Below are 461,373 nucleotides of genomic sequence, written 5' to 3'. Positions count from 1 at the left end.
ATGCAGACCTAGGCCCGCTTGTTTCTCCCCAAGCGAAGGATCGCGTTGAGCGCTTGATTTCGGCGGGTGAAAAAGAGGGCGCTAAACTTCTGGTGGATGGCCGTGGTTGCACGGTAGATGGCTATCCAAACGGTAATTTTGTTGGCCCAACCCTGTTTGCCGATGTGACCGCTGATATGACGGTGTACCGAGAAGAAATTTTCGGCCCCGTACTGTGTGTGGTCAATGTAGAAACACTGGATGACGCGATCGAGTTTATCAACGCGAACCCGAATGGAAATGGTACGTCGATATTTACCAATTCAGGTTGGGTGGCACGACGTTTTGAAACAGACATTGACGTTGGCCAAATAGGTATCAATGTGCCGATTCCTGTCCCTGTGGCTTACTTTAGCTTTACTGGGTCGCGTGCTTCCAAGCTTGGTGATCTGGGGCCAAACGGCAAACAGGCAATTACGTTCTGGACGCAAACCAAAACGGTTACCGCCCGTTGGTTTGAGCCAGAAAATGTCTCTAGCGGCATCAACAGTACTATTTCCTTAAGCTAACCGTGATCAATAAAGCCCCGTGAAAACGGGGCTTCTTGGTGTACGGCCTCGGATGGCATGGCTTCAGAGTAAATAACTTTAGCTTGATAAATAACGGGTTATCTATCTGGAAACAAAGGCAGACTTTCGCGGATAAGTTGCTCAATAGGGCCAAGCTGGCCAGCATGCAGTATCAGCATGGTGGGCACTATTTTTTTGTAGTGGGCTGGGGGCGTTAACAGCGCGAACTCGCCTTCTTCAATATGAAATTCATGGAGTTCTTGGAGACCCTCAGGCGTTTCGCATTGAGAACAGCGGTAATTGTCGTCTTCACCATATACAAGGCGATGATACATTTTGAATAGCGTGTAAATTGCTAAACCACCCGGTAAGGCAGGCCAGCGTGCGGGTATATTGCGCGTCGCTTCCGTAATGATACGTCCTTCTGCCTGGGCAAAGAGTTTGGCTAATGGCGCAGTAAGAAGCGAGGTATCTTCGGCTGGTAGTGGTTGACGCTGCTGAGAGGCCTGGGAAAATTCGTTTGTCACTCGGTGTAAGTCTTCTAGCGAAGTAAGCGGATAATCAATGTGCTTCAATTCGCTTGGCTCGAAACTGCCGTTTTCCCAACCATGAATGACCCGAAGGGTCATCGGCGACTGTTGCAGGGGCTGTGCAAAGAGGATGTGCAGCATGACTCGAATGTGTAGCTGCCGCTCATCGGTATCGTTGTCGAACGCGCGGTAAGGGTCAGCAAAAAGTGTGTGTAAGCGCCCTGGCGTATGCTCTTTCGCTTCGAAATGCTGCATGTGAGTGTCCCTGTAAGGTGCCATTTTACGCGTTCATTGCGCGGCTTATAGGTTATTGAGTTGTTAAGAGTATGGACAGCGTGAGCCGCGATTGAAAGTCACTTTGTTTAGTATTTTGTTACTGAATAGCGTTCAGTCAGCAGTATAAATGTTTAACCAAAACAAAAATTTAAAACCTGCTTTTAGGAAAAGAGGAACCGCGATGATAAACCCACTTAGCCGTTTCCATGTGCCAGAAACCCTTGACGAACTGCCTGATGATATTCGTGAAGCAATAGTAAATGTTCAAAGCAAGGCGGGCTTTGTACCCAACGTATTTTTAATGTTGGCCCACCGCCCCGATGAGTTTCGCGCGTTTTTTGCGTACCACGATGCGCTAATGGAGCGTGAGTCCGACACGCTCACCAAGGCTGAAAAAGAGATGATTGTGGTAGCCACAAGTGCACGCAATCGTTGTCTTTATTGTGTCGTTGCGCATGGGGCCTTATTGAGAATTTATAGCAAGGACCCGTTAGTAGCAGACAACGTTGCAATTAACCACCTGACCGCAGGACTGAGCGAACGTCATCGCATGATGTTGGATTTTGCAATGCATTGCGGTATTGAAGTGGGTGAGTTCTCTTCCGAATGGCAGGCCAGATTAGAGCAAGTGGGTTTCACGCTGGAAGATTGTTGGGACATTGGTGCCATTGTCGCTTTTTTTGGAATGTCGAACCGATTGGTTACCATGGCAGGCACCCCACCTAATGAAGAGTTCTACTTAATGGGACGCCTACCGCGATCATAAAGGGAAAATAGTAGGAAAAAAGTTACCCACCTAGGCGTTACTCACTGACAGATTTTACTAACGCCCAACCTTTACTAACGAACCACTTTCACCGAGGATAGCGTCTCCATTCACTGTCGCCAGGGGAGCTCCACACTGATGGGCTGAGAATGCGCACTGCGCAGACCCTGGAACCTGATCCGGTTAATACCGGCGGAGGAAGTGCGACATGCCTTACCTAACATCAGCCGTACTGGGTGCGGCACTACTTTGCTTTGCCTTTTTGGGCCTTCGGGCACGCCATGTGCAGGGGTCGCTCGATGACTACGTGACAGCACGCAATTCGCAAACGGCGTCCACGCTGGGGTTCTCATTTTTAGCCTCGGGAATGGGCGCTTGGATTTTGTTTGCACCGCCTGAAATAGGTGCGTTTGTTGGGCCATTAGCGCTCGCAGGCTATGCAATAGGCTCTGCGCTGCCGTTTATTGTCTTAGGTCTTTACGGGCCAAAAATTCGCCGTGCTTTGCCAGAGGGCAGAAGCATTGCTGAATTTGCTGATGCCTGTTATGGCAAAGGCGTGCGTCGCTGGGTATCGCTGGCCTCTGTTGCTTATATGGGCTGTTTTTTAGCGGCGGAACTAACGGCCATCGGCGCGATTACCGCGCTGCTGTCAGAGGTACCTCCGGCGCTGGTGATTATTGGTGTTGCGCTCACAACCTTGGTGTACACGGTGGTTGGTGGGCTACGGGCAAGCCTCGCCACGGATCGCTGGCAAGCGTGGCTTTTGTTGGCCCTGTTAGCAGCTGTTGGCAGCGTTGCCATATGGCGGCTGCCAACCATGCCGAATGACGCAGTGATGCCTTCTATTCCTATCACAAGTGCGCTCAGCGTTGCTCTTACACTTGTCATTGCGGTGACCGCCGCCAATCTTTTCCATCAAGGCTATTGGCAGCGTGTATGGGCTGCCCAGGATGACCAGAGCTTAGGCCGAGGTGCTTGGCTAGGCGGCGGTATGACTGTGTTGGTGGTGATGGTCATTGGCGGTGTCGGCATGATGGCCGCGATGAGTGGAGTGCCACTTGGAGAGCCGCCTATTCCCTTCTTTGCACTGTTAACCGATGCGCCGGTGTGGGTAGCACTGCCCGCCTTAGTGCTGGCTGTCACGTTGGTAACCTCAAGTGTCGATACGCTTCAAAATGGCATCGCGTCGCTGATTGTTGGACGTGGCGGTGAACGGCATACAGCCTCTTTAACGACTGCTCGTTGGATAACGGTCGCCATGATGGTGCCAGTAGTGCTGATTGCGTTGCAGGGGTTATCGGTACTGCGACTATTCTTAATCGCTGACTTACTGTGCGCTGCCATCGTGGTACCGGTGCTGCTTGGCCTGTGGCAACGTATGACGCCTCTGGCGGCGATAGGGGGTGGTATGGCAGGGTTGGTAGGAGCAATACTGCCAGGCTGGATAAGTCAGGGAAGTGTCAGCGCGGGTATTATGGCAGCAACGTTCCCCGGCAGTATTCCCACGCTTGGGCCATTTTTAGGGGCGCTTCTGGCGTCTATTGTTGTCAGTGTGACGCTGGCCTATCTGCCTAATCGTCGTCAAAGCGTTAGGCAGTAACGTTAAGCCGTGAACCAAATTAACAGGGACGATGATGATTCGCAGCCTACTAACGATGCCGGATGGCGATGTGCATGAAGGTGATGAATGCCTTATTGATGTTTGGCAGGCAACGCCTGGCAGCCACTTATGGATAGATATGAAAGGCGAGCCAGAAACGCGTGAGCGCCAGCTACTGGAACGTTTTAATTGTCATCCAATGGCCATCCAGGATGCCCACAAGGAGCGTCATCCGCCTAAAATTGAAGAGTTTGAGCATCATACATTGATTATCTACCGAGGTATTTCTTCGTTTGATGCCCAGCTCAAGTTCGTGCCTCAACAGGTGTGTTTTTTCATTGGTGAGCACTTTCTGATCACCTTGCATGCCGGTGAAGCGCTCAGCATTGAACGGCTTTTTAATGAGCATGGCAAAACGCTGCTGGCATTATCTCCCGAGCGTGTCGCGCTGAAAATCATGTATACCTCAGCAGGTTTCTATATTGATAGCTTATTGGAATTCGAAACCGAGCTAAGCGACATAGAGGACGAGCTGTTAGAGAATGGTAACGATGTGCTGATGCGAAAAATCACCACCTACCGTTCACGTTTGGTGAAGATGCGCCGTATTTTTAGCTATCATAAGGGCATTACCCAAGAGCTTACGGCCTACGATTACGCTCATCTGCCTCGTGGTGAAAGTGAAACGATGCATGCCATTACGGATGTAGAGGAGCGCTTTGAACGTCTTTATACTTTGACGCAAATGTATTATGACATTTGCGGTGACCTTATCGATGGCTATATTTCGATCTCTTCTCATCAGCTAAATATCACCATGCGTGTATTAACGGTGATTACGGCGATCTTTGTACCATTAACGTTCATTGCTGGTATTTACGGTATGAACTTTGAATACATGCCAGAGCTGCGCTATCAATATGGTTATTTTTTTGTTTGGGGGGCTATGCTGGGTATCGGTGGTAGCTTGATTTGGCTATTTAAACGCAAAAGCTGGTTTTAAATCGAGATAGTTTCGCTGTTAGCGAAAAGTTGATAGTTCGCCATGTGGTTTGGGCGTGAGTGTGGCATGCTCGCAGTCGACCAACGACCTGCAAACAACCTGAGAGCCACCTTTATGACCATCATGATTATTGGCCTGCTGATATTTCTTGGCAGCCACTCCGTGCGTATCTTTGCTGAAGACTGGCGTCAGCAGCAGATTACTAAACATGGCGAAACCTCCTGGAAGCTAGCGTATTCCGTAGTATCAGTGATTGGACTGGCAATCGCTATCTACGGATTTGGCCAAATGCGCTTAGACCCTATTTACGTTTGGTTCCCACCTATGGGCTTACGCCATGCGGTAGCGCTGCTGATGATTCCCGCCTTTATTATGCTGGTGGCAGCCTATGTGCCGCGCAATGCGATTAAAGCGAAGCTTGGCCACCCAATGATGTTGGCCGTTAAAATTTGGGCATTTTCTCATCTGTTGGCCAATGGCAGGCTTGGCGATATTATCTTTTTTGCAGCGTTTTTGGTGTGGGCTATCCTGGCGTTTAAAGCAGCCAAAAAACGTGATCGTGCCGCCTCGCCACCAGCGACCGTTATCTCTATCCCGGCAACAATAGCCACTGTGGTTGTGGGGCTGGTTGCGTATATTGTTTTTGCACTTTATCTACACATGCTGCTTATCGGTGTGCCTGTATTTAGCTGAAATTATTAATAAATATTAGCGGCGTCAACGGTGGCACTCCGTTGACGCCGTTTTGTTTTTATCTCTTTAGTAATTATCAAAGTTTGTTATTGTCGTCGTTTGTTACTGGCAACATTTGCTATTGTCAGTTCGGTTCGTCCACGCTTTTAAACAGGAGCAAATTTATGGCCGAAGCTGCACCTCAACTCCCCAAGACGATGTCTGCCATGCTATTAACTGGCCACGGTGATGTAGATAAGCTGCAGTATCGGCAGGATGTCGTTACCCCCCGACCTGGGCCGGGGCAAGTACTGGTTCAAGTAACGGCAACGGCTAAAAATAATACCGACCGAAAAGCGCGTGAAGGACTTTACCCAACGAAGGGCAAAGAGGAAGTCACATCGTTTGCGATGGGAGGCTCACCCACGCTGACCTTTCCTCGTATTCAAGGCGCCGATATTGCCGGCCGTGTGGTGGCAGTAGGCGAGGGTGTAGACGTTTCCCGTATTGGAGAGCGAGGCCTGCTCGACTTTAATATTTACGCTGATGAACGCCGCGATATTAACCTGACGCCTGATTATTACGGGCATGGCGCAGATGGCGGATACGCCGAGTATGTCGTAGTACCCGCTGATCAGTTCCACCATGTGCCTAACCCCGAATTGCAAGATGCAGAGCTTGCCTCAATGGGTATGTGTTCATATCAGACGGCCTATCACATGATGACCTCTGCCAACATAAGTGCAGGCGAACGCGTGTTAGTGACAGGTGCCAGTGGTGGGGTTGGAACGGCATTAATTCAGCTGTGCAGAATCGTGGGGGCTATTCCTTACGCGGTCAGCCAGTTGGATAAGGCCGATGCACTTTTGGCACTGGGTGCTGAGGCAGTGATCGACCGTGGTGATTTAGCCACTTTTGTTGAGCGTGTGTTGGCCGAAACCAGTGGCAAGCCGATTGATGCAGTGATGGACTTGGTCGGGGGGCAAATGACCGATCTGTTTATCGACACCATGATTGTCGACATGCAGGGGCGTAGCCGCTATCCGCGGTTATCCATTGCTGGCGCGAGTGGCGGCAATATTAGCGAGATGATGTGGACTCGGATCTATCTGTATCAGGTGCAAATTTTTGGTGTTTCTCATGGCACCCGGGAAGAGGCCGAGCAACTGATTGAATGGATTCGTAGCGGAGCACTAAAACCCGTGCTGCACGGCGCCTTTAAACTCTCAGACCTGCATAACGCTGAGCGCTACTTTGTGAACCGTGATAGTAACTATTTGGGCAAGATTGTGATTGTTCCTGATGCACAGTGGGAAACCCACGGCGCACCGTTTGCCCTCGCTACTGCTGAGGAGCAAGGTTTATGAAGAAGCTGCATACGATTCAATTGATGGATACCCATGCTGGTGGCGATGTTAGCCGCATTGTGACAGGGGGCATTGATCTACTTCCGGGTGCCACGGTACGCCAACAAATGGAGTTCCTGCGTGATGACGCTGATGGTTTAAGGCGACTGCTACTGGAAGAGCCGTACGGCATTCCAGAAATGTCGGTGGACTTGCTTGTTCCAGCCTCGCATCCAGAGGCAGTGGCGGGCTACATTATTATGGAAGTGATGGGGTATCCGATTTATTCTGGCTCTAACACACTGTGCACTGCCACGGCGGTCTTGGAGAGCGGCCTTGTTCCTAAGCAGGAAGGGATTCAACGCTTTAAACTAGAAGCACCCGCAGGCTTGGTGCAAATTGAAGCAAAGGTGCGTAATGGGGTCGTGGAATCAGTTACCTGTGAAGGTCTGCCAAGCTATATCGATACCTATCGCGACACCATTCAAGTACCCGAAATAGGCACTGTTACTTACTCGGTCGCATACAGCGGTGGGTTTTATGCGTTGGTCGATGCCGAAGAGCTGGGCTTTAAATTAGTGCGCAATGAGGAGCAGGCACTTGCCGCTTGCGCTTATAAAATAGTTGAGGCGATCCAGGCGCAGCGCGGTTTTTCGCATTACACCTTAGGTGACGTCGGGCCATTGCCGTTTTTACACTTTATGGGGCCAGAAGAGAAAATAGCAGAAGGCTATATTCGCACGCGTTCAACCACCTATGTGCATCCCGGTGTTATTTGCCGTAGCACTACCGGCACCGGTACTTCAGCGCGCTTAGCACTGATGAATTATGAAGGTCGGCTGACGGTTGGCGATAAGTTAGAGACCGTGTCACTGCGTGAAACCGGATTTATTGGCACCTTCACTGGCACCCATCAAGAAGGTGATTACCAAGTGGTGGAAAACACCACAACAGGCCGTAGTTATGTACTGGCAGAGTCAAAAATCGTGATTAACTGCGATGATCCGATGGTGTCATGTGGCGAACTGCACCATATCTTAAGCGACCGGCATACAGACGAGATCTAGCTTACTTGGCGTACTGTTTACTTGGCGTACTGTGCGTCGATATAGCCTTCTTGTATAAGCCGATCCCACACCGGGGTCTTCTCGGCCTCGGTCATACTGCCCCAACAGGCAATCTCATCTAGCGTCCGACCACAGCCTTTGCATAGCGAAGAGGAGGGCTCAATGGTACATACCTGAATGCAGGGCGACAGTGGGCGGGCAACGCGAAGGGTAGAGTGTGATGAGGCGTTGGACATGATGAAAAGACTCAATGAGTGATGAAAAAACGACTAAGCGAGCATTACATACTCAGCTCACAGTTTATGATCGGTGAATATTTTATAACCAGTTTGAACCGCTTATAGCTTATAGTCAGTGCGTATTTTACGAGATCGATACTTTACCACGCAGTAACTTTGTTTTGCCTTTACGAGTTTTGTGATCCACACGGCGGCGCTGCGAACCTTTGGTGGGCTTCGTTGGCCGACGCATTTTCTGTTGCTTTCCTGCGCTTTGAATCAATACTTTTAAGCGAGCAAGAGCATCCTCTTTGTTCAACTCCAGGGTGCGATAGCTCTGGGCTTTAATAATCACTACACCCTCTTTACTAATGCGCTGATCAGACAGCGCCATTAAACGCTCTTTATAGATCGGCGGTAGTGTAGAGCTTTGAATATCGAAACGTAAATGCACCGCAGAAGCGACTTTATTGACGTTTTGGCCTCCCGAGCCTTGAGCTCTGATCTGGCTGATATCAATCTCCCAATCCGCTATCGTCACGCTATTAGAAATAGTGAGCATTCAGTTCCTTTATGTCGAATATGGCTCATAAGGCTAGCACACTTAGCACCAAGGAGCCGATCAGAGGTGGATGGCCCATCAGTCATGGCGTGTGTCAGGAATAGCCGAGCGCTGGCCTGCTGCAAGCACTAGCGGAGCGCCATGGTTACCAATGTTAGATGTAGTAGCGGTTTACTACCCACTGAGTAAAAGCGCTTGCTACTCTCATCTAACACGCCACGCGTGTGCTCTGGGCCTCGACCAATAACGACAAGGAGAAGTGAGATGAGCAACAAGCGAATTTTAATGATTACCGGAGATTTCACTGAAGATTACGAAACGATGGTGCCTTTCCAGGCGCTGATGGCGGTTGGACATCACGTCGACGCGGTGTGTCCCGACAAAGTAGCCGGTGATACCGTGGCAACGGCAATTCATGATTTTGAAGGTGACCAAACCTACACTGAAAAGCCTGGTCACCGTTTCGCTCTGAACGCCGATTTTGCCAAGGTTAATCCCGCTGACTACGATGCTTTGGTAGTTCCTGGCGGCCGTGCGCCGGAGTATTTGCGTTTAAACCAAGAAGTACTGGCGATGGTGAGACACTTCTTTGAAACCCAGAAACCGGTCGCAGCAATCTGTCATGGCGCGCAGTTGTTGGCCGCGGCGAAGGTGCTAGAAGGCAAGCAGTGTTCGGCTTATCCGGCTTGCCAACCAGAAGTGGAGCTCGCTGGCGGACACTTCGCTAACTTGGAGGTCACCGATGCAGTGACAGATGGCAACTTGGTAACCGCACCTGCTTGGCCCGCACATCCCGCATGGCTTGCCCAGTTTATGGCGTTATTAGATAAGTAGTAGCAGGCTACCCATCTGCGCCCAGTTATATCGCGTCATACGGCTGGGCGTATTTTTTGTCAGCCGCTATGCTGAAAAGCAAGCGATTTGCTCGATAGCACAGCTTTATAGTGAGCCCGATAGAAAAGAGACCGGTAAAAAGAGAAGAGGCTAGCGATGTGCAAACTGTTTATTGATGCAGACCCTGAGCTATGGCGAAGCGCCACACACTCGCTGCGTATTGATGGCATGGTAACTAGCGTCCGCATGGAGAACTACTTCTGGCACCTTCTGGAAGAGATGGCGCAACGGGATGGAATGAATACCGCCCAACTCATCACACGGCTTTATCACGAGTCGATAGATGCAGGGCATGATCTTGGCAACTTTACCTCGTTCTTGAGGGTTTGTGCGCTGCGTTACCAAGCGCTTCAATTAAGCGGTGATATTCCAAGAAACGTAGAGGTAGCCATTGGCTCGTTAGACGCGCAGCAAATTCTGAGCAGAGAAGCCGCCACGCGTACTAACCAAATGCACTGAAAGAAATGCACTGAAATTGGTTTGCTATCGTTAACTCAGTCCACAGGTGAAAGCCGCATCAGATAGGACCGTTATTCTAACCGCTTGCCCAGATTATCCAGGAAGGTCTCTATACGTAGTGCGTTGGTGCCGACATCGCTGGCCCCCAGTCGGGACGCGGAGCGCATGTCTACCTGCACGCCATTTTGTTGTTCGGTCAGGCGAATAATGACGTCATCCTCAAAGCCAAACCAATGGGTTGTCGCAGTCGCCTCAATAGTACTCTCTGTTATCGCAGCAATCTGCCAGCCAGACGCTTCTACTTCTGCCTGAGCGGCCGCAAGCACAGTCGCTTTAGGTGCCGTTACGTTTATAGGCTGCACATTAGGATAAGCATTTTGCTGTTGGTGTGCGGTGGCTTCCCCAGGGTAATCAACCGCATTGGGCGCCGCCTCACGAGCAGCTCTTAATGCGACAAAGGCGGGTGGGTTTTGGGTGTCGGTGGTAATGTCATGAATGACGGGTGCCTGCTGTGCACGCTGCCACTGCTGCCACGGCATATACAACAGGGCAGCGGTTGCAACAATAACGAAGATAGCCACGACGCTGGCGCCAATACGGCGAGTAAAGATGCTTATCAGGAGTAGCAGAACGCTTAACCCTACAGCGGCGGTGGCGGCATAGACACCATTGCGCATAAAATTAAAGGCGTTGCCCAGGCCAATCAACTCCCAGCGATAGGCTGGCCCTGCGCCTGCTAATAAGGAAGCTGCGACGATCAGCGCTAACATGCTCAGCCAGGCAAGTAGCACGGTGGCTTTGCTGGCTCTTCGTTGTTGGTGGTTCGCGCCTTTTGCCATGTCGGCCTCCTGATAATGACGCAGTTAATAATGGCAGCCTATACGTTAGTTTGAATGTTGATTACCCGCTTCTTTGGGCGTTTCTTTACGTAGGGGACTCAGTAAATCACTCAAACCATTGTGGTCAATTTCATGCATCAAGTGTAGAAGTTGGCCAATTTCTCCGTTTGGAAACCCTTCTCGTGCGAACCAGTTCAAATAAGGACCAGGCAAGTCGGCAATCAACCAGCCTTCGTATTTACCAAATGGCATGGTGCGCGTTACTAGCTTCTCGAGATCTTCAGGGTTCATAGGGTCAGCTCTGTTCAATTTAGTGTATTAAGGCGTTTTTCAGTTGAGTTCAGTTAATGATTGATTTTATTTTTTTACGGCGCGTTTTAGGATGTTTGCACAGTGACAGCGCAACGCGCTAGTCATCGAAAGTAACGCCATTCCCCTGCTATTAACCAACCACTGCAAATCAATGGGAGACATTCATGAGCCTTTCCCCTTTCCACTTAGCCATTCCTGTTTACGATGTCGCTTTGGCGCGAGTGTTTTATAACGATGTGTTTGGTCTAGAGGAGGGGCGCTCTAGCGATCACTGGGTCGATTTTAACTTCTTTGGCCACCAGTTAGTTATTCATGAACATCCTAAAACCCCAGGCCAAGAGAGCGCCCACACTAACCCTGTCGATGGCCATAATGTGCCAGTGCCGCACTTTGGTGTCATTTTAGAGTGGGGTGAATGGGAAGCTTTAGCCGAGCGCTTAAAAGCGCGGAAGACAGATTTCGTAATTGAGCCTTACATACGTTTTAAAGGCGAAGTCGGTGAACAGGCGACTATGTTCTTACTCGACCCCTGCGGTAATGCCTTGGAATTCAAAGCGTTTAAAGATCAGAGCCAGATTTTTGCTAAATAAACACGATCAACAAGTGTTTTCCAATATGTTGGGCGTCTAGGCGCGTAACGCCTGCTCCTGGCGTTTATGCTGTAGCGGCGATGCGCCAAAGTAGCGCTTATAATCCCTGCTGAATTGGGGAACGCTGCGATAACCGACTGCCTGCGCAGCTTGGTTCACATTGTGGCTATCTTGCAATAAAAGCTGCTGCGCTTTAAGTAGGCGCAGTCGCTTTAAGTACTGCGCGGGAGACGAGCGCGTAATTTGCTTAAAGTGCTGATGAAACGTCGATATGCTCATATTGGCCTGCTGGGCTAACTGATCAACGGTAAAGTCCTCGGCAAAGTGTCTGTGCAGCTGCGATAGCACCTGAACAATGCGCGAATAGTGCCCGTGCCCTTTAACCAATGCCCGCAGTGCTGGGCCTTGTTCCCCTTTTAGTGCCTCAAACACCACATCTCGAATACGCGCTTCCCCCATCGTTGAACACTCAATATCATCATGTAGCGTGCTTGCTAGCCGTAGCATAGCGGCCTGCATGCCCTCATTCATAGCAACTGATGCCATCGGTTTAGGTGAAGTGAACGGTAGGCTCATGTTGCCCATGGCGGTAACCATTTCGCTCAGTAATGCTGGGTCCAATGTCACTGATATACCTAGCAGGGGGGCTTCTGGTGAGCCGTGAGTTTCACACTCAAAGGGTAGTGGCAGGGTTTGCACAAGATAGTGGCCAGGGTTGTAGTGAATCTCTCGATCACCTAAGTAGCCGACTTTTCGGCCTTGGGCGATGATGATTAGGCTAGGTTCGTACATCAAAGGAGTACGTTCCTGACGTCGTGCCAAGCAAAGCACCCCCACTCTGGACAATCGAGAAACGCTTATTCCATCACGTTTTACTAGCGGTGCGATCAAGTCAGCGAGCGCATTGCCTGCGAGAGCAGTACTGGCCACTATGAAGCCTCCTAACTGGGTTGGAAATCAGGATTACACGACGATTATGATATTTTTTTGGGATTTTTTGTTATTTTATTGCAGTTAAATAGAGAAATAAGCAAAAAAAACATAGCTTCGCTCATCGCTATCTAACGTTTAGCAGCGAATAATAAAGGCACTTTCCCACTTACGCGGAAAACCTATTAAGGAGTCTCCATGAGCCAAGCAAAATCTTACGCTGCCTTCTCCGCTGATAAACCACTCGCACCGTATGCCTTTGATCGTCGTGAACCACGTTCAGACGATGTTGCCATCGATATTCTTTACTGTGGCGTTTGCCATAGTGATTTGCACTTTGCACGCAATGATTGGGGCATGAGCCAATACCCTGTGGTGCCAGGGCATGAGATTGTTGGCCGTGTGACCGCCGTAGGGGAGGATGTGACACGCTTTAAAACGGGCGACTTAGTGGGCGTTGGTTGCATGGTAGACTCGTGCCGCACTTGCTCTGCCTGTAAAGACGGCGTGGAGCAGTACTGCCTAGAAGGCTTCACCATGACCTACGGTAGCCCAGACCGCCAAGACGGTACGTTAACCCAGGGCGGCTACTCCGACTCTATCGTGGTGAGTGAGCACTTTGTGTTGCAAATGCCCGATGGCATTGACCTAGCATCCGCTGCGCCCATTCTTTGTGCCGGTATTACCACCTATTCGCCGCTTAAACACTTTGGCGTTGGCAAGGGGCACAAAATCGGTGTAATTGGTATGGGTGGCCTGGGTCATATGGGCGTTAAGCTAGCTAAAGCGCTGGGTGCGGAAGTGACCGTGTTTACTCGTTCTGACGCTAAAGTGGAAGAAGCCAAGCGTAACGGAGCCGATCATGTTGTGGTATCGAGTGATCAAGCGCAGATGGACGCCGTCGCTGAAACATTCGACTTCATGTTGGATACCGTTCCGGTTCAGCATGATCTTAACCCTTACTTAGCATCGCTGAAGTACAACGGTACACATATTATTGTTGGCCTGCTGGAGCCAATTGAGCCTGCTATCGAAGCGTTTAACTTAGTGTTCAAGCGCCGGGTCGTTGCCGGTTCGCTGATTGGTGGTATCGCTGAGACTGAAGAGCTGCTCGCGCTATGTGCTGAGCACAATATCACCTGCGATATCGAGATGTTGGATATCAATAATATCAATGAAGGCTTTGAGCGTATGGAGAAAGGCGACGTGCGCTATCGTTTTGTTATTGATATGGCGACGTTGAAAAACACCACGGCGTAGTGTGGTTATCAACATCCATATCAACACTCGTATTAATATCTATACCGCCTAGCAGCTTGCACCGACATTAATGCTCTAATAACGAAAAACCCACCGTTCGTAACAGTGGGTTTTTCCTGTTTAGGGCGGATGAAGGTTCTACTACACGTGGGCCGAGACACGCAGCCTGACATAGTCAGCGGTCCAGTTACCTTGACCATCGCTTAAGCTGTGAGCGAGCAGCTGTATCGTGTTATCGATAATGGCGTTGCGCAGATCTTCATCTAGCCCGTGCAAAAAGGGGCTTGCAAAGGTTTCGAGCCAGCCCGCTACGCCGGTAGGTAGCGGGGTAGGGCGGGGTATCAGCTCGATTGTATCAACTTGAAAACCAACAGTTTGAAGCAGGTGTGCATACTCTTCAGTGGTTGGAAAATACCACGGGTGGCGTCCATGCGAGCTAATGCCGCGAAATTGAAGCGAGGCAATCAGCGCTGTGCAAATAGCTGCAACATTTCCGTGCCCGCCAAACTCTGCCACAAAACGTCCGCCAGGCTTTAGCGCGCGCTTGATGCCTGCTAACACCGTCTGAGGATCTAGCATCCAATGCAGCGCCGCATTGCTAAATACTGCATCGAACTCATGGTCAAAAGGCAGCTGATGCCCATCGACAACCCGAGCGTTGACGCCGCGCTGCTGGGCAGCGGCCACCATGTTTTCTGAGGCATCGACGCCGAGCACATCAGCACCTGTTTGCATAATGCGTTCGGTGAGCGCGCCATCCCCACAGCCAAGGTCCAATATGCGCTGTCCAGGCTGGGGTGCTAGCAGCTTCATGACATCGTCACCTAACGTTGGGACAAAACCCGCATGTTGCGCATAGTGGCTGGCATTCCATTCCTGCCCTGACGGCATGTGAGGGGCATTAGACATATCGGCTTCCTAGCGTCGGTATTTGTTGGGGGTGACCCAATGACTTGATTTAGTATAGCTTGCTATCAATAGCATGCGCTAAACCTGAATTTAGCAGCACAAGCATTTCAAGAGCACAAGCAGCGAACCGCTAACGTGCATCGCTAATGAAATAGGCGAGGGCATTTTTAGCACTTACATTCATTATATCAAGCATAAAGAGGCGAGACGAAATGAACGATGTTATTAAACTGCTTCAATCTCACCGTTCGATACGCAAGTTTACTGATCAGGAAGTACCCCACGGATTATTGTTAGAACTCATTAAGGCAGGTCAGGCTGCGGCGACATCGAGTCATGTACAGGCCTACACAGTGATTAACGTAAAGAATGCGGCTAATCGTGAAAAAATTGCTGAGCTTGCTGGTGGGCAAGGTTACGTGGCAAGGAGTGCGGTGTTTTTAGTGTTCTGTGCTGATATGAAGCGCCCAACAGAGGCCTCTAAACGTACCGGCGCCAACGTAGAACGAGGCATGACCGAACAGCTGTTGGTCGCCACCGTTGATACGGCTTTGATGGCTCAAAACGTGGCGATAGCGGCGGAATCAGAAGGGCTGGGTATTTGTTATATCGGTGGTATCCGCAACAACCCTCAAGCGATTAGTGAGCTATTGCAGCTGCCTGACCATGTCTATCCGGTGTTTGGTATGTGCCTTGGCTATCCAGCCCATGAGCCTGAGGTCAAACCGCGTTTGCCGGTAGAGGCCATCCTCAAAGAAGATACTTATTGTGAAGATACCGATCACGTCGACGCTTTTGACAGCACCATGAAGGCATACTACCAATCACGCAGTACTGGCAATAAAGTGTCAGATTGGTCACATAACCTAACGCCGCTTTTCGATTCAAAATTGCGCCCCCACATGCGTGATTTTCTAGTTAAGCGCGGCTTTGAAATGAAGTAACCAGCGGGTCAAGCGCGAGGAGGCTACCATCTCCTGCTGCAAGGCGTTTAAAAGGCAAGCCTTCTTGCGCTGCACGTTTGCAGCCTTCATCTATACTGGTGGGATATCAAGATGAGTGCCGATAACAATAAAAGGAGCTATGGATGAACCTTCAGCGCGCTTATTACCTGCTAGCGGCTTTTTACAGCTTACTTCCACTTATCGGGCTAATCGCCATTTTTTCAGGAGGGGGCACACCGTTTGCTGCAGCCCACCTTATAGTGGGGGCACTGGCTGTAATAGGGCTGTGGGGTTACATATTAAAACGTGGGTTTATGAACCCTCGCATGTGGCAACCATTAGCGTTAGTACTGGCTGCTATGGTCGTAGGGCAGCTGTTGGTAATTTTTACCATGCCGGTGTCTAATGTCGCTTTAACCTGGATGTTAACAAGCAGTATCTTCTCAGTCATGCTGGTCATTGTGCTATTCCATTACGGCAAGCGTGATCAGCCCCTATGGGCAACACCTCAAGAAGCGGATGCAGCGCAGCAGCTTACAGTCTTGCTCGATAGCGCTTCGCCTCTGTCTGCTGTTCATTGCGAAGGAGAGCAAGAAAATAGTGTTAATGTCACTAAAATAGGCGATCACTATCATGCCAAGGTGATACGCCGAGGCAGAAATGGTCAAGAGACATTTGAACGCCGCTTTCAGCATCCTGAAACGCTGGTGTTTTTTTTAGAAAAATTCGCCAGCGTTTCAGTTCAGGATTTTAGACAACCGGCTACGTCGTAAATGAGCCCATACGTGGGTTATAAAATATCAAGAAGACGGTCAGCGTAATCGGTAAACAAACCGTTGACGCCCCAGTCTTGCAAACGCTTCATCTCATCAGTTTCATTGATGGTGTAAACGTGCACGGGAAGGCCGTTTTCTTGAGCTTGGCGAATAAAGCTCGCATTAATAACGTCTTCGCCGTTATACGTCACGTTAGTGCCAATACCCACCGCGTACTCTGCAATAGCTTGAAAGTCTTCATCAGTAATCTCTGCTGGCCCTGGGGTAACGCCTGTCCACTCCACTAAACGATCATTATCTTCTTCGCTAGGCGAGTACCACACTAACTGAATGAGCGGGACACGTTTATTTAGCTCACGTACTTTTAGCAGACTATCTTGTTCAAACGATTGCACTAGCACACGGCCATTTTCAATCATTTCGTGCTTTTCAAGCGTCTCAACCAGGGCTTCTTCTAATCCTGGGTTTAACTGGGGAGATTTAGTCTCAATGTAGTAACGCGCATCGTGACCAAAGCGCTCAAATAGCGCTTCGAGGGTAAGTATTTGTGCACCTTCAAAGGCCGCATCAGCTTTTTCAGCATTGGCTTCGTTGAACCACGTACCGGTGTCCAGTGCCATGAGTTCTTCTAGCGTGTAATCATTAATTTTGCCTTCGCCGTCACTTGTGCGATCGATAGCATCATCGTGAAAGATCACTAACTCGCCATCGGAGGTGAGCTGAACATCCAGCTCTAAGTAATCCACACCCCACTCATGGGCTAGCTCATAGGCTGCCATGGTGCTTTCCGGCGCATGGCCGCTGGCACCGCGATGGGCAATCACCTGAAACGATTCCAGATCCTTTAGCTGTTGCTCTAGCGGTGTTGTCTCTGCGGTAGCAGTGGACGCAGCAGCACCAGCAAAAAGACCCAATGACACGGCAGCAATCAGTGGATGACGTTGCATAGAAATTCCTTAATTGAATGATTGTTCAATTATCCTACAGCTCTCGCCACGCAAATATCAAATGGGTAGCCCTTATTACAAAACAGCACGCTTTGATAAGTGGCTATGTCATTTAACGCTTATCGCCGTGCAACATCCGCTATTCTTAAATAAACGCTTTCGTCACCTACTCGGCAATAGCCCTGACTCTAGGCGAGCTAGAAGCGTGGCTTTGCGATGTGAGAGTAGGGACCGGAGGGCTATTTATTTTCTCACTGGTCACCCCGTGATCGGAGCTTATCTGACTTAAGTAAATAAAGGACGTAGATAAAATAAGCAGATAAACAGGGAGATTGACGATAAGAGGTAGCCACAATGATTGCTTACACAATGGTGGGAACGCATAACCTCGAGCGTGCACTTCATTTTTATGCGCCGTTGTTCAGCACGATGGAGCTAGATGTGTGCTGGCAAGACGATGCCTGTGTGTCGTTTGGAGACCCGGATGATGTCGATGTGCCGAGGTTCTTTGTGGGTTTACCCTTTAATGGTTATCCAGCTAGCGCTGGCAATGGCAGCATGACAGCGTTTCAATTTGCTGACCCTAAAGAGGTCGATACGCTCTATCAGTTAGCCATTCACAATGGCGGCAGCGACGAAGGTGCACCTGGTTATCGACCGCAATATGGCGCAGGATTTTATTCAGCTTACGTGCGAGACCCAGACGGCAACAAGCTAGCGTTTGTCGTCTATCCTCATCGGTAGGCGCTAAAGTCAATGCAACATCAACAAACAACGCCTTAGTAAAGGTTGAATTCAACAAAAATGCCTGCAACTAAAGGATAGAGGACACTCAAAAGGAGAAATAGGCATGACGACGCTAGTCATTGGTGCAAACGGCCAGATAGGTAAACAGTTTTGCGAGCTGGCGCAGCAGGCAGGCACGCCTGTCAAAGCGATGATCCGAAGCGAAGAGCAAGCATCATGGTTTAACGAGCGTGGCATTGACAGTGTTGTCGCCGATTTGGAAGGTGAATTTGAACATGCCTTTGAAGGTTGCGACCAAGTTGTCTTTACTGCGGGGTCTGGACCTCACACCGGGCCAGATAAAACGTTGATGATTGATCTTTTTGGTGCCATTCGCGCTGCGGATGTGGCCAGTCAAAAAGGTCTCTCTCGCTATATTATGGTTAGTGCCATGAGAGCAGAAAACCCGTTGGAAGCACCGGAAAAGCTGCGTCCTTATATGGCTGCTAAATTCGCTGCCGATGCGCATTTACGCAACAGCGATCTCCCTCATGTGATCCTTAAACCAGGACGCTTGACCGACGAAACAGCCAGCCGCCAGTTTGCTAGCTCAGTGGATGAAGCGGGCGATAACCAAATCTCACGGGCTAACGTCGCGCATGCGCTGCTGCATGTGGTGCAAACGGCGAGCATTATTAATCAGGAATACACATTGCTGGATGGCAAACGCTCAATTGAGGAAATCGTTCAGTAACCTCGTCTTGAAAAGGCCCCGATGACTCCCGCCGATATTGGCTATGGTTGCACGGGGCGCGTACTTGATTGCTCAAAAGACATGAGATGAAGAGTGAGGGCGAGTCTATAGCCCAGCTTCCTGATGTAGCGTATCAACAAAGCGCGCTAATGCGGGTGACCAAGAGGCGGGTTCTGGTGTCACAAAATAGGTATCGATATTGGCAATGGCGGAGGGCAGTTCCATCGTGTGAATGCCGAAGCGGTGCCGGTGGGCTTCAATAGTAATACGTGGCAACACGGTGTAACCCATCCCAGCCGCGACGCAGCCAAGCATGGCATCTAGCGTGCCAAATTCAAAAACACGCACCGCATTAATTCCCTGAGATGCCAGCAGCAATTCAATACGTTGGCGATAGCTACATCCCTGGCGAAATGCTAAAAACGTAGCTGTCAGCAGCTCTTCAGCGCTGGGTACACTGGTCATAGGGGTTGAGCTTACCAGTACAAGTTGTTCGCTAAACACCTTGAGCGAATGGTAGCGATGATGGTCGACAGCGCCTGCCACAAAAATGCCATCCGCCTGACCGACCATAAGTTTCTCGATCAAGCTGGCGGTGGGGCCTGTCGCCAGCGTTATATCCACTTCTGGAAAGTTGGCATGATAGGCCGCCAGTATTGGGGGAAGACGCAGCGCCATGGTAGTTTCCATCGATCCTAAGCGCAGCTGGCCAGCAGCGTTCTCTGCATTTTGAAATAGCGCTAACGCTTCGTCATGTACCGCTAACAACCGTTCGGCGTAACCCAGTAATGCCCGCCCGGCAGAGGTAAGGCGCACGCCACCAGCGCGATGAACCAGCTGCGCGCCTAACTCTTCCTCCAGCTTTTTGATATGCGTGGTCACGTTAGATTGCACCGTGTGTAATTGCTTCGCAGCGGCCATAAAACTGCCTGTCTCTGCCACCGCCTTAAACAGCCGCAACGATTTCAATTGCATTCCCATCTCCCCCAAGCTTCTGCTATCTCTAAATAAGATAGCTATTATCATTATAAATCGTTTCTAAAGAATTGTTGGTGTGAGTAGGCTACTAGCAAATACGCCCGACGCCACACTTTCCACACAGCGATTCAGTAAGGACACGATATGATCAACAGCAAAGATTTGCCTGCTCTGGTGACCGGCGTAATGGCTACCTTGGCAGGCATCGGCATTGCCCGCTTTGCCTACACACCGCTATTACCGGCGCTGATTCAAGAGGGGTGGTTTACCGCCAGCCAAGGGGCTTACCTGGGGGCTGCCAATCTTCTTGGTTACTTTATCGGTGCATTGATTGCTCACTCCTTGAGTGAACGCTTTCCTGTTCGCGCGGTGATGGGAGCATGTTTCGTGGCGATCGCGCTAAGCTTTTTTCTATGTGCGGGGGCTGGCATTTTTAGTTGGTTCTTCTTTTGGCGATTAGTCTCAGGTATGGCTGGCGCTATTCTGATGGTGGTTGGCCCATCGATGGCTCTATCGGCAACGCCCCCGGAAAGACGAGCCGGTGTCGGTGCCCTGGTTTTCACTGGCATTGGGCTCGGTGCGCTGCTTTCAGCATCGGTAGTACCTATGCTGCTGGAGTTCAGCCTAACCGCTACTTGGGGCGCGCTTGGCCTGCTATGCATCGTGGCGGGGTTGGTAGGTGACCGCGGTGTTACTCGGGTGTCCTTACCGCCGGTGACAGGTAACGAAGGGGCGGCGAGCCAGAACGGGTATGCAGCGGTAAACGTCGCCGTGCTATTGGTGATCGGTGCGTATGCCCTGGACGCCATCGGGTTTGTTCCCCATACCGTATTTTGGGTGGACTATCTCGCCCGAGAAAATGCCTTAGGGCATCAAGCAGCGTCTCTTCAGTGGGGGATTTTCGGCTTGGGCGCTGTGTGCGGGCCACTGGTAGTAGGAGCGTTAGCGCGAAAAGTGGGCTGGCATCGTGGTTTAACCCTCGCGTTTTTAGCCAAGGCGGCCGCTGTATCTCTGCCTGTCTTTTCGCTCGCGCTGCTTAGCCAGTCAGTTTCATCGTTCGTGGTGGGCGCGATGATCCCTGGCATTGTGGCGCTAACGTCTGGTCGACTTGCTGAGTTAGTTGGCCCAGGAGCCCACAAAAAACTCTGGGGGCAAGCGACGGCTGCTTTCGCTGCGGCTCAGGCGTTTTCTGGTTACGTGATGTCTGGGCTATATGTGGCGTGGGGTACGTACTTGCCGCTATTTTTGATTAGCAGTGTAGTGTTGATAGGTGGCTTTGTACTGGTGCTGCTTAGTCGTGGTGTGGAGCAGCGCCACGTTCCTTTTTTAGGTCAAAAACGGAGACAGTAATGCAACTCTTCCTGAACGCCACGTCACCCTATGCGCGCCTCGCGCGGATTATATTGCTGGAAAAAGGTCTGGCAGGTGACGTTACCTTGCGCTGGTGCGACCCTTGGGCAGATGACCAAGCGTTGCTGGACGTTAATCCCGCCGGGCGAATTCCTGCGCTAGTGACGAACGATGGTACAACGCTGAGCGAATCGATGCTGATCGCTGTTTATCTTGATAGCATCAGCCCCAGCGTGCCGATGATGCCCCCATCACGCTTGGCTGATGTAATGCACCTGGCGGGGCTTGGCCAAAACCTTATGGACGCCGCTTTCACTACGGTGATTGCTAGAAAACACCATGGCCCTGAGATTGATCAAAGTGAGCTTGGGCGCAGACGCCAACGGGCGATGCAACGCATCATTCAGCAACTCGGCAGCGAGCTAAACGAAAGTCAACTGACGCCGTCGATGACTCTTGGGGAAATCGCTATCGCTGTAGCGCTAGATTATTTGGCCTTCAGGCTGCCAGAAGTGCACTGGCAGGAAGCGTACCCACAGCTCAAAGCATGGCATGCCGCAGTAATTGCTAGGGATAGTTTTCAACAGACAGCATTTATGTAGCCGCCCCCGCGGGTGCGCTGACGCTTACGCCGCGCTACGACATATTAAAATTCAATGGCTTGGGTTCTGTAGCGCGGCGTAACGAATCTTGTGAGGGACGAGCAAATGAGGCACCCGCGAATGGAGGCGCAGCCTCCCAGCAAGGCGCCGGTCTCACCCTTTAAGCGCCTGCTTAAACCACTCTGCCAGTGGCTCGCTGCGGCGAAGGTTGGCGTGTTTAGGTAGCAGCAGGCAGAGCCGCGCGGACGTTTCGATACTGCCCCATGGGGCAATCAGCCGCCCGCTGCTCAACTCATCCTCTACTAACAGTGTTGGCGCGATGGCGATCCCCAAACCGGCCACGGCTGCTTCAATCAAATAATAAAGATGAGCAAAGCTTTGGCCCTGCTGAAGAGCGTCCTTCAATGCACCTTGCTCCAACCCTTTAGCACTGGCCCACTGCGGCCACGCCTGGGGCCGTGAAGCGGTTACCAACAGCGTGTTGGCAAACAGCGATTCCGGTCTAGTAGGGTCGATGTGTGCTGCCAGCGCCGGGCTTGCCACTGCACAAATCTGTTCGGACATCAGTGGTATAACCTCTATATCGGCAGGCCAGGGCGGCTCCGTAAACGCCAAGGTAGCGCTGGCATCAGTAGGCTTACCGGGTTGCTCAGTATCACTCACCACCACCTGTAGTTTTAGCTCAGGTAGGTCACGGTGAAGGCGATCTAGCCGAGGTATTAGCCAGCGTGCTAACAGGCTGCCTGGGCAGGCCAGGGTAAAGGATGCTTCTTCCACCTCATGCTTGAGCGCTGCGCAACTGTCACGTAGGCGGCTGAATGCTTCGCCCACGCCGCTCTGCAACTGCTCACCGTGATGCGTCAGTACCAACCCGCGGCCAGCTTTAGCAAAGAGCGCCACACCAAAATGTTCATCCAGGCTTTTTAACTGGCGACTAACCGCGCCATGAGTAACGTTTAGCTCATCAGCGGCGGCGGTCACGCTGCCCAAACGGGCGGTGGCTTCAAAAGCGCGCAGGGCGCTAAGCGGCGGCATGCTGTTCTGCATGGCGTATCCAGTAATGTTGAAAATGACTTAACAGTTGACTAAAACTCACCTATTAATGACATCTTATCGATTTTTATCCCCGCCTGCCTGCGCTACCTTCGATGCATTACCAATTCTCATATTGCACTTAGAGGTCGTGATGAACCAATTCGTGAATCTGCCCGATGCCAACGGGCTATTTGGCAGCTTCGGCGGCCGCTTTGTCGCTGAAACACTCATGCCGCTCATTCTAGAGCTGCAAGACGAATACGCCGCCGCGAAAAAAGACCCCGAGTTCCAGCGCCAGCTCGCCTATTTTCAAGGGGACTATGTGGGGCGGCCAAGCCCGCTTTATTTTGCTGAACGTCTGACCGAGCATTTCGGCGGGGCGAGTATTTACCTTAAGCGTGAAGAGTTAAACCACACCGGCGCACATAAGATTAACAACTGCATCGGCCAAGTGCTCTTAGCCAAGCAGATGGGCAAAAAACGCATTATTGCCGAAACCGGCGCTGGTATGCACGGGGTGGCCACCGCCACGGTAGCCGCGCGCTTTGGCTTGCCTTGCGTTATCTATATGGGCGCAACCGACATCGAACGTCAGCAGCCCAATGTTTTTCGTATGAAACTGTTGGGGGCAGAAATCGTGCCGGTCACATCAGGCACCGGCACCCTAAAAGACGCCATGAACGAAGCGCTGCGCGACTGGGTAACCAATGTCGACGACACCTTCTACATTATTGGTACCGTGGCTGGGCCGCACCCGTACCCCGCCATGGTGCGCGACTTCCAAGCGGTGATTGGTCATGAAACCCGCAGTCAAATGCTTGAAAAGCAGGGCCGCTTGCCGGATTCACTGGTCGCTTGTGTCGGCGGTGGTTCTAACGCCATGGGGCTGTTCTATCCCTTCATCAACGATCCAGATGTGAAGATGATTGGCGTAGAGGCCGGCGGAAAAGGGGTTAAAAGCGGCCTGCATGCAGCCAGCCTGAATGGCGGCACGCCAGGGGTGCTGCACGGCAACCGCACCTACCTGCTGCAGAATGAAGATGGCCAGATTATTGATGCCCACTCAATTTCAGCGGGGTTGGATTATCCCGGCATTGGCCCAGAGCACGCATGGCTTCATGAGCAGGGGCGGGTAGAGTACGTCTCCGCCACCGACGACGAAGCGCTGGAAGCCTTTCAGATCTGCTGCCGCCAAGAAGGCATTATTCCTGCCCTTGAAACCGCACACGCCCTGGCCGAAGTCGCCAAGCGTGCGCCAACGTTGCCACGCGAGCACCTAATGGTGATTAACCTAAGCGGTCGTGGCGATAAGGACATGATGAGCGTGGCCCATCACCTGGGCGACAAATTCGGCGTTAAACACCTATGAGCGCGCACAAGGAGCCAGCTATGAACCACTCTTCTCGCCTTGAACACTGCTTTGCGGCGCTCAAACAGCAACATCGCCCAGCGTTGGTCAGCTACCTGACGGCAGGTGACCCAAATGCTGAGACTTCGCGCCGCTTGCTACATGGGTTGCCAGAAGCCGGGGTAGATATCATCGAGCTTGGTATGCCGTTCAGTGACCCCATGGCCGATGGCCCCGCCATTCAAAAAGCCGCGCTGCGTGCACTTGAAGGCGGCCAAACGCAAGCCAAGACGCTAGACATGGTGCGCCGTTTCCGCGAACAAAATAGCACCACGCCGATCGTGTTGATGGGCTACTACAATCCGATTTACTGTTATGGCGTTGAGCGCTTTCTAGCGGATGCCGCCCGTGCAGGGGTAGATGGCCTGATTGTGGTGGATTTACCCCCCGAGCATGATGAAGAACTCTGCCAGCCAGCGGCGCAACACGGCATTGATTTTATTCGCTTAGCAACCCCGACCACGGATGCTAAACGGCTGCCCAAAGTGTTGAGTAACGCCTCTGGATTTATTTATTACGTCTCCGTTGCGGGGGTTACCGGTGGCAATGCCCCCACGCCTGCGCGGTTGGAAAGCGCAGTTGGCCAATTGCGCGAGCACACCGAGCTACCCATTGCCGTTGGTTTTGGCATTCGTACCGCCGAGCAAGCAGCCACCATTGGCCGCTTTAGCGATGCAGTGGTGGTCGGCTCCGCGCTGGTTGACTGTATTGAGCATGCCAACACGCCTGACGACGCCGTTGAGCGCGTGCATGGTTTAGTCAAAGAGTTGGCTGAGAGTATCAGGGCATGCCGCACAGCGAGTGAGCCACAAGTCTGTTGATACAAGCAGATTGATACAGGCAGAGTAAAAAGAACGATACGTTAAGAGAGCAGGCCAGCAGCGCCTGCTCTTCATCAACTACTCTTCACCAACTACCGACACCTCACCATTAGAACTTTTCTCTTTTGTTTGTAAATAATGTTCATTTTTCAATGCTTGTGGCTACTTACTACCGCAGGCATTATCAGCGCTCGCGGCTGTCTGCTAAAAGCGGCAACTACAAGGATTTCATCACCCCGAGGGAAACGAATGGGAAAGCTCTTTTCACTGATCTTACTGCTGGCTCTTGGCTATGCGGGTATCTATTTCTATTACGGCGTCGTTGTAAAACAAGAAGTGCAGCATCAGTTAGATGCCCGCGGCCTATCGTCGTTGAGCGTTGATAAGGTTGAGTATGGCCTGCTTGCACCGATTACCACCTCTGCAGACCTCAGCGTAACTGTTAGCTACCGTGGCTCGCAGGCAGCAGTGGACATGGTGGTTTACGGCCACCCGGTATTTTCTGACGACGTCAACGTCGAGTTCGATGGCCTTCAAGCGCTGCGCTTAAGCATTGGCTTTGGTCAGTAGGTTTTAGCCCTTTCACTTTTACTTCCTAATACCGTGTGGCGATGTGTTTGCCACGCGATCAGAGATATATAGCCACTTTTATGTTGACTAAAATTATAAGCGGCGGCCAAACAGGCGCTGATAGGGCGGCACTAGACGCTGCATTAACATTAGACTTCCCCATTGGTGGAACCTGCCCCGTTGGCAGAATGGCCGAAGATGGACCGATCAGTAGCGTCTACTTACTTGAAGAAACTGGCGGTGGATACCGCCAACGTACTAAGAAAAATGTACAAGATGCGGATGGTACTGCCATCTTCTATGCGTCTTATCTTCAAGGGGGAACAGAGGCCACAGCACTCTTTTGCATTCAGCAATCAAAGCCTTATAAACTGATTGATATAGAGTTGATCGATCCGCTTCACGCAGCAATGCTGATAGCCGACTTTGTGCATGATCGCCACATTAACGTGCTTAACGTGGCAGGCCCCAGAGCCAGCACTTGTCCGGTAATGTACGCGTACGTAAAGCAAACGATTGAACTGGTTATCAAGCAGTCTCGTTAGGTTACGCTGTTGCTAGCTGAGACCCACACGAACACACAATCCGAAGTCAGCTGCTAGTATCCAGGGGCGTATAAAGCTTTTTAATAGGGCAGACATTTCACAAGGATTCTCCATCATGTTCACTGGCCTGAGCGCGTTTCCGCTAACCCCCATGAACGAGCAAGGTATTCATGAGTATGAGTTCACTCGTTTGGTGGAGCGCTTGGTGGAGGCTAGGGTGGACTCAATCGGCGTGCTGGGCTCGACGGGCAACTACGCTTATTTAAGTGGTGAAGAGCGTGCCCGCGTTGCCAAGCTTTGCGTTGAGCATGCTGCTGACGTACCAGTGGTGGTGGGTATAGGCGCATTACGCACCCGTGATGTACTAACCCATGCAGAAAACGCCCAGCAAGCAGGCGCTAGCGGCGTGCTTCTGGCACCGGTTTCCTATCAAAAGCTCACCGATGATGAGGTGTTTAGCCTTTTCGAGACGGTTTGTCGTTCGCTGAGCGTGCCGCTATGTGTCTATGACAACCCAGGCACTACGCACTTTGAATTTAGCGATGAACTGCATGGGCGCATCGCCCAGCTACCCCAGGTTCACTCGATTAAAATACCCCCTGTACAGAATGACATAGCCGCCGCACAGGCGCGCGTGGCACGGCTGCGTGGGTTAATTCCCAGCGACGTAACCATCGGCATTAGCGGCGACCCAGCCGCCGCCACGGGAATGCTGGCTGGCTGCGATGCCTGGTACTCGGTGATTGGTGGGCTATACCCAGAGACTGCGCTGGCGCTAACCCGTGCCGCCCAAGCGAAAGACGTAAAACAGGCCTGCGCACTGTCCGTGGCACTTGAACCGTTATGGGCACTTTATCGTGACTACGGCGGCAGCCTGCGGGTGGCCGCTACCATTGCAGAACTTACCGGCAAAGTAAGCCAGCCTTGTTTGCCCCTGCCGCTTCAAACGCTGCAAGGCGATGCGCGGAAAAGGGTAGCGGCGGTGGTTGAAGCGTTGCAGCTAAGCTAACGCGTTGATGGATCGCAGGCCCTGGGTAAAGCGCTGCTTGTTCCTAGGGCTTGTTGTCAATGCGAATTAAAGCCCCTGAGCACCGCGCCGTAGCCAATCGTGGACAAACGCTAGCTTGCGCATCGCCGCGTCGGAAAGCACAAACGGATACAGATCCGAAAGCCCCATCGAACGGTTCACATGGTTAACACCGGCAACTAAGGATGCCGCAATGTGAATCAAGCGCTCAGCATCGGGTTCGGCATACGCATCCCAGCCATAGGTGTTGGGCAACGCCGGAGAGGTCATGCCCGCCGTCACAAAGCTATCGGTGATATCGGTTAAGTGCAGCAGGTGAGAGGTGGTTTCCGCCCAATCTTCGTGAGGGTGGGAGGACGCATAGGTAGATAGAAACCGCTGCCGCCAATCCGCAGGCGGGCCATTGTGGTAATAGTGCTGCAACGCGGCGGGATAATCCTCCCGCTCATCGCCAAACATTTCACGAAACGCATCAAGAAAGTCATCCCGCAAACTTAGCCGCCACCACAGCATATGGGCAATTTCATGGCGCATGTGGCCAATCATCGTGCGGTATGGCTCATCCAACGCCTCTTTGCGCGTTGTCCGCAGCACCGCATCTGCTTCCGCCACGCTGATGGTTACCACGCCACCCACATGCCCCATGGGTACCGGCGTTCCGCCTTCCGCCAACATATGAAACACCGGTGGCGCACCAGGGTCTTCCGGGCGAAACCAGTTCCAGCGGCCCAGGTTATCAATTACCCAGCGCTTTGCGGCTTCGGTTTGCGCCCAGTTAGGCATGGCGTCTGAAATAGAAGGGTCGGGGGCAAGGGCGGTCATCGCGCAGGCACGACAGAATTCACCCTGCTTAGGGGCAATCCAGTTGCAGCCAATCACTTCTCGGTTAGCGCAGAAGGGCGGCATCGGTAGAAAGGCGCGCGCCTGCGGGTCGTAAGCCACAGGAACGCCGTCGGCGGTCACCAAATTATCAAACCACAGTGAACCGGCACCGACCGGATTAGAAAACACACGCATAGGTCGGTAACTCAAAAGAAATGAGCTTTCAGTCTAGGAGGCAAGGCGCGGATAAGCGAATAGCGATTGCAGCACCATGCCAATATGAACACGTAGCCACCGCTACTAGGTCAATAAAGTGCTGGTGTGCACACTGCCCGCTATCGCGCTCGCCCAACTGCCCGTGTAAAGCCGCCGCGTTAGGGCTGATGTAAAAGTATTCATCGAATGCTCACTGGCTGGCTAAGCGTGTGAGCTGCTCAATCAGCTCAGCGGTGAGCTAGCAAGTTTTAGAAAAGCGCATCAATCTTAATCGGCTTGAATAGCATGGGTTCCGTGCTATTGCGTATTAATGATCGTAAATTTCAAAGACAAAGTGGTAGAAGACTTATTCAATGGAGAGCACACCAAGGCGGCTCGTAAGCTTTGCCCATCGTCTCTATAGGAAGATCGCATCACGGAAACTCGACTTGCTGGACTCAGTGCAGAGGCAGAGGCTTGAGGAACTAAAGGTGCCGCCAGGCAACCGACTCGAAGCGCTATCAGGCGACAGGCTCGGACAGCACAGCATCCGCTTCAATGAGCTAGTGAATAAAAAGCGCGGTGTAACACCCAGTACGGCGTTGAGACTGGCGCGTTTCTTTGGCGTTTCAGCCGATTTTTGGATGAATTTACAAATGCGCTGGGATCTTTACAAAGCAGAGCAGCTAGAACACGACGACTTATCCAGTATTCAAGAGGTAACGCATTGGCAAAAAATGGCCTAGCGTTTTCACTCAGGTAACAATACGCACCATTGGGAGTGGTGTTAACTAGCCATGGCTTCCGCACAAGGGGGTAGGCATTCGCCAAGGCTGCAAAGGCTCAGTATCATAAGTAGCCAACCCAACCACAGAAGCCACCTTCCATGTCATGCCCACCTTGCCCCAATTGCCACTCTGACTTCGTCTACCAGGATCAAAGCCTGTTCATCTGCCCAGAATGTGCCCACGAATGGAACCCTTCCGAGGTTGAAGCGGAAGACACCGTCACGGTGAAAGATGCCAATGGCACCCTGCTTGCTGAAGGCGATAAGGTAACGCTAATCAAAGACCTCAAGGTCAAAGGCAGCTCAATCGTGCTTAAGATTGGCACCAAGGCCGTTATCAAGCGGCTTAAGGAAGGCAAAGACCACCAGCTCGATTGCAAGGTCGATGGCGCTGGCGACATGATGGTCACCGCCCAGTTTGTGAAGAAAGCCTGAATAGATGACAATTAATTCGGCATAAACTGAATCTATCGCAATCAGCCTTTGCAGGTCTTCTTGGGGTCAGCATACGTACACTTCAGGACTGGGAACAAGGCCGCAGAGAGCCTCAAGGCCCGGCAGTTGCTCTGTTGCGAATTACTGAGCAACACCCCGACGTCTTTGAACAGCTTCACTAAGTAAAACAACGTGTAGCGCGTGGTAACGAATCTCGCGAGGAACGAGCGAATGAGGCACCCGCGGCAGGCGGCGGAACGAGGCCCATCGCCGCTACTCCCGACCTCCGCGGGTGCGCTAACGCTTACACCGCGCTACAAAACCTTCCTATTCAATGCGTTAAGTAGCGCGTGGTAACGAATCTCGTGAGGAACGAGCGAATGAGGCACCCGCGGCAGGCGGCGGAACGACGCCCATCGCCGCTACTCCCGACCTCCGCGGGTGCGCTAACGCTTACACCACGCTACAAAACTTTCCTATTCAATGAGTTAAGTAGCGCGTGGTAACGAATCTCGTGAGGAACGAGCGAATGAGGCACCCGTGAAACATGTTTATCCACCCAAACTGACCCTGGTTGTATAAGGGGGCTTCAGCTTTGGTTCTACACTTCGATGATGATAGAGCTGGCTAAGGGCGGCTACGCCGCCATCGCCCACTAGAAGTGGCCTCCTACAATAGAGCAGTGGCACGATATTTTGTAGGAGGGAGCTTCAGCTCGCGATGAAGTAGGCACCAACATATAGAGCAGGCAGTAAGCCAGTAATTCCACAACCCTGATCCAGGTCAACCCCGTAGCCTAAAGTGTTACTCCTTTGCGGTGGGCTTAAACAAATTTAGCTGCTAGGCTAATTTTACTAGAGCGAAAAAAGCGCCGCAGGGAACAACCTAATGCCAAATGCCTCACGCATTGAGCTTCACCCTATTAGCCAACGCGTGCAGGCGCAGGTTGATGGCACCTTAATCGCCGACGCCACCAATACGATTGAACTCCGCGAACGCGGCTACCCGCCACGCCACTACTTCCCACGCGAAGATGTGCGGATGGACTTACTCACCGTTTCAGAAACCACCACGTATTGCCCATTCAAAGGGCATACGGTGACTTTCTCGCTGGGTGAGCATTGGGATGTTGCTTGGAGTTATGAGGAGCCGATGGAAGGCATGGAAGCTATTGCGGGTAGGGTAGCTTTTTATAAGGAAGTGAGCGAATGACGCCTTTCGACCCTTAGCAGACATTGTTGGAAATGCAGCAGGCGTTAGAATTTTGGATATGTAATCCAGCTTAAATTATGTTATTTACATCAATAACATAGAGTGTTTTAGACTGGAGTTTGTGGATAAACATGCTAAAGCGTTATATCCAGCTATAAGGTGAGTAGCTTAATACTTGTATCACATATCACGCTCGATGGATTTTCAAAACCCATCTTATAGGAAAGGATAGGAAGAAAAAGAAGTGCAAAATATTTAACCAGATTAATTGTAAGCGCTTATTTTTTCGAAAATATATTGAATCTTATATTTGGTGGTGCTAACTTGTTGATGCCGCCTAACGGGGGTTAATCTTGGCGGAGACAAATGCCGCTGATTGACAACGAAGTTAGCACCTTAATCGCAGCTCTGCCACTGTGAGCTTAAAATGGTATCCTCAGTGTCTACGGTTGCATCTCGAATAGCGTAAAGTGAAACCTCGAAGGCGGCCTTGATGCTAGACACTAATACGACACCTAGGCAGCTATCTACACTACTAGGAACTACTTACCCAAATCTATGCTTTACAGTTTATAAAGTTAGACCGAATAATCTTTATACTACCTTTAAGATTGCAAAGAAATCTGGCGGTGTGCGCGCTATTGCTGCCCCAGATAAGAGATTAAAATACCTTCAAAATAACCTGAAGCCATTGCTCGAAGATTTATATACTCCTCACCCGGCCGCTACAGCATTTATTAAGAATCGGGGGATCTTTTATAATGCTAGTCCCCATGTGAATAAAGCGTTAGTGTTTAATGTTGACCTTACTGATTTTTATGGCCATATAAATTTCGGTCGAGTAAGGGGGTTGCTTTCTGCTCCCCCATATAACCTACGTTCAGACACCTCTCAAATTATTGCTACAATCTGTTGCTTGAATGGATCTATTCCTCAAGGTGCTCCTACATCACCCGTAATATCAAATATGATAAGTCGGCAGCTTGATCGTCGATTGTCGTTGCTTGCTAAAAAGAATCACGCTTTCTATACACGCTATGCTGACGATATAACTTTCTCTTTTAGAAACAATAACTTTAAAGGTGTGTGCTCTTCCACAGAAGGTGCTTTTCAACCATCTAATGAATTCATTAACATTGTAGAAAAAAGTGGATTTTATTTAAATAAACAAAAAACGCGTGGTGAATTTTCTCGGTCCCGTCAAATTGTTACAGGACTGAAAGTCAATAAAAAAGTTAATGTTGATCGACGGTATATAAGAACAACTAAGGCTATGATTCATGCGTTGTCTGGTGATATTGACGCTGCCAATGTAGTTTTTTGGGAAAAATTTCCTGAAAAAGAACCAAAAAGGCTTGAAAAAGTAGTGGCCGGTAGAATTAATTTTATAGGTATGATTAAGGGAGTAGACTCTACCGTATATCAAATGCTTGCAAAAAAATTCAATAGACTTCCTTTGAAGAAAAAGCTTCCTACGCGAACTTCTAAGCTTGTTAATACCGATCAAAAATACAGAGACATTGCAAAGCAGAGAGAGCTCCAAGAATGTGTTTGGATTCTGGATTTCGAAGGAGTTCAAAACGTTACTGAAGAAGCTGAGTCTATCCAAGGCACAGCTTTTATGGTTAAAGATCAAAAAGTTTTAACCTGTTCACACGTTTTTAGTAAAGCTGATGACGCCGAGTATTGTTACATTTCGAGGATAAATGAACGCAGTGTTAAATATTTAATGAAAGTAGCGAAGCAATGTAAGCATCGAGATATAGTTGAGCTAGAATTTGTTGATAATCCTAATAAAATATTTCAAAGCTTAGATATATATCATAAAGAAGAAATGTTTCCTGGTTACCAGGTTTCACTGGTGGGCTTTCCTGATAATATGGCTGGACACACTACTGTAAGTGTTCTCAAAACATCTATAACATCACATGTAAATATTTCGACAGTTGATAATTATGAGGTAGATGCTGAAATAGGAGCAGGTTATAGTGGCGGGCCTGTAATAAATGATTTTCATCAGGTAATAGGAATGATCGTGAAAGGTCGAACGACAACAGTTGATTTTAATACGCAGGAATCTGCCCTAACTGGTAGAAATGCTTTTATTAGTGCTCATCATTTTTTGCAACTTTAAAAAGTAAACTGTTGGGCGGATGACGGTGCTCAACACCCTGCGCACCCGACTGCGTTATCCCAAAAGGTCGCCATGCTGACCGTTTATTGGGCAAGGCAGCGCATTCCTGGGCTAACGGGTGCTGTTAGCCTGAGTCAGCGTGCTCGATCGGTTGAAATGCAGGGCAAAACAGGCTGTCAACGTCGACCAACGCCACAAGAAACGGCACTAGCCGGTCTGTGTCGGCTTCACGGATTTAGGTATTAGTTAAGCATAGGGTGAGATTTAAAATATGGAAATTAGATTGCCACGTCAATTTCAACCTTCTTCTCTAGGTAAACTGCAGGAAGATCTTTCGCAAAGTCAAACTGTAGACAATGTGAACGTTGACTTCTCTCCTTTAGAATTCTCCAAACCAATGGCAATGCTTGTTGCGGGAAGTTATTTCCGCAGGTGGATAAGTAGGCGCCGTGAATTAGGTTTAAGAACTACTAAATCAGGTATTACAGAAAAAAATAATGCTCACTCTTATTTAATGCATCTCGGTTTTTTTGATTACGCTGGTATGAAAGATGTTGGAAAGAACGTAGGTGTTGCAAAAGGAAATACTAGATATTTGCCTATTCGAGAAATAAGACGTGCAGAGTTAGATGAATCTATTGCTGAGACGGGCGAGGAGTTGATCGATGCAATCGTTTTTCTATCTGATGGGTTAGCTAATGTTTTAGCCGGTGAAGACAATGGAGAAGCCAAAAAAGGTTTTAGTTATTCAATTCGCGAAGTGATTAGAAATGCTTTGGAACACTCTGGTTCAGACTCATGTTTCATATGTGGACAACGATGGGTAAATGGTCATTCTGAAATAGCATTAATTGATGAAGGTTGTGGGGTTCACAAAACCCTTCGCACCGCATATGAATTAAAGGAAGAAAATGCGCTGAGAGAGGCTATAAAACCAGGTATTACGCGTACTCAGAATATGTCTGAAAAAGAAAATATATATAAAAATTCGGGATTTGGCTTATATGTTCTGTCTGAGTTAGGAAATAGCTTTGGTTGGTTTTGTGTAGGAAGCGGGGTAAGAAAGTTAACATGTGAAAATGGCAATAAAGTTGATGCGGAGTTGCCTTTTAAGGGAACATTTGTTGGCATTCACTTAAACAAAAATCCTCGCAGCTTTGCTGGTGTTTTACAAGATATTATTAGTGTTGGTGAAGAAGAAGCTGGAAGAGAAGGTCGGCATAGCGCAGCCTCTGAAATATCTAAAACGGTTTGAGTGAGCTAACAAATTAATCGGTTTCGCGCCTTCGGCGCTGGACGCAGCAAAGCTGCGCTGGTTATTTAGGTGTGATGTTAGCTGCAAGGAATGAGAATGGATTTACATAAGAAATCAATTGCCTATATGTTTAGTAAATTGCGGTTCCCTCTGCTCCACAAACTGCCTTTATGCTAGGCATTAATCAGTGTCGCCTAAATATCCGCTCGTGGCCGAAAAAAGGCAGCTTAATGAACCTTTGAAGCGTAGTGAAATATATGACATATGGATACAGGCTCAATGTTGAACAACTCATGCTAAAGAGAGCAAACAATTGTTTTGATGAAGCTAAGAAGAAGATGGTTAAGGTTCCTGATTCCGTGCCAGAGTCTGGAAAGCCTTATTTCTTTAAAGGTCCAGGGTTTGAAGATGATGAAACTATAGCGCTCTGTATTGAAGCTATTCTTGGCTGGGCCATTGCATTTGAGGCATTTGTAAATTTGGTCTGGCATGCTCACCCAATTGCTAAAGAAGAGGATGAAAGAAGCTCTGGAAACACAATAGACAAGCTTAAAAAATTGTACAAAATCTCTCGATTGCCTTATGGGGATTCAAGTTGGAGAGCTGGCATTCAGGATCTTTTTGATATGCGTAACTATCTTGTTCATTATAAGGATCCGGTAGTTTATATAGGGTTCAGTTTTGCAGCAAAGTTCCAGCACGATTTTTCAGAAAGAAGCATGCAGAGGATTCAACAAGACGTTCTCTGTGCGTTAAAAGAAATTGGGGGCCTGTTTGGTGTTGAAGCTGAATTTATCGATGGTAATTATGATCACTTGGTGTATAGGTATTAATTCAGTTTGGTAGCATTGCTTCGAAGGTCAAGGCCGTTGATAGCGGGCGAGCAGACTAGTGATGACTGAGATTTAGACCTAGCTTAAAATTGCAGCTAACGGTTTCGCTGTGGCTGTATTACCTGTTATGTCAGTTGCGGTGCATGTCCGCTTTTGGCCGATAGCGGCCAAGCCAACTTTGGTGATGCAGAGTTGCATATCCGAGAATTATGGCACTGAATGCATCTGTTGCCAGGGAGAGAATTGCTTAGCCTGTGCTGTTTAGGTGCGTTGTTATTATCTGTATCAACCTGATGGTCGAGAGGAAATTGAACTGACGCCTGATAGCGCCATCGAAGGAAATATCAGATAAAGGTCGGCTTTTGCTGACAAGCTATTACTACCCGTTCTTGCAGGATGGGGTCTTCGCGGAGAACTTTATGGACTACGAACATGCAATTGTGAAATTCGAAGACGGGATTGGCACCCTGTTCTGCAACGGCTGCGGCATTATCATCGCTGAGGGTACCCAGCATGAGGATAGAGAGCACTACTGTACCATGTGCATGAGCGGCAATTGTAAAGCAAAATTCAAGGACGGAAACTGACATTCCCAGCCCGCCACGCTCCGCGTTTTAGGGCAGGGGGCGTGGAATAGATGTTGTGAACATCATTAATCTGAAAACTCTTTAACATCCGCTCTTGGCCGAAGACCGACATTATCACCACTAATATCGGTTTTGATTTCCTACATCCCACTCACCCTCATAACCTCCCTAGTCACCGCCTCATTCAACACCCCGCCTTTGGCTTCCACCAGCGTGAGCCAGTCGCGGGCGCGGGTGATGCCGGTGTAGACCAGCTCGCGGGTGAGAATCGGGTTGATAGTGGGCGGTAGCAGCAGGGCGGTGTGCAGGAACTCCGAGCCTTGGGATTTGTGTACCGTCATCGCAAATACGGTTTCTACCGCGTGCAGGCGGGAGGGCAGTACCCAGCGGATGGTTTTTTCCGGGTCGCTTGTCGGAAAGGCAACGCGTAATAGCGATTTACCCGGCGTGCGCGGGTCTGGCACGGCGAGGGTGATGCCGATATCGCCGTTCATCAGTTTTAGGCCGTAGTCGTTTTGGGTGACCAGTACCGGGCGGCCTTCATACCAGCCTTTCTCTAACGTGTAATCACTGCCAAACAGCAGCTTTTCGCTGCGCAGGGTTTTGGCGATATGCAGGTTTAGGCCTTCTACCCCCCAGGGGCCTTTGCGCAGCGCGCATAGCAATTGAAAGTGGCTGTAGGCGCTGAGAACCTCAGCAGCCCAGGCATTATAGGCCGCTGGGTTGTCCTCAAACGATTCCCCACGCGGGCGCTGCGCGTTCAGCACCTTTAGGTAATGGCGATAGCCGGTGGGCGGGGCGATGGGTTCATTTTTGTGGTTGGTGCGGCCTTCACCACTATTCAGAAACTTATCCGCGCTGCCGTGAATGACCAGCTTATCCAGCGCGGTGTCCTCTGAAAGCGTTAGGTGGTGCAGGTCTGGGTAGCCATGGCGCAGCACGGCGTTAACGGCCTGCTGTTTTTCCCGATCAGTTTGGGTATGGCTGGGCTGGTTAATCGCCTGGGCCAACTGGCCGATGCCGCTGTGTTCGTTAAAGCGGTGGCTTACCCGCAGCATGGTAATGGCTTGGTCGAGTGGCTGGCCTTCAGCATCCAGGTACTTTGGCGGTAGCGGCTGGCCGGTGGCGCTTTCCAGCCATTGGGCGGTTTCGTGCGTGTAGTGGGCGGCCTCGGCGCGGCGGCATAAATCGCCAAGTACCGAGCCAGCCTCTACCGAGGCCAACTGGTCTTTATCCCCCAGCAGCACGCACTGGGCATTGGCGGGCAGGGCGCTCAGTACGGCGGCCATCATTTCGATATCCACCATGGAGGCTTCGTCGATGACCAGCACATCCAGCGCTAGCGGATTGGCGGCGCTGTGGCGGAAGTGGCGAGTATCGGGGCGGGCACCTAGAAGGCGGTGCAGTGTTGTCACTTCAGTTGGGATCGCGGCTTTTAGCTGTTCTGTGGCCTCATTTTCGCGAGCTGAAGCTCCCTCCCACAAAGCTCCTTCCAGCAAAGTGGCTAATTCTTTGAAGGGGAGTTGGCTGACTTGCCCGGCGATGGATTCATTCAGGCGGGCGGCGGCTTTGCCGGTGGGGGCGGCTAGGCGAATGCGCAGCGGCTGGTTGGGTGAGTGAGCCAGTTGCAGCGTTTGCAGCAGGGCGAGCAGGCGCACCACGGTGGTGGTCTTGCCGGTGCCGGGGCCGCCGGTAATAATGCCGAAGCGGCTGCGGGCGGCCAGGGCGCAGGCGGTTTTTTGCCAGTCGAGGTCGTCGCTTGGCTTGAACAGAATATGCAGGGCCTGGGGGAGAAGGCCAGGGTGACTATCGTCACCCATCGCCCAATAAATTGGCCTCCTACAACGGTTATCAGTTGCCGTCGTGGCGTTATCATTCATCGCCTGTGTGTGGGGGGTGTTTTCATCTTCTAAGCGGCTGGCGATTTGCTGGTGCAGGGTTTGTTCATACTGCCAGTAGCGACGCAAGTAGAGTCGCGTTTCTGAAGCTGAGTGAGCGGTCACTACCACCAGCGGCGTGTTGCCGGGGCCTTCGCTGGTGAGCAGTGGGTGATGCAGCGCGGCTTGCCATTCGCTTAGCGTGAGCGTTGCCAGCACGTCGCTAGGCAGCGGTGGCGGGTCGGTTAAATCATCCCCTTCTGGCGGTAGCGAAAGGGCGAAATCCGGTGCGTTAAGCGTGGCGGTTAAATCCAGACACACATGGCCTCGGCCTAGCTGGTGGCTGGCCAGGGCGGCGGCTAACAGCAGCAGCGCTGGGGCATCCGGTGCTTCTGCCGCTAGAAAGCGCACCAGGGCGCGGTCTAAATCACGCAGCCAGCCCCTGGCTACCCAGCGCTCGCATAGGGTTAGCAATTCGGTGGTATCGCTTAACGCAGGGTGAGCGCTCACTGGCGCGGGGGCTATTGAAGGCTGGGCATCCTGTGTCTCGACGGCATCGCCAAACAAGTCGAAGGTGTGGGTGTCTTTTGGCTTACTCATACCGTCGCTTCCTGTGCGGGGCTTGAAAACGATGCGCCTGCAAACAGGCTATCCAGTGCTTCGATCAGTTCAACCGGGGCGGGTTCGGAAAATACCCCGCGCCCTGGGCTGCGGCTGCCGCGTAGAAATACCGTCATCGAACCGCCTAGATGCTGGTGCGGGTCGTAATTGGGCAGGCGCGCTTTGAGCAGCCGATGCATAGCTAGCAGGTAAAGCGCGGCCTGGAGGTCGTAGCGTTTGGCCAGCAACGCATGGCGCAAGGCGTCCGGTTCGTAATCGCTGTCATTCGGCCCTAAATAGTTCGATTTCCAGTCCAGCACGTAAAAGCGCCCTTGGTGCTCAAAGGCTAAATCAATAAAGCCTTTCAGCATGCCGTTTAGGGTATCGGCATCCAGCGCTGGGCGCTCAACCCCTGGCAGTAAGTGCTTGCTGACCAGCGCATCAATCGCTTGGGTGTTGACCCGTTGGGCGGCCAGCCAGAACTCTAGCTCTACTTGGTAGCTGGTGAGTTCGGTCAGTGCGACGCTTTGTTGGTTCGGCGCGGCCAGCGGCAACGGTGTGGTGAGTAGCGCTGAAAGCCAGCCAGCCAGCGGTTCCTGCCATGCTTGCCAGCCACGCAGCTGCACGCGCCGCCATAGCATATCGTTGAGTGAATCGTGATCGTTGGCAGCGGCTTCAAACCCCTGCCTGCCTGCCCATTCCAAAAGCCCATGCAAAAATGTGCCCGGCCCTGGCCCCCTTGGAAATTTATGCAGGTGGAAAGTATCTGGCTGGGCCAACTGGGATAGTTCCTGCGGCTCATCCAATACTTCAAACGCGGTAGCTTCCTGGGCGGTGGTGGGCTCCAGGGGCGTTGCCGTGGGGGCGCTGAGCGTGCCGGAAAGGCGTAGCGCCGAGTAGCTGGCAATCCACCAGTGCTCTTTGGCCGGGCGCGTGGGCGTGCGGGCGTGCCCAAGCGTGGCGTTTTGTTCGGCGCTTTGTTCAGAGAGGGCAAGGCGCTGGGCCGTGGGTGCCGGTGGCTCGCTGACAACAATCTCGCTGCCTTGAGCCAGCGCTTCCAGCGCGGTGGTTAGCTCTGCCGGTGCAATGGTTTTTCCGCCGCTAATTAGGTAGCCGAGGGCGCTATTTTCCAACCCCTGCAGCGGGGCTAGCCCCAGCCAAGTCGCGTGGCGGGCGCGGGTCAGCGCTACATAAAGCTTGCGCAGGTCTTCCCCCAGGCGTTCTCGGTCGGCGGTGGCCTGTGTTTCTTTATCGGCGCTTAGGCTGAGCTGAAGGTTGCCTTGGGCGTCGTGCCAGCGCAGCGGTATGTCTTTATCGCTCACCGGGCGGTGGTTGGCGATAAATGGCAGAAATACCAGCGGGTACTCAAGGCCTTTGGATTTGTGGATGGTGACCACTTTGACCAACTCCGCGTCGCTTTCCAGGCGCAGCTTGTGGCTGTCGCCGTGGCTTTCTGGGTCGGCAATGGCCTCGTACAGAAAGCGAATCAGCGCGTGTTCGCCGTCCAATTCTGCGCTGGCTTGCTGCAGCAGTTCGCCTAAGTGCAGCAGGTCGGTGAGCAAGCGCTCACCCTCTTCGAATTCCCCCAGCAGGCGGGCGGGAATATCGAAATCCACCATCATGCGGCGTACAAGCGGCAGCACACCTTGGCGCTGCCATAGGCGGTGGTAGTGGCTGAATTGCTCCACCCGTGCTTCCCAAGCCAGTTCGTTTTGTTGCAGATGATCAAGGTCGGCTAGGCTTAGCCCCAATACAGGCGTGGCCAAGGCAGCGCGCAGGTGGGCTTCGGCCTGGCGGGAGCTAGCGAGCGGCTCGGCACAGGCGCGTAGCCAACGTTCTACCTGCTTCGCCATGGGCGAGCTAAACACCTTGTCGTGGTCGGAAAGGTAAACACTCTTTACTCCACGGCTGGCCAGCGCTAAGCGAATGGCGCGGGCTTCCTGCAGTCCGTTGACCAGCACCGCCATATCGGAAGGCTTTAGCGGGGTGAAGTCATCGCCTTTCTGAAAACCGCTTTTGCTTTCTTTATTGCCACCTTGGCCTGCCGCGAGCAGTTCCACCATATAAGAGGCGCAGCACTCGGCCATCTCGGTTTGGTAGGCGGTTTTGGAAAGTGGTTCTTCGCTGGTTAACGGCCAGAGCGTCATGGCGGGCAGCGGATGGCCTTGGAGGACCAGCTGTTCGTCGCGGCCTTTGGCGGCTACCGGCAAAAACTGTAGCGGGTTGTCGCCGCCGTCTTCGCGAAACAAAAACGCCCCAGCGGGGTGCTGATCGGCGTAGTGGAAGCAGTGATTGACGGCTTCCACCATGGCGCGGCTGGAACGGAAGTTGGTGCCCAGCGTGACGTGGCGGCCTGCGGTGTCTTGGCGAGCCTGCAGGTAGGTGAAGATATCCGCACCGCGAAAGGCGTAGATGGCCTGTTTGGGGTCGCCGATCAGCAGCATGGCGGCGTCGCGGCGTGGGTTGGCGACGTCATAGACCGCGTTAAAGATGCGGTACTGAATCGGGTCGGTGTCCTGGAATTCGTCAATTAGCGCGACGGGGAACTGGCGCAAAATCTGCGCTGCCAGGGCGTCTTTGTTGGGGCCTTGCAGGGCGCGGTCTAAATGGGTGAGCAGGTCGTTTGGGCCCATTTCTGCACGGCGTTCTTGCTCGCGCTCCATACGTACTTTGCACCACTGCACGGCGTGAATCAGCAGGTCGTTACGCGGTTCCGGCAAGGCGTTGAGGGCGGCGGGCAGTGCCTCAAACGCCTCAAACGCTGGGTGGTTCGGTGGCTCTCCGTTCCAGATTTCAGCAATGCCCGCCGGTGTCAGTCGCTTCCATGCAGTGGCCTTCTTATCCATATCAGGACTGACAAGGTCGCTTTCCGCCCATTGCTGAATTTTATCCAGCCATTTTCCTCGATGATCTTTGCGCATTTTGCCAGGGGCAAAGTGCTTGGCTGTTTGGCCATCGTCAAAAAGCTGCCGTAGTTCATTTACCCACGCTCGCCAAGGAGCTTTTAGTTCTTCAAGGCGTGCGCTGCGTTCGGCGTCGGCAGTGCTTAACGTTTCTGCTGGCGCGTGGCGTTGGCTGCCGAGTGCCTCGCTTTCGTGGAGCAGCTTGCGCACCTCTTCGTGGAGATTATCCGGCGATTTCCAGTAGCGGGTAATGCTGCCCAGAGAGTCGGCATCCAGCGGGTAATAGAAGGTGCGCCAGTAGTCGCGCACCACTTCTTGTTCCAGTTCGCGCTGGTCGTTTTCCAGGTTGAGCGAGAACAGGCTGCCGCTATCGAAGGCGTGTTCGCGCAGCATGCGGTAGCACCAGCTGTGGATGGTGGAAACGGCGGCTTCGTCCATCCATTCGGCGGCTAGTTCCAGGCGGCGGGCGCAGGCGGGCCAGGTGGCCTCTGTGTATTGGCTGCGGAGTTGAATGAGTAAAGGATCGTCAGCAGGTGGCTCGCCCGGTGCTTTTCTAAACACCGCGGCGGCTTCTACCAGCCGGTGGCGGATACGTTCACGCAGTTCCTGGGTGGCGGCATTGGTAAAGGTGACTACCAGAATTTCCGGCGGGGTGAGCGGGCGCACAAACGCGCTGTCGTCTTTGCTGTGCTGGCCGCCCAGTACTAGGCGCACGTAGAGCAACGCGATGGTGAAGGTTTTGCCCGTGCCCGCACTGGCTTCAATCAAGCGGCTGCCGTGAAGCGGTAGCGTGAGCGGGTTGAGTGGGGTGGGTGTGTCAGCCTGGCTCATGCGGCTTTCTCTGTGTCAATGGGCTGTGACTGGGCCAGCGCAATAGCCTGGGTCGAGTGTCAGAGCCGAGTTCCAGCAAGACACAAGCCCGATTGGCTATATACGCCGGTTGGCAAGTTCGTACACTTCGTCATCCCGCCGGGCTCCTACCGCTATGATGAGCACTTGGATAGCGGATCCATCCACTTTATAGATGATTCTCGTATTACCCGTACGCATCCGCCTACAGCCTGCTAGAGCGCCTCGAAGGGGTTTGCCGAGTTTGTCAGGCTCGCCGTCGCGGATCCTCTCTTCAATAACATCAAGGAGGCGATTCGCTGCAGCGGAGCCCAAGCGGGTGAGATCATTTTGAACATCAGGGTGATAGCGCAGATGCCAGGCCATGGCTCAATCGTTCTGACTAAATAGAGCGCGCATGTCATCGTGCGAGACGGCCTGATCTGCCTGGTAGCTCGCTAGGCGGTCTCGGGCGATAGCCTCAATACGCAGGTCTTCAAGCTCATCAACGAGATCCTGATAGGCCTGAACGTTCATCAGTACCGCGGCAGGCTGGTTATCCTTGAACACCACGAGTCTATCCGTCGAACGTGATGATATTTCTTTGAGTCGAGCGCTGAAGGTGCGCGCCATGGCAGTCGCTGAGACCGCGTCTTCTGGACGTTCAAGTAAGGTGGCCATGGTTAACCTCTGGATGTATTAAACTACACGTATTAAAATATGTTTTATTATACATACAATTCTATGTAGAGATGGTCGGTTAAGCAAGGTGTATCGCTGATGGCCTTCTGGCGTTTCATTGCTTTTTACCCTCCGGCTTTTTACCCTCTGGCTTTTTGACGGCCTTGAATAGCGGGGCGTAGAGGGCGTCTGTCAGGGTGGCGAAGGTGTGTGGCTGGCCATCATGAGGTACCTCGATACGGTCGAAAAACAGCCGCTCGAAGCGGGGCCACTGGTGGCCGAGATAAGGGCTTTGCTCGACTTCGCCGGTGGTTTTGTAACCGCTCTCATAGACTTTTACGGCAGCGGCGTAGGCGTCGCTTTCCTGACCTTTCTCAGTGGCAATGTCTGGTGTGCCCAGCTTTGTCAGCCACGCAAAGGCGGCTTGGGGGGCCAGCGGTAACGGCACTTCCAGGCCATGTTGCCAGGCGTTTAGCTGGGTTTCCAGGTGGGCGCGGGCGGTGTCGGCAGCGACAGGTTCCAGGGTGATATTGCCTGCCTTGGAAAGCAGCTGTGTGGTCATCGGGCCGCTGAGGTTGCCAGCTAAATGCGCAACCCAGTGGCGCAGCAGCAGATGCCACTGGTACTTGCCGTTCTTGACCAGGCTGCTGCTGAGTAATAACAGGCGGCAGCGGTTGCCCGCATCATCCTGGCGTAGTTCGCCTAGCCAATCTTCCAGCGTAATACCGTTCTTGCCTTCCAAGTGAATGGCTTCTGGGTCACCTAGCGCAATCGGCCAAGCGCCTAGGGCTTCTTCATAGCCGGTGAACAGCGCTTCCATGGGTTCTGCTAACGCATCGCGCATGCGCTCGCCAAAGGCGCCCATGGCCAGTACACCTTGGCCCTGGAAGCGTTCAAGGGCTGCGTGCAGTGCTTCGATGCGTGGCTCGCCGCGATCAATGGCGTAGCGCTGGGCGGCGATCAGTTGGTCTTGCAGCTGCCAGTTTTGCAGGCCATCCAGGGCGAACGGTTCTTCGTCCAGCTCTGCAATTGCTTCCTGCTCGAAATACACCCCCAGTCGGGTATTGAAGAAGGCACGTACTGGCTCGCGCAGGAATTGGCCCAATTGGCCAAGCGTCAGGCTGGTCGGGGTGTTTTCCGGTGGGGGAAGTGTGGTTTGGGCAGCCTGAGGCGTGCGCGGTGCGTGTACCTCGCGCCATTCATGTGCATAGGTAAAGAGTCGGTTTGCTGCGTTGTTGAAGTAAACGCGGCTAAACGGCTGCAGCGGGTGCTCGGTGGTCAGCGCTTCCAGCAGCGGCGTACCGTTCTCGAGCTGCCAGCCTGCTTCTAGGTGGTCACGCAGTTGGCCGACCAGCACCGAAGGCGGTAACGGGGTGTTGTCGATTTGGCTTCTGCCGACCCAGCTTATATAGAGCTGGTCCCGGGCGGAGAGCAGCGCTTCCAAAAACAGGTAGCGGTCGTCTTCCCGGCGGGAGCGGTCGCCGGGGCGGTAGTCACTGCCCATTAAGTCAAAATCTAGCGGTGGCTGGGAGCGTGGGTATTCACCGTCGTTCATGCCTAGCAGGCACACGCGCTTAAACGGAATGGCGCGCATGGGCATTAGCGTGGCGAAGTTAACCGCACCTGCTAGAAAGCGCTGGGAAAGGCTGTGTTCATCAATCTGTGCCAGCCAGTGTTCGCGCACCATGGAAAGCGGCAGCGGGTCGTTTAATTGAGCTTCTGCGCTGCTTTCCAGCATCTGCTGCAAACCGTTTTCCAGCTTGGTGAGCATCACGCTTTCTTGGGCGTCGTCGGTAAGAAAGAAGGTTTCTAGCAGCGTGCGCAGCCGCGCTACCCAACTGGCGGGATCAGTGGGCTGGCAGAAGGTTTCCCAGGTCTCTTCGAGCTTTTCCAGCAGGGTGGCTAACGGCCCGGCAAGGCCGGCTTCCAGCCCACCGATGTCGTCAAACGGTTCAATGCCTTGCCATGCGTGGCCTTCGCCCACGGTGTAGCCCAGCAGCAGGCGGCGCAGGCCAAAGGCCCAGGTGTTTTGGCTTAGCCCGCCAGGAAGTTCGAGAGTCTGGCGCTGCTTGGCGTTCAGCCCCCAGCGGATGCCTGCGCCTTCCATCCAGCGCTCTAGCACCGGCAGGTCACGCTCTTCAAGCCCAAAGCGCTGGCGCAGAGCGGGCACATCGAGCAGATCCAGCAAATCGCTGACCGAAAGACGCAGCTCTGGCAGGCGCAGCAGCTTTTCCAGGGCAATCATTAGCGGCAGGCGGTGGCGGCTGGCTTGGTCGGAAAGCGTATAGGGGATATGCCGCGGGTCATCGTTTTGTAGCTGGCCAAACACTGCGGCGATATGCGGCGCGTAGCGGTCGATGTCTGGCACCATCACGATGATATCCCGTGGGCGCAGATCGGGGTCGGCACTGAAGGCGGCTAGCAGCTGGTCGTGAAGAATCTCAACTTCCCGCTGGGGGCCATGGGCAATATGAAACACCATGGAGTCATCTGCCGAACTTAGCGCGGGCCAGTGAGTTTTGGTTTCCGCCACGGGGCGAAGTTCGCGAATATCATCTTGGAGTTGGCTGAGCAGGCAGTCGCGATCAACGCCGTTAAACGGCTCGAACATATCAATACGCAGCGCCTGCTGCTCAAACAAGGTTTGGTAGTTGCCCGAATCGTCGTGTTCATCTAGTAGGCGCAGGTAGTCGCGGCCCTGCTTGCCCCAGGCAGCGAGTAGCGGCTGGGCGTGTAGATGCAGGGCATCGTCGGCGTCGCCAGTGCCCAGTACATCTAGCGCTTCAGGCATACCGGTTTTGCGCCGCTGGCGGTAGCGGTTGGCGCGCAGTAAATCCTTGTGCTCGATGATATCCGCCCAGTAGAACTGGCAGGGATTGTGTACACACAGCACAATTTGGCAGCAGCGCGAGAGCGCCGCTAGCGCTTCCAGGGTTTGTTGGGGCAGCGATGAAATACCAAAAATGATTAGCCGCCGGGGCAGGCCGCGCGGGCAGGGTTGGCCTTCCAGCTGTTCAGTGGCGTTCAAAAAGCGCCGATGCACCTGGGCGCGGCTACTGTTCAGACCTGCATCGCCTTGGGTGGCGGCAACGTCTTCGCGCAGTATGCGCCATAGCGCAGGTTGCCAGCGCTGATGTTCTTCCAGCGGGCGGGGTTCGCCCCGAGCGGTTATCAGTACGTCGTCACCGTTGGCCCAGGCATCCAGCCAGTCGGCGCGGTAGACCTGATACTGGTCGAACAAATCCGCCAGCCGCTCGGCCAGTTGGTAGTGTTTGCGCTGGTCGCGGTCGACTTCCAAAAACTGTGCCAACGGTGCGAACACTTCCAGCCCAGATAGGCTGGGCAGCAGGCGCAGCAGCCGCCATACCAAGCGCGATTTATCAAACGGCGAGGTTTCAGGTACCGCGTCGCCGTCCTGGTCAACGTGGGTGAGCACCGTGCGGTAGGCCTGCCATAGAAACCGCGCAGGCAGCATGACATCCAACGCGGCGGCGATGCCTGCGCCGCCGTTTTCTGGGTCTTCCGCCAGCGCTAGTTTTAACCACTGCCCAATGCCGTTGCTCTGCACCAGAATGGTCTCGTTTTCCAGCGCCCCCAACGGGTGCAAGCGCATCCACTGCACCACCAGCCCGCGCAAGTCTTCCAGGCGGTTAGCGTGCACCACCATAAAGCCAGGGGTAAGCAACGTTGGCGAGAACGGTGTTGGTGAGCAGTGTGAATTGGCAGGCATGCGGTGGTGTTCCTTCGCGGCATTAGGCAGTGGGAATAGCGCGTAGCACTATGGTGCCATAAGTTAAGTGTCTTGCGGGATGCGCGTTATATCGCCAAGCTATGCGGATACCGTGCGTAACGCGATGTGAGTCAAGCAAAGAGGAACTCCCTATGACCGAGCCTACTAACAATACCCGCCGCCACTCTTCTCAAGTAGTGGACGGCCCTGGCAAAGCGGCCAGCCGCGCGATGTTGCGGGCGGTGGGGTTTAACGATGATGACTTTACTAAGCCCCAGGTGGGCGTTGCCTCTACCTGGAGTATGGTGACCCCGTGCAATAGCCATATTGGTGAGTTGGCAGAGTTCGCCCGTGACGGTGCCGACGCGGCGGGCGGCAAAGGGGTTATCTTTAATACCATCACTATTTCCGATGGCATCGCTAACGGCACGGAAGGTATGAAGTACTCGCTGGTTTCCCGCGAGGTGATCGCTGATTCCATTGAAACCGTAGCGGGTTGTGAAGGCTTCGATGGTTTAGTGGCTATCGGCGGTTGCGATAAAAATATGCCGGGTTGCGTGATGGGCTTGGCGCGGCTGAATCGCCCCAGCGTGTTTGTGTATGGTGGCACCATTATGCCTGGTAAAGGCCATACCGATATCGTGTCGGTATTTGAGGCGATGGGCGCGCACTCCCGTGGTGATATTGATCTGATCGAGCTCAAAAACATCGAAGAAACCGCGATTCCTGGCCCGGGTTCCTGTGGCGGTATGTACACCGCCAATACCATGGCGTCTGCCATTGAAGCATTGGGTATGAGCCTGCCGGGTAGCTCGGCGCAGAACGCCATTTCCCAAGACAAGCGCGATGACTGTAAAGCGGCAGGTGAGGCCGTGCTGGCGCTGTTGGCCAGTGACATCAAACCTTCTGACATCATGACCCGCGAAGCATTTGAAAATGCGATTACCGTGGTGATTGCGCTGGGTGGCTCGACTAACGCGGTGCTGCACTTGATTGGCATGGCGCGCACCATTGGCGTTGAACTGTCGCTTTCTGACTTCACTGAGATTGGCAAGCGCGTACCGGTGGTCGCTGATCTGCGCCCCAGCGGCCACTATATGATGAGCGAGCTGGTGGCGATTGGCGGTATTCAGCCGTTGATGAAAATTTTGCTGGATGCTGGATTACTGCACGGCGACTGCTTAACGGTGACGGGTAAAACGCTGGCCGAAAACCTGGAAGACGTTGAGCCTTACCCTATGGATCAACAGATTATTGCGCCGCTGGGTAACCCGCTTAAAGCCGAAAGCCACCTGCGTATCCTGTTTGGCAACCTAGCACCGGAAGGCGCAGTGGCCAAAATTACGGGTAAAGAAGGAACGCGCTTTAGCGGTTCGGCACGGGTGTTTGGCTCTGAAGAAGAAGCCCAGGCGCGCATTAACGACGGCACCGTGGTGGCAGGCGATGTGGTGGTGATTCGTTATGAAGGCCCGAAAGGCGGACCCGGCATGCGCGAAATGCTTACGCCAACCTCTGCCATTATGGGGCGTGGGTTGGGTAATGATGTGGCGCTAATTACCGATGGGCGTTTCTCCGGCGGCAGCCATGGTTTTGTGGTTGGGCATGTGTCTCCGGAAGCCTTCGATGGTGGCCCGTTGGCGCTGGTGCAAGATGGTGATGCCATTACCATTGATGCTGAAGCCGACACCATTGATGTCGACATCAGTGATGAAGAAATGATGCGTCGCCGTGCCGCCTGGCAGCAGCCAGAACCGCGCTATCGCAAAGGCGTGCTGGCGAAGTATGCCAAGTTGGTCAGCTCTGCCAGCACGGGTGCGGTTACCGATTAATCTGCATATAAGTCATTGAGTGGGAAGGTTTATTAGCGCGGTGTAAGCGTTAGCGCACCCTTGGAGGTTGAGAGTAGCGGCGATGGGCGTCGTTCCGCCGCCTGCCGCGGGTGCCTCATTCGCTCGTTCCTCGCGATATTCGTTACCACGCGCTACTTAACGCATTGAATAGGCAGGTTTTGTAGCGCGGTGTAAGCGTCAGCGCACCCTCGGAGGTTGAGAGTAGCGGCGATGGGCGTCGTTCCGCCGCCTGTCGCGGGTGCCTCATTCGCTCGTTCCTCGCGATATTCGTTACCACGCGCTACTTAACGCATTGAATAGGCAGATTTTGTAGCGCGGTGTAAGCGTTAGCGCACCCGCGGTGGCGGCTCATCCGGCTGGGTGATGGTGAGCATTGTCATCACCGTGTCAGTTTTAACAGGTAAGTTAGGCCTTTTGTTCACACGGGGTAGCGTACGCTATGTCTGAAAAACAGCATCTGAACGGTCGGGTAAGCGAGGTGTTTTGGGCGTTCTTGGCGTTGGGGTTGACCTCGTTTGGCGGGCCGGTGGCGCACCTAGGCTATTTTCGTACGGCCTTTGTGGAGCGCCGCCGGTGGTTAAGCGAAAGCGCCTACGCGGATCTTGTGGCGCTGTGCCAATTTTTGCCGGGGCCTGCTAGTAGCCAAGTAGGCTTTGCCTTGGGGTTAATGCGCGCTGGCCCTTGGGGCGCGGCCATGGCGTGGCTAGCGTTCACGCTACCTTCCGCCATTGTATTGGTGCTGTTCGCGTTTGGCGCGGCGGTACTGGATGGCCCGATTGCCAGCGGCATTATTCATGGCTTAAAAGTGGTGGCTGTGGCCATTGTGGCCCACGCGGTGTGGGGCATGGCGCGTAACCTTTGCCCCGATAAAACCCGGGTGGGGATTGCGCTGGCGGCAGTGTTTGTTGTGGTCATGGTCAGCGGGCCGCTGGGGCAGGTCGCCGCTATTGTGCTGGGTGGCATAGCGGGGTTGGCGCTGTGCCGTATGGTGGCTACTGCTACGCCTAGCGAACCACTGCATTTTCCGGTATCTCGCCGTGCAGGCACTATCGCGTTAGTGCTATTCGCGACGCTGCTGGGTTTGCTGCCGTTGTTGGCCGGTAGCGCCGCGTGGCTAGCGGTAGCAGATGCATTTTATCGTTCTGGCGCGCTGGTATTTGGCGGTGGGCATGTGGTTTTACCGCTGTTGGAAGCGGAAGTGGTGCAATCCGGCTGGATTACCGCAGATGAGTTTTTGGCAGGCTATGGGGCTGCCCAGGCGGTGCCAGGGCCGCTGTTCACCTTTGCTGCTTACTTAGGCGCATTACTGCCCGGTATGAATGGTGTGGTGGGTGCGCTGCTGGCGTTGTTGGCGATCTTTATTCCTGGCTTTTTGCTGTTGGTGGGGGTGTTGCCCTTTTGGAATCATTTTCGCCGCTGGCAGAGCGCCCAGGCGTTGATGCGCGGCGCTAACGCGGCAGTGGTGGGTATTTTAGGCGCGGCGCTATATCAACCAGTATGGACCAGCGCGATTATTGGGCCTTATGAATTTGTTCTGGCGTTGACGGGGTTTTTACTGCTGACCGTTTGGAAACTGCCTGCGTGGATGGTGGTGATTGTCATCGCCTTGGGTGGGGTAGTGATCGCTATGTAACGTCACTACCCCATCCACGTTACACGCGGCTCACTTTAACCGGTAAGCCTTGGCGCACGCTGGCACCGCTGATGGGTTCTAGCCATGTACCGCCTACTTCCCGTGTTGGGTCTTGAAAGCCTAGGTCGTTGATGTTGATACCGGCCCGCATCCAGGGCATATCTGGCTGAGGTTTGCCATCAATGGTATGCGGTGTGGCTCCTAAATCCCGATGGCCGTAGCCGTGTTCAATGCCCAATGCGCCGGGCACAACGCTTTCGCTAACCAGCGCAAGCCCCACGACGCTTCCGCCTGGGCTTTCAATGCGGATGGTGTCGCCATGCTGGATGCCGAAGCGCTCGGCGTCTTGGCGGTGCATTTGCACAGGATTGTACGGCTTGATCATTCTTAGCCGCTCGTTGCCAATAGCGTAAGAGTTCATCAGGTTAGATTTGAATGAAAACGCTAGCAGCGGCCACTCCTGCTCTGAAAATACCTCGCGCATGGGTCGCTTGTTGGCGAGCTGGGGCAACTTGTGACAGGGCACGCCGCTGTTGGGGAGCCCGTTAGTGGTATCAATGCTGGTGCCTACCGACTCGTTGTAAATACACAGCGTTCTTTTCCACTGGTGTTTCAAGTGCTCGCCGACAAAGTGTTCGCTGGCATCCTCGAAGCGCCCGCCCCGGGCGTAAAGGTAGGCAACGCGGCCGCGCTCGTCGGTTTTAAGTGTACGTTCGAGTTTGGGCAGCAGCGGGGCAATGCCGCCGTGAGTAATGTCTGCGGCGCTCGCTTCTGGCAGCGGTTCATCTTGAAAGGCGATATTGGCGGCCGCCCGTAGGTAATAGTCTTCAGCGCGGTTGAGCGGGTGAAGATTGCCATCTGCATCGGGAATAGCGTTGTCGCCGAAGCCTGGCAGCCCTAGCCGTTTAGCAACGGCGATAAAGAAGCTGTCCATAGATACTGGCTCGCCTTCGGCTGTTTTTTGCTGGCGGGGTTCTACCACTGGCCAGCAGGCGGTGGAGAGTTTGCCCAGGGTGCCTTTCCAGGAACCAGCAAAGCCCCATACTTCGTACATTACCGAATCAGGCACAATGTAGTCGGCGTAGCGGTTGGTTTCGTTGATAAACCCATCGACGGCCACAAATAGCCCTAACCGCTTGGGGTCTTTCAGCTTATCGACAATCACGCCTTTCAGGCCAGCTTGACCATAAATCGGGTTAGCCATACAGCCAATCACCGCTTTGATGGGATAGGGGTAGCCATCCAGCGCGGAAGGTAAGTGCTCGGTAAGCGTTGGCGGTGCCAGTGAGCGCCAAGGAGCTTTCGCCGGATAGGGGTTTTCGCCTGCCGCGACCTTGCGCTGGTACTCCGAGGATTTCTCATAGGGAAAACGAGAGCGGGAGAGAAATACCCCTTGAGGGCCACGCTTGCCAGGGAAGTTGGCGAGGTCGTAGCGGGGGCCTTCGCCGGTGCCGCTGTAGGTGCCGCCACCTACGGCGCTGCCACCTTTCATATTGTAGTTGCCAGCCAGCAAGTTAAGCATTTGCACACCAAACGCGGCGTAAAAGCCATTGCCTGACATCATGCCGCCGTGGCAGTTAACGGCGGCTTTTCTGCCATGGCTAGCATAACGTTGGGCAAGCTCGATAATCGTTGCCTTGGGAATGCCGCAATGTTCAGCGTAGGTATCTATGTCGTACTCATTGGCGGATTCACGCAGTAGCGCAAGGCTAGTTTTGACGGTGACCGTCGTGCCATCCGCCAGGGTGACTGGGCGTTCGGCAAACAGCTCGGCGGTCATTACCTCTTCACTGAGGGCAAGTTCGCCCTCTGACACCACTACCGGTATGTCGGCATCGCTACCTGGGTCGGCAAAACCAAGGTCGCTGGCGCGCAAAAAGTAACCCCGGCGCGGGTGCTCGAAGGTATCAATCACTAAATGCGTGGCGTTGGAGTGGGTGGTTTCGCCTGCTGCATCGGCGGCAGCTTGGCCGGGCAGCTCAAGAAACGCCTGCGCATAGCCGTCGTTTTCCAGCAGCCACTGAATAAGCGCCATGGCAAAGGCGCTGTCGGTGCCAGGGCGAATAGGTACCCAACGATTGTTATCAGCGGCGTGGGAGGTGGCAGCGTTCAGCGCAGGGTCTACCACCACATATTCCAGCGTACCGGCGGCGCGTGCCTGTGCAATCAAGCGGCCCTGGCGCTTAAACGGGTTGCCTGCTTGGCTGGGCGCGCAGCCGATATACATAATAAAGCGTGCGTTCTGTATATCTGGCTTTACGTGAGCGTTAGTGACGATGTTGTTCATCACTGCCCCAGAGCCCATGCGGAATGCCAAACCACAGTAAGCGCCATGGTGGCCATAGTTGCGGGTCGCAAAGGCGTTTAAGGTGAAGCGTTTAAGTAAATCTGAGCGCCCGTAGTCGGTGGCTTCCATGACCATCAGCTGATTAGCCTTGGGGCCGTACTCCGGATTGTTGGGGTCAATCAGCGTGTCATGGTCGCGAATGTCACGCAGGCCGTCTACCTGACCTTCACCGAACAGGTCGCCCCCTTCGCAAATTTCCTCGATCAGTTGCTCAAACGATATTTTTTGCCACTCGCGGCTGCCTCGTTCACCGACCCGCTTAAGGCAGTGGTCGACACGAAATGGGTTGGTAATTTGGCTCATCATCGCGTTGCCCCTGGCACACGCGGTAGAGCGGTTGACTTGGCCCTGTTCTGCGTAAGCACTCACACTGCGCAGCGCATCCGCCACCGGCGTACGCATAGGCAAATGGTCATCGGCAGAAAGCGGATGATAAGGGTTGCCAGAGACTCGTAGCACTTCACCGCGGGTGTCATCGACCCGCACGCGCACACCGCACTGGGTGGTGCAGCCGTAGCAAATGGTAAAAGCGACCCGCTGATCGGGTGTTAGGGTGAGTTCGCCGGTCGCTAAATCAACGCGATATTCAGGCGTTAATGAGTTGCCATGAATGTTGTGCAGCGGTTTTTCACCCGCGCTGCCGGTAATACCTTTGGCCATTTTGGCCAGCGGGTCGGCGTAGCCCACTGCAAAGGTAGCGGCACCGCCAGCGGCAGCAGCCCCTTTTAGAAAGCGACGGCGTGAGGGGTCTTGAGCAGACTTAGCCATGACTAGGCGCTCCTTTATTAGCAGTAAGTGGGGCGCGAGACGCGTCTTGGTCGTTGGCGGATAGCTGGCCACCTTGTTGGGCCTTTCGCCACGGAAGTAATAGGTCGATCAGTAAAATGGCCGCCAGCCACAGCCCAAAGGTGCCGACAATGCCTAAGATGCCGGAAGAGCCAGCAGGAATGCCGTAGTGGTGGAAACCTGCACTGTTGCGGGCTACGTGTTGAACATCCATCAGCACTACCCAGCGGAACATCCAGCCCATATGAATGGCCACCAGCCCCAGTAACCATGCCCAGGCAAACAGTGCTGGCTGGCGCTTTGATGTGCGTGTTAGCAGAAACACAATGCTGGCAAATAGCGCAACGCTGGTAATGCCACCCCACAGTGCGGTACTGCGCCAAGAGGGGCTGTAACGGACAGACTCCAGCGCCGCCGCTACTGAGCCAACGTGGGCATTCAGGCCATCTAATAGCCAGCTAAGCGCGATAAGCCCTGCCAGCGCACAAAAGGCCAACAGGACATAGAGCATTTGCCGGGTGGTGGCGGATGAGCAGATACCGCTCACACGGTTTAACACCAGTACTAACCCAGCGGCGGCGATAAATCCGGTGGCGACCAGCATGGGCGGTAGCCAAATCGTGTTCCATAAGGGGCGAGCTTTGACGATAGCCAGTTCCGCGCCGGTATAGAGCATGATGCCGCTAGACAGTAACAAGGCGGCTAACCCCACTATTGCCACCAGTACTTTGGGCGTTGAACCACTGCCCATGCTCAGCCACTTGGCGATCAACCCGCTGAACCCCGCTGTCTGTTGCCGAGCTTGCAGTGCGGGACGCCAGGCCAGCCAGGCGAAGCCTAAGACGCTGATCAGATAGAGCGGCAGTACCACGCTGCCAATCGACATCCACGAGTGAGTGTTGGCATAGGCGTAGAAGTGCCAGAAGCGCAGTGGCTGGTGCAGGTCTGCTAATAGAGCCACCGGTGCGACTAACGTTGTGCTGACGCAGGCGATGAGCGCTAGACGTGCGGTGGGCAGCCAGGCTTTTTTGCCAAAGATTAATGCCGGGGCTGCTAGCCATAGGCTCGCGTAGGAGACTGCGATCATAAAAAAGTACTGTACCGCCCAGGGATACCAGGCGATGTCGTAACGGGGTGCGAGTAATTCAATGGTGGAATTCATAGCCCATCTCCTGGCCGTGGGGGTCGAGCACTTCAAGCGCCACGGGTTCTGCCACGGGGCGTGTGGTGAATCGTTCGTCCATACCTAAATAGAACACCTGGGGGAGGGTGTTTTTTTCTGGCTGTAGCACCATAAGGGCGTCGCGATGCTCGTTGATCAGACGGCTGATTTGGCTGTCTGGATTGCGCATGTCGCCGATAATCCGCGCGCCGCCTACGCAGCTTTCAACACAGGCGGGTAGCAGCCCAGCTTCTAGACGATGGGCACAGAACGTGCATTTGTCGGCGGTTTGAGTGCGTTCGTTAATAAAGCGTGCATCGTAGGGGCAGGCGTTAACGCAGTACGCACAGCCGACACAGCGGTCGCTATCCACCACAACGATGCCATCTTGCTGTTGGTAGGTCGCTTCAACGGGACAAACTGGCACGCAGGGTGGGTTTTCGCAGTGATTGCACAGCCGGGGCAGCATAAACGTAGCTAGCTCACCACTCTCTTGATGCTGCACTTCATACTGGGCAACTGTGGTACGAAATTGGCCTAACGGCGCGGCGTTTTCGATATGACACGACACGGTGCAGGCCTGGCAGCCGATACACTGGCGCAGATCAATCAACATGCCATAACGTTTGGTGGGGTCGCCTTCGCGACGAACAGGCTGCTGATTGATGCCTGCGCTGGCAAGGCTGGAAAACGGTACTAGGGCAGCGCCTGCACTTAGGCGGGCCAGCTGGCCTAGTAACGACCGGCGTATGGCGTCCATAACGCCTCCTTAGCTAATAAAAATGTCGCTGTTACCAACGTCGCTAATAAAACGTCGTTGTTGCAGGCGAATGAAGTGGATACGCTAAGGTTACGCCTTTGGTAGTATAAAAAATTGATGCGTGTCAATGGGTTAGCGCAGGTTTCTTAATGCTCCCTTAATCTTAGAGCGCTAACGAACTGTTTTAAAACGAAAACAGGCTAGCCCATGGGCCAGCCTGATAGTAAATAAAAGATAAATATGGGGTAAATAGTGACGTTAGGTAGCAACTGTTGCTATGGCGTCTCCAGTTCTAGAGTGCGACGTAAGACATTGAGTTCGTCAATGCCTAAATGCTCTAGCCTTCCGGCGAGTAGGTCGCTGATCTTTTGCACTGGAAGCCCCGCCCGGCGGGCGATTTCGCGGCTTCCCAAATCTGATACGGCGATCAGGCGGGTAATGATACGCATAAGGCGCGTACGTTTTTCTAAATCCCTGACATCGAGGTCAGGGCTGCTTCGCGGAGGATCTAGCGTGTCTGCGTGAGCAGTTGAGTATGCCGTACTCATGGGACTCCATCAGTCTGAAATGACAATCACACAATGCCGCCAAGTCGCGCGCTTTTCAATGCTACTTTGATTAAAATTTCGATCTATTTACAAACGCGCCCAAAAGCACACGCTCTGGTAGACTATGCGCCTTCTAATTTCCTGGTAAGCCGCCTGTGGTTAGCGGCTTGTTAAACGCTTTATTGCTTTCGTAGGCCTTTGGCCGAGGAGTTTTTGCATGTCGAACAGCGCACCTAAAGTGGGCGTGATCATGGGGTCGAAATCTGATTGGCCCGTCATGGAGCACGCAGTGGCGATGCTAGAGCGGCTAGGTGTTCCTTATGAAACCCGCGTTGTCTCTGCCCATCGTACCCCTGACTTGCTGTTCGACTATGCTAAAAGCGCTGCTGAACGCGGCCTGCAAGTGATTGTGGCTGGCGCTGGCGGTGCTGCCCACTTGCCCGGCATGGTGGCCTCTCAAACGGCGCTGCCGGTGCTAGGCGTGCCGGTGGAATCTAAAGCGCTGAAAGGCCTAGATTCGCTGCTTTCCATCGCCCAGATGCCTGGCGGCATTGCTGTTGGCACACTGGCGATTGGTAAAGCGGGCGCGACCAATGCTGGCTTATTGGCGGCACAGATTGTTGGTTTGCAAGATAGCACCGTGCGCGAAGCGGTTGAGACCTTCCGCGCTGAGCAAACCCAACTGGTGTTGGATAACCCAGACCCACGGCCTGATGCGGAAGCGAACTAAGGAGTTCTGGTCATGAACGCTAGCATTTCAAAAAACATCGGCGTATTAGGCGCAGGCCAGCTGGGCCGCATGCTGGCGCTGGCGGGCTACCCGCTAGGTAATCGCTTCACGTTTTTAGACACTACCGGCAACCCGAGCGCAGGTATTGGCGACGTCATCGTCGACCCCAATAACCAGCACTTGGCAGAATTTCTCGATAAGGTCGATGTCGTGACCTATGAGTTTGAGCACCTGCCGGTCGCGCTGATAGAGCAAATCGAACAGCACAAGCCTGTTTACCCAGGAAGCCGTGCCATCGCGGTGTGTCAAAACCGGGTAGAAGAGAAAGCGCTGTTTGACCATTTAGGGATTCCGACGCCTGCTTACCGTGTGGTTGAAAGCGCTGAGCAGCTTGAAGCGGCGGCCAATGAGTTGGGCTATCCGGTGGTTGCCAAGTCGGTCACCGAAGGCTACGACGGTAAAGGTCAAGCGGTGTTAAAAGCGCCGGAGCAGGCGGAAGAGGCGTGGAACAGCATTGGTCATCGCCAACTGATTGTTGAAGCGTTTGTCGATTTTGTGCGGGAAGTTTCGATGATTGCCGTGCGCGGTCGCGATGGGGAAGTGGTGTTTTACCCCATGGCGGAAAACCAGCACGTGGATGGCATTCTGCGCTATTCGGTTGCGCCACTGCCGGACTTAGCAGCCAGCGTTCAAGAGACTGCTGACAGCTACATTCGCATGCTGTTGGATGAGCTGGAGTACGTAGGTGTGATGGCATTGGAGTTATTTCAAACGCGTGATGGCAGCCTGTTGGCTAACGAAATGGCTCCACGGGTGCATAATTCCGGTCACTGGACCATGGACGGTGCGGTCACTAGCCAGTTTGAGAATCATCTGCGTGCTGTTCAAGGCCTGCCGCTTGGCAGCACCCAAGCCATTGCGCCGACCTGTATGGTGAATGTGATTGGGCAGGAAGGCGACAATGCCGCAATACTGGCGATTAGCAATGCGCACTTGCACCGTTATGACAAGGAAGAGCGGGCAGGGCGGAAGTTGGCACATGTGAATATCGTCGCTGACACGCATGCCGAGCTGCTTGAAAAAGTGCGTGCCTGCCACACATTACTGCGGGAAGCTCCGCCCGTGGCGTGGAGTTTTGAAGCATCGCTTTAATTTTAATAGTGAACACTGTTGAAGCCGCCTATTTCTGGCGGCTTTTTTATTGAGTGAATAGGCTACGTTTACTTGGTAAACGTGCTAAAAGAGATAGCAAAGGAATAGATGCAATGAACTAAAAAGATTGGTTTATAAACCAGCTAATTAAAAGGAAGTTTGTATGGCACCCCCTGCGACGATTTCTGGACGAGCATCCGTAAGAGAAACCGCGACTGCCTCGGGTCTACGCAGTGACTATCAGCGTGAACACCATTTAACACAACTGCGCTTACGCGGTGAAAAAGTGCGCCTGCTTTACGATAATCTTTGGCAGCCAGTGTTAAGTAGTGTGGCAGCCGGCGGGCTCTTGATAGCTGCGATGTGGCCAGTGGTGGACGCTAGTTTGTTAATTGGTTGGTTTATAACACTTACCGCGATTTCTGGACTGCGTTTGTTGCTTGCGCAGCGTTTTAAGCGCTTGCCAGCTGCGCATCAACAGCGCCGCCGCTGGTTGCGCTGGTTTGCTATTGGCGCTATTACATCTGGCTGTGTCTGGGGAGCCACAGGTCTGTTGCTCTTTAGCCATGACCATCCGGGACAAATTGCGGCGCTTTCGATTGTTTTGGCGGGTATCTCTGCGGGAGGCGTTACCACGCTTTCTTCTGTTTGGTGGGTCGCGCTAGGTTTCGTGTTGCCAATTTTGCTGCCCCTAAAGCTGCAGTTTTTACTACAGGGGTCGCCGCTCTCTGTGTTGATTGGCTTAATGCTGGTGCTTTTTTTAGGCTTGATTGTCACTACGAGCCGCCGTTTTAGTCGCACTATTCACGACAATATTGCACTGCGGGTAAGCATGGCCTCGCGGGAAACGCAGCTGCGAGAAAGCGAGAATCGCTATCGTTCTATATTTCAGCACTCACCGCTAGGGGTATTGCACTTCAATGAGCAGGGAGTGATTACTGACTGCAACCGTAAACTGTTGGACATTTTAGGCGTTGGGCGGGCACAGTTGATTGGCTACCACATGCTGGCCCGCTCTGCTGATCATGAGGTAGCGCAAGCCGTTAATGATGCGCTAGAAAAAGGTACGGGCTATTACGAAGGCACTTACCGGTTCCCAAAAGCAACTGCTGGGATACCGCTAAGGGCGTTTTTTAACGGCGTGCTAAGCGCCAGTAACCAAATGATTGGTGGGGTGGCAATTATAGAGGACTTTACTGAGCGTAAACGCAACGAAGCAATTATTTATCGCCAAGCTTACTATGATGCGTTGACCGATTTACCTAATCGCCGACTATTTATTGAACGCTTAGAAAAGCTGTGTAATGAGCGGATTAGCGAGCAGCGCTTTGGGTTAGTGATGTTTTTGGATATGGATCGTTTTAAGCTGATTAACGACACCTTAGGCCACGCGGCAGGCGATGATTTATTGGTGCAAGTAGCAAGGCGCTTAGAGCAGTGTTTGAACGAGGGGGACATAGCTGCGCGTTTAAGTGGTGATGAGTTTGTACTGTTAGCATTATTTGAAGAGCTTGCTTCAGAGGAGCTGGACCAACAGGCCGAGCGTTATATGTGTAAAGTTCAGCAGGTATTGTCAGAACAGTATCGGTTGGAAAAACGCTGGTTAACGGTAACGCCGAGCATGGGGTACACCTGTTTTAATGCGTCTAAGTGTGACCATAGCGACGTATTAAAACAGGCAGATATTGCAATGTATCAGGCCAAAACCGAGGGTCGGGCTCGGCTGCGTCGTTACCAACCCTGGATGAGCGAAGAAGTAAATAAGCGTATCGCAGAGCCTGTCATTACCCCGCCAGCTGACCGCTAAGCAACAGCCACAATGCAATTAGCGCAAAGTGACCTGGATACCAAGCAAGCCACAGGCGACGGGGCATGGCCAAAGCAACAGGAGGGACGCGTTGGGCGGCACCTGCTGCAAGCATGAGCACCACTACACAGGTGCCTACGGTAAATGATTTGGCCATGTCGGAAGCATTCATTTGACCGGCTATCCAAAGTGCGGGAAACGCGGCTAAACCTGCCCATAAGCGCGACTTCAGCGCGTCGCGGGTTTCACTTAGCGCCTGCATAGCAAACATTAAGAGCGGGATCAGTAGCAAACCGTTATGACCGTACTCGACCCAGAACCCTAGCAAATACCAAACGGTTACGCCTACTGCTGCACCTAGCAGTAACCACGCTAACTCAAGGGTCTGCTGTTGATAGTGCTGCCAACCTTGGCGAACCAAGGCTCCCAGCGCTAGACCGCAGGCAAGGGTGAAGCAGACGTTAAGAATAAAATCGTCAGACGTGCGCGGCATCAGCATATAAGGAAGCTGAGCCACTAGGCCAATAACCAGTATGCGTCGTGAGTAACGCAGTGGGTTGCGGGTATTAAACAGCCCGTGCCAGGCTACCATGGCCGCAAATAAGGGAAACGCAATACGGCCAATCGAAGAACCCGCCCAGCTTAAGTCCCAGTCTCCCGGTAACACATAGCGGGTAAGGTGATCCACGGTCATGGTGAATAGCGCCAGCCATTGCCCCCAGGCAGTCCAGTGAGATGAGGGGCGCATATCGCGAGCTGGAGCTGTCTCGGAGGATACGTTTGCAGTAGTTTGTTCAGCCATGAGACTTCCTTGTGAATTTTATACTGGTTTACAGACTCAATTTGGCTGAGCAAGTTCGGTACTCGGTCAGGTGGTAAGGTGTCTGGGAATGTCGGTTGGTCGTTCAACCTTAAGGGTTACTACCGTAAATTGATTTGCCCAGGGCCCATACTTGGTCAATCGCCCAGCGCCCTTCTGCGAGCACGATAAAGTCGGCGTCTGCTCCTTCTTCTAGACGCCCTTTACGGGGCAGCTTTAGGATGTCCGCAGCGGTTGTTGAAGCACATCTCAGCGCCTGCTCCATAGTGATGTGATGTTCATTGATACATTCACCCAGCACCTCGAACAGACTGCTTAGTTTACCGGGTTTTAGACCAACAAAACGGTGCTGTTCGTCAAATTCTGGCAGTGAGGCATTGGCATCGGAAGATAGGCTTATCTGGCTCGGGTCAATACGCGCTTTTAGCGCTCTAGCGACCGCTTCTGATGCTGGTACTTCACCGCCTGCTAATAGTTCAGGCGTTGTGCTGGTAGTGAAGTCGATAAACCCGCCTTCGCGGGCGAAGCGTAGGCCATCTTCGAATAAGTCAGCGGTGCGGTTGATATGGGTGGGGTAGAATTGTGAGAGCGGAATAGCACTGTGCTTGGCAACCTCGCGCAGCGGTTCCAGGTGTGAGTCGGCATCGCCCGTATGGATGAAAACAATCCCTGATTTTCCTGCCAGCAAGCCTGCGGTACGCGCATCTGAGGCTAGTCGGGTTAGCTCTTGGGTGGTGGGTTGTGAGCCTCTGTGATCACTAATAGCGACTTCGCCCACGCCAATAAACTCTGGAATATAGAGGATATCGCTGGCGATAGAACCGGTGAGTGTGACTGGGGGAAGTTGATACGAGCCAGTGTAAGCATAAGCGGTTAAGCCACCTGCTAAGAGTTCACGGGCTTTACCAATTAAATTGGCCGGGGTGCGCGTCAGCGCATCGGTACCTAAGGCACCAATCAGTGTCGTGACGCCAGAGGCGTAGGCATCTTGCAGGCTGAGTTCTGCCGTTCGGTTGCCAAAACCACCTTCACCGCCGCCACCAATATAGTGCACCAGAGGGTCGACCAAACCAGGAATGACCCGACGCCCTTCAAGATCGACGGTGCTAATTAATGGCCCTAAGTTCACCGCTTCGGAGGCGTCTATTACCGCTGCAATGCGCTGGTCAGCGATAAGTAGATGGCACAGGCCGCGGGGTTCTGGCGAGAAAAGCTGGGCGTTTTTAACAAGAGTCAGCATGTACTTCCCAGGGGGTATTAGCAGGTGGTGAACATGCGCCGACCAACAGTCGGCGCAGAGATCGTGCTTATAAACCGTACTTATAAAACTTACTTACAAGCGTACATCGTAGTTGAAATAGCGGTTCATAATTTCATCGTAAGTGCCATCTTCTTTCAGCGCGCTTAATGCTTCGTTGAAACGCTCTGCCAGGGCTTCGTCACGCTGGCGAAAGGCGACACCTACCCCTTTGCCAAAAATATGCTCTGGCTGTTTGATGAAGTCGCTAATGCGCTGGAAGTCGCTGTCTGGCGTATCGATATCAATCGCGGCCTCAGCAATTGGGTAGTCCATGAAGGTGAGATCCAATCGTCCGGCCATAAGGTCGGTCACCACATCGTCTACGCCGGTATAGCGGCGGATTTCCAGTACGTCACCGTAGAGCTCGGTGACGTAGTTATCCTGTAGCGTCGCCCGCTGAACACCGACGGTCAGACCTTCTAGGCTAGCGCGGTCTTCAATGTCGATATCACGCTCTTGTGTGGTGATCCACGCGCTGGGCGTTGTGTAATAGGCCTCCGAGAACAGCACGCGCTGGGCGCGCTCATCGGTAATCGCCATGGATGACATAATGGCATCGTAGTTACGGGCGAGTAGGCCGGGAATAATGCCGTCCCAGTCCTGTTCGACCCAGGTGCAGTTGGCTTCTAGGTAATCGCACACTGCATTACCCAGTTCGATTTCAAAGCCAGTCAGCGTGCCGTCTGCTTCACGGTACATAAAGGGTTCGTAAGGGACATCGACACCGAGACGAATGTCATCGTAGTCTCGGGCGTCAGCCTGTTGGGTAACAAAAGTCGTCGAAAAACCAACCGCTAAAATAGCGGCAAGGGGCAGCGTTGCATAACGCATAGTCGTCTCCTGAAGCGTTTTTTAGGTATTGATTACATGCCTAGCAGCGATTTTTTTATGAGCTAAAGCATGTGGGGTGCGCTAAGCGCAGGGTCGTAATGCGTTATTTCCGCATTACAAAGATCACGCGCAGGGGCGTGGGATGGCACGGGCGTGCCAAGAGGGGAAGGCTATTCGTCGAACCATTCGCTCAGGTAAAAGCAAGCGATATCACCGCTAGTACCTGGGCGGAGCGCGCATATAGCTGGCAATTGCAACAGCACTGGCGCTAAAAAGTGATGTGTATGCATGATGGCTTCTCGCGTTATATGCCTCTCCAATGGAGAGGCATACATAGGCTACTAGCGCTTACTCTTCGCCAAAATAGCGAGTAAAAATCTCATCGTAAGTGCCATCTTCTTGAAGCTCAGCAAGGGCTTCATTGAATTTTTCAGCTAGCGCTTCATCACGCTGACGGAAAGCGATGCCAAAGCCGTCACCAAAATACTCTTTTGGCTCGCTGATGCGCTCGCCGACCACAACGTATTCCGCTTCTTCACTTTCTAACAGCGTAGACTGCCCAATCGGGAAGTCGAGGAACACGATGTCTAAGCGTTGCGCTTCCATATCCAGCACCATGTCGTCGGCGGTGGAGTAGCGGCTGATGCTAGCAACGTTACTGAAGTTGTCGGTCACGTAATTATCTTGCAGCGTGCCGCGCTGAACACCAATAGTTTTTCCTTCTAGGGTTTCTTCATTGGCTTCGCTGATGTCTAAGCTGCTGGGAGCGAACCAAGCAGACGGCATGGTGATGTAGGGGTCGGAGAACAGCACCTGCTGACGACGCTCATCGTTAATGGTCATTGAGGACATGATGGCATCGTAGTTACGCGACATCAGGCCAGGAATAATACCATCCCACTCTTGCTCAACCCACTCACAGGTGACGCCAATGCGCTCACACAGGGCGTTGCCAAGGTCAATATCAAAACCGGTCAGCTCACCCTCTGCGGTGCGGTATTCCATCGGCTCGTAGGGAACATCAACCCCAATACGAACATGATCGTAATCCCGCGCGTGAGCAGAAGAAGCCGCCGCAATTGCTAAGCCAAGCACAGACACTGTTAGTAATTTTTTCATTCTTATACTCCGTAAGAAACAGGTTCACCAAATAGAATCCCTCTTAACGTACCCTAGGTTGGGACGAACGAAAAGAGGGAGCGTGACTAAGAACTAACGTTTGTTTGACGTTAAACCAACCTAGATTGTTTCCTCGCCGTAGGCGTATGTGGTTAACCGTTGGTGAGGCTAGGTATTTTGCGGCCGTAAGTGGGCCAGCAGCTTTTTCTCCAAAAAACGGAAGAAATATAAAATGGCAAACGTAAGACACAGGTAGATAGCTGCGACGAATAAGAAGGCATCAAACGGTGCGTAAAAACGGGCGTAAACAAAGCGCGCAGCACCGGTAAGATCCATTAACGTAACAACGCTAGCAATGGCGCTGGCGTGCAGCATGAAGATCACTTCATTGCCATAGGCGGGCAGGGCGCGCCGGAAGGCACTGGGCAGAATAATTCGTCGCATCATTAGGCTTTGGGACATACCGTAGGCCCTGGCTGCTTCAATTTCCCCTTTAGACGTGGCTTTGATAGCTCCACGGAAAATCTCGGTGGTGTATGCCGCCGTGTTAAGGGTGAAGGCAATTAACGCAGGGTAGAAAGCTTCCCGTAGGACTGGCCACAAAAAGGTTTCCTGGATGCCGTCGATAAACACGACGCCGTAGTAAATAATATAGAGCTGAATCAGTAGCGGTGTGCCACGAAATACATAGGTGTAAAAATAGACCGGCAAGCTAATCCACTTGCGCTTCGAACTGCGCATGATGGCCAGTGGTACGGCAAGTATTAACCCTGCAATCAGCGAAAGAAAGACAAGCTGAGTTGTCGTGACTAACCCTTCCCAGTAATAGCCTAAGGTGGTAGGGGTGAAAATCAGGTTGCCAGCCAGCAGGTCGTTGAACCACGCAGAAATATCCAGCATCTCACTGCCCCCCAAAACCAATGTCGTAACGTTTTTGTAGCCGCACAAAAATCCATTCGGAGACGCTAGCAATCAGCAAATAAACCGCTGCAACAGGAAGTAGAAAAGCAAAGGGTTCGTGAGTGGCTCGGGAAGCTTCTGCGGCCACGCGGACCATATCAGTTAAGCCAATCACTGATACGAGTGCGGTTGTTTTGAGCAGTACCATCCAGTTATTGGACAAGCCAGGCAGTGCGTGGCGCATCATTTGTGGAAAGCGAATACGCCGAAACACCAAGGCATTGCTCATGCCGTATGCTTTACCTGCTTCAATCTGGCCGTTATCAACCGCCATGAAAGCACCGCGGAAGGTTTCACCCATGTAGGCACCGAAAATAAACCCTATGGTGATAACACCTGCGGCAAAAGCATTAAAATTTATATAAATATCAATGCCATAGTTATAGTAGAGCGTGTCGCTAATGGCGTTGACACCGATTTGACCACCAAAGAACAGCAGCATCATCAGTACCAGGTCTGGCACGCCGCGAATTACGGTGGTGTAGACCGTTGCGGTGCGCCGTAAAAACCAATTGCGTGACATTTTTGCCGTTGCTGTTAATAGGCCAAGCACGATGGCTAGTATCAGCGATAGCACCGCTAGTTGAATGGTGACTCCTGCCCCTTCAATTAGGCGGGGACCGTAACCTTGCAAATCAAGCATGGTGTGCCTCGCTGATCAATATTTAGGGGCTAGGAATTGCTTCAAGCGCGGTGACTGCGGGTTGCCGAGTACGTCAGCAGGTGCGCCAGCTTCTTCTACTAAACCTTGGTGGAGGTAAATCACTTTGCTGGATACATCTCTTGCAAAGCTCATTTCATGCGTCACCACGACCATGGTACGGCCTTCCTCTGCTAAGCCGTGCATGACCTTCAAAACATCGCCGACTAGCTCGGGGTCGAGGGCAGACGTTGGTTCATCAAACAGCATCACTTCTGGGTCCATCGCGAGTGCTCTGGCAATTGCCCCACGCTGCTGCTGACCGCCCGACATTTGTGCAGGATAAGCATCGGCGCGCGCGCTTAGTCCTACCCGTTCAAGCAGTGCACGAGCGTGCTCGATGGCTTCTTTTTTAGGTTTGCCCAACACATGGATAGGCGCTTCAATGATGTTCTCAAGCAGCGTCATATGTGCCCAGAGATTAAAGCTCTGGAACACCATCGACAGCTTGGCACGCATTTGTACGACCTGCTTCCAATCAGCGGGTTCGCGACCATGCTTGGTAGTTTTAAAGCGAATTTGCTCGCCGTGAACGAAAAGTTCGCCCTCGTCGGGCTGTTCAAGCAGGTTCATGCAGCGTAAGAAGGTGCTTTTGCCAGACCCTGAGGCACCAATTAGAGTGATAACATCACCCTTTTGGGCTTCGAGAGAGAGGCCTTTAAGAACTTCTGTATCGCCAAAGCGCTTTTTTATATTGCGTACTTCAAGGGGAGTAGGCGTATCAGCCATAACAGTGGCTCCAGTACAGGGTTGCCGCAGCAGCAACAGGTTTAAAACAGATGCTTGATTTGCGGCTGGCGCGAAAAAAGGGGCGATTCTATCAGGCCTTGCGTACATTGCGCGCCCTACCTAGACGTAAAATAGGCAAGGGATTTGTTTTGTAGCACATTGGCAGGCCTGTGATCACCTCTACGTTATTGTTGTTAATACAATTTATGCTGTTGTCGTGGTTGGTGTGATGGCGTTGATAAGGTTAAGCGACATGTGTTGGAACGACCAATAGAGCGGCTCTCGCACCAATCTCGACGTGGGCGTTCGGGAATACCACGTATAAAGGTGTATCGCCCACTATAAAATCCCCCGCTACGCTATCCTTGGCGAGACAAGTGCCTGGCTCAAAACGGCTGAAATTGGGAACGTCTTCATCAAAACAAAGGCTAAATGTTGCTGATTTGCGTATTAGCTCATGTTTAACCTGGAAAAACGTCATTGTCTCAGCGGGCTTAGTGGGCGGCTCTAGTCCTGCGCTAAGAGAGCTAATCAGCGTTAACATTGGCGTTAACGCGGTCATATCATTTTTTCCAAACGGCGCAACACGGCCTAGTTCAAAGGTAAACGATTGGGCTGCATGATAGTGCTTACTATAGTGCGAAAATGTCCAGCTATGTTGGTGTTGGTGCAGCACTGCTTGCATATCCGCCGCTGCTAGCCATTGCCACTGCTCAGGATCTATTACTGTCTCTGCGAAGGGCTCGACGACAAAACGTGTGTAAAGGCTGTCGCGAATGGCCGTGTGTAAGTCGTAGTGGAGTTTGGGCAGTGTGTGGTGTCGCTCATAAAAGGTATCCACTGCCGACATCAGTTCGTGGGCACGGTCTGGCTCTTCACCTGTCTCGATGAGTTCTCGGTTAAACAAACGGTTAAGGTTAGTAGTGATAAAGCGTTGCTGACCCTTTAAGGCAGGAAGGTTGCCTATGATCACTAACACAGGTGCGCCTAACGTTACCGTGCCAGCCTCAATAGCAGAGAGCCAACTGCCCAGTAGTTCCACCGGTGCTGTTTCATTGCCATGTATGGCAGCTGAAAACACGCAGGCACGAGCGGTTGGTTGAACTGTTGTTGGGGTTATCTCTAAGATTCCCGGCGCATGCAATTGATAGGTGCCGCTTTTAAAGCGGCCTAACTGCGAAGAAGGCGATTTGCCATCGAGTGTCCAATCTAGCCATTGGCCAAGCATGAAGTTTTCCTTGAGCAGGGAGCGTCAGCTTTTTGTAATGCTTTACCTTTAACATGCTGAAGCTTAACCACAAGGGGAGACGTCGATAGCATGAAAAACGCGGGTGCGAACATGAAAAACTTTCGATAAAAAAACGCTTATGCAGACTGCTGCATAAGCGTTTTTTTGTTTAGGGTTGGCTAAAGATAAACGTTATTCTAAACGTTGGCGCTGCATTTCTGCCTGATACAGCGTAGCCAGTGATGTCTTTTGCTGCTCTTTCAATCCCCGACCTGCCAGTTGAAAGACCTCTTGCTCCTCTTCATCTAGGTGGTGGGTAACCAAATGTTGTAATTGCTTGGCATGGGTTAACCAGTTGGTTGCGCTGTAGTCGGTCGTATCGAGCAGCTCTATCATTTCATCAATTTCATGATGCTCTGCAACACTATGGCGAGCTTTTTCCTGGGTTAGGTCAATATCCATCATGGGGTTGTAGAGTGAACGCTCTTCGGCGTTGGCATGATATTTAAGCTCGGCACGCACTTTTTTGTAGAGCTTATCGCGCTCTTCACTGTCGCCGTGGGTTTCCACCAAGCGTGCTAGCAAATCTCGCTGGATATCGTGATCTTTTCGCAAAGCTTCGAAAATGGTCATGCCTGTCTCCGTGGCTATTTTTCTAGCAGAAAGTGTTAAAAATTGAACGTAGGAGTAGTAGATGTAAAAAAACTAGTGTGCAAGCGTTGAAAGCGCAAGGCGAGAACGGGAAAGCATCGACAAAATCGAAGCAGCGCGTCGAAAACATTCGCTTTTTTCTACGCGAAGCTGAGCTACTTTATTAGCAGGTATTCATAAGCTTAAGGCGTTTACATCGTATTATCCGACTGCACGACAAGGAGTGAGTAATGACAAAGTTATTAGTTCTTTATTATTCCATGTACGGCCATATAGATACGTTAGCTGCCGCGGTGGCAGAGGGCGCAAAAAGCGTTAATGGTGTTGACGTTACTGTTAAACGCGTTCCTGAAACTATGCCAGAGGACGCCTTCAAAAGTGCTGGAGGTAAACAAGACTTCACCACGCCAGAAGCGACGCCACAGGAGCTTGCGGACTACGATGCGGTTATTTTTGGCACGCCAACGCGGTTCGGCAATATGGCGGGACAGATGCGTACTTTCTTAGACCAAACCGGTGGGCTGTGGGCTAATGGCGCACTACGTGGCAAGGTGGCTAGTGTGTTTACGTCTACCGGGACTGGTGGCGGTGATGAAATGACCATTACCTCCACCTGGACGACATTAGCCCATCACGGCATGGTCATTGTGCCGATTGGCTATGGTATTGAAGAGCAGTTTGATATTTCCAAAGTGAGCGGTGGAACACCCTATGGCGCAGCCACGCTTGCCGGCGGAGACGGTTCACGCCAGCCGGATGAGCGTGAACTAAAAATTGCCCGTTTTCAAGGTAAGCATGTCGCAGAAATTGCTGCCAAGCTGGCGAGCTAACTCCCCTCAGCCGACATACTAGAAACGTAATGCCTCACTGTTTTTACAGCGAGGCATTTTTTCTTAGCCGCCAATACGTTCAGCGATCGCTTGACCTAGGCTTACCGTACTACCTTGCCCGCCAACGTCGCGGGTCAGTACTTGGCGGTTGCCTTCGCTCAGCACCTCTTCAATAGCCGTTACCATTGCATCGGCGGCTTCTTTGTAGCCCAGGTGCTCTAGCATCATGGCACCAGACCAGATTTGGCCAATGGGGTTAGCAATGCCTTTACCCGCGATATCGGGGGCGCTGCCGTGTACTGGTTCAAACAGGCTGGGGAATTTACCTTCTGGATTGATATTAGCGGAGGGCGCGATGCCAATAGTACCTGTACAGGCGGGGCCAAGGTCTGAAAGAATATCGCCAAATAGGTTACTGCCAACCACCACGTCAAACCAGTCTGGGTGTAGAACAAAATTAGCAGTCAGAATATCAATGTGGAATTTATCTACTGCAATCTCGGGATAGTGCTTGGCCATTTCGGCAACCCGCTCATCCCAGTAGGGCATGGTGATTGAAATGCCGTTGGATTTAGTGGCCGAGGTGAGTTTTTTACGCGGACGGGTTTGCGCAAGGTCAAACGCATACTTTAAAACTCGATCAACACCGACGCGGCTCATGACCGTCTCTTGAAGAACAATTTCACGTTCGGTGCCTTCGAACATTTTGCCACCGACACTTGAATACTCGCCTTCGGTGTTTTCGCGCACCACGTAAAAGTCGATGTCACCCGGCTCGCGGCCTGCTAATGGACTTTTGATGCCGGGCATCAGTTTGCAGGGGCGCAAGTTGATGTACTGGTCAAATTGGCGGCGAAACTGTAGCAGCGAGCCCCACAATGAAATATGGTCGGGCACTTTGTCGGGCCAGCCGACGGCACCATAAAACAGCGCATCAAAATCCTTTAACTGATCAAACCAGTCGTCGGGCAGCATTTTGCTGTGTTCTAAGTAGTAGTCACAGCTACCAAATTCAAACGTTGTGAAAGCTAAATCAATCTTGAAACGCTTCGCAGCTACTTCCAGGGCGCGAATGCCTTCGGGCATGACTTCGGTACCAATACCATCGCCGGCGATGACTGCAATACGGTGGGCCATAGTGGCTCCTTGTGTTATTAACGTTCAGGGCACGTTTGATCTTGTACGACGTCAATCAACTCATCGGTGGGGAAGTTGAGTTCGGCAGCGCGCTGGCGTAGTCGCTCTTCCACCGCGCTCTCCATGACTGGTGTGCGCGAGAGAATCCATAAGTAATCGCGGTTTGGGCCTGATACCAGTGCCCATTGATAGTCGTCATCCAGTTCTAAAACGTTATAGCCGCCATAAAAAGGGCCAAAGAAGCTGACTTTTAACCGCCCGATGTTTTCATCGTCAATGAAGTAGGCGCGGCCTTCAGCTTCATTCCACTCTTGCTCTGCGAGGTTGTAGCCACGGTTGATAACGCGTACGCCGCCATCGTCACGTAAGCTGTAGCTCGCCGTTACGCAGTCTAAGTCTCGCTCAAAAGAGTGATCCAGGCGGGCAATTTCATACCATTGACCCAAATAGCGGTTAAGCTCAAAACCAGACACTGGTTCAGTACCATCGGGTATGCCAGTGCAGCCAGCACCAGCTAATGCAACACTGCTGATTGCTACTAGTCCTGCGGCTTTCCCCGCTCTCTTTCCTGAAATTCGTATCTTTCCTGAAATTCGTATCTTCCTTGAAGTTCGTGCGAAAGTGAGCATTAAACGCTCCTTATGACTGCATGGTATATAAGTGTTAAATCTATCAGTATGGAGAAATAAGCGCTATGTGCGGTTTCCTTTTACGTTACTTTTGCCGAAAGGAAGCCCAAATAGGCTATGGTATTTCTGTACCCAATAACCCTCTACAATAGCGATAACAAAGGAGTGTTTATGTGGCATCAACAAGAGATTCACTTACCTGAAACGCCCAGGGGCTTTCATTTAATTACCAATGACATTGCCCGAGCGCTGCCGTGTTTGGCCGAGTGTAGTCAAGGTTTACTACATCTACAGTTAATGCACACCTCTGCCTCGCTTACCCTAAATGAAAACTCTGATCCCGATGTTCGTCATGATTTAGACGCCTTTCTTCGTCGCTTAGTACCGGAAGGGCTGAGTTATTTTCGTCATACGCTTGAAGGGCCTGATGATATGCCTGCCCATGTTGCTTCTAGCTTATTGGGCACTCAACTTTGCTTAGCTATTCGAGATGGTCGTTTAGCATTGGGCACATGGCAGGGTATTTGGCTTGGAGAGCATCGAGAGCATGGTGGTTCGCGGCGTATTTTAGTGACATTAACTGGTTGCTAGCAGAAATGAAGATTTAAATCCGGCGACGGCACTAATTTTTCCGTTTTTCTTGCCATTTTGGTGCAGCCGTGAAGAATGATGCGTTTCCATTGTTTTAAAAAGGACGCATTACCTATGGATTTTACTCTTCCCCCTCTGTTGACGGCGATGGTTGATCGCGGCAACGGGCTTCTCTGGGGCAGTGTGCTGATTTACCTGCTGATCGGGGCTGGTCTCTATTTCACCATCATGACCCGTGGCATTCAGGTACGTTATTTCGGCCACATGTTCAAGCTGCTGCGCAGTTCGCGTCAATCTAACGGTGGTATTTCTTCCTTTCAGGCACTTTCTACTAGCTTAGCGGCAAGGGTGGGTACTGGTAACCTAGCGGGCGTGGCGGTCGCGATTTATTTTGGCGGCCCGGGTGCGATTTTCTGGATGTGGATGACCGCCATGGTGGGTATGGCGACCAGTTTTGTCGAGTCTACCCTGGCGCAGGCCTATAAAGTCGATCACGGCGATAACACATTCCGTGGTGGTCCAGCACGTTATATTGAGCGTGGTCTAGGGCTTCGCTGGCTAGCGGTGCTGTTTTCAATCTGTTTGATCATTGCGTTCGGTTTGGCGTTTAACAGCGTACAGGCCAACTCCATCGCCCAGGCCATGGAACAGGCGTTTGCCATTCCCACCTGGGCCATGGGGTTAGTTCTGATGGCAGTAGTTGCGCCGATTATTTTTGGTGGCCTAAAGTCGATTGCTAGGGTGGCTGAGCTCGTGGTGCCGCTGATGGCACTCTTGTACTTAATACTGGCACTGGTGGTAGTCGCACTTAATATAAGTGATTTGCCTGCGGCCTTTATGACCATTATTCAAAGTGCCTTTGGCTTAGAGCAGGCGGCGGGTGGCGCTATGGGGTATGCCATTTCACAAGCGATTATGAATGGTATTCAGCGTGGGTTGTTTTCCAACGAGGCCGGTATGGGCTCGGCGCCCAATGCGGCTGCGACCGCCAGCACTCGTCCAGACCATCCTGCCGCACAGGGCTTTATTCAAATGCTGGGCGTGTTTCTAGACACTTTGGTTATTTGTACCGCCACTGCCGCTATTATCATTATGGCAGGGCCTGAACTACTGGCTGGCGAGGAAAACAATGGTATCCAGCTGACTCAGATGGCGCTCTCTAGCCACGTAGGGGAGTGGGGCGGTATGTTTATTGCCGTGGCGATCTTACTGTTTGCGTTTACCTCTGTGATCGCTAATTACTCTTATGGCGAATCTAATATTGAGTACTTAGCAGGCCGTCGTGCACCGGTGGCGGTACTCATTTATCGCTTGGCGGTATTGGGCATGGTCATGGTAGGTTCGGTGGCAAGCCTGGGCGCAATCTGGAATTTTGCTGACCTTTCCATGGGCATGATGGCAGTGATTAACTTAGTGGCCATTTTGTTGCTGTCACCGATTGCCTTTGCGCTATTCCGTGATTATGACGCACAGCTAAAAGCAGGCAAAGAGCCAGTGTTTGACCCCAGCAAATTCCCCAAGCTGGTAGATAAAGTAGACCCTAACGCGTGGCCAAAGCGTAAGTAATCGCTCCCTGGTAATGCGATAGTTGAAAGCCCCGCTACTGTTGAAGCTGACGGTGTGGGGCTTTTTGTTGGGCATCAATTCGTTTTTTTAGAATGAAACTGGGAAAACGTTGCGCTTTTGCTAATCGAAAAGCGACGTAGAATAGCTGCCAACGAACTCACTGATATGGCAGGAATTTTTACATGACCCAACGTACTCTGCTGGTTACTTCTTCTATTCTTGGCGAAAATGGTCAGTCCAATGCGCTAGCCAATCATTTTAAAGCCAAAATGGAAGCCCGCGATATTGCCCTTACCCATCGCGATGTGGTGGCAAACACACTGCCGCACCTTGCCATTGAAGAACTTGGTGCGTGGCAAACGCCAGCTGAAGAGCGCAGCGCTGAGCAGCAGGTGCTAGCGGCTCACTCTGATGAGCTATTGGCAGAGTTGCGAGCGCATGATGTGCTGGTACTCGCGGTACCGCTTTACAATTTAGGTATTCCTTCCCAGCTAAAAGCATGGTTCGACCGTGTACTGCGCGCTGGCGAAACCTTCCGCTACACTGAAAACGGTCCGCAGGGTTTGATTGAAGGTAAACGGGCAATTATTTTAGCTGCTCGCGGTGGTCAATACGCGGGAACTGACTTAGACAGCCAAACGCCGCATCTAAAAGCCATGCTCGGTTTAATGGGCATTAGCGATGTGGAAATCGTCTTTGCTGAAGGGTTGAACATGGGCGACAATCATCGCGATGCCGCGCTAAAAGAGGCGTTCCAAGCAATCGATCAACTGGTCGCAACACTGTAATAACACGCTGATTGCGAAGGGTAACCATGTCACGCCCAGAGCTGCTCGAACAGATTTATACCATTGTTGATCAGATTCCTGCTGGGCGGGTAACGACTTATGGGCGTATCGCAGCAATGACCGATGGCGCAACGCCGCGCATGGTTGGATCGGCGATGCGTCATTTGCCAGAAGGGCATCAGTTGCCCTGGCACCGTGTCATTGCCGCGTCGTTAACGCTCGCCGACCACGGTGGGGCGGAACGCCAGCATCAGAAACTGCGCGATGAAGGCGTTATGTTTGATAGCAAAGGGCGAGTCTCCGCCCACCTTGTTTGGCCTGATGGAACCTGAAGCGCTTTCAACGTAATGCCGCCCAACGGCTGGTGGTCAGTTCATTGGGCGGCGTTGTTGGTTTACTCTTCCAGGTTAGCCCCGGATTTCCAGGACCAGTCGCGCCAGCGAAGGTCAAATAGATCTTTGCGGCGGTCTTTCAGGTTGGTCACTGAGCCTTCGGCACGCACAACCGTGAGACGGGTCAGGTCCAAGTCCGAGAAGAAAATCATTTCGGTGTTAGGCGTGGTTTCCGCCAGCACGGCATCATGCGGGAAGGCAAAGTCCGACGGCGAGAAAACAGCCGATTGCGCATACTGGATATCCAGGTTCTCAATGGAAGGTAAGTTGCCGACGCTGCCACACAGCACCACATAGCATTCGTTTTCAATGGCTCGGGCTTGGGCGCAATGGCGCACTCGCAGGTAACCATTTTTGGTATCTGTCCAGAACGGTACAAACAAAATATCCATGTCCTGGTCGGCTAGTAGACGGCCAAGTTCTGGGAACTCAACGTCGTAGCAGATCAAAATGCCCACGCGGCCTGCATCGGTGTCAAAGACCTGTAGGTTGTCACCGCCTTCAATTACCCAGTCACGGCGCTCTTGGGGGGTAATATGCAGCTTTGCCTGCCTTTCAATTTCGCCGTCCCGATGGAATAAGTATGCAATGTTGTAAAGACGGTCATCGTCGCCGACTTCAATCATTGAGCCGCCGACGATGTTGATGTTGTAAGACACCGCCATCCGCGAAAGCTCTGTTTTAAAGCGTTCGGTGAAGCCTGCTAAAAAGCGAATCGCGCCCATTTGATCCTGCTGGGCCGCGCGGTCTTGTAGGCCCATCAGAGGCGCGTTAAACAGCTCTGGGAAGACGGCAAAATCACTTTGATAGTCTGACAGCGCGTCAACAAAGTATTCAATTTGTTGAAGGGCTGCTTCCACCGACGCGAACTCACGCATTTGCCACTGTACGGCGCCAACCCGTACCTGCGTTGGGCGGGTATCCAGCACGCTTTCAGCAGGCTCGAATAGAATATTATTCCACTCTAAGAGCGTGGCATAACCGCGAGACTGTTCATCTTCAGGCAGATACTTGCGCAGCAGGCGCTTAACTTGGAAGTCGTTCGCCAACTGAAACGACAAAATAGGGTCATAAATCTCTTTGCGGGAGACTTTGTCGATATATTCCGCCGGTGTGAGCTCTTTGGCGTGCTGGTGATACTCAGGAATGCGCCCGCCCGCCAAAATGGCACGCAGATTGTGTGAACGACACAGCTCTTTACGTGCTTCATACAACCTCCGGCCCAAACGATAACCACGGTAGTCTGGGTGGATAAGGACATCCAGCCCGTACATAGCATCGCCGTCCGAGTCGTTAAGAATAGTTTCGCGATGGCCGATCAAGTCGTCATATTTATGCGGGTTAGAAAACTCGTCATAATCGACCTGTACCGTTAGCGCCACGCCCACCAGCATACCGTCGTCCTCAATGGCTATTTGGCCATCGGGAAATTCCTGGATCAGCTTATCAATGGTGTGCTTAGGCCATGAACCACCGAGGTCGTGATAGACCGCGTCCATCAACGTTTTTAGCTGTTCATAGTCGTCGCTGGTAAGGTTGCGAAGATTAAGGTGCAGTTCTTCTAGGGACATAGTCAGGGGTTCCCGGCCGTCGAATGAAGTTAGCCTATTGTATCATTGCTGAGCATTGCTCGTTTTATCCGCAGCGACCGCACGCACCAGTGGTCGAGTCAGCGTTTGTGCCATGATGACGCCTGCAAGAATGAGCAGCCCTCCCATAAAGTGGAACCCTGCGACCTGCTCGCCTAAAAATGCCATAGCAATCACAGCACTAAAAAGCGGCATCAAGTTGATAAAAATACTCGACTGGTTCGCACCTATTTGACGCACCGCGCGCATCCATAAAAATGTAGTGATAACGGAAGCGGGAATGCCTGCATAAAGAATCAACCAGACGTTATGGCTGTCTACTGGCGTCATTGGGCCCATTAAATAAGGGGGAAGCAGAAATAGCACCGCAAAGCAGACTTGAGCATAAAGCATCACCCAAGGGGGGAGTTTCATCGCCCAGCGCTTCAACATAACGCCATAGAGTGCGTAACAGGTGGCCGCCACGACCATTAAGGCATCACCAAACGCTACTTGCAGCTGTAACAGTGATAAAGGATTGCCACGGCCAAGCAGTACGGTAACGCCAATAAATGCTAACACCCCACCGAAAACACCACCAAGCGTGGGCGGTTCGCGCAAAATCAGCGCACTTAACAGAACCGTTAGTAGGGGCACCATGGCCGCTAAAATGCCCATATTGGTGGCAGTGGTCGTTTCTGCTGCTACATACGCTAAACCTTGCCAAAGCCCCATGCCAAGTAGCCCCAGCAGCGCTAATTTTGGCCAGTTGCGGTAGATTTCATCGCGGTGGCGTATCACCGCAGGGAGTACAAACGGCGTCATCACGGCCAAGGCTAGCAGCCAGCGTAAAAAGGCGATACTGCTAGGCGCAATAGCACCCACTGTTAACTGGTTAATCGTCATGTTGCCTGACCAAATCAATACGGTGGCCAGGGGCGGTAAAAAGTAAATCAATGGCATAGCACGTTCCCTTATCGTTAGCAGGGTAATGTGACGTGCTTTCCCGCAGGGGGCAAGTGCTTTGCCATAATGAGCGCTAGTTTCGCAAGACGGCAAAAGAGGGACAGATTAAGCAGGGTAAAGGGCTGTACGTTGCGGGGCGTATGTCATACGCTTGTTTGAATGCTATTAACAAAATGAAGGAGCACCGTGATGAACCAAACGCCCGCTTACCCGCATCTGTTTCAACCGCTGACTATTGGCCACTTAACGCTACCTAATCGTGTATTGATGGGGTCAATGCACACTAATTTAGAAGAGGCACCCAACGGCTTTGAGCGCTTAGCGGCCTTTTATGCTGAGCGTGCCCGTGCGGGCGTTAGCCTGATTGTAACGGGCGGTATTGCTCCTAATGCTGAAGGTGCTGTGTTTCAAGGGGCCAATGCGCTTACCGATGAGTCTCAACTGGCTGAGCATAAGGGCGTTGTTGATGCTGTTCATGAGGCGGGCGGGCATTTATGTATGCAGATTCTCCATGCAGGACGCTATGCGTATTCGCCAGAACTAGTCGCCCCTTCTGCATTGCAGGCACCAATTAATCCGTTTATGCCTCGGGCGCTTTCAAGCGATGAGGTTGAACAGCAAATTGCTGACTATTTGCGCTGTGCGCAGCTTGCACAGCAGGCGGGCTATGACGGTGTTGAGGTCATGGGTTCTGAAGGTTATTTGATTAACCAGTTTATTTGTCGCCGTACCAATCAGCGCGATGATGCGTGGGGCGGTGATTTTGAGCGGCGGACCCGTTTTCCGATTGAAATTGTAAAACGTATTCGTGCGGCAGTGGGCGAGCGCTTTTTGATAATCTTCCGCCTATCGATGATTGATTTAGTGGAAGAGGGCAGCAACTGGGAAGAAGTGGTGCAGCTTGGGCAAGCCATTGAAGCAGCGGGTGCGAATGTGATCAATACCGGTATTGGTTGGCACGAGGCCCGAGTGCCCACCATTGTGACCAGCGTACCTCGTGCCGCTTTTACCGAGGTCACCAAGCGTATTAAAGCCGCACTCTCCATCCCGCTGATCACTACCAACCGTATCAATATGCCTGAAGTTGCCGAGCGCGTGTTGGCAGAGGGACATGCAGATATGGTGTCGATGGCGCGTCCGTTTCTGGCGGACCCTGAATGGGTGCGTAAAGCCGAAGCAGGTCTTGCAGACGAAATTAATACCTGTATTGCCTGCAACCAAGCCTGCCTAGACCACACCTTTATGGGCAAGCTTACCTCGTGCTTGGTCAACCCAAGGGCGTGCCATGAAACCGAGTTCAGCCTAACACCAGTTCATACGCCTAAGCGGGTAGCCGTGGTTGGCGGTGGCCCAGCAGGGCTAGCTACCGCCGTGGCAGCGGCCAGCCGAGGCCACGATGTGGTGCTGTTTGAGCGCCGTAGCGAGCTGGGTGGGCAGTTTAACTACGCCCGTAAAATTCCCGGTAAAGAGGAGTTTAATGAAACCCTACGTTACTTCCGCGTCATGCTAAAAAAACATGCGGTGGACGTTCGCCTCAATACGGCAGCAACGCCCGAAAAATTGGCCGAGTTTGATGAGGTGGTGATTGCCACCGGTGTTATTCCCCGTGAACTGACGCTACCAGGGGCCAACCATGCCAGTGTGCTTAGCTACGCCGAGGCTATTGAGCACCCTGAGCGTGTCGGCCAGCGCGTGGCGGTGATTGGGGCTGGTGGTATTGGCTTTGATGTTTCTGAGCTGCTCGCTCATGAAGGTCACCCCGCAATGGATTTGGCGGCCTGGTGTGATGAATGGGGTGTCGACTTAGCAATGAGTGAGCGAGGAGGTTTAAAGTCACCGATGCCTCCTGTGTCACCTCGTGACATTGTAATGCTTCAACGTAAAAGCTCTAAGCCAGGTAAAAACCTGGGTAAAACCTCGGGCTGGGTGCATCGGGCCTCACTAAAGCAGCGCGGGGTTAAAACCTTAACTGGCTGTGAATATGTGAAAATTGACGATGCAGGTCTGCATATCCGCCGTGAGGGTGAAGAGCAAGTGCTAGCGGTGGACACTATTGTGGTATGTGCAGGCCAAGAGTCGGTACGTGAGTTAATTGAGCCATTGAACCAAACCGGTGGGCGTGTGCATGTGATTGGTGGCGCTGATGAAGCCGCAGAGTTAGATGCAAAACGGGCCATCGATCAGGGCACTCGTCTTGCTGCTGTCCTATAGCTAAATGACATGGCCTAGCAATATTGCTAGGCGAGCCGAGCAGGTGACGTAAACGTTGAAATAGCGATAGACTGGTGGATCAACATAGCTGTAGATCACAGCTAACCATTTATAAGGTGCGGGTGGCACCCAGCTCGCGCCGCAAGACCGTCAGATAAAAGGACTATCGCCATGACCTCGGAGTGTACCCCACGATTTTTAGCCAGTGACAACACCTCAGGTATTTGCCCAGAGGCGATGGAATACCTGTTGGAAGCTAACCAAGCTGATGATCTCGCCTATGGTAATGACCGTTGGACCGCCCGCGCAGCTGACCGTTTTCGTGAGATGTTCGACTTCGATTGCGACGTTTTTTTTGTGTTCAATGGCACCGCAGCAAATTCACTGGCACTTTCCGCGATGGGGCGCAGCTACCACAGCGTTATTTGTCATGAATTGGCCCATATTGAAACCGATGAGTGTGGTGGCCCTGAGTTCTTTTCAAATGGCGCAAAATTACTAACCTCTCCTGGGGCTAACGGCAAGTTAACGCCACAGGGCATCGAAGCGTTGGTGACCAAGCGCAGTGACATTCACTACCCCAAGCCCAAAGTGGTGTCGCTTACTCAGGCCACGGAAGTGGGCACGGTGTATTCCCGGGAGGAGCTGCTGGCAATACGCGCGATGGCAGACAAGCACGATTTACGCCTGCATATGGACGGTGCGCGGTTTGCTAATGCCTGTGCCGGTCTTAAGGCTAGCCCTGCCGAGCTGACTTGGCAGGTGGGGGTTGATGTGCTGTGTTTCTCGGGTACCAAGAACGGTTTAGCGTTTGGCGAAGCTATTTTGTTTTTCAATCGTGACTTAGCAGAAGACTTTTCGTACCGCTGCAAGCAAGCAGGTCAGCTGGCTTCCAAAATGCGTTATGTTTCTGCCCCTTGGCTGGGGCTGTTGGAAAGTGGCGCATGGTTAACTAACGCTGAACATGCCAATGACATGGCGCGATATTTATCAGAAGGGCTACAGGCATTGCCAGGTGTTTCGTTGATGTTTCCTACTCAGGCCAATAGCGTTTTCGTTGAATTGCCACCCCATTCCATCGAAGCGTTGAAAGCTAAAGGGTGGACCTTCTATACCTTTATAGGCGCCGGTGGGGCGCGTTTTGTGTGTGCCTGGAACACGACCGTTGAATTATTAGATCAATTATTGGCAGACGTGAAATCTGTGCTGGAGTGATCAATAGTGCCGATAAACAGTGCCGATACTACGACTGCGCCGCCCTCTGGGCGGCGCAGCTGCTTCTACCCGTACCTACGCTTCGTGTGTTGTTAAGTATGGGTTTCAACGCAACTAACCCTCTCCTGTGATGCTCAAACTGTTGATCAATATGCGTTGAAGGTTTAGTCATCACATTTTGCTAATGCTGACTACGCTGATAGAGCGACACCTCGTTTTGCACGCCGCTTCGATGTTTGGGCTTGGCGGTAGCTGCTTGGGGATGGACCATAGGAGAGTTCCATGAGCATCTTTGATCACGTTCAAGACCGATTTGCCCGCGTTCAACAAGAAGACATGAGCCTTGAAGAGTATTTGGCGCTTTGTCGTCGAGATCCTAAGGTATATGCCAGCGCTGCCGAGCGTATGTTGGAAGCTATTGGTGAACCTGAAGTGATCGACACGGCGAAAGATCCGCGTCTATCACGTATATTTTCAAACAAGGTTATTCGCCGCTATCCAGCGTTTGCTGAATTTCACGGCATGGAAGAAGCCATTGAGCAAATCGTGTCGTATTTCCGTCATGCGGCTCAGGGGTTGGAAGAGCGTAAGCAGATTCTTTATTTGCTGGGTCCAGTGGGTGGCGGTAAGTCGTCGCTGGCTGAGCGCTTGAAGCTGTTGATGGAGCGTATCCCGTTTTATGCCATTAAAGACTCGCCGGTATATGAGTCACCGTTAGGGCTGTTTTCTCCAGAAGAAGACGGTGAACTGCTAGAGCAAGAGTACGGCATTCCCCAGCGCTATTTGCGCAGCGTGATGTCGCCCTGGGCGGCCAAGCGTTTAAAAGAAGCAGGGGGCGATATTTCCCAGTTTCGGGTGGTGCGTCTTTATCCTTCGCGATTAAATCAAATTGCTATTTCTAAAACCGAACCGGGCGATGAAAATAACCAGGATATCTCGTCGTTGGTAGGTAAGGTTGATATCCGCCAACTAGAACTTTACTCACAAGATGACCCCGATGCCTATAGCTTCTCGGGCGGGCTCTGTCGCGCGAACCAGGGGCTGATGGAGTTTGTTGAGATGTTTAAAGCGCCGATCAAGGTGCTGCATCCACTGCTTACCGCTACTCAAGAGGGTAACTACAACCCCACCGAAGGCATGGGGGCAATTCCTTTTGACGGTGTGATCTTAGCCCACTCTAACGAATCGGAATGGCAGGCGTTTCGTAATAACCGTAACAATGAGGCGTTTCTGGATCGCGTCTATATCGTTAAGGTGCCTTACTGCCTGCGTGTTTCTGAAGAGATCAAGATTTACCAAAAACTGCTGGAAGACTCCTCGCTTAACGCCGCCCCCTGCGCGCCTGATACGCTGCGTATGCTGGCGCAGTTTTCGGTGCTTTCGCGTCTGAAAGTGCCCGAAAACTCAAGCATCTACTCTAAGATGCGCGTATACGACGGTGAAAACCTAAAAGATACCGACCCACGTGCGAAATCTATTCAGGAATACCGCGACGCGGCCGGTGTGGATGAAGGTATGCAGGGCTTATCTACCCGCTTCGCGTTCAAGATACTGTCTAAGGTATTTAACTTCGATGGTAATGAGGTCGCCGCTAACCCTGTGCATCTGCTGTATGTGTTAGAGCAAGCGTTAGAGCGTGAACAACTGCCTTCTGAGGTGTTTGAACGCTATATCGGCTTTATTAAAGAGTTTCTGGCACCGCGCTACGTCGATTTCATTGGTAAGGAAATTCAAACTGCGTACCTGGAATCTTATAGCGAGTATGGGCAGAACATCTTCGACCGCTATGTCACTTATGCTGACTTTTGGATTCAAGATCAAGAGTACCGCGACCCCGAAACGGGCGAATTGTTGAACCGTCAATCGCTGAACGATGAGCTAGAGAAAATCGAGAAACCGGCAGGTATTTCCAACCCGAAAGACTTCCGCCATGAAGTGGTTAACTTTGTACTGCGGGCACGTGCACAAAATAACGGCATGAATCCTAGCTGGCAGTCTTATGAAAAACTCAAAGGTGTGATCGAGCACAAAATGTTCGCCAATACTGAAGAGTTGCTGCCGGTTATTTCGTTTAATGCTAAGGCGTCAAAGTCGGATCAGAAGAAGCATGAGGATTTTGTAGCGCGCATGGTGGACCGTGGCTATACCGAAAAACAGGTTCGGCTGCTTTCCGAGTGGTATCTACGCGTGCGCAAGTCCCAGTAGCGGATAATCGGGAGGTCGTATGACCTACTTTATTGATCGAAGGCCAAACGCTAAGCATAAAAGCGCGGTCAATCGGCAGCGCTTTTTGGAACGTTATCGAAAGCATATTAAGCGTTCAGTCGAGGAGGCGGTTAACCGCCGCTCGATTACTGATATGGAGCGAGGTGAAAAGGTCTCTATTCCGACCAAGGATATTTCTGAACCCGTCTTTCAGCATGGTCCGGGCGGTGCGCGGCATATCGTATCGCCGGGAAACAAAGAGTTTTTAGAGGGAGATAAAATTCGCCGCCCTGGCGGTCAGGGCGGTGGAGACGGGGCGGGGGAAGGGGGGGCATCTAATCAAGGCGAAGGGAACGACGAATTTGCGTTTACGCTTAGCCGTGAAGAGTTTTTAGAATTTGTGTTTGATGGTCTTGAGTTGCCACACCTTCAACGCAAGCCATTAAAATCGCTTGAAGAAATAAAGATGGTGCGAGCGGGCTTAGCTCGCGATGGAGTGCCATCAAGAATTAGCATCACCCGGTCAATGCGCGAAGCCTACGCGCGGCGTATTGCGATGCGCGCCCCCATCAAGCGAGCGTTAAAAGCCGCGCAAGAGGCGCTTGCTGCCGAAGAGCGCAAAGATTCTGTGCTACGCAATCCCGCACGAATTGCTGAGCTAAAGGCAGAAGTAGAGCGGTTGGAAAAGCGTATTGAAGCGGTGCCATTTATTGATACCTATGATCTACGCTATCACCAGCTGGCAGCGCAGCCACAGCCTTCCAGCCAAGCGGTAATGTTTTGTGTGATGGACGTTTCCGGCTCCATGACGCAAAACCATAAAGATATCGCTAAACGGTTTTTCCTACTGCTCTACCTTTTTTTGGAGAAGTATTACGAAAAAGTAGAGCTGGTGTTTGTGCGCCATCATACGGCGGCACGGGAGGTGAACGAGGAGGAGTTTTTCTACTCCCGCGAAACCGGCGGAACCATTGTTTCTAGTGCGCTTACGTTAGTCAATAACATCATTGAAAAGCGCTATCCTGCAGGGCAGTGGAATCTTTATGTTGCCCAGGCATCAGACGGCGACAACTGGGATGATGATTCGAATATTTGCCGAGATATGTTGGTGAAAAAACTTATGCCCCAGTTGCAGTATTACGCTTACGTAGAGATTACCCCTCATGAGCATCAATCGCTTTGGCATGAGTATGAAATTGTAGCTGAGCAGTTCGCGGAGCGGTTTGCAATGCGTCAAATTGTTGATGCTGGGGATATTTACCCTGTTTTCCGTGAGCTGTTTAAGCGTCGGTTGAGTCAAGAGCAGTAACGCGAACCGAGGAGTACGCCATGAGTGTAGCCCGTCAGCCAATAGCGACCGGTTCCGACTGGAACTTTAGTGTCTTGGAACGTTTTGATGAAGAGCTCGCTAGGCTCGCCGATGAGTACCGCCTAGATACTTATCCAAATCAGATAGAGGTGATAACTACTGAGCAGATGATGGATGCCTACGCGAGTGTAGGCATGCCGGTGGGCTATCATCACTGGTCGTTTGGTAAGCAGTTTTTGGCCGTTGAGCAGGCCTATAAGCGCGGTCAAATGGGTCTTGCCTATGAGTTAGTGATTAATTCCAACCCATGTATTGCGTACCTGATGGAAGAGAACACCTTGATGATGCAGGTGTTGGTGATTGCCCATGCCTGCTACGGGCATAACTCTTTCTTTAAAGGTAATTATTTGTTTCGTACCTGGACCGACGCCGACTCTATCGTCGATTATCTCGTCTTTGCGCGTAAGTATATTGCCCAGTGCGAAGAGCGCCATGGCGTTCATGCAGTAGAGCAATTGCTAGATGCTTGTCATGCGCTGCAAAATTACGGGGTAGACCGCTATAAACGACCTTCACCGATTTCTGCAGAAGAGGAGGTGAGGCGTCAAGAAGAGCGCGAAGCCTATCTGCAAACCCAGGTAAATATGTTGTGGCGAACGATTCCCGAGGCACCCAGTGGCGTTGCACCATTGCCTGGCAGTTTGGCTAGTGACGATGACCCGCTTGGCTTGCATCATGGAGGCTGTTACCCCTCTGAGCCCCAGGAAAACCTGCTTTATTTTATTGAGAAAAACGCGCCGTTGCTGGCACCCTGGCAACGTGAAATTGTGCGGATTGTTCGCAAGCTAGCGCAGTACTTTTATCCTCAGCGGCAAACCCAAGTAATGAACGAAGGCTGGGCCTGTTTTTGGCACTATACGTTAATGAATAGGCTGTATGACGAAGGAAAAGTCGATGAAGGCTTGATGTTGGAGTTTTTGCAGTCCCATGCAGCGGTGATCAATCAGCCAAGCTTTGATAGCCCGCACTACAGTGGCCTTAACCCCTACGCCTTGGGCTTTGCCATCTTTATGGATATTAAGCGGATTTGTGAAGCACCAACGGATGAAGATCGTGAATGGTTTCCTGATATTGCAGGCAGCCAATGGCGGGATACCGTCGAGTTTGCCATGCGCAACTTTAAAGATGAGTCATTTATCCAGCAGTTTTTATCTCCCAAAGTAATGCGTGATTTGAAGCTATTTTTAATAGTGGATGATGATCAAGAGGAAACGCTGGAAGTCGCAGCAATTCATAATGAGCGCGGTTATCGCCGTGTACGTGAGGCGCTGTCGACCCAGTACGCTTTGTCGGTGCGTGAGCCGAATATACAAGTCGTTGAGGCGGCTATTCGAGGTGATCGGTCGCTGACCTTACACCATGTGCAAGATAGCCGTCGGCCCCTTGGTCGCAGTGTTTATCCAGTGATTCGCCATTTGCAGCAGTTATGGGGCTTTCCAGTGCATTTGGTTTCAATGGAAGAGGGGCGAGTAACGCGTCGTTACCAATGGCCTATTGGAGAAGAGGGTAACGAGAAAGAGGTGGGATAGGTAATGCCAAGTATCGTTATGAGCCCTTGTTTGTGCTTGTTCAACTAACTCGGCCCTACAGTGACTGCAGGGCCGAGTAATTTCACTGGCGGTTTTAATAACCGTTAGTGAGAGTAGCAACAGCGAATAGTATTACGCTTGTGCTGTCCAGGATTGACACCAGCCGTCAGGTTCAACGCTATTTTGCGGGAATAGCTGGCAGCCTTCATTGTCTGCATTAAAGAACATGCAGTTTGAGCACAGTTCACCTTCTTCATAGGCGGGGTGATCGCTCGCATCACTAGCTACTTCAACGTAGTTAAGTGCCTGAGCAGTTGGACTAGAAGGATCAAGGCGCGGTAACTCTTGGGCAAAAGCAGTCTTTGATAGAATGCCAGCACCAAACGGTAGGGCGGCGAGGCCCATTACGCTGTTACGCATGAACTTACGACGGCTTTGATTAGCCATGGTGTCTCCTTATCGTCACGGTCTGACGGTTCGCTAATATTATCGGGTGGTTAACCACCTCTTGATTCTCCGACAAGACTTATATAATCGAAGATATCTAACACATGCTAGCGCATGCTCAAAATTAGTGCGAATAACCTTATGATAAGCGCGACAATTGACCACGCCACTGGGCAATGCTTGGCCCTAGCAAGCAGCCTGTTATACTCGCCTCAAGCTGCAAGTTAGATGATTATCAACGCTGTCTATGGGGGAACTATGCAAAACGCTGTGATTTTAATTAATACCGAGAAAGGCCAAGTAAAAGCAGTCGCGGAGCGCCTGGCTGATGTCGAGGGCATTAGTGAAGTGTATTCGACCTGTGGCCGCTATGATTTGGTCGCGATTGCCCGTACACCTGATTTTGAGAGCCTCGCTGAACTCGTCACGGAGCGTCTAAATGCTGTTGAGGGTATCAGCGATACCGAAACATTGAATGCGATGCAGGTACACTCTCGTCACGATCTAGAAACAATGTTTTCGCTAGGTTGGTAGTCAGTTAGCCATCTTACGTAACACATAAAAAAGTAGGGCGTAGAATCTACATTAGGGAGTAAGTCTGTTGGGGAAATCTCTTTCGCGCTGGCGTCGTCAGGGAAAACGCCTTGGTATCGCTGTGCTGTTTGTCGTTGTGGGGGCGGGGCTTTGGGAGTTTCAGGAGCGTCAGCATAAGGACGACTATACATGGATGGGGGTGCCCACCTGGGATGGATTTCATCCAACCACTTTTCATCGTGTGCTGAGAAACGATGGCTTTTTAGCAGGGTGGTCAGATGTGCGAGCCAATGCTTTGTGGGTCAGCTATCAAGTTGAAGCGGTAGCTGATGACACGCGTATTGGTTCACGACCTAATTTTAAAGCTGACTGGCGCACATTATGGCCAATTGGTACCGACAGTTATGCGGGCAGTGGTTATGATCGTGGGCATTTGGCACCTAACTATGCAATTGCAGCGGTACATGGCCGCAGTGCCCAGGTTGATACCTTTTTGATGAGTAATATGACGCCTCAGCGGCCTAATTTAAATCGCCAGCTTTGGCAGCGTCTAGAAGAGTCGGTAATGGATCACTTTGCGCCACGCTTTGATCGTTTGCAGGTGATTACTGGCCCGATTTTTCCAGAGCGTTTTATGGATAATGTGTTTAATCGGGTGGGTTTCGTAGAAGTGCCGGAAGCGTTTTACAAAATTATCGTTGTACCGGATGAAGAGGCAACGTTGGCACTAGCTTTTATCATGCCGCAAGACGTTCGTGGTAATGAACCGTTAGACGATTATCTGGTGACTATTGATGAGATCGAGTCGCGCACAGGGTTGAATTTTTTCCCTGATTTGTCGGCAGAGCGTGAGGCGGTAGTGGAAGGCCAGTTACGAACCCAAGGCTGGGCGTTAGAAGAGGTCGCGCGACGTCCTGGGCGTTTTCAATAATGCAAAATACCGATTGAGCGAATATATTCGCTCAATCGGTTATTTTAGGTGATTTTCTAAGCACTGTTGTCTAAGTGCAGTGCCCTAGCAGGAAAGAGTTTTAAGCAAAACAACTTAAACAAAAAATAAGATAATGAAAGCCTAGAAAAGGAAGTATTGCGAGCAAACAGCTGAAGGTGGGAATGATAGGTTTTTAACTGGAACTGATGGGATCAAGACTATTGAGATGGTGCCCAGAAGAGGACTTGAACCTCCACGTCCATACGGACACTAGCACCTGAAGCTAGCGCGTCTACCAATTCCGCCATCTGGGCATATCATGTTTGCTATTTTTACTGCTGTTTTTCGTACCGCTGTTTGCATTCGTATGGTGCCCAGGAGAGGACTTGAACCTCCACGTCCATACAGACACTAGCACCTGAAGCTAGCGCGTCTACCAATTCCGCCACCTGGGCGAACACAAACTTTTTGCTAACACTTTTTTTAATACTACTTCTGATGCTTGCCGCTGCACCGTTTTACATCATGAAAAGGGGGTAACACGATATAAGATGGTGCCCAGAAGAGGACTTGAACCTCCACGTCCATACGGACACTAGCACCTGAAGCTAGCGCGTCTACCAATTCCGCCATCTGGGCAAGTGGCGCGTATGATACCGAGGCCACGCTTAAATGCAAGGCCCGGCAACTGTTTTTTATCGTTAAAAACGTACAATTGCCGTGCTAGGTGGTTGGGTGATTGAACAGGCAGCGCTATAATGTAGCTATGATCAAACAAAACATGACGTTTTTCAGTCAATCAATGGCTGAATCCCCCCGCTCGCAGCGCACTGTGCCTGCGCCCATTAGCTGCCTCCCGCAAACGCAATCAAGGATGTTGATCGCATGAAGTACTGGACGTTAAGTGATGATCCGCACGCCGAGCGCGAGGCGCAAAAGTATGACAATCCTGCGCCCAGCCGCGAGTATTTATTAGCTGCCCTGGAAACGTACGGCAAGCCGATAACCCACGAAAATATGAGCCGTATGCTCGGCATTGAAGATGAAGATCATCTTGAAGCGGTTCGCCGGCGCATGGCCGCCATGGAGCGCGATGGTCAGGTGCTGCGCGACCGGCGTGGTGCCTATGCCTTGATTGATAAGCTGGATCTGATTAAAGGCAAAGTGCTAGGCCACCGAGATGGCTTTGGTTTTCTGTTGCGCGACGATGGGAAAAAACCGGATTTAGTGCTGCCACCACGCCAGATGCGCCGTGTTTTCCACGGGGATTATGTGCTGGCGCGAGTGAGTGGACGTGACCGCCGCGGCCGTGATGAGGCGACCATCGCTGATGTGATTGCGCGAAATACCCAAACGATTGTGGGGGTATACCGTAGCAATTCACCTGAGTTTGGCGTGCTAATTCCTGAGAATCCTCGTATTACCCAGGAAGTTATTATTCCTCATACCGCAAGCGCTGGTGCAAAAGATGGCCAGGTGATTTCTGCGAAAATCGTTCAGCAGCCAGCTACGCGTGTTCAGCCGGTAGGCGAAGTTATCGAAGTGCTGGGTGAGCGGATGGACCCTGGCATGGAAATAGATATCGCGATTCGTAGTTACGATATCCCCGCTGAGTTTCCGCCAGAAGTGCTTGACCAAACTAGCGGTATTTCAGCAGAAGTATTAGAGGAAGATAAGCAACACCGTGTCGATCTGCGTGAGCTTCCGTTGGTTACCATTGACGATGAGTCTGCCAAAGATTTTGACGATGCGGTGTGTGCTTGGAAGACCAAGTCGGGTAGTTGGAAGCTGCTGGTTGCGATTGCCGATGTGTCGCACTACGTGCGTCCTGGTACCGCGCTTGATGACGAGGCACGTACGCGGGGGAATTCGGTGTACTTCCCCGGCCAAGTGGTGCCGATGTTGCCGGAGTTGCTTTCAAACGGTTTGTGTTCGTTAAACCCCCAAGTGGATCGTGTGGTGATGGTTTGTGAGATGAACATCTCCAAAACCGGCGCAATTAGTCGCTACTCGTTCTATGAAGCGGTAATGAATTCCCACGCCCGCCTGACCTATAACAAGGTGGCGGCCATTCTCGATAGCGAGAGTGACGAAGGCGAAGCGCTGCGTAATGAGTACAAAGGGCTGGTAAAGCCACTGCAAAATCTGCACGAGCTTTACGGCCTGCTGCGTAGTGCGCGCGAAGAGCGCGGTGCGATTGATTTCGATACCACTGAAACGGCGATTATCTTTAATGATGAGCGCAAGATTGAAAAAATTGTGCCTCGCACCCGTAACGATGCTCACAAGCTGATCGAAGAGTGCATGCTGGCAGCTAACGTGGCTACCGCGCGTTTCTTAGATAAACATGATCTGCCAGCCCTGTACCGGATTCACGAGCGGCCAACCCCAGAGCGCCTTGATAAGCTGCGCCTGTTCTTAAGTGAGCTAGGTCTTTCCGTGGGCGGTGGCGATATGCCAACGCCTCAGGACTATCAAGCGTTACGCGAGGCGATTATTGATCGCCCAGATGCTGACATTATCCAAACCGTCATGCTGCGCTCGATGAATCAAGCGGTTTATTCGCCGCAGAACGAGGGGCACTTTGGCTTGGCTTACCAGGCCTACGCGCACTTCACGTCACCCATTCGCCGTTATCCTGACCTGTTGGTGCACCGCGCTATCCGCTCGGTTATTCGTGGGCCTCGCCAAACCAATACGGTGGTTCGGGTTGAAGGCGCACCTGTCGATCCGCCGAGCAAGTGGTGCCCTTACACCTTTGAGCAAATGCTTGAGCTGGGTGAGCACTGCTCGATGACCGAGCGGCGGGCTGATGAAGCAACCCGTGATGTTGAAAGCTGGCTCAAGTGTGAGTTCATGTCTGACAAGCTGGGTGAAACCTTCGATGGCACTATTGCCTCGGTAACCCAGTTTGGCCTGTTTGTACGCCTTGATGACTTCTATGTTGAAGGGTTGGTGCATGTCACTTCGCTGCCCTCCGACTACTATCACTATGAGGCGGAAAAGCATCGTCTTAAAGGCGAACGTACAGGTACAACGTACCGCCTGGGCGACGGGCTGACGGTTCAGGTTGCGCGGGTAGACATGGATGATCGTAAGATCGACTTTGGCCTTGCCGATGACAAGCCTAGACCGCGTCGTCAGCCACGTAAGCGTCGTGGTGGAGAAGGCGGGGCTGGTAAAGAAGGTGGGGCTGACAAAGCAGCATCCACCGATAAGCAGCCGACACGTCGCGGTCCAAGACGCACGCGTAATGGCCCGCGTAAACCATCACCGAATAAGGGTTGAGCATGAAATCGTCGTCGTCTCGACGTGGCTCGCGTCCAGCGGTACGTACACCAGATGGGTTAGATCAAGTGTATGGCGTTCACGCCCTTGAAAGCCTGCTGGAGCGGGGTGAAACGCCCCGTGAGCTGTGGGTGCAGCAGGGCTCTGGTAACCGCCTGAAAGAGTTGGTTGCTAATGCTCAGTCCCGTGGTGCGCATGTTAAAGAGCAGTCGCGTGACCTGTTGGATCAGCTTACGCAGGGCGCTGCTCATCAGGGCGTTGTAGCTTTTTGCCCCCCGCTGGTTCCCGAAGGGGAAGAGTCGCTATGGCTGAAGCTGCGTGCATGGCAGGCTTCTGCACCGCCGTTATTGTTAGTGCTGGATGGTGTTACCGATGTGCATAATTTCGGTGCGTGTCTTCGCAGTGCTGATGCAGCGGGTGCTCATGGAGTGATCGTAGCGAAGGATAAAGCTGCACCGCTGAACGCGACGGTGCGCAAAGTAGCGTGCGGTGCTGCTGAAGTGGTGCCTGTGTATCAGGTCACTAACCTGGCTCGTACGCTTGCCAAGCTTAAAGATGCCGGTGTGTGGATTACTGGCACGGCGGGTGAAGCTGACGCAAGTGTGTTTGAGATTGATATGACTGGCCCAACGGCATTAGTGATGGGAGCTGAAGGGAAGGGTATGCGTCGGCTAACTAGAGAAGCTTGCGACAACTTGGCAAAGCTGCCTATGGCGGGTCAAGTCTCCAGTTTGAACGTCTCGGTGGCGACGGGTATTTGTTTGTTTGAAGCTGTTCGTCAGCGGCAGCTTGCAAGTTAGTCCCTGTCCCACTAAAATGCTTGCGCCCGTTTATCCTTAAGCGGGTGCTCGTATTAGTTAATAGTGAATACGAAAAACAGTTCTGCTTGATGCCCCAGACAACATCGTTCGCGGTGAGTGACGGGCACTTCAGTTAACTCCTTGCTTCCCTGTCGTTGCTGAGACATTTGTCTCAATGCACATCGGAAGCTGTCAAACCGCAAGGAGATTCCATGCGTCATTACGAAATCGTGTTTATGGTCCACCCGGATCAGAGCGAGCAAGTGCCGGCTATGGTCGAGCGCTACACCAGCATCGTTACCGAAAACGGTGGCACTGTGCATCGCTTGGAAGATTGGGGCCGTCGTCACCTGGCTTACCCGATTAACAAGATCCACAAAGCCCACTACGTGCTGATGAACGTCGAGTGCACCGGTGAGACTCTCGAAGAAATCGAGAACATCTTCCGTTTCAACGACGCTATCATTCGCAGCTTGGTTGTTCGCTGTAAAGAAGCGATCACTGAAGCTTCACCGATGATGAAGCCGGCAGAAGAGAAGCGTCCGCGTCGCGAAGATAGGCCGCGCGCTGAAGAAGCTGAAGAAACTGCCTGATTTTATCCACTGCACGTTTTAAGGAGCTAGTCCATGGCACGTTTTTTCCGTCGCCGTAAGTTTTGCCGCTTCACCGCTGAAGGCGTCAAGCAGATCGACTATAAAGATCTCGACACGTTGAAGGCTTATATCACCGAAACCGGCAAGATCGTTCCGAGCCGTATTACCGGTACCAAAGCACGCTATCAGCGTCAGCTGGCGACTGCTATCAAGCGTTCGCGCTACCTGGCACTGCTGCCCTACTCCGATAGCCATCAGTAAGCGTTTAACGTGATGCTGGCACTGGCAAGATGGCTCATGCAGAGCACGCCTTATGCCATTGGCGGGGCAGCATTAGCGACGCTAGTGCCTTGGCTGTTCTGGTTAGGGGCAGCCATTGCTGCGTTAGTTACTTTGCGAAAAGGCTTCGCGCCTGCACTGCCGGTAATTATCGCTGCAGCACTACCTGCAGGTTTTTGGTGGTCTCAAGGTGACGTCATTCCACTTGCTAGCGTACTGCTAGTAACCCTGATGGCGGTTATCTTGCGTGAGAGGATGCGCTGGAGTGAAGCATTAATCGTTGGCACATTAGCGGCAGCGGTAATGGTTCAGCTCGGCATCTTTAGCCCGCCAGGTGGAACACAGCTGATGCTGGAGCAGCTGCGAGAAAGCTCGACTGAGATTGATCGCATGCTGACAGAGTTTGCTAACCAAGGTATTGATGCGCCGACACTCGCCGCTATGGTGATTGGTGGAGTAACCGGCTTAGTAGTACTGTTAGCCGCTATTGCGTGTTTAGCCCTAGCGCGAAGCTGGCAGGCTGGGCTTTATAACCCAGGCGGCTTCCGTGAAGAGTTTCACGCGTTGCGCCTATCCCCTAAAGAGCTCGCTGTTTTAATCGTGCTTGGTGTAGTGGGTATGGTGCTAGGCGCGCACGCTCTGGCAATGCTTGGATGGATTCCTCTGCTGGTCGCTGGTATTGCGTTAGTGCATGGGTTTATTGGAATAAAGGGGATGAACGGGCTGTGGCTGGTGGCATTTTATGTGCTGCTGATCACGACCTGGCCCACGATTCTCATTGTGCTGCTGTTGGGGCTGATTGATACATTCGCGAACGTTCGCGCACGCCTTGCCCGCAGCAACTGACAAGAGGTTTACGAGATGGAAGTCATTCTGCTCGACAATATTGGTAAGCTGGGCGGCCTGGGTGACAAAGTCACTGTAAAGCCCGGTTATGGTCGTAATTATTTGGTACCTTACGGCTTAGCCGTACCGGCCACCAAAGAGAACGTTGAAGCATTTAAAGCCCAGCGTGCTGAGCTTGAAGCCCAAGCCGCCGAGCGTAAAGCAGAAGCTGAAGCGCGTGCTGAGCAGCTTAACGACATCGAACTGTCGTTGGTTTCTAAAGCAGGTGATGAAGGCAAGCTGTTCGGTTCTATTGGTCCTCGTGACCTGGCCGATGCGATTTCCTCTGCTGGCATCGATGTTGCCAAGAGCGAAGTACGCATGCCGCAAGGTCCGATTCGCCAGACTGGCGAGTACGACATTGCACTACACCTGCATGCAGATGTAGATGCGGTTGTTCGCGTGGTTGTTGTCGCAGAGTAAACGCTCTCGCCAACGCTGACGCCTCAAAGGGCGCGGGACTTCCCGCGCCCTTTGTTTTTTGAAGTAGGTTTTTTGAAGTAGGTTTTTTGAAGTAGGTTTTTTTAAAACAAATTTTTAAAACAGTTGTGACTCGTCGTTAAGGAGCAACGACTGAGTATGTTTACTTCTAGGCGCTGGTCAAAAGTATGTGCGCTGTTTTTGGTGCGTTTTTTTGAACGTCGCTTAGCGTCGATGTACCGCTTATGGTGTATCTGAGGTTGCGCTAAGATAGTGAACGTCGTTGGCTATGTTATTTAAAGGAGCTCGCTATGCAGGACCTGCCATCTGCTGATCAGGAAACGGCAGCGCTAAAGCTGCCGCCGCATTCTCTTGAAGCGGAGCAGTCGGTGCTTGGTGGGCTAATGCTGGACAACCAGGCTTGGGACAATGTGTCGGAGCGGTTGGTGGCAGACGATTTCTACCGCTATGAACATCGCTTGGTGTTCAACGTGATGATTCATCTAGCCGAATCTGGTCAGCCGCTGGACGTTATTACATTATCAGAAGCGCTGGAAGCGCGTGATCAGCTAGATACAGTAGGTGGTTTGGCGTTCCTGGCAGAACTTGCGCGTAATACGCCTTCGGCCAGCAATATTCGTGCTTATGCCGATATCGTTCGTGAGCGGGCGACGCTGCGTAAGCTTATCCGGGCGGCCAATCAAATTGCTGATGGGGCATTTTCGCCCCAGGGGCGGCCTGCAGATGAATTGCTCAATGAAGCTGAACGGCTAGTGTTTCAAATTGCCGAGGAGCGGCCGAAAACCGGCGGCCCTATTGGCATGAGTGAGCTACTAACCAAAGCGGTTGATCGTATTGATGAACTGTTCAATCTAAAAGGTGAGATGACCGGACTTTCCTCGGGATTTCGTGACCTGGATGAAATGACGTCCGGCCTGCAGCCTTCGGATTTGGTGATTATTGCCGGACGTCCGTCTATGGGTAAGACCACCTTTGCAATGAACCTGGTTGAACATGCGGTGATCTCTAGCGACAAACCGGTGATGGTGTTTTCCATGGAGATGCCCGCTGAGTCGCTGATGCTACGGATGCTGTCGTCACTAGGCCGGATTGATCAGACTCGCGTGCGCTCTGGCCAGTTGGAAGATGAAGACTGGCCGCGGCTTACCTCAGCAGTCAATTTGCTCAAAGACAAGCAGCTGTTTATAGACGACACCGCAGCACTTTCGCCCAACGAAATGCGCTCGCGTTTACGCAGGGTAGTGCGTGAACACGGTAATATGGCACTGATCATGATTGACTATCTGCAGCTGATGCAGATCCCCGGTTTTTCTGAAAACCGAACCGGTGAGATTTCGGAAATATCCCGTTCGTTGAAGGGGTTGGCAAAAGAGTTTCAGTGTCCTGTTGTGGCCCTTTCACAGCTTAACCGTTCGTTAGAGCAACGCCCCAATAAACGTCCTGTGATGTCGGACTTAAGGGAGTCGGGTGCGATCGAGCAGGATGCCGACGTGATTGCTTTTGTTTACCGAGATGAAGTGTATAACCCCGATAATCCTGATAACCAGGGGATTGCTGAGCTGATTATCGGCAAGCAGCGTAACGGCCCGATTGGGACGGTGCATATGGCGTTTATTGGTAAGTACACGCGCTTTGAAGATCTAGCGCCTGATAGCTATGGTGAAGCTTTCGGTGATTAACTTGAGCGTCAGGGGGGAGAACGTATAATGCTCCTCCCCGACGAAACAGATAGACAGGAGTAGCAAATGGCAGGTGGTTTTAGACGTGGCAACCGTAAGCGTCTTCCAAAGTTAGAAGGCCGTGGGGAGTTGCAGTCGCTAGAGCGTGAAGGGCCATTTAAAGAGTGGTTGGGTATGCCTGACCTCTACCGTTACTTCCTAGTGGTCGAAGGGGAAAAATATAGCTACCAGACTGAGGATTCGGAGCTGCCAGTCACCGTGGGCGATAAGGTGGTTTTTCGTTATAAGGAAACCAAAGGCGGCAACTGGATTGATCGCAACTCGTTAGGTAAGGCCATCGACCCATCTGAATATCAATAATTCGATGAATATGTTGATGAAAAAGTTGATGAATTCTTGGCTGAATAGTTGATGGTTTGGTCAGGAACTCTCTTGTGATGTTGCCGTCATAGCTAGTTAGTGTAAAGGTAATAAAATTGTCATGGGGTAACGTCATGCTGTGCCCCATGATAATTAACAATCATAGGAGAGCATCATGGAACTGAAAGAACTGAAACGGTTTGTCGCAGGGCACGACAACTTTGAAATACGCGTCATTACTCATTCTGGTAGCCGTTTTTACCAAGTTGAACTTGAAGATGTTGAGGGTGAGCGGCACATGCTAACTCAGCGTAACAAGCCAATGCTGTTTCGCTCACTAGACGATGTCTACCTTGAGCTAAAGCGCGCTGGCATCCATCGTGCTTACTTAGTTCAGCATGTGCCCCAGGATGAAGTGATTGGTCGTGATGCGCATTACAGCTCGCCACTGACATCGCGTATGCCGCTGGTATTTTAATTTTAACCTGATCTTCTTTTATTCACTTATTTAGCGGCACGTTTTTCCCACCACTGCCCCAGTCGAACGCGGCGACGGGCAAAAAAACGATAGCTTGCATCCATTATCCCCCGTAGGCCTGGTAAGCAAGATAGCCACACTAGCCACCGGTAGCCCAACACCGCATAAAGGGCCCGGCTGGCATCCATCCCGATATACCAACTTCCCTTGCTGTCTCTTACATGTAGCAGCCCCATCATGTCACTAAAGGTGCGTCCAACATCGGCAGCGTTGAAGTTTTCATCCTGAATATCCACTAAGGTCACGCGCTCTTTATGGCGATGTTTTGCAAGCCATGCGACTTCTACGCGGCAAAAGGGGCAGTGACCATCGTGGTATAGGGTGACTGGTGAGTTGGCTTGGAGTGTCGAAAAACGGCTCATTGAGTGTCCTTTGCGTTATAACCTTGGGTATGGTGCGCTTGGCCGTAGCCTTGGCTGGTCGGTAGTGAGGCTAGAAACTGTTCCGCCTGCTGACGCATCGCCTCACGCTTTTCGTCTTTCATGCGTGAGAGAGAGCCATAGATTAGTTTCATGCGCGGGTTACGGTTTAGCTGCTCAGCGTTGGTTTCCAGAAAATGCCAATAAAGGCTGTTAAATGGGCAGGCTTTTGGGCCAGTTACCTGCTTTGGGGAGTAGCGACAGTGCTGGCAGTGGTCAGACATTTTGTCGATATACTTGCCGGAAGCGCAGTAAGGTTTGGAACCCATTAGACCACCATCGGCATGCAGCACCATGCCCAACGTATTGGGCAGCTCGACCCATTCGCAGGCATCGGCATAAACCGCCAGGTACCAATCGCAGAGTGCTTCAGGCTTCACGCCGCAAAGTAGGGCAAAGTTGCCGGTTACCATTAAGCGCTGAATATGGTGGGCATAGCTGTTGTCGATGGTCATTTGAATAGCGCGCTGTAAGCAACGCATATCAGTATTTCCATCCCAGTAAAACGCAGGCAAATCGCGTTCAAAACCAAGCCGGTTTTCACGCTTATAATTCGGCATGTGTGTCCAGTAAAGCCCACGAACATACTCTCGCCAGCCAAGTATCTGACGAATAAACCCTTCAACAGCGTTAAGGGGGGCTTTGCCATCGTAATACTGCTGCTCAGCGGCTTCGCACACTTCTTGAGGGGTTAACAGACCGATATTGAGCGCCGCCGATAGCCTGGAGTGATACAGAAACGGTGCGGCGTCGCTAATTGCATCCTGATAGCGGCCAAAATCGGCCAGGCCGTGGTTGAGAAAGTGCTTCAAATCCACCAGCGCCTGTCGGCGGGTGACGGGGAGGTTGAAGTTATCCAGGGAGCCCATATGGTCGCTAAAATGGCGCTTGGCGTCGTTGAGTGCTTCCTTGGTGAGCGCATCTTGGGTGTGTTGGGGTAGCGCTGGAAAACGGAGGGTTGCATCAATCGGTTCGCGGTTGTCGTGGTCGAAATTCCACTGGCCACCCGCAGGCGCATCGCCTTCCATTAACAGGCCGGTTCGCTTGCGCTGCTCACGATAAAAATACTCTAAACGGAGTTGTTTACGACCGTGAGCCCAGTGAGCGAAGTCGTCGGGTGTGGTAAAGAAACGCTCATCTTCTATCAGTTGCCAGGGTAGAGTAGCCTGTTGGCGCTGGCGCATGGCATCCCATAATCGCCACTCGCCGGGCCTCGTTACGTGTATTTCACTGCAGCCATACTGGGTTGCAATACGTTCGGCTTCTTCGATGAGCGAATGGGTATTGTCGGGATCATCAAGGCGGGTGTAGTGCACGGTATAGCCTTTATCCCGTAACGCTTGGGCAAAATGTCGCATGGCGGCCATGAATAAGCCGATCTTATGTATATGGTGAGGCACATAACGTGCTTCTTCGCTGACTTCACATAGGGCGACCACCGCGTTGTTCGGCGCATCGCGCAAGGTTGCCAGGGAAAGCGACAGCTGATCGCCAAGAACAAGCAGTAAAGGCTTATACATGAGTTTGCCTGCAGTTATACAAATAATGTTGATAGTATAACTTTATGCCGCGGCTTTGCCGAAAAGTGTTAAGATTTTGCCAACTATTAAAAGTACCTAAGGAGTTAGCGACATGGTCGATAGTGTTGTGAAAGATCAGCCGGGCGAAGGGCGTTTGGTTCATGCCCCTAGTGACCACCCTGCGGTTCCTCCTGCCAAGGTGGGTGTGGTTCTGGCCAACTTGGGCACCCCGGATGCAACTGACTATTGGTCCATGCGTCGCTATCTCAGTGAGTTTTTGTCTGATAAGCGCGTTGTTGATTACGCTAACTGGAAGTGGCAGCCGCTGCTGCAGCTGATTATTTTAACCAAGCGGCCGTTTTCTTCTGGGCATGCTTATAAAAGTATTTGGAACAACGAGAAAAACGAGAGCCCACTGTTGACCACCACGCGTGCGCAAACGGAGAAAATGGCCGAACGTTTGAAGGCGCTCTATGGCGATAACGTCGAAGTTGATTTCTGTATGCGCTACGGCAATCCGTCGACCGAAAGTGTGTTCAACCGTATGAAAGAGAAGGGCTGTGAGCGGATCGTCTTTTTCCCGCTATATCCCCAGTACGGCTCGCCCACCACAGCGACGGCAAATGATCAGGCATTCCGCACACTCATGAAAATGAAGTGGCAACCTTATATTCGTACAGTGCCCGCTTACTTTGAGCACCCAGCCTATATTCAGGCGCTGGCAAACTCGGTACAAGAAGCTTATGACAGCTTTGAAACTCGTCCCACCAAGCTGGTGGCAAGTTACCACGGTGTGCCGGAGCGCTACTTGTTAGAAGGTGACCCCTACCACTGTCAGTGCCAGAAAACGACGCGCTTGATGCGCGAAAAGTTGGGGCTGAGTAAAGAGGAAGTAGACACTGCGTTTCAGTCGCAGTTTGGGCCCGAAAAGTGGGTAGGCCCGCAAACCGTTGATCATGTAGCTGAGTTGGCTAAGCAGGGGCACAAGCATATTGCGATTATGTCGCCGGCTTTCTCTTCTGACTGTGTCGAGACGCTAGAAGAGATAAAGGAAGAGATTCACGATAGCTTCATGGAAGCGGGCGGCGAGACGTTTAGCTACATCCCTTGCTTGAATGACCGGGATGACCATATTGAGGCGCTGTTGGCGGTTGTAAACAACGAGTTGTTAGGTTGGCTTTCTACTACGTAAGGATTCATCTTGTCACAAGCCGCCAAGGTACCTAACCACGGCGGCTTTTTTTATGGGTCCTAGATTTCTAGAAATTTGACCAACCTTGGTATAAGGTCTGTGCATTAAAAATCACATTTATTCAACGTTAGGGCCGTTCGATCTTGCTGCTGCCTTAGAGTTAACTGAAACGTTCTTACAGGGAGAAACCACCGGATGCAATTCGCTGTTTTAATGGGCTTTGTGCTGGCAGCGTCGTCGCCTTTGCTCAACCGCTGGTTTGGAGAACGGGCAAGCCTAGCGCTGGCACTGTTTCCTGCCCTAATGGCTGGCTGGCTGCTCAGCCTAGCGCCGGTCGTCATAAGCGAGGGATCATTACTGCTGGAGTGGGCATGGGTGCCGTCTCTAGGCATCAGTCTAAGCTTTTTAGTTGATGGGCTTTCCTTGTTATTTGGCCTTTTGATTACAGTGATCGGTACCTTCGTGCTGATTTATGCCGGTGGGTATTTAAAAGGCCATGACGATATCGCACGTTTTCACTTAGCGCTTGTAGCGTTTATGGCCTCTATGTTGGGGTTGGTGCTCGCTGATGGGCTGCTGACACTCTTTGTCTTTTGGGAATTAACCAGTATCACGTCTTACTTATTGATTGGCTTTAACCACTACGACATGGAGGCTCGGAAAGCAGCACGCCAAGGGTTGTTCGTCACTGTCGCGGGTGGACTAGCGTTGATGGCAGGCCTTGTGTTCCTGGGAGTGGCTAGCGGGAGTTGGTCGCTTTATGAAATAAGCCAAATGGAAAGCGATCTTCGCGACCATTCGCTTTATACCCCTATGCTTATTTGCCTGCTGTTGGGAGCTTTTACAAAATCAGCTCAGTTCCCTTTTCATTTTTGGTTGCCCAACGCGATGGCGGCACCGACACCAGTCTCGGCCTATCTGCACTCAGCGACCATGGTAAAGGCAGGTATTTACTTACTGGCCCGTTTGCAGCCAGAGCTCGGTGGTACAGCGCTGTGGGTGGGAATACTGTCAGTGGTCGGCGCGACCACCATGTTAACGGGGGCTTTTTTAGCGATTCATCACACTAATATTAAAAAGCTACTGGCCTATTCCACCATTATGGCACTGGGCACGTTAACCATGCTGTTGGGCATTGGTTCTGAGTACGCTATGACGGCATTTGTTACCTTTTTACTTGCTCATTCGATGTATAAAGGGGCGCTGTTTATGGTTGCCGGTATATTAGACCATGAGACAGGTACCAAAGACGTTACTGCCATGGGCGGGCTGAAGTCTGCCATGCCAATCACCGCGGTGATTGCCTGTGTGGCGGCGCTGTCGTTGGCTGGTGTGCCGCCGCTTTTTGGGTTTATTGGAAAAGAGTTAATGCTAGAAGCAGCGTTAGGCGCAGAGCGTTTTAAAATACTGTTAGTTTTGTTTGCCTTTTTAGCTGCCATTCTGACGATAGCCGTGGCCATCATCATAGCGATTCGCCCCTTTTGGGGTCAGTTGCATACCACCCCAAAAGAGCCCCATGAAGCGCCTTTTAGCATGCTAATTGGGCCTGCTGTGTTGGCGCTTGGTTCGCTTTTGCTAGGGTTGGCACCCGCCATTCTGGGGGCTGATGCGTTACTTACATCAGCCGCAACAGCGGTGGCAGGTGAGCCACTACCGGTGACACTGTCGCTTTGGTATGGCATCAACATGGCGTTGATCATGTCGATTGTTAGTCTTGGGCTAGGCTTTTTCCTGTTTAAACGCTGGGACGGGGCCCGTAGCAAATTAGCGATGCTGGCGCCCGTCATGCGCCATGGCCCCGAAGCGGGTTACGAAGGTTTAATGAATGGCATTGTGCGATTTTCTGAATGGCAGACACGCTTGCTGCAAAACGGCTACATGCGCAACTACATTCTTGTCATGTTAGTGGTGCTTATTGCCCTGATTGGAAACTCGATATTGGTTCGCCACTCTCCCCAGCTGGCCTTGACGCTGGACGTGCGTTTCCATGAAGTAATTGTCGTTGGCACGATGGTGATGGGTGCGTTGTTTGCGACCATTTCCCGGTCACGTCTTGGGGCGGTGGTGTCAGTTGGCATTATGGGCTTCTCGATTGCGCTGATCTTTATTCTTTTTAGTGCCCCGGACTTGGGTATTACCCAGCTATTGGTTGAGACCATGACGGTTATCTTATTGGTCTTGGTGCTCTTTCGCTTGCCTCGCTTTTCAAACCTCTCCACCAGTTTGGAACGTATCCGCGATGGTAGTGTGGCTGCGATGATGGGGATTTTAATTTTTCTACTGATTATGACCGCCTGGAGTATCAATCAGTTTGAGCCAATTTCAACATATATGGTCGAGAACAGTGCTCCCTTGGCTTATGGCCGTAACATCGTAAACGTCATTTTGGTGGACTACCGTGCTCTCGATACGCTAGGCGAAATGTTTGTACTTGCTCTCGCTGCAATTGGGGTAATTGCCATGCTTAAGCTTCGCCACGGCGGAGATGAAAACAAAGCAGCAGAAGGCGAAAAAGCCAGTATTAAGGAGCCGTACGATGGTTAAATCAGGCACCATCATTCTCAATACTGCGGCACGTTTTTTGATGCCGCTACAGCTGATGTTTTCAATTTTCTTGTTGCTGCGTGGACACGATGAGCCAGGTGGTGGGTTTATTGCTGGTCTGGTGGCAGCTGGGGCTTTCACGCTTTATCTGTTTGCCTTTGGCGTCAGTGCCACTAAAGAGGTGCTACGCATGGTTGATCCCCGTGACTTAATTGGGGTGGGGCTATTGCTAGGCATGATTTCAGTCGTACCTGCTTGGTTTATGGGACAGCCGTTTTTAACCGCTCAGTGGTGGACTATTCCCGTGATTGATTTTAAAGCATCTACACCGCTCATTTTTGATGTGGGAGTGTACTTTGCTGTGCTTGGTTCGGTCATGGGTATGGTGATGGCGTTGATGGAGGTGGATAAGGATGAACCTTAATAACTCAGGAGGCCCCATATGGAACCGCTAATGGCACTAGCGATTGGGCTACTCTATGCCGCCGCTATTTTTATGATGTTACGCCGCTCTATTGTTAAGTTAGTGATTGGTCTATTGCTGCTGTCTAATGGCGCTAATTTGCTGATTTTTACTACGGCAGGCATGACCCGCGGAGCACCACCGTTAATTCCGGAAGGGATGCTACAACCATTGGGTGAGGTAGCGGATCCGCTACCTCAGGCCGTTGTACTAACGGCGATTGTGATTGCATTTGGGGTGCTGGCGTTTGCTGTCGTGTTAATTCGCCGTGCCTATGAAATCGTAAAAGCAGATGATCTGGACAAAATGAAGGATACCGACACGTGAGGCCTGAAGTTGCACTTCCCGTCCTGCTGCCACTGCTTTCTGGAGCGCTTTCACTCCTGTTTTGGCGCTCTCGCCCCGTACAACGTTTTATTGCGGTAGCGGGTAATGTGGCACTGCTGCTTGTCAGTGTATGGCTATTTGTTGCTGTGTTAGCTGATGGTTACATTACCATGCAGATGGGCAGCTGGCCGGCGCCGTTTGGAATTACGCTCGTTGCCGATATGTTGAGTGCCGTCATGATTTTAATGACAGGCATCATTGGCTTGGCAATGGGTATTTATTCGCTGGCTACCACGGGGCGTGGCCATGAAAAGTTTGGCTATTACCCGCTGATGCACCTGTTGTTAGCGGGGGTAGCGGGGGCTTTTTTAACTGGCGATATTTTTAATCTGTATGTCTGGTTTGAAGTCATGCTGGTGGCGTCGTTTGCGTTGTTGATTCTGGGTGGTGAGCGAGCGCAGATGGAAGGGGCTATTAAATACGTCACGCTGAACCTGCTTGCATCGGTGATTTTTTTAACAGCAGTGGGGCTACTATATGGCACGGTAGGCACGTTAAACATGGCTGATATAGCGCTGCGCATGGATGAGGCAGAACATAGTGGCATGGTCGAAGTGCTTGCTGTCATGTTTATGGTGGCCTTTGGTATTAAAGCCGCTGCCTTCCCACTCTTTTTCTGGCTACCTGCTTCCTATCATACCCCGCCAGTAGCCGTATCAGCGCTGTTTGCTGGCTTGCTGACAAAGGTCGGGGTGTATTCGTTGTTTCGCGTATTCACGCTTATTTTTGATCAGACAATGGGGTATCTGCAGGACATTATGCTTTGGGGAGCCGTGCTGACGATGGTCACCGGTGTGCTTGGTGCTGCCGCTCAGTATGAGTTCCGTCGCATTCTCTCATTCCACATTGTGAGCCAGATTGGTTATATGATTCTTGGTTTGGCACTTTATACACCCCTAGCGATTGCTGGTGGGGTATTCGCTATCATGCATAACATTATTGTTAAAACAAATCTGTTTCTGATCAGCGGTATTACCCATCGTTTACAAGGCACTTACCAGCTTAAAAAGATGGGAGGCCTTTATCGCGAACGGCCTTGGTTAGCGGTGGCCTTCTTTATTTCGGCATTTTCGCTCGCAGGCATTCCGCCCCTATCGGGCTTCTTTGCCAAGTTCGTGCTGGTTCGCGCTGGCCTTGAAGCAGAAGCTTACGTAGCGACAGGATTTGCACTGGCGGTAGGAATTATGACGCTTTATTCCATGGTGAAAATTTGGAATGAAGTTTTCTGGAAGGCTCTGCCGGAAGACAACAATGTACCCGCCTCACACACGTCTGTCGGAGATGATGGACGTTTATTAAAACCAAGCCTGTGGATGATGTATACGCCAGTTATTGTGCTGGCCATGATGTCACTATTAATAGGTGTTTTCGCTGAACCCATCATGCAAGTGATGACGCTTATTGGTGAGCAGCTGATGACACCGTCAGGTTACATTGAGGCTGTACTAGGTGTGTCTGCTAGCGCCGAAGCAGCGATGCTTGACCCGATTGAGTTACAGGCCGAGCAGTTAGGCGGCCGTACGGAGGACTCCCCATGACCGGTGCGATTTGGAACCTCTTACTCGGGCTAGCCTGGGTGCTGTTAAGTGGAGACTTCACGGGGCTTAATTTGTTAGTGGGGATGATTTTTGGCTACATCGCATTGCTATTAATCGAGCCTCAAGTCGAGGCGTTGAAAGGTTATCCGGCTCGTGTGCCGAGAATTATTGGTTTTATCGGTTTTTTCATTAAGGAGTTAGTGCAGGCTAACCTACGCGTTGCATTCGATATACTGACACCGCCTTGGCATATGAAACCAGGCGTTATTGCGCTGCCTCTTTCTGCTCGTACCGAAATGGAAATTACTATGGTTGCTAATTTGATTTCGCTAACGCCGGGCACATTGAGCCTTGATGTCTCTGATGACCGAAAAGTGCTCTATATTCATGCGATGTTTTTAGATGATGAAGAAGAGCTTCGAAATAACTTAAAAGAAATGGAGCACCGTGCCTTGGAGCTATTTCGTTAATGGATACCGTTATTTTGATTAGCCAGGTCATTATGGGGCTAGCGCTAGTGCTGACCTTTGTGCGTGTTGTGCGAGGCCCTAGCTTACCTGACCGTGTTGTTGCACTTGAGTTGTTCTCCACCACGGTGGTGGGGCTTGTGGGGGTTTATGCAATTCAGTCGGGCGTGGCAAGCTTTCTGGATGCCGCTATTGTGATTGCCTTGATGGGGTTTTTAGCAGCGATTGGTTTTGCACGCTTTCTAGAACGTGGGGGCCCGCGGGATGATTGAGTTTATCAAAGGCACACTGTTGATAACGGGGTCGAGCTTTATGCTACTCGCTGCAATTGGTTTGCTGCGGCTACCAGATCTGCTAACACGTATGCACGCAACTACCAAGGCGGCAGCGCTTGGTGTGATCTTAATTATGTTGGCTGCAGCCATGCACTTTGCCGAAGTTGGCATTGTTGCGCGCTCGTTCGCTATTATTGTTTTTATTTTAATAACAGCACCGATTGCTGCCCATGTGATTGGCAGGGCAGGCTATTTTGTTGGCTCACGCCTCTGGAGCGGTACCGTAAAAGATGAGTTAAGGCCCAACTATGATCCGCTGACTCACGAGCTTAAAAGCGGCCTTGAAACCCATGAAAATGCCAAGCGGCACCCCCGCACTACAGACCCTGATTGACCACAGCGGGCCGGATTAACTCTTTCCCTTGCGTTATAGAATAGCGATTCGCTGCGGTATTCACTATTGAAAAGCCATCCACTCGGATGGCTTTTTTATTGCGCGCACTAGAGAAAAGGGGCTGAGCGTCAGAAACAAACGTGTCAATTTATGTACAATAGTTATACTGTGTAGGATAATGTGTCTATGTTTTTATACGTGGCGTGCAAACGTCAGGCAGCGAGATACTCCTATGCAACGCAAGCAAGATTTACCGCAAAAAGATTGCGTTCAATGTCAGCGTCCTTTTACTTGGCGGAAAAAGTGGGCGCGCTGCTGGAATGAAGTGCGCTATTGCAGTGAACGCTGCCGTCGCGAAGCCAAGCAGCAAAGCACACCAAGGAGGCAAGTGCATGACTAGCACGACTGATATTGTATGGCTTCAGGATAATTTGCGGATAGCGGATAACCCTCTACTACATTTCAATACCCCTCCAGAACAGTTGCTTTGCCTTTATGTGCTAGATCAGCGATGGCTCGAGCCGGCGCTTGAGGGAGATGACACCCCTAGGCTTGGACCAGCTCGCCTGCGTTTTTTATGGCAAAGTTTGATGGAGCTACGTGGTGAGCTGTTACAGCGCGGCAGTGATTTGTTAGTTCGCATTGGCGACCCTGCCAGTATTGTACTGGAAACAGCCAAAACGCTAAGCGCACGAGAAGTTCGAGTAGCAGTCCATTCGGGATATGAAGAATCGCAGCATATCGAGCGTGTTGCTGAGCATCTTCCATCGGGTTGTCAGCTTTTTTGCGCTGATAGTGGTTATTTGATTTCTGAAAATGAGTTGCCCTTTGCGTTGAATGAACTGCCGCCAAGCTTTTCGGCATTCCGACGCCGTATAGAAAAACATTGCGAATTTTCTGAACCGCAACCTGCACCAGTGACACTGCCACCCTGGCCAGACGCAGCGCCCAGAGGGTTTCCTCCTTTAAAGGCCGTTTGCGAAGAGAGTGCTGACTGGCAGCCGGATCAGCGACAAGGCTTTGTATTCGTTGGGGGTGAGCTGGCTGCCCGTGACCGCTTTCAACAGTATCTCTGGCGTCAAAACGGTGCGGAATCTTATAAGAAAACCCGTAATGGGTTACTGGGTGCAAATTTCTCGACGCGTTTTTCTCCTTGGTTAGCACGTGGCTGTTTGTCCGCGCGTCAGGTGCATCAAGAAGTAAAAGCCTGGGAAGCGATAAACGGCAGCTGTGAATCCAGTTACTGGATAGTTTTTGAACTCTTGTGGCGTGATTATTTTCACCGAGCGGCCCAACTGGAAGGCGCTGCGCTATTTGGTCATGAAAAATTGCCGCCTGCTAACAAAGCATTTAATGCGTGGCGCAATGCTACAACCGGCGTGCCATTTATTGACGCTGCCATGCTGGAGCTTAAATACACCGGTTGGATATCTAACCGAGCCCGCCAAAATGTCGCCAGTTTCCTAGTGAAAGATCTGAACGTCGACTGGCGTCTTGGGGCGTGGTGGTTTGAGCACTGTCTGATTGATTATGATGTGGCAAGTAACTGGGGTAATTGGCGTTATGTGGCTGGAGTTGGTCGTGACCCCCGTGAAGACCGTTATTTTAATGTACTAAAGCAAGCAAGCCATTATGATCCTAAGGGGCTTTACGTCGCCTACTGGCTACCTGAATTAGCGACGTTGCCAATAGGATTAGAGCGACAACAACCCTGGCGTGTAGCGCCTTCCAGGTTTGGTGTGCCCTATGTAGAGCCAAGCGAGTGGCAACGCTGGCTAGTAGCTAAAACAGAACTTCAAGAAACAGATGAGTAATGTTTCACTTAGGTACTGACAATAGCGTTCAAGAAGTGGATTTTGAAATATGAGAGAGGTAAGTAGTGACTGCCGCGTTGCTTGGTTTCTTGGTCTTGCAGGGTTAATTCCTTTTGTTGCCGGGGGCGTGATCGCTTGGTGGGGATCTTCTGCTTGGCAAGTAACAGCGGTGTATGGATTTAGCTATTACAGCGCAGTTATTTTGTCTTTTCTAGGGGGTGTTCATTGGGGAAGTGCTTTTCAAGTACCGCGCCCAGACAACCGCCGACGTTTGTTTATCGCTATGGTGCCCAGCTTAATCGCTTGGCCTGCATTATTATTCAATGTGGTGACAGGGTTATGGGTGTTGCTAGCAGGCTTTATTTTAATCGGTGGTTACGATCTTAGTCGCGATGGGCGAGAAGGCTTTCCTGCTTGGTATTTTAAACTACGTGGTTTGCTGACTGGGGTCGTGGTGGCATTTCACCTGATTGTTTTATTGCGGCTTGGTGGGTAAGACTAGCATCTGCCGTGTTTCTGAGCCATTATCGGAAACACGCCAAGGATTGCCAAGAGATTAATGCTATGTCTTTGAAAGATAAAGGTTCAATAAGTATCCATCCCGCATTGTGCTTATCACTTGCATTAGCAGCGAGTAGTGTTTCGCTAAGTACTAGCGTAGCCGCTAATCAGCAGTTAATGAGCGAAGTGGATGCACGCGCAGCCGAACAAGTTAGCTACGCCAGTTTTAACCAGTGGTTAGCTGATTTTCGCCGCTACGCTGCACAGCAAGGAATTAGTGAGGCAACGCTTACCTCTGCGTTTGATGGGCTTCGCTACCGTGAACGGGTGATTGAGCTTGACCAGTATCAGCCAGAGTTTGTTCGTCCTATTTGGCAATACCTTGATACAGCAGTTTCCAGTACACGGATTAATAACGGGTTAGAAAAGCTTGCGGCTCATCGCGATACTGCTCGGCAAATGCAGCAACGCTATGGCGTTCCTGCGGAAATTATCGTCGCCATTTGGGGTATCGAAAGTAATTATGGCAGTAATTTTGGTGACTTCTCGACGCTTGAGTCACTGGCAACACTTGCTTACGATGGCCGTCGGCGTGATTTTGCACGGGGCGAACTGTTAGCGGCTCTACGGATTATTGACCAAGGTGACATTGCCGCTGAGCAAATGAAAGGCTCTTGGGCGGGCGCCATGGGGCATACGCAGTTTATACCCAGCAGTTTTGAAGCCTATGCTGTGGATGGCGATAATGATGGCCGTCGAGACATATGGGGCAGTATTCCTGATGTCATGGCATCTACCGCTAACTATCTTGCGCGGGCAGGCTGGCAGGCTGGACAGTCCTGGGGCGTGGAAGTCAACTTGCCTGACTCGTTCGATTACTCACAAACGCAACGGCGTAGCAGTGCTGAATGGGCGTCACAAGGCGTGCGTCCGATAAGTGGCGAACTTCCTAATTTTGATAGCGCTGCGGTGATTGTGCCCGCAGGAGCAAACGGCCCAGCATTTTTAGTAGGGCCTAACTTTCGGGCAATTTTGCGCTATAACAATGCCACCAGTTATGCTCTAGCCGTGGCTACACTGGCAGATGCTATTGCGGGACGTGATGGCATTAAAGCGTCTTGGCCAAGAGACCAAGCTCCGCTGACACGTGATGATGTACGTACCCTGCAGCAACGTTTAAATAATGCTGGTTATTCAGTAGGAACTGCGGACGGCATCATGGGACCCAATACGCGTGAAGGGTTACGCGCTTTCCAACGTGACCAAGGACTCATTCCGGATGGCTTCGCGACACAGGCGCTGTTAGAACGGTTGCGTTAATGGTTTATTGGGTCTTTGTAGTTATTTAAATTTCTCACCAAGGACGAAATGTAATGAGGAAAACTTTTCTGGGTGTTCTGGCTGCTAGTGCTGTTGCCGGTGCATTATTAGTGAGCATGGTTGCTCAAGCAGATGATAAGGTATTTGGCTGGGTTGAAAATGCATTAATTGAGCCTTGGGGTATCGCTGTGAAAGCTAAGCTAGACAGCGGTGCACTGACTTCTTCGCTAGACGCACGTGATATCGAAATGTTTGAGAAAGAAGGCGAAGAGTGGGTTCGTTTCCGGCTCAAGCTAGAGGATCAGGAGAGCGGTGAAACATTTAGCGATCAGATCGAACGCCCCCTCTATCGCGAGCTAGCCGTACGCGGGGCAGGTGGTCGTGATGAGCGTCCGGTGGTGCTAATGGACGTGTGCATGGGTAATACAGTTTATGAAGAGCAGTTTAGCCTGCGTGATCGAGAAGAGATGATTTATCCTCTTCTCTTGGGGCGTCGTACGATTAGTCACTTAGGATTGTTGGATGTACGTGCTACTTTTCTTCAACAACCAGAGTGTGGGGAAAACGCGGCTTATGTTCCCCACGACCCTGCAGACGAGCAGTCTTAACGCCTGTTTTTTTGAGCCTATAGCGCTCGTTACCCAGTAAAAGGCGTAGCGAAGGATTAAAAAAGTCGGGATAACAGCGCGGTCACGGCCGTTTCTACCCGTAAGATGCGGGGGCCTAAGTGCATGCCCTCGCAGCCTGCCTCAAGTAGTTTTTCAACTTCCCAGGGGATAAAACCGCCTTCCGGCCCAACGAGAAGCAGTATTTGCCCGTCAACCGTCCGGGGGCAGGCGTTCGGCATGCCAGGGTGTGCCATCAAGCCGCGCCGTTCTTTTAATAGTTCAGGCAGCTGCTCTTCTAAAAAGGGGCGAAAACCTTTGCATAGCGTCACTTTGGGCATTTGTGTGTCCCGCGCTTGTTCAAGGCCAAGTACTAAGTGGTGATGAATTTTCTCCGTGCGGAGTTCGGGAGATTGCCAGTAGCTTTTTTCCACCCGTTTAGTGTGTAGCAGTGTAATATTTTTTACACCAAGGGCAGTGACATGCTCTAAGGTACGTGCCAGCATTCTGGGCCGAGGAAGCGCCAACACTAAGTGTACTGGCAGGGGCGGTGGGGGCGGCTCGTTCAAGCTTTCTAATGTGAAAGTTGCCTGGATATCGTTTAGTTCGGTTAGCTGTGCTTTCCCCATTTGCCCCCCCTGCAGGCCAACGGTGAAGTGATCTCCTATACAGGCGCGGTGTACCTCGCGTAAATGGGTGATACGTCGTGCGTCAGTAAGGTAAGCATAAGCTCCCTTCACTTCGCTCGGATTAAGCAGAATCAGATTCATGATTGTCGTCTATTGGTCATAAGGAAGACACGTCTAACGGTACTAATCCGTTAAGCTGGCTTGCATAGGCGCATGTTGCAGGCACAATAGCAGCAATGGCGACAAAGCCTCTACCGCGTTTAAGGAGATGCGCTGTGCGCGTAATTCGTAAATATGCTAACCGTAGGTTATATGATACTCAGCAAAGTCGTTACGTGACGCTTGAGGATCTGCGGCGTTTGATTATTGAGGAAGAACCCTTCCGCGTCGAAGATGCTAAAAGTGGGGAAGATCTAACGCGAACTATCTTGCTGTCGATCATTATCGAACAAGAGCAGGCTGATAGCGATGCTGAGGTCTTCTCGAACGATCTGCTTGCCCAGCTGATCCGTGTTTATGATATGTCATCACCTTTACCGCTGGCACGCTATTTAGAGCAGGGTACCCAGCTCATGCTAGAGCAGCAAAAGCGCATGCAAAGCCAATGGCAACAAGCAATTCGCCACTCTCCCATGGAGTTTATGCGCGAGTTGGCGGAAGAGAATATGCGCTTTTGGCAAAAAACGCTTAATCAGCCTAATCAGCCTAATCAAACGGATGAAGACGATACGCCGGATAAAAGCTCGTAACGCCGCTGGTTGAGACGTTGTGGCATAATGTGGCTGATTAATTCGATGACGCTCTTAACTGCGCTCAACTAGTCTCAACTAGTCTCAACTACGCACTCCCGTTTGAGAAGGATGATAATGAACGTTTTAATGATAGGTGGCGGTGGCCGCGAGCACGCATTGGCTTGGAAATTAGCGCAGTCTAGTGATGTCGAGCAGGTGTTTGTTGCGCCGGGTAATGCAGGTACTGCCACCGAGCCTAAATTGACCAACGTAGCGATTGAAGCAACAGATTTAGACGCGTTGGTTGAGTTTGCCCAGCGTGAGCAGGTGGCGCTGACAGTGGTGGGGCCAGAAGCACCGCTAGTGGAAGGCGTTGTCGATCGCTTTCAGGCTGCGGGCCTGACCATTTTTGGACCTTCTCAACGTGCCGCCCAATTGGAAGGCTCTAAATCGTTCACCAAAGACTTTCTTGCACGTCATCAGATTCCTTCTGCTGCATACCAAACCTTTACGGCGGTAGCACCCGCTTTGGCTTACTTAGCTGAGATGGGCGCGCCGATTGTCATCAAAGCTGACGGCTTGGCGGCGGGTAAGGGGGTCATTGTAGCGATGAGCGAAGCCGAAGCTGAAGCGGCTATTCGCGATATGTTAGAAGCGAATGCCTTTGGCGATGCAGGTGCGCGCGTTGTTATCGAAGAATTTCTGGAAGGCGAAGAAGCCAGCTTTATCGTTATGGTGGATGGTGCAAATGTCGTGCCCATGGCTACTAGCCAAGACCACAAACGTGCTTACGACGGCGACACTGGCCCCAATACGGGCGGCATGGGGGCTTACTCCCCAGCGCCGGTGGTAACGCCAGAGATCGACGAGCGCATCATGGAGCAGGTTATACTTCCTACCGTGCGAGGCATGGCGGAAGAGGGCAATGCATACACAGGCTTTTTGTACGCGGGCCTGATGATTGATGCTGAAGGCAATCCAAAGGTTATTGAATACAATTGTCGTTTTGGTGACCCTGAAACTCAGCCGATTATGATGCGCTTAACGTCAGACTTAGCTGCCCTTTGTCTGGCCGGTGCTAAGGGTGAGCTTGCTGATAAGCAGTGTAAGTGGGACGACCGTGCGGCTGTTGGCGTTGTCATGGCAGCAGGTGGCTATCCCGGTAGTTACCGTAAAGGCGATGTCATTGACGGTTTAGAACAGGCAGAACAGGCCCAGTGCAAGGTCTTTCATGCTGGCACGACACAGGCTGCTGACGGCGCTATTTTAACCGCAGGCGGACGAGTGCTGTGTGTAACAGCATTGGGCAACACGGTCTCTGCTGCTCAACAGCAAGCATATCAGGGTGTTAACGCGATTCATTGGGAAGGCGCTGAGTTTCGCCGTGATATCGCATTCCGTGCTATCGCCCGGGAAGCATAGCAAACAGCGGTGGTTCGCCAGCGCTAAACTATCACCGACAAGGAGCTAGGCATGGAGCGTGTCACGCTGGATTTCCCCTCGGCAGCGATTATTCATCGGCATCCTTTGACGGTGCGGGTGACGGATATGAACTATGGCCGTCACTTGGGACATGACGTTTTAGTATCGCTACTACATGAAGCTCGTGTGCATGCCTTCGCAGCGCTAGGCTTGCCTGAGTGGGATATGAAAGGGTACCCAAGCGTTGTTGTCGATCTGGCTGTTCAGTATCAGAGCGAGGCACGCTGGCCAGATGCCTTGATAATTGAGACCGCTGTCCCTGAGCCGCAAGGCAAAGCGTTAACGGTTTACCAGCGCATTTGTCATGCGGAAACCGATAAAGTGGTGGCAACTGCTCGCGTCAATCAGCTTCTTTTAGACCTTTCTACAGGGCGGCCTGTGAACGTGCCTGATGACGTCGTGCAGGCGATTGCTCAGGCGGTCGCACCGGAGAGAGGTGCTTAATGTCGCGGGAATATCCAATCATTGCCATTACCGGCTCTTCAGGAGCGGGCACCACGACGGTGCGGCGCAGTTTTGAACGCATGTTTTTGCGTGAAGATGTGCACGCTGCCATGGTGGATGGCGATGCGTTCCACCGCTACACTCGCGATGACCTTCAGCGGATTTTTCGAGATGAGCCCGAGCGTAAAGATGAACTTTCTCACTTTGCGGTAGAAGCCAATCTGCTTGATCGGCTTGAAGGGCTGTTTATCGAGTACGGTGAACATGGGGCGGGTACGTTCCGCCACTATATTCATGCGGAAGATAAGCAAAAAATTGAGGCGGGTTATCGGGTAGGGACGTTCACTGAATGGCAGTCACTACCCTGTGGTACCGATTTGTTGTTTTACGAGGGGCTGCACGGCGGTTTAGTGACGCAAGAGTATGATATTGCTCGTCACGTGGATTTGTTAGTTGGCGTTGCGCCAACCATGAACCTGGAGTGGATTCAAAAAATTGACCGTGATACTAAGCTGCGCGGTTATTCCCAGGAAGCGGTAATCGATACCATATTAGGGCGCATGGATGATTATGTGCGCTACATTCAGCCGCAGTTCTCTCGTACCCATATTAATTTCCAGCGGGTGCCCACCGTCGATACGTCGAACCCGTTTGAAGTACAAGACATTCCCACCGATGCAGAATCATTCGTAGTGATTCGTTTTAGAGACCCGTCAACAGTGGATTTTCCCTGGCTATTGGCGATGATTAAAGACTCGTTTATGACACGCCCACACACGTTGGTAGTGCCTGGCGCGCGAATGTCGCTAGCGATGGAGCTAATCCTAGCCCCCTTGGTTCGCCATTTGCTTTCTCAGCGCCGTTTTCGCTAGGCCGTTTTTGCTAGGCCGTTTTTGCTAGTTAGTACGTTTTCGCCACTTACAAAATGAAGGAGGCCGTATGGATTGCCTGTTTTGCAAAATAATAAACCGCGAAATTCCCGCAGATATCGTATATGAAGATGAGCACGTGTTGGCATTTAATGATATTAGCCCTCAGGCACCAACGCATCAGCTGATCATTCCTAAAAAGCACATTGCCACGCTGAACGATATTACTCCAGATGACTTAGCGGTTATTGGGCGATTGCAGTACACCGCTGCACAGCTAGCTAAACAGCAAGGCTTCGCAGAAGATGGTTATCGAGTAGTCATGAATTGCAACGAAATGGGCGGCCAGACTGTTTACCATATTCATATGCATTTGATGGGTGGGCGGCAGTTTACTTGGCCGGCAGGCTAGTAACGTTTTCAGTTTTTTATAAACGTTAAGACAGTAAAAAGCCCCAAGTGCGCTTTCATCCGCACATGGGGCTTTTTTGAATATAAGCAGTGTTGCTACGATGCCACGATCAGGCGTCGATACGCTTATACTTCATCCGCTTAGGCGTGTCATTACCCACGCGCTTTTTGTGGTCTTCTTCATATTCGGTGTAGTTGCCATCGAAGAAGACAACTTCTGAATCGCCTTCAAAGGCGAGAATATGCGTAGCGATACGGTCGAGGAACCAACGATCGTGAGAGATCACCATAGCGCAGCCAGGGAAGGCAAGTAGCGCTTCTTCCAATGCGCGTAAGGTCTCAATGTCTAGATCGTTTGAAGGCTCATCTAGCAGCAGTACGTTTGCGCCTTGCTTCAGCGTTTGGGCAAGTTGCAGACGACCGCGTTCACCACCAGAAAGCTCATCTAAGCGCTTCTGCTGATCGTTCCCCTTAAAGTTGAAGCGGCCAACGTAGGCCCGCGAGGATACTTCATAGCCATTGATGTTGAGAATATCCTGCCCATCAGAGACGGCTTCCCAAACAGTTTGCTTGTCGTCTAGCGCGTCGCGCAGCTGCTCAACGTAGGCAATATCGACTGTCTCGCCAATCACTACTTCGCCAGCATCCGGCTGTTCTTGGCCGGTGGCCAGCTTGAACAGCGTTGATTTACCGGCCCCGTTACCACCTACAATCCCGACAATTGCCCCTTGGGGAATGGTAAACGAGAGATCCTGGTAGAGTAGCTTGTCATCAAACCGCTTGGTGACGTTATGAAACTCAATGACCTTGTCACCCAGGCGTGGGCCAGGCGGAATATAGATCTCGTTTGTTTCATTACGCTTTTGGAAATCACCAGACTGCATCTCTTCAAAGCGATTAAGGCGCGCTTTGCTCTTCGCTTGACGCCCCTTGGTGTTGCTGCGCACCCATTCAAGCTCTTGCTTGATGGCTTTTTGGCGCGATACTTCTTGCTTGGCTTCTTGGTTCAGGCGCTGCTCTTTCTGTTCCAGCCATTGAGAGTAGTTGCCTTCAAAGGGTATGCCCTGGCCACGGTCAAGCTCTAGAATCCATCCAGCAACGTTATCCAGGAAGTAACGGTCGTGGGTGATGGCCACTACAGTGCCATTATAGTCGTGCAAGAAGCGCTCTAGCCAAGCAACGGATTCAGCATCCAAGTGGTTAGTAGGCTCATCAAGCAGCAGCATATCGGGACTTGAAAGCAGCAGGCGGCATAATGCCACGCGGCGACGCTCACCCCCGGAAAGGTTGCCTACTTTGGCATCCCAAGGCGGTAGACGCAGCGCTTCAGCAGCAACTTCTAGCTTACGCTCAAGGTTATGCGCATCCGCAGCTTCAATAATATTTTCAAGGCGTGCTTGTTCGCTCGCTAAGGCATCAAAATCCGCATCAGGCTCGGCATAGGCGGCGTACACCGCGTCTAGCTTCTCTTGAGCTTCTTTAATGGCGCCTAGGGCTTCTTCTACCGTTTCGCGAACGTTCTTTTCGTCATCAAGCTGTGGCTCCTGGGGGAGGTAGCCCACATTGATACCAGGCATCGGACGAGCTTCACCTTCAAACTCTTTATCGACACCGGCCATGATGCGCAGCAGTGTGGATTTACCGGAACCGTTCAAACCCAACACGCCAATTTTGGCACCAGGGAAGAATGATAGCGAAATATCCTTGAGAATTTGCTTTTTGGGCGGCACAACTTTGCCAACCCGGTTCATGGTGAATACGTATTGCGCCATGGAAATCCGTTAGGTTGTTGGAGAAAAGAGTCGCAGCTATGTGCTGGCATAGGGCTAAGATGATAGTGCTCAGCGCGAACAAAGGCCAGAAGCATAGAAGATAAGACGTTCTGGGACGTTGGTTAGCAGCCTAGTAAAAGCTCGGTGTGTGACAAACAGAGCGTAACAATGATTTTAAGCGCTAGACATCGTGACTAAGCTGCCAACCAATAAAAGCGGTTTAGAAGTGGAAGTTACTCCTCTTCATCCCAATCATCTTCAATAGCGCGCTGCAAACGGCGCTCTTCAAGCCATGCTTCTACCTGGCGGCGGGCGCGTAGTGTGTCTGCTTTGCTGGGTTTACTTTTACCATAATGGTCGTCATTAACAGCGTCTAAGTTGTCAAACTCATCTGCATCGAGTGCATCATTGGTATAAGTTTCACGATTTAAGGGGTCACGGCTCATGGTATGCCCTCCAACCCAAGCCGGCGCACCGGCATCACAACGGCTTCTCGTTCGATCAATAAGATCTTTCGATCACTAAGACGAAATAAGAAGCGCCTAGCGCTTTTATACGCTTAGCCGCTATTTACCGCAACTTAGGTTGAAGTTCAAGCCCATGAAGATATTTTATTGGTGTTTTTGTTTATTCTGCGACTTCTTGACGTTTTTGGAGCGCTGCTAATGCTTGCTGAGCTTCGACACGCTCAGTCACGTCTTTCTGCACGCCAATGTAGTACATCAAGTTATCCGCTTCATCGTATACAGGCGTAATGGAGAGCTCGTTCCAGAACATAGTGCCGTCTTTGCGGTAGTTACGCAGCACTTCGCGAGAGGGGTGGCCCTCTTTTAGCGCCTCGCGAATAGAGGTCAGCGCATCTTGGTCGCGGTCCTCATTTTGCAAAAAACGGCAGTCGCGATAAAGAATTTCATCCGCACTGTAGCCGGTGAGGCGTTCGAAGCCTTTGTTAACGTAGATAAGGATGTTTTCGTCGCCTTCTTGCTCTGCAACGACGATGCCATCCTCAGAAGCGTCAACAATACGTTCGAGTAACTCCGGGCTGATCAAAGGAGATCGTTTCATCAATGGGTTCCTGTTGCTGCTCTCGTTCTTCCGTAGCTATGGCGCTGTCCATCAACGCGGAGCTAAGCGGCATTTCATGTTGCTTAATAAAGGTAGAATAGCAAAAACCCAGCTAATCACCGCTAATTACCTACCATCATGGCGAGCGTTGAGATGCATTGCAATCGACAGCGCTATTCTGCCTCAGGTAATCGTTGGGCTGATAACATTGCACAGAATGCTGTCCCAGCGAGTATTAACAACAGTGGCGCGCTACCAAGCCATTGTGCCAACCCACCAATTACTCCGCCCACCACTAACATTAATACGCCGGTTAAGGTGTTCGATAGCGCAACATACAACGCTCGGTTTTCTTGCGTGGCGATATCAACCAAGTAGGTTTTACGGCCAAGGCGTACGCCGTGATGAACGATAACCAGAAGGGCGTAAATAATCGCATAAGGCCAAACGCTTTCACTCCACTGGCTGGGGAGCCATGCCAGGCTTGCGCCCAGCAGACAGCAAATGGCGGTCCCGATGGCTGCATCCCTCATCACACGGCGGCTCGATTGGTCTGCTCGCTTTCCCCATACAGGGCTTGCCACCATCGCAGCAATGCCTGATACCACTACCAGCAGGCCAAGGCCACCTAGGTTAGTACCGCTTTGTTGTTGACCTAGTAGAGCTAAATAGGGGAGTGCCAGTGCGCTGGAAAGAAGCAGGGCGCGAGCCAGATTGAAGTTTAGAAAATTGCGATCTTCTTTGAGTAAAGAAAGCCCTAGCTTAATGCTATCCCAGGCGTTTTCGCCGCCTTCCACAGCGCCGGGCACTTCCGCTATGCGCGCCGCACTCACTGCATTGAGTAGCCATCCTGCGGCGGCAACAACCAGTAAAATAGTCAGTGCTACGTTGCCGGGTTGGTCGCCAAACCACATCAGAACGCCGCCAGCTACCAGGGTTGCGGCGCCTGCTACGCTGCCACTCCACCCCATTAGAGTTCCACGGCGTCGCTTAGCGATGGTTTTACCCAACACGTCTTTCGTTGCTATGGATGAGAGTCCTCGCGCCAGTGATAGCAACACCAGGGTAGCTAGCACCATCGCGCCCCCCAAAGAGCCGCTGCCCGCCAGTGCTAGCAGTGCTAACGCTAATGCCGCTAGGGCCTGTATCAGTGCGCCTGCTACCCATACCCATTTGCGCGTTGGTTTTAAGCGAATAAAACCAGCTACGAAAAGCTGCGGCAACAGAGCACCCGCTTCACGGATAGGTACTAACAGGCCTACCATCCATACAGGAGCGCCAATAATGCCCATTAACCAAGGCAAGACCAATCGGGCGCTAGATAGCTCATCAGCAAGTTTATTACCTAACGAAGCGCAAAGATGCAGGAAGAAATTATGTGGCTGCTCCTGACATGCCTCGTCGGGAATGTCATCGCACATTCGGCTATCATCATCGCTGGTCAGCCATTCGTAAACTCGTGTTTGAGAAACATTATGTTCAGCCATGAGGGGTCCTTGGCAGTAGCAAATGTAAGGTGACAGAATGAAAGGTAAGGATGCCCCTATTAAAACGTTAAGGAACCCCCTGAATGTCACGTATTCAAATACGTTATTGCACGCAATGCCATTGGCTGTTGCGAAGTGCTTGGTATGCTCAAGAGCTTCTTTCAACCTTCGGTGAAAGCCTAGCAGAAGTTGCATTATCTCCCTCTCACGGTGGAACTTTTGAAATCTGGTGTGATGAGACATTGCTATGGGAAAGGCAGCGCGATGGCGGTTTTCCAGATATCAAAGTTTTAAAGCAGCGCGTACGAGATCAGATTGAGCCAGCCCGAGACCTGGGGCATATCGACCGATGAACCAAGATCGTCAAGCGATATTGTATGGGCTTGGAGCGGTCGCGCTATGGTCGACGGTTGCCACCGCTTTTAAAGTTGCGCTTGCTTGGATGAGCCCACTGGAATTGATGTGGCTTGCGGCTCTGGTGTCGTGGGTATTCATGTCTGTCTTGATGGTGAAGCAGGGGCATCTACCACAAGCGCTTCGCCATGGTTGGCGTACTGCCGCTTGGGCGGGGTTAATGAACCCGGTTGCTTATTATCTGGTGCTATTTGCTGCTTATGATCGGTTGCCAGGTCAAGAAGCCATGGCCTTGAATTATACCTGGGCATTGGCGATGGCACTTTTGGCTGTGCCGATCCTAGGCCAGCGGCTGACACGTATGGATATAGTGGCGGGGCTTATTGCCTATGCCGGTGTTTGGGTAATCGCCACCCGCGGCAATATCTTCAACGTTGATTTTGCAGACCCACTAGGTGTGGTGTTTGCACTTTTATCGACGTTGCTATGGGCGATGTATTGGTTGCTTAACGCGCGTGATGAGCGAGCACCCTTAATTGCGCAATGGCAGAACTTCAGCGTTGGCTTGCCTGTTTTAACGGCGCTGCTATTCTTTGTTGGGCCAGGGCTTAACTGGCATGGGTGGCAGGCGTTAGGCGCTGGGGTCTACGTAGGGCTTTTCGAAATGGGAGTGGCGTTTGTGCTTTGGCAAATGGCAGTTCGTAAGGTTTCGCGGACTGCTAAGGTTTCTAATCTAATCTTTCTTTCGCCTCCGGTTTCCTTGCTGTTGCTCTATTTAGTGGTGGGGGAGCCGTTGTTGGTGTCAACGCTTATTGGTTTAGGGCTGATTCTACTTGGGCTAGCGCTACAGCAATTGCGTTTAACAACCAACCGGAAATCGGCGATATAGTGTTTTTTTAAGATTTATATTGTAAAATTTTGTGACGTTTGGCTTTATAGTGTGGTTTTCCACTAATGCTACTGAATGAAAAATCTGAGCAAGGGAGCGTCACCGAACCACGTCTAGATCGCACTGAGCATTAGCTAGTAAGTAAGACCAAAAAGAACCATGCCCCAGGGTAGGTGGCGTAGAGCCGCTGCACCTTTAGCTAGCAGCGTAAATATTCATTAGGGATTAACAACGATGAAAAATGGCATCAAAACAACGCTAAATACTGGGTTCCTAAATACAGTTTTTTTTCAGCGCGCAATTCGACCGCTCACGGTGACGACGTTCGTCTGTCTTCCTCTCTCTGCTTTGGGGCAGTCGCTTCCTGCTACACTTTATGCGCCAGGCAGCACAACACTTTCAAGCAGCATTCAACAAGCTATTATCACCAATCCCCAAGTCAATGCTTCCTGGGCAAATTTTCGGGCGTCCGGCAATGACGTTCGAGAGGCGCAAGGTGGTTACTTACCTACGATTGATGTCAGTGCTGGTGTTGGAAGACAGGATCAGCAAAATGATGGGCGTGGCAGTTACGATAGTGATTTTGCAGAACTGACGTTAACCCAGATGGTTTTTGATGGTTTTGCAACCCGCAGTGAGGTTGAGCGCTTAGACCGCTCTCGGCTAGTCGCCTATTTTGAGTTGCTGGGGGCTAGTGAAGAAATTGCCCTTGAAGCCTTTCGTACCTACCTAGACGTAGCACGCTATCGCGAGTTAGTGCGCTTAGCGCAGGATAACTACCGTGAACATCAGCGCGTATTAACGCAAATCGAAGAGCGTTTTAATTCGGGGGCAGGGCGCGGTGTTGATCTTGAACAAATTAGCGGCCGTCTGGCGTTAGCCGAATCCAACCTGATGTCTGAAGCATCAAACCTTCACGATGTTACTGCCCGTTTTCAGCGAATTGTTGGCACGCTTCCCGCACAAAATATGGCACCTGCGCCTTCTCTTGCCGATGACTTACCTACCGATGTTAGCCAAGCCATAGAGCTAGCGTTCCAGGGTAACCCTGAATTTCACGCGGCGATTGAAAATATTGCTGTACAACGTGCAGAGCGTGAAGGCGCTCGCGCTGCCTTTATGCCTCGTCTAGATATTCAAGGACGTACAGGCACGAATAACCAAGATGATTCGATTGCTGGTCGCAGTGATGAACACAGCATTCAGCTGGTGGCGAGCATGAACCTTTATCGAGGCGGTTCGGACTATGCTGCCTTCAATGCAGCGACGACAAGAATTGAACAAGCAGAGAGTCAGCGAGAAACCGCATGTACCAACGTTAGGCAAACGACACAAATTGCTTATAACGACACCCAGCGCTTAAAAGAGCAGTTGGAATATTTGAACGAACATCGTCAATCAATTGACCGTGTCCGCGGTGCATACCAACAGCAGTTCGATATTGGCCAGCGCACCTTGCTCGACCTTCTAGATAGTGAGAACGAGTACTTTGAAGCTAGCCGTGCCTATGCCAATGCACAGTTTGATTTGACGCTAGCAGAAGCGCGTACCCTAGCGGCTATGGGGCAGCTAATGCATACCCTGCAAGTAAGCCGTGAAGATATTCCAAGCCTTGATGAGCTGGGCTACGAGGATATGGCTGACAACATTCGCATGGCTTGCGGTGTAGAGGGGCCGCGTGGCTTTACCTTAGATGATTTCACCCGTGGGATTTCTGCGCAGCAAGCCGATAGTCCGCAAAGTGCTTACTCAGAATCTGAGGAGCTGGTAATGGCTGCCCCTATTGAAGCCACTGTCACGAACGTATCAGCACCAAGTCAAACGCAGGGACTTTATGTTCAGGTGGCGTCTTTAAGTGCTATTGAGCGTGCTGAGGCACTGAGCCGTCAATTGAATAACCAGTTATCCAGCAGTGCTAGAGTAGTGGCAGCTGCAGGGAATTTTCGCGTGCAAGTAGGGCCCTTCGAATCCCTGAATGATGCAAAGTCATTGCAGTCTGAGCTGCAAGGATCTGGCTATGCGGATGCGTTTGTGACGCGTGGCTGAGTAGTGAACTATGGGCATCTAGTCATCCGAGATATTCAAATTTCGGAAGGGAAATGAGGTTTTTGTGACGCAAAGTGAGCTGTCAGTTTCTGGGGCTGCCCGTAGTGGTGGGCAAGAATCAAGCGATGAGTTACTGGAGTGTTTGAAGGCAGTTGCTTCATATTATCAGCACGAAGTGTCCTCAGAAGCCTTAAAAGCAGGCTTGCCTTTAGAGCAAGGGAAGTTAATTCCTTCTGTCTTTGGGCGAGCAGCCTCGCGAGCAGGGCTTACTGCGCATATTGTGAAAAGTAAGCTTTCGGGACTAAATCCTGCCCTATTTCCCGCAATTTTATTGTTGGAGCCGGGGCGTGCTTGTGTGTTGCTTGGGTTGGATCTCAAGCAGCAAAAAGCAAAAGTAATGTTTCCTGAGCTGTCAGAAGCCGATACGGAAATATCGTTAGAGGAACTTCACGCAGGTTATAGCGGTGAAGCCATCTATGTGCGACCAAAATTTAGAGTTGATAGTGCTTCAGAACCTGGAGTTAAAAAACGCGGTGACCAGCACTGGTTCTGGGGCGTTATTCGTGAGAATCGGCGTCTCTATCGCGATATTGTTTTAGGGTCGGTGGCTATCAATTTATTTGCGCTAGCAATGCCGCTGTTTGTGTTAAATGTCTATGATCGTGTTGTACCCAATCAGGCCACTGAAACGCTTTGGGTGCTGGCAATTGGCATTTTTATTGTGCTGTGCTTTGACTTAGCGCTGCGCTTAATGCGTAGCAGCTTTGTTGATTTGGCAGCCAGTCGAGCAGATGTAAAGCTCTCTTCGTCAATAATGGCGAAAACGTTGGGGTTGCGCTTAGAGGAGCGGCCAGCGTCAACAGGTTCGTTTACCTCAACGCTTCAATCGTTTGAATCGGTGCGGGCGTTTATCGGCTCTGCAACCATTCTTGGCATAGTGGACTTGCCCTTTGTACTGCTTTTTGCGGCCATCATTGCACTGATCAACCCCTGGCTTGTGTTGCCAGTGCTCATAGGGATTGTTTTCGTGCTTTTATATGCCCTTGCAGCACAAGGCAAATTACATGAGCTTTCACAAACAACTTGGGAAGTGGGGGCGCAACGTAATGCGTTGTTGGTAGAGTCCGTTTCTCAATTAGAAAACGTCAAGGCGCTGCGCGCTGAAAGCCGAATTCAACGCCATTGGGAAAAAGCATCTGCTTTCTTATCAAGAACCGGTGCCCAACTCAAAATGGTGAGTTCTTCGGTTTCAAGCGTTGCTCAGTGGGCGCAGCACAGCGTGGCCGTGTGCGTCATTATCATCGGTGTCTATCAAATTATTGAAGGCAACTTGACCCAAGGTGGGTTGATTGCTGCCTATATGCTCTCTTCCCGGGCAATGGCGCCTGTTAGCCAAGCGGCTGCTTTACTGGCTCAATATCATCAGTCCTCAACTGCCCTGGAATCTTTAAATGGCGTGATGGCCAAGAGCGTGGAGCGCCACGAAGGCAAGGCTTACGTAGAAAAGCCCAGTTTTACCGGCAGCATCCGCTTAGAGAAAGTCACCTTGCGCTATCCCAATGAAGAAAGAGAGGCATTGCGTGATGTCTCGATTTCTATCAAAGCCGGTGAAAAAGTCGCGTTGCTCGGCCGTATTGGCTGCGGAAAATCATCGCTGAATAAGCTGGTACTTGGTTTTTATCAGCCCGTATCCGGCGCGGTGCTGGTGGATGGCGTTGATATTCGTCAGCTAGATCCCCTCCAGCTTCGTCGTCATATTGGTTATGTGCCTCAGGATGTCAGCCTGTTTGCTGGCACGCTGCGGGATAATATTGTCGCGGGTGGTGGAAACGACCGGGTTGATGACGAGGCGCTACTCAGAGCGATCGAAATTGCGGGTCTAGAATCATTGGTTAATAGCCATCCCAAAGGCGTCGACCTTGAGGTAGGTGAGCGTGGCCAAGCGCTTTCAGGCGGTCAAAAACAAGCTGTTGCAATCGCAAGAGCGGTTGTACAAGACCCACCCATTCTGTTGCTTGATGAGCCAACCAGCTCAATGGATAACGCCAGCGAAGAAGCGTTTAAAGCTAACCTTTCCAGTGTTGCACCTGGGAAAACTATTCTCGTTGTTACCCACCGTACCTCGCTGTTATCCCTGGTTGACCGCATCATCGTTATGGATGCTGGCAAAGTAGTGGCGGATGGTCCGCGCGATACCGTGGTCGAGGCATTGCGCAAAGGGCAGATTGGGAGGGCGTCGTAAATGGCGAAAAAAAACACCTCCACGTCTGAACAAAAAAGCTTTGAGGCCATTGGTCGTTTTTCTGAGAAAGGGCAGAAACCGTTTCGTCCGTTTATGGATAGGCTGTTTGCTCGGCGAGTTACCTCGGCGCACCTCAGTCGTGATTGGGCGAGCGACACTGACTGGGCGCGTATGCAGCAAGAGCCTATTCGCGCTCGGCTATTTCTCTACACCGTTTTACTGACCATTATTGTGCTGGTGGTTTGGGCATCGGTTGCTGCCATCGATGAAGTGACCCGTGGCGCGGGGCGGGTTATTCCAGCAAGCCAACTGCAGCGCATACAGTCGTTTGACGGCGGTGTGATAGAGCAGATCATGGTGCGAGAAGGGCAGGTGGTCAGTGCCGGAGAGGTGTTAATGCAAATTGACCCAACCCGGTTTGTGTCTGATTTTCGCGAAAACCGTGCCCAGCGTTTTGCACTAGAAGCACGTGCAGAGCGGCTAAGGGCGTTGGCGACTGGCACCGCTTTTGAGCCGTCTGAAGAGCTGCGCCAAGAAGTGCCTAATATCGTGATGCAAGAACGTGAGGTGTATGAAAGCCGCCGCGAAGAGCTACGCGAACAAGAAAACGTGCTCAACGATCGTATTCGGCAACGTCGAGAAGAACTTCGGGAAGCGCAGGCACGTCGTGATACTGCCCAGCGTGAAGCAAGTATGGCAGGGCAAGAGCTTAACTTAACTCGCCCATTGCTTGCCTCAGGTGCTGTTTCAGAAGTTGAGGTATTGCGCTTACAGCGTGAAGTGTCGCGTGCCACTGGTGAGCGCAATCAAGCTGCCGCTGCTGTTTCACGTCTGGAAGCGGGAGTGGAAGAAGCGGAGGGGCAGTTACTTGAGCTAGGTGCCGAACGTAGAAGTGAGTGGCGAAATGAGCTCGCTCAGACGTTAGGCGATTTAAATGCACTTCAGCAGTCAGGCACGGGGCTTCAGGACAGGGTGCGACTTACCGAAATACGCTCGCCTGTCGATGGTGTGATTCAGCGTATTCATATCAGTACGATTGGTGGGGTGGTCCAGCCAGGACAAGAAGTATTGGATATCGTGCCCAGCGATGACCAGTTACTGGTTGAAGCCCGTATTGCTCCTCAGGATATTGCCTTTCTACATCCTGGGCAGCCTGCAACGATCAAACTCACTGCCTACGACTACGCCATATATGGTGGGCTGCAGGCTGAGCTTGACCACATCAGTGCAGATACGATTACTGACGACGACGGTAATACGTTTTATTTGGTCCGGGTTCGTAGTTTGCAAGATGAAAGTATTACTGACCGGCTGCAGGTTATTCCAGGGATGACGGCACAAGTCGATATTGTGACAGGCAAAAGAACGGTGATGCAGTTCTTATTAAAACCTGTTTTAAGGGCGTGGCGAGATTCCATGGGGGAGCGCTAATGAAACACTGGTTTGTGACAACGGATGGACGCCTAAAGGCGCGCTGGGAAAGTGCTTTTCCTGCAAGCATGGCCACCACGCCAGATAAAATAGTGGATCAAGTGCAGCCGGGTGACGTGGCATGGCTAACAACGATGGTCGAAAATTGGAGTGAGCTGATTCCGGCGATAACTGCAAATAGTGCCATTGTCGTGATACTCAGCTATGTGCCTAACGATCGTGAGGCGCTTAAGGCGCTGGACCTCGGGGCGCGTGGCTATGTCCATACACTGGCAGCTTCTGACGTCCTTATCCAAGTCGCCCTCGTGGTGTCTAATCAAGGTATATGGGTGGGACAAGAGCTGCTTGCCAAGGTGGTAGGTGGCACTTTTAAGGCGCTACAAAAACGTCAGCAAGGTGCGGAGCATCAGCAGAGTGACTATTTGAACCTATTAACGGAGCGCGAGCGGGGTGTGGCGCTAGCCGTTGCTCGTGGTGCAACCAATAAAGAAGTCGCGCGCCAATTAGACATTACGGAACGTACGGTGAAGGCCCACTTAAGTGCCATCTTCAAGAAGTTAGCTGTCCGTGATCGCTTACAGCTAATTTTGAAGCTAACGCCGGTTGCAGAACGCACGTTAGAACAGTTTTAGTTGATATACCTGCATGTGTGCTGTGCATGTGCATGGCGTTCAGCTTCATACGTCAGCCCTTATTTTTGAGCAATTAAATGCCCAACAATACACGTTCTTCACTGCCTGGCTTGCCCCCATTAAGCAAATCGGGCGCTGAAAAAGCTGGGCCTTCTGCCCAAGCGGTCAACGTTGCGCTCGCTTTAGATGGCATCGGTGAAACGGTGGTGCCGATATGGTTGAACAAGCATGCACAGCCAGCAGAGTTTGCTCAGCTAATGCTGCTATCAGCAAGCGATGGCTATGGGCGCGCTCAAGTCGCTACTGTGCAGATTGATGTGAGCAGCCTGCAGGCAGGCAACTGGGCAGCTTTACTCCCCGCGTTGAAACAGGCACTGCAACGGCTTGAGCGAAAGTTTCAGCACCCATTGGTGTGGTGTCGCTTGGAGTGGCCTTTTGCAGTGCGTGAATGGCAGTGGCAGACGCTAAAGCAAAACATTAAGCGTTATAAACGCAACTATTTTCGTAGTGGCTTAGCGTTTGTGGGCACGAAGCTTCCTCGGCTTTTACTCACAGAAATGGAGCTTAACGCTAATGCCTGCCTATACGCAGGCAATCAGGTGGTGCATGCCGATGTTAATCTGGGGCACTTAGAGCGCTATATAAAAGCGCGTCATGGTTCAAGCCAGATGCCTGACTTTGGCGATACTATGCCAGTTTGGAGCTTTTCTACTGCTGGCGTATTCGTGGATGTTAGCGGCGAAACTGCTCGCGTTCATGGTCTAGAGACTCAACCAAGATGCTGGGGAAGGCGAGAAGCTCCTCCTCTAACAGCGGCATCCACAGGAGAGTTAATCGCGCGTTCCACCCGTTTTTTAGGTAAGCAGATGAAGGAAGATGGCCGCTATGTGTATGGCTATTTTCCCTGCTTTGATCGCCACATTAATACCTACAACGTATTGCGGCACGCTAGCAGTACCTATGCTTTGCTAGAAGGCTATGAGGCCTGTGCGGAACAGCGACTGTTAAGTAACGAACAGCTCAGCCTGATACGCCAGCAGATTGCCGGTGCGCTGTCGGGCTTATGTTCCCAGTTTGTTATTTACCGCCAAGGCGCAGCCTATGTGGTGGATGTTGGCGACATCATTAAGTTGGGAGCCAACGCGGTCGCCATTCTTGCATTAGTGAAGTATCACCAGGTCACGGGCGACGATCGTTATGCAGCGCTGGCAGATGCACTGGCACTTGGCATTACAAGAATGCAAGAGGCCGATGGGAGCTTTGTGCACGTACTTAATGCGGCTGATTTGTCCGTTAGGGAAAAGTCCCGGATCATTTATTACGATGGCGAAGCGGCTTTTGCCCTAATGCGGCTTTATGACCATACCCGAAATAACCGTTGGCTAGACTGCGTGGTCAACGCGTTTGACTACTTTATTGCTAGCGGTCACGAAAATGCCCACGACCATTGGCTTGCCTATTGTTCCAATGAACTGGTGGCGCACCGCCCAGAGCGTAAATACTTTGCGTTTGCCGTGCGCAATATCGCGGGCTATGTCGATTTTATCCACGAGCGGATCACCACTTTCCCCACGCTACTTGAGCTGTCGATGGCGTTTCATAAAACGCTGCTTAAGCTTGAGCAACGGCCTGATTTAGCCGATGTGCTGAATGGCTTTGATGTCAATGCGTTTTACCGCGCTTTGCATGCTAGGGCGAACTATCTGCTGAACGGCTTTTTCTGGCCGGAAGTCGCGATGTACTTTAAAGCTCCGGCGACTGTTGTGGATGGCTTTTTTATTCGCCATCACAGTTTCCGCGTTAGGATTGACGATGTAGAGCACTACTTATCGGGGCTGGTGGCGTATCAGCAGATGCTGCGTGAGGCAAGCTATGCCACCATTAAGTCGCCACTATTGGGGCAGCGCTTGGATGCTAAAACTATTGCCTCGATAACCGAGGGAGTATGGATATCAACTCCACCTGATGAGTGGCTAGCAAGAGGCCTATGCTGCTGGCCAAGATCTTTTCAAACGGGGCAAGTGGTTATCGCGCGGGGCAAGGGAATGGAGAAAGGTTTTTTGCCATTCGCCGCGGTGAAGTCTCTGGTGAGTAAAGGCGCTTCCGCTGTCATTTGCGATGACCCTGAGTTATATCATGGTATCGATGTGCCTGTGTTACACGTAGCTGATGTGCGAGCAGCAACGCTGGCGATAGGACAGTGGCAGCGGCGCAGTTACGCTGGTCGCGTCGTCGGTATTACTGGCAGCGCGGGTAAAACAACGGCAGTAGCAATGCTGGCCCATGCACTGAGCTACACCGGCGCCGTAGGACAAACGCAAGGCAGTGCTAACTTACCGGTTGGCATTGCCTGGAACATCGCTTCAATGCCGCAAGAGGCAGCGTACTGGGTGGTTGAAATGGCCATCGGTTCAATGGCTCAGAATACGGATCTTGCTCGCCCAGATATCGCCATAATCACTAATATTGCGGCATCGCACCTGGTGTATCACCGCTCACTAGACGAAATTGCCCGTAAGAAAGCGCTTATTTTTCAGAGCATGCCCTCTAATGGGGTCGCTATTCTGTACCGCGATATGCCTCATTATGCTTATCTGGCCGAACAGGCAAGGCGCTATCACCTGCAGGTGGTCAGTTTCGGTGAGCACCCCGACGCAGATATACGCATGCTTGCGTTTGCAGGGAATAGCGCCCGGATTATGTGTGATGGAAGTGTGTATGAACTTGGCATGAGCGCTGCAGGGCGGCATATGATGCTGAATGCCATGGCAGTACTGGCGGTGGCTAGGCACGATAATTTACCGCTAGACACCGTTATATCTCGGCTGGCCACTTTTCAAGCAGTGGCAGGGCGAGGCGAAGTACGGGCCACACATTGTCACGCCGTGCCAATCACACTGTACGATGAAACGTACAACGCTAACCCTTTATCGATGCGTATGGCGTTGGAAGCCTTCTCTTCGCTCGCTGTGGATGCGAGCAAAAAGCTGGTGATTATTGGCGATATGCTAGAGCTGGGCGCAGAGACTGAACGGCTACACCAGGAGCTTGCTCCTCTTCTTGCCTCACTATCAGCTAGGGAATTACTGCTCTGTGGTCAGCGCTGCCAAGTGTTAGCACCCTTATTGGGTGGAGAGGCTGCTGGCGTGTTTCACTTTGCGGATGTTAAAGCCCTTAAGGCAGCGCTACCGCACCACCTAATGCCCCATGATAGCGTGCTTGTTAAAGCATCCCATGGCATTGGGCTACACGCGCTTTTCCCCCCGCTACCTTATGAGTAAACATCTACCGTTAACTCACCATTGGTGGATCACTCTACTACTGCTTTGCATAGCCACGGCTAAGCTAACGCCAGTAGCCGCTCAGCCGACCCCAGAAGCAGGGGAGTGTCATTACCTGCAACGTGATGCACCTCTCCAGATATTAACAAACGGGCCGAACCAAACGTTGGGACTGGAGGAGGCTCACTTTTTTATCGAGGTCGTTGAAGAGATTGGGGCGCTGAGCACTACACAACGTGATGACTTGGAAAGACAGCTTAATGCCGCCAATCTAGTCTATCGTGACGTTCTTGGGCTTACCCCACCCTTGCTCATGCCACGCTATCAGCGTGCAAACTTCATTATGGTGATATTACGTGCTGACCAGTCACGTGGTGGGCAAGCGTATGATGAAGTAGTACGCAGCCCTACTGTGCCTGATTGCCATATTCGTATGGCGTTAGGTGGGCAGGTAAATGCTGCTGAAAACTTAACCCCTGCCCATGAGCTGTTTCATCTGTATCAAAATGCCCACATGATGTTCAAGCAAGCTTGGGTGCATGAAGGGTTAGCTCGTTGGTCGGAATCTCTCTTTAGAGAGGATGCGCAGAGAGGTGGTGCACAAGAGGGGACCCCCTTACCTGTGAATGCCGAAGCGCTTGAATCAGTGATGCAAGCAAACTATGGCGCAGCGACCTTTTGGCAGCGACTGTTTTATCTGCTTGACTCGCAGGGCAGTCGCTCAATTCAGAAGGAGCTACACGATAAGCGCTACCACGATGGCAGCCAAGTAGTGGCAGCGAGCGAGTTTTATGGCCATGCCTTTCTACCGTTACTTTTCGCCTCACTCAATGAGGCTGGCGCGACACTGGCCCATCAAGAGCAATGGCCCGTGTATGGTTGGACAGAGGCAGAGCAGCGTAGCCTGCGTCACAATAGAGTCATTTTATCTGCCATCCATGATGCCGTTTCAACGTATAAGCCGATAGCCGATCAACCGGACGAATTACGTGCCTTCATGCAACTTATAGAACCAATGATTAATCGATGAGTAACCCGACGACTAACAGGGAGAGAGAGGAGATTCACGGAGATCAAGTTCTCGACCTAATGGCTGCGTTAGCGCGCGCGGTGCTATGGCCGTTTCGTTGGCGTGTATTAACGATCCTGTTAATGCAAATTGTAAGTCAGGTCATGCTGTTGGCAAGCCTAGTGCTACCCTGGCAGTTGCTTCAAGTGTTGATGACCGGGCGTAGCCGCATAGATGGCTGGGTACCTGGAACAGAATCCCATGGTGCCAAAATAGCGGTATTAATCGTAGCGGCCGTACTCTGCTTTTGCGCCTACGCCTTACTTAAATGGTTAATTACAAAAGCCATTGCCCAGCTTTCGTCCCTAATCCTAGGGCTTTTGAATAAAACCCGGCTAGTTGCCAACCATCGATTAGTTGGCAAGCGTGTACTTGGCATTGTGATAGGTGCCCTGTCGTCAGCGGTGATCGCACTGCTTTTCTGCTTGATGATCGCTTTTCTACACCCTCTGCTCGCGCTATTGGCAGTGGCATGTGTGTTGGGGTTGGTGATGATGGTTAGCTTTTACTACCGCTTTGAGCGGGTGCAAACTATTCAGAATACCCTGCAAGGTAACGTTCTGACCGTCATCAATATCAGCTTTGCTTTGGGTTTTTTGATTATTGTCCTCGATTATCTCAATGGCACAATGCGGCCACTGTTGACGCTATTTATATTGCTGCTAGCAATGCGCCAACTAATGGTGGCCAGTGTTAATGGGTTGGTCAATTTCTTGAGTATCATCAAGTATTTTCAGCAGATTAATATGCTGCTTTTACCTCGCTCCCAACAGATTTCTTTCTCGCTAACCACGGACTTTGTCCAACGCTTTGAACAAGCGACTCTTCAACAGTGGCTACCGTCATGGTTGATTGAGAGCAAATACTGTGTCGGCGATCTTGAAATTTTGCAATGCCGTTTACTCTATGGGCGATCCGTAGCGCACGTATTAGTTTGTGAAACGGATAGCAACGGCTTGCCATATTATGTATTGCTAAAGTGCTATATCGCTGCCCGAGAGAACGAAGCACTGCATGAAACTGCGCTTTTGAATGAAATAGGAGGCTATTGCCATGGTGTGGTGTCTCAAAGTGCGGTGTCTCAAAGTGTGATGTCTCAAAGTGCGATGTCTCAAAGTGCTATGCCCACGGTGCCTGTTTTACGAGCTAGTGGACAGTTACCCTGGTGTCATTTTGTGTTGGTGGAAATAGGAGACAAGCCACCTCAGTGGAAGAATTCCGAAGAGCGTAAGCCTTGGATGAATGAGTTGCGGCAATGCCTATGCCATGTTCCTTTGCCCAATCATCTGATTACCCAATACACAGCAACGTTTGCCTCTTTACCCGAGCGCATGAAGAAAGTGGCAGCTTCACACTTTGCCTACCTGACACAACAAGACCGACAGAGCTTTCAAGTCGAGCGTTTCATGCAGCTATGGCCGTTTATGATCGCTGAAGTGGAAAGGGTTCCCCAGTGTCTAACGGTACAAAATCCTAGTAGCGCCCGCATGGCCGTTATAGACAATCACATGCTGCTATTGGACTGGCAGGGTTGGGTATATGACACATTGGGCGCGCACTGGCCTCTATCAGCAAAGCTACAGGCGGAAATACTTGAGGTTATCAATAGCCAATGGGAAAGCGCTGATAGTCAGCAACCTTGGCATGGGTTTGACTCACCCACCCAAGCGGCAAACTGCGTTGCATTAGCGGCGCGAGCGCACGAATTTTGCCAACGTTGTCATCTTCATAATGACTCAGGCGCACTCAACATGATGTCTGGGCTTATAAAAGCCTACGAGGTCATTACACTCGCGGATGAGCAAAACTCTCCCGTGAAAAGCGCCGTTGAGTATTAAAGCCTCATCCTAGCTTTCAGCATGCCCGTCTTTTCCTATCGCCGTGGTAGTACTGTCCACCAGTACAATATGAATTCGTCGTCATCACGATTAATCTTGCTACAAAATGCCGTTAATAAAAGTTCACTTTATTGAATTTTCACCAAAAACGGCAACCTCTTTGATGAAGCAGCGGGTGGATACAGCACATGGCAACAGTTATCGCAATTTCAGGTCAGGCATGGGCACGTGACGAAGACGGCAACCTGCGTGAACTTCGCATTGGCGACGTTCTTCAGGAAGGCGAAACGATCATCACGTCTGCAGATGGCCGGGTAGAGCTAGACTTTGCCGACGGAACAGGCGTTAACGTTGTCGAAGGCGGCCAAGAAGTTGCGGTTACCCCCGAACTTGATGTTGACGCGATTGTAGCCACTGATGCCAGCATCCAGGATGACGATCTAGAAGCGCTGCTCACTGCTCTTAATGATGAAGATGGCGACCTACTCGAACTGTTAGATGCGACTGCAGCCGGTGGAGCAGCCGGCGGTGGCGGTGGTGGTAGCAGCTTTGTGCGCCTTGCTCGTATTGCCGAAGAAACCGACCCGCTTAGCTTTAGCACTGAAGGCGGCCTTGAAGGGGCCGAGTTCGTTGAATTTGATGGTGGCCTAGCCGCTGCTACAACAGATCTAGACGACACCGACGCGGATGCAGACGCCGATGCCGATGCCGATGCGGATGCCGATGCCGATGCCGATGCCGATGCCGACGCGGATGCTGATTCTGACGCCGATGCGGATGCAGATGCTGATGCGGATGCAGACGCTGATGCCGATGCGGATGCGGACGCCGACGCCGATGCGGACGCTGATGCTGATGCTGATTCTGACGCCGATGCCGATGCTGATGCTGATGCGGACGCCGATTCAGATGCTGATGCAGACGCTGATGCAGATGCAGATGCAGATGCAGATGCCGATGCTGATGCTGACGCGGATGCGGATGCTGACGCCGATGCCGACGCAGATGCCGATGCCGACGCGGATGCTGATTCTGACGCCGATGCGGATGCAGATGCCGATGCTGATGCAGACGCTGATGCGGATGCAGACGCTGATGCCGATGCGGATGCGGACGCCGACGCCGATGCGGACGCTGATGCTGATTCTGACGCCGATGCCGATGCTGATGCTGATGCGGACGCCGATTCAGATGCTGATGCAGACGCTGATGCAGATGCCGATGCGGATGCCGACGCCGACGCCGACGCGGATGCCGACGCGGATGCGGATGCGGATGCGGATTCTGATGCCGATGCCGATGCCGACGCAGATGCCGATGCCGACGCAGATGCCGATGCCGATGCCGATGCCGACGCCGATGCCGACGCCGATGCCGATGCCGACGCCGACGCCGATGCGGACGCTGACTCGGACGCCGATGCCGATTCGGATGCTGATGCCGACGCGGATGCTGATTCTGACGCAGATGCCGATGCGGATGCTGATGCGGATTCTGACGCCGACGCGGATGCCGATGCGGACGCTGATGCTGATTCAGACGCCGATGCCGACGCTGATGCAGACGCTGATGCCGATGCCGATGCCGATGCCGATGCTGATTCAGACGCCGATGCCGATGCCGATGCTACGCTGACCGTTGCTGCCACTGTGGATAACGGCGACGCGACCCTAGACATCAGCGGCACCAGCGCCGACGTTGCCGACGGCAGCATGGTGAACATCACCATCACCGACCAGAACGGCGCGACCGTCACCACCACGGCCACCGTGGGCGCCGACGGCAGCTACGTGGTTGAAAACGTCGATGTGGAAAGCCTGACCGACGGCCCGCTGACCATCGATGCGAGCACCACCGACAACAACGGCAACACCGTTGAGGCCGACACCAGTGCGGTACTGGATGCGGTTGATGCCGCGCTGAGCGTGGTGGCGACTGTGGATAACGGCGACGCGACCCTAGACATCCGCGGCACCAGCACCGACGTGCCAGACGGCGGCGAAGTGAAGATCACGATCACCTCTGCAAACGGCGGTGATCCAGTTGAAGTCACGACCACCGTGGATGCCGACGGCAACTACAGCCTGGCCGGTGTGAACGTCAGCGGCCTGACCGATGGCGAACTGACCATCGTTGCCACCGCGCTTGATAACAACGGCGACACGGTGAGAGATCAAGACACCGCTGACCTGGATGCGACCGCGGGCGATCTAACCATCACCAGCACCACCGTGGATGACGCAGCGCAAACCGTGGACATCCGCGGCACCAGCACCGACGTGCCAGACGGCGGCGAAGTGAAGATCACGATCACCTCTGCAAACGGCGGTGATCCGGTTGAAGTCACGACCACCGTGGATGCCGACGGCAACTACAGCCTGGCCGGTGTGAACGTCAGCGGCCTGACCGATGGCGAACTGACCATCGTTGCCACCGCGCTTGATAACAACGGCGACACGGTGAGAGATCAAGACACCGCTGACCTGGATGCGACCGCGGGCGATCTAACCATCACCAGCACCACCGTGGATGACGCAGCGCAAACCGTGGACATCCGCGGCACCAGCACCGACGTGCCAGACGGCGGCGAAGTGAAGATCACGATCACCTCTGCAAACGGCGGTGATCCGGTTGAAGTCACGACCACCGTGGATGCCGACGGCAACTACAGCCTGGCCGGTGTGAACGTCAGCGGCCTGACCGATGGCGAACTGACCATCGTTGCCACCGCGCTTGATAACAACGGCGACACGGTGAGAGATCAAGACACCGCTGACCTGGATGCGACCGCGGGCGATCTAACCATCACCAGCACCACCGTGGATGACGCAGCGCAAACCGTGGACATCCGCGGCACCAGCACCGACGTGCCAGACGGCGGCGAAGTGAAGATCACGATCACCTCTGCAAACGGCGGTGATCCGGTTGAAGTCACGACCACCGTGGATGCCGACGGCAACTACAGCCTGGCCGGTGTGAACGTCAGCGGCCTGACCGATGGCGAACTGACCATCGTTGCCACCGCGCTTGATAACAACGGCGACACGGTGAGAGATCAAGACACCGCTGACCTGGATGCGACCGCGGGCGATCTAACCATCACCAGCACCACCGTGGATGACGCAGCGCAAACCGTGGACATCCGCGGCACCAGCACCGACGTGCCAGACGGCGGCGAAGTGAAGATCACGATCACCTCTGCAAACGGCGGTGATCCGGTTGAAGTCACGACCACCGTGGATGCCGACGGCAACTACAGCCTGGCCGGTGTGAACGTCAGCGGCCTGACCGATGGCGAACTGACCATCGTTGCCACCGCGCTTGATAACAACGGCGACACGGTGAGAGATCAAGACACCGCTGACCTGGATGCGACCGCGGGCGATCTAACCATCACCAGCACCACCGTGGATGACGCAGCGCAAACCGTGGACATCCGCGGCACCAGCACCGACGTGCCAGACGGCGGCGAAGTGAAGATCACGATCACCTCTGCAAACGGCGGTGATCCGGTTGAAGTCACGACCACCGTGGATGCCGACGGCAACTACAGCCTGGCCGGTGTGAACGTCAGCGGCCTGACCGATGGCGAACTGACCATCGTTGCCACCGCGCTTGATAACAACGGCGACACGGTGAGAGATCAAGACACCGCTGACCTGGATGCGACCGCGGGCGATCTAACCATCACCAGCACCACCGTGGATGACGCAGCGCAAACCGTGGACATCCGCGGCACCAGCACCGACGTGCCAGACGGCGGCGAAGTGAAGATCACGATCACCTCTGCAAACGGCGGTGATCCGGTTGAAGTCACGACCACCGTGGATGCCGACGGCAACTACAGCCTGGCCGGTGTGGACGTCAGCGGCCTGACCGATGGCGAGCTGACCATCGATGCGGTTGCGACCGACAACAACGGCGACACCGTCACGGCCCAGGACACTGCGGATCTGGATGCGGTTGCGGGTGAACTGACCGTCACGGCGGATGACTCCACCGACGGTCTGCTGAACATCAGCGGCACCAGCCAAGACGTTCCAGAAAACGGTGAGGTGACCATCACCATCACCGACCAGAACGATGAAACCGTCATCGTCACGGCGACCGTGGATGAAAACGGCGAGTACAGCCTGACCGGTGTGGACGTCAGCGGCCTGACCGATGGCGAGCTGACCATCGATGCGGTGGCGACCGACAACAACGGCGACACCGTCACGGCCCAGGACACTGCGGATCTGGATGCGGTTGCGGGTGAACTGACCGTCACGGCGGATGACTCCACCGACGGTCTGCTGAACATCAGCGGCACCAGCCAAGACGTTCCAGAAAACGGTGAGGTGACCATCACCATCACCGACCAGAACGATGAAACCGTCATCGTCACGGCGACCGTGGATGAAAACGGCGAGTACAGCCTGACCGGTGTGGACGTCAGCGGCCTGACCGATGGCGAGCTGACCATCGATGCGGTGGCGACCGACAACAACGGCGACACCGTCACGGCCCAGGACACTGCGGATCTGGATGCGGTTGCGGGTGAACTGACCGTCACGGCGGATGACTCCACCGACGGTCTGCTGAACATCAGCGGCACCAGCCAAGACGTTCCAGAAAACGGTGAGGTGACCATCACCATCACCGACCAGAACGATGAAACCGTCATCGTCACGGCGACCGTGGATGAAAACGGCGAGTACAGCCTGACCGGTGTGGACGTCAGCGGCCTGACCGATGGCGAGCTGACCATCGATGCGGTTGCGACCGACAACAACGGCGACACCGTCACGGCCCAGGACACTGCGGATCTGGATGCGGTTGCGGGTGAACTGACCGTCACGGCGGATGACTCCACCGACGGTCTGCTGAACATCAGCGGCACCAGCCAAGACGTTCCAGAAAACGGTGAGGTGACCATCACCATCACCGACCAGAACGATGAAACCGTCATCGTCACGGCGACCGTGGATGAAAACGGCGAGTACAGCCTGACCGGTGTGGACGTCAGCGGCCTGACCGATGGCGAGCTGACCATCGATGCGGTGGCGACCGACAACAACGGCGACACCGTCACGGCCCAGGACACTGCGGATCTGGATGCGGTTGCGGGTGAACTGACCGTCACGGCGGATGACTCCACCGACGGTCTGCTGAACATCAGCGGCACCAGCCAAGACGTTCCAGAAAACGGTGAGGTGACCATCACCATCACCGACCAGAACGATGAAACCGTCATCGTCACGGCGACCGTGGATGAAAACGGCGAGTACAGCCTGACCGGTGTGGACGTCAGCGGCCTGACCGATGGCGAGCTGACCATCGATGCGGTGGCGACCGACAACAACGGCGACACCGTCACGGCCCAGGACACTGCGGATCTGGATGCGGTTGCGGGTGAACTGACCGTCACGGCGGATGACTCCACCGACGGTCTGCTGAACATCAGCGGCACCAGCCAAGACGTTCCAGAAAACGGTGAGGTGACCATCACCATCACCGACCAGAACGATGAAACCGTCATCGTCACGGCGACCGTGGATGAAAACGGCGAGTACAGCCTGACCGGTGTGGACGTCAGCGGCCTGACCGATGGCGAGCTGACCATCGATGCGGTGGCGACCGACAACAACGGCGACACCGTCACGGCCCAGGACACTGCGGATCTGGATGCGGTTGCGGGTGAACTGACCGTCACGGCGGATGACTCCACCGACGGTCTGCTGAACATCAGCGGCACCAGCCAAGACGTTCCAGAAAACGGTGAGGTGACCATCACCATCACCGACCAGAACGATGAAACCGTCATCGTCACGGCGACCGTGGATGAAAACGGCGAGTACAGCCTGACCGGTGTGGACGTCAGCGGCCTGACCGATGGCGAGCTGACCATCGATGCGGTGGCGACCGACAACAACGGCGACACCGTCACGGCCCAGGACACTGCGGATCTGGATGCGGTTGCGGGTGAACTGACCGTCACGGCGGATGACTCCACCGACGGTCTGCTGAACATCAGCGGCACCAGCCAAGACGTTCCAGAAAACGGTGAGGTGACCATCACCATCACCGACCAGAACGATGAAACCGTCATCGTCACGGCGACCGTGGATGAAAACGGCGAGTACAGCCTGACCGGTGTGGACGTCAGCGGCCTGACCGATGGCGAGCTGACCATCGATGCGGTGGCGACCGACAACAACGGCGACACCGTCACGGCCCAGGACACTGCGGATCTGGATGCGGTTGCGGGTGAACTGACCGTCACGGCGGATGACTCCACCGACGGTCTGCTGAACATCAGCGGCACCAGCCAAGACGTTCCAGAAAACGGTGAGGTGACCATCACCATCACCGACCAGAACGATGAAACCGTCATCGTCACGGCGACCGTGGATGAAAACGGCGAGTACAGCCTGACCGGTGTGGACGTCAGCGGCCTGACCGATGGCGAGCTGACCATCGATGCGGTGGCGACCGACAACAACGGCGACACCGTCACGGCCCAGGACACTGCGGATCTGGATGCGGTTGCGGGTGAACTGACCGTCACGGCGGATGACTCCACCGACGGTCTGCTGAACATCAGCGGCACCAGCCAAGACGTTCCAGAAAACGGTGAGGTGACCATCACCATCACCGACCAGAACGATGAAACCGTCATCGTCACGGCGACCGTGGATGAAAACGGCGAGTACAGCCTGACCGGTGTGGACGTCAGCGGCCTGACCGATGGCGAGCTGACCATCGATGCGGTGGCGACCGACAACAACGGCGACACCGTCACGGCCCAGGACACTGCGGATCTGGATGCGGTTGCGGGTGAACTGACCGTCACGGCGGATGACTCCACCGACGGTCTGCTGAACATCAGCGGCACCAGCCAAGACGTTCCAGAAAACGGTGAGGTGACCATCACCATCACCGACCAGAACGATGAAACCGTCATCGTCACGGCGACCGTGGATGAAAACGGCGAGTACAGCCTGACCGGTGTGGACGTCAGCGGCCTGACCGATGGCGAGCTGACCATCGATGCGGTGGCGACCGACAACAACGGCGACACCGTCACGGCCCAGGACACTGCGGATCTGGATGCGGTTGCGGGTGAACTGACCGTCACGGCGGATGACTCCACCGACGGTCTGCTGAACATCAGCGGCACCAGCCAAGACGTTCCAGAAAACGGTGAGGTGACCATCACCATCACCGACCAGAACGATGAAACCGTCATCGTCACGGCGACCGTGGATGAAAACGGCGAGTACAGCCTGACCGGTGTGGACGTCAGCGGCCTGACCGATGGCGAGCTGACCATCGATGCGGTGGCGACCGACAACAACGGCGACACCGTCACGGCCCAGGACACTGCGGATCTGGATGCGGTTGCGGGTGAACTGACCGTCACGGCGGATGACTCCACCGACGGTCTGCTGAACATCAGCGGCACCAGCCAAGACGTTCCAGAAAACGGTGAGGTGACCATCACCATCACCGACCAGAACGATGAAACCGTCATCGTCACGGCGACCGTGGATGAAAACGGCGAGTACAGCCTGACCGGTGTGGACGTCAGCGGCCTGACCGATGGCGAGCTGACCATCGATGCGGTGGCGACCGACAACAACGGCGACACCGTCACGGCCCAGGACACTGCGGATCTGGATGCGGTTGCGGGTGAACTGACCGTCACGGCGGATGACTCCACCGACGGTCTGCTGAACATCAGCGGCACCAGCCAAGACGTTCCAGAAAACGGTGAGGTGACCATCACCATCACCGACCAGAACGATGAAACCGTCATCGTCACGGCGACCGTGGATGAAAACGGCGAGTACAGCCTGACCGGTGTGGACGTCAGCGGCCTGACCGATGGCGAGCTGACCATCGATGCGGTGGCGACCGACAACAACGGCGACACCGTCACGGCCCAGGACACTGCGGATCTGGATGCGGTTGCGGGTGAACTGACCGTCACGGCGGATGACTCCACCGACGGTCTGCTGAACATCAGCGGCACCAGCCAAGACGTTCCAGAAAACGGTGAGGTGACCATCACCATCACCGACCAGAACGATGAAACCGTCATCGTCACGGCGACCGTGGATGAAAACGGCGAGTACAGCCTGACCGGTGTGGACGTCAGCGGCCTGACCGATGGCGAGCTGACCATCGATGCGGTGGCGACCGACAACAACGGCGACACCGTCACGGCCCAGGACACTGCGGATCTGGATGCGGTTGCGGGTGAACTGACCGTCACGGCGGATGACTCCACCGACGGTCTGCTGAACATCAGCGGCACCAGCCAAGACGTTCCAGAAAACGGTGAGGTGACCATCACCATCACCGACCAGAACGATGAAACCGTCATCGTCACGGCGACCGTGGATGAAAACGGCGAGTACAGCCTGACCGGTGTGGACGTCAGCGGCCTGACCGATGGCGAGCTGACCATCGATGCGGTTGCGACCGACAACAACGGCGACACCGTCACGGCCCAGGACACTGCGGATCTGGATGCGGTTGCGGGTGAACTGACCGTCACGGCGGATGACTCCACCGACGGTCTGCTGAACATCAGCGGCACCAGCCAAGACGTTCCAGAAAACGGTGAGGTGACCATCACCATCACCGACCAGAACGATGAAACCGTCATCGTCACGGCGACCGTGGATGAAAACGGCGAGTACAGCCTGACCGGTGTGGACGTCAGCGGCCTGACCGATGGCGAGCTGACCATCGATGCGGTTGCGACCGACAACAACGGCGACACCGTCACGGCCCAGGACACTGCGGATCTGGATGCGGTTGCGGGTGAACTGACCGTCACGGCGGATGACTCCACCGACGGTCTGCTGAACATCAGCGGCACCAGCCAAGACGTTCCAGAAAACGGTGAGGTGACCATCACCATCACCGACCAGAACGATGAAACCGTCATCGTCACGGCGACCGTGGATGAAAACGGCGAGTACAGCCTGACCGGTGTGGACGTCAGCGGCCTGACCGATGGCGAGCTGACCATCGATGCGGTGGCGACCGACAACAACGGCGACACCGTCACGGCCCAGGACACTGCGGATCTGGATGCGGTTGCGGGTGAACTGACCGTCACGGCGGATGACTCCACCGACGGTCTGCTGAACATCAGCGGCACCAGCCAAGACGTTCCAGAAAACGGTGAGGTGACCATCACCATCACCGACCAGAACGATGAAACCGTCATCGTCACGGCGACCGTGGATGAAAACGGCGAGTACAGCCTGACCGGTGTGGACGTCAGCGGCCTGACCGATGGCGAGCTGACCATCGATGCGGTTGCGACCGACAACAACGGCGACACCGTCACGGCCCAGGACACTGCGGATCTGGATGCGGTTGCGGGTGAACTGACCGTCACGGCGGATGACTCCACCGACGGTCTGCTGAACATCAGCGGCACCAGCCAAGACGTTCCAGAAAACGGTGAGGTGACCATCACCATCACCGACCAGAACGATGAAACCGTCATCGTCACGGCGACCGTGGATGAAAACGGCGAGTACAGCCTGACCGGTGTGGACGTCAGCGGCCTGACCGATGGCGAGCTGACCATCGATGCGGTGGCGACCGACAACAACGGCGACACCGTCACGGCCCAGGACACTGCGGATCTGGATGCGGTTGCGGGTGAACTGACCGTCACGGCGGATGACTCCACCGACGGTCTGCTGAACATCAGCGGCACCAGCCAAGACGTTCCAGAAAACGGTGAGGTGACCATCACCATCACCGACCAGAACGATGAAACCGTCATCGTCACGGCGACCGTGGATGAAAACGGCGAGTACAGCCTGACCGGTGTGGACGTCAGCGGCCTGACCGATGGCGAGCTGACCATCGATGCGGTGGCGACCGACAACAACGGCGACACCGTCACGGCCCAGGACACTGCGGATCTGGATGCGGTTGCGGGTGAACTGACCGTCACGGCGGATGACTCCACCGACGGTCTGCTGAACATCAGCGGCACCAGCCAAGACGTTCCAGAAAACGGTGAGGTGACCATCACCATCACCGACCAGAACGATGAAACCGTCATCGTCACGGCGACCGTGGATGAAAACGGCGAGTACAGCCTGACCGGTGTGGACGTCAGCGGCCTGACCGATGGCGAGCTGACCATCGATGCGGTGGCGACCGACAACAACGGCGACACCGTCACGGCCCAGGACACTGCGGATCTGGATGCGGTTGCGGGTGAACTGACCGTCACGGCGGATGACTCCACCGACGGTCTGCTGAACATCAGCGGCACCAGCCAAGACGTTCCAGAAAACGGTGAGGTGACCATCACCATCACCGACCAGAACGATGAAACCGTCATCGTCACGGCGACCGTGGATGAAAACGGCGAGTACAGCCTGACCGGTGTGGACGTCAGCGGCCTGACCGATGGCGAGCTGACCATCGATGCGGTGGCGACCGACAACAACGGCGACACCGTCACGGCCCAGGACACTGCGGATCTGGATGCGGTTGCGGGTGAACTGACCGTCACGGCGGATGACTCCACCGACGGTCTGCTGAACATCAGCGGCACCAGCCAAGACGTTCCAGAAAACGGTGAGGTGACCATCACCATCACCGACCAGAACGATGAAACCGTCATCGTCACGGCGACCGTGGATGAAAACGGCGAGTACAGCCTGACCGGTGTGGACGTCAGCGGCCTGACCGATGGCGAGCTGACCATCGATGCGGTGGCGACCGACAACAACGGCGACACCGTCACGGCCCAGGACACTGCGGATCTGGATGCGGTTGCGGGTGAACTGACCGTCACGGCGGATGACTCCACCGACGGTCTGCTGAACATCAGCGGCACCAGCCAAGACGTTCCAGAAAACGGTGAGGTGACCATCACCATCACCGACCAGAACGATGAAACCGTCATCGTCACGGCGACCGTGGATGAAAACGGCGAGTACAGCCTGACCGGTGTGGACGTCAGCGGCCTGACCGATGGCGAGCTGACCATCGATGCGGTGGCGACCGACAACAACGGCGACACCGTCACGGCCCAGGACACTGCGGATCTGGATGCGGTTGCGGGTGAACTGACCGTCACGGCGGATGACTCCACCGACGGTCTGCTGAACATCAGCGGCACCAGCCAAGACGTTCCAGAAAACGGTGAGGTGACCATCACCATCACCGACCAGAACGATGAAACCGTCATCGTCACGGCGACCGTGGATGAAAACGGCGAGTACAGCCTGACCGGTGTGGACGTCAGCGGCCTGACCGATGGCGAGCTGACCATCGATGCGGTGGCGACCGACAACAACGGCGACACCGTCACGGCCCAGGACACTGCGGATCTGGATGCGGTTGCGGGTGAACTGACCGTCACGGCGGATGACTCCACCGACGGTCTGCTGAACATCAGCGGCACCAGCCAAGACGTTCCAGAAAACGGTGAGGTGACCATCACCATCACCGACCAGAACGATGAAACCGTCATCGTCACGGCGACCGTGGATGAAAACGGCGAGTACAGCCTGACCGGTGTGGACGTCAGCGGCCTGACCGATGGCGAGCTGACCATCGATGCGGTGGCGACCGACAACAACGGCGACACCGTCACGGCCCAGGACACTGCGGATCTGGATGCGGTTGCGGGTGAACTGACCGTCACGGCGGATGACTCCACCGACGGTCTGCTGAACATCAGCGGCACCAGCCAAGACGTTCCAGAAAACGGTGAGGTGACCATCACCATCACCGACCAGAACGATGAAACCGTCATCGTCACGGCGACCGTGGATGAAAACGGCGAGTACAGCCTGACCGGTGTGGACGTCAGCGGCCTGACCGATGGCGAGCTGACCATCGATGCGGTTGCGACCGACAACAACGGCGACACCGTCACGGCCCAGGACACTGCGGATCTGGATGCGGTTGCGGGTGAACTGACCGTCACGGCGGATGACTCCACCGACGGTCTGCTGAACATCAGCGGCACCAGCCAAGACGTTCCAGAAAACGGTGAGGTGACCATCACCATCACCGACCAGAACGATGAAACCGTCATCGTCACGGCGACCGTGGATGAAAACGGCGAGTACAGCCTGACCGGTGTGGACGTCAGCGGCCTGACCGATGGCGAGCTGACCATCGATGCGGTGGCGACCGACAACAACGGCGACACCGTCACGGCCCAGGACACTGCGGATCTGGATGCGGTTGCGGGTGAACTGACCGTCACGGCGGATGACTCCACCGACGGTCTGCTGAACATCAGCGGCACCAGCCAAGACGTTCCAGAAAACGGTGAGGTGACCATCACCATCACCGACCAGAACGATGAAACCGTCATCGTCACGGCGACCGTGGATGAAAACGGCGAGTACAGCCTGACCGGTGTGGACGTCAGCGGCCTGACCGATGGCGAGCTGACCATCGATGCGGTGGCGACCGACAACAACGGCGACACCGTCACGGCCCAGGACACTGCGGATCTGGATGCGGTTGCGGGTGAACTGACCGTCACGGCGGATGACTCCACCGACGGTCTGCTGAACATCAGCGGCACCAGCCAAGACGTTCCAGAAAACGGTGAGGTGACCATCACCATCACCGACCAGAACGATGAAACCGTCATCGTCACGGCGACCGTGGATGAAAACGGCGAGTACAGCCTGACCGGTGTGGACGTCAGCGGCCTGACCGATGGCGAGCTGACCATCGATGCGGTGGCGACCGACAACAACGGCGACACCGTCACGGCCCAGGACACTGCGGATCTGGATGCGGTTGCGGGTGAACTGACCGTCACGGCGGATGACTCCACCGACGGTCTGCTGAACATCAGCGGCACCAGCCAAGACGTTCCAGAAAACGGTGAGGTGACCATCACCATCACCGACCAGAACGATGAAACCGTCATCGTCACGGCGACCGTGGATGAAAACGGCGAGTACAGCCTGACCGGTGTGGACGTCAGCGGCCTGACCGATGGCGAGCTGACCATCGATGCGGTGGCGACCGACAACAACGGCGACACCGTCACGGCCCAGGACACTGCGGATCTGGATGCGGTTGCGGGTGAACTGACCGTCACGGCGGATGACTCCACCGACGGTCTGCTGAACATCAGCGGCACCAGCCAAGACGTTCCAGAAAACGGTGAGGTGACCATCACCATCACCGACCAGAACGATGAAACCGTCATCGTCACGGCGACCGTGGATGAAAACGGCGAGTACAGCCTGACCGGTGTGGACGTCAGCGGCCTGACCGATGGCGAGCTGACCATCGATGCGGTGGCGACCGACAACAACGGCGACACCGTCACGGCCCAGGACACTGCGGATCTGGATGCGGTTGCGGGTGAACTGACCGTCACGGCGGATGACTCCACCGACGGTCTGCTGAACATCAGCGGCACCAGCCAAGACGTTCCAGAAAACGGTGAGGTGACCATCACCATCACCGACCAGAACGATGAAACCGTCATCGTCACGGCGACCGTGGATGAAAACGGCGAGTACAGCCTGACCGGTGTGGACGTCAGCGGCCTGACCGATGGCGAGCTGACCATCGATGCGGTGGCGACCGACAACAACGGCGACACCGTCACGGCCCAGGACACTGCGGATCTGGATGCGGTTGCGGGTGAACTGACCGTCACGGCGGATGACTCCACCGACGGTCTGCTGAACATCAGCGGCACCAGCCAAGACGTTCCAGAAAACGGTGAGGTGACCATCACCATCACCGACCAGAACGATGAAACCGTCATCGTCACGGCGACCGTGGATGAAAACGGCGAGTACAGCCTGACCGGTGTGGACGTCAGCGGCCTGACCGATGGCGAGCTGACCATCGATGCGGTGGCGACCGACAACAACGGCGACACCGTCACGGCCCAGGACACTGCGGATCTGGATGCGGTTGCGGGTGAACTGACCGTCACGGCGGATGACTCCACCGACGGTCTGCTGAACATCAGCGGCACCAGCCAAGACGTTCCAGAAAACGGTGAGGTGACCATCACCATCACCGACCAGAACGATGAAACCGTCATCGTCACGGCGACCGTGGATGAAAACGGCGAGTACAGCCTGACCGGTGTGGACGTCAGCGGCCTGACCGATGGCGAGCTGACCATCGATGCGGTGGCGACCGACAACAACGGCGACACCGTCACGGCCCAGGACACTGCGGATCTGGATGCGGTTGCGGGTGAACTGACCGTCACGGCGGATGACTCCACCGACGGTCTGCTGAACATCAGCGGCACCAGCCAAGACGTTCCAGAAAACGGTGAGGTGACCATCACCATCACCGACCAGAACGATGAAACCGTCATCGTCACGGCGACCGTGGATGAAAACGGCGAGTACAGCCTGACCGGTGTGGACGTCAGCGGCCTGACCGATGGCGAGCTGACCATCGATGCGGTGGCGACCGACAACAACGGCGACACCGTCACGGCCCAGGACACTGCGGATCTGGATGCGGTTGCGGGTGAACTGACCGTCACGGCGGATGACTCCACCGACGGTCTGCTGAACATCAGCGGCACCAGCCAAGACGTTCCAGAAAACGGTGAGGTGACCATCACCATCACCGACCAGAACGATGAAACCGTCATCGTCACGGCGACCGTGGATGAAAACGGCGAGTACAGCCTGACCGGTGTGGACGTCAGCGGCCTGACCGATGGCGAGCTGACCATCGATGCGGTGGCGACCGACAACAACGGCGACACCGTCACGGCCCAGGACACTGCGGATCTGGATGCGGTTGCGGGTGAACTGACCGTCACGGCGGATGACTCCACCGACGGTCTGCTGAACATCAGCGGCACCAGCCAAGACGTTCCAGAAAACGGTGAGGTGACCATCACCATCACCGACCAGAACGATGAAACCGTCATCGTCACGGCGACCGTGGATGAAAACGGCGAGTACAGCCTGACCGGTGTGGACGTCAGCGGCCTGACCGATGGCGAGCTGACCATCGATGCGGTGGCGACCGACAACAACGGCGACACCGTCACGGCCCAGGACACTGCGGATCTGGATGCGGTTGCGGGTGAACTGACCGTCACGGCGGATGACTCCACCGACGGTCTGCTGAACATCAGCGGCACCAGCCAAGACGTTCCAGAAAACGGTGAGGTGACCATCACCATCACCGACCAGAACGATGAAACCGTCATCGTCACGGCGACCGTGGATGAAAACGGCGAGTACAGCCTGACCGGTGTGGACGTCAGCGGCCTGACCGATGGCGAGCTGACCATCGATGCGGTGGCGACCGACAACAACGGCGACACCGTCACGGCCCAGGACACTGCGGATCTGGATGCGGTTGCGGGTGAACTGACCGTCACGGCGGATGACTCCACCGACGGTCTGCTGAACATCAGCGGCACCAGCCAAGACGTTCCAGAAAACGGTGAGGTGACCATCACCATCACCGACCAGAACGATGAAACCGTCATCGTCACGGCGACCGTGGATGAAAACGGCGAGTACAGCCTGACCGGTGTGGACGTCAGCGGCCTGACCGATGGCGAGCTGACCATCGATGCGGTGGCGACCGACAACAACGGCGACACCGTCACGGCCCAGGACACTGCGGATCTGGATGCGGTTGCGGGTGAACTGACCGTCACGGCGGATGACTCCACCGACGGTCTGCTGAACATCAGCGGCACCAGCCAAGACGTTCCAGAAAACGGTGAGGTGACCATCACCATCACCGACCAGAACGATGAAACCGTCATCGTCACGGCGACCGTGGATGAAAACGGCGAGTACAGCCTGACCGGTGTGGACGTCAGCGGCCTGACCGATGGCGAGCTGACCATCGATGCGGTGGCGACCGACAACAACGGCGACACCGTCACGGCCCAGGACACTGCGGATCTGGATGCGGTTGCGGGTGAACTGACCGTCACGGCGGATGACTCCACCGACGGTCTGCTGAACATCAGCGGCACCAGCCAAGACGTTCCAGAAAACGGTGAGGTGACCATCACCATCACCGACCAGAACGATGAAACCGTCATCGTCACGGCGACCGTGGATGAAAACGGCGAGTACAGCCTGACCGGTGTGGACGTCAGCGGCCTGACCGATGGCGAGCTGACCATCGATGCGGTGGCGACCGACAACAACGGCGACACCGTCACGGCCCAGGACACTGCGGATCTGGATGCGGTTGCGGGTGAACTGACCGTCACGGCGGATGACTCCACCGACGGTCTGCTGAACATCAGCGGCACCAGCCAAGACGTTCCAGAAAACGGTGAGGTGACCATCACCATCACCGACCAGAACGATGAAACCGTCATCGTCACGGCGACCGTGGATGAAAACGGCGAGTACAGCCTGACCGGTGTGGACGTCAGCGGCCTGACCGATGGCGAGCTGACCATCGATGCGGTGGCGACCGACAACAACGGCGACACCGTCACGGCCCAGGACACTGCGGATCTGGATGCGGTTGCGGGTGAACTGACCGTCACGGCGGATGACTCCACCGACGGTCTGCTGAACATCAGCGGCACCAGCCAAGACGTTCCAGAAAACGGTGAGGTGACCATCACCATCACCGACCAGAACGATGAAACCGTCATCGTCACGGCGACCGTGGATGAAAACGGCGAGTACAGCCTGACCGGTGTGGACGTCAGCGGCCTGACCGATGGCGAGCTGACCATCGATGCGGTGGCGACCGACAACAACGGCGACACCGTCACGGCCCAGGACACTGCGGATCTGGATGCGGTTGCGGGTGAACTGACCGTCACGGCGGATGACTCCACCGACGGTCTGCTGAACATCAGCGGCACCAGCCAAGACGTTCCAGAAAACGGTGAGGTGACCATCACCATCACCGACCAGAACGATGAAACCGTCATCGTCACGGCGACCGTGGATGAAAACGGCGAGTACAGCCTGACCGGTGTGGACGTCAGCGGCCTGACCGATGGCGAGCTGACCATCGATGCGGTGGCGACCGACAACAACGGCGACACCGTCACGGCCCAGGACACTGCGGATCTGGATGCGGTTGCGGGTGAACTGACCGTCACGGCGGATGACTCCACCGACGGTCTGCTGAACATCAGCGGCACCAGCCAAGACGTTCCAGAAAACGGTGAGGTGACCATCACCATCACCGACCAGAACGATGAAACCGTCATCGTCACGGCGACCGTGGATGAAAACGGCGAGTACAGCCTGACCGGTGTGGACGTCAGCGGCCTGACCGATGGCGAGCTGACCATCGATGCGGTGGCGACCGACAACAACGGCGACACCGTCACGGCCCAGGACACTGCGGATCTGGATGCGGTTGCGGGTGAACTGACCGTCACGGCGGATGACTCCACCGACGGTCTGCTGAACATCAGCGGCACCAGCCAAGACGTTCCAGAAAACGGTGAGGTGACCATCACCATCACCGACCAGAACGATGAAACCGTCATCGTCACGGCGACCGTGGATGAAAACGGCGAGTACAGCCTGACCGGTGTGGACGTCAGCGGCCTGACCGATGGCGAGCTGACCATCGATGCGGTGGCGACCGACAACAACGGCGACACCGTCACGGCCCAGGACACTGCGGATCTGGATGCGGTTGCGGGTGAACTGACCGTCACGGCGGATGACTCCACCGACGGTCTGCTGAACATCAGCGGCACCAGCCAAGACGTTCCAGAAAACGGTGAGGTGACCATCACCATCACCGACCAGAACGATGAAACCGTCATCGTCACGGCGACCGTGGATGAAAACGGCGAGTACAGCCTGACCGGTGTGGACGTCAGCGGCCTGACCGATGGCGAGCTGACCATCGATGCGGTGGCGACCGACAACAACGGCGACACCGTCACGGCCCAGGACACTGCGGATCTGGATGCGGTTGCGGGTGAACTGACCGTCACGGCGGATGACTCCACCGACGGTCTGCTGAACATCAGCGGCACCAGCCAAGACGTTCCAGAAAACGGTGAGGTGACCATCACCATCACCGACCAGAACGATGAAACCGTCATCGTCACGGCGACCGTGGATGAAAACGGCGAGTACAGCCTGACCGGTGTGGACGTCAGCGGCCTGACCGATGGCGAGCTGACCATCGATGCGGTGGCGACCGACAACAACGGCGACACCGTCACGGCCCAGGACACTGCGGATCTGGATGCGGTTGCGGGTGAACTGACCGTCACGGCGGATGACTCCACCGACGGTCTGCTGAACATCAGCGGCACCAGCCAAGACGTTCCAGAAAACGGTGAGGTGACCATCACCATCACCGACCAGAACGATGAAACCGTCATCGTCACGGCGACCGTGGATGAAAACGGCGAGTACAGCCTGACCGGTGTGGACGTCAGCGGCCTGACCGATGGCGAGCTGACCATCGATGCGGTTGCGACCGACAACAACGGCGACACCGTCACGGCCCAGGACACTGCGGATCTGGATGCGGTTGCGGGTGAACTGACCGTCACGGCGGATGACTCCACCGACGGTCTGCTGAACATCAGCGGCACCAGCCAAGACGTTCCAGAAAACGGTGAGGTGACCATCACCATCACCGACCAGAACGATGAAACCGTCATCGTCACGGCGACCGTGGATGAAAACGGCGAGTACAGCCTGACCGGTGTGGACGTCAGCGGCCTGACCGATGGCGAGCTGACCATCGATGCGGTGGCGACCGACAACAACGGCGACACCGTCACGGCCCAGGACACTGCGGATCTGGATGCGGTTGCGGGTGAACTGACCGTCACGGCGGATGACTCCACCGACGGTCTGCTGAACATCAGCGGCACCAGCCAAGACGTTCCAGAAAACGGTGAGGTGACCATCACCATCACCGACCAGAACGATGAAACCGTCATCGTCACGGCGACCGTGGATGAAAACGGCGAGTACAGCCTGACCGGTGTGGACGTCAGCGGCCTGACCGATGGCGAGCTGACCATCGATGCGGTGGCGACCGACAACAACGGCGACACCGTCACGGCCCAGGACACTGCGGATCTGGATGCGGTTGCGGGTGAACTGACCGTCACGGCGGATGACTCCACCGACGGTCTGCTGAACATCAGCGGCACCAGCCAAGACGTTCCAGAAAACGGTGAGGTGACCATCACCATCACCGACCAGAACGATGAAACCGTCATCGTCACGGCGACCGTGGATGAAAACGGCGAGTACAGCCTGACCGGTGTGGACGTCAGCGGCCTGACCGATGGCGAGCTGACCATCGATGCGGTGGCGACCGACAACAACGGCGACACCGTCACGGCCCAGGACACTGCGGATCTGGATGCGGTTGCGGGTGAACTGACCGTCACGGCGGATGACTCCACCGACGGTCTGCTGAACATCAGCGGCACCAGCCAAGACGTTCCAGAAAACGGTGAGGTGACCATCACCATCACCGACCAGAACGATGAAACCGTCATCGTCACGGCGACCGTGGATGAAAACGGCGAGTACAGCCTGACCGGTGTGGACGTCAGCGGCCTGACCGATGGCGAGCTGACCATCGATGCGGTGGCGACCGACAACAACGGCGACACCGTCACGGCCCAGGACACTGCGGATCTGGATGCGGTTGCGGGTGAACTGACCGTCACGGCGGATGACTCCACCGACGGTCTGCTGAACATCAGCGGCACCAGCCAAGACGTTCCAGAAAACGGTGAGGTGACCATCACCATCACCGACCAGAACGATGAAACCGTCATCGTCACGGCGACCGTGGATGAAAACGGCGAGTACAGCCTGACCGGTGTGGACGTCAGCGGCCTGACCGATGGCGAGCTGACCATCGATGCGGTGGCGACCGACAACAACGGCGACACCGTCACGGCCCAGGACACTGCGGATCTGGATGCGGTTGCGGGTGAACTGACCGTCACGGCGGATGACTCCACCGACGGTCTGCTGAACATCAGCGGCACCAGCCAAGACGTTCCAGAAAACGGTGAGGTGACCATCACCATCACCGACCAGAACGATGAAACCGTCATCGTCACGGCGACCGTGGATGAAAACGGCGAGTACAGCCTGACCGGTGTGGACGTCAGCGGCCTGACCGATGGCGAGCTGACCATCGATGCGGTGGCGACCGACAACAACGGCGACACCGTCACGGCCCAGGACACTGCGGATCTGGATGCGGTTGCGGGTGAACTGACCGTCACGGCGGATGACTCCACCGACGGTCTGCTGAACATCAGCGGCACCAGCCAAGACGTTCCAGAAAACGGTGAGGTGACCATCACCATCACCGACCAGAACGATGAAACCGTCATCGTCACGGCGACCGTGGATGAAAACGGCGAGTACAGCCTGACCGGTGTGGACGTCAGCGGCCTGACCGATGGCGAGCTGACCATCGATGCGGTGGCGACCGACAACAACGGCGACACCGTCACGGCCCAGGACACTGCGGATCTGGATGCGGTTGCGGGTGAACTGACCGTCACGGCGGATGACTCCACCGACGGTCTGCTGAACATCAGCGGCACCAGCCAAGACGTTCCAGAAAACGGTGAGGTGACCATCACCATCACCGACCAGAACGATGAAACCGTCATCGTCACGGCGACCGTGGATGAAAACGGCGAGTACAGCCTGACCGGTGTGGACGTCAGCGGCCTGACCGATGGCGAGCTGACCATCGATGCGGTGGCGACCGACAACAACGGCGACACCGTCACGGCCCAGGACACTGCGGATCTGGATGCGGTTGCGGGTGAACTGACCGTCACGGCGGATGACTCCACCGACGGTCTGCTGAACATCAGCGGCACCAGCCAAGACGTTCCAGAAAACGGTGAGGTGACCATCACCATCACCGACCAGAACGATGAAACCGTCATCGTCACGGCGACCGTGGATGAAAACGGCGAGTACAGCCTGACCGGTGTGGACGTCAGCGGCCTGACCGATGGCGAGCTGACCATCGATGCGGTGGCGACCGACAACAACGGCGACACCGTCACGGCCCAGGACACTGCGGATCTGGATGCGGTTGCGGGTGAACTGACCGTCACGGCGGATGACTCCACCGACGGTCTGCTGAACATCAGCGGCACCAGCCAAGACGTTCCAGAAAACGGTGAGGTGACCATCACCATCACCGACCAGAACGATGAAACCGTCATCGTCACGGCGACCGTGGATGAAAACGGCGAGTACAGCCTGACCGGTGTGGACGTCAGCGGCCTGACCGATGGCGAGCTGACCATCGATGCGGTGGCGACCGACAACAACGGCGACACCGTCACGGCCCAGGACACTGCGGATCTGGATGCGGTTGCGGGTGAACTGACCGTCACGGCGGATGACTCCACCGACGGTCTGCTGAACATCAGCGGCACCAGCCAAGACGTTCCAGAAAACGGTGAGGTGACCATCACCATCACCGACCAGAACGATGAAACCGTCATCGTCACGGCGACCGTGGATGAAAACGGCGAGTACAGCCTGACCGGTGTGGACGTCAGCGGCCTGACCGATGGCGAGCTGACCATCGATGCGGTGGCGACCGACAACAACGGCGACACCGTCACGGCCCAGGACACTGCGGATCTGGATGCGGTTGCGGGTGAACTGACCGTCACGGCGGATGACTCCACCGACGGTCTGCTGAACATCAGCGGCACCAGCCAAGACGTTCCAGAAAACGGTGAGGTGACCATCACCATCACCGACCAGAACGATGAAACCGTCATCGTCACGGCGACCGTGGATGAAAACGGCGAGTACAGCCTGACCGGTGTGGACGTCAGCGGCCTGACCGATGGCGAGCTGACCATCGATGCGGTGGCGACCGACAACAACGGCGACACCGTCACGGCCCAGGACACTGCGGATCTGGATGCGGTTGCGGGTGAACTGACCGTCACGGCGGATGACTCCACCGACGGTCTGCTGAACATCAGCGGCACCAGCCAAGACGTTCCAGAAAACGGTGAGGTGACCATCACCATCACCGACCAGAACGATGAAACCGTCATCGTCACGGCGACCGTGGATGAAAACGGCGAGTACAGCCTGACCGGTGTGGACGTCAGCGGCCTGACCGATGGCGAGCTGACCATCGATGCGGTGGCGACCGACAACAACGGCGACACCGTCACGGCCCAGGACACTGCGGATCTGGATGCGGTTGCGGGTGAACTGACCGTCACGGCGGATGACTCCACCGACGGTCTGCTGAACATCAGCGGCACCAGCCAAGACGTTCCAGAAAACGGTGAGGTGACCATCACCATCACCGACCAGAACGATGAAACCGTCATCGTCACGGCGACCGTGGATGAAAACGGCGAGTACAGCCTGACCGGTGTGGACGTCAGCGGCCTGACCGATGGCGAGCTGACCATCGATGCGGTGGCGACCGACAACAACGGCGACACCGTCACGGCCCAGGACACTGCGGATCTGGATGCGGTTGCGGGTGAACTGACCGTCACGGCGGATGACTCCACCGACGGTCTGCTGAACATCAGCGGCACCAGCCAAGACGTTCCAGAAAACGGTGAGGTGACCATCACCATCACCGACCAGAACGATGAAACCGTCATCGTCACGGCGACCGTGGATGAAAACGGCGAGTACAGCCTGACCGGTGTGGACGTCAGCGGCCTGACCGATGGCGAGCTGACCATCGATGCGGTGGCGACCGACAACAACGGCGACACCGTCACGGCCCAGGACACTGCGGATCTGGATGCGGTTGCGGGTGAACTGACCGTCACGGCGGATGACTCCACCGACGGTCTGCTGAACATCAGCGGCACCAGCCAAGACGTTCCAGAAAACGGTGAGGTGACCATCACCATCACCGACCAGAACGATGAAACCGTCATCGTCACGGCGACCGTGGATGAAAACGGCGAGTACAGCCTGACCGGTGTGGACGTCAGCGGCCTGACCGATGGCGAGCTGACCATCGATGCGGTGGCGACCGACAACAACGGCGACACCGTCACGGCCCAGGACACTGCGGATCTGGATGCGGTTGCGGGTGAACTGACCGTCACGGCGGATGACTCCACCGACGGTCTGCTGAACATCAGCGGCACCAGCCAAGACGTTCCAGAAAACGGTGAGGTGACCATCACCATCACCGACCAGAACGATGAAACCGTCATCGTCACGGCGACCGTGGATGAAAACGGCGAGTACAGCCTGACCGGTGTGGACGTCAGCGGCCTGACCGATGGCGAGCTGACCATCGATGCGGTGGCGACCGACAACAACGGCGACACCGTCACGGCCCAGGACACTGCGGATCTGGATGCGGTTGCGGGTGAACTGACCGTCACGGCGGATGACTCCACCGACGGTCTGCTGAACATCAGCGGCACCAGCCAAGACGTTCCAGAAAACGGTGAGGTGACCATCACCATCACCGACCAGAACGATGAAACCGTCATCGTCACGGCGACCGTGGATGAAAACGGCGAGTACAGCCTGACCGGTGTGGACGTCAGCGGCCTGACCGATGGCGAGCTGACCATCGATGCGGTGGCGACCGACAACAACGGCGACACCGTCACGGCCCAGGACACTGCGGATCTGGATGCGGTTGCGGGTGAACTGACCGTCACGGCGGATGACTCCACCGACGGTCTGCTGAACATCAGCGGCACCAGCCAAGACGTTCCAGAAAACGGTGAGGTGACCATCACCATCACCGACCAGAACGATGAAACCGTCATCGTCACGGCGACCGTGGATGAAAACGGCGAGTACAGCCTGACCGGTGTGGACGTCAGCGGCCTGACCGATGGCGAGCTGACCATCGATGCGGTGGCGACCGACAACAACGGCGACACCGTCACGGCCCAGGACACTGCGGATCTGGATGCGGTTGCGGGTGAACTGACCGTCACGGCGGATGACTCCACCGACGGTCTGCTGAACATCAGCGGCACCAGCCAAGACGTTCCAGAAAACGGTGAGGTGACCATCACCATCACCGACCAGAACGATGAAACCGTCATCGTCACGGCGACCGTGGATGAAAACGGCGAGTACAGCCTGACCGGTGTGGACGTCAGCGGCCTGACCGATGGCGAGCTGACCATCGATGCGGTGGCGACCGACAACAACGGCGACACCGTCACGGCCCAGGACACTGCGGATCTGGATGCGGTTGCGGGTGAACTGACCGTCACGGCGGATGACTCCACCGACGGTCTGCTGAACATCAGCGGCACCAGCCAAGACGTTCCAGAAAACGGTGAGGTGACCATCACCATCACCGACCAGAACGATGAAACCGTCATCGTCACGGCGACCGTGGATGAAAACGGCGAGTACAGCCTGACCGGTGTGGACGTCAGCGGCCTGACCGATGGCGAGCTGACCATCGATGCGGTGGCGACCGACAACAACGGCGACACCGTCACGGCCCAGGACACTGCGGATCTGGATGCGGTTGCGGGTGAACTGACCGTCACGGCGGATGACTCCACCGACGGTCTGCTGAACATCAGCGGCACCAGCCAAGACGTTCCAGAAAACGGTGAGGTGACCATCACCATCACCGACCAGAACGATGAAACCGTCATCGTCACGGCGACCGTGGATGAAAACGGCGAGTACAGCCTGACCGGTGTGGACGTCAGCGGCCTGACCGATGGCGAGCTGACCATCGATGCGGTGGCGACCGACAACAACGGCGACACCGTCACGGCCCAGGACACTGCGGATCTGGATGCGGTTGCGGGTGAACTGACCGTCACGGCGGATGACTCCACCGACGGTCTGCTGAACATCAGCGGCACCAGCCAAGACGTTCCAGAAAACGGTGAGGTGACCATCACCATCACCGACCAGAACGATGAAACCGTCATCGTCACGGCGACCGTGGATGAAAACGGCGAGTACAGCCTGACCGGTGTGGACGTCAGCGGCCTGACCGATGGCGAGCTGACCATCGATGCGGTGGCGACCGACAACAACGGCGACACCGTCACGGCCCAGGACACTGCGGATCTGGATGCGGTTGCGGGTGAACTGACCGTCACGGCGGATGACTCCACCGACGGTCTGCTGAACATCAGCGGCACCAGCCAAGACGTTCCAGAAAACGGTGAGGTGACCATCACCATCACCGACCAGAACGATGAAACCGTCATCGTCACGGCGACCGTGGATGAAAACGGCGAGTACAGCCTGACCGGTGTGGACGTCAGCGGCCTGACCGATGGCGAGCTGACCATCGATGCGGTGGCGACCGACAACAACGGCGACACCGTCACGGCCCAGGACACTGCGGATCTGGATGCGGTTGCGGGTGAACTGACCGTCACGGCGGATGACTCCACCGACGGTCTGCTGAACATCAGCGGCACCAGCCAAGACGTTCCAGAAAACGGTGAGGTGACCATCACCATCACCGACCAGAACGATGAAACCGTCATCGTCACGGCGACCGTGGATGAAAACGGCGAGTACAGCCTGACCGGTGTGGACGTCAGCGGCCTGACCGATGGCGAGCTGACCATCGATGCGGTTGCGACCGACAACAACGGCGACACCGTCACGGCCCAGGACACTGCGGATCTGGATGCGGTTGCGGGTGAACTGACCGTCACGGCGGATGACTCCACCGACGGTCTGCTGAACATCAGCGGCACCAGCCAAGACGTTCCAGAAAACGGTGAGGTGACCATCACCATCACCGACCAGAACGATGAAACCGTCATCGTCACGGCGACCGTGGATGAAAACGGCGAGTACAGCCTGACCGGTGTGGACGTCAGCGGCCTGACCGATGGCGAGCTGACCATCGATGCGGTGGCGACCGACAACAACGGCGACACCGTCACGGCCCAGGACACTGCGGATCTGGATGCGGTTGCGGGTGAACTGACCGTCACGGCGGATGACTCCACCGACGGTCTGCTGAACATCAGCGGCACCAGCCAAGACGTTCCAGAAAACGGTGAGGTGACCATCACCATCACCGACCAGAACGATGAAACCGTCATCGTCACGGCGACCGTGGATGAAAACGGCGAGTACAGCCTGACCGGTGTGGACGTCAGCGGCCTGACCGATGGCGAGCTGACCATCGATGCGGTTGCGACCGACAACAACGGCGACACCGTCACGGCCCAGGACACTGCGGATCTGGATGCGGTTGCGGGTGAACTGACCGTCACGGCGGATGACTCCACCGACGGTCTGCTGAACATCAGCGGCACCAGCCAAGACGTTCCAGAAAACGGTGAGGTGACCATCACCATCACCTCTGCAAACGGCGGCACGCCGGTTGAAGTGACGGCCACCGTGGATGAAAACGGCGAGTACAGCCTGACCGGTGTGAACGTCAGCGGCCTGACCGATGGCGAACTGACCATCGATGCGGTGGCGACCGACAACAACGGCGACCCCGTCAATGCCACTACCAATGTTGACTTTGACACTATACCTCCGACGCTGACCGTGGACGCGCCGGACAGCAACGACACCACGCCGACGATTACCGGTACCTCCGATGAAATCGGAGCGACGGTGACCGTGGTGGTGACGGATGCCGACAATAATTCGCAAACGTTGACAGCTATTGTGCTAGCTAATGGTACGTGGTCTGCAGAGGTGATCGAGGAGCTCGCCGAAGGTGTGTATCAAGTTGATGCGTCGGTAAGTGATGAGGCAGGAAATATTGCAAACGCCGACACCAGCGGTGAAGTTGATCTCACACCGCCGACACTTGCATTCGATGATTTGCTTACCAATACCAACGACACGACGCCAGATATCAGCGGCACCTCCGATGAAGTCGGCGCGACGGTGACCGTGAAAATTACGGACGCTAATGGTGTAGAGCAAACTGTAACCGGCGTTGTAGGGAGCGATGGTTCTTGGACAGTAGAATTGGTACGTCCGTTAGCGGTTGGGGATTACACTGCTGAGGCCTCTGTCAGTGACTCTGTTGGCAATGAAGCCACTGCACAGGCAACAGCTCCTGGTGTTATTTTGCCCTCGATTTCTATTACTGACTTCGAGCTCAGGGAAGAGGTGGGTGTAGAAGTATCCACGCTGATTTGGGAGGGAGGACTTTCTACGAGTCAGTTTGGTGTTACTTCCACCGTGAGTAATACCTCATTAGGACGGGGTGCTAACCTTAGCTCAAATCAAATTTCGCGTACGCAGGATCTCTCGATCACCAGTGTCGAAGGGAGTAATAGTACTGCACTAATGGCAGTGGGTGACGTTTATAGTGTGTCGTACACCCAAGTTTCATATGAAACAGTTAGGGTTTGGAGGGGGTGGAGATGGGTCAACGAAACACAAGAGGTGCGCACCGAGATCACCACCGAAATGACCGTCACACGTTCTGACTACTTCGCGGTAACGGGTGATGAGAGAGATATCTTGCTCCTTCAAGGTACGGTAGACGGTCAGCAAGCTTATCTCGTGATCGATTCAGATGGAGTAATTGCGACTACATATACAAACACAACAAACTATTTGATTGATGACCAACAGGATACTGACGTTGGCTTCCGTGAGTTCACCGTCAACGGCTCTGGTATGCCGAACTCCAACGTTGAGATATTCCAGCTTGATGAAAGTGGCAACGAAGAGTCGCTTGGTGTTACGACGATTGATGCCAATGGTAACTGGAGCTTTGACGTTGGTTCGTTGGTTGGCCGCACCGGCCAGCTTAAGGTGGATTCAGTAGATGAGTTTGGTAACGAGTCCACAGATATCAAAGGCTTTATCTTTGGAGAGACCAATCTTTCCAACACACTAGAAGGCGGCGAGAATGACGACCTTATTGTTGGCGGGTTGCAAGATGATACTCTAAGAGGTGGGGATGGTGACGATATTCTCTATGGTGAAGGGGGCAACGACACTCTCATTGGTGGAGAAGGTAACGATCTGCTCTTCGGTGGCCTTGGTGCTGACACCTTCAAGTGGGAATTGAATGACCAAGGCACTTCGGATAGTCCTGCGATTGATACAGTGATGGACTTCAATTCAGGTGAAGGCGAAGGCGATAAACTGGATATCGGTGAGTTATTGGATTATGAAAACGGTGACTCGCTAGATGCTTATATTGTCGCAGAAGAGGACGGTGATGACACAGTGCTGTACCTTAACTCTAAAGGTGATTTAGCGGGTGACAAAGATAACGCCGATCAAGTTATTCGGTTAGAAGGTAAGAGCTTCGCTGACTTTGACGGTGGAAGCCCAGAAGATGTTATCCAGCACATGATTAATACAGGTAAGCTAGATATCGAATAACCTTCACCCACCCAAACAGGCCGCCTACGGGCGGCCTTGTTATATCCACTCTCGAATGTCATTTCGCTATACTTAGGCGCTTTTACTTATAGAGGAAGCCGCTATGCTTTACATCAAACGCAATGCCGAAGGGGAGATCGTGATGCTCAGTAAAGAGCCATCGCGGGAGTGTAATGACACTATTAATGAAGATTCGCCGGAGGTGTTCGCTTTTTTAGCTGAGCAAACGGGGCAGTCGGCGCAGTTTATTGCCTCTGACTTGGCCTTTGTACGAGTGGTGGAAGATATGCTGGAAGTGTTGCTAGAGAAAGGCTTGCTGAGTTTCACGGACTTGCCTGCGGCGGCACAAAAAAAGGTGATGGAGCGTAAATCGTTGCGGTCGAAGAATGATATTAATTTGCTAGGCGATGAAGACGAATTGATTTAATACGGCGCGTCGTTAGACGCGCTGTTTGCTGGCAGTTACCTGACCTTCGAAAAACGACTACTCTTTAATTCAGGCGCACGCCTGGTCCGGTGGCTCCGTCAACGCCTACTTTGAAGAGACTTTCCAATTCGGCTTGTTCAGTCACCCCTTCTGCGATTACCTGAATGCCGAGGGAGTGGCATAGCGTGGCCATTCCTCGCACGATGGTTTGCTGTTCATGGGAAGTATGAATCCCTCCAATCAAGCTGCTGTCTATTTTTAGGTAGGCAAGCCCGATGTCGTGTAAATCGGCAAGTTTGGTGAATTCTGCCCCGACATGTTCAATCCCAAACTGACAGCCTAACGGTCTGAGCGCGGTACATAAGCCGCGAAGGCTACCAATAGCATGGGTATTCAAAATAGCGGGTACTTCGAAGCATAGCTGTTTGGCAAGTTGGGGTTGTTTTTCGAGCAGTCGTCTTAACTCAATCACAAATTCAGCATTGGTGATGGAGGCAATTGAAAGATTAATACCAAGGGTTTGTGCGGGGTTGCTAGTCAGTTGCTCAAGGGCTTTTTTAACCACGGCAATATCGAGTGCAGGTTCTAAGTGAAAGCGCGAAATCCAGGGAATAAACATGCCAGCGGTTTGCCAGTTATTGGCAAGCTCTAGGCGAGCAGGGCATTCATAATGCAGTACGTTATGGTGGGCATCAATAACGGGGAAATAAGCGAGCTGCGGCCCTAAAGTAATGGCAGCATTTAGCGCTGAACGCCATTCAGCGTGGTTACCAAAGAGCGAGTTATGTTGGTGCTCCCGTACAGCTACGGTGGTGTGGGCGCTTGCACTTTCGGCTTCAGCAAGGGCGTCGTCTAAGGTAGCCAGTAAACCACCTCGGTCATCATGGGGCGTGTAGGCAACCACGGCGGTCGGTAAACGCATGCCGATATAGGGTGCCTTGAGCGCGATGGTATCTAGCGCTTGGCGTAGGCGCGGTATGAGTGCGCCAGTGTCAGCTTCTAGCGGTAGCATCAGGATAAAATCGCTGCCGTTTAAGCGCCCAACCAGTGCTTCTTCTGGCGTGGGGGCCAGCTGGGAGAGTTGTGTCACTAACTCACTGAGTAACTGGTCAGTGGCTTGGTGGCCTAGCTGCTCATTAAGCGTTTCAAGTGACTCCACTCGGGTCATTATCATTAGCCCCGTGGCACGGGCGTCTTCACTTCCCAATAATGATGATAAACGGCCCATAAACACGTCGCGATTGAGCGCCCCTGTGACACGGTCATGCTGCAGATGGCGACGCAGTTCATCCAGTTTTTGGCTTTCCTGGCTAAGCATTTGGCGCACATTGGCAGATAAAACGTTCATTGCTTGGGCCACTTCACGTAGCTCTAATGTGCGGGGTTCTTTAATGGTGGTAAAGCGCCGGGCGCTGATATCTTTTGCTTGGGCGACCACCCGCACAAGAGGGTGCTTGATACCGCGTACCACCACTGTGGCGATGGCGAGGCTGATCGCTCCAGCCAGCAAGAACCAGCCAGCGAGCTCAAGCATAATGCGCCACAAAGAGGCATAGGCGAAACTGTGCTGACTTTCGAGTTCAAGCGTACCGAATTGCCGCCAGCCGTCTTGTATCGTTGCGGTGCCAATGGGTACATCGAAGTGAATAACGTTGCGGAACCATGCGGGTACATCGCCGCGGTATTCGCTGGCGGAGCGCTCAATAAGCACCTGACCTTCGGTGTCACGTAGGGTAATACGGCGGTAATAGCCGGTATCGAACTGTGCGGAAATTAACAGTTCGAGCGTCACTATGTCCTTTTCGAGCTGGCTCATGGAAAGTGCTAATGCCGTTGCATTGTCCTCATTTTTAATGCGCACTTCCTGCTCAATATAGTCGCGGCCCGAGGTAATGCTGATCGCAAGGCTGCCGACAAATGAAAGCAACAGTAGCGCAATAATGGCCAGCCAAAGCTGTTTAATCAGCGACATAGTGCTTAATCCTCTTAAATAAAACCTTGTGATTGCATCCGTTCAACGACATTACGCCAGCGCGATAGCCGCGCTAACGGGTCCGCACGTGATTGCGTTGTGCCACCGGCCCACAGCCCTTCACTATTAAAACTGAACACGGGGTCTAGATCGGTGCGTTGAGAAGCAGGGGAAATAGACGGTGATATATTATCCAATACCAAGGGCTCGGCGCTGGGCGTTGAATAGTAGCCAAGTACCATGTGTGCTTGAGTGATTTGACTGCGGCCAATGCGCGCTCGTACATAAATCATACGCAGGCGTTCACCGGGAACGTTGAGCTGCTTCAGGGTGATGTACTTAGCAATAGAGTAATCTTCACAATCGCCCTGTGCTTTACCCATGGCCTCTAATGGCGTTGCCCAGAAGTCTTCTTGCCCCCATACGTGAATATCATCCACCCAGCGTATTCGGCGGTTAAAAAAGTCGTTGACCTCGCGAAGTTGCGTTTGCACCTCTTGACCACGCAAACGTTCCAACAGGGCAAACCACTCTTCTAAAACAGCAAGCCCGCTTTGGCCGTGCTGCTGTTGCATGCTCTGCCGTAAGCGTTGGGGGTTGAAAGCAGTGGCAGGCGAGGCATGAAAACCTAACCCTGCGCCCAGCACAACTGCGCCGACAGTGGCTAAAAACTGTCGGCGCGAAAGCGGTTTAAGCGGAGGGCGAGTGGATGCAGGCATAAACGCCATGAGTAATAGTTAATAAGCATTAAGCCTACAAGCTACGGCGTTGAAGTGCACTATTTCCTTAGTGCTATCTATATCCTAAGTGCTAGCTACTGCCTAAATTCTATCTATTTCCTTAGTGCTATCTGCTTAGCAGTGCCTCATTAGATTGGGTGAGTATGGAGTGGGGATAAAGGGCTATCGTTGTGTCATTCAGCGGATGCTTGAAACACGCTGTCGAGCAGTGGTTCCAGGGCTGGCCAGACGTTGTCTAAAATAATCGGCTGGGCCTCGGCGGTGGGGTGTATGCCGTCGTCTTGCATCAGTTGTTCATTAAGTGCGATATCTTCCAATAAGAAAGGTACGAGCGGTACGTCATACTCATCAGCTAACGAATGAAAAACACTCGTAAAGGCATCGCGATAGGCTTGGCCGTAGTTAGGCGGAATATCAATACCGAGCAGTAACACATCGGCTCCTGCCTGTTGGCTTTGCTCAATCATGCTGGCTAGGTTGGAGCGCATTTGAGTCGGTGGGAGGCCACGTAAGCCATCGTTGCCGCCTAGTTCAAGCAGAACGATATCAGGCTGTCGTTGTCCGATAATACTAGCCAATCGTTGTGCACCGCCGGACGTCGTTTCACCGCTGATACTGGCATTGATGACTTGGGCTTCACCATCTAGCCTCTCGGCCAATAACGTGACCCAACCCAGCTCTTGCTCTATACCATAGGCGGCACTAAGACTATCGCCCATGACTAAAAGTGTTGGGCGTTGGTCAGCGTTGAGTGCAGACGCGTTAAAGATGACTATCAGTGCCAGCAACCCTCCGGTTACCATGCGGTTCAGTCTTTGCCACGCTACAGGGATGCCATGCTTCATGTCTTACTCCTCTAATCCACAAGCCAATTTGGATCCACAAACCAATTTGCCAACCGATGATGCCACTTCGCATCAGCCCACCACCGACACCATCATCGCCAGCAATGTTCCTCACAAGCAAGCTCACCAGCCAGTCCTGCATGCTGAAAAACTGTCTAAACGGGTGAGAAGCGGGGAGCGTTCGTTAACTATCTTACACGACCTTTCGTTGAGCGTGGCAGCGGGAGAAAGTGTTGCCATTCTTGGTAAAAGCGGTGCTGGTAAGTCGACCTTGCTAGGGTTGTTGGCGGGGTTAGACACGCCCAGTGATGGGGAACTGACACTGTTTGGTCAGCCGCTAAGCCAAATGGATGAAGATGGGCGGGCGGCGTTGCGTGCCGGAAGAGTCGGTTTTGTATTTCAAAACTTTCAGCTGTTACCGACGTTAAGCGCACTGGAAAATGTGCTATTGCCATTAGAGTTGTCTCCCCGAGCAGGAGAGACTCAGGCAGCGGCGCAGTGGCTTGAGCGAGTTGGGCTTGGCGAGCGCGTAGGGCATCTGCCTAAGCAGCTTTCAGGGGGTGAGCAGCAGCGCGTTGCCATTGCACGGGCGTTTGTTACCGACCCTGAACTAGTCTTTGCCGACGAGCCAACCGGTAACCTTGACCCCGAAACAGGGGCACAAATTATTGACCTGCTTTTCACACTGAACCGTGAAGCGGGCACCACCCTTATTTTAGTAACTCATGACCACGCACTTGCGCGCCGTTGCGACCGATGTTTGCGCCTGGCGAACGGGCAGTTAATGGCGTTTGAGCCAACTGCTGTTGCCAGCGGGGGTGGCGATGAGTGAACTAAACTGGCGGCTTGCTGCGCGTAGTTTGAAGCGTGACCTACGTGCCGCCGATGTTCGCGCGCTGTTTGTCGCGCTGGTATTAGCGGTAGCTGCTTCTACCATGATCGCCTTTTTTCTAGATCGCTTAGAGCGTGGATTAGAGCGCCAAGCCGGTCAAATGCTGGGGGGGGATTTAGTTTTAGAGCAGCGCGAACCGTTCTCGGAAGAACTACGCACGACGCTAGAGCAGGCGGGTTTTACGCTGAGTGACCAGGTGGATCTGGTGTCGATGATTAGTCGTGGCGAGCGTTTCCAGCCAGCTAGTTTGAAAGCGGTGGATGATGTCTATCCTCATTATGGCGTTTCCCATGTGGATCGCGGGGACGGGGTTGAGCAGGTTGCATCAGGCCCTCCATCAGGGGAAGCCTGGGCAGACCCGCGGTTAGCAGAACTGATTGATATTGCGATAGGCGACCGTGTTCAAGTAGGTCAAACGGAACTGCTGATTAGTGGGATTATCGAGCGTGAGGCTGATCAGTCTGCCGGTTTTGGTAATTTCAACCCACGCTTAATGCTCAATACTGCTGACCTGGAAGCAACAGGGTTGGTGCAGTTGGGTTCACGCCTTGAGTTTGAGCTGCTTGCTGCGGGGCCGCCTGCGGCATTGGAGCAAGTGCAGGGCTTGCTGGCCGAACTAAGGCGTGATGGGGTGGACGTACGTGATGTGCGTGTTGACCGTCCTCAGTTAGGCAACGCGCTTCAACGCGCTGAGAGTTATCTGGGGCTTGCCGGCTTGGCAGCCGTCTTGTTAGCGGGCGTGGCGGTGGCAATGTCGACCCGCCGTTATGTTGAGCGCCATCTAGACACCGCTGCATTGCTGCGTTGCTTTGGCGCTAGCCAATATCAATTAGTGACTATTTTTACCCTGCAATTAATGGGTCTCGCACTAATGGCTGCGATTATTGGCGCGCTGTTGGGGCTTATTGGTCAGGCTGTGCTGCTTTGGCTGTTAACAAGTTTTCTGCCGATGACACTGCCGCCTCCTGGCATTATGCCGCTGTGGCTGGGCATTTTTACTGCACTTGCGGTACTGGTTGGTTTTGCTGGGCCCACCCTGTTACGCATTAAGCGTGTTAGTGCGTTAAAAGTGTTACGCCGTGAGCTTGATCCCCTACCGCCGTCTGCTTGGTTAGTGGTGGGTGTGGCGAGCTTAGTATTTGGTGGTCTGTTATGGCTTTACTCGGGTAGCTTTTCGCTTGCTCTGGCGCTACTCATCGGTGGTGCAGCCCTATTAGGACTATTGTGGATGGCTAGCACGCTGTTGCTAAACGGCCTGTTGAAAGCTGTTCAGCGGCTTTCCGGTGGGAGCGAGTGGGGTCAAGCGTTTCGCTTGGGCGGCAGGCAACTGGCTCGCCGAAAGCAGGCTGGGCTTGGGCAGCTGTTGGCGTTTTCGGTCACCTTCTTTGCCATGGCGATGATCGTGCTGGTACGGGGTGATTTACTGACCACGTGGCAAGATCAGTTGCCGGAAAATACCCCTAATTACTTTGCTATCAATATTCAGCCCAATGAGCGAGATGCCTTCGAAGATGCGGTTGCTCCACGGGTGGAAACCCAAAGTACGCTATATCCGATGGTGCGTGGTCGCATCAGCGCGATCAACGGTCAACCACCGATAGAAGCCGTTCCACCCGATGCCAGAGGCGATAACTCGCTGCGTCGTGAACTGAATCTTACCTGGCAATCAGCGTTGCCCGAAGGTAATCAGGTCGTCGCCGGAGAGTGGTTTTCACAACCGAGTGAGCCACAGGGATGGATGAGCGAGGTGGACGCCACGCCTCAGGAAACCTCTAACATTGTGCCCATCTCAGTGGAAGATGGATTAGCAGAGCGCCTTGGCCTTGGGTTGGGCGACGAGCTCACGTTCTCTGTAGGCGGTGATACCATTACTACCCGCATTGAGAGCCTGCGTAGCCTTAACTGGGATAGCTTCAACCCGAACTTCTTCGTCATTTTCCCCCCTGGCGTGCTCGAAGCGTTCGGTCATAGCTTTATCACGGCGTTTCATTTGCCAGAACAAGAGCAAGGCTTAATCCGGCAGTTGGTCAGTGATTTCCCAGGTGTATCATTGCTTAATGTGGATGCCATTTTAGGCCAAGTGCGTGAGGTGCTTACCCAGGTTACTCGGGCAGTAGAGCTGGTGCTTATCCTAGTGCTGATGGCAGGGGTTAGCGTGCTTTATGCTGCACTGACGGCTAGCCGCCCCGTACGCGCCCATGAGAGTGGCTTGCTGCGTGTATTTGGTGCAGGTAACCGAATGATTTCACGGGTACAAGGTGCTGAATATGCGCTGCTTGGTTTTGCCAGTGGTTTAATGGGGGCCTTCCTTGCAGAATTTGCCACTGCCGCACTTTATCTTTATTGGCTTGATTTAACACCGCGCCTGCATATGGGCCTATGGCTTGTTCTACCTTTTGGAGGTGCGTTGCTAATTGGCATTATCGGACATGCCCTCTCTTACAGCCTGCGGCGTCAAGCGCCTGCGGCTAGCTTAGGGTTGCTTGGTGAAGCTTAACAGCACGTTTCCAAATGCTATGCTTAGCGCTTCTCACAAGGAGGTCATGAGATGCCTGTGTCTCTAGGTTATCGCCAGTTTACGGCTGGTTTTTCATTACTGCTTCTTTCCGGTGGGGTGGGCGCTTCACCCCAGCAGTTTGAAGCAGATCTTCGCGAGCGGCTGGGTGGTGAGGCGAGCGCTTTCGAGGTTGCCGAGGTCTATGAGCAGTCTGAGGCTACGATCGCGGAAGACATAGCGATTACTTATGCCAATGGTGACGTGTTTACCATCAAACGTTACCGCGTTGAAGGGGACTACCATCGTCCCGATAACGTAGTCATTGATGGTATGGCCGTTAGCGAGGCAGGCAACTCTCAGCCTTTTTTCAGTGTTGCTTTCATTGAATTGCCAGACGCTTCGCAAGCAGTGCCCTCGTTTGATGAAATGAGTGCGTCTGACGTGGTATGGAAGGCGCTGAATGCGCGTGACATCACGCTAAATTTACAAGGTGAGGCAGCAGATGAGTTTTTTAGTGAGCTAGATTCACCTCCCTTCGAGGGACAGTTGCATATTGAAACGCTCACGCTTGAAGAAGTCAGCAGTAGCGCCATTGGCTTGTTTGATTTACAGGGAGTTAATGCTGATTTTAACGACTTGGAAAGTGGGGTTAATTCGGTTTTTTCGCTCGCTAATTTGCGAATTGAGCAGCTAACCGGGATCGATACGCCTGGGGAAGAGAGTGTCGAGCACGCCGTATTAAATGGCGTGAACCTGTCCGGAGATGATTGGAGCATAGTGTTGGATAGTGCCTGGGTAGAAGGCAATGCCTATGTGGGCGATGCAGGCTTCGAAGGTGCATTTTTTGACATTGGGGGGCTGCTGCCTCTACTGCCACCTGAGCAACGACAAGAGTTCGAAACCTTCAACAAGGTACTCACCGGTGGTAGTGGTCAGTTCGGAGCTGAAGGGCGCAGTCATTCCCGTTGGGAAGAAGAGGGGGAGAGTGATCGGCTGATTGCTGATGGCTATTTGCGCTTGAGTGGTGCTGCAGGCGTTGAATACAACCTTGATTTGCCGATCATGTTGCCAAAAAATGTTTCCATTGAGCAGGCAATGCAAACTCCCTCACTGTTTGAATCAGCAACGTTGCAGGGTGGTGAGGTGAACGTGGCGTATACCGATGAAGGGTTATTACCACGATTAACCACTGAAATTGCAGCAAACGATAACATTACCGAAGCACAAGCCGTTTCTCAGGCGTTGGGCCAAGCTCGTCAGCTTGAGCCATTATTAGGCCCCCAAATAACTAAATTAATGACAGGGTTAGTCGATATTATGGCGGGTCATTCCCAAGCCTTAACGGTTAATGTGGCCTTGCCCAACCCGTTTATTATTAACCAATTCATAATGAATCCTATGGGGAATACCGAACAGTTTACGTTCACCTTTGAGCTGAAGTAGCGTGGTTGACCAGTTAGTCAGTTTTTACTGATTGCTTCAACATGAAATACGCTCATGCACGACCTGACGCGGATGCGATGAAAGTCGCGTCAGGCTGCGTTATGATAGCGCCCTAGATTCTCCATGATGATCCTTTCGTAACGAGGTTCCCGCCGATGTTCAGCCGCGATATGACAATTGCCGGATTCGATGATGTGCTTTTTGACGCGATGCAAAAAGAAGTTGCACGCCAGGAAGCTCACATTGAATTGATTGCTTCTGAAAACTACGCCAGCCCCCGCGTATTGGAAGCGCAAGGCAGCCAGCTGACCAATAAATACGCCGAAGGCTATCCAGGTAAGCGCTACTATGGCGGCTGTGAATTTGTCGATATCGCTGAAAATCTTGCGATCGACTACGCCAAGCAGCTGTTCGGCGCGACCTACGTGAATGTTCAGCCTCACTCCGGTTCTCAGGCCAATAGCGCGGTTTTCCAAGCGCTGGTAAAACCGGGTGACACTATCTTGGGTATGAGCCTGGATGCGGGCGGTCACTTAACCCATGGTGCCAAGCCTAACTTCTCTGGCAAGCACTACAATGCTATTCAGTATGGGCTGAATGAGCAGGGCTTCATTGATTATGAACAGGTGGCCGAGCTTGCTCGCGAGCACAAGCCCAAAATGATCATTGCTGGTTTCTCGGCCTATTCACAAATTGTTGATTGGGCTAAGTTCCGTGAGATCGCTGACGAAGTAGGTGCCTACCTGCTGGTGGATATGGCGCACGTCTCTGGTTTGGTCGCTGCAGGCGTTTACCCCAGCCCGCTGCCCCATGCCCATGTGGTGACCTCTACTACCCATAAAACCCTGCGTGGTCCTCGCAGCGGCGTCATTCTTTCTGCGGAAAACGATGCAGATATCGAGAAGAAGCTGCAGTCAGCGGTCTTCCCGGGTGGCCAAGGTGGCCCGTTGATGCATGTTATCGCTGCTAAAGCGATTTGCTTCAAAGAAGCTATGGCACCTGAGTTCAAAACCTACCAGCAGCAGGTGGTGAAAAACGCCCAGGCGATGGCCAAGGTGTTTATCGATCGTGGCTACGATATCGTGTCTGGCGGCACTGAAGACCACTTGTTCCTATTGTCTCTGATCAAGCAAGGCGTGACCGGTAAAGATGCTGACGCCGCTCTTGGCCGTGCGCACATCACCGTGAACAAAAACGCAGTGCCTAACGATCCGCAAAGCCCGTTCGTAACCTCTGGCTTGCGCATTGGTACGCCGGCGGTGACCACTCGTGGCTTTGGTGAAGAGGAGTGCACCCAACTGGCTGGCTGGATTTGCGATATCCTAGATGTGCTGGCTAAGGGCGATGACACCAGCGCTATCGAAGCCCAAGTGCTTGATAAAGTGGCACAGGTGTGTGGTCGCTTCCCGGTTTACAAGTAATCGAAATGCGTTTTGCCATGCCGTATAAACCTTTCTAGATCGTCTAGTCGCGGTATGGCAACGCAGAAAGCGATAAAAAAAGCGCTAACCTTCACGGTTAGCGCTTTTTTGTTGGTATGAAAGACGATCTTAAGATCAAGGCTCTTTTTGGCGAATAATGCTGACTTTTTTCTGCTCCTTCGTCCATTTGCCTGCTTTTTTATCAACGTACTGAAAGTACTCGTTAGTGAAATTGCCCTGGTTGCAGGCATGGCGATATGACACCGTGGGTACCGCGTCTTGATCGAGCAACTGAATAAATACGCCAGGACCAGTGAGTTCAAACACGTTGGTGAGCGTGTTCTCTTCAATGTTTTGTTGCACTCGATCAATCAGCCTGCGTAGGTTGGGGTTGCCTGGTTTGCTGGCGATAAAGTAGTTGCTCAGCTCACCCTTACGGGTCGTGACATAGAGTTCGTCAATATCGGCAGGAACAACGCGGGCAAGTGGCCAAATGGCATGTGCGTCAATATCTAGGTAAACGCCACCGTACTTGTAGAGCACCATGAGGCGCCAAAAATCCGCCTGTGCTGCGCCAATTTGCAACTTTGAATAGCTGGTGAATAGGGCGTCGTCGAAATTCTCTTTAATGAAGTCACTCCGCGCCTCGGTAATCATGAAGCGATATTCGAAACGGGGCGCCATGAGCCGATTAAACAAATAGTTCAGATAAACCGGCAGCGTCACCTTATTAGTAAAGTTAGTCTGCCAAATAATACGTGGGATAGACGAATGGTCTTTAGGTGCTAGCCAAGGCGCGGCATGGGCTGGCAGGGTGAAGCGTTTGTTCGGCAGCACGGCATGAAAAATATAGCTAAGCAGTTTAGTAATGTTTGCGCATAGCTTTATCAAGCGACTAGTGGCCACAATAAGTGGTTTGCTTGTGCGGGTGGGCATGTTCATCCTTTTCATTCGTGTCGCGGCAAGAGGTGAGTCGACTACCAGCCGCCTTGGCCTTCCAATAGGCTTCGGGTGTTATTATCCAGCGGCAGTTTAAAGTCAGCGCTGCCAAGCACCATCGCATCACCAGCGCGGACTACTCGTGCGCTCACATAGAGATAGTCCTGGCCTTGTGCGTAAGTACCCATCAGTATGGAGCGTGCATTGTGCTGGGCGCTAAGACGTTGGACTTGGCGGGATAAAATTAATTCGCCAACAGTCTCTTCGATAAACATGCTGTCACGCATTTTGACTTCGCGTACCTGCATACCTTGCCTTGCGAGGGCGGACGCCATTATTTCTGAGCTAATACGGCCAAACGTAGACGACTGGCTTAAGTTATCAATACTCACGAAGGTAGCTGCAATCATGGGGCTATGGCGTGTAAGGTCTGGATTGCTGGCGACCATTTGAGCGGCGGCTTCATGGGCTAGCTCGGAAAGGTCTGGCTGGGGCTCGGCATTTCTCACGCTATTGTTATTGCCAAGCGCAGCACAGCCTGCCAAGAACAGCATAAGCAGCGCAGCAATAAACAGGCGAAAACTTGCGGTTAACCCGCGCAGTTTAAGTGGGGCAAAAAGTGAAAGCATGTAATTACCAAGTATCGGTGATAGAAACAGTTGGGGTTGCAGGGGCTTGAGGGACGCGATGTGGGGCATAGTGGCGTCGGTCACCCGCATTAATGTAATAAATATTAGATGAGGAGTAGAGAATACGGTCATTATCAACAATCTGGGTAGTGATGATAACCTCTTCTTTGCCCTCATATGTCCAACTGCCGCTGGTTGTATCCGCCACCATCGCCGCGGGGATTAATGCCAGTGCAGGTTCGCTCCAGTTTCCAAGTGCCATGCTAGCCACGGTAACACCACCCGCCAAAGCGGTGTAAGCACCAAAAGGCGGGCGTATATAACCGCGATCACGATGTTCAACGACTTCTACATCTACTTGCACAGTAGCGCCGCCAGCGTTGGGCTGGGTCATTACGCTACCGCCTCGCGATACCAGTTCGCTTGTTAATAGCGTACGAAAACCGCGCTCAAACTCGCCACCGTAGTAAGCATTCATTGACGCGTGCTCTTGCGCCGGGATATGCAGATCCCTAAAGCGAACGTGCTCACTGCGTAGAATGCCAGCTGCTTCGTGCTGAGCGAGTACTTCCCAGTGTTGAGCTGCCTGCATACGCTGCTGCTCACTATAAGGATAGGTGGTCGCAATGGGAGCTTGTGATGTGTTGGCATAGAAGCAGCCACTTAACATTAGGCTCGCCAGTCCGATAAAGGCAGGGCGCAATAGTTGAACCATGGATGATGACCTTGTTGGTAATGACAGCGTTTCAGAGGGCATCGTTTTTAAAGACATCGTTATTGAAGATACCGTTTTTGAAGGCCTGGCCCTCGATGCCACGGTTATTGATGGGATAGGTCGGATGCGCACCTGATAGTTCCTTCTCGCTACGAAACGGCTTTTGATAGACTAGTTTGCCATGCTTACCCTAGATCGGCCACGAGGTTAAAAACTTGAATGAGTGAAAACACCCATGCTTGAAGACCACCGCGCTGGTCCGCGTCATGATTCATTGCTAACCGCCTATCCAGAAGATGAAAGTAATAGCGGTTGGATGATTAGCTATATCGACATCATGACGCTACTGGTAGCGCTGTTTGTCATCATTATTGCGGCGGCTGATGTTACTAACCCATCATGGTTTCAACAGGAAGCTTCTGATGAGTACAGCTACGAGGCAGCGCCAGCCATAGAAGTGCCATTGCCTGCCGCACTTGCTGAGCGTCGTGAGCAGCGCGCGATAATGGGCGTGCTGCCTAGCGATGCGCTCAGTCCGCTTGCGATCAGTGCTGCGTTAGGCGTAGCAGGCTTACCTAAGGCGCGCGCTGTTGTTGAGGGCGTGCCGCCCCTATTAGCGCGAGCTAAAGAAGTGTCGGCAATTGAAGAAGCATCAATAGATACAGCGCCATCAGACTTAGCGCCATCGATGGTTGCTAGTGGGCTTCCGCAGTTGTTGCTGCGTTCTGATGAGCGTCAGTCAGCTTCGCCGTTCGCGGATTACATGGTCGTGCTCACTGACCGTCCCCCTGTCAATGTACAAGCAGTATCAGATAACGCGATCAGTAGTGCATTAGCGCTTGATGAGCGATTGAAGGAGCGTGTGGAAGCATCGACGTATCTACCTAACTTAGAAGGCGTGGAAGTTTCCAGGGTTGCTGAGGGTATCAGCTTGCGAGTGCAAGATCGGCTGCTATTCCCCTCTGCCGATGCTCAGTTAACAGAGGGTGGCACCTCGCTAGTAGGGTCGCTGATGGAAACCATTCAGCGCTTTGAGGGCGAAGTCTGGGTGGAAGGGCACTCCGATAGTCAGTCTATTAATACGCCTGAATTTTCATCCAACTGGGCGCTTTCGAGTGCGCGGGCGATTGCGATTGTTGAAGCACTAGAAGCCGCAGGCGTCGCCCCAGAGCGTTTACGAGCGGTAGGGTTAGCCGCAACCCAACCATTGGAAGATAACGCTACGGTTGAAGGGCGAGCGCGAAACCGGCGCGTTGAGGTTGTTATCCACGTGGACTAATGTTCTTTATAGATGAATGTTCTCCATAGTCTAATGTTCTCTATAGTCGAATATGCTTTGGGGTAAACATTTACGTAAGTATTTAGCAAAAAAAGCCCGCCGGGGGAGGCGGGCATGAAAGGGCTTGGCTCACTGCAGCCCACTGACATCAGGTGAGGGGTGTACAAGGTTGTCAGTGGGTACAACTCGAGTATAGCTATTTGTGAGCTTTTGCCAAGGGTTTGTCGCATTTTTTTGTTTTTTTATATGCACTGTTTTAGTGCGCTTAGATTGCGTTGTTTTGGTGCTTGCAAAAAGATGGCTGTTCTTGATGGCTTAACTTAATGATTTTTAGAATTAAAATGGTATTGGCATATAAACTGCTTAGTTGCTTGTCTACAAGTGAGCGTGCGTAACGACATTTAAGATTTGCAAAAGGTGGTGCTATGACCGAACACACGCGTACTGCGTTACCCAGTAATGCTCAGTCACCCAGTGACATGGACCCCGCGCTTCAGCCGCGTTTGGTAGTCACTGATTTAGACGGTTCACTGTTAGATCACCACAGCTATGACTTTTCACCTGCTAAACCTTGGCTTGCCCGTCTTAAACAGCTAGGTGTACCGGTCATACCGGTCACTAGCAAAACCCGCGCCGAACTTATACCCCTGCGTGAAGCCCTTGGGCTAACAGCGACTCCCTTTATTGCTGAGAATGGTGCCGTCATTGGTTTACCGCCCGGCTGGTGTCATGCACGACTAGACCGGCCTGGTAATGGCCTAGACGGGGTGGTTGTTAAACAAACGGGTGTCGATAGCGGCTTCATTAGAGCGCGCTTGAACGTTTGGCGTAAGCGCTTAAACATTCGTTTTACTCGCATGGGGGACTTAAGCCTGCAGCAAGTGATGGAATTGACCGGGCTTGATAAAACCCGCGCGAAAGCTGCGCGGCAGCGAGAGGGGAGTGAACCGTTTATTTGGGAGGACAGTGAGGCTGCACTTGAAACGTTCCGCATTGCGCTGCAAGGCGATGGCCTTGAACTCACCCAGGGCGGGCGCTTTTGGCATGTGATGGGGCGGCTGTCTGATAAAGGCGGTGCAGTAGAGTGGCTCATCAAACGATTTACTGCTTTACGAGGCAGTCAGCCGCTTACATTAGGTCTGGGCGATGGCCCAAACGACATCACGATGCTGGAAACTGTTGATCAAGCCGTAGTCATTCGAGGCTGTCACGCGCTCAACGTCGAGCCGCAAAATAGCGTGCTATATCGGACACATGCAACCGGGCCAACTGGTTGGGCTGAGGGAATAGACCACTGGTGGGGGCAAGATGAGGGTGGGCTAAAAATAGCACCCACCAATGAAGCCGCTGCATCAGTTTAACAAGCCACGGGAGGCTAACGTATGAGTGATTTTCATCAAAATGGTGTGATTACCGATTTTCACAACTTAACCCGTCGGCCGGTTGAAGCGCTTGAACAGGAGCTTTGCCAGTTTGCCAAGCGCCGCCCAATGGGGCTGATATTACCCTCGCTTTTTTCTGAACTGGAAGGACCAGCACTGTCGGCCATTGTGGATGAGCTGGTGAAAGTGCCTTATCTCAATGAAATTGTCATTGGTTTAGACAGGGCAGATCGTGACCAGTTTTTATATGCGCGCGAGTTCTTTTCACGCTTACCCCAGCACACTCGCATTTTATGGAATGACGGCCCGCGTTTACGCGCCATCGACCAAGAATTAGAGAGCCACGGCTTAGGGGCTTTAGAGCCAGGGAAAGGCAGGAACGTATGGTATTGCGCTGGTTATGTGCTGAGTTCAGGCCGTTCCAGCGCTGTTGGTCTTCACGATTGCGATATTCTTACCTACGACCGAGGCCTTCTGGCAAGGCTTATGTATCCCGTCGCGAACCCCCGGTTCAATTACAGTTTTTGTAAAGGCTACTACCCGCGTATCGCTGAAGGAAAGCTCAATGGGCGCGTTTCTAGGTTAATGGTGACGCCGCTGTTACGGGCTTTGAAAACCGTCTGTGGACCGCTGCCTTATTTGGATTATCTAGACAGTTTCCGTTACCCCTTGTCCGGCGAGTTTGCTATGCGCAGTGACGTACTTGAAGGTATACGCATTCCCGCTGATTGGGGATTAGAAATCGGCGTTTTGTCTGAGCTGCAGCGCAACTACTCGCATCGTCAGCTGTGCCAGGTTGATATTGCTGACGCCTATGATCACAAGCATCAGCCCATTAGCGAAGAGGATGCAACGGGCGGTTTGAACCGAATGAGTCTGGATATCGCTAAAGCGCTGTACCGGAAGTTGGCTACCCAAGGGATTAGCTTTAGCAGTGAAGATTTTAGAACCCTTAAAGCGACTTACTACCGGTTAGCATTAGACCTCATTGAAGCCTACGATCACGACGCGACGATGAATGGGCTAAGTTTGGACCGCCATTGTGAAGAACAGGCGGTAGAGTTATTTGCCAGTAATTTGCTGGAAGCAGGCAACCTGTTTTTAGACACCCCCCGCGAGCGTCCTTTTATTCCCAGCTGGAACCGTGTGCAGGCGGCTATGCCTGACGTACTAGCTCGCATGCATGAAGCAGTTGAGCTTGATAACCAAGGTAAAGTGTAACGTCTTAAATCGCCTAGTTCGTCATTCCATAGATTAGCATTAGAGAGTAACAGCACCTCGCAGGCAGCGGGGTGCTGTTTTTTTTGCAAAATCGATTCTTTCAATAGTGCTTTTATATCTCACTATGCAACTTAGCGATGCGCAACCTTGACCATACTCAAGAAACGGTTTTAAATTCCAAAGAAGTATAAACATATAACCATTTATGGTCTATGATGAGTGCACAGCAGCATCACTACTTGCCATTAGTTGGAGGCATAGCATGCAACGCCCGATCGTTACCCATTTTTTTGATGAACCCACCAACACCTTTAGTTATGTGGTGCAGGATCCCGATAGTCATGCCTGCGCTATCCTAGATTCGGTGCTGGATTTCGACTACGCCGCAGGGCGTACAGATGTACGTTCTGCAGATGACATTATTGAATTTATTCGCGATAACCGTCTTGAAGTGGCATGGATTTTAGAAACCCATGTGCATGCTGATCACCTCTCAGCAGCGCCCTATTTGCACCAAACGCTGGGTGGAAAAACGGGGATTGGCGCACGTATTGTCGATGTGCAGGAAATTTTTGGTAAAGCGTTTAATGCGGGCACCGAGTTTGCTCGAGACGGCAGCCAGTTTGATGCCCTATTCAATGAAGGTGACACCTTCACTATTGGCAATCTTCAGGGCTACGTTCTGCATACTCCGGGCCATACGCCTGCCTGCCTAACGTATGTAATAGGCGATGCGGCTTTCGTTGGCGACACACTGTTTATGCCAGATTATGGTACCGCCCGCTGTGACTTTCCCGGCGGTGATGCACGCACGCTATACCGCTCTATCCAAAAAGTGCTGGCGCTACCGGCGCAAACACGGCTGTTTTTATGCCATGACTATAAAGCACCAGGTCGAGACGTTTACCAACACGAAACCAGTGTTGAAGAGCAGCGTGAGGCGAATGTTCATGTGCACGAAGGCATCAGCGAAGACGAATTCGTAAAAATGCGCACAGAACGGGATGCCACGCTGGGTATGCCTAGGCTCATTATCCCGTCAGTACAGGTCAATATGCGCGCAGGCGAAATGCCGCCTGCCGAGGATAACGGCGAGGTCTACCTGAAAGTACCCATCAACCGCTTTTAACTGATTTATAAACTAATTTTTATTATTAAGGAGCTAAAGATGAAAGCAAATGTTGGCGGTATCGATAAAGTGGCGCGAATCGTTGTCGGTCTAGTGCTAATTGTGCTGGCAATCACCGGCACTATTGGCGTGTGGGGGTGGGTTGGCATTGTGCCGCTTGCCACAGGGCTATTTAATTTTTGCCCGCTGTATCCTTTGCTGGGTATCTCAACCTGCAAAAACAAGCATTAATTACAGGCAAGGAGTGTAAGCCGTGGACTGGATGGCAAGCCTGCAAGGGCTCGTTGGTGGTGTGTTGATAGGGCTATCAGCGGTATGGCTGATGGGAGCCTTAGGGCGCATCGCTGGCATTAGCGGCATCATCGGAAACTTAATAACCCAGCGCCCTCAGGGCGACAGCGCTTGGCGGCTGGCCTTTTTGGTTGGACTGATCAGTGGTCCGTTGCTAGTCATGGCATTAGGTGGTGGGTTAGGTAATGTAGCCGATGCCCCTGGTTCAGTGATTGGTGCACCAGCAGGGGGTGTACCGCTGATGCTGGTGGCAGGGCTGCTAGTAGGCCTCGGTACTGGGCTTGGTAGCGGCTGCACCAGTGGGCATGGCGTTTGTGGCTTGGCACGTCTATCAACCCGTTCCATGGCCGCCACCGGCGTATTCCTACTTGTCGCGATAGCGACCGTTTATGTAACGCACCATGTGATCGGAGGTGGCGCATGAGCGAGATAAGTAAGCGTACTCATGCCGTGAAAAACAGGGGTGTCGTGAAAATTGCGGCTGGCTACCTCGCGGGGTTGCTTTTTGGACTTGGGCTTGCAATCTCTGGCATGACGGACCCAGCGCGAGTGATTGGCTTTTTAGATGTGGCTGGCGCTTGGGACCCCACACTGATGTTTGTGTTAGGGGGGGCGGTCGTTACCGCATTCGTGGGTTACCGGGTTGTCTTTGCTCGTGGTGAGCCATTATTTAGCGGCAGTTTTCAATTGCCTACGAAGCAAACACTCGATGGTAAATTGTTGGGCGGCGCAGCGCTGTTTGGCATCGGCTGGGGCCTTTCTGGCTATTGTCCTGGCCCTGCTATTGCGTCTGTAGGTGGGTTGTCTATACCTCTACTGGCGTTATTGATTGCGATGGTAGCAGGCTGGTTTATCGCAAAACGTATCAGCTAAAGCATCACATATCGTCCGTTACTATCGCCCTTGTCTGCCCAGACAAGGGCGTTTTTATAGCTGGTTTTTATAGCTGATTTTTATAAACAGATTGATGACACAGCCCGCTAGCTTAATGCTGGGTTAATGTGTATTTGCCATGCTAGCTGCAATAAAAGGAAAACCGCTTATGCACGTCTTGCTCATTGAAGATGACCCGCTTGTCGCATCAGGAATACGTTCCGGTTTGATGATGTACGACTTTGTCGTCGATCATGTTTCCACGATTCAAGCCGCGCGACAAACCATGCAGTCAGTTACCAGCGATCTAGTCATTCTTGATCGTGGCCTTCCCGATGGTGATGGTCTTCAGTTACTGCAATCGTGGCGCGAGCAGGGTATTGCCACTCCGGTATTAATGTTGACAGCGCGCGATGCGATACGAGACCGCGTCGATGGATTGCAGTGCGGGGCCGACGACTACTTGGTAAAGCCCTTTGATCTTGATGAGTTAGTGGCACGCCTCCATGCGTTGCTTAGGCGAGTATCTGGTCGTAGCCAGGGCCTAACGGTCCATGGCGCGTTAACGCTAGATCCTAATGCGCGTGAAGTAAAAGTTTCTGGTCATCTAGTAACGCTATCGCGGCGAGAGCTGGTGCTTTTGGAGGCCTTTTTGCATTCGCCGCGTAGCGTGCTCTCTGCCGATCAGCTTAAAGATAGTCTTTATGGGCTGAGTGATGATGTAGAGAGCAATGCGCTAAACGTGCATATCCACCATCTGCGTAAAAAACTCGGCAGTGGAGTTATTGAAACGGTGCGAGGGTTGGGCTATCGGTTAGGCAAACCTGAGGCGGTTCATCTTCCAGGCTCACCCCATAAGGGGCAGCAATGAGTTTGCGTGCTCGCCTATTACTCACCCTGGGGGTGTCGCTAGCGTTGCTGTGGGGCGTTGCCGCCGCTTGGTTGCTCAGTGATTTAGAAAAAAAGTTTGTGGAAACACTAGACCAGCGCCTTGCCCAATCCGCTCGAATGGTAGCGGGCTTGGTGCTTCAACTGCCTGAAGATGTCTGGGAACAGAGTCAGACGCGCTCACTGTCTATTCCCCCTATTGAGGGGTTGGCCTGCCAGGTTCACTCACCGCGTGGCGATATTATCGCCCGCACCCATGCCAATATGGACACCATACTGGCACCGGGTGAGCGTGGTCATGCATATCGTCAAGAAGGCGATACGACATGGCGTGTCTTTACTTATGAGCGAGGCGATCTCGTCATTACTACCGCCGATCGGATGGATGAGCGGGACATGCTGCTTAGCGATGTGTTTCGCGTCGCTGTTGTGCCGTTTGTCGTGGCGTTGACAGGCAGTTTGATTGCGCTGTGGGTAGTGGTCTGGCGTGGATTGGCCCCGCTATCAAGGCTGCGTGAATCGCTTGCCAGTCGTCATCCGGAAGCATTGGCACCAGTGTCTACCTATGGCGTACCGAAAGAGATCAAACCGCTGATCGATACGCTCAATGGACTGCTGGTGAGAATCCAGCAAACCATCGTTCGCGAGCAGCGTTTTACCAATGATGCCGCACATGAGCTGCGTACTCCTTTGACCGCGATTAAAACCCATCTCCAGGTTGCGCAGCGTGCAGAAGGTGACGTCGCCAAAGAAGCGCTCCGTTGTGCCGAGGCGGGGGTTGTTCGTCTAGCGCATACGCTGGATCAGCTGCTGACATTGGCAAGGGTTGAGGGGCGTATGCGCTTTGACGACGGCGAACCAAGCCAGGTGGCAGAGATTGTAGAGTTCGCGATCGCCGACAGTGTAGCAACCGCAGGACAGTGCCAGCCTCCCGCTCACGTTCCCCATGTGTGCGTAGCCATGCCGAGAGAATTAGCAATAACCGCCCTGCGTAACCTACTGGATAACGCGCTGCACCATGGCGCAGATGATTTGCCTGTGGTGCTCACCGTGCAGCCTTCCCCTGATCAGCGTCACGTAACGTTCACCGTGCATGATCAGGGAAGCGGTGTAGATGAGGCTACACTGAAACAATTAACCCAACGCTTCTGGCGTGTCAGCAAGCAGCAAGGGAGTGGTTTGGGTTTGGCGATTGTGGCGGCAATTGTTGAGCGTTTTGGTGGCTGGGTGAGCTTTGAAAACGTTGAGAGTGGCGGTTTTAGCGCTCACCTATCTATCCCTATTTTGCCTGACCCTATTTTATTCACCTCTTCGTTGCCTACCCCTACTGGCGGTGACTGAGGGGACAGGAAGAGGCGATTGGATAGCGTTCGCTTAGCCATAACAGCCAGAACGTAGTAAGTGAGTATGGAAATAACCACGAGATAAACAAATAACGACCGGCAGTCAGGGGGAAATATGAATAAAAAACAGTGGGGCAAGTTTAGCTTGCTGATAGGGGCGAGCTTTGTCGGTGCCAGCACCGTTGCTGGCAGCGTTTTTGCCGAAACGGGTGATGCAGAACGCGGCCAAGCTGCCGCGGCGACGTGTATTGCCTGCCACCAAGCTAACGGCAGCGGAATGAATATACCTGGTGGTGAGTCATGGCCGCGTTTGGCAGGGCTTAATGCTGATTACATCGCTAAGCAGCTACATGATTTTAAAGAGGGGCGGCGCCAAAACGCTACCATGATGCCCTTTGCTAACATGCTCAATGACCAGCAAATAGCGGATGTTGCCGCTTACTATAGCCAAATGCCCATAACGCCAGGCCAAGGGGGGGATGATGCTGATGAGGCTTTATTAGCTCGTGGCGAACAACTGGCTGAGCGTGGAGATTGGGATGCTTATATTGTGTCATGTAAAAGCTGTCACGGACCGGGTGGCACGGGCGTTGGTGAAGAGTTCCCCGGCATTGCAAGCCAGCATGCAGGCTATATAAGCAACCAGCTGCATGCTTGGCAAAATGATGAGCGCAGTAATGATCCTCAGAATTTGATGGGGGCTATTGCTAAGCGTATGAGTGATGAGGATATCCAAGCGGTGTCTGCATGGTATGCCACCCAGGATGTTAGCGCTCAAACCGACAGTGAAGAAGGGGAGACAGCACAATGAATTTGCATAAAAAGCGTCTCGTGTTAGCGCTAACAGGCTGTTCATTAGCCACAGGTATCGTGGTCAGTGCCTTCGCTGCCAATGAGGCAGCCACAACGGATGAAATGCCTTACCAAGGGTTAGTGGAGCTTGGCTTTCCTGCCCCGCAAGAAGGCGAGCTAGTTCACGTTCCGCCGACCATGGCAGACCTGGAAGAGGCTGATATTCACCCAGAGCTAAAAAAAGTCATTCGTTATGGCTACGACTTATTCACCAATACCCAGCAACTGCGTGGTGAAAATGTTTATAACGATATGAACTGCTCTAGCTGTCACTTAGGTGAAGGGCGTCAACCGTTTAGTGCACCGGTGTGGGCAGCAGCGGTCACGCTTCCTGACTTCAGGGGTAAAAACCAACACGTTAACAACCTTGAAGAGCGCATTGCTGGCTGCTTTGCTTACTCGATGAATGGTACGCCGCCTGAGTACGGCAGTGACGAAATGCTTGCGCTGAGTGCTTATCATCAATGGCTGGCTACGGGAGCGCCTATGTACCCCAGTCAGCCAATTTATGGCCGTGGCTTTCCTGCGCCAGATGAGCCAGCTGAAGCCCCTGATTACGCCCGTGGCGAAGTCGCATATCAGGAAAACTGTGCCATTTGCCACCAAGAAGACGGCTCTGGGCACTATGAAAACGGCGAGTACGTTTTTCCAGCGCCTTGGGGGGATGGCTCTAATAACTGGGGCGCAGGCATTGTTAGGGTAGATACTGCCGCAGGGTTCATTTACAACAATATGCCGCTCGGTCAACCGCGCTCGCTAAGCGATCAAGATGCCTGGGATATTGCCTATTACATGAGCAGCCAAGAGCGCCCGCAAGACCCTCGCTATACGGGAGATATTGTCGAAACCGCTGAGCGCTTCGGGCCTACTTTCCACAAACGCTCGCTCTACGGGCAAACCCGTGAACATGATGGTCATGTACTTGGTGACCATGACAATTTCGGCGAGAAAGGCGACATCGAGCCTTGGAACGTAGGCATACCCCGTTTCGAAAGCTTAGCTGACGAATAATCGGCCTGACGGGCTGCGCTCTAAGCAGCGCAATACGCGTATCAGGGAAACCAGTAGCCCGTGGTGTGATAACACCACGGGCTACTGGTTACGAAGAGAACGTTGAGTGGAAGCAGCCGTACCTAGCCGCAGCCCTAAGACGGTATCATGGACGGTACTAAGGCGCTTCACTACCCATCATTTCAATCATGCGCTCTTCGCTTGGCAGGCCTTGAATCCTATCAATACGCACATCACCGTTGTCTGTTTCGCGTAGGAATGCGCTGGTAGGCGTAGCGTAAAGGCCTAACTCCTCAAACAGCTGGTTATTGGCATATACCTGCTCTTCAATATCTCTTGGCTGTGCGCTCGCTGAAAGCGAATCGCCTTTGCTATGGTTATATAGCGCGGTTGAAGGGTCGTCTGCGCCTAGCAGCGTGGCTGCTAGGGCGGGGCTATTTGGCGCTAAAATACCGACCATAATATGACGCAGTTGCACGTCACCTGCTTCTACCCAGGGGCGGCTTTGTTCCCAAAGTTGGCGGCAGTAGGGGCAGTTGGCATCAGTAAACGTGTAGATCACCCGCGGAGCGTCCTTATCACCATCTTGGATCCAGTGACTCTCTTCTAGCAGTTCCCAGGTTTGCGCTTCTAAAGGAGCTCGAACGTGTTCGTCTAACTGTGCTTCGGTAAGGTCGTTGCCTTGACTGTCCATCAGCGTACCGACAATGGCATGTTCGCCATCAGGGGTTAAATAAATCGCCATATCCTGACCCTGGACGCTAGCACCGTAACCACGCATGCCCCCTGGTGCCTCAAACTGACCGTGAATTGTTAAACCTTGGTTGGCTAACGCTTGCACTGGTGCAGGTAGTTCTTCGGCATGGCCAACCGATGTGGCGCCAATACTTGTTAATAGTAACAAGCTGCTTAAACGTGTCAGGGAAAAGTAGTTCATGGGGAGGTCCTTATATAAAAATTAAGCAAGGTAAACCGCTGATGAAATGGGCCCATGTAAGAGGGTGTCTCAACGTAAACGTTCCAAACCTTGGTGAAGGGTGGCTCGGGAGAGTTCACCAAAATGGGTGTTAAGCAACTTTCCTTCCGCGCTGTAAAAAAGGGTGGTCGGCATGGCATGAGCCCCCGTCGCTTCTCCCAGTGCATTGCGTTGGTCAAGCCACACATTATCCAGTGAAAGTTCATGCTGGTGCATAAACGCTTCGATGTGTTGGGCATCCTCCCCTTGGTTTACGAATACAAAGGTAATGCCTTGTTCGGCGTTCTGCGCTTCTTCAAAAACAGGCATTTCACGAATACAAGGGGGGCACCAGCTTGCCCAAAGATTAACCACGATAGGCTGCTGCGTCTGGTGAGCAAGTTGAGGTAGATTGGTAGATTGGCCACTTAGGTCGACTAGCGGCGTGTTTGGGAGAGGGCGCGACTGTTGCTCAATTAAGGCGGTGCTACCAACGATAAGACCCCAGGTTAGGCCGCCCGCCAGCAAAGCGCCACTTAAAGGCCAGCGCTGACGAGAAGAGCGCCACAGCACCCAGCTGGCATAGCCAAGACCGGCAATTATACCGCCTGTTAAATCAAAGCCACCGTCTCGAATGTCAAACCGAGCAATAATGCCATCATATGCGCCCCAGTACCGCACAACAAATACTACTCGCGCGGCAATAAAGGCGATAAAAAACACCGTTATGAGTGTGTCGCTCACCGCGACATTGTGCCGCCGCCCTAGTAGCGCCCCCACTAAAAGTGCCATCAAAAAAGCCATGACCAACACAAGCTGATGAAGACTGAACCCCAGGGGGCCAATGGCGATACTCTGCTGCAGCATAGTTAACCGTTTTAGTTAATGATTAATGCTGCAGTATCTCAGCCGTAGATTATTTGACGATTATATTGCCCGCTGCTGAGACGTTATGCCGCAACGCATGTTTCAAGCATCCGTTACCATCCATCGTATGGCGTAAGGTGGTAACGCAGTCTCTTCACCAGCGTTTTGTTGGTCTAAAGCACGCCACGCATGATGGCTAAGCGCTCGTTCAAGCGCCTCTCCCACCTTATCTAATGGCAGCAGTGTATCGGTTACGTTAAATAGGGCTAATAAACGGCGGCCGTCACTGAGGGGGCCTCGCTCAATAGCAAGTAACTCTGGGGGCGTGGGCAGCACGCGCTGCGCAGCATGGGGATGGAAGCAGGGTTCTGACCGGCGTTGTTCGAGCAGACGACTAAGTGCATGAAACACATCGTGGGTCGGTGTTGAGGGGCTTTCGAGTAATAGCGCTAGCTCATCACGCTGCCAGCGGCGGCGATTAATTGAACGTAAGCGGCCGCTGCGCTCTACCCCTTCGACATCGTTAAGGGTGCCTGTCAAGGTATGGATATAAAGGGCGGGAATGCCCTGAAGCGTAAGCATGATGGCTTGGCTGCAAAGGAAGCGGGCAATTTGCCAAGGGTCTGGCCCTCGACGTGTGCCGCGCATGGCTTCAAACCAGGTGATATTGATTTCGTAAGGCGTATCGCTGCCATCAGGATTGCTACGCATACTGACAAAGCCACCAAAGCGATGCATCAGTTCTAGCAGCGCATCTCGCTCATGGTCAGGAAGCAAGCCCTCTAAAGGACGCACGCCAATACCATCATGACTGGCAGTGAAATTTAAATAAGTACACTGCTTAGGCAGTACCGGCAGGCTAGCAAGCCAGGACTGCAGAGTGGTCGCTTCACCGCGCGTGAGCGTATGTAGCAGCAGCGGTGGCAATGCGAACTGATAAACCATATGGGCTTCGTCGGGTGCGCCATTGGCAAGTCGCTCCAGGCCAAAGTAACTGATGTTTTCTGCGTGAGGAACATTGGTCTCGGTAATTAGCAGCGTGCCCGGTGATATTTCATCGACAATGGCGCGCAGTAAACGCACGACGGTGTGTGTCTCTGGAAGATGAATGCACGATGTTCCCAAACGTTTCCATAAAAATGCCACAGCATCCAGGCGAATGATACGCACGCCCTGTTGGAGGTAAAACAGCAAAATGCCAACAAATTCTAGCAATACGTCAGGATTTTCAAAATTTAAGTCGATCTGATCTTCCGAGAAGGTTGCCCATACATGGCGGGTTCCCCGACGCGTAGAAATAGGCACGAGCAAGGGGCTGCTGCGTGGTCTAATTACCTGGGAAACATCAGTTTCCGGTTCAACCTCAATAAAGTAATCGCGGCCTGGCAGGCTGCCGGTTAAATAATCAACAAACCAGAGCGATTCGCGAGACACGTGGTTAAGCACTAAATCTGCCATCACGTCGTAGTGGCTGGCCAGTTCGCGTATGTGCTCCCAGTTACCCAGCTCTGGATTAACCTCTCGGTAATGAATAACTGAGAAGCCGTCGTCGCTGCTCCATGGAAAGAAGGGCAGCACATGCACGCCGCTAATGCGCTCACCCAGATAGCGTTGAAGAAATTCATTCAGTACCGCAAGAGGGGGAGCGTCATCTGCCACAATGGAATCACCGTAACTAATGATCCACTGATCTTTTTCGCTCCACGTTGGTGCATGATCCTCTTCTCCCGCGGTAATTTCTGTTACGGGTGGAGCCGTTGATACGTGACGAAAGTGCTCAATGTGCTGTCCAAGGCGGCGCTGTACCTCGCTGGCGCGGGGGCCGTAGAGGTGCGAAAGGAAATGGTAGACCGTCTGCTCAAATGGGGTCATGGAGTGTCCTCTTAAACAACCTACGACAAACGCTGCAGCTTGTGTGCCAAATCGTTACAATGCTAGGTTAACGCCGCGTTTAATAAAGCGACTATTTTTGCTTGCAAGTGCCTCTTTACTGCATATCGTTGTAGCGCGTGGCGACTTTACTGCTAACAATAGTTCATAATATGCCGATAAGTGCCGTTCTCTGCACAGGCTGACACGCTGCACGTACTGACAACAGGTTGACTGCCATGCATTGCCCTTTTTGTGGTGCTAATGATACTCGAGTGACCGACTCGCGGCTGGTAGCCGACGGTGACCAGGTGCGCCGTCGTCGCCAATGCGCTAGCTGTCAAGAACGCTTTACTACCTATGAAACCGCAGAACTCATCATGCCGAGAGTTGTGAAATCCGATGGCTCACGGGAAACGTTTAACGAGAGTAAGCTGCGGGCAGGCATGTTGCGTGCGCTTGAAAAGCGCCCAGTCAGTGCCGAGGCAATAGAAGCTGCCGTTGAGCGTATTCGCCAATCGCTTCGTGCCCGTGGAGATCGCGAAGTCAACGCGCGGGATATCGGTGAAGCCGTCATGAAAGCGTTAAGCAAGCTCGACCAGGTCGCCTATATCCGCTTTGCATCGGTATACCGTAAATTTCAAGATTTAGACGAATTTCGCGCTGAGATAGACCGCCTTTCTCAAGATCCTGGTGATCATCTTGCATCCGCCCCCAGCGACCCACATCGCGGAGAGGGTTGATGAAAGAGTCGATAAAAGAGCCGATGGAAGAAGGGTTCACTAGCGCTGACTATCACTTTATGGCGCGTGCCTTGCAACTAGCGGCTAAGGGTCTTTATACAACCGACCCTAACCCTCGAGTGGGCTGCGTTATTGTCCGTTACGATCAACACACTGAAGGGCAAGTGGTGGGTGAGGGGTTCCATCTGCGTACCGGAGAGCCTCATGCAGAAATTCATGCGCTTAACGCAGCGGGTATAAAAGCGGAAGGTGCCACTGCCTACGTCACGTTGGAGCCTTGCTCCCATACGGGACGCACAGGCCCTTGTGCTGTTGCGTTAGCGGATGCTCGCGTTGCACGAGTGGTCGTGGCCATGGTTGATCCTAACCCCCGCGTTAGCGGTAGCGGTATCCAGCGGCTACGGGATGAGGGTATCCAGGTGGAGGTTGGCCTGTTAGAGCAGGATGCACGTGGATTAAACCCTGGTTTTATTTCGCGTATGCAGCGCAAACGTCCTTTTGTACGCTTAAAAATGGCCATGAGTCTTGATGGTCGTACTGCCATGGGGTCAGGAGAGTCGCAGTGGATTACTGGGCCAGAGGCGCGTAGCCAAGTGCAGCGTCTGCGCGCTCGATCAAGCGCTATTTTAAGTGGCGTTGAGTCCGTTATTATGGATGATTCACGGCTGACAGTGCGCGCGGAACAGCTGGCGCTTGATAATGCAGAGGCGGTCAGTCAGCGCCAGCCGCTGCGTGTCATCTTAGATTCACGCCTGCGTCTACCGCTAGCGGCAGCCTGCCTTCGTGAACCAGGGCGCACGTTGATTATTACCACCGAACATCACAGTGACGAAAAACGTCAAAAGCTGGAAGCTGCGGGTGCGCTTATTAAGGTAATGCCTGCGGATCAAGAAGGTCGAATCGACCTCGCCAACATGCTGAGCTGGCTAGCTGAGCATGAGCAGATAAACGAACTGCTCGTTGAAACCGGTGCTACTTTAGCAGGCGCGCTGTTAGAGGCGAACGCGGTGGATGAGCTGCAGTTGTTTGTCGCGCCAACGCTGTTGGGGGGTGAAGCTCGACCACTATTTGCGTTGCCCGGTATGACCCGTATGGCTGACCAAAAACGTTTGACTATTAAAGAAATTCGCGCCGTTGGGAGTGATTGGCGAATAATCGCTGAACCTCGCACTGACTAGCGCACAGGGCCAGAGCAAGGTACCCTGACGCGCGAAATCGCATGTATTGCGACCACTTATTTTGGAGATTCCATGGCGCATTCCTCTTCAGAGGGTTTGTCCCCTATCGCTGAGCTGGTGGAAGATATCCGCCAGGGCAAAATGGTGATTCTCATGGATGATGAGGATCGCGAAAACGAAGGTGATATCATCATGGCGGCCGAAAAAGTGCAGGCCGAGCATATCAACTTTATGGCACGCTATGCCTGCGGACTTATCTGCATGCCCATGACGCGTGAGCGCTGCGAACAGCTTAACCTTCCGCTGATGGTGCGTGACAATGGCTCTGGGTTTGGCACTAAGTTTACGCTCTCCATTGAAGCGACCGAAGGGGTGACCACCGGCATCTCCGCAGCCGATCGTGCCCGCACGGTACAAGCCGCAGTGGCAGCAAATGCCAAGCCGACAGATATTGTACAGCCCGGCCATATTTTTCCGCTGATGGCCGAGCCGGGTGGTGTTTTGCGCCGGGCAGGGCATACCGAAGCCGCCTGTGATTTGGCATCGCTAGCCGGATGTGACCCCAGCGGCGTCATTTGTGAAATCATGAATGACGATGGCAGTATGGCGCGTCGTCCTGAGCTTGAAGTGTTCGCCAAAAAGCATGGTATTAAAATTGGCACAATTGCCGATTTAATCCACTATCGTATCGTTAATGAGCAAACCGTTGACCCGGTCGAAACCACCAGCGTGATGACGGCCCATGGGGAGCTGGCGCTGCATGTGTTCCGTGACCGCATACAGGGCGCTCATCATTTAGCCTTGGTTAAGGGGCAACCGACCCCAGAACAGCCCACTACTGTGCGTGTTCACTTAGCGGATACGCTACGTGATATTGTGGGGTTAATGAAAGGTGAGCAGTGCCGTTGGGATGCTCATCGTGCCCTGAAAGAGATCGCGGATGCACCTTCGGGTGTCTTTGTGCTGATTGATGATGGTCGTCCCCATCAGGATTTAAAAGATCAACTGGATATTTTTCTGGACCGCGTGCGTCAACCGCGCACCAGCGATTCAGACGGTTCAGGTAATTATTTAACGATTGGTACTGGCTCGCAAATCCTACGCTACCTAGGGGTAGGTAAAATGCGGCTACTCAGCTCACCGTGGAAATTCTCGGCGCTCTCTGGTTTTGATCTCGAAGTGGTTGAGCGCTTGGGACCTAATGACACGGCGTATGAGCCAACTTCTCAGCAGGAATAAATTGATGCAATCCCTTTCGCAAGTTGAAGGTACTTTTGTAGATGTCGATGGCCGTTATGTCATCGTTGTAGGTCGTTTCAATCACCATGTGGTGGATAGCCTGGTGGAAGGCGCTATCGATAGCCTGACGCGCCATGGCGTTGATGCGGACAATATTCACCTTGTCCACGTCCCCGGTGCTTGGGAGCTGCCGCTGGCAGTAAAGCGTGTGCTTAAGGTCATGAAGCCCGATGCTGTTATCGCGCTGGGCGCGGTTATTCGTGGAGGCACGCCGCATTTTGAATATGTGGCTGGTGGCTGTAATACCGCCATTAACCACCTCCAGCTTGAGTTTGATACACCGGTGGCAAACGGGGTGTTGACCGTTGAGACTATCGAACAAGCAATCGAGCGAGCGGGCACCAAAGCAGGTAATAAAGGTACGGAAGCGGCAATGGCAGCGATGGAAATGGTATCGTTGCTGCGCGCATTGCCATTAGGAGATAACCAATGAGTGAACGTCGTGAGCGTAAGCCTTCTGCTGCACAGCTAGGGCGCCACGCCGCACGTGAGCTGGCGGTTCAAGGAATTTACCAGTGGCAAATGACGGGTAAATCAATCACCACTATCGAAGCTGAGTTTCGCAGCCAAGTAGCGGATGATGACCTAGAAGATTACGAAAACTGGGTAAAAGTAATGGAAATCGCCGACAAAGCGCTTTTCCATGAATTACTGCATAACACGGTCAGATTCAAAGCAGAGTTAGACCGTGAAATTGCCCCATTGCTCGACCGTCGCCTAGAAGATCTTGACGCCGTTGAGTTAGCTATCCTTCGTTTGGGCGCCTACGAGCTGTCTCGGCGGATGGAAGTGCCCTATCGCGTAGTGATTAACGAAGGCGTTGAGCTGGCCAAATCTTTTGGTGCCACCGACGGCCATAAATACGTAAACGGTATTCTCGATAAGCTGGCAAATCGCTTACGAAGTGCCGAGGTCAGTGCTCGCCGTCTGTAAGGCAAGCCTTCTGATAATACGTTTAAGGGGCCTTTGTGCTTGGCGAATTTGAACTGATTCAGCGCTACTTCATGTCGCCGCAGGAGGCGCACGCGACAGCCGGTATAGCGCTTGAAAATGGCGACGATGCAGCGCTTTTAGTGCCCCAAGCAGGTCAGCAGCTTGTGGTTAGCGTTGATACATCGGTGAGTAATGTCCATTTCCCCCACGATGCCCCAGCACATGCGATAGGGCACCGTGCTTTGGCAGTGGCACTCAGCGATTTAGCCGCGATGGGAGCAACGTCCCGGTGGTGTCTGATGGCACTAACGCTGGATAAGAGTGCCTTTGTTGATCGCGATGCTGCTGAGCAGTGGTTAGCAGGGTACGCGAAAGGGTTTCATGCGCTTTGCCAGCAACATTCCACCGCTCTGGTCGGAGGGGATGTCACCTCTGGGGCATTGACCATTGGTGTCACGGTGATGGGCGAAGTGCCAACAGGTGATGCGTTGACCCGTTCAGGCGCAAGCGTGGGAGATGTCATTGCGGTGACGGGTGCGCTTGGTGGCGGAGCCGGTGGCCTAGCCCTTTGGCGCCAGGGTGAACGCGATCTTTCGCACCCGCTGCTAAGCCGCTACTTGTTGCCACAACCTCGTTTAGCAGCAGGTGTGGCATTACGCGGTCTTGCAACCGCAGCATTAGATGTTTCGGATGGCTTGCTGGCAGATTTGTCGCACTTACGCAACGCGTCTGAAGTGGGCTGTGCACTAGCGCTAGATGCACTGCCGTTAGCGAATGGGTTACATGAGACGTTAGGCCACGATGGTGCGATAAAAGCCGCGCTAACGGGGGGGGACGACTACGAGCTACTGGTGACACTTTCACCACTCAATATCGCTATTGCTCAGCAGCGACTCGCTGACCTTGGCCTGTCACTAACTGTAATAGGCCGCTGTACAGAAACGCTAGGCGTGACTGGTGTTGATGCCAGTGACTACGAAGGATGGCAGCATTTTAGCGGGGGAGCGCCATGAACCGAGCACCAGCGAGCGTTTGGCGTCGGCCAACCCATTTTTTCGCCTTTGGCCTGGGCAGTGGTGCAGTGCCCTGGGCACCAGGTACCTTCGGGACGCTAGCGGCTATTCCTTTCTACTGGATGATGGCCGACCTGCCCTTGAGCTGGTATCTCGGCATTGTATTTGCCGCCTTTGTCGTTGGGGTTTGGTTATGCGATAAAACCTCCCATGACTTAGGTGTGCACGATCACTCTGGTATTGTTTGGGATGAATTTGTTGGCTACTGGATCACCATGGCGGCCGTACCCTTTTCATGGGAAGCGGCGCTCTGGGGGTTCATTGTTTTTCGTATCTTCGACGTGTTCAAGCCATGGCCTATCCGCTGGGCTGATAGGCGTGTTGCCGGTGGATTTGGCATTATGATTGATGATGTCATGGCCGGTATCTATGCGTGGAGTACGATGCATTTATGGTTTTGGCTGCATTAAAAAATCTATCAGTATAAGCAGGCAGTACAAGAAGGCAGATGAATTACTTATATAATAATGAATGGATTCGGATAATTACTAAAAACTGATTACGCAACGTCGGTGGCGAACGTCTCCAATCGAGGGGGTGTTCAAGGAGATCGCATGCGCAAGGAACGACTGATCGTCCCTATTCTCGCGGCCCTGGCGGTGGCGTGGATGGTGGCGCAACTGCTATCGAGTATTTTGTTTGAACGCAGCCTTCGCCAAGCATTAGAAGATTTAGAAGCACGAGGCGAGTGGCGAGTTAGCCGGACAGAGAGCCGCCAAGGGTGGCTAACGTCTCAGGGAAAGCTGCTTTTATCGCCCTTGTTAGGGCGGCCATGGCGACTAGAACTCACTTACCGTGCGCGTCATGGCGCATTAAGTACTGATGTTGAAGGAACGCTTCTGCCCCGTTTAGACAGCGTTTTGCAAAAAGCCGTGGGCGAAGTCTCTGCACCGTCCATTCCACGTTGGCAAGGGCGCTACCACACGGTAAGCGGCCATAGCGAACTGCGTTTAGCGCTGGCTCCCTTTGTGATTCAACAAAACGGCCGTGAATTATCGGTTCGTGGAGCCAGAATGCGTCTGGAGGGCGTATTTGGTGATTGGCGGTTGCGCGCGCTGCTTGATCAGCTCACGTTAACCGATGGCCCTGCTCAGCTGACGATGGGGCCTTCCTCCCTTGAAAGCCGTTATACCTATATTGACGATGCCTATCATTTTGCTCAACGCGACCACCTGCATGTTGAGTCGTTATCGCTTCACTATCCTGCTTATGATATTCACCTTTCGCCACTCGATGTTCACAGCCACATGGTGCTCGATGAACAAGAGCTTCGTCTCAATGGCGAGCTAATCATTGGCGAAGTTAGCGTTCCTAGCGAGGCTCCTGATACGCCGTTATTAAGTGGCCGAATAGACGCGGAACTTTCACGTTTAAATGCAGATGCCGTGCGCGAAACGATCTTAAGACTGCGCCAGGAAGCCGCGTGGGGTGATGCCAGTCTTCCCATGGCGGAAGGGTTATTGGTTCGTTTGGCCCCTAGTTTGATGGGGGTGTTACGTGATTCACCTCGCTTAGACATTACAACAGTGGCGATCGAGAGCCCACTCCTGGGCATCACTGTTAATGCGGATGGCGCACTCTTTTTTGATGCGCGTCGGCTTGATGAGCTGACTATAACAGAGTTGACTACACCAGAAGAGCGTGCCCGCTGGCTAGATCGTGTTGATGGTGATTTCACCTGGTACGATGCACCTACCGTGGCAGCTCTTTGGCTAGGGCTACCCTTAGGCACGCGAGAATTGGAGTTTGACGTGATTCGTGGTGAATGGCGTGTTAATGGGCGTCCTATGCCTCAGCTTTGGCCTCAATAAGTCTCCAGTCTCTTTGCTTTATAGCTTTGTATCAGCCCTCTCTATCAGCCCTCTCTAATGGTGTTAAGGGTTGAAGTTTCTACTGTGTGCCCACATCCCTTAAACATTATTAAGCGGACTGATCCGCTAGCTATTGTTATGGGAGAGGCGCATGAGCGACCAGGATTACGACCGCGATCACGAGCACTTAGATTGGCTGACGGATGAAGAATCTGACGCGCATCAAGAGCACGGTGAAGAACCACGTACTGACGATCCGCGTACTGATGATCCGCGTACTAATGATGGTAGTGAAGACCATCGTTCAGACGGTGAGAAAGTTAATTCGCTAGTACCCGCCAGCGATATGCTTCCAGAGCGTATCTATCTGTTGCCGATTCATAATCGACCATTTTTCCCTGCTCAGGTACAGCCGCTGGTCATCAACCGCGAACGCTGGGAAGAAACGATGCGCCGTGTGGGAAATACACCGCATCACACCATTGGTGTTGCCTTTGTTGGCGAGCAGGGCGTTGATTCTCTAAATCATGATGATTTTCCCGAGATTGGCACAGCAGTTAAAGTGCATAAACTCCAAAGCGAAGACCAACAAATCCAGTTTATCGCGCAAGGGGTTAAGCGTTTTAAAATTCAGCGTTGGCTGTCTAAAGAGCCGCCGTATCTGGTGGAAGTCAGCTATCCTAAAGAGCCAGTAGATGCTGAAAATGAAGAAACCCGTGCCTATGCAATGGCGATCATTAATGGCATCAAAGAGCTGTTGCCGATTAATCCTCTTTATGGCGAAGAGCTAAAGCATTACTTGAACCGCTTCAGTCCACATGAACCTGGCCCTCTGACAGACTTCGCAGCTGCTATAACGTCTGCCAAAGGCCCTGAATTGCAGGATGTATTGGCCACGCTGTCAGTGGCTGAGCGAATGCATAAAGTACTCCCCCTGCTACGCAAAGAAATCGATGTTGCCCAGTTGCAAAGTGAAATCAGCGAGCAAGTTAATGCTCAAATGCAGGAACGGCAGCGCGAATTCTTCTTACGTGAGCAGCTTAAAGTTATTCAGCGAGAGCTGGGGATTTCAAAAGACGACCGCGAAAACGATGTCGATACGTTTAGGAACCGCCTAGAGTCGCTGGTGGTACCGGAGCGCGTTCAAGCGCGTATCGATGATGAGCTTAATAAACTCAGCGTGCTAGAAACCGGCTCGCCAGAGTACGGCACTACTCGTAACTATCTTGACTGGCTAACCTCGTTACCTTGGGGCGTTACCAGCCAGGATAAGCTCGATTTGGCCCATGCCAGGGAAGTCCTCAACCGCGATCACGATGGCTTACAAGACGTGAAAGAGCGGATTATTGAGTTTCTGGCCGAAGGAACTTTTAAAGGCGACGTGGGTGGCTCGATTGTATTGCTGGTTGGCCCGCCTGGGGTCGGTAAAACCTCGATTGGACGCTCTATTGCTGAAGCATTAGGCCGTGAGTTCTATCGGTTTTCGGTAGGTGGCATGCGCGATGAGGCTGAAATTAAAGGGCATCGCCGTACTTACGTGGGCGCAATGCCCGGCAAGCTAGTGCAGGCGTTTAAAGAAGTTGAAGTCGAAAACCCAGTGATCATGCTCGATGAGATTGATAAGTTAGGCCAATCGTTTCAGGGTGATCCTGCATCAGCACTGCTTGAGGTGCTAGATCCCGAACAAAACGTCGACTTTCTGGATCACTATCTCGATGTGCGCATGGATCTTTCCAAAGTACTGTTCTTGTGCACCGCCAATACGCTGGACTCGATCCCAGGGCCGCTGCTTGATCGTATGGAGCAGATCCGTCTGTCAGGTTATATCGCAGAAGAAAAGCTACAGATCGCTAAGCATCATCTATGGCCAAAGCTTCTGAAACGCGACAATTTGCCGAAAAAACGTATTAACTTAACGGATGCCGCGCTCAAGCAGGTGATTGATGGCTATGCCCGTGAGGCGGGTGTTCGCCAGCTTGAAAAGCAGCTGCATCGTATTGTTCGTAAGGCAGCAGTGAAGCTTCTCGAAGAGCAGGTAGAAACGGTAAAAATTTCGGTTAAAAACCTGGAAGAATTCCTGGGAGCACCGCTTTTCCGCAAAGAGAAAGTGCTGAAAGGCGAAGGCGTTGTTACCGGTCTTGCTTGGACTTCCATGGGAGGCGCAACACTGCCTATTGAAGCGGGCAAAGTCCATGCGCTGGATCGTGGCTTTAAACTTACCGGCAAGCTTGGCGATGTGATGAAAGAGTCCGCCAATATTGCTTACAGCTACACGCTTGGCCACTTGCAAGAGTATGGTGCCGATGCCGACTTCTTTGACTCAGCGTTTGTGCATCTTCACGTGCCCGAAGGGGCAACGCCCAAAGACGGCCCGTCAGCAGGGGTCACGATGACCACGGCATTGCTTTCGCTGGCTAAGCATCAGGCGATTAATCGCCCCTTGGCAATGACGGGTGAATTGACCTTAACTGGGCAAGTCTTACCGGTGGGGGGAATTCGGGAGAAAATTATCGCCGCACGCCGCAGCGATATTTTTGAAGTGATTCTTCCAGAAGCCAATAAACGCGATTACGAAGAGCTTCCCGATTATTTGAAAGAGGGAATGACGGTGCATTTTGCGAACCGCTATCGTGATGTTGCCAATGTGGTTTTCACGTAGGCTCTTCAATCGAACGTAAAAAAACAACCGTTTAGTTAAGGCGCCGCACCGAAGAGTGCGGCGCTTTTGCATAGTTATTTAGTGGTTAAATTCCCTTGCAACACGGGATAATAGGAGCAAATCAAAATTAAAAAAGCCCCTGGGAGTTTCTGAATGCGCAATAACCAACCCGTCACTCAGCGTGAGTACACGCTTGATGACGAAGCTGTACTGATCTCACGGTCTGATTTAAAAGGCAATGTAACGTACGCGAACGCGGCGTTTGTAGAGATAAGCGGCTACACCCGTGATGAGTTAATGGGAGCGCCCCATAGTTTAATTCGCCACCCTGATATGCCTGAAGCAGCCTACGCTGATTTCTGGAAAACGATTCAGTCAGGGGCGACGTGGCAAGGAACGGTTAAAAACCGCCGTAAAAACGGTGACTACTATTGGGTGAATGCTACCGTCGCTCCGCTCCGGGATGGTGATCGCATTGTGGGGTACACCTCGGTACGTCGTAAGACAACGGCCAGCAGTATTGCGCTAGCTGAAACGGTTTATAAAGAAATCCGAGAGAAGGGTAAGTCTCGCCACTATGTATTGGCGCAAGGCGTACTTAAACGTCGCGGATTAGGGGGCATTCTTAAAAGCTTTCAGTTTACCAGTTTAAGAGCCAAGCTAACCGGTATGGTGGTCACGTCGCTGGTTTTGTTAGGGCTAGCCGGAGGCTTAGGCATGTACGGTTTAATGGTCTCTGGCGAGCGCTTGGAGTCGCTAAATCGGACGGGGCTTGAGGCGGTTGCTAATCTTCAACGTCTTGAACGTCAAGTAGGGCAGGTGGTGGCCCTGTTAGAACCCGCCGTTCGCAACCCTCGCCGTGTTGACATAGACGCGGTTGCTGGGTCTGTTGACGAGTACTCCCTGTCAATCCAAACGCTTTGGGATGGCTACCGCACCGACAGCAACGCTAGCACCGAGCGTCAGCAAGCGTTTGCGTCCACGCTTTCTGCCTGGAGTGCCAGCGTGAACACCACGCTTAGTGCTATCCGTGATGCCAATGGTTTTGCGGCTTTCGAAGCCTTTAATGATGGCGTACAGCCCACCACTGAGCAGCTGCGAGAAGGCAGTAGCCAGTTAGTGAGTAATGAGCGGGCCAATGCTCAGGCGCTGGTTGAACTGGCGCAGCAGGGCCGCCAGAAAATGTTGATTGCCCAAGTGGTGCTGGTGGCTATTGGTTTATTACTGATGGTGGGGCTTAGCAGCATTATCTTAAGATCAGTACTGCGCAGCGTAGAAGGTGCACGTCATATTACGTTCCAAATTGCGGCGGGCAATCTAGCCGCCCGAGAGCGCCGTGAAAGCAAGGATGAGTTAGGTGCATTGCTGTACTCGCTGGATACCATGCGCTTTAGCCTTGCCAGCATTGTAGGGGAAGTTGAGCATCGCGTGTCCGTCGTCACCCCCGCAGTTCAGCAAATTGCTGCAGAAAATGAGGAGCTGGCATCACGCACCGAACAGCAAGCCTCCTCGTTGCAGCAAACGGCGTCTAGCATGGAAGAGATGACCTCGACGGTACAACAAAATACCGAGAGTGCCCGTCAAGCAACTGAGTTAGCGATGCAGAATACATCCAGCACTCGCGACACCCGTGAACAAATGCAGCAGTTGGTGGCAAGAATGCAGCGTATTGCTCAAAGCGCTGAAAAAATGACGGAAATGATCGGTGTTATCGACGGGATTGCCTTTCAAACCAATATTCTAGCGCTGAACGCTTCTGTTGAAGCCGCTCGTGCTGGCGAGCATGGACGTGGTTTTGCCGTTGTAGCTAGCGAGGTTCGCAACTTGGCTAGCCGTAGTGCTACAGCAGCCCAAGAAATTCGTAAGATGATTGATAGCACAACCCAAGAAGTTAGTAGTGGTCGCGGTGCTGTCGAGCAGGCTGAACGTGCTATCGACGATGTCATGCAGCAGGTCAGCCGTGTTAGCGAGCTCATGGAGTCGATTAGCACCGCGTCTAGCGAGCAAAGCAGCGGTATCGGACAAATCAATTCAGCCATCGCAGAAATGGACAGCGTTACTCAGCAAAATGCCACCAAGGTACAAACGATTGCAGCGTCTGCTGATAATTTAGCCCTAGAAACGTTTGAGCTAGCGAATGTGGTGGGTGCTTTCCGTTTGGAAGGCGCGCAGGAAGAAAATATTCAGGTTGCTCGGGAAAAGCTACAGCAGGTTAATCAAGCGCAGCGAAAAGCATCGCTACGCTTGCCTTCACGCAACAGCTCCACAGCGCGAGGCCTGGCTAATCAAGATGACTCACAGCAATGGGAAACGTTTTGATTTTGGTGGATAACCGCTGAGCAGGGCACGGCGGTTGCCCTCACCATCTAGTCTACGCGTTGCGCTCATGCCACAATCTAAGGCCGCTGGATTCACTTGCCTGCCGCCAAGAATGCGGTAGGCCATGATAAAGATGTAGAGGACACCATGCCCGAGTATCGCTCCCGTACGACCACCGCTGGCCGCAATATGGCCGGTGCCCGCGCTTTGTGGCGCGCCACTGGTATGAAAGATGACGATTTTCATAAGCCGATTATTGCGGTGGCGAACTCGTTTACCCAGTTTGTGCCGGGCCATGTTCACTTAAAAGATATGGGCCAGCTGGTCGCACGTGAAATTGAAAAAGCAGGCGGTGTGGCGAAAGAGTTCAACACCATTGCGGTAGATGATGGTATCGCGATGGGCCACGATGGCATGCTTTATTCGCTGCCCAGCCGCGATATCATCGCTGATAGCGTCGAATACATGTGTAATGCCCACTGTGCCGATGCGCTGGTGTGTATTTCCAACTGCGACAAAATCACCCCAGGAATGTTGATGGCGGCTATGCGTCTCAATATTCCGGTGATTTTTGTGTCAGGTGGACCCATGGAAGCGGGTAAAACCAAGCTATTAGATCACGGTCTCGACTTGGTTGACGCCATGGTGATGGCGGCTGACGACAGCGTTGACGATGAAACCCTTGCCGAAGTTGAGCGTAGTGCGTGCCCCACCTGTGGAAGCTGCTCGGGTATGTTTACCGCCAACTCGATGAACTGTTTGATGGAGGCGCTGGGGCTGGCGCTGCCGGGGAACGGTACCGTGCTGGCGACCCATTCTGATCGTCGGCGGTTATTTGAAAACGCTGGCCACCGCATTGTGGAACTGGCCAAGCGCTACTACGAAGGTGAAGAAACCCACCTACTGCCACGTGCGATTGGCAATAAGGCTGCGTTCAAAAATGCCATGACGTTAGATATCGCCATGGGGGGGTCTACGAATACGATATTGCACCTGCTGGCAGCAGCCCAGGAAGCAGAAGTCGACTTCACTATGTCGGATATCGACCGCCTTTCCCGGGAAGTGCCACAGCTATGTAAAGTGGCCCCCAATACCCAGAAATACCATATCGAAGACGTTCACCGTGCCGGTGGCATTATGGCTATTTTGGGTGAGTTAGATCGTGCTGGTGTACTGGATACCTCGGTACCAACGGTTTATGGCGATAGCCTAAAAGCGGCGCTAGAAGAGTGGGATATTATGCGCTCGCCAAGCGCTGAAGTAGTTGAGTTCTTCAAAGCAGGCCCTGGTGGTGTGCCGACCCAAACCGCTTTCTCGCAAAGCACCCGCTGGCCAAGCCTCGATGGTGATCGCGCTACTGGCTGTATTCGCGACCTAGCCCATGCATTTTCAACAGAAGGCGGCTTAGCGGTACTGTACGGCAATATCGCTCTCGATGGCTGTGTGGTTAAAACCGCAGGCGTTGATGACTCGATCCTCGTGTTTGAAGGCAAAGCCCACGTCGTGGAGTCCCAAGACCAGGCCGTAGCCAACGTATTGGATGGTAAGGTCAAAGAGGGCGATGTCGTGGTGATTCGCTACGAAGGTCCTAAAGGCGGCCCTGGCATGCAGGAAATGCTCTATCCGACCTCTTATTTAAAATCCAAAGGGCTGGGTAAAGCCTGCGCACTGCTGACCGATGGCCGCTTTTCGGGCGGCACTTCTGGTCTTTCTATTGGCCATGTCTCTCCTGAAGCTGCGGCGGGTGGCGCGATTGGTCTAGTAGAGCAGGGTGATACCATTTTGATCGATATTCCGAATCGCACGATTAATGTGCAGCTACCTGATTCCGTGCTGGCAAAGCGCCGTGAAGCCATGGAAGCCAAAGGCAAAGACGCCTGGAAGCCCGTTGAACAGCGCCCGCGTAAGGTCACACCCGCTCTAAAAGCGTATGCGCTACTGGCAACGTCTGCAGACAAAGGTGCGGTTCGCGATCTTTCCAAACTCGACTAGTCGCTATGCTGGCTCAGCCTGTGACCGCTTACACAGGCTGAGTCATACCCAAATGCAAACCGTCAACATGACTAAGGAATGCCATGAAGGCAATTATTAACGTTGGCCTCGTTGGCTATGGATTTGCAAGTAAAACGTTTCATGCGCCGCTCATTCAGGCAACGGAAGGCCTGGATTTAGTCGCAGTATCCTCCAGTAATGCCGCCAAAGTGCAGGCTGATTTAGATGCTGAGGTTGAACGCCAAGCGCTGGCGCTGTGTCAGCGTAGCGATATTGACCTTATCGTTATTCCAACGCCTAACGACACCCACTTTTCGTTAGCTAAGACCGCGTTGATGGCGGGCAAACACGTGGTGGTGGATAAGCCTTTTACCGTGACGCTCTCAGAAGCCAAACAGCTAAAAGCGCTAGCGATTGATAAAGAGCGTTTGGTATCGGTATTTCATAACCGCCGCTGGGATAGCGACTTTCTCACCGTAAAAGCGTTGTTAGAAGGCGGTACGTTAGGGCGCATTACCGGCTTTGAGTCGCGTTTTGACCGTTTTCGGCCGGAGGTTCGTGACCGCTGGCGTGAAAAAGCCACACCCGGTGGTGGTATTTGGTATGACCTTGGCCCGCATTTGCTTGACCAAGCTTGTGAATTATTCGGAATGCCGAACGCTATTCTACTAGACCTAGGTGTGCGCAGAGACGGCGCTAAAGCTGATGATGATTTTCTGGCACTGTTGGAGTACGACGCTTGCCGCGTCAGCCTCAGTGCTGGCACCCTGATGGCTGAATCAACACCCCGTTTTCGTATTCATGGAACAAAAGGCAGCTACCTTAAATACGGCTTAGATCCTCAAGAGGACCGCTTAAAAGCCGGAGAAACACCAACGTCTAAGTGGGGCGAGGACTCGCCAGGTACGCTGACCCTACGCGAAGGCGACGGTGAAGATGCGCCGCTGGCAAGCCACGAGCACGTCACACAGGCGGGTGACTATCTCGCTTATTATCACGGCGTGGCCGCGGCGATACGTGATAAAACACCGTTGCCCGTTGATATTGAAGACGCGCTGCGCAGCATGATGCTGTTAGAAGCTGGCCTAGACAGCCACCGCCAACGGCGCTGGATACCGCTTAAGCACCATTTGTAAGCACCATTTGTAAGCACCGGCGGCGGCCCAGTGTTGGGAGGAATTCTCTGCCACTGGGCGTCGTTCCGCCGCCTCCCGCGGGTGCCGCCTGCGCTCGTTCCTCGCGATCGGCGTTACCACGCGCTACATAACCCGCTGAATTTATAGGTATTGTAGTGCGGTGTAAGCGTCAGCGCACCCGCAAAGGCAGCGCGGTTTTACAACAAATCCATTGCGTTATCGCGTTTCTCTTCACGTAGCTTATCTCTTGCGATATAGAGTGCGGCGATGGCGCGGGCTTCGTGGAAGTCGTCACGTAATAACAGTGCCGGTAGTTCTTCAATGGCGTGGGTTTCAACTATTAATGGCTCTGGCTCGTCGCCTGGCAGGCGCTTGGGGTAAAGATCGGTAGCCATCAGCACCTGCATACGGTGGCGCATGTAGTTGGGCGCTAACGAAAGCTCCACCAGTGGTTCAATCCGGCGCGCACCAAAGCCGCACTCTTCCATCAGCTCACGGTTGGCGGCAGTGACAACATCCTCACCAGGATCAACCAAACCCTTCGGCAGCGTCAGCACATAATCTTCAAAGCCAGCGGCATATTCGCGAATAAGCAGCACGTGTTCTGGATCGGGCATGGCAATGATCATAACCGCACCACGATCAGCGCCAGTTAAGCGTTCAAACTGACGCTCTTCGCCATTAGAAAAGCGTAAATCAAGCGATTCAATATGGAATAAACGACTCTTGGCGACGCTCTCCCGCGCTAAAATCTGTGGCTTTCGTGGGTAGCCGGTATGGGTGTCGTCAGGTGATGATTCGTAGTTAGACATCATGCCTCCGTGGCTGCAAAAAACGGGTTACGCTACAATAGCATGCTTATTCTTTCAGACTGGAGCGGCAATGATTGATTGGCGCGAGATCGATACTGTCCTACTTGATATGGACGGCACGCTGCTGGATCTGCATTTCGATAGCCATTTCTGGCTAGAGCACTTGCCAAAACGCTATGTTGAGCTTCATCAACTGGATATCGCGAGCCAAGAAACACTGCGTGCCCGTATTATTGGTGAGCAGGGGACGCTCAACTGGTACAGCCTTGCCTACTGGAGCCGTGAGCTTGGCGTCGATATTGTGGCACTGAAGCGTGAAGTGCAGCATCTTATTGGCCTGCGCAGTGATGCACTCGACTTTTTAACCTGGCTGAAGCAAGCCCACCCCCGCGTGGTATTGGCCACCAACGCTGACCGTGCCAGCCTTGCGCTTAAATTGCCGCTGACAGGGTTGGAAAACTATCTCGATGCCATCATCTCATCAGAAGACGTCGGGGCCGCCAAAGAAGAGCAAGCCTTCTGGTTTGCGCTTCAAGAACGTGAGCCATTTGACCCGGCGCGTACGCTATTCATCGATGACAACGCCAACGTGCTCGAAAGTGCCCGTGAATTTGGTATCAAACACTTGCTAGGCATCAAGCAGCCCGATAGCCAGCGGCCTGAGAAAGAGCTGCAAGCGTTTATCGCCCTAGACCGATTTGCCCAACTGCTGCCAAGCAACCTGCCTGGGCAGCGAGGAGAGCGTTAATGAGCGAGAGCGTTCGCTTAGATAAGTGGCTATGGGCCGCGCGGTTTTTTAAAACCCGTGCCCTGGCTAAAAAAGCCATAGAAGGTGGCAAAGTTCACTATGATGGTGGCCGCGTAAAAACTAGCAAAAATGTTGAGCTAGGGGCGATCATTCGTGTTCCTCAGGGGTGGGACATTTTTGAGGTGGAAGTCGTCTCGCTTTCTGACCAGCGTCGTGGTGCACCAGAAGCGCGTAAGCTCTACGCTGAAACTGAAGACAGTGTCCAGCGTCGTGCTAAAGAGACCGAAGCGCGCCGCCTTACCAATGAGGCAATGCAGCACCCGCTTAAACGTCCTGATAAAAAACAGCGCCGTGATATCCAGCGTTTTCAGCGCCAACAAGGCGATTAAGCACGCGCTTATGCGTTATGCCGGTAGGCTCTCCTCTCTCTTTTTCTACCTGTCGCTTTAAACTATTGTTTTGAACCGTTGCTTCGACCTGTTTCTTTGACCTGTTTCTTTGACCTATTTCTCTAATGGTTTCCTTATGTCTGATCAAATCCAACGTTTTATGTTTGACCAAACCAATGTGCGTGGTGAAATCGTCACGCTTAGCACGGCCTATCATGAAGTGCTTGATCGCCACGCCTACCCGCCAGCGGTTAATGAGCTGCTAGGCGAGTTACTGGCTGCGGTTGCTTTATTGACCGACACCGTAAAACTAGATGGCACGCTGAGCATTGAGGTGCGTGGCCAAGGGGCGCTCGCACTATTAATGGCAGAGTCCAACCCCGGGGGCGAGCTGCGTGCCATTGCACGCATTGCTGAAGACGCGGTATTGCCCAGCGAACATGCCAACTTTAAAGAGCTGGTGGGCGAAGGCCAAATTATGATTACTCTCGACCCAAGGGAAGGGCATCGTTATCAGGGTATTGTTGCGCTTGACCACGATACGTTAGGCGGCTGCCTGGAAGCCTACTTCGCCCAGTCAGAGCAGCTACCCACGCGCCTATGGCTGGCGGCTGATGGTGACCGTGCAGGTGGGTTGCTGCTGCAACGCTTGCCCGATGCGTCACAAAATCAAGATGTCGACGCCTGGGAGCGTAGCGTGCATCTTGCCGACACCATTAAAGCGGAAGAGCTTTTAGGGCTGGAGCAGCGCGAGGTGCTATATCGGCTTTATCACGAAGAGACAGTGAGAGTATTTGAGCCGAAGGCGCTGCGCTTTGGCTGCACCTGTTCGCGGGAGCGAATGAGCCATGCGTTATACACGCTTGGCGAAGAGGAACTGCGCGATATTTTGCGTGAAGAGGGAGCAATCGATACCCAATGCCACTTTTGCCACACGAAATATCACTACACGGCCGCGGATATTGAAATTTTATTAGAAAACCCAGACGCACCACCGCCGGTGATTCACTGATTCTGTAGTCGTAGATGTTCGCAAAGAAATTGGGCTGTGTCGCGCGCGGCACTAGTCATAGCAAAGCATATGAGTTACGTGTTAAACGTATGTTTGAAATAAATACTGCGCTGCAACACAAAATGTAGTGTCAGTGTAGTAGTTTAACTACAAGATATTTGGTCAAAGCCCCGTTTCCTGTGGGCGTTCTTTTTGCCATAATGCGCCGGACTTCAGCGCACTCAGCCCGTAGTTATTGGAAACAATACCGGGCTGAGATGATTTCTCAAGGCGTCGGCGACGCCCGGTAAATTCGAGACCCAGGAATCGACATGACCACGACTCAAGCCGCTCTCCAAGCCCACGTTAATCTTAGCAGCGCCGAACTTATCGAGCGCGCCGTGGCCCGTGGTGAAGGCCGCCTGTCGGCTAACGGTGCGCTGGTGGTAAACACCGGCCTGCGCACAGGGCGTTCACCTAAAGATCGCTATATCGTCGACGAGCCATCCACTCGCGATAGCATCGACTGGGGCAGCGTGAATCGCCCGTTTGATGCTGAAAAATTCTCAGCGCTTTGGGCTCGTGTAGAAGATTATCTGGGTAGCCGTGAGCATTTCGTGGCTGAGCTGCATGTAGGCAGTGATAACACGCACTACTTGCCCGTCCGTGTGTCCACTGAAACCGCTTGGCAAAATCTGTTTGGCCGCACTATGTTCGTGCGTCCGCAGGTTTACAACACTGCGGCTAAAGAAGAGTGGACGATTCTGAACGCAGCGGGTTTTGAGTGTGACCCAAGTCGCGACGGCACCAACTCTGATGGTTGTGTCATCATCAACTTTGCCGAGCGCAAAGTGCTGATTGCCGGTATGCGCTACGCTGGTGAAATGAAGAAAGCCATGTTCTCGGTGCAGAATTACCTGTTGCCAGAAGCCGACGTATTGCCAATGCACTGCTCTGCGAATGTGGGTGAAGACGGTGAAACCTGCCTGTTCTTCGGTCTCTCGGGCACTGGTAAAACCACACTGTCTGCAGATCAGGCTCGTTACCTGATTGGTGATGATGAGCACGCCTGGGGCGATGGCATTGTGTTCAACATGGAAGGCGGCTGCTACGCCAAGTGTATCGACCTTTCTGAGAAGAACGAGCCGGTTATTTGGAACGCCATTAAGTTTGGTACCGTGCTGGAAAACGTTGTTCTTGATGATCGTCGTGAGCCTGATTACGCCGATGACAGCCTGACGCAGAACTCCCGTGCTGCTTACCCACTAGAGCACGTTGAGAAGCGCGTACCGGAAAATCTGGCCGGCGAGCCGAATGCCATTGTTTTCCTGACCTGCGATATGTCCGGTGTTCTGCCGCCCGTGTCGATTCTTTCTAAAGAAGCCGCTGCGTATCACTTCTTGTCTGGCTACACCGCGAAAGTGGGCTCGACTGAAATGGGCTCTTCAGAAGGCTTGGCCGCTACGTTCTCTACTTGCTTTGGTGCACCCTTCTTCCCGCGTCCGGCGCGTGAATACGCTGACTTGCTTATCAAGCGGGTTGAGAAGAAAGATGCTCAGGTTTATCTCGTCAACACCGGTTGGACAGGTGGTGCCTACGGCGAAGGTGGCTCGCGTTTCTCTATCCCGACGACGCGCGCTATTATCAGCGCTATTCAGTCTGGCATGCTGCGCGATGTTGAAACCAAGCTTGTTGAAGGTTTAAACCTGCAAGTGCCGGTAGCGGTGCCAGGTGTGGACTCTAGCCTGCTCAATCCTCGCGAAACGTGGGCAGACAAAGATGCTTACGATCGTCACCTGCAAGACCTTGCTACCAAATTCGTTGATAACTTCAAGAAGTTTGAAGGTGTTAATGACGCAATTATCAAAGCAGGCCCGCAGTTAACCTAATTTGCACATCTGAGGGGAAGTTGTCGAACGTTTGGACAACTAAGTAGTCAGAGTGGGGCAGCGCGAAAGCGCTGCCCCATTTTTATTATTTAGTCCCCTTACTTTTTTGATGGGAGTTATGGATGAAGCGTCGACACTTTTTAGGTCTTGCTGGTTTGACCGGGCTAGTGGGTGTTATTCCTGGCGTATCGTTTGGCTTCCCTCGCTTGAATCTTGAGGCAGCTCCAGGTCTTGAAAAGCTTGAGTTAAGCGAAGACGAATGGCGTGAACGCTTATCCGATGAAGCGTTCAACGTGCTGCGTAAAGAAAGGACCGAGTACGCGTTTTCCAGCCCTCTTGATGAAGAAGAAAGGGAAGGCGAATACCGCTGTGCAGGGTGCGATCTGCTGCTGTTCACTAGTGCAATGAAGTATGACTCGCGCACTGGGTGGCCGAGCTTTTTTGAGCATGTCGAAGGCCACCTACTGACCAAATTAGATTTCAAAATGATATGGCCCCGCACTGAATACCACTGCGCCCGCTGCGGTGGCCACCAAGGCCACGTCTTTGGTGATGGACCAGAGCCCACTGGCTTACGCTGGTGCAACAACGGCGACGCATTACGGTTTGTGCCCGCGTAAGGCTCTCCCACGAATGCTGCGGTGCCGGGTGGGTTGGCGTGCGACGGGGCGGCTGCACCGTCGCAGGTGCAACATGTAGCGCTGCCAGGGTGGTGGGTGTATTTCCGGGCAGCCTTTCCCACTGTGGCCAATTCATGCCAGTAACGTGCGATTGTGGTACCTTGTCGGCACCTCGAATGCTGCATGAGTTAGTTGCACGTTATGGATGTCAAACAACGTATTATTTTACGCTTAGCCACTGAGCTAAACGTACGACCTGAACAGGTCTCCGCCACGGTAGAGCTTCTGGATGGTGGCGCTACCGTGCCATTTATTGCCCGTTACCGTAAAGAGGTAACAGGCGCCCTTGATGATAGTCAGCTGCGTCAGTTAGATGAGCGTCTGCGCTATTTGCGCGAGTTGGAAGAGCGCCGTGACGCTGTACTGTCAGCTATTGATGAGCAAGGCAAGCTGGATGCCTCTCTAAAAGCGTCCATTCAGGCAGCCGAAACCAAGCAGCGCCTGGAAGATTTATACCTGCCATTTAAGAAAAAGCGCCGCACCAAAGCACAAATCGCCCGTGAAGCAGGGCTAGAGCCACTGGCTGATGCCCTACTGGACAACCCTGCGCTTAACCCTGAAAGTGAAGCAGCGCAGTACCTGCGTCCTGCCGAAGGTGATATTCCCGCCATTGAAGATGTCAAAGCTGCCCTGGATGGTGCTAAGCAAATTCTCATGGAGCGCTTCGCTGAAGACCCCGAGCTAATCGGTCGTCTTCGTGAACGGTTATGGCAAGAGGGCGAATTAAGCGCCCGCGTGCTTGATGGCAAACAGCAGGAGGGTGCGAAGTTTTCTGATTACTTTGAACATGACGAAAAGCTCGCTAAAGTACCTTCACACCGTGCGCTTGCCATGTTCCGTGGCCGCAATGAAGGCATTTTAAGCCTGTCAATTCGCTTGCCTGGTGAAGAGGACGCGCCGATTCACCCAGCCCAAGTGGCTATTGCCAAACAAGTAGGAATTAGCGATGAAGGACGTCCCGCCGACAAATGGTTGAGTGAAGTTGTGCGCTGGACGTGGCGTGTAAAACTCTACACTGCGCTTGAAACCGAGCTGCTGGGACGTCTGCGCGAGCAGGCAGAGCTAACCGCTATCGACGTATTTGCTGCTAATTTGAAAGATCTTTTGTTGGCAGCGCCTGCTGGGCAGAAGGTCACCTTAGCTATTGACCCAGGCTTAAGAACCGGCTGCAAAGTGGCGGTGGTAGATGCGACCGGGCAGTTTATCGACCAAGCGACGATTTACCCCCATGCGCCACAGAATCGCTGGGATGAATCGCTCAATGTGCTCGCTAAATTGGTTAAGCAGCACGGTGTTCAGCTGATTGCCGTGGGCAATGGCACGGCCAGTCGTGAAACTGACAAGCTAGCAGGCGATCTGCTGAAAGTACTAGCACCCGAGCACCGGTTAAGTAAAGTGATGGTGTCTGAGGCAGGGGCGTCAGTTTATTCAGCGTCGGAATACGCCTCTCGCGAGCTGCCGGATCTTGATGTCACCATACGTGGTGCTGTCTCTATTGCCCGACGCCTGCAAGACCCGCTGGCAGAGCTGGTAAAGATTGAGCCGAAATCTATTGGCGTTGGTCAGTACCAGCACGATGTTTCCCAAGTGCAGCTCTCACGCAGTCTAGAAGTCGTGATAGAAGATTGTGTTAACGCGGTGGGGGTCGATCTCAACACTGCCTCTAGTGCGCTGCTTTCTCGCGTTGCTGGGTTAAGTGCTGCCATTGCTGAAAATATTGTTGCCCAACGTAACGTTCAAGGGGCTTTCAAAAGCCGTAAAGAGCTGTTGGAAGTTAGTCGTCTTGGGCCAAAAACATTTGAGCAGTGTGCTGGTTTTTTGCGTATCAGTAATGCCGAAAACCCGCTTGATGCCAGTGCCGTTCACCCCGAGGCTTACACCCTGGTAGAGCGTATCGCCAAGCAGAACAGCCGTGATATTAAAGGGCTGATTGGTGATAGTGCGACGCTAAAAGCACTGAAACCCGCCGATTTCGCCGATGAGCGTTTTGGTGTTCCTACCGTCAGCGATATTCTCAAAGAGCTGGATAAGCCTGGCCGTGACCCGCGCCCTGAGTTTAAAGCGGCTGAATTCCGTGAAGGCGTCGAAACACTTAAAGATCTGACGTTAGGCATGGTGCTGGAAGGAACGGTTACTAACGTGACCCACTTCGGAGCTTTCGTCGATGTGGGCGTTCACCAAGATGGACTCGTGCATATTTCAGCGCTGTCGGATCGTTTTATTGATGATCCACGTAGCATCGTGAAAGCAGGCGATATCGTTACTGTTAAGGTGATGAGCGTAGATATCCCCCGCAAGCGGGTAGGCCTTTCAATGCGTTTGGATGATGAGCCAGAGCAGGCGCAAACAGCATCAAGTTCCACCAACGACGAGCCTCGCAAGCCTGTGCGTAGTAGCCAACGGTCGGCTAGTGCTGGGCAGAATGGTCGCGGACAGAGCGGTCAACGCCAAGGCGGAAAGCCCAGCGAAGCACCTGCTGCCATGGGCGCGCTCGGCGCAGCCCTGCTTAAAGCAAAGCAGGGCAAATAGTCGCGCGTCTTGAATATTTAACGGTTGCCGCCATATCCTGCTTTCTATTCTCGGTAAAAAACGTAATAAACCACATGGCGAAGCCAACTGAATTCAACAAGGCCTGCTTTAAGCAGGCCTTACTAACAAGGAGTGTTCACCTTGTCTGAACCTCTCACTGTGCCATCTGCGCTGACTGCTCAGGTAGACCGTTTGCTTCCCAGTGCGCGCTTAGGGCGTTTAGGCCGCCTGCGTCGCGGTTTGGAAAAAGAGGGCCTACGCGTTGACGCTAATGGTCATATTGCTCAAACACCGCATCCGTATGCGCTGGGTTCGAAATTAACCCACCCACATATCACTACGGACTACTCCGAAGCACTACTGGAATACATCACGCCAGTGTATTCAGAGCCAAAGGAAGCATTGGCCTTTTTATCCGACCTGCACACATTTACCTATCACCACTTAGAAAACGAGTGGATCTGGCCAGGCAGTATGCCGTCGCGACTTTCCGGTAACGATAGCGTCCCGATTGCCGACTACGGTAGCTCCAATGTGGGCACAATGAAGCATGTTTACCGTAAAGGGCTAGATGTGCGCTATGGCCGTATTATGCAGGCTATTGCTGGAGTGCATTACAACGTATCGCTACCAGAAGATATGTGGCACGCCTTACGTGAGCTTGAAAAAGCCACCAACATCCCTTTTAACGATTACCGCTCTACGCGCTACTTCGGCATGATTCGGCATTTTCGTCGGCATAGCTGGCTGCTGCTTTACCTATTCGGTGCATCACCCGCCATCGATAAAAGCTTTTTACCGACAGGCAACGTGCCAGAAAAACTTCAGTCGCTGAGCGATGACACTTATTACGCCCCCTATGCGACCACGTTGCGTATGTCGGATTTGGGTTACCAGAACAAAGTGCAGTCACAGCTTAAGATCTGCTTTAACTCGCTGTCTAATTACGTTAATACGTTGCGGCACGCTATTTCAACGCCGTGGCCAGATTATGAAAAATTGGGCGTGAAGAACGGTGATGAGTGGCAGCAGCTGAATGCCAATATTTTGCAGATTGAAAACGAATACTATAGCGATATCCGCCCCAAACGAGTTGCTAAGCATAACGAAACGCCCAGTCAGGCGCTTGAAGCGCGAGGGGTAGAGTACATCGAAGTGCGCTGCCTGGATCTCAATCCATTTGATCCGTTGGGTGTCACTGAAGACCAAATGCGTTTTGTGGATACATTTTTAATGTGGTGTCTATTAAGCGATAGCCCATGGATTTCAGACGAAGAGTGCGACCGCTTAGACGACAATCGTCGCTTAGTGGTAGAGCGTGGGCGTGACCCTGCGTTAAGCCTGGTGCACAACGGCAAAGCAACGTCTGTTCGCGAGTGGGGTGAGCAAATCTTTGCTGAAATGGCCGAGGTAGCACGTCTGCTAGACGCGGTAGAAGAAGACGCTCCTCATGCCGCGGCATTGGCTGGGTTAGCACCACTGCTGAAAGATCCATCGCTGACTCCCTCAGCGCAATTGCTGACGCGTCTTGAAGCGGGCAATGGCTCACTTAGCGATACGCTGTTGCACTTAGCTCAAGAGCAGGCCAACAAGCTTAAATCTACGCCCATGCTGCGTTCTCGTGAGGCACTACTTGCTCAGTTAATTGAAACCTCACACCAACAGCAGCACGATATTGAAGCGGCTGATCAAGAGAGCTTTAGTGAGTTTCTAAGCACTTATTTTGCCAAAGCGCGTGAATCCAGAGTGCTGTCGGCTATTTCACCAGAGGATGGTCAATGACCTCATTAGCTGTACGCCCCATCGCGTTAGCGGGGTTCGTCTTTTGTGTATTGATGATGGCAGTTGCCTTAGGGCTTGAGCATATTATGGGCCTGGAACCCTGTCCGCTGTGTATTTTTCAGCGGGTAGCGGTCATAGCTACTGGGTTAGTATTAGCTATTGCCGCCCTTCATAACCCTAACGGTGCACTAGGCAAAGCTATTTATGGTGTGCTCGGACTAGCCACAGCGGGCACTGGCGCTTTTATTGCAGGTAGGCATGTATGGCTTCAGGGGTTGCCCGCCGATGAAGTGCCGACGTGTGGGCCTGGTCTTGAGTATATGATGGATATACTGCCCATGCAGGAAGTGGTTGCTATGGTGCTTACGGGCTCAGGAGAGTGCGCTGAAATCGACTTTATGTTCCTAGGACTGTCACTGCCTGCCTGGACCTTAATCGGCTTTTTATTGCTTGCTATCGCACCTCTACGTATTCTATGGGGTGTAAAGAAATATTAAAAAAGTGCTAAGGTTAGAGCCGGTTGATTGGTATCTTTTTATTAAGTAAATCGTACCCGCCAGGATTGACAGGTGACTAAGGACGCGCGAGTCTAACCCTGTTGAAGGCGGCTATAAGCAAGGAGAAGGCCCCATGCTCGAAGATTGCAAAAATGCCCTGGAGCGCTGGGGAGGCGTGCACAGTTTGATTGATCGCTGGCTTGATCAGCGTCGCTCGTTACTGGTCAGTTTTATTGAACTGAAAGAAGCCTGCGATGCCGAACTAGAAGCGATCAGCAAAGCACGCATTGATACCTTTAGTGAACTGCTGATGGACTACATCAGCGCTGGGCACTTCGAAATTTATCCCCAGCTTGCTGAAGAAGCCAAGGCATTTGACGACGAGAACGCATTGCATATTGCTGCAAAACTTCTCGAGCGTTTAGAAATGTCAACGGCCATGGTGCTGGAGTTTGATGAAGACTTTGCTTCACCGGTGCGCTGTCAACAGAATCTAGTGCGTCTGCCTGCTTGGATTGACCGCTTAGCGAAAGGTTTAGCAGAACGCTTCGCCCTGGAAGATCAGCTAATTGCCCGCCTTCACGCCGCCCACAGCCCTCAGCAGATGAAGTCGCCTGCTTAATTATTCTTCAATATCCATAATGATAGGGAGCTTTAGCTCGCGATGATTCAAACTACTATGCCTGGGCGTCCCAAAGGCGGCTGCGCTGCCATCGCCCGCTGAAGCGGCCTTCTACAATAGAATAGCGGCACGGTGTTTTGTAGGAGGGAGCTTTAGCTCGCGATAATTCAAACTACTATGCCTGGGCGTCCCAAAGGCGGCTGCGCCGCCATCGCCCGCTGAAGCGGCCTCCTACAACAGAATAGCGGCACGGTGTTTTGTAGGAGGGAGCTTCGCGATGATTCAAACTACTATGCCTGGGCGTCCCAAAGGCGGCTGCGCCGCCATCACCCGCTGAAGCGGCCTCCTGCAACAGAATAGCGGCACGGTGTTTTGTAGGAGGGAGCTTTAGCTCGCGATAATTCAAACTACTATGCCTGGACGTCTCAAGGGCGGCTGCGCCGCCATCGCCCGCTGAAGCGGCCTCCTACAACAGAATAGCGGCACGGTGTTTTGTAGGAGGGAGCTTTAGCTCGCGATGATTCAAACTACTATGCCTGGGCGTCCCAAAGGCGGCTGCGCCGCCATCGCCCGCTGAAGCGACCTCCTGCAACAGAATAGCGGCACGGTGTTTTGTAGGAGGGAGCTTTAGCTCGCGATAATTCAAACTACTATGTCTGGACGTCTCAAGGGCGGCTGCGCCGCCATCGCCCGCTGAAGCGGCCTCCTACAATAGAATAGCGGCACGATGTTGTGTAGGAGGGAGCTTTAGCTCGCGATGATTCAATTCACACCTCGCGCCTTAGCTTACCGCCTATCACTAGCATGCAGGGGGTTAATAAGAGTGTCAGGGCAGTGGCGAAAGTAAGGCCGCCTGCAATCGCGCTGGACATTTGTGTCCACCACTGGGCGGAAGGGGCGTTAAACCCTAATGCGGGGGCAAAGAGGTTAACGTTGATGCCCAGCACCATGGGCATTAATCCCAGCACGGTGGTAATGGCGGTGAGAAGCACTGGACGCAGGCGCAGGGTGCCTGCTTCTAATGCTGCTTCTGTTGGGGTCATACCCTGGCCGCGCAGTTCGTTATAGGTGTCGATCAAGACGATATTGTTATTCACCACAATACCCGCCAAGGCGATAACGCCCATGCCGACCATGACAATGCCAAACGCTTGGCCAGTAATAAGCAGCCCCATCAAAACGCCGGCAGTGGAAAACACAATGGCCGATAGCACCAGTACTGCTTGATAGTAGCTATTGAACTGTGTCACCAGAATCAGCGCCATTAATCCAATCGCAACCAAGAAAGCACTAATCAAGAACTGCATAGACTCCTGCTGATCCTCTTGTTCACCCGCCACATTAACCATCAATCCATCGGCAAGCTGGCCTTGTCCTGCATCCAGTAGTGCCCGCAACCGCTCGTCTGCTAAATAGCCAGGTGCTAAATCTGCCTCAACGGTAATGGCGCGACGTCCATCAATTCGATTTAGGGTGCCCACTTTGGGGGCGGGTGTAATCTCCACAAAGTGAGCAATTGGCACTTGACCACGTGACGTGTTAATCGTCAGGCGCTCAAGCTGATTCAGTGTGCGCCAGTGCTCAGGCAAGCGCACGCGAATATCCACCTCATCGGTAACCGTGGGCGGGCGATAGTTGGCGACTTGAAGGCCAGTGGTTAGCAGTTGCACAGCACTACCAATAGTGGTGATGTCGGTGCCCATGCGGGCTGCGGCTTCTCGGTTAACCTTTACTTGCCATTCCACCCCCGGCAGGCTGCGGTTATCCTGTATGTCGATAAAACCGCCTAGCTCGCGCATTAGGGCAGTAATTTGGTCAACGCCGGCGTTGGCGATGTCTGGATCAGTAGCGCTGACTTCCAGAACAATCGGCTTACCGCCGCCAGGCCCCATCTCCTGTTCACGAAACTCTAGGGTAATGCCTGGCAAGTCCTCTGTGCGCTCGGCCATATCCGCCAAAATAGTGCAGGCCGGACGACGTTGATACCAGTCGATAAACTGAAACTGCAGTATCCCCACGACATCATTGCCTATTTGCTGGTCGGGTACCGCGAAAGAGCGTGCATAAAGGGCTTCAACTTCTCCCATACTGCCCAAGCGAGCTTCTACCCGCTGTAGGATGGCATCAGTTTCTTCGGCGGAAAAATCGCCGCGGGCACGTACCAGCACTTGAGCGCTGTCTGGTTCTACATTGGGAAAGAAATCAACACCATGATTGAAGCGTGCATAGCCGGTATACAGCAGCACAATGAAAAGCACCGCAAATACTAATACCCAAGCAGGGTGCTGCAACAAGCGTCCTAATACGTGGCGATAGCCGCGCCCAAGCGATGTGCCTTTATCAATAGGGCCTGCGCCAGCAGTAGCTGTGTGGGATGTGCGGGTAAACAGCCGACCCAGGGTAGGCAAGAAAACCAGCGCCATAGCGAGTGATGCAAGAAGACATAAAATGACGGTGGCAGGGAGATATTTCATAAACTGGCCTACCACGCCTGGCCAAAACAGCAGCGGCACAAATACCGCAAGCGTTGTTGCCGTAGAAGCTATGACAGGCCAGCTCATGCGCGTCGCCGCATTCAGCCACGCCTGGTGGGAAGACTGTCCCTCATGCAGGTGTCGGTCTGCGAGTTCGCTGACCACAATTGCACCATCCACTAGCATGCCCGCTACTAAAATGAGCCCAAATAGCACTACGATGTTAAGGGTAAAGCCAAATGCCCAGATTAGTAGGATGCCGGTTAAAAACGCACCAGGAATGGTTAATCCTACCAATAACGCCATACGCCATCCCATGACCGCCACCACGACAATCAACACTAGTACCACGGCGGTGACGACGTTATTAAGTAGCTCAGAGAGCATATTTTGAACGGTGACCGATTCATCCAAAATCGTGGTGATGCGCAGCTGATCCGGCAGCAGGTCATCCGCCTGGGCAAATCGCTCTCTTACTGCATCAATGGTGGCAATAATATTCGCCCCGGCGCGTTTGGAAATTTCCAGCACTACCGCCGGCTGGCCGTCAATGCGGGCAAATCCTTCAGGATCTTTGTAGGTGGGTAAAATCCAGGCAACGTCGCCAAACGTGACCACCTGATCGCCATCAACTTTTACTGGCATGTCCATGACATCGGTTAATGATTCGATAATGCCAGGTACTTTTAATGCTAACCGTCCAGCACCAGTATCCAAGCTGCCTGCAGCCACCAAGCGATTATTGCGTGAGATTTGATTAAACAGCGTATCGAAGTCAACGCCATAGCTTTCCAGCACCAGCGGATCAACGACAATTTCGAGTAAGTCCTCGCGATCGCCAGCAATGTCGACTTCTAAAATGTCGGCAATGCCCTCTATTTCCTCTTTCAAGCGACGTGCAATGGTCACCCGCTCCCGGGTGTCCAGCTCGCCGGAAAGGCCGATGCTTAGCACCGGAAACTCAGAGACATTCACCTCCATTACCCGCGGCTCGTCAGCTTCATCCGGTAAGCTACTGCGGGCAATATCTACCCGTTCACGCACGTCCGAAAGCGCTGTGTCTGGGTCAAAGCCAGGATCAAACTCCAGCGTCACCGAGCCATGGCCTTCGCTAGATTGGGCGGTAAACTTGCGCAGCCCTTCAATACCGCGCAACTCTTGCTCCATTGGCCGAATCAACAGGCGCTCGCCATCTTCTGGGCTAACGCCTTCCAACGACAACGCAACGTAGATAATCGGAATAGTAACGTCTGGGTTAGCTTCCTTCGGAATCATCTGCCAGGCAGTTGTACCCGCCAACAGAAGGCCAACCAAGAGCAGCAGGGTGGTTCGCGTGTGGGTTAGCGCCGCATTAATTAACTGACGCATGACCATCTTCCTGGGCAGGCTCACTTTCCTCGCGTGATACAGGTATCACGGTGTCGCCTGGGTTAACTAATCCCGCGCCCAGAGTGATCAGCTGTACACGATTGGGCAAGCCGGAAACGTAGGCGCGTTTGGTATCGGCACTCACCAGCTCAATGGCCGTTTGGGCAACGCGGTTATTCTCAACGACATGTTTGATGGCTAATTGGCCCTGATCATTGAGGCTGAAAAGTGCCGGAGACAAGGTATGAACCTGACGAGGGGGCAGCGTTATGGTGAATTCAGCGCTGCTCCCGGCTAAGCGTTGCCTGTCTGGATTGTCGAGTGTTACTTCCATATAGAATGTGCGAGTGGCTTCTACCGCACGGCTGCTAATGAAAGACACTTCGCCAGAGAGTGAACGGCCATTGAGCAGTCGCGCAGTGACGGGTAAGCCAACGCTCAATTCGTCAATATGCTGTTGAGCAACCCAGGCCGTGCCGGTTAAGCGCCGGTCATCGATTAGCCGTGCCCACTCTTCGCCGGGTTGCAGTAAATCACCCAGTTCTACCTGGACTCTGTCTAGCACGCCCTCAAAGGGAGCGGTTGGTCGGGTATCGTTTAACTGCTTTTCCAACTGAGCGACCTGGGCTGCGCTGGCGCTTAATGCACTTTGCAGGCGCAGCAACTCTGGCTGAGAAATCAACTCACGGCGGCGTAGATTTTGAGCGCCCGCGTATTCCGCTTCAGCTAGCGCCAGCTCATCACGTGCTTGTTGTAGGCGTTGGGGCAGCGCGTCGTTGTCCAGTACCAGCAGTGTATCGCCTTGGCTGACGGTTTCTCCTTGGGCCACCGGTTTTTCTGCGACATAACCCGTCACGTTGGCGCGTAACAGTGTCTCTCTTTCCGCGGTTAGCTGGCCTTGCAGCACATGGTTAGGAATATAGGGCGCGCTCTGCTGGGTCATCACCTCTACACGAGGTGTTGAATCGCGTTCAATGGTGCCTGTCTCAGGCGGTGTGCTTTGAAAACGTTGAAAATCGCCAATTGCTAGCCATACCACAAGTGCCAGGACCAGTAAGCTAGCAAGCGCGTAAGAGTAAGGAATTCGTCGCATGGGGTAGTTATATCCGTATTAACCCAAAAATCACACAAGGTATGTCATGCAGAGAGGTAAGGCATGCCAAAAAGAGATAAAAAGAAGGTTGGCTTATTGACCAACACACCATAGCGCAACTGGCGTCTAGCAGCGAGTACCAAGCCACTGCGCGAATGGGTAGTAGTCTCATGTATGATTGAGTTTTTGCACATCTGGGCATACCATCTTGTCGTCTTGAGTTCTGTCGACCCACTCTCAGGCGAGAACCCACTTTAGGCGAACCATCAAGGAGCAATGATGAAAGATCCAGTACGTATTGCGATTACCGGCGGTGCCGGCCAGATCAGCTATTCTCTTATTTTCCGCATCGCCGCTGGCGATATGCTGGGGCCGGATCAGCCAGTCATTCTCCAGCTTCTCGAAATCCCCCAAGCCATGGACGCCCTGAACGGCGTTGTCATGGAAGTTAACGACTGCGCCTTCCCGCTGGTACAAGACATCGTTGCTACTGATGATCCGAACGTTGCCTTCAAAGATGCCGATTTCGCCCTACTGGTAGGTGCACGTCCGCGTGGCCCGGGTATGGAACGTAAAGATCTGCTGGAAGCCAACGCCGCGATCTTCTCTGTACAAGGTAAAGCACTGAACGATCACGCTAGCCGTGACGTGCGTGTGCTAGTTGTCGGTAACCCGGCTAACACCAATGCGTTGATTGCTTCTTGCAACGCGCCGGACCTTGACGCAGGCCAGTTCACTGCAATGACGCGTTTGGACCACAACCGTGCGCTGACGCAGCTAGCTCAGAAAACCGGCAAGCACGTCACTGACGTTGACGGCATGATTATCTGGGGCAACCACAGTGCTACCCAGTACCCGGATCTGGCACAGTGCAAAGTAGACGGCAAAGCCGCCTTCGATCTGGTTGAGCGTGACTGGTACGAAAACGACTTTATTCCGACCGTACAGCAGCGCGGCGCGGCGATTATCAAAGCACGCGGCGCGTCTTCTGCAGCGTCTGCTGCATCTTCAGCCATTGATCACATGCGCGATTGGGCGCTGGGTTGCGATGGTATCGTCAGCATGGCGATCCCGTCTGACGGCAGCTACGGCATTGAAGAAGGCATCATCTACTCCTACCCGGTACGTTGCCAGGGTGGCAAGTATGAAATCGTTCAAGGCTTCGAACTGGACGCGTTCAGCAAAGAGAAGATGCAGGCGACCGAGAAAGAGCTGCGTGAAGAGCGCGCAGCGGTTGAGCACCTGCTCGGCTAAGCACGCTGGCTGGCGTTCTTTGAACTGTTCTAAAAACCGTTTTAAGAACAATGCCTAGTAATACCAAACCCCGCAAGCTTAATGCTTGCGGGGTTTTTCAATTTGGTCACTTAAGACTCACCACTCACCACTCACCACTCACCACAGCCGTCATTCCCGACTCAGTCTCAACCCTGTCATTCCCGAATGGGGTAATCGGGAATCCACCTTGACCTTTGTCGCTGTAGCCCGAAAACCAAGGTCAAAATGGTTTCCCGCTAAGGGCACGCGGGAATGACGGGGTTGGGGAGCCTCACTACTCATCACAGTCGTCATTCCCGAATAGCCCCAAGCCTGTCATTCCCGAATGGGGTAATCGGGAATCCACCTTGACCTTTGCCGCCGTAGCCCGAAAACCAAAGTCAAAATGGATTCCCGCTAAGGGCACGCGGGAATGACGGAGTTGGGGCAGCACAAAATGGATTCCCGCTAAGGGCACGCGGGAATGACGGGGGTGCACCACTCAATCCCGCAGGCTCATAATTCGCCAGTGGCGTTCTTCGGCGATTTGGCGCAGGGTGTCGTCGGGGTCGACGGCAACGGGGTGCTCCACTTGCTCAAGCAGCGGTAGGTCATTGTGGGAATCGCTGTAAAACCATGCGCCGTCCATGGTTAGCTCTTGATTCTCAAGCCACTGCTGCAAGCGAGTCACTTTACCTTCGCGGTAGCTAGGAATGCCTGATACTCGTCCTGTGTAGCGGCCATCGACCATTTCAGGGTCAACGGCAATGAGGTAGTCCACACCTAAGCGTTCGGCGATAGGGGCAGTAATAAAGCGGTTTGTAGCGGTGATAATCAGCAGCGTATCGCCTTTGGTGCGGTGGCGGGCAAGCAACTCCTCTGCCTTGGGCAGAATGTTGGGTTCTATCTTGCTGGCCATAAACTGCTGGTGCCAGGCGGCTAGTTGTTCCGGCGTATTTTCCGCCAGTGGCTTTAAGGCCATTTCTAGAAATGCTGCCATATCTAGCGTGCCGGCATTGTAGTCAGCTAGGAAACGCTCATTGGCCTCGCGGTAGGCAATGGGGTCAACTGCACCTTGCTCAAGTAAAAACTCACCCCAGGCATGATCGCTGTCGATGGATAGCAGCGTATTATCCAAATCGAAAATGGCCAGACTCACGGCGCTCCCCTTATGGTGTTGGTTGGTTGCTGATGATTAGGTCAGTTATTAACGATAGTCACGGTTTGCAAGGCGGCGAATTATCGCAGAGTCACCATGGTTTAACCACTTAGCGTTATATTGTATTGATACGCTTGTCTCCCTTGTGGAAAAATGGGGATAACTGAAAATTTATTAAGGTGATGTCCGTGATCGACGCTGACGGCTTTCGCCCCAATGTTGGCATTATTATTGCCAATAGCCAGGGGCAGCTGCTTTGGGCGCGTCGTGTAGGGCAAAACGCGTGGCAGTTTCCCCAGGGAGGCATCAAAGCAAACGAAACACCACATCAAGCACTTTTTCGTGAGCTTTTTGAGGAGATCGGCCTAACCGCCGACGACGTTGATATTGTCGCCTGTACTCGGGGATGGCTGCGCTACCGTCTACCACGACGCCTGATTCGCACCCACTCACGGCCGGTTTGCATCGGTCAAAAGCAGAAGTGGTTTCTACTTAAAATTCGCTGCCAAGAAAATCGAATTTGCATGACGGCAACGCCCAACCCCGAATTCGATGGTTGGCGATGGGTCAGTTACTGGTATCCACTGGGGCAGGTGGTGCCGTTTAAACGTGAGGTATATCGGCGCGCGCTAAGAGAGCTTTCTCCTCGCGTTCAGCGCTTGGCGCAACAAGATAATGATGGATAACGTGTGCTCCACTGTTTTCAAAGCTGGTTTCCAAGAACTGGTTTTCAAGAACTGGTTTTCAAGAACTGGTTTTAAAAAAATAGTTTTTACGAGACAGTGAGAGTTGGCCGAAAATCCCTCAGCGAGGCAAATAATAGTGAATAGTAAAACGTCCATGCTTGAGGTGCTGCGACGCGTTATTCAAGAAGTGAATGGCGCTAGAAACCTCGACGCCGCGCTGTCAACGATGGTACGTCGCATACGCAAGGCGATGCAGACTGACGTGTGCTCCTTCTATTTGTATGACAAGGAGCTTGAGTCACTCGTATTGATGGAAACTATTGGCCTGCGTACGCAAGCAGTAGGTCGTGTGGTATTGCCGCTAGGGGAAGGCCTGGTGGGGCTAGTGGCTAAGCGCAGTGAACCGCTTAATTTAGAAGACGCTCAGTCCCACTCCCATTTTCGTTATTTTGAAGCGACCGGCGAGGAGCGCTACTCAAGTTTCCTCGGTGTGCCCATTATTCATCAACGCCTTATGCTGGGCGTTTTGGTCGTACAGCAGGCCGAAAAACGCCAGTATGACGATGAAGACGAAGCTTTTCTTGTCACCATGGCTGCCCAGTTGGCGGGAGTACTGGCTCATGCGCTGGCGACGGGTAACCTAGCCCGTCCGGCCCTTCCGGGTGGTCAAGCCATGTTCAAGGGCGTGGCAGCGTCGCCGGGGATGGCGATGGGGGAGGCGGTGGTGATTACGCCACCCGCTGACTTGAACAGCGTTCCTGATCTTATTCCTAGTGATCAAGACTACGAAGTTGCGCGGTTAAAAGAAGCCATTGGCAAAACCCGCGATGAAATTCGTGCGGCAGCAGAGCGCTTAGTTAACCGAATATCTTCTCAAGAGCTGGCGCTATTTGACGTCTATCAACAAATGCTCGGTGAAGCAGCGCTTTCTGAAGAAGTTGAAAAACGCATTCGTGAAGGCCAATGGGCGCCGGGAGCGCTGGCCGATGTCGTGCGTCGGCATGTTCAATACCTTGAACGAGTAGACGACGACTACCTACGGGAGCGGGCGGCAGATATTCGTGACCTTGGCCGCCGTGTGCTGGCGCATCTTCAGGAGGACACACCCTCTACCCCAGAAACCTACCCGGAAAATGCCATTCTAGTCGGCGATGAAATTAGCGTTGCCATGCTGGGTGAAGTGCCAAGAGACAAACTCAAAGGCCTAGTGTCGGTGCGCGGCTCAAGTACCTCGCACGTTGCTATTGTTGCTCGTGCAATGGGGATTCCTACGGTGCTGGGGATGGTAGATCTTCCTCTGCCGCGTTTGAACGGTGCGCCGGTAGTGCTGGATGGTCACCGAGGCCGGCTATTTGTGCGTCCAGCAGCTGAGTTAAAAGCTCGCTACGAAAGCCTGATTGCTGAAGAGGCAGCGCTGAGCGAGCTTCTGGAGCACGAGCAAGACTTGCCCAGCGAAACACCCGATGGCCATACAATGCCGTTGATGGTGAACACAGGGCTTGCTGTTGATGCCTCTGCGCTGCTAAAAAGCCGTATTGGTGGTGTAGGGCTATACCGTACTGAAGTGCCTTTTATGATTACCGAGCGCTTCCCCGGTGAAAAAGAGCAAATGCGCATGTACCGCGAGCAGCTGGAAGGTTTTGCGCCGTTGCCAGTCGTCATGCGAACGCTGGATATCGGCGGTGACAAAGACCTTCCCTATTTTCCTATTGAAGAAGCGAATCCGTTCTTGGGCTGGCGGGGGATGCGGGTAACCCTTGATCATCCAGAAGTATTGATGGTTCAGCTGCGTGCGATGTTGAAAGCATCGCATGATTTGAACAATCTCTATGTGCTCTTCCCGATGATTACCAATGTGGAAGAGGTCGATGAAGCCATTCGCCTGCTAGATCGTGCCATTTTAGAGTTAGGCGAAGAAGGAATTGCGGTTGAACGGCCCAAAGTGGGTGTGATGATTGAAGTGCCGGCGACGATTTATCAAATGGATGCGTTGGCGAAGCGGGTGGATTTCTTCTCGGTGGGTAGTAATGACCTCACCCAATATTTGCTCGCAGTAGATCGCAACAATCCTCGCGTCTCTAGCCTGTACGATGCCTTACACCCAGCGCTATTAGGTGCGCTACAAGAGCTCGCCCAGGATGCGAAACGGCTAGAAAAGCCCATATCGTTATGCGGTGAATTAGCGGGCGATCCTGCTGGTGCGCTGTTACTAATGGCCATGGGGTTTACCAGCCTTTCCATGAATGCCCCCAGCCTACCCAAAGTACGAGCGGCTATCCGGCGCGTGTCTATGCACGATGCACAAACACTACTCAGCGAAATCATGGAGCGGGATACCCCAGCGTTGGTGCATGAACATCTCAATAAGCGCATGGATGAGTGGCAGCTTTCACATTTATTGCCCCCACGAGATTAATGCCGAGACTCATGCCTGGCAGGGGTGGTCTAGAGCTGAAGTGTTAGTGAGTTTTTAAGGTGGTCTCCCCCTCAAATCGACCGAGTGGCCCAAACCGCTGCTCGGTTATGTTTATTTGCCCCTGCTGATTTAGCGTTAGCCAAGTAGTCGCTCGGGTGCCGTAGTGTTCACCCACTATAAATGCAGAAGAGAGCTGACGCTCCAGTGTTAACCCCACTCCGGTGTCTGGTAGCTGATCATCTGGTGCCGTTTGTGGATTATGTAGCGCCTGTTGTGTTGCGCTTCGCCACTGTTCGTTGGTGCTGGTTAATAAGGCATTGCGAACCAGGTTCAATTTTGGCCAGGGCGTGTTCAGAGTGGCATTCGATAGGCCATGAACCCCAGGGGGAACACGGGTAAGTACGACCCCGTGCAGGCCGCGGTGCATATGCCACAGACGATCTTGAGTGGCTACTAGTAAGTTGAATCCAGCATAGTGGAGGGCTGTTTTGCTTTCTAAGGTGGTAAGCCAGGTTTCCACATCATCGCTTTGTAGAACGCTCGCCACCAGTTCGCCGCGGCTAGGCGCATTGCCAGGTGTTGCCAGTCGAGGGTCGCGTACATTGGTTAATGCAGCGACAACCCCTTTCGAGTTTGCCGCTAACCACGTTCCGCCAGCTTCCAAGTCGCGCCCTCCTACCAGAGTAGGCTGCTCTTCCCAGCGTGCGAGTGGTGCGGTAGGCCGCTGATGAAATTCATCTCGATTGCCTGCTAGGCGCAAGGGAATGGTTGCGCCAGGAGACCAAGAAAAAGTGATTAAACACATAGATGAGGCTCACAAACGGTATTAGAAACCCAATCAGCCAGTGAGGCATGACAGTATGGAAGCGTAGACATACAATTAACATTAATATAAACATGCTTAGCCATGCTATGGCCGCCAACATGTTAAGGCGCATTATTTAAGAAGCCACCTAGGAAGGCGCACACTATGCAACGCTATCAGCGAGAGCACTTCTGGAACGCCATCGTTTGGCCTATTTTATGGCCTCTTTTACTGGTACAGGTGGCATTGGTACTGCTCTGTGTATTGGTCGGATGGGTCGTTTGGGGGCTTTCACCAGGACAAACATCGTGGAGCACCACGCTATGGCTAACATTAGCACTGCTGTTAGGCAGTTGTTTAAACGTTAGCGTTTTTTTGATGTTGATTAAAAGTCGTGCAAAACAGAAAGATGCCCGCTTTATGCAAGAGCTTGCAGAGCTGGAGCACCATGCGAATGCAGTAGCGACGATGCTAGTAGCTTCAAAGGCTGATGTGAAGGAGCCAGCAGCAGTAAAAAACGCGGGGGAGCTGCCTTTAACGCGCTTAGCGTCGGTTAATCAATGGTTAGTCAGCGTCGAACGTGCTTTAAGAAATAAGCAGTTGCCAGCGACTTCTGGTGTCCACATTAAACCCGACCCCACCTTGCTTGATGACCTTCATCACCATCAAAAACAGTTGAAGCATCTTATCGCAGGACGTGACCGCGCGCGTGAGGAGTCACGTTTAAAATCAGGCTATTTAACGTTGCTACAACGCGAAGCCGACACGCTGTTTGATTATTTAAGCACTATGTTGGAAGAAGTCCATTCGCATGCATGCCAAAAAAATATTACCTACGTGCGTGAGAGATTGGCAGATATACGTGCATTACTTGCTAATTTTGCTGAGCAAAGCGTCAATGAAACAGACGACTATGAACAGCCACACGCTATTTTAGAGCGCAAGCTACGTATTCTGGTCGTTGACGATGGCCCTGTTAATTTAATGCTGGCGCGTCAAATGTTGGAAACTCAAGGGCTTCAGGTGGATGGTGTTAGTAGTGGCGAGCAGGCGCTAGACCGCCAGCAAACGACCTTTTATGACCTCGTATTTATGGATATTTTTATGCCGACATTAGATGGGCTAGAAACCGCACGCCGCTGGCGAACCTTCGAGCACCTTAGTGGCGGCCAACAGCGTAGCGCATTGATCGCGCTGACCGCTAATGTCGATAACACGGGTGCCGATGCTTATAACGCTGCAGGAATAGATGACGTATTAGCAAAGCCTTACAAGCCTGAAACGCTGCTCAGTATGATCACTAAGTGGGTGCCTGGCGCGCATAATCAGGTGCAACAAAAATGACAGCATTGAGTATTTGGGCAGGATATTTATTGTTGGGCTCAGCGGCAGGTACGATGGCCGGACTGTTTGGTGTGGGGGGCGGTTTAATCATTGTTCCTGCGCTGGTGTTTGCATTCGGTCTACAAGGAGTGGCCCCTGAAATCACCATGCATTTAGCGGTGGGTACATCACTAGCAACCATTGTTATTACCGGTGCTTCGTCAGCGTTAGGACATTATCGAAAAGGTAGTATTCATAAACCATGGTTTATGGCGTTGTTGCCAGGGCTAATGCTAGGGGCAATTGGTGGCGGTTTTATCGCAGACAACCTTTCCGGCACTGTGCTAGGCACGTTGTTCGGCGTATTTGTGTTGCTATTAGCCACTAAAATGGTGCTTGGCCTTTCACCTAAGCCAGGTAGTGTGCCGCCGGGCAACGCCCCCATGGCCATTGCCGGCGGCGTGGTAGGCACTATATCAGCGCTGTTTGGCATCGGCGGTGGTGCAATGACGGTTCCCTGGCTCTCTCGGTGCGGTGCGAGTATGACCCAGGCAGTGGGAACTTCCGCTGCTTGTGGCTTACCAATAGCAGCCGTTGGGGCAATAACGTTTATAGTGGTGGGATGGGGTAACCCGCTGTTACCGCCCTGGGCGACTGGATTCGTCATGTGGCCTGCATTTATTGGTATTGTGCTTACAAGTGTTCCCTTTGCCCGAATTGGCGTTCGCTTAGCCCATGTGCTTCCAGCCAATGTACTGAGATTTTCGTTTGCAGCTTTGCTGGCCGCCGTAGGTATACGCTTTATATTGGCGTAATTTTGAATAGCGGCTTAACTCGCTGATGTCACGCTGCTGTTTTTCACCTGCTATTTTCCTCCTGTTACCTCTAGAGATGCTCAATGATTAATTACCCAACGATTGACCCTGTCGCTATTTCATTAGGCCCGCTGCAGGTCCATTGGTACGGCTTAATGTATGTAGTGGGCTTTGTTGCGGCATGGTGGTTAGGGTGTAAGCGGGCACCGCGTATTGGCCTTACGAAAGATGATATTGGTGATTTACTGTTTTACTGTGCCATTGGTGTGGTAGTAGGAGGGCGGCTAGGGTATGCGCTGTTTTACGGGTTAGGCCAGTGGGCCGCTGACCCATTATGGGTATTCCGCGTGTGGGATGGCGGTATGAGTTTTCATGGTGGCTTACTAGGGGTGCTGTTAGCGGCATGGCTATTTGCACGTCGTAAACAGCTGGCATTTTTCACATTAACGGACTTTATTGCCCCTCTGGTACCCATCGGTTTAGGTGCAGGACGGATTGGTAATTTCATCAACCATGAACTCCCGGGGCGTGTAACGTCGCTACCTTGGGGAATGCCGTTTCCTGGTATGGGGCCAGAGCCACGTCATCCTTCCGCGCTTTATGAAGCTTTCCTGGAAGGGATCATACTGTTTGCCATTCTGTGGTGGGTGTCTGCTGAACCACGTGCTAGAGGGTTCTTATCGGGTTTATTCCTACTAGGTTATGGCGTTTTCCGCTTTATGGTTGAATTTGTACGCATGCCCGACGCCCACATTGGCTACCTTGCCTTTGGCTGGTTCACGATGGGGATGCTGCTCACGCTCCCGATGATTGCGCTAGGTCTACTCTTTATTGCTTGGTCACGCAACCAACCCGTTGATGCCAAGGTGTAGAAAGTGAGGAGTGAGGAGTGAGGAGTGAGGAGTGAGGAGTGAGGAGTGAGGAGAATGCTCCTGGCTGCCTGATGTTTACGCGTATAGAATATGTGCCCAAATTGATTTTTAATCTGGAATTTCTGTGACTGCAATAACGCCCACGCCGAAAGACGCGCTTGAACAGCCGTACCTAGACTTAATGCGCACTGTGCTGGAGCAGGGCGTTGACCGGAATGACCGCACTGGCGTTGGTACGCGCTCAGTGTTTGGTCATCAAATGCGCTTCGATCTCTCGCGCGGCTTCCCGCTACTCACCACAAAAAAGCTACACCTACGCTCTATCATTCATGAGCTGCTGTGGTTCCTTAAAGGCGATACCAATATTGGGTATCTTAAAGAGAACGGCGTGCGCATCTGGGACGAATGGGCAGATGAAAATGGTGACCTTGGTCCTGTTTATGGCTACCAATGGCGCAGCTGGCCGGCCCCAAGCGGTGGAAGCGTTGATCAGATTTCCAACGTGTTAGCGCAAATTCGCACCACTCCCCAGTCGCGGCGACTGATTGTTTCAGCCTGGAATCCAGGTCAAGTCGATGAAATGAAGTTACCGCCTTGCCACTGTTTGTTTCAATTTTACGTGGCTAATGGGCGTCTCTCGTGCCAGCTTTATCAGCGTAGTGCCGATATCTTTTTAGGCGTGCCGTTTAATATTGCAAGCTATGCGCTACTGCTTGCCATGGTTGCCCAGGTAACCGGCCTTGAGCCAGGTGAGTTTGTGCATACGCTAGGCGATGCACATCTCTACAGCAATCATTTAGAGCAGGCCCAAGAACAATTGGGCCGTATACCTAAAGCGCCGCCACGTTTAGTGCTTAACCCCCAGGTCACTAACCTGTTCGATTTTACCTTCGACGATATCCATATTGATGGATATGAATCGCACCCACACATCAAAGCACAGGTAGCCGTATGAACCAGCACAGTGTGTATGAACCGTTAGTGCCGGTCGCCATGATTGTGGCAATGGCTAAAAATCGGGTAATTGGCGTAGAAGGTAAACTACCCTGGTACCTGCCTGAAGATTTAAAATTCTTCAAACGTATGACCCAAGCCAAGCCGCTAGTCATGGGGCGTAAAACCTACGCTTCGATAGGTAAGCCGTTGCCCAATCGGCTCAATATTGTTGTCACTCGTGACACAGGCTTTACGGCTGAAGGCGTGAGAATATGCCATGAATTACCAGCGGCATTAGCATTGGCTGACCAACAAGCTACTATTGAAGCTGCCGAAGAAATTATGGTGATGGGAGGGGGCGAGATCTACCGACAAGCGCTTCCTTATGCGCAACGCCTCTATATTACTGAAGTCGATGTGAATGTTGAAGGTGATGCCGTCTTCCCTGAATTCTCTATGAAAGAGTGGCAGGAAATTCAGCGCGTAGCGGGTACGCCAGCAGAAGGACAGCCTCAATACGACTTTGTCGTTTACGAGCGGATCGCCGACTGATTAACGCAAAGGAGGGGGTATGGCCGCAAGTGTATTAGAGCTATTAGAAGCACTGGAAGCGCGACTTGAACAGACTAAAGCCGAGCTGAGTACGCTGCGTGAAGAGAACGATACGCTTAGACAGCAATTGTCTGCTCAGGTACAGCAGTGCTTACCGCCTTCGCAGCCTACACACCGCTCAGTACCGTCGGAAGGGCCGTCTCAAGATCTATCTCAAGATCTATTTCAAGAACTGTCCCAGCAATCACCCGAGGCTAAACAGTTATCTGACGCTAAGCAGCTATCTGAAACGCATCACGAGCTAGAGTTGCCGATGGTTGATGAAGCATCGGCCGCCAAAGATGCTTCTCCGCCGCCGTCCCCCCAGTCACTTCTTAATCAGTGGTATGAACGCTACCCTAAAGCATTTTTTACCGGTCACACAAAGCCGTTAAAAGTAGGTATTCATCAAGACCTTGCTCAGCGTGAACCGTGGTCAGGAAAATTAATTCGTCGCACGCTTGCGAATTATGTAAATCTCCCTCGGTATATAAAATCAATGCGGGAAGGCGCTGAGCGAATAGATTTAGATGGAAATTCCGCAGGCACCGTTGATAAAGAAGCGGCGCGACATGCCAATGAGCGGCGCAAACAAAGCCAGGGTAAACAAAGCCAGGGTAAACATACGCCAACGCCTGCAGCACGCCCGTCGAAACGACAGCCACCGCAAGTGCCTAACAAAGCAGCATCTTTGCCTCAATCAGCGCCTAGCCATGGTGGGAATGACGGCGGAAATGAAAAAAGCCCCAAAAAAGACGAATTAACAAAACCGCTTAGCCTTGAAGATAAATTAAGAGGCTTGCAACAAAAATTTACCGAGCACTGAGACCAGTCAACGCCCCGTGGGTTCCTTAAAATAAGGCAAATCGTAAAAAAACACTGTTTTTTTCTATTGCGTTCACTGGAATCCCAGTATAGAGTTTGATCTGCGAGCATTGGACTATAACAAGGCTTGATTGAGGACATGCCGCATACCACCGGGAAAAACCGGAGGATGGAAAAAAGAGCATGGCCCACAAGCCAACTGCAGGCTTCATAATAATTTTATGACAAGTCTGTAGAAACGATCGAAACAGTAAGCTAGTTAAGGAACCTACATCATGAAAAAGACACTTTTAGCGACTGCTATCATTGGCGCCCTCGGTGCCTCTGCTGCCGCTCAAGCAGCTACCGTCTATGACCAAGACGGCACCAAACTCGACGTCTATGGCCGTATCGCCATGGGTATCGCTGGTGGCGGCCCCGAGTACAACGACGCTGACAAAAAAATCGACAACAGCGAAGAATTCGTTGATGTCTACTCTCGTCTTGGCCTGCGCATGAGCCACGAAGTTAACTCTGACCTGACCGCTTTCGGTCGTTTAGAGTGGCGCTTTAAAGGCGACGAGCGTTACACCGATTCTGGCTTCACTGAAATTCGTCAGAGCTACCTGGGCGTACAGAGCAAGCAGTACGGTACTGTACAAGCCGGTAACTTCGACAGCTTCTACAACCAGTTTGTTTCTCTGCCGTTCGATGTTTACATCGATCGTGGTCTAGAGTTCTCTGGTCACCCGAAACAGTCGCGTGGCGACTCTATCGGTTACTACACGCCTGATCTACAAGGCTGGACTGCCTTCCTGCAGCTGAAACACTACAGCGAGCGTGGCGAACTTGAGCCGGTTCGTGATGAAGGCAACGTAGTTGCTGCACAGGGTGGCGTACGCTACGAGCAAGGCCCGATCACTGTAGGTCTGGGTTTTGTTGACGACGTAGTACGTGGCGGCGGTAACGGCGAAATGCTGGGTGGTCTGATCGGTTCTTACGCCGTAAATGATCAGCTGTCTCTTCGTTTAGGTTATGAAGGTCGTGAAAACAGCGACACTCTTGGTGGCGGCTACGACACCGTCGGTCTGGGTGGTACTTACACCACTGGTCCTTGGGCATTCGCTGCTGATATCTACAACGTAGATCCTGATGGCCAAGACGACGACCGTACTGCTTGGTCTCTGGGTTCTTACTACAAAGTTTCCAGCAACTTCGACGTGTTCCTGGAGTTGAACCAAGCTGACCAGCAGTCCATCAACGTTACTCTTGATGGCCGTGACTCTGAAATCAGTGCTGACGGCGATGACGTATACTACCTGACAGGCGCACGTTACCACTTCTAAGCTTGGCCTTAGCCATGCTTAGCAGGTAGTAACCCCTGTAAGTAGAATAGAACCGGCCTCTTTGAGGCCGGTTTTTTTGTGGCTGACTTATTTTCATATGCGACCCAATACGCATGTCCAAAATTCTATATGAAGCACTTGATGGCTGGGTTACTTTTGTCTGAGCTTTAGGAACAAGCCCCGTTTTAGCGTAATATACAGAGTTTTGAATAGAGTGCTTATGGTAACGGGGTGTTAGAACACGTTAAAAGATCTAACTAAGCTGAGTTACATAGCAGCCATCAAACAGGTATGATAGGCAAACTTTATTGCCCCTCGGTGAAACAACGGCTTAAACAAATAGGGTTGCCCAATAATTATGAGGATTAAGTAATCTAGTTAGGTAACCGCAAGTTCAAAGAACAAAATAAAAATAAGTGATATCAACAAAAAACAGTCGTAAAAGCCGGTAGAAGAGAAATGGACGCCTAGAGGGCGTGAACATAGGACAAGTGACAAAATGGCGTGTAAGTGATGTCATGGTTCGTAGCTGGAAGCATAGTGGTAGCAAGCAAAGCATAGTGGTAACAAGCAAAACATAGTGGTAACAAGCAAAACATAGTGGTAACAAGCAAAACATAGTGGTAACAAGCAAAACATAGTGGTAACAAGCAAAACATAGTGGTAACAAGCAAAACATAGTGGTGGCGTAGCAAAGAATTGTGAAAACGATTCATAGGTCAGACGTTATAGGTAGCCATACAAGCTGATGAGTTGGGCAAGGGAAGGCGTCCGGTAATCCCTGGGCGGTAGCGTGGCTAAAAGAAGTACTTGGCAGTAGTTGTTATAAACGATAATTATTATCAACGTTGTCCTCTGCAGTACATTACACTTGTAAAAAAATTTGCTTAAAGATAAGCACAGCAAGCATATAAATAAAGATGGAGAGAAAAGTGAGCGCTAAAACGCCTAAATATGAAGATCGAAGTCAAGAAATAACATTGGTTGACTTGATTAAAATCTTAGTTAAGAAAAAGGTATTAGTGATAAGTATTTTCATTTTAGCTATCTTAGCCACGCTAAGCTACGCTCTGATAATGCCACGCAGCTATCAGTACACGTCGGTTTACCAGTCAGCAGAAACTGCACCAAATATTGCTATAGAGTCAATGCAGTCATTAATAGCAAAAACTAACAATGTTTACTTAGACTCGCTAGTGGTCGAATATTTAGATGGCCATGAGCTAACGTCGATGCCTTTTGAGATTAAAGTAAATGCACCAAAAGACACCATATTATTACGTTTAGCAACACAAGCAGAAGTAGGTCTAGCGGATGAGATTGCCTCGTTCCATAAACAACTGTTAGATAGGGTTTCTACTGATCAGCACGAAAAGATAGAAAAACATCGTGGTATTTTAGAAGCGCAATTGGAAAATATACAGCAATCTATCGAGTCATTAAGTAACTCAAATAATCCTATGACAGCAGAGTTAATAGCTCGCTATTCAATACAAGCAAATGAAATACGTACAAATTTGGCAAACCTAATCCCTGGCAGCATTGTACATATTGCCTCCAAAAGCATAGAGCCTGTCGGTCCTGGAAAGTTTTTCATTCTCATCGTAGGAGGTCTACTTAGTACTCTATTAGCTATCGGTGCGGCCTTTTTACTAAGTTTTATCCAGCTCGTACGAACCAGTTTAGAAAACGACTCTTAAGTACAAGCTAACGAGAATACCGTGATCAAAAAAAAATTGCTTAACAATACGATAGTAAGCTCTGGGCTAGCTTTTCTAGTGAAGGTAACAGCAGCATTTTCAAGCTACTTGCTATTTGCGATAGTGGCTAGGTATATGACTGCGAACGATTTTGGTGTTTTTAGCTACTTTTTTAGTGCTGCAATGTTAGCGGCATTAGTGGGTGGCTTTGGGCAGCAAATGCTGATAGTTAAAGAAATACCCGCCGCACAAGTTCATAAAGATAAAAGCCTTGAGAAAGGAGTTTATTATTTTTCCTTTGTGACTACTGCTCTTATAGCGCTGTTGGTTTCAATAGTTTTATTTTTAACACTATATTATCAAGATAGAAGTGCGGCTAGTGAAGTGGTAATTTATTGTGCTGTCTTATGCTTCCTGTATTCATTCAGTCAGTCAACAATTGGCGCACTTCGCGTTCAAAATCGTACATTGTTAGCAATTGCTACTAGAGACTTAATTTGGCGTATTTTAGTTATTTGTTTATTTATAGCAATAGTAAGTTGGTATGTAGAATATAATAGGCTATTAGCTGTGTTTTTGGTCATGGCATCAATACTTTTTGTTATTGTCGTGTTACATATCTTGTTAATTTCTAAAGGAGCAAGTGATCTTAGGCAGTTCAAGCCAAAATTTAAAGTAAAATCATGGCTGAGTACAAGTGCAGGTTTAACACTAGTTGCTGTTATATCAGGCGCCGATTTATACCTTTATACAATTGTTATTGGTAGGATTTTTGAAAATGAAGTGGTAGGGGCTTTTTTCGCAGCGTTAAAAACAGCTGAATTGATCAATCTTTTTCTTATGACCATTTCGTTAGTGGTAGCACCTAAATTATCAAAGGCGGTTGCAGAAAAAAATATCAAGAACCTTCAGTTAGAATGTAATGCTGCCATTTTTTTATTAAGCATACCGACATTGGTAGCATGCTTGATAATGCTTGTTTTCGCACCATACTTCATGTTGATTTTTGATTCTTCTTATGTTGAGTACGATGTATTAATGAGATTGTTAGTTGTAGGAATGCTTATTAATGCTTTGACCGGTTCAACAGTACTATTGTTTCAATTATCGGGTATGCATTGGCTGCAAATTACGTTTCAGGGTGGTAGCTTGATTATTTCTTTAATGCTGCTTCCAATTTTTGCTCACTATATGGGAATCAATGGTGCAGCCATTAGTTTTATTATTTCAAAAGTAATGTGGAACTTACTTGCAGTAATATTTATTCGTAAGCGCATCGGCGTTGATCCAACAATTATTTCGCTCTTTGGCACTAAGCAAGTGAAAAGAAGCGACGTGTTGAACGGCTTGAAAGTGAAATTACTGAATAGGGACTGATATGGTTTCCGCTGAATTTAGATATAAAAGTGTCGAGTCAATCGTACCTATTTACGCACCGCTTGATACAAAAAAACCTTCAATACATCGTTTTTATGACACATCTGCAATAAGCCCAAGTGGCCGCTTTTTAGCAGTGACAGAGTTCACGTCAGACACATCAATGCCTAAGCATGGCGATTATGCTAATGTGTGTATTATTGAGTTATCAAGTGGCGAGTATATATATCGCACATTGACTCAGGCATGGGACACGCAGGTTGGTGCACACGTACAGTGGGGGGCTACAGATGATGATCTATTCTTTAATAGAATGGATACAGAAAATTGGTCTCCATATGCAGTCAAATATTCGTTAAGCACTGATTCAGAGAAAGCTTATACAGGCTCAGTTTATTTCGTAAAGAATAGTGGTGAGCATTTTATATCTCCCTGTTTGAATCGCATTAATAGAGTACAACCCGGGTACGGTACACATATTCCCCCCTCATCTAGAAAATATAATGTTGGCTTTCCAAAAGATGATGGTTTGTATGTCACATCTACTGAAAGCAAGAAGACACATCTATTACTTAGCTTTTACGATATATATACTGCGCTAGAGAAAGATTTTAAGGAGCTAGATCTAGAGAATGGTGGGTGTTATGGCTTTCACGCAAAGTACAGCCCAGATGATAAAAAGATTATGTTTATACTACGCTGGATGCCTAACGGATCAGCAGAAGGGCGGTCGAGAACAAAAAACTACTTAATAACATTCAATGCTGATGGGTCCGATATTTGTTTGGTCGTTTCGCCGAGTGAATGGGCAGGTGGCCACCACCCAACATGGTGTCCAGATTCGAATTCAGTGATTATGAACTTGATATCACCACGTAAAAATGTGTACTTAACTAAAGCTGTCAGAGCTTTAGAGAAAATAGCCCAAAAACTGGGGCAGCGTTTTTTTGTTCCTCAGTTTGCATTGAAATTTGTTAAAATAACGGCAGATGGTATTCATAAAGAGACGCTTGCACCGAGTCATATAGGTTCAGGACATCCAACAATGGATCCTTCGCAACGATTTATCATCACAGATGCTTATCCAAGTGAAGTGCTCTCTAAAGATGGGCGTCATGTGCCGATTAGAGTCATTGATACTTTGAAAAATAAATCTGAGAATTTAGTGCAAATTGATGTGCTGCCTGAATACTCAGGTAGTAATCAAGAGTGGAGAGTTGATCCTCATCCTGCATGGAGCAAATGTGGACGCTGGCTAATTTTCAATGGGTGCCACCAAGGTTGTAGAACTGTTTTTTTAGCAGACTTTGATAGTTATATAAAAGGCTAGCTGTTAATAATTTTTAAGGTACTTTTAATGTCTCATCACATTTTTTATGTTGCTAATACCCAGGCTGACAATCTAGGGGATTTAGTCATCAATACGTTACTACTTAAAGAGCTATCAAATAGAGGTAGCTTAAATATAAATATTCGAGGCTGCTCTAGCAATTATCGTGGCATGTTGGAGTCTGTTAATTCTTCGAAAACTGAAAAGTCCTATCCGCTTTATGTGTTGTCTATGCTATTTTTATCTTTGAAAGGGGAAAAAGTCTCATTCTATCTTAAGCCAGGTCATTTTTACGGTAATGATGGCGGTGTAGTAAAAAAAACGATAACTCTTTTCTGCTATATTTTAATGAAGTTCTCCGGCGTGAAGATTTCACGGTTAGGCGCCTCCCTAGGCCCTTATAGGCCAATATCTGGAAAAATAGAACGGCTCCAGTCACTTTTTTTCAAGGCTTATACTGCTCGTGAATATATCTCAATTAGTTATGCTAAAAAAATAGGAATTAAGAATCTAGAATATTGTCCTGATATGGCTTTCCTGCTGGAAAAGGATAAATCACCAGCAAGTCATCATGAAGGTCCGGTTATTATTAGTTTTCGGGAAAAAACGTTATCAGATGATACTGAAAACCTAGAACTAGCTCCTACTTTAATTGCTGCTGCTAGCCACTTCAAAGGCAAGCCTATGTTAGCGGTTTCACAAGTGACTAGTGATGCTCCGCATAATCAAGCGCTAGCAGATAAAATTGATAGTAATGTTAAGCATGTCATTTTTGATAGCCTTGATGATGGTTCTAAAATTTTTGATACATATAGCAAAGCAAGTTACGTGTTAAGTAACAGGTTGCATGTTCTTCTTTTTGCTGCCTCGAAAGGCGCAATACCAATTCCTATAATTGATAAAGATAAACACATCAAAATAACAGGTATTTTTGATGCTGCTAATCTAGGTGATTTAATTTTTGATGTAAATAGTAAAGATGATATTGTCAAACATTTAATATTTGTAGAGGAAAATAGGACGATTATTGAAGATAAATTAGAGTTGGCGTTTGAGCAACAGAAAAATAAAATTTTAAATTTCTTTGATAAGTAAAAAATATGAATAACATTAGCTTTTTTTCCGTGGTCATTCCTAATTATAAAAGAGTAGAAGAGCTTGTTCGCGCAGTGAAAAGTGCACTTTCACAAGGAGATCTTGTTGAAGAAGTTATTATAGTTGATGATTTTAGTGATAATATCCAAGAAATATCTGATGCTATTGCCGCTCTTGATTCAGATAAAGTATCAATTATAAGAAATGATTTTAAGTCCAATGCTGCACAGACTAGAAACCAAGGAGGCAAGGCAGCTAAAGCGCAGTGGGTATTGCTGTTAGATTCAGATGATGTTTTTCTAGCTGGAAAGCTTAACGCCATTAAAACTAGCATTGAGAAAGTAAATAATCCAAAAGCTGTTTTTTATAATAAAGCGCAAGTGTGGTTTGATGATAAACTTGAAAAAATTGTGCCTTCCAGGCCCTTAGGAAAAGAAGAGGACATATCAAATTATCTATTTAATGATTTTGAGATAATGCAGACTTCTACTCTTGCAATCCCAAAGTTTTTTTTCGATGATATTGGTTTTAATGAAAGTTATAAACGTCATCAAGATTACGACCTTTGTTTATCACTTTATGAAGCTGGTTTTGAATTTAATATGGTTGATGTGCAAGGCACTGCAATTTACTGGGGGTCATCGACAAGACCAACTGACAAAGGAGAGTCGGCTGAATATTCAAGTAAATGGATTATTGAAAATAAATATCGAATAACGCCTGAGGCATTTGATAATTTTTACTTTTATTTTGTGGTGCTGAAATTACTAAGGTCGGGAGAAAAGCTAAAAGCAGTTAAAGAGATTAAAGCAATAAGTGATTTATCAAATATTTCTATAAAAAAGAAGCTAATGTTTTTAATTCTTTTTATAATACCCTCGTTTTTGATGAATGGCGTTTATAGAGTATATAAAAAATTATTAACAACATTTGCTAGTAAACGAGCTGGTAATAGCTGATGTTGTCGTTACATAAATTTTTTGAATTGTTTAAAGCTATTTTTGCACTTGTGTATATTGCCTCTACAATGGGGCTTTTAGCGAACTTGCTTATCCCATACCCTAGGTTAGAGGATACTGACGAAATATCTAGTTCATTCCTTTTCTCATGGTTAGCGCTATACCTCTTGACACTTTTTTTCTTAGTGCTAAGGCCTGGAGCAGTGTTAAAAAAATGGAATATTCTATTTATAAGCTTATTGGCGATAGTGTTGTTAAGTATAGTTTCTTTTTTGTGGAGTAGTGATGCTGTTAATACAATTTCTTATGCTGGCGTATTAGCACTTAATTTTTTATTTTGTGTTTGGTTAGTAAATGAATACCCGATATCTCGTGTAGTAACTATCATTTATCGCGCTATTTTTATAATGGTAGCGTGTAGTGTTGTGTTATATATAATGGGGTATTCTGGTGTTCTGTATTATGATCCGCATGGACGTGAAACGTTATTGGGGACCCAGCCTCTGCGCGGCTTGTTTAACCATAAAATAACGGCTGGATTATATGCTGTGTTTGGGTTTTTGCTTTGCATGTCGCTAAAGCGGGGAGTAGGACGCATAGCAGGTTGTACTATGTTTGCTATTTTTTCTATATTATCAGGTTCTTCGGCTGCTATTGGTTTACTTGTTATAGGTGTTGTTATCTACAGCTGTATTAAATCGATGCTTTATTATCGATTCAGTTTAGGGGTATTTATTGCAATTGTATTGTTAGTACCTCTGACAGCAGTGTTGACGTTTATCTTAGCAGGTGAGCAGTTGTTGTCTCTATTGGGGCGTGATCCGACCCTTACAGGTAGGACATTGCTATGGGGCTGGGGTATAGAGGTCGCACTGCAAAATGTTTTGTTAGGTTGGGGGTATCAGGGATATATGGGAACGGAGCATGCTGCAGATTATGCTCAAACAATTCCTCAATTTGTCAACTATAATGTGCCACATTTTCATAATGCCTATATTCAGATTTTTGTTGAATTAGGTATTCTAGGGTTAATGCTCTATTTAGCTGTTTATTTCGTTGTTCTAGCAAGGCTCTATATTTTATCATCGAAAACCGCATTCAATTTTATTTGTTATGCTAAATTTGATATTTTTTTACCACTGCTAGCTAGTTTGACACTGCTGTTGGTATCGTCGTTTTTTATTAATACATTTCTTCAGTATAATGATTTTTCTACACTGCTCTTTTTTGTCAGTGCAGTTGTTGTGACAAGAGAGTTTGTGGCTAAGTGTACCTATTGTGAGTAGTTTTATGTTAATAAATAAAGTAAAAAACCATTTTTCAGACGATGTAATGGAAAGAAAAGAAGCTGCTCGCTTGGTTAGCTTTCTAAATCCCTACTCGTATCTTATCATGCGTAAAGAGCTAGAGTTATATAATAAGATAGACAGTTTCTACTGTGATGGTATTTTGTTTGCTAAAGCAATGCAGCTAACAGGTAAGAAATTTGAACGTGTTAGTTTTGATATGACTTCACTTGCCCCTCGTATATTTCATTATGCTCAGCAAAAAAAACTATCAATTTATATCATTGGCTCAGAACCAGGAGTCGTAGAGAAAGCAAGTTTATCATTTAAAGCGTTATATCCAGGCTTAAAATTTGCAGGACTTCGGCATGGCTTTTTTGACACGCCAGTTGAACGAGAAAATTTTTTACGCGAGCTTTATGAATTAGCGCCTGACATTGTGGTGGTTGGAATGGGCGCTCCTGCCCAGGAGCGTTTTATTGCTGATCTAAAAGCAACTGGCTGGAAGGGCACAGCGTTCACTTGCGGTGGCTTTCTTCATCAAACAGCCAGCAGTGGTGTAAATTATTACCCTGCGTGGGCAGATCGCTTGAATTTACGTTGGCTATATCGAATGTACGATGAACCTAAATTGATAAAGCGGTATTTTATTTACTATCCTCTTTTCTTTATAGTTTTTATATATGATCTTCTTTCTTTTAAGTGTAAAAAATTTTAGCTGAGTAGTTTTTTTAGATTGGCTTATAATTAAATATGACGGTTTTATAGTGGAGTTAGAAGTGTGAAGAAAAAACAACTATCAATGATTTTTTCTGACCGTTATCCCCCGCAAATAGTGCTTCCAGGGTTGGATGTTCTATCAATATTTTTAAGCGGATTTATTGCCTACTACGCTCGTTTTAACACATTTGTGTTGCACGAACGCTACATGTTGGCACTGATCTGTATGGCGTTGTTAGTGCTTGTTATTAACAGCATGGCCAATAGCTATCGTGCTTGGCGTGTTACGTCTATACTGCAAATGATCGGTAACTTATTGATAGTGTGGGTGGCAGTGGGTATTACGGCTGCATCGCTTATTTACTTTGCCCATGCTGCAGAGCGTTACTCTCGATTTTGGGTTGGTTTAACGTTAGCGCTCTCATTTTTAATGGCTGGTGGAATTCGCTCGCTAGTTCAGCTTGGATTACAGCATGTGCGCTTGCGCGGCGGCGCTAGGCGTCCTGTATTTTTAGTGGGGCCAAGCCAGAATGTGCTTGATGTGGCTAAGGGCATTCGCAGTGCTTCCTGGGAAGGGCATACTATCGCTGGTGTTGAACGCATTAAAACGCCTATAAATGAAGCTTGTATCGAACGTATAGCACGCCGTATCGATGAGTCTCATGCCCGGGAAGTATGGATTTGTGTTCCACTAGAAATGGGCAATACTGTACGTACATTATTTTACGCGCTACGCAATCACACCGCAGAAGTTCGCTTTATTCCTGCATTTCAGGATATGCACCTTCTTAATCATCGTATGTCAGAAGTAGCGGGACATTACGCTATAGATCTTAGCGTTTCTCCTATGAGCGGTATGTCGCGATTCATTAAGCGATCGGAAGATATTTTGATCGGCGCGTTGATCTCACTGCTAATTTTGCCGGTATGTATCATGATTGCCTTGGCAATTAAAGTGACGTCTCCTGGTCCTATTCTGTTTAAGCAGTACCGAGAGGGATCTAACGGACGTCGTTTTAAAGTCTATAAATTTCGCTCTATGTATGTGCACGATGAAAACGATGGAAAAGTAACGCAGGCGAAAAAGAATGATAGCCGTATCACCAAAGTAGGTGCCTTCCTACGTCGTACTTCCCTAGATGAACTACCGCAATTTTATAATGTACTTCAGGGAAGAATGTCGATAGTAGGCCCACGCCCACACGCTCTGGCCCATAATGAGCAATATAAAGAACTAGTCGAATCTTACATGCGACGCCATAAAGTGAAGCCAGGTATTACTGGCTGGGCACAGGTGAATGGCTTGCGCGGTGAAACTGATACGCTGCAAAAAATGGAGCGGCGCGTCGAATACGATCTTTGGTACATTGATAACTGGTCATTATGGCTAGATTTGAAAATCATTGTGATGACTGTTTTTAAAGGCTTTAAGCATGCAAATGCTTACTGATTAAGACAATATATGATTTTAGTAACAGGTGGTGCCGGCTATATTGGTTCACATATCGTTGTGGAGCTGCTTGAGGCAGGTCATCAAGTTGTTATCATAGATAACCTTTCAAACAGCGACCAGTCCGTCATTAATCGTATTAAATTGATCACTAAGAAGCAGGCGCTATTTTATCAAGGGGATGTTCGAGATAGCGCGTTACTAACGTCCATATTTAAAAAGCATAATGTCAGTGCTGTGATTCATTGTGCAGGCCTTAAAGCTGTCGGCGAAAGCGTAGTACAACCTCTCGCTTATTATGATACAAATGTCTATGGAACTATATGCCTTTGTAATGCGATGAATAAAGCAGGCATAAAGCGTTTGATTTTTAGCTCATCGGCCACTGTGTATGGTTTAGAAGCAACTCCGCCTTATCTGGAAGTAACAGAGAGGGGAAGCTCTTGCAGTCCCTATGGCTCTTCCAAAGCTATTGTTGAAAAAATTCTAGAAGATTTGAATGTCAGTGACCCGCAGTGGTCAATTGTGATTTTGCGCTATTTTAATCCTATTGGTGCACATCCTTCCGGACGCATAGGTGAATCCCCACAAGGGGTGCCAAACAATTTAATGCCTTATATAAGCCAAGTAGCTGCAGGCTTACTCCCAGAGCTTTTAATCTATGGCAATGATTACCCGACAGTAGATGGAACCTGTGTGCGCGACTATTTGCATGTGATGGATTTAGCGCAGGGGCATCGCATGGCGCTTAAAAAATTAAGTGATACGGGTATTAGTTACTATAATCTCGGGACTGGAAAAGGCGTATCTGTTAAAGAAATGGTGGATGCTTTTGTCGAAGCAACTGGAGTAGCAGTACCTTATCAATTCGCACCGCGTAGAGAAGGTGATTTGGCGGCCTTTTGGGCGAGTGCTGAAAAAGCACGACTTGAATTAGGCTGGCAAGCACAAAAAAGTCTGAAAGATATGATGGTAGATACATGGCGATGGCAAGTCGCATCGACCAGTGAAAGTTAGCGTTGTGAGCTGTTGGAACCAAATAATGTCTGTTTTCAGTCAAGTAAAAAGCAACGACCCTAAAATTAAATTCAGTGCCCCACCACACTTGTTAACCAGTGTGGCAGTTTTTTTGTTAGGGGCTATGGCGTTGGTGGTACCTAGCGGTTACTCGCTAGGCGCGGTAGTTCTATTTTTATCAGGGACTGGGCTGCTATTAGCCAGACGTTTGCCAACGCTCACAAACCAAGATCGTTGGGTAATCGCCGCGCTATTAGCTTACGCGCTTGTTAGCCTTGCCGAGGTCTGGTGGGATGCTCAAGGCAGTAGAGGTATCGATAAGCCTATCCGTTTTATTTTCGCTGTGCCCGCCATGTGGTGGGTCATTGCATATCCCCCCCGGCTGGCATATTTATGGAGTGGTATGGCGCTAGGCGCGTTAGCGGCGGGCGGGTGGGCCATATGGCAGAAAGAAGTCGATGGCGTATGGCGTGCCCAAGGTCACACCCATGTTATTCAGTTTGGCAACCTTAGTATGTTGCTGGGCGTGCTGTGTTTAGCCGGTTTAGGTTGGGCAGTTGTCCAGCGTCAACGCTATTGGTGGGTAGCGCTTCTGTTACTTGGTGCTTTTGGAGGCATTATAGCTTCTCTGCTCTCAGGTAGTCGTGGGGGGTGGGTTGGAATACCCATCGTACTGTTGGTGCTATACCGCGCGTATGGAACTAACTTGCCTATTATCTTTAAAGCGTTGACGTTAGGGGTAATGTTAGCCGGGGGAATAGCGATGTACTCAATCCCCAAAACAGGTGTTGAAGTTAGGGTGCAACAAGCGGTGCAAGATATACGCCTTTATGTATCAGGAGAGGATCGCGCTACTTCACTGGGGTCCCGGTTTGAAATGTGGAGAGGCGCTGCACTACTGATCCAAGAAAAGCCGCTAACAGGCTGGGGCAGCAATGGCTATAAACAGGCAATGGCCCAGCTAGGAGAGCAGGGCGTCATTAATAAAGAAGCATCTCAGTATGGCCATGCCCACAACGAGTTTGTTGATGCTTTTGCTAAGCGGGGGTTGCTTGGCTTGCTAGCGTTACTAGCGTTGTACATCATCCCTATGCGGCTATTTAGCAAACAAATAGCGGCTGACGATTTAACAACGCGCTCTATCGCCACAGCGGGTGTGTTACTCCCTGTTACCTATATTGATTTTGGCTTATCCCAAGTGTTTCTAACACATAACAGTGGGGTCATGATGTATGCTTTTTTACTGGCTGCCCTGTGGGGAATTTATGCAAACGTAACCCAGAATAAAAGCCATTGCTGAACCTTGTGTGTGAATTTTAAGTCTATGATTTATTGATAAAAAAAGCCGACTAAAATATAGTCGGCTTTTTTATTTAGCTAAAAATCAGGAAGGCAAAATTTACTGAACTGCTTGTATAACGTTTGTCAACGTAGAGCCTTGCGTTTTAATCCCTTACAATGAATTCGCATCAATAGCATAGGTTAACCACATTTTTAGCCGCACAGCGTAGGGCAAGGGAATGCGCCCGTATGAATCCCTGGGCGGTAGCGTGCCTTTTTACTGGAAAATTATCATGTCAAATATCCCCGTTTCTCTAGCGCGGCCAGCTCGCATGCTGCTGGCTGCGTTAAGTGTTGCCGTAGTAAGCGGTTGCGCTACTTATCCCAATAGCACACAGCAGCAAGCGCAGTACGTGCTAAACACAGATTCAGCCAAACTACTGGCAGATGACAACCTCAATGGCTTTTTATCCCAAGCGCCTGCCGGGGCAGTAATAAACGTAGCGCGCAGCCCATGGGGTGATAATGTCGAAATTATCGCCGATGCGCCTTATCTAGCCGCCAGCGGTAGAGAGTGCCGTCAGCTACGGGTAGTAGAAGCAGGAAGTGGCGCAGCCCGCACGGCCCTTACCTGTGAAACGCCCAATGGTTGGGTTAACCAGCGCGTGCTAAATCAAAGCATGTCTTCTTCAACTACTGCAGCACAAGGGCGCTACTAATGAATGCTACTCGTCTTATCAAGCGGCTTTCGTTGAAACGCCCTTTAGCCACTGTGTCACTGTTGCTTGTCAGTAGCCTAATAAGCAGTACGAGTTGGGCGCAAAGTATCAGCCTGCCCAACACCATTCTGCCGGAAGACCAAGCTAGCCAGCAGCAGGTAGAACAAGTAAACGACACCCCCCGGGCTGATTGGCGTAGCGGAACGTATGGCCCTGTGTCAGCGCAACCGCAAAACCCTGATGTTCTTCCGCCGTTCGGTGCCAACCTGTTTACCGGTGGGTTTCGCGGTGCAATGGGAGATGGCCTAAATGCCGGTTACCAAGTTAAGCCCGGCGACCAAATTACCGTGCGAGTTTGGGGCGCGCTTGAATTTGAACGGGTGCTACCGGTAGATGCTCAAGGTAATATCTTTATTCCCGGCTCAGGCCCATTAAATGTAGAAGGCCAAAATAGCCAGCAGGTAGAAAGCAGCGTGCGCGGTGCCATTACCTCGGTTTATCCAGAAAATGTTCAAGTTTATACCAACGTGCAAGGCGTGCAGCCTGTAGCCGTGTTTGTGACTGGCTATGTAGAAAATCCAGGCCGCTTTGCGGGCACCCCGAATGATTCGGTGCTGTACTTTTTGGATCAAGCAGGCGGCATCGACCAAGACCTAGGTAGCTACCGGCAAATTCGCGTGATGCGTAACGACCGTACCGTAGCTACAGTCGATCTGTATGACTTCCTTATTAATGGCTCTATTGCCCGCCCGCAGTTCCAAGATGGCGACACCATTGTTGTAGAAGAGCGCGGCCCAGCCATTGCCGTAGGCGGCGATGTTCATCGTGAACATCGCTACGAGCTGCTGGGTAACCAGCTAAGCGGTGCTGAGCTAGTAAACCTGGCACGCCTAAGAAGCGGTGTTTCTCATGTGCTGTTACGCGGTAACCGTGATGATGGCCCGTTTGCCCAATACTTCCCCCTAGATATGTTCTACGGACAAACCATCCGCAGTGGCGATGAAGTACTGTTCAGCGCTGACAAGCGCAGTGAAACCATCGTGGTCGAAGTGGAAGGCAGCTATTACGGCCCCTCTAGGTTTGCCTTACCTCGCGATGCACGCCTAAGTGAACTGCTAGACGCCATCCCCGTGCCAGAAAACATGACCGCGGTGGAAAGCATTTCACTACAGCGTGAAAGCGTCAGGCAACAGCAAAAGCAATCTATGGAAGATAGCTTACGCCGTTTAGAAACCACGTATCTAAGCGCTGAATCTAGCACCAACGAAGAAGCGAAAATTCGTGCCCAAGAAGCCGAACTTATTCAAGACTTCGTTGAACGCGCCCGCGAGCTAGAACCTAGTGGCCGTTTAGTAGTCGCCTACAACGATAGAATCTCTGATATTCGGTTACAGGATGGCGACATTATCACTATTCCTGAAATCAGTGATTCCATGCTGATTAGCGGTGAAGTGCTGGTGCCGCAAGCCGCAGTGTTTCGCCCGGGCATGAACGTGATCGACTACATTGAAAGTGCCGGTGGCTTCACTAACCGCGCCGATGAAGATCATATTCTCATTGTTCGCCAGAACGGCGCGGTAGAAAACGCCCGCAACGTTAACCTACGCCCGGGTGATGAAATTCTTGTCATGCCCGCTGCTCCTACCCACAACCTGCAGCTAGCTTCCACGCTGACACAAATACTGTTCCAAATCGCCGTCGCCACCCGTGTCGCAGTCGATCTGTAATAGCGTGAGCCACGGAAGTCGCATGTTGCCACGGACAAAAACCAAGAAGTTTTTGTGTGCTGTTGATCTTGTCCGTGTCCTCCGTGAGTATCCGTGGCAAGTATTAACCGCCACTTAAATTATTCCACATTAAAAAGTAGAGCTATGGCAAATGTAAAAGGTGCACCGAAAGGTGCCCGCACGCCTTGGCAAGTTACCCGCAGTGTTTGGTATGCCATGTTCGTAAGGGAAGCGCTCTCGCGAACAATGGGAGACCGAATGGGCTGGTTCTGGATGGTCTTCGAACCTGTCGCCTTCGTAGGTATCATGATTGCGATTAGAGGTTTCATTCGTGGCGATCGACTTGTTGCTAATGCTGACTTTATACCTTGGCTTATTATGGGCCTGATGGGCTTTATGCTTGTACGTGAAGGGATGATGCGTGGGATGGGTGCTATTGATGCTAACAGAGCTTTATTTGCTTACCGTCAAGTACAGCCTGTTGACCCTGTGTTAGTACGTATTTTTTTGGAAGGTGCGCTACGCAGCTTTGTCTTTCTTATTTTTATTGCCGGTGGCTTAATGCTGGGGTTAGATATGTACCCAGACAATGCAGTGCGCGCACTAGCAGCATGGGCATCACTGTGGTGTCTCGGATTAGGGTTAGGCCTAGTAACTTCTGTAGCGGCTACTATGGTACCTGAAGTAGGTAAGGTTGTTAGTATGCTTTCCTTACCGCTGATGATTCTATCTGGGGTAATAATGCCGCTAAATAGTTTGCCTCACTGGTTGCTTGAATATCTAATGCTCAACCCAATTCCTCACGGGTTGGAAACACTTCGCTTAGGTTTTTTTGAAAATTACAAAGTAGTTAACGGCACTAGTATGCTTTATCTGTGGCTGTTCACTTTCACCTTAATAACGCTAGGGCTATTAATGCACCTGCGCTTTGTTAATCGGTTAAAGGCAAAATAATTCATGCAAGGTTCAATAGCTCGGTTTATTAAAAAATCACCGCAGTGGGCAGTCGCCTTTATTGCAATCGCACTTGTTAGTTTTTATTGGTTTGTATGGGCGGAAGAGCGCTATGTATCCCGGGCTACGGTGGTATTAGAAAGCCCTCAAGTGGCCACGCCAGATTTAAGCTTTGCTTCGCTATTAGGCAGTGGTGCGGGCAATACCGCAGATTTATTGCTACTACGAGAGCATCTGTTATCTGTCGATATGTTGCGGGTACTAGATGAGCAGTTAGGCATTCGTCAGCATTACAATGAGCATGGTGATATCTTTGCCAAGTTGCGTGATCCTAATGTCCCTATTGAAGACCTGCACAAATACTACCTACGCCGGGTAAACGTCGAACTAGACGAATATGCAGGCGTACTTAATATCCATGTTCAAGGTTATACGCCGGAGTTTGCCCACGATATGGCATCACTGCTTCTAGAAGCGGGTGAAGACCATATGAATGCAATGGGCCATCGACTAGCAGAAGAGCAGGTCCGTTTTTTAGAGCAGCAAATGGTGCGCCTGGAAGAGCGCTTTCGCGATACGCGTTCTGAACTACTCGATTTCCAAAACGAATATGGCTTAGTATCGCCAACATCAACGGTGGAAAGCATCAATCAAGTAGTCGCTACGCTTGAAGGTGACCTAGCCCGTCTGCAGGCCCAGCGTAACGCATTAGCAAGTTTCCAGAGCTCGCAATCTTCAGAACTCCGCCAAGTAGAGCGCAGCATCGAAGCGCTGCGCGACCAAATTGTTGAACAGCGCGACCGCCTAGCGCAAGCGGCGGGCAATTCGCTTAACCGCATCTCTGCTGAGTATGAAACCTTGGAATTGCAGGCCCAGTTCGCCCAGGAAACCTACTCCAGCGCGTTAGCTGCACTAGAAAACACCCGCTTAGAAGCCGCTCGCCAACTCAAACAGGTTAGCGTGTTGCAAAGCCCGCTATTCCCAGAGTACCCAACAGAGCCTAACCGGCTTTATAACAGCAGCGTTTTCGCCATCATCACCATCTTCCTAGCCTTCATTCTCAGCATGATCATCATGATCGTGAAAGACCACCGGGATTAAAGGACAGGTTTTGTAACCTGGTTACAATGACGTAACACGGTCGTATCTGTACTCGTAGTGCGGTGTAACGAGGTCGCGAGGAACGAGCAAAACCGAGGCACCCGCAATGGCGGCGAAGCCGCCCAAAAGCACCGAACTAACACCAGCACCACTTCGTGCTACATCGCCTGATGTGAAAGTGAGCTAGCCTTAACAATGTACAGCCACCGATTTAACTCAGAAGTACACATTGCGCGTCATGCCAGCGAAAGAATGGCTGCTAGAAACATAAGTGATGACGAGTTAATCGAATTGATAGAAGCAGGTACGGTTAAGCATAAAGATGCTGTGCGAGTCTGGGTGGCAAAACATTTTGTTAATAGGCAAGACAATCTTTTATGGTTTGCAGCCGTCCTAGAAGACAAAATGGTAGTGAAAACGGTAATGCATCATTTTGAGTGGGAGGAAAAGTAATGCGTACTACTTACGATGAGGCTGACGATATTTTAGTGCTGCATTTGTCAGAAAAAACGACCGTCAAAGAAGTGTCTCAAAACTGGAATACGCATATTAGCTATGCAGAAGACGGGACAATCACAGAAATCGTTATTTTAGATGCCTCCAAGCAAGGGGCGTGGCCACTTTTGAAAAATCAAGCCGCCTAAAATCTAACGTTGTATTTATATTGAACACTGCACCGCGGGTGCGCTGACGTAACAGCGGTTGTATCTGTACTTGTAGTGCGGTGTAACGAGGTCGCGAGGAACGAGCGAAACCGAGGCACCCGCAACGGCGGCGCAGCCTCCCTGTAAGGTTGGTGGCTCCAAAGCAGCATCGCTTCGCGCTGCACCCGCGGGTGCGCTGACGCTTACGCCGCGCTACAAAAGTTGTGCATTCAATCGGTTATGGGTGCACTTCGCTGACCACGCGCTACAAAGTCAATGCACACGTAGTGCGGTGTAACGAGGTCGCGAGGAACGAGCGAAACCGAGGCACCCGCAACGGCGGCGCAGCCGCCCAAAAGCTGTCAGCGTAACCACATTAAGACCCCCCAACAGCACCACCGAAAAAGGAATTTTCGATGTTAGATATCATCCACCATGGTGGTGCTACGGGTGTCACCGGCAGCTGCCACCAGCTTATCCTTAATACACACCACTCGCTGCTGGTAGATTGCGGCCTGTTTCAAGGCGAAGACGCGCGAGAAGACAGCTTCCAACAGCTGCAAATTGAATTTGATATAAGCACCATTAAAGCGCTGATCATTACCCACGTACATATCGACCACGTTGGGCGGCTGCCTTACCTATTGGCCGCAGGGTTCAAAGGCCCCATCCTCTGTTCCATCCCTTCGGCCATACTGCTACCGCTGGTGATTGAAGACGCCTTAAAAATTGGCTTCACCCGCAATGCCCAGCTAATCCAGCGCTTCCAAGCTCAACTGGAATCACAAATTGTCAGCGTGTCTTACGGCAAGTGGCACACCGTGTTAGATGAGCGTAAAGGAGCCGATCAAGGCATCACCACGCGCATCAAGCTGAAGCGGGCAGGGCACATACTCGGCTCAAGCTATGTTGAAGTGGCCCACCAGCACGCTAATGGCAGCAAAGAGCGCGTTGTCTTCAGTGGCGATCTAGGTGCACCTTACGCACCTTTGCTACCTGCACCAACATCGCCTTACAGCTGCGACCAGCTAGTACTAGAAAGCACCTACGGCGACCGGCAGCATGCAGGCCGCCGCAAACGCCGGGCCACGCTCAAAAACGCCATAGAACAAGCGCTCATCAACGGCGGTACAGTGATGGTGCCCGCTTTCAGCATCGGCCGAACTCAAGAGCTTCTCTACGAGCTGGAAGGCATTATTTATGAAGCCAAGCGCAGCAAAAACAGCCAGTGGCAACAGCTAGAAATTATCGTCGATTCCCCCTTGGCCGCCCGCTTTACCCGTATTTACCGCCAGTTAAAACCCTACTGGGACAAAGAAGCCCATCGCCGACTGCGCAGTGGTCGACATCCGCTCAATTTTGAAAATCTCTATACGGTAGAAAGCCACGAAGCCCACGAACAAACGGTGCAATACCTAGCAAAAACGGGCCGCCCAGCGGTCGTGATTGCCGCGAGCGGCATGTGCGCAGGCGGGCGCATTATGAACTACCTAAAAGCCATGCTAAGCGATGAACACCACCAAGTACTGTTTGTTGGCTACCAAGGTGCTGGCACCCCAGGGCGAGCCATTCAACAATATGGCCCACAGGGTGGCTGGGTAGAAATAGACGGCCAACGTATCGACATCAAAGCAGGGGTTACCACCATCAGCGGTTACTCAGCCCACGCCGATCAAAAAGACCTGCTCAATTTCGTAAAACGCATGCGTCGCTGGCCCCACACCATTCGCTTGGTACACGGCGATCAAACTGCAAAAAATGCGCTAAAAGATGAGCTAGAAGCCGTCTACGCACGTAAAAGCAAGCCGCTGACGGTTATCAATTGAATCCCACCTCGCGGGTGCGCTGACGCTTACACCGCGCTACAAAATCAATGCATACGTAGTGCGGTGTAACGAGGTCGCGAGGAACGAGCGAAACCGAGACACCCGCAATGGCGGCGCAGCCGCCCATAGGCACCCAGCCAACGCCAGCACCGCTTTCGCGATATGCCCAAAATTACGCTGCAAGTTAAAACGTTTTTAGAAATATCACCGGCTTCGAATCCCAAATGATCGAAATAAAAAACCTCTACAAGCGCTACCACAACCACCATGGTAGTAATTGGGTACTTAAAGACGTCAATTTCACTATTCCTCTGGGCGTCAGTGTTGGCTTAATTGGTGCAAACGGAGCAGGTAAATCTACGCTTTTGCGCCTTATTGCCGGAATGGATACCCCAGAACGTGGAGAAGTCATTCGCCATAGCCGCGTTTCATGGCCAGTAGGGCTTTCCGGCGGGATGCAAGGCAACATGACAGGGCGCCAAAACGTAAAATTCGTTGCCCGTGTGCAAGGTAGCGGCCCAGATGAAGTCAAACGGGTAATCAAGTTCGTAGAAGAATTTGCAGAAATAGGCCCAGCCTTTGATGAGCCTATTCGTACCTACTCGTCAGGCATGAAGTCGCGTATTTCGTTTGGCCTTTCTCTCGCATTTGACTTCGATGTCTATATTTCTGATGAAGCCACTGCCGTTGGCGATCGTGCGTTTAAAGCCAAGGCAAAAGAACTCTTTGCCTCAAAAACTGGTCAAGCGTCTTTGATAATGGTTTCTCACTCAGAAGGCATTTTGAAGGACCTCTGTCAGGCAGGGGTTTATCTTAAAAAAGGTAGCGCCTTCTGGTACGACGACATCAATGATGCCATCACCGCTTACCACTCAGATGTCGATGAAAAGAAACGTCACTCCGAACTGCCGAGCGATGTAGTAGGGGCGCGAAAATACCTACAAGTTTGCCACGCTGACTTAAAAGCCGCTCAAGAAGCCCTAGCTGATGCCAAAGAACAAGACGATAAAGAAGCCATTGCTGAAGCGAAAAAAGCAGTAAAAGAAGCTGGCAACAGAGCTAAAGAAGCGCGTGCAAATTTAGAGCTACGACAAAGCGAACGCTAGAGACGACATTAGTGGGATGGTTAGTGCATAGCTGACTAGATGGTTTATGTGAGTATATGAGATTGCAGCATGAGTAAAATGTTTTTCATTACCGGTGGTGCAGGCTTCATTGGCTCTGCCGTTATACGTGAGCTAATTCACAATACTGGGCACTGTGTTGTCAACGTCGATAAGCTCACTTATGCAGGCAATCTTGAATCGCTGACAAGTGTGGAAGACAGCGAGCGCTACACCTTTGTGCAGGCAGATATTTGCGATGCCTCGGCCATGCAGCAGCTGTTTGAACAGCACCAGCCCGATGTAGTGATGCACCTAGCGGCAGAGAGCCACGTAGACCGCTCTATCGACGGGCCCGCCGAGTTTATTCAAACCAACGTGGTAGGCACCGCCGTATTGCTAGAAGCCGCCCGTGCGTATTGGAAAACCCTACAGCAGCAAGATAAAGCAAAAGCAGAGGCCTTTCGTTTTCATCACATTAGTACAGATGAAGTGTATGGCGATTTGGAAGGCACTGACGACCTCTTTACCGAAACCACGCCTTATGCGCCCAGTTCACCGTACTCGGCCAGCAAAGCCAGTTCCGATCATCTAGTGCGCGCATGGCAGCGCACCTACGGCTTGCCCACACTGGTGACCAATTGCTCCAACAATTACGGGCCATATCACTTCCCAGAAAAACTAATCCCGCTGATGATCCTCAATGCCCTAGCAGGTAAGCCGCTACCGGTGTACGGCAATGGCCAGCAAATCCGCGATTGGTTATATGTGGAAGACCACGCCCGCGCCTTAATCAAAGTGGCTACAGAAGGCGAAATCGGCGAAACCTACAACATCGGCGGGCATAATGAAAAAGCCAACCTCACCGTTGTTGAAACGCTGTGTGACCTGCTCCAAGAGCTAGTGCCACAGGAACAGTCGTACCGTGAGCTCATCACCTTCGTGACCGACCGCCCCGGCCACGACGTACGCTACGCCATTGATGCCAGCAAAATTGAACGAGAACTCGGTTGGACGCCAGAAGAAACCTTCGAAACCGGTCTACGCAAAACCGTGCAGTGGTACCTCACCAACGAAACCTGGTGGAAACGCGTACAAGACGGAAGTTACCAAGGCCAGCGGTTAGGTAGCCTGTGAGCCACTGCACTTTTTGCCACGGAACACACGGAAAGAACGGATAAAACCTGTTTAGCCACGGACACTCACGGACGGCACGGACAAAACCTTTTTATTGGTTTTGACCTTGTCCGTGTTTTCCGTGAGTGTCCGTGGCCTAAAGCTTTAAAATAAGAGAAGAAAAATGCTCAAGGATGAGGCACTCACCTATCAGATTAGACGTGCTATCTTCGAGGTTAACAGTCACCTCGGCCCAGGCTTTCTTGAAAGTATTTACCAGCGTTCATTAGCCATCGAGCTGCTGTCTGCCGGTTTAAAAGTTGAAACAGAGAAACCTGTCAATATTTACTATAAAAATCAACTAGTAGGCGAGCATCGTCTGGACATATTAGTTGAAGATAAAGTGATTATGGAGTTGAAGGCACAATCGCAGATGCCTGTATCAGCTGAAGCTCAGCTCATCAACTACCTTCGAGCAACAGGTATGCAAGTTGGTTTATTGGTTAATTTCACCTATCCAAGAGCCTTCATCAAAAGAATCGTTGTTTGATGTTGCACAAATAAGTTTTAGCCACGGACACTCACGGACGGCACGGACAAAACCTTAAATTCTTTTTTGGTTTTTGAATTTATTAGGATTTTGATTTTGACCTTGTCCGTGTTTCCCGTGAGTGTCCGTGGCAAAAAAGGGGTTTATTATGAACATCTTCATCACCGGCGGTAACGGCCAAGTAGGCTTTGAACTCCAGCGCCAATTTGCCCCTTTTGGCACTATTCTAGCCCCGACACGCCAAGAACTCGATTTAACCAACGCCGACGCAGTAGATACTTACCTTGCCAAACACCAGCCTGGCTTAATACTTAACGCGGCGGCCTACACAGCGGTTGATAACGCCGAGAGTGAACCAGGGCAGGCACAGCGCTTAAACGCTGAATTGCCCGCGCAGCTAGCGAAATATGCAGCCAAGCACGGCATTCCTCTGGTGCACTACTCAACGGATTACGTTTACCCAGGCAACGGCGAAACACCCTGGCAGGAAGATAGCCCCACAGGCCCACTCAGCGTTTACGGCCAAACCAAGCTGGAAGGGGATCAAGGGATTATCGAAAGCGGTGCCAGCCACCTGATTTTTCGCACTAGCTGGGTCTACGCTGCCCGTGGCAGCAACTTTATGAAAACCATGCTTCGCCTAGGCTGCGAGCGTGACGCACTGAGCATCGTTAACGATCAAATAGGCGCGCCTACGGCCGCGCGCCTAATCGCTCAAATCACCGCGTTGTCTTTCACGGTTCACGGCTCACGGCTCTCTATTCACATTCCCCAAGGCATTTACCACTTAGCCCCCAGGGGGGAAACCAGCTGGCACGGCTTCGCCAGCGAGATTTTCAGTCAAGCCCGAAAAGCAGGGGAAGCACTAACGATTACGCCTGAAAGCACCGCAGGCATCCCCACTGCAGAGTACCCAGCACCCGCTCAGCGCCCGCTGAACTCACGCATGGCGTTGGATAAGTTAGAAAGCGCACTAGGCATCACCATGCCGCCCTGGCAGAGCCAGCTAGTATTAACGCTTAAAGAACATCTCAGTAATTAAAAAAACGTTATTCGCCACGTACGTCACGGACAAAACCATTTATTTGTTATTGAGTTGTTGCTTTTGACTTTGTCCGTGTTTTCCGTGAGTGTCCGTGGCCAATACCCAATACCCGCCACGGACGATACGGACAAAACCCTTTATTTATTATTGGGTTTTTGGTTTTGACCTTGTCCGTGTTTTCCGTGAGTGTCCGTGGCTAAAAATGAAACCCCTTAGCTAAACCGATGAAAGAGCCCACTATGAGCCAAAACTCACAAAGAAAAGGCATTATCCTGGCCGGGGGCTCGGGCACACGGTTACACCCCATTACCCGTGGTGTATCCAAGCAATTACTGCCAATTTACGATAAGCCGATGATCTACTACCCGATCTCGGTGCTCATGCTGGCAGGCATTCGCGATATTTTGATTATCTCCACACCTGAAGATTTACCTCAATACCAAAACCTGCTCGGCAGCGGAGAAGACTTTGGCATTAATCTACAATATGCCGAACAGCCAAGTCCCGATGGTCTGGCACAAGCCTTTATTATCGGTGAAGCGTTTATTGGCGAAAGCCCCGTTTGCTTGGTGTTAGGCGACAACATTTTCCATGGTCAACACTTTTCAGATCAGCTAAAACGCGCCAGTTCCCGCACGTCAGGCGCAACGGTATTTGGCTATTTGGTGAAAGACCCTGAGCGTTTCGGCGTAGTTGAATTTGATGAGCAGGGTCGCGCTATCTCCATTGAAGAGAAACCCAAAAAGCCCAAGTCTGCTTACGCCGTTACGGGGCTATATTTCTACGATAATGATGTTGTAGAAGTCGCCAAAAACGTAAAGCCTTCAGAGCGTGGCGAGCTGGAAATCACCAGTGTGAATAACGCCTACCTGCAGCGTGGCGATTTACGTGTAGAACGGCTAGGCCGCGGCTTCGCTTGGTTAGACACCGGCACCCACGACAGCCTGTTAGAAGCCAGCCAATACGTACAAACTATTGAACACCGACAAGGCCTCAAAATCGCCTGTTTGGAAGAAATAGCCTGGCAGCAACAGTGGATCAGCGACGAACACCTAACCGAACTCGCCAAACCACTCGCCAAAACCCAATACGGCCAATACCTACAGCGCCTGATAGCAGCCAAACGATAATATCTAGCCACGGACCCTTACGGGAAACCTATTTCGCCACGGACCTTCACGGGAAACCTATTTCGCCACGGACACTCACGGACGGCACGGACAAAGCCTTAAATTCTTTATTGGTTTTTGTTTTTGACCTTGTCCGTGTTTTCCGTGAGTGTCCGTGGCCAATTAAAACGCTGCTAATTTAGGTGGTCTACCAACTATGCAATACGAAAAACTCGCCATTCCCGATGTGGTGTTAATTACTCCCCAGGTCTTCGGCGATGAGCGTGGTTTCTTCATGGAAACGTTTCGCCAAAGCGAATTCGAAGCCCACTGTGGTCACCACACCTTTGTGCAGGACAACCATAGCAAATCTGCTCACGGAATCCTGCGCGGCCTGCATTACCAGCACCAGCAACCACAGGGTAAATTAGTGCGTGTCACCCAAGGGGAAGTGTTCGATGTAGCGGTGGATATGCGCCAAAACTCGACGACCTTCGGCCAATGGGTGGGTGCAACCCTGAATGAACAGAATAAGCAAATGCTATGGTTGCCACCTGGCTTTGCCCACGGTTTTTATGTCACCAGTGAAGAAGCTGAGTTTCAGTACAAATGCACCGACTACTACGCCCCAGGGGATGAAGTGTCGCTGCGTTGGGACGACCCCATACTTAATATTCAATGGCCCTTGGTAAACAGCCAACCGCCTGTGCTGTCAGCCAAAGATCAGCACGGCGCAAGTTTGCTAAACGCCCCTCGTTTTAATTAAAATTAATGAACACAAAAGAAGTGAATGGAGCTGCCCACACCATGTCCTTAGTCGTGTACGTAGGAACCGATAAATTCAAGGTCGAATCAAATGCCGACGTGCGCGAGCAGAATGCGACTGAACTAACACTAAGCGATATCGCAACTGGGCACCCCAGCGAAGCTGAAAGCCAAACGTTGCTGGTTGAAGCTTTTGATGAAAGCGCCGTATCAGCGCTAGAACACTGGCTGAAAATAGATACTACGCGTGAATGCGTTATTGCGTGGCCGCATCCAGCAGCGTGGCTGGCTGCAAACTTGCAAAACGCCAGCCGCCCAAAAGAAGCTCTATGGCAATGGAGCCACCAAGCAGATCTCATTCTCAAGCTATATAAAACAAAACGTCGCCAAGTATCGCTACATGGTTATGTGCCAGGAGCGCCTATTAGCGAAGCGCTTCCAGAAGCAGCTAGCCTTACGCTTGAGTATATTGCGCCGCTATATCGCTTAATGGCGACACAGCTTGTCCAAGAAAATAGCCTGCTTCAGCAAGCTCATAACTACCTGAAAGCTAGTAGTGCAAGTGCCCCCTCTTGGCAAATGCCAGTAGTGCAAGCGGTAGAACAAAGCCTGCACTACTTGAGTAATGAGCATCAACAGCAGCAAGCGCAGGTAAAAGAGCTACAAGCTGTAAAAACCGAGCTATCAAACGTACAAGAACACAGTAGCCAATTAACGCAACAACTAGCAGAGCTTAACCAAGAACACAGTAGTGAAAAGGCCAAAAGCAAAGCGAAGCAGCAGCAGGTAGAAGAAGTTAGCCAACGCCTTTCGGAAAAAAATGCCCAGCTTCTAGAAACAGAAAAAACCAACGAAAAACTTGAAAAAGCGCTAAAAGAGAGCCAGCAAGGCAGAGAGGCAGCACAAACCGCCTTGGAAAAGGAGCAGGCAAGCGTAACCAAGCTGAGGCAAGAGCAGGCTAGCCTACAAAAGCATGCCCACAGCATTGAAAAAGAAAATGCCGCGCTGTTAGAGCAGTTAACCAAGGTGCAGCAGGCACTTGAAGAGCGGACGCTTGAACATCAACAAAAGCACGCAAAGCTAGAACAAGAGCAAGCCCGCCTTCAAGATCATGCACACAGCGTTGAAACAGAAAATGCCGCGCTGTTAGAGCAGCTAATGAAAGTGCAAGAAACGCTTGAAGAAAGTCTACTCAAAAACCAGAGCCAAGAAGAAGAGCTTAATGAAAAAACAGTTAAGCTAAACTGGCTCAGGAAAAAAACCAAAAAACAAGAAGAGCAGCTGGATGAACAACAGCAATCCATCGGCCAACTGCAAAAAGACGCAAAAGAAAAAGAGCAGCAAGCTCAAAAACTTAAAAAAAGCATCACCCAGCTAGAAACAGCCGCAGCAGCCACTGCCGAACAGCACCAAGTGGCGCTTCGCAATGCCGCTGAAACAGCCAAGCAAAAAGAGAAGCAACTAATCGAAAAAGCGGAGCAAGTGGCTAAACAGCAGGTAGAGTTCAAAAGACAGACTGAAAAGCAGCAAAAAGAGCTACAAAAAAGGCTGGAAACCGCACGTAAAGAGCGCACGCAACTCGGTCAAGAAAAAGATCAGCTCAAGCAACAGCTAACTGCTTCCCAAGAAGCATTTGCCCAAGAAGCTAGCGAAAAAGCCGCAAGCCAGCTGGCTAACCAAGAATTAGCGGAACAAATAGCCTCAGTTGAAAAGCAAGCAAGCCAGCTGCGTAAGCAGCTAAACGATCTAGCGTCAGAAAAAGCGCTGCTAACGGAACAGCTACACAGCACCCAAGAAGCACTTGCCCAAGAAGCTAGCGAAAAAGCCGCAAACCAGCAGGCCACCCAAGAATTAGCGGAACGAACCGAAAAGCAAGCAGGCCAGCTTCGTAAGCAGCTAAACGAAATAGCGTCAGAAAAAGCGCTGCTAACGGAACAGCTGCACAGCACCCAAGAAGCACTTAGCCAACAAACTAAAGAAAAAGAAAACACTTTAAAAGCCACTGAAAATCTTAAAAAGCAGCTAACGAAAGCAGAAAAAATAGCGGTACAGCAACAGCGTATGTTGGACCAGGAAAACACAGAAAAATCGCTGATTGTAGGTCAGCTACATGAAACACAAGAGCAACTGGTTAAAACCAGTAAGAACAGCGAGCATTACAAGAAACAAGCGGAAACCCGCCAAAAAACTATTAATATACTCAAACAGCAGCATCAGCTAGAGCGCCACCAATATGAAAGCGTGGTTCAGTGGTTGCGGGTAAGCGGGCACCGTAACGCTGCCGCAGCCTACCGCTATAGCCGTCCGTTTAAGCGTGCGTTACCGCAACAAATTGCGGCCATTAATGAAAGCCCCTTCTTTGATGCCCAGTGGTACTGCGAACAGTACCCTGATGTAAAAACCTCAGGGATAGCCCCCGCTGAGCACTACCTCAAGTTTGGTGCCATCGAAGGACGTAACCCAAGCGATAAGTTCGACACCTATTTCTACCTAAGTGAATACCCCGATGTTGCAGAATCAGGGCAAAATCCGTTACTTCACTATGTGCGCCATGGCCAGTTTGAAGAACGGTTGCCTGCCAGGCCACAGCAGCAGCTTCCGGCCCCTGCTGAAAAATAATGCATAAGCCCCATAACGTTAGTGACACCAGCGCGACTTTAGGCTCAAGCAACGAGAAGTGACCGACACATGCCCAGCACCCACGCAAATATTCTGTACATCGGCCCCCTTAGGCCAGAAACGCTAGCGTTATTAGAAAGTATCTCTACAGAAAAGGCTCTGTTTGTCACGCCTACCCAACAAGAAACGCAGTGGCAAGAAGTGCAAGCGGCTATTCCCAGCGCAGCACAGCAAATAGCCAAGTTAGCGGAAGCGAGCGGCGAGCTACCTTATTACGAGTTTAATTTACCGGAATTTAATGCAAGTCAGCCAGCCTCGGGTCTTTATACGCTTTACCCTGGGCTTGAGCTTATTGAAAGTGACACGCAAGCACTAAAAAGTGTTGCAGGGTTACTAGAAGAGATTGGAAGCCAAGCAGTCGATATGCTGGTAGTGGAGCAGCCAGAGCTTGTATGGCCAACGTTACAAGCCTTAGCCGGTAGCCAGCATGATCAGCAAATGAATCAGCTCTGGCTACGGGTAGGTAGCGTGCCGCTTTATCAAGATACGCCAGAAGTGGCAGAAATCCTCAGCTGGTGCGAACAGCACGGGTTTGAGCTACAGGCTCGCAATGAAGAAGACCCAGACCTACCCCTGTTACAGCTTACCCGCCACGCTTACTACTACCGCTGGAAGGAAGAAGCGAAGCGAAGTGCCAAGTTAGCAAAACAGCTAAAAACAGCCCAGCAAGAATCAGAAAAACAGCAAGCCCAGCAAGAAAAAGAGCAGATAGAGCAAGCTAAAAAGCATGAACAGCAACAGGCTGACTATCAAAAACGTTTGAAAGATAGCGAAGAACAGCTGCGTCAACAACAGGTTAAGTATGAACAATTGCAACAACAAAATAAGAAGCTACAGCAGCAGCTAACAGAGCAACAAGCTGAAGTAGAAGCGTTGCAAGCAACGCTTGAAAAGCAGCAGGCGATAGCAGCTTCAGTGACTGCTTTACATCAAGCATTAGATAATAAATTTGAAGAACATCAAGCGTACCTTAAAAAGACCGTTAATGCGCTGGGGCAGCATATCACCCGGTGTACACAAGACAAGTAATGACTACTAACTATTAGCGATCGAGACATAGCCACCATGGATGTGACCACCAGCATTGTCGCTAGCGCCTCAAAGCACTACCGCGAAGGTAATTATCGCGAAGCGCTAACGTTCTACCAAAAAGCGGCCGCGACCTACGGTAGTGCGCTTTTTAAAACTAATATTATGCTTTGCGAACAACGCCTAAAAACCAGCAGCACTAAAGAACCAGCGTTGCCAGGTTCGCCAGCAGAGTCGCGTCAGCTAAGCGAAACACAGTATTTGCTAGAGCATTACTACCAGCGCTGCCAAGAACTCGAATACCAATTGCTCGAAAACGTCGCACAATAGGCAAGGAAAAGGGAAGTTATGAAAGTTTTAACGGTATTTGGTACACGCCCTGAAGCCATTAAAATGGCGCCGCTGGCGTTACAGCTTGCAACAGACAAGCGCTTTGAAGCCAAGGTTTGTGTGACTGCCCAGCACCGTGAGATGTTGGATCAAGTCTTGGATCTTTTCGAGCTAACGCCCGATTACGACCTTAATATTATGAAGCCTGGTCAGGACCTCAACGATGTCACCTGCGGGATACTTCAGGGGCTGAAACCTGTATTGGAAGACTTCAAACCAGACATAGTGCTGGTTCACGGTGATACGGCTACCACTTTTGCCACCACCCTTGCCTGCTATTATCAGCAAATCCCGGTTGGTCACGTAGAGGCAGGCCTGCGCACCGGTAATTTGTACTCCCCTTGGCCTGAAGAGGGTAACCGTAAGTTAACTGGAGCTCTGGCCGCCGTGCATTTTGCTCCTACGTCTACTTCACAGAAAAATTTACTTAATGAAGGCGTAGGCCCAGCCGATATCCACGTGACTGGCAACACGGTAATTGATGCACTGTTAGAGGTAGTTGAAAAACTGGAAGCTAATCCAGCGCTTGCAGAAGAACAAGCAAAACGTTTTCCAATGCTAGATGCCAACAAGAAGTTGATATTAGTTACCGGCCATCGCCGGGAAAGCTTTGGCGGTGGCTTCGAGCGCATCTGCCAAGCTTTAGCAGATACCGCCAAAGCCTTCCCAGAAACACAAATTCTTTACCCCGTGCACCTTAACCCGAATGTACGCGAGCCGGTTAACCGCTTGTTGGCAGATGTTGAAAACGTTCACCTTATTGAGCCACAAGACTATCTGCCCTTTGTTTACCTAATGAACCAAGCGCATATCATTTTGACTGATTCCGGCGGTATTCAAGAAGAAGCACCGTCGTTAGGTAAGCCCGTATTGGTAATGCGTGACACCACGGAACGCCCAGAAGCCGTAGAAGCAGGCACCGTCAAACTAGTAGGCACTGACGTAACAACAATTACCAGTGCGCTGAAGGCCCTGTTGACCGATGAGCAGGCCTACAACGCCATGAGTTACGCCCACAACCCCTACGGCGACGGCAAAGCCTGTCAACGCATCCGCGACGTGCTAGCAAGCTCATAAGCTGACAACTTTTTTGCCACAGACGCTCACGGAAAACACGGACAAGGTCAAAAGCAACCTAAGAACTTAAAAGCTAAAAAGTATTTATGGTTTTGTCCGTGTCGTCCGTGTCGTCCGTGAGGGTCCGTGGCTAATAAATTTTATCAAGGAATGAAACATGCAATTCGACACTATCTCTATGATTGGTTTGGGCTATATCGGCCTGCCTACCGCTGCGGTTTTCGCATCACGTAAGAAAAAAGTAATTGGTGTGGATGTTAACCAACATGCCGTCGACACCATCAATAACGGCGACATCCATATTGTAGAACCAGAGCTAGACATGGTCGTGCATGCGGCTGTTACTGGAGGCTACCTGCGTGCAACCACCACGCCTGAACCGGCGGATGCCTTTATGGTGGCGGTGCCAACGCCGTTCCACACCGATGAAAACGGCCAAAATCACAAAGCAGATCTCAGCTACATTGAAGCGGCTGCAAAATCCATTGCCCCAGTACTGAAAACGGGTAACTTGGTGGTGTTGGAATCTACCAGCCCTATCGGCGCAACAGAACAAATGGCCGCGTGGCTAGCCGAAGCGCGGCCCGATCTCACTTTCCCGCAAACCCACGGTGAAGCATCGGATATTCGTATTGCCCACTGCCCAGAGCGTGTGTTGCCTGGCCATGTGATTCGTGAATTGGTAGAAAACGACCGGGTGATTGGCGGTATGACGCCGAAGTGTGCCGAAGCGGCCTGTGCGCTTTACCAAATTGTAGTGGAAGGGGAGTGTGTTGCCACCACCGCCCGCACGGCAGAAATGGCCAAGCTCACTGAAAACAGCTTCCGCGATGTCAATATCGCCTTTGCCAATGAGCTTTCCACCATCTGTCATGAGCTAGATATTAACGTGTGGGAACTGATTGCCCTGGCTAACCGCCACCCGCGTGTCAATATTTTGACCCCTGGCGCTGGCGTAGGCGGCCACTGCATTGCGGTAGACCCCTGGTTTATTGTGGATGCCTGCCCAGAGCAAGCCAAAATTGTGCGTGCCGCCCGTGAAGTTAACGATGCCAAGCCCCACTGGGTATTAGGCCGGGTAAAAGAGGCATTAGAGGTCTACCATCAGCAACACCCTGATGCCAAACGCAGTGATTTAACCGTGGCCTGTCTTGGTGTTGCCTTCAAGCCTGATATTGATGACCTGCGCGAGAGCCCCGCATTAGGCATTGCAGAGCAAGTTGCAACGCTTGGCTGCCATTTACAAGTGGTAGAGCCCAATATTCAAGCACTGCCCAAAACGCTTCAACAGCCTAACGTAACGCTTGTAACGTTAGAAGAAGCCCTTACCCAAGCAGATGTAGTGTGTGTCTTAGTGAACCATAAACCGTTTATCCAAAGCGTTGAGAAAGTACGCGAAAAAGCCAGCGTTATCGATGCTGTTGGCCTGCTAGGTTAAGCGTTTTGCGCGCGAGGGGTGAGGCAAACCCCTCGCTAGCCCGAAGGGCATTTATTCCTCACCATTCACTATTCACCAACGGACACCCATGGACGAGCTGCTCTCATACGCTTCTACATTAGCGGAAAAACCAGCGTACCCGATTAATGCGCCTATACAGGGAAGAATTGCCTACGTAGTTAGCCACGGCCAAACCTACGCCAGCAATGGGTATGCGATTAGAACGCAAGGAATAGCCCAAGCACTTAACCAGCATGGGTTTGAAACGCTATGTTTTGTGCGCCCTGGCAGGCCATGGGAGTTACATGCCGAGAGTAAGGTGGCGCCAGAATCCACCATTGAAGGCGTACGTTATATTCATACCCGCTGGCAAAACGATAAAGCACCAGTAGGTAATAAAGAGCGCCTAGAAGCGAACGTAAAAAAGTACGTTGAACTCTTTAAAGTATACCGCCCAAGCGCGGTACTAGCGGCTTCTAACCATGCGGTAGGGCTACCCGCTTGGATTGCTGCAAAGCACTTAGGGCTACCTTTTTACAATGAAGTGCGTGGCTTCTGGGAGCTTTCACGGGCAGCCCGCGAAGCGGAGTATAAAAATACCGCTGCCTTTAAGCTAGAAGCTGAACGGGATGCATTCGTTGCTAAACAGGCGCAAACCGTATTCACGCTTAGCAAGCCCATGAAGGATGAGCTAGTGAAGCGCGGTGTTAAAGCGAGCAACATCGCTCTAGTGCCTAATGGCGTCAGCCAACTGCCGAATATTAAGCCAGTAAGCCCAGCACTTAAGAAAAAACTGGGAATTACAGATGACGAAAAAGTCATCGGTTATATTGGTAGCTTTAGCGCCTATGAGGGGTTAGAGGTGCTACTTGATGCCTGTACTCAGCTAGTCGCAGCAGGAGAAAAACTAAAACTACTGCTAGTAGGTGATGATCAGCCTATTACTACCGTAGTAAGCGACAGTAATGAACAAGATAGTAATGGACAAGTAGGAAAAGCAGAACAAGCACGATGGCTAATTCAAGTAGGCCGCGTACCCCATGATCAAGTGGCAGACTATTACTCCCTGATTGATAGCGTAGTAATACCCCGCAAGCCCTTAGCGGTATGCAAACTTGTACCGCCTATGAAGGCCGCCGAGGCCCTAGCCCATGGCAAGCGTCTAGTGGTATCTGGAGTGGCACCGCTGGCCGAGTATGCTGATAAATATGAAGGCGTAGTGAGCTTTGAGGCTGGGAGTGCCGCAAGCTTGGCAACGGCCCTTCAGGAGTCACTGAAGTTGTCGGCGCCCAAGCCGAGTACTGAGCTGCTGTTCTCTGTGCATACCAAGGCAATGGTGAAGGCTCTGAAGGTGGAGATAGAGCAGAAGGCAGCGGTTGAGACGCCAGCTGATCCGGTAGAGTCGGCTCAGACAGAACCAAAGTCAAAAGCACCAGCCAAGTTGGTATCGGCAGCAGAGCCAAAGTTGGCTTCTAGACCCGTCGATAAGACAGTTGTAGTCGAACCTGTAACCTGCACGTTGATAGACACCCAGCAACTGGAAATAACTGAAATTGAGGTGCGAGCGCCAGGTGCAATATTAGAGCTTTCAGCTGAAGTGGCGTATCGGCTAGCTAGATCTATAACCTCTAGGAAAGCACTTCTGCTTTTTGAATTTCTAGATAAATTTGGTAAAGCAAAAAAGAAGGTGGTAGGCCTTGGGGTTTCAGGGGTGTTTAAAAAACCTTTTATCTACCTAAATCATAATGCTAGTAAGCTTGGCGACAATCTAAGGAAAGTTGCTGAGATAGCAGTGCCCGATGATGTTGTATTGATAAGGATTGCAGCTGCTGGCTTTGGTCTGAAACACAAGGAGGCCGTTCATCTAAAGGTTGAGGGGCAGCTCCGCTATAGTGATGCTGGAAGTGGTGAGCATGAGCCCACCTATTCGAAGACAGCCAGGGAGGAGCTTGGAAGGCTTCGCAACGACAATAATCTGCTAAATAGAAAGGTTATAAAACTTTCTATTGACGCTGAGGACTTTTCACCATTACAGCTTCAAGGTTTATACAACTCGTTTACAGAGATAAAGAGAAGTGTTGCCTCTATTGTTGCGGTAATTAAGCCTGGTTCAAGATATTCCGAGGTCTATGCCCTTTGGAAGGATTGCGAGGGCGCGTATGTAGATAGGAATGACGAGTTTGCCAATGAGCAGTTCGATCTTGCCATAGTTGGTGGCGTTGAAGCAAAGCCAACTAATGCAGAATCAATTGTTGCGGCGGATAACTTCTCGGAGTTTTGTAAAGTTGCAAAGCACTTATACACGCCGCTGAAGCACCATGCAGTTTATTTTGCATACTCAGAACCCGATAAATTGAACAATGGATACCACAAGAGGACTAAGTATCTCAGTGAATCTTTTTTAGAGTTAGGGTATAGCATCCCTGTTATTTCGTATAAGTCAAACCGGTTTGCTTTGAAAGAAGGCATAACGTTTATTCCGGATGATGACAAGTTGATTGAGCTGATCTTGTTGTGGATAACGCCCAGGGTCGTGATTGCTGCCTCTAACCATGAAAATGCAAGCCGGATCATTCCGCTTAAAGATCGTTTAGGCTTCGAGTTCGTTTATGAGATGAGAGGGCTTTGGCACGAGACATTCTCTGCCAAAATGCAAGAAATAAGCAGTGAGCATGATGTTGAAAATGATAAATTCTATTTGAAAAGCAAGCAGCAAGAGCTTGATGTTGTCAAACAGTCAGACAAGGTTGTCTTCATTTCACCTGAGATGCGTGACTATGTGGCAAAAGACCTGCCTGAGAGGCAGTTGATTGCCTTTGTTGCTGGAAATGGGGTATTACCCAAGGCGAAACACGAAGTATCACAGCACAAAGCTAGTCGTTCGCCGTTTGTTATTGGCTATTTTGGGGCTATTACGTACTACGAAGGTATAAACTTCCTGCTAGAGACCGTAAAGGAGCTAGCAGAAGAAGGGGCTCATGATATTGAAGTTCTCTTGATAGGCAATAACTCTATCACCCAAAAATGGGTGCTTGATATTGATAAGTATCCATTTGCTCGGCATGAAGGATTTAAGCAGGATATTGCGAAAGAGTATCCTAGAGTTAATCTTTTTGTTATACCAAGAAAGCCGTACGCGGTTTGCCACACTGTAGAGCCTCTTAAGCCATTTGAATACTTTGCATCTGGCTTGCCTTTGCTAATGTCAGACTGTGCAGCACTCAATAGAGTGGCCGGCTACGGGGAAAACTGCCTAACGTTTAAAGCTGGGGATAAAGAAAGCTTTAAAGAAAAAATAAAAGAGGTTAAAGAAAAAGGCTACCCCGCAGAAAAAATTGCCAATGCTATCAATTACGTTAAAGAAAGTCGGCGATGGAAAGATATTGCGCAAGGATACGCAAACTTCCTGGGACTTTCTAAAAGGAAGAGTGTCTACTTTCTTTATGGCGACAAATGGTGGGTCTCTGCTAAGTGGAGCGGGGCTACTGTTAATCTCATTAACGAAATGATCATGATAGCGGTGAATTATGATGTTTACTATAATGACGTTTTTGTTAATGACTTGATAGATGAGCAGGGTGTGTTTGATGAAAAAGCCTTTAGTAATAGGTGTAGCAAAGAGATAGGCAAAAAAAATAGAAAAATGTCGAAATATCTTTCTAAGATAATGCTGCCATCTAGAGATTATGCTGCGATATTTTATCGCTCTGGAGGTGATGAGAAATTTGTCAAATTCTTCATCGAAGAGCTGCCTGAGCCTAAGATTTATAGTCATAATTACGTCAAAGAAATCTGGACATCTTCATTCGTTGGTTTTCAGAATGAAACTGCGGCACAGTTCGCAAAAGAGATGGCGCTTAATAAGTTTGGTGATGACGGCACTCTCTCTTATGGTGAGATTGATGTTACTCCTAAAAAGACGTTCATTAGGTTCCAAGGCGGGGTTACGCAGCGCCCAAGCATTCGAGAGATCAATAACCTAGAGATGAGGTCAGGGCTTAAGCGTAAACTTGGATCAGAGTTTATTGTCGGCGTTATTGGAACTATTTACGAAGGAACCTACCCTGACTCACTCATAAAAGTGGTTGAAGAGCTTAGAGAGAAGTATCCGGAAAAGAATATTCAGGTAGTTTTCTACACTATTAATGTCCTGAAAGCCCTTCCTGAAAAAGACTGGATACACGTTACAAGCTTCGAGAAAAGCGAGCAGGCAAAGGCGTTGCTTCAGCTGGACGTCATTGTCAATACCTGGAAAGCAAATGCTCAGCTGTTTAGTGGGTCTAACAAAAATCTAGATGCAGTTAACTTTGGCATTCCACTGATCACAGCCAAAACGCCTTCTTATGTCGAGCAGCTGGGCCGCCACTATCCCTTGTTCCATGACTTTGAGAACACGGTAGGGCGACTGAGCGACACCAATGAAGCTAAGCTTTATAACCTCATTGAGAGCTGCTTTACCCCTTCTTTCGTGGAGCAGGTAAGGAGCTACCTGCTGTTCAGGCGAGAGTTCCTCTCGAAGAAGGTAGTGTCACAGCTTTATGAAGATCAGGTATACGCGTTGCATAAGAAAAAAGTGTTGATTACGGCGCAAAACTTCAATGTGGGTGGCGTTCAAAAATATTCAATGCAAATGCTTGAGGCGTTGAGCAACTGTGAAGTAACCATTGCGGTGGATGAAGCTGTTAAAGAGGAAAAGCTCTCTCAGGCCATGCAGTGGTGTAGCAATCTGAAAGTGGTACTATTTCAGGGTCATGATTTTAATAAAGACAAGTATGACATTGCGTTCATGAACAGCTTTCCGGTTGATGAAGAGCCTTTGCGGCTATTAACCAGTGCTTTGCATGACAATGGGTGTGAGATTTATCCAATTGTCCATACTGATATTCATCGATTTACTAAGAACATAGCTCACGATTTAGATAAGCATGCAGGGATAATCACTGTTGCTAATGTGATTATATCAAAGCTTGAAGAAAATACGGGTGTAAAGCTGGCTCAGAAATCTCATCTGATAACTCCTGTCTTGGATAGTGATCGAGCACCAAGACAGTATGCATCACCCAAAACTGAGCGTTCACGTAAGGTTGGCTACTTTGGCAGGATGGTAGGCATTAAGGGGATAGAGTTTCTGGTCAAATCTTTCCTGAAATTTTCGAAAGATTCGGGCTCTGATTACGAACTGCACCTCTACGGCCCTATAGGTCAGCCGTACCTTGGTAAGTACTTAGAAAAAGTAGTGAGCGGCCAGGGGAGCGGTAAGGTATTCCTACATAACCAAGAAATCTCACCTGATGAGCGTGTCGGGATTTTGCAGGATCTTGATGCATTGATCTATACGACAGCTATGGATGGACTGCCCTACACGTTTTTAGAAGCTATGGAGTTGGGGACTCCTGTTCTTTCAACAGGCGTGGGAGGCATCAAGCACCTTATTCGTGATGAGGAAAATGGGATGCTGTTCGACTTCCCTGACCTTTACGTGAAAGACCTTGAGGAAAAAGACCCGTATGGGGCTTTGCTGAGAAAGATGAAAGAACATGAAGAACTCTACTATAAAGAGTTCTTCAGAGTGATGAGTAAGTTCACCTCTAATGATGCGCTTTTCTTCAAGATGAGTCAGTCAGCTATTGAGGTAGCGAATAATCGTTTTTCGAAGTCTGATATGACCACGAAAATAAAATCTATTGTTTATTGATCGGGCCTAATATGTCGAAGATTTTGGTTGTGGGTGGTGCTGGCTATATTGGCTCCCATATGGTGAAGCAGCTTTCAAAATCAGGGAGAATAGTTGTGGTGCTAGACAACCTCACCACTGGATTCCGAGATGCTGCTCGCAATGGTCAGTTAGTAATTGGTGATTTGGCTGATACGGCGTTGCTTGAAAGGCTTTTTAAAGAGCATGAATTTTCTGGGGTAATGCACTTTGCTGCCGCTAGTTTGGTCGGTGAGTCTGTTCAAGATCCCGGGAAATACTACCGAAATAATGTGTCTAATACTCTAAACTTACTAGACGTAATGGTTCGCCATTGCGTCAAGCATTTCATATTTTCCTCTACTGCGGCGACGTTTGGTGAGCCGGAGTATGTACCCATTGATGAGCAACACCCTCAGCGTCCTATAAACCCCTACGGTGCCAGCAAGCTGATGGTTGAGCGGATTTTGCAAGACTACCATGCTGCCCATGGACTTAATTCTGTGTGCTTGCGGTATTTCAATGCTAGTGGAGCAGATCCAGAGGGAGAGTTAGGTGAGTGTCACGACCCCGAAACCCACCTGATCCCGCTAATCCTGCGGGCGGCCTCGGAACGGCGCGAGTATATCACCGTCTTCGGACGTGATTATCCTACTGAAGATGGCACCTGTGTTCGTGACTACATCCATATCGAGGATCTGTGCAGCGCTCATGCCCTCGCACTGGATGCCTTGGTAAAGGGTGATAAACAGGGGGCGCTTGCCTATAACCTGGGCAATGGGCAGGGCTATTCCGTTCAGCAGGTTATTAATGCAGTGGAGCGCGTTGTAGCCAAGGATGGCCGTACGTTGAAGGTGGAAGAAGGCCGTCGTCGCGCTGGCGATCCGGCTATATTGGTGGCTGATTCTCGCTTAATTAGGTATGACCTTGGTTGGGAGCCACAATACGGTGACCTTGAGTGCATAATTTCTCATGCATGGGCTTGGGAAAAGGGTAATGAGTAAAAGTATAGGAGGCGTGTTGAAAAATAAAACAACTATTTCAATGGATGAGTTTTTTTCCTTATGCGATAGCGGCCATTACTTGATTGATGAATATGGAGGTGATATTGAGGTATTGGCTAAAAATTTAAATCTTTGGAGAGCGGGAAAGCCTGTAATCATTTGCTTTACTGCAGCTATTCCAAAGAGAAAAGAAAAGCAGTATCCTTTTTTCAGCGGTATAAAATTCAGTGAAAGAGCAAAGCTGCCTTTAATAGCTGTTGCTGATCCTTCTATTAGAAGATCTTTAGATCTTAGTTTAGCTTGGTATGCGGGAAGTTTAGAGAGGCCTACACTGCAAAATTCGTTATCCGATTTTGTGGGAAAAATTAGTTTTAATTCATTTTCCCCGCCTATTTTATTTGGAGGAAGTGGTGGAGGATTTGCTGCGTTAGCCGTCAAGTCTCTCGTTTCTAATACCCCTTGCCACGCTCTTGTTTGGAATCCTCAAACGTCTATTACTGAGTATAATAAAAAGTTTGTTGATAGTTATATTTCAACTTGTTTTCTTGATGGAAAGAGTCAGGGAAAAAATGTTTCCGCATATGAGATTTTGGAAGCTAACAACATTGTCCATGATTTGGCATCATTTCCCTATAAAAGCAATGAGATGGGCGGTAAGGTTTTGTATTTGCAAAGTAAAAGTGATGGTTTTCATGTTGAGCATCATCTAAAAAAATTCATAGATGTGAATTTTTTGTCATGCTGTAAGGATAAGTCTTTAAATAGCCAGTTTGAAGAGTATATAAGTTCCGATAAATCTATTTCTGTCAGGTTGGGCCCGTTTTCTGACGGTCATTCAGCGCCTAGTGAAGATATGTTGCTTGATAATATAAAAGAGCTAATAGGTGAGTGAATTTTTAATTTTCATATTATTTGAAGTTTTCTATGAGGTGCATGGATGGATTTATCTTTTGATTTTGTAAATCTTTTGATGGTTGATAGTAAGTCGGATGCCGAGGAAAAAGTAGCTTATTTTTTAAATAAATTTAACAATCCTAAGGTTGTGGCTTCTTTGATTAATGAAGGGGTGAAAGGTAACGGCTTCTATGTTGATGGATTCAAAAACGATCGTGCTGAAATATTTGCTAGTGTGCTGAAGTATGATTACAATTTTATTGCGTGCGAAGATGGGGGGAGCGTTTTTTTTATTATTCAAAAAGTGAAGTGGGCCCAGGCAATTTATTTTCCTGAAAGAAATGCTCTTTATACATCTTCTAATGATAGGTCCTTGGTTTCTGTTTTAAAAGAGGTGGTGGATTCTAATTTATTGCCACTTGAAGCTACACGGAAAGGATCTCTGTTAGGGTTTTTATGCTACTCGAGAAGGCCGTACCATTATTTTTACAACACTCTTCCTGGTTTAGAGTTTTTATATTCTAAGTCTAAGTCGCTGATTGGCAATGTCGCTTTTGTTTCTGTACGTGATGGCGACTTTTACAACCCCTGCTCACTCTATAAAAGCAGCTCGGATTATCTGGTTTTTGATAGTTATCAGAAGCTTAATGAAGTTTTGTTAAATGAAAGTTTTTTTGTATTAAGTACTGCGATGTCTCGCGTAGGCCAATGCTTAGACTTCGTTGATGACAGGTTGTTAGCGGACTCTAGTTGTTTGGCTGATAATCATGTTTATAAAAGAATAGTCAATAATTTAGAATCGTTCGATGTGGTGGTAGCTTTCTGCCTAATGGGTGAAAGAAGAGCTTGGGAAGAGCAAGAAGATGTGATTCTTGATTTGATTTATGAGATTCAGAGCTCCTCACTAAGTTGTTTTTTTGTATTTGACGGATTCACTGCCACCGACTCAGGTTTTGCGACTTCAGATATTTTAAAGTCTTATAAGGAAAAGGTGGGTTACGTTGTTGAAAGGTCTGGCCTAAAAGAGTCTGAATTTATCAGTATGGTTGGAATGAGGCCGAAGGAGAAGATACTTATATCTGGAAAAGTTGATCTATTTCTTAGCGATATGGCTACATCTTCTATGTACCTATCTAGGATTAGTAAGAAAAAAGGTGTTGTCCACCATAGCCCTGTCATGAACTATCAAGGGCACACTCATCATGACGTTGTGAAAATAGAGGGTATGGCTGACTCTAAAGAAGGTGAGATTGGGAATCCATATTTGGAAACTTACAGTCCACGAAAAGAAGAAGTAATGAAAGTTTTTATGGGCCTTTTTTACTCGCTTGATTGTGTTAGGGAAAGGTGAGGTTTAATTTTTTATTCTTCGGGGTTGAAATGAGAAATATATTATTGGATTGTACCTTCCGCGACGGCGGCTACTACAACGCTTGGGACTTTCCCCCTGAGCTGATCCACCAGTACCTAGATGCCATGCAGGCCGCGGGGGTGGACGTGGTGGAGCTTGGTTTCCGTACCCTGAAGAACCAGGGCTTCCAGGGGCCTTGTGCCTTCACCACCGACGAATTTATCCGCAGCTTGACCATTCCTGATGGCCTGACCGTAGGCGTGATGGTCAACGGTAACGAGCTGGTGGGTGAAGTGCCTCAGCAGGAAGCGCTGGAGCGGCTGTTCCCCAATGCGGCGGCGGATTCGCCCGTGAACCTGGTGCGCATCGCCTGCCACGTACACGAGTTCGAGAAGGCGCTGCCGGCGGTCACTTGGCTGAAGGAGCGTGGCTATCAGGTCGGCTTCAACCTGATGCAAGTGGCGGATCGTTCTGAGGCGGAAGTGAAGGCGCTTGCTAGTCTGGCCAAGGCCTACCCGATGGATGCGCTCTACTTTGCCGACAGCATGGGCAGCATGAGCCCGGATCAGGCAGCGCAGATCATCCAGTGGTTCCGCAGCGAGTGGAAAGGCCCCATGGGCATCCATACTCATGACAATCTGGGCCTGGCGCTCTCCAACACCCTGCGCGCGCTCGACGAAGGCGTGACGTGGGTAGATTCTACCGTCACCGGCATGGGCCGCGGGCCGGGCAATGCCCGCACCGAGGAGCTGGCCATCGAGATCGCCGAGCGCCGTGGTAAGCCGGTCAATATGGTACCGCTGATGGTGCTGCTGCGTGAGCACTTCAAGCCCATGCAGGCCCACTACGGCTGGGGCACCAACCCCTACTACTACCTGGCGGGCAAGTACGGCATTCACCCCACCTACATCCAGGAAATGCTCAGCGACTCCCGCTACAGCGAGGAAGACGTGCTGGCGGTAATCGACCACCTGCGAGTGGAGGGTGGCAAAAAGTTCAGCCTCAACACCCTGGATGCGGCGCGTCATTTCTATCGCGGCGAGCCCAAGGGGCAGTGGTCACCCAAGGAGCGCTTTGCCGGGCGCGAGGTGCTGCTGCTGGGTACCGGGCCGGGGGTGGCCCGCCACCGCGGGGCCCTGGAGCGCTACATCCGTGACCACCAGCCGCTGGTGCTGGCCCTCAACACCCAGAGCGCCATCAATGCCGAGCTGATAGACCTGCGGGTAGCCTGTCACCCCGTGCGCCTACTGGCGGACTGCGACGCCCACACGCGCCTGCCTCAGCCGCTGATCACCCCGTACTCCATGCTCCCGGCGGATGTGCGTGACTCTCTAGGCGAGAAGCAGGTGCTGGACTTCGGGCTAAACGTCCAGGCCGATAGCTTCGCCTTCGAGGCAGAGCACTGCACCCTGCCCACTTCTCTGGTGGTGGCCTATGCCTTGGCGGTGGCCACCAGTGGCCAGGCCTCTCGCATCCTGATGGCCGGCTTCGACGGCTACGGCGCTGACGACCCGCGCAGCGGCGAGATGCACCAGCTGCTGGAGCAGTACCAGGAGGCCGACGGGGCGCTGCCGATCACGGCGATTACCCCTACCCGCTACGGGCTGCACAGCGAGTCGGTCTACGCGCTCTGAGGCGCTCACACGTTCGCTGTTATTGAGCGTTTCCTTTCAACATGACGAACAAGAGGCCGCTATGCGTAGTGTGGTCATGATTCCCGCCCGCTATGGCTCCAGCCGCTATCCGGGCAAACCGCTGGTACCCCTGCTGGGCAAGCCGATGATCCTGTGGGTCGCCGAGCTCTCGGCCCGCGCCGTCGGCACCGAAAATGTCTATGTCGCCACCGAAGATCGGCGTATCGCCGAGGTCGTCGAGGCCGCCGGCTTTCAGGCGGTGATGACCACCGACGATGCCCTGACCGGCACCGACCGCCTGGCTCAGGCCGCCGAGCAGGTCGAGGCGGATCTCTATATCAACGTCCAGGGCGATGAGCCGCTGGCCGACCCGGCCGATATCCTGAAGGTGCGTGACGCCAAGCTGGCCCATATGGACGCCATCATCAACGGCGTCAGCTGGGTAGGCGAGAACGAAGACCCCCATAGCGTCAACATCCCCAAGGTGATCACCAACGAGCGCGACGAGCTGGTCTACATGTCGCGGGTGGCCCTGCCGGGCTTCAAGGATGCCAAGTGCGCTCCCAAGCGTTACAAGAAGCAGGTCTGCATCTACGCCTTCACTCGGGAGGAGCTAGCCGCTTTCCGAGCATTCGGCCGCAAGAGCGAACTGGAGCACGCCGAGGATATCGAGATTCTGCGCTTTCTGGAGCTGGGCAAAACCATCCACATGATAGAGACCCAGCCCGGTAGCTTGGCGGTGGATGTGCCCGAGGATGTGGCCAAGGTGGAGGCTGCACTGCGTCATGCCGGCCAGGTGCCGGCATGACGCATCCGGTCGCCGACTACACCACCCTAGTCTTCGACTGCGATGGCGTCGTGCTCGACTCCAACAAGGTCAAGACAGAAGCCTTCTATCAGGCGACGTTGCCCTACGGTGAAGCCGCCGCCCAGGCCATGGTCGATTACCATGTCGCCAACGGCGGGGTGTCGCGCTACAAGAAGTTTGCCTATTTCCTGGAACAAATTGTACCGAGTCATTCCGAGCAGAAGGGCCCCGACCTGGAAGCGCTGCTTCAGGCCTATGCCGGCCATGTGCAGAAGGGTCTATTGAACTGTGCGATGGCTCCAGGCCTGGAAGCACTTCGCCAGCAGACCCCAGACGCCCGCTGGCTGATCGTTTCCGGCGGAGACCAGGCCGAACTGCGCAATGTATTTGCAAGCCGTGGCATTGCTGAGTGGTTCGACGGCGGCATCTTCGGCAGCCCCGACACCAAGGACGAGATCCTGGCCCGCGAGCTGGCTTCCGCCAATATCCAGCAGCCAGCGCTGTTTCTGGGTGATAGTAAATATGACTACCAAGCCGCCAGCGCTGCTGAGCTGGACTTCGTATTTCTGAGCGGCTGGAGCGAGGTGGCGGATTGGGAGGAGTGGGTAACAGCCAATCTATTAGCTCATGCATGTAACGTTGAGTCACTGATAGATAACCTTTCACTGGATGGTCGAGGGTTATATTGAAAGAACTTCTTGTCAGACGCTTTAACTCACACTTCAACGCCAAACATCTGATCCTCTCTTGCTACCGAATCCGCCGGTGCTGGTCGATTCCTTTACCGGTCACATCACTGCCAGAGCTGGACGTTAATGTTCGGGGCTTTGCTCAGCCTTACCCATGGCAAATCTGGTGCTTGTGGGCGCTCGAGGAGCGTCTTTATGCCCTGAGTGGGGCAGCCTTGTTTCTGAATGATCAAGCGGCTCGTGAGCGTTGCGTCAAAGATCTTGAAGCGTTGTCTCAGTGGCCGCGCTATACAGTAGCCAACAAGCTGGATCTTCCTTACGGCCATGCGGTGCAGCTGATGGCTATGGCGCTGCGCGACTGGATATGGCTACCGGAGACAACTCAGCAGGCGCTACGGCATGCGTTGCAGCGTGCCGTGGAGGAGGGCATGCCGTTGGTGCCGGTGGTAGCTCAAGAGTTGGCCTCGGCGGAGGAACTACTAGCCAAGCCGTCACCCCACCAGTACCTGCACAACATCCCCTTGATTGCCCAGGCTGCACTGGCCAGTGCCGCTGAGGTGATTGACCACCCTGAGCGTGAGCGGCTCTCTTCACGTTTTCTGCATCTCTATCAGGCCCGTTTGGCGCTTTACCACCAAGGGCTGACGGAAGGTATCTCCTACGATGGTTACCTTTACAATTTTGCCCTGGGCTGGTTAAGCACCCAGTCCAGTGCTGTTATCGATAGCATTGTCCATCATCCAGCGATGCAGGACCTGGAGGATCAGGCCCGCGGGCTGGCATGCCCGGGTCAGATTGCCCTGTCGGCCGAGATCGGCGACGTGGAGCCGCTGGAAATGCCGTTTGTATGGTCGGCATTAGCACGTCTTCAACAATGGGCATTTAGCTCTACTCGCGAATCCTTGCTGGATGCAGTAGTTCCAGAACAGCTACGTGCAGATGCACTTTGGGTTCGTGCTAAGACAGCACAACACATGGCTAATACGGATAAGGCTAACTGCACAGATGAGCTTACCGTTCCTACTATTCAGCAAAACACCGCCGCTGTTACACTTGCCACCGGTTTGAGCAGTGATGATCTGAGCATTGTGATGTCTCTATCTTGCTCACCAATGAACCATATCCAGGCAGATAGCGGGACTTTATTGATTGGCCATGCGGGATGCTGGTGGATAACTGACCCCGGCTATCAGCAATATCTCAAGACATCTGAGCGGGATTTCACGCTGGGGCCAGAGGCTCATAATACACCTAACATCAACGGCTATGGTCATGTTCATAAGGCCGGCAGGCTGCTCTACTCAGGGGATCGCCAACCTACGTTAGAAGGTGAGAGTGCCTATGCGGTGGTCGATCTGACTGCCTGCTACCCTGTAGACGCCAGGGTGGATACAGCCACACGTGCGGTATGGCGGCTTGGCAGTGATCAGGTGGTGGTTTGTGATACGGTCGTGGCAGCTCCCGAATCTTCAGTGACTTACCATTGGCATGGCAATGCGGACGCCTACTGGGGCGAGCAATCAGGCGCGGTGTCGCTCTACCTGCCGTCGAGTCATTGCACCTTGTGGCTTCAGTCGGGCCAGCAGCCCCTTAGCCTCGCCCAGCAGCATCGTCTGCGCGGCTCCCGCGGGCAGTGCACCTTGCAGGTATCACAACCATCTTCTGTCACCTACTACTGGTGGAGCTTCAGCTTTGCCGATATCCCGCCGGAATTTCAGGCATCTGGGGTGGAAGCGACACTCGGAGATATACGCTTGAGCTTGGTGGATCTGCTGCCTATGGAGCTGCCACCACCGGGGCTTGAAGTTTCCGTTCATCGTGACTACCTGCAGGTGGCCCTGTGCCGAGGTGATGAGTTCCTCGCACCGCCTTTGGAAAATAGTTGGGACTTAAATGTGAGTATCAACGGCAAGACAGACCACGCCCTCAGTTATTCAGGGCGTCAGTGGTTGCTGCCGATCCCGGCGATCACGACGGACGATATCGTGTTGATATCGGCAAGACCGTCGAATGCTGATACAGCCGCTACAGAGATCATTGAGCACTTTATGACCGCGAGTGAGAAGGCCGCTATCTGCAGTGCGCCGCTGCGCGTGTATACAGAGGTGGAGGGCGATCGTGTCACCGGGCGTTGTACCTTGATGCCAGGCGTGATGGAAGGGCCGGTGGAGTACGCCTTCTACCTGTTGTTAGAGGGCCAGAAAACCCAGGTGCGCTGGTACGAGGCCTCTCCAACTCACACCTTTAACCCGACACCTGAAGAGGCAGGTAAATCCATACAGATACGCGGGTTTGTACGTTCTGTCGAAGCGCCTAATCATAAGCTCTCTGCCACCAGTCTTTCCATGAAGACAGCCCCTTTGCTGAAACCGACGCCTGCTATGCCCGAAACTAACAATGAGAATGCCGTGGACACTATGTCAAATGAGCTGAAAGCACTGGAGAAAACTCTGCTACAGGCGAGTAGGGATAACGCAGGCAAGTTCACCCGTGACCTACTTATTGTCCAGAACCGCCTCTATGCCCAGTTGGAAAGTCTCTCCTGGTTGCAGAGCCGCTTGAAGATCAAGGGACAGCTGCCTCCGCTGCGAGGTTGGGCTACCTCTCCTGATGTTCTACTGCGCCTACATGCGCACATTATGGCGACTCGCCCTCGGGTCATTGTCGAATTTGGCAGCGGTGCCTCTACCTTGGTAATTGCCGATGCCCTGCGCCAGAACGGCGTTGGCAAGCTCGTCTCCATTGAGCATAGCGACCACTATGGGGCGCAGACCCTTGGTACTCTTCAGGCGGAATCTCTGGAAGGTTGGGTTGATCTGCGAATTGGGGATTTGGAAGCCTGGGAGGGCGAGCACCTGAACCCTGAGGATGCTGAGAAGCTTTCGCGCTGGTACCCGGTGTCGCTGCTGGAAGGCGTTGGGAGCGTTGATCTTCTATGGGTAGACGGCCCGCCCGGGGCGACGTGCCTATTCAGTCGCTATCCTGCATTGCCAGCCTTGGCCGACAAACTCTCACCCAATGCGGAGGTGTGGATGGATGACACCATCCGCCAGGAAGAGAAGGATATTTGCGAGCGTTGGGCTGCGGATCATAGTTTTGAGCTGGAGTATTTCCCTTTAGAAAAAGGCTTAGGTCGTTTAACACGACCAGGGGCACAGCCCGTGCGTAGTGAGCAGTACTTAGATACAACGTCTAAAACCGACCACCATCCTGAACGCGCCATTGGCCTTGATTTCTCTTTGCCTGAAAACTGCAATAAAGAATGACTTAATCAAGCTTAGTATTTTACGATAGTTTTAGGTGATGGCCCTGCTTGTAACCGCATGGGCCATTGTCGTTTTATGCTGTTTTTATGTGGGGAATAAATAAGTATGTGCGGAATCGTCGGCGCCGTGGGCGCAATGGAATGTACGCCCTTTTTGCTTTCGGGCTTAAGGGTACTTGAATACCGCGGTTATGACTCTGCCGGGTTAGCGGTGCTAAATGCTTCCGGTGCGTTAGTGCGTGCCCGTGCAAAAGGCCGTGTCGCAGAGCTAGAGGCTCGCGTTGCGGAGCAGGGTGTTGTGGGTAATGTGGGTATTGCCCATACCCGTTGGGCGACTCATGGCGTGCCTGCGGAGCGTAATGCTCATCCGCATATTTCCAGTGGCTTGGCGGTGGTGCATAACGGCATCATCGAAAACTACGAAACCCTGCGTGAACAGCTTCAGGGCTTGGGGTACGTGTTCACCTCAGACACCGACACCGAAACCATCGCCCACCTTATTCAAGCCTGCTTTAAGGGCCAGATTGGTGAGCCAGCGGAAAATTTATTCTCTGCCGTGCAGTGCGCCGTGGCGCATTTACAAGGTGCGTTCGCCTTGGCAGTGGTGAGTGAAGAAGAGCCGGATTGCTTGGTCGTGGCCCGTGAAGGCTCACCGTTAATGCTCGGCATTGCAGAAGACGGCCACTACGCCGCTTCTGATGCCTCAGCGCTGCTGTCCGTCACCCAACAAATGATGTACCTGGAAAACGGCGATGTGGCACGGTTAACCCGTGAATCGATCACCCTGGTAAATGCCCTGGGTCAGCCAGCTCAGCGGGAAGTGATTACCTCTAGCCTGTCTGCGAATGCGGTAGAGCTGGGTGAGTTTAATCACTACATGCAAAAAGAGATGTTTGAGCAGCCCCAGGCGCTGGGTAACACCCTAGAAATGCTCAGCGGTGCAGGCCAGCTGCAGCCAGGTATTTTTGGTGCTGAAGCGCACGCTGTTTTTGAACAGGTGGATTCAGTACTGATCCTGGCGTGTGGTACGTCTAGCTATGCGGGCATGACGGCTAAGTACTGGATTGAGCAAGTCGCGGGCATACCGTGCAACGTGGAAATTGCCAGTGAATACCGGTACCGCGTTAGCGTGGCGAATCCTAACCAGTTGGTGGTGGTGATTTCCCAGTCTGGTGAAACAGCGGATACGTTGGCTGCGTTGCAGCACGCGAAGTCTATGGGGCATGCCCATACGCTGGCGATTTGTAACGTGCCTGAATCTGCCATTGTGCGTGAAACCCTGCTGCGCTTTATTACCCGTGCTGGCCCGGAAATTGGCGTGGCCTCTACCAAAGCGTTTACCACTCAGCTGAGCGCGCTGTTTTTGCTCACGCTGTTGTTGGCAAAAGCGAAACAGCGGTTAGCTGACACTGATGAAAAAGCCTACCTAGATGAACTACGTCACTTGCCCATTGCGGTTGAAAAAGTACTGGCGTTAGAGCCAAGTATTAAGGCGTGGGCGCAGCATTTTGCTAATAAACAGCATGCCTTGTTCTTAGGCCGTGGCCGCCATTTCCCCATTGCGTTGGAAGGTGCGCTGAAGCTAAAAGAAATCTCCTATATTCATGCAGAAGCCTACCCCGCAGGTGAGCTAAAGCATGGGCCTTTAGCGCTGGTGGATGCGGATATGCCAGTGGTAGTGGTGGCCCCTAATGATGAGCTGCTCGAAAAGCTCAAAGCCAATATGCAGGAAGTCAGCGCCCGTGGCGGCCAGCTGTATGTGTTTGCCGATGGTGACAGTGCCGTGAAACCGAGTGACGGTGTGAATGTGCTAGTGATGCCAGAGCACTATGGTTTGCTTTCGCCCGTCTTACACGTGGTGGCGCTACAGTTACTTTCTTACCACGTGGCGCTGGTGAAAGGCACCGATGTGGATAAGCCGAGGAACCTGGCCAAGAGCGTGACAGTGGAGTGAGGGGCTCTTGCTAACCTTGCTATGGATAAAACCTTTTTTATGCCACGGACGACACGGACAAGAAAAATTCAAAAATAAAACCTTAAAAGATTTTTGAGGTTTTAGGTTTTCGTCCGTGTTTTCCGTGAGTGTCCGTGGCTCTATAGACTTACTTGCATGTTCAAGCAAGTTGAGTACGAGGTGTATGCGCCCGCGACAACCCCACCCTCTCTCGGGAAGGGCGGTTTGGAAAACATCTCTAAACCTGTCTCGCATTTCACAATATTTTTTTTAATGGTTCGATTTTATGCGTAAATATTTTGGCACCGATGGCGTGCGTGGCCGTGTTGGCGAATTCCCCATGACCCCTAGCTTTGCGATGAAACTGGGCTGGGCGGCTGGTAAGGTTCTTGGGGCGGAAGGTATTAAAGAGGTATTGATTGGCAAAGATACCCGTGCCAGTGGCTATATGCTGGAATCTGCTTTAGAGGCTGGCTTTTCGGCAGCAGGCGTGAATGTTGCCTTGGTGGGGCCGTTGCCGACACCTGCGGTGGCGTATCTTACCTCAACCTTCCGCGCTGACGCTGGGGTGGTGATCAGTGCATCTCATAACCCTTTTGATGACAACGGCATTAAGATCTTCGGGCAGGGGGGCTATAAGCTAACCGACGTTCAAGAGCAGGAAATTGAAAGCAAACTGCGTATTGCCTTGGAAGGCGGGATGGAGTGCGTCAGTTCAGAAGCGTTAGGCAAAGCGCGGCGTATTGAAGATGCCGCTGGCCGCTATATTGAATACTGTAAAGCGGTATTGCCCAGCACGTTAAGCCTAAGTGGCTTGAAGATCGTGGTGGATAGTGCCAATGGCGCTGGCTATAAGGTTGCCCCTGCAGTGTATAAAGAGCTAGGTGCAAACGTTATCAGTATTCATGACCAGCCCAATGGTATGAATATTAATGCAGGTTGCGGCGCGACAGCTATGCGCAGCCTGTGTACGGCGGTGTTAGAACACGAAGCGGACCTTGGGATTGCGCTAGATGGCGACGCCGACCGCCTGATGATGGTGGACCATACAGGGGCGGTGGTAGATGGTGATGAGCTGCTGTTCCTACTGGCAAAAGATGCCAAAGCAGCAGGTTATACGGGGGGCGTTGTTGGCACCCAGATGAGTAACTTGGGGCTGGAGCAGGCGTTAGCCGCGATTGATGTACAGTTTGTGCGTGCAAAAGTAGGCGACCGCTACGTGATGGAACAGCTTAAAAGCACCGGTTGGCGCTTAGGTGGTGAAGGTTCTGGCCACTTGCTAAGCCTGGATCATGCTTCCACAGGGGATGCGGTAATCGCATCGCTACGCGTACTCACATCGCTGTTAAACCAAGGCACCACGCTGCATATGGCGAAGCAAGGTATGAACAAGCTACCCCAGGTATTGGTGAACGTTCGCTTTAAAGCCAGTCACGATGAAGACCCGCTTGAAAGTGCATCTGTTCAGCAAGCGCTTACCGAGGCAGAAGATAAGCTTGCCGCCAATGGTCGTGTGCTGCTGCGTAAATCCGGTACTGAGCCATTAATCCGTGTGATGGTAGAAGCCAGCGATGCTCAGCTTGCTCAGTGGTGTGCCGAGCACATTGCTAGCGCCTTACCCTCTGCATAGGTTGTTATGCGGCACTATATGGGTAAGAGCATAGCAAATAGCGATATTCTTGTTTTGAAACTGGCTATACTACTACTCATGGTGCGATGCAGCGTATTTCTGGTAAATAAGCCTAGCTATGATAGCATTTAAGACGTTCGTATAATCAGTTCGGGTTTGATGGCCCTAAAGAATATGCACCTAATCAATGAACATAACGCACACAGAGAGCCTTAATTACGCTATGGACTTTCAGAAAGGAAACGAACTGTATCGACAGGGAGCTTACGAGCAGGCGGCTTCCTATTATGTTAAGGCGCTCCAACGTCAATGTGAATTTAAGCCCTGTTATGTGAATTTAGCCCTTGCGCTACGCAAGATAGATAATAAAACTGCCTGCGATCAGTTGCTAAAAAATGCGCTTTCTATTCTCAGACCAGGCAAGTTAGAAGAAGATCTCTCCCTGGTAAAAAAATCCCGTTTAGTAAACGGGAAATGGTACGTTGTTGAACATGCTATTTGGCTACCCAAGAAAGTAGACCCTGTATTGCATTACTTAGCGGTAGGTTGGCGGCTAGGCCTAGACCCCTGCAAACGCTTCGATAACGACTTTTATCTGGAAAGTCATCAAGCGCAAATGCGCCCTAATGAGATTCCATTGTTGCATTACCTGTATAAAGGCAAAGTACAAGGGAATGAGATTAAGAGTAAAGAAAAAAATGAAACTGCTGACCTAGCTATCCAGCTCTGGAGTGGCCACTCTCAAACCGCTCTAGATGTCTTTAAAAAAATGTATGAAGATGAAAATAATAGTGGTTCGCTGCGTTGGGCAGCATTGTGGCAAACAGCCCGTTGGGTCTTTTTCTGTGGAGATATTGAAAAAGCGTTAGATTACGCTATTCAAATGGAGAATGTAGCCACAGTAAGTAGTATCAGAAAAGAGACTGTCTACTTAAAGGCTTTTTGTTTACTTGCACTGGGTCGAAAACAAGAGGCCTTTGGTACTTTAAGTAAGTATGTTGCTTCACACCCAAATGATGCGGACGCACATTTTGCTATTGCTAATGCTATAGAAGAAGACGCCGATCGCATTGATGCAATAAATAAAGCATTTGCAATACATGGCTTTTGTGGAATTCGTCTTAAGGATAAAAATAAAGCACTTTCTATTGGGAATATAGTTGGCTTGCCTGCTGCAAAGGTGAAAGGTAAAAATAAAGTCTCGATCGTTATGCCCATTTTTAATGCTGGAGAGCAGGTGCGTATTGCGATTGAGTCGTTATTGGCGCAAACCTATGAGAATATAGAAATTATTGCAGTAGATGATTGTTCACCAGACGATACATTTAAAGTTCTGAAAGCACTTGAAAAAGAAGATTCCCGTGTGAAAGCAGTACAGCCCCCTCAAAATGGTGGTGCTTATGCAGCGCGAAACTATGGTCTAAGCTTTGTTACTGGCGATTTTATTACGACACATGATAGCGATGACTGGTCGCACCCACAGAAAATTGCTACGCAAGTGAAACACTTAGAGCAACATCCGAAGGTTATGGGGTGCGCTGCGCACTGGATTCGTGCACAAGCTAACTTAGCATTTACTCAGAATTGGCGGCCAGTTAAAAAGTTGATTCACTGGAGTCAATCTTCTTTTATGTTTCGGAGAGAAGTACTCGAAACGCTAGGTGGCTGGGATCATGTGCGTATAGGTGGCGACACAGAATATATTTGGCGTATGCAGTCTCGTTACGGTGAAAGTTCTTTAGCCAAGATATATGATGATGTACCTTTGGCATTTGCATTAGATGAAGAGTCTTCTTTGACGCGTACTAAAGCGACTCATGTACGTACCGTTTATTATGGTCTTCGACATATTTACAGGGAAATATGTACTTGGTGGCATGCATCACAAAAAAACTTATACGTAAAAGATGCAAATGTTAAACGTGCTTTCCCAGCACCTCGTAGTATGTTTGAGCGTAGTGAGGAGCCATTGAAATTCGACGCTGTTATAGCGGGCGATTTTTCACGTTTAGAAGATTGCCAGAGTGCAGCAAGTTATATCGAAAAACACCCGAAGCAAAAAGTGGCACTGTTCCACTGGCCGAGCTTTCATAAAGCCCCAGAAGCGTTGTGTAACTTGTACTTTGAGCTTTTACAGCAAGGCAAAGTAGAGCCAGTTGTTATGGGTCAAGTGGTTAAAGCGGAAAAATTCAATATTGTTGATCTTGCTTTGATTGATTATCCGTTAGATGGATATCCCGATTTTGTTGGGCTTGAAAACTGGTTGGATATCTAGGTATAGGATTTGTTAATGAACGTATTATTTATCGGTGGCAGTAACCTCCTGATGAGAAATGGAATATCAACGATAATTCCTAGCGTGCTTGTCTCTTCTGGAGCTAATTTAGGTCAAGTCTACAATGTTTCTGTTGGAGCGACTGGAAGCCTATTCGGTTTAGAAAATTTGGTTTTATTTGGACAAAAGAAAATTGACCTTGTTTTTGTTGAGTATGGGATTAATGATTTGCCTATATTTTCAAACGACAAAACATTATGGGAGGAAGGTTATAGAAGTCTTTTCACTGAAATTATAAAGAAGTATCCTGAAGCACACATAGTTAACATCTTATTAGGCCGCCAAGCTGAAAAGTTTTGGGGTCGGCAGGAGATAATGCATCAAAAAATGTCTGCAATAGCTGCTCAGGCAGGGGCACTTGTTGTTGATATAAATGATGATTTGAAAAAAATAGGTACACATTACGGTAGCGTTGATCTCTTTTATCGAGACAGTAGCCATTATGTTTCTCCTGTTGTTACAAGATATATTTCGGAATTGATTGTATCTAGATATTTTTTGAATAAGTCATTTGGCTATTTCGATAAATTCAAGAATGATAAGCCATTAACTAAAAATTTTTTAAAGGCTTACCGAGTCCCAGGAGCTGTTGGACTGTACGAAAACTCTCTATTTAGGAGAGAGACATCTGTTCTTGATGTTGATGCCTCCATCAGTATAGAGGTGCAAGGGACGCCTGTCGCTATCTCTTTTATTTCAGAAAAAAAATCATGCTCTCTTTTAATAGAATTTGATGGCTTTAAGAAGATCATCAATACTAGGCGTCGTGAAGCTGATGAAGAAAAATTTGATTTCTTATTGAAGCAAATACCACTGTATAAAGCTTTTGATCCTAAAAATCACAATAGCCATAAAAAAATTATTAAGATAACAGCGGTTGATAGTGAGTCTGAATGCTGGAACGATAAGTTTGTTCAAAATACATTTGGCATGGTACCTGCAGTAAGAAATACAGGTAACAAAGTTTTTATTGGCAATATTTCAACTCTATCTTTTTAAAATTTTTAGCCATAGTCATTTTTGGAGCTAACTGTATGAAGAGGCATGTTTTTGTTTTAGTTAGATACAGTGTTTTGACACACCATAGAGGAGCCTGGGTAATTGGTAGAGATAATGACTTTGATGAGTATAAGAAAAAGTTATTTGAAGACGAACGCTTGAAGTTACATACAAAGCTATTTAAAACAGTCACTCTTCCTTCTTTGTTAAAAATGGAAAAAAAAAATACGACTGTTTTATTGTTTACCTCTTCAGAAATGCCTGCTAAATATCTAAATGAAATAAAAGAAATTGAGTTAAAATTTGAAAATTTCAAAGTAATTGAAGTTGATGTTTCTCAGTCTCTTACAAAAGTGATGCAAGATAAGCTGTTGGGTGAGTTGGGAAAGTTGGGCGAAGAAGTATGTTATGCTTCTGTAAGATTGGATGATGATGATGCGCTAGCAGATGAGTTTTATGTTTCTTTATTTAAATATGTAGATCCTAGTTTTGTCGGGCACTCAATATCTTTTTCAAAAGGTTATGCTGGTCTATATGAAAATGGGAGCTATAAAGGATTCTATGTTCAGAATTATCCCAAATTAGCTTTAGGTTTGTCGCATATTCATCATTATCGTAAGGGTGAGGAAAAAGAAGTATCTTCAATTTATTCTCTTGGAGGTCATACTAGAATTGATGAAAAAGCCCCTATTATTATTGACTCTAGAAAGAGTATGTATATAAGAACTATCCATGAAGCTAGTGATATGTATGGCAGTAAAATAAAAAGCAAGGTTGAACTGGAAAGGAACAAAGTAACGCATGAAGAAGTTTTTGAAAAATTTTGGTTTTTAAACAAAAAAGAAATTTTAAATAAAGTTTTAGTTTCTGGCAAGGCCTTTGTTAAGACCCACCATAATACTTTCTTATGCTTTTCTAAAAAAAGTGATACCGTGTTCCACTATGATTTTCAGAAAATAGAAAAAAGTTCTGATTTGTTTTTTATATTATATGACATGATGGCTGGTAAATTGTGCATAAATAATGTTGATGGTTGGCTTGAAATAAAGAAAAAAGGCAAAGTAAGGTTTGTAAATGTTCCCGATCTAGAGGTTTTGTTAAATAAAGAAAGTGGTATAATTCTTAAGATGCAGTTCGATGAAATGCATGGGGGTGCATTTTTAAGTGCTTCAAGAAGTGGGACAGTACGTTTTGTTGAGCACTGTAAAGCTTGGGAAAATTTTTTATTAACATTTTAAACTGTAAGGTGTGAAATGTCTTGGTCAATGTGCTATTCAGAGGTGAGCCGATCAGGTAAGCGTTGGGGCGGTGTTAAAAAGTACTATGAAAGTTTAACTGATTTTCAAAGTGATACTAATATACCTAACGGTCTTAGCTCTATTCAAGCAGAGTGTGCACTTTTGGATATTAGCATTGATATCGTTAAAGGGAAGCCATTATATGTTTTCTTTAATGGTGCTCAGCGTCGTAATGATAATTTTAAGCTTCCAGTTTTTTCTGGCCGTGGTATAACTCCTGTAGGTGAAGTTAGCAGGCTTTCCATAAGTGACCCAGCTTTGTATTTTGCTAAAGACTTGTCAATGGGTTGGTATGCTGGTACTCGTTTTTTTTCAACTCAGAAGATATTGATTCCTGCCGTTATCGATAAAATCAGCTCTGTAGCTCAACCATCCAAAATTATATTTATTGGTGGCTCTTCTGGTGGTTTTGCTAGTCTTTATTTTTCTAAGCGCTATGAGGATTCAATTGCCTTGGTCTGTAACCCCCAAACTAATATACTCCGCTATCATTCGGCCCATGTTAAGAGATATATAAAGTATTGTTTTGGTGTTGAGGAAATTTCGCAGGTAAGGGACGACCCTTCCTTGATGCGGGGAATAACTAAAAATGTATGTCACTTTTATAAGGGTGAAATTAAAAATAAAATTATATATATGCAAAATAAAGATGATAAACATCACCTTAAAAACCACTTCTTACCTTTTGTTAAGTCATTTGGAATAAATCCAAATCTAAACATCGGTTGCCACCAGTATGGAAATCTTTTGAATCTGATGGGAGACTGGGGTGAGGGTCATCAGGTCGCTCCTAGAAGGGTCTGGGCGGATATATTAAGTGATTTATCAAATAATTTGGATTGTCTTGACACGTTGTTCGAAAGAGGAGAAGCAAATTCTCTTGTAAGGCCTAATGCTGAGTATGCAAAATAATAAAAATCATTTATATAAAATTATTATTGGGTTTTCTCTGATCCTTTTGATTTGGTTATTATGGCAAAAGGAAAGCGAAACGCTTAGTGTTGTTGAAAGCTTCGACAATATACCCCTGACCAAAATAGGCCAAGAAATCGTTGACCACCAACTTACTGAGATCGTTCATGACTTAGGAGTTGAAGGCTCGCAGGGGATCAGGGTTGACTACGAAGGCTATGAACGCGGTAGCCGCGGTGTGGTTGTGTCACCCCTTATCGAGCCTGCTCAGCAGTACGCGTTTTCCTTTTGGGTGCGTTTTTGTGAAGGCTTTGATTTTGCCCGTGGCGGTAAATTACATGGTTTAGGCCCCGCAAACCCTGTAGCAGGCGGCAATGCTATAACGCCACAAGGGTGGAGTGCGCGTTTAATGTTCCGCCGAGACGGTGGGCTGCAAACGTATATTTATCATCAAGATATGCAAGGACGGTTTGGGGACACGTACATTGCCAATGGATTTACCTTTGTGCCAGGGCAGTACCACCACGTGGAAATGCAAGTGTCGCTCAATGAGCCTGCTACAGAGAGTAATGGTCGTGTCACTGTTTCTGTTGATGGGGAAAGGCTCATCGAGCATACGGGGCTGCGTTTCCGGGCTGAGACAACAGAGGCAAGTCAGATTCAGCGCTTATTATTTAGTACCTTCCACGGTGGTAGCAGCCCTGAATGGGCACCTAGAAATGAAGATGGCAGCTACAAAACCGACTGCGCTTATTTTGATACAATCGCGCTTAGCCCATCGCTTTGAATAACATCCTGTGGGCGACAGGCGTTGTTTTTGATGCATTATGAATGTAACGACTTCAGGTGAGGAAAGAAAAGGATGAAAATTGCAGTTGCTGGCACGGGCTATGTGGGCCTTTCAAACGCGATGCTGTTGGCTCAGCACCATGAGGTAGTGGCCGTTGATATCGTGCCTGAAAAGGTTGAAATGCTGAACAACCGTGTGTCTCCCATTGAAGATGCTGAAATTTCGGCATTCTTGGCTCGGGAAGACCTGCATTTTACGGCAACCCTGGATGCCGAAGCCGCTTACCAAGGGGCGGCGTTTGTGATTATTGCTACCCCTACGGATTACGACCCAGAAACGAACTACTTCAACACCAAAAGTGTGGAAGCGGTGATTAACCAGGTGATGGCGATTAACCCTGATGCGGTGATGGTGATTAAATCCACCGTGCCGGTTGGCTTTACCACTGAAACCGCTGAGCGTTTTAATACCCAAAACCTGCTGTTTTCACCTGAATTTTTGCGTGAAGGAAAAGCGCTACACGACAACCTCTATCCCTCACGGATTATTGTTGGTGAGCGTTCTGAACGTGCCGCTACGTTTGCAGAGCTACTGAAGCAGGGCGCGATCAAACAAGATATTGATGTACTGCTGACCAACAGCACTGAAGCCGAAGCGATAAAGCTGTTTGCGAATACCTACTTGGCGATGCGTGTGGCGTACTTTAACGAGCTGGATACCTACGCAGAATCTCATGGGCTGGATGCCAAGCAGATCATTGAAGGCGTAGGCTTAGACCCCCGCATTGGTAAGCATTACAACAACCCAAGCTTTGGATATGGCGGTTACTGCCTGCCAAAAGATACCAAGCAGCTGCTGGCCAACTATCAAGATGTGCCTAGTAATATGATTCAGGCCATTGTTGAGGCTAACCGCACCCGTAAAGATTTTATTGCTGAGTCGGTGCTGCGTCGCAATCCAGAAGTGGTGGGCGTGTATCGGCTGATTATGAAAACCGGCTCTGATAATTTCCGTGCCAGCGCGATGCAGGGCGTGATGAAGCGCCTGAAAGCCAAGGGCATTGAAGTGGTTGTGTTTGAACCGGCTCTAGACGCAGACGAGTTTTTCCACTCTAAAGTCATGCGCGATTTTGATGCGTTTAAAGAGAAATCGGATGTGATTTTGGCGAACAGGATGGTGGATGAGCTGCAAGATGTTGCGGATAAAGTGTATACCCGTGATCTGTTCGGCAGCGATTAGTCTGAATGCATTTTAATAGCAGGCTGCCATGCGTTCGTTTTTAGCCAATAAGCTATTGTCGGCCAAGTCCTTGTTTACTAAGCACTGGCGTAAGTCACGTGCTAGTGAATCGTCGACGACCATCGTTGATAACGAAGGTGTTAATAACGACGGTTTTGACCCCGCGTGGTATTTAGCGGCCTACCCTGATGTGGCCGCTGCTGGTGTCGACCCCTGGGGTCATTATCAGCAGCATGGAAAAGCAGAAGGTCGCTTACCATGCCGCAACCAGGCTATTGGCTGGGGGCATGCGTTGTGGCGTGGTGCTGACGACGTGGTTTTGCCACGGCTTCAGCGCTTGTTAACCGCCCCCAACGCGACGCTGGCTGAACGTTTAACCGCTCGCTGGGAGCTTGCCCGGTGGTATGCTTGGCAAGCTCACTGGCCAGCGGTGTTAAAGGTTCTGCTGCCAGAGAACACACTTCCAGGCTTTGATTGCCCTGGCCCAGCGTTGCTGGTGGTAGACGCTTGTTGTCAGCTATTTGAAGATAACGCCCAGCAAGATAGTGCATTAGCACAGGCCCTGGCGTTTTTAGCGGCGCACTATCCAGACCATGCTGATACCGCGTTGGCTAAGGCGAATGCGCTCAGTTTATCGAAAGAGCATTTACCTTCAGGCACAGACCTTGAGCGGTTGGCGGTGATCAATCGCTATTTTCAGGCCCAGGGATTACAGCCAGTTACCTTGGCTGACCCTGAGCAGCCGCTGCATTTGTATAATCTCGCGCCTGACTATTCCGTGTCTCAGGGGCAGCATCTTCCGACCGCCTTCGGCGAAAGCTTACCACGCGCTACGGGAGCTGCAGCCCACGACTCACCCCTCACCACTCAACACTCACTACTCACCATTCACCATTCACTGCCTTTTATCAGTGTGGTGATTCCGCTGTATAACGCGGAGGATACTATTGCGATGGCGCTTACCGGTCTGTTTTATCAGCAGGGCGTGCGCTTGGAAATTATCGTGGTGGACGATGCAAGTTCTGATAACAGTGTTACTCAAGTCGAGCAGCTTCAGGACAGTGTTCCACCCCATATTACCTTGATGTTACTGCGTCATACCCAAAACCAAGGGGCTTACGCTGCCCGTAATACGGGGATGGCGGCGGCAACTGCCCCGTTTATTACTACCCATGATAGCGATGACTGGTCGCACCCCCAAAAACTTGCTGTGCAATGCCAGTGGTTAATTGATCAGCCTAGTATCAAAGCGTGCTTGTCTCACTGGGTGCGGGTAACCCCTGAGCTTATGTTCCATCGCTGGCGGTTGGATGAGTACGGTTGGGTGTATCCCAATATGTCGTCGTTGATGTTTCGCCGCGAAGTGTTTGAAGCCTTGGGCTATTGGGATGGGGTAAAGGTCAATGCGGATACCGAGTGGCGCTGGCGGGTAGACGCTGCCTTCGGTGCAGGCAGCGTTAGTGAGGTACTGCCCGGCGTGCCGCTTTCGTTTGGCTTGGCGGATAGCGGCTCGTTAAGCCAGCACTCAGCTTCCCATTTGGTGAGTCAGTTCATCGGCAACCGTTTTCGGTATATGCAGTTGGCAGGCCGCTGGCATCGTTCGTCCCAACGGCTATTTATGCCCATCGCGCCCACTGAGCGGCTGTTTACAGCTCCCGCAGATATGCTTAGAGCGACTGCGCCCCCGAACCCGCCGCCTAGTGAGTTTGAGCTAATTAGTGAATCTGGCCTGTTAGATGCGGGCTGGTATTTGACCCGCTATATCGATTTGCAGCACACGCCGGTAGAGCCGTTAAACCACTATGTGGAAAGTGGCGCTAGTGAGAGGCGTGATCCTGGTCCTGGATTTTCGACTTCTGGCTATGTGCGTCGTTACCCTGAGGCAGCAGAAGCTAGTATGAACCCGCTTGCGCATTATCTCAGCGTGGGGCAGGCCAAGGGCTATCTGCCTCACCCTGAATGGCAGGGTGAGCGGGTCTTCGCAAACCGGCCTACGGTCATACTTTGTGGCCATCAAGCAGGTAGTACGCTGTTTGGTGCAGAACGTAGTCTAGTTGATGTGCTGGATGCCATGGGCGAGCTGCGCTGGAACGTCGTGGTGACGTTACCGGAAGCTAATAATCTTGCCTATGAACAGGCGTTGTTACAGCGCTGTAAGGCGTTGGTGGTACTGCCTTATGGTTGGTGGCAGGTGGGTAAACAGGCCGATAACACTACGGTTGCGCAGTTTGAAGCGTTAATTGCTCGCTACAACGCCAGTGCGTTGCATGGTAATACTGCGGTACTACACGAGCCTTATATCGCTGCGAAGCGGGCGGGCGTTCCTGCTCTTGTGCATGTGCGTGAACTGCCTGCTTTTGATGAAAGTTTGTGCGCTCTATTGGGTGCCACACCTAGTGAGCTAGTGGCCCAAGTGCATCAATTGGCAGATGTTGTAGTAGCGAACTCTCGCTGTGTGGCGGATGCTTTTACCTTACCTAGCTCCCGCAAGCGCCTAGCTATTGTGCCCAATACGATTGCCATGTTGCCGTTGCTTACACTACCGGACGTAGATTTTAACCCGCAGGCCCGCGTGCGCGTGGGCATGTTGAGTAGCAATGTGGCTAAAAAAGGCTTGCAAGATGTAGAGCAAATGGCGGCTTATCTATCCACGTTGGCCCCCAGGGTGGAAGTCGTGCTGTTTGGTGGGGAAACACCCGCCATTGCCGACCTACAGCGCCGCCAAGCTCAAGGCAAGGCACCCATCAATATACGCTTTTCGGGCTATGTGGAGCACCCTGAAACGGCTTTGGCGCAGTTGGATATCGTGGTGAACCTATCGCGCTTTCAGGAGTCTTTTGGGCGTACGGTATTAGAAGCAATGGCCGCGGCCAGGCCTGTGGTGGCGTATAACTGGGGCGCATTAAGTGAGCTTGTTGTTGCTGACGATGTTCTTGCAGCTGAAAGCGACGAGGAAGCCACAGGTATACTGGTTCCCTTTGGTGACACGATGGCCGCTGCTGAGCAGGTGGCTAAGCTTGCCGGTGATGTGGTTCGGTGCAGGCAGTTAGGGAAAGCAGCTCGACAGCGAGCGCAACTATGTTTTAGTACCGAGCAGTTGCGCATGGCGTTAGCGAATGCTTATACGCTAACCCAGCGTGAAGAGTTTTCTTAAGGTGCTCAATGTTCTAGGTGCTCAATGTTCTAGGTGCTAATTGTTCTAGGTACTAAATGTTTAAGTTAATCAATTCTTGAGCTATTTGATTCTTAAGTTACACAAACAGGTTACACAGACGGTTAGGGGTTTTGTTTGAAGCTTGCGATTGCTGCCATTGTTAAAAATGAAGTAGATAGCTTAGTTGAGTGGCTGGCGTTCCATCTGACGGTGGGAGCCAGCCATTTTTTAATAGCTGATAATGAGAGTACTGACGGTACTCACGAATTACTGTCGGTGCTTGCTGAGCAGGGCTTGGTAACATTGATCTCGGTTCCAACGGGCGAGACACCACCTCAGCTGCTAGCCTATCAGCAGTTATTGGAAACATGCCCTAGTCATATTGATCTAGTGGCGTTTATTGATGCTGATGAGTATCTATTGCCTTGTGCTGGTGAACGGCCACTTATTGAGTGGTTAGAAACACGCTTTGCGTCGCCTAGTGTGGGCGCATTGGGCTTGAATTGGGCCTGCTTTGGTTCTAATGGTGCCAAATTTCGTGAAGATGGCTTAGTTATTGAGCGTTTTACGCAGCGAGCTAAAAAGACATTTGGCCCCAATCATCATATTAAAAGTGTGGTTCGTCCGGGTTATGTTGAGCGTTTCGATAACCCTCATTTTGCCCGTTTGAAGCAGGGGTATTACGTTAACAGTTTGGGCGAGCCGATTGAACCGCGCCGCGATAAGCAAGGTAACCCACGATTTGGGTTAAGCGAGCATATCATTTGGGAAGGGGCACGTATTAACCACTACTTGGTAAAGTCGGTAGAGGAATTTGTATTAGGTAAAGCTAAGCGGGGCAGTGCGGCGACACCTAACTATCAAAAGCAGCGCGACTATTTTATGCGCCATGACCGCAATGATACTGCGTGTCGAGTGGCTGCTGAGCTTGCGCCTAAGGTCAAACATCAAATGAAATGGTTGCAACAGCTTGTTAATAAAACCCAGGCCGTAACGGAAACAAAATCTGTAACAGAAAATAAGCCGAAAGGGCCAGCTAATGACAAAAACGCGATGGAAACCTCTTCAGGTTCGGACTTAACACGCTGGCTTAAGCGTCGTTTAAAAGATTGGTCTTCTGCCACAACTAGTGAGCAACCACCAATAGAGCGCTGGGCATTAGATTTTCCTTCTGCCCAGCGTGGTTCTCGCTTTCAACCTTCTGGCCGAGTTGTGCAGGGTTGGTTATTGTTGCCCAAAAGCCTAGCGGAAATGCAGTCCCAGGTGCGCATTATAGCGGAGTGGCAGCCCGACTTTGAGCTTTGCCATCCGCTGGAAATTGACCGCCCGGATGTTATTACGAACATTTTTTCAGTGCCTGCAGACAATCACCCACAACGGAGATGTGGCTTCCGTTTTACCGTGCCGCCTAAGCTAGGTCATTTCCGCTTATGGTTGGCACTTGAAGATGAGCGTTGGTTACTGCAAGACGTGGACGTTGATATCCGTGACGTAGAAGCTGCTCGGCAACTAAAAGTTCTGATAGGTAAGCAAGGTTGGCTATTTTTGGATAACGACACCAATGGCAGTGTTGACCAGTTTATGGGGCGGATGCGTCTGACCCACTCTGGCATGGCCAGTTGGAATGAGTACCTTACTCAGCTGGATGTTTTGGCAGGTGAAGTTCCTTGGGCGTTATTGGTGGCTCCCTCGAAAGAGAGTGTGATGGGCGCGAGTTATCACCCTCGACTAGAAGGCGAAAGTGGCCCTATACAGCAGGTGCTGAGCCTAAAAGCATCAGCCAAAATGGTTTATCCTGTTAATGAGTTACAGTCCTTAGGCGATAGCGCTTTTATCCCTACTGATACTCACTGGACCCATAAAGGAGCGATGACCGCCGCTATCGCACTAGCAGTGTCGTTAGGACTAGAAAAAAGTGACTGTGTGGCGTTGTTTAAAAATGACCGCTACCAAGAAAAAACTATGGGAGGTGACCTTGGCAATAAGTTAACGCCGAAGCAAACCTCTAATGTAGAAGTGCTAACGTCGTTCAGTCATACGCGCTATAAAACGTATGATAATGGTTTACCCAATTTTGGGCGGTTGCTAGTCATTGAATATCCGAAGGCGCTGATGCCAAAAACATGTTTGATATTTGGCTCATCTTCTAGCTACTCCATGTTTAATTATTTAAGCCGTTTGTTTCAGCGTATTGTCTTTGTACATAGCGCAGGGAATGTTGATCCTGAGTTAGCCCGTGCCGTCGCACCTGAGTTTCTGGCAACGCAAACCAATGCTCGTTTTGTTGTGCAGACCCCGAAGGTTACCCATAGTCTTGATGAGGTCATTCACCAAAAGTGTGCACAGCTGGATAAGAAGGCGTTTGAAGGCATTCGTGAAAAGCGTATCATCGCTTCAGATGAATACCTCAAAACGTTGGGGATACTGCGCTGGGAGCAGATCGCTAGCACTCTTATTGGGTAAGTGTTGCCTTGGTAACGAAATGGGTTAAGGATGGCGATGAGGCAGCATATTGTTAGGTTAAATGAAATGATGGCCGCCATTGGCAGGTACAATGTAGTTCCTCCCTTCTGGCGGCGAAACCCTACTGTTCACGTGGTCGATGCACCTCTCTTCAAGAGCGAAGCTGCAACCAATATTAATACGGCAGTGAAAGCAAGCACTCACTGTGTTAGTGATGGTGAGAAGCCACTTCCCGGCTGGAATATGTTGGAACTGGACGGGTTAGGAGCCGATGCTCACGGTGCCGCCACGATTTTTTTCTATACCCATAAAGGCATTATCGAAACGTCGGTGTCATTGCGTCCGGGGAAAACGACTAAGCGAATTCTCTGGGTGCCGATGGGTGTCAAGAAAATTACATTTTCACTGCTGGCTAGCGAAGCTGCCTTAGCGCACCTGACTGTTGAGTGGGTGTGGTTGACGCCTTGGTTTGCACATAACCGCTTGGCGCGCCGCTTGATCAATAATCATGCAAGTTACAAAGGGATGACTTCGCGTGAGGTGATTCGTCATCTTCATGTAGAGTCAGTAGCGCAAGGACGCAGCTGGCGCAGTATTGCCTTGGCGGAATATAACCAAACCCATGCAAAACAACATGTGTCAGAAGACTATGCGCGATGGGTAGATACGACCGAAAAAACGGCGAGCGAAGATCCTCAGTCAATAATTGCCAATTTGAAAACGGCGCCGTTATTCTCGCTCATCATGCCAGTAACGTTGGGCGACCTAGAGCAAGGCGAGGCGCCTTTTATTGCCACCATTAACTCTTTAAAAGCGCAAAGTTACTTTTTTTGGGAAGTGTTTGTCGTGCTTTCCGCTGAGATTACTGATGCTCAGCGTCGAACGTTAGAAGGCTATATTCCTAGCACTAGCCGCATTAATCTGATTCGTAGTTACCATCGCACCTTGGCAAAGTTAGACCACCAAGGGTTTATTCAAACCCAAGGCGATGGGGTAATGCGTATTAGCTGGGGGGATCAGTTAGCCCCTGAAGCGCTGTGTATGCTTGCAAAAGCGTGGAACGATTATCCTAATGCACAGCTTTTTTATACTGATGAGGATGTGATAACAGCTGGTGGTAAGCGCTGCCAGCCACGTTTTAAGCCAGGCTGGAATCCGGACTTGCTACTTTCAACTAACTACATTGGCCGAGTAGCGCTATATAAGCGAAGGTTATTATGGCAGCTGGAGTCAGAGCAGGCAGATCTGCTCTCTAACCTCACCAGCCGAGCAGCGGTAGATTATGCATTAGCACTTACTTTTATGATGTGGAAAGTGACTCACGGCAACGAAAAATCGGTGTGTCATTTGCCTGCTATGTTATATCACCGTAGTGAAGACTTCCCTCATCCGCTTCACCAGCAGGACGCCATCTCCTTAGTAAGTAGTGTACTAAAGCAGCACGTGGCGAGTGCGAAAGCGATGGTTCAACCTGGATTAACCAATGACTCGGTACGTATCGAATGGCCTATTCCTAACCCTGCGCCACTGGTGAGTTTATTGGTGCCTACCCGTAATGGTGTAGATATTTTACGGCCCTGTGTAGACGCTATCTTAGAACGCACTGCTTATACTCATTTTGAACTGTTGATTCTAGATAATCAGAGCGACTGTCCTGACGCTATTGCGTACATGGAGGAGGTAGCAAAACGCGACCCTCGCGTTCGTGTGTTGCATTGGGATCATCCGTTTAACTACTCAGCGATTAATAACTTTGGTGCGTTGCACGCTAATGGCAGCATTATTGGCTTAATCAATAATGATGTAGAGCCGGTAAACGAGTATTGGCTAACTGAAATGGTCAGCCAAGCTTGTCGTTCTGAAATTGGCTGTGTGGGTGCCAAACTCTATTATCCAAATGGCATGCTGCAGCATGGTGGGGTCATTCTCGGTTTAGGTGATGTGGCGGGCCACGCGCATCGTTTCTTCCCCCGTGAAAGTGACGGTTACACTGGGCGTTTGAAGCTGGTTCAGAACTTATCGGCGGTGACGGCTGCCTGTTTGTTAGTGCGCAAAAATGTATTTAACAACGTTGGTGGCTTAAATGAACAGCACCTAAGCGTTGCTTATAACGATGTCGACTTCTGTATCAAAGTGAGAGAGGCAGGCTACCGTAACTTGTGGTCTCCGTTTGCTGAACTTTACCACCATGAGTCTATCTCGCGTGGTGCCGATGATACGCCAACTAAACGCGCCCGCTGGCTAAGTGAAGTGGCGTACATGCGCCGTACCTGGGGGAAACATTTGGATTGTGATCCTGCTTATAATCCCAATCTGACGTTGGTACATGAAGACTTTTCATTAAGATAATTGCCGATAAAAGTGTTGTAGCGACAGCGCTCCCGCGAAGGTTGCGGCAACGGTGCTGGGGTCGGTTGGTGGCGTTGCCATTGGGCGTCGTTCCGCCGCCTCCCGCGGGTGCCTCATTCGCTCGTTCCTCGCGAGATTCGTTACCACGCGCTACCCATGTATTGAATCTATAGGTTTTGTAGCGCGGCGTAAGCGTCAGCGCACCCGCGAAAGCAGCTATGTTGATACAGCTTAAAGAGATCTTATGGTGAATAGCCACTCTTCGTGGGTCGTGCTTAGCGATGGTGGCCTGCCAACAGAAGATATCTATTTTCTTAAATCTGCAGCGCCTGCGCTGCAAAGCCAGGGGGCAGCGGTTGAGCGTTTTGTTGCTTCGCGCTCTTTCGGTGCTGCTTGGCGTTACGGTCGTTCCTTTTTGCGCCAGTATGCCGGTGCGAATCTACTACTGTGTCGTTCATTGCCGCCCAGTTGGCTGCGCTGGCTAGAACGCAACCGCCACGCATTTGGCTATATTGGTTACTTAATTGACGATGATATTGAGGCGGCGGCCAACGACTCAACGCTACCGCAAACCTATCGAAAGCGAATGGCACGTATTGCGAAGCTGCAGCCTAGGTTGCTTGCCTTATGTGATGAGGTTATTGCTTGTAGTGGTGCACTCGCTGAGCGTTTCCAGCCCTATCATCATCACGTTGTGGTACTAACGCCTCCAATGATTGCGGCGCTACCGCCGTTAGCGCATTTTGCATCGTTGCCTTCTTCTAATACCCCTTGGAAAATTGGCTTTTATGGCACACGGGCGCACCTGAATGACTTACAGCATATTGCGCCTGCGTTAACGGCCATTCAGCAAACCCGCACCGATACTCAGCTGGAAATAATGCTTGGCAAGCATACGCCTAGCGCGTTGGCTGCATTGCCTCGTACCGCCGTACCCGATCCGTTACCGTGGAGCGCTTTTCGCACTTACCAAGCGAGTAACCTGCTTCATATTGGGTTGGCACCATTGTTAAACACTCCCTTTAATCGGGGAAAGTCGTTTATTAAGTTTTTCGATATTACCGCGATGGGTGGGGTGGGGGTTTACGCTAATCGTTATCCTTATACGGAAATAGTTAGCCATGGGGTCAATGGGCTTCTGGTAGAAGACTCTCCTAAGGCATGGCAGGCTGCCATAGAGCAGTTACTTAATGATCCAGCCGCGACTGCTAAAATGGCGCAACAGGCAGCAAGCGATGCCGTTAGGGTGGGGAACCCCAAACTCGCTGTTAAGTTTTGGCAGGCGCGCGCAAACCAATTAAATGTTAATGAGGGAGCAAGTAGAATGGATGCCATCGTTAAGGCGTTTTTTGATGAAACTCCGGATGCCAATATCTCGAAAGAGCGGGTGGCATTTGGTACGTCTGGCCATCGGGGGCGTGCCTCAGAACGCACCTTTAACGCTGCACACATTTTTGCGATTACCCAAGCGGTGGTGGATTACCGTTCGGAAGCAGGCTACCAGGGGCCTATGTTTTTGGGTGTTGATACCCATGCGCTTTCAAAACCTGCTTGGGAGTGCGCGCTGCGGGTGTTGGCGGCTAACAAGGTGCCGGTGCTTATCGAAAAAGATGCTGGCATCACTGCAACGCCTTTGGTGAGCCGGGCGATTCTGCAGCACAATCATGCTCAAAAACAGCATTTCTGCGACCAGGCGGCGTTAGCTGATGGCTTGATTATTACGCCTTCTCATAATCCACCAGAAGATGGTGGTATTAAATATAACCCTGCCCATGGCGGCCCAGCAGATACTGACGCCACGTCTTGGATTGAGCTTCGCGCTAATGCTTATTTGCTGCGCCAGTTAAATGACATTACGTTGGTGCCATTAGAGCAGGCGTTGGCTCATGCTCAGGAGTATGACTTTACTGCCCACTATGTTGCGCAGTTGGGCAGCGTGGTGGATATGGCTGCTATTCAAAACGCTAATCTTACGCTGGGTGTCGACCCTATGGGCGGTACGGCATTACCGGTATGGCAGGCAGTGGCTGAACACTTCGGCTTAAATCTTGAAGTGGTGAATACCTCGGTCGATGCCACCTTCAGCTTTATGCCGCCGGATCATGACGGCAAAATCCGCATGGACTGCTCAAGCTCAGCAGCGATGGCTAATTTGCTGAATATCAAAGACCGCTTTGATATTGCCTTTGGTAACGACCCCGATGCTGATCGCCATGGCATTGTCGATGCCAACGGGTTGATGAACCCCAATCACTTTTTAGCGGTGTGTGTGGATTATCTGATCGGCCATCGGCCTGAGTGGGCAGAAACACTTAGCATTGGTAAGACGCTGGTGTCCTCTTCGATGATTGACCGGGTGGTGGCGAGTCATCAGCGTAAGCTGTATGAAGTGCCTGTCGGTTTTAAGTGGTTTGTTGAAGGCTTGCACGATGGCTGGTTAGCCTTTGGCGGTGAAGAGAGTGCTGGCGCTAGTTTATTAACTCGTGATGGTAAGGCTTGGTCGACTGATAAAGATGGCATTGCACTGTGTTTGCTAGCGGCGGAAATAATGGCGGTTACTGGGAAAACGCCCAGTGAGTATTACCGTTCATTAACCGAACGTTTCGGCGAGCCGTTCTATAAGCGTGTCGATACCGCCTGTACTGTTGAAGAAAAGGCGGCTTTCAAACAGCTCAGCGCAGAGAGTGTTACTGAAACTACCTTGGCAGGTGACCCGATCACTGCAGTATTGGTCAACGCCCCCGGCAACGGCGCAGCCATTGGTGGTTTGAAGGTAACAACTGACAATGGTTGGTTTGCGGCCCGCCCCAGCGGCACGGAATCGCTTTATAAAGTGTATGCGGAAAGCTTTAAAGGCCCGCAGCATTTAGATGAGCTAATCGATAGTGCCACCACGCTGCTTTCTGGTGTGTTAAAGGGGTAAGGAGTGGGGCGTTAACACGTGTTGCATAACGTATTGAATGCACGGATGTTGTAGTGCGTGGTAAGCGAAGCGCACCCGCAAAGGCAGCGCGAAGCGGTGTTGGGGTTCGACTATCGGAGTGCGAGATTGCTACTCATACTTAACAATTATTTGTCATCCTATTGTAAACTCTAGCGTTGAATGTAAAGAGGTTTGGGCTGGCGTGGCTTTTGCTTTGTATAGTTATCACGTCCACCCTTAATTTTTTCAAGGAAGACACTCATGAACTCTCCGCTATCGAGCGCCACTCCACGCGTTTATACCCCCGTCAGTGAACTGCATTTGCATGCCGAGCATCTTCAGGCCCAGTCGTTAAGTGACTTGTTAGGCAGTGGTTCTACTGCTGCCCAGCAACGTGCTAATGCATTAGCGTTTACCTTTGGTAGCTTGCATATTGATTTCAGCAAACAGCGCTTAACCACTAAAACACTAATGCTTTTAAAGGATTGGGCGGAAAGTTGTGGATTGGCAGCTAAGCGTCAGGCGTTGTTTGCAGGTGCAAAGGTCAACACGTCTGAAAGGCGTGCGGCGTTGCACGTGGCGGCAAGGTGGCCGAGCAGCGAAACACCCCCCGAGGGGATGGAGAGCGCGGCAGCTTTTTGCCAACACCAGCGCAAGCGTATGGCGGAGATGGTGGAGCGCGTTCATAGCGGTAAATGGTACGGTGCTACTGGTCAAGCGATCACTGATATAGTGCATATTGGCGTAGGTGGCTCTGATTTGGGGCCAAAATTGGTCAGTGAAGCGCTAGCGGACCGCCCCAGCAGTGCCAAAGTGAACGTGCATTATGTTTCCACGATGGATGGTGCGCAGCTGCTGCCCTTAATGGAGTGCTTAAACCCAGCGACCACACTACTGGTGCTGGCGTCTAAATCGTTCACTACCGCTGATACCCAGTTTAATGTGCGCACGGCATTGGCATGGTTAAGCCATGCGCTTGAAGTCGATGAAGCCACTGTGTGCTGTCATCAGTTGATTGGCGTGTCGTCTAAGCCTGAAAAAATGACCGAGTTTGGTGTGCCTGAGGCACAGCAGTTGGTATTCAAGGAGTGGATTGGCGGGCGTTTTTCATTATGGTCGCCGATTGGTATCAGCGTAGCAATGCAGCTGGGTGTGGTGTGTTTTGACGCGCTGCTAGAGGGAGCGCATGCCATGGATAAGCACTTTCTGCATACGCCCATTGAGGAAAACTTGCCCGCCCTTGTGGCGTTAGTAGGGGCCTGGAACTCTCAGTTTTTAAACATTCCGACCCATGCGGTGCTTCCTTATGATGGCCGATTAAAAAGCTTGCCTGCGTATCTGCAGCAGTTGGAAATGGAATCTAATGGTAAGAGCGTTGGTCTAGATGGCCGGTCGGTTACCCATGCAACCTGTCCTATTTTGTGGGGGGATGTAGGGCCTAATGGGCAGCATGCGTTTTATCAGCTGTTACATCAGGGTGTTCATACCGTCAGCGCTGATTTTGTGGCAGTGGCGCAGCGGGCTGGCGTTGGGTGTGAAAAGATTAATCGTTCACTGAAAGCCCAAGAGCAGTTAACCTTAGCGCACTGTTTGGCGCAGTCGCAGCTGTTTGCGTTAGGCGATGATGCGATTCCTCAAGCGCTGCGCGGTTTAATGGCCCAGGGGTATCGCGGTAATCAACCTAATTCAGTTGTGCTGCTAAAAACGTTGGATGCGTGGTCGATCGGTGCACTACTGGCGCTTTATGAGCACAAAGTGTTTGTTCAATCGGTATTGTGGAATTTGAACCCTTTCGATCAGCCGGGGGTAGAGTTAGGTAAGCGGTTGGCAACTAGCCTTTACCAAACACTGGCGGACGAGCCGGTTGAGTATCAAAATGTAGAAGATCCGAGTACTGCTCAATTGCTGCATAAAGTGAACGAGTGGCGTAAGTAACGAAACGATAAAGGACGTAGTTAATGACTCAAGTTCGCAAAGCGATTATTCCGGTGGCGGGTTTTGGCACGCGCCTGCTGCCTATTAGCAAGGCGATCCCTAAGGAGATGGTGCCCGTGGTGGATCGTCCGCTTATTCAGCACGTGGTGGAAGAAGCGCTGGCGGCCGGAATTAATGAAATCATTTTGGTAACCCGGGCAGGTAAATCTGCCATTGAAGACCATTTTGATGCCCACTTCGAGCTTGAGCACTCATTAGCGAGTAAGGGGAAGGATGCGTTGTTAGAAACGCTGTCGGCTATTTCACCCAAAAAACTCAAAGTGACCAGCGTCCGTCAGCCTAATGCCAAAGGCTTGGGCCACGCTATTTTCTGCGCCGCGCACCTGTTAGATAAAGACGAGCCATTTGCCGTTATTCTACCCGACGTGTTGGTGAAACCACAGGTGGGTAATGCAGCGTGTGACTTGGGCAGCATGGTAGAGCGTTGGGATGCTAACGGTGCCTCGCAAATCATGGTCGAAGCTGTGCCTCAGGAAGAGGTCTACCGCTATGGCATTGTTGATTGTGACGAGCCAGCCGCCGGTGAAAGTGCCGATATGCGTGGTGTGGTAGAGAAGCCAGCGCCTGAAGAAGCGCCTTCACGCCTTTCGGTGATTGGCCGCTATGTGCTGCCGTATCGCATTATGGAGTTGCTACGTGACCAGCCCCCCGGTGCGGGTAATGAAATTCAGTTGACCGATGCGATTGACCGGTTGATGCAGGAAGGCAAAACCGTGCAAGCGTTCCGTATGCATGGTCGCACCTTTGATTGTGGGCATATTGAAGGCTGGTTAAAAGCCAATACCACGCTCGCCCGCGAAGCGGGTTACGACGTGTAAATCGCTAGCCGTAAGACGAAGATTATAAAAGCCGCTCAGTTCATACTGCAGCGGCTTTTTTCGTTTATAGCGGTTTTGATGGAGAGGTTCTATGAAAAAGCTATTAGAGCAGGTGCTAGAAATCGCGCACGAAGCGGGCAGTGCCATTATGTCCGTTTACGCCCGCGAATTTAGCGTGGAAGAGAAGGAAGATAAAAGCCCCCTCACGGAAGCGGATAAAGCAGCCCATGAGGTGATCATGCGTGGTTTGCAGGGGCTTGCTGTGCAGCTACCAATACTCTCTGAAGAAGATATCGAGGGCTTTAGTGGGGTAGACAGCGATGGCCGTTATTGGTTGGTCGACCCGCTTGATGGCACCAAAGAGTTTATCAAGCGTAACGGTGAGTTCACCGTGAATATTGCGCTGATTGAACAGGGTAAGCCGGTGTTAGGCGTGGTGACTGCCCCTGCGCTTGAAACCGCTTATGTGGCTGCTGAAGGTGTTGGCGCGTTTAAGGTGGAAGCGGATGGTCAGCGCCATGAAATTCGTGTTGCGGGTAAGCCGGAAGCGGCTGCTTGGCGCGTGGTGGGGAGTCGTTCGCACCCAAGCCCCGACCTTGCTGCCTGGCTTGAAACGCTGGGTGAGCATGAAATGCTGCCCATGGGTAGTTCGCTTAAGCTCTGCTTAATTGCAGAAGGCAAAGCCGATGCGTATCCCCGTTTAGGTCCGACTTGCCTATGGGATACGGGTGCCGCACATGCCGTGGTGCTTCAAGCCGGTGGTCGTGTTGAAACCCTAGAAGGGCAGCCGCTTAGCTACGCCAACCCCAGCGAAAAGCTTAACCCGTACTTTGTTGTTTGGGGGCATTAAAAGCAGCGCGCAGCGGTGCTTAGGTTGGGAGCGGTGCCTTTTGGGCGTCGTTCCGCCGCCTCCCGCGGGGGCCGCCTGCGCTCGTTCCTCGCGATCGGCGTTACCACGCGCTATCCATCGCCACTCAGACCAAGGTATGGGGGGAGAATGTCGCGCTTGTCGTTAAATAGAAACCTGGAAAATCATCATGCTCAGGAAGGCAAAAACCACAATGACGCCGATGGTTGCTGGTTGCAGTTCTTTGTTGGCATCGGGAAGCAGTTCTGCGAACACCATCCAAATCATCGCCCCGGCAGCCAATCCTAGGCCAAAGGGAAGTATCGATTGAAACGTGTTCACGAATATATAGGCGGGTACCGCCACAAGTGGTTGTGGCAAGCTACTGAAAATACTCCAGCCTGCTGCCCTGAGTACTGACATGCCGCGAGGGACAAGGATTAGTGCAATGGCCAGCCCTTCGGGAATGTTATGGATAGCAATTGTGGCGGTAATCAGCAAGCCAAGATCCTGACCACCCCCATAAGATACGCCCACCCCGATGCCTTCGGCAAAAGAGTGGGCGGTCATAACCCCGACGATCATGAGCATTTTTTTGGCGTCGGCGTCATTTAGCTCGCCAATGTCTGGCGCATTCTGCTTCTCAATCCCTTGGTAGGCGAGATAAACCAGAATAAGTCCGGTGGCGATGCCAGCCAGAGTGAGCCACTCCTGTTTTGCCATACCTTCCTCTATAAGCGTATGGCTAGCGGCGAGCATTAGACCAGCGGCGATGGCGGCACCGGCACTTAGCCATTTCTGACCGACATTTTTGCTTAACGCTAGGGGCAGGGCACCAAGCCCCGTCGTCAAAGCGGTGATCAGCGCAGCGATAAATACGGCAAACAGGGTTACTTCTAGCGCCATATCAGTTCCTGTTTAAGAGGCAAGTTGACGGCCTTTGAGGGCATTAGGGCTGAAAATGAGTGCTCGGTCCAATAGCAACAATCACGTTCCAAGCTAGCTCTCGTTGTTTTTACGCTGAAAATAGCGTTTTTCCAATGCTTGGCACGTTTCCACAACGCTCTGGCAGCAATTCAAAAGTTCCTGGCATTCATTCCTGTTATTTCTATGGTTACGACAACTTGATTCGTAGTGGTCTCCAGCGCAACGGTTGCTCGACGATCGCTATCTTATCGGTACTGAACCTTTACCTAACAATGGAATCATTGCCAGGAGTAATCATGGATAACAAAAAAACGTTACTCGCACTGTCACTTGCGTCATCTCTATTGCTGCTAAGTCCAGCGGCGATGGCGCATGGTGGTTCGCCGGATTATTTGCCCATTGACCAAGTGCTTCGCTCTTCAGGAGCAACCTATGAACTCAATGATGACAGCAATGAGTTGTTGATCACTTATGGTGAGACCGAAATTCGAGTGCCCTTGGGGGAGACGCAGGCGTTCTACAATGGGGAGCCCGTTGAGCTCTCTGCTCCGGCCAGGCTACATGATGGGGAAGTTCAGGTAGAACGTAGCTTCGTGCACGATCTTTTTAGGGATCATGTGCCACAGACCATGATGACAGAAAGTCGGCGTCATCCTCTCGATTCACTGACGGCTGAGGAAATTAGCAAAACTCCGCGTAAACCCTCGCCCAGTCGGGCGGGGATATAAGCGGGCAGCGCGATAGCGCTGCAGGGTTTGATCTTTGCCCTTCGCCACTTATAATGGATAGATATACAGCTTTAATAGCCCCATGCCATGCTGAAAGCCACGAAAGTACGTCTCTACCCGACCCCTGAACAGGCAGCGTTCTTGAACGCCCAGTTCGGCGCGGTGCGGTTTGTGTACAACAAGGCATTGCATATCATCAGCACACAGTACAAACGGCATGGCACCAAGCTCCGCGCCAAAAAAGATCTCAAGCCGCTGCTAGCGGTGGCGAAGAAGTCCCGCAAGTATCACTGGCTCAAGGATTTTGACTCGATTGCGCTGCAGCAAGCGTGCATTAACCTGGATCGGGCCTTCCAGAACTTCTTTAACCCCCAGTTAAAAGCCCGTTACCCCAGGTTCAAGCGTAAGCACGGCAAACAATCGAGCTATCACTGCACCGGCATCAAGCTCGGTGAAGGCGAGATCAAGATACCAAAACTCACGTCTATCAAGGCGCGCCTTCACCGTGAGATCACCGGTACGTTGAAAAGCATCACCTTAACCCGCACCACCACCGGCAAATACTACGCCTCGGTGCTGGTCGATGACGGAGAGGAAGCCCCGGCACCGCTGCAAACAGTGGACGCCGTGCTGGGTGTGGACATGGGGCTGATACACCTCGCCATCGACTCGGAGGGTCATAAAACCCCCAATCCCCGCTTTCTCAAGCGTGCGCGCACCAACCTGCGCCGCAAGCAGAAAGCGCTCTCCCGCTGCCAGAAAGGCAGCAAGGGCCGTGCGAAAGCACGGCTAACCCTTGCCAAGGCGCACGAGCGCCTGGCCAATGCCCGTGCTGATTTCCAGCACAAGCTGTCTCGACAATTCATTGACGACAACCAAGCGGTGGTGGTTGAGACGCTGAAAGTCAAAAACATGCTGAAAAACCGCAAGCTGGCAAAACATATTGCAGATGCCAGTTGGCACAGCCTGATCCAAAAGCTGGTGTACAAGGCAGCAGCCCAAGGCAAGCATCTGGTCAAAATCGATCAGTGGTTTGCCAGCTCCAAAACCTGCGCTGGCTGCGGCCATAAGGTCGATAAAATGCCGCTCAGCATTCGTGCCTGGGATTGCCCCGGTTGTGGTGCGCAAGGCATTGACCGTGACATCAACGCCGCGATCAACATTCGTCATCAGGGTATTATCAAACTACGAGCCGAAGGACTGTCGGTTCCTGCCCACGGAGGCCTGCGTAAGCCCGGTCACGCGCCGGCAGCGGCCTGAGAAGTGGGAAGCCTCGCCCGTGGCGCACCAGCGCTTAGGGCGGGGAGCAGTCACTCAGGCTGCCGATGCCGTCAAGTCATCGTCTCATTATCAAGACAACATGCGGTTTACCGAAATACGGCTAGCAGACCAGGATAAGAGCAGTGTCTGGGACTGGTCCTTTGGTGGTGAGCATGATTTTAATCGGCATGTTGAATTCACCGTCTTGGACGGTCGTAGGGTAATTGAAGGCACTCTAGATTTGGCGTCTGGCGAGATACTTCGTTGACATCCTCCCCTCCCTTCGCGCTGCCGCGACTCAGGAAGAGGATTCCCTTTCGGGTGGCCACTGGTCGCCCGGTGGTCTGGTTCCTGCTGCTGGCGGCCCTACTGCACCACTCACTTCACAGGCGCTACGGGCGTCGTCCCGCCCTGATCAGGTCTGACTGGTTCGAGGCTTCGAGCAGGTCGAGGCCTCGGTGAAGCACGTTGATAGCTCCTACGACATCAGCGTTTTCGGCGTAGCCACAGTGCGTGCAAAGAAAACTCGCCTGCGTCTTGCGGTTGTCTGCCGACTTGTAAAAGCAGGCTGGGCAGGTCTGGCTCGTGTGGTGCGGTGGTACCGCCACAAACAGGCCCCCAGTCCATGCCATCTTGTACGCAAGCTGGCGCCGAATCTCGTACCAACCTTGGTCGAGGATCGAGCGGTTCAGTCCTGACTTTTGCCGGACATTACGTCCCGGTTGGGTAACCGTACCCCTTGCAGACTTCGACATGTTGGCGACTCGGAGGTCTTCGACAGCGACCATGGCGTGGTTATTGCAGATCGTCGTCGTTGCCTTGTGTTGATAGTCGCGCCGTATATCGGCAATACGCTGGTGAATACGCGCAATCTTGCGCTTCTGTTTTTTCCAGTTAGCGGAGCCGCGTTCCTTGTGCTTCAGTTTGCGTTGGGAAGCCGCCAGTTGGTCCTTTGAGGCAGCGAAGCTACGCACCCCGGAGAACGTAGTGCCATCGCTCAGCGTCATGTTCTTGGCAATCCCCATGTCGACGCCGACTGCGCCTTGGTCAGGTACACGGGTCGGCTTGACATCGACTGCACACATAATAGCGACGTGCCAGTTGCCACACGCATCGAGTGAGACGGTGGCGTTGCGAGGCTCACCGTCGATGACGCGGGACTGGTACATACGCACCCAGCCCAGCTTGTTGGGCAGCTTGATGCGGCGTTGATCGAGGGCGCAATACTTGGGGAAGTTGACGAAGCGCATGGTCGAGTGATGCGCGATGCGCTTGGTCCTGAAAACTGGGAACCCTCGCTTCCCTGAGCACCAATCCTTGATGGCCTTGTCTCGCAGGTCGCGTTGACGCTGCTGAAGGTTGTCCGTGTAAGCCTCTTTCAGAAAGATCAGTTCTGGCGCTTTTTTCCACTGTGTCAGTTGTTTGTTCAGGCCCGCTGCGCTCGGTAAACGCTTAGCCAGAGCGATGCGCTCCTTAGGGGCTAGATCATTGAGGGCCTTGTACAACGACTTGCGGTCACCCTCGAACGCGAGTTCTTTTCGGACGATGTCGAGCATTATTTCAAGGGACTTGTTGTACGCCAACCGTCCACACCCCGCCATACGGTAGAGCAGCGCTTCTGCTTCCGGTGTTGGCTTCAGCTTGAATCGGTAGGCTTTCAGGACCTTCATGGCAAACTCAGTGTGTGGTAACTTATAGTCAATCATAATCGGCTAATTGAGCATAGTTCAACATTCAGTATGTACAAAATCAATAAGGCGCGACACAGTGCTTACCTGCTTCACGCTCACATCGTGTTCGTAACCAAGTACCGTCGGAAGATTCTCGGTGAGCTTCACCATGAGGCCTTTCAGCAGATTGCTGGCGAAGTTTGCGCTGACTTCGAGGCCGAGCTTCGTGAGTGCCATGGTGAAAGTGATCACGTGCATCTGCTGGTCGAGTACCCCCCCAAGGTACAACTCACGAAGCTGGTCAATTCCTTGAAGGCGGTCACGTCACGGCGGATGCGAGCGGAGTTCAGCGACCTGCGGGGTGCCTACACCAAACCAGTGCTTTGGAGCCGGTCGTACTTCGTGGGATCGTGCGGCGGAGCGCCACTGGAAGTCGTTGCCCAGTACATCCAAAATCAGCGGGGCTGACGCCCCGCACCGCATTCACCCCACACCTTGGTCGGTGTGGGCACCCTGCGGATTAAGGGGTGGGAACATATCGAAGGCGCACATGGCATGATTACCTACGATGACTTTATGGCTGTTCAGGAAATTATTGCCGAAAGTGAAGCCTACAAAGAAGCGTTGAGAAGGCACGGCATCGAGGATACTGACAAAGTGGCGGGTACCCCGCTTACGGTGGGTTACTTTGATGGCGAAGATGGTCTGGAACAAGAGTCTAGACTGTTAAAGGTGGTGTCCTACCTTGATGTTGGCGATGGCAATTATTGGGCGCACCCAATTGAAAACCTTGTCGCGGTCGTTGATCTGGAAAATAACAATATATTGAAGATCGAAGACGAAAGCGTCGTTCCCATGCCGATGACACCACGGTCCATGCGCGAGGCTTTATCTCGCCACGGATAAAGACCGGGAGCATCGGCTGATGGCCAGCATTCGTCAGGCCGCCAAAAAGCACACACGCCACGGCAGCCGGTTACCCCCGGGCTTCTGTCGCCGCGACCACCAACGGCTAACCCATCTGGCAGACAATCAAGTCCACCAGATCAGTCGGCAGTTGGTGAATTTAGCGCTTGATCATCATTGCCAGGCGATTGCGGTCGAAAACCTGAAGGGGGGGCGACCTAAAGCGGGAAAAAAGCGGACACCGATGAAGGCACGGTTTCACCGCTGGTTTCATCGCCAGCTCGTAACACGCATCGGTAGCAAGGCCGTCGAAGTGGGGCTGCGTTGTGTGGCAGTTTATGCCCGTGGCACGTCCCGCTACGCCTTCGACGGATCAGGGCCAGTAAAACGTGATAAAGACAACTACAGCCAGTAGCCAGTGCACGTTTAGCTCCGGCAAACGCTATCACGCCGATCTGAACGCGGCCTATAACATCGCCGCTCGCGGCCATGTGTTTTTTCAGGGCGGTCAGCGCAAGCCGACCGCCCGCATGAGCTCGCAGACGCCGGCTCATGCACCGAGAACCCCGGTGACGCTCTCCTCGCTCTGGCAACAGGGCGTGTGAGAGGAATAAGAATCTGCGATTCTATTCTTCGAATGAATCGTCGGAGGGTTCAACGACTACTTGACCATAACAGCTCAACACACAATGAATGATGAGTCGACAGAGGCTGCATCCCAGTGCTAACGCCCCTAAGGGAAGTTTCAGGTGACTCATTGTTGGTAGGCTTTTCGTTTATATATCGTTTATTAGTGCTTGTTAATTGCACCATAAAAGGGCAATTTGGTTTCCACTTTAGTCTACTTTTCTTGTTTTTTTTGCTCATACCGAACCGGCATAGGGTATGCAGGTTAGCGCACTCGCAGTTAAATACGTCAACGCTCTGGCCAGCAAATCGACGTTTTTAACTATAAATGGGTGTCTGTCTATGCCTTATGTTCACGATACGCTGACGCGTTTAGCAAAAAGTAGTCCTGCACAAACTGAGTTTTATCAAGCAACAGAAGAAGTGCTTGAGTGCCTGCGTCCGCTGTTCGAGCGTGCTCCGCACTACCATGATCACAGCATCATTGAGCGTATTGTTGAGCCGGAGCGTCAGATAATGTTCCGAGTGAGCTGGGTCGATGACGCCGGTCGTGTGCAGGTGAATAAAGGCTACCGTGTTCAGTTTAATTCGGCGCTTGGCCCGTACAAAGGAGGTTTGCGTTTTCACCCGAGCGTGACCTCAGGCACGATTAAGTTTTTAGGGTTTGAGCAAATATTCAAAAATGCCCTGACTGGTTTGCCGATTGGTGGTGGTAAAGGTGGCTCTGATTTCGACCCTAAAGGTAAATCAGATAACGAAATCATGCGTTTTTGTCAGTCATTTATGTCAGAGCTTTACCGCCATATTGGGCCGCATACGGATGTGCCTGCTGGTGATATTGGGGTGGGTGCGCGTGAAATTGGCTATCTGTTTGGTCAATATAAGCGTTTAACTGGGCGTTACGAAGGCGTATTAACAGGTAAAGGGTTGAACTGGGGCGGCTCTCTTGGTCGTAAAGAAGCGACTGGTTATGGTGCAGTTTATTTTGCCGAGAACATGCTGGCGGCAAAAGATGAATCGTTACAGGGTAAAACGTGCTTGGTATCAGGTGCGGGTAACGTGGCTATCTACACCATTGAGAAACTGTATGAGCTGGGAGCTAAGCCGGTTACCTGTAGTGATTCAAAGGGCACTATTCATGACCCTAACGGTATCGATTTAGGGCTGTTAAAACAGTTGAAGGAAGTTCAGCGCATCTCGCTAGAAAGTTATTTGCACGAGCATCCTGACGCGCACTACATTTCAGCGCGAGACTACCCGCAGGATGGCCATGCGGTGTGGCGCATTGAAGGCGATGCAGCGTTCCCTTGTGCCACCCAAAATGAACTCACTGAAGCGGATGCGAAGGCGTTATTGGCCAACGGCGTTACCTGTGTGAGTGAGGGCGCCAATATGCCTTCTACGAAAGAGGCGGTAGACCGCTTTTTGGAAGCAAAAATTGCTTATGGACCTGGCAAGGCGGCCAACGCGGGTGGCGTGGCGACCAGTCAGCTTGAAATGGCGCAAAATAGCAGCATGGAGCAGTGGCCGCTGGAGAAGGTGGACCAAAAGCTTAAGCAGATTATGGCGGATATTTATCGTCAGTGTGCCGACACGGCCAGTGAGTTTGGCGAGCCGGATAATCTTGTATTGGGTGCTAACATTGCCGGCTTCCGTAAAGTGGCCGATGCGATGATTGAGCAGGGTGTTATATAGTCGCTTTTATTAGCTAAACCACATACACTGTTACGACACAGTCCTTTCCCTTTGGGGAAGGGCTGTTTTCGTTGGTGCGCTATAAGGGGGAGATCTTAAGCGCATCCATTGGTATCACCGCTATTTGCTTTCCAAGGAGAGTAGACATGGGGCAGCGTCCTCCTATTATTATTAATCGCCTTGATGCCGACCGGCTTCAGCGCTTGATTGATACGGCATCTGAAAAAGACATGATGGTTGCGGAGCTGCTTGAAGAAGAATTAGCTCGCGGAGAGGTGCTTGATCCTCAGGATATTCCTGAGGATGTGGTGAGCATGAATAGTCAGGTGCGCTTTACGGATTTAACCCGTGAGCGTCAGATGATTCGTACCTTGGTTTATCCTCATGCCCTTGAAAGCGTTGAAGATGGTATCTCAGTGATGGCACCTATTGGTGCGGCGTTAATTGGCTTACGAGTCGGCGATGTGATCGAGTGGCCGCTACCCAACAACACTGAGGTACGCCTGCGCATTGATGCGATTTTCTGGCAGCCCGAGCGTGAAAAGCAGTTTCATCGGTAAGTAGGCGGTGTTGACCTGGGGCTAACCCACCGCGTCATCACCAGTGACGGCGACAAAGTTCCTACCCCGCGCTTTCTGCGGCGCACTGAGCAAAAGCTGGCACGGGCACAGCGCTGTTTATCGCGCAAACAGAAAAGCTCGAACAACCGCACCAAGGCGCGGCACCGGGTGGCCAAGGCCATTAGCGACGTGGGCTGGCATCAGCTCACCCAACAACTGACTTACAAGGCCGAGCGGTACGGGCGTGACTTTGTTCAGATCGGCAAGTAGTTTCCCAGCTCGAAGCACTGTTTTCACTGTGGTCATCGAGTAATTTTCTATATCACTGTCTCTATTGGATATAATAGTAGCCATTATGCGGTTTTAATCCATATAATGGACATTATTGTATCCATTCTGGTTTTTGATGATGAATCTTACATTACTAGATGATACCGATGTGAGCCAAGCGTATGCCACTTACTTACGTGAGTTACGCCAACAAGCAAAGTTATCACGAGCTGCACTGGCAGAGCGCAGCTGTGTACCAGCAGCGACCATTAAGAAGTTTGAGCTGACTGGGCAAATTTCATTTCGCCAACTGCTGTTGCTTTGGCAGACACTCGACTCGTTGGATCGGCTTTATCAGCTCACTCAACCAAGCAAGAATCAAGCTACTGTCCCAAGTAGCATTGATGAGGTGCTAAAAGATGCCTTTTAAACCTATCCAAAAACTCAACGTAGCTCGAACCTTAAGCTCAGGTGAGCAGGTGGCAGTCGGTGTGTTGGCTCAGAATCGGCAAGGCGTTTTTTTTCAGTATGTTGACAGCTATGTGAAGCAGTTTGGAAATTTGTCGCCTTTTACTTTGCAAACCAATACGCAAGTGCAAGCCGCCCCGAAACAGCCTCATCAAGGTGTGCATGGTGTATTTGGTGATTGCTTACCTGATGGCTGGGGAATGCTGTTGCAAGATCGTATTTTCCGTCAAAAGGGCATTCTCCCTAATCAATTAACGGCGATGGATAGACTGGCCTTTGTTGGTGATAAAGGTATGGGGGCGCTCTCTTTCTTGCCGGTATCTGAGTTCTCAACTGAGCTCCAATCTGACATTGATTTAGCGACGTTGGGTTTAGAAGCGCAAACGCTCTTCGATGTTTCAATGTCTGACCATATTGATAGCAACCACGATGATTTCGATGGGTACGCTCAGCAAGTGTTGGCCGCATTAGTGGCCGGTGGCAGTTCAGGAGGTGCAAGGCCTAAGGCGCAGATTTATATGCCTTCTGGCGAAATTAAACGTTGTCGAACATTCGCACAACGCGGTGATGAAGCTTGGCTGATTAAGTTTACTTCAAAGCATTTAGCGCTAGGGCATGAAGAAGGTCTGTGTGAGGCTGTCTATTTGCAAATGGCCGAGCAAGCCAAGTGTCAACCGCCGATTTGGCAACTTATTGAAGCGCCTCGCATTAGCGGTGCACCTGCGTGGTTAGCGCTTAAACGTTTTGACTATATGGCTGAGCGCTCTGCTTTAAGAGACGAACCTCATGCAGGCCGCCTTCATATGCACAGTGCCTGTGGTTTGCTGGATGCGGACTTTCGAACCCCAAGTTTAGATTATATTGACTTGATCAAAGCCAGCCGACAGTTGTGTAAATCCCCAGCCGCAGGGCAACTGCAATTTCGACGCGCCATATTTAATCTGCTGTCGTCTAACCAAGACGATCACAGTAAAAACTGGGCTTTTTTGCAGTCGGACGACGGTCAATGGCAGCCAGCCCCCTTTTACGATGTCACCTATAGCCCCCATCCATTTAACGAACACGCCACCGCTTTTGGTGGTTATGGCAAAGCTCCGCCGATTAAGGTCATGCAAAAGCTTGCCGCAAGTGCCGGCTATGGGAGTTGGAATGAAGCGCGGCAAGTCGTTGAAGAAGTATCTCAAGCAATCAGCCAATTTGCTCATCTCGCACAGCAGCAGGGGATCAGTAAAACGACAGTGTCATCTATCACTAAAACACTGGATCAGCGTAAACAGGAAAATGCAGCCCTTTTTCTACAACATTGATATCCTTTCCCGACTTTAGGCAGGGGAGGACATCAAGAAGCTGCTACAACGGAGTTTTCGGAAGATGAGCGCTCGCCGTTGCTTCTTGCAAGGCCTGCCACAAAATAGTGTCGATCCCTCCTAGCTATTCCCAGTTTACTATCAGCGCGAATAAGAGGGCTGATTAACTGCGTCACTATTGTTTTTATCACTATTGTCTTTATCACTACTGTCCAATCAGTTCCGCTAGCCGTATCGCGGAGGTCTTTACTTCATCAATCGCCCGCTCGCTATCTAGATCATCCATCGCGACGACTCCGACACAAGCTTCCATGCCAATGCTTGAACGGGTAGTGGGGATGTGGCTGGCGACGCCAACCGCGCCGCGCTGAAGTTGCCCCCGTGTAAGGCTATAGCCATCAAGGCGGGCTTGCCTTACCGCTGGGCTGTCCTCTTCCTTCGGTGCTCGTCCTGCCAAAATCGCGATACCAGCCGCCCCTTGTGTTAACGGGTGGCGGCTGCCTACGCGATATCCCACCCGTAGCATTCCTTCTTCAGGCTCAGCCACCAGCGTCACCATGCACTCTTCCCCTTGGGCTAGAGAAATAAACGCAGTTGCGCGTGTTGCTTTGGCCAGGGTTTTTAACAATGGCAAGGCGACCGCATGGAGCTGGGGTTCAAAACGGGAAGCTAGCAAAGTAATGCCCGCGCCTAATCTAAGAGTGCCTCCCTGGGTGCGGGCAAGTAGTGCGTGTGATTCGAGTGTGGCGACGATGCGATAGGCGATCGCCCTATGTACGTCAAGCTCCTCAGCAAGCTTAGCGATGCTGATGCCCTCGTTATGCTCGGAAACTATTTTTAAGGCGAGCAGGCCGCGATCAAGCGTTTGAAGCGTGGACGACATCAGTAGGGAACCTCAGACAGACGTTTGCGGGTGGATAATGAACGACCGACAAGTATGGCGCAGTACCTTGGGGCTGCAAACACGTATTGACGATGCGCGACACTTCATCTATTTTTTGTTTCTATAATAGATAATGATTGTGCGTTAATAGAGACAAAAATAAAACAAACGTCTTGTTGAGCGTTCCCCTTGGAGACATCATGACCACACCTGCACGCCAGCCCGATAAAATGTCAGAAGGCTGTCCTTTTCATCAGCCAGCTGATGCAACTAGCCAAGCAACGATGACATCACCGACGGGATGCCCCGTTTCGCGGGATGCTGCTGCCTTTGATCCTTTCGGTGCGTCTTACCAGCTTGACCCCGCTGAGGCGTTGCGCTGGTCTCGCGAGCAGGAGCCGGTGTTCTTTAGTCCTAAGCTTGGCTATTGGGTTGTGAGCCGCTATGACGAGGTAAAAGCTGTTTTTCGTGACAATCTCACCTTTTCACCGGCGATTGCCCTAGAGAAACTGACGCCAGCGCCGCCAGAAGCGGTGAAAATTCTCGAAAGCTATGGCTTTGCAATGCGTCGCACCATGGTCAACGAGGATGAGCCAGACCATATGGAGCGCCGCCGCCTGCTGATGGATGCTTTCCTGCCTGAGAACCTCGAGAAGCATGAGGCATGGGTGCGCGAGTTAGTGCGTAGCTATATGGATCATTTCATCGATAAAGGCCGCGCGGATCTGGTAGAAGAGATGTTTCGGGAAATTCCCATGACCGTGGCGCTGCGCTTTCTGGGGGTGCCCAGCGAAGATGCCAAAGAGCTTCGCAAATTCTCGGTCGCCCACACGCTTAACACCTGGGGCCGCCCCTCGCCAGAACAACAACTGAAGATTGCTGAAGACGTGGGTCAATTCTGGCAAACGGCGCAGGCTATTCTAGATCGCATGCGAGACGAGCCAACCGGTGAGGGGTGGATGTACGATTCAATCCGTATGCACCACCAGCACCCCGACGTTGTGCCTGAGAGTTACCTGCGCTCAATGATGATGGCGATTTTGGTGGCTGCCCATGAGACGACCGCTTTCGCCACCACGAACGCTTTCCGCATACTGCTATCGAACCGTGCTTCTTGGAACGATATTTGTGAGAACCCCACGCTAATCCCCAGCGCGATTGAGGAGTGTCTTCGTGCTGCTGGCTCTGTGGTGGCTTGGCGCCGTATCGCTACTGAGGATGCTGACGTAGGGGGTGTGACGATCCCCAAAGGTGGCAAACTGTTGTTAGTACAAGCGTCGGCTAACCGTGATCCACGCCATTTTGAAAACCCTGATGAGTTCGATATTTACCGCCATAACTCAGCGGAGCACTTCACCTTTGGTTACGGTGCGCATCAATGTATGGGGAAGAATATTGCTCGCATGGAAATGCGTATTATCCTTGATGAATTTGTCCGCCGTTTACCCCATATACACCTCGTTGAAGACCAAGCGTTCGAATATCTGCCCAATACTTCTTTCCGTGGCCCAACCTCGCTTTGGGTGAAGTGGGACCCTGAACAGAACCCTGAACGTCGTAACCGTGGGGTGCTTGAGAACCCAACGCATTTCCATATTGGTGCGCCTATTAAAGAGGATATTGTGCGCCGGGTTTTAGTCGCTGAGGTAGCGCGTGAAGCCGAGGAAGTCGTTCGGGTTGATCTTGTCGACCCCTATGGCCGTGAGCTGCCGGACTGGTCACCTGGCTCGCATATCGAGTTGGTCTCAGGCGAGTGGCGGCGCTATTACTCTTTGTGTGGCAAGCGTAATGACCGGCATCGTTTGTCTATTGCTATCCTACGTGAGCCTTCGGGGCGTGGCGGTTCATTACATTTTCACGGGACGATCAAACCAGGTGACGTACTGCATATTGCTGGCCCAAAGAATCATTTTCACCTGGATGAGACGGCAGAACGCTATACCTTGATAGCAGGCGGAATTGGTATTACGCCGATTCTTACCATGGCCGATCAGCTTAAGGCGTTAGGTAAGCCGTACACACTCCACTATTGCGGTGCTGGGCGGCGAACCATGGCCTTTTTGGAGCGCGTCGAGCGCGACCACAGCGAAGCGCTCACCGTTCATGCGAGTGATGAGGGCTGTCGGCTTGATATCTCGACCGCACTTAGCAGCGTGGCTGAGGGTGAGCAAGTCTACTGCTGTGGCCCTGAACGAATGTTAGAAGCCATTGAGCTATTGGCGCAGAACTGGCCGGAAGGAACCTTGCATGTTGAGCATTTTTCGGCTCGTTCTAACATCCTTGATCCTGAAAAAGAGCATGCCTTCGAGGCCGTGCTTACCGACTCTAACGTGACACTTCAGGTCGGTAATGATCAGACCTTGCTGGAAGCACTGACGGCGTTTGGCGTGGATGTGCCCAGCGACTGCTGCGAAGGCTTGTGCGGTACGTGTGAAGTCGCCGTTGCCGAAGGGGACATTGATCACCGGGACTTGGTGCTCAGCCGTGCTGAGCGGTTTGCCGGTGATCGTATGATGGCCTGCTGTTCGAGAGCTAAGGGTGATCGTCTTGTACTCGCTCTCTAATAGCTAACAATTAATAAGCAACAACTAACAACATTAAAACGCAACACCTTGCATGCCACTTCTGAAATGAACGAGAGGATATTAATAATGAAAAAACTCGCCACACTGACAACGCTTTCTGCCTTGATGGCTTTGGGCACTTTACAACATGCCACCGCCTCAACTGAACTGCAGGTTAGTACTTGGGCAGGCCCTAATCACGGCGTTAACACGATTGTTTGGCCGACATGGGGAAGTTGGGTAGAGGAAGCGACCGAAGGGCGCGTCACTGTTAACGTGGTTCACGATATGGGCCCGCCCGGCTCTCAAATGGAATTAATCGCAGATGGCGTTGCCGACGTTACCTGGCTTTTTCATGGGTTAATGCCAGGCCGTTTCGAGCTGACCAAGCTACCCGAACTCCCTACGTTTGAGGACTTCTCGTCCGAGTCTGCCTCGGTGGCTTATTGGCGCACCCATAATGAGTTCCTAGCCGAGGCGAATGAGCACCGGGGGGTTGAGGTGATTGGGGTTGGGGTGCACGGCCCTGGTGCCCTTTATCTTACCGAAGAGATTGATAGCCTTGACGACCTAGATGGTAAGCGTGTTCGTATCGGTGGCGGCATTATGGCGGACATTTCGAACGCACTTGAGCTTACCGGCGTAGCACTCCCGCCAGCCAGCACCTATGAGGCTGCTACACAAGGTGTTATTGACGGCGCAATGCTGACCCTTGAAGGGCTCAAAAGTTTTCGTCTAGCGGAAGTGCTGCCCTACACCGTTCAGATGCCGGGTGGTTTTTATCGGGGAAGTTTCTCGATGGTCATCAACCCTGATACATGGGCCTCGCTTTCTGAAGAGGATCGTGCAGCCATTGAGGAGGTATCAGGAGAGCAACTTTCTCGTCTGTTTGGCTACATGATGGACGTGGTGGATGAGCGTGGCATTGAGTTTGCGAAAGAGCAGGGCAACACGTTTGTGGAGCTTCCTGCCGAAGAGCTTGAGCGCTTCCAGCAAATAGCCGCAGATCTTCCTGGTCAGTGGGAAGCCGAGGCTGAGAAACGCGGCGTGGATGGTGACGCCGCACGCGGCTTCTTCCTTGAGCAGCTCGACGCTGTAGATAGTGAAGAAGGATTGAGCGCTGAGGCGGTAGTTGATCAAAGTATGTAAGGTAGAAAAAATTATGTAAGGTAGACAAAAGGTAGAAAAAGAGGCCGTCACGACGGCCTCTTTTTAATTTTTCCGTAAGTTGTCGATAGAAAGCTCAACATCTTGAGGGCGCTGAAGCACGTTAAGCAGAACGATAGCACGCTCTTCGCCCTTGCAGCGTTTAAAGACGGCTTCTAAATCTTTGAAAGGGCCGTCAGTAATCGTTACTTTTTCCCCGACACTGAAAATACTGTGGCTACCTTCCTGATGGTGCGGTTGATCACGTAGCGTTTCGATTAACGCATCTGGCACCGCAATGGGCGTATTACCAAAGGTGAGTAGGCGCAGTACGCCACGGGTCGAGCGAATCGGCCGCCAGTTGCTGACTATTTGATCCAAGCGAATAAAAAGGTAATAAGGAAACAGCGGCTCAGTCACCAAGGTATATTTGCCCTGGCGCTTGCGTTTAACACTTAGCACGGGGTGAAACACCTCGTACCCTTGGTTAGCAAGGTGCTCGGCGGCGCGAAACGACTCGCCGCCTTTGCACTGAATGACATACCAGCTGGGATTAATCCACGCTTCTTGGGTTTCTAATTCCTCCATTATTGTTCACCCTTTAGCGTTAGCGAGCAGCACTGCAAGAACATCCAGTGTCTGGTCGATGTGGGCCTCAGTGTGTTCGCAGGAAAGGAAAAAGCGTAAACGAGCGCTCTTTTCAGGAACAGCAGGGTACAAAATAGGCTGCACGTTAATGTGCTGCTCAAGTAGCGCATGGGATAAGTGGGCTGCCAGCGGTGAACTACCCACAATAACGGGCACGACCGCAGAGCCGATACTGTGTCCGGTATCCATTCCCCGTGCCTGCGCTTGTTCAAGAAAGTAACGCGAAATTGCCTGCAGGCGGGTAACGCGCTCGGTTTCCTGGGGCATCAACTCCAGTACTTTAAGTGAAGGCGCGGCCACTTGAGCGGGCATACCCACGCTATACAAAAAGCCTGGGGCAAAGTAGCGCAGGGTTTCCACTAGCGCTTTATTACCGGCGATATAGCCCCCACAGCCAGATAGCGTTTTGCTCATGGTGCCCATCCAGATATCGACATCGGTGGGGTCAATCGCAAAATGCTCTCGTAAGCCTAGGCCTGTGTCACCCATGACCCCAAACGAGTGCGCTTCATCTACCATCAACCACGCTTGGTGGCGTTGCTTTATCTCAATAAAGCGGGGTAGCTCTGGGATGTCGCCATCCATGCTGTAAAGCCCTTCTATCACCACAATTACACGTTCAAATTGATGACGATGATTGCTCAGCAGGGCGTCGAGCGCGTTGGGGTCATTATGGCTGAAGGGCATGCGCTTAGCGCCGGAAAGCTGAGCGCCAACTAATGAGCTGTTATGAATGTACTCGTCGTGAAGCACTAGGTCTTTCGGGCCTAACAGGTAGCCAAGGGTAGACACATTGGTTGCATGGCCGCTAACAAAGGCAACGGCGTCTTCAACCCCATAGATGTTGGCAATAGCCTGCTCGAGTTCCCTGTGGATAGGCCGTTCGCCCGAGACAACGCGGCTGGCGGAGACGGACGTGCCATAGTGGCCTGCTGCCTCACAAGAGGCTTGAATAACCCGTGGGTCACCGGAGTAACCCAGGTAGTTGTAGCTAGCGAAATTGATGCAAGACTGACCATCAATAACGCTAGTGGCCCCGGCAAGCCCGTCATGGACTTTGAAGAACGGATCTATCAGGCCTAGCTGCTTTGCGCCCTGGCGCAGCAGTGCTAACTGCTGATAGCCAGGGTGAGCATCGAAGCGTGTAAAGCGCTCGGGGACTGTCCGAGTAGCCTCAGCGCCAAATGCTGCAGGCGCTTGAGGGCTGGTGGCCCGTGGTGTTGGACGCTTGCGTGCTTGTTCCAACAGCTTTCGTTTCAGTTCAGAGCGCTTTGCAGTCATGGTGTCTCGGTCGTAGATGTTGAGGCCGGCTCACTAGTGTGCCCATCCGCCCCATGGCGAGCGGCCAGAGAGGCTAACGCATCTTGTGGCGTCTCTTCAACATCCTTGTCATGCTGATGTAATTTTTGAATCAGCACGCCGGCGAGTTTGTTCAGTGTTGATGCCTCGCTTAGCACCATGACTGGTACTTGAACGTTTAACCGGTTCTCAATGGCCGTCATCAGTTCAACGCCCATCAACGAGTCAAACCCCATATCGTACACCGAGCGATTGATGTCGATTTTTTCTTCATCAATTAATAGGATGCTGGCTAGCTCTGCGCGCAGGAGATCAGTGATCGTGCTGTGCAGTTCTTCCGGTGAAAGATCTGCAAGTAAGGCGCTGATATCGTCATCGTGATCAACGTTGCCATCATCGTCACTGGCGCGGGCAATTTCGTTAAACCGCGGCGCTTGGGCGGTGGGTAAGAAACGCGCTAGCGCTCCCCACTCAAGTTCAAGAACGCCAAGGCTTGGCCCTTCGGTCAACAGCATTTGCTCGAGCACCTTGAGGGCGTCATCAGAGCGCAAGGCTGAACCGCCTAGGCGCTCTTGCAGTGCATCTCGGGTGCGCGTGTTGCGCGCTAGGAAGCCAACATCTTCAATCGCCCCCCAGCGTACGCAGGTAGCGGGTAAGCCAGCGGCGCGGCGACGGGCAGCAAAGGCTTCTAGCCAGTGGTTAGCCGCCACGTAATTGGCTTGCCCTGGGTTACCAAATAGCGTGGTCGCTGAGGAGTAGAGGACAAAGAAGTCGAGCGCGATGTCGTGGGTGAGGGCGTCCAGGTGTCGGGCACCATCAATTTTCGGTGCCAGCACTTTTTGAATCCGCTCAGCATCGAGGTTACGAATTAAGCCGTCATCAATGACCGTGGCAGCATGAACGATGCCCCGTAACGGGCTTAGCTCATGGTGAATGCGTTCCATGACAACGGCCAAGGCATCGCGATCAGTAATGTCACACGCGGCTGCCAGCACTTTCACGCCCTGGGCTTCAAAGGTCGCGATGGCAGCCTGGGCTTCTTCGCTAGCAGGGCCGCTACGGCTTAACAGAACAAGCTGACGTGCGCCTTTGCTAACTAACCATTGGGCGGTTTTCAGTCCAAAACCGCCTAACCCGCCGGTGACCAGATAGCTGGCATCGGCAGGTAGGGTCATTGTGCCAGTGCCTAATGTTTCGTTGCGCGGTGGCGCAATGGGCTGTTCATAGGTGACCACGACTTTGCCGATTTGGCGCGCTTGCTGCATATAGCGGAAGGCGTCAATTACCTGATTGTGGCTGAATGCGGTGAACGGCAGTGGGCTGAGCGTGCCATCGTTAAACAGCGCCATCATTTCTCCAAACAGGCGCTGGGTGAGGGCAGGCTGTACTTTCATCAGCTGGTCGGAGTCAATACCGAAGTAGCTTAAGTTATTACGGAACGGACGTAGCCCAATCTGGGTGTTTTCATAGAAATCGCGTTTGCCTAACTCGAGGAAGCGACCAAACGGGCGCAGTGCGCGTAGGTTTTGATTGATCGCTTCGCCCGCCAGCGAGTTCAGTACCACATCCACGCCTTCGCCTTGCGTATCCTCTAGGATCTCTTCGGCAAATGTGAGTGAGCGTGAGTCGTAGATGCGCTCCTCACCCATCAAACGTAGGAAGTCGCGCTTCTCTTCAGAGCCCACCGTGGCGTAGATGTCGGCACCTAGCCACTGAGCAATTTGCAGTGCGGCGATGCCAACACCGCCCGCAGCACCGTGGATCAGCACTTTCTCGCCGGGTTCCAGGCGCGCCAGATGCTTCAGTGCGTAGTACACCGTGAAGAAAGTGGTCGGAATGGTGGCGGCAGCGGCGTAGCTGACGCCCTCAGGCAGCGGCGCTACTGCGTGTTGGCTGGCAATCAGCCGATCGCTGAAGCTGGCGGGACCAAAGCCAACGACCGCTTGGCCAGGCATAACGTGCTGAACATTGGCACCTACCGCAAGAACCTCTCCAGAGAACTCAAGCCCCAGGGTCGGGCCAGCAAAGCCATTTTCAATCGCTTCATCGGACAGCAGACCAAGGGTATACATCACGTCACGGAAGTTTAGCCCGGTTGCTTTAACACGAATTTCTACCTCATCCGCGCCCAGTTCCGGTAGCGGGCGTGGCCGCCACTGCAGTTGGCGTAATTGGCCTGGTAAGGTAAAGCCTAATGACATTGCTTGATGCGGTTCAGCGTTTGCCTGTTTCTCTGGATGAGGAGCAGGCAGCGTGCGCAGGCGCGTGGCAAACCGATCACCCTCTGCGGTAATGACCAGCTCATTTTCACTATCTGGCGTGGCGATTGATGCTGCAAATGCGATTAGCGCCGCGTCACTGAGTGCCTCTGGTAGATCAATCAGCGTGACACGATGACCAACGGCCTCGTTTGCCAGCGAGCGACCGAAGCCCCATAGCGCCGCGTCATCGCCAGTGCTGGCGGCTTGGGTGGTTAGCCAAAGCATGACACGACTACCTTGGCTCTCAAGCCCGCTTGCCTCTAACGCCAGCGACCACTGCTGAGCGGTGTAGCAGCGTTGTGTTTGGGCGCTAGTGGTAGCGCCTTTCAGCCAACGCAAGTCAATTACATTGAGTTCGCCAGGTACGTCTTGGCGTGCCCCTAACGCGGCTGTTAATAGCGCTTGCGGCGCTGCATCGCTGACGGTTAGCCAAGTAGAGGTCGTGCCTAATTGCTCGGCAAGCTGGGCGGCGAGTGCTTCGTGTTCAATGTCAGAGACAATTAAATGGTAGGCCGTTGATGCGTTTTGAGCCTCTGGCGTAGATTGACTGTTTTCAACCGCTTCCGAAGCAAACTGGCCATGCAGCAGGTAAGCCCCACTCTCCTCAAGTTCAACCGGCGGTGAAACGCTAAAGCCCTGGGTGGTTAGCCACTCAACCACGGTGTCTTGCTCCAGAGCGGCTTGGTCGATGCCTGGCGTGGCTAGAAGGTCATCCAACCAACGGCTGGGATGAACGCCTATCACCATGACTTGGGCACCTGGTGCAAGCTGTGCAGGAAGCGCTTCCATTAGTTGGCGGCTGCGCTCAGGCTGAGTGACGTCCACGCTGATAAACGCCAGTTGAGCTTTTGCGGCGCTACTCAGTGTTGGTAGGGCGTCGTCTAGCGACTGAACATCCATCAGCGGGAAGCGCTCTTGGAGCTGTTCGGCTTGGTGACGAGCCGTATCATTGGTAGTGATAGCGCGATAGTGATGCGCATCTTTTGCAATATGAGTAGTGTTAGCCAGCTGTTCGAGTAGGCGCTGACCAAGAGCGGGAGCACAGGCACCAGCTTCTAATAACTGGAGACGCTGTCCTGATGGCAGGGTCGCTAGTGTCGCCTCCATCAGTGCGCCAAGTTCGGTTGCTAGTACCTGCCAGCCGTCCTCACCGATGAGAACGCGGTTAATACCGGCTAAGTGTTCAGAAGTAATACCTAGGCTTTCAAGGGTGGCACTGCCGTTGGTGAGCTGTTCGCGATGCAGCCCTAAACGACCCACCATATGAATAGGCGCAAAATAGTCGGGATAATCTTGCACCAGTAACTGCCAAATGGTTTCCGGTGCGAGCTGATCTTCACTGCCGTCATAATTGAACGACACAAACGCTTCGCTAAGCCTATCAAGTAGTGGCGACACTTCCTGGGCATAGCGTTGGCCGGTGCTGGCGGCATAGGTATCGCTTAGTCCCGCCAGCCTAACGAGCGCGTTGTTAGGTAGCGGTAATGTTGCTGCGGTCAGCGGGGCAGGCGTTAGTTCAACCTCTAGATAGCTAAAGTGCTGGTGATGCGCGCGGTTCAAGCGGATGGCCTTGAAGCGGGTTTCACTGAGCACAGCCACGGCGTTGCCAGCGGCATCATACAGCTCGAAATCAGCGGTGAAAGAGTGGGGTGCTCGTTTACCCATGACTGCCCGCGCCAGTACAGGGGTACCGGCTTCTGCATTCACCTGAATGCGGCCAACGCGAACCGGTACAAAGGCAAGCTGCGCGGCGAACTCGCTATGCTGAGCCAGCAGCGGAATAAACATCTGGAAAGCACTGTCCAGAATGCCTGGATGAACGTGTAGTGTATCGAGCTGGGCCTGGACATCGCTCGCTAGCGCGATCTCACCAATCACGCTATCGCCCTCAATCCAGCCACGGCTGATGGCTTGGAAAGCAGGGCCGTAATGTAGCCCGATGCGTTCGGCCATCTGCAAGTGCTCAGCCAGGGTGTAGTCAGGTGCGCGGCTGGGTAGGCTAGGCGCTTGGCGTTTGAGCAAAAAGCCACGGCTTTCGCGCATGCGGCGGGCGACGGCATTAAGCTGCCATTCGCTGCCGGTAGCAGGCTCGCGGGAATGGATAGTTAAGCGGCCGTCGTCTGGGTTCAGCGTTAACCGCATGGTGCGGCCATTGGGGCCGTCTAGCAGCAGCGGGGCGCGGATTTCCAGCTCTTCAATGTCTAAAAGCGGTGTGTCTTTCTGCTGTAAGGCGGCCGCTAGCGTAAGCTCTACAAAGCCAGCGCCGGGAAACACCGCGCCTTCACCAACCACGTGATCAGCAAGCCACGGCTGACGTTGGGTGTCCAGCTGGCTTTCCCAGGTGTGGTCTTGCTGTGCAAGCGGATAACCCAACAGTGGATGCTGGTAGTAACGAGACAGCAGACCCTGGCCGTCGTTGGTGCCCTGTACCCAGAGGTTAGTGCGCTGCCATGCATACCGTGGCAGCAGAACCCGCTGGCCTTCCACCGGGAAGAAGTGACGGCTATCAAGGGGTAATCCGCTTAGCAGCAGCTGTCCTAGGCAGTGGGACAAGCCATCTACGCCTGACTTATGGCGTTCAATGGTGCCAAATACTAGTCCACTGCGCTCTTGCTGGCGCAAGGACTCGTTTAGATAGCGGCGTAGAATCGGATGCGCACCAACTTCAACAAAGACGTTGTAGCCCTGCTCGATAAGTGTCGTGGCGGCATGATCAAACAGAACCGGTTCACGAATATTAAGCCACCAGTAGTGGGCATCTAGCTCTGTGCCGTCACTGATGACACCGGTAACGGTCGAGACATAGGGAATATCAGTCGCACGGGGGCGAATGTCAGCCAAGGCGTCGACAACGCCAGCTTGAATGCTGTCCATGGCAGGGCTATGGAAGGCGTAATCTAATGGCAAGCGCTTAGCAAACGTACTCTGTTCGCTGAGCGCTGCTTCAATAGCGCTCAGCTGATCACGATCACCCGCCAAGGTGATGCCTTTGGGGCTATTAATGCCCGCCAAACTGATGTTGTTGAATTCGGCTTTTTCAAGCCAGGGAGCAATCTCTTCCGCGCTCATGGCAACCGCGGTCATTTCCCCTAGGCCACGGGTTTTGCCTTGGTAGAAACTACGGTAGTAAATGACCTTTACCGCATCTTCTAAGGTAAGCGCGCCAGATGCCCAAGCGGCAGCAACTTCACCAACGCTGTGGCCGAATACGGCGACAGGTACAATACCGTTGGATTTAAGCCATTCGGTTAATGCCACTTGAAGAGCAAACAGCGCCGGTTGGGCGATTTCAGTACGCTCAAAGCGACTTCCGTTGGCCACTGGAGGGTTGCGCCCGGCGAGTTCATCGCGTAGCGAAAATTCGCCATGCTGCTGGAACAGAGCATCTACGCGGTCAATGGCATCGCTGAACGCGGGCTCATTTAGCAGGTCATGGCCCATGGTTTCCCATTGGCAACCATTGCCGTCATAAACGAACACGGGGCCGCGGGCGTTTGCTAAACGCTCAAGCGTTACAACGCTGTTGGTTTCACCGTCGACAAACTTGCTGAGCGCATTGGCGGCTTCGCCCGGTGTTTGAGCAAAGCAAAGAGCCCCAAACGTATGCTGCTCACGATGGTTATAAAGCGTGTGCGCAATATCATAGAAAGCCTGGTGACTATCACGCAAATGGCTGGCAAGCGCCTGGGCATTGGCTGTTAGCCCTTCTTGGCTACGCGCGCTAATGCGAATAGGTAGCGCTATGTCAGGTACTTGACGAGGCGCGGGCGTTTTTTCGGGGGCGCTTTCGAGAATGACGTGGGCATTTGCGCCGCCAAAACCAAAGGAGTTAACGCCAATTACCAAGCGGCCCTGTTTCTTGAGCGGCTGCGCTTTGGTAACAACGCTAATGTTCCACTCATCAAATTTGATGCGTGTATTCAGCTTGCGTATGCCGATTGTGGCAGGCACTTCACGGTGCTGCAGGCTATAAAGCGCTTTGGCAAGACCGGCGACGCCAGAGGCGGTTTCCAGGTGACCAACGTTGCTTTTTACTGAACCAATCAGCAGTGGCGTTTTGCGGAATTTGCCGAGTGCTTCACCAATCGCGCGGGTTTCTATCGGGTCGCCAACGGCGGTACCGGTACCGTGGGCTTCAAGGTAGTCGATCTCATCAGGAGTAATACCCGCCTGCTGGTAGGCACGACGCATTAAATCAATTTGAGCGCTGGGGTTAGGAACAGTGAGGCCAGACTTGTGGCCGTCAGTGTTGACCGCCGAACCGGCAATAACGGCTAGAATATTGTCGCCATCGGCGACCGCCAGGTCGTAATCCTTGAGCAAAAACAGTCCCGCACCTTCCGAGCGCACGTAGCCGTTGCCTGCGTCATCGAAAACTTGGCAGCGGCCAGTGGGTGAAAGCATGCTGGCCTTAGAGAAAATAATAAAGCCATAAGGATGTAGGTGGAGACTAATACCGCCCGCCAGCGCCATCGTTGTTTCACCGCTGCGTATCGATTGGCAGGCTTGGTGAAAAGCGACCATGGAAGACGAACAGGCGGTATCTAGCGACATGCTGGGGCCATGCAGGTCAAACACATAAGAGAGCCGGTTAGAAGCAATACTTGAGGTGTTGCCCGTTGCAGTAGAGGCGTCAATTGCCCCCATGTCATCGGCTAGACGATAAGAGTAGTCCAGGCTGGCGACACCAATGAAAACGCCGCACTGGCTGCCGCGAAGGGTGCTAGGCACTATGCCTGCGCTTTCCATGGTTTCCCAAGCGAGTTCTAACAGCATGCGCTGTTGCGGGTCCATGTTCGCCGCTTCACGGGGCGAAATGCCGAAAAACGCTGCGTCGAATCCGCTGATATCGCCTAGGCTACCCGCAGCAAACGTGATGCTGGTGCCAGGGTGACGTTTGTCTGGGTGCCAGTAAGCATCTTGGCTCCAGCGGTCAGCGGCCACTTGGGTGACGAGGTCTTTTTCGGCTTGCAGGTCCTGCCAGAACGTTTCAGGGGTGGTGCCGGGGAAACGATGGGCGGCGCCGATAATGGCAACGCGTTTAGTCATTCTTGCTCCTGAGGTTCTGGTTCTGCCTTGATCACATCGCTATTTATATCGCGCCCAAACGCCTGTTTAAATAGGTAGACGCCAAGTTCGTTTGCTTCCAGCGTATACGATTCTTGCTCGTAGGACGGATGGTCGTGCGTATCACGCTCTATTTCCGTTGACCATATCATGTACGGGGTGCTGCTAGCAGGGGGCGAATAGTGCCTGTAGGCGGTGGGTAATATCGGAACATGATCACCGTACCAGCCCAACAGCCCTGGCCTTATCGCTGAGTTTAGCGCTGCTTTAACGCTTCCAAGCATTTTATCCGATTCACCCAAATGGTGCAGGTAAACGGCTAAATCACGCAAGTGATTTGGTAATGGCCATGGCGCCGTTGGTAAAGTGGATGCTAACCACGCTTGCTCCGGCGCTTCTAAATGTAACGGGCCGTGATTCTCCATCGTAATCACAAACACAAACAGTGGCCTATTATCGTCATCTTCAAGCAGTCGTCCAACCTTTCGTGCAACGGCTTGATCACCAATGTATTGGCCGTGCTTATCCTGGCTATCGAATGCGCTGATATCGATGAACGTTTCAAAGCCCAGTTTGGGAATAACGCTGTCGCGCATGTAGAAGGTAGCGGGGTAGGGGTGAACGCAAACGGTTCGGTACCCTTGTGCTTGAAAGGCACTGGCAATACTGGGTAGCGGGTGACGTGACAGCGTGCGGTAGGGATTAAATTGGCGCGGCCCCCAGTTGTCAGGCGCAATGCCCGTTAATATGGCACATTCGGTACGTACTGTATTGGCACCCCAAGCTGGCACGTTTAGTGCTCCCTTCATGACCGCTTCGGGGCGCGTGGCATCATAGTGTGGCAGTAAGTCTGCGGCAATCTCGCTACACCAGGTACGCGGGTCAAAAAACGATTCACTTTGCACTAACACCACATTGGGGAGCGCTGCATGGGCAGCCTGATCTAGGGGGTGATGAGTGACGTGGTGAAAAGGTGATGCCTCAGATGTGGGCGGTTGGGAGCGCATTAGGGCAATGCCGTAAGCCCACAGGCTGGCAAACAGCCCCAGGTGATTGAGGTCAAGGACAGGGTCAAGTGTGATCGGCGGAAGTTTGCGCCAGCCTAACCAAACCAATAATGCCCCTGAGGTTGCCATGACCAGGCTGCTGACCAAAAAAGCTATGCTGCCCCATTTGCTGATTAACGAGGCTTCAATATATAAGAAGCTGCCAATGGCAATGGCCCCTGCGCTGCTAGCGGCAATGGCTAAGCCGATGCCGAAAAAGGGCACGTAGAGACGGGGGTGCAAAATAGCATCCCAGAAGTATTCAAAATCGTGGCAGATAAAGGGTTCGTTCAGCGTGCGTGACTTGGTATTGCTGGACTGCACGACCACCAATTGCAGCGACAGAACAAAAACGACCGCAAACCAAGGGCGTTGTAGTAGCAGAACAAATAGTCCAAACAGCAGTAGCCAGCTACCAAGGTGCACGATGTTTGCAGCCACACCGCGCTGCCAAAACGGTTGTGGGCGAGGGCTTAGCAGTGCCTCGAACAGCAAGCTTCCCAATAAGCCAACCAGCAGCGGGCTAATAAAGGTAGTGGATACAAAAAGCTGCACGCTACACGCCCCCGGGATGATGAAAACCAAAGCGTTTGATCAGCCATTGAGAAAGTCCCGCAGGTAAAACGGCCAGCCACCAAGTGCCGAAATTCAACGGAAAAGGAAAGCTGATACGGGCGCGGTTCGCAGCAACGCCACGTTGTATGGCATTGGCCGCACGCTCTGGCGGCCATTCCCACGGCTTCGGGCCGGGCATGGCATTGCACATGGGGGAAGTGACGTAGCCAGGCATGACCACAGTAACGCCAATGCCATGGGGGGCGAGCAGCCCTCTAAGCCCTTCGCCATATGCTTTAATGCCTGCTTTGCTGGCGCTGTAGCTGGGCGTTGTTGGCAAGCCGTGCCAGCCAGCTAGAGAGCTAATAAAGACCAGCTGGCCGCTGCCTCGTGCTTGCATGGCAGGCACTAGGCGCTGGGCCATTGCAATGGGAGCTTTTAAGTTAATATCCAGTAGCGCTTGAACCTCATCCCATGGCTCTAGTGCGTTATCGTGGGGATGTGTATTAATACCCGCATTGGCGATCACGATATCGGGTACGTGTTGGGCACATACGCTATCTAGCCAAGCGGTGAGTTCGCTATCGTCGGTCAGGTGAGCAGATGACAGCGACACGCTTGCTCCCTTTTCACGACAAGCCGTTGCCAGCGTTTCAAGCGACGATTGATTGCGCCCATGCAGCACTAAATGCGTTGTTGGGGTTGCGTAAGCCTGTGCTAGCGCTCCACCTATAGCGCCGGTAGCCCCGGTAATCAGCACGCAGCGTGATTTGCCCGTAACGGGTAGTGTTAGTTGACCCACGCTCAAAGTAACTTCTCCAGCGGTGAAGGGCAGGCTTCCAATATATGGGCGGCGTTATTCACGGCTAAATCGATACTGGGCTGACAATAAAAGCCACCATTTACCTGTGCAGTGTGCATTACCGTATTGCGGAAATAGCCAAATAGCGCCTGACTGGGCGGTGGCGGCTGGTGCCAAAACTCATCGAGAGAACCCTCATAAGTTAGGCCCGTTAAACGATAGATAGGGTCGCTAAGCGCAAAGGTGGGACACTGTTTTTCCAGTGACACAATACCCACGGTACTATTCACTGTGACCGTCCCCGTAGCGTGCTTAAGCAGTGGGTTGAGGTTGCCTGATTCCAGATAAACGATGCGCCCCTGAAGGCCGTAAAACTCTTCAAGCTTTTGAATAATACTTGGGTAATTAACCAGCCCCATGTCTAGCGGGTGGTTTTTGATACATAGCAGGGCATCGCTAGGGGCATGTAAGGCAAACGACCCCATAACGTGAGTCATCACCTCTTCCATATTGGCGTAAGGGGAGTGATCACGAACCTGCGCATCCGTGTTGAGCTGTAGGGGCAGCATAAAATAAGGCCTTTTGCCCTCTATCAGCTGCTCGATACGCTCTGCATCGCGCTTTTTCCACTGTCTTAGTAGCGTAAAGCGCTTAACGTAGCCCGCATATTCCACCGGTGCGGTAATGGGCGCATGATTACGGTAGTGGGGTGCCACCAAGGGGTTGGCAAGGCCGGCTAAGTGGTAGCACACATCATGAGCGGCGCGGATTTTAAACGATGAGCGAAAGCGAACAGGGGCGGGCAGCTTTGGCAGCGCTTTACCTGTTTCGTAAAACCACTGGGGATCGCGGGGCAGCAAGGAGTGGCCATTAACGCCATCGCGTTCAAGCGTGATCCAAAAAGGGCGAAAATACCCCTCTTCAAACACATGCGTGCGAATACCGGCCGCTGGCGCTAGGTCAACCGCTGGGCGGTGAATTGGGCGGCGGTCACCGAACAGCACTTGATCAGTGATCTGATAGCGTTGCCACAGCGATTGGATATAGGCCGGCAGCTCACTTAAAGGCCCCCGAAATAGATGGTTCTGGCTGTGGGTGCGTTGCCAGTAAGCAATATCGCCAGCGTTGAAGTTAACCTTTACCACGCGGTGTCCATCGTCGGTAAGCCGACGAGCCAGGCGTTGATAAAAGGGCGAGCAGACGCCTTGTAAAAATAAGAATGCACGCTTTTGCTTCAACTTAATGACTTCCAATAAATAAGTTACGATAACAGCGATACAGTCGCTGCTTCCATGTAAGCCTATGTTTTTTTGTTAAAACGTATTGTGATTTAGCCTGTTCCAACAGGCTGACCACTGTTTCTGCATTACATAGCTGTCGAGAACTAGGGTCGACGTAGTTTGGGTACAGAAGCAGTGTTCCTGCTACCAATGCATCTAGCGATAGCCCTCGGTTGCGTCGTGGGCAGTGCATGGCATCCTGGGTGAGCCCCCAGCCAGCGTAAAATGGCAGGCCATAGGTGTATACCTGGCGTTGTCGAAGCAGTGCTTCAAAGCCGGTGAGCGAACTCATGGTATGCACAGCATCAACGCGTGCTAATAGCGTGGTGATATCGATATGGCTAGCGTCAAGATCATACAGGCGTTTGGCGTTGGTATCGAGTGCTCCAATACGAGCACCTGTCAACACGTCTGGATGGGCCTTGTAAACAATAAAGGCATTAGGGTTCGCTTCACGAACAGCGGTTAACAGCGCGCTATTCGTACATATTTCTGGTGAACCAGTTGCAATCGATGCATCGCTTTCTACCTGCCCAGGCACCAAAATAGTGTGTGTGTTGGTGGGTAGGTCAATGGTCTCTTTGCCTGGCACATTGTATTTAGATAGTTTTAAAGCGACTAATCGTTTACGTAACTGGGCCGCACGGGTTAGCAAATCATCGCTAAAATCAGCATTGTTGAGCAGGGTTTCAAGCTCGCTAGGCTGACTGGGATCGTAGTAAATGCCATAACGGTCAATCACCAAGGAGAGGGGTTGAGCAAGGTCTACCCCCAAGCCTACAGAACGGATAAAGCCGTCTTCCATTCGCCATAGCGTAGCCATGTGGTGAGGGTGGCGGCTCTTAAAATCGTCGTTAATACGGCTAGACCACACCAGCACCTTTGTTTTTTCTAACGGCTGTTCCTCAGCGGTGGGTAGCTCTTTTTGATAATGCACCTTTGCCGCTGGGCCAAGAAAATCACCAATGAAGCGTCTTTTCCAGGAAGAAAAACCGCAAGCCAACCACTTACCGCGCAAGCGCTCTTGCTGGCGTTTTTGATCAGCAATTAAGGCGATGGTTTCTTCCAGCGTTGATGGAGCGCCCGTGTAAGGATTGGCGTAGCGGGTATAGCGTAGGTATGCGGCGGCAAAGACCTCTTCGAGCGAGCGTGTTACCCTTCGTCGTGAGCAGCTAAGTTGATCAACGGTTAATCCCCAGCCCGCATAAAAGGGTAAGCCAAAACAGTGAACGCGCTTGCCTGCCATTAATGCTTCGAAGCCAAGTTGGCTGGTGACCACATAAACCTCTTCGACACAGTCAAACAGTGCCCACGGGTTAATGTTGTCGCTAATAATGTGGCAACGGGGATTATGATGAACGTGCGCCAAGTGGCCCTGTTTTTTGCCTGCAATGACGTCTGGGTGTACTTTGACTAAAATGTTAGCGGTAGGGTGGTTAGTTAACGCGCTTGCTAACATCCGCTGGAAGCTATCTGCGTTGGCTCCGCCGTGATGGATAGACGCATCGCCAGCCGTTTGGTCAACCACTAACACATTAGACGTTTCAAAAGCGCTAGCGTGTTTAGCAAGGGGCACGGGGTGGTCTGGCGCGTGGTTGTATTTTGACAAGCGATAGCGTGACAGTTGTTCAATGCAGCGCGATGCTTGAGCACACTCTTCTATTGTAAAGGTAGCGTTATTTAGCCAATTTTCTAAATCGCTGGGTCGCGAGGCATCGTAATAAATACCGGTGTGATCAACGACCATGCTATGGGGCTGGTAGCCTTCAACACCTAACCCTAAAGAACGAAGAAACCCATCCTCTAGAGCGATATACGCCAGACGATGGCGGCGGGCATACTCTCGGGCGCGCTTACTAGTAGGTTTAAGCCCCCAGCCAATAACCGCATGGGGCTTAGCGCTCAGCCGCCCAAGGCGTGCAAAACGCGTGTATTCAGGTAAAAAAGAAGCAAGGGCAGAGATCTTAGAAATACCGGGAGATGTATAGCCTGCTATAAGCTTTGCCATGTGAAGAGCCGCAACCATGTTGAAAACAAGCGCGCTATCAGCGCAAAGACTTAAAGCGGCGAACATACGTGAAAAGGTTGAGCTTATCAATTAGGTGTGACTGCTCCCCGCCCTAAGCGCTGGTGCGCCACGGGCGAGGCTTCCCACTTCTCAGGCCGCTGCCGGCGCGTGACCGGGCTTACGCAGGCCTCCGTGGGCAGGAACCGACAGTCCTTCGGCTCGTAGTTTGATAATACCCTGATGACGAATGTTGATCGCGGCGTTGATGTCACGGTCAATGCCTTGCGCACCACAACCGGGGCAATCCCAGGCACGAATGCTGAGCGGCATTTTATCGACCTTGTGGCCGCAGCCAGCGCAGGTTTTGGAGCTGGCAAACCACTGATCGATTTTGACCAGGTGCTTGCCTTGGGCTGCTGCCTTGTACACCAGCTTTTGGATCAGGCTGTGCCAACTGGCATCTGCAATATGTTTTGCCAGCTTGCGGTTTTTCAGCATGTTTTTGACTTTCAGCGTCTCAACCACCACCGCTTGGTTGTCGTCAATGAATTGTCGAGACAGCTTGTGCTGGAAATCAGCACGGGCATTGGCCAGGCGCTCGTGCGCCTTGGCAAGGGTTAGCCGTGCTTTCGCACGGCTCTTGCTGCCTTTCTGGCAGCGGGAGAGCGCTTTCTGCTTGCGGCGCAGGTTGGTGCGCGCACGCTTGAGAAAGCGGGGATTGGGGGTTTTATGACCCTCCGAGTCGATGGCGAGGTGTATCAGCCCCATGTCCACACCCAGCACGGCGTCCACTGTTTGCAGCGGTGCCGGGGCTTCCTCTCCGTCATCGACCAGCACCGAGGCGTAGTATTTGCCGGTGGTGGTGCGGGTTAAGGTGATGCTTTTCAGCGTACCGGTGATCTCACGGTGAAGGCGCGCCTTGATAGACGTGAGTTTTGGTATCTTGATCTCGCCTTCACCGAGCTTGATGCCGGTGCAGTGATAGCTCGATTGCTTGCCGTGCTTACGCTTGAACCTGGGGTAACGGGCTTTTAACTGGGGGTTAAAGAAGTTCTGGAAGGCCCGATCCAGGTTAATGCACGCTTGCTGCAGCGCAATCGAGTCAAAATCCTTGAGCCAGTGATACTTGCGGGACTTCTTCGCCACCGCTAGCAGCGGCTTGAGATCTTTTTTGGCGCGGAGCTTGGTGCCATGCCGTTTGTGCTGTGTGCTGATGATATGCAATGCCTTGTTGTACACAAACCGCACCGCGCCGAACTGGGCGTTCAAGAACGCTGCCTGTTCAGGGGTCGGGTAGAGACGTACTTTCGTGGCTTTCAGCATGGCATGGGGCTATTAAAGCTGTATATCTATCCATTATAAGTGGCGAAGGGCAAAGATCAAACCCTGCAGCGCTATCGCGCTGCCCGCTTATATCCCCGCCCGACTGGGCGAGGGTTTACGCGGAGTTTTGCTAAAATTGTATTACGCTAATAGAGGTTTCTGTTACTTAATGTCACAATTAGACATTGGCTAGGTTCAGGCAAGGTTGCGCGCATATTGTCCAATTTTTTGATAGGTTGGTGGCTCGTAAAACAAGTAGTGCTGACTTACTGGTTAAAAAGCTAGTAATAAGCGTTAGTAGAAATAAGCGTTAGTAGAAAACAGGTAATTGGCGTGTCAAGTGTCTACTTTTGCAAAAACGATAGGCATAAAAATAATAGTATACGAGCGATGTTCACAAGGAAGATGTTGATAAAATTGATATTCACGCGTTACGTTCATGAAGTTTGTTTTTCTAAAACAGGGCTTTATGAAATTGCGCTTCATGAAGCAGAGCCTGATAAAACAGGGCTTGATGCAACAGGGCTTTATGAAACGCATGTCCAGTAAATTTAATCCAAGCAAGCTTATGATGCTTGGTTCATTGAAAAGTCGGCTATTGCTGGGGCTTTCTTGTGCACTGCTTTTACTAGCGGCTCTGGTGCTGGGGATGGCATGGCAGGTGGGAAAAACCATGGTTCAAGAAACCAATATGGCCCATCTACGCTACGAAGCTAACCTAATTGCAGATGAAATTACTCAACAAGTTGAACATCGATTTCAGGCCCTGGATAGGCTTAGTGACGTTATTGGCGTATCCAATAATGCGCAATGGCTAAGTCATCAGCTAGGTAGAAACGATGCGTTGCTGGCATGGTTTGATGCCATTGTTATCAGCGATACACAGGGCCGGATTTTATCAGATTGGCCTGTTGTGCAGGGGCGTGCAGGGCTTGAAACCCAAGAACTTGAATATTTTAAAACGCTAAAGGGCACACGCAGGCCCTATGTCAGTGAGCCGTTTGTTGGCCGTGCCAGTGATATACCAATGGTGTTAATTAGCGTTCCCCGTTTTGATAACGCAGGTCAGTTCGCGGGGTTTATAGGAGGGGTGGTCAGTTTAGACAGCAGTGGGTTGTTTAATCGCTTGGCCACTATCCGATTAGGTAGCAAAGGGTATGCCGCTGTTGTTACCGCCACCGGTAAGGTGCTTTATCACCCCGATCGATCCTTAATCAATAACGCAGACTTTGACTCTAAAGCGAGCCCTTTGCTTGATTTAGCGCTGGACGGCTGGCAGGGAGACGGCGTGGGTAGGCTGTTGGATGGCCGTATGGGTCTGCAGTCATATTCACAAGTATGGCCTGCTAGCTGGGTAGTAGGGCTCTATTTGCCCACAGAGCAAGCTCAACTGCCGCTGTCTGGCTTTATACACAAGCTGGGATGGATTTGGGTCGTCATCGCACTATTAATGATGCCCGGTTTATGGTGGCTACTTGCGCGTATATTAGCACCCCTTAATAAGCTAGAGGCGCAGATTGGTGATGTAGGGCTTGGGCGTCGTGCTTACGTTGATCTTGAAACGAATATGCAAGAACTTGAGCAAGTAGCCACTACCTTTAATCGCGTTGAGGGAGAGCGACAGCAGCTTGTTGGTCATCTTCAAGAACGGGAAGCATTTTTAGATTCTGTATTAAATGCATCGCCTCAAGGCATGTTTGTCGCTGATTTTGGTGGCAACATCACCTATATGAACCCTGCGTTGTTAGACGTGTTGGGTATTGAAGCTAATATGCCGATGGAAGCGTGGCTTGAACAGATTCACATTGATGATCGTTCCGGCGCGAAAGATATGTGGATGCATAGCTTAAAAACTGGCAATGACTACGTGCGTCAACTGCGCTTTATTCGCAGCGACAAAGAGATGCTATGGCTAGATATCCATGCCCGTGTGGTCATGCTTACCCAGGGTGGACATTCGCTTGGTTTAGTAGGTGTAGTGAAAGATATTACCGAACGCCGTGAGCAAGAAGCGCTACAACGTTGGGAAGCCGAGCACGACCCCTTGACCGGTTTGCTTAATCGGCGAGGTTTTGAGCGCCGCCTTGAAGAAGCCTTTGCTGATTTCCAGAAAACCAGCACGCCCTCGGCACTGCTGCTGTTTGATCTAGATCATTTCAAACCGATTAACGACGAAGGCGGGCACGCGTTAGGTGATGAAATGCTACGCCGTATCGCCCAGGTCGTGGCGTGGGAAGTTCGTCGTAGTGACCACGTGGCGCGTCAAGGGGGCGATGAGTTCGGTGTGTTGCTGCCTAGCTGCACCCTAGGCCAGGCAGAACGTATCGCTGAATCGTTACGTCAGGCAGTCAGCGAGGTATCCGTTGTTCATGAGGGCAAAGAGTACACGGTGACGCTAAGTATCGGGGTCACCTGCTTCGACGAGACCGATACCACCGTAGACGCGGCTCTTTCCCGTGCAGATGCTGCCAGTTACGACGCCAAAGGCGAAGGGCGTGACAGTGTCGTGGTTAAACTGCCAAAGGCACAAGACCCAATGACACTTTTTGAGTAAAGCACATAAATCCTCGTTAGGGTGAGCCGCAGCCGGTCGACAAATCTTGGGTGACGATAGAATATAAGCATCTGCTTATTCGATTGAGAGTGCTTTTGTGAGCCTACTTGATATTTTTTCCCGCACGCTAGATATCACGCTGCCTGTGTTTGCCATGGTGTTTGTAGGCATTGGTCTGAAGCGTCTAAAGTGGATTGACAGCGGGTTTGTTTCCACCGCGTCAGCACTGGTTTTTAAAGCAACGCTGCCCACACTCATTTTTTTAAGTCTCATCAAAGCAGACCTAAGCGTTGCCTTAGACGTGCCTCTATTACTGTTTTTTGCCGCCGCCACGCTTGGCCAGTTCTTTATTAGCTGGGTGTGGGCTAGCTATCGCGTGCCCAAGGCCGACCGCGGTATTTATGTGCAGGGTGCGTTCCGTGGTAACTGCGGTATTGTTGGGTTGGCACTGGCCGCAGGGATGTATGGTAACTACGGACTTTCTACCGGCAGTCTCCTGCTTGGTGTGGTTATTATGATGTATAACGTCCTTTCGGTAGTGGCGTTGGCGGCTTATCAGCCCGGCCAATCAACAGACTGGCGTAGCCTGTTAAAGCATATCGTTACTAATCCCCTGATTATCTCTGTACTTGCTGCGCTACCGTTTACGGCATTTTCGATTCCGCTTCCCCGCTGGTTAGTTACCTCAGGGGATTACTTCGCCTCGTTAACCTTACCGCTAGCATTGATCTGTGTAGGCGCGACGCTGTCGGTGACTACTATGCGCAGCGGCAGCCAAACAGCGCTAAGCGCCAGTAGCATGAAAATGATTGTGCTACCGTTACTTGCCACGCTAGCGGCATGGATGCTCGGCTTCTCTGGGGCACAATTAGGGCTGTTATTCTTATTCTTCGCCAGCCCAACCGCCTCCGCGAGCTTTGTCATGGTAAAAGCAATGAATGGCAACGTAGCACTGGCCGCTAATATCATCGCTATCACCACCTTAATGGCCAGCATAACCGTCACCGCCGGTATCTTTGTGCTGCGCCTTTTAGGCTGGATTTGAACACTGCGGTTGGCTGGCTCTTACCAACACGCTATACTATGCGCCCCATAAGTCCCTGTAGCTCAGTAGGATAGAGCAGCCGCCTCCTAAGCGGCAGGTCGCAGGTTCGACTCCTGCCAGGGACGCCAGTTAAGCCAGCCCGCCTCGTAACCCGCAATATCTGAAAGCGCATCTCTGCGTCGTCGCCCCCAGACCGCCGCACCCTACGGCGCGTTGTCCCCCACCCGCCTGCGGTGTTCGCTTGTGGGGCAGTTCTTCATGCACTCCACAAAATGGGCCAAAGCCCGCTGTTGCTGGGCTGTAGACGGGTTTTGGGTGAATGGGAGTCATGCGAAATCATGCGGATTTATGTGCTTTAGGGAGCTCATCAAAAAAGAAGCACCTGCCGTGGTGGCTAGGGTTAATTGCAAGTCAATTAAGATTTTCCTTATTAAACCGTGCAAGGCCTTGTGAAAATCCTGTGCGTGGTTATGGCTTCACATTTTTTTGAAACAGTGCGCTGGGTTTTTGGAAATGGCTAGTTATTGGTGGTTTTGCTAAGAAAATTTAATTCTTGTCCCCTGGGAGCTGGGTGCGCAGGACTCATCATCTGGCCCTGATGGCAAGACTTAGCCGTTGAGCTTTCCGTTAGACGAGCTCAGGGGAGGGCTACGAAAAGCCATAAAAATCACTTTATGCTTTCCATATTGGGTGCTAGGATTACCAAAATTGATTTTTTGTTACCATTTTGAGGGTTGGGATAATGATTTCCATTAGTGAGCAGGAATTGGTTGCTCTGTTTCAGCAAGGAGTAGCCGGTAACTCAGCAGGGTTTACGCTTCTTGCTCGGCGGTTCGTGAGTAGTACTCGCAAGACAAATCCTGAAGTGGCAGAAAAATTATTAGAGCTTGTTGCCAGTCCGCATACTCTGAGGGGCACTGAAAAGCAACCACCGACAGATCGTGAAAGCAGCGCAAGTCTCCTTTCAGAACAATATCATGTGGTGCTTAAAGAAGAACCGCTTTGGAGTAAGAGTATTGCAGATAAATTAGAAGTGGCTATAAATGAAAGAAAACATGAAAAGAAACTATTAGAAGCAGGGTTAGAGCCAATCAAGGCGATGTTGTTTACAGGCCCGCCCGGGGTAGGGAAAACCTTAGGAGCTTCTTGGCTTGCACAAAAAATGAATTTGCCAATCTTTACACTGGATTTGTCCAGTGTTATGTCAAGTCTATTAGGAAAGACTGGTGCAAATATAAAAAATGTTTTCAATTATGCAGCTTCAATGCCATGTGTTCTATTTTTAGATGAGTTTGATGCAGTTGCTAAGAGGCGTGATGATGACAGAGATGTTGGTGAATTAAAACGTTTAGTGAATGTCTTGCTGCAAGCTATTGATAAGTGGCCTTCTACTTCTTTATTGATTGCAGCCACAAATCATCCTGAGTTGCTTGATAGGGCTATATGGAGAAGATTTGATAAAGTCGTTGAGTTTGATTTGCCAAATAAAGAATCTGTTGAAAATTATTTTAAGCAGCTAGGTGTTAGTGAGAAAATAGCAAGTAAAATATCATGTATAATGAGCAACAAATCATATTCTGATTTGAATAAAATTGCTTCTGCAGCTAAAAAAATGAGTGTTCTGGAAGATGTGTCTTTAGATGATGCTGTCTTTAAGCAAGCGATATTTGGAGATGTGCTGGATAATCCTGATATGAGGTCAAGCGCAATAAGAGGTGCAGTTTCTGCTGGTATTTCTAGGAGAAAAGTTGCTGAGCTTACCGGGATGAGTCATCCAACCATCTCAAAGATTGTTAACAATAAAGGGGGTATATGAGAATGGCTGATAGAAATTTGTTGTTAGGGCGTGGCGAAAAGTTGTCTTTGAGAACACCATTTAAAAACGGCGGTGGTGGTAAAAATTATCCTTATACATTTGATGAAGTACGGGAGCGATTGGATTCCGAGTTGGCAGAAGTTGAAGCTGGTGTCTCTAATCTGGAATCTGACGCTAAGCCTCGAGGAGAGGCTATATTTGAACTAGTATTACATCCCTCTTTTATAGCGAAAAGTTATTATCCCGATGCTCTTTTAAGAACTGCTGGTATGCGGGATGTTGGAAGCAAAGAAGTTGTTATAACCCCAAATAAAGTTACACGTAAGTCTGATTTTGGAAAGGAGTTAGGTACCGCTTCTTTGTATGTCGCGGGTGGCATGGAAAGTATAAAAGTGATGCGCTCTATTCTACAAGATGGGATGGCTAATAAGGGTGTCAAGAAGGAAATTAGTGAAATTGAGAAAATTCGATGGGTGAGCAGTGATGATAAATATAAAGGTGAATTAGGAAATGATGCGGAGACGGTTCGTCTTTATGAAGTTGCTCTGCATGCTGGACATAAAGAAGAAGATATTGTAGATGCCTTCGTTGATTATGTGAAAAAGCGGGGTGGTGAAGCTGTTTATCGGAAAAAAATACAAATAGGAGCACTAACTTTCTTTCCTTTAAAAGCCACTGAAAAACAGCTTAGAGAGATATTGAATTTCTCATTCATTCGAGTTGCTAGAGAAATGCCTCAGCTCAGATCTGCAATGCCTAATGCGATGCGATCACCATTAGATTTTCCTGATATAAAATTGCCAAGTGCTCAAGCAGTTGAACAGGGTTTCAAAGTGGCGATTTTTGATGGTGGTCTCGGTTCCGCAGATTTAAGTGATTGGGCCGAAGAAATAGTTTGGGAAGATACAGAATCAACTAACGCTAACTATATAATGCATGGCAATGAAGTCACTTCAACATTTTTATTCGGCAGAATATCAGGTGATGGTGATGTACTGAAACAACCTTATGCTAATGTTGATCATTATCGGGTTATTTCTCCTGGTAGTGGCAGTGATCCGGATTTGTATGATGTTTTATTAAAAATCATAGATGTGCTGGATGCTGGAGATTATAAGTTTGTAAATCTTAGCTTAGGGCCTCGTATGCCAATATACGATGATGAAGTGCATGCTTGGACGGCTTGCCTAGACCAGCTGTGTGTGCGGCATGGAATATTAATGACAGTGGCTGCGGGTAACGATGGGGATATTCAGGGGGCCGATAGGATTCAGCCTCCAGGTGATATGGTGAATGCAATGGCCATAGGGTCTTGCGATTTATCAGGTGAGACTTGGAATAGAGCATCCTATAGCTGTGTAGGGCCCGGTCGTAGTCCTGGTTATGTTAAGCCTGACGGAGTTGCATATGGTGGAAGTGATGCGGAATTGTTTAAAGTTTATAACCCTTTCGCAAGCTCAGTAGTGGGGGTTAAGGGCACAAGCTACTCAGCTCCACTAGTTCTCCGAGCTGCGGCAGGACTAGCCGCTATTTCTGATTACGATATGAGTTCTATAGCAATTAAGTCCCTTTTGGTGCATACCGCAGGCACGAGATATCGAATGGACAGGAGGGAAGTTGGTTGGGGAAGATTTAAAGAGAATCCGGTAGAAATATTAGAATGTGAAGAAGGTTTTGCTACTATAATTTTTCAAGGAAAACTAGAGAAAAATGAGTTTCTAAGATGTCCTATACCATTTCCAGATGCGGGCCTTGATGCAGAAGCTACGATAAAAGCAACATTTTGTATTCAATCTCATACTGATCCAGAGCATTTGGTTAACTATACTCGGTCTGGTCTTGGGGTTTCATTCAGGCCCTTAGTTGGTATTGGTGATGAGACAACTAAAGGTTTTTTTGGAATGGGTAGTCAGTATAAAAAAACTGAAAGAGAATATAGAGATGACGCTCATAAATGGGAAACATGTTTACATAACTGCCATACTTTTAAAGCTGAAACACAGCTAGTTGACCCAGTCTTCGATATTCAGTACTTCGCTCGTGAAACTAGTAGGTCAATAGCAATGCCATCTGCTCCAGATGTCTCGTATGCTCTGGTTATCAGCGTAAAAATAGACGGTGTTACAAATATTTATGACTTAATACGCCAGAAATATGATGTTTTAGAACCAGTTGCAATATCAGTTGATGTAGAAAACAATATTCAGATTTAAAGGAGCCTTGCAGGCATGTAGCTCTCAACCTGATGAGAGCTACATTTTAGTCCATTAGCGCTTATTGTTATAGGCAATAGGGTGTTGCGCAAAATTCTGTGCTCTTGCATTTGCTCACTGTGTGGTTCGGCTAAATTCTGCTTATGCCTATTAGATGGTATATGGATTGGTATACCGTATTTTTTTATTTTATTAAATTCCTTATAATTCAAATGGTTGTATAATTCGTCGTACTCCTGCTAGGTGCCATTTAAATCAACAGTTTAGTTAAGTATTGTCTTGGTGTTTTCTCTGCATTTTCCGTTTCGCCCCTACAAAAAACGTTTGCTATAGCACTGTATCAGCACCATGCCAGATGCCCATCCCCAGCGCATCAGCCACCTACATTCTCGCGGTCGGGCATGGCCGACCAGTAGTGGTCGGTTGATATCAATAATCCTGGTAGTGAGCGGGTTAGGCGGTTTCTGGAGCTGGATAAAGCGAGTTGATCCTCCACCTAATTATCCATAATGCCGCCTCAGGTTGGGCACTTCTGAGTTGTGCTGCTGTTATTTCAAGAGCGTGAGGCGGCATACTTTCAAGAAGTAGTGCTGTTGAGAGGCCCTTTATTGATAGCTGATAGGGCCGCGTTTGTGTCCAGGATTGCTGCCCTGATGCCGGTCACTCCCATTGCTTCCAGCCGTGCGGTATGCATGTTGCAATAGGCTTCGGCATTGGCTCGGGTGTCGAATAGATAGATACCGCCTGCCTGTTTCTGGTCTGCATCTTCTGTCCAGATTTTCCAAATAAGGCCTGGTTCCTGGTTGATACTTTCGGCCAGCGCTGTCATAGCGTTGGCCATTTCGTCACCGAAGGGGCCATCAAAGGGGAAATGAACCTGTAATATGACGGACATACTGCCTCCTGTAAAAATATTGACGGTAAAGTATGGAAGTTTTCACTGTTAGTTTAATTGTGTTTTTAACCACCTGTGCAAGATCTATGCTCCGAGTTCAAGTGAAGCTTTCGCTTTAAGCTCAGTTAACCTGCAAAAAGCTTAGGCACGCCGATGAATGGATAGGCGTGCTTGGTTGCATCCAGCGTGACCGCTCTCACGTGGTCAGTACGATCCTCCCCTGTGCCTGTGCCACAGTTTCGGCACGTGTAAGCGCGTGGCGGGCGATGTCGAAGCGGCCTGCCTCTTGGGCTAGACCCGCACGCAGCCGGTGAAGCTCGGCGAGGTACCAGCGCTCGCCGCTCGCCCGGACGATCGCGAAAGCCTGACGTAAAGAGTGCATCCCAGCGACTGGGTCGCCCATTTTCCCTGCTACCTCTGCGGCTAGCCCGTGGCAGAAGGGTAGCGTGATCCTGACGCCCATCGCACTGAAGGCCGAGAGACCCTTCGCAATCCGCGACGCCCCAGTTGTGTCGCCGGACATTGCCTGCGCCCAGCCTGCCAGCATTTCGCCTGCGTCGCCCCAAACGGGCACCGCCTCAGTCCGGCACAGAGCGACTAACGTTTCTGCCCGGTCACGGGTTAGTTCAATATCGCTACGTAGACGGGCGCAGACCGCCCCGCACCAGAGCATCTGGGCGCGCCCGAAGGCGGCGCCCAATTGGTCGGCGCGCGCACTGCCAGCGATAAGGTGCCGCTCAGCCTCTGCCGAGGCGCCGGTTAATTCGGCGACACAGGCCGCGTACTGGTGACATACAACCTCTGGGTCTTCACCGAAGAGTACATTACCGTCTTGCTCGGCATGGCTTGGCGCGATCTCTAACACGGCGGCGATTTCTGCGGCACAGGCCGGTAGGGCGCCGGTGAAAAACCGGGTCTGTCCGACGGCATTGTGGGCTACCATCGCCATATGGGCTGGGGCCTGCCTCGCGAGTGCCTGCAGTCCAAGCGCGAGATCTTCGGCACGGGTCAGTTCAGCACGCGTCAGGTGATCATTCCAGAGCCCTGCAAGAACTGGAATCGTTGTGGCTGGATCGCCGACTTCGGCAGCTAGTTGCCCCGCGCGGCGGTAGACCTCTCGAAGCTCTTCCGCAGTAAACCCATCCGCGACGATGAGTGCCGCCCCGAGCCCGAGCAGGGCGTCGAGTTCGGTCGCGCGGTCGGCCCCAGGCTTCACCGTACCGGTCCCGCTGCCTCGAGTTAGCAGATCCCGAGCACGGCGGAACTGTTCGACGGCATCCATGGGGGCGCCGCGCGCCTGCGCACGTCGCCCCGACAGCACACGATAGTGTGCGGCGCGCGGCCAGTCAGCGCCGCGTTCAAAGTGATCGGCCAGCACGGGGGCGATCTCGCCCGCTGCGTGACCGTGGCTGATCTCCAGTCGGAGACCGACCCTTCGGTGCGTGCCTTGCCTGTTCGCTGCCGGCAGCCCATCGTAGAGCGCTTCGTGATGTAGCGCGTGCCGGAAGGCATAGCGCGTGGCCACTGTTCCGTCGGGCCGTTGGCTAAGGCCCGCGCGGGTGATGAATCGTCGGTTCCGCGCGAGGTGCTCCAGCTGCCGCTCCGCCGCCTCCACCCCGTCGCGGTTGTCGGCTAGGTCGATGGCAGAAAAGGTCGGTCCCGCCACACTGGCGGTTTCAAGCAAACTGCGCTCCTCGGCCAGCAGGCGGCTGGTGCGTTCGGCCTCGATCAGGATGCGGACACTTGGGGCAATGGCTGCGACCAGCGCCTCGGGTGTGGAGGACAGCTGCCACCCGGCCTCGCCGTGCCGCACCAGGCCTTGCGCCTGCCAAACGTCTGCCGCCGCATCAACGAGCATGGCATGGCCCTCGGTTCGGCGGGCGAGGGCCTGCGCCAAATCGGGAGGAAAGGAGTTGCCCGGGAACCGTTCTGCAAGGTAGCCAGACACTGCCGACTCATCGAGACCGCCAAGGGTGATCAACCTGCAGTTTGGCTGCCGACTCAGCTGACCCAGTGTTATCGCAAGTGTCCCAGCTCGGTCTAATTCGTCATCGCGATAGCTACCCAGAACCAGTAATCGAGCCGGTGTGCGTTGTAGCCCCCAAGCCGCTAGCCAGGCTAGCGTGCTAGGATCTGCCCAGTGCAGATCTTCTAGCACGAGAACTCCAGGGCGGCCACGGGTCAGCCGTTCCATCAGCGCCGAGAATTCCCGCAGCATTGAGTTGTGGCGAGTACGGTCCAGCGCTTCCGCCTCCAAGCGATGCCCGGGTTGTTGCTTGACCCAAGAGGGGGCGATGAGTGGCAGAAGTCGTACCAGCGTGGCCCCCTCAGGCCCGGCCATGAGTTGCGTCAACACATCCATCAACAGCCCGTAGGGTTCGCGTGCGCCAGGGTGCGCAATGGCCTGACCCCTGGCAATCCACAGCGGCGTGCGCTGGGATAAATTAGCCTCAAATGCTTCCAGAAGGCATGTCTTGCCGGCTCCTGCTTCGCCTGAAATCAATGCCATTGCCCGTTGACCACGCCTGGCGGCGGCAGCCCTTTCACTTAGGGCTTCCAGCTCCTTATCCCGTCCGATGCAGAACACTGTCGACGCCGCCACAAGATCCTTAGGCGCATCGCCGACCAGCGGGATCGGACGCGTCAGCCGGTAGCCTCGCCGGCCCACGGTTTCGATTAGCCCGGTGTCCTGGGCGTTGTTGTCCAGCATCCGGCGCAATTCGCGGATGCATTGTTTGGGTCCCGCCTCGTTACCAGGGCCGTTGCCCCATATCATGCGCCGCAAATCAGCCGTGCTGACCACTTCGCCTTGTTGCTCTATCAGTGCCACCAGAACGGACAGTGTCTTGGGGCGTAGGCGCATCTGTACTTCACCGCACAGCAGGATGCCTTCGCATAGGTTTACCTCGATATCTTCCGAAATCATGTCGTAGGGGGCCTCAAGACTTACTGCCGGAAGCCATAGCGCACGAATGGTGGCCGCCGTTAGGTAAAGGGCATAAGGGAGTTAGTAGAGCGCAAATTATACCCATATTGCACCTTAATTGAACTTTACATTTGTTTGTTTGCAATCATAAATGGGCTATCTTCGCTTTCGAAGCAATCCAAGCAGCAAGTGCATAACAGACGAGGGACAGGCACATGACAGCGTACAGACTCCATCACAGAACGGCCCGCCAGTTTCGGCCTGGCCTTTCGGTCTGCGCCATGGCTTTTGCCCTCGCTGTCCCCGTTACAGCGCAGGCTCAGGATCAGGCGCAGCAGTTCTGCGTGGCCGACCCGGCGGCAGTAACGGCCCGTGCGTCCATTACGCCACCCGACAAGCCGCTGCCTGAGGCGCTGGTCCACGCCCTCGACGCTGCCGCTCGCGGGGCATTGGACGGAGCCGCTGCGCCGGGAGTGATTGCCGGCGTTGTCACACCCGAGGGTAGGTGGAGCGGTGCTTGGGGCGTCGCGGACCCCGAAACCGATGCTGCGATGGAAGTCGGCATGCACACGCGGATCGGATCGATCACCAAGACCTTCACCGGCACCGCCCTGATGCAGTTGGCCGAGGCTGACAAGCTATCGCTCGACGATAAGATCGACCAGTATGTGTCCGGCGTTCCCAACGGCGACATCATCACTCTGCGCCATCTGGCTAGCATGACCAGCGGCCTGCTGAGCTATACACAGGCGGATCCTTTCCTTGATCTGTTCTTCGCAGACCCTAGCTTGCACTATTCTCCGCAGGATCTGCTTGATTTTGCCTTCCCCGGCTCGCCGATCTTTGCGCCGGGGGAGAAGTTCAATTACTCGAACACCAATACTGTGCTGCTGGGCCTCGTGATCGAACAGGTGACCGGGCAAGATATCGACAATGTCTTTACTTCGATGATCCTGGACCCGCTGGGCCTGACAGAGACCACCGGTCCTGACGGTGCTGCCCTCATGCCAGAACCTTATCCGCAGGGATTTACCCTGCAAGGCGATGCTGCCACGACGGATGCGCCCTCGAACGCGACGCATTGGGATCCTTCCTGGGGATGGACAGCGGGCGGAATGATCTCGACCCTCGACGACCTGCTGGTTTATGGACGCTCCCTCGGCACAGGCAAAGGCCTTTTGAGCGCTGAGGCGCAGCAGGAGCGTCTGCGGTCCTTCCCCGAGCCGGCGGGCTACGGCATCGCCATGGGGTGCGTCGACGGTTGGGTCGGCCACACGGGTGAGCTGCCCGGTTACAACACGACGGTGTTCTACGACACAACGACGGACACAACGGTAGTCGTACAGGCCAACAGCGATATCCCTTCGGGCGATTGCGGGGATGAGGACGTGCTGCCGGACAACCCCGTTGACCTTGCGTGCAGCTCGCCCGCTAGTCGCGTGTTTGAAGCGTTATCCGTTGCCCTCGGGCATCCGTTTTCGATGACACCGACGGCTTCTGCAGAGTGAAGGCGTTGACATTGCAGTTACGCCACAGCTGTTCTTCAGCCCTCCGCTTGGGTGCCCTTGCACTACTTTGCGCCTGTTTTGCGAGGCCGGCCTTGTCGCAGGGCTTGCCGGACGTCGACCGCATCCTCTCCGAGCAGACCGTGATCCTGCAACGCTATGAACCGCCGCCTCAGGTGGGCAGTGTCGCCATTGGCGTGCAGGACGAGCGCGACAAGATTGACCTAGAACGCGCCAAAAGCATCCGTTTTCGCCTAACCTCGGTGCGCGTTGATGGGGCGCGGACCCTACCGTTGTCGACGTTGACGCCGATCTGGCAGGGCCGGATCGGTGCCGAGATCACGCTGGCTGATCTTTACCGCATGGCAGACGCCGTTGATGCGGCCTATCTTGCCGCGGGCTATTTTTCCAAGACAGTGGTGCCGGTGCAGGATTTTTCTGACGGACAGATCCGGCTGCAGGTATTCGAAGGCTATGTCGACCGCATCGAGATCAACAGTCATATTCCTGGCATCGAGACCCGGCTGGCCCCCTACCTGCAACGTATTCTCGACATGCACCCGATCCGGGTAAAGGTGGCCGAACGCGAGCTGTTGTTGATGAGTGACCTTGCCGGACTGTCGATTGAAGGCACTTTTGTGCGCCCAGAAGGCGCGACGGGCGGCGGGGTGCTGCGACTGGAGATCGGACAAGATCGCAGCGCAGGAATGATCGGGCTCGACAATCTGGGATCCGACACCGTTGGCCCATTACAAATGGCCGGTGTGGTGACCTTTAACGATGTCCTGAGCCGGTTCGAGACCACCAATTTGACCGGTGTCATCACACCGCAACACCCTGACCGGATGACCTTGCTTCAAATGATGCAAAGCTATCCGCTCGGATCGAACGGCCTTAACGCGGGCTACAGTTTTGTTTACCTGCGCCAACACCCTGACGGGGGAGCCGGCGCGCCGGACATCGATGTGACATCCGCTATGGGCACGGCGTTTTTGTCCTATCCGTTTCTGCGGACGCTGGAGCGGTCGCTCTGGGGGCAGGCTGAACTGACGGTGCGCAACGATGATGTGGACGTTCTTGGCTCGGCCGCCGCACGTAGCCGGTTCCGCTGGGCGACGAATTCACTGCAATATAGCCAGAGCTTTGAGACATCCGAGATCAACCTCGAAGGGGCGGTGAATATCGGCACGGCCTCAGATATTGATATGGGCACGGTGCCGGGCGACTTCCGCTTTGTTACCACCGAACTGGGCTACACACAGGCTTTCAGCGAGACGACGACAATGACGCTGCAGGCTCGCGGCCAATATTCTGGCAGGCCCCTGCCGGGTGCTGTCCAGTTCGGCGTCGGCGGCGAGACTTATGGGTTGGCCTTCGACAGCGGTACCATCTCTGGCGACAACGGTGCGGCGGCCTCGGCTCAGGTGAACCAAGAGGTCGATGCCGGACTGGCATTCCTGCCCACTCTCTCAACCTCGGCCTTCGTGGATTATGGCGCGGTCTGGTCCGAAGATGTACCTGGACACATGTATCTTGGCTCCTATGGAGTGGGCCTTGGTGGGACGTTCGGGGAACGGCTGAATTTCCAGGTTATCGGTGCGCTTCCTTGGACCCGTTCAAATAGAGTGGACGACAAGGGGGGCAAGCTAATTTTCCAGCTGGCAATGCCATTCTAATCCGGCAGGAGGCATCGCCTCGCCCATCGCGCCATCCATCCCGAAGGAGACCCTGAGATGACCACACCGAAAGCCGCACGCCCCCTTCTGAGGTCGGCCTTGAGCGTTCTAAGCGCTGCCGCCGCGTTGTTTGCGCTCAATGCCCCGCTCCATGCGGAGACGCTGCCGACCATTGCCTTGCCGGACCCGGCGGTTTCTCCTGCGCGGGCGAACCTGCTGCCGGTGCCGCAGGCGCGGATCGATAAGGCAGTCGCTTCGCTGGATGAGCGGGTGCAGGAAATGTTGGAGCGGACCGGAGTGCCGGGCCTCGCCGTTGCCGTGGTGCATGGTGAGGAGATACTGCTGATACGCGGCTGGGGGCTGCGGGCGGAGGGCGCTGAGGCACAGGTTGATGCGGATACAGTCTTTCTGCTCGCTTCGTTGTCTAAATCTGTCGGAGCCACCGTGGTGGCCACGCAGGTCACCGATGGGATTGTCAGTTGGGACGATCCGGTTCGCAACCACTTGCCGTGGTTCGACTTGGGCGATCCGTGGGTCAGCAATCATGTCACCATCGGGGATCTCTATGCGCACCGCTCGGGCCTGCCGGACCACGCTGGTGATGATCTCGAGGATGTGGGCTATGACCGCCGCGCGGTGCTGGAACGGCTGGCGCAGCTGCCCATGGGGCGGTTCAGGGCCGATTACGCCTATACGAACTTCGGCCTGACTGCTGCGGCAGAAGCGGTAGCCGCCGCGACCGGCAAGGACTGGTCCACGCTCTCGGAAGAGGCGCTTTATGGTCCGCTCGGTATGGAAGTGACCAGTTCGCGCCACTCGGATTACATGGCGCGCGACAATCGCGCCGCGAGTCATGTGCCGGATGCCAACGGCTTCCGAGTGGCAGACCTGCGCCAGCCTGATGCGCAAAGTCCGGCCGGCGGGGTGAGTTCCAGCGCGCGAGACATGGCGAAATGGATGAAACTGGTGCTCTCCAGCGGGCGTTTTGAAGGGGAGCAACTGATTGCGCCCGAAGCTCTTGTGCCCGCGCTTTCGCCGCATGTCATCAGCGGACACCCAAGTGACGCGGCCGATAGGGCTGGCACCTATGGCTACGGCTTTGGTGTTGGCGTACGTCCCACCGGGCGCATTGTGCTGAGCCATTCTGGTGCCTTCGCGTTTGGCGCGGCGACTGCCTATTCGATGCTGCCGGACCTAGGGCTTGGGATCATCGTGCTGACCAATGCCAGTCCCACAGGTCTCCCCGAAGCGCTGGCTGCCAGCTTTCTTGATCGCGCAGAGTTTGGTGTGGAACAGCGCGACTGGCTGGCGGCATACGGGCCGCGCATCGAACCGCTCTCTGCTCCAGTAGGGGATCTAGTGGGCGTGACACCCCCGGTTGAGCCCTCCGAGGCCCGGCCTGTCGAAGCTTATGCTGGGGACTATGACAATGCCTATTTCGGGGCGGCTAAGGTGCGTGAGACCGCTGATGGTTTGGTGCTCGAGATTGGCCCTGCACCACAACGCCTTCGGTTGACCCATTGGGACGGCGATCGCTTTGTCGCCTTCCCGGTGACAGAGAACCAACCTGAGGGCTCGATTTCACAGGTTGAGTTCACCATGGGCGCGGATAGGCAAGCAGAAATGATGACCGTTGAACACCTGAACGAGGCGGGCCTTGGAGGATTCCACCGGCCATGACGCAGCCCAGCTGAGTGCTGGATCAACTGCGTGGACCGTGTTGCTATCAGACCGTTGGGTAGTTATCAGGGCTCAGCACCATCTCTAAAGGGCACATAAGCATCTGTTACAAACTTTGAGCTACCATGAGAGACTGTGCATTATCATTTGATACAAGATACGCTGGAGGTGTTTTGATCAGTAAGTGACTTTTATAGAAAAAATTTTTCAATGAGTTATAAAAATAATGAATAATATTCCGTTTTTTGGCTTACAAAAATACATATGGTGGTTACCCTCAGCTTCACTGGTGTTCTTTGCTACAATTTTACTGGCAGCTGAAGTGAAGCCCGTTCCTGGCACTTTTGCTCCTTCACAAGATGAGGCTCCCATATTGATGATGGATACTCAGGAAGGACGCCGTTTTATTAGCCGTGACGACATCGAATCCTTGCCCCTTTATGCTACAAGTTTTCAGCATTTCAAAGGGTTGCATGGGAGTTTTGCAGGCGTATGGCTGAATGATTTGCTCTCTGCTCAAAATATTGATGAAACGGCAACGCTTCGTTTCATCGCTCATGACGATTACAGCGTTTTTATAAATTTAGAAGATCGTCTCAAGCGAGATTATCTTCTCGTTACCCGCCTCGACGGAGCGCCTCTAACGCTGACTGACTTTGGTCCCATATTGCTAATTGTCCCGGCTGAGGCAGAATCTGTTCAAGCTGGAACAGCCGACATGACCCATTGGATCTGGTCAATTCGAGATATCATCGTCCAATGAAGTTGGGGATTGTCAAGTCAATAGGCTGGAAGCTGGGATTAGCTTTCATTCTGGTAACGGGTACTTTTGCTATTGCAATGTCGTTATATGGTTTACATGTTCGTCAGCAAATGGGTTCTAATTATACCTCGCTGGTAGCAGTAATTGTACGCTCGCAGACGCATGCCGTTATGTTTCGAAACGCTTTGGAGGATTTACGCGATAGTCCTAGAAATCCTGACGTATTTAGTCGACTGGAGAATCTTTTATGGCGAATACCACAACATATTGATGGAATCAGTTTTAGCCTACAGACAAATCAGCTTTCAGAATCAGATTATCATGCCTCTTTGGCTAGGTTACAGGATATTAGGGAGCGTCTGTATGAGATGCGCCAGCAGCTCGATGGAATTATCTTAGGCGATTCAACCGAAAAGTTTCTGCGTGATGGCCAAGTGATCGAAAACGACTTGGCTCAGATTTACAGCGCCTTTGAAGGAATGGTGCATTCAGAAGCAGCTAAGCAGCGCATTGTCATGAAACGACTTGGGCGCACCATATCGGTGCTGGCTTTCATGACCTTGATACTGATAGTAGGACTTCTAATTTCATTAATTAGACTTAAACGCGAACACCAAAAAGTTAAGCGTCTCAGTCAGTTTGATGAACTCACAAAATTAGGCAATCGTCGCTACTTGCTGAGCTTTGCAGAACGTTTTTGTAAACATAGCCAGCGCTCTGGTAGTCCTCTGGGCTTAATTCTTATAGATATTGACCATTTCAAATATGTCAATGACACATTTGGCCATCCTGCCGGTGATCAAATACTTCAGGTTCTTGCGGGAGTGCTAAAAGATGAAGCTCGCAAAATAGATGTGTTAGCTCGAATTGGAGGTGAAGAGTTCTGTATATTAATACCAGATACAGATATTGATGGCGCCATGCAGCTAGCAGAACGACTGCGCAAAAAGACGAGCAATCTAACACAAAAACAATTGGGCGTTGACACCTCAGTTACAATAAGTCTAGGAGTAGCGATAGCATGCAAAAACGAAGCTACTTTTAAGTATCTTTATGCACGTGCAGACAAAGCCTTATATCAAGCGAAAATGCATGGTCGCAACCGGATAGAATTCGGTTAGGGAAATGTGTAGAGATGGAGGGCGTCAAAGGAGTTGCACTCAGATTCTTAGTCCAGGGCCTCAAAATTTAGCTCACCCACTCGGGCCGTTGTTCGGCAAACAGCTCTTTAGAGGGAGAATGATTTATTGGGCTATCTATGCTTCCAGCAGGTATAAACACTAATCCCAAATCTTCTAAACTAGTCGGCAAGCCAGATCCACAAACACTACAGAAAGTTTTTCTATGCAAACTATTGGGATGATGATAAGTGCTTATTTTATCAAATCCACTGACCCATCTTATCTTCTCTTCTTTAAAGAAAATATTTGCTGCACGTGATGATCCTGTACCTTTCTGGCAACGCTTGCAGTTACAGAGAACAAACGAATCGTATTCCCCTTCAACTTCATAAACAACGCGTCCACATAGGCAAGACCCAGTTACTTTATCCAAAATGCCCCCTAAAGATAAAGAGTATTAATATACATTATTAGCCTTAAGTATCAGCCTATAGGTATGTATCAGGTATGGATCGATACTATACACTTAAAAAATTATTCCTCTTACAAAATAGCATTTTCAAGTAGATTATCAACAGTAATAAGCCAAGAGCCATCACCCTGCCTTATTCCCTGCTTTTTTATCATTCTTACTGAAATTCACATCATGAAATAAACGCCACTTCACTGCGACGGCAGCCAGACAGAGTCAATAGCTTTAGCGCATTGGCTGCCGGTAGACTCAGCACAGCGGTAGTGGCTTTGTCTGCATTATCGGTGCGCGTGCCATCTATTGCTTGCCATCCTGGCGTAATGCTGAAAGTTGAAAGTGAGTGGCGTTGACGCCACAAGCAGCTTTAGGTTGATGGCTTGCATAAGCTTTTGCCAGTACGTCGGCTTTCACTCAGCTCTTAAAATAGCGGCCTATAAGGCTAATTTACTTGAGGATTAGCGTTGACTTATGCAGGCTGGGTCTGTAATTATAAAAAATAATTAATATTCCAATAAAAATTCGATTATGGGAGTAGGTGTGTCTGCATGCCGAAATACAGCCGTCATTTTCGGCCTACTAGCCAGCTTTTCCTGCTTTCAGAGCTATAACCAACCTGTTTATGCTGATAGCTGGGATGATTTCGCTGCACAGCTGTTATGCGGTGATGGAGAAAGCTGCTCCTCCTCGCAAAACATAGCCCCTAGCAATCCTCTCATTATTGAAGGCACCGTTCTGCCTGACGATGCTGCTCGCGGTGTTGATGAAGAGCAGGCCTTTTTTATTCAACAAGGCGCTTATTTGAATCAAGCGGGTACGCTGATATCGCTTGAAGACAGCGCCGTGGTTGTGACTTTGCCAGAACGCGGCCAATTAAAAACGGCAAGCGGTACGGCGGTACTAACCGCACCTCGAACGGCCCCCGTTATTATCACTGTCCCAAGCGAAAAAAGAGAATAATGCGTCATTACTTAAAAAACGGGAGGGCTTGGCTTTGGCTGCTCTTCGTGCTCAATATTGCCTATTTAATTTATGAATTAGCGTTTAACAGCCGTTTGGTAGATGCATCGGTTGCTCGCTTAACGAGCGGTGATGTTCGTGCGCTAGAGCTAGAAGGACGGATACTGTCGGGTATCGGGCTTAGTTTGTTACTACTACGTCTGATTACTTTAAAAAATAAGCAAACCAGCGTATTTATCAAACAGGTAGCGTTGGCGATTGCTATTGGCTTCCCTGTCATGTTTTTTGGTCAGCGCATCTTAGTAGATGTATTAATTGATCGCACTTCTGCCGAGCAACGCATGGATGCTCAGCATCTTCTTCTGATGAAACGGGGGCTTGCTACTAACTCGCTGCAGTTGGAAGGCATTGCGTTCGATGAAGAAGACCTTGATTCACCGCATACGCGCAGTTTTCTTTCTGTATTAGGACTTATGACGTTTGTCTCGCCCGCCTTTGTTGATGACCTCAAGGCGGAGGCAGAGCGCATTATTCATCAAGTCGCGACGAATGAAGCGAGTAAAGAGCTACCAGAAAGCTACCAAGCCTATGAAACGTTACAGGCGTCTATTGGTAATGCCTGGGACGGGTATAAAACGATTTCAGATAATTATTGGTCAGCTCAGCAAGAGATCTCTACTTATGCAGAGCAAGCTTGGCTAGACATGCAAGAAGACCTGTTAAGCCAATGGCAAGATAATCAAGTAGAAGGGAGTGAAGAGGCCTTTACGCGGCAGGTGCTGACCTTGCAGCGAAGTTTGACAACTTACTTTAACGCTCGGCAACGCTGTGAAGATGGCCGTTTTAGAAATGAGTGTATTGTCCGAGTTGAAGAGATCTACCGTGAAGAAGTGGTCGATAACTTAGGGCACTATGTTGCTCCCACCGACTGGTGTTATGCGCAGGAAGTCGTGACCCAGAATGTACGTCGTGGCAATCGCTTTGTTACTGAGCAGCGAACCGTTCAGCGCTGTGAAAACCTTGCTTACGACCATTTGAATGAAAAACTAGCCACCGTGTTAGGTGTGCCTGCTTCTTATGAACATTTTGTGGCGAGTGACACCGCTGCTGCCCAGGTAAGGCAGGCAATGCTAGCGCAGAATGTTGAGCTACCTAGTGCGTGGCGTGCCAATGACCGTGAGGGATTTTTTGAGGCGGTCATTGCAAAGCAGTCTCACGAGGCAGGAGAGCAGGCAGCTCAGGCGATGCAGAAACATTTAGGTGCATCGTTGCCGCTTGATCTGACTGCCGATGCCTTTATTGCCTCTCAGCCAATTCAGGATCAACTGCACGAGGCGTTACAGCCGCGCGATGAGCAGATGATCATCACATTAGACCTGACGCCAGAGCAGTTCAGAGACCAACTGCTATTACCGCATTATTTAGCGTATGCCGAAGCGGAGCGTCAGCGGTTATATGATGACGCCCAACTGCTCGCCAATGGTCAGCCTCGCGAAGAAGAGGGTAAGCAATACGTTCGTGCGCTTATTGTGCCCCCCATTGCCATGGGTTTTTCTCTGTTTTTTGCGTTGGTGAATGCGATTGGCTTAGCTGCAAGCGTTCCTGTGCTGATGGGTTCCAAGCGTCGCTGGTTACCTCATGCTATTAAAGTTGGTGGGCTGGCGGTGGTGATCACTGTGCCCATGCTGAGTAGTGCGGCGGTGACGCAAACCCCCACGTATCGTTACTTTAATGAAGAATTTCAGCGCTCAATGACCACAGGGGGCGCGCTATTTGCCACGTGGGTGATTCACACTCAGCCGGTGATCTATTCAATAGGGCGCTTCGCTACCTACATTGCCCCCCCGCTGGTCAGTGGAGATTCTAATGCCATAGAGCGTCCTAGGGGTGTTGACCAGGAGACGCTTGTTGTTGCTGAGCAAGCCTCGGGAGAAACACTGGCTGAGCCAACCGATTCACCTTCTTCTCCTCTAGAGATTCAAGAAAACGTCAATCAAGGGGCTTTGCCAGATGAGGATAGGCCGTTAAGCGTGGTGCATTTAGATGTTTCGACGCCGCTAGAAAACCAGCTGACTACGTTACTCAACAACACGCCCCACCACGCGGTACTGATTGATGTACAGCAGTTGAGTGACGGTAACTGGGCGATCCATCGATCTCCGGTGATCACTGGCGAAGGTACTTGCCTCACTAACTTCTCAAGAGCAATGGATATTAGCCGAGTAAATAGCCTGCAGTGGCGCGCAGCCCGTCATGGCGACTGTGGTAGCGATGCGATTGCCAAACGCCCCGTTAGTATTCCTCTTGCGGCCGACTTCGCTCGTGTTATCCAGCGAAATGAAGATGGCCTCGCATTATGGGTACATTTTCAACCCACACTGTTGGGTGAAGTTAATTGTCATGCCGTGCGTCGTGAAGCCGACCACATTGCCGATGTGTTAGGGGCTAGCCGTTTTACCGCGGCTGCCAGTACACCACAGGTGCTTAGCTGTTTTGCGCGGCATGAGCGTCAGTACGGCCTTGCTTATTTCGGGCCTGAGCACGGTGAACCTCAAGCAGAAGGGGATAGCCAGCTTCGTCGTATGAACCTGGCAGAGGTTCAGCGCCTGCGTGAGCGGGCCAGGGGAGTCGGCTATCGTCCTCAAGCATTAAGCCTTTCGGGTGCAGCGTTGGAAGGCATTCAAGGGGTGCTTGCGAACGGTGACTGGCTTGTGGTTCATCACAGCCACACCAATACCGACGTATCCACCTTTTCACAAACGCACGATTTACGCTATGGCGTTTTTGGGGCGAGGCAACTGCCAGCCAACTCGGCAGGCCAAACGCTAGATGTGATAGTGACAAGGAACCACGAATGAGCATAAAAAAAGCGCTGACATGGGCGGGAGTCGTCGCAGTAGGGGTAACAACACTTTCTGCTGCGCAGGCTAACGACTTGGTGGTCGAGCCCTTCGCACAATCAGCATTAACAGAAGAGCAAAAGCAAGCCTGGCACTATTACATTGCCCAGGAAAGTGCTCAGTATGGCTGCCAATATGGCGATGATAGCCGCTTACAGGAAGATCCTCGGGGAACTTTACAGGCATTAGCCAATGGCGATGATATGGCTCCGCTCCAGGTGACCTTACGCACATTCTTGTCTGCTGGGGAGAACGTTCAAACGCTGTTAGCACGCAATATGGTGATTGCGAGCATGGAGTGTAACCCTGTCTATTACTTTGATGGGGAGCTAATTGGCCATCCGGTACTGCCGTTTGAAGAGTATCTCGATATTTTGCTTTCTAAGTTAAGGCAAACACCCGAGCTAGGCGCACATATGGAATTTTTGCGGGGTACCAAAGCGGCAGCGATTGATGCGCGTTGGTTCTGGGCATTTTATCTATTGGATGGCGACCACTATCGGTTATTAGGCCAGAACGTTGACACTATTCGACAAGTTGCACGCCTGTTTGTCGGCAGTTTAGGCAACGTGATGGATGAAAACGCGTTTTGGCAGATATACGACAACGTGTTTAGCCAAGGTATCTACGTTGAAAATACCAACGCCTGCCAAGGCGAACAGGCTGAGCCTAATGCCAGCGTTGTGGTTGATAAAAACATTGCTTGGGAAATGGTGGAAGCCTTTTACAGAGAAGAAGGTATTTCAAGCCGGGGTAGTTGGCAGACAGTCGTTCAGCAAGAGGGTGATGGCTACCAATTGGCTGAATCAACCGCCATCGAAGATCCCATTAATCCCTACTTTAATGTAACGCGCCGCGTCACTGTCCGGCCACAGGAGTGCCAGTAAATGTATCTTAAGACCCTATTTGCCGCCGGGGCAATATCGCTGTTTTCACTGCCTACCAGTGCATTCGCCCAGGCTGCCTGCCAAGACGATGAGCGGCTCTATTCTTTTGCTGACTATATCGAAGAGCGGCAGGCAGGCACGTCTGAGCCTTTGCAGTTAACAGTAGCAACGTTTTTAAACCTGACGCCCAGGGCGAGGGAAGTCATTGGTGACAATCTACGCTTACTCGATAGTGAGTGTCGCCCCATGCAAGTCAGCCAAGGTGAGCCGCCATTTCGCATCGAAATGCCTTTCTCGACGCTGTATATGGGCTTTTACGATGCTGTGTTAAGAGGGGATGAAAGAACACAGCAAATCCTGCTCAATAGCTTTCGTGCTGAGCCTGTCGATCCTATGGAGTTCATTAGCTACTTTACGGTGATTGATAGCGGCAACGAAGAGCTAATGGAGCGCTTAGCAAGAAGCGCAGGCATTAATATACATACGGCTTCTTGTAACGATGAAACTAAATACCTGCACTTTGCCGATCTGTATGTGCGCTTTGGTGGAAACGTTTACGGCGAGCATGGCAAAGCCTGGTTTGTTTCGGGTAAAGATCCAGAAGTTACGTCGGTTGACGAAAATTTGACTCAACAATACTCAAGTTTAGTGGGAAGTAATTGTGAGGTTTCGAAGAACACTGTTTTAGCGTTGGCTGAAGCTGCTGGTGCTATTACTTACGATATAGGAAACAAATTTAATAGTACTTGGCGCAGCTATGAGAACTACTACACGGAAAGGCACAAACTTTGGATTGAGCAAGGCGCACCCGATGCAGTGCCTGCCAGCCTGTTTGATTGATTATAACTTAAAAAAGGGAACCGAATGAAACGTACCTATAAGCCACTGCTTGTAACAGTCCTAGGGTGCGCGCTTTTTTACGGCGGCACTGCGGCAGGCTCAACAGTTGATTGGACACCCCTGCTTGAGTCGTGGGAAGACGGCTGCGCACAGTCTGAAGAGTGGGGCCAACTACGCCGAAATCTGGTGACTTACCCAGAGGGTTCGCTCTACCCGGAGGTTAACGAAATCGTCTTGCCGGATGCTTATAAAGAGAGTCTTGGGGAAATAGAGCTCTTCGAGCGAAATTCAGATTATAGTGGCTACCGTTTAGCAGCCAAAAACGGTGAGTACTACGGTCTGCCAGTTGAAAGCTTTGTTTTTTATCTTGGTAACTCAAATGGCATTAGTGTGCTTTTGATTGAGTTTTCAGCGCCCATTGCTGACGTTCAGGAAAGGCTTTCAAGCATTGAGTATACCTTGGTGAGTCATGACAGTGGTTCCTATCAGGCGCAGTTGATGACTGACGAAGAAGCGGATAAAGCCATGCTGATGTGCGATTTAAGCGTTTGAACTCGCGAAGGGGCAGTTACAACGACACTGAACTGACCAAAAGCGAGACATGCCCCGTACTTTTAGTGGGGGGGTAGGATAGCGCAGACGCCCTATAATCCTGGATATATAGATAGCCAGAGGTGCTTTGTGAAACGCCTTCAAGCCTTCAAATAAGAACTGATGCCCAACGGGGAGCAGGTGCGTAAGGCGCAGCAGGCCATGAGCCGCAAGACCACGTTCAGCAACAATTGGAAGAAGGCCAAGGCTCGCGTTCAGAAGGTTCAGGCACGCATAGCCAACGTCCGACGCAACGTCCGCGCCAAATCCGGCCTCTACCGAGCCATCCTCGACCAAGGCTGGTACGAGTTCCGTCGCCAGCTCGACTACAAGCTGGCTTGGCGCGGGACGCATCTGGTCGTTGTTCCACCGCTCAACACGAGCCGCACTTGCCCCGAGTGCGGCTTCGAAGCTAATGCCGATCAGGTCGCGGCCATCAATTTGTTAAGGGCATGGCGCACATCTATAGGGTGAAAGTCCCGAGCAGTGACGTTGGGAGTAGCTGTTAGCCAACACGGCAAGGGTGTCCACCGCAAGTGGAATCTGAAGGATGATCTTGAGCAGAACTCCTGCCAGGGCCATTTAAGTGGCTAGCCCCGTGCGCATTAACTTCGTAAATTCTGCGCCCGCTACACTGCCACTGAACAAATACCCTTGCCCTTCATTACAATGTTGATGGCGTAGAAACTCAAGCTGAGCGGGTGTTTCTACGCCTTCTGCAATTACTTTATAGCCGAAGCTTTCAGCCATAGCGATGACGGCGCTGGCAACCTTGCTGTTGCCATTACGCTCCCTAATGGTGTGGACGAAGGAGCCATCAATTTTGAGCACGTCAATAGGGTACATCAAAAGCTCACTTAGGCTGGATGAGCCCGTGCCAAAGTTATCTACGGCCAGTTGTACTCCCAGTACTTTGAGTTGGTTTAGAATGTCAGTGCTGGTAGTGGTATCTTGAATCAATACTCGCTCGGTGATATCCAGCTGCAGCCAGCCAGGTGCGAGATCAGTTTCATAGAGAATGGTGCGAACTCCGCTTACGAAGTCAGCATGGTAAAACTCGCGAGCTGAGATATTGACTGCCATCGAACTCATGGCTAGCCCTTCATCCTGCCAGTGGCGTGCTTGCAAGCAAGCTTCCCGTAATATCCAGCGACCAATGGGCAGTATCAGGTTGCTCTCTTCAGCGACCGTGATGAAACGCTCAGGTAGTGTTAACCCCCATTCTGGGTGCTGCCAACGTAGTAAGGCCTCAGCCCCGGTGATTGTTCCGGTCTGAAGGTTGATGAGGGGCTGGTAATATACTTCAAACTCTTGTCTTTCCAATGCCTGTTTCAGGCTGTTTTCTATGGATTCCCGTTCAAGTGCCCGGATGTTCATATCTTGCCTAAAAAACTGGAAGTTATTCCGTCCGGCGTGTTTGGCACGGTACATCGCGGTGTCCGCGTTCTTAATCAGCGCTTGTGCAGAGAGGGCGTCGTCGGGATAAACGCTAATGCCAATACTGCTCGTTACCTGCAGATTGTGTTGGCCAATTTGGTATGAGTCAGCCACTGATACGAGCAGTTTATGTGCCGTTAAGGCGGCATCTTGCGTATTGCGGCATTCAGTCAATAGCAGGACAAATTCATCTCCACCACTACGACTGACGGTGTCTGAGTGCCTGACACATGCAGATAGCCGTTGCGCCACTGTTTGTAAAAGGCTGTCGCCAACAGTATGCCCAAGCGAGTCGTTGATATTTTTGAATTTGTCCAAATCAAGGAACAGTACTGCCAGTGAACTACCTCGCCGCTCAGCCAGGCTAATAGCATGTTCTATACGATCATTAAGCAGTACGCGGTTAGGAAGTTGAGTAAGCGCATCATGATGAGCCAAATAGGACATATTAATGGCTAGGGCAAGGGCCGCAGTGACATCATGAAAAACGATGACGGCGCCGCTGATCTTGCCGTCGGGTTCTCTAATAGGTGCAGCGGAATCTTCAATTGCTACCGTACTACCGTTACGACGTACTAGCATAGTGCCAGGTACCATGCTGACCGGTACGCTGTGTTTCAAGACTAGACTGACCGGATTCTGACAAGCAGCAGAGCTGTTGTCATGTATCAATGGCATGATCTGATCTATAGGCCTTCCCTGGGCCTGCTCCAGTTTCCACCCTGTCATTTGTTCTGCAGCAAGGTTCATGTAGTCGACATTACCCTGGAGGTCTGAGCAGATGATCGCATCACTGATTGAGTTGAGTGTTAACTCGGCCCGTGAAACGCTGCTTTTTAATAAGTTATCTTTTACCTGCCAGTTGAGTCGTTCAACGACCATTGAATTATCCTGTGGCTTCTTTAACGTCATGTCATACTCCCTGTAAACAATCAGTATTCGATAAGCCATACTATCGAGCCTGGAAATACCTAGTTCGCTACCTAAGGCCTTCCGTTGATGATTTCGCAACATGTAATAGCTTTTAGGCTTTAGGTGGCTGCGGACACTTTGGGTTACTTTAAATAAAGCCGATGGCAGCTTGACTGTGGCTAAAAAGCCACAAAATCCAGGCTAGACGCCTAATTCCTTATCGTCTGTGCGGTGGCGAACATTGCGTGGCTGCTCGTGAATGAAAGGCAGGAGTCACTTCTAGTGGCGGGTGTCAGAAGCTAGGTAATCTTATTATGACAGGCGCGCCCTCGGTGGTTGGTACCGTCGCCATAGGTGAGGCGATGGACGGAGGGGAGGGCGCAGCAGGAAAGCGAGTCACCCGTGTGATTAAGCGTTAACCAATAAGGAAGATAATGTGCTTATAGCAACGCTAGGCCCTGCAGGCAGCAATCATGAGCTGGTCGCAAATCGCTATCTCAACAGGCATGCACCGCAAGGCAGCATATTGCTTTATACCGCGTTTGAAGACGCCTTTAAGGCACTGCTCGAACACAAAGTAGATCGCGTTTTACAGTGTACTGCTCACCCTGAGCACGGGCACTATGTAGGCCGCTATATGCATCGTGTATTTCCTGTGGATGCGTTCATTGCAGGCAGCAAACCATTGGCTATCCTTGCACGGGCCGATGTGAAAACTCCCAAAACGTTAGCGCTACAGCCTGCTACGCGCTTTTACACAGATCTTTCGGGTTATGCAGAAATCATCGAAGAGCCGTCGATTGTAAACGTGTCGGAGGGGCTATTGAACGGTGAGTATGACGCGGGGATATGCGCACAGGAGGTGCAGGCCCAATACCCCCAACAGTTGCGTACCGTTAAAGAGCTAGGACCTGCATTGGATACCTGGGTGATGTTTGGTCGAACTCCGCTGTCGAACACCAATAGCAGGGTCTATTAAGTTAGGTTGCAATGGTCAAGTAGCGCTACACCCAAAAGATGACCAGTAAACCGGCTATCACCAGCAAAGTACGCAGCCAAAAGGCTCGCCGGGCAATCACGCCATACGATATGGCCGATAGCCCAACCGCTACTTTCAACGTATAAAGACCAGCACTGAGCGGCGCGGTAGCTAGCCCAATAATGTCAGGGTTAGCCACCATAGCCAGCGGTATGACATAAAGCCCAATACCCAGCGCCATAGCCTTCAGTGCGACTTTTAGCCAATTTTCTTCCACCATGCCTGCGGCAATAAATACACCGCCACATACCGGTGGTGTGATGGTGGAAAGCAGCGCAAACCAAAAAACAAACAGATGTGCCAGCAAAGGCTCCAGACCCAAGGCGATTAGCGCAGGCCCCGCCACAGAAACACAAATCACGTAAGCAGCGGTAGTAGGTACTTCCATACCCAACACAAGGCAAGCCAGTGCTGTTAAGAGTAAAGCTGGCCATAGCATCTCGCCTGATAATGAAAGAATCCCCGACGTGATTTTAACGCCAAGCCCTGTGAGCGAAAGCACGCCAATCACCAATGAAGCACAAATAATAATGGCCCCAATCATGGCTATTTGCTTGCCAGCGGTAACCACGGCCTCGCCTAAACGACCCCAAAACTGGCGAAATGAGAACGTTAGAGTCACATCAAATAACAGCAGTAACACGCCTGCCAGTACCGCAATGCTTGCTGCATATTGCGGGGTATATCCGCCCACGAAAATGCGCTCAAGCAAAATAGCAAAAGGCACCGCAAAGAAAAGCGAAGTGACGACCACTTCTTTTCTAGTAGGCTGTTCACTTGCCGCGATAGGGCGAAGATCGTGACGTGTGGCATAGGCGTTAATGCCCATCCATACGGTAAAAAAGTACAGCAAGGCAGGTAGTGTCGCCGCCGCCATAATCTGCGTATAAGGTGTGCCCGTCAGCTCCACCATTACAAAAGCACCCGCCCCCATCAGCGGCGGCATAATTTGCCCGCCCGACGAAGCCACTGCTTCTACTGCCCCAGCCAACGATTTGGGATACCCCAGTCGACGCATAGTAGGAATGGTAATCGCCCCTGTAGAGGCCACATTTGCCGATGCAGACCCCGAAATAGACCCCATCAGTGCCGAAGAGATCACCGATACCTTCGCGGCACCCCCAGTAAGCCTGCCCGCAAATGCGCTGGCCATATTCATAAAGCCGCGCCCAGCCTCGCCCGCATTAAGTACCGCGCCGAAAATAACAAAGACCGCCACCACGCCAACGCTGACCCCAGTCAGCTTGCCCCACAATCCACCTTCGGCGATGGTAAGCGTCCCCACAAAGCTTTGCATTGGAAGGCCAGGGTGGCCGAACTGCCCAGGAATATGGTCACCAAACACTGCATAAGCCAAGGCGAGCAGCGCCACGCAGGGAAGCGGCCAGCCAATCGCCCGGCGCGCCATTTCCAGCGCCAGAAAGATCAAGAAAACGCCAATGATCATCTGGGTGTCGCCATAGATGAAGCCATACTGGTTCGCCAGCGATGTGCTATTGAACGCGATATACCCACACGCAGCCACGCCTAGGAGAGTCAGTACCCAGCCGCTAATGCGCTGCAGAGGCGTACTTGCTGCGAAGATAAGGATCCACGGCAGAATGAGCGCCATATGAATAGGGCGGCTCACCAATGCCGGTGTGAGGCCATAAAAAATCAAACCGATATGAAAAATAACCGTCATAGCACCCAGCGCCACCCACGCAGGATGGAGCGGAGAGTTAGTCGTCAGCATAACCAGTGCCTTAATGACACGGCCGGCCCTTAAGGCCGGCCAGAAGTAAGGAAGGAAAACCTTCAGCGGAGGCGGTCAGGAAACTCGATGCCAGCCTCATCGTAGTAACGAATGGCGCCAGGGTGTAGGGAACCCGCCATATTCGCGATCATCTCGTGAGAAATCCCTCCCCACCACGCTGTTTCTTCGGCCATCGTCTCACGGCGCTCCCAAAACGTACGCGTTAGCGTATAGGCGGTTTCTTCATCCATATCGGTGGTGGTGTAAGCAATAACGGGTAAAGACGTCGTTTGCACATCCTCATCAATACCCGGGTAGCTTCCTGCAGGAATAGTCTGGCGAGCGGAGCCTGTCTGCTCAATCTGCTCATCAGTCAAGCTCACCAAGCTAATGGGCATGCTTGCGGCTGTTTCGATAACGTTAGGTGTTGGGAAAGAGCTTGCCGTGACAAACGCATCAATTTGGCCGTTTTTCAGCGCATCAGGGCCGCTACCAATCTCAGCATTGGCAATGCGCAAGCTATCCATTAAACCAAACAGCTCCAGATAGCGTTCCGCCTCACGAGCGCCAAAGGTGCCACGGCCAATTAACACATGCTTATCTTCTAATGCGTCTAGTCCCACCACGCCCTCATCGCTATTCACCACAAAATGCATGGTAATGGCAGGGATTGGGAATAGACCACGAATCTCCTCAAAACGAGGGTTAGGCCGTTCAGCAAAGGGGCCTTCGCTAGCGGCCGCCTGGGTCACTAGTGCCGGCGGCGTGGTAAACACATAGTTACCATGGCGTGCCATCACCTCCATCACGTTCTGCACTGAGCCTTGGCTCTCTTCCAGAGTGATAACGATATTGCCATCGGTGCCCGCTTTAATGGCCTCAGAAAGCTCAACGCCCATCTGATAATAAGCGGTTCCCGCCGAAGCGGATTTATAGGTCACACGCGTCTCCGCGTGGGCCGAAAGTGACGCCGCTCCCATGAAGGTAGCAACGGCAGAAAAAAGTAGGCGACGAGTCAGTCCAGACTGGCGAGGGAGCATGGTCTCTCCTTAGAGTGTATCCAGTGTTGCGTTTATTATAGGAATTCAAGTGAGGAAAAAATTTCGAACAATGGTGTTTTTGGCTAAGCCCAATCTCAATATCTGACATCTGAAAAGCCAGTGCAAGTTTTGACGGGTGGTGCCAGTGCTAAGGATCGGCTCATGCGTGTATTACATAGATGATTATTGAGACCTTAATGCTGCTGCATTATCTCGCAAGCAGGTAATGCGCTATTAGCAGTGCCAAGAGTTGGGGCACTACTAAAGCGTACTCGAAACATACGCATGTTTAGTTTGTATAAGGCTGACAATGCCCAGGTATTGAGTCGCCGGGCAGTGAAGTAGCAGCCTGCAAGGCGCCGCTAAAGAGTGCGCCACAATCAGCTCTATTTTAGTGGTTGAGAGCTAAGAACCTTCGGCTGAATCCTGAAACTCAACCGCTAGACAGCAAGTTAGCCTAATTTTCGCCATGCCCATCACACGGCTGCTTTGAAGGCATCAGCGGCGCTGCCAATAGCTCTGTTGAAGCCTTACGGAAGCCCATTGCCAGGCGTCTTACGCGGATTGTTGTGACGGTATTTCTTAAAAAAGATGTCTTTCTACATTTACTCTTAAACAGAATTAGGTACTATAAGCATCTTCTGAACAATAAAAAGTGTAACTAAAAATGCATTAACCATAGGTGCTTACACATTTTTATGTAGGCCTTATTGATTTCGGTCAGCAAAAAAGCAGTCAACAAGTTGAGATAATCAACACAAAAGTGCTGAGCGTATAAATGCGGCTTTAGTATGCCTAGTTAAGCTGGTGACATTTTATTTTTCGAAAAATAGGCAGCATTCATCAAGTAGCAATAGCTGGTTGCGTGTTGCGTTAAACAAGAATTCTAAGGGAACAGGCATGCAAGGTGCATTGCTACGCAGCGGCAAGACGGAGCAGTTTTCAGCGTTAGGAGAAACTGGGCAGCCAGTATTCCGTTCAGCTCTTCAACTCCGTGAGTCTATTCGTCGGGAGTCGCGCAAGCGTAAAGCGCAAGACCAAAACTTTCCGCGAATGGAGCACCATTTGGCCATTCCGCAAAGTGATCAACAGGGCAAAAGCCTTGATTGGTACAGCGAACTAGAAGGGGATGTCATCCCATGGAGCGCTGCAACTGAAGAGGAGCGGGCGCCTGCTAGGCAAGCGTTACGTCGCTTTGAGTCTTTCCTGAACAGTTTTAGTGACTCTTCATTGGCGAAAGCTGACGGTGCTCATAATGACCAGAGCGTGCTGGCCAAGCTACTTAAGCAAGTTATTCGCACTCCTGATCAAAACTATGTTTATTTGGTGAATGGAACGCCGGTGCTTACGTTTTGGGGGTTTGAGTTCCCTGATGCTAAGCGGTCGACGGATCCATTGCATTTTCTGTATCCCCAGGAAAGAGTTGAACCTCCTGTAAAGCCCGCCATGCCGTTGGCCTCAGCCCCTTTGACCTCAGCCCCTTTGGCTACGCCTGTTTCACCTGCGAGTGAGCCAACTTTGTTGGAAGAGCGACGCCCTTGGTGGCGGCGCTGGTGGCCCTTAGCCTTGCTTTTATTACTGCTGTTGTTGCTTCTGAGCTTTTTCGGCCTGCGTAGTTGTACACCCCAGATTAGCGCGCCAAGTGTCGATCCAAGCCATTTGCAAACCCCTGATGTTCAGGCACCAAAGATAAGCTTAGACAGTTTGCGTATGCCGACCATTCCTGATCTACGCTTTCCAGCGCTTTCAATGCCAGACCTTTCTAACCCGCGTTGGTGGGGAAGCGCTGGTAATAGTGGCTTAGCACTTGATGGAAGCGGTTCAGCGTTGCCCAACGTCGGTTTGCCGGGATTAGGAACACCAGACGTGGGGGGGGCGGATATGCCCGCACTGCCTGAAGGCGAAGCGCCGCTAGGTGAACTACCTACGGATACAGCCTCTTCTGAACTGCCTGCCACTAATCCGCCTGAGATTCCGGTGACACCACCTGAGTTGGGCCAAGCGGCGCTGCCTGACAGCGCGGCGTCATCGCCTTCTGCATCGTTAGAACCACTGTCTATTCCTGCCCAGGCGGTAAACGGTCCTGCAGACTTCTTAGATGGTAACTGGCGTGCGGCAGGCGTTATGGATAGCGAGACAGGACGCCCGTTACGTGTTTCGTATGAATTCGAAGAGGGCCGTGGGCAAGTACAACTGAGTAATGCCGGCGAACAGGGTGGAGTGACCTGTACTGGCCCGATAGAAGCGGCAATGCAAGGCGGTGCCCTTTCTATACAAAGCCAAGGGCAGGCGAGCTGTGACGATGGCAGCCATTACGACATGCCTGAAGTGCTTTGCGAGCAAGGCGCTACTGATATAGCCGACTGTGCCGTCAGCTACGGTAATGAGACTTTTCCCATGCAGATGTGGAAAGGCCAAGAATAACTGCTGAATCGTTGAGAGAAGAGTTGCGACATGTTGCCTGAAGTCACTCAGTTTCAAGACGTTGTCCCATTGGTCAACGATACCGGCGTTCAATTTCTGGATTTTGCCCTAACGCTTGAGCCCCGCAAAGAAGCCAGTGGTGAGTTTGCTAAATTGGCGGATGATTTGTTGGTGCGCCTGTTGATCAATGAAGAAGATGGCACCACGTTTTATGAGCCTGAACCTAACAAGGTTGAGCGGGTAAATAAGCCGTATCTCGACATGGATATGGAGACGAGTTTGGCGCTGTTGGATCGTCAGTGGGTGCCAATACCGTTCTTTCGGCACATGCCGCCGCACCGCTTTGATGAAGGCCCGAGTAATTGGGCACGTTTGCGTTTGGTTGAATTGAATACGCCAGATGTTGATGGCCACACCCATCGTCTTACGCTCGCTTTTGATACCCGTAGCATGCCCAAGCGTGAAGGCACCGCCTACTTAGCGCCCAATGACGAAGATGTACGTTCTGGGGAGACGTTTAAGCTTGCGTTGACTCCCCATGAAATGGGCTGGTTCATGGATTTGGCGTGGGTTAAAGAGTGGCTCAACGACTTATACCGGGAAGGCCATCCAGAGATGGATCAAAATGAGCTGGAGGATGACATTAAGGCGTGGCATCCCCAGGCTCACTATTTGAACCTGCTGAGCCTATTATGGAAACCAATTCCTGCCGAGCGTACTCAGCGAAAGCCCAAGGTGCGGGTTCCTGAGATTCGCTTGGTGGGAAAAGATGCTAGCCAGAAAACGCCCATTTTGGTCGACCTTGTCTTGGATGTTGGTAACTCGCGCACCTGCGGCATTCTGATTGAGCATCATGAGCAATCAGGCTCTGGTTTAAAACAGAACTATGTACTGGAGCTACGTGATCTGGTCGACCCAGAGTGCGTTTACAGCGAACCTTTCGAAAGTCGTGTCGAGTTTTCCCAGACCTTCTTTGGTAAGGACCACCTCTCGGTTAAGAGCGGTCGCCATGACGCTTTTCGCTGGCCCACTATTGCACGAGTGGGTGGCGAAGCTAGCCGCCTAGCTAGCCGTCGTCGTGGTACTGAAGGTTCCACGGGGCTTTCTAGCCCTAAACGTTATTTGTGGGACGGCAGCCGCTATACACATGGCTGGCGTTTTAATAGTGCTTATGTAAAGTCGGACAAAGAGCCTTTCGCTACGGCCGCTCCTTTTTCCAACTTGATTAATGAGAGCGGCAAGGCGATCTATGCCGTTATGCGTGATGGTGAAGATGATGATCTCCCTGTCTTCAAGCCGCACTACTCCCGTAGCTCTTTGATGACCTTCATGCTCTCGGAAGTGCTGGCGCAGGCATTAATGCAGATCAATAGCCCTGCTCAGCGCTCTCGCCAGGGCAATATCGATGTTCCGCGTCGTCTTCGTTCGATCATCCTGACGGTGCCACCTGCCATGCCGTTGGCAGAACGCAGCATCCTGGATCAGCGTATGCATGAAGCGGTGGGGCTGATTTGGCAGGGCATGGGATGGTATCAAGGTGAGGATGACCCATTTGGGGAACCTGAGCAGCTTGAGGCAGCTGCACCGATCCCTCCTTTGCCAAAGATTCGGGTGGAGTGGGACGAAGCCACCTGTGGTCAGCTCGTGTACTTATATACCGAAATCAATGAAAATTTTGCAGGCCACCCTGAAGAATTCTTCGCTACATTGGCGCGCCCAGAAAAGAAGCAGCGCGACCGTATTACGCTTGCCAGTATCGACATCGGTGGGGGGACGACTGACTTAGTCATTACCGATTACCGTATCGAGAGTGGCGAAGGTGGGGGGAATAGCAGCAATGTGCATATCGTCCCCGAGCAGCGCTTTCGTGACGGCTTTCGTATCGCTGGGGATGACATTTTGCTTGATGTCATCCAGACCTTTGTGTTGAAAAGCTTTGAAGACGCCTTACAACATGCAGGCGTGTCATCGCCGGATGCCATGATGTCTCGTCTGTTAGGCGGCGAGAGCCTTAGCGCACAGGACCAAGTGTTACGTCAGCAGCTCAATTTGCAGGTCTTCACGCCGCTTGGGTTGAAATTGCTCAGTTATTACGAAGGTTTTGATCCTCAAGAAAAAGAAAGTGAGGAGAACCCACACATCATCACCGCTACGTATCGCGAGCTGTTAGGCGATCATGCAGCGAGTGAAGTCGTTAGAGAATATGTGCACGGTGCCGTGCGGCGTGACGTAAAAACTAACGGTACCACTGCGTTTGAGCTGATGGATATTTCGGTCACCTTTAACCTACCTCAGGTTCATCGGGCGTTTCTTGGCGATGGCATCAACATCGGTAAAACCCTCGGCGCCTTGTGTGAGGTGATCTATCAGTATAGCTGCGACATGCTGTTGCTGACCGGACGCCCCTCACGGTTGCCAGGTATCCAGGCCTTTTTGCGTAAGATGTTGCCATTGCCCCCAGGGCGCATTTTGCCAATGCAGAACTACCGTACCGGGAATTGGTACCCCTTTCATAGTAATGGCGAGATCGATGATCCTAAGAGCACTGCAGCAGTCGGTGCCATGTTATGTCTTTTATGCGACCAGTTGGATTTGCCCAGCTTCTATTTCCGTACCCAGGCGCTCAGGCCTTATTCATTGATTCGCCACCTGGGCTCGATTGATAACAATAACGTCATGAAAAGCGATGACGTGATTTATCACGATATTAAAGCCAATGAAAACGGTACGGCGATTGAGCTGCCGGAAGACGATGCCCCAAAAGTGCAGTTGCGTGGGGGAATTGTGCGTCTCGGTTATCGTCAGTTGGATGCCGAGCGCTGGGTGGCTTCGCCGCTCTACACTTTGGAGCTGACGGGGGGTGGTAAGGAAAAATACAGAGACGCCGTTGTGAACGATGGAAACGGCAACCAGCCGGTAGTTGAAGTGGAGCTTAAGGTTGTCGACAAAGGCAAAAAAGCTAAGGGCGGTTTAATTAGCGATGAGCTGGAAGTCAATCGAGTCAGCTCTAATACCAACAAGCAGTTTAGACCTAAGGACGTCACTCTTCAGCTCAATACCATGATTGATGCGGGATTGGGCGATTCTAATTACTGGCTGGACAGCGGGAGTGTGAAGCGCAAATGAGCAATCTGACGGCTAAACAACACCAACTGGGCCAAGGCTGGAAAGCTGTGCACGCCGGTGCCGGCCAGGCCATCGAGTGGATCGGAAACGTTCGTGGCAATGCCCCGCGTCTGGATAGTGAAGCGGATAATTTGATTTTAGAATTGCACAAAGCGCGCAATCTGGCGGCAAGCCTGGGGCGTGCTGCGGGCACCCCAATGACCATCGGTTTTTTCGGGCTCTCCCAGGCGGGTAAGTCTTATCTGATCTCGGCACTGGCCGCGGGACACAATGGTAAGTTGGAAACTGACTACGGTGGTAAGCGGCTTGATTTCATTGAGCATGTAAACCCTGTTGGGGGCGGTAAAGAAGCCACCGGCTTGGTAACGCGCTTCAGCCGTACTGCCGTTAGCGGGCCGTCTGATACGCCTGTTGAATTGCGTCTGTTCAGTGAAATTGAGATTGCCAAGATACTGGCTAATGCCTGGTTCAACGATTTCGATCATGAGCAGCTGCACTATGAGCTGGATGAAGCGCGCATCGAACGTATTCTCAAACCGTTTGAAGGCGTCGACGTTGCGGCAGCTCCAAAGCCAGGGTTAAGCGGTGATGACGTGGTGTCCCTATGGGACTACCTCACTGGCAGTTTCAAAAAATCGATCAGCAAGCTGGAAGCGCGCTACTGGCCGCGGGTTCTCAAACTGGCGCCGTGTCTTTCCTGCGAAGAGCGTGCTGATCTGTTTTCCCTGCTGTGGGGTGAGCAAGAAGAGCTCACTCGCCTCTATGTACAATTGGCATCCACCCTGCGCCGCCTTGGCAATGCTCCCACTGTGTATGCGCCGCTGACTTGTCTCGTGACGCCCGATGGAGATGGCTACAGCCAACGTGACAGCATTATGAACGTGGATATTCTCGAGCGTTTAGGGAGTGTCGACGACCATAGTTTGGAGGTGCGTCCGGTAGAGCAGGAAGCGTCCGGTAATGCTGTCGCGGTATCGGTAGCCCAGTTAGCGGCACTGACCGCTGAGTTAACGTTCCCGCTGATTGAACCAACACAAGACCCTCAAGTTGAGAAAGTTGACCTGCTGGATTTCCCCGGTTATCGCGGCCGCCTCAGTTTGAAGAGTGTCACTGAAGCTGCCAGTCAAGCCAGCAGTCAAGGGGGTAATCCAGTTTCCCAATTAATTCTGCGCGGTAAAGTGGCTTATTTATTCGAACGGTATACGGACAGCCAGGAGATGAACGGCTTGGTAGTGTGTACGAGTTCGGATAAACAAAGTGATGTGACTTCCGTCGGCCCAGTGCTGACGCGCTGGATTGAAAAGACCCAGGGGACGAATAGTCAGGACCGTGCCGGTAAGGCGCCTGGATTAATCTGGACGCTGACCATGTTTGATAAGCGTATCAGTGGCGCGCTGAGTCTGACAGAAAGCCAACTGCGAGAAGGCTGGGAAGGGCTGATTAAGATGACCTTGCTGGAGCGTTTCGGTCAGTATGACTGGATGAGCCAGTGGGCACCTGGTGAGCCCTTCAATAATACCTTTCTAGTGCGCAAGCCGCGGCTGCCCGTTCCTTTTCTGGATAGTCGTGGTAACGAAGAGCTTGGCATTAATGAAGACTGCGCTGCGCCTCTCGTGCGTATGGCTTCTACCTTTGTTGAGAATGCCAGCGTTCAAAAGCATGTGCATGAACCTGACGAGGCTTGGGAAGCAATGCTGGCGCTTAACGATGGTGGTATTAAGCGCATCAGTCAGTACCTAGGCCGTATTGCCACCCTGGATTTTAAGCTGGCCAGTATCGAGAAGCAGCTGACTGAAACACTCACCTCATTAGTTGAAAAACGCTTGGCCCCTCTTCATCACTCCGATGGTAACGGCGAAGTAGCTAAAAAGCGCGAGACCGCCAAGCTATTGTGGCAAAGCCTGGGGCAACGCCTAGCAACGCTTGGTGAATTGCAGCACCAGCTGGAACTTCCCCAGCAAGTAGTCCGCGACCTTTATTTGAGCGACAGCGAAGAAGACGTGGTGTCGGCCGTTGCAGGTGATGCAGATAGTGAGGAGGCCATGCAGGCCGATAGTCTCTACTGCAATAGTGGCTTCAACTTGAGTGATGACCCGTTCTCGGGTAGCTCTCCCTTTGATGATCATGCTGCAACTACCGCCCCTGACACTAAGAGCGAGCCGGTGCTGCAAGGTGCAGATCACCGTTTTGCCCGCAAGGTGTTTAAGGCCTGGATTGCTCATCTGCGTGAAATACCAGGGCATCAGGCGCTACTACAACTGCTGGGGCTAGAAAAGGCAGTTGTAGAGTCTCTGACGGATGAATTGATCACGGCAGCTAATCGTATGGGGATGCAGCAACGCTTGGATCAAGCGCTTCTTAGGCGTGCCCAAAGCAGTGCTAAACGCGATCAGTTGGTAGAGCGTCAAGTGTTAGCTGCCCAATTAGTGCTGCGTGATTTTATTGCCTGGTTGGGTTATCAGGATTTGCCGATTGACCAGCGGCCTAACAGTTTGGCGGGTAAGAAAGAAAAGCTGTTTTTGCCGAACGCCCCCATTTTGCCAGGGGAGCTTCCACGCCTGGCGCCACAACCGGTTAATCAAGCCGTACTTTACTTAGCCGACTGGCTTTCAGGGATTTGTATTGTGACGCAGGAAAATGCAGGCCATACCGCCGGACGAGAAATTACCATGGAACAAAACGAGCGCCTGGGTGCTGTCTTGACAACGTTTTGCCAGCCGGAGGTGAGCCATGCGAGTTGATCTACGTCCGCTGGAATCAGGTATGCCGGGTCAAGGCCGTCTTCTGCTCACTGGGTGGAGTGGGGCGACGACGACACTGCAGCTGATGATTCAAGAAAACCAGGATAAACAGTTTCTGCACCCGGATAAATCGTGGAGTACCAAGCCACATTCGTTTGAAGTGGCAAGCCTAGAAGAAGCCGATGCAGAGCGTCTGCAGGTAGTGCTCGGCAGCACTATTATTGATCCTCTATTAGAGCTTCCAGGCTCTACTCAATACATGCTGACACTACAAGACGCCGAGGGTACCAAGGCCGAAAGCGTTATACGTCTGTCACGGAATTTAATGCCTTCCAGTGCTGCCGGGGCTGGGCCTTCTGCAAGTGTTAATAGTGTCTTGCAGACACCTACAGTGGAAAAAACACCAGAACCAGAGCCAGCACTAAAGCCTGAGCCAGAATCCGTCGTAACGACACCGTCTGAACATGAACCCGAAAAAACTAGGCCTGATCCTGCACCGGTGGAGGAAACGTATGTTGACGGCAAGACAAGCAAACGCGGGCCTTTGTTATTTATATTAGCGGCGCTTTTACTGTTAGCTGCCGTGGCATTCGGTGCCTGGTACTGGTTCAGCAATAACAACACTGATCCTGAACCCGTTATCGAAGAAACGACGGAAGAAAAGGGTACCGAAGAAGAGAACACTGAAGAAGCTACTGAAGAGACGGGAACGGAAGAAGAGGTTACTGAAGAGGCGAGTAGGGAAGAAGAGGTTACTGAAGAAGAGCTACCAGAAAGTACTGAAGAACCTCTTAACAATACTGCTTCATCTTCTGCTGTACCGGCGACAGCCTGTTCCATTGAAGCCCTTGATCAGCAGGATGAGCTGACCTTTGTGCAAGGTTGTTCCGAGGCAGAGATGACCGCAGGCGCCCTGTTAGAAGTGATCGAAGCCGCGCGTAATGCTGATTACTGTGGAGTAGCGCGACGTTTATATGCCAATCGAGCTATTGCAGGTGATGCCACTATCGCATTGGCCTATGCGCGCGAGTATGACCCCGCTTACCATCAGGAGAGCACCTGCTTTGCTTCCGCGGATGCAGAAACCGCTGGTTATTGGTACCAAACCGTACTCGACATAGATCCCGACAATAGTGAAGCCCAGGCGCGTATCGAGGAGTTAAGCGAATGATACGCAGCACGCTATTGTCATTGGCATTTTCGACGGCGGCTCTGACAAGTATCGGACTGCTTGCCTCCTCTGCGTTGGCCGATACCCGCCCTCTGCTTCAGGAAGGCAAGCAAACCCTGCATCAGCGTGTGCTTACCACTCCTGGGTGTGAATTAACCGATACAGTAGGCAGCAGCGGCGAATTGCAACCGGCGTTTACTCGCTTTTATGTTTATGAGCGTAGTGAGGTAGATGGGCGTGAATGGCTGAAAGTTGGGCCAGACAGTTATGGTGACACCCGTGGTTGGCTGCCAGCTGATTGCAGCGTCGAATGGAAAATGCAACTTACGCTGGCATTTACTAACCCAGCTAATCGACAGCGCTTGCTGTTCTTCCGCGATAGAAGTTCGTTACAAGCCATTCTGGACGAATTCGAACCTTCTAGTCAGGTCGTGCCGTTACATGCTGCTCTGAACCGAGAGGAAGAGGTGCCTTCTGTTTTGGCTCGCGAGCCGGAATACTTTGTCGATCTCCAGGAGCAGTTTTATCTACTGCCGATACTTGAAGGCGAAGAGGTGTTTACAGAAGCGGGCTTCCGTGCGCGGCTTTTAAACGTGGCGTCTGTCAGTAAAGCGGAAGACCCTGATCCTGCGGGAAATGCAACGACTTCTGTTGCTAACACACCAGCGAGTCAATTGCGTGAGTTCAATGCAGGCGTAGTATTCGTGATTGACTCGACCATCTCGATGGGGCCGTACATTGAGCGTACCCGAGAAGCGGTCAACAAAATTCTTGATCGTATCGAGGCGGAAAACCTAAACGAGCAGGTTAAATTTGGGTTGGTGTCTTACCGTGACAGCGTAGAAAGTGTGCCGGAACTTGAATACATCAGCCGTATGTACGCTAACCCCATGGAAATTGACAGCAGGCAAGACCTGATGGCGCGTATGAATCAGCTGCACGAAGCCACGGTTTCCACGCCTGGGTTCGAAGAAGATGCTTACGCGGGGGTGATGCAAGCAATTGATGACGTGGATTGGAGCCAATATGGTGCTCGCTATATTGTTTTGATTACCGATGCCAGCGCTATAGAGGGCGATAATGAGCGCTCTTCTACTGGGTTGAGTGCCGACCAAGTGCGTTTAGAGGCGGCTAACCCAGGAGTGGCGATTTATACGCTGCACTTAAAAACCTCTAGTGGCGAGCGCTTCAGCGACCATGCCAGGGCTGAAGCGCAATACGCTAACCTTTCGACCTACGCCGGAACCAATACATCACTGTATTACCCGGTGGAAGCAGGGGATGTTGAAACATTTGGTGCCAAAGTAGATGCCTTGGCAGAGGCAATTACGTCTCAAGTACGAGCGGCTTACCTAGGTGATGGGGCTATCGGCAGCGCCTTGAATGCCCAACAGCCTGATCCTGACGAAACTGACCCCAGTCAACAGCGTTTACTGGAAGATGCCAGCCTTATTGGTCATGCAATGCAACTTGCCTATCTTGGTCAGCAGACCGGAAGCACTGCCCCGCCCGTTTTCCAGGCCTGGATTAGTGACCGTGACCTCGTACAGCAAAACCGGCCAAGTACAGATGTTCGTGTGCTATTGACCAAATCGCAGTTGAGTGATCTCAGTGATGTTGTTGCGCAGATTCTGGATGCTGCCAATCAGGGCCTGATTTCTCCCACCGACATGTTTGATCGTTTACGTTCGGTGGCTGCTGCCATGGGTGCAGATCCTAACAAGTTGCAGCAAAACGAGGCTACCCAGTTAGCTGAATTAGGGCTGATGGGAGAGTACCTGGAAGACCTGCCATACCAGAGCGAAGTGCTTAACCTGGATGAAGCCACGTGGAAGAGTTGGGATGGCTTATCCCAGGAGCGGTTCATTCGCAATTTAAGCATTAAGTTACGCCACTATCAGCGCTATAACGAGGATGTCGACCGCTGGGTATCACTTGCTGAGGGCAGTGATCCACGAGATGACGTCTATCCTGTTCCTCTTGAAATGATGCCTTGAAAATACGGCATAGTGAACCATTGGGGACGTGGAGATGTTGGCGATACAGGGAATGACCGTTCAGCGGGGCGTGGGCGCGCAAGCACATAAGATTCGATTGCCAACATTATCCCTAGCACCAGGGGAGTGTGTGGCGATTACTGGCCCAAGCGGTTGCGGCAAGAGCACCTTGTTGGAAGCCGTGGGTCTGCTATTGGCACCCAGCAGGCTAGAGCACTTCCAGCTGGGGACGTTACAGCACGATGTGGCTAAGCTCTGGCGAACAGATAAGCAAAGTGAGCTGGCTAAACTTCGTGCCCGGGATCTAGGGTTTGTTCTACAAAACGGTGGATTACTGCCTTTCTTAAACGTGGCTGACAATATTGCCTTGCCGCGCCGTTTGCAGGGGTTAGCCAGCGAAAGTGCGAGGACGACGCAAGCAGTAGAACGTCTTGGGCTTATGCCTTTATTGCAAAAACGACCTTCCATGCTTTCCATTGGTGAGCGTCAGCGCGTTGCCTTTGTGAGGGCATTAGCGCATGAGCCACAACTGCTGCTTGCTGACGAGCCTACTGCTGCACTAGACCCCCACAGTGCGCATGATTTATTTGCATTATTTATGGAGGTAGTGGAGGAGCTACAGCTTTCTGCGTTGGTGGTTTCCCACGACTGGTCTCTTGTGCGGACATTTGGTTTGCCCCGCATTGATGCCGTCATAGTAAAAGGGGAGACCGTCTTTGAACCCCGTGTTTGAACGTTTCAGGCTCTTGGCATCGTTAGCAATGCATGACCTTTGGCATGACCGCAAAGTATCCATGTGTATTGCTGCGGCATTGGTGGCAGTAATTGCACCACTATTACTGTTATTCGGCCTTAAGTTTGGCGTCGTCAGCCAGTTACAGTCGGAGTTACTTAACGACCCGCGCAACCTAGAAATTCGAATGATTTCCAGTGGCCGTTATGATGCTGAATGGCTGGAGCAGTTGCGTAGCCAGCCTGAAGTGGGCTTTGCCATTGGCATGACGCGTTCACTTAATACCCAGGCCGACCTGGTTCAAGATAGCCGCCACTTTGTAGATAACGCCGAAATTATCCCTACCGCTGAAGGAGACCCCCTTTTAGCGTCGCTATCGCTTTCTCAGCCCCTTGAAGGCTTAGACGTGGTGTTAAGTGAGTCGGCGGCACGACGTTTGAATGTTGAGGTAGGCGACCAGCTGAGCCTATTTGTCAGCCGCCGCCTGAATAGCCGAGCAGAGCGCGGACGCCAATCTGTGGTTGTAAAAGGTGTTCTACCCGCGGAGAACTTTCCACGTCCGGCTGCCTTTGTGGCGCTACCGCTATTAATTTCACTTGAAGACTTCCGTGATGGCTATCGCATTGATGCTTTTGGCATCACGACTGGCAAAGTACGTGGAGAAGTAGGTGAAGAATTAGCTGAAAACGCGCGTGGCGAAAAAGAAACACAGTTTGCCCGGGCGCGGTTGTATGCCGCTGACACCGATCAGGTGGGGAAACTAGAGCAGTGGCTCAACGCGCAGCACATCGACACCTCTAGCCGCCTGGCTGACATTGAGAACGTTAACGCGATCAATCATGTGCTAGGGCTGGTGTTTGGTGTGATTGCCAGCACGGCGCTGGTGGGCTGTTTGGCATCAATGCTCGGCGCTTTTCTAGCCAATATTGATCGTAAACGTAAAGACCTGGCGGTGCTGCGTTTGTTGGGGTTTGATCGCCCGGCAGTCGCCGGTTATATCGTGTTGCAGGCGAGTACGCTCACACTAATTGCTTATGGCGTTGGATTGATTCTTTACAAGCTGGGAAGTGAAGTCTTCAACCAAGCACTGGCAATGAGTTCGACAACGGGAAGCGTTGTCTGTCGTATCACCTTCCTACACGGCGTAATAGCACTGCTTCTGGCCTTGCTGGTTGCCCTTGTGGTGGCCGTGGTCGGCATGCTGCGCGCTTTTAGTATCGAACCTGCGGAGAGTTTGCGTGAACTGTAAATCTTTTAAGCGCTCTGGCCAACGCTGGCGTAGTGCTGGATGGGCTGTGTTTTTGTTATGCCAAGTAGGCAGCGCATCGGCGCAGTGGGATGAAAGGCTTTATAACCCTAAGCCACAAGATGATGACATCATTCTTCCAATGCCTTGTGATGGCGCTATGGCGTTTCGAAAAGTCCATATTCCCGCTAAAGGTCCACTTGACGATTACCCGATTAATATTGGTCAGGACGGAACCGGTTGGGGATATGTAGAGCAGCGCCGCCCCTCATATGTTTCTGGCAACTTCAGCGAAGGTGAAGGGGTATCGCGCTACTACTTGCTCGCTAAATATGAAACAACCCAATTGCAATATGAAGCGTTAATGGGAGAAGCGTGCCCCTCACCTTCGACACGTTTGCGTTTGCCCATGGTATCGGTGAGTTGGTTTGATGCGACGGCCGCAGCGGATCGTTATAACCTGTGGTTGCGTGAGCACAGTGTCGATAGCCTGCCTCAAGAAGACAATGTGTTGGGTTTTTTACGCCTACCCACTGAAATTGAATGGGAATACGCCGCTCGGGGTGGTCTAGAAGTTGACGCCGCGGCGTTTCGTGACAGCCGTTACCCTATGCCAGATGGCTTGAATGCGCATGAGTGGTTCGCAGGGCCTCAGTCGGCGAATGGGCAATTACAACTAGCCGGTTTATTACAACCTAATCCACTCGGCCTACATGATCTCTTGGGCAATGTGTCAGAGATGATGTTTGAGCCATTCCGCTTAAATAAACTGGATCGTCAGCACGGCCAAGCGGGTGGTTTTGTGGTCCGTGGAGGCAGTTATTTAACCCCCCAAAGCGATATTCGCACAGCACTCCGTGGTGAAGAGCCTTATTACCGTGACAGCAATCACTCGCAAAGCGGACAAGTAGGCTTTCGTTTGGCGCTGGTGGCGCCTGCGTTAACGTCACGAGACCGAATTGCGGCCATCGAAGAAAGCTGGAGTGAACTAGGCGAAGATCTCGATGCCAGTAGCGCCCCTGCAGAGACCACAGGAACCGTTCAACGTTTAAGCAATCTGGCCTCTGAGCTTGAAGACACCGCTTTACAAGAGCAGCTACGCGATTTGGAAAGCCAGCTTAGGGCGAGCAATCAGCGCCAGGAAGAGGCGCGCAATTTAGCAGTGCGCGCTAGCCTTAATTTGGGAAGCTTCCTCTGTACTAAGTTAGAAGATGATGGCGTTTTCCTCGATTTTCTCCATAACAATTATCAGATCAACTGTGGAGAGGGTAGTACTGATGCAAGTTGTGGCATGCGTCAACAACGCCTTGAAGAGCAGGATGCCAGGCTAGAAGCATTAAGTCGCTACTACGCAAGTAGTCTTGTCGAGTCCGCTACGTTATATGGGGAACCCCTGCTCGAAGAGCAAGTTGAAGTGTTTGAAGAAATCATCAGCCGTAATAGTCAATTAACTCAGCTCACGCCTTATCTGCACACGCACTGGAAAAACCAGCGGGATTACTTACAACAGCAGCACGTTTCCACCAATGCCTGGCTGGAAAACTGTAAAGCCATGGCTAATTAAAAAAACGCAAGGGAATCTACTATGCAACACACTTCTATTTCATCCAAAAGCCAATCATTGAGCTTGAAAAAAGTACTGATGGCGACTGCTATCGCTAGCAGCCTGTTAGTGTTAAGCGGTTGTGCCACTACGGGTAGTTCATTGCTGTCAAATAACAGCAATGGCGCTTCGGCGGATCCTCGATTAACGCAAAGTAATGACGCTAAGTTTTTTAGCCGCTCTGGTTATCAAGCCTGTGCTGCTGGCGCTGCAGTGGGAATGTTAGGCTGCGCAATCACTAATCCAGGAAACAAAACACAATGCATGATTGTGGCTGGCTTAAGTGCCTGTGGTGTGGCCATGGGAGCCAACTATTATCTGGATCAACGACGTAGTGAGTATGCGAATACTGCCGAGCGCCTAGATGCCATGAGTGCTGATATTCAAGAAGATACTCGAAAAATCATTGCTCGAACCGATACCGTTCGTGACGTTATGCAGGAAGATAAATCACGCATTCAACGTATACAGAACGAAATGGAAACTCAGCAACTTGACCGGGAAGCGGCTAATCGTGAGTTAGCTGGCATTGACAGTAATATTGATATCCTGCGTCGCGAAGTAGCGAATATGAATAAAAAGTCAGCTGAATATCAGGAGGTTGCTGATGCCGAGCGCTCAGAAGCAAGCCCTGAAGAAATGCAGCGCATTGAGCAAGATATTAATCTGATGAACCAGAAAGTGCTGGCACTGCAGCAAGAAGTAGATGAACTCTACAACATGCGTTCAGCTATTACGTTGGGTTAAAGGACGACCGAAACATTATGAAAAGATCCAAGATGATTAAATCCATAATGATCGCTAGCAGTATGCTGCTGCTAGCCGGTTGTGCGACCACTTCACAGCAGTGTGATCCAAGTAATCATGATGTAAGCCTGATGACAAAGCTTTCCTGTGATACGTCAGGTGCTTATCGTTCTCAAGTAGATCAGCGCGAACATCAAGTTCGCTTGGACCAAGATGAGAACGCTCTATTTCAACAAGTGTATAGAGACATCAAGGCTCAACAGCTCGCTGTCCAAGAAGACTTAAATGTTCAGCGTGAAAAGCAACAAGCACTTAATGATTCACTACAAACATTACTAACACGCTTAAAAGCGCGTACTGGTGAAGAGCTTGGGTTGCAACATCGACTTAACGATCTTGAGCAGCAGTTAAACGCTAATCAAGTGCCTGCCCGTGACCAAACAGAAATGGCGGAGAAACAAACTCAGTTAGCTGAGCTTGAACAGCAAGTAAGCCGCCTTCAACAAAGCCTTGGCTATGAATAAGGTGGATGGGTAGCGATGCAACGAATCCTGCGTGATACTCAGGTGATGCTAGGTGGTACCTTTGAAAGCTATCAGGCCAAGGTCGCGCTTATTCACCGCCATTTTCCCCCTAGTATTGGCACTATGTTCGCCTTACCTCGTAACGGCCAGGGCGATACGCTGGAATGGTGGACAGAACTGCCAGGGCAGCCGCTAAGGTTTGATGCGTTAACAAAAGAGGAACAAGCTCTTTTGTTGGAACGTTTCGAGCAACGCCAAAAAAGTCTAGGGCATTTGGCTGATGAGTTGGTAAGACGCGGGGAGGCAGACGCAGGTGAGAGCTTGCGAACACTGATTGGCCCCGCTGACAAGCAGCATCTGTATAGCCTTAATGGCGAACCCGTAGTGATTCGTTGGGGAGCGGAAATGGTTAACACCGCCGCTCCCATTGTTACCCCTAAGCCTGCTCCCGTGGTGGCGACCCCCGTCGCTGCTCCTGTGAGTGTTAAGCGTCAGTCATTTAGGCCGCTGCTTTGGTTGTTGCCGCTGCTTTTTTTGCTGGTTGCCGCAGGGTTGCTTTATTTCCTTTGGCCGCTTGAGCATTACTGGAATAGTGGGCCTGACGAAGAAGCTGTGCCCTACGCCTGCCGCGAAGATGAGCAGGGCTTACCGCCGGAGTTCGTGCTGATTTTTGACACCTCCGGTTCCATGAATCTCAATATTGAAGCGACTCAAGCGGACGAAGATTGGTATTTCAACATGCCTCAGTTTCGTCAGATGATGCTGCGTGATCTCGGTAATGAACGTCTTTTGGCATTAGAGGCCGGGCCTTCTCGTTTAGAGATAGCCAAGGAGTCGGTTTCTCGTGTTATTAATCAGCTTCATTCTGATATTGATGCTGGGCTAATTACCTATGCGGGCTGTGGTAACCCAGTCGAGCAAGGCATTTTTAGCCTAGAGCAGCGAACGCAATTGATTAACGGTATCCAGTCCCTGCACGCTTATGATGGTACTCCTCTTGCGCAAAGCTTGGTCGCTGCGGCGGGGTTAGTTGATGGTCGAGAGCGGGATGCGACCATTATCGCTTTTGTTGATGGTGTTGACGGTTGTGGACAAAATCAGTGTCAAATAGCAGCAGAAATTGCCCAAAACCAGCCACGGCTTACAATTAATGTTGTCGATGTCACTCAAGGCGGCTTATCCAACTGTTTAGCAGAGCACACAGGTGGCCAAGTGTTCAGCTCACAGAATGCCGCTGAGATTAGCGGTATGTTGGAAAAAGCCAGCGCTCAGCTGCTTGATGCCAGCCATTGTGAATAAACGTACTTCACTAATCCTGCTCGTAATGAACGAGCAGTTCTACGGTAGGCAATGTTGCCTCTGCGCCAATGGCGCCATTAACCTTTAATAAGGAAAGAGAATGACTCAATCAAATAACCAAGTTGGTACTGCAATTGTTCCAGCGGTTATTCAAGCGCTTATCGTTTGTGTTGTACGTTTTTTTACTATTCCGTGGTCAATCTGGAAAGGAGCAGCTTTGCGTCTTGCTGCCATGCGCCACATTAGCGATGAAGATAAGATGGCTTCAAGTAAATCTGAGTTTCCCGTGTTTGACTGGTTTAGGGCGGCTTGGGATGGTGCTATTTTTTTATCGTGGTTTATTGGTGTTTTGATGAGTGTCGTTGCGCTTATCGGTGGAACCATGGGATATGGTGCAAATATTATGACAGGAATTGCTGCTGGCGTTACAGTATTAGTGTATTTTTACTTTGCTGTAATAGGCATGTCTTTACTAAAAGAAGGGCTGATTTTAGTTTTATCAATTGCTTTAAATATGGAGCGTTTAGTCAACAAAGAAAAATAATTTTTGCTAATAGCTTTGCTTTATGAAGCTGGCAGCATATTAAGTTCTTGCTGTATAGGTGGCTTTTTAAATAAAGTGAGTTAAATAACTGTCAAAGCTCCTCATTCCTGCTTTTTTTAATCTGGATGGGGAGTTTTAGCACTAGTAGTGTTGGACAGCTTTTATTTATACTTCCAATAAAAAATAGCTACGTTTCTATGATATTTGCATTCGATCATCATACGTTAAACCCTCGAAAAATACGCCACTATAAAATAGGTAGAGAATTAAATGCCAAACTATTTTTATGCATACCATGGTCCTAAAAATGGCAGTGAATTTTGCTACCACACTGGTTATGGTGTATCAAAAGAGAGCAAGCAGAGCCAAACAAGGCGTGGTGATTTTGTTTTTATAATCCAAAAAAGACCCAGCGTAGATTGCTTCCAATTATGTGGTGTTTTTAAGATAGTGAGTCACTATTATGATGAAGAAAGTGCTCGACCATATAGAATGAAGTTGGAAGACGTTTCAAAATTAACAACGTATATTGATCTTGATGAAGATAAAATAAGTAGGCAGCTGCCTCAGATTAAAGGCGATAAGCGGTGGTCTAATTTTAAAAGATATTTTTGTAGACAAGGCGTTTCATTTCAAAGCAGTCTAAATGAGGCTGTAGTGGATTTGCTGAATACTCTTGTTTTGCCTCGATCATCTACTATTGAAGATAACGAAGAAAAATTTAATCTTGAAGTTGAAAGATCTTTGAATTCATCTGAAAAAGCTAGAGCATTCAGGCTTAAAAAAGCTAATAAAAAGCCTGAGAAATGTGTTGTAGCAATCACTACGTTTAAACGCAATCCGGACGTAGTGGCAACTGTATTGCTACGAGCAGGAGGTAAATGTGAAGCCTGTGGAAATGATGCCCCTTTTAAAAAGCGAAAAGATAATACACCCTACCTGGAAGTTCATCACATAGTACGCCTAGCGGATAATGGCGACGACACTGTTGAAAATGCAATAGCACTTTGTCCCAACTGCCATCGCAAACAACATTTCGGATAAAAACGGGTATTTGGTAAAAACCATCATACAGCAGCAAAAGTGGTGGAAGTAACAGCCAGCATGGTACTACTTGGTCAATGTTGATGTTTTAGATTTAACGTCCGTATACGGCAATACCACTACGACCATTATGTTTAATAAAGTACATGCTTTGGTCAGCGGCATTAACGAGCTCAGGCGCACTGGCAAACCCTCCATCTTCTAGACAGGCAATACCGATAGAGACAGTCACATAAATTGGACGGTCTTCACACCATGCCATTGGTTGTTTTTGAAGCCGATAGGCAACACGTTGGGCAAATTTTCTGGCTCCGTTTGCGTTTTCTCCGGGTAATATAGCCATAAACTCTTCACCGCCGTAACGGCCTGCAAGGTCGCCATCGCGAACACTTGCATTGAGAAGCTTAGCAAAACTCACCAGCACCCTATCTCCGGCAGCGTGACCAAACTGATCATTGATGGTTTTAAAGTGATCAATATCTATAAATATGATTGAAAGCGCACCATCATCTTCCCGGCATTTCTGAAACCGCTTATCTAACTGCTCCTCTAACCATCCCCGATTGGCGATTCCTGTAAGTGAGTCGGTGCGGCTCCGTGACTCTAGATCGTTTTGTCGCTCAAGGAGTTGGGCCAGTTCTTTTTGCTGTTGATCTAAGCGTGCTCTCAAATCTAGGGTTTGCTCAAACAAAAGTTGCTGAGCCTCTGCCAGTAGCGCTTCATTATCGCGCTGGGTAGGGGCTGTAATATCGAGAATATTGGCTAGGCTGGGAAGCTGTGTCTCAATATTGTTCAGAAGCTCTTCCAGTTCTATATGCTCTACTAACTGGTGGCCTTCCAATTTTCTCATCAGGGTTACCAGCGCTTGTGCTGGCGCTGGTGAGAGCCAAGCATCAGCAATATGCCCAGATAGCCGGATGCATAATTGCTCCGCTGATGTCGCGGAGAAGTCTAGGTGACTTGTCTGAATAGCTTCTGCAATGGTAGTGGGGACTCCCCATTTGGCCGCAAGCCAAGCACCCACAACGGCATGATCACAACCGAATAGCACTTGCTCGTTATGACTCAGCTCAGGATGAAAGACCATCGGCGTTTCATAGACACTCTCCATTTCATCTGGATAAAGAGACTCTAGGGCTAACACCCCAATATCTTGCAAAAGGGCAGCTGTGAAAACGAACCCTTTTTTTGATCGGCACAAGTGATCCGCAAGATAACGTGAGGCGATGGCAGCAATGAGCGAGCGACTCCAAACTCTTTGTAGATATGCATTTGCCCCTTTCTGACGAAATAGGCTGAAGCTAAGGGTGGCTGCTAAGGTAGTGTCTAGCCCAATACAAGCCACCGCTTCTTGGCAGCTACTGATGGGCGGAGCGCTGCGTGCATAGTAGGCACTATTTGCTAACGCCAACAGGCGTGTAGTGAGAACCGGATCGTTCTCAATAGCATCCGCGTAGGCTTTGACATTAGCATGTGGAGATCTTGCAGTGGCGAGAACATTCATAGCGACAGAAGGGAGTGTAGGCAGTGATGCACAGCCTTCGAGATTTTGTCGGATAAAGTCCGGTAGTGGAGAGCTAAGCGATAGTTGAGCACTGTAGTCGGTTGGTTGAATAGCCAGCATAGCAACTCCCTTTTGGTCGTGCGGCTAGTGAGGTAAGTACTTTATAGTTTTTATAATCAAACAGTTGTTTTATAGCATAGGCTATAAGTGCAAAAGAGGGTAGGCAGAGGCAGCACTCTTTTGATGTTTTTGAGTTTGATGCACGCATTATTTAGTAGCGGCGTGAATAGCCGCGTCGATTCATGGGGGAGCAACCGTATCTCCCGTGGTCAGTGTTTGTTCCTATCTGATACAACCGGATAGAATCCCGCATAAGATCGGTCACTATCAGTGATGGCAATGCCACCTGTATTGCCTGCCGTAAGGATAGCGCTCCCGAGCTTCCTGACATGGCAGGGCCTATGATGCAACCTTTCGAAACCCTGACCCTAACCAAGCCCCTACAAACGCTAACGTAAAATATTTGCTGGTTTTAGAGCTTTTTTGTACAACTAGTGGTAGCTTTTGTCTAAGTTTTGGTTTTTAACGATTTGGCTATTGAATTTTATTAGCCCTAAGTTCAGCGGTTGCAACGGAGATGCGACGAGTTTAATGAAGTGCGGTAGCTGGTGAAATTGGTGAGCGTGGTAAGAACGCCAGTTGCTAGCGTCCAAGTTTTATGCTGAGCCAGGGCTTCTGTAAAAGAACTGTCATAAAAAACCATCATCGTTTAAAGATAAAAGGCATTCTTAACTATGACTTCCCCAAGCTCCCTCTCCGAATTACCAGCATCGACATTACCTGACCTTTTTCCACGCACCGTGATGCTTGCAGGTAGCGATCCTGACGCAACGCGTAGAGAAATTGAGGCCTGCTTCACGGCGACCTTCGACCGCTACGAGTCGCTGTTTACCACCCTGGTCAGCGAAGAATCCTATATTCGCAAGTCAATCCCCTTACGGCATCCACTGATTTTTTACCTCGGGCATACCGCTACCTTCTTCGTCAACAAGCTGGTGCTAGCCAAACTGCTGCCTACGCGGATAGACCCGAATATGGAGTCTATTTTCGCTGTGGGCGTTGATGAAATGAGCTGGGATGACCTCAACGAGGATCACTACGAATGGCCGTCGGTGGATGAGGTCATGGCCTATCGTGGCAAGGTGCGCGCTGCCGTATTGCAGCTGATTCGTGAGTTGCCGCTTTCGCTTCCAATCGGTTGGGACAGCCCCTTCTGGCCGATTGTGATGGGCATCGAGCACGAGCGGATTCACTTGGAGACATCGTCGGTATTAATCCGTCAGCAGCTGCTCCACCTGGTCACTCCCCAGAAACAATGGGAGCCGCTGCGCATCAGCGGTGAGCCGCCGGAGAACAGCCTGATTACCGTGCCGGGGGGTGAAGTCACCCTGGGCAAGGATTTCGATGATGCCTTTTACGGCTGGGATAACGAGTACGGCCATCACAAGGCTGAAGTGGACGAATTCAAGGCCAGCCAGTTCCTGGTCAGCAACAGTGAATTTCTCGAATTTGTCGAAGCCGGTGGCTATCTGAGCGATGAATTCTGGTCAGAAGAGGGGTTGGGCTGGCGCAACTTTGCCAAGGCAACGCACCCGACCTTCTGGGTGTGGAAAAACGAGTGGCATCTGCGCCTGATGACCGAAGAAGTGGAAATGCCTTGGGATTGGCCGGTAGAAGTTAACTTTCACGAAGCCAAGGCGTTCTGTCACTGGAAGAGTGCACAGCTTGGCCAGCCGGTGCGCATGCCGACCGAAGATGAGTGGCACCGTCTGGCAGAGGAGGCCGGGGTTTCCGAGCTGGAAAACGATACCCCTGCCAATGCCAACCTGCACCTGGATCACGGCGCTTCTTCCTGCCCAGTAACCCGCTTCCAGCACGGCCAGTGGTTTGACGTGGTGGGTAACGTCTGGCAGTGGGTTGAGACGCCGACCTATCCGTTCCCGGGTTTTGATGTTCATCCGCTGTACGATGATTTCACTACGCCGACCTTTGATAACCAGCATAACCTGATCAAGGGTGGTTCGTGGATTTCATGTGGCAACGAAACGCGCCTCAGCGCCCGTTATGCGTTCCGCCGTCACTTCTTCCAGCACGCCGGTTTCCGCTACGTGGTGTCGGATGCAGAAGTCAAGATGCCCAGCGCCTACTATGAAAGCGATGCCCGCATGGCCGAGTACGCTGAGTTCCATTATGGCGATGAGTGGTTCGGGGTTGCCAACTTCCCACAGGCGCTAGCCAACAAGGCGTTGGCCAGCATGGCTGGTCGCCAGAAAGCTCGCGCCCTGGATCTGGGCTGTGCCAGCGGGCGTTCCAGCTTTGAGTTGGCCCGTGAGTTTGAACACGTGGATGGGGTAGATTTCTCGGCTAACTTTATCCGCCAGGGTGTGGAAATGGCCGAGCAGAAAGTGCTGCGCTATACCCGCGTAGAGGAAGGCGAGCTGGTCAGCTATCAGGAACGCACCCTGGCGAGCCTGGGGCTGGAAGATTCAGCCGAGCGCGTCAGCTTCCATCAGGGCGATGCCTGCAACCTTAAGCCGCAGTTCAACCACTATGATCTGGTGCTGGCCGCCAACCTGATTGATCGCCTGTACAAGCCGTCACAGTTTTTGCAGAGCATCCATGAGCGCATCAATGCCGGGGGCATTCTGATGATTGCCTCGCCCTATACCTGGCTTGAAGAGTACACGCCCAAGGAGGAGTGGATTGGCGGCTTCAAGCGCGACGGGGAGAATGTCACTACCCTGGAAGGCCTGAAGGAACTGCTTGAACCTCACTTCCGGATGATCAGCGAGCCTGAAAAGGTGCCCTTTGTGATCAGAGAGACCATGCATAAATATCAGCATAGCCTCTCGGAAGTGACTTTATGGGAGCGTCGCTCCTAGCCTTTGACTGGCTTTTAGCCTACTAAGGATTCAATCGCCCGGTTAATCGACGCCTGTTCGGTTAATCGGGCATATAACACTTCATCAGCCGCTTCAGCGTTGATCAACCCTAGCAAGACCCCCAGCACGGCCCCTCTGTGAACGTTGTCACCGCCCACTTCAGCATTGATCTGCAAGGCTTTCATCGGGTTATCGTGGTGTTTGCATGCCAGATAGAGCACGGCTGGCCAGGCATCGGTGATATAGCAGGCCGTTGATAGCACCCCACCAATCACTTCTCGCTCGCTATGCTGGCTTTTTACCAGAGTAGTCAGTTCACGCTTTGCCAGGCTGCGGGTGGCGTTAAGCAGCGCTTCCTCTATGTGGTCGTCCGTATCTCTGAACAGCAGGTTATCGATCAGCGCCACATAGGCATCACACACGTCCGCCAAGAAGGTGTCCGGGTGGGTCAGGGCGAGATGCTGACGGCAAAGTTTGCGGGTATCCGCTAATGAGGTGCCTTTCAAGCGTTCACCAATGACCAGCGGCGCTATGGTCACCAGCCCGCCAATCGACGGGGTGTCGTGGGTCACGGCGCCACATTGCTTGGGCGACAAACCTTTTTCCAGGTTGGCAAAAAAACCGCGATGGTAGGATTCCGCGTAGGTATCCGGGTGGGCGGGCGTTTCGGCGGTCATCAGCTGGATGTAAGCTTCAAGAAAGGCGTCGCTGTCATAATGCTGATCAGTTTCTGCCATGCTATGCATCAGGGTTAACGCACAGTGGGCATTCAGGGTGTTGTCACCGGGCTGCATGCCCTGATGATAGTGAACATTCGGGCGATTCCAGTAGCCCTGTTTGCCCTTGAGTATAACGTCGCCGACGATCTCGGGCTGCGGGCTGCCGGAGCGCTTGCGGCCGCCGCTGCTGGTGGAGTGCATCGACATGATCGACGATGGGTGAAACTCAGGCGGCGCTTCAAAGGTGGTGATGCCGTCTGGAAAGGCACGGTCAATATCGTGAACGTTGTAGAACCAGTGGACGGGCATGGCTAATGCATCGCCAATAAACAGGTTCTTGAGTGCAGCGCGTGCTCTTGATAACGCGGTATTTGTCATTAACGTGGCATTTGTCATAAGGGGCCTTTACGTTGGTGAGGACTGGCGGGAGTCTTTGCACTGATAACCTACTATATCGGCTCCTACCCTCGATGACTGTATATGGACATGGCTGTCTAACGGCTGAACTGAAGTTGTTGTTATCAGGTATGCTCTGGGCTTGTTGTTATTTTGATTCCTTTAAGGACACCCTCATGCGTTTTCTAAAACCTGTTGCCATTACATCACTGGTTATGATGTTTTCAATTCCCATTTCACTATTGGCGCAGGATGCGCATATTGGCAGCGTGCGAACAGAGTTCAGGTTGATTGGCCCGAACAGTACCATTGAAGTAGAGCGTTTCGATGACCCAAAAGTACAAGGTATTTCCTGTTATCTCTCTTACTCTCAGGTAGGAGGGATTTCCGGCGCAGTGGGTTTGGCAGAAGAAGCCAGTGAAGCGAGTGTTGCCTGTCGGCAAACGGGGGAGGTGATTTTTGACCCTGATGAAGTCGATGAGCAAGAAGTGGTTTTTAATCAGCGCCGCTCGGCTCTTTTCAAAAATATGCGTGTGGTACGTATGCACGATATTGAAACTGAAACCTTTGTGTACTTGACCTACAGCACCAAGCTTGTTGACGGATCGCCAAAGAATGCGATTTCAGCAGTTCACTATGGCGGGTTTTAGGCAGCCCTAGCGGGCATTCCCTAAAGCCTGGGCCCAGTAGGTGGTGAACTGTGAGTCAGCATTCTGAGCACTTGCCATGCCGATTTCTGTGAACGTGGCGTTCATAATGTTGCTGCAATGGCCGGGGCTTTCTAGCCAGCCTTCTACCACGGCGGCAGCCGATAATTGACCAGCTGCAATGTTTTCACCCACCGCTTGCCATGGGTAGCCCTGATTGTTAATGCGCTGCTCTATACCCGAACCGTCAGGAGACGTATGGCTAACGTAGTCATTCTCTGCCATATCTTCGGCGTGTAGTTGAGAAGCCCTTGCAAGCTTACAGTTCCAGGTCAGCGGTTCTGTTGCTGCAAACTGTTGATCGCCGCACTGTCGGGCTTGGCTGCGTGCTTCGTTAACTAACGCCAGCATTTCCTGTTGCTGAGTAGAAAGTCCACACTCTTTATCGGGTGCGTTAGGGGTAGGGCCATCACCAGCCCATGCGCTGGTGATGCCCACTAGCATCAGTGTCATCGCACTAGAAAGCGCCCAATAGGCTGGGCGCTTTGAGGTTATTTTAGCCGCCGAATTTTTCATTTTCACCCAGGTTAGGGGTAGCGTCCTTTTTGAGATTGGCTTTGGTTATTTCATAGAGCTGGAAGGCTTTGCTCTCTTTTGCCTTCCAGTGCTCGCCCATCTGCACGTTAACTTCTAGTAGCGCTACGTCAGGGTCATCTTTTCCCTCTGGGAACCACGCTGCAATAAAGGGGTTCCAGTAACGTTCAATCAGCTCGCGATTATCGATTAGGTTAGCTTTACCCGAAAGCGATACATAAACGCCATCTTCCTGATCGGAAAAGCTAAGGCATACATCGTGATCGCTTTCGGTTTCAAACACCTTTTCGGCACTACGACGTGTGAAAAACCATAGCGTTCCGTCGTAGTCATCTTGAACCAAATGCATGGGGCGTGCTCGTGGTACATCGTTATCTAACGTTACCAACATACCTACCTTAATGTCCTTAATCATCTTCCAGATTTTCTGCTTATGCTCCGGGCTGGACATAGCGTCACACTCCTTATGTATTGAGGACTATTTACGTGTTGAAGGCTAATAATCGCCAACCAACATACTGATTCATCATCGTTGGTAAGAATCTATACGAAAGCTGTTTAAGTGGAGCAGCTTTTTGTACAAATTCTGCTAACAGCCTAGTCACCATTGTCGATGTCAGCAAATTTCTCATGATGTTTCTTCGCTGCTTAAATGGTCACTTAGAAAAACTTCAACCGCCATCAGTGGGTGGCAAAGCGGCAGCACAAGCTGAGAGAGGTGAGGGTGTCAAACAGATGAAAGCCTAGCCTTATTGCGTGTTAGCACTGCTTTTTTTAATAAACGCGGCACGCGCTATCGTTAAGAATTATTAAGGCGGGTTAGTGTGAGCAGTGGGTTCTTAACAATGAAAACTAATCAAGGATTTGATAATGAAATATCCACTAACCCTGTTAGCTGCCGCCGTTGCTGCCACTATCACCAGTACGAGTTATGCGGCGCCGCTGCTCAGTGACCAAGCATTGCTAGTTGATAGCCCAGAACACTTAAGTGCCAATGCCTGGGTGGAAATCTCGCAATCGGCTTTTGAAGGGAACGTTCGTGGTGTTCAGGAACTGCTTGGCGAAGAAGCGGATCTCTGCGCCATTATGAAGGCCGATGCTTATGGTCATGGCATTGCGAATTTAATGCCTTCTGTGATCGCGTTAGGTATTCCTTGTATTGGTGTGGCGAGTAACGAAGAAGCGCGGGTTGTTCGGGCGTCTGGTTTCGATGGGCGTTTAATGCGCGTACGCAGTGCAACACCAGAAGAAGTTCGCGGTGCATTTGATTACAGTATGGAAGAGCTATTCGGGGATATAACCGCCGCTCGGCAAGCATCCAGCGATGCAGCCGAGGCAGGGGTAACACTGCGCTATCATTTGGGCCTGAATGCCGGCGGTATGGGGCGTAACGGCATGGCGCTTGATAGTGAAGCAGGACGCCAGGAAGCGTTAGAGCTTCAAGACTTGGCATCGTTGGAGCTGGTGGGCATCATGACCCACTTCGCGTTTGAAGATGAAGATTTTGTTCGCCAAGGGCTAGAGGCGTTTCACGAGCAAAGTGATTGGTTAATCGAGACGGCTAACCTGGATCGAGATGCGCTAACGCTGCATGCCGCCAATTCATTTGCCACCATGGAAGTGCCTGAAGCACGCCTTGATATGGTGCGCCCAGGTGGCTTGCTGTATGGCGATCTACCTCATTATGAGCAGTTTAAACCGGTGATGTCGTTTCGCACGCGGGTAGCGTCGGTCAACGATTACGCGCAAGGCAGCGGAGTTGGTTACGATAACGTCAGGGTGTTGGAGCGCGATAGCCTACTGGCGAATTTGCCCGTCGGTTATTCTGACGGCTATCGGCGTGTTTTCAGTGACGCCGCATTTGTACTGGTCAACGGTGAGCGAGTGCCGGTCATGGGAAGAGTGTCGATGAACACGACCATGGTAGACGTGACGGATGTGGAGGGAGTGGCACCGGGTGATGAAGTCGTGCTTTACGGACTCCAGGGTGACGAGCGAATTACCATTGGTGAACTTGAAGACCTCAATAGTGCGTTACTCGCCGACCTTTACACGGTGTGGGGAAACTCAAATCCGAAGGTGTTGCGTCCAAGCGATAGCGAATAAAGTGAAAGTGACATGAATAGCGATAGCGAGTGATTTTTCTAGCAAAGACTGTGACCAATTAGCATGGTTTATCAAGCCACCCCGCTTATTCGAGCGGGGTGGCTTTTTGGCACTGTTTGACTAAGCCAAGCCGCTCAGCGCTATCAATAATTGTGATACCCCGATAACGCTTGTTTATTGTTGTTACCATGCTTATTTAAATCGCTGATAACTGTGAGCAATAGCAGAACAAACGCTGATATTGAGGAATTATTTTGCGCCTGCACTATTCTGGTCCACTGCCTGAGCGCGTCGGTTTTTTATTGCTACCGCGCTTTTCAATGATGGCGTTTTTTTCTGCGGTGGAACCGTTACGAATTGCTAATCGTATTAGTGGTCAAACCTTGTTTGAGTGGACGCTATTTAGCCGTGATGGTGAGCCTGTTACCGCAAGCAATGGCATGACGCTATTAGCCGATCAGCCGATGGGGGGTGGTTTTGATTTGCCCTCGTTGGCGGTGTGTAGCGGTTTTGAGCCTGAGGACCATTTAGACCGGGCGCTCATTTCATGGCTGCACCGGCTTGATCAATCCGGTTGTGCCCTAGGTGGGTTGGACACCGGAGGCTTTATCTTAGCTGCTGCTCAACTATTGAAGGGAGAGAGGATCACCTTGCACTGGGAGAGCTTGCCGGTCTTCCGTGAGCGTTTTCCTACGATTGAAACGTCCGACGAATTATTTGAGATCGGGGAGCGGCGTTTTTCCTGTGCGGGCGGTGCCGCCGCCATGGATATGGCCTTAGCAGTAATCGCTAGACGGCATGGTTCCAAGCTGGCGGTCGATGTTTCTGAACAACTTATTCATGAGCGTTTACGCAGCCGCAGCGACCAACAGCGGATGTCGTTAGCGCAGCGGTTAGGTACCCATAACCGGCGTTTAGTGGAAGCCGTTGCATTAATGGAGAGACATTTAGAAGAGCCTCTTGCAATGGCCGAGATTGCCCACCGAAGCGGTGTGTCATCTCGTCAATTGCAGCGACTTTTTGAACAGTACCTAAACGTGTCGCCGCGTCAGTGGTATCAGCAACTTCGCCTTCATCGTGCTCATCGCTTGTTAAATGAAACTGATATGAGTGTTCTTGCCATAGGGGTAGCCTGCGGTTTTAGTTCTAGTTCAAGCTTTGCCAGGGCGTTCCGCGGTCACTTCGGCTGCTCACCGATAGAAGCACGCCAACAGGCCGGTAACTGAGCGTTGAACGATATGGTTGTCGTTTTATGCGTAGGTAATGTCGCTTTGTGTCGTTTCTATTCTTGTCTAGCCGTCAAACTTGGTGAGGTATATCGCCAAAAGAGGACACTATAATGAAGAACGCACTCGGTGGTTTGAAGGGCATGTCGGCACTTAGCACCGCAGGATTGGCAGTGTTGGCGTTGGCAGGTCCAGCCGCAGCGGACCTTGATGAAGTAAGGTTTGGCGTCCCCCCCTGGCCAGGTGTCACTGTAAAATCCGAAGTGGCAGCTCAGTTGATGGAGGCGATGGGCTATCAAACAAGTCAGCGCGGTTTGGCGGTAAGTGTGATTCTTGAGGGACTAGCGCGCAACGATGTGGATGTCTATCTGGGCGGCTGGTATCCGGTACAAACCGATATGGTAGAGCCACTGGTTGCTGACGATAAAATTGAAAAATTGGTCTCCAATATCCAGGGGGCGAATTCAGGTCTGGTGGTTCCTCAGTATGTTTACGATGCTGGCGTGACATCGGTGGCCGACCTGGATGCCTACCGTGACCGTTTTGACGGTGAAATTCAGGGCATCGAGGCGGGCACCGGAATTAACACGGCCATTCTGGCGGCTATTGATAATGATATTGTAGGCTTAGGAGATTGGCGTCTGCGTGAAAGCTCCACTGCCGCTATGTTGGCGCAGGCTGAGCAAAAGATGGCGAATGAAGAGTGGGTGACGTTTGTTGGTTGGGAGCCCCACTGGATGAACGTCAGCTTCGACATGGCTTACCTGGATGATGCCGATGAGGCGGGCATCGCTCAAATTGAGAGCACGGTTTGGACCATCGTGCCGGCCAATTTGGCTGAGGAAGATCCCCAGTTGCACCGTTTTCTTTCGCAATATGTAGTGGATATTGAGGATCAAAACGCGTGGGTGCATCACTACAGCTATGAGGATCTTCCGGCTGACGAGGTAGCCTCTGAGTGGATTAGTGCTAATTTAGATACCGTAGAGACATGGCTGGATGGCGTAATGGCTAGAGATGGGCAGCCCGCGATACAGGCGGTGCGTTCGACTTACCAGTAGCTACTATTTTGTGTTAGCCGTTTGTTAAGCGCTTGGCAAAAATCTTGCCAAGCGCTTTGCATTTCAGGCAGGTCAGCGTGGGCATGTAATGCCGCATGAACCATGTTTTTTGCACAGCGATAGCCTACCTGCATACCGCTGTCCCGCCAGGAGGCAACGGCTTTTTCAAGCGGTGCGGTTAAAGGGTCGTGCTCAACTGAAAGAACCTCAATCTGCATCTCCGGTGGAAATGTATCGACGTGGTTGCCAATCCACGGGCAGTAGGGGATGAGTGACAAAACATCGTGCCGGCTAAGTAACGGAGCATCGGCTCCCAGTGTTTGCTGATTTAATTTGCCGACCGGCGGATAGATGAGTCCTACCAGTAAAGAACGATGCAATAAAGAGCGATGCAGTAAAGAACGATGCAGTAAGGGCGCTAAATCTATAGCTATGCGTCCGCCAGCGCTGTCGCCTACCACTGCGATGGGCTTTGTAGCCTTAGCAACTTTGAGGCACCCTTCTAGCATGTTGCGGTAGCTCGCTTCAGGCGCTAAGCAATAGCTGATACTGATAACGTGGCGCTTTAGCTGCTCTGCAAGGCTTGCTGCAACGCCATGATGGCTGTCGATAGACCCCAGGGTAAATCCTCCCCCGTGAATGTATAGCACTTGGCCAGACTGAGCGGATGCAGGGATAAAGTGTCGGAGGGCTACGCTTTTCCAGGTTTCGTCAGTGATTGTCATGCCTGACGGATTAGGCGGCGCAAACGTTTGGCATAATTGTTCGTAACGTTGGCGTGCCACTGCAGGAGAGCCATTTTCGATATCTTTTAAGCCCGCATCGAAGCGGGCGATAAAAGCGTTTATGTCCATTAGCAGCTCCACCAGTAAGTCGTTAGTGCGTTGGTTTGAGGCTGTCTCTCACTGACAATCAGGCGCTGCCGTTAAGCACGCCTGATGTCATCGGGATTGTTAAATCAGCGTCTTTTGCGTCGTGCATCGAGTGTTTCGCGAAATAGCGAAAGTAGTACACCTGCGGTCATCACGAGCACAACAACACTTAGCGGTAAGGCAGCAGCAATAAGTGCCGTTTGCAGTGCGTTCAGGCCACCGGCAACCAACAACACTGCTGCCACTAAGCCAATTACCACGCCCCAGAAAACGCGGAAGCGCCTGGGTGGCTCACTGTCGCCTAGTGACAAAATGGTGGTTAGTACCAAGGTGCCGGAGTCTGAAGAGGTGACAAACCAACTCATCAGCAGGAAGACCATCATGGCGGAGAGTAGCCATCCAAAGGTGCCTCCGCCAACAATGTTATCGGCTGTAGCAAACAGTGCTGAGGGCAGGTTCCAAGCGTTAACCAGCTCGATAATACCGGCGCTACCAGGGCCGCTCGTTGCATATAGCTCCTGATACATGGCGTTGCCGCCAAAGATGATCAGCCAAACAAAAATGATCAGGGTCGGTACTAACAGAACGCCCAATACAAACTCACGCAAAGTGCGGCCCTTGGAAATGCGGGCGATGAACAGCCCGACAAAGGGCGCCCAGGCTAGCCACCAGCCCCAGTAGAAGATTGTCCAACCCTGTTGCCATGCGGTTGCTCCTTCCTCATCTGCGTACCAAAGTCCCATGGGAATGACGTTGATAGCGTAGTCTAGCAAGGTCTCTCCAAACGCCATGATGAGCCACAACGTGGGCCCGCCAATGAGAAAAACCCCCACTACGACTAACGATACCCAAATATTCATTTCAGAAATAAGTCGAATACCGCCGCGCACACCAGTCACCGCAGAAAGTATTGAGATAATTGAAATGCCTGTAATGAGCATCAGCTGAGTATTTAACCCAGGATCGATACCCATAAGTCGCTCTAAGCCCACAGCCATCTGGCTAACCCCAAGCCCCAGCGACGTAGCTACGCCAAAGACACAGCCCAGCACACCAAGGATATCGAATAGGTGGCCGATAGGGCCAAAGATGCGTTCACCTATAAAGGGGTAAAGCGCCGAGCGCAGTGCGAGAGGCAACCCTTTACGATAAGCGAAATACGCCAGTGACATACCGACAATGACATAGATGGCCCAGCCGTGAAGACCCCAGTGAAAAACGGTAACGCGTAATGCATCAATAGCGCGTTCATAGCCGATGGCGGTGGCTCCCGCCATGTCCGCATGGGGGTTGTTGGGGTAGCCAAACGCACCGGTATCGTCAAGATAGAAGATTGGCTCAGCGACGCCAAAAAAAAGGATACCAATACCAATCCCCGCAGAGAACAGCATTGCAAACCACGCAAAGTTGCTGAACTCGGGGCGGCTGTCATCAGGGCCAAGCCGTATGCTGCCATAGCGACTGAAAACAATAAAAGCGCATACCACCAGTAGTAGCATGACAGTAACTAGATAGTAGCCGCTGAAAGTGCTTTCAATCCAGGCACGTGTTGCTCCAAACACGCTGCCCGCTGTATCTGAACCTAGTCCTGTGAAAAGCACGAAGAGCAGCACTAGGCCGCTAGCGGTTAGCGTCATTCCCTTGTGCATGCCTTGGAAGAAACCGCCTTGTGCTAGCTCAGTTACCATGTAGTCAGTGCTGAGCTCGACCTTAGGTGAACTGTTGTGTGAAGGCGGAGAGGGACAATGGGGGGGAGTTGGCGTAGCGATATTCTTGTCCTCATGGGCCGGACGTCGGGCCGGCGGTCCCGGTGAACCGCCCGGGTTGCGGGCGGTTCATGTTTTTTTCACTGAAGCTTCAACGACGTATAGCGATAGTGCGGTTAGCCAATTCCGGCCAGACCGAAGGCTCAGCTTGAGGTAGAGCCGCAATGGCGTCTTCAATGGGGGCAGGGAAGGGAGCGGGTCGCCCGGTATAGCTATCAATGCCCATCAGCATCTGCTCGCTGGTGGCCAACAGATTGTTAGCCTCATCATGTAGCTTAAAGAAAACATGCAGACGTTTGGTGTCGCGATCCAGCAGGGTTAGCGCCACGCTGAGTGGCTGCCCCTCGTGGGCCTCGCGGCGGTAACAAAGATGCGTCTCAAGGGTATAAATCGTGTAGCCGAAGTGCGCGCGGCTTGGAGTATCCAGGCCGATATGCTCCATCAGCGCCTCTACCGCTAGCGAGAATACCCGAGCGTATTCAGCATCGTTCATATGGCCGTTGTAATCGACCCATGCTGAGGCGACGCGGCTTTCTAAAATCACCATCAGATACGTCCTTCCAAGCCTTCGGCTTCGGGCCAATATTTTTGTACCAGGCCAAGTAGTTCCACCAGGAAGTCATCACGGCGGCTGTCAAGTTCGGCCACCGAGCGCCCAGCAGCTTGATGCTCGCAGCCATCTACCACACGATCAATAAGGTCGTTGGTAAGCTCGGGGGCTTCAAGCTTCGTCCAGGGCAGTTTCAGCGCTGGGCCAAACTGTTCCAACATATGACGCATACCTTGTTCTCCCCCCGCGAGATGGAAGGTCAAAAATGTTCCCATCAGCGACCAGCGCAGGCCGCAGCCGTAGACCACCGCGGCGTCTATTTCCTCAGTAGTGGCAACGCCGTCGTTAACCAAGTGCAGCGCTTCGCGCCAAAGCGCTTCCATCAGGCGGTCAGCAATATGCCCCTCAATTTCCCGGCGCACAACCAGTGGCCGCATGGCAAGTGCTTGATAGTGGGCCTGGGCACGCGCTAGTTGGTCAGGCGTGGTGGCGTCACCGCCAACAAGCTCCACTAATGGCAATAGATAGACGGGATTGAAGGGGTGAGCCACGATAACTCGCCCAGGAGCGTTATGGCAGTCTTGCTGCAAGTCGCTGGGTTTAAAGCCGGATGTGGAAGAACCGATAATAACGTGCTTTTCCGCAGCCGCATCCAGCGCCGCAAGCATTTCGCGCTTAAGCTCAAGCCGCTCAGGTACGTTTTCCTGAATTAAGTCAGCACCAATAACCGCCTCCTCTACGCTATCGACGAACCGTAAGCGTGTTGGGCTGGCGCTTTCTGCTAAGCCAAGACGTTGTAAGGAGGGCCAGGCATTTTCAATAAAGGCATGGGTGCGTGCTGGGGCCTTGGGGTCTGGGTCAAAGGCCACGACATCCCAACCTTGTGCCAAGGCGCGAGCAATCCAGCCATTGCCAATAACGCCGGTTCCTATCACGCTAAGTTGATGGTTCATACGCCACCTCCCGCACTGACAGTCCCGGTTTTGGGATCGCGTAGGGACAAATGGGCACGTGTCTCTGCGGGGGTCATGATTCGGCCGCCAAGGTTCTCAATCAGCGTGGCGGCATGGTCTACCAGTTGTCCGTTAGTGGCCAGGACACCTTTTTTTAGAAAGAGGTTGTCTTCGAGGCCGACGCGGGCATGGCCGCCTAGTAGTATCGCTTGAGCTGCCATAGGCATCTGATGGCGACCGATGCCGAAGGCTGCCCAATGGGCGTTTTCTGGGAGCTTGTTGCGCATCGCCAGCATACTTTCTGTATCGGCTTCAGCGCCCCAGGGAATGCCTAAACAAAGCTGATAAAGAGGGTCACCATCAATCAGGCCTTCTTGTTGTAACTGCCTGGCGAACCAGACATGGCCTAAGTCAAAACACTCTAGCTCTGGTTTAACGCCAGCAGCTTGTACCAAGCGAGCATGCTCGCGTAGCCAGTCGGCAGGATTAACGTAGACCATATCGCCAAAGTTGAGGCTACCGCAGTCTAGGGTGCAGAGTTCAGGCAATAGTTCGCCTACAGGTTCATGGCGTTGGGCAGGCGTCTGGATATCTGTGCCGGGGCCACCGCGGGTAGGATCTTGGAGGTCGGGAATCCAATCACCGCCACCGCCAGCGGTAATATTCATGACGATATCCACATTCGCTTCGCGTACGCGTTCCATTACTTCGCGAAAGTGATCAAGAGAGTGGCTGATACCGCCGGTGTTAGGGTCCCGTACATGAATATGCGCAACGCTGGCACCCGCTTTCGCGGCGGTAATACAGTCGTTCGCGATCTGTTGGGGCGTGATAGGCACATGGGGATTTTTGCCAGTGGTATCGCCTGCGCCGGTGACAGCACAGGTTAAAATAACGTTGCGGTTCATTGGCCGCTCCTTGACAGTAGCTATGAATAACGTACTTAAGTATGGAGAGATAGCGAGATAGCGATTGTCATTAAGCGACGCTAGATGCACATAAAGCGTCGTTGTTAATTAAACGGAGTTAATGCGATGCATCCTGAGGACTACCAGAAGTACGATGCCACCGGTCTTGCTGAGCTGATTCGCCGTCGAGAGGTAAGCCAGTCAGAGGTGTTTGATGCAGCGGTGGCGGCAATTGAAACGCTTAATCCGTCTCTGCATGCAGTAGTGAGAACACGCTTCGACAAAGCTAAACACGAGTGTGACCAAGTGCTGGAAAGCGCGGTGTTTGCTGGAGTTCCAACGCTAAGTAAAGATTTATTAATGGCTCTAGCTGGCGAGCCGCTGGCGTTTGGCAGCGCCTCGCTGTCAGCGTGGTGCCCTAAAGAAGATTCACTGCTTATTCGGCGTGTGCGTGAGGCTGGGTTAGTGGTGATGGGGCAAACCGCAACGCCGGAGTTAGGGCTAATGGGGATTACGGAACCTAAGGCATTTCCCCACCCGTACAACCCGTGTCGTAAGGGTTATTCTCCTGGCGGCTCAAGCGGTGGTGCCGCAGCGGCGGTCGCCAGCGGGATGGTGCCTATTGCACTGGCAGGCGATGGCGGTGGTTCTATCCGCATTCCTGCCAGTTATTGTGGTTTGTTCGGTTTTAAACCTTCCCGTGGGCGGGTGCCGTTAGCGCCTGCCCACGGAGAAGTATGGCAGGGTGCGGTGATAGAGCATGCTATCACCCGAAGTGTGCGCGATAGTGCGGCGCTGTTAGAGCAGATCAACGGCATGGCACCTTCCGGCCCTTATCCAGTACCTCGTGAAACGGGATATGTGGCGGCGTTGTCATCTTCTGCTAAGCCACTGCGTATCGCCGTGTCGATGGGTGGTTTTTTGAGTCATGGCCTGGGTACCCAGATAAGTGCAGATATAAAAATAGCCGTTGAAAAATCCGCCAAGGCGCTGACCGAGTTGGGACATGAGGTGGAGTGGTGTGACCCACCAGTGGATGGCGAAGCGTTGGCGGACAGCTATCTGACGCTGTATCTAGGCCATTTAGCTGCTGACCTTCAATGGGTAAGCCAGCAAACCGGCGTGCCGGTGCATCGGCTAGCGATTGAGCCTTCTACCCGCGCTATTGGTAGGCTGGGCGCTAAGCTTTCAGCGCGTGATTACGAGCTGGCTAAGCGCTATTGGCATACGGCCAGCGAGCAGATGAGCCGGTTTCACCAGCGCTATGATGCGTTGGTATTGCCGGTAGCGGCGGATACTGCCCCTGCGATAGGTGAGCTTTATCCTTCTGCCGCCCGTGAGCGGCTAATGTCGTTGTTGGCTGTTCCAGGTGTGCCATCACTGGCATTAAAAGCGGGCATGCTGAAGCGCTTAGCAGTGGATGCGCTTAGCCGCACGCCGTTTACCCAGCTGGCGAACCTTACCGGGCAGCCTGCTATGTCAGTGCCTTTTCATGTGGCGGCAAATGGTCTACCGGTTGGTGTGCAAGTGGTGGGGCGCCTTGGTGAAGACAAACAGCTGCTACAGCTGGCGGCTGCCATGGAACAGCATGATGACTGGCAGTGTCAGGTGCGCCAAACATCCTCCCAGGCCCAGCCATCTTTATGAACGTAAGCGGCCAACACTTTTTGGTTTTCGCTGGAAAGATGTTTTTGTAACGTGCTTTGAGAGGCCGCAATACCAGACAACTGCTGATAGGTATCAAGCTTAGGTAGTTCTGGCAGTTCCTTCACGGCGGTAATGAACGCGCTGTCTAGCGTTGCTATAAAACTCTCTATTATTTTTATGCTGGTAGTCAGCTGCTGCTTGGCGGTGCTGTCTATATCGTGGCAGCTTACCTTGGCGATGATTAGCGCTTGGTAAAGGCGTGTTAGCGCTAAAGCGAGTGACTTACTGCGTTCTGTGGCATGGTAGTAGTGAAGAATAGGGTAGGCGAGGTGTTGCTGGCCTAGCTTTCCGATAGAAGCTTGGAGCGATTGAAGCTGTTGACTGAGGCTTTGAAAGTTGCCGTTGTCATGGGTGGCTTCCAGAATTTGCCAGGGTGTTTCGCCTAGCGCACTGATAGTGAGCGCAATTTGCCGTTTTTCGGTTACATTGGCCACGATGTTCAGCATATAAGTGATGGTCAGTGTGAATAGAAAAAAGCCATTGGCCGCTGCTGCTATTGGCGCAATACGCCAGCTATTTGTGCTAGGCACGAAGTCACCATAGCCCAGTGTGGTAATGGTATAGCCTGCGTAGTAGAGCCTTTCGATAGCGTCTGCTGGTTGTTTTGTTTCTGCATTAACGACCGCTAGTGGCGAGGCAGAAAATAACAGCCACCAGCCCAGTAAAATAACTACCAGCCAAGTGACCATGAGGCCAACGGTCATCCATGGGCCCGTTGAGGCCAGCATTTTGTGATTTGAGCGACGTTGGTGGAAGTAAAGAAGCACTGCCCAAATTTGACTGATAAATCGATTAGTAAAGGGGCCTGAACGGGATGCCGACAGCGTTGTTTTAATCGCATCGTAATTACCCAGTATGATAAGGCTGATGCCTAACAACCCGATTACTATATTTACTGTCGTAAGGTTTTCTATCATGAGAACCTCTCTTCCGTGATGGTGTCTCTCTTCCGTGATAACGACATGCTCTGGCTAATTAAAAGGTAACAACGCCTTGCCAATAACGCCAATAAGGCGCTGAAAAACGTGGAGAGGCCACGGTTTTTTTATCGCATGAAACTGGTTAGAACGCTGCCGATATACAGGGTAAACTAGCCGCCCTTTATCTGAAGCGCGGGCGGACATGCATTCAATCCCCACCTCAACAAGCTATGAGCTAACCCAGGCGGGTGACCGCTATTTCGACGGTTTGGTCGATAAGTTCTCGCGTTCGCTCTATCAAGCGCCCCGTGGCGAGCTGCGCCTAGCAATGCTTGATTATTTGCTGCCGCAAATGCTGCATTTAACCGAGCAGCCTGTGCTTGATGTGGGTGGTGGTTTAGGACAGCTCTCGGGGTGGTTTGCTGAGCGCGGACACGCGGTCACCATGGCCGAACCCTCTCAAGATATGCTGGCCCATGCCAGCGCGTGGCATGCAGAGCGAAGTGCTGCAGGCGCTTGGCCGGTAGAACAGCTTCGCTACCTTGCCGCGCCACTTCAGTTGCTGCCGCAGCAAGCGCCTGGGCCTTGGCCGCTCATCACCTGTCACGCCGTGCTTGAGTGGCTAGGAGAGCCTGAGCAGGCTGTGCAAACGCTTGCAAGTCTGCTCGCCCCAGGTGGGCAGTTAAGTTTGATGGTGTTTAACCGCGATGCCTTACGTTTTTCTAATGTCGTTAAAGGCAACTTAAAAAAAGCGTTGAGCGATCAGTTGGAAGGCAAGGGTAAGCGCCAGCGCTTGACGCCGATTTCCCCGGTCACCCACGATGAAATGTGCCAGTGGGCAGTAAATAATGGCCTTGTCATGGAAGGCGTTGCCGGAATTCGAATTTTTCAAGATTATTTGCGCCATCCTTCCACGGAAGGGAGCGAGCAGGCAACGCTGCTGGCGCTTGAAAAGCAGTATTGTCGCCAAGACCCTCACTGGCGGCTAGGCCGCTATTTACTTTATACCTTCACTAAACCCGAGGCTGATGTATGAGCGCTCAACTGCCCGCTTGCCAACTTCTTGAACGTTTCTATGGTCAATCGGCTCATTTATGGCCCGTTGCACCGCCTGCTGATGGTTGGCTGCAAGCTCATTCAACAGCCATGATCAGTGGGGATGTAGCGCTGCGCGAGCAGTGGGCATCCAGTGGTAAATCCGCCGCTAGCCCGTTTGATGCTCCGTTTGTTGAGCAGGCTGGGCAGGTAGTGCTGTTCTGGCCGAAAGCCCATCAGCTGGGAATTTGGTGGTTGACATGGTTGTGCAATGTATTGCCAGAAAACACTCCGCTTGATGTGGTGGGTGAGCACCAAGGCGGCATCAAGCGCGTGCCAAAGATACTGAGCGAGCTGGGCATGCGCTGCGATAAGCTCGATAACGCGCGGCGTTGCTCACTGTTTGCCACTCGCACGATAGCGATGGAGCCGCCGGTTAACGCTTGGCAAACCTTTGAAGCGCTGGATTTAAAATTGGTTAGCCATCCTGGTGTCTTTGGTCACGGCAAGGTGGATGAGGGCACGCGTTTGATGCTCGAAAGCATCGAGGCTAGCTTGTCCAAAAAGCCGCTCAACGTACTGGATGTGGGCTGCGGCGACGGCATTATTAGTGCTTGGTTAGCTCAGCGAGGCCACCAAGTCACCGCTGTGGATGTTAGCGCGTTTGCAGTAGAAGCGTGCCGCCGAACGTTAGCAGCCAACCAGTTGAGCGGCCGGGTACTTGAGAGCGATGTTTATTCAGCGCTTGAGAATGAGCAGTTTGATCTGATCATCAGTAATCCGCCGTTTCACCAGGAGCGAGAGATCACCTATGGGCCAAGTCACCGTTTGATCAGCGAAGCCCCCCCGCATCTGCGGGCGGGCGGGCGCTTGGTGATTGTCGCGAATGGCTTCTTGCCTTATCCCGATCACCTGCAGCGGGTCTTTCAAGACTTTGAGGTTCTGGCAGATAATCGGCGCTTTAAAGTGTATCGGGCTGCTAAATAACGAGTGTAATCGCTTATTAGTTTGCGTCTATGATGCAAGGTAGCTAGCCGTGTTTCGGCTTCACGTGTGAAGGAGAGTGACATGTCAGCAAACGTTCGTACGACGGCCATTGTTGGTAGCGCCTTACTATTAGGCGGTTTGTTAGCGTTGGGACTGGTATGGGGCGGCAGTTACTTTAAAGGCGCAGCTGAAGTTTGGCAGCAAGCCTCACGCAGCGTCACTGTACGTGGTTTGGCCGAGCGCGAAGTAGCGGCGGATATGGTGTTATGGCCGCTGAACTATACCGTCAATGCTAATTCGCTTTCTGACTTGGAGCAGCAGCTTTCCAGCAACGAGCAGTTAGTTCGCCAGTTTCTGGAGTCCCGTGGTTTTGATATGGGCAACGTCAGCGTCACGCCACCGCGTATTACTGATCAATTTAGCAATATGTATGGTGGCGAGCGCCCAGATGAGCGCTATCGCGCTGAGGCCACATTGCTGCTACGTACTGATAATGTTAGTGGTGTGATAGAGGCGGTGCCCCAGGCCACAGCGTTGGTACGGCAAGGTGTGCTGTTATCGCCTAGCTATGAATACCGCACCGAGTTTTTGTTTACCGGACTAGACGCCATTAAGCCTGACATGATTGCTGAAGCGACGGCAGATGCGCGCAACGCGGCTCAGCAGTTTGCAGAAGATTCTGGCAGTGGGGTAGGGGGAATACGCCAAGCGACCCAGGGCTACTTTTCTATTGAGGATCTAGATAGCTATACCCCCCATATCAAACGAATCAGAGTTGTCACCACGGTAGATTACGCGTTAGAAGGGTAGCCCAAACGCATTAACGTAGACGGTGGTTACATGCCCTGATAGCGAATCTCCGTGATAGTGTAGAACGTCTCGCCATTGGGTGTGAGCACGGTAATATCGTCGTCTACTTCTTTCCCCAGTAGCGCTTTGGCCATGGGGGCATCGATACTGATCCAGCGTTTTTTAGTGTCGATTTCGTCGTGGCCAACAATTCTAAGATGAACGTGCTCCCCCTTTTGATCTTCCAAACTTACGTACGCGCCGAAAAAAACCTTGCTGGTATCAGCGGGCAGGCGATCAACAATTTGCAGTTCGTCCAACCGCTTGGTTAGGTAACCAATGCGCGCAATAACGCGGTTTAACTCTTTTTTATTATAAGTGTAATCGGCATTTTCACTGCGGTCGCCCTGGGCGGCGGCTTCACCGACTTTGGCCGAAATAGCAGGACGTTTAACCCGTGATAGGTGATCCAGAATAGCGCGCAAGCGAGCTGCGCCCTCTGCGGTGATCAGGTTGCTCTTAGGTTCTTGGCGCGGGTCTTTTGCTGGATCGCGCCAGCGCGTCATGTTGCGGCCTTTCATTGCGGTTTCCACCTCCATAAAGAGTACCAGCTTACGCTAATGAGAGTGTTGTTCACAAAGCTCATATTTATTGGCGATTCATTCAAACGTTCGTTACATTGTGTGGTGAGGGCTTTAAATCCCAAAACTAACCGTATTACTTGCTAGAAAAGCATAAAAATAAATCAGGAGCTCATTATGCATACAACGCCTTTTTCTCGCTTACTCATTGCTGCGGCGTTAGGCAGCGCGCTGGCGCTAGCCCCATTAAGCGTGTCGGCTTATGAAGGCGAGGTATTTTCATTAAAAAACCGCTGGGAACACACCGTCACTGAAATGCCTGCTAACGAGCGCGAGAGTACGTTGAAAGCGCTTGCTAGTGAGGCTGAGCAACTTGCTAGCCAACATTCTGATCAAGCGGACGTGCTGATTTGGCAAGGCATTATATTGGCGTCTTATGCCCGTGAACGTGGCGGGCTTGGTGCATTAGGCACTGCAGGCGATGCCCGCGATGTGTTGGAGCGGGCGATTGAGCTTGACCCACAGGGTGGCAATGGGTCGGCGTATGTCACACTTGGTGCGCTTTATGATCGTGCGCCAGGTAGGCCGTTAGGCTTTGGCAATAGCGATACCGCTGAGCGTATGTTTCAACGTGCGCTAGAGATCCGCCCAGACGGTATTGATGTGAACTATTACTACGCAGCGTTTTTGCAAGAAGAGGGCAATACCCAGGCGGCGCGAGAGCACGCTCAGCGCGCAGTAGAAGGAACGGCACGTGAAAGCCGTCAAGCCTCTGACGAAGCACTGCGCCGAGATGCTGAGAAACTTTTGAGTGAGCTGTAGTCCTTCCTTCCTCTAAGCCTTCCTCCCTTAAGGGTTGATAAGCGCGTTGGCATTCCCAGTGGTAAGCATTGATAATAGAACGATTGTTAACACTGGGAGTGCTTCATGGTCGCTAGCCCTAACGTATTAGCGCCCGACGCGTCAGCGCCGCCTCAGCTGGGCCGAGATGATGTCGAACTAATCCAACGTGATACCCTTTATCAGGGTTTTTTCCGCTTGGAAGCCTTAGAGCTGCGGCATCGTCTCTTCGAAGGTGGCTGGAGCGACACGATGCGCCGCGAGGTACATAACCGCTTTGACGCTGTTGGCGTGCTGCTTTACGACCCTGCTCGCGATGCGTTAGTACTTGTTGAACAGTTTCGTGCGGGTGCGATTGACGACCCACTTTCTCCTTGGAAGTTAGAGCTGGTGGCGGGACTGGCAGATAAAGACGAATCCCTTGAAGACGTTGCCCGCCGTGAAGCGTTGGAAGAGTCAGGCTGCCAGGTAGGCGCATTGACTAAATTGCATACCTATTACCCAAGCCCCGGCGCCTGTAACGAACGGGTGACCCTCTTTTGTGGTTTAGTCGATACCCAAGGTATGGGGGGAATTCATGGGCTGGATGATGAGCACGAAGATATTCGTGTTCATGTGGTAACTTTCCCGACGGCATGGGAACTCCTAGAGAAGGGAAGACTCGACAACGCCATGTGTTTGATTGGGCTGCATTGGCTGGCAAGCCAGCGAGCTTCGTTGCGTGCTGCCTCTCACCGTGCAGTGACTGCAAATGCGGACAGCCAACCGTGAAAATAAACACTGAAGCCAAGCGAATCTGAAAAGGAGTGAACATGGCCAGAACCGCCTATGTCACCGATTTAAAATCCCTGCAGGGCGAATGTAGCGCCAACTATATGCGCATGATTCGCTTGGTAGGCGATATGGAAAGCGGCCAGCAGCGCGATATCGCGCTGCATGGCGACGACCAGCATTTCGGCGATTTACATCTGAAAATTTTAGAGCAAGCGCCTTACACTACCATGGTGGAAGTAACTCAGAGCGGGCCGCTGGATGTGGTTATTGAAGGCCCCAGGATGCGTGTGCACCTTTACCATGATGTGCGCATGGCAGAAGTGACTGATTTTCAGCGTGAGCGCCACTTTAGTGGTCGCTACCGCTATCCGAATGCCAGAATGCACCAGCCAGACGAGAAACTGCAGCTTAATCGCTTTCTGGGTGAGTGGTTGGCCCATGGCTTAGCTCATGGCCATGCCTATGATATGCCGGAGCTACCCTGATGCGGTTGGTTCAAATTACCGATGCACACCTGCATGCCGATAAAACAGCTCGTTCACGAGCGGGCATTCCTTGGCGGCAGTTTGAATGTGTCCTGGACGCGGTCGTCGCTGAACGGCCGGATATGGTCGTGTTTAGCGGTGATGTGAGCCAAGACGAAACGGCTGCCTCTTATGCATTGGCACGTCAGGCGATGAACTCGTTGCCATGTCCATGGGTGTGGATTCCTGGTAATCATGATCAGCTAGCATTGATGCAAGCAGAGCACCCGCTGGTGGACGAGGTTGATCTAACCCAGTGGCGTTTACTGCTTCTTGACACGCAGGTAGCAGGCCAGCCGTATGGCGAGCTAGGTGCCGAGCGCTTAGCCGCACTGGCTGAGCGCCTGGAACAAGATGATCGTCCCACTATGGTGGTTATGCATCATCCGCCTGTGGATGTGGGCGCTGTATGGATGGATGCGATTGGTCTTCAGGACCGCGATGCATTTTGGCAGCTGTTAAGCCATTACCCTCAGGTTAAGATTATTTTGTTTGGTCATACTCACCAAGCCTATGCCCAGCAGCATAAGCTTGCGGATACCAAAATTAGTGTTTACGGCTGTCCTGCTATCGCTGACCAGTTCTTGCCCGGTGCTGAGCAGTTTGCAATTGACGAAGCGTCGCGGCCTGGCTATCGAGTTATTGACCTAAATGGCAGTGAATGGCAGTCCTGGGTGGAACGCGTTGTTATCTAATGACACGTAGGTCACGATCCTTTTAGGCAATAAAGATATAAAAAGATAGTTATTAATTCTTTTGGGTTATTATCAGCTCGGCGTTACCCTACTCTCAAATAACCGCCTTTGGCAACGCTGCCGCTAGGCGGTAAATAGCGTTTGCACGTGCAAGCACCGTTTTGTGAGGGAGTAGGTAATGAACCAGTTTTCTGCGCCGTCGGCGTCCCAGCATGAGGTGCCTATTGCACCTGATGCGGCACGTTTGACCCACCTGAAGCAGCTAGAAGCTGAATCCATCCATATCATCCGGGAAGTGGCCGCTGAGTTTAGTAACCCGGTAATGATGTACTCCATCGGTAAAGACTCTTCGGTGATGCTCCACCTGGCGCGTAAGGCTTTCTATCCAGGTACACCGCCATTCCCATTGATGCATGTGGACACCACCTGGAAGTTTCGTGAAATGATCGCGTTCCGTAACCGCATGGCAGAAGAAGCGGGGATGGAGCTGATTGTGCATACCAATGAAGAGGGGCGGGCTGCCAATATCAACCCCTTCGACCATGGTAGTGCCAAATATACCGACATCATGAAAACCCAGGCGCTGAAGCAAGCGTTAGATAAGCATGGCTTCGATGCTGCCTTTGGTGGCGCGCGGCGTGATGAGGAAGCCTCACGGGCTAAAGAGCGTGTCTACTCTTTCCGAGATAAATACCATCGCTGGGACCCGAAGAGCCAGCGTCCTGAGCTTTGGAATGTGTATAACGCCAACGTTAATAAGGGCGAGTCAATTCGCGTTTTCCCGCTGTCGAATTGGACAGAGCTGGATATCTGGCAGTACATCTATCTTGAGTCGATTCCGATTGTGCCGCTTTACTACGCCGCCAAGCGTCCTGTGGTTGAGCGTGATGGCATGCAGGTTATGGTTGACGATGACCGCTTGCCCTTGGCGCCAGGTGAAGTGCCTGAAGAGAAGTTTGTGCGCTTCAGAACGCTGGGCTGTTACCCACTGACCGGTGCGGTGGAATCAACGGCGGCCACGCTACCCGAGATTATTCAAGAGATGCTGTTGACCAAAACCAGCGAACGTAGCGGCCGTGCGATCGATCGCGACCAGGTCGGTTCAATGGAGAAGAAAAAGCGCGAAGGCTATTTTTAAGGAGTAGGTCTAATGGCTCATCAATCTAATTTAATTGCTGACAATATCGAGCAGTACCTTCACGAGCACGAAAACAAAGACCTGCTGCGTTTTATCACTTGTGGCAGTGTTGACGACGGAAAGTCCACGCTGATCGGACGCCTGCTGCACGACTCTAAAATGATCTTTGAAGATCAGCTGGCGGCAATTACCCAAGCGTCTAAAACCAGTGGCACTACCGGTGATACGGTTGATTTGGCACTGCTGGTAGACGGTTTGCAGTCAGAGCGAGAGCAGGGCATTACTATTGATGTTGCTTACCGTTTCTTCTCTACGGAAAAGCGTAAATTCATCATTGCGGATACCCCTGGGCACGAGCAGTACACCCGCAATATGGCTACCGGTGCTTCAACGGCTAGCTTGGCGATTATTTTGATCGATGCCCGTTATGGGGTGCAGACTCAAACCCGTCGCCATAGCTTTATTGCCGACTTGTTGGGCATTCAGCACTTGGTGATTGCGGTTAACAAGATGGACTTGGTGGACTTCTCCGAGCAGCGCTTCAATGAGATTGTGGATGAATACCGCGCCTTTGCCACCAACCTAAGTGCGCCGGATATTCGCTTTGTACCAATGTCAGCACTAAACGGCGACAACGTGGTTAACCCAAGTGAGCAGTCACCATGGTATTTCGGTGCGGGTTACGAGGGCAAAACGCTGATTGAGCTGTTGGAAAGTGTCGAAATCAGTCGTGACCAAAACCTCACTGATTTACGTTTGCCGGTTCAGTACGTTAATCGTCCGAATCTGGATTTTCGTGGTTATTGCGGCACCTTGGCGGCAGGCGTTTTGCACCCAGGCCAGGAAGTGAAAGTGCTACCATCGGGTAAAACGTCACGGGTTGCCCGAGTGGTGACGTTTGATGGCGACTTAAGCGCTGCTTACCCAGGTCAGGCAATTACCGTTACCCTGGAAGATGAGATTGATATTTCCCGCGGTGATTGGATTGTTAGTGCAGACGCTGACTTACCACTTTCTAATGCATTTATGGCGGATATCGTATGGATGCATGAAGATGCTCTAACACCGGGTAAGCTTTATGACTTTAAGCTCGCCACCCGCGATCTATCGGGGCAGGTAAGTGGTATTGAATACCAAATTGACGTCAATACGCTCGAAAGACATGCCACGGATTTACTGGGCTTAAATGCGATTGCGCGCTGTGAGGTAGAGTTAACGGCGGCAATTCCCGTGGATGACTATCGCACAAGCCCTGGTACCGGCAGCTTTATCATCATCGACAGGCTGACCAACGTAACGGTTGGCGCTGGCATGATTCGTGGCACTGCCGATGCCCGCGAGCAGGTGAGTGGCGCTACCGATTGGGCTGCCTTTGAGCGTGATTTGAACGCGCTAGTGCGCAAGCATTTTCCGCATTGGGAAGCGAAGGATGTGCGCGACTTGCTGCGCTAGCAGGGAGTGTTAGCAAATACGGTTAGCAGGCACGTTATCTGAAGTTAAAAAGCGGCCTGGGTCCTTGTGACTCAGGCCGCTTTTACTTATAAACAGCGCTATGGTGGGTTAGAAGACGACTGCGCATTAGGGAAGAAGAGCGGTTGGCTGTTGACAGTAAAATCGGCAATCGCTTGCTGGCCTTCTTCAGACACTAGCCACTGGTGCCACTGAGCCGCTAAATCGTGCTTCAAGTGCGGGTATTGCTGTTCAGAAAGTAGCAGGCTGCCGTACTGATTAAATAGCGCATTGTCGCCTTCAAATAAAAGCGTTAAGTCTTGCGGGTTTTTAAACGCCACCCAGGTTGCACGGTCAGTGAACGTATAGGCATTCATGCCTGCGGCGGTGTTTAGGGTTGGTCCCATACCGCTTCCTAACTCCCTATACCATGCCCCTTGGGGAGTCACCTCTGCATCTTTCCATAAACGCAGTTCGGCACGGTGGGTGCCACTATCATCTCCTCGGGATGCAAAGGGTGATCCACTTTGCGCAATGTGTGCAAACGCCTCGGCGACGTTGGCACTACTGCTAATGTTTGCGGGGTCATCGCTGGGTCCGACTATTACAAAGTCGTTATACATGACGTCCAGGCGCTCGCTGGCGTAACCATCGGCAACAAACTGTTCTTCACTTGCCGTGTCATGTACTAGCAAGCTGTCAGCATCTCCACGGCGCGCAATTTCAAATGCTTGTCCTGTGCCAACGGCGATGACACGTACATCAATGCCCGTGGCGTTGGTGAAGGTGGGAATAATTGCCTCAAATAGACCTGAGTTTTCGGTCGACGTCGTTGATGCAAGGACAATGAATTCCTCGTTAGCGAGCAGCGAGGCGCTCCACGATAGGCCCAGTACACTTGAGGCTAAACAGCGAGCGGTGACCAACGTGGTGGTTTTGTTCATCGGGTAGCTCCAGGGGTTACCAAACAAGTTCGCCGCGCAGAAAGGCTTCCGCTTGTGTGGACGCAGGTGTGTTAAAAAAGCGGTAAGCGGGCGTGTGTTCTAGCACTTGGCCGCTATACATAAACACCACCTCATCGGCTAAGCGGCGGGCTTGATGCAGATCGTGGGTGGTCATAATGATGCGTGTGCCGTTCTGATGAAACTCATTGACCGCATCTTCAACTGCTTTAATAGCGGCGGGATCTAAGGCAGCGGTAGGCTCATCTAGAAATAATACGGCAGGGTTAAGTAACCAAGCACGAGCAAGCGCAAGGCGCTGCTGTTCGCCACCGGAAAGCACCCGGGCAGGACGCTTAGCAAGCGCGACTAAGCCAAATTTATCAAGTGCCTGCTTGGCCAAAGGTTTGCGTTGCCGGCGGGGTACCCCACTGACCGCCAGGGCATAGGTTAAGTTATCCATTGCCGAACGGCGCAGTAGCACCGGTTGCTGAAACACCATGGCCTGGGCGGGTGGCTCTCCTTGCCAAGTAACGTGGCCATTGCTCGGGCTTAGCAAGCCGTGGGCCAAACGCATTAACAAGCTCTTCCCTGCGCCATTGGGGCCCATAATGATTGTGCGCTGGCAGCCTGAGAGTGACAGTGTGGTGGGGGCGAGCAAACGGTTGCCACGGTGCGCAAAGCTGACCTGTTCAAAATGCAGCGTGGGTACGGTCGTCATAAGGGACGGTGGAAAAACCGACGCGTTCATCCTAGCCGCCTCTTAGCCGTTTCACTGACTGTGTGAGCTAATCCATTAATGAGCGTGACAAGGCTAAGCAGTACTATGCCTAATCCCAGCGCGAGGGGCAGGTTGCCCTTACTGGTTTCCAACACAATGCTGGTGGTCATGACGCGGGTGACGCCATCGATATTGCCACCGACAATCATCACCGCACCGACTTCCGCGCTGGCGCGGCCAAAGCCTGCGAGTATCACGGTTAATAGTCCGAAGCGCGCGTCCCACAGCAGCGTGGGCATCATCCGTAGCTGATTCAGGCCAAGGGAGCGCAGCTGTTCGGCGTACTCGTTGTGAAGTGTCTCTACCTGTTGGCGCGTAAGGGCAGCAATAATCGGGAATACCAAAATGACTTGCGCAATAACCATGGCCGTTGGCGTAAACAGCAGCCCAAACTGACCTAGTGGCCCCGCGCGGGAAAGCAGCAGATAAACACATAGGCCTGCAACTACTGGGGGCAGGCCCATTAGTGCATTAAGAATCACAATCAAAAGGTTACGACCTGGGAATCGCCACAGGGCGAGCGCGGCGCCAAATGGAAGCGCCAGTAGGCTGGCGATTAACACCGCGATCAGTGATACCTGCAGCGACAGTATCACAATAGTGATGAGGCTCTGATCCATTCCTAGAATCAGCGCAAACGCTGTAGAAAAAGGGTTATCACTTGCAGGCATAATGTCTTGCACCAACGTTCTTGTTATTCAGCATCGTTTTTAACAACCGACATCATGTGTATTTATTCACCTTAACGTGCATTAGCTAGCATAGTGTACGCAAAATTGACGTAATGCACCTTAGGGTGAAACGTAGGTAGCTATAGGCGGCAAATTGGGCCAGCGTGGTTGTGTTAGGCCAGCGGTTTAAGGGTTCCTTGTGCTTACCCACGAGGAGCGCTTTGCTCAACAGGTGGGAGGGTTTCAAGGCTATATTGTGAGCAGCATAGGAGCAGTATTGTATAACGTCTAAGCGCACGGTTACTTGCTTTTTTGGACATCTTTGCTTGACGATAGTACAAGATGCGCCACACTGGGTAGGTGTTGTAGATGTCTCGATCATCACGAAAAGGAGAGCATGATGAAACAAGCACTAAATGGCAAACGAGTGGCTATTTTGGCTACTAATGGGTTTGAGGAGTCTGAGTTAAGTGTGCCTCGCGCTGCCTTACAAAAAGAGGGTGTTGAGGTACATGTTGTTTCTGTTGACGGTAAAGCTATTCGGGCTTGGGCAGAAACAGACTGGGGCGATACGTATGAAGCTGACACATCATTAGCTGACGCCAACGAATCTAACTACCATGCGTTGGTACTTCCCGGCGGTTTATTTAATCCTGATGAGCTTAGGCTTAATGAAGATGCGCTTGCCTTTGTTAAAGCTTTCTTTCAAGCGGGCAAACCAGTGGCTGCAATTTGTCACGCCCCCTGGATATTAATTAACGCAGAGTTAGTAAAAGGTCGCAAAATGACCTCTGTACCTAGCGTAGCCCAAGATTTGCGCAATGCTGGTGCTAATTGGGTTGACGAATCTGTCGTTGTGGATAGCGGGTTAGTCACTAGCCGGACACCAAAAGATCTAGATGCGTTCAACGCTAAACTGCTGGAAGAGCTGCAGGAAGGTCGTCATTCAGGTCAGCACGCTTAATGGCGTGGTATCACCAGTGGGCAAGCTTTGCCAAAAGGCTTGCCCACGTTATTGCAAAACCGATGAAGCGGGACAGTGGGCATGGGGGGATGATGGTGCATCCTTACCGTGGCTACGGCTCCCAGCAAGAAGTGTTTGTGATGGGACGTGTGTTTCGCCAGGCCGCGCTAGGCCGTGCGATACCACGTCGAGGTATGTTGCGAGACACCGCCGATGTTGCTCGGCGTATCTTTCGACGCGGCCTTGCCAATGCCAAAGTAGACATACGCATTGGTGAAAATCAGCTGTGTTTAACCACGGACCGCGATGGCTATTTTGATGCCCACTTACCGATTAGCACCGCCTTGCCGGTCGATATTTCCTGGCATCGCGCCGATATCATGGTTCATGCAGACGGCCATTCACCCATCCGAACTAGTGTTGAAGTTTACGTCCCGCCTCCCGAAGCAGATCTGCTGGTTATCAGTGATATTGATGATACCGTCATGTTTACCGGTGTCGCTGAAAAACTCAAAATGCTGTACCGCTTGTTTGTCCGTAAACCTCATCGTCGCACGGCTTTCCCCGGGGTGGCATCGCTTTATCAGGCGCTGTATCGAGGGCAAACAGAGAAAGCTGAACGCCCTATTTTGTATGTTTCCCGAGGACCCTGGGCTATCTATGAGATGCTGGAAACCTTCTTTCAGCTTAACCGTATTCCTGTGGGGCCTATTCTATTCCTACGCGAGTGGGGGATTTCTCTGCGCCGCCCCTGGCCACGGCGGGCTGAAGCGCATAAGCGTGATTTGATCGACCGCATGTTAGCGCTCTATCACGATATGCCGTGTATTTTGATTGGCGACAGCGGCCAGCACGACCCAGAGGTTTATACCGAGGTGGTAAAAGCCTATCCCACGCGAATAAAAGCTATCTATATTCGCCGAGTTGATAAAGATCCTAAACGGGAGCAAGCAATTCAGCGCTTACGCGCTGAACTTGCCCATACCGACTGTGAACTAGTGCTTGCCGCTGACAGCATTTTGATTGCTGAGCATGCCCACGCTAAAGGTGACATTTCTGCCAGAGGGTTGCAGGCCGTGCAGCGGGATGTAGAAGCGCATCACAATGAACCCGAGTAGTTAGCTCAATGTGAGTGCGACTGTTTTGTGGCCATGGTAAAACTAAACACTTGTTAATGGGTCGTTAGATTAGGTTCTTCATCAGTGGTGAGTGTGACCATGTTCATTGTGTTAATCGTGTTGGCGTTGGCGATTTTTATTTTGCCCAATTTATGGGCAAAGTGGGTATTAAAACGCCATACCCGTGGGCGGGATGATTACCCTGGCACTGGCGCGGAACTTGCCGAGCATCTTTTGCGTCGTTTAGGTGTTGAAGGCGTGAGCGTTGAGCGTACCGAATTTGGCGATCATTATGATCCTGAATCGCGCTGTGTGCGCTTAACCCCCGAGCATTATGATGGCCGTTCGCTCACAGCGGTGACCGTCGCTGCCCACGAGGTTGGGCACGCTATTCAACACCATGAAGGCTACGCACCCCTGCTAGCCAGAAGCCGCTTGGTTCAAGTAGCGCAAAAGGCAGAAAAGTTGGGTGCTATTTTAATGATGGCCGCGCCCTTTCTGTTTGTGCTTACCAGGCTGCCTGGTGGGCTGGCAGTGGTCATTGCGATGGCGGTGATCAGCTTTGGCACCGCCGCACTGGTCCATCTAGTGACGCTACCCGTCGAGTTCGATGCCAGCTTTAACCGCGCGCTGCCGCTGCTGAAAGAGTACGTGCCTCCCTATGACATGCCCGGTGCCCGCCATGTACTTACCGCCTGTGCATTTACTTACGTGGCTGCCTCGTTGGCCAGCGTGATGAATCTTGGCCGCTGGCTGGTGATCTTAAGAAGATGAAGGTCTATTGGCTCAACAACCGTCAGCACTAGGTTGGCGAACTAATCACGGCGGTGGGCTTATTGGCAATAATGACTGCTCTGCGCGGAGCAGGGTAGCCTTCAATGGTGCGGGTTGGATCGTTGGGGTCGAGAAAGTCCGCAAGCGACTGATACGTCATCCACTCGGTTGAGCGTTGCTCTTCCAGTGTTGTTACCGCTTCGTCGACCACGCGCACATTGGTAAAGCCACACCGTGTAAGCCAGTGACAGAGTGCTTTTGAAGAGGGCAGGAAGTAGACATTAGGCATTGCTGCGTAGCGTTCGCCGGGCACAAACACGGTTTGCTCATCGCCTTCTACCACCAGTGTTTCCAGCACTAATTCGCCACCGGGCGCGAGCGCCTCTTTTAACTGCTGTAAGTGCTCAAGAGGTGAAGGGCGATGGTAGAGCACGCCCATGGAAAATACCGTATCGAAAAAGGCTAGCTTTTCTGGTACATCCTCAATGCCGACTGGCAGAAACTGGGTGCGTCCGCCGTCGGCTTCACCAACAAAGTGGCGCACTGCTTGAAACTGCCAATAAAAACGTGGTGACGGGTCTATCACCAACACAAAGGACGCCCCTTCACCAGCCATACGCCAGGCGTGGTAGCCGCTGCCACCACCAACATCCAATACCTTACGGTATTTAAGCGGCGCAAGATGTGGAGCAACTCGTTGCCACTTCCAGTCGGAACGCCATTCGGTATCAATCTCAATGCCGCCTAATCGAAAGGGCCCTTTGCGCCAGGGCGAAAGCTTGCGCAACAGGTTAAAGCATTGGCGCTTCTGGCTATCGCTCAACGCAACATCAATGCTGACTGTATCGCTGGTGAGGTCGACATGGCGTTCCTCGGGCAGGGCAGGCAGTTTGGCAACGGCTTTCTCCCAAGCAGAGAGGTCGCCGTGGCGCTGCCGGTCTAGCCCGTTTGCCAGCTGTTCTGGCAGTTTGGCAAGCCACGGCGTCAGTGCGGCGTCCTGGCTGGCTTGGTCTAGAAAAGCTTGGTAAAGCACGCGATGGTCATCGGGTAACAGCGCCACCTTAACCCTCCTTAAAGGCAATCAGCGAGGTAAAGTTCAAGTACTGAAACCACGTCATCGAACGGGGAAAGCCTGCTTGGGCTAAACGGCCATGTAGGGCGTCGAGCGTATCGGGAATCAGCACGTTTTCAAGCGCTGTACGTTTTTGGCTGATTTCCATATCGCTGTAGCCGTTGGCGCGCTTGAAGTCATGGTAGCGCTCAACACGCCAAGCGTTGTCTCGCTCATCGGCATCAATAGTTTTTTCCGACAAAATCAGTACGCCGCCAGGCTCAAGGGCATCAAAAAGCCGCTTCAACAGCGCATCGCGGTCAGCGGGTGGCAAAAACTGCAGGGTAAAATTGAGAATAATCATGCCAGAAGGCACATACTCAAGGGTGCGTATGTCAGCTTCTTCAACCTGCATGGCGTGGTCAGGGCACTCTTCTAAAAACGTTTGCTTGGCCCTGGCCACCATGGCGGGTGAAAGGTCTACCCCGGTATAGCGAAAGGCATCGGCGGGAAGTGCCCCAGCCAGCGCTAAGCCTGATGCGCCTAGCGAGCAACCTAAATCGTAAACATGCGCACCATGACGTAGGTGGCGCTGGGCAATTAAGCTCAACATGCCGAGAATTTGCCCATAACCAGGCACTGAACGGCGGATCATATCAGGGAAGCAGGCAACAACCTGCTCGTCGAAGGAGAACCTTGCCACCTTATCTAGGGGTGTTGAAAAGATAGCGTCGCGGTAAGATGCATCACTCATGGGCAAGCCAGGATTATTAATGAGGCTGCGTAGTTTACGCGCCCTTGTAAGACCAGAACAGACCTGTTTATAACAGATTACTGCTGCACGGAATGACGCCACAGGAGAGGGCATATGGCTTCAGCAACACGCACGACTCCCGATACGCTACCTGCATGGCAGACGTTGAAGCATCATGCTGAAGCGCTGCGGCACGTCCACTTAAAGAACTTATTTGGTGATGACGACAGTCGCTGGGTGAATTTTACGCGTCAGGTAGCAGGCCTGACCTTAGACCTATCCAAGCAGCGCTGGGACGACGATACGCTTGAACATTTACTCGCACTAGCGCATGAGGCGGGTATGCCAGCAGCAATTGATGCGCTGCTAAGCGGAAAACGGGTCAACGTCAGCGAAAATCGACCAGCGTTACATACGGCTTTGCGCTTACCCGCAGATGCCTCCCTTGAAGTAGAAGGCGAAGATGTGGTGGCGTCGGTTCATGACAGCCTTGCCCAGATGGAGTGCTTGGTGCAGCGGCTGCAGGCGGGCCAGTGGCGCGGTGCAACCGGTAAGCCGATCCGCCATGTGGTGAACCTGGGGGTGGGGGGATCAGATTTAGGCCCACTCATGGTCACCCACGCGTTAGCGGACTACCGCCCCAAAGGGAGGCATCCGTTGGAGGTACACTTTGCGTCCACCATGGATGGCTCTCAGCTGGCAGATTATTTAAGCCGTTTTAATCCAGAAACCACGCTGTTCGTTTTATCGTCAAAGTCGTTTACCACCATCGACACGCTTTCCAATGCTAATACGGCTAAAGACTGGCTATTAGGAAAGCTATCAGCTCACGGTGATCTACCGACCGCTGCGCCATTAAGTGCTGAACTAATTGTTCGTCAGCACTTTATTGGTGTGTCGGCGAGTCCCGAGAAAATGAGCGAATGGGGTATTACCTCGGATCATCAGCTGATGTTTTGGGACTGGGTCGGCGGACGCTACTCCTTATGGGGCACTATTGGCCTCCCGATTGCGCTTGTGGTGGGGATGGATAACTTTCGTGAACTGCTGGCAGGCGCTCATGCCATGGACTGCCATTTCCGCGATGCGCCGATGGAAGATAATCTGCCCGTGTTGCTGGGACTCGCCGGTATCTGGAACGTTAATTTTCTGGATATCCGCGCCCATTCAATACTGCCTTACGACGGACGTTTAGAATACTTTGCTGCTTATCTTGAACAGCTAGAGATGGAGTCCAACGGCAAGTCGGTGACCCGCCAAGGTCAGGCGGTGAACTACTCGACCTGCCCGGTGCTGTGGGGGCAGCTAGGCCCTAATGCGCAGCATGCCTTTTATCAGCTGCTTCACCAGGGCACCCAGCCGGTGGTCTGCGATTTTATTGCGCCGCTGAAGCGCTATGATGAGGTCGAAGATCCCGACACGCGTCGCCATTTAAAAGCGCAACACCGCCTAGCCCTGGCGAATTGCTTTGCCCAGTCGCGGGTGCTGATGCTGGGGGATGACGCCCTCGACGATGAAGGCCCTCGCCCTGAGCACAAACGTTATCGTGGCAACCAACCTTCTACGACGGTGCTGCTGGATAAGTTAACGCCCTTCACCTTGGGTGCGCTGATTGCTCTATATGAGCACAAAGTATTTGTTCAGGCGGTCATTTGGGATATCAACCCGTTTGATCAATGGGGGGTAGAGCTGGGTAAGAAAATTGCCACCGATACCCAGGCGATTATCGATGGTGAAGGCGATATTTCGCGCATGGATGCCTCCAGCCGTGGCTTGATTGGCGCGTTTTGGGCATCAGAACAGGAGTAACGCCTTATTCTGATTGTCATGGCTGGATATACAGCTTTTTGCTTTTCCGCTATCCTGTGTTCTTTTGTAAGCCGCCCACGGGCCGTTGCAATGCGATGGCTCGGTTCAATATTCTGCGCGGCTGTTAGCGCTATTTTTCAGGGACCGACGTTACATGACCCAGTTTGATGCCTCCCAGTACGGCGCGAGTTCCATCGAAGTCCTGTCAGGGCTCGAGCCGGTGCGTAAGCGTCCCGGTATGTACACCGATACTTCGCGGCCTAATCACCTCGCTCAAGAGGTCATTGACAACAGTGTTGATGAGGCCCTTGCGGGGCACGCCACGGCGATTAGCGTGGTGTTGCACAACGACGGGGCCATTGAAGTTCAGGACAATGGCCGCGGCATGCCTATCGACCTGCACCCTGAGTACGGGGTGTCGGGTGTCGAATTGATTTTTACCAAACTGCACTCAGGGGGGAAGTTTTCTTCCTCTAGCTACCGTTTCTCAGGCGGTCTGCACGGGGTTGGCGTGTCGGTGGTGAACGCTTTATCACGCCGCCTAGACGTTGAAGTTACCCGCAATGGTGCGCGCCACGCGATGGCGTTCGAGTTTGGTGAAAAAGTTGAAGAGCTGCATGAAATTGGCAAAGCGGCCAAGAAAGCAACCGGCACGTTGGTGCGCTTCTGGCCAGATGAAAGCTATTTCGACAGCCCGAAGCTGGCGCTCTCTAAGTTAAAACATTTGCTACGCGCCAAAGCGGTACTGTGCCCTGGGTTAAAGGTGACCCTGGTAGAACCCGACGGCACAAAAACCGAATGGGCCTATGCCGACGGCCTGCGGGACTACCTGGCTGAAGCCACCGATGGCTATGAGGTGGTACCCAATGAGCCCTTTGTGGGCCATTTTAGCGATGACGAACATGGCGTTGACTGGGCGATCCAGTGGTTACCTGAAGGTGGCGAAACGCTGTTGGAAAGCTACGTAAACCTGATTCCCACGCCCCAGGGTGGCACCCATGTGAACGGCTTTCGTTCAGGGCTGTTAGACGCATTGCGGGAGTTCTGTGAATACCGCAGTTTGCTGCCCCGTGGCGTTAAATTAACTGCCGATGATTTATGGGAGCGAGCCTCTTTTGTGCTCTCGGTTAAGATGCTTGACCCCCAGTTTGCCGGGCAGACCAAAGAGCGTTTGTCGTCGCGCACCATTGCGGGCTTTGTCTCCGGCGTGTTGAAAGACGCCTTTTCGCTGTGGCTGAACCATCACATCGAACAGGCTGAACGGCTGGCGGAACTGGTGATCAGCGCTGCCCAGCAGCGTCAAAAAAAGTCTAAAAAAGTTGCCCGTAAAAAGGTCACTTCCGGCCCCGCGCTGCCTGGTAAATTAGCGGATTGCTCCGGCCAAGACCCTGCGCTAAGCGAGCTGTTTTTAGTGGAAGGCGATTCGGCAGGCGGCAGTGCTAAGCAGGCGCGTAATCGCGAAACCCAGGCCATTCTTCCGCTGCGTGGAAAGATCCTCAACACTTGGGAAGTCGAGACCCACGATATTTACGGCTCTCAGGAAGTGCATGATATCGCCGTGGCGATTGGCGCGGACCCTGGCAGTGCAGACCTTGAAAAGCTGCGTTACCACAAAGTCTGCATTCTAGCGGATGCTGACTCTGACGGTTTGCATATTGCGACGCTGCTGTGCGCCTTGTTTGTCAGGCATTTCCCCAGCTTGGTGGATGCCGGGCACGTGTTCGTAGCCATGCCGCCGCTTTACCGAATCGATTTAGGTAAAGAAGTGCACTACGCCCTGGATGAGAGCGAAAAAGCTGCGATTCTCAAACAGCTGGCGAAAAAGCGCGGCACACCTAACGTTCAGCGCTTTAAGGGTCTGGGCGAAATGAGCCCGCTACAGCTGCGTGAAACTACCATGGCTGTGGAAACCCGCCGCTTGGTTCAGCTAACCCTGGAAGAGGGCGACGGCACCATGGAAATGATGGATATGCTGCTAGCCAAAAAACGCGCCGGTGACCGCAAAAAGTGGCTGGAAGATTACGGCAATCTTGCTGATGTAGACGTGTAGTTACCCCATAGAGAGGTCATCAGCCTCATTGTAACGACCAGAGGCGTGAAGCCAACTTGTCAGGCAGACGTTAACAGGCATTATTACAGTGCCATGCTATTTGGCCGATAGTTGAATTAGGTAGCTTATTACATACTAAGACGCGTAAAAAACGCTCATAGACAGGGGAATAGCTTTGTTCAACACAATCTCTCGGCAGTTAACGTTGTCTGCAGTGGTGTTAACACTACTAATGGCTGTCAGTATTTACGGCGTGATGGCATGGCGTGGCCAGCCGTTAGTGATCGATGCAAGTCAGTCACTGATTGAGCGTACGGGCGGCTCTATCGTGAATGCGCTGAATGGCCAGTTGGCTCGTGTCGAGGGGAATACCTCGAGCTTAGCGGCGTTGGCCGAGTCGCTTCCTCAAGATGAAGCGATTTACCAGCAAGCACTGCCCAATGTGGTCGATGATAATGGCAATATGACAATTGCCGGAGGCGGTATTTGGCCTGAGCCAGGCGCATTTTCGCCGGGTGTCGAGCGCTTCAGCTTTTTCTGGGCACGTAATGCTCAGGGAGCGTTGGAGTTTCTGGATGATTACAACGCAAGCACTATTGCTCCATACCACGACGAAGCATGGTATAGCAGTGCTCGCGATGCGACGCCAGGACAGTGCGTTTGGTCTGCCGCGTACCGCGACCCAGCGACAGGGGTCGCCATGGTGACCTGTAGTGTTCCGTATTATATCGATGGCGCTTTTTCAGGTGTAGCCACCATTGATATGCAGCTAGGCGGCGTGGCCGAGTTTCTTGCGGAAAATGGCGGTGGTACAGGCGGTTACGCCTTTGTGTTGGATAATGAGCGCAATGTCATTGACCTACCTGGAGTAGAGCAAGCCTCTGATGAAATGAAAGGTTTAGCTGACGTTGTCCGTGATATGCCCTGGCTTCAGCCTGTTGTTACGGCGATAACTGCTGGCCGGGAACAAGCGAGTATCGAAAGCGCAGGCGTGTTAGCAGAGCCTGCTGAAGTGCGCTTGTTTGACATGCCACGTACAGGGTGGACGCTTGGGTTAGTAACGCCTAGCGAGCAAGTCACGGCTTTGGCGCGCACGTTAACACGTGACCTGCTGCTATTTATCGTCCCTTTGCTGGCTCTGTTGCTGGGGCTTGGCTGGTGGGGTGGTCGTATTTTGCTAGCGCAAATACGCAGTACCACGCGTCAAATCGATCAGCTGGGTCAGGATAACTCGAGTCGAGAGCTAACGATCTATCGTGAGGATGAGATTGGTGAACTGCGCCGTGCTGTTAATCGATACTCGGAGAAGCTACAGCGGCTATTTGGTGACGTGCGGAGTGTGGCCGATGCCATTGCCAGCGAATCCACTGAAATAGCGGCAGGCAATACGGAGCTTTCTAGCCGAACAGAACAACAGGCGGCTTCTCTTCAGGAAACGTCATCAACGATGGAAGAGATGGCGGCTACGGTGAAGCGTAACGCTGACAATGCTCAAGAGGCCGACCTGCGGGCAAAAGAATCAGCGGATAAAGTAAAACGCGGCGGCCAGCAGGTATCGAGGCTGGCGCAATCTATGGAAGCAATCAACGAAAGCTCGGTTGAAGTCGCTTCAATTGTTCAAGTAATCGAAAATATTGCATTTCAAACCAACATATTAGCGCTGAATGCCTCGGTAGAAGCAGCGCGTGCGGGTGAGCACGGGAGAGGCTTTGCGGTTGTTGCCAGTGAAGTACGTGAGCTTGCCTCGCGCAGTGCTGCATCGGCCAGGAATATTAATGGGCTGATCAAAACCACGTCTGAGCAGATCGCGACGGGCAGCGGTTATGCTCAAGAGGCTGAATCCGCTATGAAAGAGATTGTCGTCGCCATTGAGGAAGTAACAGCACGCATTAGCGAGATCAGCCAAGCTTCCAGCGAACAAACCAACGGCATTGACGAGATTAACCGAGCGGTAACGCAGATGGATACGGTGACCCAGCAGAATGCAGGCTTAGTCAGCCAGGCCGCAGGGGCTGCTAATGAACTGTCGTTACAGGCCCAGCGTTTAAAAGGCTTGCTAGATGAGTTTCACGGCGGTGCGCAGGCGGTATCGCAGGCTCCTGCACTGTCGGATGCGTCGCATGAAAGGTATCAATTAACATAGCGTGCCATGCTAAGTGGCCGTGTGTCCGCTTATCAGCCGCCCCGACTGGGGCGGTTTTGTTGTTAAGGTAGGATATGATCGACATGGATATTCAGGTAGCAGAGGGTGACGTCGAACGGCTGTCCCTGCGCGATTACACCGAAAAAGCGTACCTCGACTACTCGATGTACGTCATTTTAGACCGTGCTTTGCCCAATATTGGCGATGGCATGAAACCTGTGCAGCGGCGGATTATTTATGCCATGCGTGAATTGGCGCTGCACGCCAATGCTAAGTACAAAAAATCAGCGCGTACCGTGGGTGATGTGCTGGGTAAGTTTCACCCCCATGGCGATGGTGCTTGCTATGAAGCGATGGTGCTCATGGCCCAGTCGTTTAGCTATCGCTATCCGCTAGTAGACGGGCAAGGTAACTGGGGTAGCCCTGATGACCCCAAATCCTTTGCTGCCATGCGCTACACCGAGGCCAAGCTTTCTAAGTTTGCGGAAGTGCTGCTTAGCGAGCTGGGCCAGGGCAACGTGGATTGGACGCCGAACTTCGACGGCACAATGCAAGAGCCAGTGGTGCTGCCTGCGCGTCTGCCTCACGTGCTGCTCAACGGCGGCACTGGCATTGCGGTCGGCATGGCAACCGATATTCCGCCGCACAACGTGACGGAGGTGGTCGAAGCCACCTGCCATCTGCTGCGCAACCCCGAAGCGACTACCGTCGACCTGATGGAGTTCGTACCCGCGCCAGACTTCCCCACCGATGCGGAAATCATCACGCCCAAAGCAGACCTGCGTAAGCTTTATGAGTCTGGACGTGGCTCGGTCAAACTACGCGCCCGCTATGTACGTGAAGACGCCAATATCGTGATTACCGCCGTGCCTTATCAGGTCAGCGGTGCCAAAGTGTTAGAGCAAATCGCCGCGCAAATGCAGGCCAAAAAGCTGCCGATGGTTGCTGACTTGCGCGATGAGTCCACCCACGAAGAGCCGACTCGCTTAGTGATTGAGCCGCGTTCAAATCGTGTGGATGTTGAATCGCTAATGGCGCACCTGTTTGCCACCACGGATCTGGAAAAGAACGTGCGGGTAAACATGAACGTGATCGGCCTAGATGGCCGCCCCCGTGTGATGCCACTAGCCGATATGCTGAGTGAATGGCTGCGTTTTCGACGTGCCACGGTACGTCGTCGTTTAGAGCACCGCTTAGGCAAGGTCGAAGACCGACTGCACATTTTAGAAGGGCTGCTAACGGCTTATCTCAACCTCGACGAAGTGATCCGTATTATTCGTGAAGAGGATGAGCCAAAGTCGGCGCTGATTGCTGCTTTTGGTCTTTCTGAACGACAAGCTGAAGCAATTCTAGAGCTGCGGCTGCGTCATCTTGCCAAGCTGGAAGAGATGAAAATCCGTGGTGAGCAGGATGAGCTTGAGAAAGAGCGTAAGTCGCTACAAGGGTTGCTAGGCAGTGAAGCCAAGCTGACCACACTGATTGAAAAAGAGATCCGCGCGGCGGGTAAAGAGCATGGTGATGCGCGTCGTTCGCCGCTGGTCGAGCGTGAAGAATCCAAGGCCCTCTCTGAAGTTGAGCTGCTAGGCGCCGATCCGATTACCGTGGTGCTCTCTGACAAAGGCTGGATTCGTGCAGCAAAAGGCCACGATATTGACCCTGAAGGGCTTTCTTATAAAGCAGGCGATAGCTTCCAGCTAGCGGCGCGCGGTAAAACCAATCAACCCTTAGTGCTACTAGATGACACCGGCCGCGCCTATACCCTAGCGGCGCATAATTTGCCCAGCGCCCGAGGCCAAGGTGAGCCCGTCACTGGGCGGGTCAATGTGGCGGCAGGTGCACGAATGGCGGGGTTAATGCTGGCACCGCCCACCAAACGGTTTGTACTGGCCAGCGACGGTGGCTATGGGTTTGTAGCCCAGCTTGGCGCTCTGACTGGTAAAAACAAAGCCGGTAAAGCGGTACTCAGCGTACCGAAAGGCTGCAGCGTGATGGCCCCTGTGGAAGTGCCGGAAGGTGAAGGCCTGTGGGTAGCATCGGTGTCCAACGAAGGTAGGTTGCTGCTGTTTCCGTTAGACCAGCTGCCTGAAATGGCTAAAGGGAAAGGCAACAAAATGCTCGATATCCCCGGCCCGCGTGCGGCTCGGCGTGAAGAGTTTGTGCGTGACATTGCCATCGTGGCAGATAAGAGTGAGCTTATTATTCATGCCGGTAAGCGTAAGCTAACCCTGAAAGCCGACGATCTCGCGTATTATCGTGGTGAGCGCGGTAGACGAGGCAGCAAATTGCCGCGTGGTTTCCAAAAAGTCGACCGTTTAGAAGCAGGGGAGTAAGTCATGGCAACGCGTTATCTGATTCGTGCGACCGGTGTTGCGCGCCCAGGACAGCTGGCTGGCCTGGGTAAGGCACTGGCGGCAGGGGGCGCTCGTCTGTTGGATATAAATCAAAGCGTGACGTTTGGCATGCTCTCGTTGGAAATGTTGGTGGGGCTTAATCACGACAGTGCTTTGGAAGCCGCTCTAAGCGAAGCGGGGGATACATTAGGGTTAGACGTACAGGCAATTGCGGTGAGTGGTGAGGATTACCAGCGCTGGAGCGAACAAGCCAGCCAACCAAGGCTGATTTTAAGCCTACTAGCTCCTAAATTGCCTGCTGGTATATTAGCTGAAGTAGGCGCGCTAACGGCTGAGTTTGGTCTAACCGTTGAGCTGATCCATCGCCTTTCAGGCCGTGAAGCGCTTGAAGGAGATGCGCCAGCTAACGGTGCTTGTGTTGAGTGTTGGCTTAGGGGTAGCGATGCGGAGCTAGAGGCCTTGCGCGAAAAGGCCCTAGCACTGGGCGCTCAGCATGGAGTCGATATTGCTATTCAAGAAGACACTATCTGGCGTCGGCACCGTCGCTTAGTGTGTTTTGATATGGACTCGACCTTGATTAAAACCGAGGTAATTGATGAGCTGGCACGTCGTCATGGCGTAGGCGATGAAGTCGCCGACGTAACCGAACGAGCAATGCGTGGCGAGCTGGATTTTCAAGAGAGCTTCCGCGAGCGTATGAGTAAGTTAGCCGGTTTAGACGAAGCCGTCTTGAAGGAGATCGCCGCTGAGCTGCCGCTAATGGATGGCGTTGAACGGCTAATGGCGAACTTAAAGCGGTTTGGTTACCGCACCGTGATCCTCTCAGGAGGGTTTACCTACTTCGCCCGTCATCTTCAGGATAAGCTTGGCTTTGATGAAATCCATGCCAATGAGCTGGTGATCGAAAATGGCAAGGTGACTGGCGAAGTCAAAGAGCCGATTGTTGATGCCCAGCGTAAAGCCGATCTTTTGGAGCAAATTGCGCTACGGGAAGGCTTTACTTTAGAGCAGACCATTGCCGTCGGCGATGGCGCTAACGATCTGAAGATGCTGGCGAAAGCAGGGCTAGGTATCGCGTTTCGTGCTAAGCCGGTGGTTCGTGCCCAGGCCCGCCAAGCAATTTCAACGTTGGGGATTGATGCGGTGCTGTATTTGATTGGCTATCGCGAAGCAGATCTAATCGACTGACGCGCGCTGTCGAGCGAACAGGCGGTCATTAGCACCGCCTTTGGCTAGTTGTCTGTATGCGTGTTCACACCACCATATTCAGCGCGTAGCGCTTCTAGCTTAGCAGTTTCGTTTTCGCTGAGCGGTGGTGAATTCCACAGCGGATTACCTTGCACGTCATTTACCCCTTGTAGTGTTAAGGTAAGTTTTGTGTCGCGAGGAATTTGGTTATTTCCCCAGGGACCGAAACGGTTGGGAGCAAGGCTCCATTGGTCAGTCTCGCCGGGCGCTAAACCATCAGCAATCACATAATAAAACGTTTCATCGACCCAGGGTGTTTCGCGGTCCGGACTGGTTAGGACACCATGTAACAATAGTTCTGAAATCACCTGATCAGAATTATTGGTTACCTGAAGGTCAATGACAGGTTCAAAGGCACCGTAGGGGCTAGTACTAATGTAGTAATCAGCATTTTCAAGACGTACCTGTGCGCGTTGTTGCTGGTCATATGTTGCATTCGCCTGCTTATTTTCTAGACGATCAAGCGTTTGCAGTGCCTGCTCTCGTTCGCGGGCGCGACGTTCGCGCAGCATTCTGTCGGCGCGCTCAATAATCTCATCCCCTGTCAGGCCGTGCATATAGGCATTTGCTGATTCGGCCACTTCTGCGGCATTCATACGACGTGCATTGAGTAAATCGATGCCGCTGAACGATGACATGGCTATGATCGTCAAGGCTTGATCAAACTCATCGCGCTTGTAGGTAGGGAGAGAATCACGCACTTTCTCAACGGAAACAACGGCGGCTGGCATTGAGCTGGTGTCTATTTTGGGGTCTGAGCAACCCGCTATCATCAACGTGGTTAATGACAGTGCCGACAATCTAAGCAGGCTCCACATAGAATTACCTCAAAACAGGCTAACAAAACGCAAGGAGCTTACCGGAAAGTGGCGCTCCTCACTACTGTCTCGCGCCTGTGACATATAACAAGCGCTGGCGTTTTGGCCAGCGCTTAACGATTAAACGGTGTTGCTTCACTCTTTCAGCCATGCCCTTTATCAGGGTGGGGTACCGGCTTTTCACCGACTTCTTCTGAACGCAGTTCTACTGGTTTTCCTTGGGTTTTATCAGCGTGCTTGAGCTGCATATGTAGGCCCGTTTTGGCAAGCAAGTGGGCACTAACTGGCGCAGTGATGAATAAAAACAGCGTAATCAGTAGTTCTTGAACATCCGGTTTGCCATCGACGCTCCAAAAGTAGCCCATTGAAGCAACAAGCATGCAGCCTATGCCCAGCGTGGTGGCCTTGGTAGGGCCATGCAAGCGCATGTAAAAATCTCTTAGGTGGGCAAGGCCTAGTGAGCCAATAAAGACGAAAATGCCGCCTGCCACTAGCAGCAGTGAAATTAGCGCTTCAACTAAGAATGACATTGGCGCATCTCCTTAACGATTACACGGCTCATTCGATAATATCTCCGCGCAAAATGTATTTGCATACGGCCACTGTGCTGATGAAACCGAGCATGGCAATTAACAGCGCAGATTCAAAGTACGTCTTGCTGTTGAGCCACAGTCCTAGTAGCACAATGAGCGCAATCGAATTGACATACATCGTGTCAAGCGCCAGCACACGGTCTGGTAGGTCTGGGCCAATAGTTAAGCGATAAAGATTCATCAATAATGCCATCACTACCAGCGTCAAGGTAATCGCGAGTGCAATGCTCAGCATTCGTATATCTCCTTCAGCGGACGCTCATAACGCGCGCGTATTTGTTCGATTAGCGCGTCCTCATCGTCCACATTTAGCGCATGAATAAGCAGTGACTTTCCGTCCATGCGCAAATTGGCTGATACAGTGCCCGGCGTCAGGCTAATGGTGCTGGCGAGCAGCGTAATTGTGAAGCGCTCTTCAAGCATCAGCGGGTATTCAATAAAGTGGGGCTTAAGTTTACGCCACGGATTAGCGATCAAATACGCAACTTCAAAGTTGGCAATAACGATATCGCCCAGTACGCGAAGCGCAAAACGCAGTAGTTTAAGAGGCTTGCCAATACGCGGGCGTGCATCCCAAAAACGATGGGTTAACAACGGAATAAGGATGGCCAGCGCGCCGCCTAACACAATCTGGCCAAACGCAAAGCTACGCACGAGTAATAGCCATACCAATAGCAGCAGCAGTGACAATACTGGCGTAGGAAGCCAAGTGCGAGGGGCAATCATTGGGCGTCTCCAGCATCAGGCAGAAGCGTATTAATTAATAGCTGTGGGTTGGCTAGCTGCTCTCCTGTGGCTTGAGTGTAGCTACTCACTGGACCTGCAAAGACAACCATTAGCGGTGCCGCACTGAGTAACCACAGCATGCCAACCCACTGATAGCGGGAGAGAGTGCTGCCGCTTGGGCTACCTCGATGGCTGCGCCAAAATAGCGTAGAACCCGCACGAGAAAGCGCAATCAGCGAGGCAAGACTGGTCAATAGTAGCAGTGGCCAAAGCCACAAACGCTCTCCGCCTTCTGCGGCGTTAAGCATCAATGCTTTTCCTAAGGCACCAGATAATGGCGGTAAGCCTGCCACCGCAATGGCACCGATAAAAAAGGTAATCGCAAGTGCATTTCCTTGTACTAACGGGCGGCCTTTCACGATACGTGTGCCGGGTTTGCCTCGCTGCAGGCCAATCATTTCTGCCAGCAAAAAGAGCCCGCCAGTAATTAACGTCGTATGAATAAGATAATAAAGCAGTGCAGATGTCGCCGCTGGAGTGCGCATGCCAATTCCGGCCAGTAACGTGCCTACTGAAATAAGCACCAAGTACGCTATTAGCAGACGAAGATCACGGGCGGCCATAACGCCAACGCCAGCTGCCGCTAAGGTTGCTAAGGCTAACCACCATATCCAGGGCTGCTCTAATGCGACTAAACTTCCCGCTTGATCGCTAAATATCAGTGAATAGACACGTAAAATAGCGTAGATGCCCACTTTCGTCATGATAGCAAATAGCGCAGCCACAGGGGCTGGCGCGGCGGCATAAGCGCGGGGCAGCCAGAAGTAGAGAGGTAAAATAGCGGCTTTTAAACCAAAAACCACTAACAGCATTAACGCCCCAGCGGTGACTAAACCTTCGCGCTCAGCGGGCAGGCTGGTCAGCTTATGCGCCATGTCGGCCATATTTAGCGTGCCTGTTGCACCGTAAAGAACACCCACCGCAATTAGAAATAGGGACGATCCCGCTAAATTAAGCACGACATAGTGCACGCTAGCTTGTATACGTGCTTTACCTCCGCCATGCAGCAGTAATGCATAAGAGGCAAGAAGCAATACTTCGAAAAAGACGAAGAGGTTAAACAAGTCGCCAGTTAGAAAGGCGCCGTTAATACCGAGCAGTTGCCATTGAAATAGGCCATGAAAGTTACTGCCTTTTTCATCATCACCGCCGCAGGCAAAAATGACCGCGCCGACCGCTAGAATAGCGGTTACTAGCACCATCAATGCTGACAAGCGATCAAGCACCAGCACCACTCCAAACGGTGGCTGCCAATCACCCAGCGCGTAGTAAGTGATCTCACCACTCGCCGCTTGATTGACTAAGGCAATTGAGACAAATAATAAGAGTACCGAGGCAACAACGCTGACGGCGCGCTTATAGCGTACTAACCCTTGGCGTTGGTAAAGCAATAAGATGCCCGCAACTAACGGTAGCACCACAGGCAAAACAATTAGATGCTGAATCATTCGCGGTCTTCCTTTTTGCCATCAACATGGTCATTACCTACTTCGCTGCGTGCGCGCATGGCTAGAATGACCACAAAGGCGGTCATCGCAAAGCCAATCACAATCGCTGTCAATACCAGTGCTTGGGGTAATGGGTCAGCAACGTTCGCATTTTCATTTACCAGGGCAGCCCCATCAGTGGTTAAGCCTCCCATCGAAAACAAAAACAGATTGACCGCATAAGAGAGCAGCGTTAGACCGACGACAACGGGGAAGGTACGTCCCCGCAAGGTTAGATAGAGTCCGCAGGCGGTTAATATGCCCGTTGTAATGGCATAGAGCATTTCCATTAATAGGACTCCTTATCGTTGGACGTTGTGGAGTCGTCCGTTGTTTTGGGGTCTGTGACAGGCCGATGGGGAGTAGTAACTTTACCCAGGTTGGCCAGGATCATCAGTGTTGCACCTACAACGGCGAGATAAACACCAAGATCAAATAGCAAAGCGGTGGCCAGCTCGAAGGTGCCAATCAGTGGCAGCGTGAAATAACCGAATGATGACGTTAAGAACGGGTAGCCCAACAGCCAGCTGCCCAGCCCGGTGAGCGTTGCAATGGCTACCCCCACGACGGCTACCGGTTGGAAGGGGAAGTTAAGCCGCTCTTGCGCCCACTCCACACCGCGCGCCATATACAGCAAAATCAGCGCGACAGCGGTAATCAAACCGGCAATAAAACCACCACCAGGTTGATTATGGCCGCGTAAAAAGATAAACGCAGAAACCAGCAACGCCAGCGGCAGTAAGGTCATTGAGATCGACGTTAAAATAGCCGGATAGCGATCAGGCGACCAAACGCGACCTTCGCCATCGCTGTGAGGGATGAATAAGCGTAGCCGGTTTAGCAGTTTAAAGATTGCTAAGCCTGCAATGGCTAGCACCGTGATTTCACCGAGCGTATCGAAGCCACGGAAGTCGACTAATATCACGTTGACGACGTTGTACCCGCCGCCGCCAGGTTTGCTGTTTTCAACGAAGAACTCAGAAATCGACAGCGTTTCACGTGTCATCACCGCATAGTTAAGGCTAGCCACCACCAAGCCCAGCGCCCCTGCCAGCAGCATATCTCGTACATTGCGCTTGGGGCTCGACTCACGCGGTGTTTTTTGGGGCAAGAAAAATAGCGCTAGCATCAGCAGAATCATGGTGACAACTTCTACCGATAGCTGCGTCAGTGCTAGGTCTGGGGCCGAAAAGCGTGCAAAGGTGAGAGCAACGAATAGGCCTACAACAGATAACATTAGTAATGAGATTAACCGATAGCGATGCGTAGCAGCGGTTGCTATACCCCCAAAAATTAGCATACCCGCACCCAGCAAGACGATGCCATCAATTGGCTGATTGCCTTTAGCACCAGTTAAATTGCCAGTACTTGCCAAACCGATTACGCCCATCAGTAACGCCGCGAAAAGTAACCAACCCATATAGCGCTGAAGCGAGTTGCCTTCAAACTTGGTGATCAGTTGCTCGGCACGGTAGCTAAGGGTGACGATAAAACGCTCAAATACGCGGCGGGCATCGACACTAGCAAATGGCTGCATGAAACGGCGTAGATCGGCGTGGCGCCAATACAGCGCAATGCCCACAATAAAGGCCAGCCCACTCATGATTAAAGGTAGGTTGACGCCATGCCAAATAGCTAAATGGAAATCAAGTGGTTCTCCCAGCACAGCCTGGGACGCTAACTGTAAAATACCGGTAGCAAAAAAGGCGGGAAATAGTCCGACTAAAACGCACAGAACCACCAGAATTTCCACGGGTAGGCGCATTAAGTGTGGTGGCTCGTGTGGTGCTTTAGGCGTTGATTCTTTGGCGGGTTTATAAAATACCGCATGCACCAAACGCACAGAATAGGCTACCGAAAGAATGCCACCTAACGCTGCTAGCGCAGGAAGTAACCAGCTAAGACCTCCCAGTACCGGGGTAGCTAGCGTTTCGGTAAAGAACATCTCTTTAGAAAGAAAACCGTTAAAGAGGGGAACGCCAGCCATGGCAGCAGCGGCCAGGGTAGTCAGCAGCGCGGTAACCGGCATGGCTTTTTTCAAGCCACCTAATTGCTTGAGTTCTCGAGTGCCCGTTTCGTGATCGATAATTCCTGCACTCATAAACAGAGCAGCTTTGAAAGTGGCATGATTCAAAATATGAAACAGAGCTGCTAGCACTGCCATTGGGCTGCCGATACCGAGCAGTACGGTAATTAAACCCAAGTGACTCACGGTTGAAAACGCTAAAATCCCTTTTAGGTCGGTCTTAAATAACGCAAACCAGGCCCCATAAAGCAGTGTAATAGTCCCTACTAGCGGTACCACCACGCTCCAAAGTTCGCTGCCCGCAATGGCGGGATGCAAACGCGCCATTAGGAAAATACCCGCCTTTACCATGGTGGCAGAGTGTAGGTAAGCAGAGACGGGTGTTGGGGCTGCCATGGCATGAGGTAGCCAAAATTGGAAGGGGAATTGGGCTGATTTGGTAAATGCACCGAGTAGAACCAGACCAAGCATTATCGGATAGCGTGGGTCAGCGACGATTGCAGTACCGCTGCTAAGTACGTCATCCATCCGGTAGCTGCCTGCCATATCGCCCAATAGCAATAACCCCGCTAACAGTGCCAAACCACCGGCACCGGTAACGGTAAGTGCCATGCGGGCACCTTTACGGGCATCGCTCCGGTAAGACCAAAAGCCAATCAATAAAAAAGAGGAAAGACTGGTTAGTTCCCAGAACAACCAGAGTAAAATAAGGTTGTCTGACATCGAAATACCGACCATCGATGCCATAAACAGCATGAGAAACGCATAAAAGCGTCCAAACGGTTCATCTTTGGCTAGGTAAAAATGTGCATACAATAGAATTAGAAGGCCAATGCCAAGAATCAGCAGGTTAAAGAGCAGCGACAGGCCATCTAAACGAAATGCCAGCTCTAGGCCTAATTCGGGCATCCATGCCGCGTTAAAACGCAGCATTTCACCTTCTAACAGGGTGGGGATTTGCAGCAATGTAAGCAGTAGGGCAACCGCAGGCAGTATGCTTGTTGCTAGCGAGCACAAAGTGCGGCCGCGTTTGGCACTTAATGCCGGTACCACTACGCCTAGCAAAGGCAGTAAAGCTATCCACAGCAGTGTCATGGGCTTATCCAGCGCAAAAAATCATAAAACACCAAGGTCGCAATAGGCACCTGAGTGACGGAGATACATCAAGTGAAACAACAGGATATCACTTGTATAGTAAGTGTGTGGTTTTAGTATAAAGTGTTGCCGTTAACCGTTCAGAGACTCCTTGTTCCATGAGTGAACCATTCAATACCTGGCAAGCCCGCTTCGAAAAATTGCGTAGCAACAAGCTTTTTGAAGGGGTAGTAATATCAATCATTGTGGTTTCTGCACTAGTGATCGGTGCGAAAACCTATGAGGAAACCTCTCGAATAGAGCAGTGGCTGCTTTATCTAGATATTGCCGTTACGGTGTTCTTTCTGATTGAGATTTTGATCAGAATGGCAGCCGAGCGCAACTTAGTCAGCTTTTTTAAGAAAGGCTGGAATGTGTTTGATTTCCTGATCGTGACCGCTAGCCTGATACCGATGGACGACTCGGAGATGGTGCTGCTGGCACGTTTACTGAGGATTTTCCGCGTCTTGCGCTTGGTGTCGATGATTCCTGAGCTGCAAATGCTGCTGGTGGCTTTGGTGAAGTCCATCCCCAGGATGGGCTATGTTGTACTGTTGATGTTTATTATCTTTTACATCTACGGCGCTATTGGTAGCTTCCTGTTCCACAATGTTGATGAAAGCCTTTGGGGTAATATTGCCCTCGCCATGTTGACACTGTTTCAAGTAGCGACATTTGAGAGCTGGGCCACCGCTGTGCTTTACCCCACCATGGAAGTTTATCCCTATGCGTGGATCTATTTCTTAACCTTCATTTTTCTTAATGCATTTATTTTTCTCAATATGATGATTGGTATTGTGTTGGACGTCATGCAAAAAGAGAGTGCCCAGCTGGATTTAGATAGCGGTGAAGGTGACTCTGCCCAACTGCAAGCACTTCGAAGCGACGTGCATACGTTAAAAGCTCAACTTGATCGTATGGAAGCTGCGATGGTTCAAAAAGGCGCCCCAACGACGCTAAACGACCAAGCCGACCTATCTGAAACAGGGTTGCCTAAAACCGGCTTACCTAGAACCGGCTTACCTAGAACAGAGTAACGAAAGGAGCGCTGCCATGATGCTATCTGACCCCTCTAAAAAATACCGTCCTTTTGTGGCCGTTGACCTGCCCGATCGCCAGTGGCCAAGCCAGCGTATTGAAACGCCACCCATTTGGTGCAGCGTTGACCTGCGTGATGGCAACCAGTCGTTAATTGACCCGATGGATCAAGAGCGTAAACAGCGCTTGTTTGATCTGTTGCTGAAGACGGGGTTTAAAGAGATTGAGGTTGGTTTTCCATCAGCGTCGCAAACCGACTTTGACTTTGTCCGTGCGTTAATAGAGCAGGATAAAATCCCTGACGATGTGACCATTCAGGTGCTGACTCAGGCGCGCCCACACTTGATTGAGCGCACTTTTGAAGCGCTTGAAGGCGCTAAAAACGCTATTGTCCACGTCTATAACGCCACCGACCCGATGTTTCGTCGCATCGTGTTTAATGTGGATAAAACGGAGTGTGTTCAGATCGCGGTGGATGCCACAGCACAAATCCGCGATTTGATGGCCGCCAACCCAAACACTAATTGGACCTTCCAGTACTCGCCGGAGCTGTTTACCACTACCGAAATGGACTTTGCGGTAGAGATTGTCGAAGCGGTGATGGACACGTTTGGGCCTAGCGTTGATAACCGGATGATCGTTAATTTACCGGCCACCGTCGAAGTCGCCACACCGAATAACTACGCCGACCAAATTGAGTGGTTCTGCCGCCATGTTAAAAAACGCGACACGTTAATTGTCAGTGTTCATCCCCATAATGATAGGGGAACAGGCGTTGCGGCAGCAGAGCTAACGTTGATGGCCGGGGCTGATCGGGTCGAAGGCACGCTGTTTGGTAACGGCGAGCGCACTGGCAACGTGGATATCGTCACGCTGGCCATGAACATGTACACCCAAGGTGTTCACCCGAACCTCGACTTTTCTAACATCACGCCGGTCATGCGCGAGGTGGAGTACTGTAACCAGTTACCCGTTCATCCACGCCACCCTTACGTGGGCGATCTAGTATTTACCGCGTTCTCTGGCTCGCACCAGGATGCCATCAAAAAAGGTATGGCAGACCGTCGCGCCCATCCTGAAGCGCTTTGGGATGTGCCATATCTGCCGATCGACCCGCTGGATGTGGGGCGCAGTTATGAAGCGGTGATTCGCGTTAACAGCCAGTCAGGCAAAGGCGGTATTTCCTATCTGCTGGAACAAGAGCACGGCATTGAGCTACCGCGCAGGCTCTCTATCGAGTTTAGCCAAGTGGTACAGGAAGTGGCCGACCGCACTGGGCGTGAAATTACCTCGCAAATGATCTATCAAGCGTTTGCCGATGAGTATCTTGAACAGCATTCTCCGCTGGCGCTGATTAGTCATCGCCTCTCTTCTGAGCCGGATAGCCCTAAAGTAGCGCTAGAAGCCGTGTTAGAAAACAGTGGTAATCGAGAAACGGTGTCCGGTGAAGGCAACGGCCCCCTAGCTGCCTTCGTGAAAGCGTTGGTCGTCAGCGGCCATGATGTGGAAATTATTGACTACCACGAGCATTCCCGTGGCCAAGGCGCGGATGCTGAAGCAATTGCCTATGTCGAAGTGCGCATTGATGGCAAAGCGGTGTTTGGCGTGGGTACCGACGAGAGCATCACCAGTGCGTCGATGAAAGGGGTGCTTAGTGCAATTAATCGCCACTACTCTACTCAGCCTGTAGCGGCGAACGTAACAGCGGATACGTTGGGTTAATCCAACAATAACCAGCTCGCTGGAGTAGGTGAAAATGCGGCCTTGGCAGCTCATAGCGTTTACCGCAATAGTCATCGCAGGGCTGCTGTCGGCTGCGGCTTCTCATGAACCGTTTGATTCCCGACTGGTGCGTCTGGAAGCACAGAAGGCGCTGCCAGCACTTGCGTCTACGCTGGAGCAGGAGTCGCCTGACATCAATGCGCTTTTTCTCAGCTACGCTGCTGACCAAGCGCTTTGGATGAGTGCCTCGCTGGCAATTTTACGATACGGCGATAGTGCGCGCAGCGCCTTAGTCGACTACGGAGACTCTCCTCAGTTTCAGGAGGTGCTAGTACGCTTCGGCGCGGATGCAATCTTGCCTGTGGTTTACTTCCGTGATCACGATATTGCTACGCTTCGCGCTCAGCATTGGCTAGGTGAGCGTTATCAGCAGGTCAGTCGTTGGTGGGACGATGACGATTCAGGATCAGCGAGTGTGAACGAAGGCCAGGCCAATGAAACGGACATAGAGAAAGCGATAGCACAATTGACGCCCTATCGACGAGGTCAAATGGGAGTTGCGCTATTAGCGTCTAACGGCCATGCACTGCTGAACCAGTTTGTGGTCAGTGAGCAAGGCGATGTTGAGTGGTTACAGGGCGAACGCCTAATCGCAGGGGTTGGGGATTTTTTCACCGGTGGCCTACGTGACCTTGAAAGCCAATGGCGGCGCGGTGACGACATTGGCGCAAGCGCTGTTGCTTGGGCCGGAGTTGATCTCTTGGTGATGGCTAGCACAGTGAAGGTGCTACGTGCGGGCAAAGCGGCTCGTAGTACTCGGTTGGGTAGCCTTGAAGCACAGGGTGCTCGCACTGGTGTGCGTCACGGAATGGTGGCTGCGGGCGGACGCTTCGCTACGCTGCCGCGAATGGCGAAAGTGGTGGCGGTGGCTACGACTGCCTATGTGGTCGTTCGCCACCCAAGTTTGGTCAGTGCGCTAGGTGCCAACCTAGCGACATGGCTAGGCTGGCCGGTATGGCTTGGCCAGTTTGTGATTTGGTTGATCGTGCTATTGCCAGTGTTGATCATCGCGCGCTTTTGTTACCGCTGGTTACTTACACCGCTGCTATGGCTAGTGGTGCCACTGGCGCGGCTGTGTATTAAGGCGGCTAACCGTTCACTTGCCAAGCGCAAGGGGCATACGAAGGCTCGGGGTTAAGCAGGCCCGTTGGCACCATGTGCCTGCATGAACCTGCTAGTCAGCGTTATGCTTGGCTCGCCAACCACCCCCGCCAGCCGCCAAACTGAGTGATCTCCTCTGCTTCTCCGCCTTCATTGAGCGCGCCTGCGGTGCAGATAAAGCCGCATTTCCAGCTGCCGTCGGCAAGTTCTACCTGACCTAAGCCGAGCGGGGCGGGAATACCTGCCAAGAAGCTACCGAGGGTTTCGATAGGCAGGCGCCAAACCTCCACTTCAATGGCTTGGCCATTGTCATCACGTAGCATTGCAGGGCGTTTAGGGGCCCCTCCCGCCAGTGCAAACAGTTTATAGCGCGGTGCGCTGTGGGTGACGCTGACCAAGGTGCCGCCCCGCTGGGTCAACTGGTGGTTAAGCGCTAAGCCCTGCAGGTGTGCACCGCATACCACCAGTTCCATGCTGCCATCTTGGGCGGCGATGGAGAGCTCTGCTAATGGCGGATGCGGGTGGTCGGTGGCGCCTAACGGCAGCATAAGGCGCTGTTCAAGGGCGCGAGCAAGGGAGAGTAACTCCAAATCAGCCAATGCTGGACCAAACAGGGTGACGCCAATGGGTAGGCCGCGCTCACTAAAGCCGACGGGCACGGCAAGTGCGCTGTAGTCGAGCAAGTTCATAAAGTTGGTCCAGGTGCCCAGGCGCGAGTTTACGCCAATGGGGTCTGCCGCTACCTCTGCTTTGCTAGGGTGCGTGACGGTCGTGGGGGAAAGCATGACATCCACGTGGCGGATTAACGCGTCGGCTTGGCGTTTGTACTCAGCAAGCTGATAGCGCGCATCAAACGCATCCACCGCCAGCGGTGTTGCTCCCCCCTGGGTGATTTGGAAGGTGACGGGATGCACGGCATTGGGGTGGCTCTGCATCAGCTCACGAATCACATGATAGCGCTCAGCGACCCAAGGTCCTTCGTAAAGTAAGCGCGCTGCTGCCAATAAGGGTGAACAGTCTAGCTCGACTTTTTCACCGCCAATAGCTTCCAACTCTGCAATTGCTAGGTGCATACCCTGGGTATACGCAGCATCGGTTTGCCACTGCGCTTCTAGCGGCACGCCAAAGCGGAACGCTGCCGGTGCTTTGCCATAACGCTTACCGTGAATGGCAAAGTCAACGCGTTTTGACCAGGCGCACTGATCATCATAAGCGGCGGTAATGCCGAGCACGTTGGCCGCATCGTCGGCGGTAAGCGTAAATAGGCTGATCGTATCCAGAGTGGCGCAGGCGGGCACGACGCCGCGGGTGCTAAGCAGCCCGAGGCTGGGTTTAACACCATAAAGGTTGTGGAAGCAGGCGGGCACCCGTCCAGAACCGGCCGTGTCGGTGCCCAGTGCAAAGCTGACCATGCCCGCCGCCGTCACCACTGCCGAGCCGCTGCTGGAACCACCCGGCACCAAGGTGGGATCAAAGGCATTAGCGGGCGTGCCATAAACCTCCAGCGCCCGCTCGCCCACTAAGCCAGTCGCAAACTGATCTAAGTTAGTTTTGCCCATGGGGATAGCGCCTGCAGCGATTAACTGCTGTACCACAAACGCACTTTCTGATGGCGTATAGGCAAATGCTGGGCTGCCTGCTGTTGTCGGTATATCCGCAAGATCAATGTTGTCTTTAATCGCAAAAGGGATGCCGTATAGCGGCAATGACTCAGGTGATTCGCCTTCTAGGCGCTGCAGGTAAGGTGCTAACTGTTCACGGGTTAAACGGGTAATCCAAGCCGCATCGTGGCCATAGGCGTCAGCCGCTGCCAGTAATTGATCGATTAGGTCAGACGGCGTTAATTCACCGCTGCGATAGGCGGTGTGTAGGCTAGCAATATCGAGTGAAATCGGAAGTGTCATTGTGGGTTCCTTAATGAGGCTTGTATGACGCGCGAAGGGTGGGGTAGGTTGATACCGTTGTCATATTTCCAACCTTCTCGCCAAGGCTGCGTAGAAAGCACAACTTGCCAACCCGCCTGGGTGCGCTGTAAGAAGTCAAAACACAGGCTAGCGCGCCAGCGCAGAGTCTCATCAGCTAAGCGGTTTAAAGGCGTAAACAAGGTATCTGCACGTATGTTTGCAGGGCGTGGAGTAATCGCCATGGCGTAGTCGCCAAGCTGCAGCCAGCAAAGTTGCCCCCGTTCGTCGGTGCGCACTGTCTCCTTGGGGATGTCGCGAGTAAGCCGTTGCCAGTGCTCCACATAGCGCCCGGTAGGATGGCTCTCTTCCAGCGTGTCATCGTCAATCCAGCGCAGTAGGCCCACATCCCGCTCTAAGCCAGGGCAAAGGTCCTGATAGCGGTGCCACGTACACAGTTCGCCTTCAATCTGGGTAATGCCTGCAAAAGCGCTAAGGCTTGCTAGCCATTCAAGCTGGGCGTGGTCGCATGAGGTTAAGCACGTGATGCCCGAAAAATCAGGTAGCGTTGCCGGTAAGCGCAGGTCGGCATGCCAGTACTGGCCCTGCAGCCAGAAAACCCGTGAGATAGTATCGGCCTGTTGGTAGGGCGACATGGCAGGCTCGGCATATAGCGTTCGCTGCCAAACGCCTCGATAGCGATTGGCAACTGCTGGTAGTAGAGCGCTCATCGCTTTGGCACCTCGTTTTGCTGCTCTTTGTGCTTGCCGTGCTGGCCTAGGCTACCGACTTCACGAGCGCCCTCTGGGAGTGTGATGTCGCCTTTCGCTAGACGCTCACGCAGGTAGCGGAAAGTTTGGATGGTTTGCGCGTAAAGGTGGTCGCCTGCTTTTAGCGACGCATAGTTAGCCTGGCCATGGCGCTTGACTAATGCAGGTAGCGGCGCGACCTCAGTATGGTAATCGCAGGCGAAAAACAGCGGAAACGAGTAGCGTTCTTCTTTTACCTTGCGCACCCGGTGGGACGTTGCCACAAACTCTCCATTGCTCCATATTTCCAGCATATCGCCAATATTCACCACTAAGGCATCCTCGCGAAACGGCACGTCGATCCACTCCCCAGCACCGTTCATCACTTCCAGCCCTGGCGCCGTGGGTAGCAACAGAGTGAAGCACTCGTAATCGGTATGCGCGCCAATGCCTTGGGCGTCTTGTGCATCAGGGTTGTAAGGGTAGTGAATCAGGCGCAGCTGGCTGGGCGGTTTGGTGACATGGCGCAGCAGCTGCTGCTCTTCCAGCCCTAATGCCAGGGCAAAGCCGCCCATTAGTGCGCGGCCCACCTGGTAGACGGCATCGTAATAGGCGGCCACTGGCGCTCGGAAACCGTCAAGCGCTGGCCAGGGATTAGGGCCAAGGAGTGGGGTGCCAGCCACAACGTCGGGATCGTTTGCGGGTAACTCAAAGGCGAGGTCAAACGCTTCTTTCATGTCGGGTTTTGTGGGGTCAGGAGACTCTTCACCGGGTGGTACATAGCCACGATGGTGATGATAATGGCCTATATAGCGCTGCATCTTGGCGTCTGTTGACTGGGCAAAGAAGCGCTTGGCTTGTGTGATCAGCCCATGACGCAGCGAATCATCAATACCGTGCCCAACCATTTGAAAGAAGCCTACCTCGCGCGCAGCGCGGCCAAGGGCGTTGGCAACGGCTCGACGCGCGGCGGTATTGCCATGCAGTAAAGGGTCAATATCGATCACGGGAATGGTTTGGAAGTCGGCTAGGCGCGGATCGGCGGGAAGCGGGCTCATGAGCTTGCCTCCTCGCTATCAGTGAGCACTACCAGCGGCTGCCCAGGCGCAACAGAAGCGCCTTCGCTTAGCGGTAGCCTAACCACTCGGCCTGCACAGTGAGAGGTGATCTCCACTTCCATCTTCATAGATTCTACCAGGGCCACTGCTTGGCCAGCACTGACCTGCTCACCCTCTTGGATAAGCAGTTTCCACAGGCTACCGGTGACAGGGCTTTCTATGCCTAGCTCGTTATCATTTAACGCGGTTACCTCGGCACTTTGCGGTGTTTGGTCTTCAAAGGTGAACTGCCCATTGGCGCGCCAATCGGCCATCTCTGCCTGGAAAGCGGCTTCGCGTTTGCTGCGAAAAGCCTCAATGTCAGCGGCGTTTTTGTCGATATCGGCTTGGTAATCCGCTAAACGGAAGTGAGTCGTTTCAACTGATAGCTCAAAACGCCCGTGGGGAAAGTCGCGGCGGATTTGTTCAAGCTCGTCGTGGCTGACCTCATAAAAACGCAGCTGGTCAAAAAAGCGCAGAAGCCAAGGATTTTCAAAGTGTGCTGTTGTGCGGTAGCGGTTCCACATCTGCAGCGTGCGGCCGACAAACTGGTAGCCACCAGGGCCTTCCATGCCATAAACACATAAATACGCGCCGCCAATGCCAACAGAGTTTTCTGCTGTCCAGGTGCGGGCGGGGTTGTATTTGGTAGTCACAAGACGCTGGCGAGGATCCAGCGGTGTGGCGACGGGGGCTCCCAGATACACGTCGCCCAAGCCCATCACTAGGTAGCGGGCATTGAAAACGATATCGCGCACGGCCTGTTCACTTTCCAGGGCGTTAATGCGGCGAATAAAGTCCAGGTTGCTGGGGCACCAGGGGGCGTCCGGGCGCACGCTGCGCTGGTATTTATCGATGGCTTCCTGGCAGGCGGGGTCATCCCAGGAGAGGGGTAAATGCACCACCCGAGAGGCAACTTCCAGTGACTCCACGTCGACGAGGGCCTGCTCTGCGGTGAGCAGGTGGGCGAGCAACTCATCAAGGCTCAGCTCACGCGGCTCGTAATGCACTTGCAGCGAACGGATACCAGGGGTTAATTCCCGTAGGCCGGGAAGTGAGTGCTCCTGCAGCCACAGCATCCAGGCATGGACACGAAAGCGCAGCGCGATATCCAGTTCCATCGCGCCAAACTCGATAAGCAGGAAGTCATCCCCAGCACGGCGGTAAACAATCCGTTCACCGGCCTGTTCGGCGGGCACGTCGCGCAAAACGGGGCTGTCGCGCTCTTCATCAATGCACGGTTGGTTTGGCTGAGCAGCAAGTGCTTCAAGCTCGGCGAGCTGGCGATCTTCGAGTGCGCGCGCCGTGGCAAGGCTTACTGGCACAAAGCGTACTTTGTCACCCGCGCTGAGCTGGCCTAACTTCCAGCGTTCGGCGCGGATTACCGTCGCTGGGCAAACAAAGCCGCCTAAGGAGGGGCCGTCAGGGCCAAGAATGACCGGCATATCGCCGGTAAAGTCGATGGCGCCAAAGGCGTAAGCGTTGTCATGAATATTAGAGGGGTGTAAGCCCGCCTCGCCACCGTCGGCTCTGGCCCACTCGGGACGGGGGCCGATCAGCCGTACGCCTGTGCGGCTGGAGTTATAGTGAACCTCCCAGTGGTGATCAAAAAAGCGCTCAACATCGTTATCGGTGAAAAAGTCCGGCGCGCCGTGGGGGCCGTAAAGTACGGCTACCTGCCATGTCTTACCGCCGTCTTGATCGCCGAAGGTGGGAATTAGCGCCTCTTCCAGCTTAACCGCCGATGTGGGATCAAGCGGTGGCAGGTCGAGCATGTCGCCGCTGCGCAAAGCGCGCCCGCCGTGGCCGCCAAACTGGCCCAGGGTGAAGGTGCTGCGCGAGCCCAGGTAGTGGGGGCACTGAATGCCGCCACGTACCAGCAGGTAAGTGCGGGTGCCCGTAGTGGCTTTGCCTAGTGTCAGGGTAGAACCGGCGGCGATATCTAGCACTTGCCAGAAGGCGACCGTTTGACCATCCAGCGTGGCGGGCATTTGGGCACCCGTTAGCACAATTTGGCTGGCACGATGAAAGCGCAGCGTCGGGCCGGTCAGGGTGATTTCAAGCCCGGCGGCTTCGACTGGGTTATCCAGCAGGCGGTTGCCAAGCCGAAACGACCAGTCGTCGAAGGGGCCAGAGGGCGGAACGCCGACATCCCAATGACCCTGTCGACCGGGGAAATCCTGAAGAGTGGTTAACGTGCCGGGGGCGATAACTTCAATGGCTGGCGGTGCCCAATCAAGGGTTGTCAGCCAGTGGGTGTCCAGGTCAGCACGCTGAAAACGCTCGGCGCGCAGTACATGGGCAAGCCAAGTTCGGTTGGTGGTAATGCCGTAAACGCTGGCGTTGTCCAGCGTACCGGCTAACTGGTCGATAGCCGCCTGGCGACTTGAGCCATGAACAATCACTTTGGCCAGCATGGGGTCAAAGAGCGCAGAGATTTCCAGCCCAGCTTCCAAGGCGTGGTCGATACGCAAGCCCTCTGCGTGCGGAAAGTTCACCTCGGTGAGCAGCCCGGCGCTGGGGCGAAAATCATGGGCAGGGTCTTCGGCGTATAAGCGCGCCTGTACCGCGTGACCGTGAGGCGTGAGCTGCTGGGTCAGCGTGGCAAGCGGATGAAGTTGATCTGCCCCTAGGCGCACCATCCATTCAACAATATCAATGCCATACACCATCTCTGTCACGCCGTGTTCCACTTGGAGCCGGGTGTTCACTTCTAGAAAATAGAAGGCCTGGCGCTGGGTGTCGTAGATAAACTCAACGGTGCCGGCACTGCGATAATTAACTGCCTTACCCAACGTGACGGCGGTAGCGTGTAGTGCGCTGCGCACTGTTTCTGGCAAGTTAGGCGCAGGGCACTCTTCCAGTACCTTTTGGTGGCGGCGCTGGGTAGAGCAGTCCCGCTCGCCAATTGCCACTACGCTGCCGTTGCCATCACCGAAGAGCTGTACTTCCAGATGGCGGGCACTAGCAATATAGGCTTCGAGAAACACGCCACCGTCGCCAAAGTTACGCTCGCTCAGGCCTTTTACCGAATCAAAGGCGCGCTCAAGTTCGGCGGGGGTTTGGCATATCTGCATACCAATACCACCACCGCCTGCGGTGGATTTGAGCATCACAGGATAGCCAATTTGCTCGGCGTTGCTAAGGGCGTCGTCAATGCTTGAGAGCAGCGCTGAGCCGGGTACCAACGGTACTCCAGCCTGCTTGGCAATGGCGCGGGCTTGGTGCTTTAAACCGAACTGCTCAATCTGCTCCGCGGTAGGGCCTAAAAAGATTAGCCCAGCGGCGTCGCAGGCGGTAATAAAACGCGTGTTTTCAGACAGAAAGCCATAGCCGGGATGCACCGCTTGGGCACCGCTTTGCTTGGCAATGGCGATCAGCTTGTCGATGTCGAGATAGGTGTCGCAAGCCGGGCCCGCGCCAAGCGAATAGGCTTCATCGGCCTGGTGGACGTAGGGGGCGTCGCGGTCGGCATCGGCATAAACCACCACGCTGCCAACATTCAGTGCTTTTAGCGTGCGTAAAATGCGTGCGGCAATAGCACCGCGATTGGCAATAAGTACTTTGCTAAACATGTGAGGTTGCCTGCAAACAAGGGCGGGTCGTCCCGCAGGTTGTTTGGCCATCTAGGGTCGTCCCTAGGGCGAGTCGCTTACTGCCAAACCAACAGCTCAATGGGCGTGGGGTTGTAGCCGTTGCAGGGGTTGTTGAGCTGGGGGCAGTTGGAGACCAGCACAATGACATCCATCTCAGCGACCATCTCAACGTATTTGCCTGGGGCGGAGATACCATCTTCAAAGGTCAGTTTGCCGTCAGCGGTAACGGGCACGTTCATAAAAAAGTTGATGTTGTGAGTGATGTCCCGCTTGGTCAGGCCGTATTCTGGAAAGTTGGCAATGGCCTGCATCCAGTTGTCTCGGCAGGAGTGCATGTGGCGTTTTTCCAGATCGTAGCGCACGGTATTGCTTTCGCTGGCGCAGGCGCCGCCTAAGGTGTCGTGGCGACCGCAGGTGTCGGCGGTAATGGTTAGCATGCCTCGCCCTTCGCTCGACATGAGTGTGGTGCCGGCGGTGAGGTAGACCGCGCCCTGTTCGCGCACGGTGTCCATGGCGCTATAGCGCTCGCTGGTATCTTCAGCGCTAAAAAATAGCGTGTCGGCGGCCTGGTTGCCTTCTAGGTCGAGAATGCGCAGGGTTTGGCCGCGCTTCACGGTACCAATGTAATGGTCGCCTGCGTTGACCGTGGTGCGGGTTAAGGCGTTTTCGGGGCGCAGAGTGCTTTCAATAATCATTGGGCGTTTCCCCTTATAGGCCGTGGTGGTAAAGGCGGTTATTGGCAAAGCCGCGTGCGTTTTCGGGGCGTGACACGTAGCAAGGGTCATCTTCTGTGGGCGGTTCGGCGGTGCCGAGTGCGATGTCTACACCGCGACGGGGGTAGTTGGCGCTGGGGTCAAGTGGGTGGGGGCAGGTGTGAAGCAGTACCAGCGTGTCCATCTCCATGCGCAGCGTGACCCGACTACCTGGCTGGCAGTGGCCGCTGATATAGCGCAGTTTTCCCTCATCGTCGCTCTCTACCCGGGAAAAGAGATTAAGGTTGGCGGCCATATCCCGACGGCCCAGACCGTACTTGGCGAGTTCTACTAAAAAGGCGTCAAAGCCGGTGCGGGTCCAGTCGTTGTGCGCCTGCTGATAGCTCACCGGTTGCCAGCCCTTCTTTAACAGATGATGGGGCATCAGGTTACCGCCGACGCTGTCATGCCAACCCAGGCTGTCTTGCGTAATAGAGGCAAAAATACGCCCCATATCCGAGTAAAGGCAGTGCCCTTGGGTAAGCTTAAAGGTGTGCTGACACTTCAATGTGTCGGGCAAATTTAGCCGTTCCAACAGGTTTTCCGGGTTGTAGCATAAAAGCCCCACGTTACTGTCGGCCTGTTGAGCGGTTAGGGTGAGCGTGGTACCCCGGCGCAGGCGCAGCGACCAGTGATGCCCACCGGGTAAAACAGTGGTGTAATGAGCGTCGTTCTTCATAGCAGCGTCTCCTGGGTGTGGGTTTGCAGGCCGCCTTGTTGCAGCGCTTCTTTGAGAGCGGTTGAAGGGCGGTCTCGGGAGATAGGCAAGTCATAGGTAATCGTGGCACCAAACGCTTCTGGGGCTTGGGGGTCGTGGCGGGTTTTGTCGAATACCCACAGCCGGGTGCCTAGTTCAAAGGCTTCTTTAAGGTCGTGAGTGATCATAAAAATCGTGAGCTGCTGCTCTTGCCACAAGCGGTTGATGAGCCCGTGCATGTCCTGGCGAATACCTGGGTCAAGCGCGCCAAAAGGTTCATCGAGTAATAAAATGCGTGGCCGCATCATCAGCGCTTGAGCGATGGCTAAGCGCTGCTGCATACCGCCGGAAAGCTCGTGGGGGTATTTGTTTAACGCGTGGCTCAGGCCAACTTCGTCGATGCGAGCGCGTGCCTTTTCAATAGCGCGGCGTTTGGCGGCACCAAAGCTTTTACCCAATAACTTGGCGCTGTGTAGCTCGTCGGCAATCATGACGTTGCCAAGCACGGTGAGATGGGGAAAGACAGAATATTTCTGAAAAACAACGCCTCGGTCGGGGCCTGGCTCGTTGGGAATGGGCTTATCATCCAGCATTAAGCTGCCCCGCGACGTTGCTTCTGTGCCCAGCAGCATTTTAAGAAAGGTGGTTTTCCCGCAGCCAGAGGCACCGACCAGGGTGACGAACTCTCCAGGCTCGACGCTAAAATTAAGATTTTCGAGCACCACATGGTTACCGTAGTGCTTCTCTAGCCGTTTGGCAGCGAGCAGGCTCATGATTTATCTCCTTCACCTGCGTGGTACCAGGGAAAGGCTATGCGCGACACCCAGGCCAGCAGTTGGTCAAGCAGAAAGGCCAGCAGCGTTATCCACGCTACGTAGGGCAGAATGACGTCCATGGAGAGGTAGCGACGGACCAGAAAAATGCGGTAGCCAAGGCCTTCTTGTGCAGCAATCGCTTCGGCGGCGATCAGAAAGAGCCAGGCGGTGCCCAGTGCCAAGCGGGTCGCGTTGAGCAGGCGCGGCGTCAGCTGAGGCAGTAACACTCTTAACAGCACCTGCCAGGAACTGGCACCCAGAGTTTGCGCTTTAATTAACTGTTCATCGGGTAGCCGTAAAGCGTGGCCCTGAAGGTCACGAATAAGAAAGGGCGTTACCCCAATCACGATCAGCGCAATTTTAGCGGCCTCGCCGGTACCAAAGGCAATAAACAGAATGGGCAGGATGGCCATCGGCGGAATCAGTGAGGCGACGGTGACCAAGGGCGAAAGTTTGGCTCTCACGATGGGTAGACCGCCGTTCAAGATGCCCACAATTAAGCCAATCAACGCACTGATACCAACACCAATCACAATGCGTTCCAGGCTGGCAAAGGTGTCTGTCCACAGCACAATCTGGCCGGTGCGAACGTTCTCAGCAGTGGCTAAGTGGTAAAAGGAGCTCGCCATCGTTGAAGGCGTGGGCAGTAGGCGGTCGTTGGGGTTTTCCGCCAGTCTTGCGTTGGAGAGGCTCATATAGAGCATCGCCAGTAGCAAAAAAGGCAGTAAGCCTAAAAGCCAGCGGCTACCCCGTGAGGGCGTTAGGTTAATTAATCGCTTCATGGCGGTGTCCACACAAAATGAGAGCGGGGGGAGTGGCGCTCGCCACTCCCATGACGCGTATTACTGAGCGTCGAGATATGCTTGGGTAAAGCTTGGGTCAAAGCGCAGCTTTACATTGCTCTCATCGCCAAAAGTACCGGCGGGGGTGGTAATGCCGACTACGCCAGCATTGGGTGCCATATCGCCGAGTAGGCCATGGGTAAAGCTAAACTCGGCTACTCGCTCCATCGTATCGAGCAACTCGGGGCTTTCCATGAGTTCGATGGCTTGTGCAGGATCGGTATACAGGTATGTGGCCGCAAGCTGTTGCCGGTAGCCTTCGACGTTAGTGCCTGCCGCATCCGCCATGATGGTGAGCGCATGTTCATCATCAGCTTCAATCAAGCCCATGACTTCATACCAAGCGCCGACTAGTGCATGGCCAAGCGACGGGTTATCCGCCAGGGTTTGGGTGTTGACGACCATCATGTCGAGAATCTCCCCAGGAATTTCCGCTGAGGTATACACCACGTGGCTGTCAGGCATGTCAGCAATAGCGCTTAACTGCGGGTTCCAGGCGGCCACTGCCTCCGTGGTGCTGCTGGAAAACAGCCCCACAATGTCAGCATCTGACGTGTTGACCGTTTCAATGTCGCGTTCGGTAAGGCCGACACTTTCAAGGGCGCGAGCAAGGAAGTAATGGGAAACGCTAAACTGGACAAGGTTAACCCGGCGACCTTCAATGTCGGCGAGGTCATCGCTGCCTTTTAGCACAATGCCATCGTTACCGTTTGAGTAGTCGTTAATAATGAGTGCGGTGGAGTCGACGCCGCTGGCAGAGGGGATCGTCAGTGCGTCCATATTCGTCATCGCACAGCCGTCAACGTTACCCGAGGTAAATTGATTGATCGACTCGACATAGTCGTTGACTTGCACCACATCGATACTTATGCCGTATTCGTCGGCCCACCTATCCACTACGCCTTCAACGTCGGCATAGGCCCAGGGCATCCAGCCGGCATAAATAGACCAGCAAACGCTGAATTCATCGCGCTCTTGAGCCTGGGCGGGCGTGACCGTCATCGGAGAGGTAAGGCTAGCAGCCAGAAGCGCGGCAGGTAGCGAAGCGAACGGTAAGTTTTTTAGAGAAATACGAGAGAGACGGGTCATAGAAGCCTCCAGCGGCTAGAAGAAAAACTCGGGGGCGTCGGCGCATGGCTGCACCTTATCCTCCCGGGCTTTTGTCCCGCCGTGTAACCTTGCTTTACCGCTTTCAATCAGTAAGTGCAAGGTCGATTGCTCTTGGACCAGTCACGTCATCAGGGGCAGAACATTGATGGCGTCGGAACCCTAGCGATCTATTGGAAACTCAATTGTGTGGCAGCCTACGCAGCCGATACCCCGTTTATTACCTATCTACTTTATTACCTATCTACTTTGTTACTTATATATAGAAAGCAAAATTGCGGCCGATTAGGTTTAATGCTTTTGATTTCATAAAGTTGGCTGGAATTGATGCTCGCCCTGGCAGTAGGGCTGCCGCGTTAGCTGCTTGGTGATGGTGCGCGTGAGGCGATTATTGCACCGATTTAACACGCGTGTGTTTTGTCGTAAGCGCCCTTGCTGGGGGCTATTGGGCGCGAACGTGGGTATCAAAGCGGTGTCTTGCTGGCTCTGCCGGGCACTTCGCGCACCAAGCGGGGCATTAAGAAGCCGGGCAAGTGTTCAAGCAACTGGTTAACGAGCGTTTTAGCTTCTGAATCGGGAACATCAAAGTGGGCGGCGCCTTGTACGGGGTCGACCACATGCAGGTAGTAAGGCAGCACCCCCGCGTCAAAAAGGCGCTCAGAGAGTGCTGCCAGGGTGCTAACGTTATCGTTGATGCCTCGTAGCAACACGCTTTGGTTTAGCAGTGTGACGCCTACCTGCTTTAAGCGAGCACAGGCATCAACGACCGCTTGGTCTATTTCGTTGGGGTGGTTGATATGCAGTACGACCACTTTTTGTAAGCGGGTGTTTGCGAGCCAATCCAATAACGCGTTATCAACACGGTCCGGTATGACGACGGGTAGCCGCGTATGTATGCGCAGCCGCTTAAGATGCACAATACTGTCGAGCTGCTCGACAAGCCACGCTAACTGGCGGTCGCTGGCAGCCAGTGGATCGCCACCAGAGAGTATGGCTTCCTGGATAGTGTTGTCGGCTTGCAGATAGTCAAGCGCGGCGTGCCACTGGCTTCTGGAAGGCGAGCTTTCGCTATAGGGAAAGTGGCGACGAAAACAGTAGCGGCAGTTAATCGCACAGGCTGGACTGGCGATTAGCAGTACGCGGTTTGCATACTTATGAATCAGCCCTTTCACGGGTTGATGATCAGCTTCTTCAAGGGGATCAGTAACGTAACCGGGTGGGGTTAGCGTTTCATCGCCAAGGGGTAGCACTTGGCGCAGCAGCGGGTCATCCGGTGCGTTAGGGGGGATACGCGCCAGATAAGCTTCAGGCACACAGATCTCAAACAGCTGATGGCCTGCATCGGCGCCAGCTAACCACTGATCGCTCAAGCCTAGGCGTTGACAAAGGACAGCAGGGTCGCGGATTGCTCGGGAAAGCTGCTGCTGCCATGAGGCAGTCGGCTGGCCTGGGGTGTGCTGACCAGCAATAATGATGTTCTCCTGCAAAAAAGTCCTCCTTCGGGTTATCATGCGCGCACTTATTCAAAGAACGATCTAGCGAAGCGTGGCTTCGCGCATTACGCTACTGAAATAAAACATTGAGAGGCATTATGGCGAACTATTCTACCAATGAATTCAAAGGCGGTCTGAAAGTAATGCTCGATGGCGACCCCTGCTCAATCGTTGAGAACGAGCTGGTTAAACCAGGTAAGGGCCAAGCGTTTAACCGCGTTAAGCTGCGTAACCTGATGACCGGTCGTGTTGGTGAGCGGACGTTTAAGTCCGGTGACTCGCTGGAAGGGGCTGATGTCATGGATTTAGAGATGGAATATCTCTACACCGATGGTGACATGTGGTATTTCATGAAGACCGATGGTTCCTTCGAGCAGTATGCTGTTGAAAAGAAAGCCTTGGGTGATACTGCAAAATGGCTTAAGGAGCAGGTGCCTTATGTTATTACCCTGTGGAACGATAAGGCGATTTCCGTGACGCCGCCCAACTTCATTGAACTGGAAGTGGTTGAGACTGACCCAGGTTTGAAAGGTGATACTGCCCAGGGTGGTTCCAAGCCTGCAACGCTGTCATCGGGTGCTGTGGTGCGCGTACCGCTGTTTATCAATCAGGGCGAAGTGCTGAAAATCGATACGCGCTCTGGTGACTATGTTTCTAGAGCGTAAGTGTTTCTAAAGCATAAGCGTTTCTAGAGCATAAGCGCTGTTTGAATGTCCGGTGGTAAGTTAGCCGCCAACGCAACTGTTTTATAAAGCCACGCGATGACACGCGTGGCTTTATAACGTTAGGAGAGAGTCAATGACGGCTAACTGGCAGCCAACGGCAAGTATTGAAACGCTGCGTGAGCGGGCACGCTTAATGGCCGCCGTGCGTGCTTTTTTTGTTGAGCGCGGTGTGCTGGAGGTAGAAACACCAGTGTTGGGGCAGGGCGGTAGTACCGATGTGCACCTTGTATCGCTTGCTACACTAGCGCGCACCGATAAAGGCCAGCGCAGGCTATGGCTGCAAACGTCGCCTGAGTTCCATATGAAACGTTTGTTAGCAGCGGGCAGTGGGCCGATTTTTCAACTTGCTAAGAGTTTCCGCGACGGTGAAATTGGTAGCCGCCATAATATCGAGTTCACCATGCTTGAGTGGTATCGGCCAGGGTTTTCTTTGGCCGAGCTGATTGACGAAACCACTACCCTGGTTGCCACGATACTGCCGAGCTTTGCAGGCCCGGTGGTATATCATCGTTACCGAGAGCTGTTTCACACCTACTTGTCAGTTGATCCATTCACGACGTCTCTAGATAACTTGCGTGCTTTAGCCGCAGAGCGTGGCCAAATGCCAGCGCATGCGCTAGCAGAGGAGGGTCGTGATACTTGTCTTGACCTGTTAATGAGCATGGTAATTGAGCCGACGCTTGGTCAAAACGAGTTAAGCGTTGTAGTCGACTACCCTGCCAGCCAAGCCGCTTTGGCGCGCCGCCATCAGGATGCGGACGGCGAGTGGATGGCCTCTCGTTTTGAGCTTTATCTCAATGGTATTGAGCTGGCAAATGGCTATGATGAGTTGATCGATGCTGAGGAACAGCGGCTGCGGTTCAGCGAAGATAACGCCGAGCGCCGCCGTTTGGGGCTGCCTGAAGTGGACTGTGATGAATGTTTGCTGGCGGCACTTGAACACGGAATGCCTGCAAGTGCAGGCGTGGCGCTGGGAGTGGATCGTCTGATTCAACTGGCGTTAGGCAAAGCACGCCTGGAAGACGTGCTTACCTTTTCAACACCTAATTGCTAGCGGCTGCTTAGCTTTTAAGGCGTTCCCACTGTTTGGCCCATCTGTACGCTGGAGCCGAGCGGATTATCTTCAAAAGCTACCGGCTTGGCAAAGCACATCACTACCGTGGAACCGAGCTTGAAACGACCCATTTCGGCACCTTTTTCAAGCGTGATTGGCTGCCCGAAACGCATGCGCTGTGGGTGGCCGGAAAGCGGTGTGACCTGGCCTGACCAAACCGTCTCGATAGCCGCTACAATCATTGCGCCGACCAATACCATCGCCATCGGGCCGTGCTCGGTATCGAAAATGCACACTAAACGCTCGTTACGAGCAAACAGCCCTGGCACGTAGTTAGCGGTGGCTTGATTGACTGAGAAGAGCCGCCCTGGCACGTAGATCATTTCCCGCAAGGTACCCGTGAGTGGCATATGTACACGGTGATAATCACGCGGGGAAAGATAAACGGTCGCAAAACTGCCGCCCATAAACTCTTCCGCTAGCGTGCTGTCGCCACCCAGTAGGGTTTGGGCAGAAAAGGTATGACCTTTCGCCTGCACCAACTGGCCTGCTTGTAAACGACCGAACTGCGACAGCGTGCCATCAGCAGGACTTAACAGGCCTTCACCCAGCGGGCGGGCGTCGGCTTTTAAGGCACGGGTGAAGAAGTCGTTAAAGGTGGCGTAGGCAGTGGGGTCGGGTTCCAACGCCTGGCTCATATCCACGTTAAAGCGCTTAATGAATGCCTTAATTACTCTGTCTTTCACCCATGGGGTATCGCACTGGGCGACCTTGCCCGTCAAGCGCGACAGCGCGTGGTGAGGCAGAGGGTACTGAAGTAAAGAAAATGCTTTTTGGGATAGAGTCACTGTCGTAGGTTCACTTCTCAATCGGTGTGTCGTCGCGGTTGCCCCACTCGCCCCAAGAGCCAGCGTAACCGCGCATATTAAAGCCTAACGCTTTACCAACAAGCCATGTAAAGCTGCTGCGATGATGACTTTGGCAGTGGGTGGCAATTTCCATCTCGGGTGTCAGGCCGAGCGCACCTAGCTCGGTGACGAGCTCGGCGTAGTCGCGAATACGTAAAGCGCGGTGGCGATCCATGACGTCAAGCCAGTCCATATTGACTGCGCCTGGTATATGGCCAAGGTGCTTGTTATTGCCCCTTTCACCATCGAACTCGCCTTTGGAGCGAGCGTCCCATACGGCGAACTGCTTATCATCAAGCTTTTGCTTGATTTCGTCACAGGTGATTAGGACCTGTGGGTTTAGAATCTCAGCGTGGTAGTCGCTGGGCGTCGGCGCGACGGCCTCGGAGCTCTCTTCCAGGCCAGCATCTCTCCACGCATGAATACCACCATTCAAATAGGAGTAGCGGGTATGGCCGATCAACTCCAATGTCCATAGCAGCCGTGCCGCCCAGCCACCGCCTTCATCATCATAGGCGACGATGTGAGTGTCGCGAGTAAGACCTAGTGCGCTAAACAGCCGTGAAAGGAACTCAACGGTGGGCACATCGTTAGGCACTGGCCCTTCGCCGCGCATCAGGTAGCGGAAATCAAGGTAGATGGCGCCCGGTACGTGGCCTTGTCGATAACTATCGCCATTCGCTGGAACATCAATAATCAGCAGTTGTGGATCATCCAGGTGCTCTTGAAGCTGCTCTGGCTCAACAATCAGCGGCAGGAAATTGGTTTCCGATGAGTGGCTAGCGGTGCTCATTGATAGCTCCCTATCCTTAATAATTAACTGGGGCAATTAACTAAAATAATTCACATACAAAGCATGAGGTTAGTAATAGTTAAGCATTTAAGCTATCCAGAATGCGCCGATAGCTGGCAAAACGTTCTGGGTGAATCTTGCCTGCCTCGACAGCTTCAAGTAAAGCGCAGCCCGGCTCATTACGGTGACGGCAATCACGGAAGCGACAGTGTCCGATAAAGGGGTGAAATTCGATAAACCCTTCGGTGACCTCCTGCTCATCAAGGTGGATCAGGCCAAATTCACGAATGCCGGGGGAGTCAATTAGTTCGCCGTTGGTCACCTCATCACTGCTCATTGTATAAAGCCGAGCGGTAGTGGTGGTATGGGTGCCTTTACGCGAGTCTTCTGACAGCGCGCCAATGCGCAAGGTTTCATCAGGGAGTAGCAGGTCAATCAACGATGATTTGCCAACGCCGCTCTGGCCGACAAACACCGATGTTCGCCCTTCAAGCTGCTGGCGCAGCTCATCTAGCCCCGTCTCAGTGGCCGTGGTGGTACGAACCACGGTATAGCCTAGGGAGCGGTAGCGCTCAAGCAGTTGCCCTAGCTTGCCGCCATCAGCTGGCAGCAGATCAGTTTTGTTCAGCACCAGCACGGGGACAATGCCGGTGGCTTCGGCGGCAACCAGATAGCGGTCAATCAGGTTGGGGTGGGGGGCAGGTTCAACAGCAAATACGATCAGCAATTGATCGATGTTGGCCGCAACCGGCTTTAACTGGCCCCGCGGGTCTGGGCGCTTAAGCACGCTGTCGCGCTCTTCGCGAGCCACAACCACGCCAGAACCGTCCTGGCCTGCTCGCCAGATCACCCGGTCGCCAGTGACCAAGCCTTCTAAATTGGCGCGAAGATGGCAACGTACGGGCGTGCCATTGGCATCGCGCACCTCTAACGTGCGCCCGAAGTGGGCCATTACTCGGCCGGGTTGCTCGGCCCCATATTCGCCTGCGGCAAGTTTTTCAGCGTCTTTCACATCGCGCTTTTCAGCACGTTGAGCACGTTCCGCCTGGACTTTATCGACTCGCCACTGTTGCTGGCGACTTAATTTACGTTTGCTCATGACCACCTGATGCTCGGTACAATAGTGGCATTGTACCCACCTGGGCAGTCTACTGTCCCGTATCGGGTGCTGGTGATGACAATATAAGCGATACTTTTACTCTAATCGCCCTCTTAAGTGGCGATACTGGCCAAGGAATGAACGTAATGAGCGAACAAACTACTGCCAACGTTTCCCCGCGAGATGATTTGCTGGTGTGGATAGACCTGGAGATGACCGGCCTGGACCCCAACAAAGAGCGCATCATCGAGGTGGCCACCCTGATTACCGATGCTGATTTAAACGTCGTAGCGGAAGGCCCTGTGATCGCAGTGAAACAGCCAGATAGCCAGCTGGCTCAAATGGATGACTGGAATCAAAAGACCCACGGGGAGAGTGGGCTGGTAGCGCGTGTCAAGGCAAGCACTGTGAGCAGTGCCGAAGCCGAGCAGCAAACGCTCGACTTTCTTCGCCACTACGTGGTGTCAGGCTCGTCGCCCATGTGCGGCAATAGTATTCACCAGGATCGGCGTTTTTTAGAGCGTGAAATGCCAGCGCTTTGGGCGTTCTTCCATTACCGCAATTTGGACGTGTCGACTGTTAAGGAATTGGCAAAGCGCTGGAATCCAGGCGCCTTGGCAGGGTTTAAAAAGCAGAATGTCCATCTGGCGATGGATGACATTAAGGAGTCGATTGCTGAATTGGCTCACTATCGCAGCACATTCTTACGCCTCGAGACGGTAACCGACGAAGAGGAGTAAGGTGGTTTAGAAAAGGGGTTGAGAAAGATGGCTAAGCGTCATCAGTGGCAATCCTCGCACCGCGCTTGAGGCGCTGCTCCTCAAGCGCCCAGGCAACATGTTCACGCACCAGGGCACTGGGGTAAGCCCTGCGTGCCCATAAAGCGGCTTCGACGGCCGGGCTCCAAGGAGCATTGCCCAGGCCAACGGCGAGATTCCGCAGCCAGCGTTCGTAGCCAATCCGGCGAATCGGGCTACCCGCGGTTTTATCCAAAAACTCATCTTCGCCCCAGGCAAACAGGCTTATAAGGTCAGCGCGGTCAAGGTCATGGCGTGGTGCAAAATCACGCTCTTGGGTGGTGCGGGTAAAACGAGTAAAGGGGCACACTAGCTGACAGTCATCGCAGCCATAAATACGATTGCCCATAGCGCGGCGAAACTCAATCGGTATAGCTCCATGTAACTCTATGGTGAGATAGGAGATACACTTGCGGGAGTCAACGACTTTGTCGTCCACAATGGCACCCGTTGGACAAGCGCTGCGGCAAGCGCTACAGCTGCCACAGTGTTCCTGAGTAAATGGTGCATCGATAGGAAGCGGCAAGTCGGTATACAGCTCGCCGAGGAAAAATAGCGAACCCGCCTTGGGGTTAAGTAGCATCGCGTTTTTTCCAAACCAACCCAGGCCCGCTTTTTGTGCTAAAGCACGCTCCATAACAGGCGCAGAGTCGACAAACGCACGATAACCAAACGCGCCGACTTCTTGCTCGATCTGTTTAGCCAGCTGCGCCAATCGTTTGCGCATTAATTTATGATAATCGCGACCTAGGGCGTAGCGTGAGACATAGGCAAGATTAGGCCTGCCAAGCACTTTTGCGCTTTCTACGTCAGCGGGCAGGTAGTCTAAACGCACGCTGATTACCCGCTGGGTGCCGGGCTCAAGCTCTTCTGGACGGGTACGTTTAGTACCATGCTTCGCCATAAAGCCCATTTCACCGTGATAGCCCTTCGCAAGCCAATTGTTCAGGTGTGCTTCATGATCAGCTAGCTGGGTGTCTGTGATGCCTACTTGCTGAAAACCAAGCTCACGGCCCCAGGTTTTGATTAGCTCCGCAAGGCGCGTTAGGTCATCATTAGACAGTGAAAAGGTGGTAGAACTTTGCATGGTAAATCAACGTTAGCGCGTTAAGCGCGCTATGCTAACGCATAAGTGGTTATCAACACACTATCGCCTACCGTAACTAGATTAAGGAGAGATCGTGCCCACGTTAAGTACTTCCTCGCTACGCCCCCTTTATACCGCGGCTCAAGTGCGTGAACTTGATCGGCGTACGATTGCCGGTGGCATTGAAAGTTTTGCCTTAATGCAGCGAGCAGCCTCCAGTGCCTGGCACAGCTTTCGTTCTCGTTGGCCGCAGGCGCGAAGTGTGACGGTGCTTTGCGGTAGCGGCAATAATGGTGGTGATGGTCACGTGCTTGCGGCACTTGCGATGCAGGCCGGACTTAAAGTGCAGCGCATTTCGCTTAGGCCTTTAGACACGTTAACTGGTGATGTTGCACGTGCTGCTGAACTCGCGTCAGCGGCGGGCGTTGGCTTTGATGAGTGGCAGCCAAGCACCACACTGGTGGGCGAGGTGATTGTCGATGCACTACTGGGTACTGGGCTATCAGGTGACGTTGCCGGAGAAATAAGGCAAGTGATTGAAGCGATCAATGCGTCGCATCAGCCCGTGTTGGCGCTGGATATTCCCTCTGGAATCTCGGCAGATACAGGGGCAGTGATGGGGTTAGCTGTTTCGGCAGCCTGCACGGTGACGTTTATAGGCGACAAAATTGGCCTGCACACGGGTGATGCGCCTGCCTATACGGGCGAAATTGATTTTCGTCCGCTAGGTGTTAAAGCCCAGGCCTTTTTTGATATTCCACCAACCGCCTGGCGTTTAAATGATGAGCTGCTTGCTGAGGCTTTTGCACCCCGCTCGCGTATTAGCCATAAAGGCGACTTAGGGCATGTGCTGGTAATGGGGGGGGCACCAGGGTTTGGTGGCGCTGCCTTGCTGGCTTCGCAAGCTGCTGCGCGCTTAGGGGCCGGTAAAGTAAGTTTGGCAACCGCACCCGAGCATGTGGTCGCAAGTTTAGTCCGTTGCCCAGAGGTGATGGCTCATGGTATTCGTGGCGGAGCTGACGCGAGCCTGTTACCCGCTGCGGATGTGGTGGTAGTAGGACCTGGCCTTGGGCAAGATGCTTGGGGGCAGGCGATATTACAACAGGCCTTGCAATCAGATGTACCGTTGATCGTTGATGCGGATGCGTTAAATCTGTTGGCCAGCCGCTGGCCCGATGTTCGCCGTGATAATTGGGTGTTAACACCGCACCCCGGTGAGGCGGCTCGGTTGCTAGGCTGCTCCGTTGCGGATATTCAAGCGGATCGTCCTGCGGCTGTCCGTGCACTTCAGCGGGCCCGAGGCGGCGTTGTGATCTTAAAAGGTGCGGGCAGCTTGGTGGCTGGCCCCAGTGGACTTGTGGTGTGCCCATACGGCAACCCTGGTATGGCTAGCGGTGGCATGGGGGACGTGCTGAGCGGCATGCTGGGCACTCTGGTTGCTCAGAGCGATAGTGTAGAGCGCGGCACATGGCTTGGAGTGATGGTGCATGCACAAGCAGGTGATGAAGCGGTTAAAACAGCGGGTGAACGTGGCCTGCTGGCAAGCGATCTGGCATCCTATGCACGAGTCTTAATTAACCCGTGAAGGCGGCCTACATGCAAGTGCAATTGAATGATGAAGTGGCCCACGTTGCTTTTGGTGAGGCATTGGGGGAAGCGCTGAAAGGCCACGGGCGTGTTTATTTGGAAGGCGACTTAGGCGCAGGTAAAACAACACTGACACGCGGTATATTGCGCGCTTATGGTTACCAGGGAGCGGTTAAAAGCCCTACCTATACGTTGGTAGAGCCCTATGAGTTAGGTGCGCAACGCATTTATCATTTAGATCTGTATCGTTTAGCAGACCCAGAAGAGCTTGAGTTTATTGGTGGGCGAGACGTGCTTGCCGATGAAGCGCTGTGTTTGATTGAGTGGCCGAGCCGAGGTCAAGGGTGGCTTCCTGCGCCTGATGTTCGAGTAACGCTGGAGGTGGATGATCCTGGGCGCTTAGTAACGCTAACCGCAGAAACCAGCTTGGGTGAACGGGTAATAAGCGAGTTGGTTGATAAGCGGTGCAACGAGCAGCTCGACAGTGGTGGAATTCAATGGCGATAAAAAGCGTACTAAGCTACTTGGCACGCAGCGTGTCGGTTGGCGTTGTTATTATGGCGGCGGGTGCTTCAGTGCTGCAGGCGGCAACGGTAGAAAGTATGCGGCTATGGTCAGCCCCAGATCATGCGCGTTTGGTGTTTGACCTTACGGCAGCGGCGAACGCCAATGTGTTCTCTCTTGAGAACCCGTCACGATTAGTGATTGATCTTGATGACAGCTACTTAGATACCGATGTGTCAACACTTCCCTTGAACGGTAGCGCTATCGACGAAGTGCGCACCGGTGTACGTGATGGCGGCGGCTTGAGAGTCGTATTAGAGCTTAATCGTCAGATATCTCCACGTCACTTTACGTTACCTCCTAATGACCAATATGGGCATCGTTTAGTGGTTGACCTTGAATATCCTGGCGAGAGTGCGGTTGAAAATCCGATTGACCCTATAGAGGCGATGATTCGTGATCAAGAAATACTCGCCCAACGAGCAAATACACAGGCACAAGCTCAGTCTCAGGCGCAGTCCGAGCCCCAGCCCCAGGAGCAAGTAACGAGACCATCGCAAGCTCCCCAGGAGTCGGCCGTTGAGGTTCAGCCTGCCCAGCCACATCCGCGGCGGGATATTATTATCGCGATTGATGCAGGGCACGGCGGTGAAGATCCTGGAGCTATTGGCCCGGCAGGAACACG

369 protein-coding genes, 4 tRNA genes and 2 riboswitches (2 of these 375 cut by a window edge) are annotated in these 461,373 nt (G+C 52.1%); of the genes, 259 read left to right on the top strand and 114 right to left on the bottom strand.

Translation table 11 applies throughout. The features are described 5' to 3' along the window. Positions 1–548, top strand: the 3' portion of a protein-coding gene (locus tag K1Y77_RS12295) for a CoA-acylating methylmalonate-semialdehyde dehydrogenase (protein ID WP_264428766.1). The gene continues 952 nt to the left of window position 1, outside the view; the window shows 548 of its 1,500 coding nt (coding positions 953–1,500); its start codon lies off the left edge, out of view; the stop codon is at positions 546–548. 98 nt (positions 549–646) lie between these two features. Here the strand turns inward: K1Y77_RS12295 and K1Y77_RS12290 are convergent, their stop codons facing one another. Next, positions 647–1,333 carry a hypothetical protein gene (locus tag K1Y77_RS12290; RefSeq protein WP_264428764.1) on the bottom strand — a complete coding sequence of 229 codons (687 nt, stop codon included), beginning with the start codon at positions 1,331–1,333 and terminating at the stop codon, positions 647–649. Between the two features lie 202 nt (positions 1,334–1,535). On the opposite strand from K1Y77_RS12290, the gene K1Y77_RS12285 reads away from it, so the two are divergent. The 6 genes from K1Y77_RS12285 to K1Y77_RS12260 all read left to right on the top strand — a co-directional run bounded on the left by K1Y77_RS12285 (position 1,536) and on the right by K1Y77_RS12260 (position 7,808). Next, a complete protein-coding gene (locus K1Y77_RS12285; RefSeq protein ID WP_030073502.1) occupies positions 1,536–2,120 on the top strand; it encodes a peroxidase-related enzyme in 585 nt (194 codons plus the stop codon). A 111-nt stretch (positions 2,121–2,231) separates the two neighbouring features. Then, positions 2,232–2,339: riboswitch (TPP riboswitch) on the top strand. Next, the gene (locus tag K1Y77_RS12280; protein WP_264017780.1) at positions 2,329–3,720 is read left to right on the top strand and encodes an SLC5/6 family protein; all 1,392 of its coding nucleotides are present in this window, start codon (positions 2,329–2,331) and stop codon (positions 3,718–3,720) included. Its footprint overlaps the riboswitch before it by 11 nt. A gap of 34 nt (positions 3,721–3,754) precedes the next feature. Then, complete coding sequence (locus tag K1Y77_RS12275; RefSeq protein ID WP_264019229.1) at positions 3,755–4,723, top strand: magnesium transporter CorA family protein; 969 nt, start codon at positions 3,755–3,757, stop codon at positions 4,721–4,723. A gap of 114 nt (positions 4,724–4,837) precedes the next feature. Further along, positions 4,838–5,416, top strand: coding sequence for an NnrU family protein (locus K1Y77_RS12270; RefSeq protein ID WP_320055287.1), 579 nt, complete (start codon positions 4,838–4,840; stop codon positions 5,414–5,416). A gap of 164 nt (positions 5,417–5,580) precedes the next feature. Next, positions 5,581–6,762: an alcohol dehydrogenase catalytic domain-containing protein gene (locus K1Y77_RS12265; protein WP_030073494.1), complete on the top strand. Its 1,182-nt coding sequence runs from the start codon at positions 5,581–5,583 to the stop codon at positions 6,760–6,762. Then, positions 6,759–7,808 (top strand): proline racemase family protein, encoded by a 1,050-nt coding sequence (locus K1Y77_RS12260; RefSeq protein ID WP_264428759.1) that lies wholly within the window; start codon positions 6,759–6,761, stop codon positions 7,806–7,808. The genes K1Y77_RS12265 and K1Y77_RS12260 overlap by 4 nt, the downstream gene beginning before the upstream one ends. Before the next feature lie 17 nt (positions 7,809–7,825). On the opposite strand, the gene K1Y77_RS12255 is transcribed toward K1Y77_RS12260, so the two are convergent. Next, positions 7,826–8,044, bottom strand: a complete 219-nt coding sequence (locus tag K1Y77_RS12255) for a DUF1289 domain-containing protein (RefSeq protein WP_264428757.1) — start codon at positions 8,042–8,044, stop codon at positions 7,826–7,828. 127 nt (positions 8,045–8,171) lie between these two features. Beyond that, the gene (arfB, locus tag K1Y77_RS12250; protein ID WP_264428756.1) at positions 8,172–8,588 is read right to left on the bottom strand and encodes an alternative ribosome rescue aminoacyl-tRNA hydrolase ArfB; all 417 of its coding nucleotides are present in this window, start codon (positions 8,586–8,588) and stop codon (positions 8,172–8,174) included. Positions 8,589–8,852: 264 nt separating this feature from the next. On the opposite strand from arfB, the gene K1Y77_RS12245 reads away from it, so the two are divergent. After that, positions 8,853–9,422 (top strand): DJ-1/PfpI family protein, encoded by a 570-nt coding sequence (locus tag K1Y77_RS12245; RefSeq protein ID WP_030073488.1) that lies wholly within the window; start codon positions 8,853–8,855, stop codon positions 9,420–9,422. A 156-nt stretch (positions 9,423–9,578) separates the two neighbouring features. Next, positions 9,579–9,941, top strand: coding sequence for a ribbon-helix-helix domain-containing protein (locus tag K1Y77_RS12240; protein ID WP_030073486.1), 363 nt, complete (start codon positions 9,579–9,581; stop codon positions 9,939–9,941). Positions 9,942–10,012: 71 nt separating this feature from the next. Here the strand turns inward: K1Y77_RS12240 and K1Y77_RS12235 are convergent, their stop codons facing one another. Both K1Y77_RS12235 and K1Y77_RS12230 read right to left on the bottom strand, forming a co-directional pair. Further along, complete coding sequence (locus K1Y77_RS12235) at positions 10,013–10,780, bottom strand: DUF1499 domain-containing protein (RefSeq protein WP_264428753.1); 768 nt, start codon at positions 10,778–10,780, stop codon at positions 10,013–10,015. 45 nt (positions 10,781–10,825) lie between these two features. Beyond that, the gene (locus K1Y77_RS12230; protein WP_264428751.1) at positions 10,826–11,071 is read right to left on the bottom strand and encodes a DUF3820 family protein; all 246 of its coding nucleotides are present in this window, start codon (positions 11,069–11,071) and stop codon (positions 10,826–10,828) included. A 185-nt stretch (positions 11,072–11,256) separates the two neighbouring features. Here K1Y77_RS12230 and K1Y77_RS12225 point away from each other — a divergent pair, with 185 nt between their 5' ends. After that, positions 11,257–11,682, top strand: coding sequence for a VOC family protein (locus K1Y77_RS12225; RefSeq protein WP_264017788.1), 426 nt, complete (start codon positions 11,257–11,259; stop codon positions 11,680–11,682). A gap of 36 nt (positions 11,683–11,718) precedes the next feature. Here K1Y77_RS12225 and K1Y77_RS12220 read toward each other — a convergent pair whose 3' ends face one another. Next, positions 11,719–12,612, bottom strand: coding sequence for an AraC family transcriptional regulator (locus K1Y77_RS12220; RefSeq protein ID WP_264017789.1), 894 nt, complete (start codon positions 12,610–12,612; stop codon positions 11,719–11,721). Positions 12,613–12,810: 198 nt separating this feature from the next. On the opposite strand from K1Y77_RS12220, the gene K1Y77_RS12215 reads away from it, so the two are divergent. After that, a complete protein-coding gene (locus K1Y77_RS12215) occupies positions 12,811–13,872 on the top strand; it encodes an NAD(P)-dependent alcohol dehydrogenase (RefSeq protein WP_264428748.1) in 1,062 nt (353 codons plus the stop codon). Positions 13,873–14,013: 141 nt separating this feature from the next. Here K1Y77_RS12215 and K1Y77_RS12210 read toward each other — a convergent pair whose 3' ends face one another. Next, positions 14,014–14,781 (bottom strand): class I SAM-dependent methyltransferase, encoded by a 768-nt coding sequence (locus tag K1Y77_RS12210; RefSeq protein WP_264428746.1) that lies wholly within the window; start codon positions 14,779–14,781, stop codon positions 14,014–14,016. 212 nt (positions 14,782–14,993) lie between these two features. Here K1Y77_RS12210 and nfsA point away from each other — a divergent pair, with 212 nt between their 5' ends. Then, positions 14,994–15,725 (top strand): oxygen-insensitive NADPH nitroreductase, encoded by a 732-nt coding sequence (nfsA, locus tag K1Y77_RS12205; protein WP_264428744.1) that lies wholly within the window; start codon positions 14,994–14,996, stop codon positions 15,723–15,725. A 143-nt stretch (positions 15,726–15,868) separates the two neighbouring features. Then, entirely contained in the window at positions 15,869–16,498 is a 630-nt protein-coding gene (locus K1Y77_RS12200) for a hypothetical protein (RefSeq protein ID WP_264428742.1), read from the top strand. A 17-nt stretch (positions 16,499–16,515) separates the two neighbouring features. Here the strand turns inward: K1Y77_RS12200 and K1Y77_RS12195 are convergent, their stop codons facing one another. Beyond that, entirely contained in the window at positions 16,516–17,448 is a 933-nt protein-coding gene (locus tag K1Y77_RS12195) for a glycerophosphodiester phosphodiesterase (protein ID WP_264428741.1), read from the bottom strand. Positions 17,449–17,802: 354 nt separating this feature from the next. Here K1Y77_RS12195 and K1Y77_RS12190 point away from each other — a divergent pair, with 354 nt between their 5' ends. Further along, positions 17,803–18,192 (top strand): VOC family protein, encoded by a 390-nt coding sequence (locus tag K1Y77_RS12190; RefSeq protein WP_264428739.1) that lies wholly within the window; start codon positions 17,803–17,805, stop codon positions 18,190–18,192. A 106-nt stretch (positions 18,193–18,298) separates the two neighbouring features. Continuing rightward, the gene (locus K1Y77_RS12185) at positions 18,299–18,928 is read left to right on the top strand and encodes an SDR family oxidoreductase (protein ID WP_030073466.1); all 630 of its coding nucleotides are present in this window, start codon (positions 18,299–18,301) and stop codon (positions 18,926–18,928) included. A gap of 105 nt (positions 18,929–19,033) precedes the next feature. Here K1Y77_RS12185 and K1Y77_RS12180 read toward each other — a convergent pair whose 3' ends face one another. Then, entirely contained in the window at positions 19,034–19,903 is an 870-nt protein-coding gene (locus tag K1Y77_RS12180) for a LysR family transcriptional regulator (RefSeq protein ID WP_030073465.1), read from the bottom strand. Positions 19,904–20,050: 147 nt separating this feature from the next. On the opposite strand from K1Y77_RS12180, the gene K1Y77_RS12175 reads away from it, so the two are divergent. Both K1Y77_RS12175 and K1Y77_RS12170 read left to right on the top strand, forming a co-directional pair. Continuing rightward, positions 20,051–21,256, top strand: coding sequence for a YbfB/YjiJ family MFS transporter (locus K1Y77_RS12175; RefSeq protein WP_030073464.1), 1,206 nt, complete (start codon positions 20,051–20,053; stop codon positions 21,254–21,256). Further along, positions 21,256–21,858: a glutathione S-transferase N-terminal domain-containing protein gene (locus tag K1Y77_RS12170; RefSeq protein ID WP_264428738.1), complete on the top strand. Its 603-nt coding sequence runs from the start codon at positions 21,256–21,258 to the stop codon at positions 21,856–21,858. The genes K1Y77_RS12175 and K1Y77_RS12170 overlap by 1 nt, the downstream gene beginning before the upstream one ends. 153 nt (positions 21,859–22,011) lie before the next feature. Here the strand turns inward: K1Y77_RS12170 and K1Y77_RS12165 are convergent, their stop codons facing one another. Then, the gene (locus tag K1Y77_RS12165) at positions 22,012–22,905 is read right to left on the bottom strand and encodes a LysR family transcriptional regulator (RefSeq protein ID WP_264428737.1); all 894 of its coding nucleotides are present in this window, start codon (positions 22,903–22,905) and stop codon (positions 22,012–22,014) included. Between the two features lie 139 nt (positions 22,906–23,044). On the opposite strand from K1Y77_RS12165, the gene trpB reads away from it, so the two are divergent. From trpB to K1Y77_RS12140, 5 genes are all read left to right on the top strand, one after another. Then, positions 23,045–24,262, top strand: a complete 1,218-nt coding sequence (gene trpB, locus K1Y77_RS12160) for a tryptophan synthase subunit beta (protein WP_264428736.1) — start codon at positions 23,045–23,047, stop codon at positions 24,260–24,262. 20 nt (positions 24,263–24,282) lie between these two features. Beyond that, complete coding sequence (gene trpA / locus K1Y77_RS12155; protein WP_264428735.1) at positions 24,283–25,122, top strand: tryptophan synthase subunit alpha; 840 nt, start codon at positions 24,283–24,285, stop codon at positions 25,120–25,122. 249 nt (positions 25,123–25,371) lie between these two features. Continuing rightward, positions 25,372–25,692, top strand: coding sequence for a hypothetical protein (locus K1Y77_RS12150; protein WP_030073454.1), 321 nt, complete (start codon positions 25,372–25,374; stop codon positions 25,690–25,692). Between the two features lie 80 nt (positions 25,693–25,772). Then, positions 25,773–26,237, top strand: a complete 465-nt coding sequence (locus tag K1Y77_RS12145; RefSeq protein WP_264428733.1) for a putative molybdenum carrier protein — start codon at positions 25,773–25,775, stop codon at positions 26,235–26,237. A 115-nt stretch (positions 26,238–26,352) separates the two neighbouring features. Further along, positions 26,353–27,246, top strand: coding sequence for a dihydrodipicolinate synthase family protein (locus K1Y77_RS12140; protein ID WP_264428731.1), 894 nt, complete (start codon positions 26,353–26,355; stop codon positions 27,244–27,246). Between the two features lie 66 nt (positions 27,247–27,312). Here K1Y77_RS12140 and K1Y77_RS12135 read toward each other — a convergent pair whose 3' ends face one another. Then, positions 27,313–28,281 carry a zinc-binding metallopeptidase family protein gene (locus K1Y77_RS12135; RefSeq protein ID WP_264428730.1) on the bottom strand — a complete coding sequence of 323 codons (969 nt, stop codon included), beginning with the start codon at positions 28,279–28,281 and terminating at the stop codon, positions 27,313–27,315. 491 nt (positions 28,282–28,772) lie between these two features. Here K1Y77_RS12135 and K1Y77_RS12130 point away from each other — a divergent pair, with 491 nt between their 5' ends. The 9 genes from K1Y77_RS12130 (at position 28,773) to K1Y77_RS12090 (ending at position 35,524) form a co-directional block, all read left to right on the top strand. After that, positions 28,773–29,027, top strand: a complete 255-nt coding sequence (locus K1Y77_RS12130; RefSeq protein WP_264017797.1) for a HigA family addiction module antitoxin — start codon at positions 28,773–28,775, stop codon at positions 29,025–29,027. Positions 29,028–29,167: 140 nt separating this feature from the next. Beyond that, positions 29,168–29,503 (top strand): zinc ribbon domain-containing protein YjdM, encoded by a 336-nt coding sequence (locus K1Y77_RS12125; RefSeq protein ID WP_264428728.1) that lies wholly within the window; start codon positions 29,168–29,170, stop codon positions 29,501–29,503. Between the two features lie 14 nt (positions 29,504–29,517). Next, a complete protein-coding gene (locus K1Y77_RS12120; protein WP_320055286.1) occupies positions 29,518–29,685 on the top strand; it encodes a helix-turn-helix domain-containing protein in 168 nt (55 codons plus the stop codon). Between the two features lie 49 nt (positions 29,686–29,734). Then, a complete protein-coding gene (locus K1Y77_RS12115; RefSeq protein ID WP_264428726.1) occupies positions 29,735–29,860 on the top strand; it encodes a hypothetical protein in 126 nt (41 codons plus the stop codon). Between the two features lie 531 nt (positions 29,861–30,391). Then, on the top strand, positions 30,392–30,715 hold the full coding sequence (locus K1Y77_RS12110; protein ID WP_264428724.1) for a DUF427 domain-containing protein: 324 nt from the start codon (positions 30,392–30,394) through the stop codon (positions 30,713–30,715). Between the two features lie 493 nt (positions 30,716–31,208). Continuing rightward, positions 31,209–32,849 (top strand): reverse transcriptase domain-containing protein, encoded by a 1,641-nt coding sequence (locus K1Y77_RS12105; protein ID WP_264428722.1) that lies wholly within the window; start codon positions 31,209–31,211, stop codon positions 32,847–32,849. A gap of 283 nt (positions 32,850–33,132) precedes the next feature. After that, positions 33,133–34,104, top strand: a complete 972-nt coding sequence (locus tag K1Y77_RS12100) for an ATP-binding protein (protein WP_264428720.1) — start codon at positions 33,133–33,135, stop codon at positions 34,102–34,104. Positions 34,105–34,361: 257 nt separating this feature from the next. Next, positions 34,362–34,937 (top strand): hypothetical protein, encoded by a 576-nt coding sequence (locus tag K1Y77_RS12095; protein WP_264428718.1) that lies wholly within the window; start codon positions 34,362–34,364, stop codon positions 34,935–34,937. 419 nt (positions 34,938–35,356) lie between these two features. After that, a complete protein-coding gene (locus K1Y77_RS12090) occupies positions 35,357–35,524 on the top strand; it encodes a hypothetical protein (protein WP_167520875.1) in 168 nt (55 codons plus the stop codon). A 140-nt stretch (positions 35,525–35,664) separates the two neighbouring features. Here the strand turns inward: K1Y77_RS12090 and recD are convergent, their stop codons facing one another. The 5 genes from recD to recC form a co-directional block, all read right to left on the bottom strand. After that, positions 35,665–38,001: an exodeoxyribonuclease V subunit alpha gene (gene recD / locus K1Y77_RS12085; RefSeq protein WP_264428717.1), complete on the bottom strand. Its 2,337-nt coding sequence runs from the start codon at positions 37,999–38,001 to the stop codon at positions 35,665–35,667. After that, entirely contained in the window at positions 37,998–41,735 is a 3,738-nt protein-coding gene (gene recB, locus K1Y77_RS12080; RefSeq protein WP_264428716.1) for an exodeoxyribonuclease V subunit beta, read from the bottom strand. Before recB ends, recD begins: the two co-directional genes overlap by 4 nt. A gap of 96 nt (positions 41,736–41,831) precedes the next feature. Further along, complete coding sequence (locus tag K1Y77_RS17400; RefSeq protein ID WP_030073398.1) at positions 41,832–42,119, bottom strand: type II toxin-antitoxin system RelE family toxin; 288 nt, start codon at positions 42,117–42,119, stop codon at positions 41,832–41,834. A 3-nt stretch (positions 42,120–42,122) separates the two neighbouring features. Next, the gene (locus tag K1Y77_RS12075) at positions 42,123–42,413 is read right to left on the bottom strand and encodes a hypothetical protein (protein WP_035536706.1); all 291 of its coding nucleotides are present in this window, start codon (positions 42,411–42,413) and stop codon (positions 42,123–42,125) included. A 115-nt stretch (positions 42,414–42,528) separates the two neighbouring features. After that, the gene (recC, locus tag K1Y77_RS12070) at positions 42,529–46,143 is read right to left on the bottom strand and encodes an exodeoxyribonuclease V subunit gamma (RefSeq protein WP_264428714.1); all 3,615 of its coding nucleotides are present in this window, start codon (positions 46,141–46,143) and stop codon (positions 42,529–42,531) included. A 152-nt stretch (positions 46,144–46,295) separates the two neighbouring features. Here recC and ilvD (K1Y77_RS12065) point away from each other — a divergent pair, with 152 nt between their 5' ends. Then, positions 46,296–47,972 (top strand): dihydroxy-acid dehydratase, encoded by a 1,677-nt coding sequence (gene ilvD, locus K1Y77_RS12065; protein ID WP_030073394.1) that lies wholly within the window; start codon positions 46,296–46,298, stop codon positions 47,970–47,972. Between the two features lie 142 nt (positions 47,973–48,114). Here the strand turns inward: ilvD (K1Y77_RS12065) and K1Y77_RS12060 are convergent, their stop codons facing one another. Next, positions 48,115–48,240 (bottom strand): hypothetical protein, encoded by a 126-nt coding sequence (locus K1Y77_RS12060; RefSeq protein ID WP_264428712.1) that lies wholly within the window; start codon positions 48,238–48,240, stop codon positions 48,115–48,117. Between the two features lie 192 nt (positions 48,241–48,432). Between K1Y77_RS12060 and chrA the strand changes: the two genes are divergently transcribed. After that, on the top strand, positions 48,433–49,626 hold the full coding sequence (gene chrA, locus K1Y77_RS12055; protein WP_264428710.1) for a chromate efflux transporter: 1,194 nt from the start codon (positions 48,433–48,435) through the stop codon (positions 49,624–49,626). Positions 49,627–49,645: 19 nt separating this feature from the next. Here chrA and K1Y77_RS12050 read toward each other — a convergent pair whose 3' ends face one another. The 4 genes from K1Y77_RS12050 to K1Y77_RS12035 form a co-directional block, all read right to left on the bottom strand. Beyond that, on the bottom strand, positions 49,646–52,741 hold the full coding sequence (locus tag K1Y77_RS12050) for a molybdopterin dinucleotide binding domain-containing protein (protein ID WP_030073390.1): 3,096 nt from the start codon (positions 52,739–52,741) through the stop codon (positions 49,646–49,648). Beyond that, a complete protein-coding gene (gene nrfD, locus K1Y77_RS12045) occupies positions 52,734–53,921 on the bottom strand; it encodes an NrfD/PsrC family molybdoenzyme membrane anchor subunit (RefSeq protein WP_264428693.1) in 1,188 nt (395 codons plus the stop codon). The genes K1Y77_RS12050 and nrfD overlap by 8 nt, the downstream gene beginning before the upstream one ends. After that, positions 53,905–54,681 carry a sulfate reduction electron transfer complex DsrMKJOP subunit DsrO gene (dsrO, locus tag K1Y77_RS12040; protein WP_030073385.1) on the bottom strand — a complete coding sequence of 259 codons (777 nt, stop codon included), beginning with the start codon at positions 54,679–54,681 and terminating at the stop codon, positions 53,905–53,907. The genes nrfD and dsrO overlap by 17 nt, the downstream gene beginning before the upstream one ends. Before the next feature lie 275 nt (positions 54,682–54,956). Continuing rightward, a complete protein-coding gene (locus K1Y77_RS12035; protein WP_030073383.1) occupies positions 54,957–55,229 on the bottom strand; it encodes an XRE family transcriptional regulator in 273 nt (90 codons plus the stop codon). A gap of 217 nt (positions 55,230–55,446) precedes the next feature. Between K1Y77_RS12035 and purE the strand changes: the two genes are divergently transcribed. The 3 genes from purE (at position 55,447) to K1Y77_RS12020 (ending at position 58,918) form a co-directional block, all read left to right on the top strand. Further along, positions 55,447–55,959 carry a 5-(carboxyamino)imidazole ribonucleotide mutase gene (gene purE, locus K1Y77_RS12030; protein ID WP_030073381.1) on the top strand — a complete coding sequence of 171 codons (513 nt, stop codon included), beginning with the start codon at positions 55,447–55,449 and terminating at the stop codon, positions 55,957–55,959. A gap of 12 nt (positions 55,960–55,971) precedes the next feature. Beyond that, positions 55,972–57,111 (top strand): 5-(carboxyamino)imidazole ribonucleotide synthase, encoded by a 1,140-nt coding sequence (locus K1Y77_RS12025; RefSeq protein WP_264428692.1) that lies wholly within the window; start codon positions 55,972–55,974, stop codon positions 57,109–57,111. Between the two features lie 163 nt (positions 57,112–57,274). Next, the gene (locus K1Y77_RS12020) at positions 57,275–58,918 is read left to right on the top strand and encodes a sensor domain-containing diguanylate cyclase (protein WP_264428691.1); all 1,644 of its coding nucleotides are present in this window, start codon (positions 57,275–57,277) and stop codon (positions 58,916–58,918) included. Here K1Y77_RS12020 and K1Y77_RS12015 read toward each other — a convergent pair. From K1Y77_RS12015 to K1Y77_RS11975, 9 genes are all read right to left on the bottom strand, one after another. Next, positions 58,896–59,720 carry a conjugal transfer protein TraX gene (locus K1Y77_RS12015; RefSeq protein WP_264428690.1) on the bottom strand — a complete coding sequence of 275 codons (825 nt, stop codon included), beginning with the start codon at positions 59,718–59,720 and terminating at the stop codon, positions 58,896–58,898. The genes K1Y77_RS12020 and K1Y77_RS12015 overlap by 23 nt on opposite strands. A gap of 109 nt (positions 59,721–59,829) precedes the next feature. Further along, a complete protein-coding gene (iadA, locus tag K1Y77_RS12010; protein WP_264017812.1) occupies positions 59,830–60,978 on the bottom strand; it encodes a beta-aspartyl-peptidase in 1,149 nt (382 codons plus the stop codon). A 93-nt stretch (positions 60,979–61,071) separates the two neighbouring features. Next, complete coding sequence (locus K1Y77_RS12005) at positions 61,072–61,869, bottom strand: transporter substrate-binding domain-containing protein (protein WP_030073371.1); 798 nt, start codon at positions 61,867–61,869, stop codon at positions 61,072–61,074. A gap of 348 nt (positions 61,870–62,217) precedes the next feature. Continuing rightward, entirely contained in the window at positions 62,218–62,988 is a 771-nt protein-coding gene (locus K1Y77_RS12000; protein WP_030073369.1) for a transporter substrate-binding domain-containing protein, read from the bottom strand. Positions 62,989–63,156: 168 nt separating this feature from the next. Then, positions 63,157–63,888 carry an ABC transporter permease gene (locus K1Y77_RS11995; protein WP_030073365.1) on the bottom strand — a complete coding sequence of 244 codons (732 nt, stop codon included), beginning with the start codon at positions 63,886–63,888 and terminating at the stop codon, positions 63,157–63,159. Position 63,889: 1 nt separating this feature from the next. Beyond that, complete coding sequence (locus tag K1Y77_RS11990) at positions 63,890–64,591, bottom strand: ABC transporter permease (protein WP_264428687.1); 702 nt, start codon at positions 64,589–64,591, stop codon at positions 63,890–63,892. Positions 64,592–64,606: 15 nt separating this feature from the next. Then, a complete protein-coding gene (locus K1Y77_RS11985; RefSeq protein WP_264428686.1) occupies positions 64,607–65,377 on the bottom strand; it encodes an ABC transporter ATP-binding protein in 771 nt (256 codons plus the stop codon). A 244-nt stretch (positions 65,378–65,621) separates the two neighbouring features. Further along, positions 65,622–66,605: a succinylglutamate desuccinylase gene (locus K1Y77_RS11980; RefSeq protein ID WP_264428685.1), complete on the bottom strand. Its 984-nt coding sequence runs from the start codon at positions 66,603–66,605 to the stop codon at positions 65,622–65,624. Between the two features lie 192 nt (positions 66,606–66,797). Continuing rightward, complete coding sequence (locus tag K1Y77_RS11975; RefSeq protein ID WP_264428684.1) at positions 66,798–67,238, bottom strand: hemerythrin domain-containing protein; 441 nt, start codon at positions 67,236–67,238, stop codon at positions 66,798–66,800. 248 nt (positions 67,239–67,486) lie between these two features. On the opposite strand from K1Y77_RS11975, the gene wrbA reads away from it, so the two are divergent. Next, positions 67,487–68,086, top strand: coding sequence for an NAD(P)H:quinone oxidoreductase (gene wrbA / locus K1Y77_RS11970; protein WP_264428682.1), 600 nt, complete (start codon positions 67,487–67,489; stop codon positions 68,084–68,086). Between the two features lie 63 nt (positions 68,087–68,149). Here the strand turns inward: wrbA and K1Y77_RS11965 are convergent, their stop codons facing one another. Further along, on the bottom strand, positions 68,150–69,223 hold the full coding sequence (locus K1Y77_RS11965; protein ID WP_264428680.1) for a tartrate dehydrogenase: 1,074 nt from the start codon (positions 69,221–69,223) through the stop codon (positions 68,150–68,152). Between the two features lie 17 nt (positions 69,224–69,240). After that, complete coding sequence (locus K1Y77_RS11960) at positions 69,241–69,852, bottom strand: lipocalin family protein (RefSeq protein WP_232222386.1); 612 nt, start codon at positions 69,850–69,852, stop codon at positions 69,241–69,243. 171 nt (positions 69,853–70,023) lie between these two features. On the opposite strand from K1Y77_RS11960, the gene K1Y77_RS11955 reads away from it, so the two are divergent. The 4 genes from K1Y77_RS11955 to K1Y77_RS11940 all read left to right on the top strand — a co-directional run bounded on the left by K1Y77_RS11955 (position 70,024) and on the right by K1Y77_RS11940 (position 73,129). Continuing rightward, entirely contained in the window at positions 70,024–70,443 is a 420-nt protein-coding gene (locus tag K1Y77_RS11955; protein ID WP_264428677.1) for a secondary thiamine-phosphate synthase enzyme YjbQ, read from the top strand. A gap of 114 nt (positions 70,444–70,557) precedes the next feature. Beyond that, entirely contained in the window at positions 70,558–72,009 is a 1,452-nt protein-coding gene (locus tag K1Y77_RS11950; protein ID WP_030073348.1) for an alanine/glycine:cation symporter family protein, read from the top strand. Positions 72,010–72,191: 182 nt separating this feature from the next. After that, on the top strand, positions 72,192–72,797 hold the full coding sequence (locus K1Y77_RS11945; protein WP_264428675.1) for an FMN-dependent NADH-azoreductase: 606 nt from the start codon (positions 72,192–72,194) through the stop codon (positions 72,795–72,797). 26 nt (positions 72,798–72,823) lie between these two features. Next, a complete protein-coding gene (locus tag K1Y77_RS11940) occupies positions 72,824–73,129 on the top strand; it encodes an MGMT family protein (RefSeq protein WP_264428673.1) in 306 nt (101 codons plus the stop codon). Positions 73,130–73,191: 62 nt separating this feature from the next. On the opposite strand, the gene K1Y77_RS11935 is transcribed toward K1Y77_RS11940, so the two are convergent. Both K1Y77_RS11935 and K1Y77_RS11930 read right to left on the bottom strand, forming a co-directional pair. Beyond that, positions 73,192–74,760, bottom strand: coding sequence for a bifunctional GNAT family N-acetyltransferase/carbon-nitrogen hydrolase family protein (locus K1Y77_RS11935; RefSeq protein ID WP_030073342.1), 1,569 nt, complete (start codon positions 74,758–74,760; stop codon positions 73,192–73,194). A 42-nt stretch (positions 74,761–74,802) separates the two neighbouring features. Then, a complete protein-coding gene (locus tag K1Y77_RS11930; RefSeq protein WP_030073340.1) occupies positions 74,803–75,720 on the bottom strand; it encodes a DMT family transporter in 918 nt (305 codons plus the stop codon). 192 nt (positions 75,721–75,912) lie between these two features. Here K1Y77_RS11930 and K1Y77_RS11925 point away from each other — a divergent pair, with 192 nt between their 5' ends. The 5 genes from K1Y77_RS11925 to K1Y77_RS11905 all read left to right on the top strand — a co-directional run bounded on the left by K1Y77_RS11925 (position 75,913) and on the right by K1Y77_RS11905 (position 84,252). Then, a complete protein-coding gene (locus K1Y77_RS11925) occupies positions 75,913–77,934 on the top strand; it encodes an NADPH-dependent 2,4-dienoyl-CoA reductase (protein ID WP_264428671.1) in 2,022 nt (673 codons plus the stop codon). A 171-nt stretch (positions 77,935–78,105) separates the two neighbouring features. Beyond that, positions 78,106–79,149, top strand: coding sequence for a threonine aldolase family protein (locus tag K1Y77_RS11920; protein ID WP_264428669.1), 1,044 nt, complete (start codon positions 78,106–78,108; stop codon positions 79,147–79,149). Between the two features lie 282 nt (positions 79,150–79,431). Further along, positions 79,432–81,354, top strand: coding sequence for a PrkA family serine protein kinase (locus K1Y77_RS11915; protein ID WP_030073335.1), 1,923 nt, complete (start codon positions 79,432–79,434; stop codon positions 81,352–81,354). 19 nt (positions 81,355–81,373) lie between these two features. Then, a complete protein-coding gene (locus tag K1Y77_RS11910) occupies positions 81,374–82,663 on the top strand; it encodes a YeaH/YhbH family protein (RefSeq protein ID WP_264428667.1) in 1,290 nt (429 codons plus the stop codon). A 20-nt stretch (positions 82,664–82,683) separates the two neighbouring features. Continuing rightward, positions 82,684–84,252, top strand: a complete 1,569-nt coding sequence (locus tag K1Y77_RS11905) for a SpoVR family protein (RefSeq protein ID WP_030073332.1) — start codon at positions 82,684–82,686, stop codon at positions 84,250–84,252. A gap of 132 nt (positions 84,253–84,384) precedes the next feature. Here K1Y77_RS11905 and K1Y77_RS11900 read toward each other — a convergent pair whose 3' ends face one another. Then, a complete protein-coding gene (locus tag K1Y77_RS11900) occupies positions 84,385–84,699 on the bottom strand; it encodes a high-potential iron-sulfur protein (protein ID WP_030073330.1) in 315 nt (104 codons plus the stop codon). A 258-nt stretch (positions 84,700–84,957) separates the two neighbouring features. Between K1Y77_RS11900 and K1Y77_RS11895 the strand changes: the two genes are divergently transcribed. After that, positions 84,958–85,233 carry an Lrp/AsnC family transcriptional regulator gene (locus K1Y77_RS11895; RefSeq protein ID WP_030073328.1) on the top strand — a complete coding sequence of 92 codons (276 nt, stop codon included), beginning with the start codon at positions 84,958–84,960 and terminating at the stop codon, positions 85,231–85,233. A 67-nt stretch (positions 85,234–85,300) separates the two neighbouring features. Then, positions 85,301–86,164: a DNA/RNA non-specific endonuclease gene (locus tag K1Y77_RS11890; protein ID WP_030073326.1), complete on the top strand. Its 864-nt coding sequence runs from the start codon at positions 85,301–85,303 to the stop codon at positions 86,162–86,164. Positions 86,165–86,391: 227 nt separating this feature from the next. Here the strand turns inward: K1Y77_RS11890 and K1Y77_RS11885 are convergent. From K1Y77_RS11885 to K1Y77_RS11875, 3 genes are all read right to left on the bottom strand, one after another. Then, positions 86,392–86,478, bottom strand: a tRNA-Leu gene (locus tag K1Y77_RS11885). A gap of 54 nt (positions 86,479–86,532) precedes the next feature. Further along, positions 86,533–86,619, bottom strand: a tRNA-Leu gene (locus K1Y77_RS11880). Positions 86,620–86,716: 97 nt separating this feature from the next. Further along, positions 86,717–86,803 (bottom strand) — tRNA-Leu (locus K1Y77_RS11875). Between the two features lie 246 nt (positions 86,804–87,049). On the opposite strand from K1Y77_RS11875, the gene rnr reads away from it, so the two are divergent. The 9 genes from rnr to K1Y77_RS11830 all read left to right on the top strand — a co-directional run bounded on the left by rnr (position 87,050) and on the right by K1Y77_RS11830 (position 94,967). Continuing rightward, a complete protein-coding gene (rnr, locus tag K1Y77_RS11870) occupies positions 87,050–89,452 on the top strand; it encodes a ribonuclease R (RefSeq protein WP_264428663.1) in 2,403 nt (800 codons plus the stop codon). Positions 89,453–89,454: 2 nt separating this feature from the next. After that, the gene (rlmB, locus tag K1Y77_RS11865) at positions 89,455–90,252 is read left to right on the top strand and encodes a 23S rRNA (guanosine(2251)-2'-O)-methyltransferase RlmB (protein WP_030073322.1); all 798 of its coding nucleotides are present in this window, start codon (positions 89,455–89,457) and stop codon (positions 90,250–90,252) included. Positions 90,253–90,464: 212 nt separating this feature from the next. Beyond that, positions 90,465–90,845 carry a 30S ribosomal protein S6 gene (gene rpsF, locus K1Y77_RS11860; protein WP_030073320.1) on the top strand — a complete coding sequence of 127 codons (381 nt, stop codon included), beginning with the start codon at positions 90,465–90,467 and terminating at the stop codon, positions 90,843–90,845. A gap of 33 nt (positions 90,846–90,878) precedes the next feature. After that, a complete protein-coding gene (rpsR, locus tag K1Y77_RS11855; RefSeq protein WP_009097135.1) occupies positions 90,879–91,106 on the top strand; it encodes a 30S ribosomal protein S18 in 228 nt (75 codons plus the stop codon). A 12-nt stretch (positions 91,107–91,118) separates the two neighbouring features. Next, on the top strand, positions 91,119–91,970 hold the full coding sequence (locus K1Y77_RS11850; RefSeq protein ID WP_030073317.1) for a hypothetical protein: 852 nt from the start codon (positions 91,119–91,121) through the stop codon (positions 91,968–91,970). 15 nt (positions 91,971–91,985) lie between these two features. Further along, positions 91,986–92,432 (top strand): 50S ribosomal protein L9, encoded by a 447-nt coding sequence (gene rplI, locus K1Y77_RS11845; protein WP_030073316.1) that lies wholly within the window; start codon positions 91,986–91,988, stop codon positions 92,430–92,432. A gap of 308 nt (positions 92,433–92,740) precedes the next feature. Further along, positions 92,741–94,129 (top strand): replicative DNA helicase, encoded by a 1,389-nt coding sequence (gene dnaB, locus K1Y77_RS11840; RefSeq protein ID WP_030073314.1) that lies wholly within the window; start codon positions 92,741–92,743, stop codon positions 94,127–94,129. Positions 94,130–94,195: 66 nt separating this feature from the next. Continuing rightward, complete coding sequence (locus K1Y77_RS11835; protein WP_009721685.1) at positions 94,196–94,489, top strand: hypothetical protein; 294 nt, start codon at positions 94,196–94,198, stop codon at positions 94,487–94,489. A 175-nt stretch (positions 94,490–94,664) separates the two neighbouring features. Continuing rightward, complete coding sequence (locus tag K1Y77_RS11830) at positions 94,665–94,967, top strand: DUF6482 family protein (RefSeq protein WP_030073311.1); 303 nt, start codon at positions 94,665–94,667, stop codon at positions 94,965–94,967. A 26-nt stretch (positions 94,968–94,993) separates the two neighbouring features. Here the strand turns inward: K1Y77_RS11830 and K1Y77_RS11825 are convergent, their stop codons facing one another. Beyond that, on the bottom strand, positions 94,994–95,389 hold the full coding sequence (locus K1Y77_RS11825) for a thiol-disulfide oxidoreductase DCC family protein (RefSeq protein WP_264428643.1): 396 nt from the start codon (positions 95,387–95,389) through the stop codon (positions 94,994–94,996). After that, positions 95,386–96,966 (bottom strand): cryptochrome/photolyase family protein, encoded by a 1,581-nt coding sequence (locus K1Y77_RS11820; protein WP_264428642.1) that lies wholly within the window; start codon positions 96,964–96,966, stop codon positions 95,386–95,388. Before K1Y77_RS11820 ends, K1Y77_RS11825 begins: the two co-directional genes overlap by 4 nt. A gap of 112 nt (positions 96,967–97,078) precedes the next feature. Here K1Y77_RS11820 and hemH point away from each other — a divergent pair, with 112 nt between their 5' ends. From hemH to rloA3, 13 genes are all read left to right on the top strand, one after another. Beyond that, a complete protein-coding gene (hemH, locus tag K1Y77_RS11815; protein ID WP_264428640.1) occupies positions 97,079–98,158 on the top strand; it encodes a ferrochelatase in 1,080 nt (359 codons plus the stop codon). A 195-nt stretch (positions 98,159–98,353) separates the two neighbouring features. Then, positions 98,354–100,702, top strand: coding sequence for a putative monovalent cation/H+ antiporter subunit A (locus tag K1Y77_RS11810; protein ID WP_264428638.1), 2,349 nt, complete (start codon positions 98,354–98,356; stop codon positions 100,700–100,702). Then, positions 100,695–101,126 carry a Na+/H+ antiporter subunit B gene (locus K1Y77_RS11805; RefSeq protein WP_030073303.1) on the top strand — a complete coding sequence of 144 codons (432 nt, stop codon included), beginning with the start codon at positions 100,695–100,697 and terminating at the stop codon, positions 101,124–101,126. Before K1Y77_RS11810 ends, K1Y77_RS11805 begins: the two co-directional genes overlap by 8 nt. Before the next feature lie 18 nt (positions 101,127–101,144). Then, a complete protein-coding gene (locus K1Y77_RS11800; protein WP_030073299.1) occupies positions 101,145–101,492 on the top strand; it encodes a Na+/H+ antiporter subunit C in 348 nt (115 codons plus the stop codon). Continuing rightward, on the top strand, positions 101,489–103,090 hold the full coding sequence (locus tag K1Y77_RS11795; protein ID WP_264428634.1) for a Na+/H+ antiporter subunit D: 1,602 nt from the start codon (positions 101,489–101,491) through the stop codon (positions 103,088–103,090). Before K1Y77_RS11800 ends, K1Y77_RS11795 begins: the two co-directional genes overlap by 4 nt. Further along, positions 103,087–103,560 (top strand): Na+/H+ antiporter subunit E, encoded by a 474-nt coding sequence (locus tag K1Y77_RS11790; RefSeq protein WP_030073295.1) that lies wholly within the window; start codon positions 103,087–103,089, stop codon positions 103,558–103,560. The genes K1Y77_RS11795 and K1Y77_RS11790 overlap by 4 nt, the downstream gene beginning before the upstream one ends. Beyond that, entirely contained in the window at positions 103,560–103,829 is a 270-nt protein-coding gene (locus tag K1Y77_RS11785) for a monovalent cation/H+ antiporter complex subunit F (RefSeq protein WP_078088224.1), read from the top strand. Before K1Y77_RS11790 ends, K1Y77_RS11785 begins: the two co-directional genes overlap by 1 nt. Next, the gene (gene mnhG, locus K1Y77_RS11780) at positions 103,822–104,226 is read left to right on the top strand and encodes a monovalent cation/H(+) antiporter subunit G (RefSeq protein WP_030073293.1); all 405 of its coding nucleotides are present in this window, start codon (positions 103,822–103,824) and stop codon (positions 104,224–104,226) included. Before K1Y77_RS11785 ends, mnhG begins: the two co-directional genes overlap by 8 nt. A 178-nt stretch (positions 104,227–104,404) precedes the next feature. Next, the gene (locus tag K1Y77_RS11775) at positions 104,405–104,626 is read left to right on the top strand and encodes a DUF2256 domain-containing protein (protein ID WP_320055266.1); all 222 of its coding nucleotides are present in this window, start codon (positions 104,405–104,407) and stop codon (positions 104,624–104,626) included. Then, the gene (locus K1Y77_RS11770) at positions 104,619–106,040 is read left to right on the top strand and encodes a DASH family cryptochrome (RefSeq protein ID WP_030073291.1); all 1,422 of its coding nucleotides are present in this window, start codon (positions 104,619–104,621) and stop codon (positions 106,038–106,040) included. The genes K1Y77_RS11775 and K1Y77_RS11770 overlap by 8 nt, the downstream gene beginning before the upstream one ends. 49 nt (positions 106,041–106,089) lie before the next feature. Continuing rightward, positions 106,090–106,536, top strand: a complete 447-nt coding sequence (locus K1Y77_RS11765; protein ID WP_264428626.1) for a DUF3429 domain-containing protein — start codon at positions 106,090–106,092, stop codon at positions 106,534–106,536. Between the two features lie 68 nt (positions 106,537–106,604). Further along, positions 106,605–107,861, top strand: coding sequence for a lytic murein transglycosylase (locus tag K1Y77_RS11760; RefSeq protein WP_264428624.1), 1,257 nt, complete (start codon positions 106,605–106,607; stop codon positions 107,859–107,861). A gap of 53 nt (positions 107,862–107,914) precedes the next feature. Beyond that, on the top strand, positions 107,915–108,469 hold the full coding sequence (gene rloA3 / locus K1Y77_RS11755) for a retropepsin-like aspartic peptidase RloA3 (RefSeq protein WP_030073286.1): 555 nt from the start codon (positions 107,915–107,917) through the stop codon (positions 108,467–108,469). A gap of 56 nt (positions 108,470–108,525) precedes the next feature. Here the strand turns inward: rloA3 and K1Y77_RS11750 are convergent, their stop codons facing one another. Further along, positions 108,526–109,236: a 16S rRNA (uracil(1498)-N(3))-methyltransferase gene (locus tag K1Y77_RS11750; protein ID WP_264017827.1), complete on the bottom strand. Its 711-nt coding sequence runs from the start codon at positions 109,234–109,236 to the stop codon at positions 108,526–108,528. 134 nt (positions 109,237–109,370) lie between these two features. Here K1Y77_RS11750 and phaR point away from each other — a divergent pair, with 134 nt between their 5' ends. The 5 genes from phaR to K1Y77_RS11725 all read left to right on the top strand — a co-directional run bounded on the left by phaR (position 109,371) and on the right by K1Y77_RS11725 (position 113,033). Continuing rightward, entirely contained in the window at positions 109,371–109,844 is a 474-nt protein-coding gene (phaR, locus tag K1Y77_RS11745) for a polyhydroxyalkanoate synthesis repressor PhaR (protein WP_264428621.1), read from the top strand. A gap of 117 nt (positions 109,845–109,961) precedes the next feature. Continuing rightward, a complete protein-coding gene (gene purD / locus K1Y77_RS11740; protein ID WP_030073274.1) occupies positions 109,962–111,248 on the top strand; it encodes a phosphoribosylamine--glycine ligase in 1,287 nt (428 codons plus the stop codon). A gap of 51 nt (positions 111,249–111,299) precedes the next feature. Beyond that, positions 111,300–111,752 (top strand): acyl-CoA thioesterase, encoded by a 453-nt coding sequence (locus K1Y77_RS11735; RefSeq protein WP_264017829.1) that lies wholly within the window; start codon positions 111,300–111,302, stop codon positions 111,750–111,752. Then, positions 111,752–112,624 carry a phosphoribulokinase gene (locus K1Y77_RS11730; RefSeq protein WP_009721706.1) on the top strand — a complete coding sequence of 291 codons (873 nt, stop codon included), beginning with the start codon at positions 111,752–111,754 and terminating at the stop codon, positions 112,622–112,624. The genes K1Y77_RS11735 and K1Y77_RS11730 overlap by 1 nt, the downstream gene beginning before the upstream one ends. Positions 112,625–112,691: 67 nt before the next feature. After that, positions 112,692–113,033 (top strand): histidine triad nucleotide-binding protein, encoded by a 342-nt coding sequence (locus tag K1Y77_RS11725; RefSeq protein ID WP_030073269.1) that lies wholly within the window; start codon positions 112,692–112,694, stop codon positions 113,031–113,033. Between the two features lie 109 nt (positions 113,034–113,142). On the opposite strand, the gene ettA is transcribed toward K1Y77_RS11725, so the two are convergent. The 4 genes from ettA to K1Y77_RS11705 form a co-directional block, all read right to left on the bottom strand. Beyond that, entirely contained in the window at positions 113,143–114,804 is a 1,662-nt protein-coding gene (ettA, locus tag K1Y77_RS11720; protein ID WP_030073267.1) for an energy-dependent translational throttle protein EttA, read from the bottom strand. 233 nt (positions 114,805–115,037) lie between these two features. After that, the gene (locus K1Y77_RS11715; RefSeq protein ID WP_030073266.1) at positions 115,038–115,250 is read right to left on the bottom strand and encodes a PA3496 family putative envelope integrity protein; all 213 of its coding nucleotides are present in this window, start codon (positions 115,248–115,250) and stop codon (positions 115,038–115,040) included. Between the two features lie 181 nt (positions 115,251–115,431). After that, on the bottom strand, positions 115,432–115,869 hold the full coding sequence (locus tag K1Y77_RS11710) for a PAS domain S-box protein (RefSeq protein WP_030073265.1): 438 nt from the start codon (positions 115,867–115,869) through the stop codon (positions 115,432–115,434). A 173-nt stretch (positions 115,870–116,042) separates the two neighbouring features. Further along, a complete protein-coding gene (locus K1Y77_RS11705; RefSeq protein WP_264428617.1) occupies positions 116,043–117,356 on the bottom strand; it encodes an MFS transporter in 1,314 nt (437 codons plus the stop codon). Between the two features lie 83 nt (positions 117,357–117,439). Here K1Y77_RS11705 and K1Y77_RS11700 point away from each other — a divergent pair, with 83 nt between their 5' ends. The 11 genes from K1Y77_RS11700 (at position 117,440) to K1Y77_RS11650 (ending at position 159,872) form a co-directional block, all read left to right on the top strand. Then, positions 117,440–117,709 carry a SelT/SelW/SelH family protein gene (locus tag K1Y77_RS11700; protein WP_264428616.1) on the top strand — a complete coding sequence of 90 codons (270 nt, stop codon included), beginning with the start codon at positions 117,440–117,442 and terminating at the stop codon, positions 117,707–117,709. Continuing rightward, positions 117,706–118,599, top strand: coding sequence for a DMT family transporter (locus K1Y77_RS11695; protein WP_030073259.1), 894 nt, complete (start codon positions 117,706–117,708; stop codon positions 118,597–118,599). The genes K1Y77_RS11700 and K1Y77_RS11695 overlap by 4 nt, the downstream gene beginning before the upstream one ends. A 234-nt stretch (positions 118,600–118,833) precedes the next feature. Further along, the gene (locus K1Y77_RS11690; protein ID WP_264428614.1) at positions 118,834–120,645 is read left to right on the top strand and encodes a TolC family outer membrane protein; all 1,812 of its coding nucleotides are present in this window, start codon (positions 118,834–118,836) and stop codon (positions 120,643–120,645) included. Between the two features lie 64 nt (positions 120,646–120,709). Next, on the top strand, positions 120,710–122,887 hold the full coding sequence (locus K1Y77_RS11685; RefSeq protein ID WP_264428613.1) for a type I secretion system permease/ATPase: 2,178 nt from the start codon (positions 120,710–120,712) through the stop codon (positions 122,885–122,887). Further along, positions 122,888–124,318, top strand: coding sequence for an HlyD family type I secretion periplasmic adaptor subunit (locus tag K1Y77_RS11680; protein ID WP_264428611.1), 1,431 nt, complete (start codon positions 122,888–122,890; stop codon positions 124,316–124,318). After that, on the top strand, positions 124,318–124,950 hold the full coding sequence (locus tag K1Y77_RS11675; protein WP_264428609.1) for a response regulator transcription factor: 633 nt from the start codon (positions 124,318–124,320) through the stop codon (positions 124,948–124,950). The genes K1Y77_RS11680 and K1Y77_RS11675 overlap by 1 nt, the downstream gene beginning before the upstream one ends. A gap of 77 nt (positions 124,951–125,027) precedes the next feature. After that, a complete protein-coding gene (locus K1Y77_RS11670) occupies positions 125,028–128,231 on the top strand; it encodes a UDP-N-acetylmuramoyl-tripeptide--D-alanyl-D-alanine ligase (protein ID WP_264428607.1) in 3,204 nt (1,067 codons plus the stop codon). Next, the gene (locus K1Y77_RS11665) at positions 128,224–129,261 is read left to right on the top strand and encodes a hypothetical protein (protein ID WP_264428606.1); all 1,038 of its coding nucleotides are present in this window, start codon (positions 128,224–128,226) and stop codon (positions 129,259–129,261) included. Before K1Y77_RS11670 ends, K1Y77_RS11665 begins: the two co-directional genes overlap by 8 nt. Next, positions 129,258–131,138, top strand: coding sequence for an ABC transporter ATP-binding protein (locus K1Y77_RS11660; RefSeq protein WP_264428604.1), 1,881 nt, complete (start codon positions 129,258–129,260; stop codon positions 131,136–131,138). Before K1Y77_RS11665 ends, K1Y77_RS11660 begins: the two co-directional genes overlap by 4 nt. Positions 131,139–131,326: 188 nt before the next feature. Then, positions 131,327–159,445, top strand: coding sequence for an Ig-like domain-containing protein (locus K1Y77_RS11655; protein WP_264428602.1), 28,119 nt, complete (start codon positions 131,327–131,329; stop codon positions 159,443–159,445). 103 nt (positions 159,446–159,548) lie between these two features. Continuing rightward, positions 159,549–159,872: a tryptophan synthase subunit beta like protein gene (locus K1Y77_RS11650; protein ID WP_264428600.1), complete on the top strand. Its 324-nt coding sequence runs from the start codon at positions 159,549–159,551 to the stop codon at positions 159,870–159,872. A 64-nt stretch (positions 159,873–159,936) separates the two neighbouring features. On the opposite strand, the gene K1Y77_RS11645 is transcribed toward K1Y77_RS11650, so the two are convergent. From K1Y77_RS11645 to K1Y77_RS11635, 3 genes are all read right to left on the bottom strand, one after another. Continuing rightward, positions 159,937–161,844, bottom strand: coding sequence for an EAL domain-containing protein (locus K1Y77_RS11645; protein WP_264428598.1), 1,908 nt, complete (start codon positions 161,842–161,844; stop codon positions 159,937–159,939). Between the two features lie 14 nt (positions 161,845–161,858). Beyond that, entirely contained in the window at positions 161,859–162,572 is a 714-nt protein-coding gene (locus K1Y77_RS11640) for a transglutaminase-like cysteine peptidase (protein ID WP_030071761.1), read from the bottom strand. Positions 162,573–162,757: 185 nt separating this feature from the next. Continuing rightward, positions 162,758–163,429, bottom strand: a complete 672-nt coding sequence (locus K1Y77_RS11635) for an arylesterase (RefSeq protein ID WP_264428596.1) — start codon at positions 163,427–163,429, stop codon at positions 162,758–162,760. Here K1Y77_RS11635 and K1Y77_RS11630 point away from each other — a divergent pair. The 4 genes from K1Y77_RS11630 to glyA all read left to right on the top strand — a co-directional run bounded on the left by K1Y77_RS11630 (position 163,428) and on the right by glyA (position 169,682). Further along, on the top strand, positions 163,428–164,261 hold the full coding sequence (locus K1Y77_RS11630; protein WP_264017851.1) for an ABC transporter ATP-binding protein: 834 nt from the start codon (positions 163,428–163,430) through the stop codon (positions 164,259–164,261). The genes K1Y77_RS11635 and K1Y77_RS11630 overlap by 2 nt on opposite strands. Then, positions 164,254–166,818, top strand: a complete 2,565-nt coding sequence (locus K1Y77_RS11625) for an ABC transporter permease (protein WP_264428594.1) — start codon at positions 164,254–164,256, stop codon at positions 166,816–166,818. The genes K1Y77_RS11630 and K1Y77_RS11625 overlap by 8 nt, the downstream gene beginning before the upstream one ends. Before the next feature lie 51 nt (positions 166,819–166,869). Next, positions 166,870–168,261: a hypothetical protein gene (locus tag K1Y77_RS11620; protein ID WP_264428593.1), complete on the top strand. Its 1,392-nt coding sequence runs from the start codon at positions 166,870–166,872 to the stop codon at positions 168,259–168,261. 155 nt (positions 168,262–168,416) lie between these two features. Beyond that, complete coding sequence (gene glyA, locus K1Y77_RS11615) at positions 168,417–169,682, top strand: serine hydroxymethyltransferase (RefSeq protein ID WP_030071771.1); 1,266 nt, start codon at positions 168,417–168,419, stop codon at positions 169,680–169,682. Between the two features lie 135 nt (positions 169,683–169,817). Here glyA and K1Y77_RS11610 read toward each other — a convergent pair whose 3' ends face one another. The 3 genes from K1Y77_RS11610 to K1Y77_RS11600 are packed head-to-tail and all read right to left on the bottom strand — an operon-like array spanning position 169,818 to position 171,965. Next, complete coding sequence (locus K1Y77_RS11610) at positions 169,818–170,618, bottom strand: glycosyltransferase family 32 protein (protein ID WP_264428591.1); 801 nt, start codon at positions 170,616–170,618, stop codon at positions 169,818–169,820. A gap of 41 nt (positions 170,619–170,659) precedes the next feature. Continuing rightward, positions 170,660–171,250 (bottom strand): FlgO family outer membrane protein, encoded by a 591-nt coding sequence (locus tag K1Y77_RS11605; RefSeq protein WP_030071775.1) that lies wholly within the window; start codon positions 171,248–171,250, stop codon positions 170,660–170,662. 4 nt (positions 171,251–171,254) lie between these two features. After that, entirely contained in the window at positions 171,255–171,965 is a 711-nt protein-coding gene (locus tag K1Y77_RS11600; RefSeq protein ID WP_030071779.1) for a hypothetical protein, read from the bottom strand. Here K1Y77_RS11600 and K1Y77_RS11595 point away from each other — a divergent pair. The 12 genes from K1Y77_RS11595 to K1Y77_RS11540 all read left to right on the top strand — a co-directional run bounded on the left by K1Y77_RS11595 (position 171,964) and on the right by K1Y77_RS11540 (position 182,234). After that, positions 171,964–172,101 carry a hypothetical protein gene (locus tag K1Y77_RS11595; RefSeq protein WP_156963054.1) on the top strand — a complete coding sequence of 46 codons (138 nt, stop codon included), beginning with the start codon at positions 171,964–171,966 and terminating at the stop codon, positions 172,099–172,101. The two genes, K1Y77_RS11600 and K1Y77_RS11595, sit on opposite strands and share 2 nt — an antisense overlap. A gap of 99 nt (positions 172,102–172,200) precedes the next feature. After that, a complete protein-coding gene (locus K1Y77_RS11590) occupies positions 172,201–173,244 on the top strand; it encodes an OmpA family protein (protein WP_030071780.1) in 1,044 nt (347 codons plus the stop codon). 425 nt (positions 173,245–173,669) lie between these two features. Further along, positions 173,670–174,605 (top strand): HAD-IIB family hydrolase, encoded by a 936-nt coding sequence (locus K1Y77_RS11585; RefSeq protein WP_264017859.1) that lies wholly within the window; start codon positions 173,670–173,672, stop codon positions 174,603–174,605. 21 nt (positions 174,606–174,626) lie between these two features. Then, positions 174,627–175,847, top strand: coding sequence for a glycosyltransferase family protein (locus K1Y77_RS11580; RefSeq protein WP_264428588.1), 1,221 nt, complete (start codon positions 174,627–174,629; stop codon positions 175,845–175,847). A gap of 262 nt (positions 175,848–176,109) precedes the next feature. Beyond that, on the top strand, positions 176,110–176,976 hold the full coding sequence (locus tag K1Y77_RS11575; protein ID WP_030071786.1) for an MBL fold metallo-hydrolase: 867 nt from the start codon (positions 176,110–176,112) through the stop codon (positions 176,974–176,976). 39 nt (positions 176,977–177,015) lie between these two features. Then, positions 177,016–177,207, top strand: a complete 192-nt coding sequence (locus tag K1Y77_RS11570) for a YgaP family membrane protein (protein ID WP_030071788.1) — start codon at positions 177,016–177,018, stop codon at positions 177,205–177,207. Between the two features lie 22 nt (positions 177,208–177,229). Then, positions 177,230–177,691 (top strand): YeeE/YedE family protein, encoded by a 462-nt coding sequence (locus K1Y77_RS11565; protein WP_264017861.1) that lies wholly within the window; start codon positions 177,230–177,232, stop codon positions 177,689–177,691. Continuing rightward, positions 177,688–178,140, top strand: a complete 453-nt coding sequence (locus K1Y77_RS11560) for a DUF6691 family protein (RefSeq protein ID WP_051690147.1) — start codon at positions 177,688–177,690, stop codon at positions 178,138–178,140. Before K1Y77_RS11565 ends, K1Y77_RS11560 begins: the two co-directional genes overlap by 4 nt. 169 nt (positions 178,141–178,309) lie before the next feature. Next, a complete protein-coding gene (locus K1Y77_RS11555) occupies positions 178,310–179,011 on the top strand; it encodes a response regulator (protein ID WP_030071794.1) in 702 nt (233 codons plus the stop codon). Beyond that, entirely contained in the window at positions 179,008–180,369 is a 1,362-nt protein-coding gene (locus K1Y77_RS11550) for an ATP-binding protein (protein WP_030071795.1), read from the top strand. The genes K1Y77_RS11555 and K1Y77_RS11550 overlap by 4 nt, the downstream gene beginning before the upstream one ends. 117 nt (positions 180,370–180,486) lie before the next feature. Next, positions 180,487–181,182 carry a c-type cytochrome gene (locus K1Y77_RS11545; RefSeq protein WP_030071798.1) on the top strand — a complete coding sequence of 232 codons (696 nt, stop codon included), beginning with the start codon at positions 180,487–180,489 and terminating at the stop codon, positions 181,180–181,182. After that, positions 181,179–182,234: a c-type cytochrome gene (locus tag K1Y77_RS11540; protein WP_264428583.1), complete on the top strand. Its 1,056-nt coding sequence runs from the start codon at positions 181,179–181,181 to the stop codon at positions 182,232–182,234. Before K1Y77_RS11545 ends, K1Y77_RS11540 begins: the two co-directional genes overlap by 4 nt. 157 nt (positions 182,235–182,391) lie before the next feature. On the opposite strand, the gene dsbG is transcribed toward K1Y77_RS11540, so the two are convergent. The 3 genes from dsbG to K1Y77_RS11525 all read right to left on the bottom strand — a co-directional run bounded on the left by dsbG (position 182,392) and on the right by K1Y77_RS11525 (position 185,928). Then, a complete protein-coding gene (gene dsbG / locus K1Y77_RS11535; protein ID WP_264428582.1) occupies positions 182,392–183,171 on the bottom strand; it encodes a thiol:disulfide interchange protein DsbG in 780 nt (259 codons plus the stop codon). A 69-nt stretch (positions 183,172–183,240) separates the two neighbouring features. After that, positions 183,241–184,056, bottom strand: coding sequence for a TlpA disulfide reductase family protein (locus K1Y77_RS11530; protein WP_264428580.1), 816 nt, complete (start codon positions 184,054–184,056; stop codon positions 183,241–183,243). A gap of 102 nt (positions 184,057–184,158) precedes the next feature. Further along, positions 184,159–185,928: a sugar phosphorylase gene (locus K1Y77_RS11525; protein WP_264428579.1), complete on the bottom strand. Its 1,770-nt coding sequence runs from the start codon at positions 185,926–185,928 to the stop codon at positions 184,159–184,161. Between the two features lie 236 nt (positions 185,929–186,164). On the opposite strand from K1Y77_RS11525, the gene nrdR reads away from it, so the two are divergent. From nrdR to K1Y77_RS11465, 12 genes are all read left to right on the top strand, one after another. Next, complete coding sequence (nrdR, locus tag K1Y77_RS11520; protein WP_030071806.1) at positions 186,165–186,668, top strand: transcriptional regulator NrdR; 504 nt, start codon at positions 186,165–186,167, stop codon at positions 186,666–186,668. Next, positions 186,668–187,846: a bifunctional diaminohydroxyphosphoribosylaminopyrimidine deaminase/5-amino-6-(5-phosphoribosylamino)uracil reductase RibD gene (gene ribD / locus K1Y77_RS11515; RefSeq protein ID WP_264017870.1), complete on the top strand. Its 1,179-nt coding sequence runs from the start codon at positions 186,668–186,670 to the stop codon at positions 187,844–187,846. Before nrdR ends, ribD begins: the two co-directional genes overlap by 1 nt. A gap of 72 nt (positions 187,847–187,918) precedes the next feature. Next, positions 187,919–189,085 (top strand): bifunctional 3,4-dihydroxy-2-butanone-4-phosphate synthase/GTP cyclohydrolase II, encoded by a 1,167-nt coding sequence (ribBA, locus tag K1Y77_RS11510; RefSeq protein WP_030071808.1) that lies wholly within the window; start codon positions 187,919–187,921, stop codon positions 189,083–189,085. 4 nt (positions 189,086–189,089) lie between these two features. Beyond that, positions 189,090–189,578, top strand: coding sequence for a 6,7-dimethyl-8-ribityllumazine synthase (ribH, locus tag K1Y77_RS11505; RefSeq protein ID WP_264428576.1), 489 nt, complete (start codon positions 189,090–189,092; stop codon positions 189,576–189,578). Next, positions 189,575–190,078 carry a transcription antitermination factor NusB gene (gene nusB / locus K1Y77_RS11500; RefSeq protein ID WP_009721754.1) on the top strand — a complete coding sequence of 168 codons (504 nt, stop codon included), beginning with the start codon at positions 189,575–189,577 and terminating at the stop codon, positions 190,076–190,078. The genes ribH and nusB overlap by 4 nt, the downstream gene beginning before the upstream one ends. A gap of 35 nt (positions 190,079–190,113) precedes the next feature. Beyond that, positions 190,114–191,091, top strand: a complete 978-nt coding sequence (thiL, locus tag K1Y77_RS11495; protein WP_264428571.1) for a thiamine-phosphate kinase — start codon at positions 190,114–190,116, stop codon at positions 191,089–191,091. After that, entirely contained in the window at positions 191,088–191,561 is a 474-nt protein-coding gene (locus tag K1Y77_RS11490) for a phosphatidylglycerophosphatase A family protein (protein WP_009721756.1), read from the top strand. The genes thiL and K1Y77_RS11490 overlap by 4 nt, the downstream gene beginning before the upstream one ends. Before the next feature lie 144 nt (positions 191,562–191,705). Next, positions 191,706–192,962 carry a YdgA family protein gene (locus tag K1Y77_RS11485; protein WP_264428567.1) on the top strand — a complete coding sequence of 419 codons (1,257 nt, stop codon included), beginning with the start codon at positions 191,706–191,708 and terminating at the stop codon, positions 192,960–192,962. A 151-nt stretch (positions 192,963–193,113) separates the two neighbouring features. Continuing rightward, positions 193,114–195,621 (top strand): endopeptidase La, encoded by a 2,508-nt coding sequence (gene lon / locus K1Y77_RS11480; RefSeq protein ID WP_264017873.1) that lies wholly within the window; start codon positions 193,114–193,116, stop codon positions 195,619–195,621. Positions 195,622–195,774: 153 nt separating this feature from the next. Beyond that, positions 195,775–197,940 carry a methyl-accepting chemotaxis protein gene (locus tag K1Y77_RS11475; protein WP_264428565.1) on the top strand — a complete coding sequence of 722 codons (2,166 nt, stop codon included), beginning with the start codon at positions 195,775–195,777 and terminating at the stop codon, positions 197,938–197,940. A 147-nt stretch (positions 197,941–198,087) separates the two neighbouring features. Continuing rightward, complete coding sequence (ilvD, locus tag K1Y77_RS11470) at positions 198,088–199,932, top strand: dihydroxy-acid dehydratase (RefSeq protein ID WP_264431475.1); 1,845 nt, start codon at positions 198,088–198,090, stop codon at positions 199,930–199,932. 83 nt (positions 199,933–200,015) lie between these two features. After that, positions 200,016–201,068, top strand: coding sequence for an oxidoreductase (locus K1Y77_RS11465; protein WP_264428563.1), 1,053 nt, complete (start codon positions 200,016–200,018; stop codon positions 201,066–201,068). Between the two features lie 197 nt (positions 201,069–201,265). Here K1Y77_RS11465 and nudE read toward each other — a convergent pair whose 3' ends face one another. After that, a complete protein-coding gene (nudE, locus tag K1Y77_RS11460) occupies positions 201,266–201,880 on the bottom strand; it encodes an ADP compounds hydrolase NudE (protein WP_030071830.1) in 615 nt (204 codons plus the stop codon). Positions 201,881–201,950: 70 nt separating this feature from the next. On the opposite strand from nudE, the gene yrfG reads away from it, so the two are divergent. The 9 genes from yrfG to rsd all read left to right on the top strand — a co-directional run bounded on the left by yrfG (position 201,951) and on the right by rsd (position 212,007). Continuing rightward, a complete protein-coding gene (gene yrfG, locus K1Y77_RS11455) occupies positions 201,951–202,628 on the top strand; it encodes a GMP/IMP nucleotidase (protein ID WP_264017876.1) in 678 nt (225 codons plus the stop codon). Next, positions 202,628–203,017 (top strand): ribosome-associated heat shock protein Hsp15, encoded by a 390-nt coding sequence (hslR, locus tag K1Y77_RS11450; RefSeq protein WP_264428560.1) that lies wholly within the window; start codon positions 202,628–202,630, stop codon positions 203,015–203,017. The genes yrfG and hslR overlap by 1 nt, the downstream gene beginning before the upstream one ends. Before the next feature lie 136 nt (positions 203,018–203,153). Continuing rightward, positions 203,154–204,029 (top strand): Hsp33 family molecular chaperone HslO, encoded by an 876-nt coding sequence (gene hslO / locus K1Y77_RS11445; protein WP_264428559.1) that lies wholly within the window; start codon positions 203,154–203,156, stop codon positions 204,027–204,029. A 311-nt stretch (positions 204,030–204,340) separates the two neighbouring features. Next, positions 204,341–205,897, top strand: a complete 1,557-nt coding sequence (locus K1Y77_RS11440) for a phosphoenolpyruvate carboxykinase (protein WP_264428557.1) — start codon at positions 204,341–204,343, stop codon at positions 205,895–205,897. Positions 205,898–206,019: 122 nt separating this feature from the next. Further along, complete coding sequence (gene msrB, locus K1Y77_RS11435) at positions 206,020–206,517, top strand: peptide-methionine (R)-S-oxide reductase MsrB (RefSeq protein WP_030071840.1); 498 nt, start codon at positions 206,020–206,022, stop codon at positions 206,515–206,517. Positions 206,518–206,718: 201 nt separating this feature from the next. After that, the gene (locus tag K1Y77_RS11430) at positions 206,719–209,106 is read left to right on the top strand and encodes a Tex family protein (RefSeq protein ID WP_264428554.1); all 2,388 of its coding nucleotides are present in this window, start codon (positions 206,719–206,721) and stop codon (positions 209,104–209,106) included. A gap of 141 nt (positions 209,107–209,247) precedes the next feature. Then, positions 209,248–210,888: a glutamate--cysteine ligase gene (gshA, locus tag K1Y77_RS11425; RefSeq protein ID WP_030071843.1), complete on the top strand. Its 1,641-nt coding sequence runs from the start codon at positions 209,248–209,250 to the stop codon at positions 210,886–210,888. Further along, the gene (locus tag K1Y77_RS11420) at positions 210,885–211,385 is read left to right on the top strand and encodes a disulfide bond formation protein B (protein WP_264428552.1); all 501 of its coding nucleotides are present in this window, start codon (positions 210,885–210,887) and stop codon (positions 211,383–211,385) included. The genes gshA and K1Y77_RS11420 overlap by 4 nt, the downstream gene beginning before the upstream one ends. Before the next feature lie 133 nt (positions 211,386–211,518). Next, complete coding sequence (gene rsd / locus K1Y77_RS11415) at positions 211,519–212,007, top strand: sigma D regulator (protein WP_264017878.1); 489 nt, start codon at positions 211,519–211,521, stop codon at positions 212,005–212,007. Positions 212,008–212,774: 767 nt separating this feature from the next. On the opposite strand, the gene K1Y77_RS11410 is transcribed toward rsd, so the two are convergent. After that, positions 212,775–215,849, bottom strand: a complete 3,075-nt coding sequence (locus tag K1Y77_RS11410; RefSeq protein ID WP_264428550.1) for an efflux RND transporter permease subunit — start codon at positions 215,847–215,849, stop codon at positions 212,775–212,777. Then, complete coding sequence (locus K1Y77_RS11405) at positions 215,833–216,942, bottom strand: efflux RND transporter periplasmic adaptor subunit (RefSeq protein WP_264428548.1); 1,110 nt, start codon at positions 216,940–216,942, stop codon at positions 215,833–215,835. Before K1Y77_RS11405 ends, K1Y77_RS11410 begins: the two co-directional genes overlap by 17 nt. A 279-nt stretch (positions 216,943–217,221) precedes the next feature. On the opposite strand from K1Y77_RS11405, the gene K1Y77_RS11400 reads away from it, so the two are divergent. Then, on the top strand, positions 217,222–218,196 hold the full coding sequence (locus K1Y77_RS11400) for a malate dehydrogenase (protein ID WP_264017881.1): 975 nt from the start codon (positions 217,222–217,224) through the stop codon (positions 218,194–218,196). A 502-nt stretch (positions 218,197–218,698) separates the two neighbouring features. Here K1Y77_RS11400 and K1Y77_RS11395 read toward each other — a convergent pair. Beyond that, complete coding sequence (locus tag K1Y77_RS11395) at positions 218,699–219,355, bottom strand: histidinol-phosphatase (protein ID WP_264428546.1); 657 nt, start codon at positions 219,353–219,355, stop codon at positions 218,699–218,701. A gap of 188 nt (positions 219,356–219,543) precedes the next feature. On the opposite strand from K1Y77_RS11395, the gene rppH reads away from it, so the two are divergent. Beyond that, on the top strand, positions 219,544–220,041 hold the full coding sequence (gene rppH, locus K1Y77_RS11390; protein WP_264428544.1) for an RNA pyrophosphohydrolase: 498 nt from the start codon (positions 219,544–219,546) through the stop codon (positions 220,039–220,041). A gap of 154 nt (positions 220,042–220,195) precedes the next feature. Then, the gene (gene ptsP / locus K1Y77_RS11385) at positions 220,196–222,457 is read left to right on the top strand and encodes a phosphoenolpyruvate--protein phosphotransferase (protein WP_030071859.1); all 2,262 of its coding nucleotides are present in this window, start codon (positions 220,196–220,198) and stop codon (positions 222,455–222,457) included. A gap of 43 nt (positions 222,458–222,500) precedes the next feature. Here the strand turns inward: ptsP and K1Y77_RS11380 are convergent, their stop codons facing one another. Beyond that, the gene (locus K1Y77_RS11380; protein ID WP_264017882.1) at positions 222,501–223,262 is read right to left on the bottom strand and encodes an NRDE family protein; all 762 of its coding nucleotides are present in this window, start codon (positions 223,260–223,262) and stop codon (positions 222,501–222,503) included. A gap of 165 nt (positions 223,263–223,427) precedes the next feature. Here K1Y77_RS11380 and K1Y77_RS11375 point away from each other — a divergent pair, with 165 nt between their 5' ends. The 54 genes from K1Y77_RS11375 to K1Y77_RS11110 all read left to right on the top strand — a co-directional run bounded on the left by K1Y77_RS11375 (position 223,428) and on the right by K1Y77_RS11110 (position 295,896). Continuing rightward, positions 223,428–224,606: a response regulator gene (locus K1Y77_RS11375; RefSeq protein ID WP_264017883.1), complete on the top strand. Its 1,179-nt coding sequence runs from the start codon at positions 223,428–223,430 to the stop codon at positions 224,604–224,606. Beyond that, positions 224,603–225,400, top strand: a complete 798-nt coding sequence (locus K1Y77_RS11370) for a sulfite exporter TauE/SafE family protein (RefSeq protein ID WP_030071866.1) — start codon at positions 224,603–224,605, stop codon at positions 225,398–225,400. Before K1Y77_RS11375 ends, K1Y77_RS11370 begins: the two co-directional genes overlap by 4 nt. A gap of 83 nt (positions 225,401–225,483) precedes the next feature. Then, positions 225,484–226,272, top strand: a complete 789-nt coding sequence (gene lgt, locus K1Y77_RS11365) for a prolipoprotein diacylglyceryl transferase (protein ID WP_264428542.1) — start codon at positions 225,484–225,486, stop codon at positions 226,270–226,272. A gap of 124 nt (positions 226,273–226,396) precedes the next feature. Continuing rightward, positions 226,397–227,227, top strand: a complete 831-nt coding sequence (locus tag K1Y77_RS11360) for a thymidylate synthase (RefSeq protein WP_320055265.1) — start codon at positions 226,397–226,399, stop codon at positions 227,225–227,227. Continuing rightward, on the top strand, positions 227,224–227,760 hold the full coding sequence (locus K1Y77_RS11355; protein ID WP_264017885.1) for a dihydrofolate reductase: 537 nt from the start codon (positions 227,224–227,226) through the stop codon (positions 227,758–227,760). Before K1Y77_RS11360 ends, K1Y77_RS11355 begins: the two co-directional genes overlap by 4 nt. 19 nt (positions 227,761–227,779) lie before the next feature. Continuing rightward, positions 227,780–228,625: a ProQ/FINO family protein gene (locus K1Y77_RS11350; RefSeq protein WP_264428540.1), complete on the top strand. Its 846-nt coding sequence runs from the start codon at positions 227,780–227,782 to the stop codon at positions 228,623–228,625. A 274-nt stretch (positions 228,626–228,899) separates the two neighbouring features. Next, on the top strand, positions 228,900–229,949 hold the full coding sequence (locus K1Y77_RS11345) for a porin (protein WP_264428538.1): 1,050 nt from the start codon (positions 228,900–228,902) through the stop codon (positions 229,947–229,949). A 932-nt stretch (positions 229,950–230,881) separates the two neighbouring features. Further along, entirely contained in the window at positions 230,882–231,649 is a 768-nt protein-coding gene (locus tag K1Y77_RS11340) for a Wzz/FepE/Etk N-terminal domain-containing protein (protein WP_264428536.1), read from the top strand. Positions 231,650–231,670: 21 nt separating this feature from the next. Then, positions 231,671–233,026 (top strand): lipopolysaccharide biosynthesis protein, encoded by a 1,356-nt coding sequence (locus tag K1Y77_RS11335; RefSeq protein WP_264428534.1) that lies wholly within the window; start codon positions 231,671–231,673, stop codon positions 233,024–233,026. Position 233,027: 1 nt separating this feature from the next. Further along, on the top strand, positions 233,028–234,356 hold the full coding sequence (locus K1Y77_RS11330; protein ID WP_264428533.1) for a hypothetical protein: 1,329 nt from the start codon (positions 233,028–233,030) through the stop codon (positions 234,354–234,356). Between the two features lie 27 nt (positions 234,357–234,383). After that, positions 234,384–235,451 (top strand): polysaccharide pyruvyl transferase family protein, encoded by a 1,068-nt coding sequence (locus K1Y77_RS11325; protein ID WP_264428531.1) that lies wholly within the window; start codon positions 234,384–234,386, stop codon positions 235,449–235,451. Between the two features lie 5 nt (positions 235,452–235,456). Then, a complete protein-coding gene (locus tag K1Y77_RS11320) occupies positions 235,457–236,410 on the top strand; it encodes a glycosyltransferase family 2 protein (protein ID WP_264428529.1) in 954 nt (317 codons plus the stop codon). Beyond that, positions 236,410–237,696 carry an O-antigen ligase family protein gene (locus K1Y77_RS11315; protein ID WP_264428528.1) on the top strand — a complete coding sequence of 429 codons (1,287 nt, stop codon included), beginning with the start codon at positions 236,410–236,412 and terminating at the stop codon, positions 237,694–237,696. The genes K1Y77_RS11320 and K1Y77_RS11315 overlap by 1 nt, the downstream gene beginning before the upstream one ends. 4 nt (positions 237,697–237,700) lie before the next feature. After that, complete coding sequence (locus K1Y77_RS11310; RefSeq protein WP_264428525.1) at positions 237,701–238,414, top strand: WecB/TagA/CpsF family glycosyltransferase; 714 nt, start codon at positions 237,701–237,703, stop codon at positions 238,412–238,414. 84 nt (positions 238,415–238,498) lie between these two features. Continuing rightward, on the top strand, positions 238,499–239,866 hold the full coding sequence (locus K1Y77_RS11305) for an undecaprenyl-phosphate glucose phosphotransferase (protein ID WP_264431470.1): 1,368 nt from the start codon (positions 238,499–238,501) through the stop codon (positions 239,864–239,866). Between the two features lie 12 nt (positions 239,867–239,878). Further along, entirely contained in the window at positions 239,879–240,883 is a 1,005-nt protein-coding gene (gene galE, locus K1Y77_RS11300) for a UDP-glucose 4-epimerase GalE (protein ID WP_264428524.1), read from the top strand. Positions 240,884–240,908: 25 nt separating this feature from the next. Next, positions 240,909–242,183, top strand: coding sequence for an O-antigen ligase family protein (locus K1Y77_RS11295; RefSeq protein WP_264428522.1), 1,275 nt, complete (start codon positions 240,909–240,911; stop codon positions 242,181–242,183). Between the two features lie 274 nt (positions 242,184–242,457). Further along, positions 242,458–242,883, top strand: a complete 426-nt coding sequence (locus tag K1Y77_RS11290; protein WP_264017895.1) for a DVU3141 family protein — start codon at positions 242,458–242,460, stop codon at positions 242,881–242,883. Beyond that, the gene (locus K1Y77_RS11285) at positions 242,883–244,610 is read left to right on the top strand and encodes a polysaccharide biosynthesis/export family protein (protein WP_264428520.1); all 1,728 of its coding nucleotides are present in this window, start codon (positions 242,883–242,885) and stop codon (positions 244,608–244,610) included. Before K1Y77_RS11290 ends, K1Y77_RS11285 begins: the two co-directional genes overlap by 1 nt. 144 nt (positions 244,611–244,754) lie before the next feature. After that, entirely contained in the window at positions 244,755–245,564 is an 810-nt protein-coding gene (locus K1Y77_RS11280) for an ABC transporter permease (protein WP_030071895.1), read from the top strand. A 3-nt stretch (positions 245,565–245,567) separates the two neighbouring features. Next, positions 245,568–246,665 (top strand): chain-length determining protein, encoded by a 1,098-nt coding sequence (locus K1Y77_RS11275; RefSeq protein WP_264428518.1) that lies wholly within the window; start codon positions 245,568–245,570, stop codon positions 246,663–246,665. Positions 246,666–246,860: 195 nt separating this feature from the next. Then, on the top strand, positions 246,861–247,118 hold the full coding sequence (locus K1Y77_RS11270) for a DUF4258 domain-containing protein (RefSeq protein WP_264428516.1): 258 nt from the start codon (positions 246,861–246,863) through the stop codon (positions 247,116–247,118). After that, complete coding sequence (locus K1Y77_RS11265) at positions 247,118–247,309, top strand: DUF2283 domain-containing protein (RefSeq protein ID WP_264017899.1); 192 nt, start codon at positions 247,118–247,120, stop codon at positions 247,307–247,309. Before K1Y77_RS11270 ends, K1Y77_RS11265 begins: the two co-directional genes overlap by 1 nt. A 416-nt stretch (positions 247,310–247,725) precedes the next feature. Beyond that, positions 247,726–249,135, top strand: coding sequence for an MBL fold metallo-hydrolase RNA specificity domain-containing protein (locus tag K1Y77_RS11260; RefSeq protein ID WP_264428514.1), 1,410 nt, complete (start codon positions 247,726–247,728; stop codon positions 249,133–249,135). Positions 249,136–249,359: 224 nt separating this feature from the next. Then, positions 249,360–250,241: an ABC transporter ATP-binding protein gene (locus K1Y77_RS11255; RefSeq protein WP_264428512.1), complete on the top strand. Its 882-nt coding sequence runs from the start codon at positions 249,360–249,362 to the stop codon at positions 250,239–250,241. A 69-nt stretch (positions 250,242–250,310) separates the two neighbouring features. After that, positions 250,311–251,375: a dTDP-glucose 4,6-dehydratase gene (rfbB, locus tag K1Y77_RS11250; protein WP_264428511.1), complete on the top strand. Its 1,065-nt coding sequence runs from the start codon at positions 250,311–250,313 to the stop codon at positions 251,373–251,375. 163 nt (positions 251,376–251,538) lie between these two features. Then, positions 251,539–251,904 carry a GxxExxY protein gene (locus K1Y77_RS11245; protein WP_264428510.1) on the top strand — a complete coding sequence of 122 codons (366 nt, stop codon included), beginning with the start codon at positions 251,539–251,541 and terminating at the stop codon, positions 251,902–251,904. A gap of 148 nt (positions 251,905–252,052) precedes the next feature. Continuing rightward, positions 252,053–252,946 carry a dTDP-4-dehydrorhamnose reductase gene (rfbD, locus tag K1Y77_RS11240; protein WP_264428509.1) on the top strand — a complete coding sequence of 298 codons (894 nt, stop codon included), beginning with the start codon at positions 252,053–252,055 and terminating at the stop codon, positions 252,944–252,946. Between the two features lie 242 nt (positions 252,947–253,188). Beyond that, the gene (gene rfbA / locus K1Y77_RS11235) at positions 253,189–254,079 is read left to right on the top strand and encodes a glucose-1-phosphate thymidylyltransferase RfbA (RefSeq protein ID WP_030071909.1); all 891 of its coding nucleotides are present in this window, start codon (positions 253,189–253,191) and stop codon (positions 254,077–254,079) included. A gap of 196 nt (positions 254,080–254,275) precedes the next feature. Continuing rightward, on the top strand, positions 254,276–254,824 hold the full coding sequence (gene rfbC / locus K1Y77_RS11230; protein ID WP_264428507.1) for a dTDP-4-dehydrorhamnose 3,5-epimerase: 549 nt from the start codon (positions 254,276–254,278) through the stop codon (positions 254,822–254,824). A gap of 41 nt (positions 254,825–254,865) precedes the next feature. Further along, the gene (locus K1Y77_RS11225; protein ID WP_264428506.1) at positions 254,866–257,442 is read left to right on the top strand and encodes a coiled-coil domain-containing protein; all 2,577 of its coding nucleotides are present in this window, start codon (positions 254,866–254,868) and stop codon (positions 257,440–257,442) included. 69 nt (positions 257,443–257,511) lie between these two features. Further along, a complete protein-coding gene (locus tag K1Y77_RS11220) occupies positions 257,512–258,531 on the top strand; it encodes a hypothetical protein (protein WP_264428504.1) in 1,020 nt (339 codons plus the stop codon). Between the two features lie 36 nt (positions 258,532–258,567). After that, entirely contained in the window at positions 258,568–258,861 is a 294-nt protein-coding gene (locus K1Y77_RS11215; RefSeq protein WP_193059299.1) for a hypothetical protein, read from the top strand. Positions 258,862–258,879: 18 nt separating this feature from the next. Then, positions 258,880–259,998 (top strand): non-hydrolyzing UDP-N-acetylglucosamine 2-epimerase, encoded by a 1,119-nt coding sequence (wecB, locus tag K1Y77_RS11210; RefSeq protein ID WP_264428501.1) that lies wholly within the window; start codon positions 258,880–258,882, stop codon positions 259,996–259,998. A 157-nt stretch (positions 259,999–260,155) separates the two neighbouring features. Continuing rightward, positions 260,156–261,436, top strand: coding sequence for a UDP-N-acetyl-D-mannosamine dehydrogenase (wecC, locus tag K1Y77_RS11205; protein WP_264428500.1), 1,281 nt, complete (start codon positions 260,156–260,158; stop codon positions 261,434–261,436). Between the two features lie 88 nt (positions 261,437–261,524). Continuing rightward, entirely contained in the window at positions 261,525–267,131 is a 5,607-nt protein-coding gene (locus K1Y77_RS11200; RefSeq protein WP_264428498.1) for a glycosyltransferase, read from the top strand. A gap of 11 nt (positions 267,132–267,142) precedes the next feature. Then, the gene (gene galE / locus K1Y77_RS11195) at positions 267,143–268,132 is read left to right on the top strand and encodes a UDP-glucose 4-epimerase GalE (RefSeq protein WP_264428496.1); all 990 of its coding nucleotides are present in this window, start codon (positions 267,143–267,145) and stop codon (positions 268,130–268,132) included. Continuing rightward, on the top strand, positions 268,125–269,024 hold the full coding sequence (locus K1Y77_RS11190) for a hypothetical protein (protein ID WP_264428494.1): 900 nt from the start codon (positions 268,125–268,127) through the stop codon (positions 269,022–269,024). The genes galE (K1Y77_RS11195) and K1Y77_RS11190 overlap by 8 nt, the downstream gene beginning before the upstream one ends. 45 nt (positions 269,025–269,069) lie before the next feature. After that, on the top strand, positions 269,070–270,377 hold the full coding sequence (locus tag K1Y77_RS11185; protein WP_264428493.1) for a hypothetical protein: 1,308 nt from the start codon (positions 269,070–269,072) through the stop codon (positions 270,375–270,377). Positions 270,378–270,421: 44 nt separating this feature from the next. Beyond that, positions 270,422–272,011, top strand: coding sequence for an aldolase catalytic domain-containing protein (locus K1Y77_RS11180; protein ID WP_264428491.1), 1,590 nt, complete (start codon positions 270,422–270,424; stop codon positions 272,009–272,011). 61 nt (positions 272,012–272,072) lie between these two features. Continuing rightward, entirely contained in the window at positions 272,073–272,819 is a 747-nt protein-coding gene (locus K1Y77_RS11175) for a 3-deoxy-manno-octulosonate cytidylyltransferase (RefSeq protein WP_264428489.1), read from the top strand. Beyond that, entirely contained in the window at positions 272,816–273,508 is a 693-nt protein-coding gene (locus tag K1Y77_RS11170; protein ID WP_264428487.1) for an HAD family hydrolase, read from the top strand. Before K1Y77_RS11175 ends, K1Y77_RS11170 begins: the two co-directional genes overlap by 4 nt. Further along, complete coding sequence (locus K1Y77_RS11165; protein WP_264428485.1) at positions 273,505–276,774, top strand: heparinase II/III domain-containing protein; 3,270 nt, start codon at positions 273,505–273,507, stop codon at positions 276,772–276,774. The genes K1Y77_RS11170 and K1Y77_RS11165 overlap by 4 nt, the downstream gene beginning before the upstream one ends. 105 nt (positions 276,775–276,879) lie before the next feature. Beyond that, on the top strand, positions 276,880–278,727 hold the full coding sequence (glmS, locus tag K1Y77_RS11160; RefSeq protein ID WP_264428484.1) for a glutamine--fructose-6-phosphate transaminase (isomerizing): 1,848 nt from the start codon (positions 276,880–276,882) through the stop codon (positions 278,725–278,727). A gap of 286 nt (positions 278,728–279,013) precedes the next feature. After that, a complete protein-coding gene (glmM, locus tag K1Y77_RS11155) occupies positions 279,014–280,357 on the top strand; it encodes a phosphoglucosamine mutase (protein WP_264428481.1) in 1,344 nt (447 codons plus the stop codon). 223 nt (positions 280,358–280,580) lie between these two features. Further along, positions 280,581–282,632 carry a glycosyltransferase family A protein gene (locus K1Y77_RS11150; RefSeq protein WP_264428480.1) on the top strand — a complete coding sequence of 684 codons (2,052 nt, stop codon included), beginning with the start codon at positions 280,581–280,583 and terminating at the stop codon, positions 282,630–282,632. A gap of 15 nt (positions 282,633–282,647) precedes the next feature. After that, positions 282,648–283,691, top strand: coding sequence for an SGNH/GDSL hydrolase family protein (locus tag K1Y77_RS11145; protein WP_264428478.1), 1,044 nt, complete (start codon positions 282,648–282,650; stop codon positions 283,689–283,691). A gap of 35 nt (positions 283,692–283,726) precedes the next feature. After that, positions 283,727–284,929 carry a putative rhamnosyl transferase gene (locus tag K1Y77_RS11140; RefSeq protein ID WP_264428477.1) on the top strand — a complete coding sequence of 401 codons (1,203 nt, stop codon included), beginning with the start codon at positions 283,727–283,729 and terminating at the stop codon, positions 284,927–284,929. Between the two features lie 15 nt (positions 284,930–284,944). After that, complete coding sequence (locus K1Y77_RS11135) at positions 284,945–285,901, top strand: hypothetical protein (protein WP_264428475.1); 957 nt, start codon at positions 284,945–284,947, stop codon at positions 285,899–285,901. Then, a complete protein-coding gene (locus K1Y77_RS11130) occupies positions 285,891–286,688 on the top strand; it encodes a polysaccharide lyase (protein WP_264428473.1) in 798 nt (265 codons plus the stop codon). Before K1Y77_RS11135 ends, K1Y77_RS11130 begins: the two co-directional genes overlap by 11 nt. Positions 286,689–286,763: 75 nt before the next feature. After that, positions 286,764–287,930, top strand: a complete 1,167-nt coding sequence (locus K1Y77_RS11125; protein WP_264428472.1) for a nucleotide sugar dehydrogenase — start codon at positions 286,764–286,766, stop codon at positions 287,928–287,930. A gap of 28 nt (positions 287,931–287,958) precedes the next feature. Continuing rightward, positions 287,959–291,084 (top strand): glycosyltransferase, encoded by a 3,126-nt coding sequence (locus K1Y77_RS11120; protein WP_264428470.1) that lies wholly within the window; start codon positions 287,959–287,961, stop codon positions 291,082–291,084. Between the two features lie 135 nt (positions 291,085–291,219). After that, positions 291,220–293,547 (top strand): glycosyltransferase family 2 protein, encoded by a 2,328-nt coding sequence (locus K1Y77_RS11115; RefSeq protein WP_264428469.1) that lies wholly within the window; start codon positions 291,220–291,222, stop codon positions 293,545–293,547. A 36-nt stretch (positions 293,548–293,583) separates the two neighbouring features. Further along, positions 293,584–295,896 carry a glycosyltransferase family 2 protein gene (locus K1Y77_RS11110; protein WP_264428468.1) on the top strand — a complete coding sequence of 771 codons (2,313 nt, stop codon included), beginning with the start codon at positions 293,584–293,586 and terminating at the stop codon, positions 295,894–295,896. Here the strand turns inward: K1Y77_RS11110 and K1Y77_RS11105 are convergent. Continuing rightward, a complete protein-coding gene (locus K1Y77_RS11105; protein WP_264428467.1) occupies positions 295,888–296,013 on the bottom strand; it encodes a hypothetical protein in 126 nt (41 codons plus the stop codon). The two genes, K1Y77_RS11110 and K1Y77_RS11105, sit on opposite strands and share 9 nt — an antisense overlap. Positions 296,014–297,142: 1,129 nt before the next feature. Between K1Y77_RS11105 and pgm the strand changes: the two genes are divergently transcribed. The 4 genes from pgm (at position 297,143) to cysQ (ending at position 302,482) form a co-directional block, all read left to right on the top strand. Beyond that, positions 297,143–298,819: a phosphoglucomutase (alpha-D-glucose-1,6-bisphosphate-dependent) gene (gene pgm / locus K1Y77_RS17395; RefSeq protein ID WP_406567285.1), complete on the top strand. Its 1,677-nt coding sequence runs from the start codon at positions 297,143–297,145 to the stop codon at positions 298,817–298,819. Between the two features lie 261 nt (positions 298,820–299,080). Next, entirely contained in the window at positions 299,081–300,754 is a 1,674-nt protein-coding gene (gene pgi / locus K1Y77_RS11095; RefSeq protein WP_264428466.1) for a glucose-6-phosphate isomerase, read from the top strand. A 23-nt stretch (positions 300,755–300,777) separates the two neighbouring features. After that, positions 300,778–301,632 carry a UTP--glucose-1-phosphate uridylyltransferase gene (locus tag K1Y77_RS11090; RefSeq protein WP_030071964.1) on the top strand — a complete coding sequence of 285 codons (855 nt, stop codon included), beginning with the start codon at positions 300,778–300,780 and terminating at the stop codon, positions 301,630–301,632. A gap of 91 nt (positions 301,633–301,723) precedes the next feature. Then, positions 301,724–302,482: a 3'(2'),5'-bisphosphate nucleotidase CysQ gene (gene cysQ / locus K1Y77_RS11085; RefSeq protein ID WP_264428463.1), complete on the top strand. Its 759-nt coding sequence runs from the start codon at positions 301,724–301,726 to the stop codon at positions 302,480–302,482. 162 nt (positions 302,483–302,644) lie between these two features. Here cysQ and K1Y77_RS11080 read toward each other — a convergent pair whose 3' ends face one another. Then, positions 302,645–303,385: a ZIP family metal transporter gene (locus K1Y77_RS11080; RefSeq protein ID WP_264428461.1), complete on the bottom strand. Its 741-nt coding sequence runs from the start codon at positions 303,383–303,385 to the stop codon at positions 302,645–302,647. Between the two features lie 317 nt (positions 303,386–303,702). Between K1Y77_RS11080 and K1Y77_RS11075 the strand changes: the two genes are divergently transcribed. The 3 genes from K1Y77_RS11075 (at position 303,703) to K1Y77_RS11065 (ending at position 305,662) form a co-directional block, all read left to right on the top strand. Beyond that, positions 303,703–304,134, top strand: coding sequence for a stalk domain-containing protein (locus K1Y77_RS11075; protein WP_264017940.1), 432 nt, complete (start codon positions 303,703–303,705; stop codon positions 304,132–304,134). An 87-nt stretch (positions 304,135–304,221) separates the two neighbouring features. Continuing rightward, positions 304,222–305,394, top strand: coding sequence for an RNA-guided endonuclease InsQ/TnpB family protein (locus tag K1Y77_RS11070; RefSeq protein WP_264428459.1), 1,173 nt, complete (start codon positions 304,222–304,224; stop codon positions 305,392–305,394). A 19-nt stretch (positions 305,395–305,413) separates the two neighbouring features. Then, positions 305,414–305,662, top strand: coding sequence for a hypothetical protein (locus tag K1Y77_RS11065; protein ID WP_264017942.1), 249 nt, complete (start codon positions 305,414–305,416; stop codon positions 305,660–305,662). A 124-nt stretch (positions 305,663–305,786) separates the two neighbouring features. Here the strand turns inward: K1Y77_RS11065 and K1Y77_RS11060 are convergent, their stop codons facing one another. After that, entirely contained in the window at positions 305,787–307,064 is a 1,278-nt protein-coding gene (locus tag K1Y77_RS11060; RefSeq protein ID WP_264017943.1) for an RNA-guided endonuclease InsQ/TnpB family protein, read from the bottom strand. A 69-nt stretch (positions 307,065–307,133) separates the two neighbouring features. Here K1Y77_RS11060 and tnpA point away from each other — a divergent pair, with 69 nt between their 5' ends. From tnpA to K1Y77_RS11020, 8 genes are all read left to right on the top strand, one after another. After that, positions 307,134–307,532, top strand: coding sequence for an IS200/IS605 family transposase (tnpA, locus tag K1Y77_RS11055; RefSeq protein ID WP_030072029.1), 399 nt, complete (start codon positions 307,134–307,136; stop codon positions 307,530–307,532). Between the two features lie 87 nt (positions 307,533–307,619). Continuing rightward, the gene (locus tag K1Y77_RS11050; protein ID WP_264428456.1) at positions 307,620–307,970 is read left to right on the top strand and encodes a hypothetical protein; all 351 of its coding nucleotides are present in this window, start codon (positions 307,620–307,622) and stop codon (positions 307,968–307,970) included. A 19-nt stretch (positions 307,971–307,989) separates the two neighbouring features. Continuing rightward, complete coding sequence (locus tag K1Y77_RS11045; RefSeq protein ID WP_264428454.1) at positions 307,990–308,385, top strand: IS200/IS605 family accessory protein TnpB-related protein; 396 nt, start codon at positions 307,990–307,992, stop codon at positions 308,383–308,385. Positions 308,386–308,939: 554 nt separating this feature from the next. Continuing rightward, complete coding sequence (gene gdhA / locus K1Y77_RS11040) at positions 308,940–310,292, top strand: NADP-specific glutamate dehydrogenase (protein WP_264428453.1); 1,353 nt, start codon at positions 308,940–308,942, stop codon at positions 310,290–310,292. Between the two features lie 146 nt (positions 310,293–310,438). Next, positions 310,439–310,852: a nucleoside diphosphate kinase regulator gene (rnk, locus tag K1Y77_RS11035; RefSeq protein WP_030071985.1), complete on the top strand. Its 414-nt coding sequence runs from the start codon at positions 310,439–310,441 to the stop codon at positions 310,850–310,852. 15 nt (positions 310,853–310,867) lie between these two features. After that, entirely contained in the window at positions 310,868–311,122 is a 255-nt protein-coding gene (locus K1Y77_RS11030; RefSeq protein ID WP_320055285.1) for a transposase, read from the top strand. Positions 311,123–311,258: 136 nt separating this feature from the next. Further along, complete coding sequence (locus K1Y77_RS11025) at positions 311,259–311,552, top strand: helix-turn-helix domain-containing protein (RefSeq protein ID WP_432613049.1); 294 nt, start codon at positions 311,259–311,261, stop codon at positions 311,550–311,552. Continuing rightward, positions 311,542–312,897, top strand: coding sequence for a type II toxin-antitoxin system HipA family toxin (locus K1Y77_RS11020; protein ID WP_264428452.1), 1,356 nt, complete (start codon positions 311,542–311,544; stop codon positions 312,895–312,897). Before K1Y77_RS11025 ends, K1Y77_RS11020 begins: the two co-directional genes overlap by 11 nt. 205 nt (positions 312,898–313,102) lie before the next feature. Here the strand turns inward: K1Y77_RS11020 and K1Y77_RS11015 are convergent, their stop codons facing one another. Then, complete coding sequence (locus K1Y77_RS11015; protein ID WP_030071992.1) at positions 313,103–313,780, bottom strand: IclR family transcriptional regulator; 678 nt, start codon at positions 313,778–313,780, stop codon at positions 313,103–313,105. A 200-nt stretch (positions 313,781–313,980) separates the two neighbouring features. On the opposite strand from K1Y77_RS11015, the gene K1Y77_RS11010 reads away from it, so the two are divergent. Both K1Y77_RS11010 and K1Y77_RS11005 read left to right on the top strand, forming a co-directional pair. Then, positions 313,981–316,344, top strand: a complete 2,364-nt coding sequence (locus K1Y77_RS11010) for a cytochrome P450/oxidoreductase (RefSeq protein ID WP_264428450.1) — start codon at positions 313,981–313,983, stop codon at positions 316,342–316,344. Positions 316,345–316,431: 87 nt separating this feature from the next. Then, on the top strand, positions 316,432–317,493 hold the full coding sequence (locus K1Y77_RS11005) for a TRAP transporter substrate-binding protein (RefSeq protein ID WP_264017951.1): 1,062 nt from the start codon (positions 316,432–316,434) through the stop codon (positions 317,491–317,493). Positions 317,494–317,556: 63 nt separating this feature from the next. Here K1Y77_RS11005 and rfaH read toward each other — a convergent pair whose 3' ends face one another. The 8 genes from rfaH to K1Y77_RS10965 all read right to left on the bottom strand — a co-directional run bounded on the left by rfaH (position 317,557) and on the right by K1Y77_RS10965 (position 333,779). After that, a complete protein-coding gene (gene rfaH / locus K1Y77_RS11000; RefSeq protein ID WP_030071997.1) occupies positions 317,557–318,078 on the bottom strand; it encodes a transcription/translation regulatory transformer protein RfaH in 522 nt (173 codons plus the stop codon). A 6-nt stretch (positions 318,079–318,084) separates the two neighbouring features. Then, complete coding sequence (locus tag K1Y77_RS10995) at positions 318,085–319,419, bottom strand: aminotransferase class I/II-fold pyridoxal phosphate-dependent enzyme (protein WP_030071999.1); 1,335 nt, start codon at positions 319,417–319,419, stop codon at positions 318,085–318,087. Further along, positions 319,416–326,747, bottom strand: coding sequence for a type I polyketide synthase (locus K1Y77_RS10990; RefSeq protein ID WP_264428445.1), 7,332 nt, complete (start codon positions 326,745–326,747; stop codon positions 319,416–319,418). Before K1Y77_RS10990 ends, K1Y77_RS10995 begins: the two co-directional genes overlap by 4 nt. Continuing rightward, positions 326,744–328,366, bottom strand: coding sequence for an LTA synthase family protein (locus K1Y77_RS10985; RefSeq protein ID WP_264428444.1), 1,623 nt, complete (start codon positions 328,364–328,366; stop codon positions 326,744–326,746). The genes K1Y77_RS10990 and K1Y77_RS10985 overlap by 4 nt, the downstream gene beginning before the upstream one ends. Position 328,367: 1 nt before the next feature. After that, complete coding sequence (locus tag K1Y77_RS10980; protein ID WP_030072006.1) at positions 328,368–329,174, bottom strand: SDR family NAD(P)-dependent oxidoreductase; 807 nt, start codon at positions 329,172–329,174, stop codon at positions 328,368–328,370. Continuing rightward, positions 329,171–330,406, bottom strand: coding sequence for a capsule biosynthesis protein (locus K1Y77_RS10975; protein WP_264428441.1), 1,236 nt, complete (start codon positions 330,404–330,406; stop codon positions 329,171–329,173). Before K1Y77_RS10975 ends, K1Y77_RS10980 begins: the two co-directional genes overlap by 4 nt. Before the next feature lies 1 nt (position 330,407). Continuing rightward, the gene (locus tag K1Y77_RS10970) at positions 330,408–332,456 is read right to left on the bottom strand and encodes a capsular polysaccharide biosynthesis protein (protein ID WP_264428439.1); all 2,049 of its coding nucleotides are present in this window, start codon (positions 332,454–332,456) and stop codon (positions 330,408–330,410) included. Positions 332,457–332,606: 150 nt separating this feature from the next. Next, positions 332,607–333,779 (bottom strand): RNA-guided endonuclease InsQ/TnpB family protein, encoded by a 1,173-nt coding sequence (locus K1Y77_RS10965; RefSeq protein WP_264428437.1) that lies wholly within the window; start codon positions 333,777–333,779, stop codon positions 332,607–332,609. 568 nt (positions 333,780–334,347) lie between these two features. Here K1Y77_RS10965 and K1Y77_RS10960 point away from each other — a divergent pair. From K1Y77_RS10960 to K1Y77_RS10940, 5 genes are all read left to right on the top strand, one after another. Continuing rightward, positions 334,348–336,333 (top strand): sensor domain-containing diguanylate cyclase, encoded by a 1,986-nt coding sequence (locus K1Y77_RS10960; RefSeq protein ID WP_264428435.1) that lies wholly within the window; start codon positions 334,348–334,350, stop codon positions 336,331–336,333. 97 nt (positions 336,334–336,430) lie between these two features. Next, complete coding sequence (locus K1Y77_RS10955) at positions 336,431–337,378, top strand: AEC family transporter (RefSeq protein WP_030072017.1); 948 nt, start codon at positions 336,431–336,433, stop codon at positions 337,376–337,378. Between the two features lie 51 nt (positions 337,379–337,429). Then, a tRNA-Arg gene (locus tag K1Y77_RS10950) sits at positions 337,430–337,506 on the top strand. Positions 337,507–338,120: 614 nt separating this feature from the next. Beyond that, the gene (locus K1Y77_RS10945; RefSeq protein WP_264428433.1) at positions 338,121–339,194 is read left to right on the top strand and encodes an AAA family ATPase; all 1,074 of its coding nucleotides are present in this window, start codon (positions 338,121–338,123) and stop codon (positions 339,192–339,194) included. A 2-nt stretch (positions 339,195–339,196) separates the two neighbouring features. Next, a complete protein-coding gene (locus K1Y77_RS10940; RefSeq protein WP_264428431.1) occupies positions 339,197–341,407 on the top strand; it encodes a S8 family peptidase in 2,211 nt (736 codons plus the stop codon). Between the two features lie 577 nt (positions 341,408–341,984). Here the strand turns inward: K1Y77_RS10940 and K1Y77_RS10935 are convergent. Continuing rightward, positions 341,985–342,302: a monooxygenase gene (locus K1Y77_RS10935; protein ID WP_264428429.1), complete on the bottom strand. Its 318-nt coding sequence runs from the start codon at positions 342,300–342,302 to the stop codon at positions 341,985–341,987. A gap of 196 nt (positions 342,303–342,498) precedes the next feature. Next, complete coding sequence (locus K1Y77_RS10930) at positions 342,499–345,228, bottom strand: AAA family ATPase (protein ID WP_264428427.1); 2,730 nt, start codon at positions 345,226–345,228, stop codon at positions 342,499–342,501. Positions 345,229–345,509: 281 nt separating this feature from the next. Here K1Y77_RS10930 and K1Y77_RS10925 point away from each other — a divergent pair, with 281 nt between their 5' ends. From K1Y77_RS10925 to K1Y77_RS10905, 5 genes are all read left to right on the top strand, one after another. Then, positions 345,510–346,736, top strand: a complete 1,227-nt coding sequence (locus tag K1Y77_RS10925; RefSeq protein WP_264428425.1) for a serine hydrolase domain-containing protein — start codon at positions 345,510–345,512, stop codon at positions 346,734–346,736. A gap of 92 nt (positions 346,737–346,828) precedes the next feature. Next, a complete protein-coding gene (locus K1Y77_RS10920; RefSeq protein WP_198023715.1) occupies positions 346,829–348,409 on the top strand; it encodes a ShlB/FhaC/HecB family hemolysin secretion/activation protein in 1,581 nt (526 codons plus the stop codon). A 57-nt stretch (positions 348,410–348,466) separates the two neighbouring features. Beyond that, positions 348,467–350,089, top strand: coding sequence for a serine hydrolase (locus tag K1Y77_RS10915; RefSeq protein WP_264428422.1), 1,623 nt, complete (start codon positions 348,467–348,469; stop codon positions 350,087–350,089). Between the two features lie 226 nt (positions 350,090–350,315). After that, positions 350,316–350,852, top strand: a complete 537-nt coding sequence (locus K1Y77_RS10910) for a molybdopterin-dependent oxidoreductase (protein WP_264428420.1) — start codon at positions 350,316–350,318, stop codon at positions 350,850–350,852. Further along, entirely contained in the window at positions 350,849–351,973 is a 1,125-nt protein-coding gene (locus K1Y77_RS10905; protein ID WP_051690152.1) for a GGDEF domain-containing protein, read from the top strand. The genes K1Y77_RS10910 and K1Y77_RS10905 overlap by 4 nt, the downstream gene beginning before the upstream one ends. A 67-nt stretch (positions 351,974–352,040) precedes the next feature. Here K1Y77_RS10905 and K1Y77_RS10900 read toward each other — a convergent pair whose 3' ends face one another. Continuing rightward, entirely contained in the window at positions 352,041–352,406 is a 366-nt protein-coding gene (locus K1Y77_RS10900) for a GFA family protein (RefSeq protein ID WP_264428418.1), read from the bottom strand. A 576-nt stretch (positions 352,407–352,982) separates the two neighbouring features. Here K1Y77_RS10900 and K1Y77_RS10895 point away from each other — a divergent pair. The 6 genes from K1Y77_RS10895 (at position 352,983) to K1Y77_RS10870 (ending at position 359,094) form a co-directional block, all read left to right on the top strand. After that, positions 352,983–353,402 carry a hypothetical protein gene (locus K1Y77_RS10895; RefSeq protein ID WP_030072048.1) on the top strand — a complete coding sequence of 140 codons (420 nt, stop codon included), beginning with the start codon at positions 352,983–352,985 and terminating at the stop codon, positions 353,400–353,402. Then, entirely contained in the window at positions 353,402–356,260 is a 2,859-nt protein-coding gene (locus K1Y77_RS10890; RefSeq protein ID WP_264428416.1) for a hypothetical protein, read from the top strand. Before K1Y77_RS10895 ends, K1Y77_RS10890 begins: the two co-directional genes overlap by 1 nt. After that, on the top strand, positions 356,257–357,189 hold the full coding sequence (locus K1Y77_RS10885; protein WP_264428414.1) for a hypothetical protein: 933 nt from the start codon (positions 356,257–356,259) through the stop codon (positions 357,187–357,189). Before K1Y77_RS10890 ends, K1Y77_RS10885 begins: the two co-directional genes overlap by 4 nt. Continuing rightward, positions 357,190–358,029, top strand: a complete 840-nt coding sequence (locus tag K1Y77_RS10880) for a hypothetical protein (RefSeq protein WP_264428413.1) — start codon at positions 357,190–357,192, stop codon at positions 358,027–358,029. Positions 358,030–358,053: 24 nt separating this feature from the next. Then, a complete protein-coding gene (locus K1Y77_RS10875) occupies positions 358,054–358,581 on the top strand; it encodes a hypothetical protein (protein ID WP_264428411.1) in 528 nt (175 codons plus the stop codon). A 201-nt stretch (positions 358,582–358,782) separates the two neighbouring features. Continuing rightward, positions 358,783–359,094: a transposase gene (locus K1Y77_RS10870; RefSeq protein WP_264428409.1), complete on the top strand. Its 312-nt coding sequence runs from the start codon at positions 358,783–358,785 to the stop codon at positions 359,092–359,094. A gap of 108 nt (positions 359,095–359,202) precedes the next feature. Here the strand turns inward: K1Y77_RS10870 and K1Y77_RS10865 are convergent, their stop codons facing one another. After that, positions 359,203–360,969: a sensor domain-containing protein gene (locus K1Y77_RS10865; protein ID WP_264428408.1), complete on the bottom strand. Its 1,767-nt coding sequence runs from the start codon at positions 360,967–360,969 to the stop codon at positions 359,203–359,205. Positions 360,970–361,405: 436 nt separating this feature from the next. Here K1Y77_RS10865 and K1Y77_RS10860 point away from each other — a divergent pair, with 436 nt between their 5' ends. Then, positions 361,406–361,948, top strand: a complete 543-nt coding sequence (locus tag K1Y77_RS10860; protein WP_264428406.1) for a type 2 periplasmic-binding domain-containing protein — start codon at positions 361,406–361,408, stop codon at positions 361,946–361,948. Between the two features lie 25 nt (positions 361,949–361,973). Here K1Y77_RS10860 and K1Y77_RS10855 read toward each other — a convergent pair whose 3' ends face one another. Both K1Y77_RS10855 and K1Y77_RS10850 read right to left on the bottom strand, forming a co-directional pair. After that, positions 361,974–363,743: a TRAP transporter permease gene (locus K1Y77_RS10855; protein WP_264428404.1), complete on the bottom strand. Its 1,770-nt coding sequence runs from the start codon at positions 363,741–363,743 to the stop codon at positions 361,974–361,976. A 62-nt stretch (positions 363,744–363,805) separates the two neighbouring features. Further along, a complete protein-coding gene (locus K1Y77_RS10850) occupies positions 363,806–364,783 on the bottom strand; it encodes a TAXI family TRAP transporter solute-binding subunit (protein ID WP_030072067.1) in 978 nt (325 codons plus the stop codon). Between the two features lie 900 nt (positions 364,784–365,683). Between K1Y77_RS10850 and K1Y77_RS10845 the strand changes: the two genes are divergently transcribed. The 13 genes from K1Y77_RS10845 to K1Y77_RS10785 all read left to right on the top strand — a co-directional run bounded on the left by K1Y77_RS10845 (position 365,684) and on the right by K1Y77_RS10785 (position 383,982). After that, a complete protein-coding gene (locus K1Y77_RS10845; RefSeq protein ID WP_264428402.1) occupies positions 365,684–367,207 on the top strand; it encodes an SrfA family protein in 1,524 nt (507 codons plus the stop codon). A gap of 30 nt (positions 367,208–367,237) precedes the next feature. Continuing rightward, positions 367,238–370,333, top strand: coding sequence for a virulence factor SrfB (locus K1Y77_RS10840; RefSeq protein WP_264428400.1), 3,096 nt, complete (start codon positions 367,238–367,240; stop codon positions 370,331–370,333). Continuing rightward, on the top strand, positions 370,330–373,074 hold the full coding sequence (locus K1Y77_RS10835; RefSeq protein WP_264428398.1) for a putative virulence factor: 2,745 nt from the start codon (positions 370,330–370,332) through the stop codon (positions 373,072–373,074). The genes K1Y77_RS10840 and K1Y77_RS10835 overlap by 4 nt, the downstream gene beginning before the upstream one ends. After that, entirely contained in the window at positions 373,064–374,245 is a 1,182-nt protein-coding gene (locus K1Y77_RS10830) for a hypothetical protein (RefSeq protein ID WP_264428396.1), read from the top strand. Before K1Y77_RS10835 ends, K1Y77_RS10830 begins: the two co-directional genes overlap by 11 nt. Further along, positions 374,242–376,242: a vWA domain-containing protein gene (locus K1Y77_RS10825; RefSeq protein ID WP_264428394.1), complete on the top strand. Its 2,001-nt coding sequence runs from the start codon at positions 374,242–374,244 to the stop codon at positions 376,240–376,242. The genes K1Y77_RS10830 and K1Y77_RS10825 overlap by 4 nt, the downstream gene beginning before the upstream one ends. A 34-nt stretch (positions 376,243–376,276) precedes the next feature. Beyond that, entirely contained in the window at positions 376,277–376,975 is a 699-nt protein-coding gene (locus tag K1Y77_RS10820; protein ID WP_264428393.1) for an ABC transporter ATP-binding protein, read from the top strand. Next, positions 376,968–378,224: an ABC transporter permease gene (locus K1Y77_RS10815; protein WP_264431463.1), complete on the top strand. Its 1,257-nt coding sequence runs from the start codon at positions 376,968–376,970 to the stop codon at positions 378,222–378,224. The genes K1Y77_RS10820 and K1Y77_RS10815 overlap by 8 nt, the downstream gene beginning before the upstream one ends. After that, a complete protein-coding gene (locus K1Y77_RS10810; protein WP_264428391.1) occupies positions 378,214–379,785 on the top strand; it encodes a formylglycine-generating enzyme family protein in 1,572 nt (523 codons plus the stop codon). Before K1Y77_RS10815 ends, K1Y77_RS10810 begins: the two co-directional genes overlap by 11 nt. Before the next feature lie 21 nt (positions 379,786–379,806). Next, positions 379,807–380,571, top strand: coding sequence for a hypothetical protein (locus tag K1Y77_RS10805; protein WP_264428390.1), 765 nt, complete (start codon positions 379,807–379,809; stop codon positions 380,569–380,571). 32 nt (positions 380,572–380,603) lie between these two features. Then, positions 380,604–381,095: a hypothetical protein gene (locus tag K1Y77_RS10800; RefSeq protein WP_264428388.1), complete on the top strand. Its 492-nt coding sequence runs from the start codon at positions 380,604–380,606 to the stop codon at positions 381,093–381,095. A 15-nt stretch (positions 381,096–381,110) separates the two neighbouring features. Continuing rightward, complete coding sequence (locus tag K1Y77_RS10795) at positions 381,111–382,394, top strand: vWA domain-containing protein (RefSeq protein WP_264428387.1); 1,284 nt, start codon at positions 381,111–381,113, stop codon at positions 382,392–382,394. A 100-nt stretch (positions 382,395–382,494) separates the two neighbouring features. Further along, complete coding sequence (locus K1Y77_RS10790; RefSeq protein WP_264428385.1) at positions 382,495–382,938, top strand: hypothetical protein; 444 nt, start codon at positions 382,495–382,497, stop codon at positions 382,936–382,938. A 270-nt stretch (positions 382,939–383,208) separates the two neighbouring features. Continuing rightward, positions 383,209–383,982, top strand: coding sequence for an HNH endonuclease (locus K1Y77_RS10785; protein WP_264428383.1), 774 nt, complete (start codon positions 383,209–383,211; stop codon positions 383,980–383,982). A gap of 94 nt (positions 383,983–384,076) precedes the next feature. Here the strand turns inward: K1Y77_RS10785 and K1Y77_RS10780 are convergent, their stop codons facing one another. Continuing rightward, the gene (locus tag K1Y77_RS10780; RefSeq protein ID WP_264428382.1) at positions 384,077–385,606 is read right to left on the bottom strand and encodes a sensor domain-containing diguanylate cyclase; all 1,530 of its coding nucleotides are present in this window, start codon (positions 385,604–385,606) and stop codon (positions 384,077–384,079) included. A 674-nt stretch (positions 385,607–386,280) separates the two neighbouring features. On the opposite strand from K1Y77_RS10780, the gene ovoA reads away from it, so the two are divergent. Further along, the gene (gene ovoA, locus K1Y77_RS10775; RefSeq protein ID WP_264428381.1) at positions 386,281–388,428 is read left to right on the top strand and encodes a 5-histidylcysteine sulfoxide synthase; all 2,148 of its coding nucleotides are present in this window, start codon (positions 386,281–386,283) and stop codon (positions 388,426–388,428) included. A gap of 14 nt (positions 388,429–388,442) precedes the next feature. Here ovoA and K1Y77_RS10770 read toward each other — a convergent pair whose 3' ends face one another. Beyond that, on the bottom strand, positions 388,443–389,543 hold the full coding sequence (locus K1Y77_RS10770) for an ADP-ribosylglycohydrolase family protein (RefSeq protein ID WP_264428380.1): 1,101 nt from the start codon (positions 389,541–389,543) through the stop codon (positions 388,443–388,445). Positions 389,544–389,719: 176 nt separating this feature from the next. Here K1Y77_RS10770 and K1Y77_RS10765 point away from each other — a divergent pair, with 176 nt between their 5' ends. Continuing rightward, the gene (locus K1Y77_RS10765; RefSeq protein ID WP_030072079.1) at positions 389,720–390,193 is read left to right on the top strand and encodes a CreA family protein; all 474 of its coding nucleotides are present in this window, start codon (positions 389,720–389,722) and stop codon (positions 390,191–390,193) included. Between the two features lie 6 nt (positions 390,194–390,199). On the opposite strand, the gene K1Y77_RS10760 is transcribed toward K1Y77_RS10765, so the two are convergent. Together K1Y77_RS10760 and K1Y77_RS10755 are read right to left on the bottom strand one after the other, a co-directional pair. Then, entirely contained in the window at positions 390,200–390,703 is a 504-nt protein-coding gene (locus K1Y77_RS10760) for a CAP domain-containing protein (RefSeq protein ID WP_264428379.1), read from the bottom strand. 43 nt (positions 390,704–390,746) lie between these two features. Then, positions 390,747–391,235, bottom strand: coding sequence for a pyridoxamine 5'-phosphate oxidase family protein (locus K1Y77_RS10755; protein WP_030072083.1), 489 nt, complete (start codon positions 391,233–391,235; stop codon positions 390,747–390,749). Between the two features lie 419 nt (positions 391,236–391,654). On the opposite strand from K1Y77_RS10755, the gene alr reads away from it, so the two are divergent. From alr to K1Y77_RS10740, 3 genes are all read left to right on the top strand, one after another. Continuing rightward, positions 391,655–392,890, top strand: a complete 1,236-nt coding sequence (alr, locus tag K1Y77_RS10750; RefSeq protein WP_264018030.1) for an alanine racemase — start codon at positions 391,655–391,657, stop codon at positions 392,888–392,890. A gap of 254 nt (positions 392,891–393,144) precedes the next feature. Next, the gene (locus tag K1Y77_RS10745) at positions 393,145–394,116 is read left to right on the top strand and encodes a GlxA family transcriptional regulator (protein ID WP_264018031.1); all 972 of its coding nucleotides are present in this window, start codon (positions 393,145–393,147) and stop codon (positions 394,114–394,116) included. Positions 394,117–394,229: 113 nt separating this feature from the next. After that, positions 394,230–395,177, top strand: a complete 948-nt coding sequence (locus K1Y77_RS10740) for an ABC transporter substrate-binding protein (protein ID WP_264428378.1) — start codon at positions 394,230–394,232, stop codon at positions 395,175–395,177. On the opposite strand, the gene K1Y77_RS10735 is transcribed toward K1Y77_RS10740, so the two are convergent. The 5 genes from K1Y77_RS10735 to K1Y77_RS10715 all read right to left on the bottom strand — a co-directional run bounded on the left by K1Y77_RS10735 (position 395,168) and on the right by K1Y77_RS10715 (position 400,226). Further along, positions 395,168–396,031 carry an alpha/beta hydrolase gene (locus K1Y77_RS10735; protein ID WP_264428377.1) on the bottom strand — a complete coding sequence of 288 codons (864 nt, stop codon included), beginning with the start codon at positions 396,029–396,031 and terminating at the stop codon, positions 395,168–395,170. The genes K1Y77_RS10740 and K1Y77_RS10735 overlap by 10 nt on opposite strands. Positions 396,032–396,135: 104 nt before the next feature. Next, positions 396,136–397,737: a BCCT family transporter gene (locus K1Y77_RS10730; RefSeq protein ID WP_264428376.1), complete on the bottom strand. Its 1,602-nt coding sequence runs from the start codon at positions 397,735–397,737 to the stop codon at positions 396,136–396,138. A gap of 169 nt (positions 397,738–397,906) precedes the next feature. After that, positions 397,907–398,362 (bottom strand): thioesterase family protein, encoded by a 456-nt coding sequence (locus K1Y77_RS10725; protein ID WP_264428375.1) that lies wholly within the window; start codon positions 398,360–398,362, stop codon positions 397,907–397,909. After that, positions 398,362–399,318, bottom strand: coding sequence for an L-carnitine dehydrogenase (locus K1Y77_RS10720; RefSeq protein WP_264428374.1), 957 nt, complete (start codon positions 399,316–399,318; stop codon positions 398,362–398,364). The genes K1Y77_RS10725 and K1Y77_RS10720 overlap by 1 nt, the downstream gene beginning before the upstream one ends. Further along, on the bottom strand, positions 399,315–400,226 hold the full coding sequence (locus K1Y77_RS10715; RefSeq protein ID WP_264018036.1) for a BKACE family enzyme: 912 nt from the start codon (positions 400,224–400,226) through the stop codon (positions 399,315–399,317). The genes K1Y77_RS10720 and K1Y77_RS10715 overlap by 4 nt, the downstream gene beginning before the upstream one ends. Positions 400,227–400,352: 126 nt before the next feature. Between K1Y77_RS10715 and K1Y77_RS10710 the strand changes: the two genes are divergently transcribed. After that, on the top strand, positions 400,353–401,873 hold the full coding sequence (locus K1Y77_RS10710) for an amidase (protein WP_264428373.1): 1,521 nt from the start codon (positions 400,353–400,355) through the stop codon (positions 401,871–401,873). Here K1Y77_RS10710 and K1Y77_RS10705 read toward each other — a convergent pair. Further along, positions 401,831–402,850, bottom strand: coding sequence for a potassium channel family protein (locus tag K1Y77_RS10705; RefSeq protein ID WP_264428372.1), 1,020 nt, complete (start codon positions 402,848–402,850; stop codon positions 401,831–401,833). The two genes, K1Y77_RS10710 and K1Y77_RS10705, sit on opposite strands and share 43 nt — an antisense overlap. Before the next feature lie 205 nt (positions 402,851–403,055). Between K1Y77_RS10705 and K1Y77_RS10700 the strand changes: the two genes are divergently transcribed. The 3 genes from K1Y77_RS10700 to K1Y77_RS10690 all read left to right on the top strand — a co-directional run bounded on the left by K1Y77_RS10700 (position 403,056) and on the right by K1Y77_RS10690 (position 405,685). Then, positions 403,056–403,889, top strand: a complete 834-nt coding sequence (locus tag K1Y77_RS10700; protein ID WP_030072105.1) for a methyltransferase domain-containing protein — start codon at positions 403,056–403,058, stop codon at positions 403,887–403,889. Next, positions 403,886–404,875: a methyltransferase gene (locus K1Y77_RS10695; protein ID WP_264018041.1), complete on the top strand. Its 990-nt coding sequence runs from the start codon at positions 403,886–403,888 to the stop codon at positions 404,873–404,875. The genes K1Y77_RS10700 and K1Y77_RS10695 overlap by 4 nt, the downstream gene beginning before the upstream one ends. A gap of 81 nt (positions 404,876–404,956) precedes the next feature. After that, positions 404,957–405,685, top strand: a complete 729-nt coding sequence (locus K1Y77_RS10690; RefSeq protein WP_030072109.1) for an SIMPL domain-containing protein — start codon at positions 404,957–404,959, stop codon at positions 405,683–405,685. Between the two features lie 26 nt (positions 405,686–405,711). Here K1Y77_RS10690 and greB read toward each other — a convergent pair whose 3' ends face one another. After that, a complete protein-coding gene (greB, locus tag K1Y77_RS10685) occupies positions 405,712–406,245 on the bottom strand; it encodes a transcription elongation factor GreB (RefSeq protein ID WP_264018042.1) in 534 nt (177 codons plus the stop codon). Positions 406,246–406,422: 177 nt separating this feature from the next. Between greB and K1Y77_RS10680 the strand changes: the two genes are divergently transcribed. From K1Y77_RS10680 to cysN, 6 genes are all read left to right on the top strand, one after another. After that, entirely contained in the window at positions 406,423–407,067 is a 645-nt protein-coding gene (locus K1Y77_RS10680) for a TRAP transporter TatT component family protein (protein ID WP_030072111.1), read from the top strand. Positions 407,068–407,172: 105 nt separating this feature from the next. Then, positions 407,173–407,856, top strand: a complete 684-nt coding sequence (locus K1Y77_RS10675) for an NUDIX domain-containing protein (protein WP_030072113.1) — start codon at positions 407,173–407,175, stop codon at positions 407,854–407,856. Positions 407,857–407,897: 41 nt separating this feature from the next. After that, the gene (locus K1Y77_RS10670) at positions 407,898–408,344 is read left to right on the top strand and encodes a DUF1249 domain-containing protein (RefSeq protein WP_030072115.1); all 447 of its coding nucleotides are present in this window, start codon (positions 407,898–407,900) and stop codon (positions 408,342–408,344) included. Beyond that, positions 408,344–409,078, top strand: coding sequence for a phosphodiesterase (locus K1Y77_RS10665; protein WP_264428371.1), 735 nt, complete (start codon positions 408,344–408,346; stop codon positions 409,076–409,078). The genes K1Y77_RS10670 and K1Y77_RS10665 overlap by 1 nt, the downstream gene beginning before the upstream one ends. A gap of 178 nt (positions 409,079–409,256) precedes the next feature. Continuing rightward, complete coding sequence (gene cysD, locus K1Y77_RS10660) at positions 409,257–410,216, top strand: sulfate adenylyltransferase subunit CysD (protein ID WP_264018044.1); 960 nt, start codon at positions 409,257–409,259, stop codon at positions 410,214–410,216. 12 nt (positions 410,217–410,228) lie between these two features. After that, on the top strand, positions 410,229–411,668 hold the full coding sequence (gene cysN, locus K1Y77_RS10655; protein WP_264428370.1) for a sulfate adenylyltransferase subunit CysN: 1,440 nt from the start codon (positions 410,229–410,231) through the stop codon (positions 411,666–411,668). A gap of 98 nt (positions 411,669–411,766) precedes the next feature. Here cysN and K1Y77_RS10650 read toward each other — a convergent pair whose 3' ends face one another. Genes K1Y77_RS10650 through K1Y77_RS10640 form a run of 3 tightly spaced genes read right to left on the bottom strand, consistent with a single transcriptional unit; the run spans position 411,767 to position 414,058 of the window. Continuing rightward, positions 411,767–412,609 carry a substrate-binding domain-containing protein gene (locus K1Y77_RS10650; RefSeq protein ID WP_264428369.1) on the bottom strand — a complete coding sequence of 281 codons (843 nt, stop codon included), beginning with the start codon at positions 412,607–412,609 and terminating at the stop codon, positions 411,767–411,769. Between the two features lie 16 nt (positions 412,610–412,625). After that, a complete protein-coding gene (locus K1Y77_RS10645) occupies positions 412,626–413,357 on the bottom strand; it encodes an ATP-binding cassette domain-containing protein (protein WP_264428368.1) in 732 nt (243 codons plus the stop codon). Next, a complete protein-coding gene (locus tag K1Y77_RS10640; RefSeq protein WP_264428367.1) occupies positions 413,354–414,058 on the bottom strand; it encodes an ABC transporter permease in 705 nt (234 codons plus the stop codon). Before K1Y77_RS10640 ends, K1Y77_RS10645 begins: the two co-directional genes overlap by 4 nt. Before the next feature lie 400 nt (positions 414,059–414,458). On the opposite strand from K1Y77_RS10640, the gene K1Y77_RS10635 reads away from it, so the two are divergent. The 3 genes from K1Y77_RS10635 (at position 414,459) to K1Y77_RS10625 (ending at position 416,914) form a co-directional block, all read left to right on the top strand. Continuing rightward, positions 414,459–415,022, top strand: a complete 564-nt coding sequence (locus K1Y77_RS10635) for a type 1 glutamine amidotransferase domain-containing protein (protein ID WP_030072131.1) — start codon at positions 414,459–414,461, stop codon at positions 415,020–415,022. Beyond that, positions 415,022–416,140: an App1 family protein gene (locus K1Y77_RS10630; RefSeq protein WP_030072134.1), complete on the top strand. Its 1,119-nt coding sequence runs from the start codon at positions 415,022–415,024 to the stop codon at positions 416,138–416,140. Before K1Y77_RS10635 ends, K1Y77_RS10630 begins: the two co-directional genes overlap by 1 nt. A gap of 99 nt (positions 416,141–416,239) precedes the next feature. Continuing rightward, positions 416,240–416,914, top strand: coding sequence for a zinc metallopeptidase (locus K1Y77_RS10625; RefSeq protein WP_030072136.1), 675 nt, complete (start codon positions 416,240–416,242; stop codon positions 416,912–416,914). A gap of 28 nt (positions 416,915–416,942) precedes the next feature. Here K1Y77_RS10625 and cmoB read toward each other — a convergent pair whose 3' ends face one another. Next, positions 416,943–417,974: a tRNA 5-methoxyuridine(34)/uridine 5-oxyacetic acid(34) synthase CmoB gene (gene cmoB, locus K1Y77_RS10620; protein ID WP_264428365.1), complete on the bottom strand. Its 1,032-nt coding sequence runs from the start codon at positions 417,972–417,974 to the stop codon at positions 416,943–416,945. A 1-nt stretch (position 417,975) separates the two neighbouring features. Continuing rightward, positions 417,976–418,719 carry a carboxy-S-adenosyl-L-methionine synthase CmoA gene (gene cmoA, locus K1Y77_RS10615; RefSeq protein WP_030072140.1) on the bottom strand — a complete coding sequence of 248 codons (744 nt, stop codon included), beginning with the start codon at positions 418,717–418,719 and terminating at the stop codon, positions 417,976–417,978. Between the two features lie 114 nt (positions 418,720–418,833). Here cmoA and pgi (K1Y77_RS10610) point away from each other — a divergent pair, with 114 nt between their 5' ends. The 5 genes from pgi (K1Y77_RS10610) (at position 418,834) to serB (ending at position 428,260) form a co-directional block, all read left to right on the top strand. Beyond that, positions 418,834–420,528 (top strand): glucose-6-phosphate isomerase, encoded by a 1,695-nt coding sequence (pgi, locus tag K1Y77_RS10610; RefSeq protein ID WP_030072141.1) that lies wholly within the window; start codon positions 418,834–418,836, stop codon positions 420,526–420,528. Between the two features lie 154 nt (positions 420,529–420,682). Further along, positions 420,683–422,578, top strand: coding sequence for a DNA topoisomerase IV subunit B (gene parE, locus K1Y77_RS10605; RefSeq protein WP_030072143.1), 1,896 nt, complete (start codon positions 420,683–420,685; stop codon positions 422,576–422,578). Positions 422,579–422,753: 175 nt separating this feature from the next. Next, entirely contained in the window at positions 422,754–424,721 is a 1,968-nt protein-coding gene (locus K1Y77_RS10600; RefSeq protein WP_264018054.1) for a methyl-accepting chemotaxis protein, read from the top strand. Positions 424,722–424,795: 74 nt separating this feature from the next. Next, on the top strand, positions 424,796–427,051 hold the full coding sequence (gene parC / locus K1Y77_RS10595; protein ID WP_232222367.1) for a DNA topoisomerase IV subunit A: 2,256 nt from the start codon (positions 424,796–424,798) through the stop codon (positions 427,049–427,051). 3 nt (positions 427,052–427,054) lie between these two features. Next, positions 427,055–428,260 (top strand): phosphoserine phosphatase SerB, encoded by a 1,206-nt coding sequence (gene serB, locus K1Y77_RS10590; RefSeq protein WP_264018056.1) that lies wholly within the window; start codon positions 427,055–427,057, stop codon positions 428,258–428,260. 44 nt (positions 428,261–428,304) lie between these two features. Here serB and K1Y77_RS10585 read toward each other — a convergent pair whose 3' ends face one another. From K1Y77_RS10585 to K1Y77_RS10555, 7 genes are all read right to left on the bottom strand, one after another. Beyond that, entirely contained in the window at positions 428,305–429,138 is an 834-nt protein-coding gene (locus K1Y77_RS10585) for a DUF6694 family lipoprotein (RefSeq protein WP_030072150.1), read from the bottom strand. A 143-nt stretch (positions 429,139–429,281) separates the two neighbouring features. Beyond that, entirely contained in the window at positions 429,282–429,668 is a 387-nt protein-coding gene (locus K1Y77_RS10580; protein ID WP_030072152.1) for a Na+/H+ antiporter subunit G, read from the bottom strand. 28 nt (positions 429,669–429,696) lie between these two features. Then, positions 429,697–429,966 carry a K+/H+ antiporter subunit F gene (locus tag K1Y77_RS10575; RefSeq protein WP_030072154.1) on the bottom strand — a complete coding sequence of 90 codons (270 nt, stop codon included), beginning with the start codon at positions 429,964–429,966 and terminating at the stop codon, positions 429,697–429,699. Continuing rightward, on the bottom strand, positions 429,960–430,457 hold the full coding sequence (locus K1Y77_RS10570; protein ID WP_030072156.1) for a Na+/H+ antiporter subunit E: 498 nt from the start codon (positions 430,455–430,457) through the stop codon (positions 429,960–429,962). The genes K1Y77_RS10575 and K1Y77_RS10570 overlap by 7 nt, the downstream gene beginning before the upstream one ends. After that, on the bottom strand, positions 430,454–431,965 hold the full coding sequence (locus K1Y77_RS10565) for a monovalent cation/H+ antiporter subunit D (RefSeq protein ID WP_030072158.1): 1,512 nt from the start codon (positions 431,963–431,965) through the stop codon (positions 430,454–430,456). Before K1Y77_RS10565 ends, K1Y77_RS10570 begins: the two co-directional genes overlap by 4 nt. Then, on the bottom strand, positions 431,962–432,294 hold the full coding sequence (locus K1Y77_RS10560) for a Na+/H+ antiporter subunit C (RefSeq protein ID WP_030072161.1): 333 nt from the start codon (positions 432,292–432,294) through the stop codon (positions 431,962–431,964). Before K1Y77_RS10560 ends, K1Y77_RS10565 begins: the two co-directional genes overlap by 4 nt. Continuing rightward, positions 432,294–435,125 carry a monovalent cation/H+ antiporter subunit A gene (locus K1Y77_RS10555; RefSeq protein WP_030072163.1) on the bottom strand — a complete coding sequence of 944 codons (2,832 nt, stop codon included), beginning with the start codon at positions 435,123–435,125 and terminating at the stop codon, positions 432,294–432,296. Before K1Y77_RS10555 ends, K1Y77_RS10560 begins: the two co-directional genes overlap by 1 nt. A 158-nt stretch (positions 435,126–435,283) precedes the next feature. Here K1Y77_RS10555 and K1Y77_RS10550 point away from each other — a divergent pair, with 158 nt between their 5' ends. Genes K1Y77_RS10550 through K1Y77_RS10540 form a run of 3 tightly spaced genes read left to right on the top strand, consistent with a single transcriptional unit; the run spans position 435,284 to position 439,122 of the window. After that, a complete protein-coding gene (locus tag K1Y77_RS10550) occupies positions 435,284–436,201 on the top strand; it encodes an ion transporter (protein WP_035536528.1) in 918 nt (305 codons plus the stop codon). Positions 436,202–436,217: 16 nt separating this feature from the next. Then, positions 436,218–437,924 (top strand): 2-isopropylmalate synthase, encoded by a 1,707-nt coding sequence (leuA, locus tag K1Y77_RS10545; RefSeq protein WP_264428359.1) that lies wholly within the window; start codon positions 436,218–436,220, stop codon positions 437,922–437,924. A 34-nt stretch (positions 437,925–437,958) separates the two neighbouring features. After that, positions 437,959–439,122 carry a hypothetical protein gene (locus K1Y77_RS10540; RefSeq protein ID WP_264428356.1) on the top strand — a complete coding sequence of 388 codons (1,164 nt, stop codon included), beginning with the start codon at positions 437,959–437,961 and terminating at the stop codon, positions 439,120–439,122. 46 nt (positions 439,123–439,168) lie between these two features. Here K1Y77_RS10540 and atzF read toward each other — a convergent pair whose 3' ends face one another. From atzF to epmB, 10 genes are all read right to left on the bottom strand, one after another. Beyond that, the gene (atzF, locus tag K1Y77_RS10535; protein ID WP_264428354.1) at positions 439,169–440,989 is read right to left on the bottom strand and encodes an allophanate hydrolase; all 1,821 of its coding nucleotides are present in this window, start codon (positions 440,987–440,989) and stop codon (positions 439,169–439,171) included. Then, the gene (locus K1Y77_RS10530; RefSeq protein ID WP_264428352.1) at positions 440,986–441,717 is read right to left on the bottom strand and encodes a hypothetical protein; all 732 of its coding nucleotides are present in this window, start codon (positions 441,715–441,717) and stop codon (positions 440,986–440,988) included. The genes atzF and K1Y77_RS10530 overlap by 4 nt, the downstream gene beginning before the upstream one ends. Beyond that, complete coding sequence (locus K1Y77_RS10525) at positions 441,714–442,793, bottom strand: isopenicillin N synthase family dioxygenase (protein ID WP_264428350.1); 1,080 nt, start codon at positions 442,791–442,793, stop codon at positions 441,714–441,716. Before K1Y77_RS10525 ends, K1Y77_RS10530 begins: the two co-directional genes overlap by 4 nt. Further along, positions 442,790–446,407, bottom strand: a complete 3,618-nt coding sequence (uca, locus tag K1Y77_RS10520) for an urea carboxylase (protein WP_264428348.1) — start codon at positions 446,405–446,407, stop codon at positions 442,790–442,792. Before uca ends, K1Y77_RS10525 begins: the two co-directional genes overlap by 4 nt. Before the next feature lie 77 nt (positions 446,408–446,484). After that, positions 446,485–447,123 carry an urea amidolyase associated protein UAAP2 gene (locus tag K1Y77_RS10515; RefSeq protein ID WP_030072177.1) on the bottom strand — a complete coding sequence of 213 codons (639 nt, stop codon included), beginning with the start codon at positions 447,121–447,123 and terminating at the stop codon, positions 446,485–446,487. A 13-nt stretch (positions 447,124–447,136) separates the two neighbouring features. After that, positions 447,137–447,859: an urea amidolyase associated protein UAAP1 gene (locus K1Y77_RS10510; RefSeq protein WP_264428347.1), complete on the bottom strand. Its 723-nt coding sequence runs from the start codon at positions 447,857–447,859 to the stop codon at positions 447,137–447,139. Further along, positions 447,856–448,650, bottom strand: coding sequence for an ABC transporter ATP-binding protein (locus K1Y77_RS10505; RefSeq protein WP_030072181.1), 795 nt, complete (start codon positions 448,648–448,650; stop codon positions 447,856–447,858). The genes K1Y77_RS10510 and K1Y77_RS10505 overlap by 4 nt, the downstream gene beginning before the upstream one ends. Continuing rightward, positions 448,647–449,474 (bottom strand): ABC transporter permease, encoded by an 828-nt coding sequence (locus K1Y77_RS10500; RefSeq protein WP_030072183.1) that lies wholly within the window; start codon positions 449,472–449,474, stop codon positions 448,647–448,649. The genes K1Y77_RS10505 and K1Y77_RS10500 overlap by 4 nt, the downstream gene beginning before the upstream one ends. A 60-nt stretch (positions 449,475–449,534) precedes the next feature. Beyond that, a complete protein-coding gene (locus K1Y77_RS10495) occupies positions 449,535–450,623 on the bottom strand; it encodes a putative urea ABC transporter substrate-binding protein (RefSeq protein ID WP_030072185.1) in 1,089 nt (362 codons plus the stop codon). A gap of 58 nt (positions 450,624–450,681) precedes the next feature. Further along, positions 450,682–450,818, bottom strand: a riboswitch (guanidine-I (ykkC/yxkD leader). 287 nt (positions 450,819–451,105) lie between these two features. Then, the gene (gene epmB / locus K1Y77_RS10490; protein ID WP_264428346.1) at positions 451,106–452,128 is read right to left on the bottom strand and encodes an EF-P beta-lysylation protein EpmB; all 1,023 of its coding nucleotides are present in this window, start codon (positions 452,126–452,128) and stop codon (positions 451,106–451,108) included. A 104-nt stretch (positions 452,129–452,232) separates the two neighbouring features. On the opposite strand from epmB, the gene efp reads away from it, so the two are divergent. Then, positions 452,233–452,799: an elongation factor P gene (gene efp, locus K1Y77_RS10485; protein ID WP_264428345.1), complete on the top strand. Its 567-nt coding sequence runs from the start codon at positions 452,233–452,235 to the stop codon at positions 452,797–452,799. A 133-nt stretch (positions 452,800–452,932) separates the two neighbouring features. Then, positions 452,933–453,913: an EF-P lysine aminoacylase EpmA gene (gene epmA / locus K1Y77_RS10480; RefSeq protein WP_264428343.1), complete on the top strand. Its 981-nt coding sequence runs from the start codon at positions 452,933–452,935 to the stop codon at positions 453,911–453,913. Positions 453,914–453,927: 14 nt separating this feature from the next. Here the strand turns inward: epmA and asd are convergent, their stop codons facing one another. The 3 genes from asd to rsgA all read right to left on the bottom strand — a co-directional run bounded on the left by asd (position 453,928) and on the right by rsgA (position 456,713). Beyond that, positions 453,928–454,761 (bottom strand): archaetidylserine decarboxylase, encoded by an 834-nt coding sequence (gene asd, locus K1Y77_RS10475; protein ID WP_264428341.1) that lies wholly within the window; start codon positions 454,759–454,761, stop codon positions 453,928–453,930. A 10-nt stretch (positions 454,762–454,771) separates the two neighbouring features. Next, positions 454,772–455,614, bottom strand: a complete 843-nt coding sequence (locus K1Y77_RS10470) for a sulfurtransferase (protein WP_264428340.1) — start codon at positions 455,612–455,614, stop codon at positions 454,772–454,774. Positions 455,615–455,693: 79 nt separating this feature from the next. Next, the gene (gene rsgA / locus K1Y77_RS10465) at positions 455,694–456,713 is read right to left on the bottom strand and encodes a small ribosomal subunit biogenesis GTPase RsgA (RefSeq protein WP_030072195.1); all 1,020 of its coding nucleotides are present in this window, start codon (positions 456,711–456,713) and stop codon (positions 455,694–455,696) included. A gap of 146 nt (positions 456,714–456,859) precedes the next feature. Between rsgA and orn the strand changes: the two genes are divergently transcribed. Then, positions 456,860–457,453, top strand: a complete 594-nt coding sequence (gene orn / locus K1Y77_RS10460; RefSeq protein WP_030072197.1) for an oligoribonuclease — start codon at positions 456,860–456,862, stop codon at positions 457,451–457,453. Positions 457,454–457,484: 31 nt separating this feature from the next. Here the strand turns inward: orn and queG are convergent, their stop codons facing one another. Then, positions 457,485–458,597 (bottom strand): tRNA epoxyqueuosine(34) reductase QueG, encoded by a 1,113-nt coding sequence (queG, locus tag K1Y77_RS10455; protein ID WP_264018069.1) that lies wholly within the window; start codon positions 458,595–458,597, stop codon positions 457,485–457,487. 94 nt (positions 458,598–458,691) lie between these two features. Between queG and K1Y77_RS10450 the strand changes: the two genes are divergently transcribed. The 3 genes in view from K1Y77_RS10450 to K1Y77_RS10440 are tightly spaced (at most 50 nt apart) and all read left to right on the top strand, a layout consistent with a single transcriptional unit that may run on beyond the window. Beyond that, entirely contained in the window at positions 458,692–460,182 is a 1,491-nt protein-coding gene (locus K1Y77_RS10450) for an NAD(P)H-hydrate dehydratase (RefSeq protein WP_264018070.1), read from the top strand. Between the two features lie 11 nt (positions 460,183–460,193). Next, the gene (tsaE, locus tag K1Y77_RS10445) at positions 460,194–460,691 is read left to right on the top strand and encodes a tRNA (adenosine(37)-N6)-threonylcarbamoyltransferase complex ATPase subunit type 1 TsaE (protein WP_264018071.1); all 498 of its coding nucleotides are present in this window, start codon (positions 460,194–460,196) and stop codon (positions 460,689–460,691) included. A gap of 50 nt (positions 460,692–460,741) precedes the next feature. Further along, positions 460,742–461,373: the 5' end (the start) of an N-acetylmuramoyl-L-alanine amidase gene (locus K1Y77_RS10440; RefSeq protein ID WP_232222379.1), read on the top strand. It continues 817 nt past the right edge of the window; 632 of the gene's 1,449 nt are visible here — the first part of the coding sequence; its start codon is at positions 460,742–460,744; its stop codon lies off the right edge, out of view.

Origin of the sequence: Halomonas qaidamensis (assembly GCF_025917315.1) — a bacterium.
In the GTDB taxonomy this organism is placed as follows: Bacteria; Pseudomonadota; Gammaproteobacteria; order Pseudomonadales; family Halomonadaceae; genus Vreelandella; species Vreelandella qaidamensis.
Note: the sequence above shows the minus strand (reverse complement) of the source record. Positions and strands in the feature narration are given on the sequence as shown.

Excerpts from the sequence above, each read along its gene's own strand:
- K1Y77_RS11125 (WP_264428472.1), top strand. The coding sequence starts at position 286,764 with ATGAAAATTGCAGTTGCTGGCACGGGCTATGTGGGCCTTTCAAACGCG.
- galE (WP_264428524.1), top strand. The coding sequence starts at position 239,879 with ATGATTTTAGTAACAGGTGGTGCCGGCTATATTGGTTCACATATCGTT.
- K1Y77_RS11940 (WP_264428673.1), top strand. The coding sequence starts at position 72,824 with ATGTCACGCCCAGAGCTGCTCGAACAGATTTATACCATTGTTGATCAG.
- K1Y77_RS11120 (WP_264428470.1), top strand. The coding sequence starts at position 287,959 with ATGCGTTCGTTTTTAGCCAATAAGCTATTGTCGGCCAAGTCCTTGTTT.
- K1Y77_RS11930 (WP_030073340.1), bottom strand. The coding sequence starts at position 75,720 with ATGCCATTGATTTACTTTTTACCGCCCCTGGCCACCGTATTGATTTGG.
- K1Y77_RS11045 (WP_264428454.1), top strand. The coding sequence starts at position 307,990 with ATGGCCAGCATTCGTCAGGCCGCCAAAAAGCACACACGCCACGGCAGC.
- K1Y77_RS10540 (WP_264428356.1), top strand. The coding sequence starts at position 437,959 with ATGCGGCCTTGGCAGCTCATAGCGTTTACCGCAATAGTCATCGCAGGG.
- K1Y77_RS11375 (WP_264017883.1), top strand. The coding sequence starts at position 223,428 with ATGCAACGCTATCAGCGAGAGCACTTCTGGAACGCCATCGTTTGGCCT.
- K1Y77_RS10885 (WP_264428414.1), top strand. The coding sequence starts at position 356,257 with ATGAGCATAAAAAAAGCGCTGACATGGGCGGGAGTCGTCGCAGTAGGG.
- ribBA (WP_030071808.1), top strand. The coding sequence starts at position 187,919 with ATGGCGCATTCCTCTTCAGAGGGTTTGTCCCCTATCGCTGAGCTGGTG.
- cysN (WP_264428370.1), top strand. The coding sequence starts at position 410,229 with ATGGCTCATCAATCTAATTTAATTGCTGACAATATCGAGCAGTACCTT.
- K1Y77_RS11355 (WP_264017885.1), top strand. The coding sequence starts at position 227,224 with ATGAACCAGCACAGTGTGTATGAACCGTTAGTGCCGGTCGCCATGATT.
- K1Y77_RS12105 (WP_264428722.1), top strand. The coding sequence starts at position 31,209 with ATGCTAGACACTAATACGACACCTAGGCAGCTATCTACACTACTAGGA.
- K1Y77_RS12090 (WP_167520875.1), top strand. The coding sequence starts at position 35,357 with ATGGACTACGAACATGCAATTGTGAAATTCGAAGACGGGATTGGCACC.
- efp (WP_264428345.1), top strand. The coding sequence starts at position 452,233 with ATGGCGAACTATTCTACCAATGAATTCAAAGGCGGTCTGAAAGTAATG.
- K1Y77_RS12240 (WP_030073486.1), top strand. The coding sequence starts at position 9,579 with ATGTGCAAACTGTTTATTGATGCAGACCCTGAGCTATGGCGAAGCGCC.
- K1Y77_RS10725 (WP_264428375.1), bottom strand. The coding sequence starts at position 398,362 with ATGGTGATTTTAGAAAGCCGCGTCGCCTCAGCATGGGTCGATTACAAC.
- K1Y77_RS11070 (WP_264428459.1), top strand. The coding sequence starts at position 304,222 with ATGCTGAAAGCCACGAAAGTACGTCTCTACCCGACCCCTGAACAGGCA.
- K1Y77_RS11175 (WP_264428489.1), top strand. The coding sequence starts at position 272,073 with ATGCGTAGTGTGGTCATGATTCCCGCCCGCTATGGCTCCAGCCGCTAT.
- K1Y77_RS10795 (WP_264428387.1), top strand. The coding sequence starts at position 381,111 with ATGCAACGAATCCTGCGTGATACTCAGGTGATGCTAGGTGGTACCTTT.
- gdhA (WP_264428453.1), top strand. The coding sequence starts at position 308,940 with ATGCCTTATGTTCACGATACGCTGACGCGTTTAGCAAAAAGTAGTCCT.
- K1Y77_RS10970 (WP_264428439.1), bottom strand. The coding sequence starts at position 332,456 with ATGGCAAAGCTTATAGCAGGCTATACATCTCCCGGTATTTCTAAGATC.
- K1Y77_RS10865 (WP_264428408.1), bottom strand. The coding sequence starts at position 360,969 with ATGACGTTAAAGAAGCCACAGGATAATTCAATGGTCGTTGAACGACTC.
- K1Y77_RS11220 (WP_264428504.1), top strand. The coding sequence starts at position 257,512 with ATGCCCAGCACCCACGCAAATATTCTGTACATCGGCCCCCTTAGGCCA.
- K1Y77_RS11665 (WP_264428606.1), top strand. The coding sequence starts at position 128,224 with ATGAGTAAACATCTACCGTTAACTCACCATTGGTGGATCACTCTACTA.
- atzF (WP_264428354.1), bottom strand. The coding sequence starts at position 440,989 with ATGACACTTCCGATTTCACTCGATATTGCTAGCCTACACACCGCCTAT.
- K1Y77_RS12265 (WP_030073494.1), top strand. The coding sequence starts at position 5,581 with ATGGCCGAAGCTGCACCTCAACTCCCCAAGACGATGTCTGCCATGCTA.
- K1Y77_RS10625 (WP_030072136.1), top strand. The coding sequence starts at position 416,240 with ATGTTCATTGTGTTAATCGTGTTGGCGTTGGCGATTTTTATTTTGCCC.
- K1Y77_RS10515 (WP_030072177.1), bottom strand. The coding sequence starts at position 447,123 with ATGATTATTGAAAGCACTCTGCGCCCCGAAAACGCCTTAACCCGCACC.
- nfsA (WP_264428744.1), top strand. The coding sequence starts at position 14,994 with ATGAACGATGTTATTAAACTGCTTCAATCTCACCGTTCGATACGCAAG.
- purE (WP_030073381.1), top strand. The coding sequence starts at position 55,447 with ATGTCGAACAGCGCACCTAAAGTGGGCGTGATCATGGGGTCGAAATCT.
- dnaB (WP_030073314.1), top strand. The coding sequence starts at position 92,741 with ATGCAGGACCTGCCATCTGCTGATCAGGAAACGGCAGCGCTAAAGCTG.
- K1Y77_RS12095 (WP_264428718.1), top strand. The coding sequence starts at position 34,362 with ATGACATATGGATACAGGCTCAATGTTGAACAACTCATGCTAAAGAGA.
- K1Y77_RS10890 (WP_264428416.1), top strand. The coding sequence starts at position 353,402 with ATGCGTCATTACTTAAAAAACGGGAGGGCTTGGCTTTGGCTGCTCTTC.
- K1Y77_RS11015 (WP_030071992.1), bottom strand. The coding sequence starts at position 313,780 with ATGTCGTCCACGCTTCAAACGCTTGATCGCGGCCTGCTCGCCTTAAAA.
- nusB (WP_009721754.1), top strand. The coding sequence starts at position 189,575 with ATGAGTGAACGTCGTGAGCGTAAGCCTTCTGCTGCACAGCTAGGGCGC.
- lgt (WP_264428542.1), top strand. The coding sequence starts at position 225,484 with ATGATTAATTACCCAACGATTGACCCTGTCGCTATTTCATTAGGCCCG.
- K1Y77_RS11710 (WP_030073265.1), bottom strand. The coding sequence starts at position 115,869 with ATGAAACGATCTCCTTTGATCAGCCCGGAGTTACTCGAACGTATTGTT.
- K1Y77_RS11925 (WP_264428671.1), top strand. The coding sequence starts at position 75,913 with ATGAACCAAACGCCCGCTTACCCGCATCTGTTTCAACCGCTGACTATT.
- K1Y77_RS10560 (WP_030072161.1), bottom strand. The coding sequence starts at position 432,294 with ATGGAAATGCTCTATGCCATTACAACGGGCATATTAACCGCCTGCGGA.
- K1Y77_RS11315 (WP_264428528.1), top strand. The coding sequence starts at position 236,410 with ATGTTGTCGTTACATAAATTTTTTGAATTGTTTAAAGCTATTTTTGCA.
- K1Y77_RS11825 (WP_264428643.1), bottom strand. The coding sequence starts at position 95,389 with ATGAGCCGTTTTTCGACACTCCAAGCCAACTCACCAGTCACCCTATAC.
- K1Y77_RS11530 (WP_264428580.1), bottom strand. The coding sequence starts at position 184,056 with ATGCTGCAGCAGAGTATCGCCATTGGCCCCCTGGGGTTCAGTCTTCAT.
- hemH (WP_264428640.1), top strand. The coding sequence starts at position 97,079 with ATGGTCGATAGTGTTGTGAAAGATCAGCCGGGCGAAGGGCGTTTGGTT.
- K1Y77_RS11330 (WP_264428533.1), top strand. The coding sequence starts at position 233,028 with ATGGTTTCCGCTGAATTTAGATATAAAAGTGTCGAGTCAATCGTACCT.
- K1Y77_RS12075 (WP_035536706.1), bottom strand. The coding sequence starts at position 42,413 with ATGGCCACCTTACTTGAACGTCCAGAAGACGCGGTCTCAGCGACTGCC.
- mnhG (WP_030073293.1), top strand. The coding sequence starts at position 103,822 with ATGATTGAGTTTATCAAAGGCACACTGTTGATAACGGGGTCGAGCTTT.
- K1Y77_RS11800 (WP_030073299.1), top strand. The coding sequence starts at position 101,145 with ATGGAACCGCTAATGGCACTAGCGATTGGGCTACTCTATGCCGCCGCT.
- K1Y77_RS11915 (WP_030073335.1), top strand. The coding sequence starts at position 79,432 with ATGAGCATCTTTGATCACGTTCAAGACCGATTTGCCCGCGTTCAACAA.
- parC (WP_232222367.1), top strand. The coding sequence starts at position 424,796 with ATGATCGACATGGATATTCAGGTAGCAGAGGGTGACGTCGAACGGCTG.
- K1Y77_RS11715 (WP_030073266.1), bottom strand. The coding sequence starts at position 115,250 with ATGAGCCGTGACCCCTTAAATCGTGAAACTTATACCAATGATGCACTC.
- K1Y77_RS10805 (WP_264428390.1), top strand. The coding sequence starts at position 379,807 with ATGCAACACACTTCTATTTCATCCAAAAGCCAATCATTGAGCTTGAAA.
- uca (WP_264428348.1), bottom strand. The coding sequence starts at position 446,407 with ATGTTTAGCAAAGTACTTATTGCCAATCGCGGTGCTATTGCCGCACGC.
- rlmB (WP_030073322.1), top strand. The coding sequence starts at position 89,455 with ATGAAATCGTCGTCGTCTCGACGTGGCTCGCGTCCAGCGGTACGTACA.
- K1Y77_RS12180 (WP_030073465.1), bottom strand. The coding sequence starts at position 19,903 with ATGCAATTGAAATCGTTGCGGCTGTTTAAGGCGGTGGCAGAGACAGGC.
- K1Y77_RS10695 (WP_264018041.1), top strand. The coding sequence starts at position 403,886 with ATGAGCGCTCAACTGCCCGCTTGCCAACTTCTTGAACGTTTCTATGGT.
- rfbD (WP_264428509.1), top strand. The coding sequence starts at position 252,053 with ATGAACATCTTCATCACCGGCGGTAACGGCCAAGTAGGCTTTGAACTC.
- K1Y77_RS10585 (WP_030072150.1), bottom strand. The coding sequence starts at position 429,138 with ATGTGGAGCCTGCTTAGATTGTCGGCACTGTCATTAACCACGTTGATG.
- K1Y77_RS10500 (WP_030072183.1), bottom strand. The coding sequence starts at position 449,474 with ATGAAGCGATTAATTAACCTAACGCCCTCACGGGGTAGCCGCTGGCTT.
- K1Y77_RS11260 (WP_264428514.1), top strand. The coding sequence starts at position 247,726 with ATGTTAGATATCATCCACCATGGTGGTGCTACGGGTGTCACCGGCAGC.
- cmoA (WP_030072140.1), bottom strand. The coding sequence starts at position 418,719 with ATGAGTGATGCATCTTACCGCGACGCTATCTTTTCAACACCCCTAGAT.
- K1Y77_RS11465 (WP_264428563.1), top strand. The coding sequence starts at position 200,016 with ATGAAGGCAATTATTAACGTTGGCCTCGTTGGCTATGGATTTGCAAGT.
- K1Y77_RS11625 (WP_264428594.1), top strand. The coding sequence starts at position 164,254 with ATGAGTGAACTAAACTGGCGGCTTGCTGCGCGTAGTTTGAAGCGTGAC.
- K1Y77_RS12060 (WP_264428712.1), bottom strand. The coding sequence starts at position 48,240 with ATGAGGCACCCGCGACAGGCGGCGGAACGACGCCCATCGCCGCTACTC.
- K1Y77_RS10690 (WP_030072109.1), top strand. The coding sequence starts at position 404,957 with ATGTCAGCAAACGTTCGTACGACGGCCATTGTTGGTAGCGCCTTACTA.
- K1Y77_RS10960 (WP_264428435.1), top strand. The coding sequence starts at position 334,348 with ATGATGCTTGGTTCATTGAAAAGTCGGCTATTGCTGGGGCTTTCTTGT.
- K1Y77_RS10700 (WP_030072105.1), top strand. The coding sequence starts at position 403,056 with ATGCATTCAATCCCCACCTCAACAAGCTATGAGCTAACCCAGGCGGGT.
- K1Y77_RS11895 (WP_030073328.1), top strand. The coding sequence starts at position 84,958 with ATGCAAAACGCTGTGATTTTAATTAATACCGAGAAAGGCCAAGTAAAA.
- galE (WP_264428496.1), top strand. The coding sequence starts at position 267,143 with ATGTCGAAGATTTTGGTTGTGGGTGGTGCTGGCTATATTGGCTCCCAT.
- K1Y77_RS12285 (WP_030073502.1), top strand. The coding sequence starts at position 1,536 with ATGATAAACCCACTTAGCCGTTTCCATGTGCCAGAAACCCTTGACGAA.
- K1Y77_RS11955 (WP_264428677.1), top strand. The coding sequence starts at position 70,024 with ATGTGGCATCAACAAGAGATTCACTTACCTGAAACGCCCAGGGGCTTT.
- K1Y77_RS10770 (WP_264428380.1), bottom strand. The coding sequence starts at position 389,543 with ATGACAAATGCCACGTTAATGACAAATACCGCGTTATCAAGAGCACGC.
- K1Y77_RS10880 (WP_264428413.1), top strand. The coding sequence starts at position 357,190 with ATGTATCTTAAGACCCTATTTGCCGCCGGGGCAATATCGCTGTTTTCA.
- K1Y77_RS10630 (WP_030072134.1), top strand. The coding sequence starts at position 415,022 with ATGGCGTGGTATCACCAGTGGGCAAGCTTTGCCAAAAGGCTTGCCCAC.
- K1Y77_RS10780 (WP_264428382.1), bottom strand. The coding sequence starts at position 385,606 with ATGCTGGCTATTCAACCAACCGACTACAGTGCTCAACTATCGCTTAGC.
- K1Y77_RS11255 (WP_264428512.1), top strand. The coding sequence starts at position 249,360 with ATGATCGAAATAAAAAACCTCTACAAGCGCTACCACAACCACCATGGT.
- cysQ (WP_264428463.1), top strand. The coding sequence starts at position 301,724 with ATGAAAAAGCTATTAGAGCAGGTGCTAGAAATCGCGCACGAAGCGGGC.
- K1Y77_RS11555 (WP_030071794.1), top strand. The coding sequence starts at position 178,310 with ATGCACGTCTTGCTCATTGAAGATGACCCGCTTGTCGCATCAGGAATA.
- K1Y77_RS10530 (WP_264428352.1), bottom strand. The coding sequence starts at position 441,717 with ATGAGCGCTCTACTACCAGCAGTTGCCAATCGCTATCGAGGCGTTTGG.
- K1Y77_RS10555 (WP_030072163.1), bottom strand. The coding sequence starts at position 435,125 with ATGACACTGCTGTGGATAGCTTTACTGCCTTTGCTAGGCGTAGTGGTA.
- K1Y77_RS10730 (WP_264428376.1), bottom strand. The coding sequence starts at position 397,737 with ATGGTAACTGAGCTAGCACAAGGCGGTTTCTTCCAAGGCATGCACAAG.
- nudE (WP_030071830.1), bottom strand. The coding sequence starts at position 201,880 with ATGTCTAACTACGAATCATCACCTGACGACACCCATACCGGCTACCCA.
- K1Y77_RS11130 (WP_264428473.1), top strand. The coding sequence starts at position 285,891 with ATGCAAAATAATAAAAATCATTTATATAAAATTATTATTGGGTTTTCT.
- K1Y77_RS11985 (WP_264428686.1), bottom strand. The coding sequence starts at position 65,377 with ATGGCTGATACGCCTACTCCCCTTGAAGTACGCAATATAAAAAAGCGC.
- K1Y77_RS11020 (WP_264428452.1), top strand. The coding sequence starts at position 311,542 with ATGCCTTTTAAACCTATCCAAAAACTCAACGTAGCTCGAACCTTAAGC.
- K1Y77_RS11910 (WP_264428667.1), top strand. The coding sequence starts at position 81,374 with ATGACCTACTTTATTGATCGAAGGCCAAACGCTAAGCATAAAAGCGCG.
- K1Y77_RS10995 (WP_030071999.1), bottom strand. The coding sequence starts at position 319,419 with ATGACTGCAAAGCGCTCTGAACTGAAACGAAAGCTGTTGGAACAAGCA.
- K1Y77_RS11310 (WP_264428525.1), top strand. The coding sequence starts at position 237,701 with ATGTTAATAAATAAAGTAAAAAACCATTTTTCAGACGATGTAATGGAA.
- K1Y77_RS10785 (WP_264428383.1), top strand. The coding sequence starts at position 383,209 with ATGCCAAACTATTTTTATGCATACCATGGTCCTAAAAATGGCAGTGAA.
- K1Y77_RS12020 (WP_264428691.1), top strand. The coding sequence starts at position 57,275 with ATGGCACCCCCTGCGACGATTTCTGGACGAGCATCCGTAAGAGAAACC.
- K1Y77_RS11695 (WP_030073259.1), top strand. The coding sequence starts at position 117,706 with ATGAACCAAGATCGTCAAGCGATATTGTATGGGCTTGGAGCGGTCGCG.
- glmS (WP_264428484.1), top strand. The coding sequence starts at position 276,880 with ATGTGCGGAATCGTCGGCGCCGTGGGCGCAATGGAATGTACGCCCTTT.
- rsgA (WP_030072195.1), bottom strand. The coding sequence starts at position 456,713 with ATGAGCAAACGTAAATTAAGTCGCCAGCAACAGTGGCGAGTCGATAAA.
- K1Y77_RS12200 (WP_264428742.1), top strand. The coding sequence starts at position 15,869 with ATGAACCTTCAGCGCGCTTATTACCTGCTAGCGGCTTTTTACAGCTTA.
- K1Y77_RS11135 (WP_264428475.1), top strand. The coding sequence starts at position 284,945 with ATGTCTTGGTCAATGTGCTATTCAGAGGTGAGCCGATCAGGTAAGCGT.
- K1Y77_RS11270 (WP_264428516.1), top strand. The coding sequence starts at position 246,861 with ATGTACAGCCACCGATTTAACTCAGAAGTACACATTGCGCGTCATGCC.
- K1Y77_RS11900 (WP_030073330.1), bottom strand. The coding sequence starts at position 84,699 with ATGGCTAATCAAAGCCGTCGTAAGTTCATGCGTAACAGCGTAATGGGC.
- K1Y77_RS11265 (WP_264017899.1), top strand. The coding sequence starts at position 247,118 with ATGCGTACTACTTACGATGAGGCTGACGATATTTTAGTGCTGCATTTG.
- K1Y77_RS11630 (WP_264017851.1), top strand. The coding sequence starts at position 163,428 with ATGTCTTACTCCTCTAATCCACAAGCCAATTTGGATCCACAAACCAAT.
- K1Y77_RS10855 (WP_264428404.1), bottom strand. The coding sequence starts at position 363,743 with ATGCTGACGACTAACTCTCCGCTCCATCCTGCGTGGGTGGCGCTGGGT.
- K1Y77_RS11920 (WP_264428669.1), top strand. The coding sequence starts at position 78,106 with ATGACCTCGGAGTGTACCCCACGATTTTTAGCCAGTGACAACACCTCA.
- K1Y77_RS11275 (WP_264428518.1), top strand. The coding sequence starts at position 245,568 with ATGCAAGGTTCAATAGCTCGGTTTATTAAAAAATCACCGCAGTGGGCA.
- K1Y77_RS10840 (WP_264428400.1), top strand. The coding sequence starts at position 367,238 with ATGTTGCCTGAAGTCACTCAGTTTCAAGACGTTGTCCCATTGGTCAAC.
- K1Y77_RS11350 (WP_264428540.1), top strand. The coding sequence starts at position 227,780 with ATGGCCGCAAGTGTATTAGAGCTATTAGAAGCACTGGAAGCGCGACTT.
- rnk (WP_030071985.1), top strand. The coding sequence starts at position 310,439 with ATGGGGCAGCGTCCTCCTATTATTATTAATCGCCTTGATGCCGACCGG.
- K1Y77_RS11540 (WP_264428583.1), top strand. The coding sequence starts at position 181,179 with ATGAATTTGCATAAAAAGCGTCTCGTGTTAGCGCTAACAGGCTGTTCA.
- K1Y77_RS12210 (WP_264428746.1), bottom strand. The coding sequence starts at position 14,781 with ATGTCTAATGCCCCTCACATGCCGTCAGGGCAGGAATGGAATGCCAGC.
- K1Y77_RS11835 (WP_009721685.1), top strand. The coding sequence starts at position 94,196 with ATGGCAGGTGGTTTTAGACGTGGCAACCGTAAGCGTCTTCCAAAGTTA.
- cysD (WP_264018044.1), top strand. The coding sequence starts at position 409,257 with ATGAACCAGTTTTCTGCGCCGTCGGCGTCCCAGCATGAGGTGCCTATT.
- K1Y77_RS11935 (WP_030073342.1), bottom strand. The coding sequence starts at position 74,760 with ATGTCCCTAGAAGAACTGCACCTTAATCTTCGCAACCTTACCAGCGAC.
- K1Y77_RS11545 (WP_030071798.1), top strand. The coding sequence starts at position 180,487 with ATGAATAAAAAACAGTGGGGCAAGTTTAGCTTGCTGATAGGGGCGAGC.
- K1Y77_RS11025 (WP_432613049.1), top strand. The coding sequence starts at position 311,259 with ATGATGAATCTTACATTACTAGATGATACCGATGTGAGCCAAGCGTAT.
- ilvD (WP_030073394.1), top strand. The coding sequence starts at position 46,296 with ATGACCGAGCCTACTAACAATACCCGCCGCCACTCTTCTCAAGTAGTG.
- K1Y77_RS11325 (WP_264428531.1), top strand. The coding sequence starts at position 234,384 with ATGTCTCATCACATTTTTTATGTTGCTAATACCCAGGCTGACAATCTA.
- K1Y77_RS12165 (WP_264428737.1), bottom strand. The coding sequence starts at position 22,905 with ATGCAGAACAGCATGCCGCCGCTTAGCGCCCTGCGCGCTTTTGAAGCC.
- K1Y77_RS10525 (WP_264428350.1), bottom strand. The coding sequence starts at position 442,793 with ATGAGCCCGCTTCCCGCCGATCCGCGCCTAGCCGACTTCCAAACCATT.
- K1Y77_RS11965 (WP_264428680.1), bottom strand. The coding sequence starts at position 69,223 with ATGGCCCACCGTATTGCAGTCATCGCCGGCGATGGTATTGGTACCGAA.
- recB (WP_264428716.1), bottom strand. The coding sequence starts at position 41,735 with ATGAGCCAGGCTGACACACCCACCCCACTCAACCCGCTCACGCTACCG.
- rsd (WP_264017878.1), top strand. The coding sequence starts at position 211,519 with ATGCTCGAAGATTGCAAAAATGCCCTGGAGCGCTGGGGAGGCGTGCAC.
- K1Y77_RS10905 (WP_051690152.1), top strand. The coding sequence starts at position 350,849 with ATGAAGTTGGGGATTGTCAAGTCAATAGGCTGGAAGCTGGGATTAGCT.
- K1Y77_RS11570 (WP_030071788.1), top strand. The coding sequence starts at position 177,016 with ATGAAAGCAAATGTTGGCGGTATCGATAAAGTGGCGCGAATCGTTGTC.
- K1Y77_RS12175 (WP_030073464.1), top strand. The coding sequence starts at position 20,051 with ATGATCAACAGCAAAGATTTGCCTGCTCTGGTGACCGGCGTAATGGCT.
- K1Y77_RS11730 (WP_009721706.1), top strand. The coding sequence starts at position 111,752 with ATGTCGCGGGAATATCCAATCATTGCCATTACCGGCTCTTCAGGAGCG.
- K1Y77_RS11345 (WP_264428538.1), top strand. The coding sequence starts at position 228,900 with ATGAAAAAGACACTTTTAGCGACTGCTATCATTGGCGCCCTCGGTGCC.
- K1Y77_RS12290 (WP_264428764.1), bottom strand. The coding sequence starts at position 1,333 with ATGCAGCATTTCGAAGCGAAAGAGCATACGCCAGGGCGCTTACACACA.
- K1Y77_RS11105 (WP_264428467.1), bottom strand. The coding sequence starts at position 296,013 with ATGAGGCACCCGCGGGAGGCGGCGGAACGACGCCCAATGGCAACGCCA.
- K1Y77_RS10925 (WP_264428425.1), top strand. The coding sequence starts at position 345,510 with ATGGCTTTTGCCCTCGCTGTCCCCGTTACAGCGCAGGCTCAGGATCAG.
- rnr (WP_264428663.1), top strand. The coding sequence starts at position 87,050 with ATGAAGTACTGGACGTTAAGTGATGATCCGCACGCCGAGCGCGAGGCG.
- wecC (WP_264428500.1), top strand. The coding sequence starts at position 260,156 with ATGCAATTCGACACTATCTCTATGATTGGTTTGGGCTATATCGGCCTG.
- K1Y77_RS10650 (WP_264428369.1), bottom strand. The coding sequence starts at position 412,609 with ATGAACAAAACCACCACGTTGGTCACCGCTCGCTGTTTAGCCTCAAGT.
- K1Y77_RS12235 (WP_264428753.1), bottom strand. The coding sequence starts at position 10,780 with ATGGCAAAAGGCGCGAACCACCAACAACGAAGAGCCAGCAAAGCCACC.
- K1Y77_RS11285 (WP_264428520.1), top strand. The coding sequence starts at position 242,883 with ATGAATGCTACTCGTCTTATCAAGCGGCTTTCGTTGAAACGCCCTTTA.
- alr (WP_264018030.1), top strand. The coding sequence starts at position 391,655 with ATGAAATATCCACTAACCCTGTTAGCTGCCGCCGTTGCTGCCACTATC.
- K1Y77_RS11305 (WP_264431470.1), top strand. The coding sequence starts at position 238,499 with ATGATTTTTTCTGACCGTTATCCCCCGCAAATAGTGCTTCCAGGGTTG.
- K1Y77_RS12195 (WP_264428741.1), bottom strand. The coding sequence starts at position 17,448 with ATGCAACGTCATCCACTGATTGCTGCCGTGTCATTGGGTCTTTTTGCT.
- K1Y77_RS12135 (WP_264428730.1), bottom strand. The coding sequence starts at position 28,281 with ATGCGTGTGTTTTCTAATCCGGTCGGTGCCGGTTCACTGTGGTTTGAT.
- K1Y77_RS10570 (WP_030072156.1), bottom strand. The coding sequence starts at position 430,457 with ATGATTGCCCCTCGCACTTGGCTTCCTACGCCAGTATTGTCACTGCTG.
- K1Y77_RS11550 (WP_030071795.1), top strand. The coding sequence starts at position 179,008 with ATGAGTTTGCGTGCTCGCCTATTACTCACCCTGGGGGTGTCGCTAGCG.
- K1Y77_RS11945 (WP_264428675.1), top strand. The coding sequence starts at position 72,192 with ATGACCCAACGTACTCTGCTGGTTACTTCTTCTATTCTTGGCGAAAAT.
- wrbA (WP_264428682.1), top strand. The coding sequence starts at position 67,487 with ATGACAAAGTTATTAGTTCTTTATTATTCCATGTACGGCCATATAGAT.
- K1Y77_RS10675 (WP_030072113.1), top strand. The coding sequence starts at position 407,173 with ATGGTCGCTAGCCCTAACGTATTAGCGCCCGACGCGTCAGCGCCGCCT.
- K1Y77_RS11760 (WP_264428624.1), top strand. The coding sequence starts at position 106,605 with ATGTCTTTGAAAGATAAAGGTTCAATAAGTATCCATCCCGCATTGTGC.
- rfbA (WP_030071909.1), top strand. The coding sequence starts at position 253,189 with ATGAGCCAAAACTCACAAAGAAAAGGCATTATCCTGGCCGGGGGCTCG.
- K1Y77_RS11950 (WP_030073348.1), top strand. The coding sequence starts at position 70,558 with ATGGATTTTACTCTTCCCCCTCTGTTGACGGCGATGGTTGATCGCGGC.
- pgi (WP_264428466.1), top strand. The coding sequence starts at position 299,081 with ATGAACTCTCCGCTATCGAGCGCCACTCCACGCGTTTATACCCCCGTC.
- K1Y77_RS12145 (WP_264428733.1), top strand. The coding sequence starts at position 25,773 with ATGTTGACTAAAATTATAAGCGGCGGCCAAACAGGCGCTGATAGGGCG.
- K1Y77_RS12190 (WP_264428739.1), top strand. The coding sequence starts at position 17,803 with ATGATTGCTTACACAATGGTGGGAACGCATAACCTCGAGCGTGCACTT.
- K1Y77_RS10760 (WP_264428379.1), bottom strand. The coding sequence starts at position 390,703 with ATGACACTGATGCTAGTGGGCATCACCAGCGCATGGGCTGGTGATGGC.
- K1Y77_RS11525 (WP_264428579.1), bottom strand. The coding sequence starts at position 185,928 with ATGACCCCATTTGAGCAGACGGTCTACCATTTCCTTTCGCACCTCTAC.
- K1Y77_RS11075 (WP_264017940.1), top strand. The coding sequence starts at position 303,703 with ATGGATAACAAAAAAACGTTACTCGCACTGTCACTTGCGTCATCTCTA.
- K1Y77_RS12225 (WP_264017788.1), top strand. The coding sequence starts at position 11,257 with ATGAGCCTTTCCCCTTTCCACTTAGCCATTCCTGTTTACGATGTCGCT.
- K1Y77_RS12255 (WP_264428757.1), bottom strand. The coding sequence starts at position 8,044 with ATGTCCAACGCCTCATCACACTCTACCCTTCGCGTTGCCCGCCCACTG.
- K1Y77_RS11990 (WP_264428687.1), bottom strand. The coding sequence starts at position 64,591 with ATGCTTGATTTGCAAGGTTACGGTCCCCGCCTAATTGAAGGGGCAGGA.
- K1Y77_RS11805 (WP_030073303.1), top strand. The coding sequence starts at position 100,695 with ATGGTTAAATCAGGCACCATCATTCTCAATACTGCGGCACGTTTTTTG.
- K1Y77_RS11005 (WP_264017951.1), top strand. The coding sequence starts at position 316,432 with ATGAAAAAACTCGCCACACTGACAACGCTTTCTGCCTTGATGGCTTTG.
- K1Y77_RS11560 (WP_051690147.1), top strand. The coding sequence starts at position 177,688 with ATGAGCGAGATAAGTAAGCGTACTCATGCCGTGAAAAACAGGGGTGTC.
- K1Y77_RS10550 (WP_035536528.1), top strand. The coding sequence starts at position 435,284 with ATGAGTGAACCATTCAATACCTGGCAAGCCCGCTTCGAAAAATTGCGT.
- ribH (WP_264428576.1), top strand. The coding sequence starts at position 189,090 with ATGCAATCCCTTTCGCAAGTTGAAGGTACTTTTGTAGATGTCGATGGC.
- leuA (WP_264428359.1), top strand. The coding sequence starts at position 436,218 with ATGATGCTATCTGACCCCTCTAAAAAATACCGTCCTTTTGTGGCCGTT.
- K1Y77_RS11680 (WP_264428611.1), top strand. The coding sequence starts at position 122,888 with ATGGCGAAAAAAAACACCTCCACGTCTGAACAAAAAAGCTTTGAGGCC.
- epmA (WP_264428343.1), top strand. The coding sequence starts at position 452,933 with ATGACGGCTAACTGGCAGCCAACGGCAAGTATTGAAACGCTGCGTGAG.
- tsaE (WP_264018071.1), top strand. The coding sequence starts at position 460,194 with ATGCAAGTGCAATTGAATGATGAAGTGGCCCACGTTGCTTTTGGTGAG.
- K1Y77_RS10965 (WP_264428437.1), bottom strand. The coding sequence starts at position 333,779 with ATGCTGAAAGCCACGAAAGTACGTCTCTACCCGACCCCTGAACAGGCA.
- purD (WP_030073274.1), top strand. The coding sequence starts at position 109,962 with ATGAACGTTTTAATGATAGGTGGCGGTGGCCGCGAGCACGCATTGGCT.
- K1Y77_RS12035 (WP_030073383.1), bottom strand. The coding sequence starts at position 55,229 with ATGAGTACGGCATACTCAACTGCTCACGCAGACACGCTAGATCCTCCG.
- K1Y77_RS10910 (WP_264428420.1), top strand. The coding sequence starts at position 350,316 with ATGAATAATATTCCGTTTTTTGGCTTACAAAAATACATATGGTGGTTA.
- K1Y77_RS11485 (WP_264428567.1), top strand. The coding sequence starts at position 191,706 with ATGCGCAAGGAACGACTGATCGTCCCTATTCTCGCGGCCCTGGCGGTG.
- K1Y77_RS11975 (WP_264428684.1), bottom strand. The coding sequence starts at position 67,238 with ATGACCATTTTCGAAGCTTTGCGAAAAGATCACGATATCCAGCGAGAT.
- K1Y77_RS11060 (WP_264017943.1), bottom strand. The coding sequence starts at position 307,064 with ATGAAGGTCCTGAAAGCCTACCGATTCAAGCTGAAGCCAACACCGGAA.
- rpsR (WP_009097135.1), top strand. The coding sequence starts at position 90,879 with ATGGCACGTTTTTTCCGTCGCCGTAAGTTTTGCCGCTTCACCGCTGAA.
- K1Y77_RS10575 (WP_030072154.1), bottom strand. The coding sequence starts at position 429,966 with ATGCTGAGCATTGCACTCGCGATTACCTTGACGCTGGTAGTGATGGCA.
- K1Y77_RS10990 (WP_264428445.1), bottom strand. The coding sequence starts at position 326,747 with ATGACTAAACGCGTTGCCATTATCGGCGCCGCCCATCGTTTCCCCGGC.
- queG (WP_264018069.1), bottom strand. The coding sequence starts at position 458,597 with ATGCAAAGTTCTACCACCTTTTCACTGTCTAATGATGACCTAACGCGC.
- K1Y77_RS10825 (WP_264428394.1), top strand. The coding sequence starts at position 374,242 with ATGATACGCAGCACGCTATTGTCATTGGCATTTTCGACGGCGGCTCTG.
- K1Y77_RS10510 (WP_264428347.1), bottom strand. The coding sequence starts at position 447,859 with ATGAAGAACGACGCTCATTACACCACTGTTTTACCCGGTGGGCATCAC.
- K1Y77_RS11080 (WP_264428461.1), bottom strand. The coding sequence starts at position 303,385 with ATGGCGCTAGAAGTAACCCTGTTTGCCGTATTTATCGCTGCGCTGATC.
- tnpA (WP_030072029.1), top strand. The coding sequence starts at position 307,134 with ATGTACAAAATCAATAAGGCGCGACACAGTGCTTACCTGCTTCACGCT.
- nrfD (WP_264428693.1), bottom strand. The coding sequence starts at position 53,921 with ATGAATTCCACCATTGAATTACTCGCACCCCGTTACGACATCGCCTGG.
- K1Y77_RS11605 (WP_030071775.1), bottom strand. The coding sequence starts at position 171,250 with ATGCTTTCACTTTTTGCCCCACTTAAACTGCGCGGGTTAACCGCAAGT.
- K1Y77_RS10845 (WP_264428402.1), top strand. The coding sequence starts at position 365,684 with ATGCAAGGTGCATTGCTACGCAGCGGCAAGACGGAGCAGTTTTCAGCG.
- K1Y77_RS10830 (WP_264428396.1), top strand. The coding sequence starts at position 373,064 with ATGCGAGTTGATCTACGTCCGCTGGAATCAGGTATGCCGGGTCAAGGC.
- K1Y77_RS12260 (WP_264428759.1), top strand. The coding sequence starts at position 6,759 with ATGAAGAAGCTGCATACGATTCAATTGATGGATACCCATGCTGGTGGC.
- K1Y77_RS11655 (WP_264428602.1), top strand. The coding sequence starts at position 131,327 with ATGGCAACAGTTATCGCAATTTCAGGTCAGGCATGGGCACGTGACGAA.
- K1Y77_RS12025 (WP_264428692.1), top strand. The coding sequence starts at position 55,972 with ATGAACGCTAGCATTTCAAAAAACATCGGCGTATTAGGCGCAGGCCAG.
- K1Y77_RS11245 (WP_264428510.1), top strand. The coding sequence starts at position 251,539 with ATGCTCAAGGATGAGGCACTCACCTATCAGATTAGACGTGCTATCTTC.
- K1Y77_RS11705 (WP_264428617.1), bottom strand. The coding sequence starts at position 117,356 with ATGGCTGAACATAATGTTTCTCAAACACGAGTTTACGAATGGCTGACC.
- K1Y77_RS11725 (WP_030073269.1), top strand. The coding sequence starts at position 112,692 with ATGGATTGCCTGTTTTGCAAAATAATAAACCGCGAAATTCCCGCAGAT.
- iadA (WP_264017812.1), bottom strand. The coding sequence starts at position 60,978 with ATGCTGACTCTTGTTAAAAACGCCCAGCTTTTCTCGCCAGAACCCCGC.
- K1Y77_RS10850 (WP_030072067.1), bottom strand. The coding sequence starts at position 364,783 with ATGCTCCCTCGCCAGTCTGGACTGACTCGTCGCCTACTTTTTTCTGCC.
- greB (WP_264018042.1), bottom strand. The coding sequence starts at position 406,245 with ATGAAAGGCCGCAACATGACGCGCTGGCGCGATCCAGCAAAAGACCCG.
- K1Y77_RS11650 (WP_264428600.1), top strand. The coding sequence starts at position 159,549 with ATGCTTTACATCAAACGCAATGCCGAAGGGGAGATCGTGATGCTCAGT.
- lon (WP_264017873.1), top strand. The coding sequence starts at position 193,114 with ATGAGCGACCAGGATTACGACCGCGATCACGAGCACTTAGATTGGCTG.
- K1Y77_RS11905 (WP_030073332.1), top strand. The coding sequence starts at position 82,684 with ATGAGTGTAGCCCGTCAGCCAATAGCGACCGGTTCCGACTGGAACTTT.
- K1Y77_RS11765 (WP_264428626.1), top strand. The coding sequence starts at position 106,090 with ATGAGAGAGGTAAGTAGTGACTGCCGCGTTGCTTGGTTTCTTGGTCTT.
- K1Y77_RS11380 (WP_264017882.1), bottom strand. The coding sequence starts at position 223,262 with ATGTGTTTAATCACTTTTTCTTGGTCTCCTGGCGCAACCATTCCCTTG.
- glmM (WP_264428481.1), top strand. The coding sequence starts at position 279,014 with ATGCGTAAATATTTTGGCACCGATGGCGTGCGTGGCCGTGTTGGCGAA.
- K1Y77_RS11185 (WP_264428493.1), top strand. The coding sequence starts at position 269,070 with ATGGATTTATCTTTTGATTTTGTAAATCTTTTGATGGTTGATAGTAAG.
- K1Y77_RS11600 (WP_030071779.1), bottom strand. The coding sequence starts at position 171,965 with ATGGTTCAACTATTGCGCCCTGCCTTTATCGGACTGGCGAGCCTAATG.
- K1Y77_RS11820 (WP_264428642.1), bottom strand. The coding sequence starts at position 96,966 with ATGTATAAGCCTTTACTGCTTGTTCTTGGCGATCAGCTGTCGCTTTCC.
- K1Y77_RS12140 (WP_264428731.1), top strand. The coding sequence starts at position 26,353 with ATGTTCACTGGCCTGAGCGCGTTTCCGCTAACCCCCATGAACGAGCAA.
- K1Y77_RS12000 (WP_030073369.1), bottom strand. The coding sequence starts at position 62,988 with ATGAAAAAATTACTAACAGTGTCTGTGCTTGGCTTAGCAATTGCGGCG.
- K1Y77_RS11400 (WP_264017881.1), top strand. The coding sequence starts at position 217,222 with ATGAAAGATCCAGTACGTATTGCGATTACCGGCGGTGCCGGCCAGATC.
- K1Y77_RS11225 (WP_264428506.1), top strand. The coding sequence starts at position 254,866 with ATGTCCTTAGTCGTGTACGTAGGAACCGATAAATTCAAGGTCGAATCA.
- dsrO (WP_030073385.1), bottom strand. The coding sequence starts at position 54,681 with ATGGACGCCATACGCCGGTCGTTACTAGGCCAGCTGGCCCGCCTAAGT.
- K1Y77_RS11785 (WP_078088224.1), top strand. The coding sequence starts at position 103,560 with ATGGATACCGTTATTTTGATTAGCCAGGTCATTATGGGGCTAGCGCTA.
- K1Y77_RS10495 (WP_030072185.1), bottom strand. The coding sequence starts at position 450,623 with ATGACCCGTCTCTCTCGTATTTCTCTAAAAAACTTACCGTTCGCTTCG.
- K1Y77_RS11645 (WP_264428598.1), bottom strand. The coding sequence starts at position 161,844 with ATGTCGCTGATTAAACAGCTTTGGCTGGCCATTATTGCGCTACTGTTG.
- rfaH (WP_030071997.1), bottom strand. The coding sequence starts at position 318,078 with ATGGAGGAATTAGAAACCCAAGAAGCGTGGATTAATCCCAGCTGGTAT.
- serB (WP_264018056.1), top strand. The coding sequence starts at position 427,055 with ATGGCAACGCGTTATCTGATTCGTGCGACCGGTGTTGCGCGCCCAGGA.
- K1Y77_RS12050 (WP_030073390.1), bottom strand. The coding sequence starts at position 52,741 with ATGGCTAAGTCTGCTCAAGACCCCTCACGCCGTCGCTTTCTAAAAGGG.
- trpB (WP_264428736.1), top strand. The coding sequence starts at position 23,045 with ATGAACCAATTCGTGAATCTGCCCGATGCCAACGGGCTATTTGGCAGC.
- K1Y77_RS12015 (WP_264428690.1), bottom strand. The coding sequence starts at position 59,720 with ATGGCTGAACAAACTACTGCAAACGTATCCTCCGAGACAGCTCCAGCT.
- rpsF (WP_030073320.1), top strand. The coding sequence starts at position 90,465 with ATGCGTCATTACGAAATCGTGTTTATGGTCCACCCGGATCAGAGCGAG.
- pgi (WP_030072141.1), top strand. The coding sequence starts at position 418,834 with ATGGCTTCAGCAACACGCACGACTCCCGATACGCTACCTGCATGGCAG.
- K1Y77_RS11810 (WP_264428638.1), top strand. The coding sequence starts at position 98,354 with ATGCAATTCGCTGTTTTAATGGGCTTTGTGCTGGCAGCGTCGTCGCCT.
- K1Y77_RS10645 (WP_264428368.1), bottom strand. The coding sequence starts at position 413,357 with ATGAACGCGTCGGTTTTTCCACCGTCCCTTATGACGACCGTACCCACG.
- K1Y77_RS10940 (WP_264428431.1), top strand. The coding sequence starts at position 339,197 with ATGGCTGATAGAAATTTGTTGTTAGGGCGTGGCGAAAAGTTGTCTTTG.
- K1Y77_RS10705 (WP_264428372.1), bottom strand. The coding sequence starts at position 402,850 with ATGATAGAAAACCTTACGACAGTAAATATAGTAATCGGGTTGTTAGGC.
- K1Y77_RS11290 (WP_264017895.1), top strand. The coding sequence starts at position 242,458 with ATGTCAAATATCCCCGTTTCTCTAGCGCGGCCAGCTCGCATGCTGCTG.
- K1Y77_RS11440 (WP_264428557.1), top strand. The coding sequence starts at position 204,341 with ATGACCACGACTCAAGCCGCTCTCCAAGCCCACGTTAATCTTAGCAGC.
- K1Y77_RS12245 (WP_030073488.1), top strand. The coding sequence starts at position 8,853 with ATGAGCAACAAGCGAATTTTAATGATTACCGGAGATTTCACTGAAGAT.
- K1Y77_RS12280 (WP_264017780.1), top strand. The coding sequence starts at position 2,329 with ATGCCTTACCTAACATCAGCCGTACTGGGTGCGGCACTACTTTGCTTT.
- K1Y77_RS11960 (WP_232222386.1), bottom strand. The coding sequence starts at position 69,852 with ATGCTCACTTTCGCACGAACTTCAAGGAAGATACGAATTTCAGGAAAG.
- ilvD (WP_264431475.1), top strand. The coding sequence starts at position 198,088 with ATGCCCGAGTATCGCTCCCGTACGACCACCGCTGGCCGCAATATGGCC.
- K1Y77_RS10505 (WP_030072181.1), bottom strand. The coding sequence starts at position 448,650 with ATGAGCCTGCTCGCTGCCAAACGGCTAGAGAAGCACTACGGTAACCAT.
- arfB (WP_264428756.1), bottom strand. The coding sequence starts at position 8,588 with ATGCTCACTATTTCTAATAGCGTGACGATAGCGGATTGGGAGATTGAT.
- K1Y77_RS10470 (WP_264428340.1), bottom strand. The coding sequence starts at position 455,614 with ATGAGCACCGCTAGCCACTCATCGGAAACCAATTTCCTGCCGCTGATT.
- K1Y77_RS10870 (WP_264428409.1), top strand. The coding sequence starts at position 358,783 with ATGAGCCGCAAGACCACGTTCAGCAACAATTGGAAGAAGGCCAAGGCT.
- K1Y77_RS11585 (WP_264017859.1), top strand. The coding sequence starts at position 173,670 with ATGACCGAACACACGCGTACTGCGTTACCCAGTAATGCTCAGTCACCC.
- K1Y77_RS10710 (WP_264428373.1), top strand. The coding sequence starts at position 400,353 with ATGCATCCTGAGGACTACCAGAAGTACGATGCCACCGGTCTTGCTGAG.
- K1Y77_RS10930 (WP_264428427.1), bottom strand. The coding sequence starts at position 345,228 with ATGATTTCGGAAGATATCGAGGTAAACCTATGCGAAGGCATCCTGCTG.
- ettA (WP_030073267.1), bottom strand. The coding sequence starts at position 114,804 with ATGGCGCAATACGTATTCACCATGAACCGGGTTGGCAAAGTTGTGCCG.
- K1Y77_RS10580 (WP_030072152.1), bottom strand. The coding sequence starts at position 429,668 with ATGTCATTCTTAGTTGAAGCGCTAATTTCACTGCTGCTAGTGGCAGGC.
- K1Y77_RS11750 (WP_264017827.1), bottom strand. The coding sequence starts at position 109,236 with ATGAATCTGATTCTGCTTAATCCGAGCGAAGTGAAGGGAGCTTATGCT.
- K1Y77_RS11660 (WP_264428604.1), top strand. The coding sequence starts at position 129,258 with ATGAGTAACCCGACGACTAACAGGGAGAGAGAGGAGATTCACGGAGAT.
- K1Y77_RS11620 (WP_264428593.1), top strand. The coding sequence starts at position 166,870 with ATGCCTGTGTCTCTAGGTTATCGCCAGTTTACGGCTGGTTTTTCATTA.
- K1Y77_RS11580 (WP_264428588.1), top strand. The coding sequence starts at position 174,627 with ATGAGTGATTTTCATCAAAATGGTGTGATTACCGATTTTCACAACTTA.
- K1Y77_RS11090 (WP_030071964.1), top strand. The coding sequence starts at position 300,778 with ATGACTCAAGTTCGCAAAGCGATTATTCCGGTGGCGGGTTTTGGCACG.
- K1Y77_RS10740 (WP_264428378.1), top strand. The coding sequence starts at position 394,230 with ATGAAGAACGCACTCGGTGGTTTGAAGGGCATGTCGGCACTTAGCACC.
- K1Y77_RS11635 (WP_264428596.1), bottom strand. The coding sequence starts at position 163,429 with ATGAAGCATGGCATCCCTGTAGCGTGGCAAAGACTGAACCGCATGGTA.
- K1Y77_RS11475 (WP_264428565.1), top strand. The coding sequence starts at position 195,775 with ATGCGCAATAACCAACCCGTCACTCAGCGTGAGTACACGCTTGATGAC.
- K1Y77_RS12185 (WP_030073466.1), top strand. The coding sequence starts at position 18,299 with ATGACGACGCTAGTCATTGGTGCAAACGGCCAGATAGGTAAACAGTTT.
- K1Y77_RS17400 (WP_030073398.1), bottom strand. The coding sequence starts at position 42,119 with ATGGCCTGGCATCTGCGCTATCACCCTGATGTTCAAAATGATCTCACC.
- K1Y77_RS11995 (WP_030073365.1), bottom strand. The coding sequence starts at position 63,888 with ATGCTGGATATTTCTGCGTGGTTCAACGACCTGCTGGCTGGCAACCTG.
- K1Y77_RS10720 (WP_264428374.1), bottom strand. The coding sequence starts at position 399,318 with ATGAACCATCAACTTAGCGTGATAGGAACCGGCGTTATTGGCAATGGC.
- K1Y77_RS11280 (WP_030071895.1), top strand. The coding sequence starts at position 244,755 with ATGGCAAATGTAAAAGGTGCACCGAAAGGTGCCCGCACGCCTTGGCAA.
- K1Y77_RS12110 (WP_264428724.1), top strand. The coding sequence starts at position 30,392 with ATGCCAAATGCCTCACGCATTGAGCTTCACCCTATTAGCCAACGCGTG.
- K1Y77_RS11405 (WP_264428548.1), bottom strand. The coding sequence starts at position 216,942 with ATGCGACGAATTCCTTACTCTTACGCGCTTGCTAGCTTACTGGTCCTG.
- K1Y77_RS11670 (WP_264428607.1), top strand. The coding sequence starts at position 125,028 with ATGCCCAACAATACACGTTCTTCACTGCCTGGCTTGCCCCCATTAAGC.
- K1Y77_RS10835 (WP_264428398.1), top strand. The coding sequence starts at position 370,330 with ATGAGCAATCTGACGGCTAAACAACACCAACTGGGCCAAGGCTGGAAA.
- K1Y77_RS11190 (WP_264428494.1), top strand. The coding sequence starts at position 268,125 with ATGAGTAAAAGTATAGGAGGCGTGTTGAAAAATAAAACAACTATTTCA.
- ovoA (WP_264428381.1), top strand. The coding sequence starts at position 386,281 with ATGACTTCCCCAAGCTCCCTCTCCGAATTACCAGCATCGACATTACCT.
- nrdR (WP_030071806.1), top strand. The coding sequence starts at position 186,165 with ATGCATTGCCCTTTTTGTGGTGCTAATGATACTCGAGTGACCGACTCG.
- K1Y77_RS11215 (WP_193059299.1), top strand. The coding sequence starts at position 258,568 with ATGGATGTGACCACCAGCATTGTCGCTAGCGCCTCAAAGCACTACCGC.
- rplI (WP_030073316.1), top strand. The coding sequence starts at position 91,986 with ATGGAAGTCATTCTGCTCGACAATATTGGTAAGCTGGGCGGCCTGGGT.
- K1Y77_RS11595 (WP_156963054.1), top strand. The coding sequence starts at position 171,964 with ATGGATGATGACCTTGTTGGTAATGACAGCGTTTCAGAGGGCATCGTT.
- K1Y77_RS11735 (WP_264017829.1), top strand. The coding sequence starts at position 111,300 with ATGGAGCGTGTCACGCTGGATTTCCCCTCGGCAGCGATTATTCATCGG.
- rfbC (WP_264428507.1), top strand. The coding sequence starts at position 254,276 with ATGCAATACGAAAAACTCGCCATTCCCGATGTGGTGTTAATTACTCCC.
- K1Y77_RS11675 (WP_264428609.1), top strand. The coding sequence starts at position 124,318 with ATGAAACACTGGTTTGTGACAACGGATGGACGCCTAAAGGCGCGCTGG.
- K1Y77_RS12125 (WP_264428728.1), top strand. The coding sequence starts at position 29,168 with ATGTCATGCCCACCTTGCCCCAATTGCCACTCTGACTTCGTCTACCAG.
- K1Y77_RS11775 (WP_320055266.1), top strand. The coding sequence starts at position 104,405 with ATGTGTCTATGTTTTTATACGTGGCGTGCAAACGTCAGGCAGCGAGAT.
- K1Y77_RS11150 (WP_264428480.1), top strand. The coding sequence starts at position 280,581 with ATGGACTTTCAGAAAGGAAACGAACTGTATCGACAGGGAGCTTACGAG.
- K1Y77_RS11590 (WP_030071780.1), top strand. The coding sequence starts at position 172,201 with ATGCTTGAAGACCACCGCGCTGGTCCGCGTCATGATTCATTGCTAACC.
- K1Y77_RS11370 (WP_030071866.1), top strand. The coding sequence starts at position 224,603 with ATGACAGCATTGAGTATTTGGGCAGGATATTTATTGTTGGGCTCAGCG.
- K1Y77_RS10640 (WP_264428367.1), bottom strand. The coding sequence starts at position 414,058 with ATGCCTGCAAGTGATAACCCTTTTTCTACAGCGTTTGCGCTGATTCTA.
- rfbB (WP_264428511.1), top strand. The coding sequence starts at position 250,311 with ATGAGTAAAATGTTTTTCATTACCGGTGGTGCAGGCTTCATTGGCTCT.
- K1Y77_RS10790 (WP_264428385.1), top strand. The coding sequence starts at position 382,495 with ATGACTCAATCAAATAACCAAGTTGGTACTGCAATTGTTCCAGCGGTT.
- dsbG (WP_264428582.1), bottom strand. The coding sequence starts at position 183,171 with ATGAACTACTTTTCCCTGACACGTTTAAGCAGCTTGTTACTATTAACA.
- parE (WP_030072143.1), top strand. The coding sequence starts at position 420,683 with ATGACCCAGTTTGATGCCTCCCAGTACGGCGCGAGTTCCATCGAAGTC.
- K1Y77_RS10665 (WP_264428371.1), top strand. The coding sequence starts at position 408,344 with ATGCGGTTGGTTCAAATTACCGATGCACACCTGCATGCCGATAAAACA.
- K1Y77_RS11200 (WP_264428498.1), top strand. The coding sequence starts at position 261,525 with ATGGACGAGCTGCTCTCATACGCTTCTACATTAGCGGAAAAACCAGCG.
- K1Y77_RS11050 (WP_264428456.1), top strand. The coding sequence starts at position 307,620 with ATGATTACCTACGATGACTTTATGGCTGTTCAGGAAATTATTGCCGAA.
- K1Y77_RS11140 (WP_264428477.1), top strand. The coding sequence starts at position 283,727 with ATGAAGAGGCATGTTTTTGTTTTAGTTAGATACAGTGTTTTGACACAC.
- hslO (WP_264428559.1), top strand. The coding sequence starts at position 203,154 with ATGTCTGATCAAATCCAACGTTTTATGTTTGACCAAACCAATGTGCGT.
- K1Y77_RS11610 (WP_264428591.1), bottom strand. The coding sequence starts at position 170,618 with ATGCCCACCCGCACAAGCAAACCACTTATTGTGGCCACTAGTCGCTTG.
- K1Y77_RS11850 (WP_030073317.1), top strand. The coding sequence starts at position 91,119 with ATGCTGGCACTGGCAAGATGGCTCATGCAGAGCACGCCTTATGCCATT.
- K1Y77_RS10915 (WP_264428422.1), top strand. The coding sequence starts at position 348,467 with ATGACCACACCGAAAGCCGCACGCCCCCTTCTGAGGTCGGCCTTGAGC.
- yrfG (WP_264017876.1), top strand. The coding sequence starts at position 201,951 with ATGATTGATTGGCGCGAGATCGATACTGTCCTACTTGATATGGACGGC.
- K1Y77_RS11830 (WP_030073311.1), top strand. The coding sequence starts at position 94,665 with ATGGAACTGAAAGAACTGAAACGGTTTGTCGCAGGGCACGACAACTTT.
- K1Y77_RS12115 (WP_264428726.1), top strand. The coding sequence starts at position 29,735 with ATGAGGCACCCGCGGCAGGCGGCGGAACGAGGCCCATCGCCGCTACTC.
- K1Y77_RS11420 (WP_264428552.1), top strand. The coding sequence starts at position 210,885 with ATGACCTCATTAGCTGTACGCCCCATCGCGTTAGCGGGGTTCGTCTTT.
- K1Y77_RS10875 (WP_264428411.1), top strand. The coding sequence starts at position 358,054 with ATGAAACGTACCTATAAGCCACTGCTTGTAACAGTCCTAGGGTGCGCG.
- K1Y77_RS11145 (WP_264428478.1), top strand. The coding sequence starts at position 282,648 with ATGAACGTATTATTTATCGGTGGCAGTAACCTCCTGATGAGAAATGGA.
- K1Y77_RS10765 (WP_030072079.1), top strand. The coding sequence starts at position 389,720 with ATGCGTTTTCTAAAACCTGTTGCCATTACATCACTGGTTATGATGTTT.
- K1Y77_RS10755 (WP_030072083.1), bottom strand. The coding sequence starts at position 391,235 with ATGTCCAGCCCGGAGCATAAGCAGAAAATCTGGAAGATGATTAAGGAC.
- ribD (WP_264017870.1), top strand. The coding sequence starts at position 186,668 with ATGAAAGAGTCGATAAAAGAGCCGATGGAAGAAGGGTTCACTAGCGCT.
- K1Y77_RS12270 (WP_320055287.1), top strand. The coding sequence starts at position 4,838 with ATGACCATCATGATTATTGGCCTGCTGATATTTCTTGGCAGCCACTCC.
- K1Y77_RS11110 (WP_264428468.1), top strand. The coding sequence starts at position 293,584 with ATGAGGCAGCATATTGTTAGGTTAAATGAAATGATGGCCGCCATTGGC.
- K1Y77_RS12215 (WP_264428748.1), top strand. The coding sequence starts at position 12,811 with ATGAGCCAAGCAAAATCTTACGCTGCCTTCTCCGCTGATAAACCACTC.
- K1Y77_RS11980 (WP_264428685.1), bottom strand. The coding sequence starts at position 66,605 with ATGCTTGGCCAATGGCTAGATTGGACACTCGATGGCAAATCGCCTTCT.
- K1Y77_RS12170 (WP_264428738.1), top strand. The coding sequence starts at position 21,256 with ATGCAACTCTTCCTGAACGCCACGTCACCCTATGCGCGCCTCGCGCGG.
- K1Y77_RS10635 (WP_030072131.1), top strand. The coding sequence starts at position 414,459 with ATGAAACAAGCACTAAATGGCAAACGAGTGGCTATTTTGGCTACTAAT.
- K1Y77_RS10565 (WP_030072158.1), bottom strand. The coding sequence starts at position 431,965 with ATGATTCAGCATCTAATTGTTTTGCCTGTGGTGCTACCGTTAGTTGCG.
- K1Y77_RS10680 (WP_030072111.1), top strand. The coding sequence starts at position 406,423 with ATGCATACAACGCCTTTTTCTCGCTTACTCATTGCTGCGGCGTTAGGC.
- wecB (WP_264428501.1), top strand. The coding sequence starts at position 258,880 with ATGAAAGTTTTAACGGTATTTGGTACACGCCCTGAAGCCATTAAAATG.
- glyA (WP_030071771.1), top strand. The coding sequence starts at position 168,417 with ATGTTCAGCCGCGATATGACAATTGCCGGATTCGATGATGTGCTTTTT.
- K1Y77_RS11700 (WP_264428616.1), top strand. The coding sequence starts at position 117,440 with ATGTCACGTATTCAAATACGTTATTGCACGCAATGCCATTGGCTGTTG.
- recD (WP_264428717.1), bottom strand. The coding sequence starts at position 38,001 with ATGAGTAAGCCAAAAGACACCCACACCTTCGACTTGTTTGGCGATGCC.
- rloA3 (WP_030073286.1), top strand. The coding sequence starts at position 107,915 with ATGAGGAAAACTTTTCTGGGTGTTCTGGCTGCTAGTGCTGTTGCCGGT.
- K1Y77_RS11770 (WP_030073291.1), top strand. The coding sequence starts at position 104,619 with ATGACTAGCACGACTGATATTGTATGGCTTCAGGATAATTTGCGGATA.
- K1Y77_RS10670 (WP_030072115.1), top strand. The coding sequence starts at position 407,898 with ATGGCCAGAACCGCCTATGTCACCGATTTAAAATCCCTGCAGGGCGAA.
- hslR (WP_264428560.1), top strand. The coding sequence starts at position 202,628 with ATGAGCGAGAGCGTTCGCTTAGATAAGTGGCTATGGGCCGCGCGGTTT.
- K1Y77_RS11790 (WP_030073295.1), top strand. The coding sequence starts at position 103,087 with ATGACCGGTGCGATTTGGAACCTCTTACTCGGGCTAGCCTGGGTGCTG.
- chrA (WP_264428710.1), top strand. The coding sequence starts at position 48,433 with ATGTCTGAAAAACAGCATCTGAACGGTCGGGTAAGCGAGGTGTTTTGG.
- K1Y77_RS12275 (WP_264019229.1), top strand. The coding sequence starts at position 3,755 with ATGATTCGCAGCCTACTAACGATGCCGGATGGCGATGTGCATGAAGGT.
- recC (WP_264428714.1), bottom strand. The coding sequence starts at position 46,143 with ATGCCTGCCAATTCACACTGCTCACCAACACCGTTCTCGCCAACGTTG.
- K1Y77_RS10945 (WP_264428433.1), top strand. The coding sequence starts at position 338,121 with ATGATTTCCATTAGTGAGCAGGAATTGGTTGCTCTGTTTCAGCAAGGA.
- K1Y77_RS10820 (WP_264428393.1), top strand. The coding sequence starts at position 376,277 with ATGTTGGCGATACAGGGAATGACCGTTCAGCGGGGCGTGGGCGCGCAA.
- K1Y77_RS11170 (WP_264428487.1), top strand. The coding sequence starts at position 272,816 with ATGACGCATCCGGTCGCCGACTACACCACCCTAGTCTTCGACTGCGAT.
- K1Y77_RS10735 (WP_264428377.1), bottom strand. The coding sequence starts at position 396,031 with ATGGACATAAACGCTTTTATCGCCCGCTTCGATGCGGGCTTAAAAGAT.
- K1Y77_RS10935 (WP_264428429.1), bottom strand. The coding sequence starts at position 342,302 with ATGTCCGTCATATTACAGGTTCATTTCCCCTTTGATGGCCCCTTCGGT.
- K1Y77_RS11640 (WP_030071761.1), bottom strand. The coding sequence starts at position 162,572 with ATGGCGTTTATGCCTGCATCCACTCGCCCTCCGCTTAAACCGCTTTCG.
- K1Y77_RS11690 (WP_264428614.1), top strand. The coding sequence starts at position 118,834 with ATGAAAAATGGCATCAAAACAACGCTAAATACTGGGTTCCTAAATACA.
- K1Y77_RS10715 (WP_264018036.1), bottom strand. The coding sequence starts at position 400,226 with ATGAACCGCAACGTTATTTTAACCTGTGCTGTCACCGGCGCAGGCGAT.
- K1Y77_RS11430 (WP_264428554.1), top strand. The coding sequence starts at position 206,719 with ATGGATGTCAAACAACGTATTATTTTACGCTTAGCCACTGAGCTAAAC.
- K1Y77_RS11575 (WP_030071786.1), top strand. The coding sequence starts at position 176,110 with ATGCAACGCCCGATCGTTACCCATTTTTTTGATGAACCCACCAACACC.
- K1Y77_RS12150 (WP_030073454.1), top strand. The coding sequence starts at position 25,372 with ATGGGAAAGCTCTTTTCACTGATCTTACTGCTGGCTCTTGGCTATGCG.
- K1Y77_RS10800 (WP_264428388.1), top strand. The coding sequence starts at position 380,604 with ATGATTAAATCCATAATGATCGCTAGCAGTATGCTGCTGCTAGCCGGT.
- ptsP (WP_030071859.1), top strand. The coding sequence starts at position 220,196 with ATGCTTGAGGTGCTGCGACGCGTTATTCAAGAAGTGAATGGCGCTAGA.
- K1Y77_RS11490 (WP_009721756.1), top strand. The coding sequence starts at position 191,088 with ATGAACCGAGCACCAGCGAGCGTTTGGCGTCGGCCAACCCATTTTTTC.
- trpA (WP_264428735.1), top strand. The coding sequence starts at position 24,283 with ATGAACCACTCTTCTCGCCTTGAACACTGCTTTGCGGCGCTCAAACAG.
- orn (WP_030072197.1), top strand. The coding sequence starts at position 456,860 with ATGAGCGAACAAACTACTGCCAACGTTTCCCCGCGAGATGATTTGCTG.
- K1Y77_RS12230 (WP_264428751.1), bottom strand. The coding sequence starts at position 11,071 with ATGAACCCTGAAGATCTCGAGAAGCTAGTAACGCGCACCATGCCATTT.
- K1Y77_RS11295 (WP_264428522.1), top strand. The coding sequence starts at position 240,909 with ATGTCTGTTTTCAGTCAAGTAAAAAGCAACGACCCTAAAATTAAATTC.
- K1Y77_RS11320 (WP_264428529.1), top strand. The coding sequence starts at position 235,457 with ATGAATAACATTAGCTTTTTTTCCGTGGTCATTCCTAATTATAAAAGA.
- K1Y77_RS12005 (WP_030073371.1), bottom strand. The coding sequence starts at position 61,869 with ATGCGTTATGCAACGCTGCCCCTTGCCGCTATTTTAGCGGTTGGTTTT.
- K1Y77_RS11410 (WP_264428550.1), bottom strand. The coding sequence starts at position 215,849 with ATGCGTCAGTTAATTAATGCGGCGCTAACCCACACGCGAACCACCCTG.
- msrB (WP_030071840.1), top strand. The coding sequence starts at position 206,020 with ATGAAGCGTCGACACTTTTTAGGTCTTGCTGGTTTGACCGGGCTAGTG.
- K1Y77_RS11010 (WP_264428450.1), top strand. The coding sequence starts at position 313,981 with ATGACCACACCTGCACGCCAGCCCGATAAAATGTCAGAAGGCTGTCCT.